Source organism: Spirosoma koreense, assembly GCF_054777875.1.
In genome coordinates, this window is sequence record NZ_BAAHAC010000022.1 from 2,191,518 (window position 1) to 2,652,890 (window position 461,373).

382 protein-coding genes and 3 tRNA genes (2 of these 385 running past the window's edge) are annotated in these 461,373 nt (G+C 53.2%); 234 read left to right on the plus strand and 151 right to left on the minus strand.

Features of this window, described 5'->3' with window-relative positions; translation table 11 throughout:
• Positions 1-318: the 5' portion of a hypothetical protein gene (locus tag ACYVC2_RS22595; protein WP_461105989.1), read on the minus strand. 39 nt of this gene lie to the left of the window's left edge; 318 of the gene's 357 nt are visible here — the first part of the coding sequence; the start codon lies at positions 316-318; its stop codon lies beyond the left edge, outside the window.
• 456 nt (positions 319-774) lie between these two features.
• Here ACYVC2_RS22595 and ACYVC2_RS22600 point away from each other — a divergent pair, with 456 nt between their 5' ends.
• Positions 775-1,095 carry a hypothetical protein gene (locus tag ACYVC2_RS22600; protein WP_461105991.1) on the plus strand — a complete coding sequence of 107 codons (321 nt, stop codon included), beginning with the start codon at positions 775-777 and terminating at the stop codon, positions 1,093-1,095.
• A gap of 1,845 nt (positions 1,096-2,940) precedes the next feature.
• Here the strand turns inward: ACYVC2_RS22600 and ACYVC2_RS22605 are convergent.
• The gene (locus ACYVC2_RS22605) at positions 2,941-3,873 is read right to left on the minus strand and encodes a methylenetetrahydrofolate reductase (protein WP_461105993.1); all 933 of its coding nucleotides are present in this window, start codon (positions 3,871-3,873) and stop codon (positions 2,941-2,943) included.
• Between the two features lie 769 nt (positions 3,874-4,642).
• On the opposite strand from ACYVC2_RS22605, the gene ACYVC2_RS22610 reads away from it, so the two are divergent.
• The 8 genes from ACYVC2_RS22610 (at position 4,643) to ACYVC2_RS22645 (ending at position 10,820) form a co-directional block, all read left to right on the plus strand.
• Positions 4,643-4,843, plus strand: a complete 201-nt coding sequence (locus ACYVC2_RS22610; protein ID WP_461105995.1) for a hypothetical protein — start codon at positions 4,643-4,645, stop codon at positions 4,841-4,843.
• Positions 4,840-5,091: a hypothetical protein gene (locus ACYVC2_RS22615; protein ID WP_461105997.1), complete on the plus strand. Its 252-nt coding sequence runs from the start codon at positions 4,840-4,842 to the stop codon at positions 5,089-5,091. The genes ACYVC2_RS22610 and ACYVC2_RS22615 overlap by 4 nt, the downstream gene beginning before the upstream one ends.
• Positions 5,092-5,460: 369 nt before the next feature.
• The gene (locus ACYVC2_RS22620) at positions 5,461-6,159 is read left to right on the plus strand and encodes an SDR family NAD(P)-dependent oxidoreductase (RefSeq protein ID WP_461105999.1); all 699 of its coding nucleotides are present in this window, start codon (positions 5,461-5,463) and stop codon (positions 6,157-6,159) included.
• A gap of 31 nt (positions 6,160-6,190) precedes the next feature.
• Positions 6,191-6,424 carry a 4a-hydroxytetrahydrobiopterin dehydratase gene (locus ACYVC2_RS22625; protein ID WP_461106001.1) on the plus strand — a complete coding sequence of 78 codons (234 nt, stop codon included), beginning with the start codon at positions 6,191-6,193 and terminating at the stop codon, positions 6,422-6,424.
• A 65-nt stretch (positions 6,425-6,489) separates the two neighbouring features.
• Entirely contained in the window at positions 6,490-7,209 is a 720-nt protein-coding gene (gene rsmI, locus ACYVC2_RS22630; protein WP_461106003.1) for a 16S rRNA (cytidine(1402)-2'-O)-methyltransferase, read from the plus strand.
• On the plus strand, positions 7,181-8,458 hold the full coding sequence (locus ACYVC2_RS22635; protein ID WP_461106005.1) for an Lnb N-terminal periplasmic domain-containing protein: 1,278 nt from the start codon (positions 7,181-7,183) through the stop codon (positions 8,456-8,458). The genes rsmI and ACYVC2_RS22635 overlap by 29 nt, the downstream gene beginning before the upstream one ends.
• A gap of 91 nt (positions 8,459-8,549) precedes the next feature.
• Positions 8,550-9,842: an acetylxylan esterase gene (locus tag ACYVC2_RS22640; protein WP_461106007.1), complete on the plus strand. Its 1,293-nt coding sequence runs from the start codon at positions 8,550-8,552 to the stop codon at positions 9,840-9,842.
• A 105-nt stretch (positions 9,843-9,947) separates the two neighbouring features.
• Positions 9,948-10,820 (plus strand): TraB/GumN family protein, encoded by an 873-nt coding sequence (locus ACYVC2_RS22645; RefSeq protein WP_461106009.1) that lies wholly within the window; start codon positions 9,948-9,950, stop codon positions 10,818-10,820.
• An 83-nt stretch (positions 10,821-10,903) separates the two neighbouring features.
• Here the strand turns inward: ACYVC2_RS22645 and ACYVC2_RS22650 are convergent, their stop codons facing one another.
• A complete protein-coding gene (locus ACYVC2_RS22650; RefSeq protein ID WP_461106011.1) occupies positions 10,904-12,496 on the minus strand; it encodes an aryl-sulfate sulfotransferase in 1,593 nt (530 codons plus the stop codon).
• A gap of 253 nt (positions 12,497-12,749) precedes the next feature.
• On the opposite strand from ACYVC2_RS22650, the gene ACYVC2_RS22655 reads away from it, so the two are divergent.
• Positions 12,750-15,506 carry a PQQ-dependent sugar dehydrogenase gene (locus ACYVC2_RS22655; protein ID WP_461106013.1) on the plus strand — a complete coding sequence of 919 codons (2,757 nt, stop codon included), beginning with the start codon at positions 12,750-12,752 and terminating at the stop codon, positions 15,504-15,506.
• Positions 15,507-15,565: 59 nt separating this feature from the next.
• Here the strand turns inward: ACYVC2_RS22655 and ACYVC2_RS22660 are convergent, their stop codons facing one another.
• The 3 genes from ACYVC2_RS22660 to ACYVC2_RS22670 form a co-directional block, all read right to left on the minus strand.
• Positions 15,566-17,752, minus strand: coding sequence for an alpha-galactosidase (locus ACYVC2_RS22660; protein ID WP_461106015.1), 2,187 nt, complete (start codon positions 17,750-17,752; stop codon positions 15,566-15,568).
• Between the two features lie 15 nt (positions 17,753-17,767).
• On the minus strand, positions 17,768-18,379 hold the full coding sequence (locus tag ACYVC2_RS22665; protein ID WP_461106017.1) for a cysteine hydrolase family protein: 612 nt from the start codon (positions 18,377-18,379) through the stop codon (positions 17,768-17,770).
• Between the two features lie 105 nt (positions 18,380-18,484).
• A complete protein-coding gene (locus ACYVC2_RS22670; RefSeq protein WP_461106019.1) occupies positions 18,485-19,270 on the minus strand; it encodes a hypothetical protein in 786 nt (261 codons plus the stop codon).
• A gap of 355 nt (positions 19,271-19,625) precedes the next feature.
• On the opposite strand from ACYVC2_RS22670, the gene ACYVC2_RS22675 reads away from it, so the two are divergent.
• The 5 genes from ACYVC2_RS22675 (at position 19,626) to ACYVC2_RS22695 (ending at position 24,048) form a co-directional block, all read left to right on the plus strand.
• Positions 19,626-20,189 carry an NADAR family protein gene (locus tag ACYVC2_RS22675; RefSeq protein ID WP_461106021.1) on the plus strand — a complete coding sequence of 188 codons (564 nt, stop codon included), beginning with the start codon at positions 19,626-19,628 and terminating at the stop codon, positions 20,187-20,189.
• A 124-nt stretch (positions 20,190-20,313) separates the two neighbouring features.
• A complete protein-coding gene (locus ACYVC2_RS22680; protein ID WP_461106023.1) occupies positions 20,314-20,955 on the plus strand; it encodes a DUF4291 domain-containing protein in 642 nt (213 codons plus the stop codon).
• Positions 20,956-21,161: 206 nt separating this feature from the next.
• Positions 21,162-21,554, plus strand: a complete 393-nt coding sequence (locus tag ACYVC2_RS22685) for a hypothetical protein (RefSeq protein WP_461106025.1) — start codon at positions 21,162-21,164, stop codon at positions 21,552-21,554.
• A gap of 276 nt (positions 21,555-21,830) precedes the next feature.
• Positions 21,831-23,042, plus strand: a complete 1,212-nt coding sequence (locus ACYVC2_RS22690) for a pyridoxal phosphate-dependent aminotransferase (RefSeq protein WP_461107220.1) — start codon at positions 21,831-21,833, stop codon at positions 23,040-23,042.
• A 205-nt stretch (positions 23,043-23,247) separates the two neighbouring features.
• Positions 23,248-24,048: an LOG family protein gene (locus tag ACYVC2_RS22695; RefSeq protein WP_461106027.1), complete on the plus strand. Its 801-nt coding sequence runs from the start codon at positions 23,248-23,250 to the stop codon at positions 24,046-24,048.
• Positions 24,049-24,240: 192 nt separating this feature from the next.
• On the opposite strand, the gene ACYVC2_RS22700 is transcribed toward ACYVC2_RS22695, so the two are convergent.
• Positions 24,241-24,816, minus strand: coding sequence for a DUF2911 domain-containing protein (locus tag ACYVC2_RS22700; RefSeq protein ID WP_461106029.1), 576 nt, complete (start codon positions 24,814-24,816; stop codon positions 24,241-24,243).
• A 99-nt stretch (positions 24,817-24,915) separates the two neighbouring features.
• Positions 24,916-26,499 carry a replicative DNA helicase gene (gene dnaB, locus ACYVC2_RS22705; RefSeq protein ID WP_461106031.1) on the minus strand — a complete coding sequence of 528 codons (1,584 nt, stop codon included), beginning with the start codon at positions 26,497-26,499 and terminating at the stop codon, positions 24,916-24,918.
• A 359-nt stretch (positions 26,500-26,858) separates the two neighbouring features.
• Here dnaB and ACYVC2_RS22710 point away from each other — a divergent pair, with 359 nt between their 5' ends.
• The 4 genes from ACYVC2_RS22710 (at position 26,859) to ACYVC2_RS22725 (ending at position 31,788) form a co-directional block, all read left to right on the plus strand.
• Positions 26,859-27,824 (plus strand): PhoH family protein, encoded by a 966-nt coding sequence (locus tag ACYVC2_RS22710; RefSeq protein ID WP_461106033.1) that lies wholly within the window; start codon positions 26,859-26,861, stop codon positions 27,822-27,824.
• Entirely contained in the window at positions 27,805-29,157 is a 1,353-nt protein-coding gene (locus ACYVC2_RS22715) for a M43 family zinc metalloprotease (protein WP_461106035.1), read from the plus strand. Before ACYVC2_RS22710 ends, ACYVC2_RS22715 begins: the two co-directional genes overlap by 20 nt.
• Positions 29,158-29,221: 64 nt before the next feature.
• Entirely contained in the window at positions 29,222-29,674 is a 453-nt protein-coding gene (locus tag ACYVC2_RS22720; RefSeq protein ID WP_461106037.1) for a GNAT family N-acetyltransferase, read from the plus strand.
• Positions 29,671-31,788: a ComEC/Rec2 family competence protein gene (locus ACYVC2_RS22725; protein ID WP_461106039.1), complete on the plus strand. Its 2,118-nt coding sequence runs from the start codon at positions 29,671-29,673 to the stop codon at positions 31,786-31,788. Before ACYVC2_RS22720 ends, ACYVC2_RS22725 begins: the two co-directional genes overlap by 4 nt.
• 50 nt (positions 31,789-31,838) lie before the next feature.
• On the opposite strand, the gene ACYVC2_RS22730 is transcribed toward ACYVC2_RS22725, so the two are convergent.
• The 4 genes from ACYVC2_RS22730 to ACYVC2_RS22745 all read right to left on the minus strand — a co-directional run bounded on the left by ACYVC2_RS22730 (position 31,839) and on the right by ACYVC2_RS22745 (position 37,579).
• On the minus strand, positions 31,839-33,080 hold the full coding sequence (locus ACYVC2_RS22730; protein ID WP_461106041.1) for an MFS transporter: 1,242 nt from the start codon (positions 33,078-33,080) through the stop codon (positions 31,839-31,841).
• 41 nt (positions 33,081-33,121) lie between these two features.
• Positions 33,122-34,252 (minus strand): glycoside hydrolase family 130 protein, encoded by a 1,131-nt coding sequence (locus ACYVC2_RS22735; protein WP_461106043.1) that lies wholly within the window; start codon positions 34,250-34,252, stop codon positions 33,122-33,124.
• A gap of 108 nt (positions 34,253-34,360) precedes the next feature.
• The gene (locus tag ACYVC2_RS22740; RefSeq protein WP_461106045.1) at positions 34,361-36,631 is read right to left on the minus strand and encodes a hypothetical protein; all 2,271 of its coding nucleotides are present in this window, start codon (positions 36,629-36,631) and stop codon (positions 34,361-34,363) included.
• Between the two features lie 84 nt (positions 36,632-36,715).
• On the minus strand, positions 36,716-37,579 hold the full coding sequence (locus ACYVC2_RS22745; RefSeq protein WP_461106047.1) for a phosphotransferase family protein: 864 nt from the start codon (positions 37,577-37,579) through the stop codon (positions 36,716-36,718).
• 376 nt (positions 37,580-37,955) lie between these two features.
• On the opposite strand from ACYVC2_RS22745, the gene ACYVC2_RS22750 reads away from it, so the two are divergent.
• From ACYVC2_RS22750 to ACYVC2_RS22800, 11 genes are all read left to right on the plus strand, one after another.
• Entirely contained in the window at positions 37,956-38,534 is a 579-nt protein-coding gene (locus ACYVC2_RS22750; protein WP_461106049.1) for an RNA polymerase sigma factor, read from the plus strand.
• Between the two features lie 168 nt (positions 38,535-38,702).
• Complete coding sequence (locus tag ACYVC2_RS22755) at positions 38,703-39,737, plus strand: FecR family protein (protein WP_461106051.1); 1,035 nt, start codon at positions 38,703-38,705, stop codon at positions 39,735-39,737.
• Between the two features lie 291 nt (positions 39,738-40,028).
• On the plus strand, positions 40,029-43,352 hold the full coding sequence (locus tag ACYVC2_RS22760) for a TonB-dependent receptor (protein WP_461106053.1): 3,324 nt from the start codon (positions 40,029-40,031) through the stop codon (positions 43,350-43,352).
• A gap of 18 nt (positions 43,353-43,370) precedes the next feature.
• A complete protein-coding gene (locus ACYVC2_RS22765) occupies positions 43,371-45,017 on the plus strand; it encodes a RagB/SusD family nutrient uptake outer membrane protein (RefSeq protein ID WP_461106055.1) in 1,647 nt (548 codons plus the stop codon).
• A gap of 80 nt (positions 45,018-45,097) precedes the next feature.
• Entirely contained in the window at positions 45,098-46,753 is a 1,656-nt protein-coding gene (locus ACYVC2_RS22770; protein ID WP_461106057.1) for a glycoside hydrolase family 28 protein, read from the plus strand.
• Between the two features lie 13 nt (positions 46,754-46,766).
• Positions 46,767-47,534, plus strand: coding sequence for a rhamnogalacturonan acetylesterase (locus ACYVC2_RS22775; RefSeq protein ID WP_461106059.1), 768 nt, complete (start codon positions 46,767-46,769; stop codon positions 47,532-47,534).
• 93 nt (positions 47,535-47,627) lie between these two features.
• Complete coding sequence (locus ACYVC2_RS22780) at positions 47,628-48,650, plus strand: pectinesterase family protein (RefSeq protein ID WP_461106061.1); 1,023 nt, start codon at positions 47,628-47,630, stop codon at positions 48,648-48,650.
• A gap of 50 nt (positions 48,651-48,700) precedes the next feature.
• On the plus strand, positions 48,701-49,990 hold the full coding sequence (locus ACYVC2_RS22785) for a nucleoside hydrolase-like domain-containing protein (protein WP_461106063.1): 1,290 nt from the start codon (positions 48,701-48,703) through the stop codon (positions 49,988-49,990).
• A 28-nt stretch (positions 49,991-50,018) separates the two neighbouring features.
• On the plus strand, positions 50,019-51,725 hold the full coding sequence (locus ACYVC2_RS22790; protein ID WP_461106065.1) for a glycoside hydrolase family 43 protein: 1,707 nt from the start codon (positions 50,019-50,021) through the stop codon (positions 51,723-51,725).
• 16 nt (positions 51,726-51,741) lie between these two features.
• Positions 51,742-52,968: a glycoside hydrolase family 88/105 protein gene (locus ACYVC2_RS22795; protein WP_461106067.1), complete on the plus strand. Its 1,227-nt coding sequence runs from the start codon at positions 51,742-51,744 to the stop codon at positions 52,966-52,968.
• A 49-nt stretch (positions 52,969-53,017) separates the two neighbouring features.
• Positions 53,018-53,968 (plus strand): hypothetical protein, encoded by a 951-nt coding sequence (locus ACYVC2_RS22800; RefSeq protein WP_461106069.1) that lies wholly within the window; start codon positions 53,018-53,020, stop codon positions 53,966-53,968.
• A 156-nt stretch (positions 53,969-54,124) separates the two neighbouring features.
• Here ACYVC2_RS22800 and ACYVC2_RS22805 read toward each other — a convergent pair whose 3' ends face one another.
• The 4 genes from ACYVC2_RS22805 to ACYVC2_RS22820 all read right to left on the minus strand — a co-directional run bounded on the left by ACYVC2_RS22805 (position 54,125) and on the right by ACYVC2_RS22820 (position 57,417).
• Positions 54,125-55,138, minus strand: a complete 1,014-nt coding sequence (locus ACYVC2_RS22805; RefSeq protein ID WP_461106071.1) for an alpha/beta hydrolase fold domain-containing protein — start codon at positions 55,136-55,138, stop codon at positions 54,125-54,127.
• 34 nt (positions 55,139-55,172) lie between these two features.
• Positions 55,173-56,093: an alpha/beta hydrolase gene (locus tag ACYVC2_RS22810; protein WP_461106073.1), complete on the minus strand. Its 921-nt coding sequence runs from the start codon at positions 56,091-56,093 to the stop codon at positions 55,173-55,175.
• A 114-nt stretch (positions 56,094-56,207) separates the two neighbouring features.
• Positions 56,208-56,801 carry a hypothetical protein gene (locus ACYVC2_RS22815; RefSeq protein ID WP_461106075.1) on the minus strand — a complete coding sequence of 198 codons (594 nt, stop codon included), beginning with the start codon at positions 56,799-56,801 and terminating at the stop codon, positions 56,208-56,210.
• 73 nt (positions 56,802-56,874) lie between these two features.
• On the minus strand, positions 56,875-57,417 hold the full coding sequence (locus ACYVC2_RS22820) for an ABC transporter permease (protein ID WP_461106077.1): 543 nt from the start codon (positions 57,415-57,417) through the stop codon (positions 56,875-56,877).
• 115 nt (positions 57,418-57,532) lie between these two features.
• Between ACYVC2_RS22820 and ACYVC2_RS22825 the strand changes: the two genes are divergently transcribed.
• Both ACYVC2_RS22825 and ACYVC2_RS22830 read left to right on the plus strand, forming a co-directional pair.
• On the plus strand, positions 57,533-58,198 hold the full coding sequence (locus tag ACYVC2_RS22825) for a TetR/AcrR family transcriptional regulator (RefSeq protein WP_461106079.1): 666 nt from the start codon (positions 57,533-57,535) through the stop codon (positions 58,196-58,198).
• A gap of 78 nt (positions 58,199-58,276) precedes the next feature.
• Complete coding sequence (locus ACYVC2_RS22830; RefSeq protein ID WP_461106081.1) at positions 58,277-59,602, plus strand: ABC1 kinase family protein; 1,326 nt, start codon at positions 58,277-58,279, stop codon at positions 59,600-59,602.
• Positions 59,603-59,649: 47 nt separating this feature from the next.
• Here ACYVC2_RS22830 and ACYVC2_RS22835 read toward each other — a convergent pair whose 3' ends face one another.
• The gene (locus ACYVC2_RS22835; RefSeq protein WP_461106083.1) at positions 59,650-60,672 is read right to left on the minus strand and encodes a Gfo/Idh/MocA family protein; all 1,023 of its coding nucleotides are present in this window, start codon (positions 60,670-60,672) and stop codon (positions 59,650-59,652) included.
• A gap of 108 nt (positions 60,673-60,780) precedes the next feature.
• Between ACYVC2_RS22835 and ACYVC2_RS22840 the strand changes: the two genes are divergently transcribed.
• The 3 genes from ACYVC2_RS22840 to ACYVC2_RS22850 all read left to right on the plus strand — a co-directional run bounded on the left by ACYVC2_RS22840 (position 60,781) and on the right by ACYVC2_RS22850 (position 62,482).
• On the plus strand, positions 60,781-61,332 hold the full coding sequence (locus ACYVC2_RS22840; protein ID WP_461107222.1) for a deoxycytidylate deaminase: 552 nt from the start codon (positions 60,781-60,783) through the stop codon (positions 61,330-61,332).
• A gap of 98 nt (positions 61,333-61,430) precedes the next feature.
• On the plus strand, positions 61,431-62,036 hold the full coding sequence (locus tag ACYVC2_RS22845) for an acyl carrier protein phosphodiesterase (RefSeq protein ID WP_461106085.1): 606 nt from the start codon (positions 61,431-61,433) through the stop codon (positions 62,034-62,036).
• Positions 62,033-62,482 (plus strand): rhodanese-like domain-containing protein, encoded by a 450-nt coding sequence (locus ACYVC2_RS22850; RefSeq protein WP_461106087.1) that lies wholly within the window; start codon positions 62,033-62,035, stop codon positions 62,480-62,482. Before ACYVC2_RS22845 ends, ACYVC2_RS22850 begins: the two co-directional genes overlap by 4 nt.
• Positions 62,483-62,585: 103 nt before the next feature.
• Here ACYVC2_RS22850 and ACYVC2_RS22855 read toward each other — a convergent pair whose 3' ends face one another.
• The 4 genes from ACYVC2_RS22855 to ACYVC2_RS22870 form a co-directional block, all read right to left on the minus strand.
• Positions 62,586-63,965: an APC family permease gene (locus ACYVC2_RS22855; protein WP_461106089.1), complete on the minus strand. Its 1,380-nt coding sequence runs from the start codon at positions 63,963-63,965 to the stop codon at positions 62,586-62,588.
• A gap of 132 nt (positions 63,966-64,097) precedes the next feature.
• Entirely contained in the window at positions 64,098-65,054 is a 957-nt protein-coding gene (locus ACYVC2_RS22860) for a heme-dependent oxidative N-demethylase family protein (RefSeq protein ID WP_461106091.1), read from the minus strand.
• A 189-nt stretch (positions 65,055-65,243) separates the two neighbouring features.
• The gene (locus tag ACYVC2_RS22865; RefSeq protein WP_461106093.1) at positions 65,244-66,314 is read right to left on the minus strand and encodes a mandelate racemase/muconate lactonizing enzyme family protein; all 1,071 of its coding nucleotides are present in this window, start codon (positions 66,312-66,314) and stop codon (positions 65,244-65,246) included.
• Entirely contained in the window at positions 66,304-67,368 is a 1,065-nt protein-coding gene (locus ACYVC2_RS22870; RefSeq protein WP_461106095.1) for a DUF1611 domain-containing protein, read from the minus strand. Before ACYVC2_RS22870 ends, ACYVC2_RS22865 begins: the two co-directional genes overlap by 11 nt.
• Before the next feature lie 154 nt (positions 67,369-67,522).
• Between ACYVC2_RS22870 and ACYVC2_RS22875 the strand changes: the two genes are divergently transcribed.
• Both ACYVC2_RS22875 and ACYVC2_RS22880 read left to right on the plus strand, forming a co-directional pair.
• The gene (locus ACYVC2_RS22875) at positions 67,523-67,990 is read left to right on the plus strand and encodes an Lrp/AsnC family transcriptional regulator (RefSeq protein ID WP_461106097.1); all 468 of its coding nucleotides are present in this window, start codon (positions 67,523-67,525) and stop codon (positions 67,988-67,990) included.
• Positions 67,987-70,512 carry a serine hydrolase gene (locus ACYVC2_RS22880; protein WP_461106099.1) on the plus strand — a complete coding sequence of 842 codons (2,526 nt, stop codon included), beginning with the start codon at positions 67,987-67,989 and terminating at the stop codon, positions 70,510-70,512. Before ACYVC2_RS22875 ends, ACYVC2_RS22880 begins: the two co-directional genes overlap by 4 nt.
• A gap of 2 nt (positions 70,513-70,514) precedes the next feature.
• Here the strand turns inward: ACYVC2_RS22880 and ACYVC2_RS22885 are convergent, their stop codons facing one another.
• Both ACYVC2_RS22885 and ACYVC2_RS22890 read right to left on the minus strand, forming a co-directional pair.
• The gene (locus ACYVC2_RS22885; protein ID WP_461106101.1) at positions 70,515-70,913 is read right to left on the minus strand and encodes a type II toxin-antitoxin system VapC family toxin; all 399 of its coding nucleotides are present in this window, start codon (positions 70,911-70,913) and stop codon (positions 70,515-70,517) included.
• Positions 70,914-71,220: 307 nt separating this feature from the next.
• Positions 71,221-73,044 (minus strand): CocE/NonD family hydrolase, encoded by a 1,824-nt coding sequence (locus tag ACYVC2_RS22890; RefSeq protein ID WP_461106103.1) that lies wholly within the window; start codon positions 73,042-73,044, stop codon positions 71,221-71,223.
• A gap of 203 nt (positions 73,045-73,247) precedes the next feature.
• Between ACYVC2_RS22890 and holA the strand changes: the two genes are divergently transcribed.
• Complete coding sequence (holA, locus tag ACYVC2_RS22895; RefSeq protein WP_461106105.1) at positions 73,248-74,282, plus strand: DNA polymerase III subunit delta; 1,035 nt, start codon at positions 73,248-73,250, stop codon at positions 74,280-74,282.
• 38 nt (positions 74,283-74,320) lie between these two features.
• Here the strand turns inward: holA and ACYVC2_RS22900 are convergent, their stop codons facing one another.
• From ACYVC2_RS22900 to ACYVC2_RS22915, 4 genes are all read right to left on the minus strand, one after another.
• Complete coding sequence (locus ACYVC2_RS22900; RefSeq protein ID WP_461106107.1) at positions 74,321-74,872, minus strand: RNA polymerase sigma factor; 552 nt, start codon at positions 74,870-74,872, stop codon at positions 74,321-74,323.
• A 246-nt stretch (positions 74,873-75,118) separates the two neighbouring features.
• A complete protein-coding gene (locus ACYVC2_RS22905; protein ID WP_461106109.1) occupies positions 75,119-76,171 on the minus strand; it encodes an Ig-like domain-containing domain in 1,053 nt (350 codons plus the stop codon).
• Positions 76,172-76,226: 55 nt separating this feature from the next.
• Positions 76,227-77,342, minus strand: a complete 1,116-nt coding sequence (locus ACYVC2_RS22910) for a hypothetical protein (RefSeq protein ID WP_461106111.1) — start codon at positions 77,340-77,342, stop codon at positions 76,227-76,229.
• Positions 77,343-77,505: 163 nt separating this feature from the next.
• On the minus strand, positions 77,506-77,880 hold the full coding sequence (locus tag ACYVC2_RS22915) for a nuclear transport factor 2 family protein (RefSeq protein ID WP_461106113.1): 375 nt from the start codon (positions 77,878-77,880) through the stop codon (positions 77,506-77,508).
• 100 nt (positions 77,881-77,980) lie between these two features.
• Here ACYVC2_RS22915 and ACYVC2_RS22920 point away from each other — a divergent pair, with 100 nt between their 5' ends.
• Positions 77,981-79,585, plus strand: a complete 1,605-nt coding sequence (locus ACYVC2_RS22920) for a CehA/McbA family metallohydrolase (protein WP_461106115.1) — start codon at positions 77,981-77,983, stop codon at positions 79,583-79,585.
• Between the two features lie 28 nt (positions 79,586-79,613).
• Here ACYVC2_RS22920 and ACYVC2_RS22925 read toward each other — a convergent pair whose 3' ends face one another.
• A complete protein-coding gene (locus ACYVC2_RS22925) occupies positions 79,614-80,318 on the minus strand; it encodes a 3-keto-disaccharide hydrolase (protein WP_461106117.1) in 705 nt (234 codons plus the stop codon).
• Positions 80,319-80,703: 385 nt separating this feature from the next.
• Here ACYVC2_RS22925 and ACYVC2_RS22930 point away from each other — a divergent pair, with 385 nt between their 5' ends.
• The 29 genes from ACYVC2_RS22930 to ACYVC2_RS23070 all read left to right on the plus strand — a co-directional run bounded on the left by ACYVC2_RS22930 (position 80,704) and on the right by ACYVC2_RS23070 (position 119,642).
• Positions 80,704-81,510, plus strand: coding sequence for a response regulator (locus tag ACYVC2_RS22930; protein WP_461106119.1), 807 nt, complete (start codon positions 80,704-80,706; stop codon positions 81,508-81,510).
• Positions 81,511-81,926: 416 nt separating this feature from the next.
• A complete protein-coding gene (locus ACYVC2_RS22935; RefSeq protein WP_461106121.1) occupies positions 81,927-82,961 on the plus strand; it encodes a hypothetical protein in 1,035 nt (344 codons plus the stop codon).
• Between the two features lie 68 nt (positions 82,962-83,029).
• Positions 83,030-83,425, plus strand: coding sequence for a hypothetical protein (locus tag ACYVC2_RS22940; protein ID WP_461106123.1), 396 nt, complete (start codon positions 83,030-83,032; stop codon positions 83,423-83,425).
• Between the two features lie 118 nt (positions 83,426-83,543).
• Positions 83,544-85,100 (plus strand): sensor histidine kinase, encoded by a 1,557-nt coding sequence (locus ACYVC2_RS22945; protein ID WP_461106125.1) that lies wholly within the window; start codon positions 83,544-83,546, stop codon positions 85,098-85,100.
• A 324-nt stretch (positions 85,101-85,424) separates the two neighbouring features.
• Positions 85,425-86,252 carry a type 1 glutamine amidotransferase domain-containing protein gene (locus tag ACYVC2_RS22950; protein ID WP_461106127.1) on the plus strand — a complete coding sequence of 276 codons (828 nt, stop codon included), beginning with the start codon at positions 85,425-85,427 and terminating at the stop codon, positions 86,250-86,252.
• Positions 86,242-87,939, plus strand: coding sequence for a thiamine pyrophosphate-binding protein (locus ACYVC2_RS22955; RefSeq protein WP_461106129.1), 1,698 nt, complete (start codon positions 86,242-86,244; stop codon positions 87,937-87,939). The genes ACYVC2_RS22950 and ACYVC2_RS22955 overlap by 11 nt, the downstream gene beginning before the upstream one ends.
• Positions 87,940-87,981: 42 nt before the next feature.
• Positions 87,982-88,404 carry a hypothetical protein gene (locus ACYVC2_RS22960; RefSeq protein WP_461106131.1) on the plus strand — a complete coding sequence of 141 codons (423 nt, stop codon included), beginning with the start codon at positions 87,982-87,984 and terminating at the stop codon, positions 88,402-88,404.
• 13 nt (positions 88,405-88,417) lie between these two features.
• Positions 88,418-88,810, plus strand: a complete 393-nt coding sequence (locus tag ACYVC2_RS22965) for a nuclear transport factor 2 family protein (RefSeq protein WP_461106133.1) — start codon at positions 88,418-88,420, stop codon at positions 88,808-88,810.
• Positions 88,811-88,838: 28 nt separating this feature from the next.
• The gene (locus ACYVC2_RS22970) at positions 88,839-91,718 is read left to right on the plus strand and encodes a molybdopterin-dependent oxidoreductase (protein WP_461106135.1); all 2,880 of its coding nucleotides are present in this window, start codon (positions 88,839-88,841) and stop codon (positions 91,716-91,718) included.
• 5 nt (positions 91,719-91,723) lie between these two features.
• Complete coding sequence (locus ACYVC2_RS22975; protein WP_461106137.1) at positions 91,724-92,581, plus strand: FAD binding domain-containing protein; 858 nt, start codon at positions 91,724-91,726, stop codon at positions 92,579-92,581.
• A 47-nt stretch (positions 92,582-92,628) separates the two neighbouring features.
• Complete coding sequence (locus tag ACYVC2_RS22980) at positions 92,629-92,970, plus strand: hypothetical protein (protein WP_461106139.1); 342 nt, start codon at positions 92,629-92,631, stop codon at positions 92,968-92,970.
• Positions 92,971-92,997: 27 nt separating this feature from the next.
• Entirely contained in the window at positions 92,998-93,840 is an 843-nt protein-coding gene (locus tag ACYVC2_RS22985) for an MBL fold metallo-hydrolase (RefSeq protein ID WP_461106141.1), read from the plus strand.
• A 47-nt stretch (positions 93,841-93,887) separates the two neighbouring features.
• A complete protein-coding gene (locus ACYVC2_RS22990; RefSeq protein WP_461106143.1) occupies positions 93,888-94,643 on the plus strand; it encodes a DJ-1/PfpI family protein in 756 nt (251 codons plus the stop codon).
• Between the two features lie 47 nt (positions 94,644-94,690).
• On the plus strand, positions 94,691-95,260 hold the full coding sequence (locus ACYVC2_RS22995; protein WP_461106145.1) for a DJ-1/PfpI family protein: 570 nt from the start codon (positions 94,691-94,693) through the stop codon (positions 95,258-95,260).
• 12 nt (positions 95,261-95,272) lie between these two features.
• Entirely contained in the window at positions 95,273-95,680 is a 408-nt protein-coding gene (locus tag ACYVC2_RS23000) for a VOC family protein (protein ID WP_461106147.1), read from the plus strand.
• Between the two features lie 74 nt (positions 95,681-95,754).
• Positions 95,755-97,653, plus strand: a complete 1,899-nt coding sequence (locus ACYVC2_RS23005) for an AGE family epimerase/isomerase (RefSeq protein WP_461106149.1) — start codon at positions 95,755-95,757, stop codon at positions 97,651-97,653.
• A gap of 115 nt (positions 97,654-97,768) precedes the next feature.
• The gene (locus tag ACYVC2_RS23010; protein WP_461106151.1) at positions 97,769-98,107 is read left to right on the plus strand and encodes an STAS domain-containing protein; all 339 of its coding nucleotides are present in this window, start codon (positions 97,769-97,771) and stop codon (positions 98,105-98,107) included.
• A gap of 2 nt (positions 98,108-98,109) precedes the next feature.
• Entirely contained in the window at positions 98,110-100,227 is a 2,118-nt protein-coding gene (gene glgX, locus ACYVC2_RS23015) for a glycogen debranching protein GlgX (RefSeq protein ID WP_461106153.1), read from the plus strand.
• A gap of 168 nt (positions 100,228-100,395) precedes the next feature.
• Positions 100,396-100,710, plus strand: a complete 315-nt coding sequence (locus tag ACYVC2_RS23020; protein ID WP_461106155.1) for an STAS domain-containing protein — start codon at positions 100,396-100,398, stop codon at positions 100,708-100,710.
• A 237-nt stretch (positions 100,711-100,947) separates the two neighbouring features.
• Positions 100,948-101,379, plus strand: coding sequence for an ATP-binding protein (locus tag ACYVC2_RS23025; RefSeq protein ID WP_461106157.1), 432 nt, complete (start codon positions 100,948-100,950; stop codon positions 101,377-101,379).
• 56 nt (positions 101,380-101,435) lie between these two features.
• A complete protein-coding gene (locus tag ACYVC2_RS23030; RefSeq protein WP_461106159.1) occupies positions 101,436-104,582 on the plus strand; it encodes an nSTAND1 domain-containing NTPase in 3,147 nt (1,048 codons plus the stop codon).
• Positions 104,583-104,619: 37 nt separating this feature from the next.
• Positions 104,620-107,271, plus strand: a complete 2,652-nt coding sequence (locus ACYVC2_RS23035) for a TonB-dependent receptor plug domain-containing protein (protein ID WP_461106161.1) — start codon at positions 104,620-104,622, stop codon at positions 107,269-107,271.
• 67 nt (positions 107,272-107,338) lie between these two features.
• A complete protein-coding gene (locus tag ACYVC2_RS23040) occupies positions 107,339-107,884 on the plus strand; it encodes a GNAT family N-acetyltransferase (RefSeq protein WP_461106163.1) in 546 nt (181 codons plus the stop codon).
• A gap of 57 nt (positions 107,885-107,941) precedes the next feature.
• Positions 107,942-110,488, plus strand: a complete 2,547-nt coding sequence (locus tag ACYVC2_RS23045) for a HEAT repeat domain-containing protein (protein ID WP_461106165.1) — start codon at positions 107,942-107,944, stop codon at positions 110,486-110,488.
• A gap of 29 nt (positions 110,489-110,517) precedes the next feature.
• On the plus strand, positions 110,518-114,252 hold the full coding sequence (locus ACYVC2_RS23050) for a sensor histidine kinase (RefSeq protein WP_461106167.1): 3,735 nt from the start codon (positions 110,518-110,520) through the stop codon (positions 114,250-114,252).
• Between the two features lie 39 nt (positions 114,253-114,291).
• On the plus strand, positions 114,292-115,158 hold the full coding sequence (locus ACYVC2_RS23055) for a sensor histidine kinase (RefSeq protein ID WP_461106169.1): 867 nt from the start codon (positions 114,292-114,294) through the stop codon (positions 115,156-115,158).
• A gap of 33 nt (positions 115,159-115,191) precedes the next feature.
• Positions 115,192-116,370 carry a SpoIIE family protein phosphatase gene (locus ACYVC2_RS23060; protein WP_461106171.1) on the plus strand — a complete coding sequence of 393 codons (1,179 nt, stop codon included), beginning with the start codon at positions 115,192-115,194 and terminating at the stop codon, positions 116,368-116,370.
• A gap of 31 nt (positions 116,371-116,401) precedes the next feature.
• The gene (locus ACYVC2_RS23065) at positions 116,402-117,415 is read left to right on the plus strand and encodes a bestrophin family protein (protein WP_461106173.1); all 1,014 of its coding nucleotides are present in this window, start codon (positions 116,402-116,404) and stop codon (positions 117,413-117,415) included.
• 145 nt (positions 117,416-117,560) lie between these two features.
• Positions 117,561-119,642, plus strand: a complete 2,082-nt coding sequence (locus ACYVC2_RS23070; RefSeq protein WP_461106175.1) for a sensor histidine kinase — start codon at positions 117,561-117,563, stop codon at positions 119,640-119,642.
• A 17-nt stretch (positions 119,643-119,659) separates the two neighbouring features.
• Here the strand turns inward: ACYVC2_RS23070 and ACYVC2_RS23075 are convergent, their stop codons facing one another.
• On the minus strand, positions 119,660-120,523 hold the full coding sequence (locus ACYVC2_RS23075) for a M23 family metallopeptidase (RefSeq protein ID WP_461106177.1): 864 nt from the start codon (positions 120,521-120,523) through the stop codon (positions 119,660-119,662).
• Positions 120,524-120,733: 210 nt separating this feature from the next.
• Here ACYVC2_RS23075 and ACYVC2_RS23080 point away from each other — a divergent pair, with 210 nt between their 5' ends.
• Together ACYVC2_RS23080 and ACYVC2_RS23085 are read left to right on the plus strand one after the other, a co-directional pair.
• Positions 120,734-121,537 carry an NIPSNAP family protein gene (locus ACYVC2_RS23080; protein ID WP_461106179.1) on the plus strand — a complete coding sequence of 268 codons (804 nt, stop codon included), beginning with the start codon at positions 120,734-120,736 and terminating at the stop codon, positions 121,535-121,537.
• 314 nt (positions 121,538-121,851) lie between these two features.
• On the plus strand, positions 121,852-122,580 hold the full coding sequence (locus tag ACYVC2_RS23085; protein ID WP_461106181.1) for an SDR family oxidoreductase: 729 nt from the start codon (positions 121,852-121,854) through the stop codon (positions 122,578-122,580).
• Positions 122,581-122,599: 19 nt separating this feature from the next.
• On the opposite strand, the gene ACYVC2_RS23090 is transcribed toward ACYVC2_RS23085, so the two are convergent.
• Positions 122,600-123,520, minus strand: coding sequence for a ketopantoate reductase family protein (locus ACYVC2_RS23090; RefSeq protein ID WP_461106183.1), 921 nt, complete (start codon positions 123,518-123,520; stop codon positions 122,600-122,602).
• 291 nt (positions 123,521-123,811) lie between these two features.
• Between ACYVC2_RS23090 and ACYVC2_RS23095 the strand changes: the two genes are divergently transcribed.
• From ACYVC2_RS23095 to ACYVC2_RS23140, 10 genes are all read left to right on the plus strand, one after another.
• Complete coding sequence (locus ACYVC2_RS23095; RefSeq protein ID WP_461106185.1) at positions 123,812-125,242, plus strand: MBL fold metallo-hydrolase RNA specificity domain-containing protein; 1,431 nt, start codon at positions 123,812-123,814, stop codon at positions 125,240-125,242.
• A 68-nt stretch (positions 125,243-125,310) separates the two neighbouring features.
• Positions 125,311-126,264 carry an acetyl-CoA carboxylase carboxyltransferase subunit alpha gene (locus ACYVC2_RS23100; protein WP_461106187.1) on the plus strand — a complete coding sequence of 318 codons (954 nt, stop codon included), beginning with the start codon at positions 125,311-125,313 and terminating at the stop codon, positions 126,262-126,264.
• An 81-nt stretch (positions 126,265-126,345) separates the two neighbouring features.
• Positions 126,346-127,518 (plus strand): hypothetical protein, encoded by a 1,173-nt coding sequence (locus ACYVC2_RS23105; RefSeq protein WP_461106189.1) that lies wholly within the window; start codon positions 126,346-126,348, stop codon positions 127,516-127,518.
• An 18-nt stretch (positions 127,519-127,536) separates the two neighbouring features.
• The gene (locus ACYVC2_RS23110; protein WP_461106191.1) at positions 127,537-128,247 is read left to right on the plus strand and encodes a glycosyltransferase family 2 protein; all 711 of its coding nucleotides are present in this window, start codon (positions 127,537-127,539) and stop codon (positions 128,245-128,247) included.
• Between the two features lie 864 nt (positions 128,248-129,111).
• Positions 129,112-129,768: an HAD family hydrolase gene (locus ACYVC2_RS23115; protein ID WP_461106193.1), complete on the plus strand. Its 657-nt coding sequence runs from the start codon at positions 129,112-129,114 to the stop codon at positions 129,766-129,768.
• 58 nt (positions 129,769-129,826) lie between these two features.
• Positions 129,827-130,975 carry a site-2 protease family protein gene (locus tag ACYVC2_RS23120; protein ID WP_461106195.1) on the plus strand — a complete coding sequence of 383 codons (1,149 nt, stop codon included), beginning with the start codon at positions 129,827-129,829 and terminating at the stop codon, positions 130,973-130,975.
• A 91-nt stretch (positions 130,976-131,066) separates the two neighbouring features.
• A complete protein-coding gene (locus ACYVC2_RS23125; RefSeq protein ID WP_461106197.1) occupies positions 131,067-131,657 on the plus strand; it encodes an RNA polymerase sigma factor in 591 nt (196 codons plus the stop codon).
• On the plus strand, positions 131,654-132,394 hold the full coding sequence (locus tag ACYVC2_RS23130; RefSeq protein ID WP_461106199.1) for a tetratricopeptide repeat protein: 741 nt from the start codon (positions 131,654-131,656) through the stop codon (positions 132,392-132,394). Before ACYVC2_RS23125 ends, ACYVC2_RS23130 begins: the two co-directional genes overlap by 4 nt.
• A gap of 315 nt (positions 132,395-132,709) precedes the next feature.
• A complete protein-coding gene (locus ACYVC2_RS23135; RefSeq protein WP_461106201.1) occupies positions 132,710-134,158 on the plus strand; it encodes a S8 family peptidase in 1,449 nt (482 codons plus the stop codon).
• Between the two features lie 457 nt (positions 134,159-134,615).
• Positions 134,616-136,949, plus strand: a complete 2,334-nt coding sequence (locus ACYVC2_RS23140) for a CHAT domain-containing protein (RefSeq protein WP_461106203.1) — start codon at positions 134,616-134,618, stop codon at positions 136,947-136,949.
• On the opposite strand, the gene ACYVC2_RS23145 is transcribed toward ACYVC2_RS23140, so the two are convergent.
• The 5 genes from ACYVC2_RS23145 to ACYVC2_RS23165 form a co-directional block, all read right to left on the minus strand.
• Positions 136,915-137,532, minus strand: a complete 618-nt coding sequence (locus tag ACYVC2_RS23145; RefSeq protein WP_461106205.1) for a 3'-5' exonuclease — start codon at positions 137,530-137,532, stop codon at positions 136,915-136,917. The two genes, ACYVC2_RS23140 and ACYVC2_RS23145, sit on opposite strands and share 35 nt — an antisense overlap.
• A gap of 344 nt (positions 137,533-137,876) precedes the next feature.
• Positions 137,877-139,850, minus strand: a complete 1,974-nt coding sequence (locus ACYVC2_RS23150) for a S9 family peptidase (RefSeq protein WP_461106207.1) — start codon at positions 139,848-139,850, stop codon at positions 137,877-137,879.
• Between the two features lie 147 nt (positions 139,851-139,997).
• Complete coding sequence (locus ACYVC2_RS23155; RefSeq protein ID WP_461106209.1) at positions 139,998-142,121, minus strand: FUSC family protein; 2,124 nt, start codon at positions 142,119-142,121, stop codon at positions 139,998-140,000.
• Between the two features lie 42 nt (positions 142,122-142,163).
• On the minus strand, positions 142,164-143,924 hold the full coding sequence (locus ACYVC2_RS23160; RefSeq protein ID WP_461107224.1) for an ABC transporter ATP-binding protein: 1,761 nt from the start codon (positions 143,922-143,924) through the stop codon (positions 142,164-142,166).
• A gap of 91 nt (positions 143,925-144,015) precedes the next feature.
• Positions 144,016-144,450 carry a ribose-5-phosphate isomerase gene (locus ACYVC2_RS23165; RefSeq protein WP_461106211.1) on the minus strand — a complete coding sequence of 145 codons (435 nt, stop codon included), beginning with the start codon at positions 144,448-144,450 and terminating at the stop codon, positions 144,016-144,018.
• A gap of 128 nt (positions 144,451-144,578) precedes the next feature.
• Here ACYVC2_RS23165 and zwf point away from each other — a divergent pair, with 128 nt between their 5' ends.
• The 8 genes from zwf to ACYVC2_RS23205 all read left to right on the plus strand — a co-directional run bounded on the left by zwf (position 144,579) and on the right by ACYVC2_RS23205 (position 154,121).
• Positions 144,579-146,084 carry a glucose-6-phosphate dehydrogenase gene (zwf, locus tag ACYVC2_RS23170; RefSeq protein ID WP_461106213.1) on the plus strand — a complete coding sequence of 502 codons (1,506 nt, stop codon included), beginning with the start codon at positions 144,579-144,581 and terminating at the stop codon, positions 146,082-146,084.
• A 69-nt stretch (positions 146,085-146,153) separates the two neighbouring features.
• Positions 146,154-146,492 (plus strand): cupin domain-containing protein, encoded by a 339-nt coding sequence (locus tag ACYVC2_RS23175; protein ID WP_461106215.1) that lies wholly within the window; start codon positions 146,154-146,156, stop codon positions 146,490-146,492.
• Positions 146,493-146,584: 92 nt separating this feature from the next.
• On the plus strand, positions 146,585-147,307 hold the full coding sequence (pgl, locus tag ACYVC2_RS23180) for a 6-phosphogluconolactonase (RefSeq protein WP_461106217.1): 723 nt from the start codon (positions 146,585-146,587) through the stop codon (positions 147,305-147,307).
• Positions 147,308-147,365: 58 nt separating this feature from the next.
• A complete protein-coding gene (locus ACYVC2_RS23185; protein WP_461106219.1) occupies positions 147,366-148,838 on the plus strand; it encodes a capsule assembly Wzi family protein in 1,473 nt (490 codons plus the stop codon).
• A gap of 356 nt (positions 148,839-149,194) precedes the next feature.
• Positions 149,195-150,574: a hypothetical protein gene (locus tag ACYVC2_RS23190; protein ID WP_461106221.1), complete on the plus strand. Its 1,380-nt coding sequence runs from the start codon at positions 149,195-149,197 to the stop codon at positions 150,572-150,574.
• Between the two features lie 84 nt (positions 150,575-150,658).
• A complete protein-coding gene (locus ACYVC2_RS23195) occupies positions 150,659-151,741 on the plus strand; it encodes an acyltransferase family protein (protein ID WP_461106223.1) in 1,083 nt (360 codons plus the stop codon).
• 19 nt (positions 151,742-151,760) lie between these two features.
• Positions 151,761-152,951: a glycosyltransferase gene (locus tag ACYVC2_RS23200; RefSeq protein WP_461106224.1), complete on the plus strand. Its 1,191-nt coding sequence runs from the start codon at positions 151,761-151,763 to the stop codon at positions 152,949-152,951.
• A gap of 63 nt (positions 152,952-153,014) precedes the next feature.
• On the plus strand, positions 153,015-154,121 hold the full coding sequence (locus tag ACYVC2_RS23205) for a glycosyltransferase family 4 protein (RefSeq protein ID WP_461106226.1): 1,107 nt from the start codon (positions 153,015-153,017) through the stop codon (positions 154,119-154,121).
• Between the two features lie 26 nt (positions 154,122-154,147).
• On the opposite strand, the gene ACYVC2_RS23210 is transcribed toward ACYVC2_RS23205, so the two are convergent.
• Entirely contained in the window at positions 154,148-155,008 is an 861-nt protein-coding gene (locus ACYVC2_RS23210; protein ID WP_461106228.1) for a polysaccharide deacetylase family protein, read from the minus strand.
• 79 nt (positions 155,009-155,087) lie between these two features.
• Complete coding sequence (locus ACYVC2_RS23215) at positions 155,088-155,852, minus strand: methionyl-tRNA formyltransferase (RefSeq protein ID WP_461106230.1); 765 nt, start codon at positions 155,850-155,852, stop codon at positions 155,088-155,090.
• Between the two features lie 551 nt (positions 155,853-156,403).
• On the opposite strand from ACYVC2_RS23215, the gene ACYVC2_RS23220 reads away from it, so the two are divergent.
• From ACYVC2_RS23220 to ACYVC2_RS23235, 4 genes are all read left to right on the plus strand, one after another.
• On the plus strand, positions 156,404-157,336 hold the full coding sequence (locus ACYVC2_RS23220; protein WP_461106232.1) for a glycosyltransferase family 2 protein: 933 nt from the start codon (positions 156,404-156,406) through the stop codon (positions 157,334-157,336).
• A 32-nt stretch (positions 157,337-157,368) separates the two neighbouring features.
• Positions 157,369-157,965, plus strand: a complete 597-nt coding sequence (locus tag ACYVC2_RS23225; RefSeq protein WP_461106234.1) for a WcaF family extracellular polysaccharide biosynthesis acetyltransferase — start codon at positions 157,369-157,371, stop codon at positions 157,963-157,965.
• Complete coding sequence (locus ACYVC2_RS23230; protein ID WP_461106236.1) at positions 157,962-158,732, plus strand: glycosyltransferase family 2 protein; 771 nt, start codon at positions 157,962-157,964, stop codon at positions 158,730-158,732. The genes ACYVC2_RS23225 and ACYVC2_RS23230 overlap by 4 nt, the downstream gene beginning before the upstream one ends.
• A 110-nt stretch (positions 158,733-158,842) precedes the next feature.
• Positions 158,843-160,054: a glycosyltransferase family 4 protein gene (locus tag ACYVC2_RS23235; protein WP_461106238.1), complete on the plus strand. Its 1,212-nt coding sequence runs from the start codon at positions 158,843-158,845 to the stop codon at positions 160,052-160,054.
• A gap of 151 nt (positions 160,055-160,205) precedes the next feature.
• Here the strand turns inward: ACYVC2_RS23235 and ACYVC2_RS23240 are convergent, their stop codons facing one another.
• Together ACYVC2_RS23240 and ACYVC2_RS23245 are read right to left on the minus strand one after the other, a co-directional pair.
• Complete coding sequence (locus ACYVC2_RS23240) at positions 160,206-160,361, minus strand: hypothetical protein (protein ID WP_461106240.1); 156 nt, start codon at positions 160,359-160,361, stop codon at positions 160,206-160,208.
• Positions 160,362-160,872: 511 nt separating this feature from the next.
• Entirely contained in the window at positions 160,873-161,049 is a 177-nt protein-coding gene (locus tag ACYVC2_RS23245; protein WP_461106242.1) for a hypothetical protein, read from the minus strand.
• Between the two features lie 431 nt (positions 161,050-161,480).
• Between ACYVC2_RS23245 and ACYVC2_RS23250 the strand changes: the two genes are divergently transcribed.
• Together ACYVC2_RS23250 and ACYVC2_RS23255 are read left to right on the plus strand one after the other, a co-directional pair.
• Positions 161,481-161,567, plus strand: a tRNA-Ser gene (locus ACYVC2_RS23250).
• Positions 161,568-162,433: 866 nt separating this feature from the next.
• Positions 162,434-163,081, plus strand: a complete 648-nt coding sequence (locus ACYVC2_RS23255) for a hypothetical protein (protein WP_461106244.1) — start codon at positions 162,434-162,436, stop codon at positions 163,079-163,081.
• A gap of 128 nt (positions 163,082-163,209) precedes the next feature.
• Here ACYVC2_RS23255 and ACYVC2_RS23260 read toward each other — a convergent pair whose 3' ends face one another.
• Positions 163,210-163,758 carry an RNA polymerase sigma factor gene (locus ACYVC2_RS23260; RefSeq protein WP_461106246.1) on the minus strand — a complete coding sequence of 183 codons (549 nt, stop codon included), beginning with the start codon at positions 163,756-163,758 and terminating at the stop codon, positions 163,210-163,212.
• Positions 163,759-164,034: 276 nt separating this feature from the next.
• Here ACYVC2_RS23260 and ACYVC2_RS23265 point away from each other — a divergent pair, with 276 nt between their 5' ends.
• The 3 genes from ACYVC2_RS23265 (at position 164,035) to ACYVC2_RS23275 (ending at position 166,139) form a co-directional block, all read left to right on the plus strand.
• Positions 164,035-164,661, plus strand: coding sequence for a hypothetical protein (locus ACYVC2_RS23265; RefSeq protein ID WP_461106248.1), 627 nt, complete (start codon positions 164,035-164,037; stop codon positions 164,659-164,661).
• Positions 164,662-164,840: 179 nt separating this feature from the next.
• Positions 164,841-165,389 (plus strand): NUDIX domain-containing protein, encoded by a 549-nt coding sequence (locus ACYVC2_RS23270; protein ID WP_461106250.1) that lies wholly within the window; start codon positions 164,841-164,843, stop codon positions 165,387-165,389.
• 111 nt (positions 165,390-165,500) lie between these two features.
• Entirely contained in the window at positions 165,501-166,139 is a 639-nt protein-coding gene (locus ACYVC2_RS23275; protein WP_461106252.1) for a LysE family translocator, read from the plus strand.
• Positions 166,140-166,212: 73 nt separating this feature from the next.
• Here ACYVC2_RS23275 and ACYVC2_RS23280 read toward each other — a convergent pair whose 3' ends face one another.
• Both ACYVC2_RS23280 and surE read right to left on the minus strand, forming a co-directional pair.
• Positions 166,213-167,757, minus strand: a complete 1,545-nt coding sequence (locus tag ACYVC2_RS23280; RefSeq protein ID WP_461106254.1) for a GH3 family acyl-acid amido synthetase — start codon at positions 167,755-167,757, stop codon at positions 166,213-166,215.
• A 100-nt stretch (positions 167,758-167,857) separates the two neighbouring features.
• Entirely contained in the window at positions 167,858-168,634 is a 777-nt protein-coding gene (surE, locus tag ACYVC2_RS23285; RefSeq protein ID WP_461106256.1) for a 5'/3'-nucleotidase SurE, read from the minus strand.
• Positions 168,635-168,788: 154 nt separating this feature from the next.
• Here surE and ACYVC2_RS23290 point away from each other — a divergent pair, with 154 nt between their 5' ends.
• Positions 168,789-169,736, plus strand: coding sequence for a LysR substrate-binding domain-containing protein (locus ACYVC2_RS23290; protein WP_461106257.1), 948 nt, complete (start codon positions 168,789-168,791; stop codon positions 169,734-169,736).
• A gap of 63 nt (positions 169,737-169,799) precedes the next feature.
• Positions 169,800-170,999 carry a threonine synthase gene (locus ACYVC2_RS23295; RefSeq protein ID WP_461106259.1) on the plus strand — a complete coding sequence of 400 codons (1,200 nt, stop codon included), beginning with the start codon at positions 169,800-169,802 and terminating at the stop codon, positions 170,997-170,999.
• Between the two features lie 39 nt (positions 171,000-171,038).
• Here the strand turns inward: ACYVC2_RS23295 and trhO are convergent, their stop codons facing one another.
• Entirely contained in the window at positions 171,039-172,013 is a 975-nt protein-coding gene (trhO, locus tag ACYVC2_RS23300) for an oxygen-dependent tRNA uridine(34) hydroxylase TrhO (RefSeq protein ID WP_461106261.1), read from the minus strand.
• 172 nt (positions 172,014-172,185) lie between these two features.
• On the opposite strand from trhO, the gene ACYVC2_RS23305 reads away from it, so the two are divergent.
• The 3 genes from ACYVC2_RS23305 (at position 172,186) to ACYVC2_RS23315 (ending at position 176,353) form a co-directional block, all read left to right on the plus strand.
• Positions 172,186-172,836 (plus strand): deoxynucleoside kinase, encoded by a 651-nt coding sequence (locus ACYVC2_RS23305; protein WP_461106263.1) that lies wholly within the window; start codon positions 172,186-172,188, stop codon positions 172,834-172,836.
• A gap of 452 nt (positions 172,837-173,288) precedes the next feature.
• On the plus strand, positions 173,289-175,859 hold the full coding sequence (locus ACYVC2_RS23310) for a sialate O-acetylesterase (RefSeq protein WP_461106265.1): 2,571 nt from the start codon (positions 173,289-173,291) through the stop codon (positions 175,857-175,859).
• A 56-nt stretch (positions 175,860-175,915) separates the two neighbouring features.
• A complete protein-coding gene (locus tag ACYVC2_RS23315; RefSeq protein ID WP_461106267.1) occupies positions 175,916-176,353 on the plus strand; it encodes a RidA family protein in 438 nt (145 codons plus the stop codon).
• 43 nt (positions 176,354-176,396) lie between these two features.
• Here the strand turns inward: ACYVC2_RS23315 and ACYVC2_RS23320 are convergent, their stop codons facing one another.
• The 5 genes from ACYVC2_RS23320 to ACYVC2_RS23340 form a co-directional block, all read right to left on the minus strand.
• Positions 176,397-176,981, minus strand: coding sequence for a chemotaxis protein CheB (locus ACYVC2_RS23320; protein ID WP_461106269.1), 585 nt, complete (start codon positions 176,979-176,981; stop codon positions 176,397-176,399).
• Entirely contained in the window at positions 176,981-177,790 is an 810-nt protein-coding gene (locus ACYVC2_RS23325; protein ID WP_461106271.1) for a CheR family methyltransferase, read from the minus strand. The genes ACYVC2_RS23320 and ACYVC2_RS23325 overlap by 1 nt, the downstream gene beginning before the upstream one ends.
• Positions 177,791-177,908: 118 nt before the next feature.
• Positions 177,909-178,274 carry a response regulator gene (locus ACYVC2_RS23330; RefSeq protein WP_461106273.1) on the minus strand — a complete coding sequence of 122 codons (366 nt, stop codon included), beginning with the start codon at positions 178,272-178,274 and terminating at the stop codon, positions 177,909-177,911.
• 12 nt (positions 178,275-178,286) lie between these two features.
• Positions 178,287-181,895, minus strand: a complete 3,609-nt coding sequence (locus ACYVC2_RS23335) for a response regulator (RefSeq protein ID WP_461106275.1) — start codon at positions 181,893-181,895, stop codon at positions 178,287-178,289.
• A gap of 6 nt (positions 181,896-181,901) precedes the next feature.
• The gene (locus ACYVC2_RS23340; protein ID WP_461106277.1) at positions 181,902-183,470 is read right to left on the minus strand and encodes a hybrid sensor histidine kinase/response regulator; all 1,569 of its coding nucleotides are present in this window, start codon (positions 183,468-183,470) and stop codon (positions 181,902-181,904) included.
• 344 nt (positions 183,471-183,814) lie between these two features.
• Here ACYVC2_RS23340 and ACYVC2_RS23345 point away from each other — a divergent pair, with 344 nt between their 5' ends.
• Positions 183,815-185,128, plus strand: a complete 1,314-nt coding sequence (locus ACYVC2_RS23345; RefSeq protein WP_461106279.1) for an aminotransferase class V-fold PLP-dependent enzyme — start codon at positions 183,815-183,817, stop codon at positions 185,126-185,128.
• 28 nt (positions 185,129-185,156) lie between these two features.
• A complete protein-coding gene (locus ACYVC2_RS23350) occupies positions 185,157-186,137 on the plus strand; it encodes a Gfo/Idh/MocA family protein (RefSeq protein WP_461106281.1) in 981 nt (326 codons plus the stop codon).
• On the opposite strand, the gene ACYVC2_RS23355 is transcribed toward ACYVC2_RS23350, so the two are convergent.
• The 5 genes from ACYVC2_RS23355 to ACYVC2_RS23375 all read right to left on the minus strand — a co-directional run bounded on the left by ACYVC2_RS23355 (position 186,103) and on the right by ACYVC2_RS23375 (position 191,888).
• Positions 186,103-187,179: a hypothetical protein gene (locus ACYVC2_RS23355; protein ID WP_461106283.1), complete on the minus strand. Its 1,077-nt coding sequence runs from the start codon at positions 187,177-187,179 to the stop codon at positions 186,103-186,105. The genes ACYVC2_RS23350 and ACYVC2_RS23355 overlap by 35 nt on opposite strands.
• Before the next feature lie 8 nt (positions 187,180-187,187).
• Complete coding sequence (locus ACYVC2_RS23360) at positions 187,188-187,823, minus strand: ABC transporter ATP-binding protein (protein WP_461106285.1); 636 nt, start codon at positions 187,821-187,823, stop codon at positions 187,188-187,190.
• A gap of 124 nt (positions 187,824-187,947) precedes the next feature.
• Positions 187,948-188,955 carry a hypothetical protein gene (locus ACYVC2_RS23365; RefSeq protein WP_461106287.1) on the minus strand — a complete coding sequence of 336 codons (1,008 nt, stop codon included), beginning with the start codon at positions 188,953-188,955 and terminating at the stop codon, positions 187,948-187,950.
• Positions 188,956-189,052: 97 nt separating this feature from the next.
• Entirely contained in the window at positions 189,053-191,167 is a 2,115-nt protein-coding gene (locus ACYVC2_RS23370; RefSeq protein ID WP_461106289.1) for a TonB-dependent receptor, read from the minus strand.
• A gap of 124 nt (positions 191,168-191,291) precedes the next feature.
• A complete protein-coding gene (locus ACYVC2_RS23375; protein ID WP_461106291.1) occupies positions 191,292-191,888 on the minus strand; it encodes an NAD(P)H-dependent oxidoreductase in 597 nt (198 codons plus the stop codon).
• A 142-nt stretch (positions 191,889-192,030) separates the two neighbouring features.
• Between ACYVC2_RS23375 and ACYVC2_RS23380 the strand changes: the two genes are divergently transcribed.
• Positions 192,031-192,432, plus strand: a complete 402-nt coding sequence (locus ACYVC2_RS23380) for a hypothetical protein (protein WP_461106293.1) — start codon at positions 192,031-192,033, stop codon at positions 192,430-192,432.
• 55 nt (positions 192,433-192,487) lie between these two features.
• Here the strand turns inward: ACYVC2_RS23380 and ACYVC2_RS23385 are convergent, their stop codons facing one another.
• Positions 192,488-193,606 carry a trans-sulfuration enzyme family protein gene (locus tag ACYVC2_RS23385; RefSeq protein WP_461106295.1) on the minus strand — a complete coding sequence of 373 codons (1,119 nt, stop codon included), beginning with the start codon at positions 193,604-193,606 and terminating at the stop codon, positions 192,488-192,490.
• A gap of 409 nt (positions 193,607-194,015) precedes the next feature.
• Between ACYVC2_RS23385 and ACYVC2_RS23390 the strand changes: the two genes are divergently transcribed.
• The 21 genes from ACYVC2_RS23390 to kynU all read left to right on the plus strand — a co-directional run bounded on the left by ACYVC2_RS23390 (position 194,016) and on the right by kynU (position 216,457).
• Complete coding sequence (locus ACYVC2_RS23390; protein ID WP_461106297.1) at positions 194,016-195,659, plus strand: DUF1800 domain-containing protein; 1,644 nt, start codon at positions 194,016-194,018, stop codon at positions 195,657-195,659.
• Positions 195,660-195,704: 45 nt separating this feature from the next.
• Positions 195,705-197,213: a DUF1501 domain-containing protein gene (locus ACYVC2_RS23395; protein ID WP_461106299.1), complete on the plus strand. Its 1,509-nt coding sequence runs from the start codon at positions 195,705-195,707 to the stop codon at positions 197,211-197,213.
• A 115-nt stretch (positions 197,214-197,328) separates the two neighbouring features.
• Positions 197,329-198,168 (plus strand): crotonase/enoyl-CoA hydratase family protein, encoded by an 840-nt coding sequence (locus tag ACYVC2_RS23400; protein ID WP_461106301.1) that lies wholly within the window; start codon positions 197,329-197,331, stop codon positions 198,166-198,168.
• Entirely contained in the window at positions 198,168-199,064 is an 897-nt protein-coding gene (locus tag ACYVC2_RS23405) for an SDR family oxidoreductase (RefSeq protein WP_461106303.1), read from the plus strand. Before ACYVC2_RS23400 ends, ACYVC2_RS23405 begins: the two co-directional genes overlap by 1 nt.
• 140 nt (positions 199,065-199,204) lie before the next feature.
• Complete coding sequence (locus ACYVC2_RS23410; protein WP_461106305.1) at positions 199,205-199,723, plus strand: DUF4494 domain-containing protein; 519 nt, start codon at positions 199,205-199,207, stop codon at positions 199,721-199,723.
• Between the two features lie 292 nt (positions 199,724-200,015).
• Positions 200,016-200,462, plus strand: coding sequence for an HYC_CC_PP family protein (locus tag ACYVC2_RS23415; RefSeq protein ID WP_461106307.1), 447 nt, complete (start codon positions 200,016-200,018; stop codon positions 200,460-200,462).
• 73 nt (positions 200,463-200,535) lie between these two features.
• Positions 200,536-202,788: a TonB-dependent receptor gene (locus tag ACYVC2_RS23420; RefSeq protein ID WP_461106309.1), complete on the plus strand. Its 2,253-nt coding sequence runs from the start codon at positions 200,536-200,538 to the stop codon at positions 202,786-202,788.
• A 239-nt stretch (positions 202,789-203,027) separates the two neighbouring features.
• Complete coding sequence (locus ACYVC2_RS23425; protein ID WP_461106311.1) at positions 203,028-203,594, plus strand: AraC family transcriptional regulator; 567 nt, start codon at positions 203,028-203,030, stop codon at positions 203,592-203,594.
• Positions 203,595-203,726: 132 nt separating this feature from the next.
• Positions 203,727-204,083: a four-helix bundle copper-binding protein gene (locus ACYVC2_RS23430; protein WP_461107227.1), complete on the plus strand. Its 357-nt coding sequence runs from the start codon at positions 203,727-203,729 to the stop codon at positions 204,081-204,083.
• A 149-nt stretch (positions 204,084-204,232) separates the two neighbouring features.
• Entirely contained in the window at positions 204,233-205,192 is a 960-nt protein-coding gene (locus ACYVC2_RS23435; RefSeq protein ID WP_461106313.1) for an exo-alpha-sialidase, read from the plus strand.
• Between the two features lie 23 nt (positions 205,193-205,215).
• Positions 205,216-206,700: a hypothetical protein gene (locus tag ACYVC2_RS23440; RefSeq protein WP_461106315.1), complete on the plus strand. Its 1,485-nt coding sequence runs from the start codon at positions 205,216-205,218 to the stop codon at positions 206,698-206,700.
• Between the two features lie 92 nt (positions 206,701-206,792).
• A complete protein-coding gene (locus ACYVC2_RS23445) occupies positions 206,793-207,158 on the plus strand; it encodes a heavy-metal-associated domain-containing protein (RefSeq protein WP_461106317.1) in 366 nt (121 codons plus the stop codon).
• 331 nt (positions 207,159-207,489) lie between these two features.
• Complete coding sequence (locus ACYVC2_RS23450) at positions 207,490-208,035, plus strand: hypothetical protein (protein WP_461106319.1); 546 nt, start codon at positions 207,490-207,492, stop codon at positions 208,033-208,035.
• 346 nt (positions 208,036-208,381) lie between these two features.
• Complete coding sequence (locus ACYVC2_RS23455) at positions 208,382-208,942, plus strand: carboxymuconolactone decarboxylase family protein (RefSeq protein WP_461106321.1); 561 nt, start codon at positions 208,382-208,384, stop codon at positions 208,940-208,942.
• A gap of 124 nt (positions 208,943-209,066) precedes the next feature.
• Complete coding sequence (locus ACYVC2_RS23460) at positions 209,067-209,372, plus strand: hypothetical protein (RefSeq protein WP_461106323.1); 306 nt, start codon at positions 209,067-209,069, stop codon at positions 209,370-209,372.
• A gap of 119 nt (positions 209,373-209,491) precedes the next feature.
• Entirely contained in the window at positions 209,492-210,484 is a 993-nt protein-coding gene (locus tag ACYVC2_RS23465) for a sulfite exporter TauE/SafE family protein (RefSeq protein WP_461106324.1), read from the plus strand.
• A gap of 43 nt (positions 210,485-210,527) precedes the next feature.
• Complete coding sequence (locus ACYVC2_RS23470; RefSeq protein WP_461106326.1) at positions 210,528-211,592, plus strand: cobalamin-independent methionine synthase II family protein; 1,065 nt, start codon at positions 210,528-210,530, stop codon at positions 211,590-211,592.
• Between the two features lie 149 nt (positions 211,593-211,741).
• Positions 211,742-212,284 (plus strand): hypothetical protein, encoded by a 543-nt coding sequence (locus ACYVC2_RS23475; RefSeq protein WP_461106328.1) that lies wholly within the window; start codon positions 211,742-211,744, stop codon positions 212,282-212,284.
• A gap of 205 nt (positions 212,285-212,489) precedes the next feature.
• Positions 212,490-214,736, plus strand: a complete 2,247-nt coding sequence (locus ACYVC2_RS23480; protein WP_461106330.1) for an FG-GAP-like repeat-containing protein — start codon at positions 212,490-212,492, stop codon at positions 214,734-214,736.
• A gap of 85 nt (positions 214,737-214,821) precedes the next feature.
• On the plus strand, positions 214,822-215,070 hold the full coding sequence (locus ACYVC2_RS23485) for a hypothetical protein (RefSeq protein WP_461106332.1): 249 nt from the start codon (positions 214,822-214,824) through the stop codon (positions 215,068-215,070).
• Between the two features lie 103 nt (positions 215,071-215,173).
• Positions 215,174-216,457 carry a kynureninase gene (kynU, locus tag ACYVC2_RS23490; RefSeq protein WP_461106334.1) on the plus strand — a complete coding sequence of 428 codons (1,284 nt, stop codon included), beginning with the start codon at positions 215,174-215,176 and terminating at the stop codon, positions 216,455-216,457.
• Here kynU and queG read toward each other — a convergent pair whose 3' ends face one another.
• Positions 216,458-217,414, minus strand: a complete 957-nt coding sequence (gene queG / locus ACYVC2_RS23495; RefSeq protein ID WP_461106336.1) for a tRNA epoxyqueuosine(34) reductase QueG — start codon at positions 217,412-217,414, stop codon at positions 216,458-216,460. It lies immediately after the preceding gene.
• Between the two features lie 175 nt (positions 217,415-217,589).
• Between queG and ACYVC2_RS23500 the strand changes: the two genes are divergently transcribed.
• Positions 217,590-218,180 (plus strand): nucleotide exchange factor GrpE, encoded by a 591-nt coding sequence (locus ACYVC2_RS23500; protein WP_461106338.1) that lies wholly within the window; start codon positions 217,590-217,592, stop codon positions 218,178-218,180.
• A 92-nt stretch (positions 218,181-218,272) separates the two neighbouring features.
• On the plus strand, positions 218,273-219,436 hold the full coding sequence (gene dnaJ / locus ACYVC2_RS23505) for a molecular chaperone DnaJ (RefSeq protein ID WP_461106340.1): 1,164 nt from the start codon (positions 218,273-218,275) through the stop codon (positions 219,434-219,436).
• 107 nt (positions 219,437-219,543) lie between these two features.
• Here the strand turns inward: dnaJ and ACYVC2_RS23510 are convergent, their stop codons facing one another.
• Positions 219,544-221,448: a hypothetical protein gene (locus ACYVC2_RS23510; protein ID WP_461106342.1), complete on the minus strand. Its 1,905-nt coding sequence runs from the start codon at positions 221,446-221,448 to the stop codon at positions 219,544-219,546.
• A gap of 486 nt (positions 221,449-221,934) precedes the next feature.
• Here ACYVC2_RS23510 and ACYVC2_RS23515 point away from each other — a divergent pair, with 486 nt between their 5' ends.
• The gene (locus tag ACYVC2_RS23515) at positions 221,935-222,267 is read left to right on the plus strand and encodes a hypothetical protein (protein ID WP_461106344.1); all 333 of its coding nucleotides are present in this window, start codon (positions 221,935-221,937) and stop codon (positions 222,265-222,267) included.
• Between the two features lie 327 nt (positions 222,268-222,594).
• Positions 222,595-223,017 (plus strand): hypothetical protein, encoded by a 423-nt coding sequence (locus tag ACYVC2_RS23520; protein ID WP_461106346.1) that lies wholly within the window; start codon positions 222,595-222,597, stop codon positions 223,015-223,017.
• A 374-nt stretch (positions 223,018-223,391) separates the two neighbouring features.
• Here ACYVC2_RS23520 and ACYVC2_RS23525 read toward each other — a convergent pair whose 3' ends face one another.
• A complete protein-coding gene (locus ACYVC2_RS23525) occupies positions 223,392-224,528 on the minus strand; it encodes an exo-alpha-sialidase (RefSeq protein WP_461106348.1) in 1,137 nt (378 codons plus the stop codon).
• 580 nt (positions 224,529-225,108) lie between these two features.
• On the opposite strand from ACYVC2_RS23525, the gene ACYVC2_RS23530 reads away from it, so the two are divergent.
• The 4 genes from ACYVC2_RS23530 (at position 225,109) to ACYVC2_RS23545 (ending at position 228,134) form a co-directional block, all read left to right on the plus strand.
• The gene (locus tag ACYVC2_RS23530; RefSeq protein ID WP_461106350.1) at positions 225,109-225,552 is read left to right on the plus strand and encodes a hypothetical protein; all 444 of its coding nucleotides are present in this window, start codon (positions 225,109-225,111) and stop codon (positions 225,550-225,552) included.
• Between the two features lie 62 nt (positions 225,553-225,614).
• Complete coding sequence (locus ACYVC2_RS23535) at positions 225,615-226,118, plus strand: anthrone oxygenase family protein (protein ID WP_461106352.1); 504 nt, start codon at positions 225,615-225,617, stop codon at positions 226,116-226,118.
• A gap of 243 nt (positions 226,119-226,361) precedes the next feature.
• A complete protein-coding gene (locus tag ACYVC2_RS23540; protein ID WP_461106354.1) occupies positions 226,362-227,129 on the plus strand; it encodes an SDR family NAD(P)-dependent oxidoreductase in 768 nt (255 codons plus the stop codon).
• 87 nt (positions 227,130-227,216) lie between these two features.
• Entirely contained in the window at positions 227,217-228,134 is a 918-nt protein-coding gene (locus ACYVC2_RS23545; RefSeq protein WP_461106356.1) for a helix-turn-helix domain-containing protein, read from the plus strand.
• Here the strand turns inward: ACYVC2_RS23545 and ACYVC2_RS23550 are convergent.
• Positions 228,111-229,208 carry an acyltransferase family protein gene (locus ACYVC2_RS23550; protein WP_461106358.1) on the minus strand — a complete coding sequence of 366 codons (1,098 nt, stop codon included), beginning with the start codon at positions 229,206-229,208 and terminating at the stop codon, positions 228,111-228,113. The genes ACYVC2_RS23545 and ACYVC2_RS23550 overlap by 24 nt on opposite strands.
• Positions 229,209-229,567: 359 nt before the next feature.
• Here ACYVC2_RS23550 and ACYVC2_RS23555 point away from each other — a divergent pair, with 359 nt between their 5' ends.
• From ACYVC2_RS23555 to ACYVC2_RS23590, 8 genes are all read left to right on the plus strand, one after another.
• Positions 229,568-230,464, plus strand: coding sequence for an SDR family oxidoreductase (locus ACYVC2_RS23555; protein WP_461106360.1), 897 nt, complete (start codon positions 229,568-229,570; stop codon positions 230,462-230,464).
• A 194-nt stretch (positions 230,465-230,658) separates the two neighbouring features.
• Positions 230,659-231,258: an RNA polymerase sigma factor gene (locus ACYVC2_RS23560; protein ID WP_461106362.1), complete on the plus strand. Its 600-nt coding sequence runs from the start codon at positions 230,659-230,661 to the stop codon at positions 231,256-231,258.
• 108 nt (positions 231,259-231,366) lie between these two features.
• Positions 231,367-232,488, plus strand: coding sequence for a FecR domain-containing protein (locus tag ACYVC2_RS23565; protein ID WP_461106364.1), 1,122 nt, complete (start codon positions 231,367-231,369; stop codon positions 232,486-232,488).
• A gap of 184 nt (positions 232,489-232,672) precedes the next feature.
• Positions 232,673-236,131: a SusC/RagA family TonB-linked outer membrane protein gene (locus tag ACYVC2_RS23570; protein WP_461106366.1), complete on the plus strand. Its 3,459-nt coding sequence runs from the start codon at positions 232,673-232,675 to the stop codon at positions 236,129-236,131.
• Between the two features lie 41 nt (positions 236,132-236,172).
• Positions 236,173-237,903, plus strand: coding sequence for a RagB/SusD family nutrient uptake outer membrane protein (locus ACYVC2_RS23575; protein ID WP_461106368.1), 1,731 nt, complete (start codon positions 236,173-236,175; stop codon positions 237,901-237,903).
• 82 nt (positions 237,904-237,985) lie between these two features.
• The gene (locus tag ACYVC2_RS23580; RefSeq protein ID WP_461106370.1) at positions 237,986-240,187 is read left to right on the plus strand and encodes an outer membrane protein assembly factor BamB family protein; all 2,202 of its coding nucleotides are present in this window, start codon (positions 237,986-237,988) and stop codon (positions 240,185-240,187) included.
• Positions 240,188-240,424: 237 nt separating this feature from the next.
• Positions 240,425-241,780: an enolase C-terminal domain-like protein gene (locus ACYVC2_RS23585; protein ID WP_461106372.1), complete on the plus strand. Its 1,356-nt coding sequence runs from the start codon at positions 240,425-240,427 to the stop codon at positions 241,778-241,780.
• A gap of 172 nt (positions 241,781-241,952) precedes the next feature.
• Positions 241,953-243,854 (plus strand): hypothetical protein, encoded by a 1,902-nt coding sequence (locus ACYVC2_RS23590; RefSeq protein WP_461106373.1) that lies wholly within the window; start codon positions 241,953-241,955, stop codon positions 243,852-243,854.
• Between the two features lie 119 nt (positions 243,855-243,973).
• Here the strand turns inward: ACYVC2_RS23590 and ACYVC2_RS23595 are convergent, their stop codons facing one another.
• Complete coding sequence (locus ACYVC2_RS23595) at positions 243,974-246,775, minus strand: TonB-dependent receptor (protein WP_461106375.1); 2,802 nt, start codon at positions 246,773-246,775, stop codon at positions 243,974-243,976.
• 381 nt (positions 246,776-247,156) lie between these two features.
• Between ACYVC2_RS23595 and ACYVC2_RS23600 the strand changes: the two genes are divergently transcribed.
• Both ACYVC2_RS23600 and ACYVC2_RS23605 read left to right on the plus strand, forming a co-directional pair.
• A complete protein-coding gene (locus ACYVC2_RS23600) occupies positions 247,157-249,706 on the plus strand; it encodes an FdhF/YdeP family oxidoreductase (protein WP_461106377.1) in 2,550 nt (849 codons plus the stop codon).
• Between the two features lie 392 nt (positions 249,707-250,098).
• Positions 250,099-251,172, plus strand: coding sequence for a glycoside hydrolase family 43 protein (locus tag ACYVC2_RS23605; protein ID WP_461106379.1), 1,074 nt, complete (start codon positions 250,099-250,101; stop codon positions 251,170-251,172).
• 107 nt (positions 251,173-251,279) lie between these two features.
• Here the strand turns inward: ACYVC2_RS23605 and ACYVC2_RS23610 are convergent, their stop codons facing one another.
• Complete coding sequence (locus ACYVC2_RS23610) at positions 251,280-251,828, minus strand: YceI family protein (RefSeq protein ID WP_461106381.1); 549 nt, start codon at positions 251,826-251,828, stop codon at positions 251,280-251,282.
• 63 nt (positions 251,829-251,891) lie between these two features.
• Complete coding sequence (locus tag ACYVC2_RS23615) at positions 251,892-252,764, minus strand: pirin family protein (RefSeq protein ID WP_461106383.1); 873 nt, start codon at positions 252,762-252,764, stop codon at positions 251,892-251,894.
• A gap of 157 nt (positions 252,765-252,921) precedes the next feature.
• Between ACYVC2_RS23615 and ACYVC2_RS23620 the strand changes: the two genes are divergently transcribed.
• From ACYVC2_RS23620 to ACYVC2_RS23630, 3 genes are all read left to right on the plus strand, one after another.
• Entirely contained in the window at positions 252,922-253,278 is a 357-nt protein-coding gene (locus tag ACYVC2_RS23620; protein ID WP_461106385.1) for a winged helix-turn-helix transcriptional regulator, read from the plus strand.
• 280 nt (positions 253,279-253,558) lie between these two features.
• Positions 253,559-255,157, plus strand: a complete 1,599-nt coding sequence (locus ACYVC2_RS23625; RefSeq protein WP_461106387.1) for a Na+/H+ antiporter — start codon at positions 253,559-253,561, stop codon at positions 255,155-255,157.
• Positions 255,158-255,183: 26 nt separating this feature from the next.
• Entirely contained in the window at positions 255,184-256,257 is a 1,074-nt protein-coding gene (locus tag ACYVC2_RS23630; RefSeq protein ID WP_461106389.1) for a winged helix DNA-binding domain-containing protein, read from the plus strand.
• Positions 256,258-256,408: 151 nt separating this feature from the next.
• Here ACYVC2_RS23630 and ACYVC2_RS23635 read toward each other — a convergent pair whose 3' ends face one another.
• Positions 256,409-259,366, minus strand: a complete 2,958-nt coding sequence (locus ACYVC2_RS23635; RefSeq protein ID WP_461106391.1) for a glycosyltransferase family 117 protein — start codon at positions 259,364-259,366, stop codon at positions 256,409-256,411.
• Positions 259,367-259,608: 242 nt separating this feature from the next.
• Between ACYVC2_RS23635 and ACYVC2_RS23640 the strand changes: the two genes are divergently transcribed.
• Entirely contained in the window at positions 259,609-260,895 is a 1,287-nt protein-coding gene (locus tag ACYVC2_RS23640; RefSeq protein ID WP_461106393.1) for a Na+/H+ antiporter, read from the plus strand.
• A 34-nt stretch (positions 260,896-260,929) separates the two neighbouring features.
• On the opposite strand, the gene ACYVC2_RS23645 is transcribed toward ACYVC2_RS23640, so the two are convergent.
• The 4 genes from ACYVC2_RS23645 to ACYVC2_RS23660 all read right to left on the minus strand — a co-directional run bounded on the left by ACYVC2_RS23645 (position 260,930) and on the right by ACYVC2_RS23660 (position 262,842).
• Positions 260,930-261,133, minus strand: coding sequence for a hypothetical protein (locus ACYVC2_RS23645; RefSeq protein ID WP_461106395.1), 204 nt, complete (start codon positions 261,131-261,133; stop codon positions 260,930-260,932).
• 50 nt (positions 261,134-261,183) lie between these two features.
• Positions 261,184-261,369, minus strand: coding sequence for a DUF4258 domain-containing protein (locus ACYVC2_RS23650; RefSeq protein ID WP_461107229.1), 186 nt, complete (start codon positions 261,367-261,369; stop codon positions 261,184-261,186).
• 69 nt (positions 261,370-261,438) lie between these two features.
• Positions 261,439-262,329: a bifunctional 5,10-methylenetetrahydrofolate dehydrogenase/5,10-methenyltetrahydrofolate cyclohydrolase gene (locus ACYVC2_RS23655; RefSeq protein ID WP_461106397.1), complete on the minus strand. Its 891-nt coding sequence runs from the start codon at positions 262,327-262,329 to the stop codon at positions 261,439-261,441.
• Between the two features lie 264 nt (positions 262,330-262,593).
• A complete protein-coding gene (locus ACYVC2_RS23660; protein ID WP_461106399.1) occupies positions 262,594-262,842 on the minus strand; it encodes a hypothetical protein in 249 nt (82 codons plus the stop codon).
• A 559-nt stretch (positions 262,843-263,401) separates the two neighbouring features.
• On the opposite strand from ACYVC2_RS23660, the gene ACYVC2_RS23665 reads away from it, so the two are divergent.
• Both ACYVC2_RS23665 and ACYVC2_RS23670 read left to right on the plus strand, forming a co-directional pair.
• Positions 263,402-265,435, plus strand: a complete 2,034-nt coding sequence (locus ACYVC2_RS23665; protein ID WP_461106401.1) for a sensor histidine kinase — start codon at positions 263,402-263,404, stop codon at positions 265,433-265,435.
• A 57-nt stretch (positions 265,436-265,492) separates the two neighbouring features.
• Complete coding sequence (locus tag ACYVC2_RS23670; RefSeq protein ID WP_461106403.1) at positions 265,493-266,587, plus strand: hybrid sensor histidine kinase/response regulator; 1,095 nt, start codon at positions 265,493-265,495, stop codon at positions 266,585-266,587.
• 6 nt (positions 266,588-266,593) lie between these two features.
• Here ACYVC2_RS23670 and ACYVC2_RS23675 read toward each other — a convergent pair whose 3' ends face one another.
• The 3 genes from ACYVC2_RS23675 to ACYVC2_RS23685 all read right to left on the minus strand — a co-directional run bounded on the left by ACYVC2_RS23675 (position 266,594) and on the right by ACYVC2_RS23685 (position 268,242).
• Complete coding sequence (locus ACYVC2_RS23675; RefSeq protein ID WP_461106405.1) at positions 266,594-267,094, minus strand: DUF4385 domain-containing protein; 501 nt, start codon at positions 267,092-267,094, stop codon at positions 266,594-266,596.
• A gap of 82 nt (positions 267,095-267,176) precedes the next feature.
• On the minus strand, positions 267,177-267,827 hold the full coding sequence (locus ACYVC2_RS23680) for a pyridoxamine 5'-phosphate oxidase family protein (protein WP_461106407.1): 651 nt from the start codon (positions 267,825-267,827) through the stop codon (positions 267,177-267,179).
• Positions 267,828-267,894: 67 nt separating this feature from the next.
• Positions 267,895-268,242, minus strand: a complete 348-nt coding sequence (locus ACYVC2_RS23685; RefSeq protein WP_461106409.1) for a nuclear transport factor 2 family protein — start codon at positions 268,240-268,242, stop codon at positions 267,895-267,897.
• 277 nt (positions 268,243-268,519) lie between these two features.
• Here ACYVC2_RS23685 and ACYVC2_RS23690 point away from each other — a divergent pair, with 277 nt between their 5' ends.
• Both ACYVC2_RS23690 and ACYVC2_RS23695 read left to right on the plus strand, forming a co-directional pair.
• Positions 268,520-269,263: an SOS response-associated peptidase gene (locus ACYVC2_RS23690; protein WP_461106410.1), complete on the plus strand. Its 744-nt coding sequence runs from the start codon at positions 268,520-268,522 to the stop codon at positions 269,261-269,263.
• Between the two features lie 159 nt (positions 269,264-269,422).
• Entirely contained in the window at positions 269,423-272,080 is a 2,658-nt protein-coding gene (locus ACYVC2_RS23695) for a TonB-dependent receptor (RefSeq protein WP_461106412.1), read from the plus strand.
• A gap of 78 nt (positions 272,081-272,158) precedes the next feature.
• Here ACYVC2_RS23695 and ACYVC2_RS23700 read toward each other — a convergent pair whose 3' ends face one another.
• Positions 272,159-273,085 carry an ROK family protein gene (locus ACYVC2_RS23700; RefSeq protein WP_461106414.1) on the minus strand — a complete coding sequence of 309 codons (927 nt, stop codon included), beginning with the start codon at positions 273,083-273,085 and terminating at the stop codon, positions 272,159-272,161.
• A 104-nt stretch (positions 273,086-273,189) separates the two neighbouring features.
• Between ACYVC2_RS23700 and ACYVC2_RS23705 the strand changes: the two genes are divergently transcribed.
• The 3 genes from ACYVC2_RS23705 to ACYVC2_RS23715 all read left to right on the plus strand — a co-directional run bounded on the left by ACYVC2_RS23705 (position 273,190) and on the right by ACYVC2_RS23715 (position 275,309).
• Positions 273,190-273,657: a redoxin domain-containing protein gene (locus ACYVC2_RS23705; protein ID WP_461106416.1), complete on the plus strand. Its 468-nt coding sequence runs from the start codon at positions 273,190-273,192 to the stop codon at positions 273,655-273,657.
• An 82-nt stretch (positions 273,658-273,739) separates the two neighbouring features.
• Positions 273,740-274,495 carry a class I SAM-dependent methyltransferase gene (locus tag ACYVC2_RS23710; protein WP_461106418.1) on the plus strand — a complete coding sequence of 252 codons (756 nt, stop codon included), beginning with the start codon at positions 273,740-273,742 and terminating at the stop codon, positions 274,493-274,495.
• Between the two features lie 217 nt (positions 274,496-274,712).
• Complete coding sequence (locus ACYVC2_RS23715) at positions 274,713-275,309, plus strand: TetR/AcrR family transcriptional regulator (protein WP_461106420.1); 597 nt, start codon at positions 274,713-274,715, stop codon at positions 275,307-275,309.
• An 86-nt stretch (positions 275,310-275,395) separates the two neighbouring features.
• Here ACYVC2_RS23715 and ACYVC2_RS23720 read toward each other — a convergent pair whose 3' ends face one another.
• From ACYVC2_RS23720 to ACYVC2_RS23735, 4 genes are all read right to left on the minus strand, one after another.
• Positions 275,396-277,825, minus strand: a complete 2,430-nt coding sequence (locus tag ACYVC2_RS23720) for an outer membrane beta-barrel protein (RefSeq protein ID WP_461106422.1) — start codon at positions 277,823-277,825, stop codon at positions 275,396-275,398.
• A gap of 147 nt (positions 277,826-277,972) precedes the next feature.
• The gene (locus ACYVC2_RS23725) at positions 277,973-278,842 is read right to left on the minus strand and encodes a YitT family protein (protein WP_461106424.1); all 870 of its coding nucleotides are present in this window, start codon (positions 278,840-278,842) and stop codon (positions 277,973-277,975) included.
• A gap of 25 nt (positions 278,843-278,867) precedes the next feature.
• The gene (gene cysK / locus ACYVC2_RS23730; RefSeq protein ID WP_461106426.1) at positions 278,868-279,776 is read right to left on the minus strand and encodes a cysteine synthase A; all 909 of its coding nucleotides are present in this window, start codon (positions 279,774-279,776) and stop codon (positions 278,868-278,870) included.
• Positions 279,777-279,933: 157 nt separating this feature from the next.
• Positions 279,934-280,779: a serine O-acetyltransferase gene (locus ACYVC2_RS23735; protein ID WP_461106428.1), complete on the minus strand. Its 846-nt coding sequence runs from the start codon at positions 280,777-280,779 to the stop codon at positions 279,934-279,936.
• A gap of 301 nt (positions 280,780-281,080) precedes the next feature.
• Here ACYVC2_RS23735 and ACYVC2_RS23740 point away from each other — a divergent pair, with 301 nt between their 5' ends.
• From ACYVC2_RS23740 to ACYVC2_RS23750, 3 genes are all read left to right on the plus strand, one after another.
• On the plus strand, positions 281,081-282,295 hold the full coding sequence (locus tag ACYVC2_RS23740) for a PQQ-dependent sugar dehydrogenase (protein WP_461106430.1): 1,215 nt from the start codon (positions 281,081-281,083) through the stop codon (positions 282,293-282,295).
• Between the two features lie 183 nt (positions 282,296-282,478).
• Positions 282,479-282,985, plus strand: a complete 507-nt coding sequence (locus tag ACYVC2_RS23745; protein WP_461106432.1) for a methylated-DNA--[protein]-cysteine S-methyltransferase — start codon at positions 282,479-282,481, stop codon at positions 282,983-282,985.
• A 19-nt stretch (positions 282,986-283,004) separates the two neighbouring features.
• Positions 283,005-284,045 (plus strand): MBL fold metallo-hydrolase, encoded by a 1,041-nt coding sequence (locus ACYVC2_RS23750; protein ID WP_461106434.1) that lies wholly within the window; start codon positions 283,005-283,007, stop codon positions 284,043-284,045.
• Positions 284,046-284,062: 17 nt separating this feature from the next.
• Here the strand turns inward: ACYVC2_RS23750 and ACYVC2_RS23755 are convergent, their stop codons facing one another.
• The 4 genes from ACYVC2_RS23755 to ACYVC2_RS23770 all read right to left on the minus strand — a co-directional run bounded on the left by ACYVC2_RS23755 (position 284,063) and on the right by ACYVC2_RS23770 (position 288,477).
• Positions 284,063-284,638, minus strand: a complete 576-nt coding sequence (locus tag ACYVC2_RS23755; protein WP_461106436.1) for a GNAT family N-acetyltransferase — start codon at positions 284,636-284,638, stop codon at positions 284,063-284,065.
• Between the two features lie 24 nt (positions 284,639-284,662).
• Entirely contained in the window at positions 284,663-285,022 is a 360-nt protein-coding gene (locus tag ACYVC2_RS23760; protein ID WP_461106438.1) for a cupin domain-containing protein, read from the minus strand.
• A gap of 66 nt (positions 285,023-285,088) precedes the next feature.
• A complete protein-coding gene (locus tag ACYVC2_RS23765) occupies positions 285,089-286,987 on the minus strand; it encodes a redoxin domain-containing protein (RefSeq protein WP_461106440.1) in 1,899 nt (632 codons plus the stop codon).
• Positions 286,988-287,013: 26 nt separating this feature from the next.
• Positions 287,014-288,477 carry a sodium:solute symporter gene (locus ACYVC2_RS23770; RefSeq protein WP_461106442.1) on the minus strand — a complete coding sequence of 488 codons (1,464 nt, stop codon included), beginning with the start codon at positions 288,475-288,477 and terminating at the stop codon, positions 287,014-287,016.
• A 146-nt stretch (positions 288,478-288,623) separates the two neighbouring features.
• Here ACYVC2_RS23770 and ACYVC2_RS23775 point away from each other — a divergent pair, with 146 nt between their 5' ends.
• The 6 genes from ACYVC2_RS23775 to chrA all read left to right on the plus strand — a co-directional run bounded on the left by ACYVC2_RS23775 (position 288,624) and on the right by chrA (position 293,452).
• A complete protein-coding gene (locus ACYVC2_RS23775; RefSeq protein ID WP_461106444.1) occupies positions 288,624-288,827 on the plus strand; it encodes a hypothetical protein in 204 nt (67 codons plus the stop codon).
• Between the two features lie 294 nt (positions 288,828-289,121).
• Positions 289,122-289,412, plus strand: coding sequence for an ATP-dependent Clp protease adaptor ClpS (locus ACYVC2_RS23780; protein ID WP_461106446.1), 291 nt, complete (start codon positions 289,122-289,124; stop codon positions 289,410-289,412).
• Positions 289,413-289,496: 84 nt separating this feature from the next.
• On the plus strand, positions 289,497-290,108 hold the full coding sequence (recR, locus tag ACYVC2_RS23785; RefSeq protein ID WP_461106448.1) for a recombination mediator RecR: 612 nt from the start codon (positions 289,497-289,499) through the stop codon (positions 290,106-290,108).
• Between the two features lie 223 nt (positions 290,109-290,331).
• The gene (locus tag ACYVC2_RS23790; protein WP_461106450.1) at positions 290,332-291,027 is read left to right on the plus strand and encodes a superoxide dismutase; all 696 of its coding nucleotides are present in this window, start codon (positions 290,332-290,334) and stop codon (positions 291,025-291,027) included.
• A 139-nt stretch (positions 291,028-291,166) separates the two neighbouring features.
• The gene (locus ACYVC2_RS23795; protein ID WP_461106452.1) at positions 291,167-292,126 is read left to right on the plus strand and encodes an isopenicillin N synthase family dioxygenase; all 960 of its coding nucleotides are present in this window, start codon (positions 291,167-291,169) and stop codon (positions 292,124-292,126) included.
• Positions 292,127-292,249: 123 nt separating this feature from the next.
• Entirely contained in the window at positions 292,250-293,452 is a 1,203-nt protein-coding gene (chrA, locus tag ACYVC2_RS23800; protein WP_461106454.1) for a chromate efflux transporter, read from the plus strand.
• 13 nt (positions 293,453-293,465) lie between these two features.
• Here the strand turns inward: chrA and ACYVC2_RS23805 are convergent, their stop codons facing one another.
• The 3 genes from ACYVC2_RS23805 to ACYVC2_RS23815 all read right to left on the minus strand — a co-directional run bounded on the left by ACYVC2_RS23805 (position 293,466) and on the right by ACYVC2_RS23815 (position 297,279).
• Positions 293,466-294,719 carry a DUF819 family protein gene (locus ACYVC2_RS23805; protein WP_461106456.1) on the minus strand — a complete coding sequence of 418 codons (1,254 nt, stop codon included), beginning with the start codon at positions 294,717-294,719 and terminating at the stop codon, positions 293,466-293,468.
• Between the two features lie 92 nt (positions 294,720-294,811).
• A complete protein-coding gene (gene ggt, locus ACYVC2_RS23810) occupies positions 294,812-296,509 on the minus strand; it encodes a gamma-glutamyltransferase (RefSeq protein ID WP_461106458.1) in 1,698 nt (565 codons plus the stop codon).
• Positions 296,510-296,610: 101 nt separating this feature from the next.
• On the minus strand, positions 296,611-297,279 hold the full coding sequence (locus ACYVC2_RS23815) for a hypothetical protein (protein ID WP_461106460.1): 669 nt from the start codon (positions 297,277-297,279) through the stop codon (positions 296,611-296,613).
• A gap of 162 nt (positions 297,280-297,441) precedes the next feature.
• Here ACYVC2_RS23815 and ACYVC2_RS23820 point away from each other — a divergent pair, with 162 nt between their 5' ends.
• The gene (locus ACYVC2_RS23820) at positions 297,442-298,188 is read left to right on the plus strand and encodes a LytR/AlgR family response regulator transcription factor (protein ID WP_461106461.1); all 747 of its coding nucleotides are present in this window, start codon (positions 297,442-297,444) and stop codon (positions 298,186-298,188) included.
• Positions 298,189-298,344: 156 nt separating this feature from the next.
• A complete protein-coding gene (locus tag ACYVC2_RS23825; RefSeq protein ID WP_461106463.1) occupies positions 298,345-298,713 on the plus strand; it encodes a YybH family protein in 369 nt (122 codons plus the stop codon).
• Positions 298,714-298,766: 53 nt separating this feature from the next.
• Here ACYVC2_RS23825 and ACYVC2_RS23830 read toward each other — a convergent pair whose 3' ends face one another.
• The gene (locus ACYVC2_RS23830; protein ID WP_461106465.1) at positions 298,767-300,302 is read right to left on the minus strand and encodes a malate:quinone oxidoreductase; all 1,536 of its coding nucleotides are present in this window, start codon (positions 300,300-300,302) and stop codon (positions 298,767-298,769) included.
• 132 nt (positions 300,303-300,434) lie between these two features.
• Complete coding sequence (locus ACYVC2_RS23835; protein WP_461106467.1) at positions 300,435-302,141, minus strand: DUF6909 family protein; 1,707 nt, start codon at positions 302,139-302,141, stop codon at positions 300,435-300,437.
• Positions 302,142-302,269: 128 nt separating this feature from the next.
• Between ACYVC2_RS23835 and ACYVC2_RS23840 the strand changes: the two genes are divergently transcribed.
• Positions 302,270-303,214, plus strand: a complete 945-nt coding sequence (locus tag ACYVC2_RS23840; protein WP_461106469.1) for a DUF2279 domain-containing protein — start codon at positions 302,270-302,272, stop codon at positions 303,212-303,214.
• 100 nt (positions 303,215-303,314) lie between these two features.
• Here the strand turns inward: ACYVC2_RS23840 and ACYVC2_RS23845 are convergent, their stop codons facing one another.
• Complete coding sequence (locus ACYVC2_RS23845) at positions 303,315-304,367, minus strand: S1C family serine protease (RefSeq protein ID WP_461106471.1); 1,053 nt, start codon at positions 304,365-304,367, stop codon at positions 303,315-303,317.
• Positions 304,368-304,546: 179 nt separating this feature from the next.
• On the opposite strand from ACYVC2_RS23845, the gene ACYVC2_RS23850 reads away from it, so the two are divergent.
• Together ACYVC2_RS23850 and ACYVC2_RS23855 are read left to right on the plus strand one after the other, a co-directional pair.
• Positions 304,547-304,726, plus strand: a complete 180-nt coding sequence (locus tag ACYVC2_RS23850) for a hypothetical protein (RefSeq protein ID WP_461107231.1) — start codon at positions 304,547-304,549, stop codon at positions 304,724-304,726.
• A 59-nt stretch (positions 304,727-304,785) separates the two neighbouring features.
• A complete protein-coding gene (locus ACYVC2_RS23855; RefSeq protein WP_461106473.1) occupies positions 304,786-305,193 on the plus strand; it encodes a DUF4332 domain-containing protein in 408 nt (135 codons plus the stop codon).
• A 14-nt stretch (positions 305,194-305,207) separates the two neighbouring features.
• On the opposite strand, the gene cdaA is transcribed toward ACYVC2_RS23855, so the two are convergent.
• The 7 genes from cdaA to ACYVC2_RS23890 form a co-directional block, all read right to left on the minus strand.
• Positions 305,208-306,011 (minus strand): diadenylate cyclase CdaA, encoded by an 804-nt coding sequence (gene cdaA / locus ACYVC2_RS23860; protein ID WP_461106475.1) that lies wholly within the window; start codon positions 306,009-306,011, stop codon positions 305,208-305,210.
• Between the two features lie 100 nt (positions 306,012-306,111).
• Entirely contained in the window at positions 306,112-307,062 is a 951-nt protein-coding gene (locus ACYVC2_RS23865) for a ribonuclease Z (protein WP_461106477.1), read from the minus strand.
• Positions 307,063-307,108: 46 nt separating this feature from the next.
• Positions 307,109-307,513 carry an STAS domain-containing protein gene (locus ACYVC2_RS23870; protein WP_461106479.1) on the minus strand — a complete coding sequence of 135 codons (405 nt, stop codon included), beginning with the start codon at positions 307,511-307,513 and terminating at the stop codon, positions 307,109-307,111.
• A gap of 139 nt (positions 307,514-307,652) precedes the next feature.
• On the minus strand, positions 307,653-308,600 hold the full coding sequence (locus ACYVC2_RS23875; protein ID WP_461106481.1) for a phosphoribosylaminoimidazolesuccinocarboxamide synthase: 948 nt from the start codon (positions 308,598-308,600) through the stop codon (positions 307,653-307,655).
• 94 nt (positions 308,601-308,694) lie between these two features.
• Entirely contained in the window at positions 308,695-309,870 is a 1,176-nt protein-coding gene (locus ACYVC2_RS23880; RefSeq protein WP_461107233.1) for an acetyl-CoA C-acyltransferase, read from the minus strand.
• A 27-nt stretch (positions 309,871-309,897) separates the two neighbouring features.
• Positions 309,898-310,593 carry a tetratricopeptide repeat protein gene (locus tag ACYVC2_RS23885; protein ID WP_461106483.1) on the minus strand — a complete coding sequence of 232 codons (696 nt, stop codon included), beginning with the start codon at positions 310,591-310,593 and terminating at the stop codon, positions 309,898-309,900.
• Between the two features lie 51 nt (positions 310,594-310,644).
• Positions 310,645-311,607, minus strand: coding sequence for a vWA domain-containing protein (locus tag ACYVC2_RS23890; protein WP_461106485.1), 963 nt, complete (start codon positions 311,605-311,607; stop codon positions 310,645-310,647).
• Between the two features lie 172 nt (positions 311,608-311,779).
• On the opposite strand from ACYVC2_RS23890, the gene ACYVC2_RS23895 reads away from it, so the two are divergent.
• The 4 genes from ACYVC2_RS23895 (at position 311,780) to ACYVC2_RS23910 (ending at position 313,992) form a co-directional block, all read left to right on the plus strand.
• Positions 311,780-311,866 (plus strand) — tRNA-Ser (locus tag ACYVC2_RS23895).
• A gap of 19 nt (positions 311,867-311,885) precedes the next feature.
• A tRNA-Pro gene (locus ACYVC2_RS23900) sits at positions 311,886-311,959 on the plus strand.
• Positions 311,960-312,042: 83 nt separating this feature from the next.
• On the plus strand, positions 312,043-313,284 hold the full coding sequence (locus ACYVC2_RS23905) for a hypothetical protein (RefSeq protein ID WP_461106487.1): 1,242 nt from the start codon (positions 312,043-312,045) through the stop codon (positions 313,282-313,284).
• Positions 313,285-313,302: 18 nt separating this feature from the next.
• Complete coding sequence (locus ACYVC2_RS23910) at positions 313,303-313,992, plus strand: hypothetical protein (protein ID WP_461106489.1); 690 nt, start codon at positions 313,303-313,305, stop codon at positions 313,990-313,992.
• Between the two features lie 282 nt (positions 313,993-314,274).
• Here ACYVC2_RS23910 and ACYVC2_RS23915 read toward each other — a convergent pair whose 3' ends face one another.
• Together ACYVC2_RS23915 and ACYVC2_RS23920 are read right to left on the minus strand one after the other, a co-directional pair.
• Positions 314,275-315,129: a hypothetical protein gene (locus ACYVC2_RS23915; protein ID WP_461106491.1), complete on the minus strand. Its 855-nt coding sequence runs from the start codon at positions 315,127-315,129 to the stop codon at positions 314,275-314,277.
• A gap of 56 nt (positions 315,130-315,185) precedes the next feature.
• Entirely contained in the window at positions 315,186-315,761 is a 576-nt protein-coding gene (locus ACYVC2_RS23920; protein WP_461106493.1) for a recombinase family protein, read from the minus strand.
• A gap of 690 nt (positions 315,762-316,451) precedes the next feature.
• Here ACYVC2_RS23920 and ACYVC2_RS23925 point away from each other — a divergent pair.
• The gene (locus ACYVC2_RS23925; protein WP_461106495.1) at positions 316,452-316,736 is read left to right on the plus strand and encodes a TIGR03643 family protein; all 285 of its coding nucleotides are present in this window, start codon (positions 316,452-316,454) and stop codon (positions 316,734-316,736) included.
• Positions 316,737-316,953: 217 nt separating this feature from the next.
• Here ACYVC2_RS23925 and ACYVC2_RS23930 read toward each other — a convergent pair whose 3' ends face one another.
• Positions 316,954-318,285 (minus strand): chloride channel protein, encoded by a 1,332-nt coding sequence (locus tag ACYVC2_RS23930; protein WP_461106497.1) that lies wholly within the window; start codon positions 318,283-318,285, stop codon positions 316,954-316,956.
• 717 nt (positions 318,286-319,002) lie between these two features.
• Between ACYVC2_RS23930 and ACYVC2_RS23935 the strand changes: the two genes are divergently transcribed.
• A complete protein-coding gene (locus tag ACYVC2_RS23935) occupies positions 319,003-319,206 on the plus strand; it encodes a hypothetical protein (RefSeq protein WP_461106499.1) in 204 nt (67 codons plus the stop codon).
• Between the two features lie 13 nt (positions 319,207-319,219).
• Here the strand turns inward: ACYVC2_RS23935 and ACYVC2_RS23940 are convergent, their stop codons facing one another.
• Positions 319,220-320,614 carry a TIGR00341 family protein gene (locus ACYVC2_RS23940; protein ID WP_461106501.1) on the minus strand — a complete coding sequence of 465 codons (1,395 nt, stop codon included), beginning with the start codon at positions 320,612-320,614 and terminating at the stop codon, positions 319,220-319,222.
• A gap of 89 nt (positions 320,615-320,703) precedes the next feature.
• On the opposite strand from ACYVC2_RS23940, the gene ACYVC2_RS23945 reads away from it, so the two are divergent.
• Together ACYVC2_RS23945 and ACYVC2_RS23950 are read left to right on the plus strand one after the other, a co-directional pair.
• Complete coding sequence (locus ACYVC2_RS23945; protein ID WP_461106503.1) at positions 320,704-321,960, plus strand: cation:proton antiporter; 1,257 nt, start codon at positions 320,704-320,706, stop codon at positions 321,958-321,960.
• Positions 321,961-322,258: 298 nt separating this feature from the next.
• Entirely contained in the window at positions 322,259-323,590 is a 1,332-nt protein-coding gene (locus tag ACYVC2_RS23950; RefSeq protein WP_461106505.1) for a DUF2254 domain-containing protein, read from the plus strand.
• Positions 323,591-324,087: 497 nt separating this feature from the next.
• Here the strand turns inward: ACYVC2_RS23950 and ACYVC2_RS23955 are convergent, their stop codons facing one another.
• From ACYVC2_RS23955 to ACYVC2_RS23965, 3 genes are all read right to left on the minus strand, one after another.
• Complete coding sequence (locus ACYVC2_RS23955; protein WP_461106507.1) at positions 324,088-324,468, minus strand: hypothetical protein; 381 nt, start codon at positions 324,466-324,468, stop codon at positions 324,088-324,090.
• A gap of 53 nt (positions 324,469-324,521) precedes the next feature.
• The gene (locus ACYVC2_RS23960) at positions 324,522-326,717 is read right to left on the minus strand and encodes a hypothetical protein (protein WP_461106509.1); all 2,196 of its coding nucleotides are present in this window, start codon (positions 326,715-326,717) and stop codon (positions 324,522-324,524) included.
• A 77-nt stretch (positions 326,718-326,794) separates the two neighbouring features.
• On the minus strand, positions 326,795-327,424 hold the full coding sequence (locus ACYVC2_RS23965; RefSeq protein WP_461106511.1) for a TetR/AcrR family transcriptional regulator: 630 nt from the start codon (positions 327,422-327,424) through the stop codon (positions 326,795-326,797).
• A 609-nt stretch (positions 327,425-328,033) separates the two neighbouring features.
• On the opposite strand from ACYVC2_RS23965, the gene ACYVC2_RS23970 reads away from it, so the two are divergent.
• The 7 genes from ACYVC2_RS23970 to ACYVC2_RS24000 all read left to right on the plus strand — a co-directional run bounded on the left by ACYVC2_RS23970 (position 328,034) and on the right by ACYVC2_RS24000 (position 337,637).
• Positions 328,034-328,531 (plus strand): hypothetical protein, encoded by a 498-nt coding sequence (locus tag ACYVC2_RS23970; protein ID WP_461106513.1) that lies wholly within the window; start codon positions 328,034-328,036, stop codon positions 328,529-328,531.
• 125 nt (positions 328,532-328,656) lie between these two features.
• Positions 328,657-328,812, plus strand: coding sequence for a hypothetical protein (locus ACYVC2_RS23975; RefSeq protein WP_461106515.1), 156 nt, complete (start codon positions 328,657-328,659; stop codon positions 328,810-328,812).
• Between the two features lie 193 nt (positions 328,813-329,005).
• Positions 329,006-329,407 carry a hypothetical protein gene (locus tag ACYVC2_RS23980; RefSeq protein ID WP_461106517.1) on the plus strand — a complete coding sequence of 134 codons (402 nt, stop codon included), beginning with the start codon at positions 329,006-329,008 and terminating at the stop codon, positions 329,405-329,407.
• A gap of 176 nt (positions 329,408-329,583) precedes the next feature.
• Positions 329,584-331,299: a tetratricopeptide repeat protein gene (locus tag ACYVC2_RS23985; protein ID WP_461106519.1), complete on the plus strand. Its 1,716-nt coding sequence runs from the start codon at positions 329,584-329,586 to the stop codon at positions 331,297-331,299.
• A gap of 415 nt (positions 331,300-331,714) precedes the next feature.
• Complete coding sequence (locus ACYVC2_RS23990) at positions 331,715-332,851, plus strand: efflux RND transporter periplasmic adaptor subunit (RefSeq protein ID WP_461106521.1); 1,137 nt, start codon at positions 331,715-331,717, stop codon at positions 332,849-332,851.
• A gap of 126 nt (positions 332,852-332,977) precedes the next feature.
• On the plus strand, positions 332,978-336,196 hold the full coding sequence (locus ACYVC2_RS23995) for an efflux RND transporter permease subunit (RefSeq protein ID WP_461106523.1): 3,219 nt from the start codon (positions 332,978-332,980) through the stop codon (positions 336,194-336,196).
• A 43-nt stretch (positions 336,197-336,239) separates the two neighbouring features.
• Positions 336,240-337,637: a TolC family protein gene (locus ACYVC2_RS24000; RefSeq protein ID WP_461106525.1), complete on the plus strand. Its 1,398-nt coding sequence runs from the start codon at positions 336,240-336,242 to the stop codon at positions 337,635-337,637.
• Between the two features lie 495 nt (positions 337,638-338,132).
• On the opposite strand, the gene ACYVC2_RS24005 is transcribed toward ACYVC2_RS24000, so the two are convergent.
• The 5 genes from ACYVC2_RS24005 to ACYVC2_RS24025 all read right to left on the minus strand — a co-directional run bounded on the left by ACYVC2_RS24005 (position 338,133) and on the right by ACYVC2_RS24025 (position 348,967).
• Positions 338,133-340,760 carry a leucine-rich repeat domain-containing protein gene (locus tag ACYVC2_RS24005; protein ID WP_461106527.1) on the minus strand — a complete coding sequence of 876 codons (2,628 nt, stop codon included), beginning with the start codon at positions 340,758-340,760 and terminating at the stop codon, positions 338,133-338,135.
• A gap of 391 nt (positions 340,761-341,151) precedes the next feature.
• On the minus strand, positions 341,152-345,132 hold the full coding sequence (locus tag ACYVC2_RS24010; RefSeq protein WP_461106529.1) for a hybrid sensor histidine kinase/response regulator transcription factor: 3,981 nt from the start codon (positions 345,130-345,132) through the stop codon (positions 341,152-341,154).
• 326 nt (positions 345,133-345,458) lie between these two features.
• Positions 345,459-347,360, minus strand: a complete 1,902-nt coding sequence (locus ACYVC2_RS24015; RefSeq protein WP_461106531.1) for a sensor histidine kinase — start codon at positions 347,358-347,360, stop codon at positions 345,459-345,461.
• Positions 347,361-347,365: 5 nt separating this feature from the next.
• Positions 347,366-348,139 carry a response regulator gene (locus ACYVC2_RS24020; protein WP_461106533.1) on the minus strand — a complete coding sequence of 258 codons (774 nt, stop codon included), beginning with the start codon at positions 348,137-348,139 and terminating at the stop codon, positions 347,366-347,368.
• A gap of 3 nt (positions 348,140-348,142) precedes the next feature.
• The gene (locus ACYVC2_RS24025; protein WP_461106535.1) at positions 348,143-348,967 is read right to left on the minus strand and encodes a hypothetical protein; all 825 of its coding nucleotides are present in this window, start codon (positions 348,965-348,967) and stop codon (positions 348,143-348,145) included.
• Between the two features lie 1,017 nt (positions 348,968-349,984).
• Here ACYVC2_RS24025 and ACYVC2_RS24030 point away from each other — a divergent pair.
• From ACYVC2_RS24030 to ACYVC2_RS24050, 5 genes are all read left to right on the plus strand, one after another.
• Positions 349,985-350,452, plus strand: coding sequence for a cold shock domain-containing protein (locus tag ACYVC2_RS24030; protein ID WP_461106537.1), 468 nt, complete (start codon positions 349,985-349,987; stop codon positions 350,450-350,452).
• Positions 350,453-350,915: 463 nt separating this feature from the next.
• On the plus strand, positions 350,916-351,248 hold the full coding sequence (locus ACYVC2_RS24035; protein WP_461106539.1) for a winged helix-turn-helix transcriptional regulator: 333 nt from the start codon (positions 350,916-350,918) through the stop codon (positions 351,246-351,248).
• Positions 351,249-351,257: 9 nt separating this feature from the next.
• Positions 351,258-352,340 (plus strand): fatty acid desaturase family protein, encoded by a 1,083-nt coding sequence (locus ACYVC2_RS24040; RefSeq protein WP_461106541.1) that lies wholly within the window; start codon positions 351,258-351,260, stop codon positions 352,338-352,340.
• 86 nt (positions 352,341-352,426) lie between these two features.
• Positions 352,427-353,329 (plus strand): SAM-dependent methyltransferase, encoded by a 903-nt coding sequence (locus ACYVC2_RS24045; protein ID WP_461106543.1) that lies wholly within the window; start codon positions 352,427-352,429, stop codon positions 353,327-353,329.
• 26 nt (positions 353,330-353,355) lie between these two features.
• Complete coding sequence (locus tag ACYVC2_RS24050) at positions 353,356-354,231, plus strand: transglutaminase family protein (RefSeq protein ID WP_461106545.1); 876 nt, start codon at positions 353,356-353,358, stop codon at positions 354,229-354,231.
• Positions 354,232-354,321: 90 nt separating this feature from the next.
• On the opposite strand, the gene ACYVC2_RS24055 is transcribed toward ACYVC2_RS24050, so the two are convergent.
• Positions 354,322-354,513: a cold-shock protein gene (locus tag ACYVC2_RS24055; protein WP_461106547.1), complete on the minus strand. Its 192-nt coding sequence runs from the start codon at positions 354,511-354,513 to the stop codon at positions 354,322-354,324.
• A 646-nt stretch (positions 354,514-355,159) separates the two neighbouring features.
• Here ACYVC2_RS24055 and ACYVC2_RS24060 point away from each other — a divergent pair.
• From ACYVC2_RS24060 to ACYVC2_RS24075, 4 genes are all read left to right on the plus strand, one after another.
• Positions 355,160-355,330, plus strand: coding sequence for a hypothetical protein (locus tag ACYVC2_RS24060; RefSeq protein ID WP_461106549.1), 171 nt, complete (start codon positions 355,160-355,162; stop codon positions 355,328-355,330).
• A 310-nt stretch (positions 355,331-355,640) separates the two neighbouring features.
• Positions 355,641-356,123, plus strand: a complete 483-nt coding sequence (locus ACYVC2_RS24065; RefSeq protein WP_461106551.1) for a hypothetical protein — start codon at positions 355,641-355,643, stop codon at positions 356,121-356,123.
• Between the two features lie 30 nt (positions 356,124-356,153).
• Positions 356,154-356,510, plus strand: coding sequence for a hypothetical protein (locus ACYVC2_RS24070; RefSeq protein WP_461106553.1), 357 nt, complete (start codon positions 356,154-356,156; stop codon positions 356,508-356,510).
• Between the two features lie 645 nt (positions 356,511-357,155).
• Complete coding sequence (locus tag ACYVC2_RS24075) at positions 357,156-357,392, plus strand: hypothetical protein (RefSeq protein WP_461106555.1); 237 nt, start codon at positions 357,156-357,158, stop codon at positions 357,390-357,392.
• A gap of 50 nt (positions 357,393-357,442) precedes the next feature.
• Here ACYVC2_RS24075 and ACYVC2_RS24080 read toward each other — a convergent pair whose 3' ends face one another.
• From ACYVC2_RS24080 to ACYVC2_RS24090, 3 genes are all read right to left on the minus strand, one after another.
• Positions 357,443-357,832, minus strand: coding sequence for a VOC family protein (locus tag ACYVC2_RS24080; protein WP_461106557.1), 390 nt, complete (start codon positions 357,830-357,832; stop codon positions 357,443-357,445).
• A 230-nt stretch (positions 357,833-358,062) separates the two neighbouring features.
• Positions 358,063-358,887, minus strand: coding sequence for a tail fiber domain-containing protein (locus tag ACYVC2_RS24085; protein ID WP_461106559.1), 825 nt, complete (start codon positions 358,885-358,887; stop codon positions 358,063-358,065).
• Positions 358,888-359,233: 346 nt separating this feature from the next.
• Positions 359,234-359,569, minus strand: coding sequence for a hypothetical protein (locus ACYVC2_RS24090; protein WP_461106561.1), 336 nt, complete (start codon positions 359,567-359,569; stop codon positions 359,234-359,236).
• 357 nt (positions 359,570-359,926) lie between these two features.
• Between ACYVC2_RS24090 and ACYVC2_RS24095 the strand changes: the two genes are divergently transcribed.
• A complete protein-coding gene (locus ACYVC2_RS24095; protein ID WP_461106563.1) occupies positions 359,927-360,610 on the plus strand; it encodes a TetR/AcrR family transcriptional regulator in 684 nt (227 codons plus the stop codon).
• A gap of 185 nt (positions 360,611-360,795) precedes the next feature.
• Here ACYVC2_RS24095 and ACYVC2_RS24100 read toward each other — a convergent pair whose 3' ends face one another.
• Both ACYVC2_RS24100 and ACYVC2_RS24105 read right to left on the minus strand, forming a co-directional pair.
• Positions 360,796-361,863, minus strand: a complete 1,068-nt coding sequence (locus ACYVC2_RS24100; RefSeq protein WP_461106565.1) for a patatin-like phospholipase family protein — start codon at positions 361,861-361,863, stop codon at positions 360,796-360,798.
• Positions 361,864-361,873: 10 nt separating this feature from the next.
• The gene (locus ACYVC2_RS24105) at positions 361,874-362,410 is read right to left on the minus strand and encodes a hypothetical protein (RefSeq protein ID WP_461106567.1); all 537 of its coding nucleotides are present in this window, start codon (positions 362,408-362,410) and stop codon (positions 361,874-361,876) included.
• A gap of 301 nt (positions 362,411-362,711) precedes the next feature.
• On the opposite strand from ACYVC2_RS24105, the gene ACYVC2_RS24110 reads away from it, so the two are divergent.
• The 3 genes from ACYVC2_RS24110 to ACYVC2_RS24120 all read left to right on the plus strand — a co-directional run bounded on the left by ACYVC2_RS24110 (position 362,712) and on the right by ACYVC2_RS24120 (position 364,409).
• Positions 362,712-362,987 (plus strand): hypothetical protein, encoded by a 276-nt coding sequence (locus ACYVC2_RS24110; RefSeq protein ID WP_461106569.1) that lies wholly within the window; start codon positions 362,712-362,714, stop codon positions 362,985-362,987.
• Positions 362,988-363,015: 28 nt separating this feature from the next.
• The gene (locus ACYVC2_RS24115; RefSeq protein ID WP_461106571.1) at positions 363,016-364,113 is read left to right on the plus strand and encodes a lactonase family protein; all 1,098 of its coding nucleotides are present in this window, start codon (positions 363,016-363,018) and stop codon (positions 364,111-364,113) included.
• A 101-nt stretch (positions 364,114-364,214) separates the two neighbouring features.
• Positions 364,215-364,409, plus strand: coding sequence for a hypothetical protein (locus ACYVC2_RS24120; protein WP_461106573.1), 195 nt, complete (start codon positions 364,215-364,217; stop codon positions 364,407-364,409).
• A gap of 203 nt (positions 364,410-364,612) precedes the next feature.
• On the opposite strand, the gene ACYVC2_RS24125 is transcribed toward ACYVC2_RS24120, so the two are convergent.
• The 4 genes from ACYVC2_RS24125 to ACYVC2_RS24140 form a co-directional block, all read right to left on the minus strand.
• On the minus strand, positions 364,613-365,017 hold the full coding sequence (locus ACYVC2_RS24125; protein WP_461106575.1) for a response regulator: 405 nt from the start codon (positions 365,015-365,017) through the stop codon (positions 364,613-364,615).
• Between the two features lie 70 nt (positions 365,018-365,087).
• Positions 365,088-367,244 carry a PAS domain-containing sensor histidine kinase gene (locus tag ACYVC2_RS24130; protein ID WP_461106577.1) on the minus strand — a complete coding sequence of 719 codons (2,157 nt, stop codon included), beginning with the start codon at positions 367,242-367,244 and terminating at the stop codon, positions 365,088-365,090.
• A gap of 416 nt (positions 367,245-367,660) precedes the next feature.
• Positions 367,661-368,005, minus strand: coding sequence for a carboxymuconolactone decarboxylase family protein (locus ACYVC2_RS24135; protein WP_461106578.1), 345 nt, complete (start codon positions 368,003-368,005; stop codon positions 367,661-367,663).
• A gap of 94 nt (positions 368,006-368,099) precedes the next feature.
• Positions 368,100-369,566 carry a M43 family zinc metalloprotease gene (locus ACYVC2_RS24140; protein ID WP_461106580.1) on the minus strand — a complete coding sequence of 489 codons (1,467 nt, stop codon included), beginning with the start codon at positions 369,564-369,566 and terminating at the stop codon, positions 368,100-368,102.
• A 281-nt stretch (positions 369,567-369,847) separates the two neighbouring features.
• Between ACYVC2_RS24140 and ACYVC2_RS24145 the strand changes: the two genes are divergently transcribed.
• The 7 genes from ACYVC2_RS24145 (at position 369,848) to ACYVC2_RS24175 (ending at position 379,831) form a co-directional block, all read left to right on the plus strand.
• Positions 369,848-370,345, plus strand: coding sequence for a DinB family protein (locus ACYVC2_RS24145; protein WP_461106582.1), 498 nt, complete (start codon positions 369,848-369,850; stop codon positions 370,343-370,345).
• A 202-nt stretch (positions 370,346-370,547) separates the two neighbouring features.
• Positions 370,548-372,242: a helix-turn-helix transcriptional regulator gene (locus ACYVC2_RS24150; protein ID WP_461106584.1), complete on the plus strand. Its 1,695-nt coding sequence runs from the start codon at positions 370,548-370,550 to the stop codon at positions 372,240-372,242.
• 253 nt (positions 372,243-372,495) lie between these two features.
• Positions 372,496-375,279 carry a TonB-dependent receptor gene (locus tag ACYVC2_RS24155; RefSeq protein ID WP_461106586.1) on the plus strand — a complete coding sequence of 928 codons (2,784 nt, stop codon included), beginning with the start codon at positions 372,496-372,498 and terminating at the stop codon, positions 375,277-375,279.
• A gap of 63 nt (positions 375,280-375,342) precedes the next feature.
• Positions 375,343-376,617: a right-handed parallel beta-helix repeat-containing protein gene (locus tag ACYVC2_RS24160; protein WP_461106588.1), complete on the plus strand. Its 1,275-nt coding sequence runs from the start codon at positions 375,343-375,345 to the stop codon at positions 376,615-376,617.
• Positions 376,618-376,712: 95 nt separating this feature from the next.
• A complete protein-coding gene (locus tag ACYVC2_RS24165) occupies positions 376,713-377,792 on the plus strand; it encodes a phytase (RefSeq protein ID WP_461106591.1) in 1,080 nt (359 codons plus the stop codon).
• Positions 377,793-378,005: 213 nt separating this feature from the next.
• Positions 378,006-378,875, plus strand: a complete 870-nt coding sequence (locus ACYVC2_RS24170) for a helix-turn-helix domain-containing protein (RefSeq protein ID WP_461106593.1) — start codon at positions 378,006-378,008, stop codon at positions 378,873-378,875.
• 194 nt (positions 378,876-379,069) lie between these two features.
• The gene (locus tag ACYVC2_RS24175; RefSeq protein WP_461106595.1) at positions 379,070-379,831 is read left to right on the plus strand and encodes a nuclear transport factor 2 family protein; all 762 of its coding nucleotides are present in this window, start codon (positions 379,070-379,072) and stop codon (positions 379,829-379,831) included.
• A 148-nt stretch (positions 379,832-379,979) separates the two neighbouring features.
• On the opposite strand, the gene ACYVC2_RS24180 is transcribed toward ACYVC2_RS24175, so the two are convergent.
• Positions 379,980-386,720, minus strand: coding sequence for a lamin tail domain-containing protein (locus ACYVC2_RS24180; RefSeq protein ID WP_461106597.1), 6,741 nt, complete (start codon positions 386,718-386,720; stop codon positions 379,980-379,982).
• Between the two features lie 554 nt (positions 386,721-387,274).
• Here ACYVC2_RS24180 and ACYVC2_RS24185 point away from each other — a divergent pair.
• The 3 genes from ACYVC2_RS24185 (at position 387,275) to ACYVC2_RS24195 (ending at position 388,579) form a co-directional block, all read left to right on the plus strand.
• Positions 387,275-387,721, plus strand: a complete 447-nt coding sequence (locus ACYVC2_RS24185; RefSeq protein ID WP_461106599.1) for a response regulator — start codon at positions 387,275-387,277, stop codon at positions 387,719-387,721.
• Between the two features lie 96 nt (positions 387,722-387,817).
• A complete protein-coding gene (locus ACYVC2_RS24190) occupies positions 387,818-388,276 on the plus strand; it encodes a response regulator (RefSeq protein ID WP_461106601.1) in 459 nt (152 codons plus the stop codon).
• 21 nt (positions 388,277-388,297) lie between these two features.
• Entirely contained in the window at positions 388,298-388,579 is a 282-nt protein-coding gene (locus tag ACYVC2_RS24195; RefSeq protein WP_461106603.1) for a hypothetical protein, read from the plus strand.
• On the opposite strand, the gene ACYVC2_RS24200 is transcribed toward ACYVC2_RS24195, so the two are convergent.
• Positions 388,539-388,793, minus strand: a complete 255-nt coding sequence (locus ACYVC2_RS24200) for a hypothetical protein (protein ID WP_461106605.1) — start codon at positions 388,791-388,793, stop codon at positions 388,539-388,541. The genes ACYVC2_RS24195 and ACYVC2_RS24200 overlap by 41 nt on opposite strands.
• A gap of 565 nt (positions 388,794-389,358) precedes the next feature.
• Between ACYVC2_RS24200 and ACYVC2_RS24205 the strand changes: the two genes are divergently transcribed.
• Together ACYVC2_RS24205 and ACYVC2_RS24210 are read left to right on the plus strand one after the other, a co-directional pair.
• Positions 389,359-389,679: a hypothetical protein gene (locus ACYVC2_RS24205; RefSeq protein ID WP_461106607.1), complete on the plus strand. Its 321-nt coding sequence runs from the start codon at positions 389,359-389,361 to the stop codon at positions 389,677-389,679.
• A 313-nt stretch (positions 389,680-389,992) separates the two neighbouring features.
• Positions 389,993-393,370 (plus strand): right-handed parallel beta-helix repeat-containing protein, encoded by a 3,378-nt coding sequence (locus tag ACYVC2_RS24210; RefSeq protein ID WP_461106609.1) that lies wholly within the window; start codon positions 389,993-389,995, stop codon positions 393,368-393,370.
• A 55-nt stretch (positions 393,371-393,425) separates the two neighbouring features.
• Here the strand turns inward: ACYVC2_RS24210 and ACYVC2_RS24215 are convergent, their stop codons facing one another.
• The 4 genes from ACYVC2_RS24215 to ACYVC2_RS24230 all read right to left on the minus strand — a co-directional run bounded on the left by ACYVC2_RS24215 (position 393,426) and on the right by ACYVC2_RS24230 (position 398,098).
• Positions 393,426-394,091: a TetR/AcrR family transcriptional regulator gene (locus ACYVC2_RS24215; protein ID WP_461106611.1), complete on the minus strand. Its 666-nt coding sequence runs from the start codon at positions 394,089-394,091 to the stop codon at positions 393,426-393,428.
• 135 nt (positions 394,092-394,226) lie between these two features.
• Positions 394,227-395,969 (minus strand): ATP-binding protein, encoded by a 1,743-nt coding sequence (locus ACYVC2_RS24220; RefSeq protein WP_461106613.1) that lies wholly within the window; start codon positions 395,967-395,969, stop codon positions 394,227-394,229.
• Positions 395,970-396,150: 181 nt separating this feature from the next.
• Positions 396,151-396,360: a hypothetical protein gene (locus ACYVC2_RS24225; RefSeq protein WP_461106615.1), complete on the minus strand. Its 210-nt coding sequence runs from the start codon at positions 396,358-396,360 to the stop codon at positions 396,151-396,153.
• 118 nt (positions 396,361-396,478) lie between these two features.
• Complete coding sequence (locus ACYVC2_RS24230; protein ID WP_461106617.1) at positions 396,479-398,098, minus strand: Na+/H+ antiporter; 1,620 nt, start codon at positions 398,096-398,098, stop codon at positions 396,479-396,481.
• 471 nt (positions 398,099-398,569) lie between these two features.
• On the opposite strand from ACYVC2_RS24230, the gene ACYVC2_RS24235 reads away from it, so the two are divergent.
• Complete coding sequence (locus tag ACYVC2_RS24235; RefSeq protein WP_461106619.1) at positions 398,570-399,400, plus strand: transketolase; 831 nt, start codon at positions 398,570-398,572, stop codon at positions 399,398-399,400.
• Between the two features lie 224 nt (positions 399,401-399,624).
• On the opposite strand, the gene ACYVC2_RS24240 is transcribed toward ACYVC2_RS24235, so the two are convergent.
• Together ACYVC2_RS24240 and ACYVC2_RS24245 are read right to left on the minus strand one after the other, a co-directional pair.
• Positions 399,625-400,425 carry an SDR family NAD(P)-dependent oxidoreductase gene (locus ACYVC2_RS24240; RefSeq protein WP_461106621.1) on the minus strand — a complete coding sequence of 267 codons (801 nt, stop codon included), beginning with the start codon at positions 400,423-400,425 and terminating at the stop codon, positions 399,625-399,627.
• A 113-nt stretch (positions 400,426-400,538) separates the two neighbouring features.
• Positions 400,539-401,918, minus strand: a complete 1,380-nt coding sequence (locus tag ACYVC2_RS24245) for a Gfo/Idh/MocA family protein (protein ID WP_461106623.1) — start codon at positions 401,916-401,918, stop codon at positions 400,539-400,541.
• A gap of 235 nt (positions 401,919-402,153) precedes the next feature.
• Between ACYVC2_RS24245 and ACYVC2_RS24250 the strand changes: the two genes are divergently transcribed.
• The 4 genes from ACYVC2_RS24250 to ACYVC2_RS24265 all read left to right on the plus strand — a co-directional run bounded on the left by ACYVC2_RS24250 (position 402,154) and on the right by ACYVC2_RS24265 (position 408,067).
• Positions 402,154-404,130, plus strand: a complete 1,977-nt coding sequence (locus tag ACYVC2_RS24250) for a hypothetical protein (RefSeq protein ID WP_461106625.1) — start codon at positions 402,154-402,156, stop codon at positions 404,128-404,130.
• A gap of 241 nt (positions 404,131-404,371) precedes the next feature.
• Positions 404,372-406,201 carry a glycoside hydrolase family 2 protein gene (locus ACYVC2_RS24255; protein ID WP_461106627.1) on the plus strand — a complete coding sequence of 610 codons (1,830 nt, stop codon included), beginning with the start codon at positions 404,372-404,374 and terminating at the stop codon, positions 406,199-406,201.
• Between the two features lie 464 nt (positions 406,202-406,665).
• Positions 406,666-407,325: a DUF6766 family protein gene (locus ACYVC2_RS24260; RefSeq protein ID WP_461106629.1), complete on the plus strand. Its 660-nt coding sequence runs from the start codon at positions 406,666-406,668 to the stop codon at positions 407,323-407,325.
• Between the two features lie 28 nt (positions 407,326-407,353).
• A complete protein-coding gene (locus tag ACYVC2_RS24265) occupies positions 407,354-408,067 on the plus strand; it encodes a hypothetical protein (protein ID WP_461106631.1) in 714 nt (237 codons plus the stop codon).
• Between the two features lie 140 nt (positions 408,068-408,207).
• Here the strand turns inward: ACYVC2_RS24265 and ACYVC2_RS24270 are convergent, their stop codons facing one another.
• The gene (locus tag ACYVC2_RS24270; RefSeq protein ID WP_461106633.1) at positions 408,208-408,756 is read right to left on the minus strand and encodes an RNA polymerase sigma factor; all 549 of its coding nucleotides are present in this window, start codon (positions 408,754-408,756) and stop codon (positions 408,208-408,210) included.
• Positions 408,757-409,340: 584 nt separating this feature from the next.
• On the opposite strand from ACYVC2_RS24270, the gene ACYVC2_RS24275 reads away from it, so the two are divergent.
• Positions 409,341-409,745 (plus strand): DUF3997 domain-containing protein, encoded by a 405-nt coding sequence (locus ACYVC2_RS24275; RefSeq protein ID WP_461106635.1) that lies wholly within the window; start codon positions 409,341-409,343, stop codon positions 409,743-409,745.
• 199 nt (positions 409,746-409,944) lie between these two features.
• Here the strand turns inward: ACYVC2_RS24275 and ACYVC2_RS24280 are convergent, their stop codons facing one another.
• The gene (locus ACYVC2_RS24280) at positions 409,945-410,775 is read right to left on the minus strand and encodes a polysaccharide biosynthesis/export family protein (RefSeq protein WP_461106637.1); all 831 of its coding nucleotides are present in this window, start codon (positions 410,773-410,775) and stop codon (positions 409,945-409,947) included.
• Positions 410,776-411,321: 546 nt separating this feature from the next.
• Between ACYVC2_RS24280 and ACYVC2_RS24285 the strand changes: the two genes are divergently transcribed.
• The 13 genes from ACYVC2_RS24285 (at position 411,322) to ACYVC2_RS24345 (ending at position 426,315) form a co-directional block, all read left to right on the plus strand.
• Positions 411,322-412,083: a tyrosine-protein phosphatase gene (locus tag ACYVC2_RS24285; RefSeq protein WP_461106639.1), complete on the plus strand. Its 762-nt coding sequence runs from the start codon at positions 411,322-411,324 to the stop codon at positions 412,081-412,083.
• Between the two features lie 250 nt (positions 412,084-412,333).
• The gene (locus ACYVC2_RS24290) at positions 412,334-412,741 is read left to right on the plus strand and encodes a response regulator (RefSeq protein WP_461106641.1); all 408 of its coding nucleotides are present in this window, start codon (positions 412,334-412,336) and stop codon (positions 412,739-412,741) included.
• Between the two features lie 174 nt (positions 412,742-412,915).
• The gene (locus ACYVC2_RS24295) at positions 412,916-415,207 is read left to right on the plus strand and encodes a GumC family protein (RefSeq protein WP_461106643.1); all 2,292 of its coding nucleotides are present in this window, start codon (positions 412,916-412,918) and stop codon (positions 415,205-415,207) included.
• A gap of 74 nt (positions 415,208-415,281) precedes the next feature.
• Positions 415,282-415,968: a sugar transferase gene (locus ACYVC2_RS24300; RefSeq protein ID WP_461106646.1), complete on the plus strand. Its 687-nt coding sequence runs from the start codon at positions 415,282-415,284 to the stop codon at positions 415,966-415,968.
• Between the two features lie 24 nt (positions 415,969-415,992).
• A complete protein-coding gene (locus ACYVC2_RS24305; RefSeq protein ID WP_461106648.1) occupies positions 415,993-417,441 on the plus strand; it encodes a lipopolysaccharide biosynthesis protein in 1,449 nt (482 codons plus the stop codon).
• Between the two features lie 54 nt (positions 417,442-417,495).
• Entirely contained in the window at positions 417,496-418,896 is a 1,401-nt protein-coding gene (locus ACYVC2_RS24310; RefSeq protein WP_461106650.1) for a hypothetical protein, read from the plus strand.
• 75 nt (positions 418,897-418,971) lie between these two features.
• Positions 418,972-419,922, plus strand: coding sequence for a glycosyltransferase (locus ACYVC2_RS24315; RefSeq protein WP_461106652.1), 951 nt, complete (start codon positions 418,972-418,974; stop codon positions 419,920-419,922).
• 7 nt (positions 419,923-419,929) lie between these two features.
• A complete protein-coding gene (locus ACYVC2_RS24320; protein ID WP_461106654.1) occupies positions 419,930-420,862 on the plus strand; it encodes a glycosyltransferase family 2 protein in 933 nt (310 codons plus the stop codon).
• A gap of 3 nt (positions 420,863-420,865) precedes the next feature.
• Positions 420,866-421,942, plus strand: a complete 1,077-nt coding sequence (locus tag ACYVC2_RS24325; RefSeq protein WP_461106656.1) for a glycosyltransferase family 4 protein — start codon at positions 420,866-420,868, stop codon at positions 421,940-421,942.
• A 12-nt stretch (positions 421,943-421,954) separates the two neighbouring features.
• Entirely contained in the window at positions 421,955-422,482 is a 528-nt protein-coding gene (locus ACYVC2_RS24330; RefSeq protein ID WP_461106658.1) for a serine acetyltransferase, read from the plus strand.
• A gap of 137 nt (positions 422,483-422,619) precedes the next feature.
• Positions 422,620-423,645, plus strand: a complete 1,026-nt coding sequence (locus ACYVC2_RS24335) for a glycosyltransferase family 4 protein (RefSeq protein WP_461106660.1) — start codon at positions 422,620-422,622, stop codon at positions 423,643-423,645.
• A 20-nt stretch (positions 423,646-423,665) separates the two neighbouring features.
• Positions 423,666-424,808, plus strand: a complete 1,143-nt coding sequence (locus ACYVC2_RS24340; protein WP_461106662.1) for an acyltransferase family protein — start codon at positions 423,666-423,668, stop codon at positions 424,806-424,808.
• 544 nt (positions 424,809-425,352) lie between these two features.
• Positions 425,353-426,315 carry a polysaccharide lyase gene (locus tag ACYVC2_RS24345; RefSeq protein ID WP_461106664.1) on the plus strand — a complete coding sequence of 321 codons (963 nt, stop codon included), beginning with the start codon at positions 425,353-425,355 and terminating at the stop codon, positions 426,313-426,315.
• 68 nt (positions 426,316-426,383) lie between these two features.
• On the opposite strand, the gene ACYVC2_RS24350 is transcribed toward ACYVC2_RS24345, so the two are convergent.
• The 7 genes from ACYVC2_RS24350 to ACYVC2_RS24380 form a co-directional block, all read right to left on the minus strand.
• Positions 426,384-427,649: a glycosyltransferase family 4 protein gene (locus ACYVC2_RS24350; RefSeq protein WP_461106666.1), complete on the minus strand. Its 1,266-nt coding sequence runs from the start codon at positions 427,647-427,649 to the stop codon at positions 426,384-426,386.
• 31 nt (positions 427,650-427,680) lie between these two features.
• The gene (locus ACYVC2_RS24355) at positions 427,681-429,027 is read right to left on the minus strand and encodes a nucleotide sugar dehydrogenase (protein WP_461106668.1); all 1,347 of its coding nucleotides are present in this window, start codon (positions 429,025-429,027) and stop codon (positions 427,681-427,683) included.
• Positions 429,028-429,051: 24 nt separating this feature from the next.
• Positions 429,052-431,010, minus strand: a complete 1,959-nt coding sequence (locus tag ACYVC2_RS24360) for an alginate lyase family protein (protein WP_461106670.1) — start codon at positions 431,008-431,010, stop codon at positions 429,052-429,054.
• 325 nt (positions 431,011-431,335) lie between these two features.
• Complete coding sequence (locus ACYVC2_RS24365) at positions 431,336-432,457, minus strand: YjbH domain-containing protein (protein WP_461106672.1); 1,122 nt, start codon at positions 432,455-432,457, stop codon at positions 431,336-431,338.
• Positions 432,441-433,313: a YjbH domain-containing protein gene (locus tag ACYVC2_RS24370; protein ID WP_461106674.1), complete on the minus strand. Its 873-nt coding sequence runs from the start codon at positions 433,311-433,313 to the stop codon at positions 432,441-432,443. The genes ACYVC2_RS24365 and ACYVC2_RS24370 overlap by 17 nt, the downstream gene beginning before the upstream one ends.
• 102 nt (positions 433,314-433,415) lie before the next feature.
• Positions 433,416-434,159: a hypothetical protein gene (locus ACYVC2_RS24375; RefSeq protein ID WP_461106676.1), complete on the minus strand. Its 744-nt coding sequence runs from the start codon at positions 434,157-434,159 to the stop codon at positions 433,416-433,418.
• A 49-nt stretch (positions 434,160-434,208) separates the two neighbouring features.
• On the minus strand, positions 434,209-435,240 hold the full coding sequence (locus ACYVC2_RS24380) for a hypothetical protein (protein ID WP_461106678.1): 1,032 nt from the start codon (positions 435,238-435,240) through the stop codon (positions 434,209-434,211).
• A gap of 258 nt (positions 435,241-435,498) precedes the next feature.
• On the opposite strand from ACYVC2_RS24380, the gene ACYVC2_RS24385 reads away from it, so the two are divergent.
• A complete protein-coding gene (locus ACYVC2_RS24385) occupies positions 435,499-435,678 on the plus strand; it encodes a hypothetical protein (RefSeq protein ID WP_461106680.1) in 180 nt (59 codons plus the stop codon).
• Positions 435,679-436,005: 327 nt separating this feature from the next.
• On the opposite strand, the gene ACYVC2_RS24390 is transcribed toward ACYVC2_RS24385, so the two are convergent.
• The 10 genes from ACYVC2_RS24390 to ACYVC2_RS24435 form a co-directional block, all read right to left on the minus strand.
• Positions 436,006-437,448 carry a PQQ-dependent sugar dehydrogenase gene (locus ACYVC2_RS24390; protein WP_461106682.1) on the minus strand — a complete coding sequence of 481 codons (1,443 nt, stop codon included), beginning with the start codon at positions 437,446-437,448 and terminating at the stop codon, positions 436,006-436,008.
• Between the two features lie 59 nt (positions 437,449-437,507).
• Positions 437,508-437,663 (minus strand): hypothetical protein, encoded by a 156-nt coding sequence (locus ACYVC2_RS24395; RefSeq protein ID WP_461106684.1) that lies wholly within the window; start codon positions 437,661-437,663, stop codon positions 437,508-437,510.
• 103 nt (positions 437,664-437,766) lie between these two features.
• Positions 437,767-438,285 carry a (R)-mandelonitrile lyase gene (locus ACYVC2_RS24400; RefSeq protein WP_461106686.1) on the minus strand — a complete coding sequence of 173 codons (519 nt, stop codon included), beginning with the start codon at positions 438,283-438,285 and terminating at the stop codon, positions 437,767-437,769.
• Positions 438,286-438,291: 6 nt separating this feature from the next.
• Positions 438,292-438,867, minus strand: coding sequence for a DapH/DapD/GlmU-related protein (locus tag ACYVC2_RS24405; RefSeq protein WP_461106688.1), 576 nt, complete (start codon positions 438,865-438,867; stop codon positions 438,292-438,294).
• A 165-nt stretch (positions 438,868-439,032) separates the two neighbouring features.
• On the minus strand, positions 439,033-441,273 hold the full coding sequence (locus tag ACYVC2_RS24410; protein ID WP_461106692.1) for a xanthine dehydrogenase family protein molybdopterin-binding subunit: 2,241 nt from the start codon (positions 441,271-441,273) through the stop codon (positions 439,033-439,035).
• Between the two features lie 2 nt (positions 441,274-441,275).
• Positions 441,276-442,310 (minus strand): FAD binding domain-containing protein, encoded by a 1,035-nt coding sequence (locus ACYVC2_RS24415; protein ID WP_461106694.1) that lies wholly within the window; start codon positions 442,308-442,310, stop codon positions 441,276-441,278.
• On the minus strand, positions 442,307-442,957 hold the full coding sequence (locus ACYVC2_RS24420; RefSeq protein ID WP_461106696.1) for a (2Fe-2S)-binding protein: 651 nt from the start codon (positions 442,955-442,957) through the stop codon (positions 442,307-442,309). The genes ACYVC2_RS24415 and ACYVC2_RS24420 overlap by 4 nt, the downstream gene beginning before the upstream one ends.
• Positions 442,958-443,010: 53 nt before the next feature.
• Complete coding sequence (locus tag ACYVC2_RS24425) at positions 443,011-443,496, minus strand: cyclophilin-like fold protein (protein WP_461106699.1); 486 nt, start codon at positions 443,494-443,496, stop codon at positions 443,011-443,013.
• Between the two features lie 22 nt (positions 443,497-443,518).
• Positions 443,519-443,743 carry a hypothetical protein gene (locus tag ACYVC2_RS24430; RefSeq protein WP_461106701.1) on the minus strand — a complete coding sequence of 75 codons (225 nt, stop codon included), beginning with the start codon at positions 443,741-443,743 and terminating at the stop codon, positions 443,519-443,521.
• 91 nt (positions 443,744-443,834) lie between these two features.
• Positions 443,835-444,713 carry a helix-turn-helix domain-containing protein gene (locus ACYVC2_RS24435; protein ID WP_461106703.1) on the minus strand — a complete coding sequence of 293 codons (879 nt, stop codon included), beginning with the start codon at positions 444,711-444,713 and terminating at the stop codon, positions 443,835-443,837.
• On the opposite strand from ACYVC2_RS24435, the gene ACYVC2_RS24440 reads away from it, so the two are divergent.
• The gene (locus ACYVC2_RS24440) at positions 444,712-444,846 is read left to right on the plus strand and encodes a hypothetical protein (RefSeq protein WP_461106705.1); all 135 of its coding nucleotides are present in this window, start codon (positions 444,712-444,714) and stop codon (positions 444,844-444,846) included. The two genes, ACYVC2_RS24435 and ACYVC2_RS24440, sit on opposite strands and share 2 nt — an antisense overlap.
• A gap of 56 nt (positions 444,847-444,902) precedes the next feature.
• Here ACYVC2_RS24440 and ACYVC2_RS24445 read toward each other — a convergent pair whose 3' ends face one another.
• Complete coding sequence (locus ACYVC2_RS24445) at positions 444,903-445,577, minus strand: GNAT family N-acetyltransferase (protein WP_461106707.1); 675 nt, start codon at positions 445,575-445,577, stop codon at positions 444,903-444,905.
• A gap of 28 nt (positions 445,578-445,605) precedes the next feature.
• On the minus strand, positions 445,606-446,016 hold the full coding sequence (locus ACYVC2_RS24450) for a winged helix-turn-helix transcriptional regulator (RefSeq protein ID WP_461106709.1): 411 nt from the start codon (positions 446,014-446,016) through the stop codon (positions 445,606-445,608).
• 187 nt (positions 446,017-446,203) lie between these two features.
• Here ACYVC2_RS24450 and ACYVC2_RS24455 point away from each other — a divergent pair, with 187 nt between their 5' ends.
• Positions 446,204-446,947 carry an SDR family oxidoreductase gene (locus tag ACYVC2_RS24455; protein ID WP_461106711.1) on the plus strand — a complete coding sequence of 248 codons (744 nt, stop codon included), beginning with the start codon at positions 446,204-446,206 and terminating at the stop codon, positions 446,945-446,947.
• 118 nt (positions 446,948-447,065) lie between these two features.
• On the opposite strand, the gene ACYVC2_RS24460 is transcribed toward ACYVC2_RS24455, so the two are convergent.
• Positions 447,066-447,734 carry a TetR/AcrR family transcriptional regulator gene (locus ACYVC2_RS24460; protein ID WP_461106713.1) on the minus strand — a complete coding sequence of 223 codons (669 nt, stop codon included), beginning with the start codon at positions 447,732-447,734 and terminating at the stop codon, positions 447,066-447,068.
• A 450-nt stretch (positions 447,735-448,184) separates the two neighbouring features.
• Between ACYVC2_RS24460 and ACYVC2_RS24465 the strand changes: the two genes are divergently transcribed.
• Entirely contained in the window at positions 448,185-450,524 is a 2,340-nt protein-coding gene (locus ACYVC2_RS24465) for a mechanosensitive ion channel family protein (protein ID WP_461106716.1), read from the plus strand.
• Positions 450,525-450,543: 19 nt separating this feature from the next.
• On the opposite strand, the gene ACYVC2_RS24470 is transcribed toward ACYVC2_RS24465, so the two are convergent.
• The 8 genes from ACYVC2_RS24470 to ACYVC2_RS24505 form a co-directional block, all read right to left on the minus strand.
• Positions 450,544-451,635 (minus strand): spore photoproduct lyase family protein, encoded by a 1,092-nt coding sequence (locus ACYVC2_RS24470; RefSeq protein ID WP_461106718.1) that lies wholly within the window; start codon positions 451,633-451,635, stop codon positions 450,544-450,546.
• Positions 451,636-451,939: 304 nt separating this feature from the next.
• Complete coding sequence (locus ACYVC2_RS24475) at positions 451,940-452,746, minus strand: response regulator transcription factor (RefSeq protein ID WP_461106720.1); 807 nt, start codon at positions 452,744-452,746, stop codon at positions 451,940-451,942.
• Positions 452,747-452,820: 74 nt separating this feature from the next.
• Entirely contained in the window at positions 452,821-453,852 is a 1,032-nt protein-coding gene (locus ACYVC2_RS24480; protein WP_461106722.1) for a glycosyltransferase family 9 protein, read from the minus strand.
• A gap of 20 nt (positions 453,853-453,872) precedes the next feature.
• A complete protein-coding gene (locus ACYVC2_RS24485) occupies positions 453,873-454,850 on the minus strand; it encodes a glycosyltransferase family 2 protein (RefSeq protein WP_461106724.1) in 978 nt (325 codons plus the stop codon).
• 15 nt (positions 454,851-454,865) lie between these two features.
• A complete protein-coding gene (locus ACYVC2_RS24490; RefSeq protein WP_461106726.1) occupies positions 454,866-456,680 on the minus strand; it encodes a carbamoyltransferase family protein in 1,815 nt (604 codons plus the stop codon).
• Positions 456,681-456,689: 9 nt separating this feature from the next.
• On the minus strand, positions 456,690-457,790 hold the full coding sequence (gene waaF, locus ACYVC2_RS24495) for a lipopolysaccharide heptosyltransferase II (RefSeq protein WP_461106728.1): 1,101 nt from the start codon (positions 457,788-457,790) through the stop codon (positions 456,690-456,692).
• Entirely contained in the window at positions 457,787-458,380 is a 594-nt protein-coding gene (locus tag ACYVC2_RS24500; protein WP_461106730.1) for a D-glycero-alpha-D-manno-heptose-1,7-bisphosphate 7-phosphatase, read from the minus strand. Before ACYVC2_RS24500 ends, waaF begins: the two co-directional genes overlap by 4 nt.
• Positions 458,373-459,686, minus strand: coding sequence for a glycosyltransferase family 4 protein (locus ACYVC2_RS24505; RefSeq protein WP_461106732.1), 1,314 nt, complete (start codon positions 459,684-459,686; stop codon positions 458,373-458,375). The genes ACYVC2_RS24500 and ACYVC2_RS24505 overlap by 8 nt, the downstream gene beginning before the upstream one ends.
• Before the next feature lie 399 nt (positions 459,687-460,085).
• Between ACYVC2_RS24505 and ACYVC2_RS24510 the strand changes: the two genes are divergently transcribed.
• Positions 460,086-461,036 (plus strand): glycosyltransferase family 4 protein, encoded by a 951-nt coding sequence (locus ACYVC2_RS24510; RefSeq protein WP_461106734.1) that lies wholly within the window; start codon positions 460,086-460,088, stop codon positions 461,034-461,036.
• A 120-nt stretch (positions 461,037-461,156) separates the two neighbouring features.
• Positions 461,157-461,373, plus strand: the 5' portion of a protein-coding gene (locus ACYVC2_RS24515; protein ID WP_461106736.1) for a hypothetical protein. It continues 110 nt past the right edge of the window; only the first 217 of its 327 coding nucleotides appear in the window; the start codon lies at positions 461,157-461,159; the stop codon falls past the right edge of the window.

The following is a 461,373-nucleotide window of genomic DNA, read 5'->3' on the forward strand; positions in this document are numbered from 1 at the left end:
ATAATGTTCTCTCAAAAGCACAACACTTAAGCTTTTAAACATACGAAAGTATTCGTTAAAAGGTATTGTATGTGCTCCGTCAATCAGGAGGACATTAGATTCGTCGGTATGGGATTCCCACTTATCGATACAAAAAAATTTTATTCCAACAGAGTTATTTGACGCTAAATAAAAACTTGTACCAATTGGTTCAAAACGAGTTACATCTCCTCCTTGTTCTCGGAAAAATGCCTCTATTGTTTTTTCCTGATCCTCAAAGTCGGCTGCTGATGTTCCGACAAAATCATTAAACGATGTTTTTGCGATCATTTTACGCATAGTTATAATTATTGGTGTGTAAGCTCAAGTTATCGCCTAACAAAATGTTGCGCAAAAAAATTTAACAAAATATAAAATTATCTTTTTCGCGTCGTATATGGATTAAGTCTCATAAAGTTTTGGAGCCATTTCTCTGCTAGGAGTTTGTCGCCTAAGGCTTGTTTACTAGTAACGAGCTTTTGCCAAACTGACAGCCGGACTAAGCCGGTTAGTTGGTAAGACACTGTAAGGCTGTGATTCCGTATGACATAATAGAGAAAGACGAACGCAGCGGCTAAGCGCCAAACGGTCCCCAAAAGGAATATTCTAAGTAGCAGCTGTAAGCGTGATTTATAAAGAGTTGAATCGGTGGGCTCGAACGCGAATCATTGCACGGTCGTAAGTTGCTGTAAGTCCTCGTTTGACTCGATGGAACAGTAAACTAATTTTCTTAAACTTGCCTAAAATCTATTTTTTATGAATCCTGAATTCATTCTTGGGCAAATCAATAAAATGCTGTCAACCGAAGAATTGACAGATAGACAGGTAGAGATTTATCTAGCTGGTCTGACCGGGTATTCTTACACAATCGCTCAGTCGTCTCAACGAAAGTGGGGAGACGCCAATAGTAAAATCGACGAAGGTAACTTTTACCAAATTACGCCTGATGTAGAGGATGACGGCTTTTTTGATTGGTATTGTGAGGTCAGGCCTTATAATCAGTTTTTTAAGACTGTTGAAAATGCCCTGATACATTTTGCCTTTTATAGAAATCTTTGGGAAAAAACAGAGAAGTGAATACAAAACGCCCGGTTCAATCTGACCGGGCGTTTTTGCTAGAGTAAACTACAGAGTCCGTAATTACTGACAAGAAAATATAGTTCTACTCCCATCAGGGGATGTTACTTCGATAAAGCTACTACCAGGGCCAGTCCCGTAACCCGTTATTCTCCCTTGTGGAGCACCATTAATGCTGATTGTACAAGTACCATTTGGACCTGGTACTATTGTAAGAGGAAACCTAGGTCCACTAGGAGTTATTGGAAAAAATTCTCCACTGGCAGTTTGTATCCCTGATACTCTAAATCCTCCGGCACAGTTTCCTACAATACCACTAGCGTCTGGGCAAGGGTGATCTACTGCAAGCATTTGGCAGGACCACGGGAAAAAGGCTAAGACTATAAACCACACTAGGTTTAATAGTGTCTTCACATATACTTGTTTCATAATAAGGATTGTTTAATAATTACAATAATTAATTGTAAAATTATGAGTTATATTAATATATATTATTGCTTTTATCTAATGGCAATAAAGTGCCCAATTCAACTGATTTGGGCGTTTTTTTTTGACCTAACCTATTATCTTACAAAAGATTACATAATTGTATACACCTGTTTACCACCCTGCCAGATTATTCGAAGTGTCTGGTGCCGGTTGGTAACCTTTGATCGATATACGTTTAGGCATGAGAAAGCAAGAACGCCGTTTTGTTGATTACCGAGGCTGAGGGGGATATGATCACATCGGGATCGATCTTGCAGTTATGCTGCAACGCCTGATTCAACTTCAGTTCAGCGCTGTTAAAGACATCGACGATCCGGGCGTTTAGAACAAAGTGGTTGGAGGCTTTACAATCCAGCAGGACTTTTTAACGAACTGATTGGCTTTGATCTTATAGATGGCCCGACGTTTCTCAACAATACCGGAAAGTGAGTTCACTACGCATTGCAGCATGACTGCCTGCGTGTCGTCATTAGACTTTTGGTACGCAGAATAATCTTCACGGTTGCCGGCATAGTGCCAACCGGTCGTCCAATAGTTAACAGGAACATAATCTACTTAAATCACTCCCGTTCATTCCTGAACAAACGCCAAAACTTAAGTAGCTGTATAGTGCCGGCTAAAAATGAGGAAGATTATTTTTTATTTATAGTATAGTTGCTCATTCTCTGCCAAAACATCAGTAAAACAAAGTCTCCTGATAATAAGGAGACTTTGTTGTTGGTTTAAAAGGAAAATTCGGCGATATTGACCAATGGGTTGCCGTACCAGTGTAATATCACCCCCGTTCTAATAGTAGATGAACGGCAGTTTAGTTAGAAGCACCGGCGGTCAAACAACCTCGGAATCGACTAGTCAACGCGTACAAAATTTCAAAACAATGAAAGTGCTGATCAACCGTTTGTTAGGCTTATTTCGACAAAAGGGTTTTTGGGGGTATCCTCCTGTATTGTGGTGTTTGTGGGCAATAGCCATAGTTGCATTCTTTGTCACAGTAATGACTATTGCCGCTGAACGCGGTCAGGTGATCTGGTAAATGAAAGCCCAGGACTCAATATGCTTGGCTTGCTCTCACTAAAAATTGTGTAACCATAGACTCGGATGCCCTTCATCCATATGGGTAAGCTCATACCGATTTATGTCCATTGGTTGCTTATTGCCAGGCGCTAAACCGGGATTATTATCCTTGTCGGCCAATTCCGGACTTAACTGGTCGATGACCAAGCTATGCCTCAATAGTAGAAAACAATTTTCAGATTGCGACTTGATTATTCGTTTGGCGACCACATAGTTGATACAAGGCGCCATCTGTCTCAATTCTCCGATACGTGCACACTTCTCATTGCCCTGTGACGGCTATTACGATTCGTTGACATTCGTTACTTCATATTCTTTTGACGTTTTCCTGATGCCTTTGTCCTTCAGCATCTGGCCTATTCCGTTGACCAGATCGATGGACGCTTCAATCTCCGCTTTACGAATGGCGACGCTTTCAATATTGAAGCCGAAAGGAATGGACCGTTCCAAACAGAACGTGGTCAGCGCTGAGGCAATGTCGAGGCAGAGCGTGACCGATTTTTCAAGCATATCTTCCGATGACTTCAGCTCTTCTTTCAGTGCATCCGGTACATGAATACCCAGCCATTCCATAAAATGCAGCGTTTTAACCGATCCGCAGGCAGTAAGGGTGAAAATGACCGTCGGGGGCTGAATCTGCTGCTGGTTACAGCGGTGGGTCAGGTCTTCGATCACCTGTTTGGCGTAGTCGAGGTTAAACACACACTGTGAAATGAAGTAAGATACCCCGCAGTTCATCTTGTCCAGTATCCTGACATCCTCATCATTCAGCAGGTTATGCCTCTCGGGGATCGTTACTGCCCCGATAACTGAAGTGTCCTGGTGCCTGCTCCATATTTTATAAGCGTCTGAAAGATTGGTTTTTACGGGGAAATCAGGGGCCGGTACGCCGACAAATACAGGATAGAAGTGGTGCTCATGCAGTCCTTCCAGCCAATCGGCCAGCTCGTCGCCGGAGAACTTACCGGCAGGGCGGTAGATTATCTTGGGGATCGTCAACCCACTCAGGTAGCCGGAGGCAAATACAAACGGATCGAGCGCAGTTATAAACGGAAAGGGTCTTTCTTCTGTGGTCCGGGCCGACTCATCCTGTACGTCATACACGACGAGCGCATCGATATCCAGGCCAGCGAGTCGTTCAATCGTTTTTTGGGCGATCTCGGCAACTCGTTCAGGTTGAGTACCGGCTTTGGGTGGTGTAATGCCGTAAAGCATCACGCCTGATTCTGCGGATTTAATTTTCTTTAGAAACATTTTCTTGCTGGAACAAGGGGCTCAAGTTCCCTCATCCGGTTTTAGGTACTATGTAATGAATAGTTCGCTGTTGTCGCTTGTACTTGAGTCAAGCAATGGCCCTGTCATCTCACTTATCGATGTCTCAACGGCTAAAATTGAGTTTACAAAGCAAAGTATATAAAGATTAGCCGTATATAAAACTCGTCCTTGCCAGTAAACGAGGTCAACCGCCGATCTCCTGGGGCTTTTTCCGTTTGCTTAGCGATTTTTGCGGTTGTCAGGCAGACGGGCGCGCAGGCATCGTGCAGGATTGGCGTAGCGGGCAGGTGTGACCAAAAAGTCGTGGTATACCGCTGGTCATAAAAAAGCCCGTCTGCTGAGCAGACGGGCCGGTTCAGGCAAAAAATCGGTGGATACAATCGGTTAGACGAACCAGGCTTTCGGTAGTCACTAGCTACTGGCCAAAAAAAGTTCGGTCGCTTCGTTTCTCAATGAATTATGTGTTTTTGGATAAATATATCGTTAATATTTATAGGATAATAAAATAGTTAATAAGTTGATTCTGTAGAGATTAAGTTAATTTGCTAGTGAAGACAATAACGGATAAAGTAAATATATTTACCGAACTTTCTTTAGCTTAAAGTCACCGGCTATGTGTATATTCACTGATAGTTTGCCCGGTCTTTCTGGCTTATATACTCTGCTAAAGACTCGGTAACCTTATACGCTTTATAACCAACTCAAGCTGATGAAAATGACTAAACAACCCATCGATTACCGCGATCTGCTCAAACGCTACATGTGGCAGGTGTGTGAGGTTCAGGGTCTTTCGTTTATCGATCATTGCAGCACCGGACAACAGTATCCCGCTGTACCTAAATTTACGCCCGAAGAAATTGCTGAGTTGGTCAGCATCGAAAATGAGCTGTTCAGGGGCTGGAGACCATGACATTAACCTGGACATTTTATCCGAAAGGGCAACCGGCTGTTACACTGACCGTCGTTTACTTACCGGCACTCGACCAGCAGAACAGGGCCTCGGGAGGCTTTCTGATTGTTCCCCGGAATACAGCCTACGTAGACTGGCGCACATACCAGCGCTTCGATACCAGCGATGTACAGGGGCGAAAAGATGCGTTCGGGCAACTGGAGCGTGTATGGGATACGAACAAAATAGACTCGCTACTCATCAGCTAGTTTTCCGGTGCAAAAGATTGGGCATCGATTTTGGCCGCTAACTAACCCGTTCATTCTTTCTTCATACGTTTAGCTTACCTTTGAGGCTAAGTATACCGTTGCGGCTTTTTGGTTATGGGAAAGAAATCGCTGGTGCCGGGTCCATGGACCTTGATTTTTTTTATCGCTGGCTTACTAATGCTGTTTATTCTGAGCTGGCTCTGGAAGGCACTCGTCTAGACACCAGCGGCTGCATTCACGCTACCGGACCATACTCCGCGCAACCGGTTGCCAAATTCAGACGCTTCCTTGGCCGGCTTTTCAAGAACCCATACCTTTGACGCACACGGCGAGCCTTCGCCCACAGTTCAGGAACAACGTAACTTTTACATGGCAACCGTATTCATCACGGGGGCGGCTGGTGGACTTGGCCACACCGTCACCCGGACATTATTGACCCAGGGACATCGCATCATCACCACGCGGCATCGGGACGAAGATCCGCAAAAATTACCTTCAGAAACTTCGGGTCTGCTGGTTACGTACGAAGTCGATCTGGCCGATGAAGCACAGGTAGCCGCCGTTATCGAGCGGGCCGTTGCCGAACAGGGGCCTATCGATGCGGCCGTTTTGCTGGCGGGCGGTTATGCCGGTGGCTCGCTGCTGGAAACGACCGGCGCGCTGATCGATCAGATGATGACCATCAATTTTAAGACGGCCTACCACGTGGTTCAGCCCCTGTTTGCGCACATGAGCCAGCAGGCCACCGGCGGGAAGTTTATCCTGGTCGGGGCGCGTCCGGCGCTGGATGCCACGGCTGGGAAAGAGGCCGTAGCGTACGCCTTGTCGAAATCGCTGCTGGTTCAGTTGTCGGAGATCATCAATGTTTCCGGAAAGGCACATCGCATTGTTTCGACGGTTATTGCGCCGAGTATTATCGACACGCCCCTGAACCGGACATACATGCCCGACGCTGATTTTGACGCCTGGGTGAAGCCCCAGACCATTGCCGATACTATTGCTTTCGTGCTGTTTGGGGAAGGGCAGGCGCTGCGCGAATCGGTGCTGAAAATTTACAATCAGGCTTGATACCTACTCGACTATCCCTAACTCATTTCTTATGTGGCAGGAACAGGATAACCAACTGACGCGCGACTTTCAGTTCGCCGATTTCAGTGAAGCCTTTGCGTTTATGACGCGCGTAGCGCTTATCGCCGAAAAAATGGATCACCATCCGTGGTGGTCCAACGTATACAACAAGGTGACGATCAAACTAAGTACGCACGATGCGGGCAATACTGTTACCGACAAAGACCGAAAACTGGCCGCTGCGATCGATGAACTGATCAGCTAGCGGATCTTCGTTAGTCGGCTACTACGAATGACTCTGGACTGGCCACGATCGACTATTTTTACTCCATGAAATTATTTCTTGTGCCGACGCCCATCGGTAACCTGGACGATATTACCCTGCGGGCCATTAAAACCCTGCAGCAGGTCGACGCGATTCTGGCGGAAGATACGCGCACGTCGGGTGTTTTACTACGCCATCTCAACATCAGCAAACCGCTTCATAGTTACCATATTTTCAACGAGCACCAGACCGTGCAGCGGCTGGTGAGTCAGCTGAAAGAGGGTAAAACCCTGGCCCTGGTGTCCGACGCTGGTACGCCGGGTATTTCCGATCCGGGTTTTCTGCTGGTGCGGGAGTGCATCAAAAACGATATCCCTGTGGAGTGCCTGCCGGGGCCGACGGCGTTTGTGCCGGCGCTGGTGAACTCAGGCTTGCCGAACGACCGATTTACGTTCGAGGGATTTTTGCCGCATAAAAAAGGCCGCCAGACCCGGCTCACCGAACTGGCCGAGGAAGAGCGAACGATGGTGTTTTACGAATCGCCCCACCGGTTGCTCAAAACCCTGCAACAATTTGCCGACAGTTTCGGCCCCGACCGTCCGGCCAGCGTCTCGCGCGAACTGACCAAGCTATTCGAAGAAAACCAGCGCGGTCCGTTGTCTGAACTTATTGCGTATTTTGCCCAAAAAACAATAAAAGGTGAGCTTGTCATTTGCGTTCAGGGAAAAGAACCGAGTCGGAAGACCAAACGGGTGTATGAAGAAGAGGCTGATGAAGATGAGTAGTTATTGGCTTGGAGCAATGGGCTCGGGGCGCGGGTATAAAGGGCGATTGGGTGCGCTGTTCTTTATTCTCGCTCCATTATTCATTATTCATTATCCATTAGTTGGTCAGACGCTTTCGCCTTCATCGCAGGTCAGCCTGATTACCTACGGGCCGGGCGACGATGATATTTCGTCGGCGTTTGGGCATACCGAAATTCGGATCGTCGACCCGGTACTGGGCATGGATCGCGATTACAGCTACGGCGGTTTCGACTACAATGCCGACGGGTTTATCCTTAAGTTTCTGCGGGGTACCCTGCCGTACTTCGTGTCGGTGCATAATCTGTATCAGGTCATGTACTATTACCAGCAGAACAACCGCAGCATCCGCGAACAACCGCTGAACCTCTCGCTCAGCCAGCGGCAACGGTTGTTTGCGGCCCTGGAAGAAAACTACCTGCCCCAGAACCGGACCTACCGGTATAAATTTTATTACGACAACTGCGCCACCCGCCCCCGCGATATGATCGTGAGTGCCTGTGGCGACAGCCTGACGATCCCGTCCCGCTTGCGCCCGACGGGAAAATCGTACCGCGACTGGATGAACGACTACCTCAATGAGCAGCCCTGGTATCAGCTGGGAATGAACCTGGCCATTGGTCATCCGGCCGATGAACAGACGGACGGCTGGCGCGCCATGTACCTGCCCGACCAGGTGCACGACCAACTGGCCCGCGCAACCCTGCAGCAGCCCAACGGCCAGTCGATTCCGCTGGTGCGGGATGATCAGACCCTGTTTGCGGCCCAGAAGCTTTTCCGCCAGCAGGTGCCGCTTTTTCTCGATCCAGACGTAGTATTCGGGATTTTGGGTGTCGTGGTAGCGCTGTTCACCATCCGTCGGTATCTGGTGTCGGGCAAAGTAGACCGCTGGCTCGACCGGTTTCTATTTGGGGTTTCGGGCTTCCTGGGGTGGTTTCTGCTGATTCTCTGGATCATTCGGGACGATGGCGTAACGGGCTGGAATCCTACCTTGCTCTACTTCATGCCCCTGCATCTCCCGCTGATCTACTGGGCAACGGGGGGGCAGGCGACGGCCCGGCGACGTACCACGTATTTCGGGATTACGGCAGTCCTGTTGGTAGCCGGGATGCTGCTCTCGCACATCCCCGGTGGTTTCGATGTCGTGTTTCCGTTGACGTTGTTGATCCGTTGTATCGTGAACATGCAGCCCGTACGCCAGGGCTATCGAACGCCAGCTCTGATGGAATAAACGACGAAATGGACAGAAAACGGTCGTAGAAAAGGGGTAGGTTGGGCCAGAACGCTACTTTCTATCGGAAACCCTGTTTCCGTCACTACCCATGAAACGTCTGCTTCTGCTGGTTATTCTCTTTCGCTTTGTCGACCTCGCGGCTCAGCCCGTCGAGCGTTTTGTAAAAATCGTTATCACACCCGACCACGCCGACTGGCTGTATAAAATCGGTGAACCTGTCAAGTTCAATATCTCGGTTTATAAGAATAATGTCCTGCTGAAAGGTGCCAAACTTCGCTATGAGATCGGGCCGGAAAAAATGGCACCCATCAAAAAGGAAACCGTCACTCTGCGCGACGGCACCCTGGCGCTGGACGGGGGCACGATGAAAACGGCGGGGTTTCTGCGCTGCATCGCTTATGTCGATCAGGATGGTAAAGAGTACAAAGGACTGACCACGGCGGGTTTCGAGCCCCAGGCCATTAAGCCTACTGTTGCTAATCCGGCCGATTTTAAAGCCTTCTGGGACAATGCCAAAGCTGATCTGGCTAAAATTCCCGTCGATGCCCGCATGACTTTATTGCCCGAGCGTTGCACTGAACTAACGAACGTTTATCACCTCAGTCTGCAGAATATCAACAGTTCCCGCTTCTACGGCATTTTGTGTATCCCGAAAAAAGAAGGGAAGTATCCGGTTATTCTGCGCGTTCCGGGAGCGGGTGTTCGGGCTTATAATGGCATGATCGCTGAAGCCGATAAAGGGTTCATTACGCTCGAAGTAGGTATCCACGGCATTCCTGTGACCATGGACCCCGGTGTGTATGTCGACCTGGCTCGTGGACCACTCAATGGCTATCAGATGGCTAATCTCGACGATCGAGACCGGTATTATTACAAACGGGTTTATCTGGGCTGCGTGCGCGCGGTCGATTTTCTGGCGAGCTTACCCCAATACGATGGGCAGAATATGGCCGTGACCGGTGGGAGCCAGGGGGGCGCTCTGTCGATCGTGACGGCGGGGCTCGATTCGCGCATCAAATGGCTGGGGGCCTATTACCCGGCCCTGAGCGACGTTACGGGCTACCTCAACGGGCGGGCGGGCGGCTGGCCGCATCTGTTCGCGGGGAATGATCTGGCGTACAACAATAAGCCCGATCGGATCAAAACCACGGGGTATTACGATGTGGTTAATTTTGCCCGGATGGTCAACGTGCCAGGGTATTATTCGTGGGGCTTCAACGATGAAGTTTGCCCGCCAACGTCCATGTATGCCGCCTACAACGTAATTCCGGGCCCTAAAACCCTGGACACCGAGTTTCTCGACACGGGCCACTGGACCTATCCGGAGCAGACCGAGAAAATGACAACCTGGCTGCTGGGAAAGCTGAAAGGAGTTAAATAACAGCAGAAGAAACCAAAAAGAACACCGATTCTTATGATCTTTATGACTTGATCCGTTAAAGTCGTAAAGATCATAAGAATCGGTATTTTAGTTTAAGAGCTGCACATGAGAAATAAGATCACGCGCTTCGGTCTGGTAGGCTTGCTGGCCCTCGGTACATTGGCCACGCAGGCTCAGGATAATGCATTGCTGTACGAAGTTACGGGGCCGGGGCTGGATAAACCATCGTATCTCTACGGTACGTTTCATTTGGTTTGTCCTACCGATCTGACGATTACGGATGCGATGAAGAAAGCCGTAAGCGAAAGCGATCAGGTATACCTAGAACTGGACATGGACGATCCGACGTTGATGAGCGACATGCAGAAAGCCATGCTGTTGCCGTCAGGCAAAACCCTGAAAAGTCTGCTTAGTCCCGCCGATTATACCCTGCTGGACAACTACCTGACCCAGAAAATGAACATCGGACTGGCGCAGATGGGGGGGCTCAAACCCATTGCCCTGCTGTCGATGATGTACATGACGGTGTTGCCGTGTCAGCCCGCTTCTTACGACCTGACGTTCGCGCAGATGGCTAATGAACAGAAAAAGAGCGTTCTGGGCCTGGAAAATCTGTCGGCTCAACTGGCCGCCATCGATCAGATTCCGCTGGAGGAGCAACTGAAAGGCCTGGTCGATATGGCCCGCAAGCCCGACGAAGCGAAAAAAGAATTTTCGGATTTCATTGCCCTTTATAAAAGCCATGACATCGCAAAGCTCATGAATGCCATGAAAACCAGCGAGTTTAGCGGGGGCGATTTTTCGCAGTACGAAGAAGGGCTGCTGACCGAACGGAACACCAGCTGGATTCCAGTCATCGAGAAGGCGGCCAAAGAAAAACCGACTTTTTTTGCTTTCGGCGCCGGTCACCTTGGCAACGAAAAAGGAGTTATTAACCTGCTCCGGAAAAAAGGTTATACCGTGAAGCCAGTGGAATAACGCCGATGCGTAACCGGTATAAACCCAAAAAAGCCGACTGGTTCGGCTTTTTTGGGTTTATACCAGGAATCGAGTGACTGGTGCTATGGATAAACTGGCATCTTTTTAGCTCGGTGGAAGCCCCATAGGTTGGCCGATGAAATGCTTAGTTCCGAGACGACCTGTTTGCTCCCTATATCAATTTCTACTACTTTGCCTCCTTGCCCGTTTGTGTTCTGTACCTGATACCCAGGACAAAATACCATATGGTTGCTTTGGGGCAAGAACTGGACACTGCTGACAATGCTCGAGAACGTTTCTAAGCCCCGTTCTTTTCCATAAGTCCATGTCTGCTGGACGGTCATCTTGGTAGGATCAATTTTATACGAAACCAGCCGACTATATTTCCCACCGGCAGGGTTGAACTCCCGCACCGCTCCATTGTCGAACAGAAGCCACTCTCCGTTTGGTAAACGAGTGATGTTGTGCTGGTACCAGTTCCATTCGAAATCCGGTCTGATGGCTGTCCCCTCGCTGACAGCCGCATCCGTTACGGGTTTACCGCTGGCGTCGAGCGGTTGAAGTAGAAACTGCGTTAGATCTTGGCCCCGCCGATTTTTCATCCAGCCTTTATGGGCCGATAGTATCCATTTGACCTGGTTGTTGTAGTCCAGTTTTACTACCCCTTGTGAACGCCCTGACACGACGATGGTATTGTCGGTGGAATCATACTCAACCGCATTGCCATGGAACCAATCGTTAGGGGTCTGAATCCCATCTGGTGTGGTTAGGTCCGTTCTGGTCTCGTCGAGGGATTCTTTCAGATCCCAGACTGTAACGACATTGCCGCTTTGCCGATCGATCTCGATGACAAAATCCTCGATAGTTGCCCCGCCTTCCAGATAAGTGCTGCCCGGTTTGGTCGCTGTCAGTAGAAAATTTCCATTGGGCTTCTCGCAAACTTCATGATGAAACAAATACCCTTTGTCACTTACGTTCCAGCTGTTGACTACATTACCTAATAAATCAATTTCGTAGATCGCCGATGCTTCTGGATCCGTGTTCCCGAAAAAGAAATTTCCATTTCTCAAACGACTGATACCGTCATCATAGCTTAGTTTTTTTAACTGAGGATGGGTGCGATAATCCAGTACCCAGCGAATATCCCCATACGCATCTGCGAAATACGGCGTCGATGGGTTATCGGTGCCTAAGTTGCTAAAACTACTGACCAAGATCAGTCCCGGAGCTACTTTAGTCTCATCGAAAGGAGCGGCTGCAACCGATGCGGGTAAGGATATGGCCGAAGGGAGGGGGGGCGTCTGTATGGTAATCGTACTTTTGGCGAGCGTATCTCCACCAGTGCCCAGAATTCGAATGTCGACGGTATTGGCATAGTCAGCATACAGACCGATAACAGCTAGAGCATGGTGGGTGCCCTGGTCATTAAATGTATGTTCGACATTGGTCAGCTTGCCGTGTTTTCCCCTGACACGTACAAACGCTTTGCCAGACAAGGGCGCCGAGAAGTTTATCCGGGCCGATAGGGGGGCGTAACCAGATGGGTTAACGTTGACTGAATCGGATGAAATCGTAAAGGAAACAGATTCTTTCGGTTGTACTGAGTCGGTTTCCGATGCGTTTTTACAACTGCTAAACACAGCCAGAAAACTCAGGAAGCATAATTCTTTTTTCATAGTTCTGTTAGGATGGGTGGGGCGCGACATGGAGAGAAGCGCAGGTGTTGTAGTAAAAATCAAAGAAACTAAACTTCTCTAATGGTTACTTTTTTTGGTGGTTGCTACACGTTGTGGCGGGACTTTTTGCCTGGAAAAACATCTTTGGATTGGTCTAATGGTTAGAGTTGGCGCTTGCCTCACTTTTACCTGGAAGTAGCTTAAACGCTTACAGGCGCTTAACTTTAGGCTACATTACCCGAACTCTAACCTCATGGGCTCCTCTCTATTTTCTTATTTGTCGCTGGGTTGTGCATTGGTAGGTATAATCGCTCCTTTACGGAATGATTGGATTGGACGAGACACCAAGCCCGTGGTCACCCCGGTAACAGGCGTATCGATCGATACGACCAACCGGCCCGAAGAAAACCGGTTTACCAAAACGGTACTTTCCAACGACTTAAATGAGCCGATGGAACTAGCCGTTGCGCCCGATGGACGGGTATTTTTCGTGGAGCGACACGGCAAGTTTTACATGTACGACCCGGTGCAGAAAAAGACCCGGCTGCTGCATGATTTTCCGGTAAAAGCCGTCGAAAAATACCTCAATGGGCTGCTGGGTATGACCATCGACCCGAATTTCAGCCAGAACCACTACCTCTATTTTTTCTATACCATTCAGAATAACGAGCAGACCAGACAGCGGATCGCCCGGTTCAAAATAAAGGACGACAGCACCCTGGATCTGGCCAGTGAAAAACCCATTATCGAGTTTCCGATCGATCTGGAAGTGAGTGCGCATACCGGCGGTTCGATGGCCTGGGATACCCACGGCAACCTGTTCATCTCGACCGGCGACAATACCGTGCCCTTTGAGTCGAGTGGGTTTTCGCCCACCGACTGGCGCCAGAATCGCCTGACGTTCGATGCGGCCCGCTCGGCGGGTAACCCCAATGACCTGCGCGGAAAAATCCTGCGCATACACGTCGAGTCGGATGGGTCCTATACCATTCCCGAAGGGAATCTATTTCCGAAAGGAACGGCCGGAACTCGCCCCGAAATTTACGTGATGGGTTGCCGGAACCCATACCGCATTTCGGTCGACCCGGCCACGTCGATTGTCTACTGGGGTGAAATCGGGCCCGATTCTGGCGTCGATGGACCACAGGGACCGCGAGGCTACGATGAGTTCAACCAGGCCAAAAAAGCGGGAAATTACGGCTGGCCGTTCTTCGTGGGCGACAGTAAACCCTATCATCGCTACGATTTTGAGACCAAAGCCGTTGGTGAACTCTACGACCCGGCCGCACCTGTCAATAATTCGCCTAACAATACGGGTGCGAAGCAATTGCCGCCGACCAACAAAGCGATGGTCTGGTATCCGTACAACAAGTCCGACGAGTTTCCGCAGTTGGGGGTGGGTGGGCGTTGCGCCATGGGCGGGCCGGTCTATCACTTCAATCCATCGCTCCAGTCGAAAACAAAAATTCCGGCTTACTACGACAAAGCCCTGTTTATGTACGACTGGATGCGCAACTGGGTATTTGCCGTACGGATGGACGACCAGCAGAATTACCAGTCCATGGAGCAGTTCATGCCCAAAACCGGTGATTTTCGGCGGCCCGTCGATATGGAAATAGGGCCGGAGGGGTCTATCTACATGCTTGAATACGGCTCGGTGTACGGCATCGACAACGAAGACGCCCGGTTGGTCCGGATCGATTTTAACCCCGGTAACCGCGCGCCTGTAGCTCAGATAACAGCAAAAGATACCATCGGTCTGGCACCACTGACAGTGGCCTTTACCAACACCAGCTATGATTACGATAAAGACCGGCTCCGGTACCAGTGGCGCTTTGAGGGCAACACCGTCGCATCGACCGACGCTTCACCCACGCACACCTTTCGCAAAAACGGAATCTACAAAGCCCTGCTGACCGTTACTGACCCGGCGGGCCAGTCGAGTACGGATACGCTGACCATCAAAGTGGGGAACACCACGCCAACGGTTGCCGTTTCGACCCCGGACAACAGCACGTTCTTCTTCCCAAATCAGATGCCGCTCCGGTACGCCGTAGCTGTCAACGACAAAGAAGACAAGCTGATCGACAGGAAAAACCTGAAAGTGGGTCTGACTTACATCCCGAAAGTAGCCGGGAATGAGCAGCAGATGGGGCACCAGCAGATCTCGGCCTCGTTCAACCTGGGTAAGTCGCTGATTGCGGGAAGCGACTGCAAAGCCTGCCACCAGGTTGCTGCCAAGTCGGTGGGGCCGTCGTTTACCGATATTGCCAAACGGTATCGGGACGATAAAACCGCTACGGCAAAGCTGGCTAATAAGATCATCACGGGTGGCAACGGAGCCTGGGGCGAACACGCCATGAGCGCGCACCCGCAGCTATCGCGGGAGGAAACGACCGAAATGGTGAAATACATCTTTTCGCTGGGTGTGCAGCCTGCCAACACGCAACTGCCGCAGCAGGGAAGCGTGGTGCTGAAAGAACACCTCGGCAACGACCAGTCGAGTCGGTACATTCTGACCGCTTCGTATACGGACAAAGGAAGCGTAGGTGGTACGCAGCCCAAACTGGCGTTGACGAAAAGCGACGCACTGATTCTTCGTTCGACCAAAGTGCCGGCTACCGAGGCCGACTCCGTCTACAAACTGGCGAAACAGGGCCGACGCCTGAGCAACATCAATGATCAATCGTATTTTGTGCTGAAAGCCATCGATCTGAAAGGCATCGAGCGGCTAACGTACCATTACGCATCTAAAGACCAGGACGCGATGATCGAGGTACACACGGATTCGCCGACAGGGCCGCTGGTCAGCAAGGTAAATACGACCGCAACGGGCGATGGCCGGAAATACGCGGACGTAAGTGCACCGATTCAGAATCCGGGTGGCAAACACGATCTGTATTTCGTGTTCGTAAAACCCGATGGCAAAAACCTGCTTTCGCTCGAATGGGTGGATTTTCAGGGGAAAGAGGCCCCCACAACTGAAAGCGCCAAAGCCGGCGGAAAGTAATGTATCGCAGCCTTTAGTCCGCTAGTTAGGTCCCCAGGCGGACTAAAGGCTGCAATACATTACTTCGCTTCCGTCACTTCCAGCACGACACTTTCCCGACGGGAATCTACTTGTGGGTTGACCCCGATCGTCATCAGGTAGTTTCCTGAATACACCGATGGATCGGCGTTGATGGATGAGCGCGTGCCCGGATAAACGTTCAGTTCCTGGATCTTATAGGTTTTATCCGGGTTTAGCCCTTTCAGCTTGATGGGTGCCTGACTGCCTGCTTTGTAGCGATTTCTGGTCAGGTACGTAAACCACACGGCCCGGTCCTGGGCTTCGCTGACATAAAGCATCGACGCTACGTCGCCGGTGTAGGGCGAAGCCAGTCGGTATTGGTCCCCCTGCCAGATAACGGGTTTGAGCCGATCGTAATCTTTCAGGGCCTGCTGACTGAACTGCAGCTCCGGTTCGGTGAGTTTGCTGACCACGATGTCGTAGCCCAGCTTCCCCGACATGGCTACGTCCGTCCGGAACTTGAGGGACTGTTTGCCCCAGTCGGTTACGTGATTGCAGGTGGCGATGGCCGGGAAGAAATACGAATAATTCCACTGAATGAAAGCCCGCTCCAGCCCGTCGGTATTGTCGCTGGGCCAGTATTCGGTAAAGTATTTCAGCGCGCCATAATCGACGCGGCCGCCCCCGCCCGAACACAGCATCATCGGCAGGGCCGGGTACTTGGCGCGCAGCCGTTCCAGCACCTTGTAGAGCCCGTGCACATAATCGACGTAGAGGTTCGACTGGTTCGGGTTAGTGGCCGAGTACGCATTGTAAATTACCGCGTTGCAATCCCACTTGATGTAGCTCAGCGTCGGGTTTTTGGTCATGATTCCGTTCACGACCTCGTAGACGAAATCCTGCACCTTCGGATTCGACAGATCGAGCACTAGTTGGTTCCGGAAATAATACTCCTGCCGGTTTGGTAGTTTGATCACCCAGTCGGGGTGTTTTTCGTACAGTTCACTCTTCGGGCTGACCATCTCGGGTTCGAGCCAGATCCCGAATTTGATCCCGCTGGTTTCGGCTTCTTTGACCAGATAGCCTAAGCCATGCGGCAACTTTTTGGTGTTCTCCTGCCAGTCGCCCAGCGAGGTGTGATCGTTGTTGCGGGGGTATTTATTCCCGAACCAGCCATCGTCGAGCAGAAACAGATCGATGCCCAGCTTTTTGCCGTCTTTGATGAGTGCTGACAGCTTCTCCTCGTTGAAGTCGAAATACGTCGCTTCCCAGTTATTCAGCAGCGTCAGGCGAGTACCCTGCCCCTGCGGAATGCGGTGTTTGCGCGCCCAGCGGTGCAGGCTCCGGCTGGCCCCACCCGTGCCCTGGCGCGAATACGTAAAGAGAAAAGCGGGCGTCGTGAATTCCTGTCCGGCGGCTAAGCTATAGGCCGACGCGTATGGATTGATGCCCGGCAGAATCCGCAGGTTATGCAGCGGATCGACTTCAAACGCCAGCTGATAATTGCCCGACCAGGCCAGCGTACCGGCCAGTACTTCACCCCGATCTTCGTCGGCGGGTTGGTTGAGCGACACCAGAAACGACGGTGGTTGAAACAGATCGGCGCGCGTACCCAGCTTCGAATCCAGCACTTTTATGCCTTCCGCCAGCAACTCCTCCGACGGCTTCATTTCGTTGGCCCAGTCGCCGTGAAAATGCGTCAGGTAATAGTTTTGAGCCGGAATGTAAAGGTTCGCCGACGCGTATTTATGCAGGGTAACCGGCTTCTTTTCCGTATGTCGGATCGTAGACCACTGTTCGATGACGTCTTCATTTGGGTAGGCTTTGTAATAGAGCGTTACCTCGAACGGATACTGCGGGTCTTTCAGGTACACTTTTGTCAGCACTGATCCTTCGCCAGCCGGTTGGGTTTCGTGCCGGACGTAGTGAAGATCGAGCGAGGGGTTGCCATCGGCATGGGTCACCTGAATGGCGGGCTCCAGCAGGTTGCGGCTACCGGCCGGCGTATAAGCCGAGTTATAAATACCCGTATAATCTTCGCCCCGTTTGCCGTTTTCCGGAATAGCGCTGTATTCGGCCCGATTGCGAAGTTTTGGACCCAGGTGTACGATCGTCGGGATTTGCTCTTTATTGACCCGGATCACCAGTGCGGTCTGCTGGGTTTCAATTACGATGTGGGTGTCGCCGGGTGCGGCCCGAAGCGTCATATTCAGAAAAAGAAAAAAGCACAAATACAGTAACTTCATACGGACAGGGTTAGGTTAAGGCGATACGTCATGACTAAGCGCGGCCAGGTCGAGCCGGGGCGAGGGCGAGGTGTCGGCGTTTAGTACGCGCTTCATATACGCCAGCGCATCGGTCGTGTGGGCTGGATCGATGGAGGCAACACAATCGGCAGGCACAATGATTTTCAGATCGCGCATGTAAGCGTCGTTGGCGGTAAACAGCACGCACGAATCCGTACTGACCCCCGTCAGAATCAGACGTTTGGTATGCAGATAGTTTAGAAGTGCATCCAGGGTGGTGGCAAAGAAGGCCGAATTTTTCGGTTTCAGCACAAAATAATCATTGGGTTCCGGACGCAGAATTTCAGCTAAAAACTGCCCTAAAACGCCATCATGAAGCACATGTTCGACAACTTCGTTAAAATTGGATCGCCAGCGACCAAAATTGTCGTTGACGTAAATGATGGGAATATGGTGCGCCTGAGCCCGGCGTTTCAGATGAACAATGTGTTCGGCAATCCGGCGGGCATGTTCCGCCAGTTCATCCCCACCCGGAAATTCCAGATCGTTGATCATGTCGATAATCAGCAAAGCGACCGGCGATGAATCGGGGGCATTGCCGTGTAAGTCGTCATTTTTTTCTTCCATGTACGCAAATACCTGCGATGGGCCGGTTAAGTTTAAGTCGGTGATCGGTCATTATTCTAAGTGCTTAACGGCCAGTCATTAATAAATGAACACATAAACGATTTGTTAGTGAGTGGACCTGGTGGTATACTCCTGAAACCGAAATACATCCTGCCGCACAATCTCGAACGTCTGCAACAACTGAGCCCGAAACTGTTGGTAAGCCGGGTCTGCCACCGCACTCATGGCCGATACATACTGCGTGCTGCTCAGGTCAAATCCTTTCTCGCTGCCGTTGGGAATCACCAGCGCCGACAGATCCCAGCCGAGCAGTGTGCCTTTCTTGATCCGCTCTTCGCTCAGCCGCTGGAGCTGACTCGCTGGTCCTGCATACGCCGTTCCTGGCTTTAGCCGCCGGAGCCGGTCGATGACCATCAGCTGCGACCCGTCGGGGGCAAAGGCAGGCGAAAACGTGGCGTCTGTATTTTCCCAGATTTCCATACGAACGACGGGTGCCGTTGCCCGGTCGCGTCGTTGCAGATCGGCCATTTTAATCTTCACGCTGTCGCCATAAAGTCGGGTCATGGCCGCGGGCGAAGCACCCCTGATGGCCATTTCTTTCGAAACGATTTTCGTCACGTAGTCGTACTCGGTCTGGTTGGGGTTCGAGGTATACTGCTTGACGGTCATGTACCAGCCTTCGAGCACGCCCTCATCGACGGCTGCCTGGTTAATTTTCTTCCATTCGCGTTCTACCGGCAGGGCATCCTGGATGGTCAGGCCCGGATTCAGTTTGTGGTAAATCAGAAATGTGTAGGTTTTGGGTTTGGTCTGTGCAGCCAGCAGGTGGCAAACCAGCGATAAGCAACTGACCAGAAAAAGCCTGGCTAGCGATACGTTGACGTGGGTCATAGGGAAGGGTTAAATTTGCGGGCAATCTAACGAAAAGGTCGGTTCACAAATATCGTGAATCCTGCAAAATCCTGGCTGAATCGATAAAGTACTGTTCCGGGGTTGACTACTCTCGTCTGGCAATACCGGCAGGCAGCTTCCCATAAAAGTAGAGGCTTTAGTGGATTGGAGCCGCGCGATTTATCTACCGCTTACGAACATGATTTGGAGATATTGATGCAATCGTGTTGATTTCGTACGGAGACGATGTTGAAGTTGTTAATTAGGACGGGGTAGGGATAGCCGAAAGGAGATAAGGCGTATTTCTAATCTCAAAAATGATTAGCGAAATTTTCGCAGTCGGAAAAGAATTAAAATGGCATACAGTTTAGAGTGGCTGATTGAAAAATCTGACCAGAGGCAGCGGTTAAAATACTTGTTTTTTTGGGGACATCAAAAAAGTAAAAGTGGTGCATTGACAGCCTCCTGTTTCAGCCAGTGGTGGCCATCGCCATTTGAAGTTGATACTATCAAATATAATACAGCTGAGCATTGGATGATGGCTCAAAAGGCGCAGTTATTTGGTGACAAAGAAATTTTTGACCAAATCATTGTTGCCAAGTCGCCGGCCGAAGCGAAAAATCTTGGTCGGAAAGTAAGGCAATTCGATGAAGCAGTTTGGAATGTCAAACGATTCGAAATAGTTGTTCAGGGAAGTTTACAGAAATTTACACAACATCCCGAGCTGAACGAATTTATGCTTACGACCAAAGACAGGATATTGGTAGAAGCCAGTCCGGTAGACAAGGTTTGGGGAATTGGTCTGGCAACTGACAGTGACAAGATCGAGAATCCAAAACAATGGCAGGGCTTGAATTTGCTTGGTTTTGCCTTGATGGAAGTGAGAGATAAGCTTAAAAAGGAAGATGTAATGCGATAAAATAGCAGTGCCCTATCGCTGTTAAATCTGAGTCCAGACAATCATTAGAAGCTTGTGTGCCGCGAATAGTGTAAATGCTTATTCCACCGACTACTAGTACTGAATACCATTACTTTCATAATAAATGACTTTAACTACAATTCCTTATGTAAACTATGAAATTGGTTTACCACAATCTGATCAGCATATTTTAGGGCAAATTCGGGCAGGAAATCTTATTGTTTATCAGGCCTTTAATCGACAGATTGCTGACTATGCTTTGGATAAACAACAGTTTGGCGGTCCTGCCTACTCGTTCGCACGAATGTCATGGATAAAACCTAACTTCCTCTGGATGATGTACCGGGCGGGCTGGGCTAAAAAGGAAAATCAGGAAAAAATTCTAGCCATTGAAATCAGCTTAGGAAATTTTGAGAAGTTACTGCAACAAGCTGTCTACTCGTCGTTTCAGCCAGCTGTTTATTCGAGTAAAGCGGATTGGGAAAATAGGTTAGCGGCTTCCGAAGTTAGATTACAATGGGATCCTGACCACAGTCCGACGGGGAACAAGTTAGAAAGGCGAGCGATTCAGTTAGGGTTGAAAGGGGATACGTTGAAATTATTTGCTACAGATTGGGTTGTTTCTATTGAGGATATTACAGAATTCGTCATCGAGCAAGGGCGCCTAGTTGAAAAAGGTGAGCTGGAAAAATTGACGGTCATAAAAGAAGCTGTAATACCAATTTCAAGTCTGGATTTAGTCCCTAAGCTGAAACTCGGTGATTAGTTCAGCGTACAATTTAGCGGAGCTGCTAAGAGCGAAGGGGAATAGCTGGAAAGTAACAAAGCAAGTCGGGATGTAAAGCCGGAACGTACGATTATACTCCAATTGTCATCAATCCGTACTGGTGTTGAGCGCAATATGGCAAAGTAAATACTGTGTGACGCTTGTGCAATGATTTAACCCATGCAACTCCTAAACTCTTTTATACCATGAATGCTAAAAATCTATTCTCGACCGTAGCTGTCATCAGCTCTGTATTCGGATTGGCACTTGTTTTTGCCCCTGATTTCATGGGAGATCAGTACCTGGCAAATCCTTCCTGGATCAATGAAGGTGCTACGTTTCTGGCACAGGGTTGGGGTGTAACACTCATTGCTATTGGGGCCGCGTGTTGGTACGTCCGGACTGACGGCCCCACACTCGGGCACAAAGCCATGCTATTGCTGCTGCTGGTAGTAAACCTGGGCTTCCTCCTTATTCACATTGTGGCTATTATGAACGGAGTGGAAACCGCTCTGGGCTGGGTGCAAGTGGTCATGTCGGTTATCATTGCTGGCTGGGCGGGCATGCTCTTACGACAGGAGCGGATTGCCGTCGCCTAAAAAACGCTACCGCCAGGCCCCAACTAATCCGACCACACGATAGTCATACAGCTCCTGCTCAATTCGGATAATTTGTAGTATAAGACAAGTTTGTTTTCGACAGGGTTAGCAAGATGGACGGGATTTGTACTGTACAAAGAGTATGGCAATCCTGTAAATCCTGTCGAAAACAGACTTGTTCCGTTTGCCAATAAGGCAGCGAAGTTGATTTACTTTCTGTACTTTTGCCGGATGGAAGTAGATTACGCAGACGTAGAAGCCGCTGAAGTGCCCGGAATGGAAATCCTTAAGAGTGACCGCCTTACGCATCTCAAGTACGATATTCGGGGGCCGATTTATGAAAAGTCCCTGGAACTGGAAAGTCAGGGATATAAAATTATCAGTCTGAATATTGGCAATCCGGCTACGTTTGGCTTCGACGCACCCGACGAGATTGTCCACGACATCATTCTGAATATCCGCAACGCGCAGGGTTATTCCGATTCGCGGGGGTTATTTGCGGCCCGCAAAGCGGTGATGCACCATACTCAGAACATCGGCCTTCCCGGCATTACGATCAACGATATTTACATTGGCAACGGCGTCAGCGAACTGATCATGCTCTCGATGCAGGCGCTGCTCAACGAAGGCGACGAAGTGCTGGTACCCTCGCCCGATTATCCGCTCTGGACGGCTTCGGTGGCGTTCTGCGGAGGAAAGCCCGTCCATTACGTCTGCGACGAAGCTTCCGACTGGAACCCCGCCCTGGATGACCTGGAACGAAAAATTACCCCTCGAACCCGGGCCATCGTCGTCATCAATCCCAACAACCCCACCGGTGCGGTTTACGATAAAGCCGTGCTGGAAGGCATTGCCCGGGTGGCCGAACGACATAAACTCATTGTCTTCTCCGACGAGATTTACGACCGGATTCTGTACGACGGAGCGGTTCATTACCCTATTTCGAAAATGATTAATGACACGCTCTGCATCACCATGGGCGGGTTGTCGAAAAACTACCGGGCGGCTGGCTTTCGGGGTGGCTGGATGATTCTGAGTGGCGCGCGGCAACGGGCCAAATCGTACATCGAAGGGCTGACCTTGCTGGCCAGTATGCGCCTGTGCGCCAACGTACCTACGCAGTACGCCATTCAAACGGCCCTGGGCGGTTACCAGAGTATCAATGACTTAGTAATGCCGACGGGCCGGTTATACAAGCAGATGATGCTGGCCTATGAGCGCATGATTGCCATTCCGGGAGTTACCTGCGTGAAACCCAAAGGATCGCTGTATATCTTCCCTAAAATCGACCTGAGCCGGTTCCGACTGGCCAACGACGACGACTTTGTGCTGAACCTGCTGACCGAACAGAAAGTGCTGGTGGTGTCGGGCAATGGCTTCAACTATATCCACGACGACCACTTCCGGATTGTCTGTCTGCCCACCGTTGATGAGCTAAACGTGGCTATGGACCGCATCGAAGGATTTCTGGAAAGTCGCCGACGCTGAACGACGCCTGTTCGCCCTGGGTAGACCGGTCGAAAACTTAATCTGACCGGCCGAAACGTTTTTTCTCTACGATTCGTTATACTGTTCCGCCCCACAAAAAAAGCGCTTTCGTTTACCTGAAAACGTAATTTTTGGTCATATTGGGGGCGGTTTTAAAGCAGCGGAGTGAGTACGTATCGCGCCCACTTCCTTTTTTAGTACGTACATGGAAGAAACGAAAGAGAATGTTCACCGCTCTGAAACGCAGAGCACCGAACGCATTGCCCACGATTTACCCAAGCGCGACGAGTTACTCCTAACCCCCGACGAACAACGCATCAAGGAAGCTTTTCAGGACCACGACTGGAACGAAATCAAAACCGCCGATTCGTGGGTCATCTTCAAAGTGATGGCCGAGTTTGTGGAAGGCTTCGATAAATTAGCCAAAATAGGCCCCTGCGTCTCGATTTTTGGTTCGGCCCGTACCAAACCCGACAGTGAGTATTACAAGATGACCGAAGAGATTGCGGCCAAGCTGGTACGACATGGCTATGGGGTCATCACCGGTGGGGGGCCGGGCATTATGGAAGCCGGTAACAAAGGCGCCTTCGAGCAGGGAGGGAAATCGGTTGGCCTGAACATCAAACTACCGTTTGAACAGCACAGCAACATCTACATCGATCCGGACAAAAGCATCAACTTCGACTTCTTTTTCGTGCGAAAGGTGATGTTCGTCAAATATGCCCAGGGCTTCATTGTCATGCCCGGCGGTATGGGTACGATGGACGAGCTGTTCGAAGCCCTGACCCTGATTCAAACCCGCAAAATTGCGCGTTTCCCGATTGTCCTGGTCGGCCGGTCGTTCTGGCAGGGATTGATCGACTGGATCACCGAGGTCATGCTTGGCGAACACCACAACATCAATCCTGAGGACATGAAGCTGATCAGCATTGTCGATACACCCACCGAAGCCGTCCAGGTGATCGATGAGTTTTATAACAAGTATCTGCTGAAGCCCAACTTCTAGCGGCTATTTACAGCCCAAAGAAGGCAAAATCGAGTAGATTTTGTCATTCCGACGAAGGAGGAATCTTAAAATACCCATACATCAGAGTCGGCAGCTTTAAGATTCCTCCTTCGTCGGAATGACAAGAAAAGCCTGGAAAGCAGAATTTTAGACGGTTACTGAAAATACTACAGCCTGCCAGCCGCGTTACGGTTAAAACGATACCGGTACTTCAACCAGGGTATTGTCCCAGGCGATCATCATAATCGATTCTTTCACGTTGTCGCCCGCTTTCCGGAATTGGATCGTGAGGTTTTCAACGGGCTCGTCAGTCTTTTTGACCGGAGCCGTCACCCGTAATACATCCAGTTTCTGATCGTAACTGTAAGCACCCCACTGGTCCAGGTCGGTGTTCAGGATGATCGTCCATTCGGTTTCGGTTGGAATGGCGTAGAGTGAGTACACCCCCGCCTTGACTTTCTTGCCCTGCACAGTCGCATCGGTCAAAAATTTGATTTCTGTGGCTTCATTAGCGCCAACCCGCCACACTTTTCCGTAAGGGAGCAGCTTGCCGAAGACTTCCCGGCCATTTTTGGCCGGTCGGCTATAGGTAACCCGAACATATCCTTTGTCGCCCACTTTTGCCGGAGCAAATTTGCGGTCGTGGGCAAAGTCGTCTGGATAATAGGCCATGTCCATCGGGCTTTTGTCAAGCCCTCTTAATTTCTGGGCTTTGGCAGTAAGTGTAAAGCAGATAAACAGGCAGACGAGCAGGCTAAAAATTCGCATAGGATTAAAGCGTGAAAGGTTAATACGAGTTACTTTATCACCCGGTTATCGGGGGAAATTAGATTCAACATTCGTTCAATAAGTCCGGGTTAGACAATCCTAGAAAGGAGTTTCCTGGCTGGGATCGGCATTACCAAAGTTCGAGCGGTCATTCGCCTTGCTCTTGAAGACGTTCCCGATCGGCGGTGCGTCGAAACTGCTGAGGCCGTTCACATCCGGGGCAAAGCCCTGAGCCTGCACAGGTTCGAAATACGAGTCGAGATCGCAGAACTTCGTGAACTTATTGATGAACCGGAGCTGGATGGTATCGAGCGAGCCACTTCGGTTTTTGGCAATGATCACCTCACCGATCCCCGCGGTCGAATTGCCGTTTTCGTCCTGCGTAATGTTATAGTACTCAGGCCGGTATAGGAAACACACCATGTCGGCGTCCTGCTCGATAGATCCCGATTCCCGAAGGTCAGACAGTTGGGGCTTCTTATCGCCACCCCGTGTTTCGACGGCCCGGCTCAACTGCGAGAGCGCAATGACCGGTACGTTCAGTTCCTTGGCCAGGTTCTTTAAAGCCCGCGAGATCGACGCGATTTCTTGTTCGCGGTTGCCGCCCCCGCGCCCCGACGTGTCGCCCGACATCAACTGGAGGTAATCGATCACGACCATCTGAATGTCGTGCTGGGCTTTCAGGCGTCGGCATTTGGCCCGTAGTTCCAGGATAGAAAGGGCAGGGGTATCGTCGATAAAAATGGGTGCTTCAGTCAGTCGCTGAATCTTGTGGTGCAACTGCGTCCACTCGTGCGGGGCCAGCGTGCCTTTCCGGATTTTTTCGGAATCGATCTCCGCTTCGGCCGAAATCAGACGGTTGACCAACTGCACCGACGACATCTCCAGCGAGAAAATCGCCACCGGTTTACCATGATCGACAGCCGCATTGCGGAGGGCGCTAACTACAAACGCAGTTTTTCCCATGGCTGGCCTGGCCGCTAAAATGATCAATTCGGTGGGCTGCCAGCCCGACGTAACCCGGTCGAGGTTGGTGAAGCCCGACGGCACACCGGTGAGTCCTTCCTGATTTTTCTTCGTTTCGAGTTCGTTGAGGGCCATCCGGACGATGGTACTCATGTCGGCGTAGTTCTTCTTGATGTTCGATTCCGAAATCTTGAAGAGCGATTGTTCGGTCCGGTCCAGCAGTTCGAAGACGTCGGTGGTGTCTTCGTAGGCGTCGCGCAGAATCGTGGACGACATGGCAATGAGCGCCCGCTTGAGTGCCTGCTCCGACACGATCCGGGCGTGATACTCGATGTTGGCCGCGGAGTTGACCCGGAAGGTCAGTTCCGACACGAAGCCACCGCCACCCACCAGTTCGATTTCGCCGGTTTTGCGCAGTTGCTGCGTAACGGTCAGCAGATCAATGGGGTCGGAGTTGCCGAAGAGCGTCAGAATCGCATTGTAGATCCGCTGGTGCGCTTCTTTATAAAACGTTTCAGGCTTCAGAATATCGACAACCAGCGAGAGGGCGTCCTTTTCGATCATCAGCGCACCCAGCACTGCTTCTTCCAGATCAAGGGCTTGCGGAGGCAGTTTGCCAAGACCCGTATCGAGCCAGTGATTTCCAGCCTGCTGGCGGCCTCCGGCAAAACCGGACGGTTTACGAAGGTGTTGATTTGGGCGTGCGTTATTCTCCATGTCTTACTGCAAGTTTACGCAATCAAGGCCCCACAAGGCAAATCCGGACGACCAAACGTATAGCCTAATCGAAGCCCAGCATATCCGTAACATTCTGGTAATGTTGACGCTATCTGACCAAAAAAAAATTTCGCTTTTTTTCGCAACGTTGAGGGGAGGCAATTGCGTACAGACGATGGCAACAATCAGGCACTGTACCTGAGCAAGATAGGGATTTATTCCTACAAAATGCCCGCTTAATACTAATATTCAGGAAAACTTAGGAAACGGATAAAAATGAATAAATTTTCGACAAAATGCGTTGTAGGAGTAAAGAAATGCCTTACTTTTCGGAATCACACTTTAATCCTTTTTAGCATTTGGTCGAAAAAGTCATCACCCTCGACAATGTCTCGCTCATCGACTTTCTGGGCGTAGAAAATAACACCATTAAGGAAGTGGCTGCGGCCTTTCCGATGAGCAAAATTATTTCACGTGGCAACGAAATCCGGATTAAAGGGACTACACCGGAAATCAGCCGCATCAGCGAAATTCTGGATTCCTTGCTGGAGCATTACCAGCGCTACGGCAAAATCACGCACGACAATGTCCAGAATTACATTAGCCACAGCGGTCAGCCTACCAGCGGAACCACGATGAATCCGCCCGTGCTGCCCGACGATGACGAAGTGCTGGTGTATGGCACCCGGGGGGTGGTCGTGCGGGCGAAAACCGACAATCAGAAACGACTGGTCGAAGCCGCCGAAAAACACGACCTCGTCTTTGCCGTTGGGCCAGCCGGAACGGGTAAAACCTATACGGCGGTGGCTATTGCCGTACGGGCCCTGAAGAACAAAGAAGTAAAGAAGATCATCATTACCCGCCCCGCCGTCGAAGCAGGCGAAAATCTTGGTTTTCTGCCGGGCGATCTGAAGGAAAAAATCGATCCGTACCTCCGGCCGATTTATGACGCTCTGGATGATATGATTCCGGCTGAAAAGCTGAAATTTTATACGGAAAACCGGATTATCGAAATTGCCCCGCTGGCGTATATGCGCGGTCGGACGCTGAACAACGCGTTTATCCTGCTCGATGAAGCGCAGAATACGACTACGATGCAGATGAAGATGTTTCTGACCCGGATGGGGCCGACTTCGAAAGCCATCATCACCGGCGACCGGTCGCAGATTGACTTACCGAACCGACAAAAATCGGGGTTGGTGGAATCGGTGGAAATTCTAAAAAACATCAAGGGCATTGCGTTCGTTGAACTCGATGGTCGCGATGTGGTTCGCCACCGACTCGTTCGTGAAATTATTACAGCCTATGACAAAGCTGGTCAGTGATACTCTGAAGCGTACTAAACGAATCGGCCAGTATGGGCTGGCCGGTTCGTTTTTTTGTTTATTATCCTCACTGGCAAGCGCCCAGTCGCTCAGCGAGCCCGCCCTTCAGCGGTGTGCCACGGTCGAACACGAGCGGGTCCTGCAGCAGCGAAACCCCGACCGGCTCCAGCAGATCAATGAACTCAATCGCCGGATCTTACAGGCGCAGACCGACGCCGGGTCGCTGCGGGTTCAGGATGATGGAACGGTCTACCGGATTCCGGTGGTGGTGCACGTTGTCCACAGCAACGCGTCTAATACCGTCGGCGGAACCAACAACGTAAACATTTCCGACGAGCAGATTCTCTCGCAGATTCAGGTGCTGAACGAAGACTACCGCCGGAAGAGCGGTACCAACGGGTACAACACCAGCCCGATCGGTGCCGATGCCCGCATTGAATTTTACCTGGCCACCACTGACCCCAACGGCCTGCCGACTACGGGGATTACCCGGCATTATTACGCGCAAAAAACGTCGTTCGATGTTTTCTCGGACGATGTGCTGCTATCGAATATTGCCTACTGGCCCAGTGATCAGTATCTCAACATCTGGGTAACGAAGGTCGATCAGTACCTGGGCTATACTCAGTTTCCGACCGCAGCCGACACGCTGAGAGGCTTACCTTCTGTGTCGAACGAACGAACCGATGGCTCCATCATCGATTACCGGTATTTCGGCCGACAAGTCGGCACGGTAACCAACACGACCTATGCGCTGGGGCGTACGGCTACCCACGAAATCGGGCATTGGCTGGGGCTAATCCATACCTGGGGCGACGGCGACGGGTGTGCTGAAGATTACGTGGCCGACACGCCCCCGACGAAAGCCGCTAACCAGACGACCCAGTGCCGACAAACTTATTCGACCTGTGTCAACGGCGTCCAAACGCGCGACCTGATCGAGGACTACATGGATTATTCGCCCGATGCCTGCATGAATCTGTTTACCGCCGGACAGGTGGCCCGAATGCGCGCTGTACTGCAACTGAGTCCACGCCGGGCCAAATTGCTCCAGGGAGCGAATACCACCCTGACGGAGACCGAGCGGCTGACTATTGCCGTATACCCGAATCCGACCACGACGAATCCATCCATCGACGTGCAACTGAAGGGGAGTCAGTCGTTCAGCGTCGATTTGTTCGATGCTGCCGGCCGCCAGCTACGGACCCTGACCTACGCCGAATCGCCCAGCGTCCGGGTTCCCTTATCGGTGGTGGGCCTGATGGCGGGTATGTACGTAGTCCGGGTCAGGACCAACAGCGAGGTGGTAAGTAAACGATTGCTGATTCAATAAGTAAGGCGGGGTGCTACCCGCCTGTCCAGTTCAAACACAAGCGGGTAGCACCCCGCCTTATCCTATGATTACCGTTTTACCGATTTCCAATCCCGCTGATCTTGAGATCGCCTTTGTCATTCGTCGGCAGGTTTTTGTCGAAGAACAGCATGTGTCGGCCCGGGAAGAATATGATGAATATGAAGATACCAGTACGCATTTTCTAGCCTACGCTGATGGGAAACCGTGTGGCACCGCCCGCTGGCGACGCACCTCGAACGGAGTTAAATTAGAGCGGTTTGCGGTGTTGCCCCAGTTTCGGGGGCAGGGTGTGGGCAAGGCGCTGGTCCGGGCTGTGCTCGACGATGTGTTCAGCCAGCAACCCGAACCCATCGAACGCATCTACCTCCATGCGCAGGTGACGGCCATGCCGCTCTACAGTGGTTTTGGGTTCGTAGCCGTCGGTCCGATGTTTGAAGAAGCCGGTATTCAACACTATAAGATGGTATTGCCGGGATCGGCGTATGTGACGGAATGAACGCCCCGCCTTTTGTACGCTACGCAGCCGCACTGATTGTCGGTATTCTCGTATACGTGCAAGGGCCTGAGTGGTATAGCTTCCCGATAGGTGCACTGCTCGTCGGGACTGGCCTGTTTATCGCCGGCTTTGTTCGGCCCGCCCGCCGGCTCGTTAAACCCATTCAGGTTGGAACGGGTATCGGTGGGTTATTGATCCTGGTGGCCTTCGGGTGGGGTATCGCCTGGCAGCGAACAGCCAGCAACCGGCCCGACCACCTGATCCATCTGACCGATACGCTGCAGGCTTACGAGGGTGTCGTGGCGGCTCAGCCGGAAGCGCGGGCCAGGACCTATCGCGTAGAGCTGGAAATCCGCCGGGGCCGGTGGAAAAGCAAACGGTCCGGCGAAGCATGGCAACCGCTGAGCGGCCGCGTGATCGTATACCTGGATAAAGCCAATCTGCCGATGCCCCGATACGGCGAAGTGTGGCTGGTAGCCGGAGCTCCCCGCCCGATCGACCCCCCGCTGAACCCCGGCGAGTTCAACTATAAACGCTACCTCAGCTATCGGACTATCTACCACCAGCAGTACCTGCGCCCGTTTCAGCGACGTGTGCTGGGGCTTGATGTCCCTAACCGAATAACGGGCCTGGCCGCAGCCGTCAACCGCTGGGCCGATGAGGTGCTGACTCGTCAGATCGGTACCCGCGCCGAATTCGGTATTGTCAACGCTATGATTCTGGGGGTCCGGGACGATCTCGATTCTGACCTGTACCGGGCGTATTCGGCAGCGGGCGCCATTCACATTCTGTCCGTGTCGGGGCTACACGTAGGGATTTTGTTTGCCGTGCTGACGTTTCTGCTCAGTTTTCTCATCAAACGACCCCACGGTAAAATTCTGATGGCGGTTCTGCAACTGAGCATTCTGTGGTTTTACGCGCTGTTGACGGGTTTCTCGCCACCGGTACTCCGGTCGGCGGGCATGTTTACCCTGCTGATTTTGTCCAACGTACTGGGGCGGCAGCAACAACTGATGAATACGCTGGGCGCTTCCGCCTTTTTCATCCTCTGCTTCGACCCGTATGCGTTATTTTCGGCAGGTTTTCAGTTGTCGTACCTGGCCGTGGCGGGTATCGGTGCGTGGCAGGCGCCCTTGTATCAGTCCCTTACGTTTTCATCCCGATGGATGAACCGGCTCTGGGAACTGACCGCCGTAGCGCTGGTCGCCCAACTGATTACCTTTCCACTGGGTGTATTTTATTTTCATCAATTCCCCACGTATTTTCTCCTGGCTAATCCGATTGTCATCGTGCTGTCGGAACTGCTGTTGCCGCTGGCGCTGGCGACTCTGGCCTTTAGCTGGGTTCCCTACCTGAATGCTGCACTTGGCTGGCTTTTGCAGAAAATGGCCTGGCTGATGAATTACGCGGTAATGCAGACGGGGCAACTGCCGGGCGCATCCTGGGATGGACTGTGGCTGTCGGCCAGCCAGACCTTCCTGATCTACGGGCTTATTTTGTGCGGTGTTGCCTTGCTGATAACCCGCAATCGGCGGTATGTATGGGCCGTTAGCCTGGCTGCGCTGGTGCTGGCCGGGAGTCGTCTGTGGAACGACTACAGCCAGACGCGCCAGCGTCGGCTGGCTGTTCATTTTCTGCCGCACCGGACGGCGATCAGTCTTACCGAAGGCCACCGAAGTACATTGCTGACCGACCTCGATTCGGCGGATACCCGATCGTTCGATTTCTATCTAAAAAATACCTTTGGGCAATGGGGCGTATCGGCGTTGACCACCGTTCGCGCGAACCAAAACAATGCTCCGATGCTTCCGGCTTATTACCGGACCAAAGATTATGCGTTATGGGTCTGGCACGGTAAAACCCTGCTGCTCGTCAATAAGCTGACTGGCAGAAGCGCCTGGCGCTTACCCGCCGTGGTCGATTACCTGATCCTCCGCCGGAACGCTCTGAACGACTGGAACCAGCTAGACGGCCGGATTGTCGCGCGGCATATCGTTTTCGATGATTCGAACAAAACACCGCTGACAGACCGGCTGTTAGTTCAGGCTCACCGACGCGGAATCACCTGCTATTCTGTGCGGCAAATGGGTGCATATGTAGCTGATCTGGACTAATTCGGCGATCTTTGTCTGTGTCGGTTTATCGCCACCGGTGCTGACTTGACTCAACTGGCTGATTTCCGGTCGGTGTATTTTCGGGCATCATCGGATAATCGCATGGTCCAGACGGTCACAACGATCATGCTAAGGGCGCAGAAAATAAACGGAGCTTTCAGGTCCAGGCCCGATAGTAAGCTATTGACCAGGGCCGTTACAAAACTGGTTAACCCGCCCAGCGCCTGAATATTGCCAAACATTTCGCCCTGACCACCGCCTTCTTTGATCATTATCGTAAGTAAACTGCCCGTCAGGCCGGTCATGATGGAAACGGTGAGTGCATCCACCCCCGCGACGATATAGAACAAGGTCTGCGAGGATTCCGAAAAAGCGTAAAACCCTTGTAGGATAACGCTGAGCAGCGCCAATGCCAAAACCACTTTTCGCTTGTTGACCCGGTGCGCGAGGTAAGTAAAGAAAAGCACATTCGCCAGGATGGCGAGTGCGCCAAAAAAGAGAAAGAACCGGGCCGTTGCCCGGGGCGTCATCATCAGTTCGCTTTGGGTCAGAAAAGCCACGAAAAACGAGTAGTAGCCCATTCCCAGCGTAGCCAGCAGGTTTAGAATAAAGACCGCTTTCACACCCGGCAACTGCTGGTCGGCTTCGGAGAGCTGGTTCCACAGTGACTTTACTTTCAGGGCGTTGCCCGCTTTCTGAACCAGTTTTTTAACCTCGACGGGCTCTTGCTTCGGATTGGTTTCTTTGAACAGGAAAGCCAGGCCGATGTTAACCACCCCTAATGCCAGAAACAGGCCCACCGTTGGCAGGGGGCTCAGCCGGGCTTCGGCATCGAGCAGCATGAGCCAACCTGCGCCCATTGGGCCGATGATAGGACCCGAACCAACCAGAAAACTCAGAATTCCCGAGTATTTGAACAGCTCATCTTTCTCGGTCAGGTCGGCTACCGACGAGCGCATCACCGAATACAGACCATTGGTCGCCCCTTTAAAACACCGATTGACGACATATCCCCAGGTCTGAACCGGTAACAGCAGGAGGGTCGAGAGGAGCGACGCAATGGTGGTGGCGATTGCTGCGGGCCGACGACCCCGCAGGTCGGACCACTGGCCGATGGCGGGCGCAGAAGCCAGCTGAACACCAAGCATCACCGCCGTTCCGGCCGTTAGCAGAACCGGCTTGGCGGGTAAATTGATGACGTAGTCCGAAATTAAGGGCCCCAGTCCATTGCCGATAATTATATCAATCAGAATGATGGTAAAAATGACGAATAAAGGATGTTTTTTTAACATTACGTTGAGTAAACGGGTGTATTCCCGGAACGATAAGGGCATCATCCGCGTCGGGCAAAAACGGTTTTCGGAATGTGGGTGATTCGGCAGGCCAGGTCCGATTCGCCGGAAGCGACGATGTAACGATCGCCCGCATCGACCAGGCCGGTCGTAAAAACCACGTCCGATACATACAATTGGTCTTTGATGGGTTCAGTCAGGGCCGTAGCCGCTTCGAGCACAGGATGAGTATCTTCCAGGTGCAGGATGCGGCTGGGGTCATGCGCGTCGAGCAGCGCCCAGAATGTACGGTAAATACCCACGATGCCCTGCAGTTCGACCCCGTGGTAAAGCATTAGCCAGCCGTCATCGGTCAGGATGGGTTGGGTGCCACCCCCCAGTTTCATGGTCGAGGGCGACCCTTTTCGGGCGCGGATGAAGGGTTCGTCATGGGGTTTCCAATGCAGGCCGTCGGGCGACTGTGCCAGGTTGATAGCCGGTCCTCCATAGTACGGACTGCCTGGGCGGGAGGCAAAATACAAATCACCCAGGGGGCGGGTGAGGGCAAAAAACTTTCCGTCGATTTTACCTTCGAAAAAGACCATGTCTTTATTCTGGTGGTCGAGGATAATCCCCTGCAGGGTGTAATTCAGGCCGTCGGTCGAGGTGTAAAGTGTGGTCGAATGGCGCTCGGAGCTAACCGAGCAGGTGGTCATGTAGTACGTATCCTCGATTTTTGTAATCCGGGCATCCTCGACGCCGTACTCCTGATACGACCGCTGGGGCGCAATGATTTTGTCGTAATGAATCTGTACGACGCTCGTGCCATCGGCGGTTAATTCCACCGGCAGCAGCCACGATAACGAGGTGAGCGCCATTACTTTGTACGGACTTCCCAGCAGTTGAAACTTGCGCGGATCGGCCGCATTGACACTATTGAGCGGATACGCGTCGAGCTGATAGCCCGCTTCCGCATCCCAGCGGATGGCGTGGATCTGTTCGCCGATAATAGATTGGTTGAGCGCTTCGGCAACCCGAATCATGATCAGCAGGTTGCCGTTGGGCAGGCGGGCCAGCCCCGGATTGAACGCACCCAGCACGTAGGTCTCTGCCTGAATCGATGACCGGAGCGGAGAGAATTGCAGATCGATATCGTTGGGCGAAAAAATAAGCTGATCGACGGTGAAAGGCATATTGATAAATAATTTTTAGCCATTAGGTTGTCAGTGATTGTCATTTTTTGCTACCAATGGACATGAATGACAACCTAATGACTATGATCATGTTGTACCCGACTGCGTTTACTTTGATTTCGTCCATTCGACTCGTAGCCGCAGGTCTCCTCTTACGCGATATTCCTGGTAGTGGTTGTCCTCCTCCGTTACCTTGAGTGGGGTGCCTGCCTGGTTATCATTGTCCAGCAGCCGCACCGAAGGAAGCTTGTTCCCTTTGGCCAGCACCCGTACCCGACAGTGATAATCGGCGGTGCCGCTCAGCCGGAAAATTGCGTAGCCGCTGTCTTTACCGGTAACCTGAAATTCGGCCTGGTGAATCGGGTATTCGCAGTAAACCATAAACGGCATGTCTTTAAATCGTTTGTAGGCATAAGTCGTCAGGATAGAAGCCAGCGCCCCACCGTACACCTCCTGACCCACGGCCCCCGCCGGTTTCCAGCCCGTCGAGATATCTTCGAGCGGAATAGGCAAATCAGCCACGATATAGCCTTCCCGTGGCTCCTGGCTGATTCCATCCGGGGTCAGCTCCGACGGAAAATAATACCGCCCACGGTGAAGCAGGTACTTCATAAACTCCGAAAAAAACAGTCGTATGGATGGCGATACATCGTTTTCTACTTCCTTCAGGTAGTTAAACATCGTCGCCACAATCTCGCCCTCCTCGTAAGCCGCCAGGTATTCTGCATCTTTTAGGGGCGCTACACCCAGAAAGGTGCTGCGCAACTGACCGAAGCCAAAGTTGCACTCCCAGATCCATAGCTTGGCAAAGATGTTGGCGATGCTGTGTCGGCTCAGGTCGAAATACAGGCGGTTGCCCGTAATCTTCCAGAGCTTGGCCAGCGTGAGGGCACTCATGATCGTAATGTTACTCTGGTAGAGCAATTCGAAGCCTTTCCCCCGCAGGCGCTGGGCCGACTGTTCGGCTTCTGTCAGGTAAAGCGGGTCTTTGGTTAGTTCATAAGCCTGAAGCATCACGTGTGTAAAAAGGCCCGCTACGTCCAGTTCGCCCCCGTGACCTTCGCTGGTTTCGGCTTTTACGACCGCCAGGGTACGACTGTCGTAAAACACCGGCCAGTTGTAATCGAAATGATGAGCGGCACCAATCGCAAATTCCAGCGAGCGGAACAGAAGCTCTTTGTCTTCCATGTCGCCCTTATCGGCCAGCCGACCCAGGTTCATCAGTGTGTGCAGTAAATACCACGAGTCGATTTTGTTCGGATCTTCCTCTTCGCTGGTCTCGTCTTTGCCAAACGCCTGACCGGGTAACCACCGCATCAGCGTCGCTTTCTTCTCGTCGTAAAATGTGTGGATGGCCTTCTGCAGCTGGTCGACCAGCGGGATGGGCTCTTCCTGCCACGCCTGATACTCCCAGAGCGGTACCAGAATTGCCAGCTGGACCATGCTTTCGGGAGGTTTCTGGTTGGCACCGACGTAGGCATTCAGATAAAACCGGTTTTTTATCCGTCGCCCACAACCCCGCGCTTCGGCCAGCGCCTGGATGGTTTGTTCAGCAGCTTTAGGCCAGTCATAATAAACCGTTTCGGGCTTGGGTAACAGCCGATACAAACAGGCAATAGCCTCCAGAAAGTGATCGCTGGCTTCGATCTCATTGTCGGGTATCGTGTCGCTGAGGTAAATAAAGGCATCGTTCAGCACCACTTCCTTACCCGCTATCAGGGGCTGTTCGGCAGTGGGCAGCGCTAAACCAATCTCGGGCCACTGTACCGAGATACTCCCTCCGGGTTCGGTGTGGGTAGCCTGGCAATAGTCGTTCAGCGCCGTCAGATTTTGCAGGTAAAGCACCGTGCCGGCCACCGGCCTGGTTACCGACCAGTAGGCCAGCCCGGCCGTCGGACCGCTCTGCGTAACGTATACCATACCTTCCGTTGCCGTCGGGTCATACGCATCGTCGAGCACGTAGATGTCGCGCGGCAGGGCCTGTACGCGGAAGTCCTGCCGGGGTTCCAGCGACGTGGTGTAATGCAGGACCATGGGAGCCTGGGCCGGTTGCTCGATGCGGACCCTAAACAGGCCCAGCGACCCTTCAAGGTGATATTCGACAGCTGTTTTGGATTTCTTAAGAACCTTGACCGACTGAATCGTCTGCGGATCGAAACAGGTGCGAATGGCCAGCTTACCCGCTGAAGCAAAGCTATACACGATCCAGAACGAATTAGGCGTCAGACAGGTCTGCAAGTGGCCCTGCTCTGGTTGCCAGGGTATGGGCTGGACATGTGTAGCTGCTTTCAACTGTTCGCCGAGACCCGTAACCCACTGCGAGGCTTGTTCCTGTTGGGTGACGGTTTGCCATGAGGCAGCAACATCGATATTCTTCATGGGTCGTCAGGTAGATATGATGGTTTGTTCGTTTCTAACCGGACAGCCTTTGGGACGTTTGGAAAAGTAAGCGTATGGGCCCGATCATGTAGGGTTCAGCCAGCTCAGCGCATTATGTACTACAGCCGGGGCATGGTCCGAATCGTTGCCCATGTCCGCCAGTTCGACCATGAGCAGGACCCCGGTCAGAATAGAAACCCGCTCCCGGTCAATGAAGCGTCCGGTCAGTTGCTCGTATTGAGTAATCACCCGCTGGGTTAACTCGGGAGCAATGAAGCTGGTATAGATAAACTCTTCATGAAGTTCCCCAAACCCCGCGTCGCCGAAGTCATACATAGCCCTAAGGCGTTGATGCTCATGATCGAAAGCCATATTAAGGCCGTGGCCGTCAAAAAAACCGAACGTCACGCCACAAGGGTCGGTGGGAAGCCGTGCCCATGTATCGAGCAATTTTTTTGCCTTCATCAACTGCGTCCGGGATAGATACGGTCGAATACCAGCGAGAATGATGTCGGGACTGGGCCATTGGTCATTGGTTTGCGCACCGGCCGCCTGCAGTGAGGAAGTCTCGATGGCATGAAGTTCGGCGTAAAAACGAGCCATATCTTCGGCCAGTCGTTGTCTGGCTATCTCAGGCAATCGTTCATACTGTACCGTCGTCAGATGATCTCCATGGAGTTTGTTGTGTCTGGAAAACGGAATCGGTTTGTCGAAAAACACCAGATCGGGAACCGGCAGGGTCACTCGCGAACGAACAACTGCCAGTATGGTGGCTTCCCGCCGTAGAGCGTTGGTGTTCTCTTCGTCGCGGGGGAATTTAAAAATCAGCCGATCGTCTACGTCAACGGCAACGGAATCCCAGCCCGTAGTCAGTAGGGTAAACGATGCGTCGGCCAGTTCAGGGAAACAGGTAGTAATTACCGTTTTGACGTATTCCAGCATAGCCATGAGTTGTGCTGGTGTAAGTATACAATTTTTTTCGCCCTCGGTCTTTGGTTTCCCGTGAGAAGACGGCAACTACTTGAGGAATGGTCTGTATACAAAGGTCATTTCAGGAAAAGTACAATTCATAATGTAAGCCTATCCCCAACCAAATTATCCTGTGTAGGTTAAATCAGAAACACAGGTCAACCGTAAACTACGTAATTTGATAATCTGGCAACGTTCCCGGTAACGATTGCATAGAAATAATAAAACTTTTACTTGGAAAATGTAAGGAAGTTCGTGAGCTTACTTATCGGTTCACTCAGAGATAGAGGGATTACTGGTAAGGCCGATTCTGGGAAAAGTTCAAAATTGTAACGAGCCTGGCGCTCGCCTATCTATGCACCTCAAATCATTGTCAGATGAGATATTAGTGATTCGCCTGCGCACAGGTGACGAGGCCGCTTTCCGGGAGATTTATCAGCGATACTGGAAAAAACTATACTGGATTGCCCGGCGCAAAGTGGAGTCACAGGATGCGGTAGAAGAACTGGTGCAGGACATTTTCCTGAAAATATGGGAGCGCCGTACGGAACTACGCATCGAACGGCTGGACGCGTACCTGATGACAGCGGTTCGGTATGCCACCATCAACCACATCAAATCCACGCTGATCCACGAAAAATACGCCGACTACGCGTATGCCCACCTCCCCGAAGCCTCATCGACCACCGAGGAACAGATGGACCTCGACGAACTGATCGAAGCCGTGGAAAGACAGTTGAACGATCTGCCCGAAAAAACCCGTCAGATTTTCCGGCTAAACCGGCTGGAGTATCATTCGGTAAAAGAAATATCGTCCCGATTAAACGTCCCGGAACGAACGGTCGAATACCACCTTAGCCAGGCCATCAAAGCGCTGCGTACCTACCTGCGCGACTATCTCCTTCCCAGCCTTTTCTTGTTGCTATACGCCTGATCAGATTGTACCCCCGAGTAAGGTTACTCTAAGTCAGGGTAGGATCATTCTAAGAATTTTCGGCAATTTTCGGCTCTTCAATTGAAACTTTCCAATAATCAATAAAACTATTTGCGGTACCGGCAGCAGTTGCCTGACTTAGGATGTGTAAACCCACCGTATCCAGTCATGAGCCGCAAAAAATTTGGTCAACTCCTACAAAAGTACCTTCGCGGGGAATGCACATCGGCCGAAAAGGCTTTTGTCGAGCACTGGTATGGCTTGCTGGAAACAGAAACTGGTCAGGCGCAGGAAGCACTCGATACGGACGAGCTGGAAAACCGGCTCTGGAATCAGATTCAGCAGAGAATGCCAGCCGATGCGAAAGACGAGCCCGGTCGGGTTATTCCTTTCGGAACCGCTCGCTTCCGATGGATCGGAATTGCCGCTTCGCTGCTTCTGATGGGAGGGTGGTACTGGGCGCAGCATCGGCAGGATACCGTTATCCCGACAGATTCACCTATAGCAATCGACCAGACCGACTGGATCGAGCGGACCAATGCCTCGGCAACTCCTCTGGATGTCCGTCTGGAAGATGGAAGCCATGTGAAGCTGGCGGCCCATAGTTCACTTCGGTTTCCAAAACATTTTGAACCACGGGAGCGAACCGTTTACCTCACCGGCGATGCGTTCTTTTCGGTGGCGAGAATGCCCGCCCGGCCTTTCTTTGTGCATGCGGGAAGCGTGGTGACCAAAGTGCTGGGAACGAGTTTTTTTGTGAGAAGCCAGTTGGCGGCCAAACAGGTGCGGGTGGAGGTAGTAACGGGGCGGGTAGCTGTTTATGAAGCGTTAACCACTAAGAAAACGTCGGCCGGTGGGGTGGTTCTGAGTCCTAACCAAACCGCTACTTTTTTTGAGGAAGAACAGCATTTCGTGACGGGCCTGGTCGACGCTCCGCAGCTTATCCGCCCCTCCGGTCATGAGCCGAAAACCATTTCCTTTCAATTCGACGATACGCCTTTGGTCGACGTACTGGCGAGGCTCGAACAAGCTTATGGCATTGCTATCGAAGTCGAAACGGAAAGCCAGAAGGCCTGTCCGCTAACCGCCGATTTATCGAATCAGCCGCTCTACACGCAACTGGATATTATCTGTGCTGCCCTGAAAGCGACCTACGAAGTGAAAGGAACGACCATCCTGCTGAGCGGAAAAGGATGTGAATGAGGAGTTGAAATGAATAATGGATAATGAATAATGTGAAATGAATAATGTGAAATGAATGACGTTCAGCGGATAATATACTGATTTGTAGGGATTAATAGTGATCCATTATCCATTATCCAGCAAACCCCTATAAGCCTATGCAAAACCCGTTTCTCTGATTACTGAAGGGCGCTGGTCATGTTGTCAGCATAAACCAGCGCCTGGTTTCCTCGTATTGGGTAGACCGCGAATCTTGCCCCAACCTGAGGAATGATTTTGTCAAATCTCCATTTAACAAAAACCCTTAAATCTATGAAAAAAACAGTACCTCAACGCATCAGCACCGGCAGAGGCTGGCCGGTGAAAACATTCTGGCGGTTTATGCAACTTTCGATTATTCAACTCACCCTGATGATGGCCTGTGCCAGCCTGTCGGTGGCTTTCGACGGACACGGTCAGGAACTGATGAACCGACCGGTTACGCTTAAAGCCGATGGGCAGCGGCTACGCACGGTACTGACCCAGATCGAGCAGCAAACGGCCGCCCGGTTTGTGTACAGTTCCAAAGCTATCGATGTAAATCAGTCCGTTACGGTCAATATGGCCGACAAACGCCTGAACGAAGCACTGAGCGAGTTGCTGAAACCGCTCAAACTGACTTACCGGCTGGTTGGTGGGCAGATCGTGCTGGAATCCGAGGCCGAAGCGCATACGCAGCTACTGACGCCCGCCAATGAAGCCGCCGACCATAGCGTAGCCGGTACGGTTTTAGACGAAAAAAACACGGCTCTACCCGGCGTAAGCGTCGTAGTAAAAGGCTCGACGCGCGGAGCGACGACGGATGCCAACGGAAAATTCCGGATAACCGTACCCGATGGAGAGCAGGTTACCCTGACCTTTTCGTTTGTGGGGTACCAAACGAAAGACGTGGTAGTCGGTAGCCAGACGACGATCGATGTCTCGCTGGCTCCCGAAGTAGGGGCGCTCGACGAAGTCGTGGTGATTGGCTACGGGGCTGTGCGTAAGAAAGACCTGACGGGTTCGGTGGTGCAACTGAAAAGTGAGCAGCTGAAAGAAGTGCCGACGGCCAACGTGCTGGAAGCCGCCCAGGGGAAAATTGCCGGGGCCGACATTACCCGGAGCAGTGGGCAGGCAGGTGCGAAGGTGAACATCTCGATCCGCGGCAACCGCTCCATCGGGGGCAACAACGCTCCGCTGATCATTGTCGACGGAATTCAGTACAGTAACCTGGAGGATATCAACGCCAACGACATCGAAACGATGGACGTGCTCAAAGATGCGTCGTCGATTGCTATTTATGGGTCGCGCGGGGCCAACGGGGTTATTCTGATCACGACCAAAAAAGGGCGATCCGGCAAACCTGATATTTCCTTCAATGCGTATTCGGGAATTTCGCAGGTGACTATGTACCCCAAAGCGATGGACATCAACGCCTTTCGCGATTTCAAGCGGGAAGCCTGGCGCGCGGCCGGTGTCTGGAAAAGCCCGGCCGACGATGCGGCCATTTTTACGAATGTAGCTGAATACGATGCGTTGCAGAAAGGAATCTGGACCGATTATCAGAACGAGCTGATTCATAATGGCTTGCAGCAGGATTACCAGATCGGGGTGCGGGCCGGGACCGATCGGCTGAAGTCGTACGTGTCGGTCGATTACTATAACGAAAAAGGAATTCTCAAACTTGACCAGTTGAAGCGGTACACCGGCCGGTTGAACGTCGATTACACGATTACCGACTGGATGAAAATTGGTTTGCAGAGCCAGCTTACCTACTACGACCAGAGCGTCCGGCGGGACCCGCTCAACCAGGCGAACAAAATCAGCCCGCTGGGTTCGCTCTACGATGCCAACGGCAATTTCAATTACATCATGCTCGATGGGCAGACGGCCAATCCGTTGTCGGATGAACAGCCCAACGTGTTCAATAACTCGGTGCTGACCACCCGGATCCTGACCAATGGATACCTCGAAATTACCCCGTTCAAAGGCTTCACGGCCCGCAGTACGATCGGGGTCAACCTGGCTTCCATTCGGGATGGGTCCTATGCGTCGCCCCGGTCGATCGACCGCTCGCTGACGGGGAAATCACTGGCCACGTACAACACCAGCAGCAGCCGGAGCATCAACTGGGAGAACGTCATGACATATCAGCGGACCTTAGGCCAGCACGCCTTTACACTGACCGGTATTGCCAGCTACATCGGCAACACCTCCGACAACGTAGCCGCTTCGGGTGTCAATCAGCTGCTGCCTTCGCAACTGTTCTATTCGCTGGGTAGCGCCACCGAGGAAATCAAAATTAACTCAGCCTATTCGCAGAACAACCTGGTCTCTTTCGCCGGACGGCTGAATTACGCCTTTCGCGATCGGTATTTAGTGACGCTGACCGCCCGCGAAGACGGTTCATCGAAACTGGCCGTGGGCAACAAGTGGACGTTTTTCCCCTCGGCGGCTTTCGCCTGGCGGATCATCGAGGAAAAATTCATGCAGCGGGTAAAAGGGCTGAGCGACCTGAAACTGCGCGTCAGTTACGGAGTAGCCGGAAACGATCCGTCGGGGCCGTATGCCACCCAGACCACGCTTACCCGGCTGGCGTTCGGTTACGACGAAGTGGCCGCTCCGGCCTATACTTTCTCGCGAAACGTGGGGAACGCCGAACTGGGCTGGGAACTGTCGAACACGAAAAACCTGGGGCTGGATTTTGGTCTGTTGAACGGGCGGATCAATGCCTCGGTCGATTATTACGATACCCGCACATCGGACCTGCTGCTGGATCGGGGCCTGCCTCCGACGACCGGTGTCACGACCGTGAAGCAGAACATCGGCAAAACCCGCAACCGGGGTGTCGAGGTCACGCTGGGGAGCACTAACGTTCGTACGCCCAGTTTCAGCTGGACCAGTAACGTGACCTTCACCAAAAACAAGGAAGAAATTACCGAACTCGTCACGGGCGGCAACGATATCGGCAACGGCTGGTTTATCGGTTATCCCATCAATGTGTACTACGACTACCAGAAACTGGGCATCTGGCAAACCACCGAAGCCGATCAGGCCGCCAAGATCTCGCCGACCCAGCTGCCGGGTGAAATTAAAGTGAAAGACCAGAACGCCGATGGAAAAATCGATGCCGTCAACGACCGGATCATCCTGGGGACTCCCCGGCCAAAATGGAGCGGTGGCTTCGATAACACGATCAAATTCAAGGGCTTCGACCTCAATGTGTTTCTGTATGCGCGCGTCGGTCAGATGATCAACTCCGACCGGTCGGCCCGCTTCGATCAGCAGGGTGTGGGCAATAGCACCGCCGGACTCGATTACTGGACGCCCGAAAATCCAACGAATGCGTATCCACGCCCGAACAAAAACGGCGGTCTGAAATACCTATCGACGCTGGGGTACGTAGATGGCACTTACGCCCGGATTCGGAACATCACCCTGGCTTACAACGTACCGGCCACGTTCCTGCGCTCGAAAGTGATTCGGGGGGTGCGGCTGTACGTGACCGGCAAGAACCTGTTCACGTTTACGAAACTGAACTACGACCCCGAGCGGGGCGGCTCGGAAAACTTCCCGATGACAAAGCTCTACGTATTTGGTCTGAACGTCAACCTGTAACCTCAACCTTTACCTGTTATGAACCTATTCAATATCAAAAAAACGGGGTTGCTGGCACTGGCGCTGCTGACGCTGTTTTCCTGCAAGAACACCCTGGAAGAATATAACCCCAGCGGCCTGACGGCCGAAACCGTTTACACCACGCCCGAAGGATTCGAAACCCTGGTCAATGCGGCTTACACCTATCAGCGCTGGTGGTATGGCAAGGAGGAAGGGTATAACATTGCCGAAACCGGAACGGATATCTGGACGAGCGGCTCGGGCGAAGTGTATCGTGACCTGACGCAATACCTGAACCTACAAGGCAGTAATGCCGCGCTTTCCAGCGAGTGGCGGGAGTTTTACGCGGCCATCAATCTGTGCAACGGCGGCATCAGCCGTATCGATAAAGCCGGTCTGTCGGCTGCGTTGCGGCCCGTGCGGGAGGGCGAGCTGCGGTTCCTGCGGGCGTTCTACTACTGGCACATCGCCGAAACCTGGGGCGGGGTTCATTTTACCACCCAGGAAACCAACGGGATCGTGTCGACAGCCAACCGGACACCCATCGAAACGATTTACAACCAGATTTTCGAGGATCTGAAGTATGCCGTGGCGAACCTGCCGGTCACGCAGCCGCAATACGGAAAAGTGACAAAAGGAGCGGCTCAGGCGTTTCTGGCGCGTATGTACCTCACCCGAGGCCTGAACAAAGAAGCACTGGAGATGGCGCAGGCGGTGCTGGCCAACCCCAATTACAAGCTGGAAGCCAACTACGCCGACCTCTGGAAAATGAGCAATCTGAAAACGAAAGAGGCCATTTACGTAGTCGATTACTCGGCGAACTTAGCCCTGAACGACCTGGTAAACACGACCTTCAACCCGTATGGGCACAGCCGGGGTAGCAACAACGGTCACCTGCTGTTTCTGATGAAGTACGACGACCGCCCCGGTATGACCCGCGACATCGCCAACGGTCGGCCCTTCAACCGGTACATGCCAACTCGCTTTCTGCTGGATCTGTACAGCGACGACGACGCCCGCTACGAAGGGTCGTTTCAGCAGGTGTGGTTTGCCAATTCGACTTCACGTCCGGCGGGTATGAACCTGGGGGATACGGCCGTATATTGCACGAAAAAGGAAATTCCGGATGCATTCGAGGCTACCCGCAAGTACCAGACTTACGACCGTAGCAAAATCTACAACGCCAACGGAACCGTAAAAGACAACCTGCGCTACCCAACCCTGTCGAAGTTTATGGACCCGACGCGGGCCAGCCTCAACGAAGCGCAGAGTGCACGCGACGTGTTTGTGATCCGGCTGGCCGAGGTCTACCTGATTGCTGCCGAAGCCCAGATGAAACTGGGGAACCTGCCAGCCGCAGCCGACTACGTCAACGTGCTGCGTACGCGGGCGGCCAAAGCCGGCAAAACCGCTGCCATGCAGATTGCCCCGGCTCAGGTAACGCTTGATTTTATCCTGGACGAACGCGCCCGGGAGCTGGCCGGTGAGCAGATCCGCTGGTTCGATCTGAAGCGTACCGGTAAACTGCTGGAACGCACCCGCGCCGATGCCCCCGATAACGCGGTTAATATTCAGGATTACCACGTGCTTCGCCCCATTCCACAAACCCAGCTCGATGCGGTAACGAACAAAAGCGAGTTCACACAAAATCAGGGATATCAATAAGAGTCATTGCGTGGTCAGTCATGGTCACTGATGACAATCGATGACCATGACTGACCACCAACGACATTGACTTTAACGCTATGAGCAAACGTTATCAATTTTTCCGCCTTGGACTGGCCATACTGGCCCCCTTAACGGCTCTGGCCCAAAGTCCGTCACCCTTTAGCTGGACGAACCTGCCGAAGGTTGCTCAGCCGGTCTTTCGTAAGGATACGGTATCGATTCTAACCCACGGAGCCAGACCCGACGGGGTTACCCTGAACACTAGGTCGATCAATGCCGCTATTCTGGCCTGCAGTCAAAAAGGCGGAGGGGTGGTGCTGGTGCCCGCTGGGCTGTGGATGACGGGGCCCATCGAGTTGAAAAGCAACGTCAATCTGCACCTGAAAAAGGCCGCAACCCTGCTGTTTACGACCGATAAAAGCCAGTACGCGCTGGTCGAAGGTACCTACGAAGGCAAGCGGGCCGCCCGCAATCAGTCGCCGGTATCGGGTGTCAATCTGGAAAATGTGGCCATCACCGGACAGGGGATTGTCGACGGCAACGGCGATGTCTGGCGAGCCGTCAACAAAAACCAACTGACCGAACCGCAGTGGAAAGAGAAGGTGGAAGCGGGGGGCGTGCTGAAGGAAGACGGCAAGACCTGGTATCCGAGCGAGCAGTTCAAACGAGCCAGCGCCGAAAACAAAAGTATGCTGCTGACAGCCGGAAAAACTCCGCAGGATTTTGCCGACATGAAAGATTTCCTGCGGCCGAATCTGCTGGTGCTGACCAACTGCAAAAAGGTTCTGCTGGAGGGCGTTACGTTCCAGAACTCACCGGCCTGGTGCCTGCACCCACTGATGTGCCAGGACCTGACCATCCGGAACGTGACGACTAAAAATCCGGAATATGCCCATAACGGCGACGGCATGGACATCGAGTCCTGCAAGAACTTCCTGATCGAAAGCTGCACGCTCGACGTAGGCGACGACGCCATCTGCATCAAATCCGGCAAGGACGAAGAGGGTCGAAAACGCGGCATGCCCACCGAAAATGGTGTGATCCGGAACAATACGGTCTACAACGGGCACGGCGGATTTGTGGTCGGCAGCGAAATGAGCGGGGGCGCGCGAAACATTTTCGTGTCGAACTGCACCTTCATGGGCACCGACAAAGGCCTGCGCTTCAAATCGGTTCGTGGGCGGGGCGGGGTCGTCGAGCACATCTACGCCAAAGACATTTACATGAAAGACATCGCCGGCGAAGCCATCTTCTTCGACATGTATTATTTCGTCAAGTTCGCGACGGACGGCGCGCGCGACGAGCGCCCGGTGGTCAACGAAGGTACGCCGGTGTTTCAGAATATGAAATTCGAGAATATCGTTTGCAGCGGGGCTACCAAAGGTGTTTTCATTCGTGGTTTACCCGAGATGCCGGTTAAAAACATCACGATGGAAAAGCTGGTGTTGCAGGCCGACAAAGGCGTGGAATTGATCGATGCGAGCGGGATTGTGCTCAAAAACGTTCAGCTCATCACTAAAAGTACGAAGCCCGTCATCCTGGTCGATAATAGCAGCAAGCTGACCTTCGATTCGATTCAGTACGACCCGAAAGCGAGTCTGTTGTTTTCCATCAACGGCGAACGGAGCCAGGACATTCAGGTGAAGAATACCGACGTTGCCAAAGCCCAGACCAAAGCTGAGTTTAGCAAAGGGGCGCTGGAAAAGAACCTGATTCTGTCGTCGGCGAAATAATTGATTAATGACCATGAAGAATCAGAGTCTGTTTCGGAAAATCGCGGTCGGGTGCGGCCTGGTGGGGCTTTTGGCGTTTACCAGGCCTCCCGGCAAGATTACGGTCTACCTGATCGGCGATTCGACCATGGCCATCAAGCAGGTAAAAGCCTACCCGGAAACGGGCTGGGGTATGCCATTCGTCTATTTCTTCGATGAAACCGTTACCGTCGACAACCGGGCGCAGAACGGGCGTAGCACCCGTACTTTTATCGAGGAAAACCGCTGGCAACCTGTCGTCGGGAATCTGCACGAAGGCGACTATGTCTTCATTCAGTTTGGGCACAACGACGAAGTGCCGACCAAGAAAAGCTACACGACCGAAGCGGATTTTAGCGCCAATCTGATTCGGTTTATTACCGAAAGCCGGGCGAAGAAAGCAACGCCGGTACTCCTTACGCCCGTGGCGCGTCGGAAATTCGACACGGCCGGAACCATTGAAGGTACTCACCCCGTCTATTCGGAACTGGTACGCCGGGTAGCCGCAGACCAAAAAACGCCCTTGATCGATTTAGACACCCAAAGCCAGCAGCTCCTGCAGCAGTTCGGCGTCGACCATTCGAAGCTTTTATTCCTTCAGCTAGCACCCGGCGAGCATCCCAATTACCCGGAGGGCAAAGAAGATAATACCCATTTCAGTGAACTCGGTGCCCGCCGAATAGCCGAAATCGTGCTGGCAAACATCCGGTCACTGAAGCTCGACCTGGCCGACCGAATCGTTAAACCCGAACTTGCAAAATAATAATGGGTAGAGGTAGTGCCGAAGCTCCGGCTTTGGTCGTAACCCAAACCAATTGACGCAACTCACCCGAAGCTGGAGCTTTGGTACTACAGTATGAAAAAACTGCTTCTGATTTTTTGCTTTGCTTTTTGCGCTCGTTTGGCCTGCGCTCAGGCCACGCTGTCGCCTACGACCTCCGTTACTTTTACCGTGGCGCAGGACGGGAGCGGCAACTACAAAACCATTCAGGAGGCCGTCAACAGCTTCCGCGATCACATGCAGGTACGGGTGACGCTGTACGTGAGAAATGGCACCTACGCCGAAAAACTCGTTATTCCGTCCTGGAAACCCAATATTCATGTTGTCGGGGAGAGCAAAGAAGGCGTGATCATTACGGGCGACGATTATTCGGGGAAAGCCTACCCCGGTGGCAAAGACCTGACCGGTAAAGACAAATACAGCACGTATACTTCCTACGTTGTGCTGGTCGATGCGCCCGATATCATTCTGGAGAACCTGACCATCCGCAATACCGCCGGTCGGGTGGGGCAGGCGGTGGCGTTGCACGTGGAGGGCGACCGGTTCGTGTGCCGAAACTGCATCCTCCTCGGCAATCAGGATACACTGTACGCAGCGGCTGAAGGCAGTCGGCAGTATTACGAAAACTGCTACATCGAGGGCACTACCGATTTTATCTTCGGAAAATCGATTTCGGTTTTTCAATCCTGTACGATCAGAAGTCTGTCGGATTCCTTTATCACCGCAGCCGCCACCCCCGACTATCAGAAATACGGCTTCGTCTTCTTCGACTGCAAGCTCGTGGCCGATCCAGCCGCCCAGAAAGTTTATCTGGGTCGACCCTGGCGACCGTATGCCAAAACGATTTTTATCCGGACCGACATGGGTGGGCATATTTTACCCGTAGGCTGGGAAAACTGGGGAAATACGGCCAATGAAAAAACGGTGGTCTACGCCGAATACGGCAGCACCGGTACGGGCGGAAATGCGGCAAAGCGGGCCGGGTGGGCAAAGCAGTTGTCGGCCAAAGACCTGAAGCAATACACCCTGACCACTATCTTTTCGCAACAGTCGACCTGGCTGCCTGCTACCCAACTATCCTCGAACCCTGGGAAGTAAGCGGCCGTGATTTTACGGACTGGTTCTGTCGCACTAGCTGATACCCGATTATGAAAAAAGCGATTCTTATTTACTTGCTGGCATGTGTCTCTCAGACGCTCGTTGCGCAGAAGCCCGTACCCGTCAAGCCGCGGATTCTTATCAGCACCGACATCGGCGGAACCGATCCGGACGATAACCAGTCGATGACGCATTTCCTGATGTACAGCGACCGGTTCGAAACCGAAGGACTGGTTTCGTCGCCTTCGTATGGCAACGGCAGCAGGCAGAACATCCTGGACATGATCGATCTGTACCAGAAAGACCTTCCCAGGCTGCGTCAGCACGTTAAAGATTATCCATCGCCGGATGCTTTACGGGCAGTTTGCAAGCAGGGGCGTCATGGCGCGGCTCCGTATAAAGGCTACGCCACCGCCACTGAAGGGTCGGACTGGATTATCCAGTGTGCCAAAAAGCAAAGCAAACAGCCGCTCTGGGTGCTGGTCTGGGGTGGTTTAGAAGACGTAGCACAGGCGTTGCACGACGATCCTTCTATCCAGAGCCACATCAAGATCTACTGGATCGGGGGGCCCAATAAGAAGTGGAGCGCCAACAGCTATGCCTATATCGCCCGGAATTTTCCCAACCTGTGGTTCATCGAAGCGAACGGTTCCTACAACGGTTTGTTTTCCAACAACGGCGTTCCCGACAGCCTCAATACCCGCAACTACTACGACCGATACATTCGCGCGGCCGGTCATCTGGGTAAAGACTTTAAGAACTATTACAAGGGAAACCCCAAGATGGGCGACACGCCATCCCTGCTCTACGTAATGGATGGCGACCCGAACGATCCATTCCGGGAAAGCTGGGGCGGCAGCTTTGAAAAATTCGACCACAGTCCACGGCGCATTTATTCCCGAAACACCACGCTGGCGGATACCGCCACGGTTTATTCGGTGATGGAATTCCACTTTAAAGGTCCACTGATCGATATACCGGCCGATTCGGCCTGTTTTACGATGACGGTTCAGGCACAGATCGGTGAGCAGAAATGGCCGGGCTATTACCTGGGTAAAGGCGACTATGCAATCCTGTATGTGCCGAAACAGACCGAAACCCTGAGTTATACCCTCCACTCGACCATTCCCGGTTTCGCTGAGCAGAGCGGCACGTTTGTCGTGAACAACCGCTGGCCGGGCAGGCAGGGCGCTACTGATTTTCGCTTAGGCCCAAACTGGTACACCGACCGATCGGACCCTACGCTTTTCGATGGCCGGCAGCAGGGGGCTAAAACCGTGCTCAAATGGCGAAACGCCGTCTGGCTGGACTGGGCCAAGCGGTGGACCTGGCTATACTAAAAAGCAAACACACAAGAATCTTTGTTGCATGAAATTTGTATCGACCAGCGGCCTGTTTCTTCTGGTAACCTATTCCGTACTTGGGCAAACAGCTGCCGTAAAACCCGTTTCGGGCAATGGGACAAGCTCCTCCGTTTCGAAAGTCTGGGTCGCTGATCTGGGCAACGGCACCTACAAAAACCCGGTTCTTCATGCCGATTATTCGGACCCCGATGCCTGCCGGGTGGGCGACGACTATTACTTGGTCGCGTCCAGCTTCGACGCCATTCCCGGCCTGCCCATTCTGCATTCGAAAGACCTGGTCAACTGGTCGCTGATCGGTCATGCGCTGAAACGCCAGCCCCCGTTCGAGCATTTCGAGAAAACTCAGCACGGCAACGGCGTCTGGGCTCCCGCGATCCGGCACCACCGAAACGAGTTTTACCTGTATTACCCGGACCCCGATTTTGGCATTTATCTCACTAAAGCCACCAACCCTGCCGGTCCCTGGTCGGAGCCGGTGCTGGTGCAGGGCGGCAAGGGACTAATAGACCCCTGCCCACTCTGGGACGACAACGGACAGGGATACCTGGTTCATGGCTGGGCGGGTAGCCGGGCCGGAATCAAGAGCGTGATCACCGTCAGAAAACTGAATGCCGAAGGAACGAAGGTGCTGGACGAGGGCGTCATCGTTTACGACGGTCACGAAACCGACCCCACCATCGAAGGGCCTAAATTATATAAGCGCAACGGCTACTACTACATCTTCGCGCCGGCGGGGGGCGTGCCTACGGGCTGGCAACTGGTCTTGCGGGCAAAAAACATTTACGGACCCTACGAACGGAAAGTGGTGATGGACCAGGGGGAAAGTCCGATCAACGGCCCGCATCAGGGCGCCTGGGTCGATACGAAACCGATCGGCGGAAAGCCCGGCGAAGACTGGTTCCTGCATTTTCAGGATAAGGAAGCCTACGGGCGGGTGGTGCACCTGCAGCCCATGAAGTGGGTTGCCGACTGGCCGGTCATTGGGATCGATACCGACGGCGACGGAAAGGGCGAGCCGGTGCTCACCCACAAAAAACCATCGGTAGGCGCTACGTATCCCATCATGACACCCCCCGAATCGGATGAGTTCGACGAACCGGTGCTGGGTCGGCAGTGGCAATGGCAGGCGAATCCGAAAGGCATCTGGCACATGATCGGTCGGCGAGCCGGGAGTGAGCCGGGGTTTCTGCGGTTGTATTCCTACCAAGGGCCCGAAGACGCTAAAAACAACTGGGGCGTGCCCAACCTGTTGCTGCAAAAGTTTCCGGCCGAGCGGTTCATGGCGACCACCCGGCTGACATTCAGGCCCAATCCAAAGCTGGAAAACGAACGCACCGGCCTGGTCATCATGGGTCTGAGTTATGCCAATCTGGTTCTGAAAAGCGGAAAAGAGGGCGTCAGCCTGGTGTACGGGGTTTGCAAAAAAGCTTCGGAAGGCAAGCCGGAAACAGAAACCGTTGTTACGAAAGTGAACCCTGGAACGCCGATCTACCTGCGGGTGGCAGTGACTGAAGGCGCGAAATGCCAATTCAGCTATAGTCTGGATGGGCAACGGTATACCAAAACCGGCGATTCGTACCAGGCGGAAGTGGGCCGCTGGATTGGCGCTAAAATGGGCATTTTCTGTACCCGTACGACGCAGATTAACGACTCAGGCTATGCCGACTTCGACTGGTTTCGGGTCGAGCCGGTGCCTGCTGAGACACCCTGATCGATAAAAATAGACCATGATGAAGCGGATAAGCTGTGTTTTAAAACCGATTAGCCTGGTGGCCCTGTTGCTCCTGACAAACGCGCTGAGTGGTGCACAACCAGCCGCACCGACGGCCACCGATATCCCCTGGTCGGTCAGGATGGCCGATTCTGATATGAGCCGGAACCCGAAAGGGTGGATGCTCGATTTTTCGAAGGAGCCCCGCTGGAATTACTGCCATGGGCTGGTCTGTAGTTCGCTCGAAAAACTGTGGAAACAGTCGGGGTCGGAAAAATACTACGATTACATCAGAGAATACGCCGACGAGATGATCAGCCCGGACGGAAGCATCAAAACCTACACGCTCAGCCAGTATAACATCGACGCGGTCAATTCCGGGAAGTTTTTGTTTGCGTTATACGAGCGTACCCACGACCCAAAATACGAGAAAGCCATCCGGCTGTTACGGACTCAGATGCTGACGCACCCGCGTACGAGCGAAGGCGGGTTCTGGCACAAGAAACATTACCCCTACCAGATGTGGCTCGATGGGCTATACATGGCGTCGCCGTTTCTGTCCCAGTACGCTCAGACGTTCAACGAACCGGCTCTGTTCGCCGACGTAGCCAACCAGATTCAATTGATCGACAGGCACAACAAAGACCCTAAAACCGGCCTTTATTACCACGGCTGGGATGAACGCAAAGAGCAGCGCTGGGCCGATAAGGAGACCGGGCGCTCACCGCACGTCTGGGGGCGGGGAATGGGCTGGTACGCCATGACGCTGGTCGATGTGCTCGATTATTTTCCGGCCAATCACCCGAAGCGGAACCAGATTCTGGCCATCGCCCGCCAACTGGCGCAAACCCTGGCGACGTATCAGGACCCGCAGACCGGACTCTGGTATCAGGTGATGGATGTGGGTAAACGGGAGGGTAACTACCTGGAGTCGTCGGCATCGACCATGTTCGTTTATTTCCTGGTGAAAGCCACCCGCAAAGGGTATCTGGAGAAATCGTTTATGGATGTGGCCAGCAAGGGATATGAGGGCATTCGCACGCAGTTCATCCGGAACGAGCCCGATGGGCGGATCAGCATTACCGATGCCTGCGCCGGTGCCGGGCTGGGTGGAACGCCCTACCGCGATGGTACCTACGAATACTACTGCCGGGAGGCAAAACGCGATAACGATCCTAAATCCGTCGGTCCGTTTATTATGCTGGCGCTGGAATTTGAAGCACTAAAGCCCGGGAAGGAATAGTATAGACCGGTGCAGGCTCGTCTTTTCGACCCGTAGACGTTTTTATCGCATGAGAAATAACCGTATTGTCGGCTTGTTTTTTGCCGCTTCCCTGCTGTTTTGTCTGAATGGCGCTGCACAACCTTCCGCGGGCAGTTCGTCGCGCCAGATGCTGTTGCGCGATGAAGGCCTTTCCAAACTGGATTACATCGATCTGGCGCAGCCCGAACACAATTACTTTGTTTCTGTGCCGGCGGGTCGGGATCTGCAACTGGTTGGACAGGGGCGGGTCATGCTCGGCACCGGCAAAGGCTACGAAGAACGGGAGATTAAAACGGGCGCTAAGGTTACCGAAGTTACGGCCTTCGACGGTACCATTGCCGCCCGGCGCCTGCGCAACGGCCATACGATGCTCGTTGGGCTGAACTGGCAGGGAAAAAAAGGAATCGTGATGCTCGAACTGGACCAGAACCAGACGGTGCAGCGAACCATCAACTTCCCCGATTTTTCGTACGTCCGGCTGATTCGGGAAACCGTTGATGGTCATTTCCTGATCACCTCCAACGACCAGGTTTTTGAGGGCAAGCCCGACGGGGCCATCGTCTGGCAGGCTCAACTGACCAAACAAACCAAAGCGCAGCATGCCTGGCAGGCCCAGCGCCTAGGTAATGGTCAGACGCTGGTCAGTGGCGGCTATTCGGCCAATTTTCAGCGCTTCGACCAGAAAGGGGCGTTTGTGGACAGTGTCAGCGGTCCGCCCGTCGTAAATCCTCATTTTTATGCGGGCTTTCAAATCCTGAAGAACGGCAACTGGGTCGTAGCCAACTGGCAGGGCCACGGTACCGACCACGGGGCCAGCGGTACGCAGGTGCTGGAATACACGCCGGCGGGGAAACTGGTCTGGTCGTGGAAGCAGAACCCAAGCCAGCAGTCGTCCATTCAGGGTGTGCTGGTTCTGGATGGGCTCGACCTGAACCGTCTGCAGGTGGAAGACGCGCAGGGACGGCTGGCGCCGAATTGATCCAAAAGCCATTGATCGTCAGTTGCCTACGCCGTCGTTTGTAGTGCCGGCCGCCCCGGCCGGGTGCCAAGCAGCTGGCTAGATTTCGCCCGACCGTACCGGTCTGTACTACAAATGACAATGCATGACTTAAATGACGCCGTAGGTAACCGACCTTTATTTCCCCGGCAGTACCTTGTGCAGAAAATCCGTTATGTACGTCAGGGTTGGGGTAAACCAGGGGTTGAAGAACATAAACGTGTGAGGGGCATCGGCAAACGTATGTACTTCGGAATAGGTGCCGAATTTGGCCAGCTTCTGGAGCAGGTCATCCCGCCCGGCGTGCATCCGGTCGACCGAGCTGTTGATAAAAAGAATAGGCGGAGTGCGCTTATCGATGTGATTCAGCGCCGACGCTTCCTGCCACAGCTCGGGCTTCTCCGCTTTCGAGTAGCCGAACCAGTACGTACCGGCAGATGTCGATTTCGAATCATTCCCTTCCGCCGATTCAGGATGAATAAACGCCAGTACCCCATCGATATCGACAATGGCCTGTACATCGCTCGAAGACTGTACATGACCGCCCGATCCCTCAAAATGGGGGTTCTGGTTCGTACTCCCGACCAGCGCGGCTAGCTGCCCACCGGCTGAGAAACCCAAAATCGCGATTCGGTTCGGATCGACGCCGTAGGTACCCGCATTAGCCCGGAGCCAGCGGATGGCCGCTTTTATGTCATATACCGCAGCCGGATACAGGGCTTCGGTAGACAAGCGGTACTCGACCGGAACCGCCACAAATCCCTTCCCGGCCAGCTGACCGGCCAGTGCGTTATTATGCGAGCGGTCGCCGGAACGCCAGCCTCCCCCGTGAATCATCAGCACAGCGGGGACTTTTTTTCCGAAGGAGGGCGGTGGCGCGTAAACGTCCAGTAAGAGCCTTCTGCCGCTAGCCGGAGAGCTATACGCCCTGTTTTTACTCACACGAACACCAGCGGGCAGGGCCGAATCGGCCAAGGTAATGCCGGGATGGACTTTTTTCTCCTGCAGATACGATTTCCGTACCGTAAATGACGTATCCCGGCCACCCGTCGGCCCCAGTTGCGCCCAGCTTGTCGTCGTTAGTAACCAGGCGAGTAGGGCCAACCCAAACGGTCGTCTTTTCAATAAGAATGTAAGGCTATCGTTCAGCATGTAGGAGTCTCCGCTATAAAGATATCGCCGATCGCTACTTTACGGCGGGAATAAAATTCATTTCAAGCAACCAGCTTTCGCACAGAGAAACCCAGGCCTGCGTCGAACCCGGATTGTTGCGTAGCGCAATGGCGTGACCGCCCTGCGGGAAAATGTGCAGGCTGGACGGGATCTTTTTGTCGACCAGCGCCTGATAAAAAAGCAGGCTGTTGCGCGGATCGACGGCGGTATCGTTGAACGCATGGATCAGCAGGCAGGGGGGCGTAGCTGCGGTTACGGCATTTTCCAGCGAGTAGGTTTTCAGTAGGTCAGCGGAAGGATTCGGACCCAGCAAGTTTTTACGGCTACCCGCGTGCGCATACGGCCCCAGTGTGATAACCGGTGAGACGAGAATGGCGAAATCAGGCCGGAACGCCTGCCGACTGATCGAATCGGTAATGGCCGACGCGTCGGTGGTCGCGGTAGCCAGCCAGGCTGCGAGATGGCCGCCCGCCGAAGTGCCCAGAACCCCTATTTTGTCGGGCTTTATTCCCCATTTGGCCGCATTGGACCGGATCAGCCGGATGGCTCGCTGGGCATCCTGAAGCGGACCGAGTTCGCGCTGTTTCAGATCGGGCGAAGTGGGCAGGCGGTAGTTGAGAACAAAAGCGCTGATCCCCATCGTATTGAACCACTTGGCCAGTTGCCAGCCGCTGATCACGTACGCCAATCGTTCGTAGCCACCACCGGGACAGATCACCACAGCCGCGCCTTTGTTTTCCTGCGCTGACGGAAAAAACGTGTACATGCCCGGCGTACCCACCCGATAAATCCGCTCATTGGCTATGCTGTCGGTCAGAACCATTCCTTTCGAATTGGGCATTTTTCCGGAAGGCCACAGGGGCATGAAGGTTTGCGCGGACGCACAACAGGCGGCCAGCAACAGCACTACACTCAGGGAACAGATCTGACGCATGAGCAAACGAGATGAAATCGACAGTACATGGGGTAGTATAAAAAAAGCCCTCGGGTTTCCGCAAGGGCTTTTTCGTGTTGCCAGAAAGGTGCTTTCCGAAAGCGGCCGACGGGCTTAGGGCTGGCTCGGCGCTTTACTGACCGAATCTTTTCTGACAGCGGGAGCCGATGCTTTGTTGAGCGAGTCTTTCTTGGGGGCCGGGGGGCGGAATCCGCCGACGGCTTTCTGCATATCGTCTTTCTTCGACTGATAGAGCGCCCACTGGTCGGCAGTCAGAATGGTTTTGAGCCGGTCTTCTTTCTCTTCATTGAGCATCATCATCATGTCCTGGATCTGCTTGCGCGTGTCGGGGCCAGGTTTACCGCTGGGGCCAATAATGTCTTTGATGGCGTCCTGTTGCTGACTGGCGTATTCGTTGTTCAGATTTTTGACTGCTTTCAACTGATCTTTATCCAGCGACAGATTTTCTTTGAGCCACTTGGTTTCTTTCTGGGCCAGATCACCGGCAATGTTCGGGATAGACGAACGAGGGGTGCTGGACATCGTGGGGTCCATGCCGCCCATCCGACGACCGCCCATCCCGCCGTAGCCGCCACCATAGCCTCCGCCGTAACCCCCATACTGGCCGTAACTCTGGTGGCTCACCAGCAGGCCAGCGCTTAGACAAACACTACAGAGCAGTAAGGTTAACCGAATCTGGAATTTCATGATCATTTTCCTGCGATACAAGTACGACTTATTTTACAGCGAAGTTCGCTAAAAAAATCAAAGATCAATACGATTATCGACCAGAGGTTTCAGTGGTCTGCACGCGAACCCGCATGCGGGGCTCTTCTCCGTCGGGAACGATCACAACGATGTGGTTGGTCACCGTTTCACCGTTTTCGAGCATGTGGCCGGCCTGCACCTGAATGGTACTGATCACTTCCTTGCCTTCGGCATTTTTGGATGTGGTCGAATAGGGCACCAGAAACGGACGGGCACGAACCGCCGACGTTTTAGACGTCAGGCGGGCACCCGTCGCATTGACGCAGTCGAAATTGGCCAGCAGATCCTGATTTTGCAGGCCGAGGGTCGTTTGTCGTGGGAAGAACAGCTTCGTGCAGCCGCTTTTGTTGGTGACGTAAACGGTCACTTCGTAGCGTCTGAATGTGCCTTTGCTGCCAATATCTTTTTTACTTTCGTTCCGGATCGAGTATCCATATTCGATCCCGTTGAACAGAGCCGGTTCCTTATCCGTAATGTCGTAGGCCGGCTGGGCGTTGGTCAGAACGCAGAAACTGATGCTCAGGAGGGTTGCCAGGCCAAGTCGCAAATAATTCATGGAAAAGAGGGGAATAAAACGAACCCGAAATTTAAAAGGAAATTCACATAAGTACGGTCAACTTTTGGCCCGGCGGGGGTAAACTTTTCCGGCGCACAGACCGTTCCCCTTGTATATGGAAATGCTCGAAAAAATCCGCAAGACGTACACCGAGTATGTGCTCGAAAACGGCAAACAGCCCACGTCCGTTTTCCAGTTTGCAAAGAAACTAAAAATTGCCGAAGCCGACTTTTACACGCATTATACCTCCTTCGATGCGATAGAAGCCGACATCTGGCTCACCTTTTTCAACGAAGCCAAAGCCACCGTCGAGGCCGACGAAACCGCTCAGCAATATTCCGTTCGGGAGAAATTACTGGCCTTTTATTACACCTGGATCGAACTGCTAAAGTCGCAGCGCAGCTTCGTAGTGTACAGCTATGGGCGCGTGCGCGAAGCCGGCAAAGGGCATGGAGCCAGAAGCCTGGGACGGATGGCACAGCCATCGGCGGTGTTCAGGCCATTTAAAGAAGCTTTCTACGACTACGCCCGCGATCTGCTGGCTGAAGGACGGGAAAGTAAAGAAGTGGAGCCGCGCCCGTTCGTGACCGATCGCTACCCCGACGCGCTCTGGGGCCAGACACTTTATGTGCTCGATTTCTGGGTGCGTGACGTGAGCAAAAACTTCGAGAAAACCGATACGGCCATCGAAAAATCGGTCAATACCGCTTTCGACCTCATTGGCCGTTCACCGCTGGATACCCTGTTCGACTTCGCCAAGTTTATGTATCAAAATAAATAGCAAAGGGCAGAGGGGGTGGGGCAGAGGGGTTATAAATAACCCATGCCCTGCGCCCTATGCTCTGCGCCCACCAATACCATGAAGACTCAAACGTCTGTTCCGACGACGAAAGTGGCCCGCGCCAGTCAATTTGTGAAAGCGGGGGTAAAAGTCGGTGGAAATTATATCAAGCATTACAGTAAGAAGCTGATCGACCCCAGTTTGTCGCGCGATGAACTGCACAAGGACAATGCGGCCGATATTTACGATGCGCTGAGTGAACTGAAAGGGTCGGCGCTGAAGATGGCGCAGATGCTGAGCATGGACCGGGGACTGTTGCCCGTCGCTTATTCCGATAAGTTCACGATGGCGCAGTACTCGGCTCCGCCGTTGTCGGGGCCGCTGGTCGTCAAGACGTTTAAGACCTACTTTGGCAAATCGCCGGCGCAGTTGTTCGACAAGTTCGACATCGAAGCGGTGAATGCGGCCAGCATCGGGCAGGTACACCAGGCCTGGAAAGATGGCAAAAAGCTGGCGGTGAAGGTGCAGTATCCGGGCGTGGCCGATGCCGTCAGTTCGGATCTGAAGATCGCCAAGCCGCTCGCGGTCCGGCTGCTTAACCTCAATGAGCGCGACATCGACCGCTACATGGGCGAGGTAGAATCGAAACTACTCGAAGAAACAGATTACGACCTGGAACTGAAGCGGTCCATCGAAATCTCGCGGGCCTGTGCGCACCTTCCGGATCTGGTTTTTCCGACCTATTACCCCGACTATTCGTCGAAGCGCATTCTGACGATGGACTGGCTCGAAGGCCAGCACCTGAAGGAGTTTCTGAAAACGAATCCGTCGCAGGCCGTACGCGACCGCATCGGGCAGGCCCTCTGGGATTTTTACGATTTCCAGATTCACTCGCTTCGGCAGGTTCACGCCGATCCGCATCCGGGGAATTTCCTGATGCGGGCCGATGGCACCATGGGCGTCATCGACTTCGGTTGCGTGAAAGTCATCCCGGATTTTTACTACGACAACTATTTTCAGCTGGTCAATCCCGACACGCTCGAAGACCCGATCCTGACCGAGAAAATTTTCAATAACCTGGAGTTTCTGACGCCCGAGGATTCGCTAAAAGATCGCCAGTTTTTCTCCGATCTGTTCAAGGAAATGACGCTGATGCTGGCCGAGCCCTTTGCCGTCGATACTTTCGATTTCGGCAACGACGCCTATTTCAATAAAGTCTACGCTTTTGCCGAAGGGTTGGCCAATGTGCAGCAGCTGAAAGAGTCGAAGATAGCCCGTGGGTCGCAGGATGGGCTGTACGTCAACCGAACCTACTATGGGTTATACGCCATGCTGAATGAGCTGAAAGCCCGCGTAACGACGACCAAACCCGAATGGTTGCGGTCGAAGAAAGTGCTGGTATAAGTATGGTTTTTGTCATTCCTGCTGACGTCAGCAGGAATGACAAAAAATTACCGTTGCGCCGACTGATAAATCCGCTCGACGATCTCCTGCAAAATCGCGCCCTGTTCGGCGGTACACACGTTCGATGGCTTTCCCTGGCACGCATCAAGGAAAGCCATCGTGTTTTTTAACTGAATGTCGGTGTCTTCCAGAAACGGAAACTGAACGTCGGCCAGCTCACCTGCCAGTTCGGTATGCAGTGTGAACGGAAACAGCGTTGCCCCCCCTTTGCTGCCGAAAATCTGGAGGTTACGCTCTTTCTCGGCCTGCATGTTCAGCGCAAACGAGCTCGACAGCATGATGGAGGCTTTATTTGGGAAAGACAGGTACGCCATGGCGGCATCCTCGACCTCGAATTGCTGCGGGTTCCAGTCGCCCAGTAGGCCTTTCCCGCCCGCTTTGCCGATAAAATCGTAGGTATTGCCCAGCACCTGATCGGGCACGGCGTAATCCAGCGCATGTAGGGCCAGATCGAGCACGTGAACGCCCAGGTCGATGAGTGGACCGCCCCCCTGCATGGCTTTGTTCGTGAAATAACCCCAGCCCGGAATGCCGCGCCGACGCAGAAAATTAGCTTTGATGTGGTAAATGTCGCCGAGTAACCCATCGGCTTTGCAGCGCGTCAGCAACGCCCATTCGGGGGCCTGCCGAAGCTGAAAGTTATAAGCCAGCATCAATCCTTTCTGAGTGGCCAGATCGGCCATTTCGCGGGCCTGCCGGGCGTCGATGGCGGGCGGCTTCTCGCAAAAAACGTGGCAGTTGTTCGCCAACGCTTCCATCGTCTGTGGGTAATGCAGGTTGTTCGGGGTACAGACGACGACCAGATCAAGCGGGCACTCCCGGTACATCTCCCGGGTATCGTTGTAGGCGTTGGCAATACCGTGCTTATCGGCCAGTGAACGGGCTTTGGCCAGGTCGCGGCTACAGACCGCTACCAGCTCGACCTGATCGGGCAGTTGTTTGAGAACGGGAATGTGGTTTGCGTCGGCAATGTTGCCGCCACCGATGATGGCCGCGCGAAAAATGGGCATAAACGTGCTGGAATGAATGAAGCCGTAAATTAATCAGGTATCGCGGGTTTTACCCCGCTTTATGAGCATTGAGGGGTAAAACCCGCGATACCTATGTATCTTTACCGCATGCTGGAAACTACCGAACCGTCTGTTACGACCGATAAGCCGAAAGCGGTCAAGCCCCGTTTCGACGATATTTTCATGGAGCTGGCCGTCAATCTGGCCCGACGGTCGCACTGCATCAAGGCGCAGGTCGGCGCGGTACTGACCCGCGACACAAGGATTATCTCCATCGGCTACAATGGTCCGCCCGCCGGCACCCACAACTGCGATGAAGAATTTAAGGGCGTGGGTTGCCCCCGCGATTCCAAAGGCTCGTGTTCGCTGGCGCTGCATGCCGAAGAAAATGCGATTCTGTATGCCGCTAAAAATGGCTCGGAGATCGAAGGGGCCACGATCTACGTAACCCTGTCGCCCTGTATTGCCTGCGCCCGGATCATCTACAGCATGAAAATCGCCCGTGTGATTTACCTGCACTCCTACGCCGAATACAAAGGTATTGGCTCGGACGAAGGCGTCGAATTTCTGCGTCGGTTCGGCGTTGCGGTCGAACGGTACGAACCGGGCGAAGGAATCCGGTTAATTTCAGAGCCGCCCATATCGAAGAAGCCGCTGTGAAACGCAAGGAGCAGAATCGACGTTAGTAGGTCAGGCTGGCATACCCGGAGGAGCAAATCGGCGGGATATCAGGCCTGACTCCATCCGTAACGTAGCGTATGAATATTCTGGCGCATGGGTATCTGTCTGACCGAAACACCGACGTACTCATCGGTAATTTTATCGGCGATTTCATCAAGGGTGATCCGGCGAGTCCGCGCCACGGACTGACGTCGGGCGAAATTGCGGGCGTACGCCTGCACCGCGCCATCGACACGTTCACCGATGCCCACCCGACGGTAGCCGCCGTGCGTGACCTGCTCCATCCGCGCTGCCACAAGTACGCGGGGGCGGCCGTCGATATTTTCTTCGATCATTTTCTGGCCAACTATTTTCAGCAACTGACAGGAGAGCCGCTAACCGATTTTGTGTCGTATTTCTATCGAACCTTGCAGAAAAACGTTGCCCGACTGCCCCCACCCGCAATGCGTATGGCCGATTACATGATCCGGCACGACTGGCTTATAAACTATCAGTCGCTGGAAGGCATCGACCGGTCGCTAAAAGGGGTGGCCCGCCGGACGGCCTATCCGTCGGGGCTGGATACGGCCATCGAAGATCTCGAGCGGTACGACGATCAGATTGCCAGTCATTTCCTGTATTTTTGGCCTACCTTAGTCGAACATATTCAACAAACCCGCTCGGCCCTGCTCATAAGCTTATGAACCTGAAAACAAAAATCTCCTCGCTGGCTGTTCTCGCCCTACTCGTATGTGCCATGATCTTTCAGATCGGCTGGAAGAAAGCAGAACCCTGGCGGCCCGAGCAACTGCTGGAACCCGCCGATTTGGCGGCTACGATGGCCGACGCCGAGGCAAAAAAACCGCTGATCATCAGCATTGGTCCGGCGGCTTCCATCAAAACCTCGGTGGGCGTCGGCCCCGCCAATGAAGCCGAGAATCTGGCAAAACTGGAAAAGCTGGTTAGCAAAGAACCGAAAGACCGAGCGATTGTGATTTATTGCGGTTGCTGCCCCTTTAAAAACTGCCCCAATGTTCGGCCGGCCTTCACGAAGCTGAATGAACTGGGCTTTACCAACCACAAACTGCTGAACCTGGCCAAAAATCTGAAAACCGACTGGATCGATAAAGGCTACCCGGTGGTAGAGTAACCAGGACGTGTATGGTCAGTAGTAGGTTGTCATTTTGTAGTCATTAATGGTTATTCACCGCTAACGTTCAGCAATGAGTGACAACCAATGACTATTAATGACTTCAATGGCTGCTTTCCGCCGTGACGTCGAATTCTACGGAGCGTTTTCGCCAGAACCAGTAGAAAGGAAGTCCGGTCGTTATCAGGCCTAAGCCGGTCAGGGCTTCGCGGGGTTGGTTGATGAGGGTCATGATGACCAGTAGCATGCAGCAAATACAGAAAAACGCCGGAACGAACGGGTAGCCAATCACCCGGTAGGGCCGGTGCAACTCGGGTTGCCGGTGCCGCAGCAGCAATACCCCCAGCGCTGTGGCGCCGTAGAAAATAAACGACGCAAAGACGAGCATGTCCGTTAGCTGGTCGAAACTGCCTGACCAGACTAGAATGATCGCCCAGACACTCTGGAATAAGATCGCGACCGAGGGGGTTCGGAAGCGCGGGTGAATGGTGGCCGCTGCCTTGAAAAACAGGCCATCTCGTCCCATGGCGTAGAAAACCCGGGCCGGCATCAGAATCGAAGCATTGGTCGAATTGGAGGTGGTCACCAGAATCAGGATCGAAATGAACGTGGCCCCCGCCCAGCCAGCGGCCTGCCGAACCACTTCGACGGCCGCAATTTTGCCGGGCGTCGCGGCCAGGCTGGCCAGCGTGTCGATGGGTAACACATAAACGTATACCGCATTCAGAAGCACGTAGATACCAATGACAATGCTCGTGCCGACGCCGAGGGCTATGGGTAAATTCCGCTGTGGGTTCCTGATCTCTTCGCCGATATACCCAATCTGATTCCAGCCATCATATCCCCAGAAAGCGCCCAGCGAGGCCGCCACGAGCGACCCCAGTAAACTACCATGGCCCACGGTGCCTGCGTGAGGCTGAACCGACTGCGTTAAATGACTGATACTACCCGACTCGGCCGTAAAGCCAACAAAAGCGATGACGGCTACGGCCGTGAAGGTCAGGTAGATAAGTCCACGGCTGAGTCCTTCCGCAAAGGTAATGCCCCGGTAATTGAGCAGGCTCAACAACGTTATGAGCAACGTAGCCACGCACTTCACGGCCAGTTCGACGGAGTCGCCAGTGAAACCAGTTAAGGCCAGCAAAGACTGGCCGAAAATATGCGCCAGGGCGGCAATCGTAGCGGTCCGCATAACCGTAAAGGCACCCCACCCGTACAGAAACGCAAACAACCGCCCGTACACTTTCTTAAAATACACATACTCGCCACCCGACTGCGGAAACATACCGGCCATTTCGGCGTAAGTAAGCGCTCCTGTCAGACTGATAAGACCGGCGGCAATCCAGCATCCCAGCACCAACAGGGGCGAACCCAACTCGGCGGCCATAGGCGCTACTTTCTTAAAAACTCCCGATCCGACAATACCACTGACCACCAGCAAAATAGCGGGTCGTAATTCAATGGTGCGCGCAAGTTTGGCCATATAGAAATTCAGAAATTGTATTCTAGGCTGATAATTTGTTTTGCAAAGAGGCAATAGTACGAAATAATTTGCCGATATCGGCGACTTCCGATCAGCCTTCCCAAGGCGGGCTACTCTCCGGAAATCCTCTTCCTAACCAGCAGAAAGGCCATTGTCGGCCACACGTCCCGCTGACCGACGGCTTAGATAAGTCAGCAAAGGCGATAGGAAAGGCGTCATGCTCTTGTAGGCAAGCATGGCCGCTGGCGTTGTACTGAACACCTGCGCCATGCGGGTCGCCCGCTCCGGATCGTCCGCTTCGTGGGCGAGTAAATTCTGGTACGTATGAATGCCGAACAGAACAGCGCCCGAACGGGGTAGCCGGGTGAGTGTTTGCCGTTCGACACGGACGTAAAGCTGATCGCCAATGGTTTCGGGTGTAAGCGTTGGCAACCGATCTGCAAGCATTTGCTTAAGAGCTGGGGTATGACGGCTGGTCATATCCAGTTGATCGTTGATTTTTATGCTCCAGTTGGCCCGCCAGACCGAACGGCCCGCGGGCAGGCGGGCCATCAATTGCTGAGCAGCGCGTAGCATCGGCTCTACAATCGGCGCAATGGGTGCATGGATTTGCCAGAAAGGCAGCCCCAGCTTTTCATCCAGACACCAGTCGTTGCCGAAGCAAAGCTGCCCCGCCACCAGTCGAACGTCTGTATCGTCGAGCAAAAGCAAATCTTCCTGGACCTGCCGTCCTGCCCAGTCGAGGGGCGCATACGCAAGGGTTGTGGCGTCGCCGAACGTAAACGTGGTTTCTTCGTGGAGAAGTTGGTTTGTCCAGGTCCAGCGGTCGCCAGCCTGCCGGAGTTTGAACTGACCGGGAGCAAACTGTGCCAATTGCTGTAGCACCAGCTCCAGCACGTCCCATTGGGCAGATTCGTAGCCTGGCAATGCGCGGTAATAATAATTCGGCCATTCGGTCAGGAGTTGCCGTTTCAGGACGATTTCGGCCGGGTAATGGGCATCTACTTCAAAAAGCCGGTCGCTTTTCGATAGGGGGGCGGTACCCATCTTCTCATTGAACTGCTGGCCGAAGGGGAAGTAGGGAAGCATTAGTGATTCATTGACATAAATGACGTTAGTTGACCATGCTGAAATGACTTTTTTCTGTCATTCCGTTTTTCTGTCATTCCGACGCAGGAGGAATCTTAAACTTCCTTTGCCTGAAAGTAAGGATGCCCTCAGATTCCTCCTTCGTCGGAATGACAGAAAAAAAGCATGAAAATAAAAAACACCCCTGACTCAGGAGAAACGAACTAGTCCAAGCCCCGGCCCACCGGTTAGACGCAAACCGCCGTTCTCAACGACGAACCCACCCGAAACAATGTCTTCGGCCAGATCGAAGCTGCCGTCGAGGTCGAGGTAGCGCGTGTGCGGGCAGGCAAAGGCGGCATGCAGGGCGGCCGTGATGCTTACCCGGCTTTCGTCGTTACACCCCCAAAATAGCGAAATGTCGGCAGGTCCGGCCAGGGTAGCAATGTCGAGCGCTGGCCGAATGCCCCCGCATTTCATCAGTTTGATATTGAAAATGCCGAAAGGTTGCGGTTGCTGCGCTAATTGCAGGGCGGCACTCAGGTCTTTCAGCGATTCGTCGGCCGCCAGCAACCGGCGGAGTTCCGCCGGCAAACCCAGGAGTTCGTGTTCGTGCCCGACGGGAAGGGGCTGCTCGATCAATTCGACATCGGCCGTAAGCGTGGCCGAGTGAAATCGGTACAGATCGGCCTGCGTGTACCCCTGGTTGGCATCGACCCGGATAACCAGGTCATTGCGGAAGATTTCCCGGAGTTTCAGCACCCGCTCAATGTCTTCGTCGACGTTCAGGCCCGTTTTTACTTTCAGCACCCGAAAGCCCTGATTATAATAGGCGTCGGCTTCGGCCAGTGTATCGGCAACGTTCATGATCCCGATCGTGACCGATGTCGGGAGCCATTGGTGCTGCTGGCCGTAGAACTGCACGACCGGAATTCCCAGGTACTGCCCGAAGGCGTCGTGCAGCGCAATATCCAGGCCGGCCAGCGTACCGGACGATTTCGGGAACTGACGTTGCGCGTCGCGGATCAGGCTGGTAAAAAGCCGGATGTCTTTCCCGACCAGGCTGGCGACCCATTCGCCCGTCAGGTTCTGAAAGGCCTGTTCGGGCGATTCGCCGACCACTTCGGGCGACGGGTTGGCAGCTCCGAGGCCAACCAGACCGTTGTCGAGTTCGATTTCCAGAAACACGTTTTCGACGTCGGAAATGGTCTGGTAAGCAATGGTATAGGGTTTGGTGAGCGCCAGATTCTGGCGGAAAGCCCGGACGGATTTAATGCGCATGAGCCGAAGAAATTAACGATTGAATAACGGGAACAATCCAGTCGACGCCTTCCTGCAATGGCAGCAGTACGGGAATACCCAACTGGTCGGTGTAGGCCTGCTGATAGGCAAAGGCTTCGTCGTCCGTGCAATCTTCCGTGTTGAGCGCCAGCGCAATCACTTCCGACCCGTACGCCCGGATCAGGGCTATCTCCGACTCGACCGGCGGAATGCGCCCCCAGGCTTCGTCGAAATCGTAGAACGTGCGTTTGGGTGCATGAACGAGCACCACCTGGCGCGCATTTCCCGAAACCAGAAATTCGGAGCCACAGGGGCCACTCGGATTGCGCAGAGCGGCCTGCCCCTCGATCAGCAGAACGTCGGCCCCAGTTTCTCGCCAGCACGATACGAGCGCATGTTCCAGCTCACCCGAAACGAAATCATTCAGGGTCGAATCGAACACAAAGCCATACTGACCGCCCTGAAGCCAGCCCGTCTGGCCGGTGTAGATCATTTGGGCATTGAGGCCGTGACGACCGCACGCTTCACGAATCAGGCGGGCGGTGGTGCGCTTGCCCAGCGCGCAGTCGGTGCCCATGACCGCAATGATTGGCGCGGTTATCTGCCGGACCTCGCCGGTCCAGAAGTGTAGTTCGCGACGGGGTTTTGGCTGACGAACGTCGATCAACTGAACGCCAAACTGAGAAGCCAGAGCTACAAGTTCGGGATTATCGGCCAGAAATTCGTGAAGCCCGTTGACGACGGATAGCCCATGTTCGATGCAGCGTTTGATGTCGGTCAACATGTCAGGCGGCAATACGCCCCCGTTCGTTGCGATCGCAACAATCGCGTAAGCGACCGATTCGGTCTGGGCAATGGCTTCGTCTACCGACGCAAAAACCGGAATGTTTCGGCTATGTCCATCCAGAACCGTACCGGCATCCTGACCGGCGGTTGGGGCATCGACCACCCCAACGATGGTATACCGCTCCGTACCGCGAATCAGGCCGTGGGCGGTTTTGGCATTTGGTGTGCTCAGTACACCATCCGTGAGCAGAATAGCTCGGTTATTCATCTGTTAAATATTCTAATTTTTCAGGAAAAATAGGCTATTGATTCTTATAATTAGTAAAAAATCTGAATAAAATAACTGTAAATATCTAAATTTAGACTATTGTTCTTTTTGAGTTCAGGAATTCGTACTGAAATAGAATCCTATTCTTTTGCTTATGCCCGACGATATCGATCTGCGCCTGCTGGCTCTGTTGCAGCAAAATGCCAAACTGACCATCAAAGAACTGGCTGAACAACTGGGTATGACGACGACGCCCATCTTCGAACGGATCAAGCGGATGGAGCGCGACGGCGTCATCGAAAACTACGTAGCGCTGGTCAATGCCGGGAAAGTGGGTCGGTCGCTGGTCGTATTCTGTAACCTCTCCATGCCCGACTACACTCCGGAAAACATTGCCGATTTTGAGCAGACCATTCGCCGGATGCCCGATGTGCTGGAAGCGTACCACCTGGCCGGTACCATCGATTATCAGCTAAAAGTGCTTGTTCACGACATCAGTGAATACGCCCAGTTTCTGCAGCAGCTTGCCAGACTGCCGATGGTGCGCGTTCACAGCAGTAATATTGCGCTTTATACCGTCAAGCACTCGACCGTAGTACCCACCAAACCCACATCGCTATGAACCTCTCGTGTCGGTTACTTCTGCTGGCTTTTAGTCTAGTAACTCTTAATGGGGTCGGCCAGAGCGTTTCGCCCATTCCAGCTTCCCGGCTGAAAACCCTCGATTCGACCCTGACCGTGTTGCATGACAAGGCTATGTTCAATGGGGTGGTGCTGGTTGCGGAAGGAGGAAAAATACGCTTCACTAAAGCGCTGGGAACAGTCAATGCCGCCACCAGCGAACCGCTGACGATCCACTCGGCTTTCAACCTGGCATCGGTGTCGAAGCAGTTCATCGCGATGATGATCATGCAGTTGCAGGAACGGGGTAAACTGCGCTACGACGAGCCGGTACAGACCTACCTACCCACGTTTCCGTACCCCAGCATCACCGTCCGCAATCTGCTGAACCACACGTCGGGTTTGCCGGAGTATTTCGACCTGGCGCAGCGATACACGGGTCCGCTCGATACGCTCACCAATGCCAGCATGCTGCAACTGCTACACGACCATAAACCGGCGCTCGTTTTTCAGCCCGGCGACCGCTGGGAATACTGCAACACCGGTTACGTGCTGTTGGGGTCGGTTGTTACGGCCGTCGGGGGCCTGCCCGTCGAAACGTTTTTCGAGCAGAACATCGCGCGGCCGCTCAAGCTGAAGAACACGTATATTTATTACCACAAAAGCAGCACTACGCCCCGAAACCGGGTGTTCGGTTTCAGACGGGAGAATGGAAAAAACCTGCCCAATGACCTGATCCGGATCGATGGGGTGATCGGTGACGGAAATGTGTACGCTTCTGCCGAAGATTTACTGACCTGGGATCAGGCGCTGTATACCGAAAAGCTGGTCAGAGCCAGTACCCTGCGGGAAGCATTTATGCCGGTCCGGCTCAACAACGGAACAACCTATCCCTACGGGTTTGGCTGGATGATCGAGGAAGCCGGCAAGGTGATCAAACATACCGGAAGCTGGGTCGGGTTTCGGACTCTGATCAGTCGCTACATCGATAAAAAACAAACCCTGATCGTACTGACGAGCGGTACGCAAGCCGCCGGGCGTGTTGCTGAAGAGATTTTATTGGGAAAAGCAGTTCAGTTACCCAACACCCAGCTCATTACGAATATCCGCCTGATCGACGGTACGGGCGTCGCGCCCCGAAAAGCCGCCGTCCGGCTTCGTAACGACCGGATCTGGGAATTTGGCGAACTAACGCCCTTTCCGAACGAAGCCGTAACCGATGGCCGCGGACTGGTACTGGCGCCGGGCTTTATCGACAGCCATAGCCACCACGACTGGGGCCTGAAACCCGATGCCCTTCCGGCACTGAGTCAGGGAATAACGACCATTGTCGTGGGGCAGGATGGGGGCGGGGTACCGTTCGATACAGTACAGGCCCGGCTGAAGCAGCAGCCTGTAGCCGTCAATATGGCGAGTTATACGGGCCATGCCATGCTGCGACAGCGCGTGATGGGAACTAATGGACTGTACCGAACGGCTAAGCCCGACGAAATTGACCGGATGAAAACCCTGCTGCGAACGGAGCTGAAAAACGGATCGCTGGGGCTGTCGACGGGGCTGGAATACGAATCCGCGTTTTTCTCTAATCGCGACGAAGTGCTCCAGTTGGCACAGGTCGTGGCCGACTCGGGTGGGCGATACATCAGCCATATCCGCAGTGAGGACGCACAGATGGACGATGCCCTCGACGAGATCATCCAGATTGGCCGCCTAACAAAAGTACCGGTTCAGATTTCGCACCTGAAAATTGCCCTGCGCGACAATTGGGGTAAATCGACTCAGGTATTGAGTCAGCTGGAGCAGGCGCGGGCCGAAGGGGTGAACATCACCGCCGACTGTTATCCGTACGACTACTGGATGTCGACACTTCGGGTGCTGTTTCCGAAGCGCGACTATACCAATCCGGCCAGTGCCGAGTTTGCGGTAAACCAGCTTTTCGACCCGGCCCAGTCGGTACTGGTAAGGTTTGCGGCCAACCCAGCCTATGCCGGAAAAACCGTTGGCGACATTGCCCGGCAGCGCCACGAAAAACCTGCTCAGACGCTGATGGGCCTGGTAGCCGAAGCGTCGGCCTATGCCGAAAAACAGCCGGATGCAGAGGGGGTCGAAGGAATCATGGGCAAATCGATGGACGAACCCGACGTCCGGAATTTCCTGGCCTGGCCACATACCAACATCTGCTCCGATGGGGCCAACGAGGGGCATCCACGCGGCTACGGCGCTTTCACGCGGGTGCTGGGCCGGTACGTACGCGAGCAGAAGCTGATGCCTCTGGAAACCGCCATCTACAAAATGACGGGCCTGACGGCCGAGCATCTGGGATTAAAAAATCGGGGTATCATTACCCCCGGCTACTACGCCGATCTGGTTCTGCTCAACCCCGATACCGTACAGGACAACGCGCGCATCGGCGATAACAAAGCTCTCTCGACCGGCATCGAAGCCGTCTGGGTAGCCGGGCAACTGGTGTACCAGAACCAAAAAGCCACAGGAGCGCATCCGGGCGTATTGGTCCGGCGGTGAAACTATCCGAACTCAGGTAATAGACGGAGTTGCTCTATTAGCTCAAAATGCTTACGATTCAGCGTGTCTAATGGTAAATCATTTGCTATTGCAGTAGATGCAATAAACAGGTCGGCGATATCAATTGATTTTCGCTGCTTTTTCAGGGTTTGCTTGACATCGACGGCAATACGCGCAGCTTTGCTGTCAAAAGAACAGACAATGATTTCAGAGAGCAACTCGTTCCAGAAGTTCAGTTGTGCTTGTGTCGCACCGCTATAAATTTCAAATTCGGTTATACTGGCAATTGCAAGTCGCTCAAATTGCTCTGAAAGTCGAACAAGTCTGGTTTTAGATTTATCCGATTTTCGGAAATAGTCAATCAAAAGGCTGGTGTCTACCATCAGGATCGTGTCCGCCATTGATTGATCGATTTTCGGGTTTCCTGAATAACATCAACCTGTTCGTCCGTAAAAACTGGTCCCTTAAGCAAGATTTGCCTAAGCCTGGATTGTTGGGGAGCGGGGTCTGGTTGCCTGGTTAACTCTTTCTGAAGCCTGGCTTTTTGAGATGGCGAGAGCTGTCTGACAATTGTCAGCAGTTCCTGGAATGGTATATGTACTTTCACTTCCATAGTCAAATATAAAGTTTTTCCCATCGGTCAACAAGACCTGACGGTAGCTAGCCAATGTCTTTCAGAAACGCATTACGTGTTTTTAGCGATCTTACTCACTTCCCCACTACGCTCAGTTCCAGATGTGAGGGATAGGCCGCTGTCCGGAAAAGGGTATGCGTAGCTTTCCTGTAATCGCTTTCTTTGGCTTCGAAGATATTCGGAACGAAGGTCTGGGGATTGCGGTCGATGATGGGAAACCAGGTGCTCTGAATCTGCACCATAATCTTGTGGCCTTTCTGGAACACGTGATTGATGGTGTGCAGGTCGATCGAATAGATTTCGGTCTTGTTGGGCTGAATGGCTTGGGGTTTTTCGAAACTGTTGCGAAAGCGCCCCCGGAACACATCGTTCGTAACCATAAGCTGGTAACCGCTCAGGGCGGGTTGTTTGGCGTATTGAGCCGGATACACATCGATGAGCTTGACGACCCAGTCGGCGTCGCTGCCGGTAGTAGCAGCAAAAAGTTTGGCCCAGACTTCGCCCGCCACGGTCACGTCCTCCGTGAGCACGTCGGTCTCCCACGACAGCACGTCCGGACGGTTGTGGACGAACCGCTGGTCTTCGGTAAGCCAGGTTCGCCAGCGGGAGCCGGGGCCGTAGGTCGCTTCGATCGGGCGAGTCCGGTAAGGGATCGGATTGGCCGGGTCCGACACGTAGCTATCAGCCCCCGAAGCGGCTTTCGGCGCGTCGAACGACAGCTTGCCATTCGCCTGTAAGTATAGGTTTCGCTTCGTCGCGTCTTTGGGTGGCCAGGTTTCGTAGCGCTGCCAGGTGTTCGAGCCGGTCTGGAAGGTGACGGCTTCCGGAAAACTCCCTGATCCTTTGCTCTTCAGATGATAGGCGAACCACGGTGCCTGAATCTCTTTCCGGAAGGTGACCGCCGTCGCGGTGTCGAAGCGGATATTGCCTAGAGTGCGGCCGTCGCCCCGTGCCCAGCCGCCGTGGTTCCAGGGACCGGCCACCAGAAAATTTTTGTGCGACTGATCCTGCTTTTCCCAGAGCTGGTATGCCTTCAGGGGACCGTAAAAATCTTCCTGATCCCACCAGCCCGCCACGTTCATAATGGCAACCTTCGGCCGGTCGATGCGGTTGATCAGGGATTGCTTCTGCCAGAAGGTATCGTAATTTGGGTGTTTCATGAAGTCGTTCCAGGTAGGCAGTTTCTCCTTAAAATAGCGCTTGTTGACGTTCGAGAGCGGCCCCAGTTTCAGGTACCAGTCGTAGGTGTCGTAGCTGGGAAACGGGAAGAGAGAATCCTGCTTAGTCGCTTCTTCCATAAACGCGTACTCGAACCCGTAGCTCAGCCGGAACGCGCCGTTGTGGTGAAAATCGTCGCCCAGGAACATGTCCGACGGTGTTGCCTGCTCCGATACGGCTACCAGCGCCGGGTGCGGGTCGATGGCGCCCATCACTGTCGTCCAGCCCGCATACGAAATTCCGTACATCCCCACTTTTTTATTGTTGTTCGGAACGTGGGCCAGCAACCACTCGATGGTGTCGTAGGTGTCCGTGCTTTCGTCGATGGCTTTCGGGTCTTTTTTGTCCCGGCTGAAACGCTGCATTTCAAACGTGCCTTCGGATTTGTAGCGCCCCCGAATATCCTGATACACAAAAATATAGCCGTCGTCGGCCAGGTCTTTGACGTACGCAATCCGGTCGGGGCTGTCGGTCTCACTGACACCATAGGGTGTACGGGTCAGCAGAAAGGGGAGTGGTTCGGTGCTGGTTTTGCGCGAATAAATTACCGTGTTCAGGCGGACACCGTCCCGCATGGGAATCAGAACTTCCTGCCGTTCGTAGGCGCTGGGTGTTTGCCCAAAAGAAGAAAGCGAGAAAAGAAGCAATAAGCTGATGAAGCTCTGTAAACGGATGTTCATGAAGAAGTGGCTGTGCGTGAAGCACTAAAGATAAAAAAGAAGCCCGTTTTTCGACAGGATTGACAGGGGCTATAAGAGTATACACCTGAAAAAAATCCTGGTTATCCTGTCGATCCTGCCAGAAACTACTTAAATCCTGGCCCCGGAAGCTTATTTTTGTCGTTCGCTGTTAAGTACAAAGAACGACAAACCCGAGTAACGCTTTGATTCCCGCCGTCAACGAGCTATTGAAAGACATCCGAAATAAACGGATCGCTCCCGTTTACCTGATTCATGGCGACGAGCCCTATTACCTCGACCGTATTGCCGACGAACTGGAAAAAGTAGCCATTCCCGTCGCCGAACGCGGATTCAATCAGTTTGTGCTGTTTGGAAAAGATACCGATGCCGGAGCCGTGCTGAACTATGCCCGTCGGTATCCGTTCATGGCCGAGCGGCAACTGGTGCTGGTGAAAGAAGCCCAGCAAATGAGCGGTATCAACGACAAATCGGCGCAGACGCTTCTCGAAGATTACGCCCTCAATCCGCTTTCGAGCACGATTCTGATGCTCTGCTACGTCAAAGAAGAAGGTAAACCCGGCCTCGACGAGCGAAAATCATGGGTAAAAGCGTTCGGATCCAAAGGAAAGCTGCTGGGTGTCAAGAAGCTATACGACAACAAAATTCCGGATTGGGTGGGGGAGTACTGCCGCGAGCAGGGCACTAAAGTTAGCCCCAAGGCGTGTCAGCTCCTGGCCGACCACATCGGAAACGACCTCAAGCGGCTGGCGGGCGAGATCGACAAAATCCTGATCAACCTGCACGTAGGTGAAGAAATTTCGGCAACTACCGTCGAGCGGCTCGTCGGCATCAGTAAGGAGTACAATGTGTTCGAGTTGCAGAAGGCACTGGCCCAGCGCGACGTATTGAAAGCCAATCAGATTGTCGATTATTTCGGGCATAATCCCAAAGACAATCCACTGGTGGTTATTCTGGCGCAGTTGTTCAACTATTTCAGCAAAGTGCTGATGGTGCAGGCGTCGAAGGATCAGACCGACAAAGCACTGGCCCCGTTGCTGGGTGTGAATCCGTTTTTTGTGAAAGATTACCTGTCGGCGGCCCGAACGTTTCCGTTACTCAAAGTGGCCGATATTCTGCATGCCATCCGCCGGGCCGATGCGCGAAGTAAAGGAATCGACTCGCCAGCCATGTCGGAGGGCGACATTCTGCGCGAGCTGGTATTCGAAGTGCTGCATTAGGCCGGCCAGACCATCGGGCGGGTTCCGTTCGGAAGTGATCAACTCGCCTGCTGGCGGGCGTAGAACTGTTCAATTCGCGCCCGGCTGCGCTTGAGCCGCATCTTGACGGCGCTGATACTCAATTTATACTGCCGGGCAATCTCCTCGATGCTTACCCCTTCTTCATATTTTAGTTTCAGCAGCGTGCGCTCCTCCACCGAGAGGCTGTCGAGTGCCAGACGGACCATCTGCATCGCTTCTTCGTGCACCTCCGCGTCTCTGGATTCGGGTAGATACTGACCCAACTCATCGCTGAGAGAGGTCGTGTTCAGCCGTTTGGAGATCCGCATCTGGTCGGCGCAGTAATTGTAGGCAATCGAATATATCCAGGTCGAGAAGCTGGACCGTTGCTGAAAGGCGTCGAGTTTATCGAACACCTTGATGAAAATATCGTGGGTAAAGTCCTGGGCTTTCTCCGAATCCTGCGTCATGGACAGGCATTGCCGGTATACTTTATCGACGTACCGATTGTAGAGTTCTTCGAAGGCTTGATTTGGCTGACCGTGCAGGTACTTCTGGATCACCTCCTCATCGGTTTGTATACCCTTCATGGAGTAGTATAAATATCAGGTTAAGTCAATTTGTAAATTTAACGTGTGTACAATTAAATGGTTGATTAAAATTTTTTAAAAATGCAGTAAGCGTATGGTAAATCTACTAAGCGGTATATATTTATCGCATTCAGGTATCATTATCGAATCGTTTTTGCCTAAATGACGATTAGTAAACGCTGGAAATAGCCCTGGTCGACTTACTTAAACGATTAACCTGGCTGGTTTACTAGACTAATCAGGTAGCTATTTCTGAATCCGAAAGAACCGTTCTACGAAAACTTTGGGGGTTGCGGTCCCACTTTTTTGGGTTAGGTCACGGTCGAAGGGGCGGTTGAGGTTGTTACCGGCCAGATCTTCCAGCCGGCTTTCGACCCGTAGTTTGTAGAGGCCGGCCTGCCAGGGCTGATCGGGTTTAAACCAACTCCGCTTTTCTTCGTCGCCAGACTGCCAGTGGCCCGCCACCGGTTGACCGGCCTTTGTCAGCACGTGCAGCGTTTCGGTCAGTAAACTATAATCGAGGGCTTCGCCAAAGCGTATCTCCAGGGCGGTCCGGCTGTCTGAGGGGGGCAGTTGAAACGCCCAGCGGGCTGGAGAAGGAGAAAGGCTATCGCGCTGAACCGCCACAAACCGTTTTTGCGTGGTAGTTCCTAGGGTAGCTCCCTGTGCGTCGGGCCAGGCTCCGGAAATAAGTAGCTCGTAGCGATTGCCGAGTTGCAAGGGCGCACCCAGTCGTTGGTTGGGCTGTAGATCGCGTTTGATACGACCGGGGTCGAGCCAGAGGGTAAGCAGGGTGCGGTCGGCATTCCACAGTTCGGGTTGTAAATCCAGAAAAACCCCAGGGAGCGTGTCTTTCCCGTTCCTCAGAATAGTAATGTAATTCAGCGATTGGCCTTCCCGCATTGGGCGCGAAAAACGCAGGTACAATTTCAGCAGGTTGTCGGGCAGCGAATCCGGCGACGGATAGATGGCCAGCAGCGTAGGCCGGTCATTGGTAGCCAGGGGCGGAATGGTTAGTTCCTGCAAGCGGTTGTTGCGTAGCCATACGCCGTAGCGCAGTCCCCGCGTAAACGGCACCAGCGGCTCGAAGAGAACAGCCTCGTCGGTTCGTTTGACCGTGCCCAGGATAGCCGTTTCTTTTCCTGCCAATCGTACGGTTAGCCACTGCTCCAGCGAGTCGGGCGGAATTGGTTCAAGAAAATGGGTTGGAATTACTAACGCGGTGGCCCGATTCGTATCCCAGCGGATCGAGATGCTGGTTTCTTCGGTGGAGCGGCACGCAGCCAGCAGACCAGCCATAAAAAAAAACAGGTTATACAAGGCGTATAACCTGATTGTAGCAGGCGTGTCAGGCTTACAAATACCGGTCATTGGCAGTCCAAAGATCGAGGCTACCATTAGATCGGCGCTGGAGGACCACCATATGGGTATCGTCGAGTTTATCCAACTGGACGACGTTGGTCAGCGGCAGCGAAACAAAATTGACGCCGGCCGTCGCGAAGTTTTCTTCAACGGGTGTTGTCAGCGACCCCTGGTAATCCTCTATGTTCTTGTAGCGCACTTTGAACACCGGACGGCTCGAATTTGCCATCAGCAGAAACGATTCGGCTCCTTTTTTGAGGGTAATGATGTCCAGCGGTTGATTGCCACTGCCCATTTCGGCGACGGTTCTGCCTTTGACGTGGCTACCGGGTTTCAGTTCATCGAGCGGAAACAGCACCAGTGGCGTACAGGTGTAACTGGCTAGTAGGTATTTTCGGCCTTTAATTTCGGTGGTCGTGAACGTCTTGATCGGGGCCATGGTTTCGTACTTGCCGTGGGCTGCGTGGTAGATTTCGAGTGAAGCCTGCTCCTGCGCGTTGGTAAACGGAAACGGAATGCTCCGGAAGGTCGAGCCAAATTCCTGGTTGGATAACCCACTCACCAGCACTTTCCCATCGGCATAGCCCATATCGGAAATCGACGCGATCCGCAGCGATTCGCCCCGGCGGTCTTTAGCGTCTTCGGCCGGGGCATTGGTCAGTGCCAGGGTTGAATAAGGAATATCCTTCAACGATACGTTCGTGATTTTGTCGCCCTCGATTTTAAGCAGCAGGGGTGTACCATCGCTGTGCTGAACGGCGCAATACAGGCTCTTCGACTTCGGGTTTACGGCCATGTCCTGAATGCTGACGTTTGCCACTTCCGTACCCAGCAGGGCCGCAATTTTCTGATCGATGTTTTTGATCTCGACCGGATTGGGTTTGTCGACCTGAGCCGCGTCTTTGGTGTCGACGGCAAAAACGGCCGCACCTTTTCCGTCGCCAATGAACAGAACCCCGTCGGGGCCGAACGTCAGCGCGTTGATAGATTTGATCGTGGGACTGCCCACCACAAGACCATAGGGATTTGGCGTGGTGGGGCGGGTGGTCGTGGCCAGTAGCAGGAGACCGGCACAGCCAACCGCCAGTAAGGAATAGATTCGTTTCATGCGGGTCAAGGTTAGTCGTTTCTGAACGGGCTGATCAGTAGGACGAATGTAAACAGTTTCGTGGATGTTTCAAGTAATTTACCCTGAGTTATTTACGAAAACACAACGCTGGTAGATGATAAGGGTTCTGATGATGAAAATCCCGCTCAGCAGACCAACAAGCCTACTTTTTACTGCTTGCTTCGAGAACAGGGCGCGGGTCGAAAATCACTCGCAGCGACGCTACTTTACCACTTTCCACCCGATACCAGCCGCAACCAAAGAAGGTCACCCCCGACATGGACAGGTCGTAGAACAGGCAGACATCGTCGCCCTCCGCGATCACTTTCCTGACCGCGTATTTCAACTTCATCTTTTTCATGTCTCCGAAGTAGGCATCGGCCCCGTCGCGCGAGCCAAGTACGCCCACAAAAGTCATGTCATCATTTGCCAGCCGGCGGCCCGCGTCGAAATCTTCGGCGTTCAGGGCATCGACAAAGGCGAGTACGATATCCTTTGCCTCATTGATGGGCGTTGTCGAAAGGTTAGTTTTTTCCATGTCTGTGCTTCATTGGTGAATGAACCAGCCGATTGGCGGCTCAACCAAATTGGATCGAAAAAACAACCTGATCCGGGGCTTAAAGTTTTAGGTGAACTAAATGAATCGATTACTACGGAATACGCTGGTGATGGCGGGACTGCTGGCTGGCCTGGCCCTCGCTAGTGGGTATGCGCAACGAACGGGTCAGCTAACCGTTACCGTTCGGGATGCCGCAACCGGCAAACCGACGCCCGTTCGGGTCCGGCTCACCCGTTCGGGTAAACCGGTCCGGGTGGCGCCAGCCGAGGCCATTGCCGTTATGTACGGGCTGTGGGACCATGCCGATGGCTACGCCTTTCAGCCCGACAGTTCGTTTTATATTTCGGGTCTGTTCAGCCTGACCCTGGCGCCTGGTACTTACCAGCTGGAGTTGTCGAAAGGTAACGAGTACATCCGGCAGCAGCACCGCCTGACCATTCGGCCCGGACAGGCGCTTCGTCCCGTCTATAAACTCCGGCGCTGGATCGACATGGCCGCCCGAAACTGGTACTCCGCCGATGGGCACATTCACATCCGGCGGTCACCGGGTGAGAACCAGCCGTTGCTCAACTGGATGCAGGCTGAGGATGTAAACGTCGGGGTGCTGCTGAAAATGGGCGATTTCTGGGAAACCTATTATCCCCAATACGCTTTTGGGAAACCCGGAATCTACGGCCAGAACAACTACGCGCTGGTTTCCGGCCAGGAAGATCCCCGGACGCCCGAAGTAGGGCATGCCGTAGGTATCGGGGCGTCGGCTTCCGTACGGTTTGGCCAGAACTACTATTATTACGACAACGTGTTCGACGAACTGCACCGGCGGGGTGGCCTCACGGGCTATGCGCACCAGGCTGAATCTTTCCATGGATACCGGGGACTTACGCTCGATGGGCTGCGCGGCAAGGTGGATATGCTCGAAATTCTTCAGTACTGCGTGTCGCCCCAGCCACTTCGCACGCAGCATTATTACCACATGCTGGACCTGGGCTTTCGGCTGACCGCTACGGCGGGCTCCGATTTCCCCTGGTGCGGTCACGATCATGACCATGGCCCGCCCGAGCACTCGGCCCAGATTGGCAACGCCCGTTTTTATACGTATCTGCACGGACCCTTTAGTCCTTCGGCCTGGCAGGCCGGGGTGACCGCCGGCCATACGTTTGTGACCAGCGGACCTATACTGGATTTTCGGGTGAACAACGCGTTGCCGGGCGATCAGTTGAATCTGAAAAAAGGCGATTCGCTAACCCTCGTTGCCCACGCCTACGGACAGGCTGCGCAGACTCCGCTGGAAGCACTCGAACTCGTCGCACACGGTCGGGTACTCGCGCGCGTAACCCGGCAGGAATCGGGCCAGTCGGCGAGCCATCTGACGATTCGCCTGGCTATCGCTTCCGTCGAGGCAGGGATGTGGATTGCTGCCCGCTGTTCCGGCGGTGCTGCTCAGGCGGCTCACACTACTCCCGTGTACGTAACCATCGACGGTGGAGGTTTTCAGAACCCCGAAACCGTCGGGCATTATCTGGCGCTCAGCGAAGCCTACCTTCAGGAGTTGGAACAGGAGCTGGAAACCCACCGCGATAATCCGGAGTTTCAAGCCTGGCACTACAAAAAAGGCCTAAAAAGCCGCATCGACGAAACCCGGCAGGTAATCGCTGAGCTGAAGAACCGGTTCGGTAAACAGTAGCCATTGCGCATATCGGCTCAGAGAAAAGCTACTTGCTGGGCAACGACTTTACGGCGACTTCCTTAAAGTACACAACGTCCTGATCGCCGTGATTCTGTAAACCAATGTACCCCGCCAGTGGGCGCCGACCCCGATAAGGTTCGAAGTCGAACTTCCGTGCCGGAACCGGATCGCCTTCCCGGTAGTCGGTCACCTTAATGCCGTTTACCGAAACGGTGGTTCGCGGCCCGTCCAGGGTGATATCCATCGTGTTCCATTGCGGCCCTGGTTTACCCGGTTTACTGAGGGGTTTGGTTAGCGAATACAAGGTTCCGGTCAGGTGGTAGTCATCCTCGTGCGAGGTTTCGGGATGGTTGTCGATCTGCACTTCATAGCCATAATGCACCGGCATCCACTCTTCGAACGGCTCGATGGGAATTCGGATAAACACACCCGAGTTGCTGTTTGCTTTCTGCATGCGGTACACTACATGGATGACGCAGTTGCTGAACGTTTCTTTTGTCCAGTAAAGCAATCCCAAGCCACCCCGCCCCCGGATGAGGCCATTTTCGACAACCATGCTTCCCTTCCCTACGTGTTTCCACCCGGTCAGATCTTTCCCGTTGAAAAGCTGACGCCAGCCCGCACCCTTAGTCGGCTGAATAGACTGAGCGACAGCGGGTACAGGGCCGGTACTACTGAAAGCCAGCAGACAAAGGCCGGCCACCCCGCTTTTTACGAATCGGTTTTTCATAGTGATACCAACAGAGCTTTTAGCCGGTAATCTACTGTCAGGTGTGTAGCCCGATCGGTAGATTACCGGCTAAAAGCCGATCGGGCGTTTCTGAATACGGGTCGATAATAATGACCTTTTAGGCGAATCTTGGTAAAGTATGTGATGGTCACCTGAATGTAAACCTGTAAATTTACCCAGCTCTGTGGCTTTTTCGTAAAGAAGCATGAATTCGACGCACCACTGATATACAGAACTCGTGAGCTGCGTAACGGTACTTGTTTCATGTTTACTTTCTATATACTATTTTCTGGTATATGTTAATAAAGCCTTGAACTATACTCAAATAAATGTGACCTTTACGTAGGTTCTACGTGCCGATAAACTACCCTTCCTATAAAAAACCATGATTACTAATCCAATCCAGCCACCTTCCATCCTGATCGTAGAGGATGAAGTAATCCTGGCACTGGATCTATGCCTTCAGCTCGAAAATCAGGGGTATACCATTGCTGGCACGGCTACTACCGGCCGGCAGGCTTTGGCGCTTCACCAGCAGCAACAGGCCGACATTGTCATTTGCGACATCAACCTTCGGGGCGACTGGTCGGGAATCGAAACCGCCCGACAACTGGTTGCGTTTAATCCCGTTCCCATCATCTACCTGTCGGCCATGACGGATCGGTCGACGCTGGAGCAGGCGAAAGTAACAAAACCAGCCGCTTATCTGATCAAACCCGTAACCAGCGACAACCTGCGGATTGCCATCGAAATTGCCCTGAGCAACTTCGCTTATTCGACAGAAATCGAAAAAGCCGTGATACCCCGCGAGCCTGTGACGATCCCGATAAGCACCAGCCCCGCTACCAACAGCCGCGAAGGCGAAGCGATCTTACAGGTTGGCGATTATATTTTTATCAAGCAGAATTATCAGTTCGTTCGGTTGCATCAGGCCGAGATTCTGTATGCCGAAGCGGAGGATAAGTACACTACCCTGGTAACCACTACGCGCAAATTCGTACTGCGCCTGTCGCTGGTCGTGCTGTTGCAGCGTCTGATGGATATGACACTGGTGCGGGTGCATCGCTCCTATGCCGTCAATCTGGAAAAAGTAGAGTCATTCAACGATTACGAGATTCAGATCAATGGGCAGACGCTGCCTCTGGGCCGGGTATATAAAGATGAGTTTCTGCGTAACTTTCGGGTACGCTGAATACCGATAAATGTGCTTACACCCAAAAGTTAGCTGTTAACTACTTTTTAGCGACCGTTCACGATATATTGTCTTTACATTAAATCAGAAACGCTTAGTTTTGACTAAAGCAAAGATAAACGTCCCGGCTATGACCTTATTCTACTTTACTGGCACTATCTACAGGAGTAGCCCTCCGCTATTTCATCGGCTGGTTATACCGGACCGGGGTTGACCTGCCGAGCGGGCAGACGCCCCAGGCGGAGCGATGCCCTCATTTATTCAAGCTTATCTTTCATCAATCTAACCGGCATCGGTCCGGCTATAAACTGTCGGTTCAGGCAATTTCGTCGGGATCGGCGTTGTGAACAACTGTGTGCTATCCAGGTTGGCGTACCGCTTTCCTGATTTGCCTGATCTTGTTTTATTTACTCAGTATGAAGAGAATAGCATGTAGGTGCATTCGTTTGTTGACGATTGGGTTGATCCTGAGTGGCTCGCAGCAGGCCATGGCCCAGCGTACTCAAATCAAGGGATTTGTGGATGTGCTGTCTTATTATCAGGGCAATAAAGTAAACTTCGGTTTGGGTGAGCAGGATTTATTCATCACTTCGGAACTGAACGAGCGCCTGTCGTTTCTGGGCGAAACGGTTTTTAAGTATTCGCCCGATTCCCCGACCCTGTTCGATATCAGTATCGAACGGATCATCATGAAATACAACTACGCCGGTAACCACAACGTGCTGATCGGTAAACACCACACGCCTGTCAACTACTGGAACGACACGTATCACCACGGCCGGGTGTTCTTCCCGACCATCGAACGACCGCTGGTTTTTTCGGAAGGGCTTATTCCGCTACACACCACGGGCGTTAGCCTGCAGGGCCAGAACCTGGGCACCCTGCGCTTCGGTTACGATCTGATGGTCGGTAACGGACTGGGTTCGGGCGATCTGGCCGATAATGACGGGTATAAATCCCTGACGGCAGCCGTTCACATCAAACCCGTCGATGGCATGCGGATCGGGGCATCGTTTTATAACGATGTCATCTCGAAAGGAACCGCAGTGCATAACCATGGGGGCGGCAGCAGCAACCCCAGTATGGCACGGATCAACCAGAATCTGATGACGGCCTCGTTTGCGTATTTCGGTAAGAAGTATGAACTGCTGGTCGAGAGTACCATGGCCGTCAACAAATCCGATTCGCTGGGGACGCAGAATACGGTGGGTACATATGCCTACGCCGGCTACCGACTGACCGAAAAGTTTATTCCTTACGTTCGGTTCGATGACATTCAATATAAAAATAAAGAAGTTTATTTTCAGAATGACAATGCACAATCGATTATCGGCGGATTACGCTATGAAATCAATTACCTGGCCGTGGTAAAACTGGAGTATCAGCACACCACAAATCAGTTATCTCAGGTAGCCGATAAAGTAACGTTTCAGATAGCGGTAGGTTTTTAAATTAATTAATTACGTTTATGAATTGGGTGTGTCGATTTATTTTTTGCCTAGCTATATTTCTTTTGTTGATGGAAGTACCGGCCAGATCGCAGGATGTGAATCTGGTCGTCATCGCTAACGGAAATGGGGTGCCTTCTGAAATGAAAATGGCGCAGCTCAAATCGGCCATGCGGGGTGAAAAACAACGCTGGTCCGATGGGAGCAAAGTGATTATTGCGCTCATGAAAACCAATACGCCCATTGGTATGAATACGAGTAAGAAGGTGTATAACATGACGCCCGATGAATTGAATAAATATTGGCTGGCTTTAGTATTTCAGGGCAAGGCCGATGCGCCTAACTTTTTCAATACCGAAACCGAACTCGAAGATTTTATTGCGCAGACCAGAGGAGCTATTGGGGTAGTTAGTCAGGCCCCGGCCGCTGCCAAAGCCATTACCGTCGACGGGAGAAAAGTTTTATAGAAAAACCTTCTTTTCAGTAATGCATTAGTTGATGCTAGATAAAATAAAATTGTTTAATAAGGCACCTATTTTTCAAAATGGGTTGTCCGTACGTCTGACAGTAAAAACCAAGATCTGGATGACGGTTATTACTATCGTACTCCTTTTTTCGTTTTTTGTTCTTTTTTATCTGCCCGCCATCCAGGAGCAGTACCTGCTGAGTAATTTTAATAAAGAAGTGCAGAACCACGCCAATACCGTTGCATTGGGTGTAAAAATTGCCATGACTGAACAGAATTTCGAAGGCGTTAAAACCGCCATGGATTTTGTGAAGAAAGACCCTCAGTTAGTGTATGTTAGCTTACTGCAGGTCGATACGAGCTGGAATGAAACACACACGAAATTTACCGTTAAGAAAACCGTTTTTCGAACCTATCCCGAAGATGAAAAAATAAATCTGGATGCCACTTCCGACGATTCGACGGTTGTAAAAAGAGCCGCGTTCAGTACGCCGATGATGAAAGGAGAAATTTTGCTGGCGGCTTCGACAAGCGAAATTATCCAAAGCAAAAAACAGATTCGGATAACATCGCTGTTATTCAGCTTTCTGGTTTTTACCATCGGAATTGTTATTGGATTTGGATTAGCCAGAAATATTTCCGTTCCCGTGCTGGAATTACGGGATGCGGCAACGAAAGTTGGACATGGTGATCTCACCCAGCGGGTGGTCAGTAAATCGCGGGACGAAATCGGGGAACTGGGTATTGCTTTCAATAAAATGGTCACCGATTTATCGAAGGCTCGACAGGAGGTAGAAGAGCGTACGAACGAATTGATTCTGGAAAAGAAAAAATCGGATGACCTGCTGATCGATTTACAAAAAACCCTTACCGATCTGGAAGAAACGCAGGAACAACTGATTCGTCAGGAAAAATTGGCGTCGATTGGTCAGCTTACCAAAGGGCTTGTCGACCGATTGCTCAATCCGCTGAATTATATAAATAATTTTGCGGCTATATCGAAAGATTTTCTGAAAGAAAGCAAAGAATTGATGGCGACGGAGAAATACGCATCCGACGAAACGATCAATGCCGATTTAATTCCTCTGCTCAATATGGCACAGGCCAACACCGAAAAAATAAATGAACATGGCCTGAGTTTATCGAGAATTGTCCGGAGCATGGAAAAATTATTGCAGTCGAAATCGAACAATTTTATCAAAACCAATATCAATGCTTTTATTGAGAATACATTGATAAAACATAAGAACGAAAACCAACTCAACTACCAGGGTTTACCGCTGGAGTTAGTCACGGACTTAGACAGCCGAAACTGCTCGATTAAAATTCTGCCTACCGAAATGCATACGGTCATGAGCAGCCTGCTGAACAACGCCCTGTACTCGTTACACGAAAAATATACGCTGCATCCGGATTTTAAACCCAGGATTACCATTAAGACATCCTTTCTGGAGCATGCCGTCGAAATGCGGATTGAAGACAATGGCAAGGGGATTGCCGAAAATGAACGTAAGCAACTGTTCTCGCCTTTCTTCACCACCAAACCTACTTCCAAAGGAACGGGGCTGGGTCTGTTTATCAGCCAGGACATCGTCCGGACACATCATGGCACCATCGCCGTCGATTCGCAGGAAGGGGCCTACACGGCTTTTATCATTCAATTGCCGGTTTGTTGATTAAACGGCAAGTAGTTTGCCTTGTTTTCCGGCGTTCTGTTACCCTCAAATTATCCCGCTGTTTTTCACACCCAAAAGATGGTCGTTGGCACCGTGGTTTACGTCGTTTACTGCTTATTCTCCCCAGGTGGCCTGCTCATTGACTACTTTTAAACATGTTTTCAGCGCTTCTACCGCACCATCCATCAACCCGACGGCTCTGCAATGAGCACCAGGTAATGTTATAAACGAAGTAATCAAGTTCCGTTGGCATCCGCTGAACCGGAGTGCCGGCCTGTAGCGTACAATTCCTTTCTCTTTTTTATCCTTAAACAAGTTAATTACATGTCAAAGAAAATTCTGGCTATCCTTTCTGAGTATGGATACTGGGGAATTGAATTAGTCGGACCTTTAACCAAGCTGGAAGAGGCTGGCTACGTAGTTGAGTTTATGACGCCCACCGGCAAGAAAGCGGAGGCTCTTCCCCCCAGCTACGATACGACGTATATGGACCCACCGTTAGGTGTCTGCGTAACTACGCCCCAGGCTGCCGAAATGGTAAAGGCGTTTGAAGCGACCAACCGGCTGGAAGAACGGCGCAACATGTCTGAAGTCGTGCCGGAGCGGCCTTATTTTTCGGTCCCCGACTTTCTGCGCACCTTCGAGAAATACTTTAGTGATCTGAAAGTAGCTCAGGAAGAGCTGACCAACGAGTATGCAGCTTTACTGCTGGTGGGCGGAAGCGGTCCCATCATCGACATGGTGAATAACCAGCGCGTTCACGATATCATCCTGGCCTTCTACAAGAAAAATATGCCCATCGGCGCGATCTGCTACGGTGTGGCTCCGCTGGTTTTCGCCCGCGACTTCAACGAGCGCCGATCCATCATCAAAGGCAAACACGTCACGGGCCACTGCATCGAATACGATTACCACGATGGCACGGGCTTTTTGCACACCGACCTGAACATGGGGCCACCGCCTTATGTGCTGGAATACATCCTCACCGACGCCGTCGGGCCTGAAGGGCAATATCACGGTAACTTCGGAAAAGAAACGTCTGTGATTGTCGATTATCCGTTTATTACGGCCCGGTCGCTGCAATGTTCATTTGAATTTGGCGACCAGTTTGTCAACGTTCTGGATAATGGCCTGAAGCGCTATGGCTGGTAAAACCGGAAATCAGAAAATCATCGAGCAGTTTCTGACCGACGGGATGAACCATATGTTCGGGAATCCGGGCACCGTTGAACAGGGTTTCCTGGACGCGGTGGCCGAATATCCCGACATGAAGTACATCCTGACGTTGCAGGAGTCGGTAGCCGTGATGATGGCCGACGGCTATGCCCGCACGACCCAGAAACCCACGATCGTACAGCTGCACAGCTCGCCCGGTATCGGCAACGCGGTGGGAGCGTTGTATCAGGCCAAACGCGGCCACGCTCCCCTGGTTGTGATTGGGTCAGACGCTGGGTTGCAGTACATGAACATGGACTCGCAGATGGCCAACGATCTGGTCGCCATGATGGCGCCGGTCACGAAGTATGCGACCATGGTGCTTCACCCGAAGTCGCTGCTGAGAACCCTGCGCCGGGCCATCAAAATCGCGTCTACACCTCCCATGGGACCCGTGTATGTCTGTATGCCGATGGATGTACTCGACGCTGAAAACGATGAACCCGTCGTGCCGACGAGTTTCCCCTCGACACGCGTTGCCCCCGCTCCCGAAGCGGTCGACGAGGCTGCTGCCTGGCTGGTCGCTTCCGACAAGCCAACCATTTTTGCGGGCGATGGCGTTGCCTATTCCGGCGCTAACAGCGAACTGGAAAAAGTAGCGGAACTGCTGGGTGCAGAGGTGTATGGCGTTGAATTTGGCGACATTTTCATGGATAATACACATCCGCTCTACAAGGGAACGACTGGCCACATGTTCGGCGATTACAGTTACCCCATCACCAGTCAGAGCGATGTCAACCTGGTCGTCGGAACGTATATGGTGCCCGAAGTTTTTCCGCGTCTGGAAGACATTTACAAGCCGGGAGCCAAGGTCATTCACTTCGACCTGAATGCGTACGAAATCGCCAAAAACCACCACGTCGATCTGGGTGTTGTCAGCGATCCGAAGCTGTCGCTGCAGGCGCTGGCTAGTGCTATCGAAGCGATTCAGACGCCCGAGCAGAAAGCCGCAGCTGCCAGTCGGCTGGAGGCCGCCCGCGCGGCCAAAGCCGAAACCGCAGCCAAACCCGTAGACGTGGCCGCCGAAGGCCAGCGCCTGAAAATGGGGCAGTTTGCCGACGTGCTGGCGAAGCATGTTCCACAGGACGTCATTATCTTCGATGAAGCCCTGACCAGCTCCGGAGCCGTTCAGAAATCCATTCCACCCCGCCTGCCGGGTTCTTATTTCATTACCCGCGGAGGGTCGCTGGGCGTTGGTTTTCCCGGCGCGATTGGGGTAAAGCTGGCGCATCCGGACAAGACCGTCATCGGTTTTTCGGGCGATGGGGGCAGCATGTACACCATTCAGGCGCTCTGGTCGGCCGTGCGGCACAAAGCCGGAGCCAAATTCGTCGTCTGCAACAACGGCTCTTATAAGCTGCTGCAACTGAACATCGACGTGTACTGGAAAGAGCGCAGCATCGACAGCCACAACTATCCGCTCTCCTTCGACCTGTCGTACCCGGCCATCCGCTTTGATCTGCTGGCGCAGTCGATGGGAGTCGACGCCGTCCGGGTCGAACGCCCGGAAGAAATCGGCCCGGCCATTGAGCGCATGATGGCCGACGACAAACCCTTCCTGATCGATTTAGTCCTTGAGGGCAATTTCCACGCCGACTGGGTCGAAACCAACTGTTCTCAATAGAAGCATCTTCCTCTTTTTTAACCAATCTCCCTCCAAGTCATTATGTTGACCAACGAATCGATTACCAAACTGGCGAAAGACTGGTATCATATGCTCGACATCCACGTCCCGATGGTAGAGATACTGCCGTATCTGGCCGATGCTGAGCTGAAAATGATTTTTCCAGAAGCGACCGTCTACGGACACGCCGGTTTCGAAGGGTGGTATCAGCGGGTAATCCGGATTTTCTTCGATGAAGTGCATACCGTTAAAGTCGTAGAGCCGACCATCGATGGCGACAAAGCCACGGTAAAGGTTGTCGTACAGTGGGAAGCCAGTGTCTGGAATGCCCCCGAAGCTTATAGCAAGCGCATCAAACTCGATGCGTACCAGACCTGGGAAGTGGCCGCTGCTGGTGACCGGATCGTCGTTACCAGCTATTCGGTCGACGAAATGAAGTACCACGAAGGATCTGCCACGCTCTAACCAGCCCACACCCATGACCAACGTACCTGATACTAAACTGGGCGCTATGTACAAAGCGCACATCCAGTTCATTCTGGATAAAAACATCGAAGCGCTGCTGGATCAGTACACCGACGATGCGCTGCTGATCAGCAGCTTTACCAAGAAACCCATTATTTACAAAGGCCGGGAAGAAATTCGGGAGCACATGCAGGGCATTCTGGGAATCGATGGACTGGAAACGGACATCGTCTTCTGGGCCGAAACCGAAGACCCCGAAACCCTGATGATTACCGAGCAGATCACGATGAAGATCGGTGATGGCGAAAGCCACATGCGTTTTGCTGATAGCTGGGTACTGCGCGACGGACAGATCGCCATTCACTTTGCCGGAATGGTACAGCATCCCGACGGCTCATTGGCCTGATCCGGTTAGACCCTTTCTCCTAAGCCCTATGAATCTGGAAATCGTTGTCAACCAAACGCCGTACCAGGCGGATGTTGAGCCGCGGCTATTACTGATCGATTTTTTGCGCGATAATGCACATCTGACCGGTACCAAGTGGGGATGCGGTTCCGGCAGTTGCGGTACCTGCACGGTACTGGTCGATGGTAAAACCACCAAAAGCTGCCAGATGCTGGCCGTTGAGGCCGAAGGGTGCGCCGTCACGACCATCGAAGGACTGGCCGATACGTCGGGGCTTCATCCTGTTCAGACGGCTTTTTGGGAGAACTTCGCGGTACAGAATGGCTTCTCGACGCCCGGCACCATCATGTCGATTGTCGAACTGCTCCAGACAAATCCGTCGCCGACCGAAGATACCATCAAACAATGGCTGCAGGGAAACCTGTCGCGTGAGACGGGTTACGAGCAGGTCGTAAAAGCGGTAAAAGAAGCCGCCGATCGGTTAGCCAGCCCGCACCCCAACGGGCAGGCACCCGCCGGCCAGGGTATCGGCGAATCGCTGAAGACCCGCAAAACCCAGGAATTATTAACGGGCGACGCCAAATTCATTGCCGATATGGCGATGCCGAATATGGCCCATGCGGCTATTCTGCAAAGTCCGCACGCGCACGCCCTGATCCGGTCGATCGACACGTCGGAAGCCGAAGCCATGCCGGGCGTGATCCGGGTATTTACGGCGAAAGATACCGAGCAGGTCATGCCTATGCCTGTTATCTGGATTCCGCCGTATACTGAAAGTCATTTTCTGCCGCATCCGTCGGGCATCGTGCCGGGTTCGCACCGCGTTTTTGCCACGGATAAAGTTCGGTTTGCGGGCGATCAGCTGGCCGCCGTTGTGGCCGAAACCCGGCAGCAGGCCTACGATGCGCTGGCGAAGATCAACGTCGATTACGAGACACTTCCCGTTGTTCTGGATGCCGAAGAAGCCCTGAAAGACGGGGCTCCGCAACTGCACGAAACGGTGCCCAACAACCGGATGCTGCACACGACATTTGGCGATACAGCTGCGGTCGATCAGGCCATCAGCGAGGCCGAAGTGGTGGTTGAGCAGCGCATTTACAACCAGCGAATGATGCACAACACGCTCGAAGTTCGGGGCGTGATGGGCAACTTCGATCCGCTCACGAATCAGTATACGCTCTGGACGAACACCCAGATTCCGTATCCGCACCGGCTGTTGATTTCACTGTATGTGTTAGGCATTCCGTACAACAGCCTGCGGGTCGTTGTCCCGGCGATCGGGGAGAGCAATGGCTGTAAAGGGAACCTGTATCCAGATACGCCACTGGTGCTCTGGATGGCCAAACAGGTCGGTCGGCCCGTCAAGTGGGTCGATACCCGCGAAGGTTTTTCGCGCAACACGGCTCAGTCGCGGGATCAGATTCAGTACGGAACAATTGCCGGCACGCGCGATGGCAAGATTACGGCCCTCCGCTGCCGGGCGTTCAGTAACGTAGGGGCCTACCCGGTCATCAACGCACCGGGCCAGCCTTTGCCGCTGATTGGGAAAAGCATTCCCGGCGCGTACGTCATTCCACACGCCAGCTACGAAGTCGACGTCGTTTATACGAACAAAGTACCGACGGCGCCCATGCGCGGGTCGGGTCGGGCGGAAGCAATTTTCTTCATCGAGCGGATGATCGAAATGTTTGCCCGCAAACTGAATATGGACCCGGCTGAAGTCCGTCGAATCAACATGGTTCAGCCCGATCAGTTTCCGTACGAAAACGGGCTGGGCTGGACTTACGACTCCGGTAACTACGAAAACCTGCTGAATCTGGCCCTGGAGAAAGCCCATTATGCAGACCTGCCGGCTATGAAGCTGGAAGCCAGCCTGCGCGGGAAATGGCTCGGGATGGGCATCGGGTCGTACGTAGCCGTAGCCGGAGTGGGCGTTTCGGCTAAAATGGGCGCCGAAGGGCTGATGAGCGGTACCTGGGGCAGCGCTTACATTCACGTAGCTCCATCGGGCGAAGTAGCCATCACGACGGGTGCTCAGCCCCACGGCCAGTCGCAGGATACGACCTTCGTTCAGATTGCGGCTCAGGAGCTACAGATCCCTGTCGATTACATCCTGTTGAAGCACTCCGACACTTCGAATCCGCTCTATTACGGTCAGGCCAGTTATGGCAGCCGGTCGCTGAGCGTCGAAGGAGCCGCGGTGAAGAAAGGGTGCCAGGCCATCATTCAGAAAGCGCGCGAATATGCCGCTTATCTGTTCAAGATGCCGCTGGAGATGATCGAGTACAAAGAAGGGAAAGTGATCGGTATTCCGGCTCCCGAGCAGGCGGTAATGACGCTACAACAGGTGGCGCTGATGCTGTGGTTCGGCTGGGATTTGCCCGAAGGCATGGACCCCGGTCTGGAAACCACCGCGTATTTCGAACCGAAAAATTTCAACTTTCCCTTCGGTACGCACGTCGCCATTGTCGAAATCGATCAGGAAACTTACCAGATCGACCTGAAACGATACATTGCCGCCAACGATTTTGGCGTGGTCGTCAATCCGGGTGTCGTCGACGGTCAAACGTACGGCAATATCACCCTGGGCATCGGACAGGCGCTGTCGGAAGAAGCCCGCTACGACCCCGAAACCGGGCTGGTGCTGACGACGGACCTGGATTCCTACGCGATTCCGCGCGCCAGCTGGCTTCCCGAAATCGAGCTTTACCGTACCGAAACTCCCTCGCCATCGAACCCGCTGGGGGCAAAAGGCGCCGGTGATGTCAGCAATCCGCCCGTAGCCCCGGCCATCGTCAATGCCATCTGTGATGCCTTGTCCGAGTTCGACATCGCGCACATCGATATGCCCGTGACGCCGGAAAAACTCTGGAAAATTCTCGAAGAGAAAAAAGTTTTAACCGCCTAACTGCCATGATCGGAACGAATTTCACCTACGCAGCTCCCGAATCGCTCACGGAGGCACTGGACCTGATCGAACGCCAGGGGCATCAACTGTTCACCGCCGATCAGGCGATGGTCAGCGGGCTGAAGAAAGGCATGACGGCGGTCGATACGCTGGTTAGCCTTCGGAAAGTGCCGGGTCTGGCGACGATCGAAACCGGGAATGACGAACTTCGGCTGGGCGCTTCAGTAACGTACAGCGCCCTGCTCAAAAACCCGGCGCTCGATCGGTATCCGGCGCTGGCGCAGGCCCTGGCAACCATCTCCGACCCGCACCTGCTGCATCATAGCACCGTGGGGGGGGCGTTTTACCACGGGGGGTACGTACATGCACCAGTGCTGGCGGCTCTGCTGGCGCTCGATGCCACGGCTGTTGTCCTGATGCGCGACCAGGAGACCCGGTTGCCGGTCAGTTATTTCAGCCAGGATGGTCATCGGGTGTTGGTTCCGGCGGGTGGGTTGCTCACGGGCATCGTGATCCCAGCCAGGCCTCTCGAACACAGTGCTTACCTGTCTATCGACCAACTGTCGGGCCGGCAGGCAAACCGCGGCATCGCTATCAGCTTATCCCGGTCGGGGCAGTCCATCGACCAGATTCGGTTGGTATTGGCGGGCTTTACGGAACAGCCGGTTAGCCTTGAGCGGGTAGAACAAACTCTGTCCGGCCAGTCGCTGACCCCCGATTCGATCCGTTTGGCTGTTGAGCAGCTTAGTCAGGAACACCTACCGATTCAGGCGAGTGGTCTTTCGGTCGGCTACCAGCAATATCTGGCTGGGGTTGTTTTGAAACGGGCGCTGACTGCACAAACGGAACGGGCTATCTCCTGACCACTTTTCTCTGTAATATCCTTCCTCTTCTTTTAATTAATTTATTAATGGACAATCAAGCATTCTACGAAAATCACTTAGCGCTGCTGGCCAATAAAGACGCTAACGAACTGGTCGAGCACGACTACCACGACGAGGCCGAAATGATTCTGCTGGTGGCCGAGGAACCAATCTACATAAAGGGCAAAGACGCGCTGAAAAAGCAACTGGGCGATTACATCAACTACATCTACCGGGGATTCATATCGACCGAAAAGCTGGCCATTACCGACGACAGCATTTTCCTGGAAGCGACCATCGACACGGCCAATGGCCCTTCGAAAGTATACGATGCGCTCTACATGAAAGACGGAAAAATTTATCGCCACTATTCGGGTGTCAAACCCTAGACGCCGAACTCTTTACTGACTGTCGATATGAACCCTACCCTCACAAATTCAGCTACCATCACGAAGGTCGAAAAAGGCCCGTACGTCATTCATAGTTACCTTAGTCCCGAGTCGGCAGAGATGGTCTGCACGCAGATCATCGAAACACCTGCCTCGCTGATCATCGTCGATGTGCAGCTGCTGAAAGAACAGGCGAAAGCCGCCCGGGAATACGCTGACAGCCTCGGTAAACCCATCAACAAGGTCGTTATCAGCCATTGCCACCCCGACCATTGGGCGGGTCTGGAGCTGTTTACCGACCGGCCGGTCTACGCTCTGCCCGAGACGATTGCTGAAATCGAAGGCTACGGCCAGATGATGCTCGACAGCAAGAAGCCCTCCTTCGGCGATGCCGTTACCAGCACCGTTACCGTGCCTCAGCCGCTGCCGGCCGAAAGCGAAGTGCTGGACGGCCTGACGATCGTGTACCAGAAGAATTTCGGTACCGAATCGACTTTCTCGCTGATGGTCGAGCTGCCGGAACTGAAGGTGCTGATTGCGCAGGATACGGTCTACAACGGGGTTTACCCGTACATCGGCGATGTCAACTACATCACGAAACAGCACAACTTCGACTCCTGGACCGCGCAACTGGAAGCCATCAAAGCCAAAGGGTACGACGTCATTTTTCCCGGACACGGTCTGCCTGGCGATTCCAGCCTTTGCGATACGATGATCGATACGCTCAACTTCGAACGGTCGGTGGTCGAAACAGCCACCGATGGGGAAGAGCTCAAGCGTCGGATCATGGAAAAATATCCGGACTACAAAGTGGTCGAGATGCTGAATCTGTCGGCGTTTATGCTGTATAGCAACCCCTATAATTACTAACTCTTTTTTAATCAATTCCGTCAATCCATTTAATTTTTTTGCAGATCATGAGCAAGAAAGTATTAATACTCGCTTCGAACGTAGGGCTGTGGGGTGAAGAATTACAGGCACCCTGGGACGCCCTAAGAAAAGCAGGTTTCGAAGTAACCCTGGCGACGCCCAAAGGACTGACTCCGCTGCCCCTCGAACTCAGCATGAGCAAGGAGTTTGTCGATCCTATGCAGAACTACAACGTGAACCCCGGCGAAGTGGTTGACCGTATCAACGAGATCCTGGATTCGGGTGAGTGGGATACGCCGATCAAAGTCGAAGAGGCTAACATGGCCGACTACGATGCCCTGGTGCTGGTGGGTGGTCCTGGTTCGCCCCTCGATATTGTCGGAAATCCCTATGTCCACCAGCTTTGCGTCGACGCCTTTAACCAGGAGAAAATACTGGGAGCGCTCTGCTATGCCGTGGGCGCTTTCGTCTGGGCACGCGACAACGATACGCTGCACCGCCCGATCATTTACGGCAAGAAAATCGTTGCTCACCCCCGCGCCTGGGATTTTACGGGTCCCATGAATTACCCGCTCGTCCGGGCTACTGACGAAAACAAAGGCACGGATCTGGTTACGCAGGGGTTTGTTTTCCCATTGCAGGTAATCGTCGAAGACGCCGTCGGCCCGAACGGAAAAGTATACTCCGATCCAGCAACGAACCGCGAAAAGCCACAGGTTATGTACGACCATCCGTTCGTGACGGCCCTGTCGGTTGAATCGTCGATTGCGTTCGGCGACAAATTAGTCGAAGTTCTATCCTGATTCTATTGACAGACAAACGTCAGGTACTGACCTCTATAACGACCACCATGAAACTGCAAGGCAAAAAAATCGGGGTTCTGCTGGAAAGTGATTACTTCGAAAACGAAATCTTCTATTACAAATTCCGCTTCCCCGAAGAAGGTGCCGACCTGCATTTTCTGACCCGGCTGTGGGGCAATGAGCGCATCACGTTTCATGGGCATGAATACAAGGTGCCGATGGACTGCTGGGAGAGTTTCGAGAACATGAGCGACGAAGAACTACGGAGCTACGACGCCATCATCGTGCCTTCGGGCATGGTCTCGGACCGGCTGCGCTATACCGAAGATGTGACCAAAACTCCACCCGCTACCGAATTTCTGAAACGGGCGTTCGCCGAGAAGTCCATCCTCAAAGGCATCATCTGCCACGGCCTGTGGCTGACGGCCCCCGCCACCGAGTTGGTCAAAGGACGGCCCCTGGTTTGCCATAACAACCTCATCGGCGATGCCAAAGCCTACGGGGCCATCTATACCAACGAAGACGTGGTGGTCGATGGCGACCTGGTAACCGGACGGTCGGGTGGCCATGCGCATTTGTTTGCTAAAAAAATCATCGAGCTTCTATCCACACCTTAATTTTTAGCATCCATGGTTTTTTCGCACGTTGCCCTGTCCTGCGCCGATCCTGCCCGTACGGAACAGTTTTACAGTGAGCACTTTGGTTTCCGCCGGGCGCGGACCATCCCGCTGGGTGGAGACAACCAGATCGTTTTCCTGAAAAACGACCAGTCGGTTTACCTCGAACTGTTCCGCGCCGATGCCGATGGGCCTGGCCTGCCGGCTCCAACGGCCGATGGACCGCATTACGCCACCATTCGGCACCTGGCGTTTCAGGTCGACGACATCGAGGCCGTCATCAGTCAGATGGGCAGCGCGGCCGAGGTTACGCTGGGACCGCTGGATTTCAGCGATTTCATCCCCGGCTGGAAAACCGTCTGGGTAAAAGACCCCGACGGCAATATCGTTGAAATCAGTCAGGGCTATACCGACGAGTAGCGGCCACTGACGGCTTCGACCCAGTAAAAGAATCTCTTCCTGCATGTTAACTAAAAACCTCTAATCAATACTACATGGAAACCGATATCACATCCATTGCACCGGGTGCCGACGGAAAATCCTCCGCTACGCGAACCGCCGACATGCGGATCAACTTCACGTTTTCGGACACTATTTCGGGCTATATCGTTGAATTCATTCCCAGCGAGAAAGCCTTCATCCTGGAAACTTCCGATGGCCGGACGTTCAAGCTGTACCTGATTGCCTCGACCTACGCCCGCTCGGTCCGGAACCTCAACGAAGGCTATCAGGACGCTACCGGGGTCATGTTCGAGATGCTGTCGCAGAAAGGGCAGTATGTTCATGCCTACGGTACGTTCTACCCAGGTCTGGAAAACGAAGAGCCGGTCTTCGAAGCGCAGTGGCTGATTTTCCCCGGATCGCATCCGATGGAGTACAAACACGAAGGACAGGACTGGTGGATTCATCAGATCAGCTCCATCGCGTCGAGCTATCTCAAATGGCAGTTCAACTACCCCGAAGAGCCCATCGACTACCGCAATTACCGGACGATGCTGCACCTGGCCGGGGTAAAGCGGGGCGACTACCTGCAGGAAACCGACACCATTTCGCGGATGATCTACGGGTTTGCGTCGGCCTACATGCTCACCGGCAACGATGCGTATCTGGAAGGCGCCGAAAAAGGCACCGAGTACCTGCGCGAACACATGCGGTTCTTCGACCAGGATGCCAATCTGGTTTACTGGTACCACGGTCTGAAAGTCGATGGCGCTAAAGAAACCAAGCTGCTGACCTCCGAATTCGGCGACGACTTCTACTCGATCCCGATGTACGAACAGATTTATGCCCTGGCCGGTCCGACGCAAACGTACCGCATCACGGGGGATAAGAAGATCATGTTCGACATCGAAAAGACGATCGACCTCTTCGAAACTTACTATAAAGACAACGAACAGGAAGGCTACTTCTCGCACATCGACCCGATCGGGCTCGACCCCCGCGACGAGTCGCTGGCGCATAACCGGGCCCGCAAAAACTGGAACTCGGTTGGCGACCACGCTCCGGCGTACCTGATCAACCTGTATCTGGCCACCGGCGAACAGAAATACGCCGACTTCCTGGAATACACCTTCGACACGATCACCAAGTATTTCCCCGACTACGAGAACAGTCCGTTCGTGCAGGAGAAATTCATGGAAGACTGGAGCAAAGACCAGACCTGGGGCTGGCAGCAGAACCGGGCGGTGGTTGGTCACAACCTCAAAATTGCCTGGAACCTGATGCGGATGCAGTCGCTGAAGCCCAAGCAGGAGTACCTCGATTTCGCCAAAAGAATTGCCGAACTGATGCCGAAAGCCGGCTCCGATCAGCAGCGCGGGGGCTGGTACGACGTGGTCGAACGGGTAGAAAAACCCAACACCAAACGGCACCAGTTTGTATGGCACGACCGCAAGGCGTGGTGGCAGCAGGAGCAGGCCATTCTGGCTTACCTGATTATGCACGGTCTGCTCGACGATAAAGAGTACGAAAAACAGGCCCGCGAAGCGGCTTCATTCTACAACGCGTTCTTCCTCGATACCGACGATGGCGGGGTGTATTTCAACGTCTTCTCGAACGGGATGCCGTACCTGATGGGCACCGAACGCTTCAAAGGCAGCCACTCGATGAGCGCCTACCACAGCACCGAGCTGTGCTACCTCTCGACGGTGTACATCAACCTGCTGATTACCAAGCAGCCAACCTATTTCTACTTCAAGCCGTATCCGGATTCGTTCAAAAACAATATCCTGCACGTATCGCCGGATATCCTGCCCAAAGGCAGCGTGTACATCAGCGAATGTTTTATCAACGATGAGCCGTATACGGATTTCAACGCGCAGGAACTGACCGTGAAACTGCCCGACACGAGCGAGCAGGTACGCGTGAAGGTGCTGCTGACTCCGGTGGCCTAGTCAGTACGTTGGTCAGTCGTGCGGGGCCAGCTGCCCAGACGAAGGCCGCGATCCTGTCGCGACTGACCAACTCATAAACCTTATCACTGACTTACTAACTAAACTACATACAGGCATGAACGTAACGTCCAGCACAGTAGAAGGCATCACCGTCGTTGAAGCAACCGGGAACATCGACAGCAAAACCGCGCCCGAGTTCGAACGGACCGCCGTCGCTGCGATTCAGGGGCAAAGCAAAGTGATTATCGATCTGACCAAAGTTGAGTTTTTGTCCAGCGCTGGCCTACGGGTTCTGCTGATGATTTACCGGCAGGTGAAAGCCAAGAGCGGCAATGTGGTGCTGGTGGGCACGTCCGAAGAAATTCAGGACATCATGTCCAACACCGGCTTTTTGTCCTTTTTCATCATGGCTGACACACTCAAGGAAGGTCTCAACACCCTTAAAGCTGCCTAACGATGGTTGATAATCGAATAGACTATTACCCGACCCACGAACACGAAGGCATCAAGTTTCGCCGGGGCCATGCCTTGCCGTTTGGAGCAACGATGGTGGCCGACGGGGTGAACTTCAGTATCTTTTCCAGCACATCGACCTCCTGTACGCTGGTCCTGTTCGAACGCGGTGCCCCCCAGCCCTACGCCGAAATTCCGTTTCCCGACGAGTTCCGGATCGGGAATGTGTACTGCATGACCGTCTTTGATCTGGATTACGAACGGCTCGAATACGGCTATCGAATGGATGGCCCCTTCAATCCGGCGGCTGGCCTGCGCTTCAACAAGTCGGCTATCCTGAGCGATCCCTATGCCAAAGTAATCGGCGGGCGGGATACCTGGCTGACCAAACCCGACTGGGACAACGTATACCAGTACCGGTCGCGGCTGGCCTTCGAAGATTTCGACTGGGAGCACGATCATCCGCTCGAAACGCCCATCGAAGACCTGGTCATCTACGAAATGCACGTTCGGGGATTCACCCAGCACGAATCGGCCGGAGTAAAAAACCGTGGGACGTTCAGCGCCATCCGCTCGAAAATCCCGTACCTGAAAGAGCTCGGGGTCAACTGCGTCGAGCTGCTGCCGATCTACGAATTCGACGAGTGGGAGAACAGCCGCGAAAGTCCCACCACGGGCGAAACCCTGGTGAACTACTGGGGCTACAGCACCGTCAACTTCTTTGCACCCAAAGCGGGGTATGCCGCCACGGGTAAGTTCGGCATGCAGGTCGATGAGCTGAAGACACTCATCAAGGAACTGCACAAAAACGGTATCGAAGTAATGCTCGACGTGGTGTTCAACCACACCGCCGAGGGCGACCAGCGCGGGCCGACGATTTCCTTCCGGGGGATCGACAACCGGACGTACTACATGCTCACGCCCGAAGGGTATTATTTTAACTTCTCCGGCACGGGCAACACGCTGAACTGCAACAACCCCGTGGTGCGCAACATGGTCCTCGACTGCCTGCGCTACTGGGCGTCGGAATACCACATCGATGGGTTCCGCTTCGATCTGGCGGCTATTCTGGGCCGGGCGCAGAACGGTAGCCCGCTCAGCAACCCGCCCCTGCTCGAATCGCTGGCTTACGACCCGGTACTGGCCAAATGTAAGCTTGTTGCCGAAGCCTGGGATGCGGGTGGCCTGTATCAGGTGGGATCGTTTCCGGCCTACGGGCGCTGGGCCGAATGGAACGGGAAGTACCGCGACAGCTTGCGTAAGTTCCTCAAGAGCGATCCGGGTGAAGTGAACGGCATGATTCAGCGGGTGATGGGTTCGCCCGATCTGTACAGCCAGCGCGGTCCGACGGCCAGTATCAACTTCGTAACCTGTCATGACGGCTTTACGCTCTATGACATGTTTGCCTACAACGAAAAACACAACGAGGCCAACGGCGAAAACAACAACGACGGCGCCAACGACAACAACTCGTGGAATTGCGGCTGGGAGGGCGAAACCGAAGATCCGGCCATCAATTTCCTGCGTCATAAGCAAATCAAAAATGCCCTCGCCATACTGCTGGTCAGTCAGGGGGTACCGATGATTCTGATGGGCGACGAGGTAGGCCGGACACAGAAAGGCAATAACAACACCTATTGCCAGGACAACGAACTCAACTGGTTCAACTGGGCGCAGCTCGAATCGAACGCCGACCTGTACAACTTTGCCCGGCACATGATCCACTTCCGGCGGCAGCACCCGGTGCTGCGGAGCCAGACGTTTTTTCAGTACTGGGATTCGGTGGGTAGCGGCTTTCCCGACATTAGCTTCCACGGCACCAAAGCCTGGAACTGCGACCGGTCGCCCGGTAGCCGGTCGTTTGCCTTCATGCTCGACGGCGACCATGCTAAGCAGGGTATCGTGAAAGACGATACGGTTTACGTGGCCATGAACATGTTCTGGGAGGGACTTCATTTCGAACTGCCCGAGCTTCCGGCCGGCAAGAAATGGTACGTGTTTGCCAACACGGACATGGCGGCTCCGGCGGATATTTTCGAACCGGGTGCCGAAGACCTCCTGGCCAACCAGTCGGAGTTTCTCGTCGGTTCGCGCAGTGTCGTTATCCTGATCGGAAAGTAAAAAAGGAAGTAGGATATAGGAGGTATGAGGTAGGAAGTATGATGTAGATTGTCGGATAGGAGCAGCCTATTTTCTATATCATACATCAGATAGCTTACATCATACTTCCAATAGCCTACCTACTCTCACATTGTTCCCTCATTTTCACCTTTAAACACAAGCATTACCATGAGTTTGCACATACTGGCAGAAGCTAAAAAGATTGCTAAAATTACCCTGGCTGGCGAAATCGATTCGCTGTCGGCCCGGGAGTTTCAGAAAGAAATCGAGAAAATGGCCGCCGAGTCGCCCGATGAGCTGGTGCTGTTTGTCGAGAACCTTACTTTTATTTCGTCGGCGGGCTTACGGGTACTGATTTTTGCCAAGCAGAAGATGGGCACGAATCTGGCCATTTACATCGTCAAGCCGCAGGAGTCGGTTGTCGAAACGCTGGAGAAAACCGGCCTTCAACACAGCGTCAATATCGTGGATCAGTACCTCTAAGGTCGGACCGTTCGGGTTCGGCCCGGTGGGAGCGTATTCGCCTGACTGTGGCTCGGTTAAAGGGGAGTACTGATTAGATGAAAATACCGTTTGCGGTTTCTGGATAACGGTTTTCGGCGGGTAGCCCGCTCGATTGCCGCCATCATCCCCCAGCCTCCGTAAGAACTAGCCACAGTTTAGCGAATAGACTCCCACCGTCCCAAGTCCGGGTTGGTGTACCTTCTAAATCCTATACCAATGGAGCGAAAAACGTTTCCCGGCACCCTCGATTCACTCGACGATATCCGGCAGATTGTCAAAGAAGAAGCGTTGCAGCTAGGGCTTTCCAAAAAAGCCAACTACAACCTGTTGCTCGCTGTCGATGAGATTGCTACCAACATCATCGTTCACGGCTACGAAGAAAACGGCAAAGAAGGCACGGTCGATCTGCTGACGAACCGCACCGACGGAGAGCTTACCGTCATTCTGGAAGATGACGCGGTGCCCTTCAATCCGTTGGAACGGGAGCTACCCAACGAAGAATTTTTCAACCTGCCGCTCGAAGAACGGCCCATCGGTGGTATGGGTATCCACCTGACTGTCAATGGTGTCGATGAATTTCGGTACGAATACGTCGATCACCGAAACCGGAATATCTTCATTATGCGAACGACGGATAAGACCGAGTAGGCGCCAAAAGGCCTGCTCGGCTTATGACCAGCACCTGGTAAGTTGCGAGACACGATATGATTGACGTTTACAATAAAGTCGCCTTTACAAATCCCTTTCCGGGCCTGAGGAGCTTCGAACGAGAAGACTCTTATTTGTTTTTTGGGCGTTCCAATCAGATTCGTGAATTAAAGGAAAAGCTGATCGAGTCCCGGTTTTTGGCCATCATCGGCTCATCGGGTAGCGGAAAATCGTCGCTGGTGAAGGCTGGCCTGATACCGGAGCTGGTCGAAGGCCGGACCGAATTTACCGACAAGTGGGAGGTGGTCTTTCTAAACCCCGATGCCACCCCGATCCGAAACCTGGCCCGGGCCTTGTATCCGGCTTTGAGCAAGCAGAACCGGGCGTTTTCCGACCATATTTCGCCCGACCAGATGGAGCGGATGCTCAAAACGGCTCCTCAGGAACTGATCAGCTGGTGGGAAGAGGCTAACCTGCTGCTGATCATCGATCAGTTTGAAGAACTGTTTCGCTACCAGCAGAACGAGAGCGATGCAAGCGAGGCTGCCCTGTTCATCGACCTGCTGCTGGAATTCAGTCGCCGTCAGGATTATTCGGTGTACGTGGTGCTGACCATGCGCTCCGATTACCTCGATCAGTGTACCGATTACGAAGGGCTGACCGAGGCCATCAACCACGGCTACTACCTGCTGCCCAAAATGAATCTGGCCGAACTGCGTCAGGTCATCACCACGCCCATCAGCGTCATGGGGGCCAGCATTGCCGATGAGCTGACCGACCGGCTGCTGACCGACATCGGGGCCAATATGGACCAGCTGCCGATTCTGCAGCACGCGCTGATGCGAACCTGGAACCACTGGCAGGCGTCCCGCCGGACCAACAGCCCGATCGATATCGGCGATTACGAAGCCATCGGAACCATGCAGAAGGCCATTACCCTCCATGCCGAAGAGGTGTACGGAAATCTGCCCGACGAAAAAAGCCAGCTGGCGACGGAAAAACTGTTTAAAGCGCTGATCGTACTCGATGAAGGCAACAAAGGCATGATTCGGCCCGCTCCGGTTGGCGATATCAGTACGGTATCGGGTGTTCCGATGTACCTGCTGACGGACGTGCTGGATCGATTCCGGGAGCCGGGTGTGGCGTTCCTGACCCCGTCGACAACCGTCTATGCCGACGCCGATGTCATTATCGACCTGTCGCACGAACGGATCACCAACCTGTGGGAACGGCTCCAGAACTGGGTGAAGGAAGAGACGGAATCGGCTAAGTTCTACAAACAGGTCAGTCGCTCGGCTACGCTGTACCACGAAGGGAAAACGGGCCTCTGGACGAACCCGGAGTTGCAGATCGGGCTCAAGTGGATGGCCGAGAACCGACCGACCCAGGCCTGGGCCAACCGCTACGACCCGTACCTCGAACGAGCCATCAATTTTCTGCAGTACAGTCACGATCAGCATGATTTCGAGATTCAGAACAAGGAAGAACGCCAACGCAACGAGCTCCGCCGGGCCCGGCTGTTTTCCATTTTTCTGGGTGCCAGCGCGCTCATCTCCCTGCTGTTTCTGCTGATTTCGGCAGTACTCAGAACGCAGGCCCGGCAGAGTGCGGAAGAAGCCCTCGAAGAAAAAAAGAAAGCGCTGATTCAGCGCAACCGCGCCGAAGAACAAACCCGCGAAGCGATCACGCAGAAAAAAATAGCGGAGCAACAGGAAATCATCACCGGTCAGCAGAAGCGGCTGACCGAAGAGCAGCGGCTGATTGCCCTGCGCGAAAAAAAGAACGCCGAAGATCAGCAGGTCATTGCTGTAGCGGCCCAGCGGAACGCCGAAAAACAAAAAGACCTGGCCCAGTCGGCGCAGAAAAATGCCGAGGCCCAGCAGCGGATCGCTCAGGAAGCCCAGCGGAACGCCGAACAGCAGAAAGACCTGGCTCAGTCGGCCCAGGTGCTGGCCGAACAGCAAAAGCAGATTGCGGTCAATGCCCAGCAGTATGCCGAGCAGCAGCGGGGTAAGGCCATCGCCCAGACCATGGCCATTCAGTCGTATCAGATGAACGAAAATGCGGCCGACGACCTGCCGGCACTGCTGGCGCTGGAGGCTTACACGCTGAATCTGAAAAACGGCGGACAGACCGATAATCCAGACATTTTCAACGCGCTCGCCAAAGCCGCCGACGTACGGACCGTACTGCGTCGGCACACGGACGTGGTGCGCGCCGTTGCCCTGCAGGGCAACGTGCTGGCTTCGGCAAGCGACGACGGAACGATCAGGCTGTGGGTGTCGGACAATCCGGCGCAGGCCCCCCGCTCGCTAACTACACCCGGCCGGAGCCTCGATGGCATCCGGTCGGTGGCGTTCGATAAAGATGGTAAAAACGTGTTCGGTGGTAGCGAACGCGGGGTGCTGTACCGCTGGGAGGTCGCTCAGCCCGACGAAGCGCCGACGGGGCTGAAAGCTCACACGGCTCCGGTTCAGGCCCTGCTAACGACGCCCGGACAGGAACAGCTCATTTCGGTCAGCACGAACGGTAATGTGCGCAGCTGGAAATTGAGCGCAAACGGCATCGACTCGCTCCAGAACATTCGGACGGGTCTGCCCGTGTACTGCGCCCGGCTCACGCCCGATGGGAAGCGGCTGATGTGCGGCTCCACCGACGGCCAGATCCTGAGTTTTTCGCTGGCCGATCTGAAAAAGAAACCTGAAGTGATTGCCCGACGGGAGTTCGGTTCGCGGGTGACGGCCCTGGCGTTCAGCCCCGACGGTAGCCGGCTCGTTACGGGCAATTCGGCGGGACTGGTGTATGCGTGGGACCTGAACGGCACCGAACCCGCTCCAACGGGAGTGCTGCTGTCGGGTCGGCATACTTCCACGGTCAACGACATTGCGTTTGCCCCCAACGGGAAGCTACTGGCCACCTGTAGTTCCGACTGGTCTATTCACCTCTGGAATTCGGGCAGCCTGTCGCACCAGCAGCAGCCGATCGTGATCAACGATTTCGATTCGTGGGTCATGGCCATCCGGTTTACGGGCGACGGTAAGCGACTCGTGGCTGTCGGTGCCGACAAAACCGTGCGCATTCGCAATGTCGATACGCCCGATTTGTATGCCGAGCTGCTCCGGAAGGTCCGGCGCAACCTGACCGTCGATGAGTGGAATAAATACATCGGAAAAGATATTCCGTACGAGAAATTGAAGCCGTAACTCTGCCCTGTGGGGCCTATTAATTCGTACCAACGCCATGAATTTTTTGCGACTTATCGGTTTGTGTCTGCTGCTGCAACTCCTGGGGCCTCTGGTCCGGGTGGGGGTGGCGCAGGATACGTGCGATGAGCTGGTGGCTATCCCGGAAGCAGAAAAACGATACGCCCGGGGAAACTTCGACGAGGTTTTTTCGCTGCTGCTGCCCTGTGCCGAAAAAAACTTCACTGAAAACGCCCGGATTCAGGCCCTCCGGATTCTGTCGATGACTTACCTGGCCATCGACTCGTTGCAGCAGAGTTCGCGGGCCATCAATCAACTGCTGGCGCTGAATCCGAAATACGAACCTGATTTTGGCGCATCGCCCCGCTACAAAGCCCTGTTTCAGCAAGTACGCGATTCGCAAGATCAGGTCATCCAGGTTACCTCGGTTTCGAAAAAAGCCGAAAATATTCTGTACGTACCGGCCACGGTGATGGTGCTGACCAGTAAAGACTTCGAGCAGCGCGGCTATCAGAGCCTCGAGCAGGTGCTGCACGACCTGCCGGGTTTCGATGTTATGAAAGGCAATGGCCCAGGCTACTCCAATTTCTACCAGCGCGGCTACCGATCGACTTCCAACGACCGCACCCTGATGCTTATCGATGGGGTAGAAGAAAACGATCTGGCGTCGAGCAGCATACCCATTTCGCAGCAGTACCCGCTGTCGGACATCGACCGGGTGGAAGTTATTTACGGGCCGGCCTCGACGATGTACGGAGCCAATGCGTTTGTCGGGGTAATCAACATTATCACTAAGAGCTTCCGCAACCTGGCCGGACCGAGCCGGCAACTGGCCTTTACGGGGCAGGCACGCGCGGGTTCGCTCAACACCCAGTATGTCGACGGAGTGCTGACGGCCAAAACGCCCGATCTGGCGCTGTCCATCACCGGACGGGTGTACCGGTCCGACGAACGGAACCTGTCGCAGTATCCGGAATTTAACTTCGATCCCCGCACAGCCGCGGATTACACCGGTCAGCTGAACATAACGGGTACGGATGCAGCCGGCAATTACCTGGCGCAGCAGTACCTCACCCGTACTAACCTGCTGACGCGCTACCCCAACAGCAATCTGTATACGGTGGGGTACGCGCCCAATGGGGCGGCCAGCGAACTGAGGCTGACCCAACAGGGCGCCCAGAAAGCCGCTACCCTCGACAACAACCTGTTCGGTGGCACGCTCAACGGCAATCCGGTCCGCTTCAACGACTCGTCGCTCGACTGGTTTATCCGGGCCAAGCTGGAGTTTAAAGACCTGACCATTTCGTTTCTGAACTGGAAAACCGACGAGGGGGCCGCGCCCTGGTACACCAACCGCTCGACGATCGTGACGGACAAAAATCCGCGCTGGATCACCGCCGACCGGGCCTTTTCAATTACCTACAATAAATACGTCAGCGACAAGTTTCAGTTGCTGAACATCACCTCGTTTCTGCTGCACGAGATCAACGGCAACACCAACCTGGTCACCTACAACGGCTATTTCAACGGTAAACTGGGCCTGCTCGAACTGGCGAAAGACTCGATTCCCCGCGCCACGGCCACGTACAACTATCGCGTATCGAACCAGTTGCGGAACGAACTGCGGCTGTTCTATACGCCCGCGCCGAATCTGGAAATCAACAGCGGGATCGAGTTTCGGCGCAGCCTGATTCAGGGTAACTACATCACCTCGACCAGACCCCAGGCCGACGAAACCGGTACCATCAGCAACGCATCGGGGTCGGTGCTGGGCGGTAATAATTTCCAGACCACCGACCTCGGTATTTATTCGCAGGTCACCTACCGGCCCTATACCAACCTGCGGCTCGTGGGGGGGCTGCGGGTGGATCATAATCAGATCAAGACCCACGGTGGCTATGGTACGGTGGTCAATCCGCGGCTGGCGGGCATCTACAACCGGGGTAAGCTGGTGTTCAAAGCTATTTATGCGACGGCCTTCAAAGACGCATCGTTTCTACAGAAATACGCGACCACTTCGACCCGAACCCTGACCAACCCGAACCTGATGCCGGAGCGGGTTCGGAACCTGGATATCAGTCTGACGTATCAGGCCAGCCGGCAACTGTCGATGAACGTAGTCGGCTACCTGGCCAATTACAGCAATGCCGTAGGGGTAGAAACGGTCCGGCTCGAAACCGGCGGAACCACCCAGCAGTTTCAGGCTACGGGCAGCCGCCGGATCTGGGGCATTCAGGGCGACGTCAGCTATCGCATCAGCCGGTTGAACATCTGGGGGAATTTTACCTATACGAACCCGGTAGACCCGGCCACCAACCTGCGCATCAGCGACATTGCCAACTACATGGTCAATGCCGGAGGCAATTACCAGCTACTGCCCAACCTGGACCTGTATCTGTCCGGAAACTACGTTAGTGCCCGACAAACCGGAGCCGGCACCTCGGGCAGCAACAATCCCATTCAGCGCTTCGATCCGTTTCTGGTGATGAACGCAAACCTTACGTACCATAATCTGCTGCGCGGCATGTCGATTCAGTTGTCGGCCAACAACCTGCTGGACAAAGAATATTTTGTGCCGGGCATCCGGGAGGCCGATAATTCGACTTATCCGTCGCGCTTCCCGCAGAACAGACGGTTTGTGTCGGTGGGCCTGTTGTACACCTTCAAACCCAAACAGAATGCCTATTAGTATCCGATCCTCTTTTGCTATCACAAACATGAACATATCCGTCCTTCCACCCCCCAAGAAGCTTGTTATGCTTGACGATTTGTACTGCATTGCGCAGGTGCCTTTTCCGGAGCGTATCCAGGAGATCGGGACGTTGCGGATTCGGGCATGGCGCGACGAGCCGGGCATCAATACCGTTTTCTTCGACCGCCGTACCTGGATCGAAGCCATTGATCATACCGCGCACCACTGGGTCGTTACGAAAAACAATGTCGTCGTGGCGGCCGCCCGGATGAGCCTGCACGACAGTCTGGAGGAGGTGCCTTATGCCGCATTGCTACCCGATTCGCATCGGCCCCGATATCAGCGCAAACGTCTGGCGTCGATCAATCGGCTGGTGGTCGATCCGCGCTTCCGGGGGCGGGGGTTAGCCCGGCTGCTGGACCAGGCGCGGCTGGATATGGCCGCGAGCAAAGGCGTCGATGTGGTGCTGGCCCAGCCGCAGCTGGCCCGGCTTTCGGCGCTGACCAAACTGGGCTTTTCGTACGTCTGTGAATTGCCCCACACGCCCGAAATGCCCGAGCGCCCGCTGTTTTTTATGGAACTCGATTTGAAAACCGTAGCCGATCAGTAAACGAACAGCCCCGTATCAGCCGGGGAACCAACCGTACAGGCCGTACCAACCAGAACGATGAGTCAGCGGGATACTATCTACAAGCTATTCAACATGCAGCCGGGCGAAGGCCGAACCGTGCTGCTGTTCATGACGTACTCCCTGTTTATGGGGATGTCGGTAGCGGTATTTTACACCTGCACAACATCGCTGTTTCTGACCACCTTCGACCGGTCCGAACTGCCGCTGGCGTTCATTGCCGGAGGTATACTGATCTACGGATTGGGGGGCATCGTGCGGGCGCTGCAGCGGAGGCTCTCGTTCGTGCAGATGAACAATTCACTGTTGCTGTTTCTGTTGATATCGGTGGGCTGTCTGCTGCTGGCTCCCGACCGGATGGAGAATAAGTGGCTGTACTTTGTACTGTTTCTCTGGAACCGCGTTTTTGTCTTTGTCAACGGGATTACCTTCTGGGCAACGGCTTCCCGAATTTTTAACCTGCAACAGGCCAAGCGGCTCTTCAGTTTCATCAGCATGGGCGACGTGATCTCGTCGGTGCTCAGCTATTTCTCGGTACCGATTCTGTTGAGTTTCATCTCGACGGAGCAGTTGCTGGTGGCGGCATTGGCTGCGCTGCTGGTCTGCGTGGGACTGATGCTGGTGATCAACAGCCGTTTTCACCGGCAACTATCGGCCGAACCGGCTCCCCGCTCCGGCCCGACCGACTCTACTCAATCGGAAAGCAGTGTGCACAGGCGGTATTACGTGCTGCTGTATATCCTGGCGCTGATGCCCGTATTCGGTCTGGTCTACGTCGAGTTTATGTTCACGGTGCAGCTGAAGCAGGTTTTCCCAAACAAAGAAATCCTGGCCAGTTTCCTCGGTATCTTTTTTGGCATGTGTTCTATCATCGAAACGGTCATCAAAGCGTTTCTTTACAATCGACTGATCAGCGCCTACTCCATCCGGATCGGTATCGTCATGCTGCCGCTGGCGCTGTTGTTCAGTTACACCCTGACGGCCGTGTATGGCACGATCTTCGGGGCCACGTCGCTGCTGCTGGCGTTCATTGCGCTAAGCCGGTTTTTTATGAGTTCCATCCGCCGGTCCATCAGCGAGCCGGTGTTTCAATTGCTTTTTCAACCCATTCCGGCTACCGAACGAACCCGGCTGCAGAGTCGTATCGAGGGCGTTCCCAAAGCGCTGGGGAATGTGGTGGCAGGGGCTTTGCTCATTGGCCTGTATGCGCTCGACCTGGGGGGCATGGTCGACCTGAGTTATGTGTTCCTGATCGTGGTGATTTTCTGGGTGGGCGTTTCGTTTCAGATTCAGGCCGAATACCACACCATCCTCAACGATGTCGTCGTTCGTTCGTCGGCCTACGCCCGCCGGATCATGGCCGCCATCAAACCCGACGACGGCGTTCCGCCTGTCCTGCCGGTCTTACCGGCTGCCCGTCCATTCGACGAGATTGTCGAACGGGTCGGCTCCCCGTTGCCGGCCGATCGTCGGCAGGCCGCTACCGAGCTGGGCCATTCGAGTCGCTACTACGCCTATGTGCATCTGCTGACCCTGCTGCGGGACGATGATACGTCGGTGAGAAAAGCGGCTATTCTGGCCGCGGGGGCCTTGGGCAAACGGGAGCTGTGGCCGCGGTTGTTCGAGCATTTAGCCATTCCCGAGTGCGAACCCATGGCAACGGCGGCTCTCATCCACATCGGCGAACCGGTTGTGCCGGCACTGGCCCGGTTTTTCAACCAGAACGACCAGTCGAAAGCCATGCAGATGCGCATCCTCCAGATCGTCAACGATATCGGTGGCGAAACAGCCCTGCGGTTTCTCCGGAACCGGATCAATCACCCCTCGCAGGTCGTACGGGATAAGGTGTTCGAAGGACTTCGCCGGTTGAAACACCGGGCCACCGTCACCGAGCGGCCGTATCTGCTGGTTCAGCTCGACGAACAGATTGCGTTGCTGGTGTGGCTGGCGGCTGCCCGTTTAGATCTGACGGGGTATGCCAAGCAGTCGGCGCTGATTCGGGCAATCCGGAGAGAAAAACAACTGATCGTGCCGAAAGTATTCAACCTGCTGGCTACCCTCTGCGGAGATGACCGGTTCGACCTCATCAGCGACCTGATCACCCAGAAAAACGACGAAATAAAAGGCTACCTGATCGAATTGCTGGGAACGGCCCTGCCGCCCGAGCTTAAAGACCGGATTTTGCCGTTGTTTGCCGATGCTCCTCTGGATGAAAAGCTGCGTCGCTGTTCGGTAAATTATCCGCAGCAGCGGCTGTCGGTGGAAGATCGGATTCGCGATATCATCAACAAAGATTTCGACAAGCTGACGCCCTGGGTGAAAGCCGTGGCCATCCGCGAACTGTTGAACTGGCACCAGACCGATCCGACGGCCATTCTGATTGCGAATGCTGCTTCGCCCGATGAGCTCATTGCCGAAACGGCGTTTTACGTGCTCAAAAAGCTAAATCCGAGTCGGTTTGCGGAATTGCATAAAGCGCTTTGCCTGCACCTGGACCCGGACCAGTGTCGAATTGCCAATCATGTGGCTGATGGAATCGATGAGGAGGCATTGCGCATTCAGAAAGAGGACGCGCTGGTATATTGACGATTATTGATAACGTATTGACCCGGATTATGAAACTGTTTCTGTCGCTACTTTGCTGGTTACTGCTCTACGGCCCCCCAGGCGGTCGGGATGCGTATGGCCAGGTGCGTAGCGGAGAAGCGGGGCTGCAGACGCCCCCCAGCCGGTTTTTTCTGCCGGGTCAGTACGATGCCCACAGCCAGAATTTTACGTTTACCCAGGATCACCGGGGCATGCTGTATGTGGGTAATTTCGAGGGAGTGCTGGAATACGACGGGCTGAACTGGCGGACCATTCCTACCCAGAACGTCACGAAAGTAACAGCCCTGCTGACAGCCGCTAACGGAACGGTCTACGTCGGGGCCAACGGCGAGTTTGGGTATCTGCGCCCCGACAGTACGGGGGCGCTGGGGTTTGTCAGCCTGAGCCAGCGGGTGCGCTCCCGGTTCAACGACGTGCTGGCTGTGCTGGAAGGCCCCGACGGGATTTACTTTGCCGCCCGCCATGGGTTGTTCCGCTGGAATGGCAAAGCACTGACAGAATGGACCGTAGACGCGGAAGTGCAGGGGGCTTTCCAGATCGACCGGAACATTTACATTGCGCAGCAACGGTATGGCCTGCGTTCGTTTCAGAACGGGACTTTTCAGCCGATTCGTCAGGCTGGGGGAGGGCTCCGTCTAACGAACGTAGTAGCGATGCTGCCCCTGGCCGCTCGGAAAGCCCTGATCGTGAGCAGTACACTGGGCCTGTTTCAACTCTCCGACCGGCTGATTACGCCTTTTTCGAGTTCGGGGAACGACTATCTGTCGGACAACCAGGCCACCTGCGGAACCGTCCTCAGCGATCAGACGATAGCCATAGGCACCCTGCACGGGGGCATTGCGATCCTAACGCCCGATGGGAAACTCAAACAGCTCGTTCGCGAGATCGGGGGGCTGCTCGACCAACCCATCAATGCGCTCTTCAACGACCGCGAAGGTAATCTCTGGCTTGCTCTCAACAACGGCATCGGTCAGCTGGAAATCCCGTCACCGCTGACGCTGTTTGCCGAGTCGGCCCGGCAGACCGGCGAGGTGATGGACATCCGGCAGGTAGGAAACGTGATTTATCTGGCCACGATCAATGGCCTGTTCCGCATCGGTCCCGACGGCGTCAGGTCCGTAGCTGGGCTGACGGCGGGTAGTTTTGCCATGACCACTGTCGGCGAATCGCTGTTTATCGCCACCAGCCACGGCCTGTATCAACTGGTCGGAGGGCAGTTGCGTCGGCTCACAACGGATTATTCGCTCTGCGTCATCGCCTGGAAGAACGATGCCACCCGCTTATACGTCGGCACCGAAAAAGGACTCGGTATGCTGACCGTTTCGCCCGGTCGGCCGGTGACCTATCAACTGCTTCCAAATCTGCACGAGCAGGTATCGGGGGTGGTCGACGATGGGTCTGGTAACCTCTGGATCGAAACACTGACCGCGGGGCTCTATAAACTAACGCCGGCAACGAACCAGCTAACCCATTACACCACCAGCCAGGGCCTGCCCACGCTGCTGTATGACCGGGTAGCCTACACGACCCAGGGCCTGCTGGTATACAACGAGAAAGGTGTTTTTCGGTACGAGGCCGCCCAGGACCGGTTTTTGCCGTACAATCCTTTCCGAACGGCCTTACCGGCAGCGGCATACTGGAAAAACGATCTGCTCGAAGACGAACAGGGTAATCTCTGGACTGTTGAGGGCAATAAACGGCGAATAACCCTTTACCAGAAGCAGGAAAAGGGCTACCAGCCGGTTACGGTTCCGTTCCTGCCGCTGTCTGCGCTACCCATCAACGTAATTTATCCCGATCGGCAGGGGCGGGTGTGGTTTGGCGGTCGGGATGGGGTCGTTCTTTACAACCCACTGATTCATAAAGGGTATGCGAAACCGTACCAGACACTGATTCGGCAGATTCAGACGACGGGCGGCAAAACCCTGTTCAACGGCTACAACCTGTCTGGCCATCAGGGAACCGTGACCCTGCCCCATGCCGTCAACGACATCAGCTTCGAGTTTTCGGCGGCCAGTTTTCCGGTCAATAATGCCCTGACGTTTTCTTATAAGCTGGAAAATTACGATCACGAATGGTCGGATTCGACCTCGTCGAAGAACAAGAAAGAGTACACCAACCTGCCCCCTGGCGATTACCAGTTTCGGGTGCGGGCCTACAACATCTACAACGTAGCCGGCCAGGAAGCGGTCTATGCATTCGGTGTACTGGCTCCCTGGTATCAGCGCTGGTGGGTCATCGGATTGTTTGTCGGGATGGTGGCACTGCTCATCTACTGGGTGGGCCGGTGGCGGCTGAACCGGCTGGTAAGCGAAAAGCAAGCGCTAGAAACCATGATTCGGGAGCGTACCGAAGAGGTCGTTTTTCAGAAAGAAGAGCTGGTCAAGCAGTCGGAAGAACTGGGAGTGAAAAACGATCAGCTCGAAAAAATCGACCTGATCGTGCAGTCGATCAACGCCGAAATCGACTTCGGGAGTTTATTCCAGACTATTTTGACCAAATTTTCGGTGATTCGGAATATGGACAACGCCAGTTTTCTGGTTTACGAGAAACAAACGAACTCGTTCCGGTTCAAGGCCCTGCGCAACAGCCGGGACCTGAGCTACGTGGAGTCGATACAACTGACGCAGGAGCAGGTCGAGAACCGGTTGCTGGCTCAGGCGGTCGAAGTATACGAAGATATTTACCACAAAGACAACGTTTATTACGAGCCGCTGAATAACCCGGTCGATGAGCTGACGACGCCTAAATCGCTGATCACCCTCGTGATCAAAAACGCGGGGCGGATCGAAGGATTCATTACCCTCGAGAACAGCGTTCGGGCCAACGCTTTCGACGCCCGCGACCTCACGCTGATCCGCAACCTGAAAGAACACCTGATTGCCGCTTTCATCAAAACCCGGCTGCTGGAAGACCTGGAAAACACCCTCAACGACCTGAAAAACACTCAGGATGAACTGATTCGGCAGGAAAAACTGGCGTCTGTCGGGCAGCTGACCAAAGGAATCGTAGACCGGATTCTGAATCCGCTCAACTACGTCACGAATTTCTCCCAGCTGTCGACCGGCCTGATCGACGATCAGATTGCTCTGCTCGAACAGCAGCGGGACGCGCCTTCGACCGACACGCTGGACGACGTGATCAGCGATGCCAACGTGCTGAAAAATAACCTGAACAAGATTCTGGCCCACAGCAACAGCACTACCCGGATTCTGAAGGACATGCAGAAGCTGCTGAAAGAAAAATCGCGGAATTTCCTCGAAACGGACCTGAACAGTTTCATCGAAAGCAAAACCCGGACGGCCATGCAGGAGATCAAGCCGAACTACAAAGACTTTTCGATCGAACTGGTGCTGGACCTCGAAAATAAGCCGATCCGGACCAAGCTGCTACCTTACGAATTCGGACAGGTGGTACAGAACATGGTGAGCAATTCGTACTACGCGCTCTACGAAAAAAGTAGACAGGGCAAGGTGTTTCAGCCCGAAGTCCGGATCGTAACAGAAACCGTCAACGGACAGGTGCGCTTGCGGTTTCGCGACAACGGCAAGGGCATTCCTCCGCGCGAAGTCGAGCAGTTATTCAACCCGTTTTTTACGACCAAACCTACTTCGGCCGGTACCGGGCTGGGGCTGTTCATGGTCAAAGACATTATTGAAACCCACCGCGGAAAAGTAGAAATTATATCGAAAGAGGGCGAATACACAGAAATTCTGATGACGCTCCCAACCCTGACCCAATAGTTCAACCTTATCATTTTCAATTCTTTTAATCCTAGCTGTATGGAGCCGACAAAACGCACAGAAGAACCCCGTCCTTTAACTGATTCGCCCCCAGGAGTCGATACCGAACTGGTTGCGCTTCGGGAGCGGGTAGCCGAACTGGATCGGCTGGCCTCCATTGGTCAGCTCACGGCTGGTATCCTGCATGAGATCAAAAACCCGCTCACCTTCATTACCAACTATGCGCGGCTGTCGGTCGATCTAGTCGATGAAGCCGAAGGCATCATTGCCAAGCTGGAGAAGCAGACCGACTCAGACGAGCTGGCGCAGTTGGTCAATATGATCAAGGGGAACCTCACGCGGATTCGTGAGAACGGAGCCCGGGCCGAACGGATCATTCTGGGGATGCTTGCCCAGACCCGCACCGACACGTCGAATTTTGAGATGACCGACCTGAATGGGCTCATCGAAGAGTTTTCCAAGCTGGCCTACCAGGGCATGCGGGCGGGCGACAAAGAGTTTGTCGTGTCGCTGTCGTTTAAGCTGGATCCGGCCATCGGCAAAGTGTCGATCGCGCCGTATGCGTTCAATCGGGTCATCCTGAATTTAGTGCTGAATGCCTGCTATGCCGTCAATGAACGCTCGAAAAAGCAAATCGACGGGTATAAGCCAACGATTACGGTGCTGTCGCAGAAATTGCCCGACCACATCGAAGTGAAAATCCGGGATAACGGCGACGGCATACCGGAGGATATCAGAAAAAAGCTGTTCACACCGTTCTTTACGACAAAACCAGCCGGTAAAGGAACCGGGCTGGGGCTTTCGCTGAGTCGTGAAATTATTACTGAGCTACACAACGGATCGCTAAGTGTCGATTCTGAACCTGGAAAATTTACGGAATTTAACATTAGTCTGCCCCTCAACTGAGTGCAGCCGAACCACGCATTAACTTTTAAACCAATGGCTATTAAAATCCTGAGCGTCGACGATGAAGCGGACATGGAAATGCTGATTACCCAACAATTCAGACGGCAGATCCGCGACAAGAATTTTGAATTTATTTTCGCCAGCAATGGAGCCGAAGCGCTCGAAAAATTAAACGAGAACAAAGATGTTCTGTTGGTGCTGTCGGACATCAACATGCCGGAAATGGACGGTCTGACGTTTCTGTCGAAACTGGATACCCACGAGAATCCGAACCTGAAAACGATCATGGTCTCGGCTTTCAACGACATGGATAACATCCGAACGGCCATGAACCGGGGGGCGTTCGATTTCGTCACCAAACCCATCAATTTCGAAGACCTCGAAATCACGATCAACAAAACCATCAGCCACGTCGAGGGGCTGATCAGGTCGCAGAAAGAGCACGACCAACTGGTAGCGATCCAGAACGACATCAACATTGCCCAGGAAATTCAGCAGGCGATGCTGCCCAAAACGTTTCCGCCGTTTCCGCACCGGACCGATTTTGATCTGCACGCGTTTCTGAAAGCCGCCAAATTCGTCGGGGGCGATCTGTTCGATTATTTTCTGATGGACGAAAACCGGCTGTTTTTTATCATCGGCGACGTATCGGACAAAGGTATTCCGGCCTCGCTGTTCATGGCCATTACCAAAGCCATTTTCAAAAGCCATTTCTCGAACAAGAACTGCGGGCCCATCAGCGAAGAAGTTCGTCTCATCAACGATTTTCTGAGTGGCGACAATGAGTCGATGATGTTCGTAACGGCTTTCGTAGGGATTATGGATTTGCAAACGGGCGTTATCGAGTACATCGACGCCGGTCATGAGCCCCCGCTCATCCTGCGTAAAAACAACCAGGTGGAGGTGCTCAAGAAGAAAGGAGGGCTGGCCCTGTGCATCGACGGTAGCTTCCCGTATACGTCCAACACGTTTGTGCTCGAACCGGGCGATACGCTGTTTACTTATACCGACGGAGCGACCGACGGCAACAACCTGGCGGGCGAACGTTTCGGGTTGGAGCGGCTGAAACAAATCCTGGTGACTCAGACCTCAGCCGCGAAACCGCAGCAGATCAACGAGACGATTCTGCATGAGATTCAGACGTTTATCGGCGAAGCGGCTCAGTTCGATGATATAACCGCGCTTACGCTGCACTATGCTGGCAGCAAGTAATTCACTCGTGACGTTTAACCTGAATTGACCCATGTACACCGCCAAACGTATTCCGTTTCGCATCCTGCTACCGTTTGCCTGGCGGGCGGTTGCTTTTTTTGTCGCTTATTCCTTCATTATCTGTGCGTTGTACGTCTGGCTGGACTGGAAGTTTATGGCGGTACCGTTCGTGCCGATTGCCACCATCGGTACGGCTGTCGCTTTTTACGTGGGTTTTAAGAACAACAATTCCTACGAGCGACTCTGGGAAGCCCGGCGCATCTGGGGGGCGCTGGTCAACGCCAGTCGCTCGTGGGGAATCATGGTGATGGATTACATCAGCAACCTGAATGCGCCAGTTTGTTATCCGCCCAGCGAATTGTACCGTATCCAGCAACTCCTCATTTACCGGCACATTGCTTACCTGAACGCGCTTCGGCTACAACTGCGCAGCCGACCCGTCTGGCAGGACGACCGAAACATCGGCGCCGACGTAGCCGAGAGCCAGCAGGCGGCCGATCAGGGGAAGCTGGATAAAGAACTGAGTATGTTTCTGCACGACGAAGAGGTTGAGTTTTTCATCGAGCGGAAAAATCCGGCTACGCAGATCATTCGCCAGCAGTCGAAGCAGTTGCAGGAACTACGCCGGGCGGGGCTGATTTCAGAATATTACCACTGCGACATGGAGCGCATGCTGGTCGAATTCTACAACCAGCAGGGAGCCGCCGAACGCATCAAGTCGTTTCCGTTTCCGAGGCAGTATGCGTACTTCAGTTACCTGTTCGTCTGGATGTTCGTTTGCATCCTGCCTTTCGGCCTGCTGACCGAAATGAGCAAAATAAGCCCTTCGCACGTGTGGCTGACCATCCCGTTTTATACGGTGATAGCCTGGGTCTTTTACACGATGGAAGTGGTGGGCGACACCAGCGAAAACCCTTTCGAAAACAGCATCAACGACATTCCGATGACGGCCATTTGCCGCAACATAGAAATCGACCTGCGGGAGATGCTTGGTGAAACGGAATTGCCGCAACGTATACAACCTGTCAACGATATTCTGATGTAAGTTGAATGTGACCGACCGAAAAATAGATAAGCATGTGTAGAACCCTCAGTAAGCGATAATTACTATAAATTATTCGGTTATTTTAGCCGGTAATATGTTCGCCTGAGTCTGCTTTGTATGGTAGATTGGTTTACTTATTCCGGCTATGATAACCCGTCGTTGGCTTTTTGTTTACATCTTGTTGATGCTTACTGGGGCTGCCCAACCGGCATTTTCCCAGCGCAGGCTAATCGACAGCCTAAAGACGACGCTAGTACGTAAACTGCCCGATACGACCCGGGCCAATACGTATTACGACATTGCAAATGCGTTTTATAAGCAGAACCAGCTCGATTCGGTCGATCACTATCTGAAGCAGACGAAGCAGCTCAGTCAGCGAATCAGCTACTACGGTGGGCTGGGCGATTACAACCGGCTCCGGGGAGCGATCTGCATGCGCCAGGGCCTTTTCGAAGAAGCGCTGACCTTCGATCAGGCGGCCATTCAGTATTACGCCAAAGTCAATAAGCAGAAGTCGATCGGCCAGGTGTATAACAACCTGGGCTGGCTGTATAAGACGATGGGAGAGAGTCAGCACGTGCTGGCGTACACCCGGCAGGGTATTGCCCACATGCAGCAGGCGATCGCCATCAATCAGCGCCTGAATGCCAGTCTGCAACTGGTCGATAACTACGTTAATCTGGGGATTCTCTACGAAGATCTGGGCGAGTTCAAACAAGGGCGGGACTGCTTTTTTAAAGCGCTGGCCATCAACGAACGCATCCACGCCAAGCCCGAAGAGAACCGGATCATGTACAATAATCTGGGCAAGAACTATAACGTCGAAAAGCAGTACGACCAGGCCATCGTGTACCTCAACAAGTCGCTGGCGATTAACCTGGCCTTGAAAAAGAACAGCAGTCTGGCGCATAACTACCGGAATCTGGCCACGTCGTACCTGGGTTTGAACCAGCCTAAAAGAGCGCTGGAGTACGCCGAAAAAGCCCTCGAACAGGTCCAGATCAGCAAAGACATTCCCCTGCAGACGTCCGTGTATCGGGTGTTGTCCCGATCCTACGCAGCCGCCGGCCAGTACGACAAAGCCTACAAGGCAGTGCTGGAAGATAAACAAATCGAGGATTCGCTGATGAATCTGGAAAAGACCCGGGCCATTGCACAGCTGCAGGGGAAGTTTCAGGTGCAGCAGGCTAATGCCCTGGCGAAAATCAAGGCTGATCTGGAGTTGGCTAAAACCCGTGAAATTGCCAACATAGAAGCCGAAAAAGCAAAAGAAATTGCGGGTGTTCAGGCGGAAGAAAACCGCCGGATCGCCCAGATAAAAGCCCGGTCGGAGGTTGAAAAAACGCGGGCCGTGGCCGAAATTCAAACCAAATACAACACGCAGAAACGGTTGCATCAGATTGCGATCCTGGACAAGGAGAATCAGCAGCATACCCAGCAGATTCAGCAGATGGCCAGCGGGCTGGGGTTGCTCTTCGTGCTGGTAAGCATTCTGATCGGGCAGTACTACGTCATCCGTCGGGCCAACCGCCGGTTATCGGAACAGAACGACATCATCACCCGAAACAGTCGGCAACTGGTCAATCAATCCGATCAGTTGCGGACGCTGATGAAAGAGCTGCACCACCGGGTAAAAAACAACCTGGCTATCGTGTCCAGTCTGCTGAATTTGCAGATGAGCGGCATGAACGACGAAAAGGCGATTCAGGCGGTGCGGGTGGGCCAGCAGCGGGTCGAAGCCATGTCACTGATTCATCAGCAATTGTACCGCACCGATCAGCTGACGGAGATCGATATGCAGGAGTACCTGACGAATCTGGCTGAGAGCCTGATGCGGGCGTATGGTTATCAGGCCGATGATTTCAGGCTACTAATCGATATCGAACGACAAAAACTGGACGTAGAGATCGCTATTCCCATTGGTTTGATCGTCAATGAGTTGATTACCAACGCGTTCAAATATGCCTACATCGACCACCACGATCCCCTGTTACGAATTGGGCTGCGTACCGACAGCAACCCGTTTCTCTCGGGCCTCACCCTGGAAGTGCAGGACAACGGACCCGGTATCGAAGTGAGCGACTGGCGGAAAGCCGGCAAACTGACCTCCTTTGGCAAGCTCCTGATCACTTCGTTGAGTGAGCAACTGGAAGGCCATTACGAACTCCACAGCGACAACGGCACCCTGTTCCGCCTGCACATTCCGCATACGCGCTTAGCCGCCTAAGCCACAAGGGGCTACCATTACCTGACCTGCGCCAGATCGGCCGGGTCGATCAGCAGAAAGCCGGGATTGATGCAGGCTCCATGCCAGCGGACGCCCACGTGCAGGTGGGGCCCGGTAACCCGGCCCGTTTCGCCCACGAGCCCGATTTTCTCGCCTTTCCTGACCGTCTGGTTGGGTTTGACTGTATAACTTTTCAAATGAAAATATTCGCTGATCAGGCCGTTGCCGTGATCGATAAAAACCGAATTGCCGCTATAAAACTGATTGGCCGCCAGCACCACCCGGCCGTTGCCGACGCTCAGGACCGGCTTACCGGCCGCAATAGGATAATCCTGGCCGGTGTGGCGGTCACGAGCCTGACCGTTGAGCGTCCGGCAAGCTCCAAAATTACCTTCTCCCTTCGGTAAGGGATTGGCGGGTTTACCCAGGGGTAAATCGAAAACGGCAGGGCGTACCGACGCTTTGTAGCTGATGATCGGGTTGACGACGGCCAGTTCTTTGGCCGCACGGGCCAGATTCGGCGCGGAAACATTGACGTATTCTTTCTTCGGAAAGTGGGCCAGGTCCTCCTGCTCGCAGGCTTTTTCGGCCACATAAAGGGTCGCCGTTTCGAGTTTACCACCCGTAGTTCGGCGGGAAACGGTATAAGTGCCCGGTTTCATATCCATATCCACGGGATAGTAGCAGGTGCCGTTGACGGCTGGCCACGCTCGCTTTTCGAAACTACAGCGGAGGCAATTACCCGCCCAGCGCGCTACCTCACCCTGAGCGACACTAACGGATTTGGGGCTTGTGGTAACGGTGGTTTTTCGGGACTGGGCCTGAAGGGGCGCTAAGTAAAGACAGAAGCTGGCCAAAGTGGCTACAATGAAGGGGTTCATGGCGTATGAATCAGGCGTGTCGGTTTCGGATATAACCCACTAGGACTCTGCACTGTTATAAAATCCGGCTGTTATCGGTGAGTCGTCACGGGTAAACCACAACACGGTAATTGTTGACGAACGGTACGATAGATTGAATAGCGCGCTTCCTTTAAGGAAGGATAGACCAACTACTTACCTTCAGACCCCTGAGTCAATTACTTACACGCGATGAAAAGACGTGCCTTTGTTAAAACCTCTTTACTGACCAGTTCGGCGGCTACCCTTGTCGGTTCAGTAAGTCAGCCCGCTGCAGCTATGTCAGTCCAGCAAAACCCAAATCCTGAATTTTATGAACTGCGGATTTATAGTTTAAAAAACAACCGGCAATTAAAGCTGGTCCAAACCTATTTTGAACGGGCGGCCATTCCTGCTTACAACCGGCTGGGTAGCCAGAATGTCGGTGTGTTTACGGAGTACCTTCCGCAGGGCTTCACCAAACTGGTGGCGCTCATTCCGTTTACGTCGATGGACCAATACCTGAACGTCTCCGACCAACTGGCGGGTGATGCGGCTTACCAGCAGGCAGGAGCGGAGTACCTGACCGCCGAAGCCACCCAGCCAGCGTATGAACGCATCGAAAGTTCGTTGCTGAGAGCTTTTTCAGGGATGCCTAAACTGGAGGTGCCGCCCAAAAAGCCCCGCCTTTTCGAGTTACGCCGGTACGAAAGCCCCAGCGAAGCGGCCGGTAAAAAGAAAATCGAGATGTTCAATCAGGGCGGAGAGATCACCATTTTCAAGCGCGTCGGGCTAACGCCGGTGTTCTTCGGCGAAACGCTGATCGGGCCGATGCGCCCCAACCTGACCTATCTGTTGACCTTCGACGATATGGCCGAACATGACCAGAACTGGAAAGCCTTTGGCGGTGATCCGGACTGGAAAAAGATCAGCTCCATGCCCGAGTATGCCGACGCTCGAATCATTTCGAATATCAACCGGACTTTCCTGGTTCCAACGGCCTTCTCGCAGCTTTAATCCTAATCCGGCGTTTCGCCAATCGACTTCGGGCCTGACTACAGAAAACCTATCCGGGCGCTGTAATCAGGCCCTGTTTTTATTTATCTACTCTACTGCATTAGTGATGGGGCGCCCACTCTTAGTTATTATTTCACGGGGTTAAAGTATAAGCAGGCCAGTGCCGAACGCTGTCTCAAACGAATGAGTCTGTAGTGGTCTATAGCGTATTCCGCTCATTCGATCAGAGCCGTGTCATGGTTTAGTGAGGCTTCCTCAAAACCGTGGCGGGGCTCTGGGCGTTACCAGGTAAACAGGCATTCCAACACACAGGTATGAATCTTTCGAATAACAAAATTCTTATTACCGGCGGGGCATCGGGTATTGGCCTGGGGCTTACCGAGCGGTTCGTTCAGGAAGCCAATACCGTCATTATCTGCGGCCGACGGCAGGAAGCACTCGATGAAGTAGCGGCAAAATTTCCGTCGGTTATCACCCGAACCTGCGATCTGGCCCTGCCCGAGGAGCGGCAGGCGCTGTTTGACTGGATAGCGGCCGAACACCCTGATCTGACGGTGCTGGTCAATAACGCCGGCATCCAGCAGTGGATGAGCATTTCGGACGAGGACTTTTTCAGCCAGGCCACCACCGAAATCAGGATAAATATCGAAGCTCCGCTGCAGCTGGCTTCCCTCTTTATCAAGTTGCCCTCACTGACGACCATCATGAACGTGACTTCCGGACTGGCGTTTGTCCCGCTGACGAAAGTGCCGGTTTATTCGGCGACCAAAGCGTTTTTTCACTCGTTTACGCTGTCGTTGCGGGCACTGATGAAGCCGCGCGGCATTGAGGTGATCGAACTGATTCCGCCCGCTCTCAACACTGATCTGGGGGGAAAAGGACTGCACGATCAGGCCCCGCCCGTGAGCGGATTTATCAACGCTGTTTTCGAGCAGCTCCAACAAGGTAAAACCGAGATCACGTATGGGTTCAGCGAGGCCATGGTTAACGCAAGTCCGGATGATCTGCGGGCTACCTTCAGCCGCATGAACGGGCCTGTGTAAATGGACTTATTCGTGGCTGCTATCGGTTCAGATCCGATTTCAACTTCGTCAGTTCACCGAGCAGGCGGGTTTCTCTGACCACGGAGGCCCGGTTCAGCGTTTCGGCCTGGCGGACAATGGCGAAATTCAGGGTGTCCAGTTCCGTTGGTCGGCGGTTGTTGATATCCTGCAGGGTAGAGATCAACTGCCCATCTGAAGCGCGGCTTATCTGCAGCAAGCTTTCTTCGACGTCTTTTTCGGTTAGTGCAATGCCCGCAGCGGTTGCGATCTGTACGCACTCGTCGATTATTCTTCGGGCGATGGTCAGCGCTTTTTCGTCCCTATGAAAAATGCCGTTGTCGATGTCCAGAAGCGGGCAGATCGAATTGAAAACACTGTTGATGATCGTTTTTTTCCAGATAACTGCCTGAATAGCATCATCGGCTTTAAAGCTAAAATCTGGCGTAGTCAGTTGACCGACGAGCGCATCCAGGGTTGCTTTGTTGCCGTCGATGATACCAATGGGTGAAACCGCTACGGGTTTAAAGCGAATCCGGTTTTCGGCGATGAGCTGGCTGGTCACAAAGAGCACACACCGGTAAACTTGCGAAAAACCGAGGTTCAGAAAAGGTTGTTCGACCCCTAACCCATTCTGTAGAATAACGATTGGCGCCGTCTTTGTTTTTTCGGCGAGTACCTGAGCCAGCGTTTCGTTGCCATACGATTTGTTGGTCAACACAACCGGGCCGTCCAGTTCCGGCACGTCAGCGAGTGTGCCGATGGTAATTGTTGCCTCCCGTTCATCGTCCGTATGAAGAATCACCCTGATCGATGTTGGGTAAGCCGACCCATCGAGGAGGCTGCCACGCAGTAAAGTAACCCTTTTTTGGTTGAGAGTCAGGAAAACAGCCAGGGCTTTCCCGATCGCACCCGCTCCGACGATATAGATATGATCTGACATGCTGACAGGAATTTATCTCCGCAAAAATCTTCGAAAAGTAAACACTGCGACAGTTTTCTGCTTTTACTTTTTTACTAAGGGGAAATTTGGCCGGGCCCTGAGAGCAGGGACATCAGGAGCCAGAGTAGGGCTCCCAATCCAGCTAAACTACGGGCATTTTCCGGCAAAACACCAACATTAAGCGACAATGATGTACTTTTGCACTCTTATGTGCCAAACGCCACCCACTTGTCTTTAACGGACCCTCACGAAATATAAAATACACGACACTGATTAGTTAAAGTTGCACGCATGAAATTATCATTTCTGGGGGCGGCCCGGCAGGTAACGGGTAGTATGTACCTGCTGGAACTGGAGGATGATTACCGCATCCTGATTGACTGTGGTTCTGATCTGGAACGATCCAGTTCGAACGGTCAGACGGCCCCCGTCGTTACTCATCCGGGCTTTTTCCCGTTTGAGGCTTCCAGCATCAATCTGGTTCTGTTGACCCACGCCCATGTCGATCACTCGGGTAATTTACCCAACCTGTTTCGGGAAGGCTACGAAGGACAGATTCTGTGTACGGAGCCGACGTTCGCACTGACGAATGTCCTGTTGAAAGATGCTGCTTCGTTGAACCAGAAGCGGATCAACGAGCTGAATGCCAGCAAAAAACAGCGGGTAAAAGATCGTCAGATGCAAATGCAGAAGGATCTGTTTCTGGATAAACAGGTGCGGGACGCGATGGAAAACGTCGTACCGATTGCCTTCAACCGGAAGTTCCGAGTGACCGAGGGCGTCGATGTAACCTTTATTCCGGCGGGGCACCTGCTGGGAGCCGCGCATATCGTGATCAACGTCGTGGAGAATGGAGTGCGCAAAAGCATCTGTTTTTCGGGTGATATTGGCCGGAAGAACTACCCACTGCTGGTCGATCCGGCGCCGGTTCCGCCGGTCGATTACCTGATTTGCGAGAGCACCTACGGGAATCGGCTGCACGAGCATACGATGTCGCCCGAGGATGCGCTAGCCGACATCATCCAGCGTACGTGTATCGATATTCCGGGGCGACTCATCATCCCGTCGTTCAGTGTGGGTCGGACGCAGGCGCTGCTGTACACCCTGAACCGGCTTTATACCGAACGGAATTTTCCGCCCATCAAGGTGTTTTCGGATAGTCCGATGGGTTACGAGAGTACCAAAATTTACCTGCAGCACGTAAAAATGCTGAACGGCGAAGCCCGGGAGTTTTATAAGGAAAACGAAACCCTGTTCGATTTCCAGAATTTCCAGTTTCTCGAATCGTCGAAAGCCAGCAAAGCCGTCTCGAATTACGCCGAACCCTGTATTATCATTTCCTCGTCGGGCATGGTCCAGGGCGGACGGGTCGAATACCACGTAGCCGAAAATATCAGCAACCCCTACGCGACCATTCTGATCATCGGCTACTGCGCCGAAGGAACCCTCGGCTGGCGGTTGCTTAACGGGCAGCCGACGCTGAGTATCAAAGGAAAAGAGCACCAGGTACTGGCCAATGTCGAGAAGATTGACGTGTTTAGTGGGCACGGTGACCGCAACGATTTGATTCATTTCGTAGGTATGCAGTCGCCCGAAACCCTGAAACGGATTTTTCTGGTGCATGGCGAATACGAGAGCATGGAGTCCTTCCGCGATACGCTGGCCGAAGAAGGATATCCACAAGTGATTATTCCGAAAAAAGGCGAAAGCTTTGAACTATAAGTTGACAGTCAATAGTCGTTAGTACGGCTAATCCCTATTGACTATTGACCATTGACTAATGACTTTTGATGAGAACATACCTCGATTTTGAAAAACCCATCGCCGATCTTGAAGCGCGGCTGGAAGAAACCAAAAAGTTAGCTCATACCAGCAATGTCGACGTCAGCGAGGCCGTGAACGTACTCGAAAAGAGTATCGATAAGCTTCGCCGGGAAATTTTTCAGAACCTGACCCGCTGGCAGCGCGTCCAACTGTCGCGCCATCCCGACCGGCCTTATACCCTCGATTACATTTCGCTCATGTGCGATCAGTTTATCGAACTGCACGGCGACCGTACCGTGCGCGACGATCCGGCCATGGTGGGTGGGTTCTGCGAACTCGATGGGCAGACTGTCATGATTATCGGGCAGCAGAAAGGGCGGAATACCAAACAACGGCAATACCGGAACTTCGGTATGCCCAATCCGGAAGGCTACCGGAAAGCGCTGCGACTGATGAAGCTGGCTGAAAAATTCAACAAGCCCATCATTACCATGATCGACACGCCGGGCGCGTTTCCGGGGCTGGAGGCCGAAGAGCGGGGCCAGGGCGAGGCTATTGCCCGTAACCTCCGGGAAATGTTTATGCTGACGGTGCCCGTTATTTGCATCATCATTGGCGAAGGGGCATCGGGGGGCGCGTTGGGTATTGCCATCGGCGACCGGGTCTGGATGCTCGAAAATACCTGGTATTCGGTTATCTCACCCGAAAACTGCTCCACGATTCTGTGGCGTAGCTGGAATTTTAAAGAGCAGGCGGCCGAAGCCATGAAGCTGACCGCCCGCGACATGCAGCTGAACAAATTGGTCGACGAAATCGTGGAAGAGCCGGTTGGCGGAGCGCACAACGACCATCAGGCCATGGCCAGTCATCTGAAAGCAGCCATTCTGAAGGCACTAGCCGAACTGAACGCCCTGGACCCTCAGGCGCGAATCGATCAGCGGATCGATAAGTTCTGCTCGATGGGCGTCGTTGTCGAATAACTCGTAACCTGGTAAGTTGAATCGCTGAAAGACAAGCGTAGCCACCGGTGGCTGCGTTGCCTGGCGGAAGCTTGTACGCGTATGATTGAAAGAAAACTGTCCCTGATTTCGTATGGATTAATCACGGTTACTTTTTTTCTCCTTCTTTATTTTTCATTTACCCTGCAGGCCAGGGGCGACGAGGGCGGGGGGTATCTGGTCGCCTTTCAGCAGGCCTACCAGAAATTACCGGGGCTGGATATGAGTCCGGCCTGGTCGATTTCGTCGTTCTATTTATGGGTCATTGCTATTATCCAGTACGGCTTAGCCAACCTGGATGTGCTGGGCGACTACCTGCTGCTGATCGGACGGACGCTGTCGCTGCTCTGCTGGCTGACCCTGGTGTGCATCCACGTAAGAGCCGAAAAATACAAAGCGCTGGCGATTCTGTTCAACCCGTTCGTGCTGATCTACGCCAGTCGGGCGCATCCGTTATTGCCCGCTATTCTACTGTTCTACACGTTCTGGACCCTGATCCGTCGGCAAAAACAAATCGGGCTGCTGTTTCTGCTGTTTGCGGTTAATTTTCAGGTGTTTACGGGTGGCGCCATCGGGTATTTCATGCCCACCTTTCCGCTTCAGAAAAAAGAAGTGATCCGGGTGCTGATTTTCGGCCTCGTTGCCATCTGTGGCGTGCTGATCACCTGGTATACCTGGAGCGGGATCTACCCCAAACAATTCGTCAATCATTATTTTTTTCAGCATTACCACGTCAATGGCAAACCTTCTTTCGGGTATCTGTTTACGGTGTTTCTGCTGGCGGGTACGACACTCTGGATCAGCGGCAACCGGAACTGGGCCGATATCCGGGCTCACCGGACGTATTCGCGGGCGGTGGTGGGGCTGGTTCTTCTGGCGGTCATCATCCTGTACTTCATTGCCAACATCACTGCCATTGCCCGCGAAGGGAGCCAGGTAATTCTGGGCCAGTACTATCAGCTTGGCTGGGTTATTCTCTACGGACTGGTTGGATTAGGCTGGCTTCGCGTACACCGCGATCACTACCAATTATTTTTCGGTCTGCTGGGGGCCGCCGTTTTATTAGTCACGCTTCCCTATCTTTACGAGCGGATTTCCATCTTCGCGACCATTGCTCCCTGTTTAGCCTGGTGCGGAATTACAAAAAGAGAAGCGCAGCAGCCCCGCCTGTTGCTGACCCTGTGTTGTGTTTTTGTAATCAGCTGTGTTATCTACCAGATCTACGGTTCGCTTTGATTTAATGCTATCTACCCGATGAAACTATCGATAATTGTACCTGCCTATAATGAAGGGAAAACCATCGAGCGAATACTGAAAAAACTGGTTGAGATTCAATTACCGGCGCAGGTCGATCGGGAAATCATCGTCGTAAATGACTGTTCGAAAGATAATACGGAGAGCGTCGTTACAAACTTTATTCGCCTGAATCCAGCCACCGAAATGCAATACGTGGCTCACGCCGTCAATCAGGGCAAAGGCGCGGCTTTACACACGGGTATCCAGCAGGCGAGTGGCGATTACCTGATCGTGCAGGATGCCGACCTGGAATACGACCCGGAAGAGTTCAATATTTTACTGAAGCCCGTTCTCGATGGTTTTGCCGATGTCGTATACGGCTCCCGGTTCATGGGGGGGAATGCGCACCGGATCCTTTTCTTCTGGCACACGATCGGTAACAAATTCCTGACGTTTCTGAGTAATATGTTTACCAATCTGAACCTGACGGATATGGAAACCTGTTACAAACTATTCCGTTCGGACCTGATCAAGCAGATACCCTTACACGAAAAACGGTTCGGTTTCGAGCCGGAAATCACCGCTAAAATCTCGAAAGTACCCGGCATTCGTATCTATGAAGTGGGCATTTCCTACTACGGCCGGACCTACGAAGAAGGGAAAAAAATCAACTGGAAAGACGGCTTCCGCGCCATCTACTGCATTCTCCGCTACGGGCTGTTTGGATAAACTTGCTACCACGAGAACAACCTCATTGGGTGTATTAAGCGAACCGCTTGATGTCGCTGTGATAGCGTGTTGCGTCTAATAGAAGTAATACGATGATAGATGCGAATCAGTTGATTTGGTAATTTATTGATTATCAGAGAACGGCCGTACTACAAAATGTCTTTTTGTACTAAGACAAGGTATCCTTTGATGCCCATTCTATTTACCAGGCAATCTTATCCAGGAATTCCTTGAATTTTTCAATCAGCTTGCCTTCTGAATACCGTCTTTTGAATTCAGGTTCAGTGGATGGACCAGAGTAATAGCTAAAAAGCCACTCCACGCCCCTGTCAGATAGCTCATAATCAATGTGTAGGGATTCATTAAGGGGGCTTATTTGATCATAAATGCTCACCACTAAATCATAGTGGGACGTATAGGCAAACAGCCGCTGTGATACCCCGCTCTCAATTATTTACTTAATCAGATTCAACATTTCCATCCTTTCGGGGACGTTCAATAAATCATTTTCTATGTCCTTCCAGGATTTAGAGTTGGTAAGGTACGGAAATGAATTAACTCGCATCAGTTCTAGTGTATAAAGTGACATTAGAAAATTGTTTCCATATGATGCAGCTGCTACATTTAGGTATTCTGACGGAGGACGCCTGGTGGCACAATCAACTCCTGCATCTTCTTCAATCACAATCAGTTTCCGAACCCTGCGGACCGAAAGCCCCTGTGCTTTTTGACTTTTAACTCAGCCTCCTGAATCAGGCCGACGTTCCTGACTGTCAACTTTGCCATCTTCCTTGCTGCTTTGTCTGCAAATCTAACGCTATCTTTGGCTTCCGGTTCATTTATGCCTTGACCGGAACAGTACGAATGGAGTCTACACTGAACAAAACCACCCTCAAAAACCTCATTTTCGATCTCGGTGATGTGATCATCCCAATCGACATGACCGCCCCAATGCGCAATTTTGCCATGCTGGCCAACCTGCCCGAGCAGGAAGTCATGGCCATCTGGAAGCAGCATAACATCCTGAGCCAGTACGAAACCGGCCTGGTGGACGACGATGCTTTCCGGCAACACGTGCGCGAAGTGCTTCGAAATCAACACGGCACCTCCGACCGCTGGGCCGACGAAGTAATCGATACCGCCTGGAATACGGTCCTGCTGGACATTCCTGTCGAGCGGCTGGAGCGGATCAAGGCGCTGAAAGGCCATTATCGCGTGTTTTTGCTCAGTAATACCAGCCCGATCCACATTCGGCAGGTGAACAAGGTGCTGACGGACATGGGCCAGCCGACGCTGGAAGACCTGTTCGAAAACGTATTTTATTCTTACGCCGTCCGACTGATGAAGCCCTCGCCCGAAATTTATCGGCATGTACTGAGCCAGGCTGGGCTGGAAGCCAACGAGACGGCGTTTTTCGACGACAACGGCGCGAACATCCAGGCCGCTGCGGAGTTAGGTATTCAGGCTGTACACGTGCAGCCTCCGAAAACAATTCTGGATTATTTGAAAGACCTGGGATAGAGCGGGCAGCCCCTGCGCTTCCCCAGTGGTTGGGCGGGTTCTTCCCCGCATTACGTACATGAATCAACGCACAAAGACCTACCTCCTGCATGGAGGTCTTTTTTTAATTACCCTGGTGACCACCACCCTGGCCGGGGCCGAGTGGATGTTCGGTGGGTTATTCATTCCGTTTGAAGGAGTGAAGCGCCTGGGCTGGCACGAGTTTCTGGCCGGGTTTCAGTTTTCCGGGCCGTTTCTGGCGATTCTGACGGTTCATGAGTTCGGGCATTATTTCACGGCGAAAGCCAACCGGGTTCGGGTAACCCTTCCGTATTATATACCACTCTGGCTAGGGCTGGGGCAGAGCATCGGTACGCTGGGTGCCTTTATCCGCATCAAAGAATATATCGACAGTCGCCGGAAGTATTTCGACATCGGTATTGCCGGTCCGCTGGCAGGCTTCGTGCTGGCGCTGGTGGTGCTATGGTATGCATTTACGCACCTGCCACCGCCGGAATTTATTTTCACGATTCACCCGGAGTATAAAAAATGGGGACTCGATTACGCTAAATATGCGTATCGGAATCTGCCGGAAGGAGCCGCCGTGGGCCTGGGCGACAACCTGCTGTTTCATTTTTTTAAAACCTACGTAGCCGACCCAGCCCGCGTGCCACATCCGTACGAGATGGTCCACTATCCGTTCGTGCTGGCCGGTTATCTCGCCCTGTTTTTCACGTCGCTAAACCTGATCCCGATCGGTCAACTGGATGGCGGTCATATACTGTACGCGCTGATCGGGCGAAAATGGTTTGGCTGGGTATCGCCGATCTTATTTATCGGGTTTGCTTTTTACGCCGGGCTCGGCATCTTCAAACCGACGGATTTTGCCATTCCGTCCGACGAAGCTTTTTTTTCGGAACTGCTCTACTTCGGCCTGTACGTCGTCGTGTTGTTTCTGGCATTTGCACGTATCAGCGAAAGCCGCATCACCTCCCTGCTCATTACGCTCAGCATCGTCGTCGCGCAGTTACTGGTTTCGTGGTGGCATCCCGACTGGGAGGGATACCCTAGCTTTATGGCCTTTGCTTTTGTGCTGGGCCGGTTTCTGGGCATTTATCATCCCGAAACGGCCCTGGAAGAACCACTGGGCTTTACCCGTAAAGTACTGGGCTGGATTGCCCTGCTGGTTTTTGTGCTGTGCTTCAGCCCGCGCCCGTTTCTGCTCTGATAACCGGCCGACTTCCTGGTTTACAAACCGGGGAAGTCAAGTAAATTTTCTTATCTTACCGTCTCATAATGAACCTTCTATCTACGACTTTATGGGGCTTTTTTCCAGGCAACTTTCCGATGCTGAGCTGATAGCAGGTATCCGGGCGGGCGGGGCCAAGCGTCGATTTTCCGAGAATAAGCTGTATGAGAAGTACCGGTATCTCATCGCGGATGGTACGCATAAGCATCGTCTGACCGAAGAAGAGTGCGCCAGTGCGTTTTCCGATACGATCATGAGTATCATCGATCACATCGTTTCTGGGCAGTTCGAAGGCCGTTCGGAACTGAAAACGTACCTGTATCAAATATTTTCTAACAAATGTGTTGACGCAATCCGGAAAAAGACGACTAATCGGGGGAAGGTGCACGACGCGGCATCGCTCGATGATTCGCTCATGCAACTGCCCGACGAATCGCGGTCTATTGTCGAAAGCCTGATCGCGCAGAGCTACATCGAGCGGTTGCGGCAGTACCTTAACGAACTGGGCGACAAATGCCGCGACATGATCATGTGGGGCGGAGAAGGCTACTCAGACGAGGAAATTGCGCAGATGATGGGCTATAATTCGGCCGCGGTGGCAAAAACCAGCCGCCTACGATGCCTGGAAAGATTACGGAAACGCTTTCACGACACACCATGAATACCGATCTGGAAACGATTGAAAATTACCTGACTGGCCAGCTCCCGCCCAACGAACGAGCCCAGTTTGAAGATGCCCTCCGAACCGACCCCGCCCTGGCCGAGTCGCTGGCGTTTTACCTAATGACGAAGCAGGCCGTTCGCGAGGAGCGCCGGGCCGAACTGGATGCCCTTCGGAACCAGACCGAACGGGTTCACCCGCTCTGGAGCGCCCCCATGCGCTGGGTCGCAGCCGCCAGTGTGGTGTTGTTTTTAGGCGTGGGCTGGTACTTTTTCCAACTGTCCGACTCGGCCAATACGGCCAGCCAGTTAGCCGATGCCTATATCAGTCGGCATTTCGAAAGCCTCCAGACAACCATGGACGCTGGACCGTCTGGCTCACGCACGACAGATAGCCTCCGGACGGGCATCGACCGGTTCAACCAGAATCAGCTCGCCGAGGCCGACGCTATTTTTGAGGATGTACTGAAACGCCAGCCCACCAACGACAGCGCCCTGAAGTATGCGGGCATTGTAGCGCTTCGCCAGGGCAACTATGATCAGGCCATTACGCTGTTTCACCACCTGAGTCAGCAGACGGACCTGTTCGCCAATCCTGGTACGTTTTACGAAGCTCTGGCGCACCTGAAGCGCGGCCAGCCCGCCGACCAGATCCAGGCGAAAGAACTGCTTGACGAGGTAGTTCGTAAAAATCTGGAGGGCAAGAAAGAGGCTCAGCGGCTATTGGAGGCATTATAACAGACGCATTCCCTAGCAATAGGCTTAACGTCTGAACAAGTCATTATTGGTTAAACAGCAACAAAGTCGGACAAATTTGTCCGACTTTGTTGCTGTTTAACCCGGCGACTACGACTAAGTCAGTGATTCATTAAAGTGCTGTTATCAACCCCGGCATCAAGGTACTATAAAAGCAAACTATCATTTGAACGAAATTAACCGTTGAATAAAAGTTAGGTTGTAAAGTTGTTTGGCGGGCTGATTACCAGGAACTTGTTCGTTAGATGGCTGGCTGAATAGCACATTATTTCACAACATCTCCCACTTATTAAACTCATGCGATCCCTAGGCCCCACACCCGACTCTGAACTGCCTTTTGTGCCAGAAGATATGGCCAGACCCTGCTGTGCTGATAAAGAAAATCTCAGAGAGATTTTTCCGAAACCATTCGTGATTGAAAACAGCCTCTTTAAGATTCCTGATGAATACATCATCATGAGTCAGGTAGGCGAATCACTAGATTTTCTGGAAGTTGAGAAAGAATATATCTTAACCAGTGACGGACATATTTTCAACGTAACTGTCGAACGGAACAACTCATTTGGCGAGCAGGGACGAACATTTGTTTTATTGAAAGGCGTAAATGGGAGCGATCTGCGTGGTATGGCGACCTTTGACCAACTGGATGTTTTTAGTTCAGATAGTAACGAAACAATTGTCCTAAATAACGAGCAGATTGGAGTCAATCGTTTAGGGCAGATTCACCCGGGGCCGACGGGCGGATCTGGTAGCAGCGAAGGTTATCCAAATGCTTATGGCATTAGTCGGCCAGTTGTACCGGTGGACACTTCTTCAACGGATGAGCACACTGATTATAAGCGAGAAAAACCTGTAGAAAGGCCTGCTTACTATGATTATTGCTCAATCAGTGTTGCAGTTTTGGATTCAGGTTTACTGGCTAATACTATCAAATATAGGCAAGATAACGAGGAGAGGTCCAATGGATGGAACTTTGTAGCCGACAACGCAAATACTCATGATGACCACCCGGAAGCGCACGGAACTCGTATTAGTTTAATTATCAATTATATATGTCCGTCGGCTGAAATACTTCCAGTAAAAATTGCTCAAGCCAGTGGTGCCTGTGAACTATATGACGTACTATGTGGACTAGAGTACGCACGCGTACAGAAAGCTCAGATTATCAATGCCAGTTTCAGTTTTAAAATTGCACCTGATAGGACGATTCCGCTCCTGAAAACCATGATAAATGCGCTAAAGAAAGAAAATATATGGGTAATAGCCGCTGCGGGCAACGCAATCCAGTACCCAAAAGATGCTTTAGGCAACACACCACCACTGGGCGAAAATGCACCGCTTAATCTACCTGCCTGTTATAGTCGGAACAAGAGTAAAAACCGGATTGTGACAGTAACGACTGTGAGCTGTACCCGAAAATTGAAGCAAGTTGATGGACATTCTGAGGTGAAAGTAACGAAGTTAAAGCTGGGAGAATGCTATTCAAAAAAGTTTGTGGATGTAGGAGCTGTTGCGAACGGGTTCAAAAAACAACCCTTTGTTATAGACGACCATTCATTTCAGGCACCAGACTTTGAGGCTCGGCCCGGCACATCATATGCGACAGCTTATGTTACCGGTATTGTTGCTACTATTTTGTTAAGAAATATTGGCTACGACAAGAAGCAATTGATGCGAAAACTGACTATGAAAAAGCATCATAAACTGCAAGAAGGAATTCGAGATGGAAATTGCATCAAGGTATAGGCGTCAACTGATTTGTCTATTCGTTTATATCGGATATTCAGCTAGTCTACAGTTGTTTGCCCAAGCTCAAGCCAATAAACGGTTTGAGCTTACGGCTTTTTATAAGCAAGCAACAACAGAAGCAACTCCTGAGAAAATAAAACAATTGACTAGGTTGATTAAGCAGTGGGAGGAAAATCGTTTATCTCCCGATTCAACTTATGTTGATGTTCATCTTGATCTAGCAAAAGCTTTATCAGACAATCAACATCGAATATCTGCAATTTCACTTCTAACCAAGGTAATTGCTTTTTATCGAGAATCAGCTACTGGTTTAAAATCAGAAGATTTAATTAAAACTTATTACCGCTTAGGGGTTTGCTACAAGGATGATGGAAACTTTGCGATAGCTCGTCAAACATTGGAGCGTGGTATTCAAATTAGTCAATTGATAGGACTTAGTCGCTGGGTATCGTATATGCATAGCAATTTAGCCTTCTTGTTCTATCAATCTGGGGATTACGAGCGAGCCTTAATACAGGCCGAAAAATCAATCGAAATTGGAGAGGTTGTTCATAGTGATCGGGCTATTGCCAATGGACTTTTTGAAAAAGCCAAGGCACTTCGCGAACTGGGGCGTATTCGGGAAACCCGGCCTGATCTGGAAAGAGCTATTCGGCTGGCCGAACATAATCAGGAATTAGTGTATGATTTATCGCTTTATTATGTCACGTTGGCGTATGTCTGTAAAGCTGAAGCTAAAACTGATGAAGGAATTCTCCACTTCCAGAAAGCAATTTCACTTAATAAAAGCTTGAATGACAGCCTTGGCATTGCAATGAATAATGCTGACTTTGGTTATTATTTATATAATCTGGGCCTTTATAACGTAGCCGCTAATGTGTTACAAGAAGGGATAAGATTTAGTCTTGCGCCTTATATTACAGCCCGCACATGGGATAACTTAGGGGCTGTATATTGGAAGAAAAACCAGTATATAAAAGCGTTAGATGCGTACCAGCAAGGGTTGCATACGTTAACGCGAGATTTTCAGGGCTCGGACCGGAACTCGTTACCAACGACCAATTCTATTCAGTCGGCTGCCTACAAGGAATATCTCCTCACCCTGATTCAGGACAAAGCCGATACCTGGCTCGATTATGCGAAAGCGACGAACAATCCCCAGCGGTTTCAATACGCGCTCGATACATACAAGGTCGCCGATCAGATGATCGATTTTATGCGCTGGGAGCATACGGGGCAGCAGTCGAAACTCTACTGGCGCAACAAGACGCGGGGCTTATACGAACGGGCCATCGAAACCTGCTTCCAGCTCAGCAATACCGAACAGGCATTCCGGTTTCTGGAAAAAAGTCGGGCGGTGATGCTGGCCGATAAACTGAACGAACTCGGAGCCCGGCAGCAGCTTTCTCCGCAGCAGGTACAGGAAGAAGAACGGCTGCAGCAAGCCGTCGCGCGTCAGCAAACCAAACTGGTCGCAGTTAAATCAACCAGTAGTGCCGAGTACAATACGGCCCGGCTGGCGCTGTTTGCCAAACAGGATAGCCTGACGACCTTTCTCAAACAACTGGAGGTATCGAATCCCGCTTATTACCACTATAAATACGACAACACGACAGCCTCGCTGCCCGATTTACAGCGATATCTGAAAACGCAGCAGGGTTCGCTCATGACGTATTTCGTTGGTGAAAACGCCCTATACGTTATGGGTATTACGGGCGATACCGTGATCCTGCATAAACAAGCCGCCGGCTCTTACACGCAAACCGTGCGGGAGTTCACGACCCTGCTGGCTGACCCCGAAGTCATGAACAAAACGGCTCAGGTCGAGCGGTTTCGGCGACTAAGCCACAGCCTGTATCAGCAGTTACTGGCTCCGCTGTCGCTACCCAACGGCCGGGTGATTGTTTCGCCCGATGGCGGCTTTATCCCCTTCGATGCGCTCAGTCGTTCGCCCAGTCAGTTGCGGTATGCCGTCGACGACTATGCGTTCAGTTATGTGTACTCGGCCAGCCTGTGGCTCAAAAACCGATTATCCAGGGTCCGGGTCCCCGGCTATGCGAGAGGTCGGTTTCTGGGCGTAGCACCCGTGCAGTTTGCGCCGTCGCTCAAACAGGTGGCGCTGGTCAACGCCGATGCAGCCCTTGTACCGATCGCCGAACGCTTTACCTCGCCAACGCTATTGACGCATGGGGCAGCTACCCGCCGGAATTTTCTGGATAAAGCCGCCGATGCCCAGGTCATTCACTTGTTTACCCACGCAACCGCCGACAGTACCAATCAGGAACCGACACTTTACTTCGCCGACTCGACGCTCCGTCTCTCCGACTTCGGCGACAAGGCCCTGCCCAATGCCGAACTGGTTGTACTAGCCGCCTGTAAGACGGGCATTGGTGCCGTTCAGCAGGGGGAGGGAGTCTTCAGTCTGGCACGGGGGTTTGCGGCCCTGGGCGTTCCAAGCGTACTGACGACCCTCTGGAGCGTCCAGAATCAGGCAACCTACGAGCTGACAGACCGGTTTTATCAGCACCTGGACGAAGGGCTGCCTAAAGATGTTGCCCTGCAAAAAGCCAAACAGGAGTGGCTTGCCAACGCCGAGGGGGCCGGCGTCCTGCCGAATTACTGGGCGGGCCTGATCGTCGTGGGCGATGCCGAGCCACTGCCGCGGCTGAACCTTGCGCTGTGGGGCAGTTTTGTGGTGGTATTAACCCTGGTTGCCGGATTGATTTTCTGGCACGAGCGTCGACGTCGACCGGTTAAAGCGTCAGTTTCAGTTCATCAGCCAGTTTAAAAACCTCTTTCAGACACTGGGCGGTCAGCACGGCATCTTCCAGGGCGTTGTGAAAGCCGTCTTCGCGGGCGAAGCCAAAGTAATTGGCAATAGCCGTCAGGCTTAAGCGGTCCGGAACCTTGCGGCCGTTGGCTTTCAGTACCCGGAAGGTAAAGTAAGCCAGAGTGTGCAGATCGAGCAGTACGCGCGAGTAGGGCCATTTCTGTTTTTCGTACCGATAGGCTTCTTTCAGAAAATTGATGTCGTTGATCACGCTTTGACCGCAAATGATCACGTCGCGCAGAAAGGGCGTTCGGTCGAGCTGACCTTTGGGGACCCGGAGCCCTAGTTGGGTGCAGATCCATTCTTCCATCTGGGGCAGCACGTCGTAGATCATCGGCGCATCGTCCAGATCAGCCAGGGACAGGTTATGGATTTTTTCGGATGACGATGAAAACGCTTCCTCGTTTTCGGGATACACATTCGTCAGGTACCGGCCTTTTTCTGCCCAGTTGTCGTCGAAAAGAACCGCCCCAATCTGAATAATTTCGTTATAGTCCGGCTCGGGGCCGGTCATCTCCAGGTCAAGTACTAAAAAAGGCATAGTGTATAAACCGATGCGTTGTCAAGTTCCATCGGCTGTGCAAGATAACGGTCAGGAGATTGTTGGCCTAGTTAGTTTGTACAATTTGGTATGACCCCTGCAGGGTCACATATTTATAGAGAACAGATCAGCTACAAATATGTGACCCTGAAAGGGTCATACTGCCGCTGATATAACATCTAAATGTACTTTCATGAGTTTGATATTGTGAAAAATAAAGCCGTAATTTTTCGGCATCGAAACTTTTAGACGCTTATCCTGGTTTTACTACCAACTACACCAGAAAGCCCCGGCAGAGATACTGTCGGGGCTTTCTTCATTTGCTACAGTAGGCCAATGATTTCTTACATCGATTCGCCCCAAATGTATTTGCTGAACCAGCGATAATTCTCCTCCATGACCTGCCGCATCGACTTGGGTTTAGTGATGCCATGGCCAAATCCTTTATACACCACCATCTTTACAGGGACCCCTTTGTCTTCCAGCGCCAGCCGCAGCTCATACGCGTTGGCAATGGGTACGCGCCGGTCCAGCTCGCCATGCTGAATGAGCGTCGGTGTTTTTGCCCGACTGATGTAACTGATGGGGGAGGTCTTCTGATAAATGTCGGCATTGTCCCACGGGGTGCCCTGTAGGTATTGTCGCGTAAACGGAGTAATGTCGGTGTTCTGGTAGTACGTGGCCCAGTTTGAGATACCGGCGCCTACCGACGTGGCTTTAAAGCGATCGCTGTAGGTCGTAATAAACGCCGAAATGTAGCCCCCCTGGCTCCAGCCCATAGCCCCGACCCTGTCTTTATCGACCATACCTTTTCCGATGAGGTAATCGACACCCGAAATCACATCGTCGTAATCACCCAGCCCCAGGTTCTTGACGTTCAGCGCCCGGAATTTAGCCCCGTAGCCCGCCGACCCCCGGTAGTTGGGCCGCAGCACCAACGCTCCCTTGGCGGCAAATAGCTCGACCGGGTAGTAGCGATCCGCCGTTACCGAAGGTAGGTCGATGCCCGTAGGGCCACCGTGAATAACCACCAGCAGCGGATATTTTTTGGCCGGGTCATACTTGGCGGGTTTGATCAAAATTCCCTCGATCATATTGCCATCTACGGATTTCCAGCTGATAACTTCGCGGGTAGCGGTTTTGAAAGGCACCAGTTGTTTGCCCATATCCGTCAGAGTTTTGGGCGCAAACGCCAGCAGGGCCGAGGTCTGAATTTCGGCGTATTGGTTCGGCAGGGCGCTCACGAAGGCCATTTGCCGACCGTCTTTGCTGAACGAAAACTGGGAGGCCAGTAAATTGTCGGGTTTGGTCAGACGATCTATTTTCTGAGTAGTGGGATTCAGCCGGTACAGATGAGCCGTCGTTTTCTGGTAACCCCCGAACAAAATGCCGTCGGATGTCCATTCGAACAGATTCGCATTTTCGTCGAAGGGGCTGGTCAGCACTTTCGGCGTACCGCCGGTGGCCGGAACGGTAGCGATGAGCCGGTTGGTGTAAAAATAATAGTCGTTTTCGTTGGCGGTCGTAAAGGCGATCTGCTTGCCGTCGGGCGACCAGACCGGGTTCTGATCGGGGCCTTTAAGCGAAACAATCCGGTGGGTTACAGTATCGCCAAGTGTCAGCACGTACAGATCCGAGGTGTGACTGTTGACCAGATCGGGGTTTTTCGACGCATCGAATGCAATTTTCTTCCCGTCGGGTGATACCGCAAAGCTACCGACCGAAAACCCGATGCCTTTGGTCAATGCTTTTCCCTGAGAGGGTTTCTCATTATCCAGACTATCGAGCAGGTACAGGTGCACCATCTTGTAATCGTCGCGGACAACCTCGTAGTCGCTGTATTTTTCTTTCCGGTCTTTATCGGTTTTCGCGTCGGGCACGGTAGCCGAAAACACAATCTGCTTACCCGTCGGCGACCATTCAAACGCCGTTACGCCCGTTTCGAATTTCGTGAGCGGTCGGGCTTCCCCACCGCTCGGACTGATGATATATACCTGCGATTTATCGTCGCGGGTGGACAGAAAAGCGATCCATTTGCCATCGGGTGACCAGGCCGGGCTGCTGTTCGATTTTTTGGAACGAGTCAACTGAAACCGCTCGTTGCTGACCGTGCTGGCCAGCCAGATATCGGTGTCGTAGGCATTTTCTTCCCAGTTGGTTCGGGTAACGGTATAAGCGACCCACTTGCCGTCGGGTGAAAGTTGTGGGTTCGAAACGCTCTTCATAGCGATCGACTGATCGATGGTGGGCGTCTGCGCAAAGGTCATGCGCATACTGACCAGCAGGATTAGCTGGGCGAGCTGGTAACGGAGTTTCATGCGAGGAAGTGATAAGTACCCCTGAAAATAACCAACTCCGGTCAGAATTGAAAATTATCGCGGCCGGGCTGGCGAACCAGTTTTAATCCGCATTTTTTAACGCCCATACGGATTGAAACTGGAACGACAGCCCGGCCGCGATACCGCTTACTTCAACCGCTCTATAATTTTACCGATGTCGGTGCTGACCTGTTGAATGAAATTGAGTTGCTCGACCAGGACCCGATCGTCGGTAGTTGGCAGGGGTTTTTCAGTTTCAGGACCGGTTTCGGGCAGTGGATGGGCTACCTCGACGCCCAACCGCCGTAAACTTTCGGTAAGTGTAAACAGCGCCCGCTTAACGGGACGAAGCAGCAAAGATGGGTAACACTTGGGCTGCCCAGTCACCTGTGCTGACGCAATGGTCGCAATGTTGGCCGACAGAATGTGATTCAGCACCACGAATTCGTAAATCAGTTTTCCGTTCCGCTGCTTGCGTTTGGGTTCTGAAAGCATCCGGTCGAAAGCCGCCGACAGGTTGGCCGAAGTAACGTAAATTTCTTTGCGTGCCAGTTTGTAATCGACCAGTCGGATCGCTTTCCCCGACAGGCTGTCGAGCAAAAGCTGTAGGTAACGGACATTGGCGTTGAGGACGGTCTGCATGGGGGTTTTTAGTTGCTCCGACTCCCACTGCGGGAACAGTAAATAGCTGGCCAGAAACGCGATGATACCACCCAGCAGGGTGTCGAAAAATCGCTCTTCGGCGGCTCCAACGTAACTGACACCCAGAAAATTGAACAGGATCAGGATAAAAGGCGTCACGCAGATCACCATCACGATGTAGTTGATGCGCTGGGCACTGTAGGTTCCCAGCATCAGGAGCACCATGCAGCCAAACTGTACCTGTTTGTTGGGCAGATAGGTCAGAATCAGTACGCCAATGATTCCACCGGCCAGCGTGCCGATGATCCGTTCGATGTTTCGTTGTTTGGTGAGGCTGAAAGCAGGTTTCAGAATAACCGAAATGGTTAACAGCACCCAGTAACTATGGTGACCGTAGGGGAGGAGCTTGGTAATGACGAAACCAACCAGCATGGCGATACCGACCCGGATCGAATGCCGGAACACGGAAGATTCGAGCGTCAGGTTTTCCAGAAAGGACTTCAGATCGATTTCCTGGTGGGAAACGAAGCGCCCGTATTCCATAGCCTCGTTGTCAAGCGGGCTAGGGTTGGGCAGCGCGAGATTTTTCTGCAGGGTCGCAATCCGCTGGCTTACGTTCCGTAAACTGACCAGCACTTTCTTGAGCACCAGCGTGCTACCATCCTGGTCGCCCAGCGCATCGATGTGGCGCTTCAGCCGGTCCAACTGAGGCAGCATATCGACGGGTTTTCGGAACGAAACCGGCGACTGAATGGCCAGCCCGATGTGGTCCAGTTCGACGGAAAGCCGGTGAACGAGCCGGGAAATCTGGTGGAGTACACTCGACTTGCCGAAACGCTCCCGGATGTCGGCATAGTCGTAATACATGGCAATGATCTGCTCGTAGAGATCAACGACATCGACGAACGTCAGCAGCAGTAACCGCCCGGTTCGGGTCGACTCCGTAACGATCCGGCGGCTTTTGAACAACACTTCGCGCACGGCGTCCTGCTTCTCGCTCACGTCGACCTGCTGAGCAATCAGCCGGCGGTAATCTTCGTCTAAATCGGTCGATACATCGTAGAAATCCGCTTTGATGTCCATCAGCTTGGCCATCTCGTGGATGCACTGCCCCAAAGCCTGTTGCGCCAGCCGGTACGGTTGCAGCCCCGAGGCCAGCAAACTGATCGTGCTGTACCAGAGGCTACCGGCCAGTACCAGCCCACTTTCCAGCAGCACACCTTTGGCATCCATCGGTCGGTCGAGCATCAGAATCATGATCAGTAGCGCGGCTGTTCCGACGGAAGTGGCTCGATTGCCATAGATGGCAAACATGGAAAAGAAAAAGCTGAACAGCAGTACCTCCAGGCCCAGCGTGTAGTCGTTCATCCGGGCAAATCCCGTGATGAAGGTGACCGTAAAGCTGATCAGGGCGCTGGCGGCCATGCCATTGCGTCGGTGCATGACCGGACCCGGCGCATCGCTCAGGCTCACGTTCAGCGCTCCCAGCGACATAGCCATACCCGCCGGAAGCTGATCGAATTGAGCGAGTACCAGCGCCGGAAGCAGAATGGACAAGGTTATCCGCAGCCCATCTGAGAAATACTGACTGGACAGAAAATAACTGACTTGTCGGCTCCGCTTGTTCATGCTGGAAAGATAAATGGATCGCGGGCTTCAACCCGTAATCCCCTATGCCGGAAGGGCGCTGGTCTTCCGCTCACCAATTTGTTGGCGCCACATGGCGTAATAAAGACCTTTTTGCTGAAGGAGTTCGTCGTGGCTGCCCGTTTCGACAATCCTGCCTTTTTCGAGTACGAAAATCGTGTTGGCGTGTAATATCGTCGAAAGCCGGTGGGCAATCAAAATCGTAATCTGAGAACCCATCGCCGATACGCTCCGGACGGTATCCGTAATTTCTTCTTCGGTCAGCGAATCCAGCGCCGACGTCGCTTCGTCGAAAATCAGCAGGCGCGGTTGGCGCACCAGCGCCCGGGCAATGGAGAGCCGCTGTTTTTCGCCCCCCGACATTTTGAGCCCTCCTTCGCCGATCTGGGTGTCGAGCCCTTTTTCGGAGCGGGCCAGCAGATGATCGCAGGCGGCTTTGTCGAGCGCGTCCAGCATCTCGGCCTCGGTTGCGTCGGGCCTGACGAAGAGCAGGTTTTCGCGGATAGTGCCCGAAAACAGGTGCGTATCCTGCGTGACGAAGCCAATCTGCCGACGCATCGGGTTGAACCGGATGTCTTTGGTCGATATGTCGTTGTAATAAATTTCCCCGCCAACGGGTCGGTAGAGCCCAACGAGCAGTTTCACCATTGTGGATTTGCCCGACCCCGACGGCCCCACAAATGCAATGGTATCGCCCAGCCCGGCTTCGAACGACACGCCGTCGATGGCATTCTGGGCGGCTCCGTTGTGTCGGAAAACCACATCCGCAAACCGCAGCCGCTCGATGGGGCCTACCTCGATAGGCGATTCAGGATTTCGCTCGATGGGCTTTTCCATCAGTTTCTGGAAGCCACTCAAGCCCGCTTCTGCTTCCCGGTAGGCCAGGATAATGTTGCCCAGGTCCTGTAGCGGGTTGAAGATCGACACCGAAATAAACTGCATCGAGATCAGCTCGCCCGTACTCAGCACGTTCCGGAAAATGAGCCACAGCAGCGTAAACAGCACCGATTGTTTCAGCACGTTCAGCGTGGTGCTTTGCCAGAACGACAACAGCCGTACCCGCCGTACCTTAAACATTTCCAGCTCGAAAATGCGGCCCGTCTGGGCTTTTAGCCGACGGATTTCGGGAAAGGTCAACCCCAGGCTTTTGATCAGCTCGATGTTGCGCAGGGATTCGGTAATCACGCCCGAGAGCAGCGCCGTTTCGCGGTTGATGGACCGTTGGGTGGTTTTGATCTGTTTGCTCAGCAACCCCGTCAGGCCGCCCAGCAGCAGCACACCGATCAGAAATACGGGCACCAGCGCCCAGTGTTTGGTGATGGCGTACCAGATTAGAAACCCCATGCCGACAATCGACGAAAACAGTACGTTGACGAATGAGTTGATGAATTTCTCGGTGTCGGTCCGAACCTTCTGCAGAATTGACAGGGTTGCTCCGCTGCTCTGGTCGCCAAATTCCTGGTACGACAGCCGCAGGGTTTGTTTTAGCCCGTCGTTGAAAATGTCGGTGCCGAATTTCTGCACGACCAGCCGCGTCATGTACTCCTGAAACCCTTTGGTCAGGTTCGACAGAACGGCTACGCCCACCGCAATAGCCAGCAGTTGCAGTACCCCCGTTATTTTCTGGGCTTCCGTTTTCGAGCCGGGGTGGGTAGCGTATTCGTCGATCAGTTTCCCGAAAATAATCGGGTCGACCAGTGCCAGCACCTGGGCTATACCCGCCAGCGCCAGGGCCAGCAGGGCCAGCCAGCGGTACGGTTTGAGGTATTTCCAGAGAATCGGCATAGTAGGGCAAAGGGGGAAGGGCATAGGGGATTGGGTGAGGGGCATAGGGTGACATCATAACCCCCATGCCCCTCACCCAATGCCCCCTGCATCAATACGTATCCAGTTCCTCGATCCGGGCCTGGTGGCGACCACCTTCGAATGGCGTGTCGAGCCAGATCTGAACCAGTTTCAGGGCGGTTTCTTCGCTCATCATCCGTTCGCCCAGCGAAAGAACGTTGGCATTGTTATGCTGGCGGCCCAGCCGGGCAGACTCTTCATTCCAGGCAATGATGCACCGAACCCCCCGCACCCGGTTGGCGGCAATGGCTTCGCCGTTGCCCGATCCGCCGAGAACAATGCCGCGTTCGACGTCGCCAGCCGCTACGGCTTCGGCAACCGGTCGGATAAACAACGGATAATCGACCGACGGGGTTTGGGCGTAGGTGCCTTTGTCGATAACCTCGTGACCGAGGTCGGTGAGCATGTGTCGGATGGCTTCTTTGTAGAGGAAGCCCGCGTGATCGGAGCCAATGGCGATTTTCATGAGTAACTGAAAAAGATAAAACCAGGGCCAAAAGTAGCAGAATCCTGTACGAAGATGAAACCTTAACCGAGCAAACTTGTTCGGAAAACAGACTGGCGGTAATTTGCAGCCCGTCGATCCAATTCACTATGATACCAGCTACTAATCAGCGCCCCCCCGCTACCATCCTGTTTATCTTTGGTGGCAGCGGTGATCTCAATCTCCGCAAGCTTACACCCGCGCTTTACAATTTGTATATAGACGATTACCTGCCCGAACATTTTTCCGTAGTCGGTCTGGGTCGCAGCCCCTATACCGACGAGTCGTTCCGCGAGCGGTTGCTGGAAGGGGTTCAGTCGTTTTCCCGTCGCAAAAACGGCTCCGACGATACCTGGAAAGACTTTTCACCGTCGGTAACCTACCTGCAGATGGACGCTGGCGACGCTGGCGCCTACACGAAGCTGTCCGACTACGTGACCGCCAAACAAACCGAATGGGGCGAGCACCCGAATGTGGTGTTTTATCTGGCTGTGGCTCCTCAACTGGTGCCGGGCATCGCTACCAACCTCGGCAAGTTAGAACTCTGTGGCGACAAGTCGCACGTACGGATCGTGGTTGAAAAACCCTTCGGACACGATCTCAAAACGGCGCAGGAGTTGAACGCGCTGCTCGGAGGCCTGTTTGCCGAAGAACAGATTTATCGTATCGATCACTATCTGGGCAAAGAAACCGTACAGAATATTCTGGCGCTCCGTTTTGCCAACTCGCTGTTCGAACCGATCTGGAACCGGCGCTACGTGGAATACGTGCAGATTACGGCCTCGGAAACGGTTGGCCTCGAAGGGCGCGGTGGCTATTACGAAGGCTCGGGTGCGCTGCGCGACATGATCCAGAACCACCTGCTTCAGGTGTTGTGCATGGTCGCCACTGAAGCGCCCATTTCGTTCGAAGCCAATGAGGTGCGGAATAAAAAAGTAGACGTGCTGAATGCCATTCGCCGGATCAAGCCCGAACAGGTAAAGGATATGGCGGTTCGCGGGCAGTACGGCCCCGGCCAGAAAGACGGTAAAGACATTCCGGGCTATCGGCAGGAAGAGGGGGTAAAACCGGATTCGAAGACAGAGACGTTTGCTGCCGTTAAGCTGTTCGTCGACAACTGGCGCTGGGAAGACGTACCGTTTTACCTGCGGACGGGCAAGTCGCTCGCCGAAAAAATGACGGTTATCGAAATTCAGTTCAAGCCCGCTCCGTACTACGCTTTTCCGGAAGAAGCCACGCACAACTGGCAACCCAACCGGCTGACCATCGGTATTCAGCCAGCCATGGATATCCGGTTGCAGTTCCAGGCAAAACGGCCCGGGCAAACCCTCGCCATCGATCCGGTCGAGATGGTGTTCAGTTACAAGGATGCCTACGAAGGTCAGGAACCGGAAGCTTACGAAACTCTGCTGCTGGATGTTATGACCGGCGACGCGACTCTGTTCATGCGGGCCGATCAGGTCGAATCGGCCTGGCGGGTGGTGACGCCGATTCTGGAAGCCTGGGAGGCCGGAACCCCCGACTTTCCGAACTACGCACCGGGGTCATGGGGACCCGAAGCCGCCGATGAACTGGTCGAAAAAGACGGTTTTCAATGGATGGTAAGAAATAAATAATCAGTAGCTAGTGGTCAGCCATGAACCACTAGCTATTCTCCATAACCCCAACCGCTAAGCCCTATCCCTATGCCCCAACTGGCCGCCCTTTTCGTTGATGACCCAAGCCTGCCGTGGGAGCCGGTAGGTGAAGGCGTAAAACGCAAAATCATGACTTACGATGCTAACCTGATGATGGTCAAGGTAGCGTTCGAAGCGGGGGGCGTCGGAACGCCCCACAGCCATTACCATACGCAGATGAGCTACGTAGCGAGTGGGACCTTTTCCATCATGATTGGCGAAGAAACCCGGACTGTGCGGGCGGGCGATGCGTATTACATTCCGCCAAATGTCTGGCACGGGGCCGTCTGTGAAGAGGCCGGGGTGCTGGTGGATATATTTACGCCCTTGCGGGAAGATTTCGTGTAAAGCAGGCCTTCGGCTGTAAGCCGTCTCACAGTTCCCGATTCCAGCTTCATAACCGTGGCACGGCTCCTGGCCGAAGCCTACAAAGAAAAGGTATGCAACTTATTGTCAAAAAGAACCCGACCGAACTGGCCAAAGCTGCGGCCGACCTGATCACGAAGCGGATCAAAGACGTTCTGAAAACGAACGATCGGTTTACAATTGCCCTGTCGGGTGGAAGCACGCCCAAAGCCCTGCACGAATTGCTGGCCAAATCGCCTTATGTCGAGCAGATTCCGTGGGCACAACTGCACGTTTTCTGGGGCGACGAGCGGTACGTACCGATCGATGACGAACAAAACAACGCAGGTATGGCGTACGATACCCTGCTGGGGCACGTATATACACCTGAAGATCAGATTCATGTATGGCGTACGGACCTGGAACCCGAAGCGGCCGCTGCGGATTACGACCGGGTCCTGCACACCTATTTCGGCGATACCGGCCCTACCTTCGACCTGGTCCTGCTGGGCATGGGCGACGATGGGCATACACTCTCACTGTTTCCGGGGACCGACGTCGTTCACGAAAAAAATGCCTGGACGAAGGCGTATTTTCTGACCAAACAGGATATGTACCGTCTAACCCTTACGGCTCCCGTCGTAAACCGGGCCAGTTGCGTGCTATTCCTGGTAGCGGGCCCTAAAAAAGCAGAACCGCTCAAAGAAGTGTTGCAGGGAACCTATGATCCCGACAAATACCCGTCGCAGGAAATTAAGCCAGCCAATGGCGAGCTGATTTGGCTAGTGGACGAAAAAGCAGCTGCTGATCTGACGTAACGGGTGGTTCAGCCGACCGACTATCCGTAACCAGACTCGTCCTTTATATCTACTCTTTATGCGCATCGTTTCCTGCTGTCTGCTCGCGTTCTTACTGGTAAGGGTCTGTCAGAACGCAGCCGGACAGCAGGATTCTTCGGCCAGAAGTACAGAGGTATACACCGAAATCGGGACCTTACTGACATCAGGCCGGGCGGTGCCTTTCTGGCAACGCGCCAATCAGTACGGGACTGTGCCATTGACCGGTTCGTTGGGTACACTACGACTTGGTATCGCTTCCGACTACCGCCCGTTGCCAGCCCGGCGCGTCGACTGGGGGTTTGGCCTGGACCTGGTGGGGAATACCAGCCCGTCGGGGCAGCAACTGATCATACCACAAGCCTACGTGAAAGCCCGTTGGCGGCAGCTCGAACTCTACGTCGGACGTCGGCGAACGATCCTGGGGCTGGTCGATACCCTGTTGACTTCTGGTTCCTACAGCATGTCGGGAAATGCCCTGCCCTTACCGACCATCCAGATCGGGACGAGGGGGTATGCGCCTATTGGGTTCACAAAAGGCTTACTTAGTGTAAATGCCACTTTCGGCCATGCCTGGTTCGAGTCGGCCAACCGACTGGTCAGCCATACCTTCCTCCACCAGGCTACGCTATACGTCCGGATCGGTAAGCCGACCTGGATGGCCCGGTTTTATGTGGGCGTCAATCATCAGGCGGTGTGGGGTGGGTATTCGCCTTACCTGCCCGCCGGGCTGTCGGTAGATGGGAAATTACCCACTAGTCTGGAGTCTTATTATTACGTGGTTACGGCCAAGTCGGACAGCGATTTGTCTGTCGATGGGCACGTGTCGTCGTTCGACGAAACCAACCGGATCGGAAACCACCTGGGTTCGCTTGATATCGGTGCTGAAGTTGACCTTGGCAATACGACCATACTCCTGTATCGGCAAAATCCGTACGATACCGGGGCTATCGTATACCTGACGACCATTGCCGACGGACTGAATGGCCTGAGTATCCGACGGCGGCAGCCCGGCAGCGGGTTCATCTCCGTCGACCGGGGACTGTTCGAATTTTTGTATACGGGCAATCAGGGCGGCAATCAGTTTGTGATCGATGATCCACAATTGCGCGGCAAGGTCAATTATTTCAACAATTCGCAGTATCAGGATGGCTGGACCACCCGCGCCCACACCATCGGCACGCCGTTTCTGACACCCGAAGGAGATATCCGGCCGTGGTTGCCCTACGGACCGATCATCAACAACCGGGTGTCTGTACTGCATTTCGGCCTGAGCGGACGCATGGGTCGGGAGATAAGCTGGTTGCTGAAACTATCGAACAGCAAAAATGCCGGAACATACGACGCGCCGTTTGCAACGGTACTCAACCAGTTTTCGGGGTTGGTGCAGGTTTCCGCTCCGCTACATTTACCCCTGCTGGGGCGCGTTCGGCTCAACGCCACCGGCGCTATCGATCGGGGAACATTTCTGCCTAATTCGTCGGGATTCTATCTTGGGCTGCGTACCAAGTAAAAGATCGCGGCTTGGTAGCTTACGGGGGCACTTATTATACGGCTTCGAATAATCAGGCTATGGCAAGGTTTTGTGGACAAATAACTTTATTTTTGCCCGTCGGTTTCTCAGAAAAATCCAACTGTACTCGTTCTGCTCCAACTAATTCTTAGAACTTTTCAGTGGCAGAATTCCCGGGCTATCTCAGAAAATCGACTTGCTGGTTCGATATAGCTTCGGGACTTTATCCGTTCTATAAGCTAGCAGGCTGGATCGGAGACGCAACGGATCTTCGGCGAAAGTTTCGTTTATGGGTGGCGATTTTTTGTTGCTGAGCATGGGCAGCGTATACGCTAAACCGCATCTGTACACCATTTATGGCTAAGTTTATTCGTTTTTTACAGACCCTCGACTACATTCGGTTCGTGCTCGGTATCTGTATAATGGTCGATGGCTATCCGCTGATCTTTTTCTTTCGGGATGCGCTGCGGTTTGCCCCTGGAAGTTCGACGTTTACGGCTCTCTGCTTTGGGATGGGGCTGATTATGATGATTCCCTTTACCGTACTGCGTCGGTTGTATCGGCCCAATGAGCAGCTGTTCTGGGTTGGCATCGCTTTTCTGCTGCTCAGCATCACCTACATGTACGTGTACCCCGAACCGGGCGGGAGCGACAAACCCCGGGAACTGATCTGGTACGCGTTCATCTTTATTTTCCTCTTTCTGCTGATCAGCATTCCGAACGATATTATCCGGGTTGCCATTCCGGTCATTGTCTTTTTTACCCTGGTGTCCAATCTGGGCCTGATTTATTCACTGATCAAAGACCCTAGCTGGGCCATTGGGCAGCGGGCTACGATCGTATTGAACAACAGTGATGACGGATCAGGTAATCCGCACGTTTTTGCACGAAATGCCTACATGGGGGTCGTAGCCTGTGCTATCTGGCTCATGCGGCCGGACACCAATTTCCTGTTCCGGCTCCTGTCGCTATTTGCCGGGATCCTGAACATCATTATTCTGGTGCTGACCCAAACGCGCTCTTCGGTTGTCGCGCTGCTGGTGGCGACGGCGCTGTTCATGGCCATCAACGTTCGGCCTGCTCAGATTCGTACGGCTATCCGTGGGCTTTTCAGGCCGATCCCCATCATTGTCATGGCAGCCGGAGTCATTGGGGTGATCCTGTTTTTTCGCCGGTATGGCGACGTTTATTCGGTACTCTACGGCTACGTCCTGAACTTCATGGACCGCAACCTGGAGAACATATACGCGTTTCTGGGGCTGCATGCCAAGGGCGTGGATTACCGGGCTGCGCTGGATGATTCAGTGGCCAACCGGGCGAACAATTTCAATTTTCTACTCAATACCTTTCTTGGCCACGCGCACATGCTCATTTTTGGGTACGGGTATAAGTTTTCGTATCTGGATGTGCCCATCATGGAAGCCTTCACCGATCTGGGTCTTGCGGGGCTCCTGCTGTTTGGTGGTATCAATGTGATGGTGTTGCGGCAGTGTATCCGGGTCATGTACCAGAATCCGAATCCGTGGAATACCTTCCTGGCTTATTTCTACATCCTGGTTTTTGTACAGGTGTTTACCGGAGGACGACCGTTCGAGGTGACCTTCTGGTTTCCGCTGGCGCTGATGATTCGATTTATGGGCGTCGAGCATTTGTTTCCGGCTTACCTGATGGATCATCCCGAGCCAAAACCAATCGAAGAGTCACCGTTTGTGGTTGTCGCCAATGGACAAAGCTGATATTGGCTGGCTCCGAAAGCTCTTCTTAACCAGCGTTTTTCCGAAAAGTCGGAACGCTGAGTCTCTATTTTTTGCAAGCTGTTTATGTTGACTTCCGCCAGCCCCCCGAGAAAAGTATTCAACACGATTCAAATTCTTAGGGGAGTAGCCGCTTTAATCGTCGTCTTTTTTCACCTCACGCTTGGTTACGAACGGCGTGGTCAGGAACTGATCATCGGTGGTCTTTTTCAGAACGGCTTTGCGGGCGTCGATCTGTTCTTTGTGATCAGTGGGTTTGTGATCATGCATACCTCCCACGGCTATTTCGGTACACCTGCGTATTTCGGCTCGTATATGCGTAAACGACTGATTCGCATCTATCCGATCTACTGGATCACCCTGATCATCATTATCAGTGGCCTGCTACTGGTCGAGTTTATCACTAAAAAGCCCATCGACTACCTGCCGACGACCTGGTTTTTAATGGTCAGCTCGTTTCTGCTGTTGCCTAATCACCCCAACATCAATGGAGTCACCTGGAGCCTGAGCTTTGAATTGTACTATTATCTGCTGTTTGGACTGCTGATCGTGGCGAGGCAACTCTGGCCCGTAGTCGCGCTGGTCCTGCTGCTGTCGGGGGCGGGGATTATCTTCCCAACTTTGTTTACCGAACAATTTCCGTCGCTCTACTTCTTTTTTAGTCCCTACAATCTTGAATTTGCTTCGGGTGTGCTGGCCTGGTGGGTGGTCCGGCATTATAAACCAACCACGATCCTGTGTATGGGGTTGCTGGCTCTTTCCGGAATCTGGCTGGTGATGCATGAGGGCACGCTGTTCGAGGAAGCGGCCAGACGGGTGAAACTGTACGGGGTCAGCTCGTTTCTGGTCGTACTGGCTTTTACCGGTCTGGAAGAGAGGGGCTGGTTCAGGCCTTCGTCGATCAACCGGGCGTTTATGAAAATCGGGGATGCGTCGTACTTGATTTACATCACTCACTTTCCGTTTCTCCCGTTTTACAACAAGCTGGTAGTTTCGCTGTCGACCAGTTTATGGTGGCAGCATATTGCCGCTTTTTCGTTCGCCGGTATCATCACCCTGGTTTGCCTAGAACTGCATCGACGGTTCGAAGCACCCCTGGTGAAAAAATTAAATTTACTTTTCAAGCGGGTAAGTCCCAATAACGGTTAACCACACCTGCTCTTTGCCGATGCGCATTCTGATCGTTCATAATATTCTCTGGGCGCACTATAAATCCAGTGTCTTTCAGGCTTTCCAGCATCTTGCCGATCAGCAGCCGGACGTTCAGGTGAAGGTATTACAGATTGCCCGCAACGAGCGGTCCAGGGCCGATCTGGAAGCGAAAACGGATGTGGATACGCCGACCTATTCGTACGACTACGAACTGCTTTTCGATCGGTTTCTGGAAGACGTTGGCCTCTATGAGCGCGCTCGTGTTCTGCTGGCGCGCGCCCGTGCCTTCCAACCCGATGTCATTACCATAACGGGTTATTATGACATGGCGCAGATTTCCCTGCTGCTGTGGGCCCGCGCCCGCGGCATTCGGGTAGTCATGCAGAACGAGAGCACGGCCGCTGACCAGCGGCAGGGCGGCTGGAAAGAACAATTCAAACGCTGGATATTCAGTCAATGCGCCGGATTCTTCTGCTTCGGTACCCAGTCGGCCGATTACCTGCTTCAGTTAGGCGTACCGCCCGGCAAGATTCTGCTTCGGAAAAGCGCCGTCGACAACAACGCACTTCGGAAGGCTTACGAGCGGGCCCTGCCCGGACGAATCCGGGCGCAGCAACGACAGGGTATTCGACCGCATAATTTTGTGTTCGTCGGTCGATTGATTGGGTTTAAAAACCTGCCTACGCTCGTTGCCGCCTTTGCGGAAGCCGTGAAACAATCGGTGCAAGCCGATCGGTGGGGAATGATCATACTGGGTGATGGCCCCGAGCGGGAACCGCTTCAGCAACAGATCGACGCTCTGGATCTGAATAGCCGGATTCGACTTATGCCAGGTCGCCCCTGGTTTCGGGTGCCCGACGTACTGGCTCTGAGCGACGTTCTGGTGTTGCCGAGCCGGTCGGAGCCCTGGGGACTGGTCGTCAACGAAGCGCTTGCCTGTGGCATGCCGGTTATCGTGTCGGATCGTTGCGGGTGTGCTGCCGATCTGGTGCATGAGGGGCAGAACGGCTTTGTTTTCGATCCGGAGCAGCCGGCTCAACTTACAGCTTTACTCAGTCGGTTTATGAAGGAAGGCATCGACTGGCCGCAGATGCGGGCCGCGGCTCTGCAAAGCATCGAACCGTATTCGCCGGAAGCCGTGGCTCAGGATATGCTGAAGGGGTTTCTGACGGTGAGTCAAAAGAAGGCAAGTGGGGCAAATGTATGAGGATACGGACGAGATCGCAGCCTGCCGGTGGTGGGCTGCGGTCGTTTACTTAGCTTATCAGGTATGAAGATATTTTTTTCGGCCGGTTCGTTTTTCCCGGCACAGATCGGTGGCCCGGACAACATCATGTACTGGCAGGCGAAAGCGCTGACGCAGCGCGGGCATCAGGTCTGGGTAACGACAACGGACGACGGCATTGGCCCCGAAGTGGAAAAGGACCGTTGGCTGACAACTGACTTCGGTCGGGGTATTTACGTAAAAACGGCCATTCATTACGCTCCGCTGAAACTGATGCTGGCATCGCTGAAGCCGCTCTGGCAGTGTGAGGTGGTCCATCTGTCGAATATATTTTATCCGGCTTCGTGGCTCCTGGCTCCGCTGGCGCTTCTGTTAGGTAAAAAAGTCGTCTGGACGGTTCATGGCGAATTTGACCCCGACGTACTTATTTACAGTACCCAGCGCAAAAAAGTAGTACTGAGCCTGGTTCGGCTGGTGGCTAAACGAATTCTGTTTCACTCGACCTGCGACGCCGAAACCCAGTATATTAAAGATCAACTGGGAACGAGTACGCGGATTGTGCAACTGCCCTACTTTATGGAGCTGACGCCCACGCTTGCCCGGACACCGGGTGATTTCTGGCTATATGTTGGCCGGATTCACCCCAAGAAAGGCATCGAGCGGCTGATTGAAGCCTTGCCGTTGGTTCGCAAAAAAAAGCGGCTGAAGATTATCGGCGATTACCACAATGAATATGGTCAGCAACTGATCGAACTGGCGAATCGGATCGGGTACCGCGATCAGATCGACTTCCTGGGGCATAAGAAAGGCACTGAGAAGTACCAACTGATGGCCGATAGCTACTGCATGATCATGCCGTCGTATACCGAAAATTTTGGGATCGTCGTGACGGAAGCGCTGACACAGGGTACCCCCGTTATTGCGTCGCTGGGGACCCCCTGGAAAATCCTGAGCGATCGCCGGGCCGGTTTCTGGTCGTCGAACGACGTGCAGCCCCTGGCCGATACCCTGAATCAAATGGCAGACATGGACCCGGCGACCTACGAGCAATACCGTCAGAATGCCGCTCGTTTGGTCGAGGAGTACGACATCACGAAGAACATCCAGAAATGGGAAGATATCTACCAGCGGGTGCTGGGCGGTCGCTTATAAGAGCCGCCTGAACCACCCGCCGGCAGTTAGGCGCGCTGAACGACCTCTTTTTTGACGACCTTCGCCCAGTCGACTTGCCGGTCGGCTTCGGCCAGATCGACGAAGGGATAGTCGGTTAGGAGTTGCTTAAGCTTCGGCAGACAGTTTTTAAGCCCGTAATACGATTTGAACTGGCGCGTTCGGCTCAAACCGGGAATCATGGGCTGACCGGCATCGAAGTCGCGGGGGTGAAAGTAGGTCATCACGTAAGGAGACCGGCGCATCAGCAGCCGGATGGCTTCGTAGGGCAGCAGCCGAAAGTAGCCCCCGCCCGAAAAGACCAGATCCTGCCCTAACACCGCGGCCGTATTCATCGGAAATTCTTTGAGTAGCGTGCCACCCACATTCAAATACCCCGGCTCGAACATCGCCAGCGACGCATCGCCCCCGTGGGCCCGCCGGGCCGAAAACACCGAGCAGTCGATTTCAATTCCTTCGTCAACCAGAATCGGAAATACCCAGCGGTTAAACTCCTTGATGGAAAAACCCGGCGCCCGATACGACCGGACTTTCTTGCCGGTCAGGTCCTGCAAATGCCGGATCGACCGCGCCAGATCGGCCTGGAATTCGGCCGGGGTTTGTTCATAGGCAAGCTGATGGGCGTAGGAATGAGTTGCTATTTCGTAGCCGGCCGCGTCGATCCGGCGAATCACGTCGGGGTGTTTGTCGGCAACCCAGCCGAGGCAGAAAAACGTGGCCCGGCTGTTGGTGTCGTCCAGCAACTGGAAAATACGGTCCATGTTTTCATAAATCCGGGTTTCGTAACGGCCCCATTCGGCTTCCGTGCGTGTGGAGGCATTGTCCAGAATATGAAACCACTCTTCAATATCGAACGTCAGGATATTCATAGAAAGTTGTCAGTTGCCAGTAGTCGGTTGAGAATTGTGGACAGTAAGCCGCAAACAACTGATTACTGACGACTATTCGTTAATAAAACCGTTTGCCGTTGGCCAGGAAGGCTTTTACGTCGTCGCGGGTGGGAAATGAGAAGTACGTCATTTGCGAGGCATCATTCTCGATCAGTTCGTAGTTGCCCGAATGAATCTTGTCGATGGATTCCAGAATGGCATCCATGCCCATTTTCTTGGTAATATCGATCAGTTCGGCCTGGCTCATGTTGCCGATCGCCAGTTTTTTCTGAACCAGAATCGGTCCACTGTCAATGCCCTCGTCGACGAAGAATACCGAAACGCCCGTGTGGGTTTCCCCATTTTTCAGAACCCAGAACGAAGGCATCAGCCCCCGGTATTTGGGCAACAACGCTGTGTGCAGATTGATACAGCCGTAAGTCGCCAGGTCGAGCAGTTTACGCTTGAAGATCTGATTGCCCGCAATCGACACGAGCAGGTCGGGTTGGTAGGCCCGCAGCTTCTCCAGGTTTTCTTCTTTATTGATGGCCCCTTCGATCTGAACCAGCGGAATATTACGGTCGGCCAGCACCTTCCGGACATTGTTGCGGCTGTCTAGTTTCGATGCGATGAATTTGAATCCGTAGCGCACAAAAAAAGGTAGCCCGAAGATGTCGTACGTTTTCTTCATCTTCTCGCTGAAACTTTCTCGCTTTCCAAACGGCGACACATCGAAGACGACGGTGGCTACGACTTCGGCATAGGGCGGGAGTTTTGTCAACAGGTAATCGATATTGCGGGCAAGATAAAAGGGATCATCCTGGGTCAGAATCACAAGGCGCATACGCTATTGCATAGGGGTAAGCGACAAAATTACGGATTCCGGCGTAAAGCTGGTGTCGGTTACTATATGAATTCCCCATCTATTGTAATACCGATGCATTGGCTTCGGGTGTATTGGATTCATCGGTTTACCTGACGACCGAAGCTCCGGCTTCGGTGCTACGCCCTGGTATGAACGTTTATGGGAAAATCCAGTCGATAAGTACTTACTAGTCGGTATGCCAAATTTATAGGTATGTGTCAGTAGTCGTGGGTATTAGCCTGCCGTTTCGACTGTGCGAAGAGAAGCCAATGATCTCATAGTCTGACTGTTCGTACTGCCGGGACGAAATAGAAACCAGTCTGGCTGTGAATGTAGGCTGGCCGCTTAATAGAAAAATAGTACAAAAACAATATGATGCTTTCGTAAAGTCTCTGCAATTGCTTTGTCGTATATAAAAAAAGTTATAATATTGCATGCTTGAAGAGCGCCGTCGGGTTTGTAAAAAGGCTGTCTTTTTTCGGGAAAACAGACTGAAACAGACCATTTACTCCAGAAGAATTCGAGAACGTATGACTGACGTATCTGTCATTATTCTGACATACAACGAGGAAAAACACATTACTCGCTGTTTACAGAGCCTATTGCCATTTACGGATAAAATTTTCATCGTCGATTCCTTTTCAACGGATCGAACGGTGGAAATTGCCCGGTCGATGGGCGCGGTTGTCGTTCAGAATGCATGGGTGAATTACGCCACTCAGTTCAATTACGGCATCGAACATAACCCGTTCGGCACGACCTGGCTGATGCGGATGGATGCGGATGAATACGTGATGCCCGAACTGGCGGAGGAAATCAACCGGCGGCTGACAGGTTTACCCGCCGAAGTGGGTGGGGTACACGTGAAGCGGAGGGTCTTTTTCCTGAATCGCTGGATACGGTACGGCGGTTTTTATCCCATCTGGCTGCTTCGGTTATGGCGTCGGGGTGATGGCTTCTGCGAACAGGTCTGGCACGACGAACACATCAAGTTGACGCGGGGTGAATCCATTCAGTTTGCGCACGATATCGTCGATCATAACCTGAATAACCTGACCTGGTGGACGCAGAAGCACAATCATTATACCATCCTGGAAATGATCAACCTGCTCAACTATCGCTACCAGTTCGACCGGGCCGAAAAAGTGCAGCCCCGGTTGTTCGGCACCCAGGAGCAGCGGATTCGCTTTCTGAAAGAAAAATACGCATCGATGCCGTTGTTTACCCGCCCGATTCTATATTTTCTGTACCGGTATTTTGTCCGGCTGGGGTTCCTGGACGGACGTGCCGGGTTTGTCTGGTGCTTTCTGCAGGCTCTATGGTACCGGTTTCTGGTCGATGCCAAGCTGCTGGAAGTACGGATTCGGGTAGGGCAGGATAAAGAAGCCATTATGGCGTATTTCCGGACCGAATACGGTAAAGATCTGAGCGCGATTCGACCCCAGCAGGTTACGCAGGCCTGAACCAGAACCGTCAGTGGCTTAGAAAACTTACAATGGAAACAGTAAACGAAAGATCCGGTCCCTTAATCGATCAGCCGAACGGAAAAACCGACCTGTCGCTTTTCGACAACAGTTGGTACAATCCGGGTCCGCGCTGGAAGGTGCTGCTGTGGTTTCTGGTGAATGCGTTTTTCCTGAATACGTATCTGCCCGTGCCGGTCAGCCTGAAAGTGGCTGTGCTGCGGTTATTTGGCGCAAAAATTGGCCGGAACGTAATGATCAAACCGGCCGTCAATATTAAATACCCATGGTTACTTCAGGTTGGAAATTACGTCTGGATTGGCGAACAGGTCTGGATCGACAATTTCAGCAACGTCACGATTGGCGACAACGCCTGTGTGTCGCAGGGAGCGATGCTGCTGACGGGAAATCATAATTATAAACTTCCCACATTCGACCTGATGCCCGGCTCAATCACCCTGGCCGAAGGTGTCTGGATCGGGGCCAAATCCGTGGTATGTCCGGGGGTTCGGTGTGAGTCGCACGCGGTACTGGCGGTTAGTTCGGTAGCCACCCATACGTTGGCTGCTTATGGTATTTATCAGGGGAATCCGGCCGTTTGGGTCCGACAACGAAACATTACCGCGTGAAAGTATCGATCATAACGGTTGTTTATAATGGAGCAGAGTTTATTCGGGATTGCATCGAATCGATTCTGAATCAGACCTATACCAATATCGAGTACATCATTGTCGATGGCAACTCGACCGACGGCACCGTCGAACTGGTGCAGTCGTATGGGGACCGGATCGCCCGGTTCATTTCCGAACCCGATAAGGGATTATACGACGCCATGAACAAAGGTATCGGGCTGGCAACAGGCGACGTGATCGGGTTGTTGAACGCCGATGATTTTTACCGGCATAGCCGCGTGATTGAACACATGGTAGCGACGTTTGAACGAACCGGCAGCGATGCGGTTTATGGCGACATGATCTACGTGGATCGGGAAGACAACCGCAAAATAAAGCGGTACTGGCGTTCGGGCTGGTATCGTGAAAACGCTTTTCTGTGGGGTTGGATGCCTGGTCACCTATCGTTTTTTGCGAAACGGACGCTCTACGAACGATTCGGGAAATTTCGACTGGATATGAAGAGCGCTGCTGACTATGAGCTGATGCTGCGCTTCATTCATAAGAATAAGATCAAACTGGCGTATATGGACGAGGTTACCATTGTGATGCGGATGGGAGGCATCAGCAACAGCAGCGTAAAAAATCGCCTGCGCGCCAACCGGGAAGACCAGCAGGCCTGGCAGATCAATGGGTTGAAGCCTTACTTTTTTACTTTCTGGCTCAAGCCGCTCCGAAAAGTAAATCAATACGTGAGCAAACCACCAGACTTGCCTGACGCTTGAGTGTCAAGCCGTTAAATCAAATTAGCTTGACTATTTGGGTTATCCGTTGATTTTTACGTACATATTGCGCCCGAATCAGTGGTCCTACATCGTTTAAAAGATCGCACTGTATGAATATTGACTTGTTTATTGCTTATCTACAACATAAATGTGGCGACGATCTGTTCATGCTGGGCTTGTACCAGTGTGTACTGGCTTTCCTGGTCGCCTGCTTCGTTTCCGTCATCGCCATTCCGGTCGTCATCAAAATTTCAGAGCTTAAATCGCTGATGGAAAAACCTGGCGAACGGCGGGCACATACGACGCCTACGCCTACGTTCGGCGGTATTGCAATTTATGCCGCTATCCTGATCGCCTACTTCTTATGGCCTAGCATCGACCAGACGGACATTTATCGTACGAACCTGTCCATCGTAGGAATGACCATTCTATTTTTCGTGGGCATCAAAGATGATCTGGTCAATATCGATCCAACCAAAAAATTGCTCTTTCAGGTACTGGCTTCCATTATCCTGATCTTCTTCGGCGAACTGCGCGTCGATTATTTGTACGGAATTATGGGTTTCCACCACATCGAGGAAGTGGTGAGTATTTTACTGACCTGCTTTATTTTCATCGCCCTGACCAACGCCATCAACCTCATCGACGGCATCGACGGGCTGGCAGGAGGCATTGCAACCATTGCCAGCGGTACCTTCGGGGGTTGGTTCCTGCTGACGAATCACTTTACCATGGCTTGTCTGGCTTTCACCCTGTCGGGGGCTCTGATCGGATTTTTGCGGTTTAATTTCTCGAAAACCAGCAAAATTTTCATGGGTAATACGGGGTCGCTCATCATCGGATTTATGCTGGCGTTCTTCGCCGTGCGGTTTGTGAACCTCAACGCATCCTATCGCTACGAGCCAACGGCGTTCTTCAACGCACCGATTGTGGCCATCGTCATACTGATCGTGCCCATTTTCGATACGCTGCGGGTGTTTCTGGTTCGAATTCTGGCGGGTCGTTCGCCGTTCTCGGCCGACCGGAACCACATGCACCACATTCTGCTCGATAACGGTTTGTCGCACATTGGCGCTACTGCCGTGCTCTGTGGTGCGTCGCTGGTGAACACAATTACCTTCTTTTTGCTGCATCGAAACATCTCCAATACAACCTCACTGATCATTCTGGGTTGTTTGTTTGCCCTGTATATGTTCGTCAGCTTTACGCTTAAAATGCGGGCAAAATATATTTCGACAGACCCACGCCTTCGTAAGTCGATGCTGCGCCGGGAGTGGCAGAACAGCGTGGCTGGCCGACGTCGTATCGTCGACTACTTATAAGGTCTGTTTCTTGCCGACCGCTAAGACAGCACTCCAGATGGAGTGCTTTTTTTATGCCTTGAGCGATGGAGCCGAAAAAATAAAAAAGCGCTCATCATGATGAACGCCCGGTGGCAGAAGCAAGAAGACGAAGTAATTCTAACTGGATTTATTAGGCATGGCAGGGCTGCAATACCCGCGCCGATTGATTACTGTCAGGAAGCGGAAACGATGCGATAGCCTTTTGGATGGCTCGCTCCTGGCTGAATCCCTGATCGCGGTATTTTCTGGCTTTATCGATTACGTCCTGAATCGTGGGTATTTTCATGGAATTCATCGGTGATAGTCAAACGATAAAAGTACGTCCTGCTTAGTTTTAAGTTTAGACGCTTTGCGGTCAAGGAAGTCACTAAAATTTAATTTATACAAATATATATTTACTAAAAGGTAGACAAATGAGTGATATAGCCCTGTTCAGCGCTTTGTATAAAATAAACGATAAGCTGGTAGATAGTAAATTCGTCTTAAGTAAAGACCGTTTAAGCTGGTTAAGTAAGAAGCAATTCGTTTTCAGGCTAAGCGCGTTTTATTGGTTGTAATATGTGATCCATAAAAAAGCACTGGTCAGGATGAACCCGCCAGTGCTTCTGCCAATAAAATGGGATAGTATAGGCTTAAAAAGAAGCGTCTTTTACGACTTCGATGATTATGTCCAGAATAGCGACGCTGATCATAGCTAGGGCCGTCCAGGCACCGGCTGATAAGGATTTTAACGCAATTGGTTTCATGTCGATTGTATGTTTACTGGTTGATGTTGTTTAAATAAATTGCGACTATCGTTAAAACCGGACGTTGTCAACAGGCACGGTTACCAACGCCATTCGATTACTGGCTGGTTTTCTGCCAGCTAGAGGAAACGAAGCTATTGCCAGTTGAATAGCCCGCTCCTGACTTAAGCCCTGATTTCGGTATTTGCTGGCTTTTGTCATGATGTCCTGAATGGTCGGAATGTTCATAAAGTTTATTAATTGTATTTGAGCAGTAAGTAGTGATTCAACTAAGATACTTCTTAGACTGAGGAGTATTTTACAAGTCACTGAAAGAGGAATAATAAAGTTGAAATATATTAAGCGGTGAGGTGACTCGCCTTTGTGAGTCAATCAGCAATGGATTTATAATCGTGACGCGCCCAAGTAGAAAGTAGAATCAACAGAGAAAATGAATGATTGCCATGGGCAATTGCCAGCCTGACCGACGTTGTTTATCTGCACAAATACAGCACACCACTTGCACAAATCCCGCCTTTTTGCGTATTTCGCGTTCCAATTCGGTTCGTCTACTGTCGGTAAACAAACCTGGTTCCAGAAATAAAATAAGAGAGAGGACGAGTTGGAAAAGGCTGAAATGCAAGGTCTAAGCCATTGTTTTTCAATAGAGTAAACCAAACAGAGAGGTGTCCGAGTGGTTGAAGGAGCACGCCTGGAAAGTGTGTATGCGGGCAACCGTATCGAGGGTTCGAATCCCTTCCTCTCTGCAAATGCCTGCTAAGTATCACATAATAAGATACTTATAGTTTTAATCGGGATAAGTTGCGCCATCGCCGACCCGGTGTTCCTAACTACGAGTTGCCCACGAATGTCTGCTTAAACTCGGTTTTACCGAAGTTCCTAATCGAAAGTTTCGTTACAGTATATAAGCTCCGTCGGCAGACTGGAGCCTAACTGCTTTTGCTTTGTTGGATTATCGATGCCAATCACTGTACTGACCGACCTGAAGTGTATGATGATGGTCGACTTGAGGAGTGCCTCACGACGGTAACTATTAAGCCAATTGGATTGAAGGCCACCGCCAAATTGAAGCTTCAGCCGCAATAACTACTTCCGTTTCCGAAGCTATAAAAACCACTTGCTGCACCGTTTCAACTCGCATGGCTAACAGATTTCACCGTAAAAACTATTTTTTGTGGTGGTGAAAGTCAGCAGAACCATATCGGCTACCGCTTGTGCCTTGGTAACTACGGTTTATGTGAGAAAGGCACAACCAACTCATTTCCGGATATAATTGGTACCTACACCTTACAGTCGGCTAACGCTTTTAACTTGATATCTTCAGGTATTTCCTGTCCACGAAGCGTGGCTCCTTTTCGTTTAATCATACGCTGAATGCAGGGCCCTGAAACCGCGCGTTTGGTCATTTACTCGGACACCTACACGAATTAATTCAGTTAGTAGCGGCTAATGCCTGGCTACTACAGACATCAATAAGAATCGATTTACACTTTTCGCCTACCAATTCGAGCTATTAGCTTACCGAATTGACGCGTTGGCGCACATATTTCCTGTAAAGTAGTCTGAGTGGCTAGTTTTGTTAATCTGATCAACAAATAGTCTCTTGCCAATCATGAAGTATCTTTTACTATCGACCTGTTCCTTATTAGTTGCTGGCCGGGCCACTTTCGCTCAAGTTGGCATCAATACCACAACACCAACGAAAATGCTGGATGTCAATGGCACCTTACGTGTTCGCAGTCTGGATAACGGTAGCGCAGCGACAAACTTCAATCAAGTGCTGGTCACTTCTCCAGATGGTACGATTGGAAAAACGTCCAGAAGTTCGTTTGCTGTCGTTGAAAAGTACCAGGTGTATGGTACAGCACCAAGATTGAATATAACCAACACGCAATATACTGTACAACCGGGGATGACCCAGACCTTCGCCCTGTCAGCGCCCGCTTCAGTAATCATATGGGCAACAATCGGCGCTACTTTGCCTGCCGGAAACACGGCAACGGTTAACGTTGATGCGGCACTATTCATAGACGGACAACCAAAACAACAAGGTGGATTTAACCGATTTACGTTGGTAGGTTCGAGTAGTGCAAAAACTTTTAATACCGTTGCCATCAATACGATGATCAATCTAACTGCTGGCAGTCATACGATAGAGTTAAGGACAGCATCTGTTAATGTCGTGCCGAATTTGACAATTGGAGGAAATGCTTCTGTCGATGTCAATCCAGGCGAGATGACCATTCAGGTTTTGTACTGATACCCTGAAGTCCTGCTATAGGGTAGAGGTAATAGTAGAACCACCAGCGCGATTGTGAAAAGGTATTGACTAAGGCTAAGATTTGTACCACTCAACAATAGCTGAACCATGGTATAAAAACTCGTGATCTAAGTAGCATACCGATCGTAGAAGAGCTGGATCTTCTCGCGACTGCGTTTCAGGCGCATCTTGACGGCGCTGATCTTTAGATTATACAGCTGGCTCAATTCGTCCAGGCTCATTCCTTCTTCGTATTTCTGCCGCAACATCGTTTGCTCAGTAACCGATAACGTGGCCAGCGCCCGATTGACTAGCTGAAGCGTTTCTTCCTGCAGAGCCGCTTCCTGGCTTTCCGACAGATTCCGCTCTAGATCTTCGTCGATGATGGTGGTATGAAACCGTTTCGCCTGCCGCTTCTGATCGATGCAGTAGTTATATGCAATCGAATAAATCCAGGTAGCGAAACTCGACCGTTGCTGGAAAGCGCCGATCTTGTCGAAAACCTTGATAAAAATATCATGGGTGAAATCCTGCGCTTTTTCCGAATCCTGGGTTATCGACAGGCATTGCTGATATACTTTACTGACGTAGCGGGTGTAAATCGTTTCAAAACAGTGGTTAGGCTCCTGAAGCAGGTGCTGACGAATCAACTCTTCGTCGGATAACGTGTCAGACATAACAGGCTACTGATAAGTAAGCTAAGGTTATCAACTGAGTGCAATGGATATTAGGACGGCTATATTTACTTTGGTCTCAAAAAATATACTAAACGGCGGTTGGTTAAAACAGGGTCAGTTACATGTTGTGTCTGTCAGCAACTGGAAGCAACTCCCTACAAGCCGCAGAAATCGATCGGTTGCAGGGAAAACAGAGTAATCCAGTTGCTGTAACCGCGACCTGAACGGCAGTTAGCTTATTCTATTTACGGAGGTATCGCCAAAAATGACTACGCCATGCACTACGCTATTTTATTTATTTGCCTGCTGGCTCATCCGCTAAACGCCCAGTCGGCGCTGTCGGGTCTGGGTACTTACCAGATAGGCATCACTACACCGGCCTCCCTAAATCCAACTGCGTTTAAAGAACAGGACCCGCCGCTTGTCAAAGGAACCATTGCGCTGGCCTGCGAACACATCCGGGTGTTTAAAGCACCTGAACAGGTAATCGAAACCACCTCCGTGACAAACCTTACGCTCATTTTTTACGACAATCGGTTAGCGAAGATCGCATGCAATTACAGCCCTGAACTGAATACACTGTTTCGAAGCCAGTATGGGGCGGGTCTTTCACTGCCGAAAAGCCGGGGTCAGCTTTGTCCGGAAAAGAAGGGAAAACCAATGGACATGTGGCGGGAAATCTGGCAGCAGGCGGACGTGGTCGCACTGGCCATTCGGGTCAATGGATACGACAAGGCTTGCGCAAGCCAGGATATAGCCCAGCTTACCGTCGCGAGTTGGCGACAGACGGAACTATCTTCGGACTGCGATGTACAATCTGCCGATCCGTTTGCAGAGGAATTCAGGGAAGTGCTGAACTTACTTCGTGAAAAGCAGCCAGCGGGTAAGGACCGCGACAGATAAACAAGGAGTTAGCTCGTTGGGCAGATAAGTGATTGCGTGAAGCCAGAACGATTCCCGTCGAAAAAGCACAACCGCATCGGCGAAAGGTAATAACTTAGCGGCTTTGTCGGAAATCACGTATCAGATGATGAGCAGCTCATCAGGTCGATGTGACGCCGGCGCAAACTGTTTGTGCATTCATGAAGACAACCGAAAATCCCTGGCAGACGCTGAATTCGTCTGTCAAATACGAAAATCCCTGGTTATCCATCCGCCACGAAGACGTGCTGACCCCCGCTGGTACGCCGGGTATTTATGGAGTCGTAAGTTTCAAGAACAAAGCGGTCGGCGTAATTCCAATCGATGCAGACGGTAATACGTATCTGGTCGGGCAGTATCGTTACCCGCTGAACGAATACTCGTGGGAAATTCCCGAAGGAGGCTCTCCGCTCGACACCGACCCGCTTGAGTCGGCCCGTCGTGAATTAAAGGAAGAAACGGGTCTGGAAGCCCGAAGCTGGACTAAAATTGCCCGGATTCATACGTCCAACTCCGCCACCGACGAGGAGGGGTTTCTCTATATTGCCGAAGATCTGGTGCAGGGCGAACACGCACCCGAAGAAACGGAAGAGCTGCGCATCTGGAAATTGCCATTGGCTGAAGCGGTGAACATGGTCATGACCAGTCAGATCACCGACTCGCTCAGCATGAGCGGCCTGCTTATGGTGGCCCGGTTACGGGGAATTTAAACACAGTTTACCAGATTCGGTTTATGGTTTACAGAAACCACCTGAGTTTGCAGGACCTGGTTTCTGTAAGCTGTAAGCCAGATACCGTAAACCTAAAACAAGCATTCCACTGTGTTTTTACCGATTATTTTTGGTTTCTTACTCGGAGTTGCCCTTTGCCTGACCTTCGGAACCGTGTTCTTCGCCCTGATTCAGAATAGCGTCGATAACGGGTTCTGGTCGGGATTTAAAATGGTGCTCGGGGTTATTACGGGCGATATCATCTTTGTCATTGCCGCCCTAATCGGGACGTCCTTCATTCCCAAAGTGCAGGGATTCGAGAATATCATGGCGGCCGTGGGGGTGCTGTTCCTGGTCATCCTGGGCTTTGTCAATATTTTTAAGGGAACGCCCCGGCTTGCTTACCCCAAAACCAGCTTCGGCAATTTCGTTTATTATTTTACCACGGGTTTTTTCCTGAATGCCCTGAATCCGGTCAATTTTGTGGCCTGGGTAGCTATCGTGGCGTATATTCGTTCGCACCTGCACTATTCCGATGCCCAGCAATACGCCTTTATGACGGCTGCCCTGGTCGGCATTTTTGCAACCGAGAACGCGCTGGCCTATTATGCCAACCGGCTCAAGCGATTATTTACTCCCCGCGTCGTGCTGATCTTCAACCGCGTAACGGGCGTCGTTTTTCTCATCGGTGCCGCTAATATTGCCTATAACCGCCTACTGGAGCCGCTCTCGAAAGCTATGAACTGGTGAGACGGTTTAATGGATAATGTAGAATGAATAATGTTTTCCGGCGAATGGATTATTCATTCTACATTATCCATGATCATTTTTTGCTCAAAAACTCCTGCCACTCCTGAATCAGGTTCTTTTTCAGAACGCGCGGAAATTTGTGTTGACCGCCCATCTTACCCCGCGATTCCATCCAGTCGTAGAAGGTTTTAACCGGCAGAACGGTCACCGAGATATCTTTCAGAGCATGCCGACGCTCGACGGCGTAGTCATCGTTAAGCTCCTTGAGCCGGGCGTCGATTTTGTCGCGCAGAACGGTGGCGTCTACTTTGTCGTCGGTACCGATATACCAATGGTGAGCGAACAAGGTATCGTGGGCGACACCCGCTACGGTAAACTCCCGGATCGAAATACCCAGCTCGTCGGAGACCATCTCGATGGCTTTATTCATGTTGTCGACCGAGAGGTGTTCGCCACAGAGGCTTAAAAAATGCTTCGTTCGCCCTGTAATGACGATTTCGGCGCGGCTAATGTTTACAAACCGGATCGTGTCGCCGATCAGATACCGCCAGGCTCCGGAGCAGGTCGACAGCAGAAGCGCGTATTCTTTGCCTGCCTCCACCTCATCGATCATCAGGGTCTGTGGGTCTTCGACCAGCTCACCGTCCGGCGTGAAATTCCGCTCATTGAACGGGATGAATTCAAAAAACAGCCCGTTGTTAAGCACCAACTGCATTCCCTCGGCATTCGGATGGGTCTGGTAAGCAATGAACCCCTCCGAGGCCAGGTAGGTCTCGATATAGGTGATGGGGTGGGCGAGGAGCTTCTCGAAACCTGCCCGGTAGGGTTCAAACGAGACCCCGCCATGACAGAATACCATCAGGTTGGGCCAGACGTCGTGGATGGTTTTGACCTGGTACCGGGCAATGATCTTTTCCATCAGCAGCTGAATCCAGGCCGGAACGCCAACCACGTAGCCGATATCCCAGTTCCCGGCCTGCTCGGTAATCTCGTCCAGCTTCAGGGCCCAGTCGCGTTCCTGAGCGATCTGCCGCCCCGGCTTGTAGAATCGCTGAAACCAGAACGGAATCTGGCTGGCGGTAATCCCGCTCAAATCACCCTCGAAGTGTCCCTGACGTGCACTCAGGTTCGTGCTGCCGCCAAGCATTAGGTAGCCTTTTTCGTAGAGGGTGGCGGGCAGGTTCTGGTATTTACCCAGCGTCAGAATCTGACGGATACTCGATCGCCGGATGGCTTTCGACATCGCTTTCGTCACGGGAATGTACTTCGTAGCAGCCTCCGACGTGCCGGAACTGAGCGCGAAGTATTTCACCCGGCCGGGCCAGGCTACGTTTTTTTCGCCCGCCAGCGTCCGGTTCCACCACCCATCGAACATTTTATTGTAATCGTGAATGGGCACAAACTGCTTGAATTTCTGATAAAATTCGCGGTCGTTGCCAAACTCGACGGCCCGCAGCAACTCGTCGAAATGATAAGCGGTACCAAACTGGGTGAACTGTGCTTTCTGGATGAGCTTACGAAAGGCTTTGCGTTGCTGACGACTGGCACTGAATTTTCGAAGCCGAACTACATTAGTCAGCCGAATGCCATTTTTGAGTAAACTACCGAGGAGAGCCATAGTTGTTGATAATGAATAATGGACAATGAACAATGATTAATGAAAAATGCACAATGCCCTGAGCCATTATCCATCATTCATTATCCATTGTTCATTAAAATTACAACTGCCAGTTTTTCAGTTCCTCCAGCATCCCATAGGCCGTCAGGTCGTACTGGCAGGGGACTACGGACGTGTAGTTCTGGGCCAGCGCGTACTCGTCGGTATCTTCGGCATGGGTGTCGAAATTGACGAAATCGCCCGCCAGCCAAAAATACCGGCGACCGTTCGGGTCACGTCTTTCGTCGAAAACCTCCTGCCATTTGGCGTTCGCCTGCCGGCAGATGCGAATCCCTTTCAGGGGTTCCGCCGAGCGGGCCGGGAAGTTGACATTCAGGGCGGTACCTCGCTTGAGACCCTGCTCCAGCACGTTGCGGGCAATGGTCAGGATGTGCTCGTAGGTGTGCGAGAAATCGGGCTGGCGGGTAAAATCGCCGAGCGAGAAACCAATGGCCGGAATGCCTTCGATGGCCGCTTCGATAGCCGCCGACATCGTTCCCGAATACAGGATACTGATGGACGAGTTGCTGCCGTGATTGATGCCGCTGACCACCAGGTCCGGGGCGCGGTCTTTCAAAACGTGATGCTTGGCCAGCTTCACACAGTCGGCTGGCGTGCCTGAGCATTCGTACGCCGGAACCTCGCCATAGATGTCGGAAGGATACAGCCGAATGGGGTTGGCAATCGTAATCGCGTGGCCCATACCCGATTGGGGGCTGTTCGGGGCCACCACCACCACCGATCCGAGCTGCTTCATCAAGTCAACGAGCGTCCGAATACCGTGGGCCGTGATGCCATCGTCGTTGGTTACTAAAATCAGGGGCTTTTGTGCAGCCATAAACGAGTTGTCCGTGGCTAGTGGTCAGTCGACAGTTAGCTGCGTCGGCTAACCACCAGCAACTTTTTTGCAATACTACGTAAATCGGCCGGAAGGTGGCGTTGGAAAATCGAGGAAGGCAGCGAAATAAGGCCAATGTCGGGTTTGGAATAACATGACTACTTTTGTCGTTCGCAGCGCTCATTCGTTATTGCCCATGCTTTCGTCCCGGCACCTGATCTTCATGGAAGTGGCCCGTTTGTTAAGCTTCACCAAAGCCAGCCAGACGCTATTTTTGAGCCAGTCCGCTATTAGTAAACACATTAAATCGCTCGAATATTTTTATAAAACCGGTTTGTTCGAGCGCCACGGAACGAGTATCAGCTTAACCCAGGCGGGCCAGACCCTGTATGCCAAATTGCTCGAAGCCGGTCAGTTGCAGGCCGATCTGCACCAGGAACTGCAGCAGATCAATGAAAATTTCCTGCCGCCGACCAAACTGGCCATCGGAGCCAGCACCACCATCAGCCTGTATGTGCTGCCGCCCGTGCTGTCGGCCTATCTGAAGCGCTACGCCAACCTCCAGATCAGTGTACTCAACCGCAATTCGAACAACATTCAGAATGCGCTGCTAAACCATGATATCGACGTAGGAATCGTGGAAGGTGTGGCGCGGGTCAACACGCTGGTGTATACGCCCTTCATCACCGACGATGTGCTGGCGGTCTGTTCGGCCAGGAGCCCTCTGCGCAATCTGCCGCTGACAGTGGCTGATCTGCCCTCGATTTCAATGGCTTTACGGGAAAACGGGTCGGGTACGCTCGCCGTCATCGAGGATGAGCTAGGCAAACGGGGCATCGGCCTGTCGTCGCTTCAGGTGCTGATTCGGTTAGGCGGCACCGAAGCGCTGAAAAATTTTGTGCTGGCCGATACTTGCCTGGCCTTTCTGCCCAAACGGGCTATTCTGAAAGAACTGGTAGCCGGCGAGCTGGTCGAAGTGCCCATCCGCGATCTGGCTCTTCAGCGAACCTTCTATTTTATTCAGCGGAAAGGTACCGAGAACAACCGGCTGGTCAGCACGTTTATTCGGTTTACGCAACGACATTATTCTCAAACGGAATAACTCATCTCAAATTGGTATTTGCTTCGTGGGTTGGGAACCGGGACTTTTCGGAAAAATACAACCATGAACTTCACTATAACTTCATCGCTGCTGGGCGAGCTGCACTGCTCGAATTGCGGTTCTATTCACAATGCATTCGAGCGGCAAACCCTGTCGGTCTGCTGTCAGGCTCCTCTTTTGTGCCGCTATATTCTCGAAAACGGGAGCTACATGAAAGCGGAGTTGCTCAACCGTCCCAAGTCGCTCTGGCGATACGAAGAGTTGTTGCCCGTTATCCAGCCCGAAAATCAGATTAGCCTGGGCGAAGGGTTTACGCCAATTCTGCCCCTGAAGCGCCTGGCCGATCGCTACGGTTTCAGGCATCTTAGCCTGAAAGACGAAGGATTGAATCCAACCGGTTCGTTCAAAGCCAGAGGGCTGTGCATGGCCATTTCGAAAGCAAAGGAAAATGGTGAACAGGCCTGCATTATTCCGACGGCCGGAAACGCCGGGGTAGCGATGGCGGCCTACTGCGCCCGGGCGGGCCTGGAAGCGGTGGTGGTTATGCCCCGGCATACTCCCGATGCGTTTAAAGAAGAATGTATCGGCTACAATGCCCGCCTGATCGAAGTGGATGGGCTGATCAACGACTGTGCGGCCTATATTCAGCAACTGAATCGGCAGGGCGATTATTTCGACGTTTCGACCCTGAAAGAACCCTACCGACTGGAAGGTAAAAAAACCATGGGCTTCGAAATTGCCGAGCAATTGACCTGGGAACTACCCGATGTGATCATGTACCCGACCGGTGGCGGAACGGGCCTGATCGGCATCTGGAAAGCGTTTCACGAGATGAAGGCAATGGGTTGGTTTTCGAAAGACCAGCGCTTTCCCCGCATGGTAGCTGTGCAGGCGGAGAATTGTTCGCCGATTGTCGATACCTGGGAGAAAAAACAGCTGAACAGCAAGCAATACGTGGGGAAGCCAACCCTGGCAAATGGACTGGCCGTTCCGCGCCCTATCGGAGAGCCACTGATGCTGACTGTGCTGCGGGAATCTTGCGGAACAGCGGTCGCCGTTTCAGAAGACGACATGCTGGAGGGCGTCAGCGAACTATGCCGCTACGAAGGCATGTTCGTTGCACCCGAAGGAGGGGCCATCTGGGCGGCCACGAAAAAACTATTCCACCAGGGCTGGCTTAAACCCGACGAACACGTACTGCTGCTCAATACGGGCTCAGGCCAGAAATACCTGGATAACGTCAAAGGGAAGTGGACGCTGTAGTCCGGGCTTTAGCCTGATTTATCGCAAGCCGGCAACGGGCTAAAGCCCGGAATGCAGGGGATTCTGACCTTTTCGGCTTTTGTACCCTTGTATGGGGGAGTAGCTCACCGTTTGTTTGCCATAATAGCCTGTGCCGTCGTATTCGCGCCGATTGGGGTCCTGTTTGCACTCATCGCTACAGGTTCCCTGGTGGTCTACACCGCAGGCTTCACAGAGCGTGAAGTGCTTGTTGCAGGTAGGACTGGCGCAGTTGATCATCCGGCTGGTGGGCGTACCACACCGAAAGCAGGTCGACACAATCGACGGATTGACGTGATTGACGGGCACTGTTACGCGGTTGTCGAACACGTAGCATTCGCCGTCGAAATCCTCTCCGCCCGCTTCCATACCATATTTAATGATACCGCCGTGGAGCTGATAAACATTCTCGAAACCCTGTGATAGCAGATAAGCCGACGCTTTTTCGCATTTGATACCACCGGTGCAGTACGTAACGATCTTTTTACCCGAGCCCTTCAGATGGTCGATTTCAGCTATGTGTTCGGGAAGTTCGCGCAGGTTTTCCATGTCGAACGTGATGGCTCCCCTGAACCGCCCAACCTCGTGCTCGTAGTTGGAGCGCATATCGACCAGTACCACATCCGGATCGTTTTTGAGTTGCCGGAACTCCTCCGGCTCCAGATGAATGCCCGTTTGGCGGAGTGGATCGACCGGAAGGTCTGAATGAACGATTTCGGACTTGACCCGCACATGAAGCTTCTGAAAAGTGTGCCCGTCGGCCTCATCGATCTTGAATTCGATACCGGCAAATCGCGGATCGGCCTGAAGGGCTTCCATATAGGCTTCGCAGTCGGCTGTCAGGCCCGAAACGGTGCCATTGAGACCTTCGGGGGCCACGATAATACGCCCGAGCAGATTCAGACGCAGGCACAGCAGATGGTGCTCCTCGCGGTACTGCTCCGGGTTTTCAATCGGTGCATAGATGTAGTATAAAAGAACGCGGTACGGTTTCATGGGTAACAACAGAAGGCAATAGTCCAACAGAGCCGGTCGCTCTATGATTCACTCCTGCCTACAAAATTAAGTGAAAACAGTCATTAGTCGATCGTCGTTAGGCAAGAGTGGTCAGTGGCTCTTACTCTGTTGGGTGGCTGATCACTGACTACTGACCACTAACCACTGATCCATGCACATCGCCATCACAGGAAATATCGGAGCGGGCAAAACCACACTGGCCGGACTACTGGCCAGACATTATGGCTGGGAGGTTCTCTACGAAGCCGTGGAAGGGAATCCGTATCTGGCTGACTTTTACGAAGATATGCCCCGCTGGTCGTTCAATCTGCAGATTTATTTCCTCAACAGCCGGTTCGCGCAGATGAAGAAGATCATCGACAGCCAGCAAATGAGCGAACGGACCGGCGAACCGGTCCGAACCATGGTGCAGGACCGAACCATTTATGAGGATGCGGCCATCTTTGCCCGGAACCTGTACCAGGGGGGCGATATGACCGAGCGCGATTACCTGACCTATCGTCAGGTGTTCGAAAACATGATGAGTCTGGTGAATCCTCCCGACCTGATGATCTACCTCCGGGCCGACCTGCCCAAGCTGCGCCGGCAGATCCAGAAGCGGGGGCGCTCGTTCGAAAACGCCATCAGCGACGATTACCTGAACCGATTGAACCGGTTGTACGAGGAGTTCGTAGCCTCGTATGACCTGGGACCTTTACTGTTGCTGGACGTTACCAGGCTGGACTACGCGAACCGACCCACTGATTTCGAAACCGTCATCCGACAGATCGACGCATCGCTGGGAACGGTTCCCAAAAGCTGAACGGATTAACCAAAAAAGATTGTGTACGTATGCATACAAAGGGTAGTTATGGCTGGATATGGCGGCCTGTCTACCCTTTGTACGTATAGCCTAAATCGGGTAGGTGAAGCTAGCCAGCCCCGATGGATTACCTCGAATTCGCCCCGTTTCGATCACTTAATGGCTGAAAATTACTAAGTAAAATTTACTATGTAGTTTATTGTTACGGTAAGTAATTAAATAACTAAGATATATATGTCATTATATGACAAATAAGACTTTTTGTACATTAAGATGAAATTAAATAAGTAAAATAATTGATACTAAAATAAATTTTTGTTTAATATTAATATCAAAATTATACATTTGCGCAAATCATAGTTTAAAAATATGCTAGATATTTAACATGTTCATGTATCTACTTGAGCATGTTCATTGTCTTTCACGACCATTTATCCATCTAATATTTTTTTATGAACAAACTTTTCTATCAGGGGAGATACTCCCTGCGAGAGTATCACACACGTGGGTACGTCTGGGCTTTGCCTAAGCTAGCGGGCATTGCGGTTTTGGTAGTCGCTTTTCTGATTACCCAGGTTTCGCTGGCTCAGATTAAACTTACGATTCCGGTTAGCCGCCAGATTGTACAGCGCGATAATAGAAATCAGGCAACCGTGCAGGTGGCGGGCAGTTTTGGTCAGCCGTTAGACGCCGTCGAAGCGCGTGTGATTGCCCGCGCGAATGGGCAGGGGGTCAACACCGACTGGGTGACGATTCAGGCCAACCCGACTAACGGGCAGTTTAACGGGACAATGGTCGTGAAAGGAGGCTGGTATACCGTTCAGGTACGGGGGCGTAGCGGAGGGAATGTCGTTGCGACGGATGAAGTCGATCGGTTCGGGGTTGGGGAAGTGTTTGCTATCATCGGGCACTCCAACGCTCAGGGCTCCGGTTGCTACGTGAACGGGCAGGATGGATGCCCCACGCTGCCGGGTGCCAGTGACGACCGGGTGAATGTCATTGCCGAAGATCAGAACAGCAGCTCATTCCAGCAGTATCTGACAAACTCCGATTCGCAGAACACGGCCGATTCGAAATATTTACCGGGGCTTACCTTCAGTCAGCTGACGCTGACCAGTGGTATGGCTCCGTTCGCCAAAATGCCCTGGCTGTGGGGCCCTATGGGCGATGCGCTGGTGGCTCGTATCAATGTGCCCGTGCTGCTTTATAATGCTGGTTTTGGTGGAACCAACATGCAGCAAACCTACTGGGCAGCCTATAATATTCCGTTTCAGCACTCATTTGTACGGTACGATCTGCGGCAGCCGTACGCCAACCTGCGGAACTTGATGAACCTGTACGTGCCTACGACGGGCATCCGCGCCGTATTGGTTCAGCACGGCGAGAACGACCGCGAAAACCCCACCGATTCGACCCTGAAATACTATCGGAAAGTGATCGACAAGACTCGTCTGGAATTTAATAAGCCCAATCTGGCGTTTATCATTTCGATCTCGTCGTTCTATCTGTACCCAAACCAGAACGTTCGATCGGCGCAGTTTCAGACCATCAACCCCGCTTATAATGCGTTTCAGGGGCCGGATCTGGACAACATCAGCTCGACGGCTGACCGCCCCGACGGAGCCCACTATTCGCAATCGGGTCAGACCAAGGCAGGACAGATGTGGGCCAACTCCATCGTCGATTCGTATTTAACCAACGATATCTCACCCTATCCGGCCGAGCCACAGCCACTGACAAACCTGAGTTGTGCCAGCAATAACCAACTGACGCTTATGCAGCCCAGTGGTTATCAGTCGATCTGGAATACGAATAGCACGGCCAACAGCCTGACGGTTGGGAGCGGCACGTACTCAGCCCGGATTATGAACCCGCAGCATAAAGTGCTGTTTACGGCTCCGGTGGTTGTACCGTCGGTCGTTCAGCCCAGTACGCCGACCATAACGACGCTAAACAACACAAAAGTCATTTGCAAGAGCACGGGTTTAGCGCTTACGTCTTCTTACTCGGGGCCCAACGTTTGGAGCACGGGCGGCACAGCCGCATCGATTATGGCCACCACGCCGGGTGTGTATAGCGTGCAGGCGAAAAATCCTGTTTATGGGTGCCTGTCCGGACCGGTCAGCAATACCATCGGATTGGCTACGACAGCTTTGAAATTGGATCTGCTGAGCAGCCGTAAAGTCGTTGCCATGAACGATACCGTCAGTTATCAGCTTAAGGTGACCAACAACAGCGGGTGCGATGCAGGCGAGATTACTCTCGAAAACCGCCTGCCCCTGAATATGCGGTACGTATCGACAGGAAGCAGCAGCCTCACGCTGATCAATGCCGATGCTTATGGTAACTACAAGATGATCAGCGGCCTGTTTAACAGCATTCCGGCCGGCCAGTCTGTCAGCGCCAAATATGTGGCCCGGCTGACGGCAGCTGGAACGTATATCAATGCCGCCGAAATCATTACCACGACCAACGACGAGGAAGGCGCTTCTCCCGGCAATGGTACCAACAATGGAGAGATCGACGAATCGCGAACAACGGTGCAAACCAGCACAGGATCGCAAACGGTTTATGTATCTCCTAACCCGAATCAGCAGGGCAATACGCAGCCGACCCAGCCGATGCCGGGTGCCAACGAAGCTGATTTAAGCCTGTCACTGCAATCGGTCGATCGAGTCGTAACGGTCGGGCAAATTGTCTCATTTACTATTACCGTCGCCAACCGGGGTAAGCTCACCGCCACGAATGTCAGCGTCGTAGACTTACTGCCGGTGGGGTTGCGCTTTGTCAGCTCTCCCTCCGGCATAAATGCCAACGAAAGCCGGCTAAGTATAGGCCTTAGCGCCATACCGGCCGGAACCGCGATGAGCGTTGAATTTAAAGCACAGGTAACAAGCCAGGGCACCCTGACCAACAGCGCTCAGATTACGGCTTCGGATCAATACGATTCGGACTCGACACCAAACAACGGTTTTGCAAACGGAGAAGACGACCAGGCTACAATCGACTTACGAACGCCTTAGCGAAAGGGATCCGATTAAAATTTGAAGTGATCAATCACATGAAATCAGATACGACAATGAAATTAGTATTCTTTTTCCTGAGCTGGATAGTCCTAATTCCCTGCTGCCAGGCACAGACCGCCCGGCCATCGGGTTATCTGTATAAAGTGGACACTGCCATTCCGGGCAAAACGGTCTTTGTCTGCGGTGAACACCCGTTCAGCGGCAACAGAGCCGTTGTTGGCGGGGGCGATCTGGCGCAGCAGACCCGTCAGGTGTTCGAAAATCTGAAAACTTCACTAGCTACGGTCAACATGACCCTGGATGACGTGGCACAGATGAAATTTAGCGTGAAGAATGCGTCGCCCGAGGTGAACGTTGAGGTAGCGGCCCTGCTGACCAATATCGGCTTGTTCTACTTCAAGAAGATGCCTAAACTGACAGCGGTAAAAAATACGGCCAAAGTGGTGCAGGATGACATCCTGATCGCCATCGAAGTGGTGTCGATAAAATAACACTCACCCGCGAGCGAGTGACTGAACACCCAACCGCCTTCCGTCAACCGATGGAAGGCGGTTGGGTGTTCAGCCGTTGAAGGGTCTGGATCAGCTCGGCCACATCCAGCACCCAGTCGATCGGGGCATGCTGGATGGCCTGCTGCGGCATATAGGCAACCATGGCTGTTTCGGGATTCTGAACGGCCGTCCTGCCGCCCGCCTGTTTGATGGCGATCAGGCCGTTTGTTCCATCCGCGTTGGCTCCTGACAGCAGGATCCCGACCATCGTTGGCCCGTATACCTCGGCCGCCGACTCGAAGGTGACATCGATCGAGGGACGGCTGTAATTTACTTTTTCGGAATCGTCCAGCGAAAAAGTCGCATCCTGCTCAAGCAGCACGTGATAATCGGCCGGAGCCAGGTAAATCGTTCCGGGTACGATACTGTCTTTATCGTCGATTTCCTTAAGCGGCAGGGCCGTCTTTAGCGCAAGCAAATCCGCCAGGGCCGAATCGGACGTGTTCTTGCGATGAACCACAATCACCAGGGAAAACGACAGCGGCACGGGTAAAGCAGGCAATACCTGCATCAGCACGTCGATACTGCCCGTCGAGCCGCCGATGACCACCAGGCTACAGCGTTCCATTATTTTATTTTCCGCCATATCTTCTCGTTCGCCACCTGCCTGAATTTCGACTGAATGGACGAAAACTTCAGAGTTTCTTTAGCGCCCAGCGCCAGATAGCTCAGCTGCCCCAGGCTTTCATCGAACAGGGTCAGCACCCGCTCCTGCAGCGCTTTGTCGAAATAAATCAACACATTCCGGCAAAGGATCAGGTCAAACTCATTGAAAGAACGGTCGGACACCAGATTGTGCGTGGAGAAGACCATCCGCTGTGCCAGCTCGTCATTGAATTTAACGAAGTTGTACTGTGCCGTGTAATACGAGGAAAAGTCGGCCTTCCCACCCGAAAGAATGTAATTTTCGGAATACTGCTTCATGGGGGCCATGGCGAAGATACCCTTGCGGGCAGCTTCCAGCACCTCCGAATTCAGGTCGGTAGCGTACAGCAGCGACTTGTGGAGCAGATTGGCTTCCCGAAGCAGAATCGCCATAGAAAACACTTCTTCGCCCGTCGAGCAGCCTGCGTGCCAGATGCGGATAAAGGGCTTGGCAGCCAGCGTATCCAGTACCTCGGTTCGCAGGGTTTTGTAGAAGAGCGGATCGCGAAACATCTCCGTAACGTTTACCGTCAGTTCTTCCACAAACCGCTTCAGGTAGTCCGGGTCCGACCGGACGCGGTAGCGCAGCTCGGCAAAGCTGGGGAATTTATCTAAAAACAACAGGCGGTTGATCCGTCGCTTCAGGGAGGCTCGGGCGTAATGGGTAAAATCATACCCATGGATATCGAGCAGATCATTCAACAACAAATCCACCTCTTTTTCGTCAATCATGGAATGGTTCTGGTCATTGAGTGGTCATTGATGGGCATGCAGTGGTCATGTATCGTTAAACAATAAATGACAGCCTAATGACTATCAATGACTATTAAATGATCATCAATGACTTTTTTTAAATTTTCGACAACAGTTCCAGCAACCGATCGACGTCGATGGGCTTGGCGATGTATTCCGTAGCCCCCGCCCGCAGGCATTTTTCCCGGTCGCCTACCATAGCCTGAGCCGTGACGGCGAAGACAGGCAGGTCCTGCCGGTTAGGCAGGCTTTTGATCTTTGGAATCGCTTCGTAGCCATCCATTTCCGGCATCATCATGTCAATCAGAACAGCGTCGACGACGGTATCGGTTTGCAGGATGTCCAGGGCCTCCTGCGCATTCAGGCAGGACAGACAGTCGAACGATTTTGCGCGGAGCGTTGCCGTCAGCGCAAAAATGTTTCTGGAATCATCATCGATCACTAAGACTCTTTTTTTAGCCATGATGTTAAGAAATTAAGCCCGTTCGTATAGCCAGACTCGTAATAAAGACACCAGCTGATCGATGTCGACAGGTTTGGTAATGTAGTCCGACGCACCGGCCTGGATGCATTTTTCGCGGTCGCCGGTCATCGCTTTGGCCGTGACGGCAATTACCGGCAGGCTTTTCCACTGGTAGTTTTCGCGGATCTTCCGGGCTGTCTCATAGCCATCCATCTGCGGCATCATCATGTCCAGCAACACAATGTCGATGTCGGGATGCTCGCTTAATTTCTGCAGCGCTTCTTTGCCGTCCAGCGCGGCAATCACCGTCATGTTGTATTGTTCGAGCGCTTTGGAAAGCGAGAAAATGTTGCGCACATCGTCGTCGGCCACCAGCACGGTCTTATTGGTCAGCACCTGGCTCAGCCCCCGCAATTTTTTGGGGCCACCGTTGTTGCTTTCCGCCTGTTTGTTTTCTTCGACCAGGTGCAGAAAGAGCGACACTTCGTCGAGCATACGCTGGTACGAATGCGCCGTTTTGACGATGATCGAGTCGGCGTACTTCTTTATTTTCAGTTCTTCCGACATGGACAAACTCTTGCCGGTAAAGATGATGATGGGCAGCGTTTCGAGTCCCGGATTTTTTCGGGCTTCTTCGAGGGTTTCGTAGGCTTTGTTGTCCGGCACGCCCATGTCCAGAATAACGCAGTCCACTTCCTTGCGCTTCAGGGCGTCGATACCTTCGGAAATGCTGCTCTTCAGTTCGGAGGTGATATTGAAACTTTCCAGGAAGTAACCCAGAGCTTTGGCGTGTTTGGGGTTATCTTCGATGATCAGCACCTTCTTGTGGTCGCGGTTGATGACGTACTCGATCTTTTTGAAGACTTCCTGCATCTGTTCATACGCCATTGGCTTATCGACGAAATCGACAGCTCCTTTCATCAGGCTTTCCGTTTTGAGCTTGTGCGACGACATGATATGGACCGGAATCGGGCGGGTGTGCGGATCGGCTTTCAGGGCATCCATGACTTCCCAGCCGCTCATGACCGGCAACTGAATATCCAGCAGAATCCCCTGTGGTTTGTAGAGCGAAGCCAGCTTGAGGCCTTCGTCGCCCCGCACGGCTACGATGCCTTTGTAACCCTTCCGGCGGGCGTAGTCGAGCAGCGATTTGGCGAAGTTCGTATCATCTTCGATGATCAGAATCACTTTGTCCGGCTCCGAAATGCTTTTCCGGTCGTCGGGAACCGGTTCGGGAATCGTCGTGCTGATGTACTTATCGGGAACAAATCGGCTCGGTGCTGCCATGTCGGCGGGCGGCTGCTCAACGGCCGGGCTGGCGGCTGTTTCGGTCGGCTCGACCCGTTTCGACCCGTCCGCCGGTAGCTGTACCGTAAACTCGCTGCCCTCATTCACCTGGCTGGTCAGGGTGATCTGACCGCCCAGTAGTTTCGTTAGTTCGCGGCTAATGGACAGCCCCAGGCCCGTGCCACCGTATTTGCGTTTGGTCGAGCCATCGGCCTGCTGGAAGGCTTCGAAGATCAGCGGCTGTTTGTCGACCGGAATGCCGATGCCCGTATCCCGAACGATGAAGCAAAGCGTGTTGGCAGCAAGGGCGTGTTTACGGATCGTCAGGGTAACCCTGCCGGTTGCCGTAAACTTGAGGGCGTTCGATAACAGGTTCTTCAGAATCTGTCCCAGCCGCATCTTGTCGGTTTCGATGAGCGTTGGTACGTTTGGCTCCACAACAATGGAGAAATCCAGCCCTTTTTCGTTGGCCTGTACGCCGAACAGCGCCCGAAGTTCGTCAGCAACGTCGCCGATCGCTACCGTCTGGTAATCCAGTTTCATCTGCCCGGCTTCAATTTTAGACAGATCCAGGATTTCGTCGATCAGCCCCAGCAGCCCGTTGCCCGATGACTGAATCACTTTGGCGTATTCAATCTGCTCGCTGTTGAGGGTGTCGTCGTTGTTTTCGGCCAGCAGCCGGCTCAGTAGTAGAATCGAGTTGAGGGGCGTGCGCAGCTCGTGCGACATGTTGGCCAGAAACTCCGACTTATAGCGGGTGGCCAGCTCCAGCTCGTCGGCTTTCTTCTGAATCTCGTCGTTTTTCTCCTCCAGCAGCAAACTGCGCTCTTCCAGCTCGGTGTTGGTTTGCTGCAATTCTTCCTGCTGAACCCGCAACTCCTCTTCCGAAGCCTGGAGCTTCTGGGCCTGCATTTCCAGTTCTTCGTTCAGGGTTTCGAGCTCGTTATGCTGCGCCTGCAACTCCTCCGACTGCGCCTGGGTTTCTTCCAGGAAGTTCTGCAGCTTGAGGTAATCCAGCGCTGCGTTGACGTTGATTGCCATCGCTTCGAGATTGCGCTCAAGGAAGATCAGCGACAGCGGATCGGGTGTGCGCAGGAAACCCAGTTCGAGCGCACCCACGCAGGTATTCCCGTATACCAGCGGAGCCACCACGATCGTCGTCGGCAGCGCATCTCCGAGCGACGAGCTCACCCGGCTGTAATCGGCCGGGATGTCCTGAACGATAATGGTTTTTTTGCGTTCGATGGCCTGGCCCACCAGCCCTTCGCCAGCCTGCACATAAGCAGGTGCCTGCTGGGCCGCATAGCTGCCCGCCAGCCTGTAGCGGGTGTCGTGGTCGAGCAGGTAGATCGTGCCCAGGGGTGCATCAACATAACCGGCAATGGCGTCGAGCAGATGCGTACCTACTTTTTTCAGATCCCGCTCACCCCGAATCGCATCGCTGAGCCTGACGGCCCCGGCCTGTAGCCAGTTCTGGTTATTCAGGTCCGTAAATGTTTGTTCGAGCGACGCGGTCATCTGGTTCAGGGCTTTCCCAATACGCCCCAGGTCGTCGTCCTGCGTGTCGGTACTTCGCACGGAATAGTCGCCCCCGGCAACCTCTTGGGTGATGTCTTCCATAACCGCAATGCGTTTGCTGGTTTCATGGTACCTGGCTTCATCGGCTATCTGCTTCGCCAGGCGGTCCTGCATGTCCCGTTTGATGCGCAGGTAAGTCAGCCCCGTGATCAGCATGGAGATAATGGCCGCAATGACCAGCAGGAAGGGCGTATAGCGGATGTAGATCTGCTGCTGTTCGGTGCGGGTTTTCAGCAGATCTTCCTCTTCGGCTTTCAACTGACTGATCACGATCCGGAGTTCATCCATCACGCGTTTGCCCCGCACCATTTCCCGGTGCCGTTCGACGGTGTCGCGCAGAAATGCCCGGTTGCGGTTCACCAGGTCGACCACTCGCTGCATCTGCGTAAATTTTGCTTCATACAGCGCCTTCACGCGGTCCAGGTTTTTCTCCTGAGCCGGATTGTCGTGGGTTAGCTGACGAAGATGGGCATAACTGCCCGTTACCTTTTCGAAACTGCCGTTATACGGTTGTAAAAACAGCGGATCGAGCGTGACCAGGTACCCACGCTGGCCCGTCTCGGCATCTTTCATCGCCGAAATGATATTCTCCGCTTCGATGAGCACCTGGTTGGTATGGTTGACCAGTTCGGAATTGCTGATCAGCTTCTGAATACTGTAAAACGAGGCAGTCAGGCTGATCAGCAACAGCAGTGTCGAAAGCGAGAAAACAATCTGAAGCTGCCGGATGACCGAGTTGGTAGATTTTTGTGGCATATGTCGCTAGTTAACTTGTTTGACCGGGAGCACGAGGATGAAACGGGCTCCTTCGCCCACCTGGCTGTGCGCCCAAATAAGGCCGTGGTGCTTGTCGATATTCTTTTTGGCGATCGCTAAGCCGATGCCGGTGCCTTCGTAGCTGCCATGGTTGTGCAGCCGCTGGAAAATGACGAAAATACGGTCCAGGAATTTTTCATCGAACCCAATGCCGTTGTCCTGAACCACGACCCGGCAAAACGCTCCCTGAGGGGAGGGAGACGACTCCAGCTCTTTGCTGTCAATCCGTTCGCCCCGAATCGTGATGACGGGGGGCACACCGGGTTTTACGAACTTGAGCGCGTTGCTGATCAGGTTCTGAAAGACCTGCCGCATCCGGCTGGGCATGGTGTCGATGATCGGTAGGGTATCGATGGTAACGGTAGCACCTGTGCGGCTGATGGCGTCGTCGAAGTCCAGCAGCAGTTCGGCCAGCAGCGCGTTGAGGTCCGTAGACTGATACGTCTCCGTGATTGACAGCCGCGAATAAGCCAGCAAGTCGTTGATCAGGGCCGACATGCGGGCCGACGATCGGATGGAACGTTCAAGGTAAGAAACCGCGTCGGGATTGTCTTTGAGGAATTTCTCCTTGATGGTGTCGTTGAGCAACTGAATTTTGCGGAGCGGTTCTTTCAGATCGTGCGAAACCACCCACGTAAACTGTTGCAGCTCGTGGTTGGTCCGCTCCAGTTCCGTGTTTTTCAGCAGGAGTTCGTTGGTTCGTAGCTCGACCTGTTGTTCCAGCAGTTCGGCCGCCTGCTTCTGGGGGTGAATGTCGGTAAAGGTGCCGATCCAGCGCACCAGCACCTCCTGCTTCCGGATGGGCAATACCCGTAGCAGATGATAGCGGTAATCGTCGGTCAGCAACGCGCGCAGACGAACCTCGCGGCTAAACTCCGTACCGCTGGCCAGCGCCTGTTGCCAGTCGGTCCAGGTTGCATCTTCCGGATGCGTGTCGGGAAACGCTTTCGGGTTGGTCGAATACTGAAACCAGTGCTGATTGACGTATTCGAGCTGGCCGTCTGGCGCAACGGTAAAGGCCATCTGGGGCAGCGACGAAAGCAGCGTCTGCAGGTCCTGCACCCGGGCGGCCAGCTCTTCCTGCGCCTGCCGACGCACGTCGATTTCTTTGCGGAGCGAATCCTGCGTAGCCCGGAGCTCCTGTTGCTGTTCGTAAAGCCGATGCAGGGTTTTGACCTTCAGTACCAGAATATCCGGATCGACCGGCTTGGTCAGGTAATCGACGCCACCGGACGTATAGCCTTTGGTGATGAATTTTTTCTCGGTGTTGATGGCCGACAGGAAAATGATAGACGTGTCGCGTGCTTTGCTGAATCCGGAAATGGCATTGGCAACTTCAAACCCATCCATACCGGGCATCTGGACGTCGAGAATAATGACGGCGTAATCGGTTTTAAGGACTTTTTTCAGCGCTTCTTCCCCCGATCCGGCCGTATCGACCGAGAAACGGTGCAATTCAAGAATCTTTTTGAGCGGAACAATATTCTCGGGCCTATCATCAACGAGCAGAATCATGGAAGGCAATCAGTTAAAACGTCGAGTCGTTCTGCCAGCATGGCTTCAGACTACCGGGTATAAAACGAGTTTTGGGTTGAAAAAAGATGCGTTCTGGCAAATCTGGTCGTGAAGATAAAACAGGAAGGCAGGTGCATCCAAATTGCCCGCTTTTACGGCTTCTAAATCAACTGCCCGGTAGGGGCGTTTGTCCGTAACCCGTTAGGCCGTCAGTGAACGCCGGAAATTGCCAATTTGCACCAAAGCATGCCAATTGTTGAGGGATATGGGCTTTGCTGCCGTATTTTCTGCTAAAAACGTGTAGTTTTACCGTATATCATTCAGCCTCATACCTCTACGCTACCATGTCTACCCGCCGAAACTTCTTCCGCCAGTCCGCAGCGGCCGCCACCGGCGCCCTGACGCTGCCTTCGTTTTTACCCGAAACCTTCGCTCAGCCGATCACATCGGCCGACGCCGGACTGAAATCGGCGGCCGAATGGGCTAGCGACGAGGATTTCTGGTCGTGGGTCAAATCTGAGTATACGGTGTCGCCGACGCTGCTCAACCTCAACAACGGCGGGGTCTGCCCGCAACCCAAAGTGGTGCAGGATGCCCACATCCGGTTTTATCAGTACAGCAACGAAGCGCCTTCCTACTACATGTGGCGGATTCTGGACCAGGGCCGCGAAGCCCTGCGCGAAAAACTGGCCGATCTGGGTGGGTGCTCGGCCGAAGAAATTGCTATCAACCGCAACGCAACGGAAGGGCTGAACACGGTTATTTTTGGGCTCAACCTGAAAGCGGGTGATGAGGTGGTGCTGACAAAACAGGATTACCCGAACATGCTCAACGCCTGGAAACAGCGCGAAAAACGCGACGGAATCAAGCTGGTGTATCTGAACCTGGACCTGCCCAGCGAGAACGCCGATGCGCTGGCCGAGCAGTACGTCCGGGCGTTTACGCCCCGCACCAAAGTGGTCCACGTGACCCACATGATCAACTGGATTGGTCAGGTGATGCCCGTCCGGAAAATTGCCGACGAAGCCCACAAACGCGGGATCGAGGTCATTGCCGACGGCGCACACTCGTTTGCGCTCTTCGACTTTAAAATCCCCGACCTCGGTGCCGATTATTATGCTACCAGCCTGCACAAATGGCTCTGCGCACCGTTTGGCAGCGGTATGTTATACATCAGACAGAACAAAATCCGCAACGTGTGGGCACTGCTGTCCAACAACGAACCCGACGGCCCCGACATTCGTAAATTCGAAAGCCTGGGTACCCGCTCGTTTGCGTCGGAAATGGCGATCGGAACGGCCGTCGATTTTCATAACAGTATCGGCAGTGCGCGTAAATTTGCGCGGGCGCATTACCTCAAAAATTACTGGATGGAGAAAGTGCGGGAACTACCGGGGGTGAAAATCCACACCTCACTGAAACTCGAATTTGCCGGTGCTGTCGGCTTGTTTTCCATCGACGGGATGAAGACCAGTGAAGTGGACGGGCAGTTGCTGAACAAATATAAAATCCACACGACGGGCATCGACTGGGAGAACATCCACGGGGTTCGGGTAACGCCCCACGTGTATCACTCGCCCAAAGACCTCGACCGGCTGGTGGCGGCCATCACGGAAATGTCGCAGAAACAGGCTATTGCCAGTAAGAAAAAAAGTTAAGGGATAGCGGCCGGTACCGCGGACATATATGGATCAACTGAATTGGGGAATTATCGGCTGCGGAGACGTATGTGAGATCAAAAGCGGACCGGCCTTTTCAAAAATACCACATTCCAGCCTGGTGGCAGTGATGCGCCGGGATGCCGAAAAAGCCGCCGATTACGCCCGGCGACACAACGTTCTAACCTGGTACGACGATGCCGACGCGCTCATCAACGACCCGGACGTCAATGCAATTTATATCGCCACTCCGCCCGGCAGTCATACCGATTATGCCATTCGGGCGATGCGGGCGGGTAAGCCGGTCTATGTCGAGAAACCGATGGCCCGAAACGCGGCCGAATGCGAAGCCATGAACCAGGTGAGCCGCGAAACGGGTGTGCCGCTGTTCGTGGCGTTTTACCGCCGGGCGTTACCGTATTTCCTGAAAATCAAAGAGCTGATCAACCAGGGGGCCATTGGTGATGTCCGCTATGTTCGGGTACAACTGAACTGGCAGCCCTACGCCGAAGAAGTGAGCGAAACCCCTAAACCCGGCTGGCGGGTATCGCCGGAAATTTCGGGCGGAGGGCATTTTCATGACCTGGCTTCGCACCAGTTCGATTTTCTGGAATTCGCGCTGGGACCGATCAAAACCGCCCGCGGGATCGCCCGCAATCAGGCTGGCTTATACGAGGCCGACGACATTGTGGTAGGTCTGTTCGAATTTGAGTCGGGGGTGCTGGGCACCGGAAGCTGGTGCTATACGGTCAACAAAGAACAGCGCATCGACGAAACGCAGCTCATTGGCTCCAGGGGGAAAATCTCGTTTTCGTTTTTCGAGAACTATCACATCACGCTGGAAACTGCAGCGGGAAGGGAGGAGATTGTGGTTCCTTTTCCGGAGCACGTGCAGCAGCCGCTCATCGAGTCGATTGTGGCCGAACTGCGGGGCGAAGGCAAATGCCCCAGTACGGGCGAAACGGGCGCCCGGTCTAGCTGGATTCTGGATCGGTTGACGGGTGCCTGAACCAGATGACGAGGGCACCGAGCCAGCTCATCAGCAGCCAGGCACCGACGGGTAGCCCGAACATGATTAGCAGCAGCCCGCCGATGAAGCTGACAAATACACCCGATAACCAGCGTTCGGGCAGAACATTGTAGCCATAGGCCAGGCTGTGCATCAGCAGCAGCCATCCCCAACCGGCTAACCAGAGCCAGCTAATGTAGCTGAGTGAAATCGCCGTTGGGCAATTGCGCAGCAGAATCAGCAGTTCGGGCAACCAGATTAAGCCGTAGGTTAGCGCATAACGACCAAACCGTTGGCGCTTCGACAGGGGCAGGTTGAACAAAAACAGCAGGTACTGCCGCTCGAAGGCGCTTACCTGTCCGCCTACCTGTGAATGACCCAGCACGGCCAGTAGCAGGCCAATCAGCAGCAACCGCTGGTCGTAGTCGTCGGTGGGGTAGAGCCGGCAGACGCCTGCCAGCAACAAGCCGGAAAATACCTTTGTCAGCACCAGAGAAAGCGGCTCCTGCCGAAGCCAGTAAGTCGGAAAAAAGAGGGGGTAAGGCAGGTCGAACCCGGCCGTGGGCAACTGAACCGTATCGGGATTCGGGTGACGCAGGCGGTGGTCGTTCAGCCACGCACCCAGGCCAGTCAGGCTAAGCATCATTACCACAACAGCGCTGAACGAGGCCCACTGCTGAAGTCGGCCCGCGATGGCCAGCATCCAGCCAGCGTACGCCATGATTGGGAACAGTAAAGATGTCTGAACGGCCAGCCACAGCAGCCAGCGGGTAGGCGTGGGCACCAACCAGAGCGCCTGCACGAACCGATGTTCGGGAGCGGTCAGTAGCTGCCGGACGAAGCTAACCGTTTTCAGCAGGTACAGGCTCCAGAGCCCAAACACGAGTGCCAGTAGAAAAGGTGAACCCAGGATGGCGGTGATGAGCGCTTCGTGTTCGCTGGCTCGTAAAAACCCGAACGCTAGTAGAATAACGACCAGAAACGTACCTGCGTTTTGGGTATAGAAAGACCGCACGAAAATTTTGTTCAGCAGCGTCAGCATCGGCGAAGTCAGCGTACGGATGAAATTACCCCATTCCCTACCTGCCAGATACTGGTCAGCGGGAGACCCGTCAGGCTAATGTCCTGGTGTGAAGTCAGCAGAAACGAGACGTCCTGCCCAGTACGAAGCTGGTCGATGTAAGTGAAGAGATTGGCCGACGTGGCAACGTCCAGTGTGGTCAGCGGTTCGTCCAGCAAAACAAGCCGGGGCGCACCCAGCAGCGCCAGCAGCAGCGATACTTTCTTGAGCATGCCGCTTGAAAACGTACCGGTCGGCTTCGTCCAGAACGACGTTATGCCCAGCACCTCGATCAGTTGCTCCAACTGGCCCGCCGGAGCCTGCTTGGCCTGGCCGACAAAACCGGCCAGTTCACGCGGTGTCAGAAAGGTCGGGTAGATCGGTTCGGCTTCGGCATAGTTGACCCGCATCCGGTACGGTACGGGATCGCGGTTGATTTCGTACTGGTTGTCCAGCATAATTTTCCCCGAAAATGGCAGTAAACCCGCTACTGTACGAAAAAACGTCGTTTTGCCGGAGCCGTTGCCGCCCTGGAAATAATGAATGCCCGATGGTAACAGCAATTCGGGGACCGTCAGGACCGGTTGTCCGTTGTAGGCTTTCGTAAGGTTGGTGACCGTGAGCAAGGAACAGGAATTAACGACTGGTACGAGAAAGGACAAAATTGGTTATCATCACTCTCGACAACAAGCCACTAACCCGCCATCATCGACCATTTATCATTTTTTTCTGACCCACCGGCTCAACGCGTCAGCGAACGGATGAGGGCTGGCTGCTTTTTCGCCCGAAGCCAGACCGAATGAGGAGGATGGCAATCAGCCAGAAAAAGGCAGGCATCAGCACCTGTCTATAATCGGGTGCATACTCCACTGACATCGCATCATCCAGCGAAGGGCTGTACACGGCCTGCAGCATATCGTTCGGCTTCCGGGTCTCAAAATCGTCGTCGCTGATCGGGATGATCCGTTCCTGTTGCTGGTATTGAACCTTGGCGGAGTATTCGTACCAGGGAAACAGATCGTCGCTCTGCTGACGCCCAACAGCCTCCCGAGTCGTGTGCAGTACCCGAGCTGCGACCGGTTGCCCTGTGGACTTTAAACGCTGGTAGTAATGATAATACTGATAAGTGTCGTAGGTGAAAAACAAAGCCGCCAACAGCAACTCGATGCACAGCACCAGCCGGGCGATATGCTGCAGAAATGGTAGCGGAACGACGGATACGATGAGGCCGGAAGCGAGAAAAAACGTGACGCTTGCCAGCAGAATACAGAAGAACAAGACCTGATGCTCGGCACTGAAATCCCGGATCGATGTCCAGGTCACCAGTCGCGACTTTCGGATCGACGAGTCCGCACGAACCAGGCGACGGGCCTGCCGGAACGCATCGTAATCCGGATGGTACAGCAGCGAAACCCGGTCTCCTGCGCTGATATATGCCGAATCGACCACATACCGGGTCGTGTACTCTTTCCCGCGATAGCGGAAGCTCAGGTAAGCTGTGCGGCTCATGATATCCCGCCACGACCGCTGGCTGTAGTCGGCATGGTCGACCGTCACCGTCATTCGTCGACCCTGTTGAAAAAACCGATTTTCCTGCTTCAGATCCTGATAATACGTCCAGGCCCCCCAGGTGATTACGCCCAGCACCCCGGTTAAAATCAGTGACAGAACAAAGCTGTAAAGTCGGCCTAAAGTTGCGAAGAACTGATTCACCAGTAGTGGAGCCTGCCAGAATGACCAGAAACACAGGCGTACCAAAGGTAAGCCGGCCCAACCGGTAACGGTCGAGGTATTTTGTAAACGGTCGAAAACGGGATCGAGGATGCTAACTGGTTCGCCCGCCCGGCCGCCATGCTTACCACTTCACGCTTAGCCGCACCCCACCGAGTCCGTTACGACGCGGGGCTGCGTTGTAATACCGGTTGCCTACCGCATTCAGGTCGTAGCCCAGCGAGTAGTTACGGTCGAGCAGGTTATCGCCACTGGCGTACAGGTCAAGCGTCCAGTGCTGGCCCAGATTTCGCCGGAAGCCCAGAGTTGCCTGCAGCAGCTGAGTCGGGTCGGACAGGGCGGTGTTGGCATCGTTCAACTGAAATGTATCCAGGAACTGGTACGTAACGTGGGCGTAAAGGCCGGTTCGCGACTCCGCATCAAGGCCGGTCAGGTTCGTGGTTGGCGCGACGCCCGGAATGCGATTGTTCGACAGATCGACGCTACCCTGCTGGTAACTGCGGTATCGGTAATCCGTCAGGGTCAGGCTGTTCCACAGGCGAAGCAGGGAGAAAAAAGACGAACTGCGGGCTAAGGCTGGCGAAATAAAATCATAACTGACCTGTGCTTCGATGCCCCGCTGATCGGTACGGCCCGCGTTGAGAAAATACTCGGCTCCGGCTGCATCGGACCGTCGGACGATGGTTTCGCTTAAGCGGAACTGATATAGAGCGATGTCGAACCGTAACTGGCTGTTCAGAGCCGACCCACGCAGACCCACTTCATAGCTGGTGCCGCGTTCCGGGTTCAGTGTTGCATTGAAGCCGCCCGCCGATGGCCGCACCTCCTGACTCGATGGGGCCGAATAGCCCGTACTGATGCTGGCAAAAGCCGATACATTCGGGCCAAAGGTGCGCAGCAGGGCCACCCGTGGCAACCAGACGGGCGCGAAACTGCGGTTGAGCAGGGTGGCCGGTATGGCCCCCGCCGAGCGGACCGGGAAGCGGATAAATCCATAATAACCGCCGTTGCGGCTTAACCCGGCCGTCAGCCGGAAGCGGGCGGGTAGTTCGGTTTCGGCCTGCGCGAAGATGGTGGACTGGCGGGCGATCAGCTCCTCGTCGGTTTGGATCGTGTCGGCTACGCCCCCCCGGTTTCCGAAATTGCGATCGACGGTGAACGTGCGCAGAAACTCCCCGCCAATCGTTACCACGGTCGGCAGTACCCCGTTCGGAAACCGGATCTGGGTGACAGTTCGCCCGCCTAATCCCTGATCCGTCCGTCGTTCGTAGTTGGTAATAAACGGATTGGCAAAATCGGTGTTCGAGCCAAAGAGAACGGTTGTATTCTGAATCCGGTCGTTCCAGCGATATTCATGCGATACCCCGAGGTAGCCCACTTTCTGGTAAATACCCGCCTGTTGGGCTACGCTGCCGGGCAGGGTGGCTGTGGCGGGTCGGGCGGCCCGCGGGTTGGCCCTGAACTGTGCTTCGGTCAGACCACCCGGTGTCTGGTAGTGCAGGTCCGAATAAAAGCCCAGCAGTGACACGGTTCGCTTGGGGCTGACGCTGAAAGAACCGACAAAGCTTAGGTTGTCGCGCACGACGGCGCTCTGATCGCGGTAGCCGTCGGACTGCAGGTGATTGTAGGTGAGCGAGATGGCCGAATTGTTCTTGCCCGTCTGGAGTGAAAGGCCGTTGCCATACAGCCCATAACTGCCCCCCAGCGCCGATACCTCGACACTGCTTTTGTTGGCGGGAACGGCCAGCCCACCGAACAGAATGGTTCCCCCCGTTCCGGCACCGTACAGGCTACCCGCCGGCCCTTTGATCACTTCGATGCGGCCCAGTGCCCTTACATCCAGCGCATTCAGAGGGGTATTGCCACCCGCATCGGTCAGCGGCAGTTCGTTCCAGTACGTTTTAATATTCCGTACGCCAAACGGCGACCGAATGGCGCTTCCCCGAATCGCGAGCCGGTAGCTCCCCGGCGAACGCTCATCGGCCCGAACCCCCGGAATCGTGTTGAGCGACGGGACGAGTGTAGGGGTACCAAAACGCTGGTTTAAATCCCGATGCGTAAGTAAACCGATCGATGCCGGCGTTTCCAGTAACCGTCGGTTGGTGGCGTAGCCCCGCACGACCACTTCGTTCAGTTGAAGGGTATCGTCAAGGGCAGTAGCCGAAGGGGTTTGCGCCAGAGCCAGCGCAGGAGCGAACAAACCGAAGATGGTAATAACGTGAGCGGAAAGGTTGGCCATACAGAAGAACGAAGCAGATCGTAAAATTACAAGCTTTTTACGAACCTGAAGGTTTAGAAAAGTGTAGAAACGAAACATGGAGATCATAAAACCTCCATGTTTCGTTTCTACACTACAGTATCGGTTATTTCTCGACCAGGGTGGGCGTCTGCCACCGTTGGGCTACGTTCAGGGTATACGTCAGAAACGACCGCGCTGTTCGTTCGTACACTTCGTGCCCGATAAAATGCCCCTGCTCGTTCAGGTTCTTATCGGTTTCGTGCGATTCGTACAGCTTGGGGGATACGATCGAATAGCTGTTGGTAAAGCTGATCAGTTTGTTCATGACCGTGGTCATGTCCAGGGCAGGCTGCCGACCACCCCGACCGTTGGAAATGCCGACCATCGCGAAGACTTTATTGTCGAACAAATGCTTCAGGGCAGGACTTCCCAACTGATGCACCATATTCGTGGCCTGTGGCGGAGCGGTCCAGTTGTATTCGGGCATAGCGAAGATGACCAGGTCGGCCGATTCCCAGGCGTTGATCAATTCCTGCTGAAAGGGAGTAAGTGCGTCGATTTTCAGCGAGCCCTGACCCACCAGTGGAATATCGTAGGTTTCAAAGGTAACGATCGAAACCTCATGCTGCCCCTCCTCAGCCAGCACGTGGCGAAGGTAGTTGACAAAACGCAGCGAGTTGCTGTTTTTGCGCGATGAGGTGGCAATTAGGGCAATTTTCATGGTATTCAGTGCATTCAATTTGTTTACAGAACCCACTCACCGGCGCTTTAGTTTCCGGAAAAAGAGTAGGAAGGCTGTGCAACGTTTGTGAAATCTGAGCGGTCTATGCATCATAATCTCAGGCCAAATGATCGACTACCTCATGAAGACACTGCTCGGTTTATTCCTGCTTACGGGGGTTGCATATGCGCAGGAACCCCTGAAACCAGTCCGGCGAGACTCGCTCCCCAGCGTGGATTCGCCCGGCGTGGATTCGCCCGGCTTTATTTTGCCTGGCTTGAATTCGCCGGATAGGGTTTCGTCGGATGAGAGCACAACCGATTTGATGCCCAATGCACGCCCGAACAATTCGTTCTACCGTTACCGGACGGATTCCCGACAAATAACCCGGGCTACGACGGATCACATGTCGGTGAAAGTGCCGGATTCCTCAATGCAGTATACCATGTTGCAGGTTTCTCCGAAACGGGCAAGACCGAAGTCGCCAACCCCGCACTTTCTCAGGCCTATGCCTCCGGTATTGCCAAAGAAATTCCCCCGATAGCCCGATTCCGGAAGATTACAAACGCTGTTTGTGTGCTCAGCTCAAAGCCAGCCGTTTACCGCAACGCCTGGGCCAGATCGGCGATCAGGTCTTCGGCATGCTCCAGACCAATGGAGATGCGAAGCAGATTTTTCGGGGTGGCCGTCGTAGGTCCTTCGACGCTGGCCCGGTGCTCGATCAGACTTTCGACCCCGCCGAGGCTCGTGGCCCGCGTAAATAGCTTTAACTTCCCACTAAACCGAAGGGCTTCGGCGGTACTCCCTTTCACCTGAACCGACAGCATGGCGCCGGGCAGGTTCATCTGCTGATGGATCAGCGCGCGGTCGGGATGGGTGGCCAGTCCCGGATAATGCACCTGCTCGACGGCAGGGTGACCGTCCAGAAAATCGGCCACCTGCTGCGCCGTTGCGCTCTGCGCGCGCACCCGTACCCCCAGGGTTTTTATGCCCCGGCTGACCAGCCAGCAATCGAAGGGGGAAGGTACAGCCCCCGACAAGCCCTGCAACAGCCGCACCCGTTGGGCGAATTCGTCGTTTCGTTTGAACACCAGCGCTCCTCCCAGCACATCACTGTGCCCGCTCAGGTATTTCGTGGTCGAGTGCATAACCACATCGCAGTTCAGGTCGAGCGGGCGTTGCAGCACGGGGGTGGCCCAGGTATTGTCGCACACGCAAATGGCCCCGGCTTCGTGCGCCATCTGGCTTATCGTCAGCAGATCCGTAATGGCCAGCATCGGATTGGAAGGCGTTTCGCACCAGATAACCCGGGTATTTTCGTGAATCGACGCTTTAACGGCCGCCAAATCATTCAGATTGACGCGTGTATAGGTGAGTCCCCACGGATGAAACACCTGTTCGAGCAGCGCGGGTGTGCCGTAGTAGGCTTCGGCAGAAAGCACGACATGATCGCCGGGGCGGAGCGCCTGAAACAACGTCATCGTGGCGGCCTGGCCGGAGCTGAACGCCATGCCGACCGCTCCACCTTCGAGCGTAGCGAGGGCTTTTTCCAGCGCTTCGCGGGTCGGGTTGTTGGGTCGGGTGTAGGTATAGCCAGCGGGTAGTTCGTTGGCTTCGTTGCGGGCATAAGTAGTAGACAGGTGAAGGGGAGCCACCACCGCGCCGGTCGCTGGATCGGGCTGTTGGGTAGCGTGAAGGACAAGTGTATCGAAATGCATAGGGAAGCTGAGCCGTAGAAAAGGACTGATTCGTCAATCGAAGGTCATGGTTTTAGCCCATAATTCCGCAAGGGCTGGCTAAATAGTTTTCACTGCGGAATCCCCTGCTTCTTCGACTTCCCATTCGACTGGACCTGCATTTAGTACACAGATGCTTTTTAACCTTAAAAAACAAGTTCCAAATTCCAGATGCGCGTTCTTGCTGTGCTGACGCAGAAGCAGCTTATGGCTTTCTGGTTCGGCACGACAAAGAAGGATTGTCGTAATAAGTTAAAAGACATCTATGTTGTTATTTATGATAAAATAGTAAATAAATATTATATTTGGTTTACTGATTTATCCAACTTAGCCGGGAAACAGTTCATTCGTTCATTAGAGAACCGACTGTTTCTGCCGTAACGATACATACATGCCTTATCTTGACCCGTACACAACCCTGTTGACGGCGAAGACCGCTGCGCATCTGCTCAGGCGGGCTACATTTGGCCCCACCCAATCCGAAATCGCTACATTCACTGGGCTGACGGCTGCTCAGGCAATCCAACAGTTGATCCGCAACGCCAACTATTCGCCCCCGCCCCCAATCGACCTGGATAGTACCAAACCAACGGCCGGACAGACCTACCTCGACAAACCTTTCGACGACCAGCGAAACTTCGATTTCGGTCAGTATGTGCGCTACTGGTGGCTTGGCCTGATGACCTCACAAACGGCTCCGCCCAGCCTGCTTGACAAACTGACCTTGTTCTGGCAAAACCACTTCGTCACGACCCGTGACGTGGTGGAAGATTACCGCTATGTCAATCAGTACCTGCTGCTGTTGCGCAACAATGCGCTGGGTAATTTCCGGACGCTGGTGACCCGCATCAGCAAAGAACCCGCCATGCTGCGTTACCTGAACGGGAATGAAAACGAAGTCGGTAAACCGAATGAAAACTACGCCCGTGAGCTTCAGGAGCTGTTTACGGTGGGTGCGGTCGATTTTGCGGGCAACAAAAATTATACGGAAGACGACGTGAAAGCCGCAGCCCGGGTGCTGACCGGCTGGAAATACACCAATTACTGGGTGTCGGGTTCGACCAGTTTCACGACGACCTTCACGCTGTCGAAGCACGATACGGGCAATAAGGTGTTCTCGGAAAAGTACGGCAATACGGTTGTGGTGGGCCGATCGGCCAACCCGTCGGCCACAGTTACGGCGGGCGATGCCGAGCTGGACGATCTGGTGACGATGCTCCTGAAACATCCGCAAACGCCCCGGTTTATTTGCCGGAAGCTCTACCGCTGGTACGTGAACCCCAATGTTACCCAGGCGATCGAAGACAACGTGATTAGCCCGTTGGCGCAGCTTTTCGCCAGTTCGTCGAATAATTACGCGATCCAGCCGGTCATCGAGAAGCTGCTGACGAGCCAGGTTTTCTTCGACGATAGCAACCGGGCCTCCATGGTCAAGTCTCCGGCTGAACTGGCCATTGGTTCCATGCGCTTTTTCAATCAGCCCGTACCCGATATGACGACCGATTACGCGGCTTTCAAGACCTATTTCGATTTCATGTTCTGGCGCATGCGCGACATGCAGATGGAAATTGTCGACCAGCCGTCGGTGTTTGGCTACGAGCCGTATTACCAGACCGGTTTTTCCCGAATCTGGATGAACACCACGACCATTGCCCTGCGCGGTGACTTCACGGATGCTTACATCTGGCGCTGGCTTCAGATCAAACCGGGGTACAAAATGGGGATCGATCTGCTGGCCTGGGCCACGGCGCTTCAGCCCAACTTCAGCGATGTGAGCGGAACACCGGCCATTTCCTGCGCGGACGTACAGGCGGCCTTCGCTAAAAATCTGTTTGCTACCGACCTGTTTCCGTCGCAGGTCGATTTTCTGATCGATACCATCATGATGCAGGGGATACCGCGTTCGTCCTGGACGTTTGAGTGGAATGCCTACCGCACCGCGCCCAACGATACCAACAAACGAAACGGCGTAACCTGGCGGTTGCAGAACCTGATGAAGTACATGCTCCGCATGGCCGAATATCATATTTTTTAATTCAGTGGAACCCGCGTCACCGCTGACCACTGTCAACTCCTTTTTATGAACCGCAGGGATTTTATAGCGGCTGCCTCGGCGAGTGTGCTGCCCGTCATGCTGGACGGGTTTGGGTTGAAGGCCATGTCGCAGCAGTCGGCGCTGGTGCAGTCGCTACTGGGTACGACGGCGCTCGCCAGCGACCGGGTGCTGGTGATCATTTACCTCAACGGCGGGAACGACGGGCTCAACACCGTGATTCCGCTGGATCAGTATTCGCTGTACGACGGGTTGCGCCACAACATTGCCATTCCGCAGAATGCCGTGCTGCCCCTGAGCGGAAATGCGGCTACGGGACTGCATCCGGCCATGACCGGCCTGCGCGATCTGTACAACGATGGCAAACTCTCGATTGTCCATTCCGTTTCGTATCCCAACCCCGACCAGTCGCATTACCGGGCTACCGATATCTGGATGACGGCCGTGGATGCCGATAAGACTGTTACATCGGGCTGGGCCGGACGCTACCTCGAAAATCAGTTTCCGGGTTATCCGGTTGGTTACCCAAACGCGCAGATGGAAGACCCACTGGCGATTCAGATTGGCTACCTGACCTCGACGGCGCTATTGGGTAGCCAGCAATCTATGGGTATCGCGCTGGCCGATCCGAACACCTTCTATCAACTGGTAGGCTCCAATACCACTACCTCGCCCGGCGATCTGCCCTGTTGCGAGGCCGGTGACCTGATCGCGTTTATCCGGAAGCAGCAGGCGTTATCAGTTGGGTATGCCGCCGAAATCAAACGAGCGGCCGATGCCGGTCAGAACCTGGCGACGACTTATCCCACAGCGGGTCAGAATCCGCTGGCCGACCAGTTGAAGATCGTTGCCCGGCTGATTCATGGTGGACTGAAAACCAAGATTTATTTCGTGTCGCTGAGCGGCTTCGATACTCACTCGGGGCAGGTCGACAATACGGACGTCACGACGGGGGCTCATGCGTCGCTGCTGAGCAAACTGTCGTCGGCCATCGCGACGTTTCAGCAGGACCTGAAGCTCCAGGGAACCGAAGACCGGGTCGTGGGGATGACCTTTTCGGAGTTTGGCCGACGGGCGAACTCCAACAATTCCAAAGGAACCGATCACGGTATAGCCGCCCCCATGTTTGTCTTCGGGAGTAGCCTGAAACACCGCACCATTGGGCAGAACCCCGATCTGGCGAACCTGACGGGGCAGTACGGCAACAAAGACGTGGGCATGCAGATCGACTTCCGGCGGGTCTACTCGGATATCCTTAATGACTGGTTCGGCGCACAGCATGTCACCACCGGTTCGGTGCTCTTCCGCGAATTTTCGACCGTTTCCCTGTTTTCCGATACGGTCGAAACTGTTGCGTCGGGCAACTGGCAGGACAAAAGTGTCTGGACGGTGGGACGAGTGCCGTTCGCGAACGAATACGTCAAAATCAATACTGGCCACACGCTGACGATCGACAAACCCATTACGGTAAAAAACATCCGGCTGGACGGAAAGCTGAACTTCATCGGGCCGTATTCCATTCGGATGACGGGATGAAATCGCATTACCCGTTCTGCGCTTTGTCTGGTAAGCGGCTCCGCTTTCCGGCTCAAACCGATTGCCTTGCATTTGGTTATTCTGCTACCTTTACAAACGCAGGTATATCATTCGTATGAGCCAAACGTATCAAGCGCTATCATTGGAAGAAAACAACGGTGTCATGACCGTTACGTTGCTCGGCCCTGGCAAAGGAAATGCCATGGGACCCGAGTTCTGGGACGAACTGCCCAAAGCCATGGACGAGATCAACCGCATGCACGAGGTTCGGTGTATCGTATTTCGGGGCAGTGGCGACCATTTTAGCTACGGCCTCGATATCCATAAAATGATGCCCCGGCTCGGCGCGATGACCACCGGTTCGGTTCTGGCCCACCAACGCACGGAGCTAATGGCCCAGATTCGACAGATGCAGTCGGGTTTCCAGAAAATGCATGAATCGGCCAAGCCCAGTATTGCGGCTATACATGGCTGGTGCATCGGTGGGGGCGTCAACATGATTGCCGCGGCCGATATCCGGCTGTGTTCCCGTGAGGCAACATTCAGTCTGCGCGAGGCCAGACTGGCCATCACGCCCGACATTGGTGGTCTACAGTTTCTGCCGACGATCATCGGGCAGGGGTTTACCCGGGAGATGGCATTTACCGGGGCCGATTACGATGCCGCGTTTGCCGAGCGCATTGGCCTCGTCAATCACGTATACGAATCACCGGAGAAACTCTTTGAAGCCGCCGACGCGCTGGCTCATCAGATTGCTGACAACCCGGCCACGGCGGTTCAGGGTGCTAAACGGGTGTTGAACTACAGCCTGAATAAATCCATAGAAGACGGCCTGCAGTACGTGGCCGTCTGGAACTCCAGCCAGTTGCAGTCCGACGATTTTTCGGAAGCCATGCAGGCAACGGTAGAAAAACGCAAAGCTCAGTTTAATAAGAAATCCAACCGAGGGTATTGATGAACGCGACCGGAATGCTGCGCGACGACGCGCTACAGGGAAAAACCATTATCGTAACCGGCGGAGGAACGGGCCTCGGTAAATCCATCAGCCGGTATTTGCTCCAGTTGGGGGCCAACGTCACCATCTGCAGTCGCCGACAGGCGGTTATCGACGCCACCGCTGCCGAACTGACGGAGGAACTGGCCCAGTTCAGTGGGGCAGGGCAGGTGCTGGCGGTGCCGTGCGACGTGCGCAATCCGGAGCAAATCGAGCAGGTAATTGCCCAGACCATCGATCGCTTTGGTCAACTCGATGGCTTGCTGAATAATTCGGCCGGAAACTTCATCAGCCCCACCGAGCGACTGTCTTATAAGGCCTTCGATACGATCGTCGACATTGTGTTGCGGGGCACGTACTACTTCACCCTGGCCGCGGGCAAATACTGGATCGAAAACAAGATTCCGGGAGTGGTGCTCAACATCTCGACGACCTATGCTACTACAGGGTCGGGCTATGTCGTCCCTTCGGCAGTTGCAAAGGGGGGCGCGTTGATCATGACAAAATCGCTGGCCGCCGAGTGGGGTAAATACGGAATCCGGCTCAATGCCATTGCACCAGGACCGTTTCCGACCAAAGGTGCCTGGGATCGACTTTTTCCCGAACCACTGGTCAGTATGATGGACCCCGTTGGCCGCATTCCCCTCAAGCGCGTGGGGGAGCACGGCGAACTGGCGAATCTGGCGGCTTTTCTACTATCGGATTATTCGGGCTTTATTACCGGCGAAACCATCACCATCGACGGGGGTGAAGTACTCATGGCCGGTGAATTCAACCACCTGGAGAACGTCTCGACCGAACAGTGGGACCAGATCGAACAGAGCATCAAGCAAGCCAACCGGGCGAGCAAGAAGTAGTAGTGAAGAATGAAGAGTGTAGAGTGAAGAATATCGGTCCATCATGCATTATTCTTCACTCTACACTCTTCATTCTTCACTACTTTTCGGCACCTTTGCCCACCCAAAATTGTTCTATTTACGTATCAAAATCTTAAAAAATGCCCAACTGGTTTCTCGGAAAAATCCGCTATCAACAACCCATCGACGACTCGAATGTCGGCAGCCGAAACGAAGAATTTATCAAGCAGAAAACCGTGACGGAAGCGTACCTGGTCGATGCGGTCAGTTATACCGACGCCGAAGCCCGGCTTTATCAGGAAATTGCTGCGAACACGCCTGATTTTGAGATTACCAACATCAACCGGATGAAACTGGCGGATGTGTTTCACCACGAAGACGGGGGTGAAACCTGGTTTAAGGTGAAAGCGATGTTTATTACCGACGATGAAAAAACGGGTAAGCAAAAGAAAACCCCGAGTGTGATGCTGGTGAACGCTGAAACGCCTAAACAGGCGTATGAGCGGGTGGAGATTAGCCTGAAAACCGCTCTCGATCCCTTTGAGATCACCGACGTGAACAGCACGAAAATTCTGGATATTTTCCCGTATACCGAAGAGGAAACGCGCAACCTGCGTCCGCTCAGCGAAGTCGTCAGCCCCGAGCCTGAAACGGTGTAATGGCTTTGTCATTCCGACCGGAGGGAGCGACCTCAACCTATGAAGCGGTTTGAACTCCCGCTCTTCGAAGAATAGTTCGCTTGTTTTCTTTCATTCCGGCATCAGGAGGAATCTTAACGCTTTGTATAAGGCAAGCTTAACTGGTTTGCCGGAGCAGATTCCTCCCTTCGGTCGAAATGACACGTGCGAAAGGCCGTTCTGGTACAGAATGGCCTTTTTGTTTTACATAATTTCCGCCTTTGAATAAAAACAGTTGCGTTGAATAGGGCTGAGTGCAGATATTTGCCCCATCATGAAACGCACCCTGTTCCGACTGTTCAATATCCTGATGGCCTGCGTCGTACTGCTGAGCAGTACCGGCTTTGGTCTGGTCGAACATTCGTGCCAGATGCGGGGCAAGAAAAAAACGATGGTTGTGGCCTTCAGCGAGGTAAAATCGCAGGGCTGTACCAGTGAAAAGCAACCGTTGTCGTCGCAGCAGACGATGCTGAAAAAGACCGACTGTTGCCAGGACCAGCAGCACTACGAAAACGTCGATATTTCGTCGTCGCTGAGTCAGTTTATTGCCAAGATTGTCAAAACCATCGCTGAAACCGTTATTGCCGGTGTCATGACGGTGATGACATGGCTGTTCGAGCTGGTGTTTGCGGATAAGGCAGCATCGGTTTCTGCGTTTTCATCTCCTCCTTCGCTTTCCGGGCGCGACATTCTGACGCTCGTGCAAAGCCTTCAGATCTGATCCGTTGATGGATGTAGTTGGCCGGTATCGCATCGATATGGGCTTGAATTTCATTCACTAAATCAACGAAATCATGCGCTTTCTTTATTTATGGATCGCTCTGATGGCCGCTGGCTCATCCTGGGCGCAGTCCGATTCAACCAATAGTTCTATAAAACCGTCTGGTCAGGCCTTTGTTCATGGCCGCGTCGGCGAAATCGTCGCCGGTAAACGGGTGCCGCTCGTGGGCGCAACCGTGGTCTGGGCGGCCACTACATCCGGTACCGTAACGGGTACCGACGGCGCCTTTCGACTGCCTGTTCATGGCTCCGACAATCGCCTGGTCATCAGTTGCGTCGGCTACAAACCTGACACACTGACGGTACCGGACCCCTCGGCCGAGTTGACCATAACCCTGCGCAGCGAACGCACCCTGCAGGAAGTGACCGTGGCGGCATCGCCGGGCCAGGTCGATAACGTCAACCCGATTCACACCGAATTGATTACCCAGCGGACGCTGGCCAAAGCCGCCTGCTGCAACCTCTCCGAAAGCTTCGAGACCAACGCATCCGTAAGCGTTTCCTACAGCGACGCCGTCACCGGCGCCAAACAGATTCAGTTTCTGGGACTGGGCGGGCAATACGTACAGACCAATGTCGAGAACATTCCGACTGTGCGGGGGCTGGCCACGACCTTCGGCCTCAACTACATCCCCGGCACCTGGATCACAAGCATCGATATTGGCAAGGGAGCCGGCTCGGTCGTGAACGGCTATGAGTCGATGAGTGGGCAGATGAACGTCGAGCTGCAAAAGTCAGATGATCCGAACAAGCTGTTTCTGAATGGGTATGTGAATAGTTTCGGTCGGGTAGAAGGAAACGCCAACTGGTCGAAACCCCTGACCAAAAAGTGGAGCATGGGTGTACTGGGCCATGCCAGCACCCTGCGGAACGAGATGGATCAGAACAACGATGGCTTCCGTGATCTGCCGCTTTACACCCAGGTCAACGCTATCAACCGCTACAAATACAGCAGCGATCGATTTATGGCGCAGTTCGGCGTAAAAGCATTGTACGAAGATCGCGACGGCGGGCAGCTTTCCCGGTTCGGCGAGTCGCGCTATCGCTTTGGTAACACGACGAAGCGTCTCGAATTTTTCTCCAAAACGGCAAAGCTGTATCCCGAAAAACCATACCGGGGCTTAGGATTGATTCTGAACGGCGTGCATCACGAACAGACGGCTACCTTCGGTTACCGGCCTTACTCGGGGCAGCAGCGAACCGTGTATGCGAACCTTATTTATCAGTCGATCATCGGCAATACCAACCATACCTACAAAACGGGTATCAGTTATTTACTGGATGATTACCGCGAGCAGTTGGGATTCATCCAGACCCAGCGCACGGAGTCAGTACCGGGTGTTTTTGCCGAATACACGTATACGTATCCCGAAAAGCTGATCGTGGTGTTGGGTGGTCGATTCGATTACCACAACCTGTTTGGGCCGCAGTGGACCCCCCGCGCCCACGTCAAATACAACCTCAGCCCAGCCATGACCCTGCGGGCGTCGGCCGGACGGGGGTTTCGGGTGCCCAACATGTTTGCCGAAAACTTCGGGTACCTGGTCAGTTCACGGGCGGTGTTCAACGACGCACAGCTTCGGCCCGAAATTTCGTGGAACTACGGGCTGAGTCTGACGAATGAGTTTACCCTGCTAGGTCAGAAAGCCTCGCTGGTGATCGACTATTACCGGACGGATTTCCGCGAGCAGTTGATGGTCGATGTCGAACATCCGCGCGAAATCCATTTTCACAACCTCTACGGGCAATCGTTTGCCAACAGCTTTCAGACGGAGTTGAATTACCAGCCTCTGAAACGGCTGGACGTCAAGCTGGCTTACCGGCTCTTCGACGTGCGGCAGAGCATGAGTGTGCCATCGGGCGATACACTGTTGCTACCGAAGATGATGGTTCCCCGGCATCGGGTGCTGATCAATGTGGCGTATGCGCTTCCCTACGATAAGTGGAAATTCGATGCGACGCTGCAGTGGAACGGTCCGCGCCGGATACCGTATCTGCGCGAAGGGGCCAATTACGAGCAACCGCCCTACGTACCGATCGTGTATTCGCCGGGTTTTTATAATCTGAATGCACAACTGAGCCGGGCGTTCCGGAGTGGCTGGGAAATTTACCTGGGTGGCGAAAACCTGACGGGCTTCCGGCAGCTCAACCCGATTCTGGCGGCTTCCAATCCGTTCGGCCCGGATTTCGACGCGGGCACCCAGGCCTGGGGACCCATCACCGGACGGATGGTGTACGTAGGCTTCCGCTATAAACCCGGATTGTAAGGAGTTTACGGACCGACAACGTCGTTGTCAGGCGGTGTAATGGAAAAACCTACCATCCGTGAGCAACCCTGAAGCTGTTTTGGATTTTTCCTTTGATGGGTTCTCTACTGCAGGCCAGCGTATGAGTTTGTCATTCCGACGCAGGAGGAATCTTAACCGTCAGGACAACTCAAGATTCTTCCTCCGTCGGAATGACAAACTTAAAACTTTGAATAGCCAAATCACAAAAATCATGGTTTATGACCCTTACGATTCGAAATATGGTGTGCGACCGTTGTAAACGGGTCGTGCGCGAAGAACTGGAGAAGCTTGGTCTAAGCGTGGGGCGGGTCGAGTTAGGCGAAGTGGAGGTGGAACCGCTGCCGGAGACGGTCAGACTGGAAGAGGTACGACGGATCCTGCAGCTCAACGGATTCGACTTGGTCGACGATAAAAAGCAGTCGCTGGTCGAGCACATGAAAGTGCTGCTTATCAATGAAATTCAGCACCTGAAAGGAGAGAAGCAGCCTGCCGAAAACTATTCGACGTTTCTGGAGCGAAAGCTGGGCTATGAGTACTCGTACCTGAGCGGGCTGTTTTCGGCCAGCGAAGAGCAGACGCTCGAAAAATACATCATCGCCCTGAAAATCGAGAAGGTAAAGGAGTGGCTGCGGTACGATGAACTGACCCTGAGCGAGATTGCCTGGCGGCTGCATTACAGCAGCGCCCAACACCTGTCGAACCAGTTTCGGCAGGTGACGGGTCAGACCCCCGGCCAATTCAGAAAAAAGGGCCAAACCGACCGCCGGAGCCTGGATAAACTTTAACCTACGAACGGGCCGCTGGCTGATGGACGTGTTCGCTCGTTGATTCCTATCCGTAATTATGTAAAAACCCTATCGGCTATGGGTAGTTATTTTGTCAGATCAACGGTGATCTCTAAACTCCCAACAGCGCTTATGGAAGCTATGGAACACAAGCACACCCACGTCGATACCTGTTTTGAATGCGCCGAAGCCTGCGAACGCTGCGCCACCGCCTGCCTGGAAATGGGCGATAAAGACGGAAAGGGCCACGACATGACGGCCTGTATCAAACTCTGCCGCGACTGTGCCGATATCTGCACGCTCTGCGGACGGCTCGATGCGCGCGGCTCCGATTTCTCACGCGACTTCATGGTACTCTGCGCCGAAGTGTGCGATGCCTGCGCCGACGAATGCGAAAAACACGCCGACCACCACGCCCACTGCAAAGCCTGCGCCGAAGCCTGCCGGAAGTGCGCCGACGAATGCCGGTCGATGTCTGCGAATGCCTAACTGAACGGGTCCGGAAAGGGCTACCCGTTTTCCGGACCGTTTTTTAACTCAATCATCCTGCCATGCTGTCGCCTTTACTTGGATTTCTTCTACTAGTTACCAGTCTGGTCAATCCAGAACCGCTTAAAAGTCAGCAGATTGGTGTAGGTATGCATCCTGCCGTCGCCACCGATCCGGCGGGGAGCGTTCATGTCGTATACGGCCGTGGTTCGTCGATCTATTACGTTTCCTCGACCGATGGGCAGCGGTTCAGTCCACCCGTCCAGATCGACAGCCTGGCGGGCTTGCATCTGGGCGCTTCACGCGGACCGCAGATCGCAGCTACGGAAAAGGCAATAGTCATTACCGCCATCGACAAACCTGGCAATGTATGGGCGTACCGGCTCGACCGGGCAAGTGGCCAGTGGCAGAAACGGATTCACGTAACTGACCTTCCGGAGGTGGCTAAAGAAGGGTTTGTGGCCGTTGCCGGTGGTCCCGGAGACGTTTATAACGCCGTCTGGCTGGATCTCCGGAGCGACCGGCATAACAAAATCGTGGGGGCCCGCTCGGTGGATGGTGGGCGTACCTGGTCGGCGAATCGGGTTTTGTACCAATCGCCGGACGGAACGGTTTGCGAATGCTGCCAGCTCTCGGTCGTCAATCAGGCGAATCGGGTAGCAGTTATGTTTCGCAACTTTCTGAACGGCTCGCGGGACATGTATCTGCTGCAATCGGCAGACGGCGGGCAAACGTTCGGGAAAGCGGAAAAAATGGGTCAGGGAACCTGGAAACTGAACGCCTGTCCCATGGACGGTGGCGGCTTGTACATGGCGGCCAACGGCGTCATCGCGACGGTCTGGCGACGGGATACTAAACTGTTTACAGCTAAACCAGGACAGGAAGAAACCGAACTTGGAGAAGGAAAAAACGCCAAAGTCGTTTCCACCGATCGTGGAGATTATGTTGTGTTTCAACAGGCTGGTCAGGTGATGGGGCTGACACCCGGACAATCTCAGCCGAGTGCACTAGCCCTTGGCGCTTACCCAAAACTAGCCTTACTGTCTGGTAATAAAGTGCTGTGTTTGTGGGAGCACAACGGAACCGTATGGTCCGGCTTCATGCCATAAGCATAGTTATAAACAACATCCTGATGAACAAATTTTTGCTACGTATCCTACTTGGTTTGCCCGGACTGGCCTTCGGGCAGCACCAACACCACGAAGGCATGAAAATGCCGCCCGAACGAGATCCGAAAGCGGATACGACCAAACCCATGAACCACTCGATGAACCACACCATGCACGACGGTATGGAGAAGGGCAGCATGATGGGCGATATGGGCAAGATGAACTACGGTCTGACGATGGATACCACGATGGGCATGACGCACTCGCTCTCGCGTAACCTGCCCATGAACCGCAACGGCTCGGGTACGTCGTGGCACCCGGACAACACGCCGATGTACGCTTACATGAGCCAGCTCTCGGGCCGGAAATGGAGTTATATGCTGCATTATGCCATTTATCTGCGCTATACGGGGCAGAACACCAACAATCCGGATAAGCGTGGCTACGGGCAGCAATTTGGCGCACCAAACTGGTTTATGGGCATGGCACAGCGTAAGGTTGGCCGACGGGGGTTGTTTCAGGTGCGGGCCATGCTTTCCCTCGACCCGCTGACGGTGGGCAACGGCGGATATCCGTTGCTGTTTCAGACCGGCGAAAGCTACCAGGGCCAGCCGCTGATCGATAAACAACATCCGCACGATCTTATTTCTGAGCTTTCGGTCAGCTATAGTCACGCGTTCAGCAAAGACATCGATCTGTACGGATATGTCGGTTACCCCGGCGAACCGGCGCTCGGGCCTCCCGCTTTCATGCACCGGATTTCGGCCTTCAATCTGCCCGATGCCCCGCTGGGGCACCACTGGCAGGATGCCACGCATATTTTGTTTGGGGTGGCTACTGCCGGATTTCGGTACAAATGGGCAAAGATCGAAGCGTCGTCGTTTACCGGGCGTGAACCCGACGAAAATCGCTATGGGTTCGACAAGCCCCGATTTGATAGCTACTCGTACCGACTGTCCCTAAACCCGTCGCCTTCGCTGGCGTTCCAGTTTTCGCAGGGATTTATTCATAGCCCCGAAGACCTACATCCGGAGGAGGATGTTACGCGGACAACCGCTTCAGTGCTGCACAGCAAAGGGTTGGGGCCGAACCGGTACGTCACCTCGACGTTTGTCTGGGGGCGAAACAGCCACGACGGTGTCGGAGAAAATTCGTACCTGGCCGAAAGCAGCCTGCAGATGGATCGGTTCGCTTTTTACGGACGGTACGAGAATATCGGGAAATCGCTGGAGGAGCTGAACCTGCTCCCGGCCATTGACCCGGTCAGCCGTTCGGTGTTTACCATCAATACCCTGACGCTGGGGATGAACTACCGGCTTGCGCAGGCCTACAACTCCGACCTGGTGCTGGGCGCGCAGGTTACGGGCAATAAGCCGGATGGGGTGCTCCAGTCTTTTTATGGAAAAATGCCCCTTTCCGGCGAAATTTACCTTCGGCTGTCACCCAGCCTGATGACCATGAGCAACATGAACCATGGTCGTCACGGACAGATGAAAGGAATGCGTTAGTAAATACCTGCCCTGCTCATCATTCTCCGGCATTTTGGGCACCATATTGTAAAAAGTTTCGTTATCAGTTCATTCAAAATCAACCCGTTATCATGGTACGTAACCTACTCCTGACCGCGCTGACTTCAATCCTGCTGCTCAGCAACTCATTTGCCAACACAACAAGTGGCGACGATAAAGAAAAGGAAGTGAAGCTCAAGACATCGGCCATCTGTGGCATGTGCAAAGCCCGGATCGAACGGAACCTGGCGTTTGAAAAAGGCGTGAAAGAGGCTGATCTGGATGTCAAAACGAAAGTGGTCACCATCAAATATAACCCGGCCAAAACGGATGTCGCCAAACTAAAAGCAAACATCAGCAAAACCGGTTACGATGCCGACGATGTGGTGGCCGATCAGGCGGGATACAACAAACTGCCAAGCTGCTGCAAGAAAGGCGGTGGAATGGAACATCAGTAAATTAGTATAGCCTGTAATTAAAGTCTAAACCGTGGCACGGCTTTAGACTTTAATCAAAAACTTCACAAACAAACCGATCTGGATTCTTTTGAATCCGGGTCGGTTTTTGTTTTATAAAAAAAGCCGGGTAACGCCAACGATCGGCCATATAGTACAGGTTCTGGCATCCAGTACTGGTAAGCGGACAAACGAACTGATGAATGATAATTGGGAGAACACCGACGAATTCAGGTGATAGTTGCCATTACAGGTCAAAAAAATCAAAAATTAGTGCTACTTTCGACGCGATGAGTGTTTCCGTGTATTACTTTTACTGAGAATCAGCTTTCTCATGGTACAGAAACGGGTTTCGATCGGTTTATTTGCCCTACTGGTATGCCATATACTGGCCAGTGCCATCGTGGGTGTAATAAGCTGGTGGCGAGCCGAAAATGACCTGACGGAGCGGCTTCTGGTGTATCGGTCGGTAGACAGCATCGTGGAGTTTCAGGTTCCGCTCGACAACCAGACCGATTGCGCTTCCTTAACCCGGACAACAGAAGACGGATTTAGTTACCGGGGGCACTACTATACGGTGGTCAGCCTGGACGTAAAAGGCGATACACTGCATATTGCCGGCCTTGAAGCCCCAAACCATTCGGTGTGGCAGGATGACCTGCTCGCCTTTCTCAACGATCATCTGGCCACCTCGTCGGATACGAGCCATAAAACCAGTCAGTTGCTTAAGCTCCTGCTCAAGGAGTATTCACCGGCTACCCCAGCCTCACTCTGTTTTTTGCAGTACAACGGGTATCAATCCATTCGAATACCGGATGCCTCTTTCGCGTTCAGGACACGTTCGGCTTCCATTCCCTCGCCCCCTCCAGAACAGGCTTAAGGCGTATCTGCCGTCGTATGAATCATCCACTATACGGCTGTCAGGTCGCTTTCATTTTCCTGATCTTTTCCCGGTCATCGACTGCGCTTAGGTCGGCGGTCAATTCCTGTAATTCTCCGTTTCGGACGCAGCGCTGCCCAACCATGCCAATTGTGCTGAATACGCCTACCCTGGAAAGATCCAGGTGAATAGGTTATGGGGGCACGGTTCGGCATAGGAGCTGATTGGCATCAGCCGGGTTTATCGATGCGCTGCTATCGATCAGGAAAACCATACCAGGGTCGGTCGTACAGGCCAGTCTGGTTACTTCATTGTCCTGTTTTTCATCTCCTTATCGAACACACGCATGCCCCATATTCAATTACCCGAAGGATTGCCCGGTATTTTAGGACCTATGGCGTTCAGCCCCCAGACCGAAAAGCCGCTCAATGCCCTGGCTGAAGTTTTATTACGGACGAACGCCAGTGATTCGCTCACGCAGGGGGAGCGAGAATTAATTGCCTCCTACACCTCCCGTCGAAATGACTGTTTCTTTTGCTCGACCAGTCACGGAGCAGCCGCCGACTATCTGCTGGGACGGGAGAACCAGGTGGTGGCCCAGACCTGGGAAAACCCCGAAACCGCTCCCGTATCGGCCAAAATGAAAGCCTTGCTCGCTATTGCAGGAAGTGTACAGCAGGGTGGTAAGCAGGTTACGCCCGAGCAGATAGCGGCAGCGCGCGAGCAGGGAGCCACCGATCGGGACATTCACGATACGGTGCTGATTGCAGCCGCTTTTTGCATGTACAACCGCTATGTCGATGGGCTGGCCACCTGGGCACCTCAGAATCCGGAAGTCTACGCTGAAATGGGCGAGATGCTAGCCGAGAAAGGATATGGACGTGTTTCTGAAGCGTTACCTGCATAAAAGCAGGGATTCGGACCAGGTCATTGGACTGTCTGATTCAGGCACGATCTGGTCAATTCCGGTGAAGCTTTCCCGAGTCGGGCTGGGCTTCACCGGAGTTCCTACCCTCAAACTTCTTGAACTTATGAAAATCAATAAATGGAAAATGGCCCTACTGGTCTGGTCAGCGATGTTCCCCTTCAGCACGCTCCTCAGTTACGGCTTCAGTCAACTATCCTTCATGGATCACTGGCCCCTGGTAGCCCGCACGTTTTGCCTGACCTGTATGCTGGTGCCCTATATGGTGTTGGTCGCCCTGCCTTTTCTGACCCGACGGTTCCGAAACTGGTTACAGGCAGACGCCGACCTACCATCCAGCAGCCAGCCGGAAGCCGATGCGAAGATCGGGCAGGAACAATATACCCGTTTGATGCCCAATGCAGTAGGTTGACGAATCATATCGTAGGTGACAACCCACGAATGGTTACCGAAAGTCGCGGGTTGCCACGCACGTTACGACTCGTCAAATGCTGAATTCCGCCGTTCCTAAACCGCCGTCTGCCGACAGTTATGAAGCTTGACAACCAACCCGTTCGTCGAATACCTATACTTTACTTCCTGTTTCTGCTCAGCGTGCTGAGTGGCTGGATCTGGTACATGACGTCCTTGCCGGATGTGAGTTTTCTAACTCGTCGGTGGACGGCTGCGTTGACGATGATTTTTGGCTCATTCATCGCCGGATCGAGTCCGGAAGGAAGCGCGGCTATTTCGTACCCGGTGTTCACATTGTTGTTGAAGATCCCACCCCCGGTGGCCCGTAATTTTTCCTTCGCTATTCAGAGTATTGGCATGACGTCGGCTACGCTGCTGATTCTGGGGCTGCGGGTTCGGGTCGACTGGAATTACATCCGGTACGTTACGCTGGGCGGAGTAGTTGGGCTGATTTTCGGAACGTACTACGTAGTGCCCCTGATTTCGCCGGTGCTGGCCAAGCTGTTTTTTGTGTCGCTCTGGCTAAGCTTTGGTATCACGTTATGGCGCGAGAATCGAAATCCCTCCCGCATCGTCTTCGATACCATTCCTGATTTTCAGCAGCCCGATCAGATCCGGCTTGCTTTGTTCGGGCTGGTCGGTGGGGTCATTTCATCCATTTTCGGAACCGGGATCAACATCTTTACCTTCTGTCTGGTCACCATTTACTACCGGCTGAATGAGAAAGTCGCTACGCCTTCGTCGGTCATCATCATGACCATCGAGACACTGCTGGGGTTTTTTCTGCACGCGCAGGTTCTGCACGATTTCAGTCAGGAGTCGTTCGAGTTGTGGCTGACCTGTGTACCCGTCGTGGTGTTTTTCGCTCCACTAGGGGCCTTCGTAATCACGAAACTGGATCGTACGATTATTGCCCGGTTGCTCTATACGATCCTATTCGTTCAGTTTGTTGGCGCCCTGCTGGTTATTCGGCCATCCCTGTCGCAATGGCTACTTTGTCTGTTGACGCTGGGGAGCGGTTTAGCCCTTTTTGCTACCATTGCCCGACTGCGAAGCCGTTCGGTGACGTAATGGAAGTCGTTCATCTTTTTATTGTCAATCATCCTGTTAAGTTATGCCCGTATTACCAACTGAACCTATTGGCAGCGTTCCCCGCCCTGCCTATCTGCTGGAAGCCATGAGCGCCTTCCAGCAAAACCAGATTAGCTCACACGAACTTGATCATACCGTAGAAAAGGCCCTTCGGGAGACGATTCAGGCTTTTGAAGCCACCGGATCGCCGGTCATTACCGATGGTGAACAGTCGAAACCAAGTTTCGCAACTTATCCCATTGCCGGACTAGAGGGACTTTCACCGAACGGAGTCGTCATTCCGTTTGCCGATGGCCATACCCGGCAGTTGCCCGTTATCTCGAAAGGACCTTTCCGGTATACTACTTCCGCCGATACGTTTCTGGCGCGGGCGCAGCATTTGACAAAGCTGCCCATCAAGCAGGCCGTTATTGCTACGTCGGCTCTTAGCTTGCTTTATCCGGCTGGCGGCATCGATGGGTATAGCCAGGAAGCGTTTTTAGCCGATCTGGTCGATGAAGCGGAAAAGGAAATCAGACGGTGCTTTCAACTGGGGGCCTACAACGTGCAGATCGACTTTACCGAAGCTCGCTTAGCCATCAAACTGGACCCCAGCAAAGGTCTCTTACAAAGCTTTATCGACCTCAATAATCGGGTCTTAAACCGCTTCAGTCCGGGCGAACAGGCTCGTATCGGGGTTCATTCCTGCCCTGGTGGTGACCATGATTCGACCCACAGTGCCGACATTCGGTACGATGAATTGCTGCCGTATCTGTTTTCGCTGAAGGCCGGTAATTTTTACCTGGAATATGCCGCGGAAGCCGACAAAAGTGCCGTTCTGGCTTCGATCAAAGATAACCTGAAGCCGTCACAGCGGGTATTTCTGGGCGTAACCAACGTGCTGAATCCGCGCGTAGAAACGCCGGAAGAAATCCGGGATCTGATCCTGGAAGCGGCTCAGGTCATACCCGTGAGCCAGCTGGGTACGACCGACGATTGCGGTTTCTCGCCCTTCGCCGATGACGTATCGACCGCCCGCGAGATTGCCTTTGCCAAAATAAAAGCCCGGATCGACGGCACGGCTCTGGCCGGGAAAAAACTGGCTTAATGCATGCTGTCAGACGAGCTGCGCTACTACCTGGATAATGCATAGGATAGTCGCTGGAGTGTAGGCCCACCCTACCAATAATACTGCTCAGGTAGATTGCCATGCCTGGCCTGTACTCGTAGTAACGATAAAAACGATCGATTTTTCTATTGAAAAAATTTGCTGCTATCGGTTTATTCAGCTTACTGCTGTGCCATATGCTGGCTCATATGCTGGTCGTATGGATGATCAATTGGCAGGAAGAAGGCGACCTGACCAGTCGCCTGAAGGTATATAAATCGGTGGATAGTATAGTTGAGTTTTATATTCCCCTTCATCGACAAACCAACGAAGGCCAATTACCAACTCATCCCACTGAGGGATTCGTTTATCGGGATAGCTACTACCAGATCGTTCGGCAGGAAGTAAAAAATGACACATTGCTCATTTTGGGGTATGTTGATAAACATGGCCTGTTCTGGCAACAGGACTTGCTCGATTTTATCAAACACCAGTTCGGAAACGATTCGAACAGCGGTCCTCAAAAAGCCAATAACTTACTTAGGAACTTACTTAAGGAGTACTATCAGGGCGTTCGATTCGTGATCAACTTCAGCTATTCCTACTGGCGGGAACCCGTCCGAATCCCGCCCTTCGCGGCTCCTCTGATGACCTTATCCCTTCCCGTCCATTCGCCCCCACCAGAAGCCTGAGCCAATCTGTTGTATGAACCAGTCGGCGATGTTTTGATCGCCGTTGGTAAGTTCCGTCTGCGTATACACCAGACGACAGGTATGCTTGTCGCTGATGGATTCATCTGATCTTAATTCAGGAATCTGTCAGCCTGAGTACCTCATTTTATCGTATCAAGCAACACTCGTCCATTGAACATGATGGACGCAAAATCGCTTATGCTTCGTGAAAAAAATACTCTATCTCCTTGTAGGGGTAGCGACGTTGCTGGCCCTGGTGGCTGGGTTTCAGTCGCGCTCCAACTCACATGAACAAATGGTTGATCTCCTCGATAAAACGAATCATCGATTCCGCGATTACCGCAACGATTTTAGCCCGGATTCACGGCTTGCTCATATCGACTCGATGATGAAAAATTTTGCACCCAGCGAAATGGAACTGTACATGAAGGCGGATGTCCTGCTCAAATTAGGCGAGGAGGAAAAAGCTATTCCCCTGCTGGAAACGATTAGCAGGCAACTGGCTGCTACCAATCCACGCGCAAGCCGGATGGCCCTGAACGACTTGGCCTTAGCCTATCTCAGAGTAGGCGAACAAGCCAATTGCCGGACAAACCACTCGGCGGAATCGTGTATTCTGCCCATTCAGGGGCGGGGTATCCATACCGATCAAACCGGTTCGAAAAAAGCCATTGAACTCTATGGAACCTTGCTGAAACACAATCCGGATGATATCGAATCGCGCTGGCTCCTCAATCTGGCCTATATGACGTTAGGGAAGTATCCGAAGGAAGTACCGACAGCCTGGCTTATCCCGAACATGGTCGATACCAGCACGTGCATAAAGGCGTTTCAGGATGTGGCCCAACCGCTGAGGCTCGATGTCAACACCATGGCCGGCGGAGTCATTGTTGAGGATTTTGATCGAGATGGTTACCTGGATATAGCGCTGTCGGCCTGGGGGTTGGATGAGCCTATGCACTATTTTAAGAATAATACGAACGGTACCTTCAGTGATCAGTCGAAGCAGTCGGGCCTCCAACAGATGAAGGGTGGCCTAAATATGATGCAGACCGATTATAATAACGATGGGTATCCCGATATTTTCGTTCTCCGGGGGGGCTGGCAGGGTGAGTTTGGCGAACAGCCCAACTCATTACTTAAAAATAATGGCGATGGCACCTTTACCGATGTGACCACGGACAGTGGATTATTGACGTTTCACCCTACGCAGACGGCTACCTGGGCCGATTTCAATAACGATGGCTGGCTGGATGTATTCATAGGGAACGAAACCGCTAACTGGTTTCAAAGTAAGGGGAAAAGCCATCCCTGCGAACTCTTTCTGAACAATCAGGACGGCACCTTTACCGAAGTGGCCCGTCGGGCCAACTGTGCTATAACCGGATTTGTAAAAGGAGTGACGTCGGGAGATTACAATAACGATGGCTGGAAAGATCTGTTTCTATCTACCGTGGATGGGAATCGGTATCTCTTGAAAAATAGAGGATCGAGTGCCAAAATACCTTATTTTGACGATGTTACGGAAGCGGCCAAACTCAATGACGACTCGTTCGGGAGTTTCACGACCTGGTTCTGGGACTACGATAACGATGGCTGGCTGGATATTTTCGTTTGTAATTACACCTTCCAGAAATCGCTGGCCTACTATGAAGCCGCTGAAGCCCTGAAGCAACCCATTGATAAGAACGGGATGATTTACCTCTACCGGAACAACCGGAATGGCACCTTTACCAATGTTTCGGCGGAAGCAAATGTCCAGAAAACGACCTTCGCCATGGGTGGTAATTTTGGCGATATCGATAATGACGGATTTCTGGATATGTACCTGGGAAGCGGTAATCCTAACTACCGGTCGCTGGTGCCCAACAAGTTGTTCCTTAATCAGCAGGGTAAAAAATTTGCTGATGTAACGGCTTCGGGTCGGGTGGGCCACCTGCAAAAAGGGCATGGTGTTTCCTTTGCCGACCTCGATAACGATGGCGATCAGGATATATATATCGAGATGGGCGGGGCCTATATCGGCGACCGTTACCCCAATGCCTTTTACCTGAACCCTGGTCAGAGCGCCAATAACTGGGTTTGCCTGACACTACAGGGCACTCATACCAACCGGATGGCCATTGGGTCGCAGGTTAAACTGACGTTTCGGGAAAATGGTGTAGAACGGACCGTATACCGGGATGTAAATTCGGGTGGAAGCTTCGGTGCATCACCACTCCGCCGGGAAATTGGTATTGGCAAAGCAACCCTGATCGACAAAATTGAGATTCGCTGGCATGGCTCGAAAACGGTTCAGGTATTTCGGAATATCCGTCCCAACCAGTTTCTACACATCACGGAAGGAAGTTCTAATATGGATCGGGTTGCCCTCAAACAAATCCGGTTTGCCCCCGCGATAGCACCTGTATGTGGTCCTTCCACCGCTTTTGCGGGACTTCCAGGCAAGTAAGTTTGCTAAATGAGAGTGGCATTGTCAAACTATCTAAATTTACCCCCAATCTTTTACCTGTTTAATTCATTCTAAAAAAACAAAAATGGAAAGCAACGAACAAGTGCTCAAAAATCAGGAATCCATTCTGGCCAATCAGGAGACTATTCTCAAAAATCAGGCGTCGATCCTGGACAATCAGGAAAGCCTCGATTCCATTCTGGCGAACCAGAAAACCATTATTCAGAATCAGGAATCCATTCTGGGTAATCAGGATTCGATCCTCAAAAATCAGCAGTCCCTCGACAAGATTCTGGACAATCAGGAAACCATCCTGAAGCTGTTAAACAAATAAACTGAATTGTCGTACCGACCCGTCCGGGTCGGTACGACAATTTCAAACAACTCCCGTAGGTTAGCGATTAACTAAGTGCATACACCGCAGCTCTGATTGCCCAATGACCTACGAAAACTCCCTCGCTTTTGCCCAGCAACTCGACCAGGCCGATCCGCTCCGGTCGTTCCGCGACCGATTCCACATACCGCAGCCTGACGGTGACCCGCTTATCTATCTGTGTGGCAACTCGCTGGGGTTGCAACCCAAAACGGCTCGCCAGGCACTGGACCGGGAGCTGACGACCTGGCAGAATCGGGGTGTCGAGGGCTGGTTCGAGACAGCGGCCGAAGCCGAATACCCGTGGCTGAGCTACCACCAGGCCTGCAAGGAGGCTCTGGCGCACATTGTCGGTGCCGACGCGTCGGAAGTGTGCCCGATGAACGCGCTGACCGTTAATCTGCACCTGTTGCTGGCGTCGTTCTACCAGCCTACGGAAAAAAAGTTCAAAATCCTGACGATCAAAGGCGACTTTCCGTCGGATCAATATGCCCTGGAAACCCACGTACGGCATCGTGGGCATCAACCCGCCACGACGATTATCGAAATTGCCCCACGTACCGACGATGACGAATCGTCTTCCGGCTTGATTCATACCACCGATATTCAGAAAGCCATTGTCGAACACGCCGATTCGCTGGCTCTGGTCTGGATGAGCGGTCTGAATTATTATACCGGGCAACTGTATAACCTGGCTGCCATCGCCGAAACGGCTCAACGGCATTGCATTCCGATTGGGTTCGATCTGGCGCATGCCATCGGGAATGTGCCCCTGCGCCTGCACGACTGGGGCGTCGATTTTGCGACCTGGTGTTCGTACAAATACCTCAACGGTGGACCCGGAGCCGTTTCCGGCGTGTTTGTTCATCAGAAACACCACGATCAGAATCTGCCCCGGCTGGCGGGCTGGTGGGGGTATCGGGAGGCTAACCGGTTCGACATGACGCCCGGTTTTCTGCCCGAATCGGGTGCCGACGGCTGGCAGGTCAGTACGCCCAACATTCTGGCGCTGGCGCTTCACCAGGCTGCGCTGGCGATCACGCACGAAGCGGGCATGCCGGCGCTCCGGCACAAAAGCGAGCAACTGACGGGGTTTCTGGAATATGTGCTGACTCCTTTTGCGGACATTCAGATCCTGACGCCCGACGATCCGACCCAGCGCGGTAGTCAGTTGTCGCTGCTGGTGCGTAAACAGGGCAAAGCATTTTTCTCCTATTTGGCCGGGAAGGGCATCATCGGCGACTGGCGCGAACCCGATTGTATTCGGCTGGCACCCGCCCCGCTCTACAACACCTTCGAGGAGGTCTGGCGGGTTGGCGAGGCTTGCCGGGCTTTCTTTCACCCGTAGTTAGTCCTCATTCAACCGCTCGCTGGCTGCGGCTACGAAGGCAATATTGCGCTTCAGCCCATCCAGCTTGGTGCGCTTGACCGCCGACCGGCGAAAGATTTCGCGAAAAATCTCTTCCGTAATCTCTTCCCAGTCCTGTCTGGTAAATTCGGCCAGATCAGGATGCGGATCGAAGGCGGGGGTTTGGTGCGGTCGTGCGAACCGATTCCAGGGGCAGACATCCTGGCAGATATCGCAGCCGAAGACCCAGTTATCGAACCGGCCGCTGACCTCTTCGGGAATAGCTTCTTTCAGTTCGATGGTGAAGTAAGAAATGCATTTGCTGCCGTCGACTACGTAAGGGCCGACGATGGCGTCGGTCGGGCAGGCGTCGATGCAGCGGGTGCAGGTGCCACAGTAATCGGTGATCGGGCCGTCGGGTTCCAGTTCGAGGTCGAGAATCAGCTCGCCGATAAAGAAGAACGAGCCAATCTCGCGGTTGATCAGGTTGGTGTGTTTACCGACCCAGCCCAGCCCCGCCCGTTTGGCCCAGGCTTTATCCATCACCGGCGCTGAATCGACAAAGGCCCGGCCACCCACTTCGCCGATTTCATCGTGAATAAACACCAGCAGTTCCTTCAGCTTGTCTTTGATGACAAAGTGATAATCGGTGCCGTAGGCGTACTTGGATATCTTGAGATCCTCGTCACCTTCGGGCAGTCGCTGTTCCGGATAATAATTAAGCAGCACCGTAATGACCGACTTAGCCCCGTCGACGAGCAGGCGCGGATCGAGCCGCTTGTCGAAATGATTGGCCATGTAGTTCATCTGCCCATGCATCCCGTTCTTGAGCCAGGCTTCGAGCCGGGGCGCTTCTTCTTCCAGAAAATCGGCTTTGGCCACCCCGCAAAAGTCAAACCCAAGCGCTGTGGCTTTAGCTTTGATCTGTTTCGTATACTGGTGAGCGGCTGCGTGCATGAGTACTCCGTGAATGGGGCTGGCAGAAAGACAACAGATTTTCCGGACGGATAAATCCTGACAAGCCTTTGATCGTGCGGCTAAAATTGTGCCAAGTTGGCAGAAAACGCGGTTTTGGCCGGTCTTTTGCCGACCTTTGTGTATGAATTTCTGGAAGCGAACAAAAAGCTCAAAGATGGAAAATAAAGACATTGTGGACGAACAGGCGTCCAACCCTACACAACAACCTGACAACCTGACAACTGAAGAGGCCGTAACGGTCAATGGCGGTGAGCCTGCTGAGGCCGAAGAAACGCCCAATGCCGACGATTTTGTGGCAGAGACCAACAAGATCGGTAGTGAACTGGCCGAGCTGAAAGATAAATATCTCCGTTTATACGCTGATTTTGAGAACTTCCGTCGGCGCACATCGAAGGAAAAGCTGGACCTCATCGGCAATGCCAATGAAGGCTTGCTGCAGGCGCTGATTCCCGTTGTCGACGATTTTGAGCGAGCCATTCAGTCGATGGAGAATACCAACGACGTGGCCGCGGTGAAAGAAGGCGTTTCGTTGATTTATACCAAATTGTTCAAGACCCTGGAAAGCAAGGGCCTGAAGCCGATGACGTCGAAAGGGGAGCCGTTCAATGCAGATCTGCACGAATCGGTAACGCAGTTTCCGGCACCCAGCGACGACCTGAAAGGGAAAGTCATCGACGAAATCGAAAAAGGATATTACCTGAATGACAAAGTCATTCGGTTCGCAAAAGTGATTGTAGGAAGCTAAAAAGAGTGAAGAATGAAGAGTGAAAAGTGAAGAATAAGCTGCCGTACAGAGCTATTCTTCACTTTTCACTCTTCATTCTTCACTAAAAAAACATGGCAACGAAGCGCGATTATTACGAAATATTAGGCGTTGATAAGAACGTCTCATCGGAGGATTTGAAGAAAGCCTATCGCAAGATGGCCATCAAATACCATCCCGATAAAAACCCCGACGATCCGACCGCCGAAGAAAAATTCAAGGAAGCCGCCGAAGCATACGACGTGCTGAACGATCCACAGAAAAAAGCGCGCTACGACCAGTTTGGCCATGCCGGCATGAGCGGAGCGGCCGGTGGCTACGGAGCCGGTGGGCCGACGATGGAAGATATTTTCAGCCAGTTTGGCGATGTCTTTGGCGACGATTCACCGTTTGGCAGTTTCTTCCGGGGCGCTCAGGGTGGGGGCGGTGGCCGTCAACGCGTACGGCGGGGTTCTGATCTGCGCATCAAGCTGAAGCTGAATCTGCAGGAGGTTGCCAACGGCGTTGAGAAAAAGATTAAAGTGAAGCGGCACGTAACCTGCAATACCTGTGGGGGCAACGGTTCGAAAAACGGTACCGCCGTGCAGACCTGTTCGACCTGTCAGGGAACGGGCCAGACGCGCAAGGTGGTCAATACGATGCTGGGTCAGATGGTATCGACCAGCACCTGCCCGACCTGTAACGGCGAAGGCAAAATCGTGACCGATCGGTGCGATGCCTGCTTTGGCGAAGGCCGGGTGTTGCAGGAAGATGTGATTCCCATCAAGATTCCGGCCGGGGTTGCCGAAGGTATTCAACTGTCGGTAGGCGGAAAGGGTAACGTGCCGCCACGCGGGGGCGTAGCGGGTGATCTGCTCATCGTGGTCGAGGAGGAAGAAGATGCCGACCTCAAGCGCGATGGCAACAACGTTGTCTTCGATCTGTATGTCAGCTTCATCGATGCCGCCATCGGAACGAACGTCGAAGTGCCCACGATCGACGGGAAAGCCCGAATTACGCTTGAGCCCGGTACGCAGAGCGGTAAGATTCTGCGCCTGAAGGGCAAAGGGATCAAGGAACTGAACGGCTACGGTCGGGGCGATGAACTGGTGCACGTAAACGTCTGGACACCCAAAATGCTGTCGGCGGAAGAGCGGTCGATGCTCGAAAAGCTACGGAACTCCCCGAATTTCCAACCCAAGCCGAACAAAAATGAAAAAGGTTTCTTCGACAAAATGAAAGATTTCTTTCACGGTTGAACGACACACATAGCAAATAATACCGAAACAGCCTGGCTATAGCCAGGCTGTTTCGGTATTATTTGCTATAGACTTGAGATTATGAATCCAGGGGGTATTCTTCGGCTCTACTCAAATTTATAATATTCAAACTCAACGGAATCATTCGAAGATGTGGCTGTTGCCCAGTTCATAAATTTTTCTAGCCAGTCATATTTAGATAGAGACTTTTCTAAAATTTTAAAAGCATCAGAACTAATAGTTGTTGTACTCTTTTTAATTTCTAGCTTGCAACGTTGCTGCTGAATCTCCTTTCGTATAAGCTCATGAATAGTTTCGTCAGCATTATTATCCAAGCTATTTTCTACAAGTGATAAACTCCAATCAACTATATTTTGGGCAAAGTTGCCCGTCAATCTAGTTAGTTCATCATCTTCGTTGCCGATATTGGTCAGTGAAGTTTTTACACTAGCCATTGAGCGTTTAAACTGGTCGATGGAATTCTTTACTGAATTGAAAGGATTAAGGAATATAACGCTGTTTGCGTCATTAATCAACAAAGTTAAAACTGACTGAACGTATAAAGATGAAGATGAGTATTCATTCAATTTTTTGAGTATAGCTTTATCAAGTACGATTCGTGGATGAGTAGCTTCTTTACTTTCAATGATATATGCGCGTATCATAGCTTTAGAAAACAAAATATTTTCGTCCATATAGTATGGCCCAGCCGCTATTCCCCCACGTGTAAATACACCCCTTGTCATCAAAGCTATTTGAAGCCCCCGAACGTAGGTTAGTAATAGCATCAAATTGGTTGTGTAATTAACTTCATTTTCAAAATAAGGCAGTGAGATACAAATGCAATCTGAGAAGACACGGTATTCCAGATATTCTATTTCTGATTCTTCCGTGTTCTGAAACTGGGAAGTTAATACTTGCATAGCTTCCTTAAAGGCAGCTTGTAGTTTTTGAAGGATATTGGTTGATGAATCTTCATCATATTCATCAACCATTGCAGAAAAGCCTAAAATATCCATGAAACAAACGAAACGCGGTTCTACATCTATAATTTCACCTTTCGTATAACGCTTTGGATTTTTTACAAGAAGTATTTCAATGGCTGAAGAGTGTTCAATAATATTAACACCGATTTGCTTATAAAATTTATGTAAAGAAGACTTGAGTGTATCAATTGAGTAATGTTCCTTAGACAAAACAACCTGAGTAATATCTTTTACTGACAAAACGATATCATTTAAATAAGGAGCTATTTCAAGGTTTTTAAACGATAAATTATCAGTATAGTAGGGAGCAGCTTCCAGTAAACCAGTTATCAAAAACTCAGTTGAGAAAAATAACTTGTCCCAGAAAATGCTTATACGTTCTATGTTATCTGCTTCTCCGTCACCTGAGTAGCAGTTATACTCAAAAAGTAATTGTTTGAGATCACGATTGAAAGCATCAAAACAGTCGTCAGGTAACCGATATACAAATAAGTTATGATCGAACCGCTCAGCGATTTTACTACGCGTCCAATACGTTTTTATCCAGCTTGGCAAAGCAGTTTCTATGTGATTATGGAAAGTCCAGGGAAGATCAGTTAATCGAATAGATTGGAGCTCTCGTGGTAAGATATTATTTGAATAAACTTCAAGTATGAGTCCATAAAGAACAATTGGGAAAATTTGCTCGGTACCTAAGTGGCTTGGAATAAAAACGTAGCGCTCTGGTTGAACCTCCTGTTGATTATAGATAATCCGTCCAACACCTAAATAACCTCTACCTTTTGTTTGATAATATTTACCTACATTCCATAGGTCTGCTTGTTCCTGTACTGCCGTCTCATAGTTATCCGTAATAATGACTTTTTTAATTGACGAATCTAGCTCTCCGTACTTTGCAAGATCATCAATAATGAAATTAACAGTTTTAATGCAATTGGCTTTGTATTCATTCAACCATGCAATTGTAGTCGGAGTATTAGAATCTTCCGTGAGAGTAATATTTGTTATGACTTCTACATTATTCATAATTGGCTATATCATCGTTTAAAAGCAAATAAGCTTATAAAAGCTTTAATAATAGATAACAAAACAAATTCTCAGCTTGCAAATGACATAAGAAAAGCAATAAAACGTTGAGATTTTACCTGCTCCTGATTAAGTTGGATGTATACGTTTAGTTATTCGCTCTGTATGGGGTTCTTTCCGTGGACAGGGAGCACGTCCTGAGGGAAAACAGTCCAAACTAATGAGGGTGTAAAGGTGTAAGTCCAGATGTTGGTTCAGTCTTGTTCGCCCACCATCAACCCTCATGGTCGTTGGGTGCGCCAGACAGAAAAGCGTGTTTGTGGACCCCGGTAGACAGCAAGCGCGTCTCGACAGGCGAACTTTGGGCTCGTTGGGTGGCTTTGATTGACAAGTCGAACGCCTGAGTTAGCCAGTTAGAAGGTGCATATGCTAAATTCTGTGCGATAGGTTAACCGCTTGTACTTCGACCAAAGTATATTAGATTAAATGAATAAAAAACGAATTTTAAAGGCGTTGTTTATTGGTTTTATTTGTCTCGTCATTGTGACGAAGGTTGTCCGGTTAGTACTTGATTATTATACTCCTTCTTTTCTCTTTGAGTTGATTGACCAAGCAAAAGCTGATAAAGCCTTGATGGAGCGTATAGGAGGTTATGAAGAGTATAGTTTTTCATATTCATCGCCAGACCGAGCCAAACTGCACTTCGAGCTGTCAATTATTGGCGACGACAGTACAATCACGTATGAAGGCCAAGCCGCTAGAATTTCGGAACGGCAGTGGAAGGTTGAACAAGTTAAATCAACTGTTTGGGCGCCTTAATCTCTGACTTTCAAGGCTAGCTTTCCTGTGACAGGCAGCACGTCCCAAAGGAAGCTGGGCCGCCCAACCAAATGAGCGTGTAAAGGTTAGGAGTGGTTTCGTTCAGGCACGTAGCATCCTCATGCATCAGCCCTCATGGTCGTTGGGTGGATGTAACAGAACAGCCAATAACTTAATGGTTAGTTTGTGGGCGACAGGGGACACCTCGTAAAGGTAAACTTTGGATACGTTTGTCGAGCCTTGGTCGACACGGGAACCACCCAATCCCCTAAGTTAAAAGTGACAAGGGCAGTTTCGCAAAATAAGCTACACTCTCAAGAGAAAAATATGCAGACAGCCAAACCTAATTATATCGATTTGGGTCTCTCTACTCCAATGGGTCCACAACTAAGGGCATTAGTTGAGAAGCAATTGATAGCCGATTTAGCGAATTATGGAATGGTAAGTTTAAATCTAAAATTTGACTGGTCGGGCAGTTGTATTGAGGGGCATGATAGCAGTTACTTAGATGGCGACTTAGAAAATTACTCTGGTATTTTGGTTTTTGATGAGCATGATGATTTGGTTGCCGATGGCTGGATGGAGTTTATTCAAGAATGCGATTTCTTTTTGGTGTATTGGGAATACGTAACAGTTTGGCAGAACGGTGAAAAGATTTTTGACAAATCTGAAGCTGGCCTTTCAGAACACGTTTGGGCTAAAATACCGGATAATATCAAATGGAATTATGAAAAAGAACGCCTAAAATAGACAAGGTAAGCTTTCCGCTGACAGGCCGCACGTCCCAGAAGGGAAGTTTGCAGCCCAACCAAATGAGCGTGTAAAGGTCTGCGGTAGGTTTGTTGTCTTGAGCGCTTTCATTCGCCATCAATCCTTGTCATTAGGTAATTCAGATAAGCCGAAGAGGTAAAGTCCGTAAGCCTGGTCTATCTGCTGGCTTGGCGAAAAAAGTACATTGGCTTACTCGACACCGATAAAAAAGAAGTTCGCCACGAAATTCAATCGCTTGGTAATATCTATACTTCGTCATTCAATCACTTTCTTACTGAGCCTTGAACTTGTGAGATAAACGCAAAAAAGCTCTTTTCGGGGCCTTTTTGCGTTTGCCAACCCGTTGGGTTTGCTTAGGATTTCTCTATTGCGTACAGCTGATGCGCATGTTGGGTGCCGGGCTGGTCGGTATAGTGAGTTATCGAAATGTATAAGCGGCTCGACGGATTCACGGATGAATTGACCAGTCGAACCTCGCTGCGAGTACCATCAAAGTCAATGACTTTCGACCAGCTCTTTCCCTGGTCCCGGCTGTACATTAGCAGACATCTATTTTTACTGCTTAAACAGCTGTACGTCACGGCCCAAATCTCTTTGCCGGTCGGTGTCAGTCGGCTTACCATGTTCATAATGGGGCTTCGCCGGTAGGGATCTGGCAGTACCTTTCGGTCAAACCGTTTGCCATCCTGGGTCCGGATCAGGAAGTTAGTGCCTCCCAGGTAATCGCTTCCCAGCAGAATCATGTCGTCGGCTTCGGCAACCGAAATGTACCCACCCATCTGATAATGAAAGCGGTTCACTAAGTGCCAGCCATCCGATTTTCTCGATGCCCGTTCGGCCATACGCGTTGTGGTCGAGTTGACCCACAGCTGCTTTTTGTTGTCGCCATCGGTTAGAAGCGTAGCTCTTAAGAGCTGTGAGTAACGCACGACATGAATGTGTTTGTTGACTCCATTACGCTGTAAAAAATCGTTTTTTGTCCAGCTAAGTCCTTCATCGATAGAGTAATATAAAAACGCCATATTCTGCCAGTGGTCATTTTCCCAAACCGAGCCATATTCGCCGAGTAACAGCGCCTGATCGGGCAGTTCAGTCATCCCATTATTATACAGAAAATGACTGATCGGGCTCGATAATTGAAGAACCGCTTCAAAAGAAGCTCCCTGCGTTGAGCTTCTGTAGATTACTCCACCGCTGGCAACAAATAAACATCCACTGCGATTGATGAACAGCGAATCGATGGGTTCTGCAAATACATAAACCGGACGGGGTCTTAGATTAGAATTTTCTGCGCAGCAAAGCGTGGTCAGGGATGAAAAGAGGCATCCCCACAACGTGCCATGGTTGTCTTCAATACAATAGCGCCAATCGGTGTGGAGGGGTTCGAACTGAATGTCGCCCACCGGCGCTAACTTGTTGATGGTAACTACCTGTTCCAGTACGATAGGCTGATTTGGGGTAAACAGCAGATATCTCCGGTTAGCGTACAAATGGCATTGATGTTTAATTTCCCAGTAACAGAATGAAATTAGTTCGATCAGTTTTCCCACGCGATAGACCGAAACGAGAAATTTCCAAAGGTGGCTGATAGTCAGGCCACTTCGCCGGCTCAATGTGCCATAGTACCTTGATGAGATGTCCATTAGTACGGGTAGTTAAGAGAGGAAGAGTTGCGGAATAATCTTGTTGAATGTATACATTGTACTATATATACATGTAGGAAATTGCCTCAGTTTATTATCCGGTATACATATGTGAGAAAGGATGCTCCCGAAAAGATTAGTTGTATAGATTCTGCGGGAAACTGTTGATAATAAACGCCTTGCGTAAATCAGTTAGGTATAGATCCGATACTTCGGTTCACGCCGATAAGCCGGTAGTTCACTCGGAAAAAGCCGGACTTCGTCGGATTGCGCTGGTCATCGGCTGGCTTTGATAATTGATTTGTGCTATCAGATCAGCAACAGTCCTGGTTTGCCCACTCGAACAGAGGCTCAGCCAACTGATTTGGCCCAGGGCATGGCTTGTTCCGTTCATTGGTCTTACGCGTTGTTAACCTGTCTGCCGCTCATGGTCAATTTTAATGCGCCTGTCTGGCGATGCCAAACGTACATTGAGGCTCAGCTTGCCATTGTGGAGCCGATTTTAGTGAGCCCTTCGTCGTCAGGTCGTCATAAACCGATTTTCGATCTGACCGAATACCGACTCAGCGAGACCTTTCGTGGGATCGAGAAATATGTCCGGAATGATCATGGTGTGGATCCGCAGGTTGGCGAGTCCTATTTCTTTCTCGATCGAGAACATCATGTATTCTGGCTGCAGGGTGGCTGGTGGTACCAGGGGATTTACAGGTTGAGCGAGTCGGAGCAGGGAACGATGTTAAGTTATCAGATCAACAACGTGGCCCCCGATAGCAGCCGCTGGTTGGCTCCACTCGTTTACTGGCAGCAGCGGTCGGACTGGCAGCGGGACTTTCAGTCGCTGATCGACACCGTTAACGACCGGATTCGGTAAGGGGTTCTGAGTAAGTCCCTATCTGAAACAAACCTATCTTCACGCACCAAGCCTTCAAATGTATGCCAACTCTTCAGACTATCGTATTGGCCGCTGCGGCCCTGACTACAACGCTTATCGCGGGGCTCTTCTACGGGTATCTCTGCTCGGTAAATCCCGGCCTGAACCGGCTTCCCGATCTGATGTACCTGTCTGCCATGCAGTCGATCAATCGGGCGATTCTGAACCCGGTTTTCTTCCTGAGTTTCGTGGGTGCGCTCGTTTTGCTGCCGCTAAGTGCCTGGCTGCAATACAGCCAACCAATGCCGGTGCGCGTCTGGCTACTGCTCGGCGCCAGCGTGCTGTATGTAACAGGTGTGTTTGGGGTAACGGTATTTGGCAACGTTCCGCTAAATGAAGCGCTGGATGCGGTCGATCTGGAGACGGCTTCAGTGCCGGAACTGGCTACTCACCGGACGGCGTTTGAAGGTCCCTGGAACAAACTGCATACCATCCGGACGCTGGCATCCATACTGACCAGTATGCTGGTGATCGCGGCCTGCCTGAGCCCGGCAACCGATCGGTGATCGTGGTGAATTGGCCAGCCTTCCGCTAAACTCAATCAATTGCCTGACGAGATACTTCAGGCGATTCTGGCGGGCTAGTTGACTGTAATACCGGCCGTCCCGGTCGGGTGAGATGTAACGGCAGCACACCCGACCGGGACGGTCAGCACTACATGTATCCGTGAAATGTATAAGTTCTGCCCTGTAATGATCAAGTGCTTGGCAAGGGCAGCGACGAACTTTGTGTCATAAACCAACCAGGTTATGAACACAGAATATCAAAACACAAAAATCCTTCTGGTTACGGGCGGTAGCCGGGGAATCGGTCGGAGTATAGCCCTGAATGCCGCCAAGCGGGGTTTGGGCGTAATCCTGACCTACAACACCCATCCGGAGGAAGGGGAAGCCGTAGCGGCTGAAATTAATCGGAATGGGGGCAAAGCGGTGGCCCTACCGCTGGACTCGGCCAGAATCGCATCGTTTCCCGATTTCAGGGAGCAGGTTTTACAGGTCCTGAAGCAGGAATGGAACCGGGATACCTTCGACTATCTGGTCAACAATGCTGGCATTGGGCAGCGAACGGCTATTCAGGACACTACGGAAGCGATTTTTGACCAACTCGTCGACGTCAATTTCAAAGGGGTCTTTTTTCTGACGCAGCAGCTACTGCCGCTGATCGTCGATGGTGGGCAGATCATCAACATCTCGTCCGGACTTGCCCGATTCGCCTTTCCCGGCGTGGCTGTCTACGGTGCGCTCAAAGCAGCCCTCGAAGCACTGACCCGGTATCTGGCGAAGGAATATGCCGGTCGGAAAATTCGGGTCAACACGGTAGCGCCGGGGGCAATCGATACCGACTTCGGGGGTGGCAAGGGCGACGAGAGCCACCGGCAGCAAATTGCCGGTATGACGGCGCTTGGGCGGCTGGGCGAAGCCGAGGACGTCGGCGTTTTTGTGGCGTCACTGCTATCGGACGACAGTCGCTACGTCAATGCGCAGCGCATCGAAGTAGGAGGGGGGATATATATCTGATCGATTAGGCAGGGCCGGTTCTGCACCGGCCCTATTTAGTGCCGACTTGACTACTTTTGCCATTAACCCTGTAGAAACGACCGCGTCATGGAATTTGTCGATATCGACTCAATTGCTGAACTGCACGATTTTTTTCATTATGACAAACCGCTTCATCCCCTGCTGTCGGTTGTCGATCTGGCGAAGGTCGACCGGTCGCACCGGAAGCCAGACGTGGCCTACCGGATGAACCTGTACACCATTGCCTGTAAGCAGGTGGAAGGGTCGTTTAAATACGGCCGGACAACCTACGATTTTCGGGAAGGAACCCTGATGTTTACCGCACCGTATCAGATCCTGTCGCCGGGGCTCGAAAACAGGGTGGAAGGCTGGGGAATTTACATTCATCCCGATTTTTTTGGGGCAAACCCAAAAGGGACCCGGTTGACCGACTATTCGTTTTTCGGCTACGACGCCAACGAAGCACTGCACATCTCCGAAGCGGAAAAAACGGTGCTCGATGCCTGTCTGCAGAATATCCAGCGGGAAATTTCGACGAACCTGGATCAGCACTCGTATACCCTCATTCTGACCAACCTCGAGCTGTTGCTGTCGTACTGCGCCCGGTTTTACGATCGGCAGTTTCTGACCAGAGCTACCGTGAACCACGACATCGTCGGGAAATTCGACCGGCTTCTGACCGATTATTTTGCCCAGCGCTCGCTGATTGACGCGGGCCTCCCCGATGTCGGGTATTTTGCGTCGCGGCTGAATCTGTCCGCCAATTACCTGTCCGATCTGTTGAGCCGCTACACCGGCAAATCGACCCACGAGCACATTCAGTTAAGGGTAGTGGATAAAGCGAAGTCTTTGCTGTGGAGCACCGAAAATTCGATCAGTGAAATTGCCTACGATCTTGGTTTCGAGCACCCATCTCATTTTACGAAGGTATTCAAAAACAAAACCGGTATGTCGCCCCGGCAATTCAGAAACCGGAATGAATCAGGCCTTTCGTTTACGGGTTAAGTATCGCCGGATGGGCGTATCGTAGACTACCATCACCCCGTAAGCCAGGCCGATCAGGAGGCCCATGCCCACCACGATCACCACCGTCAGTTCGCCCGTTGCGGGCTTGGTTTGGGTGTAGTAACTGCCAAACAGCCAGAGCGCCCAGTAATGCGTCATGTAGAGCGGGTACGATAAAGCACCCAGAAATGCGGCCAGCCGGCTCATGCCCGCCGACAGCCGGCAGCCAGCCCCCAGGCAAATCAGTAGCGGAAAGTAAACCAGCACCACCAGCGCTTCGGCCAGCCAATTCCAGCTAAAATAAGGCATCAGGAACGCCAGTGCCAGCAGAATCGCCAGCCCCGGAAAGCTCAGCCTGTTTGGTATGATCCAGCGGGAACGGTAGATCAGCAGCCCCGCCGAAAACGAGTACGCCACCCGAACCCCGCCATCCCAGAAGGTAGGGCCGCTCCAGCCGCCCAGCAGATTCCCGCTTCGGTAACTGACCCAGCCGATACCTACAGCCGCCAACGCCGTAACGACGAGCAAGCTACGGCGGCTGAGTCGGCAGAGAATAAACGCATACGCCACATTGGCGATGTATTCCCAGAACAGCGACCAGGAGGGCGCGTTGAAACCAAACAGGTTAAAGCCCCGCTCTTTCATGAGCGGCAGTGGAATCAGCAGCAGCGAGCCCACCAGCAACCACGCCAGCTGGCCCGGGCGGTAGGCGCTGGCGTACGACACGAAAGGGTCCAGCCAAAACGCAACGAAGCCCAGCAACGAGCCAAAAATCACCAGCGGATGCAGCCGAATCAGCCTGGCCAGCAGGAACGATGTCCGGCCCATGCTGCCGATTCGGTCGTCGTAGGCATAGCCGATCACAAAGCCCGACAGGCAGAAAAAAAAGTCGACTGCCAGGAAGCCATGGCCGATGAAGTTCTGACTCGGATCGGTGTAGATCCATTCCATAAAATGAAAGAGCACCACCGCCAGCGCAGCAATACCCCGGAGCCCATCGAGACCGGTAAAATGCGGTCGGGTGCTGAGTGGTTGCGAAGGATGATCAAGCGTAGTCGGGTTTTTACTGGCCATAGAGGAGGTAAAAGCAAGCGGGAGCCAAGCAGAGTAACATCGCTCATGGATCGGGGCGCAGCTCCCGGCACAAAAGTACAGGATTTTCGGGTTGCGCAGAGCTGTGCGGGGTCCATCGCTTTGCGCAGGAACATCGTCCGGCGCCCTCACAAACGGTTTGTCACGTGGCTACGCAACGGTAAAAGTCCGATTCTCGTGAGCCGGCGGCTGAGAAAGTCGAATGAACAGGCCAAGGAGGTCAGGAAGCCTTCCCGCCGGGGAGGACCGCTTCCTTATTTAGAGAAATTTTGCGCCCTCAAGGCCGCTTAGAATCGGTTAACATCTCAGGCATGAGCCGTCGAACATTTACCGAACAACGTATGACATCCCAACAAACAACGCCTTCCACTCAGGACCCACAGACGAAGTATCCTCAGCCGCCCCAGCCCGATCAGCGGCAGGAACCACCGGGTAGCGAATCTGAACTGCAACCCCAGGCGGATCATGGCGAAACCTCTTACAAAGGCTCCGGAAAACTAACGGGTCGGAAAGCCCTGATTACGGGGGGCGATTCCGGGATCGGCCGGGCAGTCGCGATTGCCTTCGCCCGCGAAGGGGCCGACGTCCTGATTGCGTATCTGGACGAAGACGACGACGCGCGCGAAACCGCCCGCTACGTCGAAGAAGCGGGCCGGAAGGCGGTGCTGGTACCGGGCGACATTCGTGACGATGCGCACTGTCAGCAACTCGTTCAGCGGGCGGTCGACGAACTGGGCGGACTGGATATTCTGGTGAACAATGCCGCTTATCAGATGGCGCAGGAGTCGCTGCAGGAGATCACCAACGAACAGCTGGACCGCACGTTCCGAACGAATATTTTCTCGATGTTTTACCTGTGCCGGGCCGCTGAAAAACACCTTAAGCCGGGCAGTACGGTCGTCAACACCACATCGATCAACGCCTATAAACCAAGCCCGACGCTGCTGGATTATGCAGCGACCAAAGCCGCCATCCAGAATTTTACGGCCAATCTGGCGCAGGTATGGGCCGAAAAAGGAATCCGGGTCAACTGTGTCGCACCGGGACCGATCTGGACGCCCCTGATTCCGTCGACCATGTCGCCGGAAAAAATAAAAAACTTTGGGCAGGATGTGCCGCTGAAACGGGCCGGTCAGCCCGCCGAACTGGCGCCGGCCTATGTACTGCTGGCTTCGGATGATTCGAGCTACATGACCGGTAGTACCGTGCAGGTAACGGGTGGTACCCCCTCCATCTAACGAAATTTGTCGCGTTCATTTTCGGGTCGGCTGCCTGGGTTAAACCGGGTAGCCGACTCTTTTTGTAAAAGCGAAACATCCTGTAAGAAAAGCCTGCATCACCCGGCAGTTCGACAAAAGAAATCTGGCGATAAACCAATATATTAAACCAGTCAGCGTCTTTAGTCTGCATAGGCATTCTTCGAGAAGGTTTTATGTCAGCGAATTCGGGACAACTGGCTCATCAGGAACTTTGGCAACGCTTCAAAGCCGGCGACGAGCGGGCTTTGGGCGAACTGGCCAGGGAACACTATCCCAGCCTCTACAACTATGGGCTGCGGTTGACAACGGACTCCGAACTGGTCTGGGATACCATCCAGGATCTGTTTCTCGAATTGTGGGACCACCGCGCTTCGGTCGGTAACGCGGTCTTCGTCAAAACCTACCTGCTCAAAGCACTCCGCTACAAACTGCTGAAAACCAGAAGCCAGCCGCAGCCCGTTCATCTCGACGAGTCGGAGTCGTATCAAATGCCGTTTACCGTTTCGACGGAAGAAGAAATTATCGATAGTGAGCTACATGCCGGACAAACCCGCCTGCTCCATCAGCTATTGGCCGGACTCACCAAACGCCAGCAGGAAGTGCTTTACCTTCGCTTCTATCAGAATCTGGACAACCACGAAATAGCGCAGATCATGGGTATGGAGCGGCAAAGCGTGGCCAATCTGCTGCATCGTACCGTCAAAGAACTGCGGAGTAACTGGTCGCCCGACCTGCTCCTGAGCCTACTGGTTTTCGTCCTGTCGAAATCCTAGTCAGAATTAAATTGTATTCTCGGCGAAATTTTTTTTACATTTTTTTGAGTATGGCACCGCCAACAACAGCACTATAGGGTAAAAGCCGTCGTGCTGTTTTGTTCCGCCATGAACTACAAGACGTATACCGTTGAAGAATTCCTGTCTGATGAGTCGTTTCGTCAGTGGACGAATGGAACGTCTGCGCAGGCGTCTGCCTTTTGGGACCATTGGCTGGCGCAAAACCCCGACCGGATGCCGGTCGTCAGGCAGGCGCAGGAGCTGGTGCGGGCGCTGAACGATCATTACCAGGACGATGCGACCCCGGAGCGGTTCAATCATGAACTGAACCGGCTGATGGAATCGGCGGCCGAACACCGGGATGCCAGCATGGAAGCACCCGTCATTCCGCTTCAGTCAAGGTTCCAGTGGCGCTGGGCAGCGGCTGCCGCCATCACCGTTACCGTCGGGCTCGGACTTTGGCTGTACGGCCATGTTATTCCCAAAAGCAGCCTGCACGCGGATGTATACAGACAACTGACGAAGGCTGCTCCGGTTCCGCTGCAGGAGAAAGTGAATACTGGTACCCGGACCCTTACGGTTTTACTCAACGATGGTAGTCTGGTTACGCTACGCCCTCAGAGCCGGCTAAGCTATCCCAAACGATTCGACAAAGGCAACCGAACGGTGTATCTGAAAGGGGAAGCTTTCTTCAACGTCGTAAAAAATCCAGCCAGTCCTTTCCTGATTTATGCCAACCAGACCGTCACCAAAGTGTTGGGGACCAGTTTTCTGGTGCGGGCTTTCGAGGAAGAAAAGACCGTTACCGTTACTGTACAAACCGGGCGCGTGTCGGTGTATGCCCAGCAGGAGTTTGAAAAAGCCCAGCAGGCGGGCCTGCGCCGGATCGAAGGGGTGGTGCTGACGCCGAATCAACAGATGACCTACAATCTGGATGACAATCGGCTACAGAAAGCGCTGGTGGAAAAACCGAAAGTTGTCATTCCCGACGCGGTCAGCCACGAACAGGTCTTCGACGATACGCCCGTTGCCAAAGTCTTCTCGACGATCGAAAAAACCTACGGAGTAAAGCTGATCTATAACGAAGACGACCTGTCGGCCTGCCTGATCAACTTCACCTTCTCGAACGAAAGTCTGCTGGAGCGGCTCGACGTAATCTGTCAGACCATCGGCGCTTCGTATGAGGTACTGGACGGGCAGATTGTCATTACCAGCAAAGGATGTAAATAAGTATAAATTCCTAATCTATAGCCAATTGCCTATGACCCAGTAACCCAGTCGCATACAAAGAAGCCAGTGATGATTCCGGCATCACTGGCTCAACCTGCACCCTTGTTCGTAACCCTCATCCAGGATGAGGCAGGGGGTTCTTTGTCCATTTCTAAAGTCAAATAGCCAAAAAACAAGTAAAAGTATGAAAGAACTTCGACAACCGCTTAGCCTGTTGCGCAGCCTTATGAAATTTACTGTCTATCAGTTACTACTCGCGGCTATGGTGGCCGGCATGGCGTCGGCCAGCCCGGTAGAAGCTCAGCAAGTCATGGATCAGCGGATTACGCTTCGGGCGGATAACCTGACCATCAAAACGGTGCTGAATCAACTGAGTCGCCAGGCCGATGTCCATTTCGCGTACCGATCGGCCCTGATGCAGTTACGGAACCGCGTTTCCATTCATGCCTCCGACCAGCGCCTGGGCGACGTATTGAGTGAGCTGCTAAAACCCCTGGATGTATCGTTCCGCCTGAAAGGCCGGCAAATTATTCTGAACAGCGAACCGATCGCTAAAGCCCCGGAGGAGATGTCCTTCACGACCGAGGCCGCAGCCATCGACCGGTCTATAAGCGGTACCGTCTCGGATGAAGGTGGCAACCGGCTTCCCGGCGTGAGCATCGTTGTGAAAGGCACCAACCGGGGCACTACCACAGACGCCAACGGGTCGTTCCGAATGACGCTGCTCACCGGCGACGAAGTACTGGTGTTCAGCTTTGTCGGGTATATATCGCAGGAAGCCTCGGTCGGGAATCTGACGACCATCAACGTCAATCTGGCAGTCGATACCAAGAACCTTAGCGAAGTAGTCGTGACGGGCTACGGTACGCAGAAACGGTCGGATCTGACCGGGTCGATTTCCTCCGTCAAATCCGAGGAAATCCGGAGCCTGCCGGTACGAAGCGTGAACGAAGCGCTACAGGGCCGGGCCGCCGGGGTTCAGGTTACGCGCAACGACGGAGCACCGGGCAGCAGTTCGGACATCGTGATCCGGGGTGTCGGTTCCATTGGCGGTATGTCTCCGCTGTACATCGTGGACGGTATCCGGATGGGAACCGGCAATAACTTCAACCTGCAGGATGTTGAATCGATCGAAATTCTGAAAGATGCCAGTGCGGCTGCTATTTACGGGGCACAGGCGGCCGGGGGTGTCGTTCTGGTGACGACCAAACGCGGCACCAGCCTGGATAAAATGAAGGTCAATTTCAACGCTTACTACGGCGTTCGGCAACCGCTGAACCTGTACAAAATGCTGAACACGGCCGACTACATCACGGCCAAGAAGGCATTTGGCGTCAGTACTGGCGGCTGGGGTGACCCGGCTTCGCTGCCCGACAACGACTGGGTGAAAGACTTGTACACCAACGGTTCCGACCAGAGCTACTCGCTCTCGCTGTCGGGGGCTACGGCCAAAACGAATTATTACCTGTCGGCCAACTACCAGCGCGAAGGCGGAACGATGATCGATAACTGGTTCGATCGCTACGGCCTGCGGTCGAATGCGGATTTTAAGATCAATAAAAAACTGAAAGTCGGCGAAACGCTCTACGCCTGGAAAACCGGCAACAACCCGACCGTAACCACGACGTTTCCATTCCGCTCGGCCCCGGTTGTCCCGATCTACGATCCAACGAACTCGTACGGCGGCTGGGCCAAAACCGGCACGTTCTTCACCGGACCGAACCTCGTAGGGCAGGAGTACCAGAACCACATGCTGAACGAGACCTATGCGCTGGAAGGGAACCTGTATGCCGACTGGGAAATCATTCCCGGCCTCAATCTTCGCTCTACCTTCGGGGCTTCGATCATCAACGTAAAAAATTACAAGTTTACAGAAGCGTACGATTACGGTACGGTGGCCAATCGCAATGCGTTCCTGAGCCGCGATATCAATAACCAGCGGAACCTGACCGCCAACTTCGTGCTGACCTATACCAAAGCGTTCGGCGAACACGAACTGAAGGCACTGGCCGGGTACGAAGCCTATAAGTCGGACCTGAGCAGCCTGCATGCCGAAGCACAAAGTTTCCCTTATGTGACCTACAACCTGGGGCTAACCAGCAACCCCAGCAGCTACGTAGCCAGCGGGGGCGAGTTTCCGCAAACCCGCTTACTGTCGCAGTTTGGCCGGATCAACTACACCTATGCCAATAAGTACCTGCTGACGGCTACGGTTCGTCGGGACGGGTCGGACCGGTTCGGACCGGCCAACAAGTTTGGGGTGTTTCCATCGGCGTCGGTGGGCTGGAAACTGAGCGAAGAAGCGTTTGTGCGGGACAATCTGAGCTACGTCACCAACCTCAAGCTGAGAGCCAGTTACGGCATATTGGGAAGTACCAGCAATATTCCTCAGTATACGTATCAGGCCTCGTACGCGGGTAATGGCGGCACCAACAGCATGGGTCTCCCGGATGGCTCGCGCTCGAAAGGTTACGCCCTGACGGCGCAACTGGCCAATCAGGACATCAAGTGGGAGTCGGTCAACCAGACCGATATCGGCCTGGACGTTGGGTTGCTGAGCAATAGCCTCAACATCACAGTCGACTGGTACAGCCGGCAGACGAACGGGATGATTTATCAGGTTCCGGTTGCGCTTTCGGCCGGTTTCAGCACTACCTCGCCCACGGTCGTTTATACCAACGTCGGGCAGATGAGTAACAAAGGCCTGGAACTGGCCGTCGATTACCGGGGCAAAAAAGGCGCTTTTACGTACGGCATTACAGCCAATGCGGCTTTCAACAGCAACCTGGTGAAAAAACTCGATGGCGTGAACAACAACCCCATCAACGACGGGGCGGCCGGCGATTACCTGGAAAGCACGGTGTCGCGCACGCAGGTGGGGCAACCGCTGGGTCAGTTTTATGGATATAAAACAGCCGGTATTTTCCAGAGCGACGCCGAAGTAGCGGCCCTGAACCAGAAAGCCCAGGAAGCCGCTGCCGCTACCGGTGGTGCTACGACCGGGGTGTATTACCAGGCTGCCGCTACGGGTGCGGGCGACCTGAAGTTTGTGGACACGAACGGCGACGGGCGCATCACCACGGCGGATAAAACCTTCATCGGGAATCCGTGGCCGAAAATGACCTACGGGATCACCCTGAACCTGGCCTGGAAAGGACTGGATTTTTCGGCGCTGTTCCAGGGAATTACCGGGGTCGATGTGTTCAATGGTACCAAATACTACACACCCATTTTCGTAGGCGATTATAACACCACCCATAACATTTTCAACACGTCGTTCTTCAATGGCAATGGGCTCACCAGCCTGCCGCGCGTCGGCTATACGGATGCGTCCGGCAATTACGTCCGCGACCCCAACGCCAATTACACCCGCATTTCCGACTATGCCGTCGAGAGTGGAGCTTTCCTCAAACTGCGGAACGTTCAGATCGGCTACACCCTCCCGGCCTCGCTGATGAAACAGTGGAAAATGTCGGGGCTACGGGTGTACGTGCAGGGGCAGAATCTGCTCACGTTCACGAAATACTCCGGGCTCGACCCCGAAGTGCTGGGTCGGAATGGGACCACCGCCCGGGGCGTCGATACGATTTATTCCTATCCGCGTACCTCGCTGGTGTCGGCGGGCATCGACGTGACTTTCTGATTATTCATCACTGGTTCAGTGCTATCAACCGATATTTCCTCATGAAAATACTAGTCAAACTCATCCTCTTCGCTTTCGTACTGGGTACGCTATCCTGCAAAGAGAGTTTCGTGAATGTCGACAACCCGACGGCGATTTCTACCGCCAGCTACCCGGCTACCGTTGCCGATCTGGAGCAGTTGCTGCTCGGCGTCTATGCCACCCAGCACGCACCCAGCCTGTATGGGCATAACATGCTGGCCAAAAACACCTACCTGTGGGATCATACCACCGACTTAAGCTGGCAGGGCACCACCACCTGGATTCAGCTGGCCCAGAACAATTCGCAACCCAACGACAGCTTTTTGCAGGGTACCTGGCAGGATCTGTGGCGGGGCGTTCAGCGCTGCAATACCCTGCTCGCCAGCCTCGAAACCTTTATTCCCAAAGCGAATGCCGCCGATGCGGCATCGGCCAACCTGATCAAAGGACAAACTCTATACCTGCGGGCCTGGTATTATTTCTACCTCACCACCTTGTGGGGAGAAAGCTTCATCGTCGATGGGCAGGGCGGGGATAAAATGGGCGTCCCGCTGATCACGAAAACCTCGACCAGCCTGCCCGAAACGCAGGTGGCCCGGTCGACCGTTAAGCAATGCTGGGATTTCATCACGTCGGATCTGAAATCGGCCGAAACCCTGCTCAAAGGAAAAAGCTGGACGGGTGCCACCGACAAATACAAGATTGGCGAGTGGGGCGTAAAAGCCTTTCTGGGTAAGGTGTTCGTATACACGCAGGACTGGACAAACGCGAAAACTTACCTGAGCGACGTGGTGACCAACAGCGGGAAGTCGCTCGTGCCGTTCGATACCTACAAAAACATGTTCAATGGCCAGAACGAATTCAACTCCGAATCGCTGATCGAGCTAAACCTGAACATTGACATGACGTATCGGGGCACCGACGACCGCTCGATGGGTACCAGCATCGGTATGGTCATTGCCCCGACGTACGTGGGTCCCAACGGCGCTCAGGCGGCATCGGCCTGGTCGAACGTGTTTCCGCACGCCAAAAATATTGCCCGCTTCGGGTTCAACCTGGGCCACTACTTCCCGACCGGAACGGCCGCAGCTAACGTCGCCAATGTCGATAAATCGTACATAACCCGCTCAGTTGCTGCCCGGACGGCCAAAACGGTCGATCCTCGTCTGTGGGTCGCCTGTCTGCAGCCGTACGTCGATTCGATGGTCGTGAGTGGGTCCAAAAAGGCTATTTCGCACTACCTGGACATTTCGGAGATCGATATGGAAGCCTGGAGTTTCCGGAAATACATTTACCTGAACGGGGCCGAAGGCGAAGTCAACATGGCCAACGGCGACAACATCCTATGGCTTCGTCTGGCCGACATATACCTGCTCTACGCCGAAACCCTGACCCATTCGGGTGACAATGCGACGGCGCTCGAATACGTCAATAAAGTCCGGCGACGAGCCTACGGCTATGCGGTCAATTCGGCTTCTCCGGTCGATTACAAAACCCTGACGGACCAGACCAGCGCACCCGATAACGTACTGAAAAACGACCCGCTCAAATATGAACGATGGGCGGAGATGTTCGGCGAGGGCCACTGGTGGTTCGACGTGTGTCGGTGGAAGATCGGCGATAAGGAAGCTGCTTATTACCAGCGGGTTCGGGGCGGGGCCATTCAGTGGGATGCTACGGACTACGCCCAGCCTATTCCGATCAATGAGCTTACCTCGAACGTCAGCATGAAACAAAATCCGGGGTATTAAACCGTACGATGGTGCCGGGTTCAACCGTTCCCGCAGGAACGGTTGAACCCGGCACGAAGCTTATTCTTTTCAACCAGTGACCATGATGCATTTGCTAAAACTCGGATCGATTGGCGTGCTGGGCTTACTGCTTACGGCCATTTATCCGGTTCGACAGCCAATTACCGATAATCCGTCGGGCGACGATTCGCCGGGAAATACAGACTGGACCAGTTACGGCGGCAACAAAGCCGGAAATCGTTATTCAGCTCTGAATCAGATCAACCTCGGAAACGTTAAAAATCTCAAAGTCGCCTGGACCTACGATGCGGCTGAAGTCGACGGAAAAAGCAATCGCCAGCCCGAGATCCAGTGTCAGCCGATCGTCGTAAACGGGATTCTCTACGGCACAACGCCAAAGCTGAAGTTGTTTGCCCTGCAGGCGAATTCGGGCCAGCAACGCTGGGTCTTCGATCCGTTTAAGGATAAAGCGCCCCGCTTCAGCCAGAACCGCGGGGTTCTGTACTGGGAAGATGGATCGGACAAGCGCATCCTGTATACGGCGGGACCGACGCTCTACGCCGTCAATGCCCTTACGGGTGAACCGGTCGCTTCGTTCGGCAAACAGGGTGAAGTGGACCTGCGCGTGGGGCTGCTCGACCATGCCGATCTGGACATCACGAAGCTGTCGGTGTCGGCCACCAGTCCGGGGGTTATTTACAAAGACCTGCTGATCTTAGGGGCAACCGTTTCTGAATATGGCGATGCAGCACCCGGTCACGTTCGGGCCTACGACCTGCACACGGGGAAAATACGCTGGACGTTCCATACCATTCCGCAACCGGGCGAAGCGGGCTACGAAACCTGGCCCAAAGATGCCTACAAAAAAATTGGCGGAGCCAACAACTGGGCGGGGCTGGTGCTCGATGAAAAACGTAAAATGGTGTATCTGGGAACGGGTTCGCCCGCTGTCGATTTTTATGGAGGAAGCCGGGCCGGGCAGAACCTGTACTCCGATTGTATCCTCGCCCTGAACGCCGAAACCGGTACGCTGAAGTGGTATTACCAGACCGTTCACCACGACCTGTGGGACCGCGACCTGCCCTGTCAGCCGAACCTGGTTACGGTAACCCACAAGGGTCGCAAGGTCGACGCCGTGGCTCAGTCGACAAAAGATGGCCTGGTTTACGTCCTGAACCGTGATACCGGCGAATCGCTTTTCCCGGTCGAGGAGCGGGCCGTTCCGACTTCCGGGCTTCCGGGCGAACAGCCCTGGCCCAAACAACGCGTTCCCCTGAAACCCGCGCCGTTTGCCCGGCAGGAATTCACCGAAGCGGATATTACCGACCGGACGCCCGAAGCCCATGCGTTTGTGAAAGAACGCTTTCAGAAAACCCGCTCCGGCAATAAGTTTATGCCACCGAGCCTAGAAGGAACCCTGTTTTTTGGCATCGGGGGCGGGGCCGAGTGGGGGGGCAATGCCGCTGACCCGGACGGGATTCTGTACCAGAATTCCAACGAAATGGTCTGGGATCTGAAAATGGCGGATGTCGCGGCCCGCAACGCCGAAATCGCGTCGAAGGGAAAAATCCTGTACCAGACGAACTGTGCGGCCTGTCATGGCCTGGACCGAAAGGGGAGTGGCGATGCGTACCCGAGCCTGGTCAATGTGGGCAGTCGGTTATCGGGCCAGGAAATTCAGGCTATTCTGCGAACCGGCCGGGGCCGAATGCCTTCCTTCGAGCATATTTCCGAGCAGGACCGAAGTACCCTCGTTCGGTTTTTGCTCAACACCGAAACCAAACCGAGTGAAACCGGCGATCCGCACAGTGCCGCAGCGCCCACGGCTACCGCTAAGAAATCGGACTTTCCGTACATACCGCCTTACATCAACAATGGCTGGACCCGCTTTTTCGATCCGGACGGCTATCCCGCTGTGAAGCCGCCCTGGGGAACGCTGAATGCTATCGATCTGAACACCGGCGAGTATCTGTGGAAGGTGCCGCTCGGCGAATTTCCGGAGCTGACCAAAAAAGGAATGCCCATCACGGGCACGGAAAATTATGGCGGTCCGATCGTGACGGCGGGTGGCTTGGTGTTTATAGCCGCCACTTACGACGAGCGAATCCGGGCATTCGACCGGAAAACCGGGAAGGTTGTCTGGGAGTACCAGCTTCCGGCCGGTGGTTTCGCCACGCCCATTACTTACCAGGTCGACGGCAAACAATATGTCGTGATTGCGGCTGGTGGTGTCAAAAACGGGCACAAACCGGGCGGCTCCTACATTGCCTTTGCCCTGCCCTGACCGCAACAATCAATTAGCAGCGTTATGTTGGCTAGCTGTATATGACCCCTGCGGGGGCAAATAGGTATAGATAAGACCGTTCTCTATAAATATATGACCCCTGCGGGGTCATACCCAAGGCTTATCTTGCAAGAACCGTTGCGATGGCATGTCTACTGGCAAAACTCCTGAAAAGAAAACCCATGTATAACCCTTGCTCGGCGCTCCTGGCGCTACGCATATTTCCCTGCTTTCCTCATGAATAACCTGGATCAAAGCCGCCGTGACACCCTGAAAATGCTGGGCATGGGCTCCTCAGCCGGATTACTGGGCCTCTTTGGCGGACCCTCCACCGCCCTGGCCCGCGAACAGCAGACTAAACCCAGCTACGCCATCGGCGCTCCCCCCGTCAAGATCAAGTCCGTCAAAGCCATCGCCACCGCCCCCCAGGGCTCCAACCTCATCGTCGTCAAGGTCGAAACCACCGAACCCGGACTCTACGGACTGGGCTGCGCCACCTTCACCCAGCGCGCAGCCGCCGTCATCGTCGCCATCAACACTTATCTTAACGAGTTCTGCGTGGGCAAAGACGTCGACAACATCGAGGACATGTGGCAGTCAGCCTACGTGAGCTCCTACTGGCGAAACGGGCCCGTGCTCAACAACGCCCTCTCGGGCCTGGACCAGGCCCTGTGGGACATCAAAGGCAAACGCGCCAAGATGCCCGTCTACCAGCTGCTGGGGGGCAAGGTCCGCTTCGCCATCCCCTGCTACACCCATGCCGGGGGCAACTCCCCCGAAGCAGCCGCCGACAGCGTCAAGAAGTTCATGGAGCAGGGCTACAAGTACATCCGCATTCAGCAGGGCGGCTACGGGGGCGTGGGGGCCAACCTCGACAAGCCTGACTTCAAAGCCGCCGGTTTCGGCTACGAGGGCGACGCCTACATGAATGTGATGGGCTACCTCAAGTCGGTGCCCAAGATGTTCGAGGTGGTCCGCAAGCAGTGTGGCGAGGAGATCGAGCTGCTGCATGATGTGCACGAGCGGGTGCAGCCCATGGAGGCCATCAACATGATCAAGCAGGTGGAGGACTACCGGCCTTTCTTCATCGAAGACCCCTTCTCCCCCGAGAACATGAAGTGGTTCGCTCAGTTGCGGCAGACGACCACCGTGCCCATTGCGATGGGGGAGCTGTTCAACAACATCAATGAGTTCAAGGAGCCGATGGTCAACCAGTGGTTCGATTACATCCGGATACACGTCTCTCAGATCGGGGGCATCACCCCGGCCATGAAGGTGGCCCGGCTGGGGGAATGGTTCAACGTGCGCACGGCCTGGCACGGTCCGGGGGATGTCTCGCCGGTGGGACACGCGGCTCACGCGCACATCGATCTGGCGGTGTGGAACTTCGGCATCCAGGAAGCGGTGGCCTTCTCGGAGAAGACCCAGGCGGTCTTCAGCGGTTGTCCAACGATGGAGAAGGGCTACATGTCGGTCAACGAGGTGCCGGGGTTAGGGGTAGACATCAACGAGAAGGAAGCGGCCAAGTACCCCATCTCCACCAAGTCCAACTGGCAGGTCAGAAAGATGGACGGCACCATCATCCGCCCGTAATCCGGGATAACTAGTGAGTAAAAGTCGCTTTACAAATCGTTTTGCCAAAGTAGTTGGTAGGGCGGACGGTCGGTAACGCGGACGGTCGGCCGCGATTTTTATCAAATAATCGCGGCCGACCGTCCGCGTTACCGAAAAGGTGGCCTGATTGAAAAAAGATGGACGGGTATTTATGAAAAAACGCGTGTGGCTCTACAAAGGCATTGCTCTGCTATTGCCTGTGCTGGTCCTGGCGCTGGTAGAGGGTTTGCTGCGGCTGTTTGGCTACGGCCATGACCTGCGTTTGTTCATCGAAGATCCGCAGCAGAAGGGTTACTGGGTCATGAATCCCCATGCGTCAGAGCGGTATTTTTCTGAGACGGAAAACGCAACGATCGGAAACTTCGAGCCGTTCCCGCAACACAAACCCGAGGGCACGTTACGCATTTTTGTGCTGGGGGAATCGACCACCATTGGCTACCCTTACATGCACAATGGTTCCTTTCACCGGTGGCTTCAGTATCGATTGCTGCATACGTTCCCAAACAAAGATGTTGAGATTATCAACCTGGCGCTGACGGCCGTCAATACGTATACCGTGTACGGTTTTGCGAAGGAACTGGTTGATTACGAGCCCGACGCCGTACTGGTGTATGCCGGCCATAATGAATACTACGGAGCATCAGGAGTGGGTTCGACCAGCACCCTCGCCCACAATCCGTCGGTGATGCGCCTGGTCCTTAAACTGCGGGAATTTAGACTGGTCCAGCTTATCAATCAGGTGGTGACTGGAATTCGAAAAGCCGTGTCCGGGCGACAGGTCGACTTACGCGAGAACCTGATGAAACGGATGGCCGCCGATCAGCAGATTCCATACGGATCGGCGATTTATCAGGCCGGCCTGGATCAATTTAAAACCAACCTCACGGACCTTTGCCAGCTCCTGAGCGATCATCATATCCCGGTTTTTGTCAGCAATCTGGTCAGCAACGAAAAAGACCTGAAGCCCTTCATCAGCCTGCCTGGCAACGGTGCGGCCTCCGCCCAAGTCCATTATCAGCGGGGGAATCAGGCGTACGCTAAAGGCAGCTATGCCGAGGCAAAAAAAGAATACGTACAGGCTAAAGAGCTCGATCTGCTGCGGTTTCGGGCCCCCGAAGCCATCAATCGAATCATTCAGGAGGTAACGGCCGGGTATCCGGGAGTCACGCTGGTCGATACGAAACGATACTTTGAGGACCATTCTCCGCATGGTATTCTGGGGCAGGAAACCCTGCTGGAGCATGTTCACCCGAATTTGAGTGGGTATGCGCTGCTTTCCGAAGCATTTTATGATGCGCTGAAAAAGCGGCAGCTCATTGCGACCGGAACGAATGAAATGTCATTTGCCAGTCTGCGGCAGCAAATGCCAATTACGGCGGTGGATTCGCTCAAGGGGGCCTATGAGATGATGATTCTGAAAGAAGGCTGGCCGTTCAATATCCCGATGCCCCCAGAAGAAAAACGGCCAAAGACCGTCGAAGAACAACTGGCCGGGGCGCTGGTGGTGAAGCAAATCACCTGGCAGGAAGCCATAAACCAGTTGCTCAACCACTACGTCACGCAGAAGAAGCTGGGAGCCGCTCGGCAGGTAGCCGAAGCGCTGTCGCTGGAGTATCCGTATGACGCAGCGTTAGCCCGGCAGGCGAGTAAGTTGAGTGTGAGCCTGAATGAAAGCCAGCCCGCGATCGTCTATCTGAAAAAAGCTTTCCGTCTCGAAAACAGTTTCGAGACGGCCCAGCAGTTATTTATTACGTTGCTTAAACTAGATCGGCCCGAAGAAGCGCTACCCTACCTGCAGTACGCGGCCACCCACAACCCGTCGCAGTTTAGTCTGACCGAGCTGCAATCGTTTGTGCAGCAGCTCATCGCTGTAAAGCAACAATATGCCCGGGATACGACCAATGTACAACTGAGCAATCAACTGGCGGCTGGCTACCTCAAATTTGCCAATACGGCAGCCGCTACGAAATACGTCGAGAACACCTTGCGGCTGGATAACCGGAATGCTACAGCCCTGCAGTTGAAACAGCAGATTCAGACGCTGAAAAAGTGAGTACGCGTCGGCTGGCCGTAACCCGTGCCATGGTTCACAATCATGTAGAGCCGCCCCTCCCGGTAGGGTAGAAACAGGAAATACACCCCACCCGGGGTCGGCGGGCTCTACAAGTCCCGCTAAAACGCGGCCGAGAGGTTGGCAAAATAGTAGCCACCATTAAAGCCAAACTGGGTGGCGGCTCGCCCGTACACAAAGCGCCCGAACGAGGAATTATCCAGCGCGGCCGAACCGTATCGCTCCGGCGTCGGGTAGTTAGCAACCCGCAGGGGATCCGGGTAAACGTCGAACAGGTTATTCGCCCCAACCGTGATCGTCAGATTTTTAAGGATTCGGTACGAGCCATTCAGGTCGGTGACGAACCGGGGGTTGAAGGTTTCGTCGAGGGCAGGATTGATCGGGTCATAAGCCTCCACAATACCGAAACGAGATATCCGTAAGACCGCACCGAATTTGCGCAGGCGGTAGTTGAACGTGAGCTGGAGTTTGCTTTTGGGCTGGGCTATCGTCAGACGGGCACTGTCCTGCCGGTTAAACAAAAAGTTGCCGAACGCAGCATCGGTTGGGATATTGGCGGGCCGCTGGATGTCGCCCACCAGTTTGGTCTGGTTGAAATTTGCCGCCAGGGTTATGTCGAGCGTGCCAGTCGACAGTCTTGGATTGGTGGCCAGAACAATGTCCAGCCCATGCGTTTGTGTGTTCACCGCATTGGCGAAAAACTGCGTGCTGTTGACGTCCGTTTGCCCGGCATTGTTCAGAATCGTCGCGACGATTAGCCCTGCACCGGCGGTGCCCCGCGAAAACTGATTGCTGTAAATGATCCGGTTCTGAATGTTAATCTGATACGCATCGATGGTCAGGCTTACGTTCGGCAAGGGGCGGGAGGTAATACCGATGCTGAAATTCGTGGAGCGTTCGGCACCCAGCGCCGGTACGCCGAAGGCCTGCGCAATGGGGCTGTCGTTGCGAAACGTACCAGTTTGTCGGGGTTCCAGCCCGGTTCCGGTCGAGACGAATACCGTGCTGATGGCACTGTAATACCGTTGGTGCAGACTCGGTGCCCGGAAGCCATTACTAACCGAACCCCGCAGGGAGAAAGCCTCGCTGAAGCGGTAGCGGGCCGCCAGCTTACCCGCCAGATTCCCGCCGAAGTCGCTGTAATACTCATAGCGTCCGGCCGCATTCAGTAACAGTCGATCCGTTACGTCCGATTCCAGGTCAACATACGCGCCGTACACATGCCGGTGTGCGTCGACGGCATTCGCGGGCTGATAGCCCGGAAAGACCTGCGCTCCGCCAACCTGACCCGATTGCGGGCTGAAGTTCAGGTACGAGGCCGCTTCGCCGGGCTTGATGCGGTACTGATCATTCCGGTAGGTAAGCCCGGCCGCTACGTTGAAGGAGGTCAACCCCAATTGTTTCCCGAAATCTTTGGCGGCACTCAGGTCGGCGGTATTCTGGTAGAAGCTGAGGGTACCGGCGTAGAAACTAGTTGGGTTATTCGTCGGACCCAGGTACGCCAGCGATGCGTTGTTGGAGTTGGTTACGTCGAACCGGAAGGAGTTGCCGCCATACACGTTGCTGATGTCCCAGCGCCAGCCTTTCGTTTCGCCGTTGATCCCCATCAGCAGCGACTGGTCGTTGATGGTCGACTGGATGTTCGGTAAAAAACCGTTCGGGTAAAGTGCCGTAATGACCTGGGTCGTCTGGTAAGGATAGCGGTAGAAACCGCCCGCCAGCCCACGCCGGTAGTTCAGCCCGCCCGTCGCGTAAAAGCTCGCATTTGTGTTTCGGATCGGAACCCGTGCGTTCAAAAAGAAACCCGCATTCTCGACCCGCGCCTGACCTACCTGCAGGTTATTGCTCAGGTTAAAATTATTCTGACGAATAAGCGCCTGATCCTGCTGATAAAGTCCCTGCCGACGGGCAACGAAAGCCGCCGGAGTTTCGCCCGTTTGCTGGCTGACGTTCCAGTTTACGTAAACGGGGCCGGTGTAGTCGCCCGCCCGGTTGGTAGCGCCCCGATGCCGAAACTCGCCGGTCAGGCTCAGAAATCCTTTATCGCCCAGTTTGAACCCATGATTGATGCCGACCTGCGCCACCTGCCCGTCGCCCTTGTACTGCTGACCCACCTGCGCATTGACGGTGGTGCCGGGCTGCTCTTTCAGACGGAGGTTGATAACGCCCGCGATGGCGTCGGAACCGTATTGCGACGAAGCCCCATCGCGCAGCACTTCGACGCGCTCGATGGCCGAACTGGGGATGGCATTCAGATCCGTTCCGACCGAGCCCCGCCCAATGGTTCCATTGAGGTTGATCAGCGCCTGGTTGTGGCGACGTTTGCCATTGAGCAATACCAGCACCTGGTCGGGACCTAAGCCGCGCAGGGTAGCGGGGTCGACGTGGTCGGTACCATCTGAAACGGTTTGCCGGGACGAATTGAAGGACGGGGCTACGAAATTCAACTGCTGGGTAATATCGACCTGTCCGGTTGCCACCAGATCGCGCGACTGAATGACGTCTACGGGAGCCACGGTCTGGGTACTGGACCGGGCCTGCGTCGAACGGGACCCAATGACGACCACTTCGTTGAGGCTGGCCAGGCTCTCGACCAGGCGAATATCCAGCGTAGTGGTGTTGCCGGCAGTCACCTGCACCGTCGGGGTCTGCGTCGTGTACCCGACAAAGCTGATCCGAAGGGTGTAGCTGCCCGGTTCAATCGTCAGGCTGTACTGGCCATTGGCATCGGTAACCGTACCTGTATTGGGCCCTTGCACCAGGATCGACACGCCCGGTAGATCCGCGCCGGTAGTCGCATCGGTGACGTGCCCCCAGATGCTCTGGGCTAGTGTGCGGGATAGGGTAAGTATCCCGATAAAACTGTAGATTATGACCCAGCGGGTCAGGTAGTTGTTGTTCATAGAGAAAAGCAGTCAGAGGATGTAGGAGTCGGGCCGGTAGCCACCAGGCGTACCGGTCACACCGTCATAATGATGGCTCCCTGAAAAACCTGCTGGCTGTAGTAACCGGGTGAGGAATAGCGTTGATTAGTGAGGTAATGGTACCACTGCCCGAACGATGGTTCATGGCCGGGAAATCGGAATTCATGGATAATCGTTGTTTGGGTAGGAACGGCCAGCCCAAAAGCATTACTTCGATACGGTCAATCGGGTTGTCAAGCAACAAAGCCCCATTCCCTAATCGATTTGCGGGGCTGGATCGTTTTCGACAACGGTTTACGCAAACCATTCGTTACGATTAATACGAGTCGATCAGTACACGTACCGGTATCGCTAAGTTATATGGATAAGTCGCCGAACAGCCAGAAAAAACCTGCCGATATTCCCCAGCAGGAAATCGAAAATAAGCCCCTCAGCGGCCAGCGCCCCGGTCAGGGAGATGCCATGACCAACGACCATTACGACCCGCAGGGGAAGCCCGATGCCGACAAACGGGTATTGCCCGCCCCCGACACGCTGGGGGCCAAACACACCGTTCCGGTCCTGGCGCAACCGCCCGAAATCTTTACCGGCCTCCGTCTCGATAAACCTGCCGATGTGGCCGCCGGACTGATGGCCGTGATCAAATCCGGCGAGTTTGCCTGGGGGGAAGGGGGCGTCGGACGGGGAACCCACGCGCTGCTGAGACTGAACCAGAAAGACGGCTTCGACTGCTCATCCTGCGCCTGGCCCGATCCGGATGGCCACCGCTCGTTTGCCGAATTCTGCGAGAACGGCGCGAAAGCCACGGCGTCCGATGCCGACACCCAGCGGGTGGACCCGGCATTCTTTGCTACACACAGCCTCGTCGATCTGTCGCGGATGACCGACCGGGACCTCAACAACGCGGGTCGGCTGACGCATCCGATGGTGCTGCGCCCCGGCGATACCCACTACCGACCCATTGCCTGGGACGATGCGTTTACGCTCATGGCGGAGGAACTGAATGGGTTGGCGTCGCCCGACGAAGCCGCTTTTTACACCTCGGGTAAGGTTCCTAATGAACCGGCCTACGTTTACCAGCTTTTTGTTCGTCAGTTCGGCACCAACAACCTACCCGACTGCTCCAACATGTGTCACGAGAGCAGCGGCTCAGCGCTGAGCCCCACGGTAGGACTGGGCAAAGGATCGGTTACGCTCAACGATATTCATGAGGCCGAGGTGATTATGATCATGGGACAGAATCCGGGCACCAATACTCCGCGCATGCTGACGGCCCTGCAAATTGCCAAGCGGAAAGGGGCGAAGATCATCGCGGTCAATCCGCTGCACGAAGCGGGGCTTAGCCATTTCAAAAACCCGCAGGATTTTATGAATCCGATCAGGGCGGTGGGTACGCTGCTGGGGCACGGTACGCCTATCAGCGACTTATTCTTACAGGTGAGGCTAAATGGAGACATGGCCGTTCTGCGAGGCATCATGAAGCACCTGCTGGAAGCCGAAGAGAAGACGCCGGGCACCGTGGTCGATCACGAGTTTATTCAACAATACACGGCTCATTACGACGAGTTTGCAGACGTGATTCGCAACACGACCTGGGAAGACATCGAGCTGATGAGCGGAATTACGCGGGAGCAACTGCTCGAAGCGGCCAACATAATCGGACCCAAAAAGAAGTTCATCACCTGCTGGGCCATGGGCCTCACGCAGCAGAAAAATGGCGTGATGAGTATTCAGGAAGTCGTGAACCTGCACCTGATGAAAGGATCCATCGGCATTCCCGGTGCAGGGCTCTGTCCAGTTCGTGGTCACTCCAACGTGCAGGGCGACCGGACGATGGGTATCTGGGAGCGGCCTCACAAGGAGTTTCTGGATGCGCTGGAAAAAGAATACCACTTCCAGTCCCCGCGCGAACACGGTCTGGATACGGTGGAAACTATCAAAGCCATGCACGACGGGAAAATTAAGGCTTTCGTCAGCCTGGGTGGAAACCTGCTGTCGGCCGGGCCGGATACGGAGTTCACGGCGGCTTGTATGCGCGGGTTGCGGCTCACGGCATTTATTGCCACCAAACTGAACCGTGGTCACCTTACTACTGGGAAGACGGCTCTGCTCTTGCCCTGCTTTACGCACCTGGATATCGACCGGCAGCAGTCGGGCGAACAGTTTACCTCCTGCGAAAATTCAATGGGGGTGGTCAGCCGGAACCAGGGTGTCCTTGAACCGCTGGCTGGCGACATGAAGAGCGAAGTGGCCATTATCGGCGGTATCGCCCGGACAACGCTGGGGAGCCGCAGCACCGTCGACTGGGAAGCGTATACGGCAAATTACGATACCATCCGCGACGCCATCTCGCGGGTAATTCCCGGCTTCGAGCAGTTCAACGAGAAGATCCGGAAGCCGGGCGGGTTCTACCTACCCAACGGGCCACGCGAGCGGAACTTCACGACGGAAAACGGCAAAGCCAACTTCACCGTGACGGATATGGTCATGCACCACCTCGAACCCGATCAGCTAGTGCTGATGTCGATCCGTAGCCACGACCAGTTCAACACGACGGTGTATGATTACAACGATCGCTACCGTGGTATTCACGGCGAACGGCGGGTTGTTTTACTTAATCCGCAGGACATGGCCGACCGGGGCATTCAGGAGCGGCAACTGGTCACTATTACCAGCCATTTCGAAGGGCAGACCCGCACGCTGGAGAATATGATTGCCATCCCTTACAACATTCCCAAAGGTAATACGGCGGCTTACTATCCGGAGGCCAATGTGCTGGTGCCGGTAGCTAGTGTGGCCTATATCAGCAATACCCCCACGTCAAAGTTTGTGGTCGTTACGGTAGCACCCGTGGCGGGTAAGTTCGCTAAAGGCGACGGCTCGACCCAGTTGATGACGGCCGCCGGTTAAAAATCTGGACGGATCAGCTTCGCTTATTGGAGTTAAAGAAGAGACTATACAGGTCGTTTTTTTGTCATGCTGACGCAGGAAGCATCTTCTGTAGCCAGCAAAGATTTTCACCCGAAGATGCTTCCTGCGTCAGCTTGACAAAAAAACGACCTGTATAGTCTCACTAGTTGTCCTTGAGTGCTTAAAAGCTTGGTGGCCAGAACTGTGGTAGCCGGTTAAAAGCGTGTTCGACGGTCGGTGAATGATAATTTCAGCGCATCGGGTTCCTGGATGGGGTGATTTAAGCAGCATGCGCTGGTAAAGATCGGTATAGTCTGTTTGCTCACCTGACGGGCCTGATCGGTATATCCGGCCCGTTTTACGCTTCTCAGCTGAAAAGTCAGTCGGTCAGTATGAAGATTATAGTGGTATTAGTTGGCATGATGCTCTGGGTTGGAGGAATATTGGCGCAACCGAAAACTGACGTAGCCTCTATAAATCAACCCCTTACTATCAACAAGGATAAACCGGTCTGGATGCTGACCTACTTTCGTCAGCGTTATCCAACCCGAATCGAGATCGATGCGAAGGGAAATACCGTCGAGGTGCCTTTGCCCGATCCGATGCTGATCAATAAGCTGCACATTGCCCTGTCGACAGACGGTCGCCACTGGACACCGTTGAACGACAACAAGCCCGTATGGGAGCAGCATGTCCGTGATCCGTACGTTCGTCGGGGACCGGATGGGCTCTGGCGAATTTTATCGACGGGGGGAGGACGAGGGGCCGACCGGGAGAAAGTGGGGCCAAGCTGCCTCTACATGACCTCGAAGGATCTGGTTCACTGGCAGGTGGAAGGCCCTTTGGCGTTGATGAAAGACGTGCGGAACGAGTCCGGCGCTCTCGCTGGAAATATTTGGGCACCCGAATGGTTCTATGATAAAAAAACAGGGGAGTATGTCCTATTCTGGTCGTCGTCGTTTAAAGATGCGGGCTGGAAAGAAAGCCGGCTCTGGTCCTGCCGAACCCGCGACTGGAAGACCTTTACACCGGCGAAAGTATTTTTCAATCCTCCCTATTCGGTAATCGACGGAACCCTGCTGGAAGAAAACGGAACCTACTATCTGTTTCATAAAGAAGAAGAATTCGGGGCCAAAACCGGCGAAAGGCGAGCCATCCGGCTGGCTACTTCGAAAAAACTGGAGGGACCTTACACCCTGGTCGAAGGGCCGTTGAATCAGGGGCAAATTGTTCCGGTAATCACCGAAGGGCCGACGGTGATCAAAGACCCGGTTCGCTCCGGCTGGCTGTTGTTGTACGACTACTGCATGACGAACCGCTTTGGCGCTTCCTACTCGCCTGATTTGGTCCACTGGACCGTCGAAGAAAACGTAAGCTTTCCGTCGGAAGCCCGGCATGGCTGCGTTTCGTTACTTACGGCTAATGAGGCCAACACGTTGCTGGAAACGTATTCGGCTAAGAATTAAGCCGGTTCGATCCACATAATGCGTAACGTCGATCACGCATAAAGGCAGTCCGTGTATACTCCCGCAAAGCCGGGTGTACACGGACTGCCTTTACGTAAAAACCGGTTTTAGGCAGCTACAGGCTCGAGTTGTTTAACCAGCTGGATTTCGCTGTTGATCTTCACCTCTTCGCTGAGGGCCAATCCACCCGTTTCGAGTACGCCGTTGAAGTTGATTCCCCAATCGCTGCGGTTAATTTTGCCCGTGATGGTAAAACCGGCTCGTACGCCCCCCCAGGGGTCTTTCGTAACACCACTGTATTCCGCGGTTAATTTGACCGGCTTAGAAACGCCTTTCATCGTTAAATCGCCAGTGATGGAATACGTATCCTCATCAAGTTTCTCCACGTTCGTCGATTGAAAACTCAACTGAGGATACGTCTCCGCTTCGAAGAAATCCGACGCGCGCAGGTGCTGGTCCCGCTGTGCATTGCTGGTATTTATGGACGCAATGTCAGCGGTGGCCCGTATCTGAGCGGTACTGAAGTCATCGTTCTTTGTTTCGACTTCTACCTGAAACTGTTGAAAAGAACCCGATATATTACTGATCATCAGGTGTCTGATCTTGAAACCTAATTCGCTGTGGGTGGGGTCGAGGACCCAGTTGTTAGTTGGCATATCGTTTAAAAAGTAAGGAATTGAACTTGTTGACTGATTGCGTTGGGAGTGTGGTGGGCCGGGTTACCAGAGCATCCGCTGCGATGCCGGAACGGTGGCTATGTGACTCATTTTTCCCTGACGGTATTCCTGATATAGTCGCCGAATGTCGTCCTGAGTGTCGCCGATGAACGGACCATGCGATACGATAGCATCGCCCTGCGGCTCTCCGGCGTAGAGAATGACCCGGCTACCGGTTTCACCACCCGTCAGTTTGAGTTCGCTTGCTGTTTCGTCGGTGTACCGGCTCAGCCAGCCCACCTGCCCCTGACGAACGTCTTTAGCTTCATTGCCTACCCGAATGCTTCCGTCGAGGACGTACAAAAAAGCCGTATACGCGGCCGGGATGTGCTGGATCGTCGTCGCTCCAGGCTGCAACCGGATATCGGCGATGATGAGTGGCACATAGTTCTGAACCGGCGAGGTGACACCCGCCAGCGAGCCGCTGTACACCTTGATCTGCGCACCGTCCTGATCGACAGTAGGAACTTTTTCCGAAGTAAGATCCTGTACCCGTGGCTGGGCCCAGCGATCTTTTTTAGGCAGATTCAACCACAGCTGGAGCAATCGCATAGAGGCTTTGCGCTCGATGGTTTCGGTGTGAATGATACCGCTTCCGGCGGTCATGAGCTGTAAATCACCCCCTTTCAGGCGGTGCGCGTCATCGCCCATTTCCCCCTCCAGCAGCAAGGATACGGTTTCAAAACCGGCGTGCGGATGAGGCCCCCCGGCGGGCTGCTCATTTTGCTTGTCGAGCCGATCATCCATCAGCACGATAAACGGATCGCTCTCGGTAAAGTCTACCTGAATAACCGGACTGGCCAGATGCCCTGACCCTAAAAAGCTAGGTTGCGTAGGGGGGGTATATACTTTAGTAAGTTCTCTATGAAAATCCATGACCTAATTCTGTTTTCCTGAGGCCAAAAATTTTTGCCCTCATTGATGATGCAAATTTACGCTGCTTACTATACATTTGTAAGTACTATACCGGAGTATAGCACTATACTCCGGTATAGTGAAGTTTGCGGGTCATAATCCTTACAATCACTATCAGATGGAACCGGTTGAACTACGACGTGAAGAATGCGTGAGTCTGTTGCGCCCTATACGGGATGCCCTGGATGTACTGAACGGCAAGTGGAAACTCCCGATCATTGTCGCGCTTACCTTCGGCGAGAAGCGATTCGGCGAAATCGCCAAAGAGGTACACGGCATCACCGACCGTATGCTCTCGAAAGAATTGCGGGACATGGAAATGAACGGGCTGGTCAAGCGAACCGTCTACGATACGTATCCGGTCAAAGTCACGTACACACTGACCCCGCACAGCCAGACCCTCGGCGATGTGATCGAATCTCTGCGCAACTGGGGTGAGTTACACCGCAAAAAGATTCTCTCGGGGGAAGTTTGAGTCATGCCTTGGTCGAAGAAATCGGTTGGGGCACCCCAGTTACATGCCCGTTCAGGCTACTGCTACACATCGGCCGAGCGCTGATCGGCTATGCCCGAAGCGACGCATCTGCTTTTTCAGAACGCTTCGCCAGGCAGCCAACCAGGCAAGGGGCTGGAAACGAAAACCTTGTCGGCAGGGACTAACCTGGTAATTTTTTTGTGTCAACGAGTATCGCTTACTAATTTGGCAGGTCACAGGACCAACGTCGATTTCCAGCCATTCGTTTGCCTGGTACTTTATGCACCAAACACTACTCCTTTGTTTATCGCTGATGCTGGCCGTTTCCTTACTGGTTATGGTCGGGCAGCGGTTGCGGATCCCTACGCCCATATTTCTGGTAATCAGCGGATTGGGGTTCAGCCTGATTCCGGGGATTCCGCAGGTTGAGATCGATCCCGAACTGATTTTTCTGATCTTCCTGCCGCCTTTGCTCTACGAAGCCGCCTGGTTTATGTCCTGGAAGGAATTCTGGCGCTGGCGACGGATCATCGTTGTGCTGGCTTTCGGGCTGGTCATCGTCACCGCCTTTGCCGTCGCTTATGTGTCGTCGGCGGTGATTCCTGGCTTTACCCTGGCCCTTGGTTTCCTGCTGGGCGGGATCATTTCACCCCCCGATGCGGTGGCGGCTACCTCGGTGCTGAAAAATGTCAATATCTCCCGAACGGCGGTCAGTATCCTGGAAGGAGAGAGCCTCGTGAACGATGCCGCTAGCCTGGTCGTTTTTCGCTTTGCGGTGGCCGCCGTGTTGTCCGGCTCGTTTGTGTGGCAAACCGCGGCCGTCGATTTTCTGGCCGTTACGTTCATGGGAATTCTGGTAGGGCTGGCCGTTGGGGTGGCGTTCTACGCTATTCATCGCTGGCTACCGACGGCCACCCGCATCAGTATCCTGCTGACTTTCATCGCTCCGTACATCATGTACATGATGGCCGAAGAGTTCCATGTATCGGGGGTGATGGCCGTGGTGAGCGGAGGGCTGTTCCTTTCCAACCAGAGCCATGTCATCCTCAACCACAGCGCCCGCATTCAGGGCACCGGCATGTGGGCAACGGTCGTCTTTGCGCTGAATGGGCTGGTGTTTATCCTGATCGGGCTTCAGCTTCCGGTCATCATCAACAGCTTGGGCGGTTATTCGAAGGCGGAAGCGATCGAATATGCGATACTGATCACTGGTGTAATTATTGCGACGCGGCTGGTATTTACGGTCTGTTCATCGTACTTCACCCAATTTATTGGCCGGTACATCACCGTCGCGAATCGCAATCCGGGTCTGCGTGGACCGATCGTACTGGGCTGGGCGGGCATGCGTGGCGTGGTGTCGCTGGCGTCGGCGCTGTCCGTTCCACTGACGCTGAACAACGGGACCCCTTTTCCACACCGGAACCTGATTTTGTTTATCACCTTCGTGGTGATCCTGGTCACGCTGGTTTTTCAGGGACTGACCTTACCACTGGTCATTCGGTGGGTCAATTTGAAAGACACCGACAATCGGATGCCCGAAAATGAGCAGGAATCCCTGATTCGTTTGAAAGTGTTAAAGGTCGCCCTGACCTATTTGCAGGAGAACTACGCGAAGGAAGCCATCAACAACGAGTTGGTCGAAAACCTGAAAAATCGGATGGAAAGCGATCTGCATCAGACCAAACGGCACCTGGATTCGCTCGAAAACGACGGCGAGAACGTCGCGCAGTACAACCAGATCGTGGCTGAGATTATCAATATTAAACGGGATGAACTGCATCGGCTCCGAAGCAAGAAGGAGTTCGACGATGAGATCATCCGGAAAGAAGAAGCCCAGATGGATCTGGAGGAGGAAAAACTGGATCATCCCATCCACTGAGTCTTTATATTGAGTGTAACGAAGGTATGCACGCAACCCACCTGGCCCACAGCCGACTGATCAACCAGCAGATTACCCGGCCAACGCACCGAACCGCCAGCGAGCTGGTCCGCTGGATGGGTGCCGTACAGGCGCAGGATTACGCTATGGTCAAATGGGCGCTGGGCAGCCGATTACCGCACTTAACTGAAGCGGAGATAACGACCGCTCTCGATTCGGGCGAACTCATCCGTACGCACGTACTGCGACCGACCTGGCATGTGGTGGCGGCCGAGGACGTATACTGGATGCTTAAGCTAACGGCTCCCCGGATCAAAGCCCTGGTGAAAGGACGGGACAAAGTACTTGACCTAACCGAACCGCTTTTTGCCGCCAGCAATGCCGTGTTCGAAAAAGTCCTGGCTGGTGGCCATCACCTGACCCGTCAGGAGTTGATGAGCGAGTTAGAAAAGGCCGGCATCAGGACCGATAGCGCCAGAGCTGCACAAATCATGATTCGGGCCGAATTAGATGGTATCGTGGCAAACGGAGCCGTACGCGGAAAGCAGCAAACCTATGCGCTGCTGGAAGAGCGGGTGCCCAACCGCAGACCATTGAGCAAGGAAGAAGCGTTGGCCAAACTGGCTCAGCGGTATTTCACCAGTCACGGCCCTGCCACCCTGAACGATTTCGTCTGGTGGTCGGGCTTATCGGTTGCCGAAGCCCGACAGGGGCTCGAATCGATCAGAGCCAAGCTTCTTTCCGAACAAATCAATTCGCAAACGTACTGGTTCTCCAGCGATTTTGCCGTACCCGATCAGGGTAATGACGGCCTGTATGCACTGCCCGCTTTCGATGAGTACGTCATCAGTTACCGGGATCGCAGTGCCGTTCTGGCGCTGGAACATCAGCAGCTGGCTATTTCCGGGAATGGAATCTTCAATCCGATTCTCGTCAGGGATGGCAAGGTAATCGGGACCTGGAAGCGAACTATGCAGAAAGACAAGGTCCTGATTGAGGTCATTTTTTTCCAAATCCCCGATGAAGCCACGCTCGATGGCTTAGAGAAAGCGTTTGAACCTTTAAGCCGTTTTCTGAACCAGAAAATAGTAATCAAATGATCGTAATGTAGGTTTCTGCATTTTTTTTGGGAGCCGTGCCCCGGTTCAGAACCGGGGCACGGCTCCCAAAAAAAATGAAATCCTGGAAAGCCAGAATCCCCTCTCGACTAACACCAGTCGAGAGGGGATTCTGGCTTTTTTAAATCTGTAATCAACCAAAGGCGTTGATATGCTTCTGGAAGATGGCGTCGTATTTATTTGCCGCTGCGGTTTGTTTGGCTGCTTTGCAGGCTTCGACAATGGTCTGCAGAATGTACAGATCCGAATCGGGGCTGCCGAACCGATTACCATTACCGCTCTTGTCGTAGGTCAAGTTCTGGTCGGCGCGGGCTGCCATGGTATCCGCAATTTCGAGGGCTTTCTTGTTGTCGCCCACTTCGAACAGGAAGCGCACGTAGTTCGACGAGATCTGGTCGTAGGGAATGCTCTTGTCCGGAATGACCTTCAGCGAGTAGTTCAGTACCTCACGGGCTTTGTCGGTCTTTCCTTCGCGCATCAGCTGATCGGCCAGTCGGAAGAACGCGATGCGGGCCGAAATGACGGGTGGTCCTTTGTACGTTTCGTCGTAATACACATCCGGGTTATTGAACTCCCGCCAGAAGGTTTTCTTCATCATGTTGGTGTACATGATGTCGGAGTTGACGTACCCATCTGTGGCGCCGGGCACGGCTACGGGCATGAGCCGATAGGCATAACCTTCCAGCTGCATGTAGCTCTTCAGATTCAGATAGTTATCGCTGGCCAGCGTGCTGGAGAAGTAAATTGGCCGTTTCCAGTTGTTGGTAGCGATAATATCGAGCATGATCAGATCGGGTTTGTAAAGATCTTTTTTGCCGATAGTCCACTGCAGGGTGTCTTTCATGAGCGGCCGCAACAAGGGAGGAACAAACTTGCCCTGATCGACAGACGCTTTATTGATGGGCAGAAACAGCACCGACGAGGGCAGAATGCTGGTCATCTCACCATTAGTCAGCGGCACCTGAATCGCCGGATTACTGGTCTTGATCAGGTTGATGTACTGCTTCAAATCGATGCCACTTTTGACGCCCTCAACTTCGTAGAACGGCACAATGTCGTTCTTGCCTTTGTTGAACTGATCCAGTTCCAGCGAAATCGGTAGCGCGTCGGACTCGTAGGTTTTTCGTTTCATCTGCTGGATGTACCATTCGGTACCCAGCAGGCTGAGGTTACACACCCGCACGTCGCGCCGGAAGCCTTCCACCTCCTGCACGTACCAGAGCGGAAAGGTGTCATTGTCGCCACCCGTAAATAAGACCGAATTGGGTGCGCAGGAATTCAGCAGGTTTTTCGCGAAGTCAACCGATTGGTAGCGGTGATCGCGGTTGTGGTTGTCCCAGCTTTTAGCACCCATCATAACGGGTATCAGCAGACTCACGCCTACGATCAGACCATTGCGGGCGGTGTCCGATTTGAGGTAAGCGCGGATGCCTTCGGCCAGGGCCATAACGCCCAGCCCTACCCAGATGGCAAAGAAATAGAACGAGCCGACGTAGATGTAATCGCGTTCGCGCGGCTCCGAAGGCGGTGAATTGAGGAAGACCTGCAGGGCAATTCCCGTGAAGAGGAAGAGCAGCCCGACGATCAGAAAATCGCGCCGACGGCGGAAATACTGGAAGGTAATCCCGAACAGGCCCAGTACAAACGGTAGCATGTAGAAATTGTCGCGGGCTTTGTTGGTCCTGAGTAATTCCGGAACACCGTTGTCGTTCGACCAGGGCAACAGATAGCCCGCGCCTTCTTCGTCGCTTTCGCGTCCGGCGAAGTTCCACATCAGGTAGCGCCACCACATGTGGCCCAGCTGGTAGCTGAAGAGAAACTTCAGGTTGTCGCCCATGGTGGGTTTCTGCCCTTCGGCCAGCCCGAGCATCTGCCGGTACAGCGCCGGGTGGTTCTGCTGACTGCTGTACACGCGCGGAAACAGCATCTCATCGCCGGGCGCGTAGATGTATTCGGGCTGGTGGTCGAAGACAACGTATTTGTTACCTTCTTTCTTCCAGATATCGGCTCCCGGTTTCTGGTCGATCGGGCGGGAGGTAAAGACGGGACCGTACAGCAGCGAGCGGCTGCCATACTGTTCACGCTTCAGGTATGATAGGAAGTTCAGGGCGTCGTCCGGGTTGTTTTCGTTGATGGGCGGATTGAAATCGGCCCGAACCAGCACCTGCATGTACGAGGCATACCCGATCAGGACGAACGCCAGTGACAGCAACGACGTATTCAAGACGACCCGCTTCTGGCGGACCGACCAGATAACGCCATACGCCAGCGATCCCAGAAAAACGACGATGAAGAAAATAACTCCGGAGTTGAAGGGCAATCCAAAGGAGTTGACAAACAGCCGCTCCACCGCGAACGCCATGCCTGGAAGCCCCGGGATAATACCGGCGTTGATGATGCCCAGTATTACCAGACCAATGCCACCTGCGATAACACCACCCCAGAAGGTTGGTTTAGACTGTTTTTTGAAATAATAGATCAGCGCCAGCGCCGGTAGGGTAACCAGGTTCAGCAAGTGAACCCCGATGGAAAGGCCCGTCAGGTAGGCAATGAAAATAAGCCAGCGGTTGGCAGCGGCTTCGTCGTCGATGCGCTCCCATTTGAAGGCGGCCCATACCACGATGGCGGTGAAAAACGACGACATGCCATACACCTCGGCTTCGACGGCCGAAAACCAGAACGTGTCCGAGAAGGTGTAGGCCAGCGCGCCGACCGCCCCCGTACCGATCACCAGCAGCGTATCGGCGGTGGAGTACTCCCGCTCGGGTTTGGCCAACAGCTTCTGAGCCAGCATGGTGATGGTCCAGAACAGAAACGCGATGGTAAAGGCACTAGCCAGCACTGATGACATGTTGACCCAGTAGGCCACACTGGTCAGATTGCCGAACGAGAGCATGGAGAAAAGTCGGCCCAGGAGCAGGAAAAATGGCGCACCGGGTGGGTGGGGTACCTGAAGTTTAAACGAACACGCAATGAATTCGCCACAGTCCCAGAAGCTGGCCGTTCGCTCGACGGTCATCGCATACGTAATCAGCGCGACAGCGAAAACAAACCAGCCTGTGAGGGTGTTCAGGCGTTTAAATGATTGCATACAGGAGAAATTAACGGACTGCTTTTTGTGTAAGAAAGCCAAAATTACGGAAAAAGAAGCCCGCCTGAGTCAGCAATTGCTGTTAAAGTTTGTTAATGGAAGTTGCAGGAAGTGGCAGAAAGCTGCTTAATCAGGCGTGCCCGAGCTATGACGAGGTGAGGCTAGGCAACTGAAAAGAATTCGGGCCGACAGAGATAGTCCGGGCACTATACCTTCTGTAAGTTTGCGGCAAACAGCTTCCCATGGAGAACTACAGCGTCATTTTGTTTCTACTGGCGGTGATGATCGGCTTGTCGGCCATTGCCGATAAAGTCCGGTTGCCGTACCCGATTTTACTGGTTATGGCGGGCATTGCCGTCGGCTTTATCCCCGGTGTCCCCGACATCGAACTCGATCCCGATATTGTTTTTCTGCTGTTTCTACCGCCCATGCTCTACGATGCGGCTTTTAATATTTCGCTGAACGAATTCAAGAAGAACGTCAATACAATTTCGACGCTGGCGGTTGCGCTGGTTTTTCTAACCACCATCGGAATTGCTGCCTTTGCCCGTTACGCCATTCCCGGAATGACCTGGCCGCTGGCTTTTGTGCTGGGGGCTATTCTGTCGGCTACCGACGCTGTAGCGGCTACCAGCATCACCAGAGGGCTAGGGCTATCTCACAAAACCCTGACGATTCTGGAGGGCGAGAGCCTGATCAACGATGCCTCCGGCCTGATCGCCTACCGCCTGTCTGTAGCCGCCGTTGGAGGTTCCTCGTTTATCTTCTGGAAAGCGGGCGTGCAGTTTCTGATACTCATTGCCGGCGGTTTTCTGGTCGGGCTGATGCTGGGTAAAGCCTTGAAATGGGTGCTGGGACAGATTCCCGGAAACAAACTGGTTGCTATCAGCTTCACGCTCCTGATGCCGTTTGTGGCCTATGCGCTGGCCGAAGAAGTGCACGTGTCGGGCGTTATTGCCGTGGTAACGCTGGGATTGGTAATTTCTCAGTTTGCCAGGCAGCTCTTTCCCGACGGGACCAAAGCCCAGTCGAAAGCCATCTGGGAAATTATCGTGTTTATTCTGAACGGGCTGGTCTTTGTGCTGATCGGGCTTGAGTTTCCGTACGTGCTTCAGCGCATCAGCCCTCAGCAATTGCTACCGCTGGTGGGGTATAGCTTTGTCATTTGTCTGGTGGCACTGATCATCCGGATGGCGCGGGTTTTTCTGCAGAAAATCAACCTGGACCGGGCTTTTCGGAAAACCCAGTCCAGGCGGTTTGAAGATGCCCAGCTCGACTGGAAGAACTGTCTGATCATCAGCTGGTCGGGTATGCGCGGGATTGTATCGCTGGCTACGGCGCTGGCCCTGCCCACTACGCTGGCCGACGGAAGCGCGTTTCCGCAGCGGGACACGATCATCTTTGTGGCCGTAGTCACTGTGCTGATTACGCTGGTTGGGCAGGGGTTGAGTTTGCCTATGCTGGTAAGCCGGCTGGGGGTAAGGGTCAATCCAAAGGGGAAACGACAGTCCGATGTTTCCGCAACCTGAATTGGTACAGTTGTGTCCTTTTCCTGTACGGTTTTCAGGCTGCGAACTCATAAACGGCCGCCTGTATCGTCCTGGTTGGTTTGTCCGCCGACAAAGCGATCTGCTGAATTTGCCGAACGGTAGCCGGCGCAAAAGATTGTTCACCAGTAATCGGGTTTACGCGAGCGGGTACGTTCTCAAAAACAAACAATTGGCCTTCCAGATCCAGGATGTAGCGAACGTAGGTCGAGATCAACACTTCATCTGGCCCATCATTTCTTTCTCGTTTTCAGATTCGTTTCCCACTGGTCAAGCGTTGGTTGATAAACCGTAACAATCTTTCGTATTGGTCGCTCTGGATAGCGGCATTGTATATGTAGAGGTCGCTGGTTTTACTATAACCAAAACAAGGCAACTTGGTCCGTAATGGTCATTTGGGGACACTTCGATAATTTCTCCGCTTAGAATTGCATCCGTAATTTCGTTCAGCAGAATAGAGCGTGGTTAATGCATGGGCTGAAAGTTCAAACTGCTCCCGCTGTATCTTAAGCCGGATCTGCTCAATCATGCGGGTAATCCATACACCTCACCCCGGGCGGCCTTCAGGGTATTTTGCATCAGCGAACAGATGGTCATCAGCCCGACGCCACCGGGAACCGGAGTGATGAAGCTTGTTTTGGGAGCTACTTCGGCAAAGTTTACGTCACCTTTCAACGAAAACCCACTTTTCTTGCTGGCATCGGGTACGCGCTCCAGACCAACGTCGATCACCACCGCGCCTTCTTTGACCATGTCGGCGGTTACAAATTCGGGTTTACCCAGGGCCGCTACCAGAATATCCGCCGATCGGCAGATTTCGGCCAGGTTTTTCGTGCGGCTGTGGGTAAGCGTAACCGTGCAGTTGCCTGGGTAGGTGTTCCGCTGCATCAGAATCGACATCGGAAGGCCTACAATCTGGCTGCGACCGACTACTACGCAGTGCTTGCCCGAAGTTTCGATTTCGTACCGTTTGATCATTTCCAGCACCCCCTGCGGAGTCGCTGAAATGTAGGCAGGCAACCCTTTGGCCATGCGCCCTATATTGATTGGGTGAAAGCCGTCGACATCTTTGGCAGGATTGATGGTTTCCATAATCCGGTCCGGATTGATATGGTCGGGTAGGGGAAGCTGGACAATCAGACCGTCCATATCGGGATTTTCGTTCACCTCCCGGACTTTGGCCAGCAGCTCTTCCTCCGAAACGGACGGGTCGAACCGGATAAGCGTCGAATGCATACCGACTTCTTCGCAATTTTTCATTTTCGACGCAACGTAGGTTTCCGACGCTCCGTTGTTGCCAACCAGAATAGCCACGAGGTGTGGAATCTTACCCCCCTGTCCGCGTATCTGAGCGACTTCGGCCGCAATTTCCTGTTTGATCTGGGATGAAAGTAATTTACCGTCTAAAAGCTGCATAAGAATATAAACGACTGATATACCTGATATTGGGTGCCTGCCGGCCGTAAGCGCGATACACTTGTTCGGCTAAGGGCTCGAATCAGACGCGAAAGTACCACCTTGCAGCAGATATTACCTATACTTTTTTCGTTGGCTTTCAGAAGCTGATTTGTCGATACGGGTTGGGTAATCAGGACAGAAACCTCCCAGAACCGATACGGCTCTTCACCCCATTTGTACTGGAACGAAGAGCCGTATCGGTTCTGGGGGCTATAATATGAGTTAATTCAGGCAGAGAACTTCCCTATAAACTTTCGGATATTCTTTTACCTGCTGGAGAATAACGGTTTTAAACCAGCTTACTTTAAGGGCCTGAGGAGCTTTATGATTAGGATGGCCTGGGTAACTGACAAAAGCATAGGCCTTGTCGGCATCGAACGCATGAATACAAATTCGCTGGGGCGAATCCGAAAAAGTGGGGTATACGTACATGTAGGTGCCTGGTAGGGGGAGTTGGGTTTGCGATTTCATAAAGTCGATCGGTAGAATTACGGCATAAGTAATAGGTCAGTTTACCGGTATGTACGAGAAAAAGCCTTTTTAGGGTTTTTTATTTACTTTTCGGTAGGCCCCTTTTTAGTGTAAAAAAGACGTATATGTACTTAGTGATCTGTTTTTTGCTGGCCTGATCAGGCAGCAAATTAAGGATTTTATGAAAACTAACATATTAATAATCAGGTTTTTATTATAAAAAAAGTAAGGAGAATCTATTTTTACGTCTGAGCCAAAAAAATTCTGTTAAATAGGTTTATACCAATCCGTCAATTACAGTTATTACTTAGCGAAAGGTTTTAAATATAGACGCCCATGTATTGAGATAGTTGGCATTTTATGATAATAATGTCATTTTTATATTTAATAAAAACAGTTATTAGCTGTATTATTTAAAAATTTGTAGTCTGATGTTGCTAATAGTATATATTTATGCAGCAATGAGAAATAGATAGACAACTTAAGGATCTATTATTAGTTCTAGATAAACCATCTGTTAGGTAGAAACCTCCCCTCTTTAATGCCGACCGACAACCACATGGATATATTATCCTTCCAGCCCACGGCCGAGTCGTTGCGGCTGGAAGCGTTGGCTAGCTACGATATCCTTGATACTGTACCCGAAGAAGACTACGATGCCATCACGCAGATAGCGGCTCATATCTGTCAAACGCCAATCTCCCTGATTACCCTCCTCGACGATCACCGGCAGTGGTTCAAATCGGTGCAGGGCCTGGCTATCCGGGAGACGGCCCGCGAACTGGCTTTCTGCCATTATGCCATCCAGACTCCCGAACGGATGATGGAGGTGTCGGATGCGCATTCGGATGAACGCTTTGCAACAAACCCGCTGGTACTGGGTGATCCGCACGTGGTGTTTTACGCCGGGGTTCCCCTGGTCGATGGGGAAGGGCAGGCCTTGGGAACCCTGTGTGTCATTGATCACGAAGTTCGTCAGCTTTCGCCCGAGCAGGCAACGGTGCTGAAGACCCTGGCTCGTCAGGTTGTGACGCAGCTTCAGTTACGGCGGAGCCAAGGTCAGCTGGAGCGCGCCGGTCAGGCGCTGAAACAACTCAATAGTGAGCTCTGGGAAAGCAATCAAATGCTGAAAACGGTAGTCGATACCTGTCCCATCGGGTTGGTTTTCTGGCAGGCCGTGCGCGAGCAGGAGGTAATCGTCGATTTTCGGTACGTGTTTACCAACCCGGTCGATGTCGCGCAAACCAGCTTCTCCCGCGACCAGATGACCGGACAACTACTGAAGAGCCTGTTTCCGGAAGTCGTTGTGCAGGGCTTTTTCGATCGGCTGGTGGATGTGCTCAGGACCGGGAAAATCCAGCGGTTTCAGTACCAGCGCAGCCAGTCGGAACAAACCATCGTCTGGAACGACGTCATGCTTACACCCTGCGGAGATGGGGTTCTGTTTACGACGCAGGACATAACCCAGCTCAAAGCAACCGAAAAACAGCTCCGCACCTATTCCGACGAGCTGAACCGGCTGGTTTCGGAGCGGACCGCTGAGGTGTATCAGCTATCGGCGCTTCAGCAGGCGATATTGCATCATGCCGGCATGGCAATCATCTCGACGGATAAAGAAGGTCGTATTCGAACCTTCAATCCGGCGGCCGAACAGTTGCTGGGCTACCGGTCCGATGAACTGATCGGGCAGAACGATCCTGCGGCATGGAGCGACGTTTACAAACCCGATGGGCAGACCCACGAAGGCATTGTGGAAACCAAAGACGGGCGTCACATCCCGGTTCTGCTGACCCGAACGGCTCTGCGCGACGAAGCTGGTGCGGTAACGGGCTATGTCAGCATGGCCACCGATATTACCCAACAGAAAGAAATTGAACAGGTGTTGCAGCATTCATTGCAGCGCGAACAGGAACTGAACAAGCTGAAGTCGCGGTTCGTTACGACAGCCTCCCACGAATTCCGCACCCCGCTGGCGACCATCCAGTCCAGCGTCGAACTGATCCGGGTGTATATGGAACGGGTGGAAAGCGAGTCGCAGCCAGCCATTGAGCGGCACCTGGGAATTATTGAAAAGCAGGTGGCCAACTTCAGCAGTTTGCTGTCGGATGTGCTGACCATCGGGAAGATCGAAGCAGGGCGGGTGAACTACAATCCGAGGTGGGTCGATGTCGTGGAGCTCGTTACCGATCTTATTGGCACGCATTATTCGGAGCGTCAGGATGGACGACGGGTGGAGATGCAGGTCGTGGGTTCGCCCCGACGGGTGCAGCTGGATGCCCAGCTGATTGCCCATGTGCTCATCAATCTGTTGTCCAATGCTTTTAAATTTTCTGCCGATGATCCTGAGTTGAGTCTAACCTTCGGTGAGTGTCAGTTGGTGATCCGCGTGACCGACAACGGTATCGGTATTCCAAAAGCTGAGCAGGCACAGTTGTTCGATTCCTTTTTTCGGGCCAGCAATGCCGCCGACGTGCAGGGGTCTGGCCTGGGCCTGGGCATTGCCCGTCAGTTTGCGATGCTCCACGGTGGGCAAATCGACGTGCAGAGCGAAGAGCATGTCGGAACCACCTGTACCCTCACTTTGCCCGGTTAATCAGGGAATTATTCTATATTCCCCACCAGTCAAGCCCTTAAACCAGTACGCTTACCCATGGCTACGAAGCTTTTAGTGATTGAAGATGAGTTCCAGATTCGTGAGAACATGGCTGAATTGTTGACCCTGAAAGGCTACGTCGTCGACACAGCCGCCAACGGTCGGGAAGGCATCATGCAGGCCCTGCTGAACCGTCCTGACCTGATTCTGTGCGACGTGATGATGCCGCTGCTCGACGGGTATCAGGTGCTGGATGCCATTAGGACCAATCGGTCGTTGGCCACGGTGCCGTTCATTTTTCTGACCGCCAAAGCCGACCCGACGTACGTACGGCGCGGTATGGTGCTGGGCGCGGATGACTACCTGACCAAGCCACTGGTGATCAGGGATTTGCTGGCCGCCATCGAAAGCCGGCTCGACCAGGAGAAGCGCCGGACCGCCGATGTGCAGACGCAGGTTGAAAAATACTGGCATCAGTTGGGCAAAGTGTCGGCCCACGAATACAATACCCCCCTGGCGGGGATTATGGGATTTGCACACCTACTCAGGGATGATTACGACAGTTTCGACAAAGAACAGGCTCAATCCATGCTCGACATGATGATCACCAGTTGCCTGCGCCTGAAGCGGACCCTCGATAACAGCCGGCTGGTCAACGAACTCACGCGCCCCGCTCCGGCCGATCAGCCGCTAAGCACGGTAAGCCGCTCGCTCCTGTCGGCTGAGCTGGTCAATCAGATTCTGGTGACGATCAGCGAGCAGATGGATCGGGAAACTAGGGTAGACGTCGATGTCGAGAGTGCGGAGGTTCGTATCTTCGAAGATCACCTGCGGAAGGTGCTGGAAGAGCTGATCGACAACGCGCTTAAGTTCTCACCCACAACGGGTACTGTCCGGATTGAAGGGCATTCACTGGAAACGCGGTATCGATTGACCATTACGAATTCGGGAAAAGGATTTACGGCAGAAAACATTGCCGGAATCGGTCCGTATACTCAGTTCGAGCGAAACGCACACGAGCAGCAGGGAGCTGGCTCCGGCCTGTTCATCGCCAAAAAACTCGTCGAACTGCATCAGGGCCAGCTTATGATTGACAGCGCTGCTGATGGACCCACTACGGTGTCGGTTGAGTTGCTCGTTGCCAATGCCTAGAACCCATCAGCCGTACTTCTGCTGCCACGCCTTCTTCTGGGCTTTATAATCGGGATCTTCGCGGGCTTCCAGGTATTTGCCGTAAAAAATCCGGGCCGATTCGGCCTTTTCGCTATCCTCCTCTCTGGGAAGCTGCGCCCGGCCGTGCGCACCCGAGCGACCTTTCTGGTCGGCCGGAACCGGGCCATCGTATTTCTGGCCGCTACGGTGGTTGGCGTACCGACGGGCGCGGGTGTAGCCCATTTGCAGGAACTTGCGGGCCATGTCCATGCCGATGAAATCGCCTTTTTCTTTGTAGTCCTGAAAAAGCTGAAAAATTTTCTCCGACGATTCACGGGCAATGGCCGGGGTTTTGAATCGCCAGTGAGGGAGAATCTCGGATTTGTAGGGCTGCACCAGCAGTACACCCATTTCGCCCTTTCCAACCCGGTAAAGCTCAGGCTGTTCGCGCAGGTTCAGATGGCGGTAATCGATGGAATAGTCGAAAGGCTGTTTATCGGTTGCCATAACGTCGTCGTTGGGGTAAATAGCTATAACCGCTTATGGCCAGGGTCGGACGTAGGAATTTGTCGGACGATGGCCAAATTCACTAGGGCGCGAGCCATACCATCTTAGACTCGGGCTCATACTGGAAACAAGCCCGCTGCTGACCGCTCCGACTTAGGTGGAGGTATTCCATCGCCAGCACCCGACACTCGATGACGGCGAAGTTGACGCGACCGGCTTCACTCGCTTCCGGGGTGGGAAGCTTATCGACCCATTCTTCGGGATAGCCAGGGTAGGGTTGGGGCTGCTCGCTGCCGGGCGTTTTTTCGGACAGATACGCTTTACGACTGCTGAGGCCGAGCTTTTTCCAGTGCCCGTCGGCAATGTAATCGTCGGTGTGCAGCCGGGTTTCCACGACGAGCCGGAGCTGCACCTGCCGTTTAGAATCCCAGAGCAACAGGGTAGCCATCGGAGACGCTTCGAGCTGGAGTACCTTTTCGGACCGTGCGTCGGTATAAAACCAAACGTATTTATGGATGGCATCGACCGCCCGCAACACTACCAGGCGGGCATCGGCACCCCGGCTGGTACTCGTCGCCACAGTCATGGTATGGAATCCTTCCGTAGTGGACCGCCGGCGCAGGACTGATTTCAGCTGATTCCAGCACTGGCGTTCGAGGCCGGTGAGTGTATTGACGCCGTCTGTCTGGTCCGGCTCTTCAGGAAGGGATATCGGTTGTAAAGGAAGCTGCATAACCCGGTTCGATCAGGCATATTAACGGGTTGTCGGCTTTTTTTGTTTACCGGTATACGAGCAAAAATCAGGCCTTCCCGATGTCCATCCGCACAATCTTTCCGTCGTCGATCGTGTACAGATGCCTGGTCAGTTCGTCGGCCAGGATCTGGCCCTGCCGGTCTTTTACGAGCTGATGAACCGTCACTTCGATCTGACCGTTGGGTTTTTCCTGAATGTCGACGGGCGTTACGCTGGGGTCGATTTCCTGCCATTGCTGGGTCCAGTAGGTGCGTACCGCGTCGTGACCAGTTACGTGATCGCCTTCCCAGGCCCTGGGCCACTGGACGTTGGAGTGTAATACCGTAAGTACGCCATCGATGTTTCGGGCATTGAACGCCTGGTAGGCATGCCGGATGATTTGCTGGTTTGTCATACTGGACGCGTATTTCTTTGGTGAATTTTACCCCAAAAAACGTAGCTCGAAGCCAGTAATAGTGTCGGTATGCATTGAGATTTTATCGGCTGTAGCTGAGATGAAAACCAACCTGGGTTATTTCCCTAAGTACCCCTAACCGAAAGCGCATTTTAATGGTTTATCCTGCATATAACTTATACACTTGCGTCGATTCGGACTACGGTTTGTTTGAGCGCCATCGAAACCGTGGCCCGAATCGACGCAAAGGGTTGCAACCTCTAAACGTATTTAGTTTATGTGTTTTCATAAATCGCTTGCCGTAACGGCTCAGGAACTTGAAACCCGCTACGAAGCCGCTATGCCGACTGCCGCCCATTTTCAGCCGGTGTATCATGCCAATGCGTATCAGTTTCCGACCTGGCCGATCCTGACCCATCAGCAACCCGGCCAATTTCAGATGATGCACTGGGGTTTGATTCCGCACTGGACCAAAACCCCGGACGACGCCATGGAGATGCGGACCCGAACCATCAACGCCCGCTCCGAAACGATCTACGACAAGCCTTCGTTTCGGTCATCGGCCAAAGCAGGCAATCGCTGCCTGATTCCGGTAACGGGTTTTTACGAATGGCACACGATGGGAAGTAAGAAGTTTCCGTTTTACATCAGTACGAGCGATCAGAAAATTGCCTCGATTGCAGGCTTGTGGGACGACTGGGCCGACCCTGAAACCGGTGAGATAACGACGACGTATACGCTGCTGACAACCGACGCCAATCCGCTGCTGGCGGCTATCCATAATTCGAAAAAACGAATGCCCTGCGTGTTGACGGCCGAAGCCGAGCAACGCTGGCTCCACGACGATCTGAACGAAGATGAAGCCGTGAAACTGCTGACAGCACAGTATCCTGCCAAACGAATGCACAGCTACAGCATCAGCAAACGCATTACGTCGCGAACGGAGCCTACCGATGTACAGGAAGTGCTGGCTCCCTCGACATATCCGGAACTGAGCCAAATGCCTCAACTGTTTGCCTGAAAAACAAAACCGCTTGTCCCGGCAGCAACCCGTTTGTGTATAAATTTCGATGAACGGGCTTTTTGTCCCGAAATTTGGTCAACTCGGTTGTCTTTCCGGGGTCACTAACCTAACATCTTGCATTTTGCGTCCGACCTGCGCGGTGGGCCGCTCCCGATTATGAAAAAATCTTTATTTTCTCTGCTGATTGGTTCATCGTTGCTGATGACTGCCGGTAAGGGTTGGGCTCAGTTTCCGACCATCCCCGGTGGTGGGCAACAACGGCCGGCTGCCATTCCCGGCACGGCTTCCGACGACTCGCCCCGTGGCAATGCTAAACTAACCGGTACGGTCATCGATTCGACCAGTGGCAAACCAGTTGAGTTTGCCAGTATTGCCCTCGTCGATAGTAAAACAAAGAAACCCATCGACGGTACGGTGGCCGATGATAAGGGGAAGTTTACCCTGAACAAATTACCTGAGGGCGATTTTCAGCTATTGATCTCGTTCGTGGGTTACCGCAACAAAACCATTTCGAGCGTAAAACTAAACCGGAAAGGCGACGTCGATCTGGGCCCGGTGAAACTGGCTGCCGACGTTCGGACCCTGAAAGAAGTGGAAGTGGTGGGACAGGCTTCCCTGGTCGAGGAAAAAGTAGACCGACTGGTGTACAACGCCGATAAGGACATTACGGCCAAAGGGGGCGATGCTACCGATGTCATGCGCAAAGTGCCGCTGCTGTCGGTCGATCTGGACGGGAACGTCAGCCTGCGCGGCAGCAGCAACGTTCGGGTGCTGATCAACAACAAACCCAGTACGATTGTTGCCAGCAGCGTGGCCGATGCGCTGAAGCAGATTCCGGCCGATATGATCAAGACTGTTGAAGTGATTACCTCGCCTTCGGCCAAGTACGATGCAGAAGGCTCCGCCGGAATCATCAACATCATCACCAAGAAAACGACCCTGCAGGGCTTTACCCTGAACCTCGATACGGGGGTCGGAAACCGCGGGTCGAACTTGGGTCTGAACGGAAATTTACGGACGGGCAAGATGGGTTTCAGCCTGAGCGGCTTTGGGCGGGCCAACTACAATGTGGTGGGTAGCTTCGCCAATACCCAGCGCACGTTTGGCGCCAACAACAGCGTTACAACCACCGACCAGACCGCCGATACGCGCAACCACGGCCTGTTTGGGCAATATACGCTGGGTTGGGATTACGATATCAGCAAGAACAGCGCCATCACGGCGAGTCTGCGCTACGGCGCCCGTAACAACTACTCGAATCAGGATAATTTCATTACCCGGACGGTTTCGCCAAACGCTTATTTTCCGATTGTTTCCGACCGGAACGTGCTGACCAAGGATCTGTCGGGAACGGTCGATGCCAACATCGATTATACCCGGACGTTCAAGCCGCAGCAGGAGCTGAGCGTGTCGACTCAATACAGCCGCAACAACCGCAACAACGATTTTACGGCCGACATCCTGAGCAATGCGGATTTTTCGACCATTGCCTCGCGGCAGCAGAACCTGAACAACAGCTTCAACCAGGAAAGTACGATTCAGGGCGACTATCAGACGCCTATCGGGAAGAATCAACTGCTGGAAATGGGTGGAAAAGGAATCTTCCGGGAGGTCGAAAGTGCCTACAGCTACAACATCGCCACGGGCTCCAGTGACTTCCAGACCGACCCGACCCGGACGGCCAATACCCTGCATTACGACCAAACCATCGGCGCGGGCTACGTATCCTATACCCTGACGACCAAAAATAAGTACACCATCAAGGCCGGTACACGCTATGAGCACACCTCGATCAATGCCAATTACAGTCAGAATCAGACTGGCGATCAGAGTGTAAAAGCGGGGCAGGACCTGGGAATACCGAGCTATAACAACCTGGTTCCCAGTATCAATATTTCGAAAACGCTGAAAGGAGGAAAGACCGTCAAGCTGGCTTATAACCGACGCCTGCAGCGGCCGGGCATTCAGTTTCTGAACCCGAACATCAATACCTCCAACCCAACCAACATTACCCAGGGAAACCCATACTTATCGCCTGAATTGACCGACAATTTTGAGCTGGCTACCAGCGCTTACGTAAAAAGTGTTTACCTGAACGTATCGCTCTTTGCCCGGCAGACGAATAATTCCATCACCAGCGTTCGTGACACGGTAAGGTCGAGCATCGGGCAAGTCAACAACCCCGCGCTGGCTCAGGTGATCCGCACCACTTACCTGAACATCGGTCGGGAATCGGCCTACGGGACCAATATTTTCGGAAATGCGACCCTGTTCTCGAAATGGCAGATTGGCGGAGGGTTCGACCTGTATTATTCGTACCTGACCAACAACAGCAACTCATCGATCTACCAGGCGACGAACTCGGGCTGGGTGGTCACAGGCCGGTTCTTTACGAACCTGACGCTGAAAAACGGCTGGGGACTTCAGGGCTTCGGGTTTATTCGGGGCCGACAGATTCAGTTGCAGGGTTATCAGGGCGGCTTTGCGTTCTATAGCCTTGGCCTGAAAAAAGACCTGAAGGACAAACGCGGCAGCTTCGGCATTGCAGGCGAAAATTTCTTCAACAACCCGTTTACCGTCCGGTCGGAATCAGCCTCACCGATCTTTACCCAAAACAGCCGGACCAGCTTATACAACGCCGGGGTTCGGGTAAATTTCAGCTACAAATTCGGCAAGCTCAGCTTCGATCAGCCGCAGCGTAAACGCGGTCGTTCGGTCGACAATGACGACGTCAAGAGCGGTGAAGGGGGCGGTGATCAGCCACAACAGCAGCCAGCGCAGGGTGGTAATCGCGGTGGCGCTCGGCCGAGGTAGTGTAGCAAAGGGCATGGGGGTAAGGGCAGAGAACCAGGACTACACTGACTCTCTACCCTTACCCCCATGCCCTTTGCCCTACAACATCGCTGCGCCGAAAACGCCGGCACTGTCGCCCAGTTTGGGTTTCAAAAAGCGGGTGTTGATCTGGCGGCTGTTGAACACGTATTTCCGGGCCCGGGCGAGCCCTTCGGTGTAGAGGAGATCGATGTTGCCCAGCCCCCCGCCCAGCACGATGGCGTCGGGGTCCAGGATGTTGATAATGACGGCAATGCCCCGGCCGAAGTATTCGAGCATGCGGTTGACGGTCTGGCTGGCAACCAGGTCGTTGCCCTGCTGATAGCGACTCATGATTTCCTGCATGAGGAGGTCCTCCCCGCTAATCTGCTTGTAATACCGCTGGAGGGCAGGCCCCGAAATAACCTGTTCGACGCAGCCCCGTTTTCCACAATAGCAGGCATGTCCGTTCTCTTCGAGGATATTATGACCCCATTCGCCCCCGATGCCCTGTAATCCATTCAGAATAAACGGACGTTTTTCCTTGCCTTTGGCGCGCACCACAATGCCACCCCCAACGCCGGTTCCCATAATGACGCCAAAAACCGTTTGATAGGCCGGAAGCACATCGGGTACGATACCCATTGTCGCTTCGGCCAGGGCAAAGCAGTTGGCGTCGTTCGCCACTTCGATGGGCAGGTTCAGGAGCCGGGTCAGGTCCTGCTTGAGCGGCTTGCCGTTCAGTACGGTGGTATTGCTGTTTTTCATGGCCTGCCGGGCCGGGTCGAACGTGCCGGGTGTACTGAAACCAATTCGGCCCGGAGTCGAACCCGTTTCAGCTTTGAGCATCTCGATGAGCCGAACCAGTTGACTCAGGATGTGGTCGTAGCCTTTATGGGCTTCGGTATCAATACGCTTTCGAATGATAACGGCATCGGGCGAGGGGGCCGAAAGCACAACGCCTTCAATTTTAGTCCCCCCCAAATCGATACCCCAGTATGTCTGCATAGAGTAAGAAAAGGTTTAAGGTTTACGAATTAAGCTTTAAAACAATTCAGCGTGTAAGTTTGTAGTTAAAAACTCATTAATCATCCTGTATTCAATCGTCGAGCATGTTAACACCTGGTCAGAAAGCGCCCGATTTCACGCTGTTTAATACCGATCGAAACGAAGTTTCCCTGCAGAACTTTCGGGGTAACAACCTGATTATCCTGTTTTTCCCGATGGCGTTCACCAGCGTTTGTACCGCTGAACTGTGTGAAATGCGCGACAACATCGGTACCTATGCCGATCTGAACGCTCAGGTAGTCGGTATCTCCGTCGATTCGCCGTTTACGCTGGCTAAATTTAAAGAAGAACAGCATCTCCCATTCGATTTGCTGTCCGATTTCAACAAAGAAGTTTCGCAGACCTACGATACCTACTACGAAACATTTGTCATGAATCTGAAAGGAGTCAGCAAACGGTCGGCCTTCGTTGTCGACCGCGATGGCGTCATCCAATACGCCGAAGTCCTCGAAAAAGCCAGCGACGTTCCCAATTTCCAGGCCATCCAGCAAACGCTCACCTCACTGAATTAAGGTAGTACCGACCGCCCCGATCGGATAGATTTGGTATTCGTATCCGACGGGGCGGTAGGGCAGTAAACTCATCAGTCAACACATGGCCTGGTATCATAGTTTTTTCCATGGATTACCACAAACCGCCTGGAAGGCAGCCCAGACCGAGGAACAGACTCAGCGCGAACTCGAACTACTGGTCGACACGCTCGATTTTGGTCCTGGCGATCGACTGCTGGATGTCTTCTGTGGCTATGGTCGGCACGCCCTGCCGCTGGCCCGAATGGGTGCCCGCCTAACAGGTGTCGATATTTCCCCGGAGTATATCGATGAACTGACGGCCGTTGCCAAAGCCGGAAACATAGCGATGCAGGCGGTCGTCGGCGATTTTCTGAGTTTACCAGAAGCCGAGCTCCGCGGGCCGGCATCTTTTGATGCCGCTTATTGCCTGGGCAATAGCTTCAGCTTTTTTCCGCGGACCGATATGCTCCTGTTACTGACGAAAATTGCCGGCCTGCTACGACCTGGCGGCCGCTTTCTGGCTCATACGGAAATGGTAGCTGAATCGGTTCTGCCCGACTATCAGGGCCGAAACTGGCAACCCGTCGGCGACGACATCCTTTTTCTGGTCGAGAATACCTATGATCCGCTCGAAAGCCGGATCGAATCCCACCTTACCTATATACACAAGGGAGAACTACAGACCCGCACCGCCCAGCACTACATTTACACCCTGGCCGAATTGCGCCATTTTTTTGCGGAAACCGGCCTTTCGATCCTGGCCTGTTACGGAACTCCAGAAGGAGAGTCTTATGTACTGGGCGACGAAGCGGTATGGATTCTGGCCGAGCGTAATTAACAGCGAATAGTCAAAAATAAACTTATGAAGCGAATTGCATCCGTTAAGTAGATTTCTACGGGACGATGCGGATTTAACCTTTACTTGATTATGGGATTAAGAAAAGGAGCCCTTTGATTTTTTGATAAATTCAATAGAATGTTTTCCATATCCCGCTATAAATACGAACTTTACAGAATATTTAACACCGTTAACTGCCGACTGATAACCTACTCCTATGCAAACTATAGAACGGAAACTGCGAAGCCGTGAGCAAACCCGTTCCGGCATCGTCAATACTGCCAAAGCCATCGCCAGTCGCGAAGGCTGGCAAGCTGTTTCGATTCGTAAAATCGCTGATGCGATTGATTATAGCGCTCCTGTCGTCTACGAATACTTCGATAGTAAAGACGTATTGCTGGATGAGATCCGCTCCGAAGGATTTCGTCATCTGCAGCAGGAGTACGACCGCATTCTGAAATTATACCGCGATCCTGAGAAGCGGCTTTTCGAAATTTCGATTATCCAATGGCAGTTCGCCCGTCAGCAACCCGAAATTTACCAGGTGATGTATAACCTGGACGGGGCCTACTGTACGCTGCCCGTCTATCAATCCGAAGCGATGCAGGCGGTTAGCCATGCTGTCTGCGAAACCATTTATTCATTTATCCCCAAATCGAAGGAAACCATCAAACGGCTGTACTTCCAGTGGTGGTCGGTTTCGCACGGGATGATCATGCTGGCGATGTTGCTCAAAGACGAACAGCCGCTCGATCAATCCGAGCAAGTCTACCGCGAAACCATGCGCCGGTTTGTTTCTGGCCTACGGGGGTAGTTAGCAAAGGGTATGGGGGTAAGGGCTTTGGGGCTAGGGCGAAATCACTCTACCCCCAATGCCCTTACCCCGATGCCCTTTGCCGCTCACCCCGCCCGCCGTTTTTCGTCTTCAGCTCCGCCTGCCCGTCGGCGTGAAGGAGACAGGTTGTCGTTGCCAAAGCGGTACGTGAACGAAGCCGTCGCTACCCGCGTGTCCTGCCGCTGATAAAACTGTTCGACGTAGTTAGCGTAGGTAGACAAGGCACTGGTTGGACTGGTGTAGAAAATGTCGGTTACGTTCAGCTTAAGGGTTCCTTTTTTGTTGAACATGGTTTTCTGCAGGCCCAGGTTAAGCTGCCCAAGCGGCCGAATGTCCAGAAAGCCGTATAACTGGCGCGACTGGTAATTGCCCGTCAGGTCGGCTGTCCAGCCCCGACCAAGTGAAAACGTATTCGTGCTGTTGAGCGTGAATGCCGGGAGCCCTTTGTCCAGGGAGGTTCCCGCCAGGTCGCCAATAAACAGGTTGTAATAAGCCACTACGTTGTTGTCCATCGTCCACCAGCGTGTCGGTTGGGCCGGAACCGTCAGGGTAAAGCCGTAGTAATCCGAACGGGTCAGGTTCTGGAACGTCGACACCGCCTGTCGGTTGCCTTCGGGTGCGGGCTGAATGACGCTGATGATCGGCTGGTCGGTACGGCTGTAGCTGATCGAGGTAATAAATTTTTGCTTGTAGGTGTGCGTCAGTTCGATGTTGTAGCTCGACTGCGGAAACAGCGACGGGTTGCCCGAAAAATACGTAGTGGCGTCGATATACGCCCGGAACGGATTCAACTGGTTGTAAGTTGGCCGGTCGATCCGGCGGCTAAGCGACAGGCTCATGTCATGCGTTTTCGACAGCGTTCGTTTGACGAATACGCTCGGAAATAGCTGGAAATAGTGCCGCTCGAACCCGGCGTTACCGATCACCTGCAAGCCCGTCGCGTTTGTCTGTTCACCGCGTAGTCCCAGCTGGAGCGATGTTTTGCCAACCGTCGTGCTGACGTTGAGGTAAGCCGCGTTGATATTTTCATCGTACTGAAACTGGTTCGACTTTCCGGTGTCGATCACGCTGATTCCTTCGCGGATGTTCGTAAACAACACATCATTATCGGAATGTACCCGGCTTATTTTTACGCCCGCTTCCAGCCGCCCCTGCTTTGGAAGCTTATGGGTGTAGTCGGCTTTGACGGAACTGATATTCAGGCCCCCGTTCAGCTTGCCATCCAGCGTGGTCGGCGGTTGCACGGGGACCGTAAATGTCGTGGCCAGATTCTGGAGTCTATGGGTTTCGTAATGCGCAAAGTCGACGTCGGCGGTGAGTTCGCGGTTGCCGGTCGAGTCGAGGTTGTGTTTCAGGTTCAGGTTTGCCGCGATATTCGGAACGGAGAGGTTTCGGCGGTTGGCCGACTGGTAGCTGGATTGCAGGTTGCCCTGCTCGTCGAAGGTCTGGGTAGTATTCGGAATGTGCGCTTCGGCATTCATCACCAGTCCATTGACAACGGCCCCCACGAGCGTTCGTTTGGAAAGCGAATAATCGACCCCTGCCCGGTAGGTATGTGAGAAGTACTGCGTTTTGCCAATATTATCCTGATCGCTGCTGCCGACAAACTGACTCTTCTGGTAAAAATTCCGATGGAGCGTCAACTGACTGAACACATTGCGGTCGCTATACGTGTAGTTGCCGAAAGTATTCAGTTTTTTGTGCCGGTGGTTGAGCGAGAGCCCGCTGGTGAGCTTGTAATACCGACCGTAGCCGTAGCTGGCCGTGGCGCTTCCGTTCGTACCCTGACGGCTGTCTTTCTTCAGGTTGATGGCAATGATCCCGGCGCTGCCGGCTGCGTCGTATTTGGCTGGCGGGTTAGTGATCAGTTCAATCTTTTCGATGGAGTTGGCCGGAAGCGCCCGCAACATCTCACCCAGTTCCGTTCCCGACATCGGCACGCGCTTCCCGTCGATCAGTACCAGAACCCCCTGTTTGCCACGAAGAGCCAGATTATCGTTCTGATCGATCGTAACCCCCGGCGATCGGCTGAGAATTTCCAGGGAGGTAGCCCCGGCGCTGAGTGGACTACCGTCTACATTGACGACGATCCGGTCGACTTCGCGTTCGAAAAGCGGTTTGCGGGCCTGTACGGTCACTTCCGTCAACTGGGTTTTACTGCTGGCCTTCAACTGAATCGGTGGAAGGGTGTGATCGGCTGAAGATAGCGCGAAAACCGCCGTATGAGCCCGCTCGAAGCCGACCTGCGAGGCCGAAACAAAATAATTCCCGGCAGGAAGCTGATCGAACCGAAAGGCACCGCCGGCATCACTAAACTCAGTTTTGACAACAACCGAATCGGTAGCCCTGTGTAAAGCGATCGTAGCAAATTCGATGGTTGCGCCTTCGGTGTTGCGTACGATACCGGAGACTACAGGGCCGTTTTTGGCGAAAACAAAGGTGCCCCCGGTCAGGAGCACAACGAAAAACAGACAGATGCGTAGTGGATGCCTCATACCGGACTGCGTTTAGGTTGCGAAAAAAATCGATGTCGGGCAAAAGACCCGAACCGATTTCGGCAGCGCGGCAATTCTCCACAAACGGCCTAAAATGAGTATTAATGGAGAGGGAATAAAAGTAACTTTCAGGCAGTATAGGACGACTTAATGCATCGGCAAGGTTTTAACTTTGCCTCCCGCTACGTCGTCGACGCTGTGCTGAATGATAAAGGCGTTGGGGTCGATTTCCAGGACGATCGAGCGCATTCTGCTGATTTCCAGCCGGGTAATGACAGTGTATAAAACCGTATCGTTTTCCTGATGACTACCGTGTTTGCCATAGCCACCCTGCCCTTTTAAGAGTGTTACGCCCCATCCTTTATCGATGATGCGCTGCTGAATAGGGGCTGGGTTTTTGGAAATGATCAGAATAGCCGTGTATTCTTCGATTCCGTGGATGACGAAATCGACGGTTTTGGAAGCCGCGAAATACGTAATCATGGAGTAAAGAGCCGGGCTTATACCCAGAAAAAAAGCGGCCGCGCCGAAGATCAGTAAGTTGAGGAGCAGAATAACATCGCTGACTTTCAGCAGGGGCGTACTCCGGCTAATCAGCAGGGCGGCAATTTCGGTCCCATCGAGTACGGCGCCCCCGCGCATGGCCAGGCCAATACCAGCGCCAATGAAAAAACCGCCGAATACCGCTGTCAGTAATAAATCGGGCGTTACGTCGGGATAAGGAATCACGGCCAGGCTAAGCGACAGACCGGCAATCGCAACGGTACTCTTTAAGGCGAACTGCCGACCAAACTGCCGGTAGCCCAGTCCGATGAAAGGCAGGTTGATCAGCAACAGCCAGATCGGCAGGGGTATTTCGAAGAGAGTAGCCAGAAGCATGGAAACTCCCGTAACCCCCCCGTCGATGAAATGACTCGAGGTTAGAAAGCCTTTGATGCCCAGCCCGGCACTGAGCACCCCGGCAATCATGAAAGCAATATCTTTAACAGGGCGGTAATAGGGAGACTGTTGAATCATCGGTGGAAATTTGGTCAGCTGGCTATCAATACAACCCCTCGATAGACAGATAACGTTCGCCGGTGTCGTAGCAAAAAGTCAGAATTCGGCTGCCGGGCGGAAGATCCCGGAGTTTTTTCGCGACGGCCGCCAGCGATGCTCCCGACGAAATACCCACAAAAGTGCCTTCTTCTTTCGCTGAACGGCGCGCCATGTCGTAGGCTTCTTCTTTGCTCACCTGAATAGTGCCATCGAGGACGTCGGTGTTCAGATTTTGGGGAATAAACCCCGCGCCAATGCCCTGAATGGGGTGAGGTCCCGGAGCCCCACCGCTGATAACCGGCGACAGCTCCGGCTCGACGGCATAGACTTTCATCTTCGGAAACTGTTGTTTGAGCACCTGCCCGACGGCGGTAATGTGGCCACCCGTTCCGACCCCGGTAATCAGCGCGTCGAACCCTTCGGGGAAGTCAGTTAAAATTTCCTGAGCGGTGGTGCGGATATGGATATCGACGTTGGCGGGGTTCTCGAACTGTTGGGGCATCCAGGCCCCCGGCGTTTGGGCTACCAGTTCATGCGCCCGTTCGATGGCTCCTTTCATGCCTCGCTCGCGGGGTGTCAGGTCGAATTCGGCGCCGTAAGCCGCCATAATTTTTCGTCGTTCAACGCTCATCGATTCGGGCATCACCAGAATCAGTTTGTAGCCTTTCACCGCAGCCACCATTGCCAGGCCAATGCCCGTGTTTCCCGAAGTCGGTTCAATAATGGTGCTTTCAGTATTGAGCAGGCCCTGCGCTTCGGCTTCTTCGACCATCGCCAGCGCTATGCGGTCTTTAATGCTCGCACCCGGATTGGCCCGTTCGAGTTTTGTCCAGACTTCATAACCCGGAAATAGCCGATTTATGCGTACATGGGGGGTCTGGCCGATGGTATCGAGAATCGTGGTTGCTTTCATGAAAAGAGTTAATAGTGGTTAGGTGCCAGCCATTCGTTTTATCGGCAGGCGTTTAGATTTTAGTTCGGAGTAGGAGTCGATTGCTGGTCTTCGGGTTTGCACTGAACCAGGCCGGGTTCTGAATGGCTCAATCGACTCGCTTAAACGCTAACTGCTTTTAGATGACAAAATTGATCGGCTCTTCGGATTCGAGCGATTTAAGCCGAACGTCGGTCTGGTGCTGATTGAATACCAGCGAATGCGCATTGACACTACTCGTCAGCCATACGTTTCCACCAATGATCGAATCGTGCCCTACCACGGTAAAGCCACCTAAAATGGTTGCATTGGCGTAAATGACGACGTTGTCTTCGATGGTTGGGTGCCGCTTGCGCTGCGCCATGGATTTTGCTACGTGCGTAGCGCCCAGGGTCACCCCCTGGTAAATTTTAACATTATTGCCGATCACGGTCGTTTCGCCGATGACAACTCCCGTTCCGTGATCGATGAAAAAAGATTTACCGATCCTGGCACCTGGGTGAATGTCGATTCCCGTCTGACCGTGTGCATATTCGGTCAGCATCCGGGGCAGAAGCGGTACGTTCAGGTGAAGCAGCTCGTGGGCGATCCGATACACCGCAATGGTATAAAAACCCGGATACACTGCCACGACTTCCTCGACGCCCACCGCGGCCGGGTCGTTATCGGCAATGGAGTGGGCATCCAGCAGCAGGCTGTCGTAGATAGCCGGCAACCGCTCGAAAAACTGCTCGGTAATGACTGCCGGACTTGCGGCCAGGTTCTTTTCCAACGGACACAGCAGGTTCGTCAGTTGCTGATGCAGGCTCTGGTAGGTTTCTTCCACGTGCTGCGATACAGATTTGCAGTCCTGGGTAACCGGAAACAGCAAACGCATCAGTTGATCGATGAACCGACCGGCATCGGGCCGGGAAGGAAGTTTATAGCGATACTGCGACCGTTGGGCCTGGAGGTGTTCGAGAAAAGAGCTGGTATCGGTAATCATAGCGGTTACTTTAGCTGTAAAACCAGTTGTGACAAACAGTCGTTCGATTCGTAGTCAGGAAATGAGAGTAGAAGGTAGACCCCGTTTTGTAGAAAGACTACACCAGAACAATAGCCATTTAACGACTAAAATTGGATTCTGACATAGCTAACTGCTGTTTTTTGAACAAAATGCCGTCCAGAAAATTCGATCGAATGAGTTGGACCCCGATTTGCAGCGCAAATTAATACACATAGAACTTTTCGAGAGAGTTGAGTCACGATTATCCCGGAAAATCCTACAACAAATAAAGTGAATCGTTATGTTAAGTAAAGCCTTCGTCACCCTACTGATTTCGCTGATGGCTACCTCGGGAGTTGCCTGGATGCTGGCCGTTGCCTGTAAACCAGTCGAACAAACTGAAACCAGGGTTCAGGATTCGACAGCGTCGACAGCACCGACGGCTAAGGTAGCCAACGCGTATCCGAAACTAACTTTTTCGTCGCCTGTAGAATATACGTACGCCAACGACGGCACCAGCCGAGTGTTTGTGGTGGAGCAGGAAGGCCGGATTCGGGTATTTGAAAACGAAGCCAACGCGTCATCCGCCGGTACGTATCTAGATATCCGAAATAAAGTCGCGTTCGGTGGCGAAATGGGCCTGTTGGGACTGGCTTTCCATCCCGATTTCAAACAGAACGGTTTTTTCTACGTCAATTATACCAGGAACAACCCGCGCGAAACGATCGTCAGCCGATTCAAAGCCTCATCGGCTACGGCCTCCACGGTCGATCCGGGTTCGGAGGTGATCCTGTTTCGGTTTGAGCAGCCTTATGCTAACCACAACGGCGGCAAAGTGTTGTTCGGGCCCGACGGGTACCTGTACGTTTCGACGGGGGATGGGGGTAGCGGGGGCGATCCGCAGAACAACGGCCAGAATCGCAGCAGCTGGTTAGGTAAAATTCTGCGCGTAGACGTCAACAGTACTGATAAGGGGCATTATGGTATTCCGAAAGACAATCCGTTCAAAGGAAATACCAATGGGTACCGGGAAGAGATTTTTGCTTACGGGCTACGGAATCCTTGGCGCATTAGCTTCGACGATCAGGGTCGGCTCTGGGCAGGGGATGTGGGCCAGAACAAGATCGAAGAAGTCGATATCATCACGAAAGGAGGGAACTACGGCTGGCGCATCAAAGAAGCCAATGCCGATTATAATGCCAAAGACAACAACGTAAATGCCGCCGAACTGATACCGCCGATCTGGCAGTACAGCCATGATAACGGCGACGTGTCAATTACTGGTGGAATCGTGTACCGCGGCCCGTCAAGTCCATCACTGAAGGGGAAATACATTTACGCCGACTACGCCAGTGGACGAGTTTGGGCTCTGGCAACCAACGGGAATAAATCGGCTGGTAACCAGGAAATTATAGCAAGAGCCGGTACTATATCGGCTTTTGGCGAAGATCAGAAAAACGAACTGTATCTGTGCGATTACGCGTCCGGAAAGATTTTAAAATTAACCGGAAACTGATTGGGTAAGGTGGAGTTGGAAGCCATGGCACGCCTACTCACTCTCAGTTAAAACAATCTGAAAACAAAACGACCCGACGCCAATAGAGCCGGGTCGTTTTGTTTTAAGTCGAAAAGATATTAGGTTGTGAGCTCAAGGGCTCAGGAGTATTTTCTGACACTATGAAACGGCCCCGCAACATGTATGACAACCGTCGTAATCGAATCGCCACTGGGCTTGACCCGCATTTCGGGGGATGATACCGGCGTTTCAGCCATTTCCTGTACGGATGTCCCAACGGATATACCCGAAACGGCGGTTTCTGACTTATTGCCCGAACCTGTTCGGCAGGCCGCCGAGCAACTCCGGGCGTATTTTGCCGGCCACCGGCAAACATTCGATTTTCGGTTGAATCCGACCGGAACCGACTTTCAGCAAACGGTTTGGCAAGCTTTGCTCGACGTGCCGTTTGGTACGACGCTTTCCTATTTGACCCTAACCCGGCGCATCGGCGACGAAAAAGCCATCCGGGCAGTGGCCGCTGCAAACGGCCGGAATCCGCTCTGGATCGTTGTGCCCTGCCACCGGATCATCGGGTCCGATGGCTCCCTGACGGGCTACGCGGGTGGGCTCTGGCGGAAGCAATGGCTGCTGGATCATGAACGGGTTCTGGCCGGGCGCGAAACAGGGAGGCAGTTATCCTTGTTCTAATGGCTGAAAGCCTACGTCGATGCCCTATCTTGCTCTGCTTCTACTGTCTTGCCTGGTGCTGTTTATTTCCTCCTGTGCTCCCCGCTACAAAGGGCCGGTAACCGATCATTTCAACGGTAAGAAATTTTTCAACCCCGGTCAGGAAGAACGATCGACCGGTGGTGTCCTGAAGTGGCTATTGAACCGGGATAAAGGTCCGTGGCCCGAACAGCCCGACGCCTATGTCGGTACTCGTCCTGCGACGCGCATCGAGGGCGATAGTTTGGTGCTCACCTTCGTCAATCATTCGACGTTTCTGATCCAAACCAACGGGCTCAATATTCTGACCGATCCTGTCTGGTCGGAGCGGGTTGGACCGATGTCGTGGCTGGGAATCAAACGCAAGCGCCCCCCCGGACTACGCTTCGAGGAACTGCCACCCATCGATGTGGTGCTGCTGAGCCATAATCATTACGACCACCTGGATCTGCCGACGGTCAAAAAGCTGGTTAAAGCCCATAATCCGTTGTTTATCACACCCCTGGGTGTTTCGTATCTGCCCAAATCCGTCGGCGGTCGAACGAGCCGCGAACTCGACTGGACCGATACGTTGCGCGTCAACGACCGGCTCTGGCTCACCTGCACGCGCGCGCAGCACTTCAGCAACCGCGGCCTGGGCGACCGCGACGAAACGCTCTGGTGCGGCTACCTGATTCATACGAGTTTCGGGACTACGTATTTTTGCGGAGATAGCGGTTATGGCCCGCATTTCAAGGAGATTGGCGAACTGGCCCGGCGTGATTCAGCCGATGGAGCGATCAAACTGGCGCTGTTGCCCATCGGGTCATACCGGCCAGAGTGGTTTATGGCTCCCGTTCACGTGTCACCCGCTGGGGCGGTGCAGGCCTTCAGGGACCTGGGTATAAATCAGGCGGTCGGCATTCATTTCGGCACTTTTCAGCAGGGCGACGATGGACTGTACGAACCCGCCGACGATCTCCGCAAAGCCTTACGTGAGAAAAATATTCCCGAAAGCCAGTTCCTGGTGCCGAAAGAAGGGCATCCGATGGTATTTAAATAACCGGTGGCATTCGTCGATCAAAGTGACAGTTTTTTCTCATAGGCCAGAAACCGCAGACCAGGCCGGAAGCTGAGCGTGATAGCTCCGGCGTATTCATACCCTAGCTTCGGGAATAGTTTCTGCGTGACCTGGTTTTCCGAATTGGTATCGATGCGCAGAAAGGAGATTCCCCGTTCCAGAGCAATCTGTTCGGCCTGATTCAGCAGTGCTGCCGCCACGCCCTGCCCGCGGAAGGCTGGATCGACGGCCAGTCGGTGCGTAACCACCGCCCGCTGGCTGAGGTCGAAACCAACCTGGGCATACTCCGGCTCCTGGTCTTCGGTCAGGGCGGCTACACCCGCGAGCTGTCCGTCGATGTCGGCCACCCACAGTTGCCCTTTTGCGATATCGGTGCTAAATACGGTTTCGTTAGGGTAGTGGTCATCCCACTGGAAATTGCCGGAAGCCTGCATCAGGGGAACTACGCCCTTGATAAGGGCTAGTAAAGCCGTGATGTCAGCAGGGGTGGCGAGACGAATGGTCATCGGATAAACAAATAAGTTGGGGCAAAGAAGGGAGTTAGCGGGGAGTTGACCAACCTGAAGTCGGTCCATAAAGATTATACCGAGCCCGAACGGTTAGGGAACAATGATTCTATCCCCGTGGCTTTTGGGGGCGGATGTAACCAGAAAATGCAGGTCCTGACTGGAGTCATTGCGCATCTGATGCGGTACCATCGGTTCAATTTCCATTCCCTCGTGGGTTTTCAGCACGACAATCTGGTTCCCGATCGCCAGGGTGGCCTCACCCGCGAGCACAAAGAAAAACTGCCGGGCTTGCTGGTGATAATGCTTAACTTCCAAGGTGCCCGGCGGCATCCGCTCCTGGATGATACTCAGCGAATCGGACTTTACCAGGTGCCAGCCGTCGCAGGTGGTCCCCCACGTATAATGTTCGGCGGTTTGCGCGCTGACAGGTGTACCCGCATAATCGTTCATGGTGTAGGTGCGTATGAGCGGTTTGGAAAGCGACGTTGGCAGAACCTGGTTCGACCAGCCGCCCGTTTACTTTTCTTCCTTCAGCATTTCGACAACCATACTTAGCTCGTTTACCGTGCTCTCCGGATCACCCGAATAGCCGACGTACCGGTAACGCACCCGGCCGTTCGGACCGATAACGACTTTGGTTGGAATGCCCAGCACTTTGTAGGCTTTGGCAACCCGCTGCTGGTCGTCGATCGGGACCACGAACGGGTAGGGGTGTTTGTCCATGAACGTATACACGCGCTGTAACGGGCCACCTTCGCGGGTGTTGACAAACAGAAACCGTACGTTGGGGTCATTCTGGAATTTGGTCTGGGCCTGCTGCATGGCCGGAAACGACGCGATACAGGGACCGCACCAGGTAGCCCAGAAATCCAGCACGACTACTTTTCCTTTCAGTGCCGAGGAGGATATCGTCCGGCCTTTCAGATCGGTCATCGTGAAGGCGGGAGCCGGCTCATTGATCAGCACCTGCTTGAGTTCATCCCGCAGATCCGCGCGTAAATCGGCTTCAAGATCCGCGATATAGACATCCGCTTTGGCTTCGTCCTGACCGGGTTGTTTGCCGTACCAGTTTCGCAGAGCGGTCTTGAGCGCCGGTGTCGCTTTGCCTACCTGAATCGCAGCTTCGACCATCGGACGGGCTTCGGCCGCGTGGTTCGTTCGGAGCGCACACAGAAAATAGCGCTCATTGGTGAGGGGATCGCTCGTTTCCGGATCGTCGGGATTGACCGCCTGCTGATAAGCCGCAAAGGCTTCGGCGTGTTTTCCCTGCTGGTCGAGGATGCGGGCGTAGGTGTTCAGGAGCTGGCGCTGGCGATTCTGCTTCTCGATTTCCCAGTCGCCGGTCACGTTCAAAGGCTTTGGTTGCGTTTTCAGCACCAGCATGGCCCGCGTGATCAACTGCTGGGCTTCGGGCAGAGATCGGCGTTCTTCGGCTAACTGGTTGGCCATGCTGTTGAGCATCAGCGCGTCGGTTTGTGCTGCGGGCTGCTGTTCCATAAAGGCCACCAGACCTTTGTTGTCGTTATTTTTGAAATACCCATCGGCCATCATCACGGTCAGTGCAGGCAGGTAGGTCGATCCCGGATAATCCCGCAGAAAAGCCTGATAAGCCGCCTTTTTTCTGGTCCAGTCGGGTTCGTTGCGGATGCTCATCGAGCGGTCTTTCTGGGCCAGCGAACCCGCCGGATCGGTCGTTTTCTGCCGTTCGCGCAGCGCTTTGGCTTTTGGGAAATCCCCCATACTTTCGTAGAGCTGTGCTCCGGCAGCCAGTTCAGCCGCCGTTGGCGTCGGGCGCGAAGCCAGGTACGATTCGATACCTGCTTTTACTTTCGGGCCGTAGCCGGGTTTGCGTTGTTTGACCATAGCCGCCAGGTAATCGGACCAGTATAGCGGACGCAGATCGGGATGGCATTCGAGTTCCTGCTCGTACAGCAGCGCAACATGGTTGGGGTCGGGCCGCCCACCGGCCTCGTACAGAAAATGCGTACGGGAAAAGATTGAAGCCTGCCCCCCCGTTGCGTGCGGAAGCATCTGCCCGCTGGCGTCGCAGAGGGGGATAGCATAGAGCTTTCCTTTGTTAAGATCCGTTCGCTGGGGTTGCCGGCTGTTTAGAAACAGGAGCAGCGTACCCGCCACTTCGGGCTTCGCTCCGGGCAGCTGACCGACGAAATCGTTGCCCTGTCGAACCAGCTTTATGGTCGTAGATTTACTGATGTTCATGGCCGTCGGCGAGCCGTAGCGGATATACCGACCTTCGATGGTACTATCCTGCGCCAGTGGCGTGGTCTGGGGCGTATACGTAAACGAAACCGCCTGGCCAACCTGCGGGCTTTCGGGGAAATAGCGGAACTGAGCGCAGGCTGGAGTAAACAACACCAGCGAAAGCAGAAGGAAAGGATAAACTGGCAAGCGCATAGGAAAAGGCTTTGAAATAATACTGATCACACCGCGACAGGTTCCTCTTTGGGTACTGGTTTCGACACGGCCAATAAGCCCACAAACGTGAAGAGGCCATTCAAGAGGAGCCGTTCGAAACCAAACTGATAACCCCCAAACCAGGCAGCTGAGTTTTCATTGACAATGTACGTCAGAACCGGCGACGCCAGGCAGATCCAGGGCACAAACCGATCCATCACCGGGCGTTTGCTGAAAATACCGAATGCGTAAAGCCCCAGCAGTGGCCCGTAGGTATAGCCTGCAATGTCGAATACCGCCGTAATGACTTCTTTGCTGTTGAGTTGCCGAAAGACGATAATGATCAGGTAAAAGAGCAGCGAGAACCCGATATGCACGATTTGCTTGATGCGGGACCGCTCGACTTCGGGCCGTTTCTCGACGTTCATGAAATCGACGCAGAACGAGGTTGTGAGCGCCGTCAGGGCGGAGTCGGCGCTGGCGTAGGTAGCCGCCGTGATACCCAGCAGGAACGTAATGGCTACGACGAGGCCGAGGTGATTCAGGGCCAGGTTTGGGTACAGATCGTCGGTTCGGGCGGGAATGTCGATCCCCTCCCGTTGGGCGTAAGCGTACAGCAGCACTCCCAGCGACAGAAACAGGAAATTGACGAATACCAGGGTTACGGTAAACCAGAACATGTTTTTCTGCGCTTCGCCGATGTTTTTGCAGGTCAGGTTTTTCTGCATCAGATCCTGATCCAGCCCCGTCATCACAATGGCAATGAACGCCCCGGAAATAAACTGTTTGAAGAAGTTCTTCGGGTCGTTGCCGTCCCAGAAAAAAACCTGCGACATCGGGCTACTCCGGACGGTACTGACCAGTCCATCGAAGGACAGGTGCAACTCCTTCGAAATCAGGATGATCGTCAGGATGACGGCCGTAATGAGAAACAGGGTCTGCAGCGTGTCAGTCACGATAATCGTTTTGACGCCCCCTTTGAAGGTGTATATCCAGATGAGCCCGATGGTGATCAGAACCGATACCTCGAACGGAACCCCGAGCGGAGTAAACAGTGCCAGTTGCAGCACCCCAGCCGCTACGTACAGCCTGACGGCCGACCCCACACTGCGCGAGAGCAGAAAGAAGCCCGCGCCGGTTTTGTACGACCAGAAGCCGAAGCGTTTTTCCAGGTATCCGTAAATTGAGATCAGATTCAGTCGGTAGTAGAGCGGCATCAGCACCGAGCCGATGACCACATAACCGATAATGTAGCCCAGCACCACCTGGAAATACGAAAAGCCGATTTTGCCGACTGCGCCCGGCACCGAAATAAACGTAACCCCCGAGAGTGAGGTGCCAATCATGCCGAAGGCCACTAACCACCAGGGCGATTGTCGGTTGGCGGTGAAAAACGTGTTCGTATCGGCCCCCCGGGCCGTATAAAACGATACGGCGATCAGCATCCCGAAGTAGGCAATCAGAATCACTAAAGCAAGCGTGGTGTTCATTGTGAATGAGGTAACGTTTCAGGCCAGTCAGCAGGCTTTCAAAAGGGGTGAAGGTTGCTGAACAGGGTCATTATTTATGAATTTTTCCGGTACCCGTGTTGGGCTGATGGGCAGAAGATGGCGATGCTGAAACGGTAGCCACACAGATGTCAGCTGTTATCTGCCTGCCGCAAGTTACGACGAAAAGGCGAACCCAGGCCAACGGAAGCCGGCTGCCGCTCCTGCACCCGCTGTTGGTTGGTCGGCTTCGGCGCGTGCAGAGCGTACCCAGGCGCGGAGCGGGTAGCAAACGACCCGAGTTTATACCGGCGCCGGTTGGTAAAATAGAAGGCAGTAAATCAGTACGGTAAGCCCATTCTTATCCCGTTGCCGGGCAAACTAATACCTTAAAATCGGTGTTGAATAAACAGTGGGATTTACCCGTTTTGCTGGCCTGACAACCGGAACGTCAATTCGTTTATAACGGCGCATACAGATCGGCAATTGGTAAAACCATCCTGAAATCGACCACGTACTTTGGTCAGGCGAAGGTTTCAGAATCGGTCCGAACGAACCGTATCGCTGGGCGTTGCAAAACGCTGGTTCGGCTTTTTCTTGCGGTCATTTTTCCGTAAATTTGCTATATAAACACGTTTTTCGATTCCATGCAACCTTTTGAAGAAAACGATTGGTCGACCGATGTTGATGTGCTCGATGAGGTCGTCGAAACCGATGTACACAATCTCGTTGTCTTTAACGATGAAGTGAATACGTTCGACCACGTGATCGACACCCTGATTGACGTGTGTGCCCATACGCCTGAGCAGGCCGAGCAGTGCACCCTACTAATTCACTACAAAGGCAAGTGTACGGTCAAAAACGGCTCGTGGGATGAACTCGTGCCCATGCGCAACGAAATCTGCCGGCGAGGTATCTCCGCCGAAGTACTGAACTAAATGAATAGTGTATAATGGACAATGAAAAATGATTGAGTTCATTATACATTATTCATTGTCCATTATACATTAAACAACACGCTCTTGGAGTATCCATCCAAACTTATAGAAGACGCGGTCAACGAGGTGTCGAAGCTGCCGGGGATTGGGAAGAAAACGGCCCTGCGGCTCGTGTTGCACCTGCTGAAACGCGACGAAGAACAAACTGAAACGCTGGCCCAGAGTCTGACGGCCATGCGAACGAAGGTGAAATACTGTCGTCAGTGCCATAACCTCTCGGATCATGATCTGTGTAGTATCTGCGCCAGCCACAAGCGCGATCAGTCGCTGATCTGCGTCGTGGAGGATACGCGCGACGTACTGGCCATCGAAAATACGGCGCAGTATAAAGGTCTTTACCATGTTCTGGGCGGAATTATTTCGCCCGTGGAAGGCATTGGCCCGAGCGACCTGCAGATCGACTCGCTCATGACCCGCCTGAGCGGTACGGAGGGCGAGCAGGTGCGCGAGATCATTCTGGCCATTAGCCCAACGATGGAAGGCGACACAACGGCCTTTTATCTGCAAAAGAAACTCAAACCGTTTAACCTCAAAATCTCGACCATCGCCCGGGGAGTACCCATTGGGGGCGACCTCGAATACGCCGATGAGGTAACCCTCGGGCGCAGTATTCTAAGCCGGATTGCTTACGAGTAAGTTACAGAGCGCGGGCACAAGCCCGCGTTTTTTGTATGGAATGGCGGCCTTTCCTCTGCATTACGCGTAAGTACGGGCGGGCGCTTTTGCTTTCGGAGCATAAAATCTCGTTTCTTTGCGCCTGTGCCGCATGTACCTTGAACATTCGCCCGATGAATGGGTTTTGTTTTCAGTGACGTTAGCGGCATAAACGCTTTTAGTTTTCCAAAAAACCAACATTCGCATGAATCGCTCCGAGTTTTTGAAACTGGCCTTTGGGGCCTCGGCCGGGCTGGTCGCTTTCCGCTCGTTTGGGCTCTCGCCCGCGCAGGCTGAAGGACCTTTTAAGTTACCCCCTTTGCCTTACGATGCCGGTGCGCTCGAACCGCACATCGATAAAACGACGATGGAAATCCACCACGGCAAACACCACAAAGCCTACGTAGATAACCTCAATAAAGCGGTTGCGGGAACGGATATGGCCAAAATGGACATCGATGCGCTAGTGAAAAGCGTGAACGCCAGTACCCCAGCGGCCGTGCGTAACAATGCGGGCGGTCACTGGAACCATACCTTCTTCTGGAACATTATGGGCCCCAGCGCCGGGGGAGCACCGAAAGGAGCCCTGGCCGACGCGATCAATAAGAAATATACCTCGTTCGATAACTTCAAAACCGAGTGGGGTAAGGCCGCTACGGGCCGTTTCGGATCGGGCTGGGTGTGGCTCATCAAAAACGGCAACGATGTCGAAATTGTCTCGACGCCCAACCAGGATAACCCGCTGATGGCCCTGGCGGAGAAAAAGGGAACACCCGTGCTGGGCCTCGACGTATGGGAGCACGCCTATTACCTTAAATACCAGAATCGTCGCCCCGAATACGTAACCGCTTTCTGGAATGTAGTCGATTGGAATAAAGTCGGGAAGCACTTCGGAGCCTAACCGATAGGTTTGTAACGATGCCCTCGCGGATGTCTTCTGTGCCGGATGGTTCTGGCTACCTTACAGGAGACCTCGGCGAGGGCATCTTTATATTTATTGAGTCTAAACTTTCGTATTTTTGTGCAAATTGAATTCGATTATGGCAGTAGAAGAACTGTACGATGAAATTCCGTCGCTGGACTTGGCGGATTTCACCGCTGGTGACCCTGAGCGCAAGGCTCGTTTTGTGCAGGAGTTAGGGCGTGCGTTCAATCAGATTGGCTTCGTGGCGATCCGCAATCACGGCCTCACAGATGAGTTGACAAAACGCCTGTACGATTCGGCTCAGGCGTTTTTCTCCGCCCCCGACAGCGTAAAACAAAAATATGAACACCCCGAACTGCACGGGCAACGCGGCTACATCGGCAAAGGGAAAGAAACGGCAAAAGGCTTCAAAGTGGCCGACCTGAAAGAGTTTTACCACATCGGTCAGCCTGAGCCCATCGGCGATATGCCCGCCAATGTGTTTCCCGAAGAATATCCTGAATTCAGCGAAGCGACCCTGACGGCCTACAAAACCCTCGAAAATGCGGGTAAACAGCTGCTGCGCGCCATTGCCCTGTACCTCGAACTGCCCGAAACGTACTTTGACGACAAGGTTCAGCAGGGCGACAGCATCCTGCGGGCGCTGCATTACTTTCCGCTCGATCCGGAAACGACGCCCGATGGAGCCGTACGGGCCGCTGCGCATGGCGATATCAACCTGATTACCCTGCTGATGGGAGCCTCGGCCGATGGCCTGGAAGTGCTTCGGCGGGATGGTAAATGGATCGGCATTACGGCCCTGCCCGATCAGGTGGTGGTCAATGTGGGGGATATGCTCGACCGGCTGACGAACCACAAACTGAAATCGACTATTCACCAGGTCGTCAATCCGCCCCGTGAAAAAATGAACCAGTCGCGGTATTCGATTCCGTTTTTCATGCACCCCCGCGCCGACATGAACCTGAGCAGCCTGGAAAGCTGCATCGATGCGCAGCATCCCAAACTATACGTCGACATGACAGCAGGCGAATTCCTGGATGAACGCTTACTGGAACTGGGTCTGAAAAAGAAATAGTCAGTCGATGGTCATTTCGTGGTCATTGATTGTCCTTTAATAGCCTACAATGAATGATCACGAATTGACCATCGACTGATCACCAATGACCACCCATGTCTCCTGAATGAAAGCCATCACGGAATGATTCCACATCTGCCCACCGTTAAACCCGTCCGTCGCATCCGGTACATCATCTTTCTGAAAGATGTGCTGATTCTTGCCCTGACGACGTTTGGCGGTCCGCAAGTGCATCTGGCCATGCTTCACGAACGGTTCGTGCAGAAACGGCGCTACCTGACGGAGGATGAACTGCTGGAGTTGAACGCACTGGGGCAGGTGCTGCCGGGTCCGACATCTACCCAAACCATCACGGCCACAGGCTTCAAAATAGGCGGACCTAATCTGGCTTACATTACCCTGCTCATCTGGATTCTGCCGGCCGTAAGCATCATGACGGCTGCCGGCATCGGTATTTATTACCTGGAGAAGCACCAGCTATCCCTGCAATTTACCCGATTCATCCAACCCATGGCCGTGGGCTTCATGATCGTAGCTGGGTATCGGATCGGCCGTAAAGTGATCAAAAATAAGATAAGTCTGGCGCTGGCGCTTACGGCGGCTCTGGTTGCCTATGTGTTCCGCTCGCCGGTTATGACGCCCATCGTGCTGCTGGTGGGCGGGGTCACGACGGCGCTGACTTATCAGAAACAGGAGCGGATGGAGAAAAAACCGTTGCGGGTGCAGTGGGCCAACTTTTTCCTCTGGCTGGGAGTCTTTGTCGGAGCGGCTATTCTGGGGGCAATCACCCAGTCGTTGCCCGTACGCTTATTCGAAAATTTTTACCGAAACGGTAGTTTCGTCTTTGGGGGCGGCCAGGTGCTTACGCCCATGCTCTATAATGAGTTTGTGGCCTTTAAATGCTACCTGACCCACGAAGAGTTTCTGTCCGGACTCGGGCTGGTGCAGGCCGTGCCGGGCCCGGTTTTTTCCTTTGCGTCCTACATCGGAGCCTTGTCTATGCGTGACGCGGGCATGCACGGGCAACTTTGGGGCAGTATCGTATCTACCGCCGGAATTTTTCTGCCGGGTACTTTCCTGATCTTCTTCGTTTATCGTTTCTGGGAGCAGCTCAAGCGCTACCGGGTCGTGCGGGCGTCATTGGAAGGCATCAATGCCGCCAGTACCGGACTGACAGCGGCAGCCGCCATAGCCCTCTTCGAGCCCATGGCGCCCCACTGGCCCTCGGTGGTGATTGTCTGCCTGACCATCGGCTTGCTCCTGTATACTAAAATACCACCGTATGGGCTGATAATCGCGGGGTTACTGGCTGGAGTAATTCTTTAGAGAAGGCCGGCTATCAATGGGCTATCAGCTGGAGTAGCCAGGCCGTAATCAGGCCGCCGTAAGTACCCAGCACGTGACTCAGCACCGCCAGCAACACTCCGACAGGCGCCAGAGCCGGATGAAAGACCGACGCAACCGCCGGAGCCGTCGATACGCCACCGATATTCGCCTGGCTACCCACCGCAACGAAGAAATAAGGAGCCCGAATGATGCGGGCTGTAATGAGCATCGCCAGGATGTGAATCAGCATCCAGATCACAGCGACCAGAAACAAACCCATATTTCCACCCAGGTTAGAGAGGTCGAGCCGCATGCCGATGGTCATGATCAGGAAATAAACGAACAGTGTAGCCAGATCGGTCGTTCCCAGTTTCTCCAGCTTCCGTAAGCCTGTGAAGGACAGGATGATGCCAAGGGTTGTAGAGAGAATGACCACCCACAGAAAATTAGACGTAAACGGGTCTAAGCCATACGTGGCCAGGGTCGCTTTATATGGCTGGAGGTGGGTGGAAAATACATAAGCGAGAGCGTGGGCCAGAGCACCTCCACCAAAGCCAAGGGCTAATATGGTACTTAGATCCAGTAGATTGGCGGGCCGGTCGGGGGTTTCCTTATACGCCAAAATGCGCTCTTTTACTTCCTCGATCGAACTCGTGTCGGCGCGTAACCACCGGTCAATTCTGTTCCGATAAGCGGCTCCGTAAATCAGACAGGCCGTCCAACTGGTCGCTACCACCGCATCGACGACCAGCACGATGGCGAAAAGCGCTTCACTGCACCCGTAAATTTCCTTCAGCGCCAACTGGCTGCTGCTGCCGCCGATCCAACTGCCCGAAATAGTCACCAGTCCTTTCCAGTATTCGTTCGCGATGGCCTGCTCGCGGAAGCCCGGCAGTATCCACATAACCAGTTGAAAAGCGATGGGTGCGCCAACGATAATCCCCAGGGTACCCGACAGGAACGTAATCAGTGCTTTCGGACCCAGCCGCGCAATGGACCGCAGGTCGGCGGTGGAGGTGAGCAGCACCAGGGCCGCAGGAAGCAGGTAAGTCGTCGATACTTTGTAAAGACCGGATTGTTCGCCAGAAATAATGCCCAGACTATTCAGCGAAGCCGGAAAAATATAGCACAGCAGCAGCGAGGGAACGTACGTGTAGACCCGTTGCCAGAAGGGATGTTCCGACTGGGAGGTTCTGAAAATCAGGGTTAGAACAACCAGGAAAATGCCCAGAATAATGGCATCGTTCGTAATCAGCGGTTCGTGCATTTTTTGTTATCCCGACAAAGGAGGGATCTTATAGTTAATGAATTCTCAAGATCCCTCCTGCCGCACCGGCGGACCGGTCGGGATGTCAAAACTTAAAATCCGGCGGCCTGGCCGTCTTTCCGGGATTCGGTAGCGCCGTGGTAAATTTTATTTTTGGCATCGTACATGATAGCCTGATAGCCACCGTACCCACCGAGTCCATAGCCGATTTTGTGCCCCCGACGCATTAGGTCGCGGATGGTTTCGTACGGATAGCCTGCTTCGAGCGTAATCTGCCCTGCGTCGACCATTTTCTCGCCCGTTGGCTCCGACGACCCCTGGTGGTCGATTCGGGGGGCGTCGCCCGCTTCCTGTGGATTCATGCCGTAGTCGATCATATTCATGATGATCTGAACGTGACCCAGTGGCTGAAAGCTACCACCCATCACCCCAAAGCTCATGAATGGCTCGCCGTCTTTGGTGATAAAAGCTGGAATGATAGTCTGAAACGGGCGTTTGTGGGGCGCGTAGGTGTTGTTCTGTCCGTCGATCAGGCTGTACAGCTCTCCCCGGTCCTGGAACATGAAGCCCAGCCCATCGGCGACCATGCCGGAACCGAAGCCCCGGTAGTTGCTCTGAATCAGCGACACCATGTTGCCTTCGCCGTCGGCCACGGTCAGGTAAATGGTGTCGCCCTGTTTTAGCGCCGGATTGCCTGCTTCTACCCGGCTGGCCGCCCGGTTGAGATCAATTAGCTTAGCGCGCTCGGCCGCGTACTCCTTGCTGATAAGTTCTTTGACCGGGATTTTGGCGAAAGCCGGATCGGCGTAGTACTTAGCGCGGTCTTCGAAAGCCAGCTTTTTGGCTTCGACAAAACGATGAATGTGCTCGGGGCTGCCCCAGGGAATCTTCGAAAAATCGTACGGTTCCAGCAGGTTCAGCATTTGCAGCGTAGCGATACCCTGGCTGTTTGGCGGCAACTCCCACACGTCGTAGCCCCGGTAGTTGGTCGAAACGGGTTCTACCCATTCGGAGGTGTGGTCGGCCAGGTCTTTGGCGCTGAGATAGCCACCCATTTTTTTCATGAAGGCATCGATGGTCTGGGCAATCTCGCCTTTATAGAACGCGTCGCGCCCCCCTTTGGCAATTTTCTCCAGGGTATTGGCCAGGGCTGGATTTTTGAAAATTTCGCCCCGCTTCGGCGCTGTGCCATTGGGGGCGTACGTTTCCATCACGTTTGGGTATTTGCCGAATCGGCTGATCATCGACGGCCAGTAAAAAGCCGCTTCGTCGTGAACCGGGTACCCTTCACGGCCGTATTTGATGGCGTACGACAGGATTTTGGTCATGGGTGCTTTGCCGAATCGCTTGTGCAGCTCAAACCAGCCGTCTACGCAACCCGGCGTGGAAACCGGCAGCGGCCCATCGGAGGGAATGTGTTTGAGTCCCCGCTTCTGAAACTCTGCCAGCGTGAGCGCATACGGCGACCGGCCCGATGCGTTCAGACCGTACAGTTTTTTGGTTTTGGCATCCCAGACGATCGCGAACAAATCCCCACCGATCCCGTTGACGTGTGGTTCCACGAGGCCTTCCATGGCGTTGGCGGCTATGGCGGCATCGATGGCATTGCCCCCGGACCGAAGCACGTCGACGGCCGCCTGCGTCGATAGGGGGTGGGAAGTACAGGCAATTCCGTTTCGGGCCATAACGACCGAGCGCGTGGCAAACGCTTTGCCCATCAGGCGGTCCTGCGCCGACCCCGGCGCGTATAAAGCAATCAGAATGCTGGAGAGGAGGAAGATTTTTTTCATGTAGCGGTTGTATGAAGTTCGTGACGAACGGAAACCCGGTTGAGAACCGTGCTACAAGATAAGTAAAGTACATACAGCGTCAGCAGCGCGAACCGCGAATTTTAAGCAGGCTCAGCACCGGACCGACGCTGTTGTGCTGGCTTTCTCCGACGCGCGCGTTTCCCGATAAAATAAATAATTCCAAACACACAAATGACCGAGGGTACAATCTGGCTATACGGTTTGAAATTGACCAGAACCGTCCCCGAAAAAGCCGAAAGAATAGCGCTGTAAGCCGACAGCATTTTGTAAATGTGCTCGTAGAGCCACCAGGTTTTCAATCGTCGGTACAGCCAGAAATACTTGACCAGATCATAGCCGGCTACGAGCCCTAAGGCCGACAGAGTCGGGTAGATGACAGCTGGCGACCAGCTATTTTCCTCTGTTTGTAACGACCAAAGAAACAGCCCGCCGGCCGTCAGCACCATGAGTGCCAGTAGCGCATCGATACCGGAAGCCCGCCGTTCGCGTAATCGAACTGTGCGGTAGCCGGAATAGCCCACATACCCACTCAGGAGCGTTAGCAGCAGCAGAACTGAATTGGCGCGGAACAGAGCAATACCGATAAACGCTGTGAAAACGACAACCGTGAGCGCATACAGAAAATACCGCCCATACCGGATGTGTCGTTGACGCTGGTTTTGGAATAGGATCGCGAGCAGGCCCAGCCCTAACCCGATTGTGCCAAACAGAATGTGGGTCATGGTATTGAGTGTATGAAGCGTATGCATGGAAACCGTCGGTCGGGTTTTGTGATGGACTGACCGACGGTCAAAGTTGGGCCTGGGCAAAAGCTGCTCCAAGCCGAAAGTGACCAGGTGATGTTGCCTGTGACGAAAGCCGTTTGTCACGTACTGCATGACCGTGCAGATTCTCCGTCGTAATTTACCGGTATGAAAATCAGTCGGCTCTTCGATTCGTTTTTGGCGCGCAATATCATCGGACTACTAGTCCTGATGGTCGCTCATTACCTGACCGATTGGTACGCCATCGATCAGCGACCCGGAATTTTAAAAATAACCCCGTATCTGTACCTGCTTCTACTGTATGGCTGGCTGGTCGTTCATGACCGGGTGCTGTTCGAGCGGTTGTTTCTGCAAGGGAAAAAAGTCGCCTATTTCGGCTGGCTGTTCTTATGCATGGCGCTAGGGTCGTTTAATATGAATTTCATTCTGCGTACCGAATTCGACATTTCGCGTTCGCTACCTTATCTGGTTAATTTCTGGGTTTATACCGTAACCGGGCTGGGTGTATTTGTCACGTACCGTTATCTGCGCGCCCAGCAAGTCGTGGTGCCTCCTCCAGCTACGGTCGCTATAACATACGAAACGGGGTATTTTTCCTGTACCGTCGATGGGGTCCGGCAGACGATCCCGTATGCCGATATCCACTATGTCGAAAGTCTCGAAAATTACCTCAGGATCGCCACCCGGCCGAAAACGCTCGTCACGCGGCTGACGCTGAAAGAAGCCGAGGACCGGCTACCCAGGCCACTGTTTGTCCGGATCAGCCGGTCGATCATCGTGAATGTAAGCCACGTCGACAGCCGGGAGCCGGATGCTGTCCGAATCGGCACTAAAGAACTGCGCATCGGCAAGGTCTACAAGCGATACGTGGCGGAGCAATGGGCGAACAAGTAGAGTCGAAGGGATCGTAAACTACGTTTCACCTACCCGATCACCCTCAAAATGGGCGTTAATACCGTTTGCTAAAATGGCCGCGCTTTTAATCCGGTTGTCAGGAGGAAACTGTTGATTTATAGCGACTTTGGGTCTGGAAACTAAACCCTCATACTCATGCGAGACGTAATAATAGCCGCTAATCAGAAGTTCATGGAAGTCTTTTCGGCCGGAGCCGCCACGATGGGCGATCTTTATACGAAGGATGCAAAAATTTACCCACCCGGCGGAGATCCGGTTTCGGGCAGTACGGCCATCGGTACGTTCTGGAAAGGTGCTTACGAGGCCGGCGTCAAACGGGCCAGACTGGATACGGTAGAGGCCGAACCCGCCGGAGATCAGATTGTCGAGGTAGGAAATTTTACGCTTTTCGGCGACGGCGATACGCAACTGGATACGGGCAAGTACCTGGTCGTCTGGAAACAGGATGCCGGAACCTGGAAACTCCACCGCGACATCTGGAATACGAGCGTATCAGGACAATAAAACGAACATGACTTCCCGAAAGCCAGTGCTTTCGGGAAGTTGTTCCGGCTTAATTACTGGGTAATTTCACCTGAGGTATATTCGTAGGTCCCTAATCCCAGCACTTCGCTGGTTTGTTTGCGGAGTTGCTGGCCCAGTTCAGGGTTATTGGCCAACACCTGCCCATAACTCGGAATCATTTCTCTGAGCTTAGTCTGCCAGTCATCGGTAGCCAGTTCCTCCGGAAAACAGCGTTTCAGCAGATCGAGCATGATCGACACGGCGGTCGAAGCACCCGGCGAAGCACCCAGCAGGGCGGCAATGCTACCGTCGGCCGCGCTCACCACTTCGGTGCCAAACTCGAGTACGCCCCCTTCGTGTTCGTCTTTCTTGATTACCTGCACCCGCTGACCGGCAACTTCCAACTCCCAGTCTTCCATTTTAGCATCGGGGTAGTATTCACGCAGGGCATTCAGCCGATCTTCGGGCGACTGCATGACCTGCTGAATGAGGTATCGAGTCAGCGGAATGTTATGCAGGCCTGCCATCAGCATGGGAGCCATGTTACTCAACTGAATAGATTTGGGCAGGTCCATGTAAGACCCGCTTTTCAGAAATTTCGTCGAGAAACCCGCGTAAGGGCCGAACAGCAGTTCCCGCTTGCCATCGATCATCCGGGTATCCAGGTGCGGCACGGACATCGGCGGAGCGCCAACGGACGCTTTTCCGTATACTTTAGCCTGGTGCTGCTCGATAATGTCGCGATTGGTGCACTTGAGCCACTGTCCACTGACCGGGAAACCACCAAAACCCCGGCTCTCGGGAATGTCCGACTTTTCGAGCAGGCGCAACGAACCTCCGCCCGCGCCAATGAACAGAAAATCGGTCTGGATTTCCTTTTCCTGATTGGTCGTTACGTTTTCGATCCGCAGTTTCCAGCCACCGAGCGACTTCGAGCGCCATAGGTCGCGGACTTCATGAGCAAAATAAATACGAACGCCCGGCATGTCGTATAGCCGCCGGAACATCGCCCGCGTGAGCGCCCCAAAGTTAACGTCCGTACCAATGTCCATGCGCGTAGCGGCAACGGGCTGAGCCGGATCGCGGTCTTTCATTACCAGCGGCATCCAGTCGGCCAGCTGCGCGGGCTCTTCCGAATACTGCATGCCGTGAAACAGGTAATTTTTCTGCAGGGCGTCGTACCGTTTGTGCAGATAGTCAACGTTTTCAGAGCCCCACACAAAACTCATGTGCGGAATCGACCGGATAAAGTTAGGCGCATCGTGCAGAAACCCCTGCTGAATCAGATACGACCAGAACTGCTTCGATTGCTCGAACGACTCCGCAATTTTGATTGCTTTGCTGGTGTCGATAGAACCGTCTTCTTTTTCGGGAGTATAATTCAGTTCGCAAAAGGCCGAGTGACCGGTTCCGGCATTGTTCCAGGCGTCGGAGCTCTCGGCGGCTGCGCTGTCCAGACGTTCGTAGATGTCGATGGTAAGGTCGGGTTGTAACTCTTTCAACAGCACACCCAGCGTTGCACTCATAATGCCAGCCCCGATCAATACGACGTCGGGACCTTTTTGTGTCGTTTTTTTGCTTTTCGCCATGGTAATAAACAGGCAGGTTGATATTCGTTGATAACTCAGAACTTGGTAACCGTATGAACTGTTTTTCTGACAGGATCAACAAAACCAACAGGATTGTACTGGAGAAAAATCCGGTTGATCTTATTCATCCGCTTAGAAACGCTGGAAAATCTTTTCCAGGCATTTAATGGTGATCAGGTACGTCGGTTTAACGCCCAGAGTTCCCAGACTACCCGACGCCAGCGTGGCGCCTGTCAGCAGCGGATTGTCGGAAGCATAATACGCGTACCGTACTCTGATCTTGGCCGGAACGCTGCCCCGGATTTTGGATTGAGCCTGTATAGCTTTCTGATAGTGAGCGCCTTCCATTTCCAGGCCGATGGCTTTCCACGACGAGTTTCGGAAATAGCTCAGCACCTCTTTGTTCTGTAATGAGGTGCCCAGTACCGTAATCATTGCCCCCTGGTAGACGCCAAGCCCGTTGCCGTCAAAATCTTCTTTCCGAAAATCATTGTCCAGCGGGTAGTTGTCGGCCGTGCCTTCGAAGATGTGGGATGTCGGAATCATCAGGTCTCCTTTGCCACCGGTCAGTATACCCGCTTTGCCAATGATCGAAATCGACGCCACATTCAGCGGAACCGTTGCCTCATTGTGTTCGTACGGTTTCAGCAACTCGTCCATGGTTTCGAAGGCCTGCTCGCCAAAGGCATAATCCATCACCAGCAACAGGGGTTGGTTTTCCCGGATAAAGTCCGGGTCGTGGGTGATTTCGGGTGATAACCGGCTGGTATCCAGGTGAGCCGTGTCGATGAGCTGTACCAGCAGACTTGTGCCGCCGGCGTCTTTCAGGATATGCATGCCATGATTGGCCGCGTAGTCACTGACCCGCTGGCGAAGTTCCCGCTGGCTGGATTGGCTCAGCGTCAGCGCCAGGTCATAAAGGCTGTCCCAGGTAGTTGCGCCCTCCAGAGCGGCCGGCCCGTAGAGGCAGTTCATCACACTGTGTGGATTGGCACTGATGATATGAATAGGGCGGTCCTGCAGGTTATGTTCCCAGATGTACTGTTTCAGGCGGGTAGCCCAGCGCTCGCCGTACAGGTGCTGCCCGATACGATCGCGGAGCATGGGGGTGAAGTTGATTTCCCGATCCGATTTCGACTCCCGCAACTCCCGCACCGAGACGGTTCCCAGTCCGTACACGATCTGAAACAAACCATTGTTCGTTCCGGCCGTTTCGGCAAAGCGACTGTAGGCCAGCTGAGTTTCTTCGAAAGTTCGGCCCAGAATCGAGCTGAGGTACATCAGCGCCAGTTCACGTTCGTCGTCCGAGACGGTACCTCCCGACCGCACGATCGCTTCCAGCTTCTCCCACTCGCGGGTGCGGTTACCCCGCTCTTCGAAGACGTTGCGCCGGATTTTGTCGGCTTCCATGAACATAAACGTCAGGTGAGTCAGGATATCGTAGATTTCGCTGCGGCCATTCGTGACCTCGATCACCATCTGTTCGGGGTCGATGCGGTAGCAATTGCGTCGGCGTTTGGCCGGAATCAGCACCGGAAAGTGCGAATGCTCGAAGCCTTCGCGGGAGGCCAGGGTAATCACCCGGCAGGTTTCAATGCCTTTCGGGAGCCGGTCCATGACGTAGACCAGCCCATCCAGTTCCACCCGCTGTGGATCGCTGACCAGACCGTATATTTCGGGTTGCAGGGTTAGCAGCGCCCGACGGATTTCTTCACCGGAAACGCCCGACGGTTTGTAAAAACCCCGGTTGAACAGATGCCGCATGGTAATGTACAACCGTTCGATAGCTACCCGGGATTCCTGGGCGCGGGTGAGGGGTGGAGAGGAGACTGGGTTCATGACCCAAAGGTACGGGGGAAAAAACTCTCCGGCAGGATTTACGGGCTGAACAGGATGGCTTCAGGCTTAAAATCCAATTCATCCTGTAAATCCTGTCAAAAATAAAATAGGTTGGGTACTTTTGGCGCATGAACGACCTGATTCGGCGTGTAGGATTGATGGGTTTATGCTGGCTTATGCTCTGCCAGACGATGTGGGCGCAACCCGCTCCCCCCACACCCGTCGCGCCGGAGCCGGCCGGAATCAACCAGGGGCGGTTTATCGGAGTACTGGTCGGTACGGCAGCCTTTTATACCATTACCCTGCTGGTGCTCCACAAGCAATGGTATAAAAAGAAAGTGCCTTTTCACAGCTTCAATGACAACGGCGAGTGGCTCCAGATGGATAAAGTTGGTCATGCGGCAACAGCCTACTGCATGAGCCGGGGTGGGTATGAGCTGATGCGGTGGAGTGGTGTGAACGAGCAGGCCAGCGTACTGACCGGTGGGCTGCTGGCGCTCCTGTTTCAGACGACCATCGAGCTCTACGACGGCCACTCCGAAGGCTGGGGATTCTCGAAAGGAGATGTGCTGGCGAACGTAGCCGGTACGGCTTTGTTCATGGGGCAGCAGTACGGCACGGGGCAGCAGGTGGTGAGTATGAAATACGGTTTTCGGAAAACCATTTTCCCCCCGTATCGCCCCAATCTGTTAGGGAAAACTACCGGCCAGCAGATGCTTAAAGATTATAACGGGCAACAATACTGGTTGTCGGTGAACCTGGCTTCGGTGCTACCGGTTGGGCCGTCCTTTCCGCGCTGGCTCAATCTGGATCTGGGCTACAGTGGGAGCGGCATGACGGGCGGTCATGAAAACCCGCGGACCTTCGACGCGAACGGCAGGGAAGTGAAATTCACGCGGTACCGGCAGTTTTTCATCTCACCCGACGCCGACCTGTCGCGGATCAGCACGTTTTCGCCGTCGCTCCAGCGGTTCATCGGGACGGTGCAGTTTTTCAAAATACCGGCGCCCTCGCTGGAATTTAACCGGATCAACGGATTGCGCTTTCACCCGCTCATCCTGCCAAAAGAGTAAGAGTTTATTGTCCACAGAGGCACAGAGAACACAAAGTCTTCTCCGTGTTCTCTGTGCCTCTGTGGACAATGATTTTTACACTAAGGTTAAATCTGAGATATCATTTCAGTTCGCCGGGGGTAACCATGACGCCTTTCTTGCGATTTTCCCGCAGGACGGTCAACTGGATGGCCCGGCCGATGGTGTCGTCGGTCAGCAGGCGGTGCAGGTCATCGACGCTGGCGATGGATTGGTCGTTGAAACCCACGATGATGTCGCCCTCGCGCAGTTCGCTATTGCCCGCGACCCCGTCGGCTTCGACGCTGACCACCATCACGCCGGTTTTCACCGCGAGCTGGTTATACTGCTTGATGCGTTCGGTAAGGTTAATCAGTTGACCCGCTATACCCAGATGGCCCCGACGAACCCGGCCATTCATGATCAGCTTGCCCGCCACCAGCGCAGCCAGGTTCGACGAAACGGCAAAGCAGATGCCCTGCGCGGGTAAAATGACCGCCGTATTGACCCCGATCACATCCCCGTTGGAATTGACCAGCGGTCCACCCGAATTGCCTGGATTCAGAGCTGCGTCGGTCTGGATCACATCGTCGATGAGCCGCCCGGATTCAGAACGCAGGGTTCGGCCGAGGGCGCTGACCACCCCGGCCGTCAACGAATACTGAAACCCATACGGATTGCCCACCGCAACGGCGATCTGGCCCACCTGCACCTGTTTCGAATCGGCAAAGCGAATCGCTTTCAGGTTGTCGGCGTAAATTTTAAGCACGGCAATATCGGTAGCCGGATCACGACCGATCAGCGTCGCTTCGTAATCACGTGAGTCGGGTAGCGAAACGCTGATCTGCGTTGCCCCGGCTACTACGTGATTATTGGTGATGATGTAGCCATCGCTGGAAATGACAAAGCCCGATCCGGTGCCGCCATCCTGAGGTTCCCGCTCCGGTGGGCGTCGCTGGGGCGGCACCGTGTTTTTGCGATCGGAGGGAGAGCCGGAACGTCGGCCACTCACCTTGATCTGCACGACCGAAGGGCTTACTTTTCTGGCAACATTGACGATCGTATGGGAGTACGCATCCAGCAGGACCGCATCCTGGCCCGCTGGTCCGCCGGCCTGCTGAGGCCCCTCGGCGAAAATGACAAACGTAGTGTTCATGCGTGAATATGTTTAAATAAGCGTAGGGGAACCCTTCCACGATCCGTTCCAGGCTTGATTTCCGAGGCTTTATCTCCGCTCAACAGTCATTTTGTCACTACGCTTACTGGAATTGTGAGGCAATGGGTTGACTCATATGAATAAATCCTTTACTTTCGGTTAAAATGGCAGATGAGCTTATGGCCTTTGATGAATACCTGATTCAGAAACGTATTAATGCTGAACGTTTTGAGCAGGAAGAGCCCGACCGGTATCACGAATGGAAGGAGGAGTTCGGACAGATGCATCCGGAGAGTTTTACCGCTCAGAAGAAATTTCTTTTAAACGACACACGAAGAAAGTACCTTGCTAACGAATAAATTTATTAAGCGGTCTGAAGGCCAGACTGGATCAACCTTTACCTTCAATTCACTTTGGCATGAGTCTCACACTTGGCGAATTGCGCGGCATAACCAATGCCATCCTCAATGCCCTGAAAGCACAGGGTATCAGCGATAGCGATGAACTACTGGAAGCTACGAAAACCCCTTCAGACCGGAAAGCGCTGGCTGCAGCCAGTGGCGTCGATGGGTCGACTATTCTGGAGCTGGCCAACCGCTCCGACCTGGCCCGCATCAAGGGCATCGGCCGGGTTTACAGTGACCTGATGGAAGAAGCGGGCGTCGATACGGTTAAAGAGCTGGCCCAGCGGGTACCGGCGAACCTGCACGCTAAACTGATCCAGATCAACAGTGTTCGGCAGTTCACGCAGCGCCCACCCTCCGTGGAGCAGGTTGGTGATTTCATTGAACAAGCCAAAAGCCTGCCCCCGATGCTGGAATACTGATAACGCGACGCTTTTTACCGCGTTGGCTCCTGCAGATAGCGCTCCAGGAGACTCTCCAGTTCGGGTTGACTCAGATTCGTATATAGCTCACCGTTGAGCGCCAGCGACAGCCGCCCACTTTCTTCCGAAACGGCAATAACGGCGGCATCGGTGGCTTCGCTCATTCCCAGTGCTGCCCGGTGGCGAAAACCGAGCGAGGGCGGCAGTTCATCGTCGTCGGATACGGGAAGAATGCAACGGGCGGCCCGGATGCGACCCTCACTGATGATTACGGCTCCGTCGTGTAAAGGGCTGTATTGACTGAAGATAGCCAGAAGCAGCGGTTTCGACAGGTCGGCGTCGATAAGTTCGCCCGACTGGGCAAATTTTTCCAGGTCATCGTTTTTTTGCAGGACCAGCAATCCCCCCGAAAATTCGGCACCGAGTGCTTTGCAGGTATCCAGAATGGGTTTCAGCGACGTCTGGCTGTCCATGCGCTCGGTATCGCGCAGGAGCCACCGCCGAAGCCGTCGGCTGTTAGTGAGATTGGTCGATTTACCGATCAGCAGCAGAAACCGCCGGATTTCGTGCTGAAAAATGATGATCAGCGCCAGGGCTCCCACGCTGATGAAATACTCCAGTATGGTGGTCATCAGGTTCAGGCCGAGGGCTTTCACCATCAGATACACCAGATAAACCAGCAAATATCCCACAAAAACCCGGCTGGCTACACTTCCCCGAACGAGGTTGTAAATCTGGTAGATCAATACGGCAACCAGTAAAATATCGAGCAGGTCGAGCCAACCGATTTCTAAAAACCCCAGGCGGAAAGCCAGCATGAATAAATTGATAATGTTTCGGGCTTAAAGATAATCAGAATCCGGCAGGCTCACGAAACCCGGGCTGGTAAAGATCGTTGGCCGTTTATCCAATGGGCCTTTACAGAACGGTGGTGTCGCCTTCGATGGCCAGATACGTTTCGGGAAAAACCGCCCGTGCTTCGTCCAGAAACAGGTTGAACTGCTTGTAGCGCGACGAGAAATGGCCGATCAGCAACCGACCGACACCCGCTTTGGCCGCAATGGTAGCCGCCTGTCGGGCTGTCGAATGAAACACTTCGGTCGCCCGCAGGGCATTGTCTTCCAGAAAAGTCGCTTCGTGGTAGAGCAGATTTACCCCCTGCACCTGTGGGATGATGGTCTCCAGATAACGCGTATCGGAGCAGAAAGCGTAGGAGCGGGGTGGCGGGCCGGGTTCGGTAACGTCGGCCGCTGCATACAGAATCTGGCCGTCGGCATCCAGAATATCCTCTCCGTTTTTGAGTCGTTTCAGGTACGCAACCGGAATGTCGTCGGGCAGTTTTTCGCGCAGCAGATGTGGCTTCTGTGGCTTTTCCCGAAACAGATACCCCGTGCAGTCGATCCGGTGCTGCAGTGGAATGGACTCGACCGTAACCATTGGATGATCCAGTAGGAGCGCCGGCTGCTCAGGGTCGACGGCCTGAAAATGAAGCTTATAGCCTAACCGGGAGTCCGATACGCGAAAGATGGTCGTCAGCACGTCGTCCAGCCCGCGCGGTCCGAACAGGAACAGGTCTTCGGTTCGTCCGCCCAGATTGAGTGACGACAGGAGCGGAGCCAGCCCAAAGTAATGATCGCCGTGCAGATGACTAATGAAAATATACCGCAGCCGGCCCGGCCGGATTCGCTGTTCCAGCAGGCGAAACTGCGTGCCCTCGCCACAGTCGATCAGCATGTATTCGTTGCCAATCGTCAGGATCTGAGCGGTTTGGTGGAGCCGCAGCGTAGGCGTAGCCGAGCCAGCCCCCAGAACCGTGAGGGCAAAAGGCAGGTGCGCCGGACGGGTAGGTTCCGATTCCTGGTTAATCATGGTAGAGGAGCGGGTCAGGTTTAGCCGGCTAGGTTCCGGCTTGTTCTCAGCCGACGCTGCCTCCGGCGGCGTACTCATCATCTTCTTCGCTGCGAAAATCGTTTTCGAGTTCATTCATAAAAACTGCGTCGATGGCTTCCTCGACCGTAGGCAGAATCGTCAGATCGCTCAAATGCGATCGGTCGAGAAGCTCGATGAACTCATCGCTTTTAGTGACAACGACCAACAGGCCGGCTTCGTTGGTACATTGGCGGTTTATTTTTCGAAGGGTGGTCGCCCCGGCCGGGTCAAGGGTCTGCACGGGGGCCATATCGACGATAATGTTGCTATACCCTTCCCGGAACAAGCCCCGGCTCAAGGTCTCAAAATCAGTAGAGATGTCGCTGCCAAAGGCGTTTTCGGCAAGTCGGATCAGGGCGTACTGTTCGTTTTTTTCGATGGTATACTGCATAAAACGCTTGACTGTGAACGGGATTAAGAATGAACAATGGATAATGGACAATGAATAATGTAAAATGGATAATGGAGGCAGAGATGATCTGAGTGGCGTCAGCCACTATCCGTTGTTCATTATTCATTATCCATTAATCTTATAGGGCCTGTAAAATGTTGGTTTCGATGCGGGAAAGTGAATCAGCGGTATCGGAAGGATGAAAGCGCTGGCCGGTAACCTTCTCGAACAGCTCAATATAGCGGGTGCTGATCTGGTTGACCCACTCATCCGACATGTCGGGTATGGTCTGGCCGGTCTTTCCCTGAAAGCCATTGGCAATGAGCCATTCCCGCACGAACTCCTTCGACAACTGTTTTTGCGGCTGCCCCGCCTGCTGATTGGCCTCGTAGGTGTCGGCGTAGAAATACCGGGACGAATCGGGCGTGTGTACCTCATCGATCAGGTAAACCTTACCGTCGCGGTTGCCGAATTCGTATTTGGTATCCACCAGGATCAGGCCCTGTTCGGCCGCCATAGCCGTTCCCCGCTCAAACAAAGCCAGGGCATAACGCTCTAACTGAACGTATTCCGCTTCCGGCACAATCCCCCGGCTCAGAATTTCCTCCCGGCTGATGTCTTCATCGTGGCCCTCGTACGCTTTAGTCGACGGGGTGATGATCGGGTTAGGCAGGCGGTCATTCTCGACAAGCCCATCGGGGAGTACTACTCCGCAGAGCATCCGGTGACCATCGCGGTACTGACGCCAGGCGTGCCCGGCCAGATAGCCCCGCACGACCATCTCGACGGCGTAGGGTTCGCACTTAAGCCCGATGCTGACATTCGGGTCAGGAACCGCCAGGAGCCAGTTGGGTACCAGATCGGCCGTTGCCTGCAGAAAGTAAGCGGCTGTCTGGTTCAGTACCTGCCCCTTGAACGGAATCGGTCGGGGCAGAATGACGTCGAAGGCCGAAATGCGGTCGGAAGCGACCATAACCAGCTTCGGTCCGTCGCCACGGTCTGGAAACGAGTACACGTCGCGCACTTTACCCCGATAAAACCCCGTCTGACCGGGAAAATGAAAGTTAGTCTCCTGAATGGCGTTCATCTACTTTGATTTATGGTTTAGCGGTTGCTGTTGGCAGTGGCTGACGTTCCCCGGAAGGAATCAGCGTCGGTGCATCCTCTCAACCGCCTTGTACTTACAATTTTTCGATTACCAGAGCCGATGCGCCACCGCCCCCATTACAAATGCCGGCCACCCCGTAGCGACCACCGTTCTGATGCAGCACGTTGGTCAGTGTGGTCACGATCCGCGCGCCCGACGCCCCCAGCGGGTGCCCGATGGACACGGCGCCCCCGAACACATTCAGTTTCTCCTGCGGAATATTGAGCACTTTGCTAAACGCCAGCGGCACCACGGCAAACGCTTCGTTCACTTCATAAAAATCAATATCGGTGGGTTGCAGACCGGCCCGTTCGAGCGCCAGCGGCACCGCTTTGGTCGGAGCGGTAGTAAACCATTGCGGCTCCTGTTCGGCGTCGGCATAAGCCAGAATCCGGGCCAGCGGTTTCAGCCCCAGTGCATCGGCTTTTCGGCGACTCATCACGATCAGCGCCGACGCTCCGTCGCTGATGGGCGACGAACTGGCGGGTGTAACGGTTCCGTCGGCCGTGAAGGCGGGTTTGAGCGACGGGATTTTATCGTAAATCACGTTTTTGTATTCTTCATCTTCACGCACCGTTACGCTGCCCTTCCGACCCGGCACGTCGACCGGTACGATTTCGGCGGCAAAATGGCCGTTCTGGGTGCTGGCTTCGGCCCGTCGGTACGATTGTGTGGTGTAGTCATCCTGTTCCTGACGGCTGATGGCGTACGTCTGGGCCGTCTGATCGGCAAATACGCCCATGGCACACTGATCGTAGGCATCGACCAGCCCATCACGGGCCAGCCCATCGATGAGTTCAGCGTTGCCATATTTATAGCCGAAACGGGCTTTGGGGACATAATAAGGCGCATTCGACATACTTTCCATGCCGCCCGCTACGACCACGTCGGCCAGACCCAACTGAATCGACTGGGCAGCCAGCATGATTGCCTTGGTGCCCGAAGCACACACCTTATTGATCGTCGTACAGGGAACGGTAGCCGGGAGGCCGGCCTGCAACGCTGCCTGTTTGGCGGGGGCCTGACCCAGATTGGCGGAAACTACATTCCCCATGTACACTTCCTGTACCAGATCGGCTTCTATACCCGCGCGCTGTAGCGCAGCCCGGATGGCCACAGCGCCCAGGTCGATGGCCGTAAGCGGGGATAACCCACCACCAAAACTTCCGATGGGTGTTCGGACAGCGGAAACGATAACAACTTCATTCATCGGGTTCTGTTGGTTAAAACGCATCTGCTACCAGCGATTCTCGGTCGAACGGGGTTTGGAAGCCGTTCGCCGGGCCGAAGGGGTCAGTGCATAGGGCAAATCGTCGTTTTGCATAGCTTCGAGGAGTTGCAGCGCCTGTTCTTCACTGAGGTTCAGCCGTTGAAACCGACGAAGCAACTCATCCTGCCGGGCTGACTGTTCCACCTGTTGTCCGGCTGACTGCCGCGGTGTGTTGACGGCCTGCGGCTGTCGACCAACCGACGGCTGACGGGGGGCTGGCGTTGGCCGTTTGCCCGAGTACCGTGTTTTTATCAACTCAAAATTATAGCGGGCGGGTTCATTGTCGGGGTTTTCGAGCAGAGCCTGCTCAAATAAAGCCAGCGCCGTGGTACTGTCGCCTTCGAGGCAGGCCATCACTCCCAGCTGCGTAGCCGCGGCCGTGCGCAGATCCGGCCGGTCGGACCGGAGCAGGTTTTCGTACTGTGGTTTCGCTTTACCGTACAGCTTGAGCTGAAAATAGGCATGTCCCAGATTCAGACGAACCGCGGGATCGATGGTCGTCGTGGTGCGGCTCAGGTAAGCATACAAGCGTAAGGCCCGTACGTAGTGGCCCGTCTGGTAGGCAACCTGGGCTTCCTGGCGGGCCTGATTGTTACGGGATACCTGATTCAGCGAAAACAGATTATCCCACCAGAGCCAGGCTGTAAGCAGTAGAAAAATCATGGTGACAAACGGAACGAACGGCCAAAAATAAGACGAAACATTGAGACCCGCTTACAATCGGAAGGTTCGAATGGTAACAATCAGGTCAAGACTGATGAGCCCCAGGGCCACCAGCAGAAAATAATAGTATTTATTGGTAGAAACCGGCACCCGGCGCTGATCGATAGCCCGGCCTTTCAACGATCGGATGATCCCGGCTAATTCATTGACGTAGCGGCCATTGTCGTCGGCTTCCAGGTATTGCCCCCGGCTATCGCGGGCCAGGTCCTGCAAAAAGGCGCGGGTCAGATGGCTCCGCACGATCTGGTGGTCGTTGTCGCGCACAAAATCGCGCCCTTCACGAATGGAAGCTCCCGTTTCGGTGCCGATGCCGACGGTAATCAGCGGTATACCGGCCGAACGAAGCTTGCCGAGGCTGCTGCGTTCGCAGGGCCCTGCATTCTCGCCATCGCTGAACAGGACAATGGCTTTGACATTGCGTTGGGTCGAAGGGTCGGTCAGGAGTTTCTGATGGGCCAGCTCGATAGCCTGGCATAGGTCGGTGCCACCTGTGGGGGAGATGCTGGTATGGACCTCCCGGATAAACTGCTTCAGCGCGTCCTGATCCGTAGTCAGTGGGGATAAAACAACCGACTCGGTCGAAGCCAGGATTACCCCGAAGCGTTCGGCGGGCAGGGTATCGCACAGTTGTTGCAGGTCATATTTCACCCGTTCCAGCCGCGTGGGTACCACATCGCCCGCATCCATAGACCGGGAAATATCGACCACCAGGAAAAGATCGCGTCCGGTAGTGGTCAGTTCACCTTCGGCTTCGCCAAACGACGGTCCAAGCAGGGCAATGAGCAATAACGTCAGGTAGCTACCACGCAGGAAGAATTTAGGAATGACGCCCCAGGCGGAGGTGCTGAGCTGCCGCGCCAGCCGGAATGTGCGCCCGATATAGAAGGCATAGAGGCAGACGAACAACCCGATAAAAATAAATTCGGTACGGGAAAGGGGATATAACCAGTTCATTCAGGGCAAGTATCGGGCTGACACTGACCCGGTTTGGCACTCGGATGCATTGATCAGCCAGGGCGAAATTAGCGATTGTAAAAAGATTTTACGGGATAGGTATTGTTGAAAACGATGAATTGCCCTATCTTTGTGTCCCAATCGTTCAGGAATCAGAGAACGGGCGGGCTTCGGAGAGATGCCTGAGTGGCCGAAAGGAACAGTTTGCTAAACTGTCGTACTGGTAACGGTACCGAGGGTTCGAATCCCTCTCTCTCCGCTGAGTAAAGAGTACACTTCGGGGTGTAGCGTAGCCCGGTATCGCGCCTGCTTTGGGAGCAGGAGGTCGTAGGTTCGAATCCTGCCACCCCGACAACACAAAAACCGCCGAATCCATTGTGATTTGGCGGTTTTTTCGTGTTCTGGATGTCTCGGCATTCGCGTTGTGACAAGTTTGTGACAAATTCCATCCAAAAAATTCTGCGCGAGCAGGGAATGGTTGAGGGAAAAAAGGGCAGGTACCCCTACAAAGAAGCCAAGCTCGTTGGCCCCGGTACCGATCTGACCAAACAGTGGGTGGTCGACTACTACATCTGGGACGTAGGCCTGGATAAACTCGTACGCCGTCGGATTCGCATCGATGGCGACACGCTCGATGATCGCCACCGTCTGGCCAAAGCGAACATCGACGATATTAACCGCCTGCTAAAGGCGGGCTATCATCTCGATACACAGACGCCAAAGGCTGAATTGCCGGATTTGAAACCCGTGTCGATACCGGCTCCCTCACCTGCCACCCAGGAGTTCACTTTCGCCGATGCGGCCAGTTATTATCTCAAGATCAAGAGTCGTGAACTGCGGGAAGATACGACGATGGAGCTGTACGATCTGTACATACGGCACTTTAGCGCCTACCTCAAATCGCATCGAAAGACGAAAATTGCCCTGAAGAAAATCACGCCGGCGATGGCCAATGATTTTATTGATCATATCGAAGTGGGCAATCGCTTCCGGAATAATATGCTCGGCTTTTTCAAGGGCTTCTTTGAGTTTTTCATTGATCGTGAAGATATCGTAAAGAACCCGTTCAAAAAGATAAAGAACCTGCGGGTCGACGAATCCGATGATCATCGACCATTTACGGCCGAGCAGACCCGTGAGATACGGGAAACGATCCTGGCCAAAGGCGACGATCAACTGTGGGTCTTCTGCCAGTTCATTTACTTTCTGTTCCTGCGACCTGGTAAGGAACTGCGATTATTGAAGGTGGGGGATATTCTGGAGAAACAGGTAAAGGTGATTTCCGGTACCGCGAAGAATCGACGGACCGGCTACATCGATATATCGGCGGAACTGGAGCTGGTGATCCAACGCTTCAAACTGCGGAGCTACCGCCCAACGCATTACGTCTTTACCGTCGATGGCCACCCAGGGGCGACACCGACTGGTGTTAATTATTTTTATAAACGCCACCGGAAGATCATGGAAGATCTGGAGCTGTTCGGTCATGACTATGATCTCTACAGCTGGAAGCCGACAGGAGCCGTGGCGCTGTACCGGGCCACCAAGGATCTGCTGCGGGTACAGCGCCACTGCCGGCATAGCAGCCCGGATCAGACCTACACCTATTTACGAAAACATGGTTCGGTATTCGAAGGGGTTGACCTGACGGACTTCCCGGCCATCTGGCATCAATAAATTTTAGCGAAAACAAATATGGCAAAGGTTGATCTGACTAATCCTCTTTATAAATATACGCCAGCAAAATATGCTGAGAAGATGGTTTCGGAAGGGTGGTTACGCATTGGCACCTTAAGTGGCTACCGTGACATGGAAAAACTGGGAGATGTGATTGGCGATGAAGCAGAAGGTATTCGTCAGTTAATGGTGAAAGGATTAGGTTTTACCGGATCAATGTACATAACCTCATACCAAAGTGATGATGTTACTCTAAGAAATGTTAATATAAATATTTCTGGGTTTGCGGCAGATAAAGTGCCGTTGAGAATTATAACTCGATCAACTGACTACTACACTTTTTGCACCACTAGCGAATACAATTCAGCCGTAATGGCTGAATTTAAGTGTGACACTTGTGTAGTTATTACGAACCCAAATCAGTTTTTTGAGGAAGTGACGATGATGCTACGTCGACTGGGTTATACTCAGGACAGTGAGCCACTACTTGGAACCTGTGTTTACAGTAATAAAAATACGGTTTTGATGGGAGCGAAAATCAATAGAGATGACAGAGGGCAACCGGATATCCGGTTTCACAAAGCTCCAAAGTATAGTAACCAAAAAGAAGTACGGGCTTTATGGACGCCAATGGAATCAGAGATTTTTCCGATTAATATTCAGGTTCCCGGAATTGTAGGTACGTGTGAACTATATGGGGGAGAATAAGGTATGGAAAAATTTAAAAAAGGTGATATCGTTAGATCAATACTAGGATTGAGGAATCATCCGCTAAACCCGAGACCTCTATTTCTGGTCGTTTTGGATAAACCTCTTAATGATGTACAGGATGATAAATACTTTGCTGGTATCGTTGTTCTGGATTTAGGCAAAGTCGGGTCTAATTCCTGGCTAGGGAAAGTTTCCAGTAGATGGGAAGCGAAAAGGTTCGAATTAACTACAGTTCAGGAGTTACTCCATATGAATAGAATTTTGACAAAGGATTAATTCCTACATCTTAACAGAAAAATCAATTATTCCCGTTGGGAACTCTTTGTCAAAATCTACCTGTAATTCTTTGCTGCCAGATTCAATGATTTTGACGATACTAACATCTCGTAGGTCTGTTATTTTCATATTCGGTTTATTTTTTACAGCTAAAATTCGTGATGTCGAATAAGTGGTATTCTTTACTTTCTTATATACAAGCTGTTGAATAAAAAAATTATATCTTGATTTGATAGCTATCTGGTATCGGCCGTAATCCGAAGATTCAATTTTTTTCATACCCAAATACGAGTGATCCATAACAGTTAATCCTACATTTACTTCTGGCACTTGTGTGGACTTTAAATGCTTCTTTAAGCAGCTTTCATCAACAATGTATATTTTATTTTCAGAAAAACCACCTTTACATTGACGAATACTATCATAATCAATTACGTCGATCCTAACTCCATAAACAGAATACATATTCTCATTTACAATATCAACTCTCAGGGATAAAATATCTGAATAGCTGACAGAAAAATAACTCGGTTCTAGTCCGCCTTTTACATGATTAAAAATAGTATTACTGGCTTCGTTAAGCTTTGAGTACAATTCAGTATTTTCTTTTCGTAAACTATCAATTGTAATTTTCTGCTGCTCAACTTTATCTAATAACTCTACGTTTTGGACCTTTAGCTCTTTAACCCCACTTCCCGTCGCTTCACCAATTTCTAGGCCTTTATTTACTCCTGTTTCAATTCTTTCATTCCTCGCGGAGGAGCTTTTATTTTGTAAATAAGTTCCCATAGCCGTAACAAACCCGCCAAGCAGCGCCCCACCAATAGTTATAATACTGCCTATAAGAATAATATTCATAGGCTTTTGTAAAAATTGAATTAATGCATCCACTTTCCTTCTTAACATATTAAAGTTTAAATCTTTACTAAATCTTTATCAATTAATTTACGATACCGCTTCACGCTGGATATACTGATTCCGGTCAAACTAACCGTCTCGGTTACTGATAACCCCCGCTCGACGGCCTTTTTTACTTTAGCGTACTTCTCCTCGTCGACGCCAGCAGGTCGGCCCATGTGCTTGCCGGACGCTTTGGCCAGTAACCGGCCCGCCTGCGTTTTTTCCAGAATGCTTTCCCGATCGTACTCGGCCAGGGCGGCAAAGATCTGGAGCACCAGCTTGCCCGCGGGCGTGCTGCTGTCGACACCCAGATCCAGCGCCTTGAAATGAATCCCGTTTTTAGCGAAGTCGCCCAGCAGTTGGATCAGGTGATCACGGCTCCGACCCAGCCGGAAGAAGCGGGCCACCATCACAGTGTCACCGGTGCGCAATTTCTTCAGCAACTCATCAAGCGCCGGGCGGCTAGTGCTGATGCCGGTGATTTTATCCTGGAAGATCTCGTGACACCCAGCCTTGCTCAAAGCGTCGAGCTGGGTGTCCAGGTTCTGGTCAGCAGTGGATACACGGGCGTAGCCAAAAAGGTGGTTCATAGCTTCAAAAAGTCGGGTTCATAAAGATAGCGATAAAAAACTTTCTGAACCTACTTTTTGGACTATGCTTTTAAACGTTTCCGGATCGATTCGGATGTTAGGTAGGGGTGGTTCAGAAAGGTATAACTTTCTGGACCAGATGAGGAATAGTCAATAATAATCATTTCACTAAACGGGCAGTTCGAGATTTTTAATCAAGTGATTTACACATACTAAGCTGTTAGAAATTAGCCAGTTTTATGTATTAAAACAGACGCCTATAAGGGTAGACTTTCAATGATTTGTTATTTTACGAAAAATCCACATTAACCTCATATATGACTACTAAGCCCGCTTTATGCCAAATAACATCACAAGCATTTATTGATATACTTACATTAGTTGACCAATAAAAAGTATGCCTATTTAATCACGGCAGTAGGATCGTTTACAAATCGAGTAGGGGAGAATACATTGGAAAATAAAATAGACCAGCGATCCGGATCGCTGGTCTGCTATTCTTATCATTTCGAGTAAAACCCGCCACATTTATAAACCTACACCTTAAAACAGTTCAGCTTCCGCGGGAGTAATTTTCTGATCTTTCATTAGTCCCAGCTTCAGCAATCCCACCGCGTCCTGCTGTCGACTGTTGAAGAATAAGTACGACCCGGCGGGTAACTCTTTAGCGGCTCACTGAGTTACTACAGTATGAAATTAGACCAATCATTTACCCCGGCTGAGCTGGATCGGATTGTTGAAATGGCCTGGGAAGATCGGACTCCCTTCGAGGCCATTCTGGCGCAGTTTTCCTTGTCTGAACAGCAGGTCATTACGTTGATGCGTCATGTACTCAAGCCTGCCTCCTGGCGTCGATGGCGCGCGCGGGTACAGAAACGGTCTACCAAACACGCGGCTTTGTCAGCGGTCGACGATGCCCGGTTCAGATCCAGCCAGCAACGTACTATTTCGCAAAATCGCATTGCCAAACGGTAGATGTTCCTTACTGCGACTGGAGCAAGATTGAATCCGGTTTCTATATTTTCGGAAAGGGTATATACGTCATTCAGGAGTCGCAGTCGGGTGGATACTCAATCCACTGATCTAATAGTAAATCGGCCAGATCTAGACCGGCTTCTTTTCTTCCTGAGTGGTATTGTCTTCCAGAAATGTAGACAACGTAACCTGAAACCCCTTGGAAGGCATGTGAAGCTCAATGCCGATTTCTAAAGTACAGCCTTAGCTTTTTTAACCAACGCGGCCATTCGATCGGTGTTCGAAGGGGATCAGCTGACATGCCACTGATTTCTTTTCCGAGTTTCGGGTGGATAGCTGGCGATTTACTGACAGCCAGCACCTGGGAACCGTACAGGCTACGGTGACCCGATAGCAGAAAACTAATTACGCAGGCAACGGCAGCATAGGGCGCTACCGTTGCTCCGAAGAGTTCAATGGCTAATATACTACAAGCGATCGGTGTATTAGCCGCCCCTGCTAACAGACTCACAAACCCAATGGCGGCAAATGTCGAGCGGTCTGCTCCAACAGCCTCCGCGTAGACACTACCAAGGGTGGCACCGATAAATAAAGTCGGTGTAATGACACTGCCGCTCCGGCTGATGCTCAACGTCAGGATGGTAAAAAGCGCTTTTAATAAAAACGTGTAGAAAGCAACGGGCTGACCTTTGATGCAGCTTTCCAGCAAATCAAGGCCCAGCCCCAGATAAGCGCGGGAAAAGATGAGCGTTAGTCCAACCAAGACCAGCCCACCGATCAGCCCCTTCCAGGGGCGCCAGATGGGAATGGCGTTTGTGAGGGTTGTACTCGCTTGAATGGCCTGAATCAGTCCGTATGCGCATAAGCCAAAGAGGATTCCCCCACCTACCAATTGAAGAAAAAAGTCCTGGCCAAACGTAGGGACAAACCGAAGTGGATAATAAAAAAAGTGAACCCCAAAAGCCGATGAAATCTGATAAGCCGTGATGGAAGCCACGAAAGCGGGAAGCAGTACATCGTAGAGAATAACCCCCACGGCCAGCACCTCAATGCCGAACAAGGCACCGGCAATAGGAGCACCGAACACACAGGCGAATCCGGCGCAAAAGCCACACAAAACCATTTTTCGTCGGTCAATATCTTCTACCCGGAATAAATTGGCACAGAGGCTACCGAGCCCCGCACCGATCTGTGCACAGGGGCTTTCTTTCCCGGCTGAGCCGCCCGTGGCCAGTATTAACACGACATTGACGATTTTGGTTGGCACAAAGCTCCCTTCGATTTTGCCATAGTTTTTATTGATGGCTGCAATCAACGCGTCAGTGCCAACATGCTGCCTGAGGACAAACTGACTGAGTAGGTTAGCCGCAAAAAAACTGATTGGCAGGAGGTAGAAGACGTGCTGATAGTGATTACTTTGCTCGATAACGTAATGAATAAAGAGGATAAAGCCAGAAGCAGCCAGGCCCGTCAGACAGCCGATCAATACGGCAAGAATGATCCACTTAAGGACACTAAAAAACAAAATCAACTCTTCATGGATACGCATGGTCTCTTTAACTCACCAACTACTTTATCTGTTAGAATGAGTGGCTCGGCCAGGGCCTATGCGGTCGAAACGAATTGGCAGAGAATACAATTTACGCACGGGGTCCAGATCCGACCAGGAGGTTTTATTGAAGGCACGCTAAGAACATTCTAGTGTAAGCTTAAGGCCAATGGAAGGCCGCTCTATGTATAGAATCGTAGTGGGGTGGTATTCATGGAACGATATCCATAGAAGGTACGGCTATAACAACTCAGTAGGTCTGGGATCAGGATATAATAGTCAGGATACGCTGCTGGAAAATGCCTGTGCATTTTCGGATCATGGATTGGCACTGGTCGGTATCGATTTTGAGCTTTTTTTACCATAGCCTTCAAACCACCAGCATTCAGGGATATGGTGTAGATTATCCTTGGTCGATTGCATCAATCAGCTGCATAGAGGTTAAGTTGGCGTTACCTCCGCTGTCGGTCAGCCAACGATTTTGGCTATTGAGTTTTCTCGATAAGATCTGTTTCTAAGTAGATTCTAAGGACTTTATCAGCGGATCTTAAGTACTGGGTGACATCTTTGACTATCCTTACTCAGCACTTATTTCGCCAGATCGGTTTCTATAAAGCACTGATAGGCAGATTATTGTAAAGTGTACAAATGCCTTCCGTAATCGGTTATGGCTAAAAAAAGCTTCCTGATCGATTCGTCAACTAATGTAACAAGGTTATGTCTGAACATACTGCTTCTTTATTCTACACGCCTTTTTTTCCGCCCAGTCCCGTTTCAAAGATAACCCGCAACAAAGACCGGAAGTTATTTGGTGAAGAACCGCCCCAAAAACCGGATTGGTTGATGATCTTTATGGGTATTCTGTTTCTGGTGACGCTGCTCATAGCCTGGCTGGTCGATATTCCTGGCTTGCTGAAATAAATACCGAACCCCATCATTCGACCAGTAGCTTTATCTTTTTACTCTTTGTGCGGTTTTGTAGCCAGCGTTCGATTCGGCGTTTTTCAGCGGGCTTATGTCGACGGGAAAAACGGGCGTATACCAGCAACACCGTATCGGGCTTGTTACTTGTGGCATTCATAACCAGCGACTGAGAAGCTGTAAACGTTTGCACGTCGGGCATGAGAATTTTAAGCTCATTTCGCAGGTCGGCAACCGGCAGCCGTGACGTTTGCGATAGGTCAATGTACTGACGAAGAGAGTCGATGATGTGGTCTTTTCGGGCAATAGTGGCCTGGCTGTATTGAATAACCTGATCAGTCACTGTTGTTTTAAGCGCATCGACGTCAATTTCTGCATCTTTAAAGTTTCCCTGTTTAATTAGCAGATTAGCCTCGGCAAGACCATAAGCGGGCATTTTGGCTCGTAATAGATTGATTGAGTCTTTTGGTAGTGGTTCGCCTACCAGCGAAAGTTCCAGTATAGGCTGCTTTCGATTATAGCGGGCCGAGTAATTGATCACTTGTCGGTACTGAAAATTACATTCGGCAGTGACAAACCGTTTGGCTGACTGCTCGAAAATTGTTTTGCGAACAATCTGATAACCCAGGTAGCTACTGGGTACAACCACAATCAGCACAGCAACCCAAATGGTAGTACGAACCCGTCGTTCTACACCTACCGACGGATATTCTTTCTGCTGATAGCCCAGAAAACGAACAATCAGCAGGGTGGCCAGGCTAATACAAACGCTGTTGATAAGAAATAAATAAAAGGCTCCGGCAAAATAGTAAAGGTTACCAATCGACAAGCCAAAACCCGCCGTGCAAAGCGGTGGCATAAGCGCCGTCGCAATGGCAACGCCCGGAATAACATTGGTCACTTTATCCCGGCGGGAGCCCGCAACGATGCCGGCTAGTCCGCCAAAAAAAGCGATAAAGGCATCCCAGACCGTGGGTGACGTACGGGCTAGTATCTCCGATTGAGCCAGGTGCAAAGGACTAATGAAAAAGTAAAGCGTTGAGGTAAGCAGACTGATAAAGACGGCGATACTTAGGTTTTTTAATGACCGTTGAATCATCGTCAGGTCATTAATGCCTATCCCCAGTCCAATACCCATGATTGGCCCCATCAACGGAGAAATGAGCATGGCACCTATGATAACGGCTGTCGAATTTATATTGAGTCCAATGGAAGCAATGAAAATGGCAAAAATGAGCGTCCATAAATTAATACCCCGGAATTCAATGCCCCGGCTTATGGACTGAATGATAGCTGCTTCGTCTGCTTTATCTTCTTCCAGACTGAACCGCTCACGAATCATCTGGCTGAACCGGGTGAGCAAATCCAGGCGATTCGTTTCTGGGATTTTAGGATCGTTGGCAATCATTGTTGAAGCCGCTTAAAGCAATGATAAGCGTAAAAATGAGCGGTTTTAATTGAAAGTTAATGTATTCTTGTACAATTCTCTGCCATGCTATGAATGTATTTACGCTGATCACCTTACTCATTGTCATCGCAGCCGTGTTTGCCTACCTTAATACACGCTGGCTAAAATTGCCCGATGCCATTGGCATCATGGTGCTATCGCTGGGCTTTTCGGCAGGGATGATCAGTGTCAATGCTATACAACCTTCCTGGTTTGTGCTGGTACGTCAGACCGTAACTGAAATCGATTTTGGTCGCGTGCTGTTCGATGTCATGCTTAGTTTTCTGCTCTTTGCCGGGGCCTTTCATACCGATGCTTCCCGGTTGAAAGTTGAACGTCGGTCGGTGATGCTTTTTGCCCTGGTGGGCGTACTGCTGAGCACAGCCCTGATTGGCATAGGGCTTTATTGGGTTGCTGGCTGGCTGGAATTTAGCTTGTCCTTACCGGTATGTCTGTTGTTCGGGGCCTTGATTTCTCCTACCGATCCAATTGCTGTATTGGGCATTCTGGCAAAATTCAAACTGCCTGAGAGCGTCAAACTGAATATTGTCGGTGAGTCGTTGTTCAACGATGGAATAGGCGTTGTAGTTTTTGCCTCCATATATCGAATCGTAGTCGATGGAGCAGGGAGTATTAGTGCCAGCGAAATTGCGCTGTCGTTTCTGGAAGAAGCCGGGGGCGGAGTACTCTTTGGGTTAGCACTTGGCTACGGCATGTACTGGCTCATGCGGTCAATCAATCATTACCAGACCGAAGTGATCATTACCGTAGCCGGAGTGATGGGTGGATACCTGCTGGCGCAGAAACTACACATATCCGGACCCCTGGCGATGGTCGTTGCTGGACTGTTTGTGGGCAATCATGCCCGTGAAGATGCCATGAGCCATATGACGGAAGAATACGTCGATAAGTTCTGGGAACTGATCGATAGTATTCTTAACGCATTGCTATTTGTGCTGATTGGCCTTGAACTGCTGCTCGTCGATTTTCAGTCGAGTTACTGGCTTATCGCTATCCTGACGGTTGTGCTGGTGATTCTGGCCCGGTTTATTTCCATCTGGCTTCCGTTTCGGCTGGCCCGGCGCTGGCTCGATCTCGACGATAAAGCACCGCTCATGCTGACCTGGGGCGGTTTGCGCGGTGGGTTGTCCATTGCCATGGCCTTGTCCATTCCCAACGCATTGCCGCACAAAGATTTGCTGGTAACAATCACCTACAGCGTGGTCCTGTTTTCAGTTATTGGTCAGGGATTGACTATGGAACGGCTCATTCGACTATTATATCCAGCGGATGCCACAGATGCCTAAGGATGCAGTTGGGATACGCTAAAACGGCTTTCTCCGATTTTACGACCTACGACTTGGTGCCTGTACCAACGATATAACAATCGTATCGCTGGTCTGGTAGAATCGGTCGTTCGAAGGGCCGGATTTCAGGCCGATCAGGTGCGGGGCAAACGAAGAACCAATTTTACCTGAATACAGTATTTTGTAAATAAGCCATTGCCTGTCAACTAGTTGAAAAGCAACCTTAAGGTTGATTGGCAGCCAGAATAACTATTCGGTGAATGGTTGGTTTGACCCCAAAGACCTTACGCGTTCATACATGCCCATTTACCTGCGTCAATACTGGCAACAACTTCGTGAATCGCTTTGGTTTGTGCCGGGGCTGATGGTATTGATCTCTTTTGGGTTGGCGTATGGGCTGGTAACGTTCGATGCGCACACAAGCTGGCATGGGGCAAAGCGTTTTCCGTTGCTGTTCGGAACGGGGGCCGAGGGGGCAAGAGGTATGCTGGCCGCTATTGCCGGTTCTATGCTGACGGTTGCGACCCTGGCATTTTCTCTAACCTTGTCGACTATTTCTCAAGTAAGTAGTCAGTATTCACCCCGTGTCCTGCGCAACTTCATGCGCGATCAGGTCAATCAGGTCGTGATGGGTTATTTTGTGGGTGTATTTGCTTATTGCCTGATTGTGCTGGGAACCATTCGGGGAACGGACGAAATCAAGTTTGTGCCTTCAACGGCAGTGCTGACGGGGTTGATTTTAGCTTTAGGGGGTGTTGTCGCGCTGATATTCTTTATTCATCATATCGCCGAATCGCTCCAGACCGGCACCATCGTTCAGCATATTTTTCACGAGACCAAGAAAGCCATTACAGATTTATTTCCGGATCGGTTTGGCGAACCCATTGACGATCCGCAGAAAGCGGAAGCTGCTTTACGCTATACGGATGAACAAATTGGCTGGCATCCGGTACGAGCCAGGCAGTCGGGCTATTTGCAGTTGATTAATACGGATGGGCTGCTGCGGTGGGCGGTGCAGCATAAGGTCGTGCTACGTATAGAGAAAGAAATGGGGGCCTTCGTGGGAGAAGATACCGTGCTGTTTTGCGTCCGTAGCGGAATAGAGCGACCTGATCCGGCCGAAGCGGACTGGCCCGATACCCTGCTGGATTATGTGAGCATTGGCAGGCATCGCAACGTTGAACAGGATGTTGCGTTTGGCATACAGCAACTGGTAGACATTACCCTGAAAGCGCTCTCGCCCGGCATTAACGACACAACGACAGCAATAATGGCTGTCGATTACCTGGGTGCTATCGGCGAACAACTGGCCAAGCGTGAGTTCCCGGCCCGACTACGTTCCGATGGTCAACATTTGCGGGTGCTGGTGCGAAGTGCCGACTTCGATGATTTTATCCGACTCGCTTTCGACTTACCCCGTATCAATGCCAAAGGAAACCACGCGGTACTCCGGCGCTTATTGCGGGGGTTAGCGTTGATCAACGACGCTATTTGTTCGGATGATCGTAGACCTATTCTTCGTCAGCAAGTCGATCTGTTGATGGCTGAAACCGAGCGGACACTAAGTACAGATTATGAAAAACAGCAGGTGCGCGAATTACATACACGCATCATGAAAGCATGGTCGTGAATAAAAACGGCTATAGCGCTATACGTGAATCTGTTCTACCCACTAAGTATAAGTACGTTTACAGCCCGTCTGTTCTAACCAAATTCTAAGCTTTCCTTAAGGCTATCCTAACTATTTCGCTGTTCGTAAAGGTAAGTTCGAGTTGAAGCTATTATGACCTACTAACCAGTCATTTCAGCGTAGTAATTGACTCATTTTGACCCGAATTAATCAGATCGTGATGACTACGGGTAAATCTAAAAAAACGGACCGCAGTGGCGGACCATCAAATTCGTCACTTGCCACCATAAATCACTTAGCCATCGCACTAATAGAGCATTTTGTGAGACAGTTGTTTTTTAATGGCTGTCCAACACTACCCGTCGCATACGCTTTGCCAGAAACTAACATGTTTTTATGGGTTTACCGATGACTTGATCAGGCATTACCCTAAGAAAGATGGGCCTGTTTGGTTTGTCCCTGAAGAGGTGTCACCACCCCTTCAAGTCAATCTTTCGTTAGGGTTTCAACCGTTTGGCAGTCGCATCGAACGTCGACAAGGTACCTTTCAGAGTATTGTCATCCACTTTGGTGAGCTCAATGGGAACCTCCCCGCCCTGAGACGACTCAAAGTACATCATCACCTTGTCGCCTTTCTCCTCAACCCGAATAAGGGGGCGTTTAGCTTGGCTAGGATCAGCGGCATTCGTCAATTCACCCGTCAGTTTACCCGCCTTGCGGACTAAATCCGTTGTAAATGTTACATCGCCAACGGGGGTGCCTACGGCACTAATTTCCCATTTACCCGCAAAGAAATCAGTAGGGGTCGTCGTTTGCGAATAAACAGCCTGGCCCATTCCGATAAACAAGTACAGAAAAAGAATATGTACGTTTTTCATAGTAGTTAAAAGGTAAAATGTACTACAGTTTTCTTTCGTATTGGGATTTGTATCTATTCGACAACGACCCGGGCCCGGTCCAGATTCTGAATACGAGTAAACCGGGTTTTCGCATCGCCTTCCCGCTGAGCCGCTATGCGAAGGGTGGGGAAGTAGGTACCTGGTTTGGTAAAAGTGTAGGTAGACGTCACCCGGGCATGGGAACCGGTTTGATCGGATGGCTGGAGCTGGGCCGCTACGGGGAAGGCATCGGAGGTGTCAAAGTTCCAGCCATGAAGATCACTGATGGCAAAGTCACCTGGTAACCCCTCAAAATTCCAGACCGCCTTCACGACTTTACCCTTGTTTTTGGGCACGGCTACCTCGGCGGTGAAGCGAACCGCTTGCCCCACTTTCACCACCGCTCGTTTGCCCCCATTGGCCAGCACGTTGACCACCGGCTGAATACCGCCCCGTTCATCAACCGTAGCCGGAAGGACAACCTGTCCGTCGACAATCGAATAGCGGGTCGTGGGGGCCGGTTCGATGCCTTTCTCCACCCAGGTGCTCAAATCCAGCAACGCCTGCTGCAGCACGCCCAGATAACTCACCGTCCGGGTGGGGTCATCCTCGATGGCTACATCACCATGTAGGGCATGGTCGGTGTACCAGAGTCGAAAATGCTGATCGGTTTTATCGCCCAAATTCGCCTGTACCCGGGACCGGTACCAATCCGCCTGCCAACCGAACGCTTCCCGGTCCCAGCGGGATTCGAGTAAAATCATCTTCCCCTTGAACTTACCCGTCGGCAATACCCCAGCCGCTCCCCGGGTAAACAGGGGTCCTAAAAGCATGGGGCGCTGGGGGTAGATTGGTTTTCCGGCGGCATCCCGAAACTGATCGTATACAGCATATTCTTTGCCGGGTACTTGGTGCCGGTGATAGGTTTGTACTGCCAGGAAGTCCGAATTGTCGACCTGTACGCTGTCGCCTGGCTTTACCAGCGCCAGCAAGGCCGGATCGACCGGACCAAGGATGACCTTATCCCCCGTAATTTTCGTAAGCTGCAGAGTCTTACCGGCTGCGGCCCCGCTTTTGATACGCAGGTCTCCGCCTAAAAAGTCTATATTAGGCAATTGGTTTTGCAGCTGAAACCCAACGGGCATGGCCCCTTCCACCCCACCCAGGCTTTTCCAGGCGGCATCGGCCGTACCCCGGTCCTGGGCTGACATCGCCTTCGTTAAGCCTAATGCTACAGCCTGGTCACTACTGACACCGGCCTTGATGGTACTGCCCTGTTGGATACGCGCTTTTAGCAGGGAGGCCGGTGCGGTGGCTCCCAAATAACCGGGGGTGTTCCAGAATTCCTTCTCGAAATAGGCCCGATCGATGCCGACAATACTTTGATAGAGCACCAGAAATCCATGGATACCCATCGTCTTGTAGCCAAACCAGGACTGGGGTGGAAAGCCCATTTTGGTGACCTCCTGTAAGGCTTCTTTTTCTTCAGGATTCAGTCCCGCATACATGTCGCCACTACCACCGGGTTCGAGGGCATCGATGATCTGAGGGAATTTATCGTGCAACACCCGCATGGCATGCATCCGAACCGTAAAGACGTTGGGAATGGCCATGGGTGAACCCAGCACATAGGGCACAACACCATCCCAGACGCCCTCCGTATTCTCAATGCCCCCCACGGTTCGATAAGCCCCTCCACTACCCCCGAAGGCATAGCCGAACGGCCGCTTCCCCCCGTAGAGTTGGGCTGCGATCACCCGGGAATATTGAGCCGATGCCGCATTGGCCCGGTAGGCACTTATGCTGGCATCCCGGGCTTGTGGCCGGGCAAAGTCGATCTTGCCGCCTTCGTTGGTTTCAATAAAATAGGCCCCATGCGAGACCGCAAAGCCAATTTTATCTTCCTCGCCGGTGGCTCCCTGGGACAAATTTTCATTGTCCGGAAAAGGCGTAATATACTGGAAAAAGTGGCCCTGATAGGTTTCTTTCGGGGGGAAGTAAAACGAGAAACGGGCGTCCGTTCCGGTAAAACCACCATGTACGTACCGGTGGCGCACCGGCTTATCCCGCCACTCATCCACATCTACATACGGCGCTTTAAACAGCGTGTCTTGGGTAGTATATTGTTTAGCGAGTGCCGAGCTTTGCTGGGACAAATTGGTTGGCGTCTGCCCAAAGGACACATAAGCAGTTGTCACCACTAACAAGACGAAAAGAAGACGTAACGACTGCATTAGGGCTGATTTCATCGGTTTTTATTGGGTTAAAGGGGCTATCCAGTGGGTGGGAAACGATTAGAGACCGGTTGCTCATAGGGACAACGCCTTTACTCGGTTATCATCACCGTGACGGGCGTTGCCAGTGCCGCCTGTATATGCGCATCGATGGCTTGAAGCCCGCTGGGTGTGCAAAGACTCCGGATGTAGTGGCCGATCGTTTGGATCATTAAGCCCTGGGCCGATAACCCAAATCGGTTAAACGCCCCACCCCGAACGATAGCCTGGTGAAGCACCAGCACACTTTGTAAAGCAACAGGAGGAAGAATGTCGGCTCGAAATGCCCCCTCGTCCATGGCCTGGTGAATGACGGACAGAAAGTACTGCTCGAATTTTGGCCCAATCACGGCATTCACACGCTGTTCAAGCTCAGGATAGTACACGTGCAGATCCTCGTAGAAGACTTTATTGATGTGGTACTCCTTGTCCATAGCCAGTTGCCAGATCCTAAAAAACAGACAGGCCGCGTTTTTCCCTGCCGGGAGGTTTTTCAGTAGTTGGTACTGCTCTCCGTGGTAGCGATACAGGACCGCTTCCAAAAGCTCTTCTTTATTTTTAAAGTACTTATAAACCGTTTTGGTGGAGATGTTGAGCGACTCAACGAGCTTCTGTATGGACATTTGTCGAATGCCATACTGTAAACACAGGTTCAGTGATGCCTGTAAAATTTCGTTTTTCATGAGAACTCTTCATGGAAATTTTAATTCCTTTGATATTTTCCTTTACAAAAGAAGAGGAAAATATATTTACAAACAAATTTTCCTCACGGTTCTAATAAGTTTATGGGTTGATGCAACAGCTTGCCGATGTTTTTTAGCACATAATGGTTAGTCCGCCATCCACCGTCAGCACGGAGCCGGTCATATGACTGGCATCGGGACCGGCTAAAAACCAGTCGACACCGGCTATTCGGATGGGAGCGGATTTGCCAGCGGAAATAAAATCGAAAGGACTGAATGAACAGGAGGCACCAAAAGCAGTATAACCTACTTTCAGGTGTTTTTAGACTACTGGAGGTCACTCTTGGTAGTTTTAGAAAACGCCCCATTTTCAAAACAGCATAGCTACCTCTCGGAAGTTACACCCGGACATTATTAGTAATCTCAAATTGCTGTCTCACTAATCAAAATCGAAATCTCACATTTTAGCTGAGTTTGTGAGACTAATTTTCTCCCGAGTTACGAATTTGATGGTCCGCCACTGCGGTCCGTTTTTTTAGATTTACCCTGACTACTCAACAACTTACAAAACAGCAACGTCCAGCTACCAATCCCAGGCTATTGTTCCAATTGTATGGATCCTTGGTTTGCTTATTGCTCATTATCGGTTATCTGCTCTATAAAAATACCCAGATCGCCCGCCAGGCAGATCGTGAGCGCAATACCCTGCGTGCTTCCATCGGCAACAATCAGATAGCCCTCGATCGCCAGCAACTTACGTTTGGCATGAAAACGTTTGTCTGGGCCGTACGAAACGCCATGCTTCATAACAAATCCGGTGAGATAAATGAATACTTCACTACACTGGTCAAAGACAGGGGTGTCCAGGAAGTGCTCCTGGTCGATCCGTCGGGGAAAGTAACCCTCTCCACCAATCGGAAAAATCAAGGTATTCTGTTTGTTAGCCGCTTTCCGGGCTATCTGCTTCAACAGCAGGATGTGTATTTCAACGATAAAAACCCCTATGAACTCTCCGCGCCTGTAACCGGGCCCAACAAGCGTTTGGGTACGTTAGTTATGTTTTACAAACCAGCCTCGCTGCTACCTAAAGTCCCTGTCAGTCAGTAAGACACGCTTTTAGTCTCAACGTTATGCTTTTATTCTGGGGTTTTTTCCAGCCGCCACGGGTAAACGAACCGCCTTGTACCCTCAATGATGCAATGATTCGGTTCTGGCATACAGTTCGTGATTTTATGAAGAGAATGGCTGCCCGATTGCCGTACCTGATCGTTGGGGTATTTGTGTTTCTGCTTTTCTGGCTACTGGGCAAAGGCATCAAAAAACACATCAATAGAGTCGCCGTTCAGCGCTACTCCATCGACGATACCCAGGCAAATTTGGTAAGCTAAACTGTCGGTATCCGAACCTACCGCGCTTTTACTAGTTAGACAGGTACGGCTAGGAATTTTAGTCGGTCTGATTGGTGTATTGTTTACCTCTCCACCGATTGCCATACGGCTCGTTATTGTCGAAGAACTTTATGTGAAAGACCGGCTTGAAAAGAAAGTTAAGTAAACCATTTATAACAAAACCTCAACGAATATGAAAACGGTATATGGTATGGCTACAGTCGTGTTTACGCTCATTGCACTGAATGCGTGTACGCCCAAAATGACCTTTGTTACTTCTTCCATTGTTCCGGCTGCCAGCGGAGCTGTCAGTGTGAAGAAAGATAAGAACAGTAACTACATTATGAACGTAACGGTGATGAATCTGGCAGCGCCTAAAAATCTAAGCTCGTCTAAAAATACATACCTGGTATGGATGGAATCCAGCGACAATTCCGTCAAAAAGTTAGGCCAGCTAATGCCTGCCGGGAAGACGCTAAAAGGAACCTTGAGTGCTACCTCGATTAACAAGCCCGATCAGGTTTTCATTACAGCGGAAAATAATGCCGATGTACAGTATCCAGACGGAGAAACCGTTCTGACTACCAGAAAATAACCCCGTTTGAGGTGAATGGTACGGGGCTGCATGGTTTGGTTTATGTGGTTAGAAACACTTTCTAAGCCAATTCTAAGCAGTATTTAAGTCCATTCTTATGACTGTAGGGTAACATTGCTGATGCTTTCCTGGGTGGCCAAATCGACCAGCTGGTAGAGACTAAACCGAAGCACAGCATGAAAACGCAACTAACCTATTTATTGCTTTCGGGTCTGGCGAACGTTACGTTGGCGCAAACCCCAGCATCCGATGCAACTATCCTCATGAATCTGGGGCGTTTCGATGAAGCTACCGTATTGCTTACTCGGAACGCTCAGCAGAATCCAGGTCTACAATCGTATTTCGACGCTGGTTACAGCTATTTACGCGCGGGCAAGCCGGACTCGGCTCGTGTCTGGTTTTCCAAAGGGATTCCGTTAGACGAAAAGCGCGTTCCGCTCAATCAGACGGGGTTAGCCATTACCTATCTGGTGAAATACGATATGGCTAATGCGGGGCCGAAACTTGATGAGGTCGTCGATAAGAGTAAAGGCAAAAACGCCCAGATTCTGTACCGGATCGGTGAAGCTTATACGGGCTATCTGACACCTGGTAACGGGTCAATTAAGCCGATCTATCCGAAAGCGGTCGATGCCGCTAAAGCCATCGATTTTTTGAACCGGGCCGCTGATCGGGATAAGAAAAATTCGGCCATTCAACTGGCACTTGGCGATGCGTATTACCTCAATAAAGATGCGGGTACGGCCGTATCGCGCTACGAAAGTGCGCTCGAACTGGGCATGAATGCATCGCGCGTGTATCAGCGGATTGGCGACATCTACTGGCAGGGCCGCAACCTGAATCTGGCCGTCGAGAATTATAAAAAAGCGATTGAAGCCGATAAAAAGTATGCACCCGCCTATAATCAGCTGGCCGAGCTTTATTTCTTGGTCAACCGATACAAGGAAGCGGCCAGCTACATCGATCAGTACGTGAACGTATCGAAGGATAAGCGGCAGGAAACGTTGCTTCGTCAAGCTCAGTTTCACTTCCTGGCCAAAGACTATCAACGTACCGTCGATCTGATCGATAGTAACCGCACCGCACTGGCGCAGAATCCAATTGTATATCGGATTGAAGGCTGGGCCTATTCGTCGCTGAAACAGCCGCAGAAAGCCATCCAGAATATCAGTACGTTTCTGGAAAAAGCGCCGGACAAAATCATGCCCGACGATTACAAATACCTGGGAAACGCTTACTTAAGTATCGAAAATCCGGGTAGCGATTCGCTCAAAGCCATCAACGATTCCTTAGGTATCATACATCTCGCCAAAGCGGCTCCGTTCGATACGACGGATAATCTTTACAGCGATATCGCCAAGTATTATTACCGGGCCAAGAAACACCCACAAGCCGTTGCTGCCCTTGATTCAGCCGCTAAACATGGATTCAAAGCCGATGTACAGGACTTATTCCGGTATGGCATGAGCAACTACACGCTTGGTTTCCAGCGCGATAGTCTCGGGAAGCTGATCCGGGATACCACCCGCTTTGCGCTGGCCGACTCCGCTCTGGCTCTGGCTCAGAAAGCTTCGCCCGACTATGCACCAACCGTACTGTATCGGGCGAAATCGAACTACTACGCGTATACGCCCGAAGAAGCCGTCCGCAATGGTAAGGCGAAGCCTTATTTTGAGCAGTTCATCAGCATGGTAGCTGATAAACCAGAGGACCGTAATCGATACAAAAAAGATTTGCTCCTGGCTTTCAAGTACCTGATTTCCTACAGTGAATTGGTCAGTAAAGATGTCAATGCCCGTAATGAGTGGCTGCAGAAGGGCTTGTCGTTTTACCCTGAAAATAAAGATTTAGCCAAAATAGCTACTCCCGAAGCGGAAGCAGTTGAGCAATAATTCTTTTGTGATTGACTAGAAGCACGTTAATACCACTATCGGGGCACCGTCTCCTGGTAGTGGTTTTGTTTTGCAGGTGTCTCCGCAAATCGATGCGAACCAGTATTTTTTTAGGCCTGCTACTCACACACCCTGGTGTCGTGCGTGTCTTTCAGCAAAGGGGAAGTAGAATTTGATCGGGCGGTCGATGGTTCTATACCGATTCAATTGAAGCCTGTAATTCATTCGATCCCAGAGTTTATTTGGTGAATGTCGATAAAGCTTATCGAATTTTTGCTGCTCTAAGCAAATTCTAAGCATTTTTTAAGCCTCTCTTTAATAGCCCGAGCCTTCTTGCATAAGGATTAGAAAGACGTACTGTCGATCTAACCACTGATCAACCAACGATATCAATCATATCCAGTTCAACTTTTTTATGGACAACTATCCGGGCATACTCATCCTAGTAATTGGTTCTTTATTGACGGCCTGCTCTGATCGACAGGACAAAAAAACGGGGGAATCTGCGCCAGCACTTCCGGTTATTCAACTGACTCATCAGGATGCAACCCTGGATCATGATTATGCCAGCAGTCTTGAGGCTGTGCAGAATGTTGAAGTTCGCGCCCGCGTAGCGGGTTACCTCGATAAAATCCTGGTTGATGAAGGTCAGGCAGTTCATAAAGGCCAGTTACTGTTTCAACTGAACCCGACCGAATATCAGGTCGAAGTCGACCGGGCCCAGTCGGCGCTGGAAAGTGCCGTAGCCCAGGAACAATCCACCGACGTTGAGATGAGCCGGGTAAAATTACTGGTCGATAAAAATGTTATTTCGCCTTCGGAATTAAAACTGGCTAAGTCAAAAATGGCTACGGCCCGCTCGGCCATCAACGGGGCTAAAGCGGCTTTGAACAAAGCCCGTTTTCATGTATCACTGACCAGCATCCGGGCACCCTTTGATGGGGTGATCAACCGGTTACCGTTTAAACAGGGTAGTTTGATCGAAGAAGGTGCTCTGCTCACCTCTATTTCCGATCTGCAAAAGATGTATGCCTATTTCCACGTCTCGGAGAAAGAATACTTGTCTTTCATCAAAAAACGGCGCGATCCTGAAAAGGCAACCGTCCGGGAAGTCGAACTACTGCTGGCCGACGATTCCGCTTACCCCTACAAAGGCAAAATCGAAACGACTGAAACCGAATTTGAAGATAACTCCGGCACTATTGCCTTCCGGGCAACTTTCCCTAACCCGAAACGCCTGCTACGCCACGGTGGCACGGGCAAAGTTCGCCTGGAAACCGACGTAGACGATGCCGTGCTGGTTCCACAAAAAGCAGTTTTTGAGGTACAGGACAAGAACTTCGTTTACGTCGTTGATGCAACGAATAAAGTAAAGGCCAGAAGCTTCGTTCCGAGCAGCCGAGTCGAGCAGTTGTATGTGGTTCAGTCGGGACTGAAAGCGGGGGATCGAATCGTTTACGAAGGCATTCAAAGCTTACGGGACGGCATGAGTATCGTTCCTAAGCCTGTACCCACCAAGAATTTACAGGCCTTATATGCATCGGCTCGTTAATTAAGGCGCTCATTTTTAATTGGTTATGGTATCATCAGTCAACGGCTGTGTTCACAGCGGGACGACTACCCAATGCCTCTTGAATGACGTATAGTCAATAACATCCAGTGAATGACTTTATAGACCATGCTCAACACCTTCATTAAAAGGCCGCTGCTTTCTACGGCCATTTCCGTCCTGATTGTCTTGCTGGGAGTACTGGCCCTGACCGGTCTGCCCGTCACGCAATTTCCAGAAATCGTACCGCCCTCGGTAACCGTAACGACCCGATATACCGGAGCCAGCGCCGATGTGTGCGTCAAGGCGGTGGCAACACCGCTCGAACGGGCCATCAATGGCGTACCGGACATGACATACATGACCTCGATCTCCGGTAACGACGGCTCGACGCTCATCACGGTTTTCTTTAAAGTGGGTACCGATCCCGATCTGGCGGCCGTCAATGTGCAAAACCGCGTAACGACCGTCCTGGATGAGTTGCCGGAGGAAGTGATCAAAGCAGGCGTGGTGACGGAGAAAGAGGTGAATAGCATGCTGCTGTATCTCAACATCATCAGCGACGACCCGAGTGTTGACGAGAAATTCATCTACAACTTCGCTGATATCAACGTATTAGCCGAGCTCAAGCGGATCGACGGAGTAGGGTTTGCCGCTATTATGGGGAGCCGCGATTATTCCATGCGGGTCTGGCTCAAACCCGACCGGATGACCGCCTACGACATTTCGCCCGATGAAGTGATTGCCGGTATCCGGAAGCAGAACGTAGAAGCCGCCCCCGGAAAATCGGGCGAAAGTGCCGACAGTGCTCCTCAGACCCTTCAATACGTCCTGCGCTACACCGGAAAATTCTTCGAACCGACACAGTACGAAAACCTCATTCTGCGGACCAATCCAGATGGGTCGCTATTGCGTCTGAAAGACATCGCCGACGTTGAATTCGGCTCCCAGAGCTACGGCATCCTCTCCAAAAATGACGGTCGACCTTCGGCCTCCATCATGCTCAAACAACGGCCGGGCTCAAATGCCAGCGACGTGATTGCCGCCGTTAAAGAGCGGATGGCCGAACTGAAAGAAACGTCGTTTCCGTCGGGCATGACTTACAATTATGCCTACGATGTATCGCGCTTTCTGGATGCCTCCATTCATGAAGTGGTCCGTACGCTCATGGAAGCGTTTGTGCTGGTGTTCATTATTGTATTTCTGTTCTTGCAGGACTGGCGCTCCACGCTGATATGTGCCCTGGCGGTGCCGGTGGCGCTGGTGGGTACGTTCGCTTTTATGAGTTCCATTGGATTCTCCATCAACCTGCTCACTCTGTTTGCACTGGTACTGGCCATCGGGATTGTGGTCGATAACGCCATTGTGGTGGTAGAGGCTGTTCACGCCAAAATGGAAGAACCTGGAGCGTCGGGCCATTTGTCGCCCCGGGCTGCTACGTTCGCGGCTATGGGTGAGATAGCCGGGGCTATTATTGCCATTACACTGGTAATGTCGGCCGTATTCGTACCCGTGGCGTTTCTGTCGGGACCCGTGGGGATTTTTTACCGACAGTTCTCCTTAACCCTGGCCATTGCCATTGTCATTTCCGGGATTAACGCGCTCACGCTCACACCCGCTTTATGCGCTATTCTGCTGCGCCCCGTACACGGCGAGAAGAAAGGATTGTTAGGGCGGTTCTTTGCCCGGTTCAACCGGGGCTACGAAGCACTGGCGAACCGGTATCAGGGGCTGCTTCGTCGGATTGTTAACCGGGGCGTTGTCACCTGGGGACTGTTGCTGCTGTTTGTCCTGGGAACCTGGGGAATCAGTATCATCCTGCCCAGCGGCTTTATTCCGACGGAAGACCAGGGTATGATTTATGTGAACGTAACGACTCCCGTAGGCGCTACGGTCGACCGAACCGAGAAAGTGCTGGACGCCATCGAAAAGGTAGCCTCAGCGCAGGAATCCGTAGAGAACGTATCGACGCTGGCCGGGTATAGCCTGCTGACCGACGGCGCCGGGGCTTCCTATGGAATGGGCATGATCAACCTCAAACACTGGGATGAGCGAACGGTATCGGTGCAGAAGCTGATTGCTACGCTGGAAGAAAAAACCAGGGGTATTACCGATGCGACGATTCAGTTCTTTCCGCCACCCACCGTACCGGGCTTCGGTAATTCGAGTGGGTTTGAACTGCGACTTCTGGATCGGGGGCGTAGTGGCGACCTGACACAAACGGCTAAGGTAGCCCAGAAATTTATTGCGGCCCTGAAGAAGCGCCCCGAAATCGGCGATGCCTTCACCAGCTTCGATGCCAGCTTTCCGCAGTACATGCTGCACGTCGATCAGGAAAAAGCGTCTCAGAAAGGCGTGTCTATCGACAATGCCATGAGCACGCTGCAGACGATGATGGGTAGTTACTATGCCTCGAATTTCATCCGATTCGGGCAAATGTACAAGGTGATGGTGCAGGCCGCGCCCGTTTACCGAACCAAACCCGAAGACGTGCTGAACATGCGCGTCAAGAACGACCAGGGCGAAATGGTGCCGTATTCGAATTTCATCCGGCTGGAGCGCGTGTATGGACCTGAACAGCTTACCCGCTACAACATGTATACCTCGGCGATGATTAACGGGGATGCTACACCGGGTTATAGTAGTGGCGATGCGCTTCGGGCGATTCAGGAGGTTGCGGCCAACGAGTTGCCTAAAGGCTACGGCTTCGAATGGTCGGGTATGTCGCGGGAAGAGGTGCTGTCGGGCGATCAGGCGCTGTACATTTTTGCGATCTGTCTGGTGTTCGTGTATATCCTGCTGATGGCGCAATACGAAAGTGTGTTCCTGCCGCTATCGGTTCTGTTGTCGCTGCCTACCGGGGTGTTCGGGTCGTTCGCTTTCCTGCAACTGATGGGTTTGCAGAATAACATCTACGCCCAGGTAGCCCTGGTTATGCTGATCGGATTGCTGGGTAAGAATGCGATTCTAATCGTCGAGTTTGCCAGTCAGCGGCAGAAAGAAGGGTTATCCATCGTCGACGCAGCGGTAGAAGGGGCTGTCTCCCGACTACGGCCGATTCTGATGACGTCCTTCGCTTTCATTGCCGGGCTGATTCCTCTTTGTCTGGCGTCGGGTGCTGGCGAATTGGGTAACCGATCCATCGGTACGGCAGCCGCTGGAGGTATGTTTACCGGTACGTTGTTCGGCCTGATCATTATTCCAGGTCTGTACGTCTTCTTTGCCAAGATCGCCCAACGGTTCAGCTCAGATCGCCCTCATGACGATGAGCCTTTACCGAAAGCCGACGATCACTCGATTCCTGTATCCACTCAACCACACGTCAATGGGACCGTTATTCATTCATAAATCTGTTCGCGTTAGTTGTTATTTTCTTTTGGGCGTGGCCCTGATGAGTAGTTGTCAGCTGCCCAAACCGCTGCTTCAGCCGTCGGTCAAACCGACTCCTGTTACGTTTGCCGGACAAAGTGATTCAACGGGTCTTGCCAGTCAGAACTGGCAGGACTTCTTTGCCGATCCAAACCTGATTCAGCTTATCGACACCGCGCTGGCGGGTAACCTGGACTTACGGATCGCTACACAACGTATTGAATCGGCCCGTGCTGCTTTTGAGTACACCCGTGGTTTTCTGGCACCACAGGTCAACGCTGTTGCGTCGGCGGGTGTGGATCGGTATGGGAAATATTCCATGAACGGTGTTGGAAATTTTGATACCAATCTCTCCGAGAATGTTCGTGGGAATGAACGAATTCCCAATCCCACACCCGATTATTTTCTGGGAGCCCGTAGTACCTGGGAAGTAGACATCTGGGGCAAGCTCCGCAACCGTAAGCGAGCATCTTATATACGATTGCTGGCTTCCGAAAAAGGTCGGCATGCGGTTATTACGGCCTTGGTTGCCGAAGTTGCCCGCTATTATTATACCCTGCTCGCTCTGGATGGTGAACAGGAGATCCTGCAAAAAAACATTGATCTCCAACAGAACGCACTTGGATTGGTACGTATTCAGAAAGAAGCTGGCCGCGTTACCGAGCTAGCCGTTCAGCAATTTACGGCCCAGCTGTTGAATACCCGAAGTCGGCAGGGGAACGTACGCCAACAGGTTGTTGAAGCCGAGAATCAGTTAAATCGTTTGCTGGGTCGTTATCCTCAACCGATTGTACGTGGGAAATCCCTTCAGGACCGGGACCTGCCTGGTCAGGTACTGACGGGACTTCCGGCGCAGATGCTGATTCGCAGACCTGATATCCGACAGGCTGAACTCGATTTGCAAGCCGCTAATGTGGATGTCGACGTAGCTAGAGCGGAGTTTTTACCCAGCCTGAACCTTTCTGCCTACGTCGGGCTCAACGCCTTCCGAACGGCGGTATTCGTCAATCCCGCATCTATTGCCGCTGGCCTGTTGGGCGGGTTATCGGCTCCAGTGATCAACCGGCGGTTTATCAAAGGGAATTACCAGCAATCGGTTGCGCAGGCCAGGGAATCATTATACCGGTACCAGCAGACGATCTTGACGGGTTTCAGCGACGTGACAACGAATCTGCGGGGGGTAGAAAATTACCGGAACGTAGCGGATTTGCAGGCTCAGGAAGTGGATGTATTGGAGAAGGCGGTTACTACGTCGAATGACCTGTTTTCCAGTGGTTACGCATCGTATCTTGAAGTCATCACTGCACAACGTAGCGTGCTGGAAGCCGAATTGGCGCTGATCAATACCAAACAGCAGCAGTTTTTAAGCTTTACTGATTTGTATCGAGCCTTGGGAGGTGGCTGGCAGGAATACAAGTAATCTAGCCTTAAGATTAATCAGACGTTTTTCTGAACCGTGATCGGGCAGGAGGGAAGGAGCTGGCCAGGACTCCTTTGCGTTCAATAAACCCGTTTTGTTCAGTAGTCCAGTGTTTTCATCTCAGGATGGTTTTTATTGAATGTCGGAGCGATTTACGGATCAAAACCGTATCAGTTGGTAAAGTTTTACCTGCAAAGAAAGGACTATAAAATAAGTATCGATCCATGAGTCAGTGTGTTATAAAGGCTGCCTTTTCGTTGTAAAAAAAGGCCTCTACAAACTTAGGAGCGGTTTCTAATCGCTTATCTCTGCCAGAAGTACGGCTGTCAGCGCTTCCAGATTTAGTCTTTGAAACGACCTTTCAGGCAGTTCTACGCCAATTCAACCGGACGGTGGGCCGCTGCCGTCCGGTTGAGGGCAATAATACGCATGACGCTGGCTGTAACCGGTGGGTTTGCCAACTGGGTAAGGACAGACCCAACGGTTACAGAAAGGTTACTGCTGGAAATAATCGATTTTATCGGCGTCGTTGTTATTGTCAATTACCACCTCTCCGCCACTGCCCGCCACAATGACCGCGCTAGCCGTCAGCGCTCCCGAGGTAGCTCCCGGAGTAAGTGTACCGGTCAAGCCGAAGCTGAGCGATTCGCCACCCCCCATGATCTGCGCCGTCGTTAGCGTATAAAAGCCGCCCGAGGGACCTGAAAAACTCCAGGCACTGTTCTTTACGGGCCGGCCGCCCACCGACGTTAGAGTAGGATTGAAGCTAAGGGCGATACGAGCGTCTTTGGAGACTTTGACGGTGATAGGCCCCGAGGTGGGAACGTTGTTAAGTTCGAAGATGTCGACCACTATGCTGATGGGCTGGCTACCTGAAATGGTCGAGTTGCGGGCGTAAAGTACCGGTGTCAGGTCGGGGCGTGGCGTGCAGGGGCCATCCGAGCGAGCCGTCAGGGTGAACGACCCCGGTCGGAAATCTCCGCAGGCTCCGTTGACAATCACCCGATAAGTGCCCCCATCGGTAGCTGTCACCGGCGAAAAGCTCAGGATAGGACCCGTTTCCGCCAGCCGCTGGCCTTCTTTATACCATTCGTAGCTGGTAGCCCCGCGAGCCACTACCGAGAAACTGAAGGGACTGCCCACGCAGGCGCTGGTCGAGCTGGGATACTGGTTGACAACCAGCTGACTACCGGTACCGTTCTGGCAAAAGGCCGCAAAGTCGCCCCCACCGGGTAGAGCCGGATTGTTACTGATGTTTACGGATGTCGTCCCACAGAAGGCCGACAGGCTGGCAGGCAAACAGCCACTTAGCTGATTGCCCGAAAGGTCGAGGGTTTGCAGGCCCGTCAGGGCCGCCAGACTACCGGGAATGGACCCACTCAACGCGCCGTTGTGGAGATCGAGGGTTTGCAGGGCCGTCAGGGCTGAGAGGCCTTCGGGAATGGAGCCGCTCAGCCCGGTATTGAACAGCAATAGCTCCCGCAAGGCCGTCAGGGCTGAAAGGCTGGCTGGGATGGAACCACTCAGGCTGTTGACCGAGAGATTGAGCGTTTGCAGGCTGGTCAAGGTCGAGAGGCTGGCGGGAATCGTGCCACTCAGGTTGTTGCTCTGTAGATCGAGGGTTTGCAGGCTGGTCAGGGCCGAGAGGCTGGTGGGTAGCGTACCGTTTAGGTTGTTGTTGTACAGCCTTAGCTGGGTTACCCGGCCATTGCCATCGCAGGTAACACCCGCCCACCCACAGGGGGTACAGCTACTGAGCCAGCCCGTTTTATTAGTCCAGCCGGGGCCGTTGGTTGCGTTGAAGAGATCGGCCAGAGCCTGGTAGTCCGCACTTTGAGAGGTTACCGTCAGGTTGGTAGTGGCTTTGGCTGTAGGCCCGCCGTTAGCCACCGTGAGGGTAAAAGTCTGAAGTCCTGAGCCAGCCGCTGTCAGGGTCTGGCTAAACGAACCGGTGCTGGCCGTACCCTGGTTGACACTGCCCGCCCCATTGGTTAGCGTATAGGTGTAGCTTCCTGTTACATTACCCACTGTGGCGGTAAAACGGACGGAGCTACCTGCGCAGACAGCGCTGGGGCTGACGGATAAACCACTGAGCGTGGGGACGCCCAATGGACTGAACCGCTGGACGCGATTGTTCAGCGGATCGGCTACATAGAGGTTACCCGCTCCGTCTACGGCTACGCTTCCCGGATACATGAATTGATTAGCGGCATCTCCATGTCCGTTGCCCCCGGCCACGGTCGTGCCGCTGGTGGCTCCCGGTGCCCACTTCTGAATGCGATTGTTTAACTGATCGGCTACGTAAATATTGCCGGCTGCGTCTACCCATACACTCTGTGGATTACTCAGCTGATTGGCCGCGCTGCCCCGCCCATTGCCCCCCGCTACGATTGTGCCACGGCTGGCCCCCGGAGAAAACTTCTGAATGCGACTGCTACTTCCATCGGCCACATAAAGGTTGCCCGCAGCATCTATAAACAAGCCCAGTGGCTCAAAATATTGATCGACCGATGTAGAGGGGCTGGCTACGGTCGTACCACTGCTGGCCCCCGGCGCCCACTTCTGAACCCGGTAATTTTCCGGATCGGCCACGTAGACATTACCGGCTGCGTCCACCGCTACGTTTATTCCATAATCAAACTGGTTGGCTGCGCTGCCCCGCCCATTGCCCCCCGCTACGGTCGTACCACTGCTAGCCCCCGGTGCCCATTTCTGAATGCGCAGGTTGTCGTTGTCTGCAATGTACACGTTACCGACGGCGTCTACCCACATACCCGACGGAAAACCCAGCTGGTTAGCCGCGCTACCTGGTCCGTTGCCCCCCGCCACGGTCGTACCACTGGTGGCCCCCGATGCCCACTTCTGAACCCGGTCATTATACGTATCGGCCACATAGAGGTTACCCGTTGCGTCCACCCATATGCCCAATGGATTGAACAGCTGATTGGCCGCATTCCCTTGTCCACCCACACCGGCCACGGTCACGCCGTTCGAGTTATAGGACTGAGCCTGTACCAGGGAGATGGACAAGCCCAGCCACAGCGTATATAAGGCAGGGGCGACCGACTGTTTCCCCAAAAAAATAACCCGGCTTAGCCAGTTAGAAGAAAAGAGTTTAAACATAACAGGAGTTGAATAAAAGAGATTGGATAACGGGTAAAATGAATCCGGCAAAGCGGCCATTCGCTACCGGCTGATCAACTGACGCATACGTACTGTTAGTTTTGATAAGCAGATAGGTTATCATCCAACGCGCTATGGCCTGCTGAAGAGCTGCTCCAAGAGGGAGGTGAACGGCACTACGAGAAATCGATTACCGGGGCAGGTATGGATTGCAAAACGGCTTTGTATACGAACATAGTTAGACGGGAACTGTCGAAAAACGATCCTGCAAAAATGTATATTCCCCGACCTATCGACTTGTCTATGCTGACCAAATGCTAGCCTAATCTGACCATTTTACCTGTGAAGGGCTCTTTTTGTGTGCCTGAACCGGTTCATCAAATGCCTCCTTTCAGGAGTGGGTCTGTACATCGGGCTGGGCATACTGGCTGGGTGTCTGCTGGTAGTGCTGGCGGAACAACCGACTGAAATGCGATGCGCTCTGGAACCCAACCCGGTAAGTCGTTTCCGATACGCTTAGGCCAGCCTGCAGGAACTCACTGCCTCGCCGGAGTCGATACAGCCGGATCACATCCGCCGGCGCCAGTCCCGTCAGGGCCTTGAGTTTACGATAAAGTCCCGTCCGGCTCATGCCCAGCGGCAGCAGCACCTGCTCGACGCCGTACTCGGATTCATCCAGATGCTCTTCCAGCAGGGCATACAGACGAACCAGAAACGGATCGGGGGCTGGCCGTTCTTCTGCTGTCAGGGCTGGCGCGGCCGCCTGGGTCAGGGTGGTCTGTACCCACGCCCGAAGCTGGCGCTGGGTAGTTAGCTGGTTACGCACCCGGGCCTGCAGCTCAGCGACGTGAAACGGTTTGATGAGGTAGTCATTGGCCCCCAGCACCAGTCCTTCGAGCCGGTTATCGAGGGCTACTTTGGCCGTCAGCAACATCACCGGAATATGACTCGTTCGAATATCATCCTTTACCTGTCGGCACAGCGTGTAGCCATCCATAACCGGCATCATGACATCGGAAATGATCAGCTCCGGTAGTTCGGCCAGGGCCTGCTCCCAGCCCAACTGACCGTTTGCCGCCCGGATTCCCTGACATTCGGCCGGCAGACTCTCCAGGATAAAGCGGGCCAGTTCGTCGTTATCTTCCACCACCAGCACCAGCGATTGACCCTCGGTCACCGGCGTCTCAGCGGCTTCGCAACCGGGTATCGTCCGGACCAGGCCGGAGCCGGCCGACTCGGCGCTGATTTCTACATCCGCCAGCAGGGCACTGGCTTGCCGGTAGGGCAACTCGACGACAAACGTCGTTCCCTGCCCCGGCTGACTGCTCACGCTGATGTGGCCACCCTGCAGTTCAACCAACTCATTGACCAGCGCCAGCCCGATACCCGTTCCGATGGCGGGGGCGGCACGCAGCGGGAGGGTAGGCGGCACCTGGTAGAATCGGTCGAAGATATGAGGCAACTGGTCGGCGGCTATGCCGATACCAGTGTCGGCCACGCTCAGCACGACACCCTTCGGAGCAACTCGAAGCCGGACGGTTATCTGATCGCCGTAGTGGGTAAATTTGAGGGCATTACTAAGCAGGTTATTCAGGATTCGGTCGAGCTTATCCGCGTCGAACCAGTACCTATTCGCCAGGTGTGAAAGCTCGATCTGTAGCTCAACGCCGGTGGTCAGCGCCAGTTCGCGGAACGAACCAACGGCTTCCTCGACGAACCGGGCCAGATCGCCCTGCACCTCGGTCACCGGCAAAGCCCCAGCCTCCAGCTTCGAGAGATCCAGCAATTGATTGACCAGGCCCAACACCTGGTTGGCGTTTCGGCCAATGGTAGCCAGTTGCTGCTGATCCTCTGGCTCGCGGAGTGTATGGCTCAGTCGCTCGGTTAGGCCCAGAATCAGGGTCAGGGGTGTTCGGAATTCGTGGGTGATGTTGGCGAAGAAATTCGATTTGAGCGCATCGACCGACTTGAGGTGTTCAGCCTGCTGCTGTTGAAGCGTCAGCTCCCGTTGTTGGAGGACAATGGCCTGGCGGAGCCGCAACCGCCCCAGATAAACCCTGAGGATAAGCCAGCCCAGCCCCAACCCCAGCAGCCCATACAGGCCGATGGCCCACCAGGTTGCCCATACCGGCGGCTCAATGCGAATGGCTAACCGCCGGGTATACGGGCTCCAGACTCCCGCTGTGTTGGCTGCGTTGAGCACCAGTGTATAGCGCCCTGGTGACAGGTCGGTATAGGTAGCCACAGGTAAGTCCGTTTCTTTCCAGTGAGTTTCCAGGCCTTCCAGCCGGTACCGGTAGTGGTGTTTCCCCAACCGGTTAAACTGCAGGGCGGCAAATCGGGCCGTAATAAAATTCTGGTCATGGCCCAGCCGCAGCGCGTTGACCGCCTGCATCGGCAACGAATCCCGTACCGCTTCACTCGCTGGCTGATCGTTGATGTATAGTTCCGTCAGCTCGACCCGGGGCACAAACGAATCACTGCCCACCCGACGGGGATAAAAAGCCGTGATGCCTTCCAGTCCACCCAGGATGATGCGGTCGTCGGGCAGGTGCACCGCATGAAATCGGTTAAACTCATCGGCCAACAGACCATCGGCGTGGGTAAAGGTACGGGTCGCCAGCGTTCGCGGGTCGAATCGGCAGAGGCCTTTGTTCGTTCCCAGCCACAACCGACCCTGCCAGTCGGGGATCACCGAATAGATGACATTGTTGGGTAGTCCCTGGGCCAGGGTGAAGCGTTGGCAACGACCGCTTCGTTTATCCAGGCGACACAGTCCACTGCCGTACGTACCGATCCATAAGGCGTGGGCATCGGTGGGGTCCTGGGCCAGACTGAGCAGAGAGTTGTTGCTTAAGCTATACTGATTGGTGGGAAGATGGGCGTACTGACGCAACTGACCCGTCGACTTATCGAGTCGCCACAAGCCCTTCTGTTCCGTAGCCAGCCACAGCGCCTGCTCATCGACCGAACAGACAAGGACAGTACTCGTCGTTCGACGCGGGATGTGGTAGGGCATAACTTGCCACCGATCCTGTTCGTAAAGATAAACAAGGGAATCGTGTACGGCCCAGACACGACCCGCCGGGTCGGTCGCCAGCGGACAGGGTATGTCACCGGCCTCCCGGTTTTGAAACGCATGGGGCAGAGGGCGTGGGGTGGGCTGGTGGGTGGTCATATCCAGTTGATAGACCTGAAAACTACCCGTGTTGAACCAGAGTGAACCGCGACCGTCGAGGGTCGAACGAAAGTCATAACTGGTTGGTGCCGAATGATTTTTTTTGACCAGCGCCCGTTGTCCGGCGGATAGCTTAAGCCAGGGAGCATCGAGCAGATCGGTGTGAAACGAGTGTCGATAGGGGGCGGTTTGAAAGGGGTTAGGCCTTAAATCGTAGGTACGAATACCCGCACCGCCGGTGCCTTGCCACAGGACGTCGGATCGATCGACCCATACCCGCAGTCCGTTTTCTTTGGGCTGACCCGATTGGCTGGGTACCAGCAACTGGCCTCCACCCTGATCGGTAAACTGATAGAGCGCTCCCTGGTTATTGAAATAAACGCGTCCCCGGCTGTCTGCTGCAAAACCGACCCGCTCCCACTCGGGTAGTCCCCCTGCGAAGGGGTAGGTGTGCACTTCCCCCGCCTGGGGACGGAGCCGCAGGATCTGATGGGACTGAAAAATTAGCAATTCGCCGGCTCCGGGCTTGCCGCCGGGCCGGGCATACAGCCGCAAAATAGCGTCAGTCAGAGCAGGGCAGACCAGACCACCCGGCAGCCGATAGGGCCGGAATCGGTTCGATTTCTCCTCGAACCGCAGCAAGCCGGTGGCACAGGCCAGCCAGATGCCCCCCTGCTGGTCTTCTACCAGATCGCGGTCTAACTCACTTTGGCCCGGAACGCTGCCCGCTGGCTGCCAGGCAATGGCATGGATTTGGCTTGTTTTTAAATCGATGCGTACGAGCTTCTCATTCGTCAGCACCAGCCATAACCGATCCCGGCTATCGATACAGAATGACCGTAAACTTTGCTGACCGATGGCCTTTCGATAAAGAGGGTGGCGGGATAGGTTGGTAAACTGCTCCGTGCGGGGATCCATCAGGTCGATATCTCCCCGTTCGGAGGTCACCCAGAGACGGCCCCGGTGATCCAGCGAGAGTTGATTAACACCCGTGAAGGAAAGGGAAGGCCGACCACTGGGATCGGGCTGGAATACCCGAAACCGCTGCCCGTCGTAACGGCAAAGTCCATCGCGGGTAGCGGCCCAGATAAACCCCAGCCGATCCTGAACAATTGCGGGTACAAAGGCTTGAGGCAGCCCCTGCTGATTCGTGATACGCTCTGGCTGAGGAAGCGGCTGGGCTGAAAGAACCAATAAACCGGGTCCCCAAAGTAGAAGGCATAAAGTAGGTATTCGCTTAGTTACCAAATAAAGAAAAGAAAAAATAATTCTCTCCATAGAGTTAATAGATATTATGGGTAGTAAATAACGCTCATTGGTGGCCAGCTCCTTGGTCGGAACCCGGTTTCAATGAGGCTACCGTGCCTGCAAAGGATGGTGTTGTGCTGAATAGCCAACCGACATCCGGAAGGGCTATAAAAATTAGCACTAAACACTAGCGTCGCCTGGAAAGAGTAATGAACGACTTCCGGTGGTATACCAACGCCCCAATTTGATTAGTGAACAAACACGAAGAAAGGTCAAGAACTCACCTGGTGGGTTCGGTGAGGAGCCGGTATCCGAAGCTGGAAACAGGTGCCATTGTGGGCAGTCAGGGTCATCTCTCCGTCCAGCTGCCCCGTCAGCTCTCGGATCAGTCGTTGGCCAAAAGAAGATCGTTTGCCGGCGGCAGGGCCCCGTGTTTCCCCCAGTCGCTGGTCGGCCGGGGCTAGGCCGGGGCCATTATCCTGTACTTCGACCAACAGGCTGCCATCCGATTGGGCAGGATCTGGTTGCAGCACGACCCGCAAATAAGGGCGGGTCTGGCCAGACCCGGTCATGTCGCTATAAGCGTATTTGAAGGCATTGGTCAAAACTTCGTTCAAGATCAAGCCCAGCGGAACGGCCACCTCAACGTCCAGTTGCAGATCGGCGACCTCAATCTGGCAGTCGAACTGGTTAAGATCGAAGCCATATCCAACGAGCAGCCCTTCGGTCAGTTCGGTCACGTACGCTTTGATGGGCACATCGGCCAGATTATCGGTTTGGTAAAACTGCTGGTGGATAAGCGAGATGGCTTCCACCCGCCGTTGACCATCCTGCACGGCCTGCACCGCATGAGGATCATCGAGCCGTTTGGACTGCATCCGCAGCAGGCTCGATACGATAGCCAGGTTGTTCTTGACCCGGTGGTGAAGTTCGCGCATCAGCACCGAAAGCTTTTCGGCCTGCTCACGGATCTGCTGGTTGTTTTCGGTAACCGTCTGGTTCGTGCTTAGCAGGCGGGCGTTCACCCGGCGGATTACCCGGTACTGCCAGAGCGTTAGGCTTAGCAGCATGATCAGAGCCAGTAATCCTGCTGCCTGCCAGCTGATCTGGGTCGTCTGTATCTGGTTGGCGGTGCTCAACTGATCGATGCGGGCCTGTTTTTGAGCCGTCTGGTAGCGGGTTTCCACCTCAGCCAACTGGCGGCTTTTCTCGGCGCTCAGCAGGCGGGTAGCAAACTGGTTGTGGAGCCGTTCGTAATCCAGGGCCTGGCGGTAATTTCCTTTGGCCTGGGCAATCTGGGTCAATACGGCATAGACCTCGGCCCGGTGTTCATCCTGCCGTTCGGGGTCTTTCTCGATGCGGCTCAGTGCCCGTTTGGCATACTGCTCGGCTTCGGTCAGGCGGTGAAGGTGTAGGAGGGGCAGGGGCAGGTGCATATAGGCGTAGAGCTCCCGTCGGTGGTCGTCCTGTTGGAGGCTGTAGGCCAGACACTGGCGCAGGGTTTGCTCGGCCTGCCGGTCCTGACCCACCTGGGCCAGCAAAACGCCATATCCATCCAGCGCACTGTGGTAGGTTACCCACTCCCGATTGACCAGCAAGGCCGTTAAGGCTTTCTTATTGACCACCAGGGCCGAATCCAGCTGTCCCTGGCTGACCAGCCGGTCCACTTCCGTCGAAAAGGATGACCACAGCCCCAGCAGTTGATTATACTGTTGGCGAAGCTGGATGGCCCGCTGCCTGTATTCATTGGCTTTCGTCTTGTTTTGTAGCAGGGTGTATATGCCACTGATATCCTGGCAGATGATTTGCTGCCAGTCATACTGATTCGTTGTTTGGTAGATATGAAGTGCCTGCAGGTAACTGGCAAGCGCCTGGGGCGGATTACCCGCCGTCAGGGCCAGATGGCCTAACCGTTCATGAAAGAAAGCCTGCCAACTAGGTAACCTGGTTTGCTGAGCCGCTTTCAGTGATTGCTGCATCAGCGCCCTGGCTTCGGCGAACCGCGACTGTTCGTTAAGCAGATGACCATATTGAACGGCCCATTCGAAGCGCTGCACCGGCGACAAGTTTGCCATCCGCTGCCGATAAACAGGCTCGTAATCAATCGGAACAGTCGACTGAGCCAGGCAAAGAAGCCGACTGAACAGGGTCAAAAGCAGCATCCCGGTACGCATAGCGATCAGCGAATGGCAAACTGTCGTAAAAAATCGGGTTTGAACAGCCGGCCCAGTGGTAAAGTCTTGGTCGACAGGGTTACCTCCCGCTCATTGAACGTGCTGACCCGGTTCAGATTGACGGCATACGACCGGTGAATGCGTACTAGCCGGGGAAAGTCGAGCCGGCTCAGCACGTGGCCGATCGTCAGCCGCAGTGCATAGCGGTGGCTGGGCGTAACCAGGGTCGTGTAGGCGCTGTCAGCTTCCAGGTACTCAATATCGTCGAGCCCCAGTTTGACGAACTGGTAATTCTGTTTGATAAACACATTGTCGTCCATCCGCAGAATCGGCTCCTGCCCCAGCGAGTCTTTGGGCGAACTCGTCAGCTCATCCGCTGGGTCGGGCTGGGCTGGATCGGGCCGGGTAAAGTTACGCAGAGCCAGTTCGACCGCTGCCCGCAAACCCGGCACCGTTACGGGTTTGATCAGGTAAGCCGCCGGATAAGTCCGCATGGCGCGGTCGAGGGTTTCGCGGTCGGTGAGGGCGGTCAGGAAAATAATGGGTATTGGCCGGTGAGCCAGCAACTGTTCGACGGTCTGGATGCCATCCCAGTCGCCTTTGATATGAATGTCGCACAAAGCCAGATCTACCCGAGTGGTTTGGTGTAGGCTAAGCGCTTTGGGACCATTATTGGCCGTTCCGATGACATAATAGCCTTCTTCTTCCAGCAAGTCACCCAGATCCATCGCCAGCACGGCTTCATCTTCGATGATCAGAATGTTGATGGTGGACTCCATAGGTTAGCGGCAATTTCGGTAGTCAATCCAAACCGTATCGTGCAGACTGGAGACGGCATCGGTACGGTACTGGTGGGTGAGATAACCCTGGGTATTGGTTCGGTAACTAGCTGATACATCGGAGCGTTTGATGAGCTGGTCAGGTGTTTGGGGAGCCGCATACTGGTAGGTACGAATATGCCGGGCAACATCCTGGCTGACGGGAAACCCTTCGCCCCAGTTTATCCAGGCATGACGGTTCAAATCGAAAGGAATGCCCCGCAGAAGCCCATAAATCGAACTGGTCGACGTATCGAAATTATCCTGTACGACCCGGTAGTAGAGGAGCCCCTTATCGGTTCGGACATCCAGTTGCACATACCGGCCCTGCTGATCCAGCTGATAGCGGGTCGAGTAGCCCATCAAGCCGCTGTTATTGAGCGGAATACCCCGTAAGCCAATAATTTGCCCACCAGCGTTGACGCTGATCAGGTATCGATAGATGAGTCGTTTAGCCTGCCTGAAGTCGATCGATGCCAGCTGGCCATTGCGGTAGTGATACTGGCTGGAGCCATTTTCTGCATAGACCTGTTCCAGTAATCCCTGCCGGTTGTAGACGAGTCGCTGCTCGAGCGGATAATACTGAAAACTGTTCGTTTTCTCGACGGCAGTGCAGCGAGTTACCAACCGGCTGGAATCGGTTGAATACACGTAATAATTTAAGTTGTAGTCATGCCAGATAACTTGTCGGCATTGCCAGTTTTCATCTACTCGCTCCCGCCGACCGGGCACTTCATCGGTCGCCAGCGAACGAGTCTGTTGATCGGAGGAAGTACAGGTAAACATCATATAGACAGATAAGAGCAATAAGGATATAAACTGTTTTATAAACACGTTACTTACTCGGAATCGTTGGCTGAATTCTACTCAAAGTAAAGTGTTTTACCAACAACTACCAGGGTCGACTGCATGAAGCTGCTTTCTGGCCAGGTCAAAATTGCCTGAACCCGCCAGGGTTGTAGGAACCGCTGCTAGTCAGGCATCAAGATCGAAACAGAACAACGCACATAAACACAAATGTGTATAAAGAACTCTGTGCTGTAAGCAGACGACGGTAATAAAGCAGTGGAGTAACCAACCGGGAACCGGCAGACGGGCTAAGCTTATTTTCCAGCAAAAAATACATACCTATCGCGCTGGCTAGCCTGGCCTCACCCGACCGCCCAGGCCGCTGTATGACGAGACTGCCATTCTGGGGCTTCATGCATCGGTGGCCGTTGAGAAAACGTACGTATACCAAGCCCGTTAGGGTTCGGCAGTGCGATTATGTCCTGGATTTTACAGTCTTCTTCTCTCTGCGGGCGATCGTCTCTGATCCTGTTTTAGACGCCACCGGCCTGTTTCAGCGGAGCAGTTGGCCGGTCGGAAATCACAGGCAACAGCTACACGGCCCATCCCTTGTTTACGAATGGTAGCCTCCACGGAGCTTACCTCAACTGGGCGAGGGACTTAAAAAGCAGGTATGGGCGCAACAGGGCAAGCGCACGGGCTTCGGTCTGGCGGAGGCCGGTATCGATAAAGCCGTCGATAACGAGACTTATAGACCTTACTTTTTAGTCACGAGAACTAATGCCCTTGCTGGCCGGTTATTCTTAAAGCGCTCATCTGGTAAGCTCCTCCCTGGTATATACCCATCCGATTGTCATGGGTGTATTACTGTGGTGTATGAACGACCGATTTTCGTTTCATTCTTCGGTGTTTTCGTCGACGAAAACACGGTTTGCTTCTGCTCCGTCAGAACTGGTTTGTACAACGACGCTGCCTATCATCATGATTGTTTATTCACCATTTAATTAACTAACGGCAATGGGAGCATCGAACGGAACCTTTAGCAAGCGGGAAAAAGAAAAAGCCCGGCAAAAAAAGCAGCAGGATAAGAAAGAAAAGCGCGAAGACCGCAAATCCACTACCAATAAAGGGCAGAGCCTGGATCAAATGCTGGCGTATGTGGATGAAAACGGAAACCTTTCTCTCAGCCCGCCCAACCCCCGTAAAAGCAAGCCCATCGATCAGCAGGATATTACCCTTGGCGCTGCTCCACGGGAACCGGAAGCACCAGAGGAAATCATCCGACAAGGAACGATAACGATGTTCAACACCGCCAAAGGATACGGGTTTATCCGGGATCAGCAGAGCCAGCAGAGCGTTTTTGTTCATCAAAAAGAACTGATCGACGCGGTCGGCGAAAATGACCGGGTGACGTTTGAAATTAGACACACGCCCAAAGGCCCCAGCGCCGTTGAGGTAAAAAAACTAGTCAAAAATCAAGCGTAGCCGATAAATAGTCTTTATTGGGGCTTTAGTCGACGAAAACGGGGTTTTCTTCCCCGCTTTTGCCGACTGTTTTTTTATTGGGCCTTATTTGGCAAAATCCTGAACTAACCCCTCAGTTAGCTAGTTACAGATTAGACAGTCACTCACCTTCTAATCGCGTTTTCGTTACTCGCTAACATTCTGGTTCTTTTCGTCGGCAACGCTACCGCCTTGCTTACCATCTAGATTCCCTTCTTTTAGCCTGTCCGGCATTCATTTCCATTCAATTCAGTTAAGACATCATTCATTTTCCATCGTACTTATCAAGCACTTTTAACCTACATCACTTTCTGGTAAGCGAACATCGGTTGATCAGCCAACCGTCCGTTCTGTAAGCTACTCGCTTACATCCATTCGGTTTTTATTTCACTTCTGCCTCGGCTTAGGCTAACCCCTGACTCGGTTCAGCGATTGCCTACCGTCCATGACTACGAGTGACTCTAATGAACGCCCCGTGGCGCCTGATCCTGTTTTAATCGCTAAAGCGTTGTCGATTATCTGCGGAAAGTGGCGGCTGTATATTCTTCTGGTGCTCGGCGAACAAACCCTTCGCTACAGCCAGCTCAGCGGGCAACTGCCCGGCGTCAGCGAGAAGGTGCTGGCCGACGAGTTAAAAGCCCTTGTCTCTCTGGGTTTTGTGCAGCGAACTGTATACGCTGAAATTCCGCCCCGGGTGGAATACATGCTTACCGAAAAAGGCTGTTCTGCCTTGCCACTGCTGAGGCAGATTCCACAGATCGGTCAACTCATCACTTAACTGCTTTTTATGGCAACCAAACTTAAATTCACGAATACCAGTCGGTCTACGTTTTTCGCTACGGTTCGCGAGCGGGTCGACGTGTATTTTACCGAACGAGCCCTTTCTCCCCACGCCAATGGAGCCATGTGGACCAAAGCGCTATTTTTCCTGCTGGGGTACACCCTGCTTTACGGACTGATTCTGTCGAATCAGTTTGGTCCGTGGGCGATGCTCGGCCTGGCGATTGGCCTGGGCGTATTTGCTGCCTGCATTGGCTTCAATGTGTCTCACGATGCCTTGCACGGCGCTTTTTCGGCGCATCCCTGGGTGAATAAATTACTGGGAGGCAGCTTTTATCTGCTCGGCGCCAACCCCTACGTCTGGAAGATCACCCACAATATCGTGCACCATACCTTCACGAACATCCCCGGCCATGACGAAGACATCGAGGTGGCACCAGGATTGGTCAGACTAGACCCCCAGGAGCCGCTGCGGCCCTGGCATCGCTATCAGCAGTGGTATACCTTTCCCCTGTATTCACTGGCATCGCTGTCCTGGGTGCTGCGGAAGGATTACGTCAAGTTTTTCAAGAACCGAATTGGGCAACACGACACTCCCCTGCATCCCCGACGCGAATACATTAAGCTATTTATGGCAAAAGTGCTGTATTACTTCTTCTTTCTGGTCTTACCTTTTGCGGTCCTCAGCGTGACCTGGTGGCAGGTATTGATCGGGTTTCTGGTAATGCATCTGGCCGAAGGGTTGGTGTTGGGGCTTGTGTTTCAGCTGGCCCATACGGTCGAAGGAACAACATTTCCTGTACCCGACGAGCAGGGAACGATCCAGGACTCCTGGGCCATTCATCAGTTGTGCACGACGGCCAACTTTGCGCCCCGCTCCGCCCTGGCGGCTTTTATCTGCGGTGGCTTGAATCGTCAGATCGAGCACCATCTATTCCCGAAGGTCTGCCACATTCATTACCCGGCCATTACGGCTATTGTCAAGCGTACGGCGCACGAATTTGGGTTGCCCTACCTGGAAAATCGCAGTTTCGGCTCGGCGCTTCATTCCCATTTTCGCCTGTTACAGACTCTCGGCCGACCCGCGTAAGTCGCCAGGACGAAGGCACCCCCGTGTTGCCGAGTCTCGTTAATCATCGTTCATCCGGATTTTATTCACTTTTATCGTTCCAGGTTATGGCTTCTCAACAAGACTTAGATTTCACGTATACCACCATCGATAAAATCTTCCGTTTGAGCATGGGCCAAACAGGCGATTATAGCGGGGCTATGTACAACGGCGATTTCTCGCTCACTTTAGAACAGGCGCAGCGCCAGAAACATGAGTTCATTGCCGATAGCCTGCACGTGAGCGCCGGGTCGCGGGTGCTGGATCTGGGCTGCGGCTGGGGGCCCTTGCTTCAATACATAAAAGATCGCGGAGCCGTTGGGCAAGGAGTAACGCTCTCGCAGGGGCAGGCCGCGGCCTGCCGGGCCAACGGTTTAGCGGTAGATATTAAAGACTGCCGGCAGATTACACCCGCCGATTATGGTAAGTTCGATGCCATCACCAGCGTCGGGGCGATGGAGCATTTCTGCTCGGTAGAGCAGTATCAGGCCGGACAGCAGGATACGGTCTACGCCGATTTCTTTACTCGGCTCAGTGACTTGCTGCCGGTGGGAGGGCGGGCTTATATACAGACGATGGTTTTCGGCCGAAACATGATTCCCTTCGAGGAAATCAGCCTGGAGGCTCCCAAAGATTCGCCGTCGTACGCTTTAGCCCTGATGATCGCTCAGTTTCCGGGGTCCTGGCTGCCGTATGGAGCCGAACAGGTCATTCGAAATGCCTATCCCCATTTCAAGCTTGTTTCTCAGAGCAGCGGACGGCTGGATTACATCGAAACCATCGGCCAATGGCGAAAACGATTCAGGCGCTTTAACCTGCAAAAATATGGGCTGTATGCTTCCCTATTGCCTAAAATGCTGACCAGTAAAGCCTTCCGCGATCTGATCGCCGTGTTTCGGGTCAGTCCGAACCGGGTTTGCTTTCAGCAGGAAACGATGGAACATTACCGGCTGGTGTTCGAAAAAGTATAGTTCACTTCGCTTACTTCCCGCTTGCTATGGCCATCCGTATTCAGCTTACTCATCAAACCCGATACCAGTACGACCGGGCAGTTTTTTTATCGTCCCAACTGATACGGCTTAAACCAGCGGCTCATAGTCAGGTTTCGATTGAATCGTACGCCTTAACGATTCGGCCCGACCAGCATACCCTGCACTGGCATCAGGACCCGTTCGGCAATTATGTAGCCCGCGTCGATTTTTCAGCTTCCGTGGAGTCGATGGCTATCGACGTAGCGATGAATTTGGGAATCGAAACGGTCAATCCCTTCGATTTTCTGATCGATACCTACGCAGAGTCGTACCCATTTACTTACTCAACCTCATTACAAAAAGAGCTCTTCCTGTATACGGAGCTTACCGAGCCGGGGCCTTATCAGACGCAATGGATTGGCCAGATCAAGCACCAGCCGAAAAAGAACACCATAGATTTTCTGATTGGGCTCAATCAGCAGGTTTGTCAGGCCATTACGTACCGCGAACGATGGCAGCCCGGTGTGCAGTCGGCAGAAGAAACGCTACGGCGGGCCATCGGCTCCTGTCGGGATTCGGCCTGGTTACTGGTGCAGTTGCTCCGAAAATTAGGATTGGCCGCCCGGTTTGTGTCGGGCTACCTGATTCAGCTGAAGGAAACGGACGTGCCTGCTCCTTTGGCCGTGCAGGCGGATTCGGTAGCTTTACACGCCTGGGCTGAGGTGTATTTACCCGGTGCAGGCTGGATTGGCCTCGACCCTACTTCGGGTATGTTGACCGCGGAAAGTCATATTCCGCTGGCCTGTTCACCCAATCCGGCAGGGGCTGCCCCCGTATCGGGAACAACCGGTCCAGCCGAAACCCAGCTTAGTTATACGAGCACACTGACTCGCCTGGCTTAAAGGCGACGAGGACGCTCCACCGGTAAGCAACAAAAAGAAAAAACATGCCAGTTGGCATGTTTTAACAAGTGCTTGCTATACTAAAATGAATTAGATGACTTCTACATCGACAGCATTTACGCCTTTTTTACCTTCCACCACATTGAACTTCACTTTGTCGTTCTCCCGGATTTGGTCAATCAGGCCGGATGCATGAACAAAGATATCGGGTTGAGCGTCCTGAGGACTGATAAACCCAAATCCTTTGAGTTCATTGAAAAATTTAACGGTTCCTGTTTGCATTCTTTTTCTTATTAAAATTTAGTAAATCTACGCTTATTGAATGAGCTATCCTATTGATTTTCAAAGTATTTTCAATGGCGTCTGTTTCGCTGCTTTTTCTTAGCGGTTTACCTAACTATTTCGTCGACTTGTAATCTTTTTAGTCGTAATTGCGTTTGAAAAGTACTATGCAGTTGCATGTGTGCTAATTGGCAGTCAAATGCCCTGCTCATGATTGACTACCTCGACGCCACCCGTACCAAGCAGCAACGTAGTGGTTCCCCTTTTTTTATCCTCCACGGCCTCGGGGCTAGTGCTTTGGGTCAATCGGTAAGGCGTAATCGGGCAGATTCCAGTTATTGGTAAGTAAACGAACGGCTCCCGGTTCAATCCCATTTCGTTGATGAGACCGCGATTGACTGCTTTGTTTCCTGTATCACATACGAAGCAATGACGGCCAACTGGCACCGACTGAGATACTTTCTCGCTCAATATCACCAACTTCAGGCGTTCAGATAAGCTTTTTTTTCTGTTTGTTCCTGGCCCGCGAGTCCGGCGTAAGTAGCTGGGTTTACCCGCAACCGGATTCAAATTCTTAATGATTCACTTTAGTTCCGCCGGGTACTGCCTGTGTGGTAAAAATTAAATCACTCAATATCCCTGTCATATGAAAGAAACGTCAAAACTAACAGCAAAAGAACGTCAGCAAGCCAGTCATCAACTGCTCGAAGCCAGCAAAAAACCTTATTTAGTGCGCGACATGCCCCGTACTGTTCTGTATCTGACGGCTGAGCAGGCCGCTAAACGCCAGGACTTGATTCCTCAGTTTGGTCTTTGACCGCATCGAATCACTCATTCAGGCTTACCGATCCCATACATATCCTGTCTGCCGGTTTCATTGAGGCATCCTTGCCCGACGAAGCCATAATACACCAGAGAGAAGCGAGTGGGGAGGAAGTGCGTTTATCGTGTAAAGCCAATCCGGCCAACCCAATCGGCTACGGCCACTTCATGTGGCTTTCACTACTAAGCCAATTGATTACCATCAGGCCCTGTTACGCCTGTTGAAAAGCATACTGTTTCCCGGTGGAACTTCATCCGTTATGATCGATGAAGTTTATCCGCAAGAAACGTCAAAACCCATCGATATGGCTTATACTACTCATGAATTGAATACCGACCTCCGCCGAGTACACGTGCTGATGGATTCGCCCTTGTTTGAGCGCGGGTCATCGGAAATGGCTCCCTGGAGACCCGCCTTTATCGACCTTATCAGGCTTTTGCATGGCATACTTGCCCAGGCACAGGAACTGAATAAGCGGGTTGATTTTATGGATAACGTTGGCATAAATGGAAAAATTCAGGATATTACTTCCTTAGTCGACTGGCTGAACGAGCATCTTCCGACGGTAACGACCGACCAGCCGGGGCAGTTAGCGGCCAATCGCCTGAACCGGTACTTCGATCAGGGGACTGGTTATTTTTCTAATGGCTGTTTTTTTACGGTTGGTTTCGATGATGAGCTTGCCTTTTTTCTTGATGATCAACGGATCTATTTGAATCGGCATATTCGGCGAGCGATAGACATAGTGGAAAAATTGGCTCTTTCCGAGAATCGCCCTACTGCGTAATCAATAATCATTCACTAAAGCATACTACTCATGACCAGGCAAACCTATGTTGAGAAAGCAGCCCAATGGGCCAGCAAACATGGTTTTTTAGACATAAAGGCGAATGTAGAAGGGTACCAGAAACCGATTGCCTATGGCCGTCAACAGGATGGTCAATCATTCACGCCGGACGTAACCGGTAGTCAATTCGATCAAAAGTCATATTTTGAAGTGATTCTTAAAACCGATGATGTGGCTTATCTGCTTTCGAAACTGAAACTGCTTCATCAACTAGCTACTTCCCAGGGTGGCCGACTTTATTTGATGGCTCCTAAAGGCCATTTGCCATTTGCCAAAACGCTGATTGCGACGAGTCGTGTTGTGGCCGAGGTAATCAACTTACAGTAGAGACCGGCTGGGAGCGTGTCTGCAGTACACCAATTTTTTCGGTGTGAGTCCGTAACTAAACGCAGATCACGATCGATACACATCGATCATCGGGCCGCTACGGATAGCCCGATGTGTGAGCCATTCCACACCTGACCAGGCAGTAGGCTTCAGCATCGCCCCGAGTAGTCATACGTCCTAAGCAATCCAGTAACAAAATCCTACACGTTAGGCAAAAAAGCGTACCTGGTCGTCTGGTATCCTTCTGTCGATCAGTGAAATCGGCTTGCGGCTGGTTTGCTGTTCACCTACCTGCCGCCGAACGGGCCTTGTCCCGCCAATCGCTCATTCGATTCAGTAAGTGTTGCCGATGAGCGAGTAACTCCTCCAGATGCATCGAAAGGAGCTCGTTGCGGGCTTGGAGCTGTACGATACGTGTCTTGAGCGAGAGACAATCCCGGTTGAATTGCTGGCGCACCTGGGTGTTTTTTTGAAGCATAGCCTGCCGGTTCATGGGGCCTGACGGAAAAGGAGCAGCTTGACCGACAGCTTCGCAAACAGGAGCGGAGAAGGAACTCAGTGTGAACTGATTACATAGATAACCTGATATTCGAAAATTAGTTGTGTATAGCCTAACATTTATTCCGTTCACGGGTTGTTTTTATCGTGAAAGATTCGTTCGCCAAGAGCACTAAGGCCATTGTGGAAGCCATCAAAAGCAAGGCCGCTGCTTACCGACTCCGGGATAAAGCCGTATCGAAGCAGGCCTGTCTGGCCAAATCGATGGTCGAAGAAGCCATCCGAAAGGCAGAGACGTCAAAAAAGCGGATGGCCGACCTAAGCCTGCAGTTACAAAAACTGCAGGCGCGAATCGACTATTTGCTGGAAAAACACGAACCATAGCCAGTTACAGCGGCTACAAAGTTTCGGTTCACCAATTACTCATCGAACTTTTAACGAGCTTCCGGCGTAGCCGGCGTAAAAAAATTGACCAGATTACCATCCGGGTCTCTAAACAACAGCGATCGATTGCCCCAGGGCATGGTCGTTGGCGGCTGTACGATGGCGGCACCCAGAAACTCAGCCAATCTCTCATACTCGGCATCTACGTCCGAAACGCGAAATTCGAGGATGGCTGACTGATTACGGGCAGCCTGGGCGATTCCGTCGCCCCCGAACGGTTGTAGGGTGCGGGTGCTACCGATGGCCAGGGTGGCCGAAGGCGTATGCAGCTCAGCGAAATCGTCGGTATACTGAGTCAGGGATGTACCCGTGATCTGCTGGTAAAAACGAACCAGTGGCTTGATATCGCTGGTGATGATTCGAACGGAGGTAAAATTCATGTGCTATCTGTCGTTGGTTTGACCGACGCAAACTAAAAGCCGTTCACTGACAACCCTATGTCAGGATGAATCCTAGGTCCTGAAAAATAAACTCACGGCCGATCACCTGACGAGCTCGTTGGCTAAGGCTTTGGTATAAGGGTCGCCTGGACTGACGACGGGTTGAGCAGGGCTTCCAGTTTGTCGAGTCGGGCTTGCGTAGCCTGCTCACGCTGTTTGGCTTGAGTCAATTAGGCCTTGAGTTGATTGACCTCCTGAATCAGCGCCTGAGTGGCAATCAGATTCACGCCATCGAAATCCGCCTGATTGATGGAGGTGTCTTCGCCAATCGTGCCCAGCTCATCATGCCCAAAGGCAGCAAAAAAATCCTGGGCCATCGGGCCATAGTGTCGGTATCGTCGGGCGTCCTGGCCTTTATAATTCCAGCTGCCCAGGCGCATCCTGGGGATCTTTTGCAAAAACGAGGCCCCCTCTGCCTTCCTGAAATTTTCCTTGCGGGTGGAGTCGGAAAGGGTTGTCCAGGCATTGCCACCTGCCGCTAGCTGCACCCCTACGGCTATACTCTGGCTGGACGGGGCACTACTGTAAAGCATATAACCGCCACTAAAGCGCATCATCATCTGATAAGGTTTCTGGTTGGCATAGACAAACCCGGTGGCATAGTCGCCGATGATGAACGAGCCAACCTGACTATTCGTCGATACGTTCGCCCCGAGCGCGGTAGAAGCGTAGCCACTAGCTCTGGTCTGAAACCCCAGGGCCGTGGAATAATTGCCGGTCGCTTTGGTATTGTAGCCAGTAGCGACTGAGTATTGTCCGGTGTTAACCGTATTCCAATTGGCATTATCTACGTAGCCCGCCCGCAGGGCGGCTTTATCGGCGTACCAGATCAGTTTATTGGTGTTGCCGGCGTTCGTTAGATTTTCGCCGAACAGCACATCCCTGCCGGTGGCTACGTTAAAAAAGGCTTTGGGGGTAGTAGTGCCAATACCGACCTGAGCATACAGATCAGCCCAATTTATGACCAGACAGACCGCGAGGACAAGGTGTTTCATGATGAAAAAAAATTGAAGGATACGTTTGTGACTACCGCCAGGAAGGTACCGTGGACATTTCCTGTTTTCCGGGCAATAGCCTACCTGCAGGTAAGTTGGGCCTGTTTAGAATAAGCAGGGGTAAGTTTTGAGCGAACGGTCAACGAAAAAGCCCCGACGAGCGCCGGGGCCTTTATGATCGGTGTGGGTGTCATGCGTACTATATAAGACGGGGTTACCGTCGGGCAGGATACGCTTGGCACCCACACCGATGTCGACAAGAGCAGGTAATTTCAGCGGATACTATTGCGCTTTTGCCTGTCTTCGTTTGTTCAATAAAACAACCCTGGCATAAATAAGCAAAGTGCTATTCGATCGATACCATCAGCTCCCTGCCGACCAAACGATCGGTAAGCAACTCCTCCAGGGCGAAGTCCATCTGCGCCTGCCCCAGCCACCGGGGTAGGGTTATTTCCAGAAAGTGCATCAGGCAGGGATAGCCCGCCAGCTTCTGCAGCCGGATGCTCCTGAACCAACTGAGCGAGACCAACTCGGCCGCCCGGTATTGAGGGTGATTAGGATAGCTCACAAATGCCCACTGCTTATCCGGTGTCAGAAAATGAATACAGAGCTGTTGCGGGGTATCCGCAAAGGTTGGATACGTGTACTGATAAAAGCCTGGTACTACATGAATAAAGCGCATAAATAATCAATCATCTGATAGGGATGCGTCAAATATACATATATACTTTTAAGATTGGTTTTTGTTACCCAGGGCTTAATAGGGTAACTAAGAAAGATAATAATCAGGTGATGTTTCTGCCTGAAACAGTTGACAAAACGCTGTAGCAGGAATCAGTAGTGGGCTATTCTGCCAATCGCTCGGGCGGCTATGGATTACTCAAAGAGACCGTATAGTATAAGAATAGCCCCGTTGGATAACTATTTTAACGTTTATTGATACTACAATTACTTTACCGTTAACCCCGTAGGTTCTCCAACCAGACTCATCTAATAACCACCCAACAGCATGGACCTGATTGGGTTTTTTCACTGAAAAATGTTGGAGACAAACGTAGCAAGTAAAAAGCGGAACCGCCCCGCCACCATTCAACGTATCGTAAAAGCTCTGGAGCACATTCTTGCTCAGGAAGGCCTGGAAGGGGTCAACGTCAATGCGATCGCCCAAACGGCCGATGTAAGCAAAGTGCTGGTGTACCGTTACTTCGGCAGTGTTGAAGGCCTGTTGGAATATTACATCCGGATGGGGAAGCTGGTTCCTCATTATGACCCGGGCTGGTTAGCCCAACTGCGTCCGGTTGAACCGTCAGACATGGCCCGTGTCTGGTCTTCGCAGACCCTGGAGTTGTTTCGGCGGATGCGGGCCTGCCGGGGTAGCCGTGAGTTACTCAAAGCCAGTGTCAGGGAAAAGACCCCCCTGGCCGAAGCGGTAAGTCGCAACCTGGATGCGGAACTGACAAATCTGGTCAATCAACTGGCTTTTTTAGAAGGGGGCGATTACCAGGCGATTTCGGCCATTATGCTGGGCGCTTTATCGTATCTGACTATTCAGGCTCAACTCGATCACCCGGTCATCGGAATCGACCTCCGCAGTCAGGAAGGCTGGCAGCGGATCGAAGCGGCCACCACCACCATCTACAAAGCCCTAAATCGGTCGGCCCTGGAGTTGCCGACGGCCAAGCTGGTACTCAAACAGGCCACCCAGCAGGTCAGTGTCTGGTAAAAAGGCTTACTCGCCGGCCTGGTCGTTAGTGGGCTGCTCATAAACCCCGAGCCGACGGATCCATCCGGTCTTTTCATTCGCTAAAACGTACTACTCAAGGGCCCTGCCAACGTTGGCAGGGCCCTTGAGCGTAAATGGCCGCAGGTTTGGCGAACGACTGGCTGGCTACATTTTCGGGCATCGGGTCAGGAAAGCACGACAGGTGGGATGCCGCCATTGGCGTCTAACTGGCCGAAATAAGCCGCGGCATCAGCTTCGCCACGGGCGAGCATGCCTTTCATCTCGTCGGGATCGAAACGCAAACCACCCGGACCTCCTCCCAGGGGCGTTTTGGGCCGGATGATATGAAGGTGGCTGGCGATGCGATCGGCAAATGGATTCGGCTGCTGGGGCGGATCCAGAATCGTCTCGATGGTTGCCGCCGGGATACCTGCCGCTACCATACCATCCCGTACGGCCAAAAAGTAATTCGTTCCGCGGCTTAGTATATCGGGTACCCGAACGTCGTTCAGATTGACATCGTCCGAAAATATGTCGATCGTGCGCTGTAGCACGCCTATCAAATCGTTCGGATTGGTACTTTCGTCAGCCTCGGGTACTTCGGGCGAAAGCAGTATGGCCAGCACTTCATCGGCTCCCGCATCGAGCGCTACCTGTATGGCGGCATATTCCCGTACTCCTCCATCCACAAAATGACGGGCCGGAGCGGGAGGATCGGACCGGATTCGTACGGGTTCCAGAAAAAACGGCTGGTGGCTGGAGCCCAGGATGGCATCGACTAAGTCATTCCGACTGGTAATGGTTCTCGTTGTGTATACCGGCGGCCGGGCGGCCAGGGGCTGGGTCGTGAAAATGAACGATTCGCCCGTTTGTAAGCAAACCGATGATAGGCCTATCTGATGCGAAGCTGACCGGATGGAGTTGAATCTGGTCGTATCGAACACGTTGTCTATCAGGGAGTCCAGGCCTAAACTGTTGAATAAACAACCGCTTTGCAGCAGCGACAAAGCGTCGTGCGTGACTAACAGATTGTCTGTAGTCGAGCCGGTATAAAACTGAATTAACAGCTCAAGGTCACCGAGCGCAGCAAGCGGCACTATCAGTGCCCCGGTACTCGTTCCCATGTAAATCGAAAAGCTAAACTGACCAGCCCAAAAAAATTCAGGACGTTTGTGTTCTTTGATGTACTTGAGGACGCCAACGGCGTAAGCCCCTTTGCAACCACCACCGCTAATGACCAGCGCCTTTTTCATCGTATTGCCGTTAATGATTGGTTTGAAAACTCTCTTCCGGCCGCTGACCGATCAGGTTATAACTTAACCCCAGTTGCCCCCAGGTCGAACCGTGCCCGTACTCCCGGTGTACTTTCACGGAGACGCCGGCCCGCTTGAGCAGTTCAGCTGTCAGGCCAATGCCATACAGCCGTGCAGCCCGGGTAGCCCAGAGGTGTTCGCCAAACACACTGATGTTCGCAAAGACCAATGGCTTCGGAATCCCCCGAATTCTAAACCCCAACGCTTTCAGTTTATACGAGATTTTTGGTCCGGCGTAGCCGATCCACTGCTCGCCGTTGTCGGGTTCGACGCCCGTATAAGCGGCTCCCAGCGTGGCGCCCAGCCGCCAGCTATGGGGCAGGGTAGCCTGCGGGCTGAGCTGAAGCGAAAACAGGGCTTTTGCCTGCCGGGAAGAAAAGCCCATGGCACCCTCGACAGGCAAAACCGCTCGCCGGTTAAATTCAGCGAAATCGGGAGGGGCAGGTCGTCGGGGACCCACCGCCGGGTCTTGAGCCTGGATGGACATAACGCTCCAGCCGACCAGGAAAAAAATTTGCCGTAAGTGTGTACTGCACAGCATGGGTTATCGGATTTGATTGGGTACCGTTTTCGGTAAGAAGTATCAAAATCAAATGGATCTGATAAACAAAAGTCCTGTTAATAACTAAGCTGCACAACAGGTGAAATACCTGATTCAATACGTAAATACCCTGATTAATAGAGCGATACCCGGCGGGCGGTGAACGAGTGAGCTGGTGTCGTAAGCGGGTCGCTGCGACGGACTGGCTGCGTGTGCCAATCCGGACTGCCTGTTAGCCGATAATTTCATGACGATAACCGCCAGTCTGGCCTCGGGGTCGACGCCAGGACGAATGAAGGAAGACAGCTACCAACAGGGGGTCCTGTTGATCGACTTACTCCTTCGGTTGCCGGTAGAGACGGGTGCCTGCCGTAGCCCCGTTGTCTCATTTCTCGCCCTGAATCAGACAGATCGGATTAGTGGGTGGGTTAGTTTCCAACGGGAGCCGACGACCTGGAGGCTTTTTCGGCGGTCCAGAAACAGGCGGTCGGTAGGGTCGTCCGACACCGCTTCGGTGAATTGAGAAGTCTTTTGCCCACTACGTTGAGATCATGGCACAAACCCAGTTGACGAAACCCATTCTGTATGTCGGTACCTATTCGGTTCGGGGCAGCGAAGGCATTTATGTATTTGCTTTCGATCCGGAAAAAGGTACCGCTGCGCTTCAGCAAACAATCGCGAACGGCAAGAGTCCGTCTTTTCTGGCCATTCATCCTTCTGGTCAGTATCTGTATGCCGTTTATGAAGACGACGACCACGGCCAGGAACATTCAGGAAGCATCAGTGCCTACGCGATCGATCCTGAAACTGGCCAGTTACGCTTCCTGAATCGGCAACTGACCCACGGCCAGGCCCCCTGTCATGTGAGCCTGGATCGAAGTGGCAAACTAGCGTTTGTTTCCAACTACGGCAGTGGCAGCCTGGCGGTACTCCCTGTTTTGGCGGGTGGTTCATTGGGTGAAGCGCGTCAGCTTATCAGGCATACCGGCAAAGGAACCGATGCCGAGCGCCAGGATGCCCCTCATGTCCACTCCGCCATTGTGTCGGGCGATAATCGGTTGCTGTATGTGTCGGACCTGGGAACGGATAAGGTCTACGTGTACCGGATCGACGAGGAGTCGGGCAGCCTTGGCCCCAGTTCCGCAACGCCCTACCTGCCCGTGTCGGCCGGTTCGGGCCCCCGGCTGACGGCCGTCCATCCCCAGGATGAGTGGCTCTACAGCATCAAAGAAATGAGTTCGACGGTCGCTGTGTTCCGACGGGATCGCCGGACCGATGCGATTGAATTGGTGGACGACGATGTTCCGTTTTTACCGGAAACGTATTCGGGCGAGCGTTCAGGGGGCGACATTCACCTGGACAGCAGGGGGCAGTATCTGTACGTAACCAACCGGGGAAACAACACGCTGGCTATTTTTTTACGGGGCGACGAGGGGAGGCTGACGCCATGTGGCCTGCACTACACCGGTGGCGAAGAACCCCGTAATTTTCTCGTCGATGAACCGAGCCAGTACGTACTGGTCGCTCATCAGAAATCCGACACTATTACGGTTTTTTCGCTCTATCCTGGCCGTGGAGAATTGAAAGCCACGGGCGATCAGCTAGCCGTTCCATCGCCCGTGTGCCTGCTCATGCATCGGGGGCGATGAGCACCTGAACAAGGACTGTAAATGGCCCCGAACGGAATGGTTTTTTCTTGGATAATCCATTGGAATTGTGTATCTTAGAGCAAACAACACTTACTAAGATCATGCCATCTCGGCCCACGTATAGTCTGGGAAAAATCAGAAAGTGGCGGCTCATTTTTCGCAACCACTGGTCCAATCATTTCAACGAAAACTTCGTCTTTATCCTGGGAAGCACCTGGCAGACCTACAAGCTGAAAGTGTACCAGGTGGGCTTGTTCAACTTTAGCTTATGTCTGATGATCGATGCCGAAGGATGAGGTAAACGACCTGGTTCGCTACACCCCGGTGAAGCTTGAAAAGGGCAACGGCTAGTGACCCAGGGGCAGGCGGCCCTGCTTCCGATCGATCCATTGACGATTGGTTTGAAGCGGGGCTGCTGCCTGAAGACCAGGCTTAGAGATTAGGGACCAACTATATAGCCAGTACGTGAAGGTACGTATTCGCAAAAAAGGTGCTTTGATCAGTTGAGCTGCCACTGCTCGACCAACTGACCAAAAATGGTAAGAATGTGATCCAGCGTCGGCGGCTTGGTGAGAAAACCATTGGCCCCCAACTCCAACGCTTTTTCCTGATCTTCGGGCAGGGAGGACGTGCTTAATACCACAACCGCCAGATCCTGGTACGATTGATGAGATCGTAGGAGCTTTAGCGCTTCGAATCCATTCAGCCTGGGCATGTTCAGGTCCAGAATGATCAGGTCCGGAAGGGTGTCAGTACTTGCCAGGGCGGGCAGCAGTTCTTCGCCGTCGGCCAGGAGCCTGACCAGAACGGGCGGGATTAGCTGCCTGAAGGCGGCTTCGAACAAAAATTGATCATCCTCATCGTCATCGACAATCCAGATACGTGGCATTTTGATGCTAGACATAACTAAGTCACAGGGGTAGGTCCGTTACAGAAATAAATATGAAAGCCAGAGACAGGGTGGGGCAGCATAGTCACACGGGCAGATAGACGCTGAAGGTTGCCCCCCGGCCCGGCTGACTGCTGGCTGTGATGTCTCCTCCGTGCGTTACCGCTACCCGTTTGCAGATAGCCAGCCCAATGCCCGTGCCGGCAAATTCACTTCGGTTGTGTAGCCGCTGAAAGACCTGAAAAATTCGGTCCTGGTATTTCTCATCGAAGCCAATCCCGTTATCCCGAACATCGATCCGGTAATATTGCCGGCTGATCCGCGATGGCTTTACCGATGCCGGTAGATCGACGGCTTCGACGCGCCGGACCGTGATACGAATGACCGGAGTAAAACCCGGCTGATGAAATTTTAGCGCATTGCCGATCAGATTCTGAAAAAGCTGTTGTAACTGCATCGGGTCGCCGGCTATCGTGGGCAAGTGATCGATCTGAATGCTGGCCCCGCTTTCCTGAATTCGCAGGTCCAATTCAGCCACGACAGCGTTCACGACCTCGTCGAGCGACACCGAATCGCTGGTGTCACGCTGAGTAGACAGGCGCGAAAAATTCAGCAAATCCCGAATCAGGATAGACATTCGATTAGCCGCCGACTGCATTCGGTCCAGATAAACATGTTCTTCGCTGGATGCGGAGGCATAGCGGGTTTTCAGCAGATCGCCGAACTGCTGAATTTTGCGCAGGGGCTCCTGCAGATCGTGGCTGGCCACGTAGGCAAACTGTTGAAGGTTCTCGTTGGAGCGGAGCAGCAGCCCATTGGCTTGTTCCAGTTCTTCGTTAATGGCCGCATACTCCTCATTGTTGGCTTCCAGTTCTTCGTTGTTGGCCGCCAGTTCTTCGTTGGCAGCGGCCAGTTCTTCGGTGCGTTGCCGCACCAGTTGTTCCAGGGCTTTCTCGGTCTGCTTGCTGAAGGTGATGTCGGTGGCCAGTGCAATGATTCCGAGCACGGTTCCGTCCTGCGATTTGTGAGGGGTATATACCATATGCAGCCATCGGTCCTCGCCCAGTCGGGTGGGGGCTTGCATTTCAAACACCTCAGACCGACCCGCGTAGGCAATGGCCAGATGGGGAGCTACCTGCCGATAGGTCGTTTCGCCCAGAAATTCCCGAACGGTTTTTCCCCGTAGCTCCCCGGCGCTGACCTTGAACCAGTTCATAAACGTCAGGTTGTAAGACTGGTAACGCTGTTCTTTGTCCAGGTAAAATATCATGGCCGGCACCGTGTTGCTGAGCAGGTTAAGGTGAGCCTCGCGTTCGATCAGCTGAGCGTGGGTTTCTTCGAGATGCCTTCGCGCGACAACCTGCTGGGTGACGTCGGTTGCTACCACGAGTATACCGGAGATTCGATTGTCGGCTTCGCGCTGGGGCTGGTAGGTAAGATCTACATAGATGGTTTCCAGTCGATTGTTTCGCATAATATCGATGGATACTTCATTGGCCATGTAGGGCTTGCCCGTCTGAGCGACTTCCCGCATGAGGCCATCGAACCCCTGGCCCTGGAGTTCAGGCAAGGCGTCCAGAAACGATTGGCCCACGAGTTGCTCCGGCTTTCGCCCAACCAGATACCCGTAGAACGGATTCGCCATTTGAAATACCAGATCAGCCCGGTCGACAATGGCAATTGCCACCGGCGACACTTCGAACGAGGTCAGGACCTGACGCTGGATTTCTTCCGCTTTTTGCCGCCCGAGCACTGTCCTGGTGGTTTCGGTGCAGGTAACGAATACGCCCGCTATTTCATTCTGGTCGCCGTAAGCCGGACTGTAGCTAAAGGTCCAGTAAACATCCTCCAGTTGGCCATTTCGATAAATCGGGATCAACTGATCTTCGCTCCAGGACGCTTCTCCGCCGGCCAGCACCTTATCGATGAGGGGCTTGATAATCGGCCAGGTTTCAGCCCACACGCGGGCCCCCGGTTCGCCCAGCGCCGACGGATGTTTACCGTCATTGCCCAGGCTGGGCCGGTACGCATCGTTGTAGAAACAAACCAGCTCCGGACCCCAGAACAGAAACATCGGAAACCGGGAATGCAGCAAAACGCCCACGATGGTTCGTAAGCTTTGTGGCCACTGGTCGGGCGTTCCCAGAGCCGTTTTAGACCAGTCGAAGTGGCGGGTAAGTTCGCCCATTTCTCCGCCACCCTGCAGAAAGGGGTAATGTTTGTCCGAGTTGGTTACTTTCACGATAAAAAGAATTCAGATAGGGCCGCTATCGGCCCCTTACAGGCTACCCGAAGAGGATGAGGAGTGTCTCGATCAGCAGATGCACCGAGAAAGATGTCGCCCACTATTGAACTAGACTCCCTGAACGCGAAAATGTTTGCAGGAATTGACCGGACGTGCTGATTGCTTCGAGCATGGGCTATTGAAAGCATCGGCGGTATAAGCCGTAAAAGCGCATACCGCTCAACGAGCGTCAGGTGAGAAAAGTGGCTGGTGTTTGGGGAATATACGGCCACAACGCTCGTGAGCCCGGGCGCTGGGAGGTCCTGGCCATCTTAGACCAGTGGGAAGTAGGTTGCTGAAGCTGTGTTGAGATTTCGTCGCTACGGCCGGAGTCAGGGTCTTCTCCATAGCGACGAAAAAGGGTAGAAAAACGCTCAGGGAGTTGGTGCACTGGCTTCTTCGAAAAGCCGCATCGCCAGTAGTCCAGTGCCCACCGCCCCACCGGCCCGTAGCGCGGCCGCAATGAAAACGGTTTCGGCAATTTCTTCCCGGGTGGCACCGGCCTCGACAGCGTTGTTGATGTGCGACTCGATGCAGTAGGCACATTGAGTCGTCAGGGCTACTGCTACCGACATCAGCTCCCGGTACTTGACCGGAATGACGCCATCTGCCCGCTCGGCCGTATGCTTGAGTTTCAGAAAGGCAGCTGCTTCTTTAGGAGCCGAATTGATGAGTTTGTCCGTATAGGCACGGTCTTTGGGGCTTTGGTATTCGGTCATGAGCATTTAGGATTAGAACTGGGGCGCCGTCGTTCGGTAGGTCGATGGCGCCAGACAAGGTAGAAAGAATAATTCGTTTGTGGGCATGAAGCCGCTACTGGCTGGGGCAGGCCATAATCGTTCCCCGTTCCCGTTGGGCGGGCTGGTCGGCCGGTTGTCGCCCGCTGCGGGGTATAGCCCCGGCAGGAATGTACACTAATCGGTTCAGGGTCAGCCGTATAGGCTGAATCTGCTGGTACGTAAAACTATTGTGAGGTACGTAATAATCCATTGTATAGTCTGAAACAAAGGGAATCTTGCTACAGGTATATTTCAGGCCGTACCCATCTGCATGAGATTCCTTGTGTTGGGCTACATCCGGAAACGCGGCCGGACCCGTACAGCCATTGTCGAATGTATGCATCAGGCCAAAGAAGTGGCCCAGCTCATGGTCCAGGGAGGGAAACGAATCCTCGTTTACAATAAAAATAGCCGGTATTTCGTAACTCTGCCAGGTCTGATGGCTGGTCTGCTCGCAGGTCAGCGGAGAACCCGTCAGACTGCGGGGAATATACGAGTACGAATAGTCGGGTCCGTAAATCCGTGCCCAGTCTACACGCAAGAACACGTTGATGTACTGCTGGGGGCACCAGCGCCGGACCACGCGGCTAACGGACGCGACTGCCGTATCGACACTCGGCGGATTATCGAAGGCCAGCTGGTCCAGGCCGGGTACGGCCAGCGGCCGACCATCCGGATCGGTCGTGGCTGGAACAAACTCCATGTAAGCATCGGCCTGATTGGGATCGGCCGATGGTTTTCTGGCCCGGAAAGTTCGGTTGACTTCAGCCAGAATACGGCTCGGATCGATCCGGGATGGATTGGCGCTTTTGGGTATATGGATAATCACCGGGAACCTGACAAGGTCATACGACAGGGGTTTGCGGGCCGTCACCGGTAAAACATTGGATTGCTTTCCCCATAAATTGGCCTGCAGGGTATACGGCCCTTCGTGCCCCGCTTTAATATACCGATGCTCCTGCTGGGCGACTCCATTAGCCGTCAACTGGATGGGGAACGCATAGTCCAGCGAGTCCAGCACGTTTCCCTGCTTATCGATAAGCGTGTAAACAAGCGGTAACCGACTCGTCGAATCCGCATTGACGAACGGCACCGCAGTTGTCAGGGTAAACTCACGAATGAGGTCGACGGCTTTTCCTGCAGTCAGGGTTAGCTGGTTATCGCTGGACCGGTTGCCTATTTTGGCCGTGAACGTAAATTGGCCTGCCTGCCGGAAACGGTACGTATTGCCCTGTATCGGAATGCCGTTGACTAAAAACTCAGGCGTGACGGTTGGCGTAACAAAAAAGCCCTTATCGTCGAAGAAATACACCTGAAAGGAAACCTGATCATGGGCCGTGTCTTCCAGGAAATAAACGGGAAGTGGCCGTTTATTCTGGCTTAAAACCAGTTGCACATTAGCCACGCCCGGCAGGACATCCTCTTTGGGACGACAACTTCCGGCAAGGAGCATCAGCCAGGCCAACAACGGCAGATAGAACAGAGTGAAGAAGCTTTTCATCGGATCATCTCGCACTTACGTTGAAGTAAGGGGTAAGGCTTATTCACACCCCCTTGTCAGAAGCCGCGGCTCATCGTTACCTACTGCGTGCCGCGTGCAAGCCAGCGTTCACCAAATCGACCGGCATAGCCGGTAACTCAGTTTGCCCGGTCAGGGCGCGGCAAAAAATAAGCCCGATAGTCTTTTTCGTCGGCGGAATTGGCTGCTGACATAAGGCTGTCACCTGCCCACGTTTTCTTTGTATCGTTGATACTATCGTCAACGGCCAAACTAGTCAAAACATGGAAAACACCAGTCAAGTAGAACCGGCACTCGACCAGATGGTCTTAACGTCTGAGCAACTTCTCGAACATTGGCAGGGGCACCGTCGCCTGACCCGCAAACTGATCGAGGCTTTTCCGGCCGATCACTACGTTTCGTATTCGCTGGGTGGGATGCGGCCCTGCTCGGATCTGATAGCGGAGATACTGGGTATGGGCGGAGCGGGCATGCGGGGCGTTGTCACCGGTCAGTGGGAAACGTTTCAGCCACTGACGGCCAGCTCGAAGGCGCAGGCGCTGGAGCAATGGGATCAGGTGACGGAACAGATCGATGCGCTTTGGCCCCAGATTCCGCCAGCTCGCTTTCAGGAGGTCGACGTAGCATTCGGGCAGTATAAAGGCACCATTTACTGGTTCATTCTGTACGTCATCGACAATGAGATTCACCACCGTGCTCAGGCGTATGTGTACCTGCGCAGCTTGGGCATCGAGCCGCCCGCGTTTTGGGATCGCTCCTGATAGTAGATGTTTAGGCTGGCCTGAACCAGATGCTCCTGGTTCAGGCCAGCCCCATAATTTGATAACAAAAAGTTTACAATTGCCACCCCCTGGACGTCGTACCTTTATCGATTCGGGCTTTTACCTGGTAGCCATGCTGCGATTTTAGTTGTGGCACGGCTACCAGGTAAAAGCCTGCCCTTTCATCTAACCGGTAAAGAATGTGGTTTCTTTTCGCTACGGGAGCCTGGCCGCTACCTTACGCTTCCTGATCAAAAGGGGGGCTGGCTCACTGCTCGTCGTTTGCCTGTCCATTAAGGGATTTAGTCAGCCACTCAGCCAAACCGAACAGGTATCCCGGCAGTACCCCGACTCCGCTTATCGGCTGATCAAACATCAGCTGGACGAAGCCGTCGATCAGCAGAACAGGCCGACGCAGGGCGATTACCTCCAGCAACTGGGGCTACTGTTTTATCATCAGGGGAGTTACGCCCAGGCGATCGATTTTCTATTGCAGGCGCAGAAAATCTTTGTAGAGGCTGCTGACGAAAACCGCCTGGCCCGCAACCGAAACGAATTGGGTACGGTCTATTATTACAACGAGCAGGTCGGGAAAGCCCTGATGCAGTTCAACGAAGCGCTGGCGTTTTATCGGCAGCACCGCAACGCCATCGGACTGGCGCAGACCTACGCCAACCTTGGGCATATCTACGAGAAACGACAGGCATCTCAACTGGCTTTTCGCTACCAGCGCCTGGCCTTGCAGCATAGTCTGGTTGCCCGGGATACGGTGAGCCTGACGAAGATATACGAGAACTTGGGCAGTATTTTCGAAGACGAATCCCGCTATGATTCGGCGTATTACTACTATGAGCAGGCTTTGGGACTCGCCCGGCAAACTCACGATGAAATTGGGCAGATCGAGATTCTCAATAACCTGGGCGATACCTTTCGCAAAACGGGACACTATCAGCGCGGCCTGGCATTTTCTCGGCAGGCCCTGCACATGGCGCAGCAGAAACGAGAACTCTACCAGTTGAGCGCGGCTCTGCGGGATATCGCCAAAACTTACCGGGCGATGAACCGACCCGACAGCGCCTACACCTACATCGAACGCAGCCGCGACCTGACCGATGAGATCTACGCCCTCGAAAACAATCGCCAGATTGCTCTCCTGCAAACCCTGTATGAGGTCGAGCGGAAAGACAGCGAGATTGCCCGGTTGAATGCCCGGAAACAGATCGACGTAATCATTATAACGGCTGCCAGTATCGTGCTGGTGCTCATTGGCTCGCTGGGGGTGGTCATCATCAGTCGGCAGCGACTCAGGATTCGGAATGGGCAGGCCCTCAACCAGCGCAATCAGGAAATTTATCGTACCCAGCACGAGCTGATACAGGCCGAGCTGAAAAACCAGCAACTGCAAGAAGAAAACCTGAAAGCGCAACTGGCGCTGAAAAGTAAGGAACTGACGGCGCATACGCTGCAGATCATTCAGAAAAACCAGGTACTCGAAGCGCTGAAAGATGACCTGACGATGATTCTCAAAGACGATAAACGCGATCAGAAAAAGCAGCTTCGTCAACTTGCGCAAAAGATCGATCTGAGTTTCAGTCAGGACAAATACTGGGACGATTTTCGCAATATTTTCGATCAGGTCCATCCAACGTTCTTTCCGGCCCTGACGCGGCAGTTCCCCGACCTGACGGCCACCGACCTGCGGCTGATCGCACTGCTTAAAATGAACATTGCCTCGGCAGACGTGGCCACGTTGCTCGGTATTTCTTCCGACAGCCTACGGGTGGCCCGCTACCGGCTCCGTAAAAAGATAGGTCTGGCGGAAGGTGAGTCACTCTCGGCCTTCATTCAGCGCTTTTCGGCTCCCGCCTTGCTCACCGTCGAAACCGACCATATCTGAGCTATGTGTTGCGGTTCACATTGAGGAAACGGTTTGATAATAATAAGATAATGGTGATTCGGTCTATAGGTAATTGCCTTATAGTCAATTCGTTATAGGGTAGTTGTTCGACTTGTTGCCTGATTGCTTACGTCGTTTAGAACCCTGTTGCCTTTTTGCTAACGGGTCAAATTTGTCCGGTTCCCCGACGCACGTTCACCTTTGTGTTGTCAATCGAACGCACGGTCCGACGTGCTTAATTCGATAAACCGCGATGAAGCAACTGTTACTCTTTCTTGGGCTATTCGTAACGCTGAATGTATCGGCGGGCACCATTCGGGGACGAGCCGTCGATGCCGCAACGGGGCAGCCGGTGGTGGGGGCCACGATGGTTCTCGAAGATACCAAATTCTACAATGTGTCGGGGTTAGATGGTTCCTTTCAGATCAGAAACGTCCCCGCCGGAACCTACAAAATCCAGGTCAGCTACGTGTCGTACCAGACCCTGAGCCGCGAGGTCGTGATCGAGCATACCAGTCAAATCATTACCCTGAATTTGCCCCTGGAAACCGAAACCGACCGGCAACTCACCGAAGTGACGGTGAAAGCCCGACGCGACGGCGGCAGTGACCACACCGCCCGCGACCTCGAACGGAACGCCCTACAGGTCACCAACATCGTGTCGGGCCGGTCCATTGAGCTGTCGCCTGACTTGACGGTTGCCAACGTCATCCAGCGAGTGTCGGGTATCTCGATCGAACGAAACAGCAACGGCGACGGGCAATACGCCATACTGCGCGGGATGGATAAACGGTATAACTATACGCTGGTCAACGGCGTCAAGATTCCCAGCCCCGATAATCGCTACCGGTACGTGCCGCTCGACATTTTTCCTGCCGAACTGCTGGAGCGGCTGGAAGTGTACAAGGCGCTGACACCAAGCATGGAAGGCGACGCCGTCGGTGGGGCTATCAACATGGTGATGAAAGACGCTCCAAACCAGCTGACCGTGCTGGCCAATCTGGCAACGGGCTACAGTGAACTGTTCTTCAACCGTCCGTTCATCAGCTTCGATACGAAACATATCAACGCCCAATCGCCTTACGAGCAGTTCGGCAATCAGTACAGCGCCAAACCCACCGATTTCAACAAAGCCTCGTCGACCTACACGCGCCATAATCCACCGCCTAATCTGCTCGGTAGTTTTGCCATTGGCAGCCGGTTCTTCAACCAGCGCTTTGGGATCATGCTGGCGGGGAGTTTGCAGAACACGTTCAGGGGCAGCAACAGCCTGTTTTTTACTGGTGACGTAGCCGATACACTGCGGGGGGTAACCCTGACCAAACAAAGTGAACGGCAGTATTCGGAGCGGCAAACGCGCTACGGGCTGCATGCCAAGCTGGATTTTCGGCTGAATGAAGCGCACAAACTTCAGTGGTTCAACGGCCTCATCAGCCTGACCAACGAGCAGATCCGGGAAACTAAATCGACCGAGCTGGGCATTGGGGGCTTCGACCCGGTGCTGGGCAACGCTACACTCGGCTTCGAAACCCGCTCCCGACTGACCCAGCAGAAAATTTACAACAGCACCCTGCAGGGAACCCATCAGCTCAGCCCGGCCCTGAGCGCCAACTGGTCGGCGGTGTACTCGACGGCTACGAATGCCGTGCCCGACCAGACCTATGTACCGCTGCTGGGGACCCGCAAAAATTTTGTGGAGCAGCGAACTACCGTTCAGGATGGGCAGCGCCGGTGGGAACACAACACCGACACGGATCTGGCCGGTTACCTGAACCTGACGCTTAAAACAACCCTGGCCGGTGTCGACGTGGAATGGATGGCGGGTGGCCTGTACCGCGACAAGCAGCGGACGAATTTTTACAATAATTACACCGTTCGCCCTGCCAACCCCTTTGCCCAGTACGGCACGGATTTCACCGACTACAACCAGATTGCCTGGACCATCCAAAACCCGCTGGGGTCGGTAGCGTCGGCGCTCAACTACGACGCCAGTGAGCAGACCACTGCGGGTTACCTGCAATTCCACACGACGGGCCAGCCGCTGGAGGTTATCGGTGGGGTTCGGGTGGAGCATACCAACCAGGGTTACGCCATGAAATTCCCGATTGGTGAAGACAATCCGACCGGTAGCCAGATTTACACGGATCTGTTGCCGAGCCTGCACGTCCGTTACCGAACCAACGAGCAGACTAACTGGCGGCTTTCGTATTTCCGTTCGCTGAATCGGCCTGGCTTTTTTGAGATCGTACCGTACCGCATCGTGAACGAAGAATATCAGGAGCGGGGCAACCCGGCCCTGAAGCGGGCCATTGCCGACAATGTGGACCTGCGGTATGAGTTTTTCCCGCGGCCGCTGGAGCAATTCATGGTGGGACTGTTCTATAAGCACATCCAGGACCCCATCGAATACACGCTGCAGAAAGACGCGATCCGGGGACAGGATCTGTATTATGGGCCGGGCAATTTCGGGAACGCCACCAACTTCGGGCTGGAGGTCGACGCCATCAAATACTTCCGGCAGTGGGGCCTCAAAGCCAACTACACCTACACCAATTCCAGCATTACCACGCCTAAGTCGAAGCGGATTCGGAACGAGCAGGGCGATCTGGAAACCATTACGGTCAACCAGACCCGCCCGCTGTTTGGGCAGTCAGAGCATGTGGCGAACCTGTCGATTCTGTACAAAGACGCCGAGCACGGCTGGGATGCGCAGCTGGCCGGTAGCTATACTGGTGGCCGGATCAACACCGTCTCGCAGTTTGTCGATAACGATCTGTACCAGAAAGGTTTCGTGCAGATGGACGCGTCGGCGGAGAAACGGATCGGGAAAGCGAGATCAGGCCGGGCCCATCCAGGCGGGGGATTCCTGCTGTTTGTCAAGGCGAACAACCTGCTGAATACACCCACCGAAATTTTCGTCAACAACGTCAACAGCCGAAACACGGACGTGCCGAACCAGAACCTGTCGGGGAAGACCCTGATCCGGCGGGATTACTACCAGCGCTCCTACGTGCTGGGAATTCGGTACAAGCTCTAGGCCCGGATTGTGGGTGCTAAACGATGTAAGTGCCAATCACGAATGTATAACCAATCAATGACCATGAAACAAGTAATGATGCTGGTGGCCTTGTCGGCTGCTTTACTGGCAGGCTGTTCCAAAAACGACGACAACAGCAACCCAACCGTAAATCCAACCCCGACAGCCGTTGTGAAGGAGTCTGTTTCGGGCGACGTATCGGGCACCTGGACGAAAGGAAGTACCTACAAAATTACGGGTCACCTACAGATTCCCGCCAGCCAGTCGCTGGTGATTGAGGAGGGGGTGACCGTACTCTTTAGTGATTCGACCGTGAAACCCGAAGTGATCGTGCGCGGGAATCTGTACGTGATGGGTACGTCGGCCAATCCGGTCAAATTTACCGTGCCGGACGCCTGGAAAACCACGGCCAATCAATGGGGAAATCTTTGGGGAGGGATCATTGCCGCACCGAGTTCGGCCGAAATCCTGCTCGATAACGCCATCCTCGAATACGGCGGGGCGGTAACGACCGAGAGTTCGCCGTCGGTGAAAGCGAGCCTGTACAAAGCGGCCGCCGGGAACCACGTGCCCGCCATTTACTATTCCAACGTGAACGGGAAGCTGGTGATCGTTAACAGCCGGCTAAACAACCAGAACGAAGACGGTTTTTACATCGAAGGCGGTAAAGTCATTGTTGCCAATAACAAGATCTACACACAGGGCGTATCGGGTGGTGATGCCATCAACATCAAATCGGGTGTGCAGGCCGACGTGGCCTTTAACCTGGTGTATAGCCCGAATACCAACGCCATGAAACTATCGAATACGGGCGATCGGAGTCCGCAGGCCTACGTTGTGGGCTATAACAACACGATTATAAACGCGGGCTGGCGTCGACCGACTATCAAAGGGGGATCGATCTGGGTAGAAGCGGGTGTTCGGGCTGAACTCTACAATAACTTACTGGCCAACGACCGGTTTGGCATCAAGCGCGATCCGAAACTTACGGAAGATAACCGCTCGAAAGTAAGCAACAACCTGTACTACGGTGCGACTCAGGATGGAGTAACGGGCTTCCAGCCGTCGACCGAAATTCTGACCGGCACGAATGATCTGACCAGCAAAAACGTCGGCGATAACGATCCGAAATTCGTCAACTACCCACTTACGACCGATTCGAAAAACGCGTCGTTCAACACGACCTGGGATTTCCATTTGCAGAGTGGTTCGCCCGCTGTCGGCAAAGGCATCACGAGCTTCACCCGTCTGTATGCCGATGGGATTACCTTCGCCAACGGTACGGTCTATAAATCACCGGCCCCGTCGACCACGATTGGCGCGTTCGGTACGAATTAAGTGTGTAATACCGACCGTCCCGGTCGGGTGGATGTAAGTGACACGCCCAACCGGGATGATCGGTACAGTACCGAAACAAGCTCTATAAGAAACTGATGATTCATTCCGCAACGTCGACTTATCCGATACTGGCTGGCTTTCTGCTGCTGGTATCCTGCCAGCCCGACAAAGCCCAGTCGACAGCACCAGCGGGCGAAAAAACCGCCGTCGTTCGGCCGGTTTACATTACCGATACCGTCCGGCATGATACCGACGATCCGGCGATCTGGATCAACCCCGTCGACCCTGCCAAAAGCCTGGTCATCGGCACCGACAAAGATCAGGATGGTGGCCTTTATGTCTTCGATCTGAAAGGAAAAATCGTGAAGGAAGTTCATGATCTCAAGCGCCCGAACAACGTCGATGTAGCCTACGGCATGTCGCTCAGTGGTAGACCGACCGACATTGCTGTCACGACCGAACGGTTTACGCACAAGCTGCGGGTCTTCTCCCTGCCCGACATGAAACCGGTTGATAACGGTGGGCTGGATATGTTCGTGGGCGATACCGGCGAGGGCTTCCGCGACCTGATGGGTATTGCACTGTACAAGTTCCGGTCGGGCGTTCTCTACGCCATGGTCGGGCGCAAATCCGGCCCGACGGACGGTTCCTACATTGGCCAATATCGGCTTGACGACAACGGCGCGGGCCAGGTGAAAGCGACGTTAGTGCGTAAGTTCGGTACGTACAGCGGCCGAAAAGAAATCGAATCCATTGCGGTAGATAACGAACTCGGCTACGTGTATTACTCCGACGAAGGGGTAGGGGTGCGCAAATACTACGCCGATCCCGAAAAAGGGTCTCAGGAACTGGCGTTGTTTGCCAAAACGGGCTTTGCCGAAGATCACGAAGGCATTTCGATTTATAAGACCGGTCCTAAAACGGGTTTTATTCTGGTGTCGGATCAGGGCGCCAACCAGTTCCACATTTTCCGGCGGGAAGGCGAATCGGGCCGTCCTAACGAGCACAAACTGCTGAAAATCGTGAAAGTGGCCGCGCAGGTCAGCGACGGCTCTGAGGTGACGAACGTAGCTTTGGGAAAGCAATTTCCGCACGGACTGTTCGTGACTATGTCCGAAGGAAAAACGTTTCACTACTACCGCTGGGAAGACATTGCCGGCAAGGATTTGAAATAAGTAGTTAGGACTTTCATGTGAAGTACGTTAAGCCATGCCACGGTTCAAAACTGTGGCATGGCTTACGGCTTCTAGGAAAAGCTGAAACAGATTCCAGTAGAGTTGTCAGATAAAAGCATAACCGGTCGGGATTAGGCATAATCCGTTAATTTTGGCGATAGGAGCCTCCAACCGGCCGGGCTTCGATGCCCCTAAAAACGGATTTCCCAACTCATGCCCAATTCGATCAGGACTTATGAATTTAAGCCCGGCTTGCCCGCCGAGATCGAGCTGGTACCTATTTCGGCCCTGTTTCGCCAGCATCAGTCCAACGTGATTCAGCCTCACCGGGCTGATTTCTACCACGTCTTTTGGTTCACCCGGGGTACACCGGTGCATACCGTCGATTTTATTCCCATTGCCATTCAGCCTGATACGCTCTTGTTTGTCAACCGAAATCGGGTTCATTTCTTCGATCAGACGGGCGATTACGACGGCTGGGTGCTGCTGTTCACGGATGCGTTTTTCGTAAAAAATGCGCTTGATGCTCAGTTTTTACACAGTACCGTTTTGTTTCACGATCTGCTGGACATCCCTACGGTTCAACTGAATCAGACCCGGACGGATCTTGTCTCTATTCTTCACCAGCTACGGGATGAACTGGCGGCACCCCCTGACCCCGTGCACGCAGCCGTGCTCCGGAATCTACTCCACAATTTACTCCTGCTGGCGGATCGGGAGCGCCGTCGGCAAGGATTCACCGAAATCAGTAAGGGTCCTCATCTGGCGCACACCCTTCGGTTCACCGAGCTGTTGGAACAGCAGTTCATCAGCCACCGGTCCGTCCGTCAGTACGCCCGGCAAATGGGTATCACCGAACGGCGGCTTCAGCAGGCCGTCGCTCAATCGGTCGGTAAAACCCCCAAGCAACTCCTCGAAGAACGGCTTCTGCTGGAAGCCAGGCGCCTGCTTGTATACACCAGTCAATCCATTAAAGAAATTGGCTTTGCGCTCGGCTTCGAGGAGCCTACCAACTTTTCCCGCTTCTTCCGTCAGCAGGTTGGCCAGACGCCCGCCGATTTTCGAAAGCCGTTTGTGGGGTAAGGTGTTTCGCATTCTGATCATTCTTTCACGCCTTTCTATCTTTCTTTCGACAGCGCAGGGTATGACCTTTGTTTGGTCGAAAGGGGGCTCTCAAGTAGCTATTTGCGAGGGTATTATTTCATCGCATCTTGTCGCTGACACGAGTGGTTGGTCTTGCGGAGCGCCTGATTCATTCCAGTAAAAAAATAGAAATCATGAACAGAAAAGATCAGGTAACGGCTTTGTTGAAAAGCATTGAAACGGGTGAATCCGGGCCGGTAGCGGTCATCAACCCCGGTAAGTACATACAGCACAACCTCGGTGTCGCCGATGGTCTGGCTGGCTTTGGCGCTCTGCTCGGGCAGTTGCCCACAGGTTCCGCTAAAGTAAACACCGTACGGGTTTTTGCCGATGGCGAGTTCGTTTTCGCCCATACCGATTACGATTTCTTTGGCCCCAAAATCGGCTTCGACGTGTTCCGTTTCGAGAAGGACCAGATTGTCGAGCACTGGGATAACTTACAGGAGAAACCCGCCACGGCTAATCCCAGTGGGCATAGCATGATCGATGGCCCGACGCTGGCCACGGATGCTGCTGAAACCGAAGCCAGCAAAAGACTGGTTCGGCAGTTTGTAGAAGACATCCTGGTCAATGGTCGCCTGGAGAAGCTGGCGGGCTATATCGACGGGGACCAGTACATTCAGCACAATCCGCAGATTGGCGATGGGCTGTCTGGTTTGGGCAAAGCGCTGGAAGCTATGGCGAAGCAGGGAGTCACCATGAAATACGATACGATTCATCGGGTGCTCGGGGAAGGCAACTTCGTACTGGTCCAGAGTGAGGGCACGTTTGGTGGAAAGCCTACTTCGTTTTATGATCTCTTCCGGGTAGAAAATGGCCGGATTGCCGAACATTGGGATACGATCGAAACCATTCCGGCATCATCGGACTGGAAGAATAGCAACGGCAAATTTTAAACGAAAAAGCGTGACCCTTCCTACGATGGCAACCCTGCCGAATAAACGCCGATAGCCCGGGAACCATAGAAAGAACCGCAAAAAAACGCCCGACTTAGGCTAAGTCGGGCGTTTTTGTAAACAAACCAGCCGCGTTGACGGCTGGACCTTACTGCTGAAAATACTCGATCTTGTCGGCATCGGTATTGTTGTCCGCCTGGAGTTCGCCCCCGCCGATCACCGTTGCACTCAGGCTCAGGATGCCGGTCGTCTGCGCCGGATTCAATACGCCGGTCAGACCGACCGACAGGCTTCCCCCGGCGGGAATAATCTGCGAGCTGGTCAGCGTATAAAATCCACCGGCAGGTCCGCTGAAACTCCAGGCACCGTTCTGTACCGCCCGGCCCCCAATCGTCGTCTGGCTCGCGTCGAAGTTCAGGTCGAGGTTGGCGTCTTTGCTGATTCGCAGGGTAATCGGTCCGCTGGTGGGCACCGAGTTGATCTCAAACACATCGATCACGGTCGTTACGTCGGTCGAGCCCGTTACCGTCGAAGGGCGGGCGTACATCACCGCCGTCAGGTCGGGGGTAGGCACCAGATTGAAGCGGGCGACACTCGGATCGTGGTCGCTGTCCTGATCGGCAAATTCCGAATTGATGTGTACCACGTCGTAGCCATCCAGCCGCTGATGCAGGCCGCTGCTGACCAGGATGTGGTCCAGCACCTGCGCATTGCCGTCGAAATTATACGTGTACTGCTCGTTCGGAGCCAGCGTTTCCACCAGCGTAGTCAGCGAGGAGGGACCACTGCCTTTGAGAATCGTCAGCGGAGTCGAGAACTGGAAATCGTTCAGATCGCCCAGTACCACTACGTTGGCATCCGGTTCGATGGCCAGGATACTACTGACGAAGTTACGCACGATGGAGGCCTGCTGTACCCGCTGGGTCTCGCTGCTGAGCACGGGTGGCTGGTTCGGGCCGTACAGCGGCTGGTCGCCCCCTTTGGAATTGAAGTGATTCCCGATCACGAACACGGTCTGGCCGTTGAAGGTAAACTCCCCGACCAGCGGTTTGCGGCTGCTGGTCCAGGCCGAATTGGTCGGGTCGATACGCCCTGGGCTGTACGAAAGCTGGGGCACACCCGCTACGTTGGCCACCGTAGTGGCGGAGGTCGACGTGCCACCGGGACGATCCACAAAACTGACCCGATTCGGGTTGAAGAAGAAACCCTGCCGGATATTACCGCCCGGCGCGCCCCCATCCTGCCCAAAGACCGGATCGATCTGGCGGTACTGGTAGGTTGGTCCACCGGCCGAGGCCACCGCATTGATCAGCATCTGGTAGGTCGTGCTGGCATCGACCACACCGCTCGTTCCGGTACCATTGTTATCCTGGATTTCTTCCAGCGTGATGATATCCGGCGATTTGAGGTTATTGACAATGCGGCTGGCCAGGTTGTTGAATTTCGTGGCTCCATCGGTGGGCGCCAGGTTTTCGACGTTGAAAGTCGCCACGGTCAGTTGACTCATTGTCGGATTCAGCGCGGTTTCTTCTTTGGTCAGCGACGAAGGCATCGTCACGGTAGGTGTCGCGATGGGCAGCACTTCGTAATTATCGAAATAATCGACAATCCCGACGATCGTGCTCAGCTTCGTCCCTACGTTCAGGTTGGCCAGTGAGGTCAGGCTGGCCAGGCCGCCGAAAATCTGAATGCGCTCGGGGTTGAAATCGTTGGGCGAGATCAGAATCCCTCCGCGGGCCGTACGCCCGGTGGCATTCGCGCCATCGTCGGCCAGCAGCCAAACCGACCCGTTGGTTTCCGAGGGGCTAACCGTTACGGGACTGTTGATCTGGACCCGCATGCCTTCCAGGCTTTCGTAGAAGTCGATGCCGTCGGTTGCCGGATCGAAGGTGCTGGTGCCCGTTTCGATGTTACCGCCCACGACGTCATCTTCGATAACCGAGGCAGGAATGCTACGGCCGCCAGTGCCCAGAATAGTCACCGAGGGCAGCGGGTTATTGACCGACAGGCGGGTGACGGTCGGGCCGGTGATTTCCGTGACGGTCAGGTTGCTGGCGTTATTGCTGTTGGTGCGGAATTCGGTCACCGTACCGCTCACCGTTACCGCATCGCCTACGGCCACCGTTGGCGCCGAACTGGTGAAGACCAGAATCCCTTCCGAGGTAGCGTCGTTGTTGTCGACATTGGCATCCGCTTCCTGCATGTAGAAGCCGTTGTTTTTCACGGCCGTCACGATACCCGGTACGTTGCTGACCGCCTGGTTACGCAGTGAGGAGATGTGCGTAGTACCCTGGATGTCGTGGATACGGGTCACCCCGCCGTTGCTCAGCACCGTACCGCTGACCGGTACGTTCAGCACCGTGCCACCGCCCGTCAGGGTGATCGTTCCGGTATAGTTGCCGATGCTTTGTCCGGCCACCAACTGCACATAAACCGGTACGCTGGTCAGCGCCGAGTTGCTGTAGGGAAGAGTTGCCGAGGCTCCGAAGCTAACATTATCGCTCGAAACGGCGAAGACCGTGGCATTGGAGGTCGTTACGGTAACGGTGCCGCTCGCCGGATCGAGGTTGCTGCCGCTGACGGCCAGGCTCACGCTGGCTGGACCGCTACCGGCCAGGTATGCTGGTCCCTGCGCGCCCGCCAGGGTTGTTGGCGTAGCCGACAGGGTGGGGGGCGTCGTGCCCGTTGTCGACCCGGTAATCACCAGATCGTCTACACCGACCCACTCGTCGTTGCCAACGGCATTGGTCGTGATGATCCGCAACTGCACCTGCGGCTGGTTGAGAGCCGCCACGGGTAAGGTGATGCTGACGGGTGTAACGAGCGTGGCCGCACTGGGGCCGGTAGTTGCGTCGGCAACGAAAGCGGCCGGGATGTTGGTGTAATTCCCGGTGGTGCCTACCCGATACTGAAGCGCCACTGGCTGAACGGCGTTGTCGGTGCTACCGTCGATATCACGCAGGTTGTAAGCTACCGTGGCGCTGGTCACCCCCGTCGTGTTCAGAAACACCACCAGGTGAGGAGCATCGGCCGTACCCGACCCCTGAAGCGCCACGGTTGGATTCGTGATCGCAAACTCTGCGATACCGCCCGACGTGAGCGTGTTGGGGTTTGTCTGATTGGCCAGGACATTGACCGGCGTAGTCGATCCGTCGGCGACGATCGTTTGCGGATCGGTGCCGGTGCTGGTTGTCAGGTCGTCGCCCCGGTAGCCGATGAGGCTCGGTACGTTGGTCCAGGTATCGTTGGTCGTAATCAGGTCCGCATTCGTCCAGTCCTGCTGGAAAACACCGGTGGCCAGATTGTGGTAGACTGGTCCACTGGGGGTCGTCGAGGCACTGACCGTACCTGTTACGGTTACGCTGGTGCTGGCCGACCCGCTGAGGTTGATGATGGTGCCGGTGACCGCACCGACAGCCGCTCCCGTCAGCCGGGCATACACGAGTGCTGACGTTGTCGACTGAGCCAGCGTCAGCGACGAAGCGAATGTAACGTTATCCGAGCTGACCGCCACGCCGGTTGGAGCGGTTACCGTAATGAGGCTCGTCAGGTTGCTCGCCGAGAGCGTGTACGACTGGGCCACCGAGGGCGTTCCCTGGGTCGCTGTCAGACTGCTCAGCGTCGTCGGGTTGGCCGTCAGGGTAGAGGCCATTGCAGCACCGAGGAGTACGACGTCGCTACGGAACTTCTGGAAGTTGTTCTGAGACAGGTCTTTCGACGCGGTGCCGTCGGCATACCAGACCGTGCTGCCGTTATCTGTTACCAGTTGAATGGGTGTGGTATCGGTCAGGCCAGTTGGTACCTCAACAATCGTCTCGAAGCTACCACCGGTGCTGAGACCGGTCAGGTCGGCGTTCCGTAGTACGGGCGCATCGGCCGGATTGCCGGTCCAGGTGAACAGCGCAAACGTGGTCGACGAACCGATTGGGCCGCCGATGATGATGTATTCGTTGTTGGCATTCCGTTCGATGCTGCGAATGCTGCGTCCACCCAGATCCAGGAAAATAGGGACGCCGAATGTTGCCGGACCGCTGGCGGGTGTCCCCGAAACCAGGGTGGCCAGGTTCGTGATGGGAATGATCAGCGCTTTCGTGCGGTCGGTGGTCGACTGGAGGGGCGCCCGGAAGCCCACATAGCCCGTCGTACCATCGGGCCCCAGGGTAAAGCCTTCGATGTTGAAACCCGCGGGCGTTTCCGGATCGACGCCCGTTGCCGCACTGCCCGTGAGTCCTAAGGCACCGGCGCCCAGGCCGTGACCGTTGCTGGTATCCCAGTTCACCAGGTCGGTCCGCAGCGACGCGTAGTAGCCGCCGAAGGTCAGGGTCGTAGCCGCGCCGGAGCCATTGACAGTCGTACTGAAGATGCGCTGTCGGTTGGAGGCTCCGCCTTCCGAATGCGAGCCGAGCCAGTAAATGGTGTTGCCGGTTCGGGTCGACGCTTCGATATCCACTTCCCCGTTACCGGATAAGCCCAGTGCCGAATTGAAGTCGAAGCTGTTGAGTGGCAGTCCCGATTTGGTGCGGTCGTAGAGCCGGATCGTCTGGTTTTCATCATCGCCTACCAGCATGTAGTTGGCGTCGATGGGAATGGCCGTCGAAGCATCGCTCACGCCCGTATGAAAACGTGAGCTGGCAGATACGACCGAGGCCGCCGATGCTGCATAATTAATGATGTACGTGCCGACGGCACTGCTGCTGCTGGCCGCCAGGGTGATGGTTGCGTAACCGACATCGGTTGGGGTAATTTTCAGGGTACGGTTCGCATCGGTGCCGCTCAGCACGAGGTTGGCATTTGGTACGACCGCTGTGTTGCTGCTGCTGGCGGTGACGGTCAGGTCGGCAATTGCGCTGAGGGCGAAATTGAGCCCGGCGGTGCTGGCTGGGTCTGTGGGGTCGTCGATCACCCCGCCCACGTACGCCGGACCATTAATCGGCAGACTGACAAACGGCCCGTTACTGGTCGCGCTGATGCTCACCGGCTGAGTGGCTGGTGGATCGCTGAGCTGTACGGTAACCGGATTCACCGCTATACCATTGTAAGCCGCATCGGTACTGGTCGCGTTCTGGGTTACGGTTACCGAACGGGTGCCCTGCACCGTTGCGTCGTCAGTAGCCGAAACGGTCACGGTCTGGGCGGTACTGTAGTTGGCCGGGGTAAAGAGCAGCGAGGCCGGCGCTACGTTGAGGGGGCTACCGGGGCTGTTGATGGCGATGGTCACGTCGGCCGAAGGGGCACTGTTCAGCGCAACGGTATACGTGTCTGTAGCGCCCCCTTCCACCACCGTAGTGCTGTTGAGCGATTCCCGGACCAGCACCCGGTTCAGCGGGATGTTGTAGCCACCGGGGTTACCGATGTTGCCATCGACCGAGGTGTAGGTGTTCTGCGCATCGCCCACGGCCGACAACTGCCAGGTAGCCGCCGTCGTCGAGCTGAGGTTGGTAACGGTCGGATAAGCGCTAACTCCGTTGGCTGTTGGGTTGCCACCGCTGCTGTAGGTGAGCCGATCGATCAGGTTGTTATTGTTGTCGTAAATATTGATCTCGTCGCTGCCGCCCAGGTTGTTGGTGTTGCCTCCCACCACTTTGACCGTAACGGGCAGAAACCAGTTGGTCCGGAAAGCAGCCGCCGACGACTCCGAAATAAGGACTGACTCGCCGGGCGCTACCACACCCAGACTGCCGATGGGGAACGAGCCGGGCTGGCGCGAACTGTCGTCAAAACTCCAGCCGGTCATGTCAACCGGTGCGTTGCCAATGTTGGTCAGCTCGATGTATTCCGAGCCATTGTACATATACTCCGTAATCTCGATCTGGCCGGCCGCGGGCGTTGAAACAGTGCCGCTCAGAGCGACATTCGCGACCAGCGTGCCGCTGGAGGTGTGCGTGATCGTACCGTTGAAGGAACCCGCCGGCGCGCCGGCCGATAGCCGGGCGAATAAGGGCTGGCTGAGGGTTCCGCTGGTGGGCGTGAAGGTCGCCGTCGTGCTGAAAGACGCGCCATCCGTGCTGATTTCCGAACCCGCGGGGGCCGATACCGCTACGTCACCGGCCAGATTACTGCCACTGAGCGTGTACGCCTGCGTAGCCGAAGCCGTCCCCTGGGTAGCCGTAAAGCCGGTCAGGGCGGTAGGGTTGGCGGTCAGGGTGGGTAATACCTGGACCGGCTGTGAGGTAACGTTCACCTCATCCAGACGAATTTCGGGACGGGTTCCACCATTGCCCGGCGCCATTTCATAATATACCCAGCGCAGTTGAACAACGGGTAAATTGTTGAGGACTGACGGAAGGGCGAGGGAACTGAAATTTTGGGCGCTTCCGGCGGTAGTAGACGAAGTGTATAGGCCACCGGCCAGGTTGGTGAAAGCCCCTGTGGTGCCGATACGGTACTGAAGCTGTAAGCCCCAGACCCTTGGATTGGCAGCCGTGCCGTTACCATCGCCTGGCGTTATGGTTCCGGCTGTCCAACTGACCGCTATGCTCGACCGGTTGGATGTATTTAGGGCTAACACGGCACCGAGTGGGTAAGTGGAGCCTGCAGCTGAGCAGGTCGCATTCTGGCCGCTGGAGGTATTGATAAAGCTGACGCCGAGGTCATTCCGGCCGAGTATGCGCGAACGGCTACTCAGGTTGTAGGCACAGCCATAATCGCCGGAAGCCGTAACGGTTGCACTGCCTGGCGACGCTGAAGCAGTGGCATACACCATGCTGCTCGGGTAAGTACCAGCTGCTGAAGTCGACGGCCAGGCGGTGAAACTATACGGTTCTGTGGACAGGTCGAAAGGAGTCGGATTTGTTTGCGCCCAGACTGGCAGGAGTAAACCATTGCCTAACAGAAGGATAAAGCATCCCAGGAGCCATCGGGCGAGCGGTGGCTGTATACATTGTTTCATAGAAGAATCGGGTAGTTCTTCTTGCAAAGCTACGGCGACCCTCCCGCGCAGGGGTTAAGGCAATATTATGTTCTGAAGGGGGGCGTAAACAGTTAATTTACATTAAACCGGCACTGAAACTACGGTAAGTGTTCCGGACTTAAAAAGGTAAACGTAATTGAAAAAATGAAAATTTAAAGTGTAAAAAAAGTAACCATTTGGTCAAGTAGGTTATGGTATGTCAAGCTGATTGGGTAAAAAAACGAGTCGTCTATTTACCAGATCAGCTGGCCGGACAAGGTAGCCTGGCCAGCATTGTGGAAACAGGCAGGACCGCTGACGAGCTGAACGACAAATTTGGGAGATTCGCTACGGTAGGCCACGCGATGGAAAGTTGGTGAACCGGCCGGATGGCGAGAAGCATAACCAGTGAATGGCGATAGGCCGAAGGGCTGCTTCAATTAAATTTTCCAAAACCCCCAACATCTTTTCGTTCAAACCGTTTAGGGAGAAAATTATTGATAATTTGCCGTGTAAATGCAGGTAGGGTATTGGTCCCTACACGGTGGCTACTTATGTCTGTTTCGTTTCCTATTTTGCTTGTCGACGATGATTCGACCATTGCCGATATTATTCGTCGGGCTGCCGAGAGTGTTTTTCCTGAAGCCCATATTTTCCACGCCAGTAATTTCGAAGAAGCGGCTTCCTTTCTGCAGAGTGCCGACAAAGAAGTTTTTCGATTAGTTTTGCTCGACATTGACCTGCAGTCGGCGCTGACAGGCTTCGATTTCTTATCCCTACTTCGCCAACAACCTTACGGCCAGTTGATACCCGTGATCGTGCTATCGGCCAGTCGCCTGCAAAGTAAGGCTAAAGAAGCCTACGAACGGGGTGCCAATGCCTTTACGACCAAGCCTTTTAGTTATGCCGACTGGAAAGAATATGTCGGGCAGCTACGCTCGTACTGGTATAAAACGGTAACCATTCCTCAGGTGCGTAGCTGGCGGGTCACCGAGCCATAAGGCACGTTTTGCCGAAACGATCAAACTCTTTTCAGCACAAACAGTTTTGCATGTGCCCGTATGAAGTGGCACCTTGTATCAGTCACAGATAATTCTATGAATAAAGACGTACCTTTTGAGATTTTAGTCATTGACGACGATCAGCCCACCGTTGATTTATTAGAACGGGTTGCCCAGCAGAATTTTCCCCAGGCCAACTTTATGCACATCAGTTCGCCAGAACAAACGATGGCTTACCTGGGCAGTGGCGAAGTAGACTGGCCGCGCCTGATTCTGCTGGATATCGATTTCAAGCAGCCCATGGATGGGTTGGCCTTATTGCCTCAGCTTCGCACGCACTTTAAGGGGCAGGTGCCAATCATTATGTTCTCCGTGTCGGCCGAAGATGATCAGGTTCAGGAAGCCTATGATACTGGTGCCGTGGCCTATACCCGTAAGCCCGACTCGCTGGAAAGCTGGCGCGAATATGTGCAGTTGTTGAAAGCGTACTGGCATGAGACCATCCTGTTGCCACCTCCTCCGCTGCCCCCCATCGATATGTTGAAAAGAAACTGACCTATTAGCCAGCGCCAATGCATGGATGAAATTTTCAATTACCTCAACGAGACGTATGAGGCAGGTCGTTCGATTCTGAACGGGCGGGGCAAAATCGACGGGTATGCCTTCGACGGCTATGCCATCAGTGGGCTTTTTCACCTGGATCAGGCGCACATTTCCTTTCAGATTACGAACGGGCCAACTCCCGAAACCGGCTACGTGCTGGAACTGGAGCACGATGGGCAGAAGGTTATTCAGGAAGACCTGTCCGGACAAGAGATCATTCAGCAATTTCAAACAGGAAACCTGCCCCATTTTTAACGGAATTTACCTGTCTCGCTATAAGCAGTTCCTGCTGAAGCTGTTCGATTTGCTGGTTCAGAAGCCGACTGAGGTATTGGGCTTCCTGAATGATGACCGGATCTAAAGTCGACTCGTGTCGATTCAGTCGCTGCTGGGCGACCTGTAAGTAATCGGTTAGCATCGACAAATGTTGCCTAAGCAGCACAATGGTCAGACGGCTCGAAACATCCATGAGTATGGGCTAAATTGGTACCGCTGTAACCCTTCCCTTCACAATAGGTTTGTTTTCCGGTTTTTAGTGAGCATCCGGTGCCCTGAGGCTGAGAATCCAGCGGCAATACAACACCAGATCGAGGGTTTTATCATTCATCCGCGAGGGGTCTTTTTCGTAGCAACCGACCAATGACTACAGCCATTCGTCCATTGGCAAACAGAACGAGAAAGCCGCCGTTTCTACCGCGAATACATGTCCCATTCTCCTGTAGTACGGCCGTGCAGAATTGGCCTTTCAACGCCGGATCGGTCAGTCGGTCACCTAAATAAAGATAGCGTTTGGTTGGGGGCATTGACGTCAGAAATTTTTTGGCTGATTTTGATTTGTTAGTCGATTCATCTGTGTAAATTAGAGATACTAATTTGACGGGAACAGGGCCTGGGCACTTGCTCAGGCTTTTGTCTGTATAAGCCTCTGGGCGTGCGCATTCAATAGGTTTTCGGATTTCTGTTAACTTTTCGTATACGAAAACAGAGCCAATCCATGTTACAGGGATAAGTACTGAACTTTATCCCTATTAACGATGAATCTTACCTTAATTAGCCAGATTCTGGCTGAAAACGACCGTGTCCAGCAACTGCTGCATGAGCAGGGGCCGGGCCCACTGCTGAAGAGCTACCAGCACATTAAAAAGCTAACCCGCCGATTGAGAGATCTTACCCCCTCGGCCCGGCCGTATTGTCTGGCATTTACGATTCTGGCCAACTTCACCAAGGCTGAATTGAATCAGTTGCAGCAGCATTACGATTATGCCGGCTGGGACAGTTTATCCCGAACACCCTATGCGCTGGCCTTCGAGCGGCTGCAGTATCAGACCAATCTGGCCGTATCGATGTTATCCTGAGCAGGTAAAGGCCTGGGCCGACAGCCCGGTTTTTCTACTGGCTACGCTTGTAGTCGGCAGGAAGCCGGGCTGTCTGGCGTTTATATGTCATTACTGTTGACGAAGCCCTGCGTCGATTGTTTTTTTAATAACTGAAATAGACTACCTAAAAATAAATATATAGACGTTTTTAGTATAAAGTCAGGAAATGGTGGAGTCAAGTTCAAACTATATGGGGATAAATTAGCTTGTTAACTCTTTATCGTTACGAATATAAATAAGTTTTAATAGGACTGCTACCATAGGCAAATAAAGGAGGCAGTGTAACCGAATTATGTACCGCTTCCTTATAAGACAACCGCTTACCAATGTCCTGTGGCATAAAGCGTTGTTGCTCAACGTTTTTCGATTAGTCCTGGTCTTAAACTGTTTTCCCGTTTTTAGTCAGACGACCTATTACGTAGCCAATACGGGAAATGACCAGAACGCAGGCACGGCCCCCGGCACGCCATTTCAGAGCCTGACGAAAGTGAATCAACTGGCCCTGCAGCCCGGCGACGTGGTCCGGTTTCGGCGGGGAGATACCTTCCGCGGCACCCTGCTTGTGCGGCAGTCGGGCGCAGCCGGCCGGCCCATTGTCTACGAAGCCTATGACAGTGGCTCCAGCCCTACGCTGGCGGCTTCGGTGCTGCTGACGAACTGGACAAATATCGGAGGCAACGTCTGGCAGGCTGCCTGCCAGACCTGCGGTAGTTCGGTGACGGGGGTATACCGCGACGAAACCGCGCTGCCGTTAGGCCGCTATCCGAACCTCAATGCCAGTAACAGAGGTTACCTGACAATCGCATCACATAACGGTCAGAATCAGATTGTTAGTCAGGAGAATTTGCCCGGCGGCATCAACTGGCGGGGCGGAGAAGCCGTGATGCGGCCCACGCAGTGGATCATCGATCGGGCAACCATTACCCAGCAGTCGGGCAACACCCTGAACCTGGCCAATTACGCCAATAATTCGACGTACACCCCCGGCGATGGCTGGGGCTATTTCATCCAGAACCACCCAGCCACGCTCGACCAGAACGGCGAATGGTATTACGACGCAGCAAATAAGCTTATCCGGCTATATAGTGATCAGGCCAATCCCAACAGCCAGCGTATTGCGGCTACGGTACAGAGCCGCGGAGTCGACGCCACCGGCGTGTCGTATGTGATTCTGCGCAACCTGCACATCACCCAGGCGCTCAACGAAACCCTGTCGGCTACCAATGTATCGAGTTTCACCGTAACCAACAGCGAGATTTCCAACTCCGGCGAGGATGGGGTCGTTATCAAAGGAAGCGGTTCGAATCTGGTGCTGGAAGCCAACACCATTGTCGAGGTCAATAACAACGGCGTCCGGATCGACCCTTACCAGAATGTTACGTTTAGAGGTAATAGTTTACGGCGGGTGGGCGTCTGGCCCGGCCGCGGAAAAGGGGGCGACGGTCAATATAACGGGTTTCAGTCGACCGCCAATGCAAACGTGCTGATCGAACAGAACCGCATCGACAGCGTGGGCTACAACGGCCTCACCTTTGGAAACAACACCCTCATCCAGCAGAACGTCATTTCGAATTATTGCATGACCAAAAGCGACGGGGGCGCGATCTACGCCTGGAATGGCCTTAAAGCCGCCATGACCAATATCAGAATCGTCTCCAACATCATTTATAACGGAGTCGGCGCGCCCGAAGGATCGTATCGACGCGAATATTCGGGTGCGAACGGCATCTTCATGGACGATTGTGTCGAGAATGTAGAGATTCGCAACAACACCGTGTTCAATAACATTCAGTGGGGCGTTTTTCTGCACGCGGTCAGTAACATTACGTTTGTAGACAATACTTCCTTCGACAATGGAGTCAGTCAGTTTTCGGTTTATCCCAACGGAAACGTCTGCCTGCTGCGGAACAACGTGTTCAAGCGGAACATTTTCATGAGTAAGCTGCCCACGCAGGGAACCGCCCAGTACGAATCGTATACGGATGATCTGCCGCAGTTTGGCACCATCGACAGCAATTATTATGCCCGGCCGTTCGACGAAGGCGCTACCATTCTGGGGGTGATCAATGCCAACCAGGGAAGCCTGTATACCCTCGCCGACTGGACCCGTTTTTCAAAGGGATTCGATAGCCATTCGAAAGTCAGTCCGCTGACCTATAAGCAGTTTAAAAATGAAGGCGGTGGCGGAACGAGCCGCATCAGCAGTACCTTCGACACGGATCTGGATGGCTGGTACATTATTTACAGCAACTACAACAATGGCGAAGCCGTACTCGACCAGACCAACAAGCTCGACGGCAACAGCCTGCGTATTTCGTTCACGAATCCGGCCGGGAGAAAAGATGCCTACACGCAGGCAATCCGGCGGTTCGGTACGCTCATCAAAGGAAAAACCTACGTGCTGCGGTTCGACGCGGTGGCTTCCGTCAACGTCGATATTCTGGTCTATCTCCGAAGCTACGGACCGCCATACACCAACTACGACCGGCGGTATACTGTCAGCCTGAGCCCCAGCCGCACCAGCTACGAACTGCCGTTTGTCGCTTCGGCCGATGGGGTCGATCCGGTGGCCATGTTTCAGATCGATGGGGAAGGCCCTACCTTCTGGCTGGACAACATTCGCCTGCAGGAAGATGTGCCGATCCGAAATAACCCGGATGAATTTATCCGGCTGTTCTATAACCCAACCCTGAAAGACAGTGTCGTGACCCTGACGGGGGCTTATCGGGATGTCAACAACAAACCCTACCGTCAATCGGTTACGTTGCGGCCATTTAGTTCGATCGTGTTGCTGCGGGATACCCTGCCGGTGGCTTATGCCGACCTGAGTCTGTCGCTGCAAACGGCCAGACGGGTGCTGCAGGTGAACGAACCGACCGAGCTGCGGCTTGAGGTCCGTAATCAGAGCGCGACCCCGGCGGCACTGGCGCGGTGGACCTACCGCTTACCGGCAAATCTGGATATCGTGCAGGACGATGGACAGGTATATGGCGACCGGGTCCTGACGGGAACGGTGTCGCAACTGGCACCGATGGCCGATACAGTCTTTACCTTTCGGGTTCGACCGACGTCGATGGGGCTGTTCCGGACGGCGGCTCAACTGACAACTGCCACCTCGCCCGACCCCGACAGCCGCCCGAATTCAGGCACTGCCGACGGCGAGGATGATGCCGCAACGGTCGAGTTTCGGGTCGACGGGCCAGCGATGCCCGTTTATGAGTCGCCGAATCCGAACCAGCGGAGCCTGCCCACTGTCGTTTCCAGTCAGCCGCCCGCTAACCCGGATCAGGCCGATCTGAGCATACGCCTGATAGCGGACCAGCTTACCGCCAGCCTGGGGCAACCCATAACTTATACGCTGTATGTGACCAACGACGGGGGGCGAGCCGCGGATGCGGTTCAAGTGGAAAATCAGCTGCCCGATGGGGTCGAGCTGGTCGAGGCAGCGGGCTGGGCGGGAAACGGACGCCTGCTTACGACAACGCTGGGAACCGTAGCGGCCGGGACCACGCGGACTGTTTCTTTTCAGGTTCGTCTGACCACGCCGGGCGACTGGATAAACCGGGCGCAAATCAGCGCATCGAACACGCCTGACCCCGATTCGACCCCGGGAAACGGTTATATGAATGGGGAAGACGATCAGGTAGAGATCCGGGTGAGAAGCCGATAAAATGTCCCTGATCGGGCGCGTCTGAATAACGGGTAGGCGCGCCATCCGTGGCGGGTTACCAGGTAGTCGTATGGCTGGCCGGCTTCAGGTGGAGCTGACTGGCTGGCGATTCCAGAACGGTCTGGTTGAACGATTTGTAAAAGGATTTGATCATTTCCTCGATACGAAGCCAGCCTTCTTCACTCCGCAGATCGATGCCGATGACGGGCCGGTCGAACTGAGCCTGGATCGTCAGGTACGACAGCGCGCCCATGATCACGGCCGAAGCAGCCTGAAAATCGGCTCCATTGACAAAAGCCAGCTGGCTAACCAGATACGTCATTTCTTCATCCTGCAACCGGCTGACGGTGTCGGCCAGCGGGTCCTGCTCCTGAACGGAGGCTTTCAGAATGGCCCGGGCCGCCCGGGATGAACGGATTTGCCGAAACAACTGCAGGGCATGCCCCGACCAGACAGTAGCCAGCTCGCGGGCTTCGGTTGGGCGTATCTGCTCGATACCATCGGTCGTGTAACGGGGAATCAGGCGACCCATGCGCAGGTAATACTCCAGCAGACCTTCGGTACTGCCAAAATAACGGTACACAAGTACTTTACTAACGGCCGCCTTTTCGGCAACGGCATTGATGTTGACGCCCTTCAGCCCGTCTTCATTCAGGATTTTTTCCAGCGCATCGACGATACGTTGCGTAGTCGCAGCCCGATTGCGTTTATTTTTTTCCATCGTAACTTTCAAAACGTTAATAAATTCTTAAACAAGCTAAACAATAATTCATTTAATATACATTTAGCAATATAGGTTAATTAATTATTTATGTAATTCCTGATAAAGTTTCAATTTTGGGTCCGGAAAAAGGGGTTAGCGACCTAGAGCTATTGGGGAGCCCGCCAATCGATACCAGTATAGTGCCAGGTGGTCGAGCTTCTGCTGCCAGGCGTTATCGTCGAAGGGGCGGCTAATAAAGGCGTAGGCTCCCAGCGAATAAACCTGGCTGACGATAGCGGGTTCCTGATTCGGGCTGATCACAATGAGCAGCAACTGGGGGTAGTGGGTGTGCAGTTCCTGGAGCAGGTGCCAGTTCGCTCTGGGATCCCGCAGGGTCAGCAGCAACAACTGGGGCAGCACCGTCAGGGAGCGCAGATACGACATGGTCTGTTCGGCGGAAGTCGTACCCAGAATGTGTGGTTCGGGACGGCTGTTTTTCAGTCGATCGATAATCAGCGTCTGATCCGCCGGGCTGCCTCCGGCAATCAATAGGCGCAGGCGCTGAACGGTAGACTGTTGTGTCGGGTTCGTAGCGAGCGTCAGGATGGGGTGAGTGACCCGATCGGCAGCCGTCTGGTGAATAGGAAAACGAATCCGGATGAGGGTGCCCTGCCCGGCCGGACTATCGATGCCCAGACTCGCCTTGAGCAGCTCACACAGCATTTTTACGATGAACAACCCTAATCCGTCTCGTTTTTTGACACGGCTGTCCAAAGGTCTGACTGGCTGTTCTGCCGGTTGGTTTTCAGCCGCATGTGTCGGTGGATGATCCGGGTCAGACGAGTCCTGCGGCCGCAGCTGATCGGCCAGCCAGGCCGTCGAACTGTCAGCCGGAAAGCCCGGCCCGGTATCCCGCACGCTGAGTGTCCAGTGCGTGTCGCTCTCCTGCTGCCAGGATACATAGACCCCACCCGCGTGGGTGTATTTGAGCGCATTATGGAGAAGATTTTGCAGAATCCGCTGAAGCTTCACGGCGTCGCTGCTCGCCCAGAGTGTCGGCGTCCCTTCGCTCAGCAGCGTTAGCTTACGTTCCTGAGCCAGCGGCTGGGTAGAGAGCATCACCTCCTGAAGCACAGGAGTCACGTCGATCCAGTCGAGGTCGAGGGTTTCCTGCCCCGCTTCCAGGCGCGCAAAATCCGTGAGCTGACCCAGCATGGCCTGGAGCGAGGCAAGGTTGCGGTTCAGCATCGTTACCAACTCCGTTCGTTCTTTTTTCGTGCGGGGCAGCTCGAGCAGACTGGCGGCTCCGGCCAGGATGCCAAAACTCGACAACAGATCGTGCGAACTGTGTCGTAGGTGCTGGTTGCGCTGCGTATTGAGCTGCTGAAGTTCATCCAGCGCCAGTTGCATATGGCTGGCCTGTTTGGCAGCAGCCGCCTGCCGCAGCCGGTCGTAATAAAGTACACTGCCCCGAATGACCTGACTCCAGAGCGTATCAATAAGCCGGTGAATGGCCAGGAGTACGTCTGCTCCGCTGCTGAGATGTTCCTGCTGATATACGACTAGTTCGTCGAGTAAGATTTCGTGCAGGTAATCCAGCTCGGCCAGTAGCTCGGTAATCGAATAGCTATGCTGCCAGCGGTGAATGCCGTACTCGGTTCCCAGATTGAAAGCGCTTGATTTATCGGCTTGACCATCCTGACCCTGCTTCAGCAGCATGAGCAGGCCCGCCATATGGTTGTTGAACTCCGTTGAAAGGAGGCTGGATTTATCCCTTAATCGGCTGTCCTGAAGGCATTGGTCGTGCCATCTGGCGAGTAGCGTTTCCCGCCGGTTAAACAGATAGTCGATCAGTTTCTGTCGCTCCAGACGGACAGTAGACTTGGCTTTTGCCATTCAAAAAAAGCAATTGTAGTAATCTTTGTTGATGAACTAGATAGACTAGCTGTGCAATATATACGCCGAATTCTTTCCTCTGGTTGCGATGGCTGATTAAAATAATTTAATTGGCTCAAAATTTATCGTGGGCTTACCGAATGGTACTATAAAACGATACCCGGCCATGGCCGGGTATTCGTTATTGGGCGTCTTCTTCGGGTTCGATCTCTGGAAGAAGATTCGGGTCGACCCCGGTTTGCTCGTGGATTGTCTCCAGATTTTGTTTGAGTTCCTCGATGTGCAGGGCAATGCCATCGGTTGGGTCAGGGTACTCAGGAGCATCCGGTGTCGGCTGGGTATCGGCCTGGTTCGTGGCCTGTTCTTCGGGTGAATCTGATTTCGTGTTCATAGACATTTACGTTGCGGCTAACCTTTTCATTAAGTGAAAAAAAGGCCATAAGGTTATAAAGGGGTTAAACTTTATGGCATGAGAAACCGGAAACCAGGCATGTCGACCTGCTCCGGGCTTATTCGCTGTCTTCCTGAAGCTGTTCTTCTTCCAGGTCGAGCCGGTGTTCGATGGCGCGGATCACATCGTCGTCGTAGCCGTCCCGTTTTCGGAACGAATGCAGCTTGGTGCGTTCCTGCTCGGTTATGTTCATCATGATCTGCTGAAAATGGGCAATCAGCTCGATCGCTCGTTTTCGGGTTCCGTCGTCGCTGTTGGCTTCCTGGAGCAATTCCAGCTTATGCTTCAGGAATTCATGGCGGTACTGTAGCAGCGAATTGGTCTGGATGTCCTGCTGATAGCCCGAATTCAGCTCTTTAAAAGCAACATGGTACAGCTCCAGTTCGATCTCCAGCCGTTGCTGATCGTCTGATTTCGTGTCGGGTAGCCCTTCGGGTTTAACCCATCGGATAAGCCAGGGCAGGGTAAGCCCCTGGCCCACCAGCGTAACGATGATGACCACGAACGTGATGAACAGAAAAAGGCTGCGGTGCGGAAAAGGCTGACCACCGGGTAGCAGCAGGGGGATGGCCAGCGCGGAAGCCAGCGAGACGACTCCCCGCATGCCCATCCAACTGATAATAACCGGATTTCGCCAGCCCGGCTGCCGTTGTGCCACCGTAATGTACCGGCTGATGAACTGGGTGAAAAACGAACTCATAAACCCCGATAGCAGCCGGATCACGATGACTACCAGCGTAATGATCAGGGCGTATGTAAAGGCCGTAGTCAGCGGAATGTCTTTGAGTGCCTTGATGATCTCCGGTAATTGCAGACCGATCAGAAAGAAAACGATGGCGTTTAAAATGAACACCACTGATGACCACAGAGCAGCTGATTTCAGCCGGGACTGGTGGGAGATGACAAAGTGCATCTGGTAGGCAGTCAGTAAGCCGCCACTGACCACCGCCAGCACACCGGATGAATGCACCGCTTCGGCCGTGAGGTACATCAGGTAGGGCAGCACGATGGAAAAGGCAACGTCCAGGTTCGCGTTGGTGGGTAGCCATTTATAGATAGCGTAGGATAACAGCCCAAACGCCAGACCGATTCCTATGCCCGATACCACGACGAGCGCAAAACCCGTTACGGCTTCATGCCAGACGAAATGATGGGTAGTGATAGCCGCCAGCGCAAACCGGAACAGGGTCAGGCTGGTCGCGTCGTTCAGCAGACTCTCTCCTTCGAGAATGGAAATAACCCCTTTGGGAAGCCGCGTGAACTTCAGGACGGCCACGGCAGCCGAAGCGTCGGGGGGCGAAATAATGGCCCCCAGCAGAAACCCCTGCGCCAGCGTAAACCCAGGAATGAGCCAGTAACTGACCAGGGCTACCGCCGTAGCCGTAAACAGGACGTACCCAAAAGCCATGACGCTAATAATGCGTCGCCATTTCCACAGTGCCTTCAACGACATGTTGATGGCGGCATCGAACAGAACGGGCGGGAGTATAACCACAAAAACCAGTTCGGGGTCGATGTGAATGGCCGGAATCATCGGCACAAAGCTGATGACTGCGCCCGCCAGCACCAGAAACACCGGGTAAGCAATCTTTATTTTCTGGGCAACAACAACCAGCAGCGAAACACTAAAAGTCAATCCTAAACAAAGCAGAATGAGATTGTGCAGGTTTCCGGACATAAGACGATCTGAAGTAGTGGTGGAGGCTTTGTCTTTACTGACGCTTATTGGTAAACTACTTATGAACCTGCCTGTTATCGATCCGGGTCTGTTTTGTCGGAAACGCGCTGCCGGGTGGCTATTAATCGTTGTACAAATTCGTCGCTTCCAGGCCAGCTTAATAAATTTTTAAAAGGGATTTTGTCGGTATAGTGATAGGATTTATCTAAAAAACGATAGAAAAGACTCATAGTTTACGCGGTGACAGCGTATTTAGTTACTGAAAGTCAACTTTCGTTTTAAAATAACCTGGTTAAGTAAATCGCCCGAAGCCGCTGTTCAGTGGCTCGATACGTACTGGCTGAGGCTCCCATCTTATCTTTAGCTACGTGAAAACTTACTGAACGAGTATTCCTCAGCAGAAAACAGGCATCGGATACGCCTGAACGAGGCACCGCCAGTATAGACAAACATCGTTTACTCAACGTTATCATGACAGCAGAGCTACTGGATCGAAAGCAGCTTCAGGGCCAGTTGCGGCTCCAACTTTTGACTCTTTACCACCAGGCCCACGCCGGACACATTGGTTGTTCGCTCAGCTGCATCGATCTGATGATTGCCACCCTGGTCTTGCGGAAGCGGGAGCAGGATACATTTCTGCTCTCGAAAGGTCATGCGGCTGCCTCGCTGTATACCTGCCTCCATTACCTGGGGGAGCTGTCGGACGACCAGTTGGCGAGTTATTACCAGAATGGAACCACCCTGCCCGCTCACCCGGCTCCCAACAAACATCCGGGTATTCCGTTTGCGACCGGTTCGCTCGGCCACGGCTTTCCCATCGGTACCGGCATCGCACTAGCCAATAAACTCCCGGGCACCGAATCAGCGACGGGGGCGCCTGGCCGGGTGTATGTACTCATGTCGGACGGGGAAACGAACGAAGGAACGACCTGGGAGGCTGCCCACCTGGCCGTTCAGCATGGCCTCGATAACCTCATCGTACTGGTAGACAAGAACGGCTTGCAGGGATTCGATCAGACCAGCCGCGTGCTGGGCGACACGGCGAGCGCCCGAACCTGGAGCGCCATCGGTTTTGAAACCCTTGAGGTCGATGGACACGATATCGAGGCACTTCTCGCGGCTGTCGATCAGCTGACGGCAGTGCCGAATGGGAAACCTAAGCTATTGATAGCCAATACGGTAAAAGGGAAAGGGGTGAGCTATATGGAAAATCGGCTCGAATGGCACTACCTGCCCATGACGGCCGACCAGTACGACCAGGCCCGGGCGGAAGTCCAGGAGCGCTACCTGCTACCTGAATAGGCCACCCAAGCGGTACGATGACTACAAAACGTTTATTTCGATAGCAATGGCCGAATTTTTTGGTAGAACAAATTCTGTCCGTCCGAAGCATCGGACTGGCTGTCAACCCTGCTAAAAAAACAGCGGCCCCGGTTTCGGGAAGAAGACATTTACGGTAGAATGCAAACAGCCAGCGCTACTTTAGTGCTGGCTGTTTTTTTTACGATCTGCGCTCGGACGACGCCCTAGGGCTGTTTATCGACCGGCTCCTGCTGCTTATTCATCATATCGGCCACCAGGCTCTCGGGCATTATGTTGCTCATGGCTACCTGCAGTTTGTTTTTCAGTCCGGAGATGATCTTGTCGTCGCCGGCGAAAAGGGCTTCATACCCATCTTTTGCCACTTCGGCCGGGTCCGACAGGCTGGTTTCCTGCACCATTTTAGACTCCTCCATCTCCGCTTTCCGAAAGAAATCCGTGTCGGTCGCCCCCGGCTGCAGGGCTGTAATGGTTACGTTCGTGTCTTTGACTTCCGACCGAATGGCTTCCGTAAACGACAGTACGAACGCTTTGGTACCGTGATAAACCGACTGCCACGGGCCCGGTACCTGGCTGGCTATGGAGGCCACGTTCAGAATCTTGCCGTCGTTGCGGGCCACCATTTCTTTCAGAAACAGTTTGGTCAGCACCACATACGCGCTGATGTTGAGCTCGATCAGGGCCAGCTCCCGTTCGATATCGGTGTCGACGAATAAGCCGTATAACCCCTGACCGGCATCGTTGACCAGTACGTCGATCTGAATGCCTTTTGCCTGCACTTCCTGATACACCTCGAACGGACCCTGCCGCAGACTCAGGTCTTTGGCAATCGGAACCACGTCGATACCCGACTGGCTCAGCTCGGCGGCCGTCTGGGTAAGTTCGTCCTGACTGCGGGCCACGATCACCAGATTGTAGTGGTCTTTGGCGAATAATCGGGCCAGTTCAAGGCCGATACCGCTGGTTGCTCCCGTAACGAGCGCATATTGTTTTTGGGTAGTTGTCATAACGTTTTGTGGCTTTAAGCCTGAATAAGCACCCGCCCGAACGATTTGTTCAGAAACGTCGGGGGTAGAAACCATTCCCTAATCGATCCGGGCTGAATCGGTTTCGGGTCGACTTAATCGAGTTGCGGCTCGGGCCCCCGGAAGGGATCCAGTTTGGTGATCAGCGGCAGGCCGACGGGCTTGCCCGACTGCGCCGACTGGTAAATGGCTTCCATGATGCGGTGGTCCTGGAGGCCCTCTTCGCCGGGCGTAAAGGGTTGCCTGTTTTGCTGAACGCAGTCCGAAAAATGGTCCATTTCGGTTGCAAACTGGTCTTTTTCCATTAGCTGGGTATGGTCGGTATGCTCACCCTGGCCCACGGCATAAGACTGTTGCAGTTGCAGGCCATTGTACGCGAAAGCATTTTCCATGTTCAGCCAGCCGCGTTCGGCCAGTACCCGGTAGCGCCGGGATTCGTGCGCGAAATAGTGCGATCCGCAGTTCGTAATAATTCCGCTGGGGAAGCGCATCTGCCACGACATGACTTCTTCCACTTCCCGAAACAGTGGGTTGTTGGGCGTGCTATACTGATAGGCAAATACTTCGGTGGGTTCTTCACCCAGAATAAACCGGGCGGTGTTGAGGCAGTACAGGCCGATATCGGGTAGGGCACCTCCCCCCGCCAGCGCCCGGATGTGCCGCCAGTGGTTCGGATTGGCTTCCTGTTGCGCGTTGAAGAGTTCGATGAACTTGGGGGCGCCGTACTGTTGCTTCCGAACCAGCTCGCGGACGTACCGGTTGTAAGGTTCGTATTGAATGCGGTAGGCAACCATCAGTTTACGCCCTGCTTTGGCACAGGCATCGATCATAGCCTGGCAGTCGGCTGAGGAGGTAGCCATGGGTTTTTCGGTCAGGATGTGCTTGCCCGCCTGCGCCCCACGGATGGTGTATTCGGCGTGCATGGCGTTGGGCAGCACGATGTAGATCACCTGCACCTCCGGGTTATTACGGAGCTGGTCGTAGGTATCGTAACTGTAGCAGTTCTGGGGTTTCACTCCGTACTGCTGCGCTACTTTCTGTAGCTTTTGCGGGTTGCCGCTCACCAGCGCCACCAGTTTCGATTTTCGGCTACGGCCAAAGGCGGGCAGGATGTTTTCCAGCGCCAGGTGGCCCAGCCCAACAACGGCGTAACCCACACGCTGGTCAGGCGGCTGGGGCGAGGGCGTCGGACCCGTCTGCCGGTCTGACGAACCGCGGATGGGCTCCAGTTGAATAGGATCGTCTACCTTCGGCGGAATGACGGCCGGGGGCGAAACCGGCTGGACATGAGGGACCGTATCGGCCGGGCTGACAATCGACGGCCCACCCTGGTGCGGCTGTTGCCGACCGTAAGTGGTCAGCAGGCCGCCGGCCGACCCGACGGCCAGCACCCGACCGGTTCGTTTGAGGAATTCCTGACGCGACTGGGGCGGTCCGTCCAGTAATGATTTGATCAGCGTAGTAAATCGAGGCATAAGCGAGTCCGCGTTTGGGTGACAATTTTCAGATAACGGTCCGTTGCCGTAATGGTTGCCGGGCGGGCCTAATAATGAGGGAATTTGCCCATTGGCAGTAGGGGGAGCCAGAAACAGCGCAAAATCGCCGGGGTAGCGTCCCGAAGCCTGCCCGTTAACTCATTTTTATAGGCTGTCGACAACCCTGTCTGGTTTGATCGGTAGTGTAAAAGATAAGCGTTTCTTACCCGGTCTTATGAAGCAAAACTTTACCGCACGACTTCTTTTCTGGCTGACTTGTCTGGGCCTCCCTGCCAGTAGCTGGGCACAATCGCCGGGAGCGCCAATCCGCCAGTGGCAGCGCGTTGTCGAAGGCGTTCCGTTGAGTCGAACTGACCGGGTGCAGACCGTGCCAGCATCGGGGGGAGGTTACGGCCTCCTGGCGGGGCCAACGCTGACCCAGCTGTCGGCAACGGGCGAACAGCGCTGGAGCCAGCCGGTGCCCGGTTCGTACGCCGACAGTTCTACCAAGCGGGTTCCGCTTCAGAAAACGATAGCCCTGGCGGCTACCCGAGACGGTGGATTTGTGGTGCTGGCGATCGATTCCCTGAACCGGTATTACCTTACCCGACTCGATTCGCTGGGCGTGAGTGCCTGGACGAAAACCGTGTCACGCCCTAACATCGACCCGGCAATTCCCGTAACCCAGGACGCGTTGGCTACCGCAGCCGACGGGAGCCTGCTGGTCGTCGGGTCGTATCAGGATGTGCTGTCGTACCTGACCCTCACCAAACTGAATGCCGAAGGGTTAATTACCGGCGAATGGCGCATCCGGTTTTCGGGGCCATCACCGCTGGCAGCTCCCCGGATCAGTAAGGTTGTAGCCCGGTCGGATCAGGGGTATCTGCTGGTTGGTCAGGCCGCTGGCCGTACTGCAGCGGATGGGCAGGGGTTGGTTCTTCAACTGGATGCCCAGTTGAAGGTAGTCTGGCAAAAACAATATCCAGACTTACTCGCCCTGACCGATGTGCTAGCCACCTCCGAAAATGGGTATGTGGCCATTGGGGTAAGCAGGAACCATACAACGCAGCTACTCAGCCTAAGCCCCGGAACCGATACGCAGCCCACGGCCTTCCCAGGCGTCGACTCGCTGGTTGCTTTAGCCCAGGATGCCAGGGGCAATCTGACTCTGCTCGACGCAGCCCGCGCCAACCAGGGCGATTTTCGGCTGATCGGTGGGAGCCTGCCCGCTACGGTCCGCTGGACAAAATCGGTGGGCGGTTCCGGAACCGACCGGCCCAGCGGCTTGCTGGCTACCGACGACGGTGGGTATCTGGCAGTAGGAACGACCACCTCCACCGATGGCGATATTCAGGGTAAATCGACTGCTGTTACAGCCGCCTGGGTCGTTAAACTGGGCAACACTCCGCAGTTGACCACGCTCCGGTTGCTGGCGCCTGACTACGATTGCCAGAGCGGATTTATTCATTTTCACCTGAGCGGGGGCGACGGCTCGACGATCACATATACCGCGCCGGGCATTACCCGTGGGCAACTGACCGACGATTTCGGCACGGTGGAGTCCGGGCTGCGCAACGATCCAAAGGTGATACGGATTCAGGCGTCTCAGTCCGGACAGACCGTCAGTTATAATTTCGACTTACGCGCCCAGTGTCCCACCAGTGCATCGGCGGCCGCTTCCGACTCCCTGCAGGTCATCGCCCCTACCTACGACTGCCGGACCGGAGCGATTACCTTCCACAGCCGGGGGGGCGATGGCTCGCCGATAGAATACGCAGCCGCCGGTATCACGGACTGGACAACCAACCCCAATCAGGTAGTGGATGCCGAACTACGAACGGCCTACGATGCCCGCCCACTGGTGCTCATGGCCCGGCAGCACGGCCAGGTCGCTACCTATTTGTTCAACCTGAAAGCGGCCTGTGGTCGGGCCCGGGCCGGAGTCGACGAACCGGCAACGGACCTCTCGATCCGGTTGCTGGGGAATCCGGCGCGCGAATGGGCCACGGTGGAGATTGCGGGCGCCGAAGGCCAGTCCGTAGAATTGCGGCTGGTAGACGCCAGTGGTCGGTTCGTGGAGCAGCGAACCCTCGACCGGGCTCAGACAATCGAACGGCAGGCGTTCGATATTCGCCGGCAGGCTACCAGTACTCTTCTTTTATATACCACTGTAGGGCAGCAGACGCAGGTACTGAAAATTCTTAAGCAGTGAACAGCCCTACAAACTTGACGGAAAATACCCTACGCTATTTGGCATTCTGACCGTAAACAAGAATCTCAGGATTCGCTATTAGGATAGTTTAACCGGGCCGCCGAAGTGGATTCCTGCCTACGGTCGGAATGGCAGATCGTGCACGTCTTTACGCTCCGCAGCTATAGTTTAGGCTATCAAATCGGGCAGAGAGACAAACAGAAACAGGGGTTCGGCGGTTCTGCGTTTATCACTACGCATTATGGAGGCTAAACATCCGAATACCAGTTTTTCAGCCAGTCGGCCCGAAGAAGTAGCGGGGGCAGAACCCGAAAATTTATTACCCCGGGCCGTCTTGCGCCCCAACAATTACGTTTTGCTGGACGGCGAATGGCAGGTGACTCTCGATCCTGAAGACCGGGGCATTGCAGACCAATGGTACGTCGGCCACCACTTCGACGGAACCGCCCATTGGCCCGGCTCCATCGAAGCGTACATGGCTCAGGCCAAAGGTCAGTCGGCTCCGGCCAGCTGGCAGGATAAAGTGGTTGCCTGGTATGAGCGGGAATTCATGCTTCCCGTCCGCACCGAACCGCACGCCCGGTCGATGATTCAGCTGACGTTCGGCGCGTGTGGCTACGAAACCCGGGTGTGGCTCAACGGCCACGCGCTGCGGACCATCGAAGACGAAGACGTACACTTTGGCGAATATACATCGTTCTCGTATGAGCTTCCCGAAGAGTACCTTCGGCCGACCAACCGCCTGACCGTGCGCATTGCCGACACGATGGATGCCGAAATTCCGCGGGGTAAGCAGGAGTCGCACGTGTACAAACGGGGGGGGATCTGGTACCAAACCTATACCGGAGCCATCCGGAGCGTCTGGCTGGAAACTGTTGAGCGAAACCGGCTCCGGTCGCGGGTCGGCGTGGTCAGTGTGGTTGAAGACCGGCTGGTGCGCTTCAGTCTGACCACCCGCATCCACGATCCCGGCGATTATATTCTCCGCCTGCAGGCGTTCGACCTGCAGTCATCCGAGCCGCTGGCGACGTCCGATTTCCCGTTGCGGCTGCAGGCGGGCCAGAAACAGCAGCGGGTCGTGCTGGATATGGAGGGCGCGCAATTGTGGTCGCCGGAATCACCGACGCGTTATAAACTTGTTGCGCAACTAATTGACAGTGAAGGTTATGTAGCCCAGATCGAAACCCGGTTTGGTCTGCGAAAAATAGAAGCCCGGGGCCGGTACGTATACCTGAACAACGAACCGATATACCTCGATGGGATTCTGTACCAGCCCGGTACATCTACCTACGAGGAGATGCAGGCGCACATGCTGGCCATGAAAGAGCTGGGCTGTAATCTGGTGCGGGTGCATATTGCCGGGGTCGATCCGCGCATTTATAATCTGGCCGATAAGCTGGGTTTGTTGCTCTGGGTAGAAGTGCCCAGTCCGCACAGCTCGACGGCCCGCAGCCGCCAGAACCACCGGGCCGAGCTGCTTCGCATGCTGGCGCTCATCAGCAGCCACCCGTCGGTAGTGATCTGGAGTCTGTACAACGAAGACTGGGGAGCGCAGGACATTGCCATCAACTCCGATACGCGGCAGTACATCATGGACATGTACCACTACATGCAGCTGGCCTATCCGCAATATCTGGTCGTCGACAATGATGGATGGCAGCACATCTCGTATGAAGGACGGCTAAAATCCGATCTGCTTACGGCGCACCTGTATACGCCCGATCTGACCCATTGGCGGAGCCTGCTCGAACGGCTGACCGCGGGCGAACTGAACGGGGTCGCTGCGTTTCCGCTCGTGGTCGGCGATCCGTTTTTTTACCGGCGTCAGGTGCCCCTGCTGGTGAGCGAATGGGGCGGCTTCGGGTTTGTCAACTACGGCGGACCCGACGAATCGACGGACCGGAGTGAGCGAATCCGGCAGTTTAAACAAACCCTGCGCGAATATGCCATCGCGGGGGATGTGTATACCCAGGCCACCGACATCGAAGAAGAGCGGAACGGATTGATCGATCCTAAAACCGGCACACTGACCGTACCCGCAGGGTTGCTGAACTCAAGGAATTCGCACTGACCCCACCCGAAGGAGCGAAGACGGATGGGCCAAATCCTTACTTTTCTCCAGCCACGGCCGTCACCGAAAGGCCTCCGGCAACGGCCAGGAGCAGCCAGCCGAACTCCAACCCGATATACCAGGGCACTGATGTCCATCAGTGCCCTGCCTTTTAGTACCGGACAGGCTGTTTTGGGTGGGTTGCCGGGAATAGCGGATGACCGGTCAACTACGGCGCCCGGCTGCGATAGCGACATCCCTGCCCCGTTTCGTACACATCGGGTTGATTGTCCACTGAAGCAAATACGAAGGCAACAAACCGGTTTTAGCGGGGTCGTTGCCCCGAAATGACTCTCGGATGCATGGGGTAAAAGTCGCGCTGGAACCTACGCTAATTTGTTTAACAAAAGCTAGTAGCGACAGTTTAGGATACGTTCATCTGACCAGGAATTATTCTTTCGTCAGAATGACCCACCTCTCAATGTATGAAGCAATTTTTTCGGGAGAATGGACTCTCCCTGGTTTTAGTCGTCATTACGGTCATAACCCTGGCCGGGCAGATTGTAGTTGGCTGGTATAATTTCAACGATGAACTACAGGAGTACGGAAAACCCACGATCGACCTGGGTGCTTACCTTACCAGCGGGCACTGTATAGAAGCGGTTTTTGAAAACTGGGAAAGTGAGTTTTTGCAGATGGGGCTGTATATCCTCCTGACGATTTCGCTCTACCAGAAAGGGTCTTCGGAATCCAAGAAACTGGATGAATCCGAAGAAGTCGATCGGACACCGTCGGCCACCCGTCCTAAAGCACCCTGGCCCGTCCGGCGGGGGGGCTGGGTACTGAAGCTCTACCAGAATTCGCTCAGTCTGGCTTTTTTCACGTTGTTTTTCCTGTCGTTTTTTCTGCACGCGGCCGGTGGTATGAAAGCGTATAATACTGAAAATGCCCTGAAAGGCAAAGCCGAGGTGCTAACCTACTGGGAGTTTTTGGGAACGAGCGAGTTCTGGTTTCAGTCGCTTCAAAACTGGCAAAGTGAATTTCTGTCGGTATTGTCCATAGTGGTGCTGTCTATTTTTCTACGTCAGAAAGGCTCTCCTCAGTCTAAGCCCGTTGATGCGGCCGACGACGAAACGGGCGAATAAACCAGCACCGATCCAATCGATCAACTTGATGAAAACCTGGTATTTACTGATTGGCCTGTTCGGCCTGAACCTGCCGACATTTGCTCAGCAAACCATTTTTAACGTTCCATCCTCGGATATAACCCCCCGGAAGAAAATACTGGCCCAGCAGCAGGTAGACATCAATGCTGAAGAGTTACGCTCGAGCACAACCATCGATTATGGACTGGGGCGAAACTGGGAAGTTGGGTTGAATCTGTATAACCTCGATTATTTACCCCCGCAGCATACCTGGCAACGCAACGACACCACCACGCAGATGCCTTACGCGCCGTTGCTGCTGCTGAATGCCCAGAAGACCTTCGACCTGACCGATGCACTACACATCGGCATCGGTGGGCAGGCCGGCGTAAACCTGTTGCCCACCGAGCGCAGTTCGTGGGAAGGACTGGGGTATGTGAACCTGGCAGGCAGTTTCGTCGATGATCATTATAAAGCGGTCATCGGGGGCTATGCCGGCGACAAACGATACCTGGCCGATGGGCCAACGATTGGCATTCACATGGGCTTCGACGCGGGCATCTGGTACGAAAAAGTACACCTGCTGGGCGACTGGGCGAGTGGTACGCACGAATACGGTCAACTGATCCTGGGCGCCGAAGTATACCTGGTGAAGCACCTGCCGCTGGCCATTGGCTGGCGACGGTCCAATGAAGATGGGCAGCAGGGGGTGGTGGTGCAACTGACCTACACGCCCAAATAAGCCAAATTCCTGGCTGCTGGCTATGTTCGGGTCTATACTAAACAACGATTTGCCCACTGGCCAACGCCAGTGGGCACTTGTCAGATCGGCGGCCGGTAACGATCGCGGCCAGGGCCGAATCGCTGGGGAAGCTGGCCTGCTCAGGCTAACTCAGACGCAGGCTGTATTCTGAATAACGGTCGTAAGGAAATGAGCGACTGGCGGTGGCGGGTTTTGACGGTACCCAGCGCCAGACCCAGCCGAACAGCGATTTCCTTTTGTGTATACCCCTGCCAATAAGCCAGATCCAGCACCTGCCAGTACGTAGCGGGCAACTGCTGGCGAACCAGCGTATGAAAATCGGTCGGGTCCTGCTCGACGTCGGTAAGGATACTTACGGCTTCGGCTTCCGGACTCAAGGGTTGTAAAGCCAGCTTTCGTTTGCGCAGCGCATCCAGAGCGGTATGCCGGGCTATGTTATAAAGCCAGGTATACAAGCTACCCTGTTGTGAATCGTAGCTACTGAACCGTTGCCAGGCTTTAACATACGCATCCTGAAGGAGGTCTTCGGCTTCTGCCGGGTCTTTGATCAGTTGGATAATGGATACGAACAGGGCCTGGTTGTAACGGGTGTAAAGTTGTTGAAAGGCTTTTGAATCGCCCTGGCGTAATGCTAAGACTAATCGTTCTTCGGTCAAATGGACTGACATAGGGAGGTGGTGATGGTAGTATGCACAAAACAGCATGTTTCAGGCAATCATCAGCCGGGGCTATTCTCACACTGAAACATGCTGTGTAAACCATTAATAAAAAACAATACCTTACTAGTTGGACAAGCACACCCGGCGTGGCGAGTACGTTCGATATTCGCCTGAGGCTTTTACCTTAATAGACTGAATAAGCTAATGCAAGATATATAGCTAACTCGATTATCGGTAACTTGTTAGATTAAAATTATTTATATTTTCTAAAATACGTTAACAAATAAGACTATTTCAATACGCTTGTGTATTATATAAATTAATATGAGCTTAAGATAATCCGATAATATGAATGTGCTAAATAGAAAACTCTGTTAATCAATTCATTAATCAATATGTATTACTTTTTGATAGAAACATTTTTCGAAGAACAAACTCGTGTAGAAGCTCTTTAGTCGAAGCTGGTTTTGTGTCGAAGGGACGAAACAACTGATAGTCAGTTTTTTTAGAATTGATAATAGTATTTATTTATATTATTGTATATTTGGTAACAATAAGTTTAAAATAAATAATTATAGTAACTTGTTTCTGGTATGAATAGGCTTATGTATAGTTGCCTGGTTTTTGTAATTGTTGCCTGTAGCCCGGAGAATTCACAAAGTTCCGAGGAAATCGCGGTAGGATATACGTTTCTGAACGAAGGAACCGGTTTTTATAGTCTCCTATCCCGACATGCGGCTGTGCAGAATCTGGACTTTATTAAAAAATACGCCCTAAGCGATCCTTATATCTGCGCCTGGCAGGCAGATAGCTCTATTTATACAACAGCCGATTTCATTCCGAAAGAGAATCGAAGCAGTACCTACGATCGCTTCGATCGGTTCTACATCATCAACACCAGAAACGAAAAACTCTATGGTCCTTATCGAAAAGACGAGTTTTTCAATAAGGCAAAATCGTTTGAGATCGTCGTCGTCTGGAAGCCTGTCTTTAATTAGATTTCCTGGTCGTAGGTAGAAAACCAGACAGAGGAGCAAGGCTAACCCGGCTAGCGGGTCAGACTCCGCAGCCGAACCGGCACGGCCTGATTTTCGGGTGGCCCGGACATCGTTGACCCGCTGCCGATTGTAAACAGGTAGTCTGCTCAAATTCCTGTGCACAATCCGTAGCGGGTCAATCAAAATGAGCCAGTAATAGTTACCGGCTTCGGGTCAGGATAATGGCAATAAGCGACAGCGCACTCAGCAGGATAGGAACCGTTTGGAAGAACCGGTCTGCAGCGGCCGCCCGCGTCTTTCCGGGCTCGACGTAAACGACGTCATTGGGATGCAGGTAATAATAAGGCGACTGGAAAATGTCCCGTTTCGTTAAATCGACATGGGCGTAGGTTCGATGACCATTCTCTTCCCGGACAACCAGTACGTTCTGCCGCCGGCCATAAATGGTCAGGTCGCCGGCTAGGCCCAGCGCTTCGGGTAAGGTAATCCGCTCATTACTAATCGTCAGCAGGGTGGGGCGCGTCACTTCGCCCAGGACCGTGATGCGAAAATTGAGGTTGCGTATACTGACGGTCGGTTCTTTCAGGTAAGGCTTGAGCTTTTCCCGGATCACTTCAGCGGCCCGGCTATTCGTCAGCCCACCGACAACGACCCGCCCCAGCAGCGGCACGGTAATACTGCTGTCTGAAGCTACCAGATAACCCGGCGTGGCGGGTAACGACATGTTGGCGTTTGCGGTGGATGGCAGCGCATTTGTCTGCTGAACAGGGTAGGGGTTGAAAAACTGCGACGCTTCGGCATTGACGCTGCTTACCTGGATGGATAAGATGTCGTTGGGTTGGATAACTGTCGTATAAGGTTTCAATAAAGAAGAGTCGGCCCGAGTTCCTGTATCCTGAAAGTAGGTTAGTTGTTTAGGACTGACGCAGCTAGCGAAAAAGCAAGCGGCCAGGCATGCGTATACCACCGCTTTCGACAGTGAACCACAGAATTTAGTTACGGCACTAAACACACTGAAAAATTGAGCCATACGTGTATCAGCTAGGGAGTTTTTTACGTGAAACAGGAAGGTAATCTATCTGGTGTACTGGCGGTGCGAAGAATCCTGATCGAGATTGGCTTGTTACCGGAATAGATACTGGTAGATAGTAGTTTTCCAAGGAATTAAGTTAAATAGATAATTTTATATCTCTATTTAACAGATAAGCTCTCAAAGTTACTGACGGTGGCGAACCAACAAAATATTCTTCACAGATTTTTATTTTTTCTCATGCGTTGCCTGGCGGATTCTGGTGCTTAAAAGCCAGTCGGATAGGGCCATACAGCTAAGGAGTAAATCAGGTATGGCTTCATTTTCAGCTAGTCACGTACTTAGTCCTAATCGAACGACTGCCCGATCGGGCCGGGGGCATTTTGCGGGGACTATGTACGAATTAACGAATGTTCGACGTTAATGATTATAAATATTCGTATACACTGGCCTATTTTCTGAATTTATTTATACCTTATTTTGTGTTCAACTCGGAAATAAGTCGAGACGGTCGGTGGGGTTGCTTTTACCTATAAGAATCTATTAATGACTATTGGCGTATGGGAGTGGCTAAAAGGCAAGTACAGTCGTGGACAAGTCGCTCCGCCTGAGCAGCCTTGTTACTGGCAGACCGATATCCATTCTCATTTACTTCCGGGCCTGGACGATGGCGTGAAAACGTACGAACAGGCGCTGGTATGCATCAGCCAGTTGGTAGAGTGGGGGATCGGAAAAATCATTACTACCCCTCACATTAGCCGGGATATATACCCCAACGAAGCTGACCTCATTCTGGAAAGACGCGATAAATTGCAAAGCGAGGTCGACCGGGCCAACATAGCGGTTCAGATCGAGGTGGCCGCTGAATACATGCTCGACGATTTCTTTCCGAGTCTGCTGGCAAATGGCAACCTGTTATCGTTTGGGCCAGAGCGCTATCTACTGGTCGAATTGGGCTGGGTCGGTTCGCCCCGCGATATCGAACAACTCATTTTTCAAATTCTGATCAAAGGGTATACGCCGGTGCTGGCTCACCCGGAGCGGTATCTCTATTACCTGGAAACGCCCGAAGTTCTACAGCGATTGCACGAACTCGGTTGTTTGTTTCAACTGAACTGGTTATCGCTTACGGGGCAATATGGCTCTCGGGTGAACCACCAGGCCCAGTTGCTGCTGAAAAACAACTGGGTTGATTTTATCGGCAGCGATTTACACCGGCCCGAAGATCTGCAAAAGCTCGGTAAGTTGTTCAGTCAACCCGTCTACCAGCAAATCGCTAACCAGCCACTGCGCAACAGCCAAGTCTGAGTGACCGATGCGCATACGACCGGCTAGCCAATTGACCGGGCGACGCTTGAGAGAATCGGCAGGATGCACGGCTCCGAAAAGTCCGTGGTTTGATTGGGTGCGCTGGTACTCTGGCTAAATACATAAGTTTTATTATATCTATTATAAGGAAAATAAGTAAATAAAATGTTACTATAAATAATATATAATAAATATTTGATTTACTATCTGTCCTGGCTTATTTGCGGTGTAAATAGCGTATTAAGGACAAATGGAAAGCCCTCTGCTCGTGTATGGGGTAGGCTGTGAACAGCACGACATTTTGTCGCTGGACACCAGCCTGATGAATGCTCCCCAATTCAGGATTCGACATTTTACTGATGGTTCGCAACTATGGTTGTGGCTCACTCATCGGTTGGACGGCAGCCTGCCCCACCTGATTATGGTTAATCTGGCTGAGCCCCTGCTCAACGGCCACGAGATACTACTGCTTTTGAGTCAGGACGCCGACCTTCGATCGATTCCGGTCTGGGTATTTGCCGGGTCAGCCCTGGACGCCGTTCAACGTCGGTGCGCCAGTCTGAGTGCTGGTAAACTTTCGGCTAACCGGCCCGGGAACGAATCCAGCCCAGACGGTGCGCCCTGTCGAAATGCTCTTCCGGCTAGGCTGAGCGCATAAGTATTTCTATCCAGACCTACCAGGCTGTAATCCCTCTTGGTTATGTTATTTTAAAAATTCACATAATTCAATAGTGAGTATTTTGCCGCACTTTTGATAAACTTTTTATTTATGTTTTTAGTAAATAGTAAACAAAGCATTATATTTATAAAAAAATTATAAACATCAGTTTGTATGACTCAGAATTCTTACTCGTCCTACACCGCGTATCAGATGTACGAATCAGATAGGCCAATGAATCTGAAGGTTATGCTGATGCGCTATTTGCGCAACTGGCCCTGGTTTATTGTATCCATCTGCGTGGCGGTAGCCGCTGCTTATGTGTATAGCCTGTACCAAACCCCTATTTATAAGATAGAAACCAGTTTATTGATCAAAGACGATAAAAAAGGCCTCAGCGAGGAAAGTATCCTGAAGGAGATGGACATCTTCACGCCGAAGAAAGTCATCGACAACGAAACGGAGATACTGAGATCGTTTCCGCTCATGCAGCAGGTGGTGACCGACCTGGGCGTCGATGTCCGGTATTTTTATCCTTCGTCGTTTACCAATGAAGAAGTCTACGCCGAATCGCCGGTCAAGCTGCTGGTCGAGAAGCCAACTTCCGATCTGTATAAGGCGGAGTTGTCATTGACGGTGGTAGACAAAAATACTGTACGCCTGAACGACGTAAACTATCCGGTCAATCAGTCCGTTCAAACGCCCTACGGCCAACTCCAGATTCTTGCCCAGCACCCACTGGCCCCGTCCGCTAAGCCGCTACTGATTCAGGTAAGCCCCCGCGACGAGGTGATCGAACGCTACCTGGATCGGCTGACGGTTGAACCGAGCAGTAAGGCATCGACCGTATTGCAGCTCTCGCTGGAAGACGCCGTTCCGCAACGGGGTGAGGCCATTCTGGCCAAACTGATCGAAGCCTATAACCGGGCGGCCATCACCGACAAAAACATCGTTGCTTCCAATACGCTCAAGTTTATCGAAGATCGGCTGGCGCTCATTTCCGGCGAATTGACGACGGTTGAAAAAGGCGTCGAATCGTTTAAATCGACACAGGGTATCACGGATTTGAGTTCGCAGGCCGGTTTGTTTCTGGAAACCGTCAAAGAAAACGACACCCAGATCAATCAGACCGCTATCCAGTTGGGGATCGTCAACGACCTGGAAACCTACGTCGCCCGGAAATCTGGCGAACGGGGTATGGCGCCTGCCCTGATGGCGATGGAACAGCCGATCATGGTCGATTTTGTCAATAAACTGGCCGAGCTGGAAATGAAGCGTGATCAGCTCAGCCAGACGGCCGGTGAGCATAACCCGATGCTGGTGACGCTGGACAGCCAGATCAGCGCGACCAAAGCAAGTTTGTCGGAGATGGTGCAGAGCATGAAGCGGAACTTACTGGGTACGCAGCAAAAGCTGATGGCGACCAACCGGCAGCTGGAGCGGATGATCCGGACGGTGCCCCGCAAAGAGCGCGCATTGGTCGACATTACCCGCCAGCAGGTCATCAAAAACGATTTGTACACCTACCTGTTGAAGAAGCGCGAAGAAACGGCACTCTCGACGGCATCGACTGTATCGGACAGCCGCACGATTGCGCCCCCTCGCAGCGGTAGCAAACCCATCAAGCCCGTCAAAGCCACGATCTTCATGTTGTTCGGCCTGTTCGGTCTGCTGCTGCCCGTTGGGGTGATGGCGGGTCGCGATGCGCTCAACGACCGGGTACGTCATCGGTCAGACGTCGAAGAGGTTTCGCAGGTGCCCATTCTGGCCGAAATAGCCGCCAGCAACAATAAAGACCAGATGGTGATGGTAGACAACAAGCGCTCGGTGGTAGCCGAACAGATTCGGGCGCTCCGCACCAACCTGCAGTTTCTGCGCAACAAACCCGAAGACAGTCAGGTGATTCTTTTCACCTCCAGCATCAGTGGCGAGGGGAAATCGTTCCTGTCGCTGAACCTGGGAGCTAGCCTGGCGCTGGTCGATCGGCCGACGGTGATTCTGGAAATGGACCTGCGGAAGCCCAAACTTCATTCGGTGCTGGGCGTACCCAACAATTCGGGGCTGAGTAATTACTTGATTCGCGAATGCAGCCTGGACGACGTGCTCCAGCCGATCCCCGGTTTTGAGAACTATTACATCATCACCAGTGGTCCGATGCCGCCGAACCCGGCCGAGCTGCTGAGTGGTCCCCGACTGACTCAGCTCTTCGATGAACTGCGCGAACGGTTTACCCACGTCATTGTCGATACACCCCCCATCGGGCTGGTAACCGACGCGCAGCTGATTGCGCCCCACGCCGACGCGACCATGTTTGTGATCCGGACCGACCACACGCCCAAAGGCTGTCTGCGTGATCTGGATATCATTTATAAAGACCAGCGATTCAATCGCCTGAACGTCGTACTGAATGCCGTGGGCGAGGGCCATTCGTATTACTACAACTACGGCTATTACGAAAAAAGCTAGCCGGTAACCGCTGGTTACCTTTTACGCTGACGATACTCCTGTTCAAAGCCAGAAAATTACCTTTTGTACTTCCTATGCTTGATCTCTCCCTACCATCCTATAAAAACAGAGTCGTCCCTAATGAGGCTTACCGGGCGACTGTTCCGAACAAAGTGGCGGCAAGCCGCCGGTATCGAATCGCCAAACGCCTGTTTGACCTGATTTTGGCTGGATTAGTGCTGGTGTCGATATTTAGCTGGCTGTTCCTGATTATCGGGTTGATTATCCGCTTCACCTCGCCGGGGCCGATTCTGTTTGTGCAGATGCGCACGGGGCGCAATGGTCGTCCGTTCCGCTGTTTTAAGTTCCGGACAATGACGTACCAGCGCCATGCGACTTTTCAGCAGGCTACGAAAAACGACAACCGCATCACTTCCATCGGCCGGTTCCTGCGCAAAACCAACCTCGACGAGGTACCGCAAATTCTGAACGTACTTCTGGGAGATATGAGCATTGTAGGGCCACGGCCGCACCCCATTCCGCTGGATGCCCAGTACTGGCTGACCATGCCGGGCTACCCGGATCGGTATGCCGTCAAGCCCGGGATCACGGGATTTGCTCAGGTACGCGGCTGCCGGGGCGAAACCGCTCAGATGATTCAGATGAAACACCGGTTGCGGTACGACACGCTGTACATCGCCAAGCGCACGCTCCTTCTCGACACCCTCATCTGTTTCTGGACGTTTCAGAAGATGATACAGGGAGACGAAAACGCCTATTGATCTGCATTGCTCCACCGTATTGCCATGAAATTACTGCATAAGAATTCTCTGAGTGGGGTTGCCCAGCTAGCGTTAACAGCCGTCCTGACGTTTTTCAGCATTCCCGTTTTCATCCGGATGCTGGGCGCCGAAGCGTACGGAGCGTTTTCCATCGTTACGCTGGCGGGCAACCTGAATATCTTCGCCAATCTGGGGCTGAACACCGCCCTGCTGAAGTGCCTGTCCGTTCAGGGAAAGTCGAAAGAGTCGGATTACGACATCGTCGTAACCATCGGTCTACTGCTGTTGATCATGGTGCCGCTGAGCCTGCTGGCTGTTACCTTTCAGGCGAATATTCTTCAGGGCCTGCTGGGTCTCTCGGATGGCTTATACGCCCAGGTAGTAACCATGTACCGTTGCGTGGTCGTCGCCAACCTGGTCGTTTTGCTGGGGCAGACGTTCACCACCATCCTGGACTCGCAGCAGCGCATGTACCTGACGAACTTTTACCAGCTCATCTACAGTGTGCTGTACTGGGGCGGCCTGATCGCCGTCGTGAGTCTGGGCTACGGGCTGAACGAAATAGGGCTGGTGATCCTGGGAGCAGCCGTAGTCTGGCTGGTGCTGGTGAGCATAGCTGCCTGGCGGATGTGGGGCAGCCTGCAGTTGAGCGGTCTGAGTGCCGAAGCCGGTCGGATAGCCCGCAAACAGATAAGCTTCGGCTCCAACGTATATGCTGCAGGGTTACTGAATATGATGTTCGAACCCATGACGAAAGTGCTGGTTTCGCGCCTGATTGGAGTTACGGAAGTAGGGTATCTGGAAATTGCTTACAAAATCCGTTCGCAGTTGTGGTCATTGATCGCTAAAACCACTTATCCACTCTTTCCTAAAATTGCCCAGGAAACCGACACGGCCAGATTATCTCGTTTGATCGGTACTTATCAAACAGGCATGTTGATGGTCATAGTCCCATTTCTGCTGTTTTTCGGCCTTGCGTTACCTGACTTATTAGAGCTCTGGCTACCCAATGCCAATCCCGTTATCGAAATAGCCACGCTTAGTATCACTACCTGCTTTGTACTGAACAGTCTGGGTATTCCACCTTATTACTTCCTGCAAAGCAGAGAGCATGTGAGAAAAACGGTTTGGGCTCAACTGACTAATACAGGGGTAAATTTATTAGTGAGTCTGCTAACCTTTTCGGTCCTTGGTATATATGGTTTTGTTTTGGGGAACTCTGTAGCTATTCTGGCCTCACTGGTTTTATGTATGTATTATCAGAAAAAGTTTCTGCATCATATAGAAATAAACAGCTCGGCTGTGTATCGTTTGCTGCTGATTACATTGCTAATGTGGGTACCTGCATATTTATTAACAGATGCTGTTTCACAATCTTGGATACGAATCTTGCTTATAGGTACTTGTGGTCTATTCACATATTTATTTTTGTTTCGTCAGATGTATAAAAATCTTAACGTCTGGAGTGCTTGAATAAACCAAACAAGGCTAATAGAGCGAATAGTTTAGACAATTTAATATAATACTATGTTAGGTATTCTACTCTTAGTACTAGCGTTTATATTATTTGCTGTACAACGTTACTATGCTTCATTGCTAATCTTTTTTGGCTTTGCCACAAATGGTTTTATGTGTATTCCTCCAGCATTTATTTTGTCTGGTACGAGTATTGATAAAACATCTGACTTGTGCGTTCTTTTTATTCTTGGTATACTTATTTATCGTTTTAAAACAATAGTATTGATTTTTAAAAATGAGTCCATTTTTAAATGGATAATGTTTTTTTTACTCTTTATTATAATAGATACTTTTTATAGCTTACAAATTTTAAAATACGATACTGTCGGAGTAATTAGAGTCTTTCGACATAATCTAATCTTTTTAAGTCTTGGTGTTTTCTTTATGGTTCCAAAGTCGGAACTACTACGAGTTTGGCATACAGTTGCTGTAATCACGGTATTTCAATGTATATTATTTTTAATCCAACTACCAACAGGTATAGTATTACTGGATGCTACAATCAAAGTGACAATTAATAACATGGAAAGTATCGGTTGGGTAAGGTATTATAACACACCGACATTTCTGATACCGGCTTTGTTTTATTTCTTGTTCATGTATAAAAGTAAGAGAAAATGGCTTCAGTGGTTGGTAGTGGGTTTGTTAATCACAACAGAAATAGCGCCAATGCATAGATCACACATCCTTACGGTTGCGTTAGTTGCTAGTATATATGTCTTGTCAAAGCAGTCTAATTTTCAAAGAATTGTATATTTAGCTTTGCTGATTGTCGTTGGAGTAGGTGCTTTGTCAATTAATTCTGTTAATACCCGAGTATTAGGGGGTGTCGAAGATTTGGAGAACACTTTCTATGCAAAACGATCGCTTTCGGATCTTGATTATAACCAGGAAGATACATTTGCTTACAGAATGGCTCATTTAGCAGAACGAGCCAATTACATATCACGTGAGGTCGGTAGTTGCATTTTTGGTGTTGGTTTATTATCTGAGGATACACCTCAAGCGAAGAAATTGCCATTTGAGGCAGGCCTATTTAATGATCGAATTGGGAGGAAATCTCAAGTTGAGACATCAGATATTGTCTGGTCGCTACTAATTCTATATATGGGTTTTGTAGGAACAGCAATATTTATTGCTCTTAGCTTAAAATATCTTTTATTATTCTACCGAAATAGATATGTAAATATTAGTGTCGTCGGTCTGCTTACCCTATCAACAGTGCTATTGCTTTCATTTACAAGCACAGAGCTAGTTCAAATTCATTTTCGAATCATCACTACATTATTTTTAGTCGCAATGTTAAAGACTAGTAAGGTTAAGCTAAAAGACACAATAACTAATGATAAAGAAGATATAATAGCAACTATAAATTTGTCTAGTGTACCTTACCCACTATCTATAACTTAATGGCATATATCAGATTTGTTCAGTATTTCTAATAAATAGGTCTGAACTACAAAATTTATATCAATTTCTAAGTATATGAAACGCATATCAGTAATTACCTCTCTTTTTAACTGTCTGGATTACATCGAGTCTTATCTAGACCATGTGTTAAAAGTTGAGAATTTTGATGAGGTGGAATTTCTGTTATTACATAATCAACCGAAACCACAGGAGATTGCTATAATCGAAAAATATAGTTCTCAGTACAAAAACATCAGATATATCATTATTCCTGAACGGGAAGGCTTGTATGCGACATGGAATAGAGGCATTAAGCTGGCAACTGGTGAGTATCTGACCGTCTGGAATGTGGACGATATCCGTACCCCAGATTCCATTCTGAATCAGGCAAAAGCGCTGGATAAAAATACTAATGCCATGCTTGCCTATGGTGATTTTTACGGCGTGGATACTTATGGGACTGAGATATGCAGATCATATACGTATCCAGCCTGGCCTAATAAACGGGCCGAGTTTTTCAGAAGACACATGATCGGTTGTTTTCCCATGTGGCGGAAAATGGTTCATGACACTATTGGTTTCTTCGACGAAAATTATCGTTTAGTGGCAGATTACGAATTTCAACTTCGGTTAGCCTTAAATTATAATCTTGTTAAAGCAGAAGGGGCATTAGGCTACTATCTCGAGAATCAACCGCATAAACTAAGTAGTCAGCAGAATACGCAGCATATTGAACGCACTTCTGTGGAATTACGATATGCTATTTATGGATCACTTGATCTCTCTTTGAGAGAAGAAGCTATTGCTGCTTATGACGTAGAAAATGTAATAAACTTCGGTAAAAAATATCCAGTAAGACAGCTGATTCATCACTATGATAATTACTTAAAACGTAAATCATATGGCTATGCCAAAAGCTATATTCATACTTTCAAACAATCGATAAAACGCGGTATAAAAGAATTGTTAGGTGTAAGCCAGATGAGGGAATTGCCTGTCTATCGTTACTTAACCCGTCTTAACTAATACAGTGATGGTAAAGCTTAGTATTGTTGTACCCACTTATAATCGGAAGCAAGTTTTGCAGCGATGCATCACTAGTGTTCTACCGCAGTTGAGCGCCGACGTAGAATTGATTGTTATAGACGATGCCTCTGACGATAATACGGTTGACTATTTACAATACGTCACAAAGAAGTTAAGCAAAGTTAGCTATTTTAGCTTCTCTGAAAATAAAGGTGTTAATGCGGCTCGTAACAAAGGAGTTTCGCTTGCTACGGGTGAATACATATTGTTTCTTGATAGTGATGATTACCTCAAGCCGGAAAGCATTTCTTTGGTTCTGAGCTATTTGCGAAATAAACCTCATACTCATTATATGTTTCTGGTATCCGATCGTGAATCCGATCCTTTACTACCAGATACTAGCCAAGAATATACCTATTTTGACTGGCTCCGTCGTAATGTATATGGAGATTTTACACATGTGTTAAAAACAGATTTACTAAGAAAATACCCATTCTTTGAGGAATTTAGGGGTTTCGAGAATTTGAATTGGTTTAGAATTTTTAAAGAGAACCACACTCAATTGTTTATTAGAGATTGTTTGTGTATCCGTGATCGGACACAAAGCGATTCACTGACAAGAGTTCTAAATGTTCAGACTAACAAAAAATTATTTGATAGATATCAGTATAGTTTAAAAATGGCTGATATGTATGGAGAAGATTACCTACTCCATGCTAAATATGCGTTCCATAATTTCTTACTCAAAGCAATTGCTTTGGGTATTCTGCTGAAACACACCAAAGCTAATAATCAATTGTTACTTCTTTTGAGGAAAATCAATCCGGTTGCTTTTCTGTTGTTAGCTCCGCTTAATAATGTACATCTGAATTGGGTTGTTACGGTGCCTTTGTTTTTAAAAAATAACGTGAAGGTCGTCTACAGGCGCATCCATGCTTGAACTATGCGAATTGTACATTGCTTATTTACGATGCGGATGGGGGGGGCTCAGCTACTCACTATTGACTTATTAAATGAGCTTTGTCTAGCTCATGAGGTATCTTTGATTGTAGTCAATGATCGAGTTAATCAGTCCATGCTGGCAAAGCTCCATGAGAACGTGTCCGTGTATTGTCTGAACCGGCGGGAAGGTAGCAAAAACCCATTTCCAGTATTGCGGTTGAACTTATTGCTGAACCGCATTCGGCCGGATGTGATTCACTGTCACGACCGTAAGATGATCAGCCTGATTAAATATCGATCGGCTCATACGGTTTACACGGTGCATGACGTCAATATCCCAACAGATACGTTTCATCAATACAATACACTCGCGGCTATTTCTGACGCTGTCGCAAGTGATATTCAGCATCGGTCAACACTGACAGCAGTGGTGGTGCCCAATGGCATTCCAGTTCACCAGTATAGGCGCAGGAATCATTATCGGATTCAGGCCAATGAGTCGGTCAGACTTGTGCAGATTAGTCGCCTGATGCATGAGAAAAAAGGGCAGGATATCCTGATTCGGGCACTGGCCAAATTGGTTCATGAACGGGGAATGAGTCAGCTCCAGTTAGACTTTATCGGTGATGGGGAATCACGGGATTACCTGACGTCGCTGGCAAAGTTACTTGGAGTCGAATCCTTCGTTCGCTTTCAGGGTGAGAAAGAGCGCAGTTGGATACAGGAGCATCTGGCATCGTACCATGTACTCGTGCAACCATCTCGCTTTGAAGGGTTTGGCCTGACTGTCGTTGAGGGGCTGGCAGCTGGAATTCCGGTAGTGGCAGCAAATATTGAGGGGCCTGCTGAAATTCTGCATGGTATGCCTGGTAGCGTGCTCTTTGAACAGGATAGCGTCGAGGCTTGCGCTGAAGCCCTGCATGGTATAATCTCGATGTACAATAACGATCAACTGACCACGGAGATGGATGAAGCTCGAAATCGTATCATGCAGCGGTTTTCCATTCAGGCAATGACAAAAGCCTATTCCCGTATTTATCAGAACAAGTCTGTTGCCACTTCTGCCAGCGTTGTATAAATCTAAACAGGTATGAATGCATTAGCTTTTATTACACAAGACTGGTCAGCGAATCGGAACAACACAAAAGGTCGCCTGATCGGACTTCTGTTTCGAATTGCCAACAGCGCAACCAGAAACCGTGTCGCCCGACTTTTGCTCACCCCCTATCTGGTAATGTATCGGGTATTGGTCGAGTGGATGATGGGTACGGAACTGCCCTATGATGTTGTTGCCGGAGCTGGATTGAAAATTTACCACGGCCAGGCGCTGGTTGTACACCGGAATACCCGAATCGGGCGGAACTGTATCTTACGACAATCGACGACTATTGGCAATAATGGGCAGAAGGGTGGATGCCCGGTAATCGGAAATCACGTAAACATCGGGGCAAACGTATGCATCATTGGGCCGGTTACCATTGGGGACCATGTACTGATCGGAGCCGGCAGTGTGATTACGAAGTCTATCCCGGCCTATTCTGTCGTGGTGGGTAATCCTGCCCGGGTCATCCGACAGAATATACCTGAAGAACAAAATCTGGTTCCCGAATTCGTATAGTTTAAATCAGAACTCAGAACATGGTGCAAACAGCTACTTTAGCAGATACCGAAGCATTGATCCCGCAGCATGTGGCAGAACAGGTCCTGACAGCGGGACCGGATCATATAAATTACCGTGGGGGAGTCGGCAGTGTCATGAATGTATACGCTCGCCATTTTGCGGTCTATAAATGCGTTACCAGCCATAAGCCTATCAACAGCAAATGGGCGCTCATCCCGTTTTTTATTGGTCAATACCGACGGTTCGTACAAACACTGATGACCGATCGCGCCATTCGCATCGTCCACTTACAGGGTTCGTTCAAAGGTAGTTTTTATCGAAAGTTTGCGCTCTTCCTGACGGCTAAATACGTGTTCGGCAAGCAGGTTGTCTATCACATGCACGGCTCGAAATTTGATGTATTCTACCATAACAGCGACCCAATCAGCAAGCGTATGATCCGGATGCTGGTTGAAGGAGCTGATGTCGTGGTTTGTCTGTCTGACTATTGGTATACTTTCTTTTCCGAAAACTTCAGGACCCGTCGGCTTGAAATTTTGGGAAACGTAATTCACCAGCGGCAACCTGAGCAGGAAACGCCATTTAGTCGACCGCAAAACGGTCCCCTGCAAGTCCTGTTTTTAGGCGCTATCGGGGAGCGGAAGGGCATCTTCGATTTACTGGAGGTGCTGCGCCAGAACCGACATGTGTTTACGGGTCAACTCCTGCTACGCGTAGGTGGTAACGGCGAAACCGAACGCCTTCAGGCGTACATCCGCGAACACAAGCTTGAAGACTTGGTTCGGTTTGAGGGCTGGGTTTCGGGGGAGAAAAAGCATGAACTGCTCAGCACGAGTGATCTGTACATACTGCCGTCCTACCACGAAGGACTGCCTATTTCAATTCTGGAGGCTATGAATTATCAGCTTCCTATCCTGTCGACACCCGTAGGTGGAACGGCCGAAGCCGTTCATGAAGGTATCAATGGATTTCTGGTAGCACCGGGCGACAAAGATGCTATGGCCGACCGGCTCATGCGTTTCATCAGTCAACCCGAGTTGGTTTCAACGATGGGCGAGGCTTCAGGTCGAATAGTTCGGCAATACCTGCCTGAAACGATCTTCCCCCAGCTACGGGGCCTGTACGAATCGTTATTGAAAGAAACCAATACTAAGCACTGAATTAAATAATTGTACTGTCTATGAGCTTGAACACTAATACATTGGCCGGGAAAAGTTACATTCCTGCTCTGGATGGTTTCCGGGGAATAGCCATTCTGATCGTCGTCGTCAGTCACTACGGGTTCGGAAAATGGATACCTGGCGGATTTGGCGTAACCCTATTTTTCTTTATCAGTGGCTTTCTTATTACCCGACTACTGATTGCCGAATACCAAAAGACACATCGGATTGACCTGAAGGGTTTTTACTTGCGCAGGATGTTGCGGCTTTATCCGGCCTTACTTTTAATGGTGTCAGTAGCAGTTGCATTTTCACTGAGTACTGGCTGTGGGTTGCAACTTGGAGATATCCTTTCGACATTGTTTTATTACCGGAATTACTATATGCTCTATGGCGTAGAATCAGGGATGTACGCCTGTAGTCGAATATTTAACATTACTTGGTCGCTGGCTATTGAAGAACATTTCTACTTACTCTTCCCACTATTGTTCATTGCGCTTTACCGTTGGCCAAAAGTTTTAGCATGTGTTATGCTCTTAAGCATAATCAGCGCTTTGTTGTGGCGCATTCACCTCATTACGGCTGAAGGACTGAATGAAATTTCCGCCTTCAAGACGTATAGTTTTACTGAAGCTCGTCTTGATGCTATTATGTATGGTTGTCTGACAAGTCTAATTCTGCACCATGATAAAACAGGACGCTTCCTGAAATTGACCATTCATCCTATCGTATTGTTGGCGGCACTTAGTTGTTTATTATTAACGCTTCTTTATCGGGACGGTTTTTTTCGGGAAACCTGGCGTTATTCCATTCAGGGTGTGACTTTGAGCCTACTACTGCCTGCTGCTCTTTATGGAAAACCTTATATGTGGGTTAGAAATTGGCTAAGTCAACCTAAGTTGGTACTCATCGGAAAATTTAGTTACTCACTTTACTTGTTTCACTGGATCGGGGTTGTAGTAGCGGAACGGCTGATTGGTGATGATAGATTAACGGTTCGCTGGCTTATGACAGCTATACCACTAGGGTTGTTATTAAGTATACTAAGCTACTATTGGGTAGAAAAACCAACAGCAAGTTTACGGAAACGGTTTGGTTCTACAGTAGAGACCGCAACAGATTTACCTGCCGTAAATTTGTCTGCTAAATCGTCAATTGTTTAACAGGGCTCACCCAAATGGTAGTGATCAATTGGGCAGACAACAACTCAACACAAATTAGTTTATTATGAGATAGTCATTAAAACAACTTGGTTAATTATACAGATTGAATAAGGTCGGAGCATGTGCTCCGGCCTTATTTTTTTGTCAAAAGTCTTTAAGGATAACACCTGATAGGGGCTAGCCCTAAATTAAAATTAGATTAAAATTGCAATTTGTGGCCCAATACAGAAAACATTCTAGGTGTGACTTTACACCAATTTAAAAGTCCGACTATGAGCAAATAACAACTAACGTGTAATATTCACGCAAGTGGAATTTCAAGTGAAAGGAAAAACAACTATAGTGATTCCTTATGTATGAATACTAATATATAGTAACTCGCAAAACATAAATATTTTAATATGTAATTTTTTTGAGTTTTATAAAATGCTTAAATACAGCGAATTGTGAGTGATAACAATGTGAGAAATTAGATTTTGTTAATATTGGTGTAAGTGACAACGTGTAAGGCAATCAGTCTCCTTTATAAAACTGATGCACCTACATGTACCTGTCAAACCTACTTTTAATCACATTTTATAAACTACTTAAAGCACCGAATGCGTATCTTACTTTTAGTCATAAACGCTTTCATGCTGCCGTGTTATCCATCCTTTTGTCTTCAGTGTTAAGTTTGAGTAGCTGCACACAGGCAGATACGATAGCTCCGGAAAAGATCAGTCAGGCTGCCGTCCGCGAAGATGCTTCGATTTTATATAGTGACGATTTCGAGGGAAATAAAATGGCCTCGTTCTGGTATGCTGAATTATGGACGCCGACTTCAGGTGTACTGACCTCAGAGAATAAACGTGCAGGACGTAAATCCTTTCGGATTAGCTGGTTGGCTAGTATGGTGGATGGAACAAATAAAATGATGCACGCAGAGTTAGGGACCAAACCTCTAGTGGAGGGTGAAACCGAGCGCTGGTATGGATATAGCTCTTATCTGCCGGCTTCCTCCATGGCCAACGATGATCAGATTGCAATAATCAGCCAATGGCATGCTGTTCCTGACGAAGGACAGGAGCATACAGTCCCTCCTTTGCGTATTGAAGTACAGTCCAATCGATTACGGCTGGCTTATACTGCGTCAAATAAGCCTATACTTAAATTAGCCCAGGCACCTACTACCGATAAAAAAATCGACCTGGGGCCTGCTTTGTTTGACCAATGGGTCGATTATGTTGTGCACGTAAAATGGTCACCAACCGGTGAAGCTGGCCAGGTGCAGGTATGGCAGAATGGAATACTGGTCGTTAATGAACAGAATATCAATATTGGATACCCGGAAAAACTTAATCCGTACTGGAAGTGCGGACTGTATTGCTGGATGGGGAAAGATACGTATCCCGAGAAAGTGGTCTACTACGACGAGGTTCGGATTGGGGGAGCCACAGCTGGCTACGATGCGGTGAAACCGGGACGGAGCGATGGGACAGCGAAAGTGCAGCAGTATCCTAAAAACTAAAAAAAGACCGGCCCCCACTAATAGTGGAGGCCGGTTCTGCATATATGGCAATTCACAGGAACGATGATTTAATCTCGCAAGCTGGCTGAGGCCGGGATGGGGCGCTCGACCCGCTGTTCGCTGACCGCCGGAGCCAGCAACCGATTGTAGAGCCGCAGGAGTTTCCCCCGCTCGTGATCCCACGACAGTTCGTTGGCCACCCGCTGGTAGCCGAATTCGCCCATCCGGGTCCGTACGCTCGGGCTGTCCATGAGGTACATCACTTTACTGGCAAAGTCATCGATGTCGTTCGGGATCGCATACAGCGAAGCCTGCTGCGCCGAAAACCGCCCTTCTTTCAGATCGAACTGGACGATGGGCTTTTTCAGCGCCATGTATTCCATGATCTTGTTCATGGTCGAGAGGTTGTTCATCTCCGTCGGTTTATCAGGGTTGACACAAACATCAGCCGTGTTGAGTACCTCCAGCAGCAGATCGTCCGGCACACGACCGTAAAAATCGACGTATTCGCCCAAACCCATGTCGATCGACAACTGCTTCATGGCTTCCAGGCTCGTACCACCTCCCACGATGGCAAACTGGATATCCTGCCGCCGAACCGTGATCTTCTTAACCGCTTCGAGCAACAGGTCGATGCCTTCGCTCTCGCAGATGGTGCCCAGATACCCAACCAGGTACTTGCGGCCTTTTTTGAATTTGTCATTACCCGGCACGATCCGCAGCCGATCCAGCTTAGGACCCGAGCGGACAACGGTTACGTCTTCGGGGCGCATTTTTCCCCGACGGATGGCGATCTCCTTATACGATTCGTTGGTCGCAATGCTGACGTCGGCCACCCCGAAGGTGATCCGTTCGAACAGCAGCATGAGCCGGTAGAAAAAGTCTTTCTTGCCGAATTTGGCGAGGTAAAACTCCGGGTTGACGTCGTGGTGATCGAAGAGGTATTTTACCCCCAGCAGTTTGAACGGCAGCGCCACGGTAAAGATCAGATCGGGCGGGTTGCAGCCGTGAATCACGTGGAATCGCTTCTTCGCAAAGATCCTGATGGCGTACCAGTACCACCAGAAAATAGACGTACCGTATTCGACCAGATAGCCCAGCGCACCCGACGCTTCGACCGGTAACGGGTGGCGGTATACGTCGACGCCGTCGATCTGTTCAAACGGGGTCGTATAGCCTTTCATGCGGGGACAGATCACACTCACGTCTGCCCCGGCTTCGCGCAGGGTAGTGGCTTCCTGCCACACACGCCGGTCGAACGGTACGGGTAAGTTTTCGACAATGATCAGAACGTGTTTTCCCGAGAGGTGTTCGTACTGGTTGGTTGCCTTCATCAATTGGTTGGTTTAATAGAGAGTATCGTACTTAAATTGCCAGCTGGGCCGGGGCTTCGGTGGTGCTGGCCGACCAGTTGATGCCGATGTACTGGTTGCTAGGGTCCAGCTCTGCCGAAATCCGCACCAGGTCCAGAATGACTTTATTCGTGGCTTCGCCGAGCAGATACGCAAATTCAGCCTCTTTTGTGCTGACTACCAGCACGTCGCACCAGTCGAGCAGGTCGTGGCTGTCCTGAACCATCAGCCCCGACAAGTGCGGAATGTGCTGATCGATGTATTCTTTGTTGGTACCGGTCAGTTTCGAGGTATGGACGTTCCGGTCGTAGATTTTAATCGAAAAGCCTTTGCCCAGCAGAGTTTCGGCCAGCTCAACGGCGGGGCTGTTGCGCAGGTCATCGGTGCCCGCTTTGAACCCAATACCCAGGAAGCCGATGTTGCGGTGGCCCTGCTGCATCAGAATCTGAACCGCCCGCTGCATCTGAATTTCGTTGGTTTTCTGGATGCTGTTGAGCAGCGGTACCTGCAGGTACAGGTCGTGCGCCAGCGTCTGCAGGCCTTTCAGGTCCTTGGGCAGGCAGGAGCCGCCGTAGGCAAAACCGGGTTTGAAGTAATAATTCGAGATATTGAGCTGCTTATCCTTGCAGAAGATATCCATCACCTGGTGCGAATCGATACCCAATGACGAGCAGATGTTTCCTACTTCGTTGGCAAACGAAATCTTCAGCGCGTGGTACGAATTGTTCACGTACTTCATGATCTCGGCGGTTTTCGTGTCGGCGATAACCACCTCGGCGGGCAATTGCGCGTACAGGCTCTTGATGATGGCCCCGGCGCGTTCCGACTCGGTACCGATCACCGTGAGCGGTGGGTGGTAGTAATCATGAACCGCCGAGCCTTCCCGCAGAAATTCGGGGTTGCTGACAACCGCAAAATCGACGTTATGTTCTTTTCCCGACCGTTCTTCGATCAGTTGGGCAATCTTTTCGCAGGTGCCCGGCATGACCGTCGACCGGATGGCGATGACATGAAACTGGTCTTTCTCGGCCAGTACTGCACCCAGGTGTTCAGCTACGTTAAAAATATACTGCAGGTTCAGGTGGCCACGGGCTGTCGAGGGGGTACCCACAGCGATGATGGAAACCTCCGTATTCATGATCGCTTCGCGGAAGTTGATGGTAGCCCGGATGCGGCCCTTCGCGTGCTGGGTCGCCATGATCTGGTCGATATCTTTTTCAACGATCGTTGCCCGCCCGCTGTTGATCTGGCCTACTTTAATGGGATTTACGTCTACGCCCACCATTTCGTGGCCGTTCTGGGCCAGGCAGCCCAAACTTACGCAACCGACATAGCCTAATCCAAAAATGCTGATTTTCATAGTTGTATTGTATAATTGAGGGACTTATTGAACCGTTAGTTGATGCTTGAAATGAGCCGTCTGGCCGGCTGCGAGGACCCCCTGACTCAGTAAGGTCGAGGTGGCCTCTTTGTGGTAAAACCCGTCGGAATACCAGCCCAGCAGCGCCGGTTCCGTCTGGCCGTGCACGAGGGTGGTTTGTAAATCCGGCGCAATCGTCAGTTGAACCTGCCGGCTGGCATGTCGGTGCCGGAGCTGAAAGAGGTTTCCAGCGCCTTCCGACACTTCTACTTCCGGACTCAGATGAAACAGGATCTCAAGCTGCCGACTTTGTTTGCCGTAGTTTTCCACGACATCCTCGATGTACAGGGTGTCGGTTGTTTTGTCGAAACGGAAATGGCGCAGGTGACGGCACTGTAGCCGGGCGTAGCCATTGTGCGTGGCCGTAACTTCGTCGGCCTCTTCTGACGACTGGGCCTGAAGCGTAGCCGTTTTGTAATGGTTGAGCCACAGCAGCGGCCCCGCCTGAAACGCCTGATTCTGTCCGTCGATGCACAGGGTATTGTGCGCCCGGGTGCTGAGAAAATAATTCCGCCATTGGGCATGCGTCTGGTACGAATACGTGCCCGAATCGACCAGGAAAGGGTAGCCATCGACGTTCATCAAAAACGACAGGGCGTCGGCGTGCCCGTGGGCCGCAATGGACAGATACCCCAGGGGAGCCGCGTCTACATGAATGTAAATCTCCCGATCGTCGGCGGTTTGCTTGCGCAGGATGTAATGCCCGTCGTCGTAGAGTGCACTGCCGGGAAGCTGGGTGCTGACGCTGAGTTTGTCGAAGCTTTTTTCGCCCTGTGCGCCAAAGAGCAGAAAGTTTTTCAGGTCGAATCCCTGCGACCGCTGTTTGAAAAACGGGTCCTGAAACAAAATAGCCGCTGAGGTGAGAATCGACCGGAAGTTGTTGAACGGCTGCCGGTCTTCAACCACCAGCACCCGCCCGTCGTCTTCGTCGCCGTAATGCGGGAAATTACCCTGGCAATCCAGAAAAGTAGCGATGTACGACGCGATGGCGTTGAGCCGGTTCGAATAAGCTATTGAAAATGGGTTGTTGGTTTGCTTACCGACCACGTAAGCGATCAGGAAGAAGTCCGTAATAAACTGAATGTATTCGGCCGCTTCTTCCCGGTTGATGCCATTTTTGGTGTGCTGTAGCCGTATTTCCTCCTCCAGACCCGCTTTGGCGTAGGCCGTCCATTTCTCCGAATCGGGAAACCGCCAGAAGGATCCGGCGATGAACAAGCCGGCATGTTCCGAAATCAGGTGATTGTTGGCCGACGAGTGCAGCGATGGGTTCGAATAGCTGTAAACGCAGTGCTGATAAATACTGGGCAGCCAGCAGTCGTTCACGAAGGCCGCAAACTCGGGATCCGACTGGGCCAGCGCCGACGCATCCAGAATGTTCCAGGCGAAGAACCAGTTGATCAGGCGGATGTTTACCTCGATGTTACTGTACCAGTTGACGCCCAGTAAATACGGGTTCTGCTCGGTCCAGGACCGGTTGACGGCCATGAACTGCTCCAGATACCGCCGTTGGCCGGTGATGCGCCAGGCAATGGCCAGCGACGGTAACCACTGCAACCGGTTGACTTCCCACACGTATTTGGCGCTGCCGTTCGCTTCGTTCCGGACATTGATCGTCTTGGCGTAGGTTAGCGGAAAGCGCTTGCCCGAGCTGATATCCAGGTGCCAGTCGATAGGCAGATCGACATTCATCGTATGGGTAAAGACTTTCAGCTGACCCGAATACGGTACTGACTTTGCCGATAAGCCCGTCAGGGGCAGAATCGGTCTGGGAAGTTTGCTGGCAGCCGACGGAACGGAAGATACCCACGCAATCCGTTTTTTATCCGTCTTTTTCTGTACATACTGCTGGGTTCTGAACAGCAATTCGGGCACAGACATGGATTGAAACCGATAAAACAGCCAGGAGTATCTGTTTTGCATAAATTAAAGTGAACTTATAACGTGTTTGTTGTTCAGCGTCTTGAAAACTTAACAAGGACAGCCGATATGTTATGCACTTATACTATTCGATTAATTACTATCTACCAAATTTGCCAATCTTGTTAACAGTTGGCTATACACCAAAATAAGTGATTTAAATATTTAAATCCTAAACTTTTTATTTACAAAATTATGAAAAAGTAAATAAAAAGTTAAATCACTATTTTCTCATCGAATAATCAACAAATACCCCTTGAAACAGCGCTGGATAGAGCTTAGAAAGTGAAGGGTGGAAAGCACCTGCACCGGCGGGGGAGAGCCCCTTTTACTGGCCGAGCTGACTTTTCAGGTAATTGTGGTGGTACTGGCGTAACAGCGCATCGAGCTGGTAACCCACTTTGTAGCGGTTGCCGATGTTGTAGCCTCGGCTGTAGTTGTATTCCCACCGAAACTCTTCGGTGCTGCGTACCCGAAAGCCTTTGGTTTGCGCAATCCGGCCGGGTGGAATCGGTATGGCGAAATTAAAACCGGCGGTCGAGCCATTGACCGTTTTGGTGGCATAGAACCCAACTTCGACGTTTGGAAACTGGCGGATGAAATCGATGCGGGCACCCCGGTCCTGGTACATATACTGCCCACCCGACAGCTTTAAAGTGATGTTCCGTTTATCGAATCGGTAGGCGACGTCGGCCAGCACCATAAAGTCTTTCAACGATTCGTAGTAGAAATCATTTTTGGGAAAGAAATAGAACCCGGTCAAACTGGTTTCCAGACCATACGACCAGGGCCGATTCAGGTCGGCGTGCCGGTATTGCAGGTTCAGCCCGTAGCGGTCGTTGTAGAACAGCCCCGCCGATACACTCAAAAAATCGGCCTGGTCGAGGGCCAGAAACTGATTCAGAAAAAGGGGAGCCGGCCGAACATTGAGGGGTTGGTTGTCCATATCGTTCACGATCGGAAACAGGATGCCCCAGTTAAGCACCAGCCCCCGGCTCAGATACAGCTGACTTTGCAGCAGAATGTTGGTTTTGCTTTCCAGTGGGCTTTCGCGGTAGCCGAAATTAGCCATAAACTCCGGCTGGATGCGGAAGTCGAACTTATACCGACGAGCTTCGAACGGCACCTGTTTTGCGTAGGCTTCGCGCTCGGGCTTCGACATCATCGTCGTCGCAAAGCCCGGCGTCAACCGATAGCGGGCAATGGGTACGCCCTGAAAAAGCGGTACCAGCTCGGCCTCCGCGTGGAGGAGTCGCTGCTGATCGAGCGCCAGCATGGCAATCATTGGATTGCGGTAGAGTCGCTGCTCGTAATAAATCCGATTCTGGGCACTATCGGCGGTAAGGTTCTCAAAATCAAGCCGTACATTGCGCGTACGCTGTGCGGTTCCCAGGTGTGCCATCCCGACCAGCAGGAGGATTCCAACGATCGACTTACCTGGCTTTCTCATGAGCGGCCGATTTTTTGGTGGAAAGCAGCGACCAGGCGTAGGAGGTCCCTACCGTAACCTGATCGAAATTGAGTACCCCCGCCTGCACGGTCCAGTGGTTGAACAGGGTGGCATAGGCACCGAGGTTCAGGTGTTGCGAATCCCATTCGGCCATCAATCCGACCCGTTGCTGAAGACTGAGCTTCGCCCCACCGAACGGCCCGGCCAGGTAGTACGCGGCTTTATCGCGCTTGTCCCGAAAAACGAACCCGGATAACAGGGTGGAATTCTGATCGTTGCGCATGTCTTCCCGATCGACGTAATACGGGCTGGCATACCCAGCCGATAGTTCGAGCGTGGCCGAAGGAGTCAGCGAAAACCGTTTGGTAGCCACCAGGGCGTTCGTAATCAGGGAGTTGTCGATCCCGAGCGGGGCTGATGCAATGATCGCTATGGCCGGCCGGTTGCCCTTCTCGGTAAACAGGACGTACTTCAGGTCGATCTGCCGGTCGCCGATGCCGCGGGCCCCGTACTGGATGGGGCCGTTGGGTCTGAGGAGATTGATATTGATTTCAAAACGGGGTAATACCACCAGGTTGACAAAGAAAATACTTTCTGAATTGCGCGTCGTAATCTTCGGATTAGCCGCCGGATTGAACCGAAAAGCATAGTTGGTCGGGTTCAGGCTATACCCGACATGGAAGGTCCCATCCTCCAGGAGCGTGGCGGTAGGAATGTAAAGCAGCCCCGGTTTCCCCGATATATTGACCTGAGCCTGTATCGGGCACGCCGTCCCGCCGATCAGGCTCAGAAGCAGGACCATCGTTTTCAGACCGCAAAACCACTTCGTTAAGGTATTCTGTACAAGTCGGGACATAGACACTGGAAAGATAGAAGCGAGGAAAACGGATGGCTATAAACGGATCGCTGGATAACAAAAGGCAATGAACCCCTTGTTATCCAGCGAATTGTGACGGAATCAGTTGGCGAACTTCAGTCGAAGGGCTAGCCCTGCTTCCAGACCATTCAGGCTAACTTTTTCGGTCGTACTGGTCGTTTCCGACTGGACCTGCTGATTGTAGCTACCCAGGTGATACCGAACATCGAGGGCGACATACAGCTTTTTCACGATCTTCTTTTCGGCTCCGACAAACACCTGCACACCATAGTTGTTGCCTGCCTGCGATTCGTTGACAGATCCGGGGTTGCTGGCCACGACTCGGGAGAACTCATTCTTAATGAAGTAGCGCGACAACCCAACCCCGATGTATGGTATCAGAAACGGGCTTTTGGCCTTTACCGTCTGACCATTGGCGTCGGTAGTTTCGGTCGTAACGGTTTTCGGTTCGAAGCTATAGCGCAGATCCAGTGAGACGGGAATGATCGACAGGGTGAACTTTTCCGTCCGGTTGATTCCGGCGATACTCAGGTTGCTGGAAGCCGAACTTTTCCAGTAAGCGGCCCGTACGCCCACCGAAAAGCCTTTTACCAGACCGACCTCCAGCGAAGCATTCGGCATAACCTGCCCGTCTAGTTTGGCACCCTGTCCCCGGTTGTAAGCGGTCAGAATCGAGCGATCATTCCAGTAATCCAGCGACGGTTTCCAGTAGCTGGCTCCTACGCTGATACTTTTCAGATTGACTTGTGCCCTGGCGTCGGCTGATACCAGCAATAGCTTGGCTGCCAGACAAATGGCGGGCAGGTAGACATATATTTTTTTCATGAGCTTGGGAGAAAAGTTAAGTTATGAACTAAGCAGAAGTCATCAAGAATCAACCTCCCGTACCCTGGTTGTGGCAGCTGGCAATAGCTTTGTCGCGGGCTGCGGCCGCCGTCGCTAGAACGGTGTTATAGCTGGTGTTGATCCGGCCCAGATCCGTATCGCGCGCTACCTGTGCCGCAGCAATTTTCGCATCCCGGGTAGCCGTACAGGCTTTCACATCGGCTGCCTGAATGGTGTCGACATTGTCAACAGCCTGAAAGTAGCTGACGTAGGCCATCAGGGCCAGTTGGTTGTAGAGCGCATCCCCAAGCGTTCCTTTTATCGAGTTCAAGGTTGCCAACGTACTGGTCAGCTGCGTTTTAAGCGTAGTCCGTAGCGGGTCGTATTTGGCCGGAACACCCGCCTGACAGCTATTTACATCACTGTTGGCAGCCGCTTCCAGCTGCGCATAGGTAGCGTTGACCGAAGCCGTCTGACTTGCCCGGGTAGCATCCAGGCTTTGGGCAACCGTATTATAGGCAGCCGCGGCAGCCGCTTTGCAGGCATCGGCATCGCCATCCAGCAGGGCCGCTTTGGCGGCCGCTACGGTGGCTACCGTCTGAGCGGCCAGGCGGGCACCGATCGGTTTGCCGTTGACCGTGGGCAGGGTCATCGTGGGTAAATATGCCTTCAACGCGGGATTGCTGGCGATAGCGGCTATCTGCTGTTTCATGTCGGCCGAAAGGGTCATGTCGGGCGACAGGCTGGACGTTAGCGCTGCTGCCTTTTCGGCCGAAACCGCCTGCCCTACACTCGCACCCGCCTGTTGAACCACTTCGGGCACCTGGCCGGTAGCGCTGATGTTGCCAAGCGCGGAAGTCACCGCGGAAGTCAGCGTCGATGAGGTGACGGTACCGGCCGTCACCGTCACCGCAGCAGGGGCTGTCGGCGTCAGGTCGGGCATTTTAATGTTGTCCAGGCCAGAGAATGTATACGTAAACGGCGTGATGGAAGCGACATCCTTCGTTTTACAATTATACATGACCGCTCCCAGCAGCAGCCCGGACATTAACCAGCTAAGTTTTCGAGTACTAGTTTTCATGCGATACAGAGTTAATGTTTAAGGTGAATCAATCGATGGTCGGGGAATTCATGACTGGTTTCATTTTGCATTTCTGACCTAAATTTATATTTACTTTTTCTAAAAACAATAAACAAATTGTTAACCATTATGGAATCTTGATTTATTATAGAGAAATATTGAAAAAATATTGTAAATCAAGAATCGATAAACTAATTATTTAATAAAAGTACTAAAAGGTTACTAAAGAGAGGTGAAGCAGAAAGAGGATCGAACGGTATGCGATCATACCAAAAACCAACGGTCGGTGAAGTCCATGCCGGGCTTCACCGGACCTGTCGCGAAGAGACTAACGTTAAACTAGCCTATCGTACTCCTGTCGATCCATACCCGAATGGAGGGCGTGGCATGGAGCATGGGGCCGGGAAGGTAGGGGAGCGCTTCTGGCTCGAATGGTAATACTGGCGGTTCTTTCGTTCGATCTGCCACTCAACTGACGGATCGGGAACCTCGATGAACAACCCGCCGTGACTTTCTGAAGGAAAGTTACCGATAGCGGCAATTCAACGGAGCGCCGATGCGATCGTGCTCAGCCGCGAATGGGATAGCGTGCTCAGTGCCTTTGGCAACCAGGCCGAACGTATCCGTCTATATTAAATGAGTAGTATGGGCAGGGAAGACCTTCGAAATAGAGGACAAGTGGCTCCAGCACCAGGCTTAAGCGAGTGGTGGAAAAGAATTAAAGCTAAAAAGAGCGTACACTACCGTATAGCCGGGCTGGTCTACTCATTTGAGAAGCGGCTCCGGGGTAATGCGCAGTACGGCATCGGGTGTATTCGTAAGCACATATAATGCGCCATCCGGTCCGATCTTAAGATCCCGTATGCGGCCATACCCCTTCAGGAGTGTTTCCTGGGCCAGCACCTGGTTGCCGTCGATTACCAGCCGTCGAATTTCTTCGAACTTAAGCGCGCCCACGAGCAGGTTGTTCTGCCAGCGGGGAAAGCGGGAGCCGGTTACAAAGTCGATCGCGCTGACGGCGATGGAGGGCGTCCAGTACGTAATGGGTTGCTCCATGCCTTCTTTTTGCGTCAGGTCAGACACCTTACTTCCGTTATAATCGATGCCGTAGGTGATCACGGGCCAGCCATAGTTAGCTCCCTTCCTGAGAATGTTCAGTTCGTCACCGCCCTGGGGGCCGTGTTCACTCGCATAGATCACACCAGTAACCGGGTGCTGCGCCAGCCCCTGCGCGTTCCGGTTTCCCCAGCTGTAGATTGCCGGTAAAGCGCCTGGTTTACCAACGAAGGGGTTGTCTTTGGGAATGGACCCGTCGGGGTTGATGCGATAGATTTTTCCCGATGGCCTCGACAACCGCTGCGAATCGTCGGCGCGGTTCATGTCGCCGATCGTAAAGTACAGGTAACCCTGTTTGTCGAACAGAAACCGGCATCCCCAGCGCGTACCTCCACTTACCCGCAGGGAGTCGGGTACTTGAAACAGGACCTGCTCATCGACCCACGCATGGTCACGAACCTTGCCCCGTACAATTTTGGTCATACCCGGCACCGTTTTGTCAGTGCTGTTTTCAGGATTGTGACTAAAGGCCAGATACACCCAGCCGTTCCGGGAATAGCGTGGATCGAGGGCCAGGTCCATCATGCCGCCAACCGCATCATACGCATAGGTTTTAGGCAGACCGGTAATGGGTTGCTGATCCAGTTTGCCGTCGACCATCCAGTGCAGTTCACCCATTTTTCCTGTGATCAGCGCGTGCCCGGCGTCTACAAATTCGATGCCCCACGGACCCGACAACCCCTGCGTGACGAGCCGTTCGATCCTGAGTTTATAATCTTTTGTGTCGACTACGAGGGGAAGGTCCGGCTTCTTCACCATGTCAGTAGCGGTCTGCGCGTTGAGAATAAAATCCGTGACGGCTTCAATCTCGTTGGCAGCAAGTACGCCTTCGTACCGACTCATCTCGGTCGATGGAATCCCCAGGCGAATAGTGCGTAACAAAGCTTCCCGGTCGCCCCCGTGTTTCCACTGTTTTTTAATCAGCGCGGGCCCTGCACTTCCCTGCAACTGAGCGCCATGACAACCCGCGCAGTAAGTTTTGTAAATCCGTTCACCCGTTTGCGCGTCTGCGTAAAGCGGCATAAACAGGGCCGCTAACAAGCCGATGATCTGCCTGCCAGCCGTCCGATTGACCAATCCGTTTCTACCCATGATCAGAAGAATTTACGACAAAGATGCTCATTTCTGTTGCTTCCTGATATGAACGGACGCTAATCGGGAATGTGAACGGCGTTGACGCTAGTGCCGACCGTTTCTGAAGTCGGGCGAATTACTATATTCATCAGCGATGCCCCAACAGCTACGCCGATGCCTTTGTCGGTGCTGAACGCCATAAACCTAAACTCGCTGCCGGCAGGAGTGGCCACCGCATCCCTTTTAGAATCAGCTGGATCAGCCGGTTCGATGCGTTCCGGTTTTTTTCCTGATGCCCCAGGAGATTCGACCGGTGAAATAACCGGTATACCCAGCTTACTTTCGTGAATACTCCCCGTCCGTCACCGGCTGCAACCAGTTGACGGCTCCTCCCTTGCTCACGTTGGGGTTGATGGCGATGTGCGTCAGCCTGTCATCCGGCCCGGCTCCGTGCCAGTGCACGACGTTCGGAGCAATATTGACCGATTCGCCAGGCCGAATCACCTGAATGGGTTTACCCTGCTCCTGGTAATAGCCGGTTCCCTGGGTAACGATCAGGATCTGACCGTTTGGATGCGTGTGCCAGAACGTCCGGCCTGTCGGGTCGAAGGTGACTTCGCTGACGATGCAATCGGTCTGATCGTTCGCTGGCACCAGCGTTTTTACCCAAACGACACCGGTGAAGCTGTCGGCGGGGCCGCGCCTGGCTTCCTGGGAAGCGATCACGGCTTGAGGATTCTGGCTCATGGCTAATGGGGGTTTGCCGATGTAGGCGGTTAAAAATAAGAAACTGAACAAAGCACTATAGGCCATCCGCTGAACAGGAAGCCTTGTATACACGACTGTGATTATCATGGGGAGTTAAAGTGTCTTTACTACCTTCGCCGGTACCCCGGCCACTACCGTGTTGGGCGGAACATCCCGACTCACCACCGCGCCAGCCGCCACAACGGCGTTCTCGCCAACCGTAACACCGGGTAAGAGGGTGGCCCCCGCGCCAATCCAGGCGTTTCGGCCAATCAAGATTGGTTTGATAAGCAGGGTTTTGCGTTCGCTGGGATCCAGTGGATGGTTTTCGGTAGTCAGATTCACCCGTGGGCCGATCTTCACGTCGTCTTCGATGGTGATACCGCCAATATCCAGGAACGAACAGGCATGATTGATAAACACCCGTTTGCCCAGCCGGGTAAACCGGCCAAAGTTGGTGTAGAACGGCGGAAAGATCGTCGTCGACGCGTCGATCGTCGTGCCGATGATGTCGCTTAACCGCGCCCGTACCTGATTGACGTCGGTAGCAGTGGCGTTCATCTCGACGCACAGGCGGATGGTTCGCGCAACGGCTTCCTGAAACTGGGCCGACCCCGGATCATCCGGATGCAGTGGTTCACCGGCTTGTAATCGGCTAAAAATGTCGTGTGAGCCTCGATCAGTAGGCATAGTGTCGATTTTTTGCCAGGAGTACAGGATGAATTGAGTACGGGTTTCTGTACTACCTGCGGGTCAGGTTTCGGGTAGGGCCGAAGCTTCTGCTTCGGGCGTTGATGCTCATGAGTGCCGTCCGAAGCAGCAACCTAGGCCCTACAGGGTCAGTTAGCTTTATTGTCAGGTCTGTAAGCCCATCAGCTTGTCAGGTGTTATGGGCAGTTCACGGATGCGTTTTCCGGTAGCGTTGAACACCGCATTGGCCACCGCTCCGGCAAAACCGATCAGCGCGATTTCGCCCATGCCTTTGGCTCCCATCGGGTTGATGTGAGGATCGGGCTTGTCGATGAAAATCGTTTCGATGGCGGGCACGTCGGCATGAACCGGCACGTGGTAATCAGCCAGGTTGTTGTTGACGAACCGGCCAAACCGGTGGTCGATCACGGCTTCTTCGGTCAGAGCCATGCCGATACCACCGGTGACACCGCCGATCATCTGGCTGGCCGCCGTTTTGGGGCTCACAATCCGCCCCGAATCGGCCACGCTCACCGCCCTGGCGACGCGCACCACGCCCGTCAGCGGATGGACCCGTACCTGAACGAAATGCACCGAAAACGAATACATGGAGTACTTCTGTAAGTCCGGCCCGCCTTTGGAATCGCCACTTTTGTCGATCACCGTTCGGTTGGCCATGCGCATCAGCTCGGCGACGGCCACTTTCTTGCCCGGTTCCTGTCCGACCGACAGCAGGCCATCGGCCACTATCAGTTCATCGGCTTTTCGTCCGGCCAACGGCCTACCATCTTGAGTGGCCAGGGCGATCAGTTCGTTTTTGATCGAGGTGCAGACATCGTACACCGCCGAACCCACCGCCGAGACAATAGCCGAACCGCCCTGCGTGGGCGCTTTCGGCAGGGATGTATCGCCGTACTCGACCTTGATGCGGTTGAGCGGTATACCCAGCACGTTGTGGGCAATCATTGTCAGGGCCGTTCCGGTGCCCGGTCCAATATCAGTAACGGCACTCTGCACGGTGAGCGAACCGTCGGCTTTCAGGAGCGCCCGGGCGCTGGCTTCCCACCGAAAGGCGTTGAACACGCCGGTGCTCATACCGTAACCCACCAGCCAGTCGCCTTCGCGCACGCTGCCGGGTTCGGATTTTCGATGACTCCAGCCGATGGCATCGGCGCCTTTCTGGTACGCTTCTTTCAGGTGTTTGCTCGAATAGGGACGGTTGTGTTCGGGGTCGGTTTCGGTGTAGTTGCGCAGGCGAAAATCGATGGGGTCAAGCCCTAATGTATGAGCCATTTCGTCCATCGCCGATTCGAGAGCAAACGCACCCGTCGCTTCGCCCGGCCCGCGCATCCAGATGGGTACGCTCCGGTCGAGCCGTACGATGCGGTAGCGAGTACTCACGTTCGGGCAGTCGTACATAAACTTGGTCATGTTGACAGTCGCTTCCGTAAAGTCTTCGTAGCTGGCCGTTTCGGCCGTAGCCGCGTGCGCAATGCCGATCAGCTTACCCGTCGAGTCGGCTCCCATCTGAATGGTCTGCACCGTATAGGGTCGGTGCCCCACCAGGGTAAACATCTGCTGACGAGTCACCACCAGCTTCAGCGGCCGACCAATTTTCCGGGCTATGGCCACCACCGCCGTTTCCTGCGGCCAGGTCCGCAGCCCCATGCCGAACCCGCCCCCCATGAATTCGGTATGCACCCGGATCTTCTTTGGGTCGAGCTTGAACGCCTGCGCCATCGCCTGCTGGGTAGCATTAACACCCTGCGTTTTGGCGTAGATCATCAGCGTATCTTCGCCCGTCCAGTGGGCCAGAATCCCGTGCAGCTCCATCGGGTTATGTACCTCGATGGGAAGCGTGTAGCTGGCTTCCAGCCTGACGGGTGCGGTCTGGTAGGCATCGGCTTTTCCCCGCGAGTAATTACCTCCCTCCGCTCCTTTGGGTGCAACTCCTTCGGCGATGTGCTTCGTCAGGTCGGTCCGGGCCGACTGTCGGGTATAAGTTGCTTTGACCAGCGAGGCCGCGTAGGTAGCCCGCTCATAGCTGTCGGCCACCACGATGGCGATGGGTTGCCCGTCGAAGAGAATGTTGGGACTGCTCAGGATCCGGTATTTCTCAACAGTATCCGGTTTGGGCGGGGGGCCGTCGGCTTTATCGCCCACGGGCGCATCCCAACCCGGAATAGGCGGCATGTTCTGGTGCGTAAACACGCCCAGTACACCCGGGGCGCTTCTGGCTTTCTGGGTATCCAGACGAGCGATGGAACCCCGGCCAATCTCGCTGCCGACCAGCACGCAATAAGCCATATTCGGCAGTTCGAAATCCGCGAAGTACTTCGCGCCACCGGTCACTTTCATGCGTCCATCGATTCGGTCGATGGGTGGGTTTTTTGGGTTCGAAGTCATGATCAGGCGGTTTTGGTGGCAGTTTTAAGCGCGTCGATGAGGGCGTTGGGCGCCAGTGTGAGCTTGAAATCGTTCTCGCCATAGCCTTTGGCACCCTTCATGGCCAGGGTAGCCGCTTGCCGGAAGGTGGCGTCGGTGGCGGGTTTGCCCTTCAGAAAGTCTTCGACTTCGGTTAAGCGCCAGGGTTTGTGAGCCACCCCACCCATTGCCAGCCGGACGTCGGCAATAGTCTCTTTTTTCATCGTCAGACCCACCCCGACCGACACCAGCGCAAACGCATACGACGCCCGGTCACGTACTTTGAGGTAGTGCGAATGAGCGGCAAAGTCGTTCGATGGCACATCCACCGACAGAATCAGCTCGCCCGGGCGCAGGGTGTTGTCCTGCTGGGGCGTATCGCCGGGTAGCCGGTGAAACTCGCGGAACGGAATGGTACGGTCGCCCTTTGGGCCCGACACGTTCACCGTCGCATCCAGCGCGGCCAATGCAATGCACATATCGCTGGGATGAACCGCAATGCATTTCGGACTGGTTCCGAAAATGGCGTGCATCCGGTTAGCCCCGCCGATGGCTCCGCAGCCCGAAGACCCGTTGGGCTGCCCTTTGTCGGGTCGATATGCCACACCACCCGCCTGTACGGGGATGCGCTTATTGCAGGGCATCGACGGATCGTAGAAATACGCACAGCGGGTACGCTGCATCATGTTCCCGCCTACGGTCGCCATGTTGCGCAGCTGGGCCGACGCTCCGGCATTCAGCGCCATCGACAGCAGAGGAAAATGCTTCTTCACCAGTTCGTGTTCAGCCACCGCCGAGTTTTTGGCCATGGCCCCAATTCGTAGACCGGTTGCCGTTTTTTCGATCGTCGCCAGCGGCAACCGGTTGATGTCGATCAGCCGCTGGGGGATGATCACTTCCCGCTTCATGAGATCTACCAGGTTGGTGCCGCCAGCCAGAAAATACGTGCCGCTTTCCTGCCCCAGAGCTGCTATCGCGGCTTTAGGGGTCGTTACCCGTGTATATTGAAACGAATTCATACGTTGACTCCGGATTGTTTGACGTCCATAATTGCATTCACAATGTTGGCGTAAGCGCCACACCGGCAGATATTGCCGCTCATGTACTCCCGGATCTGGTCGGGACTGTTGGCATGGCCTTCCCGAATGCAGGCGACGGCAGACATGATCTGTCCGGGTGTGCAGTATCCGCACTGAAAACCATCATGTTTGATAAACGCTTCCTGCATGGGATGGAGCTGGGCCGTCGCACTGCTGTCGCCCTGTGTTAAGCCTTCGATGGTGGTCACTTTGCTGCCTTCGGTGGTCATGGCCAGGGTCAGGCACGCGTTTACCCGCTGCCCATCCACGTGGACTGTGCAGGCTCCGCACTGGCCGTGGTCGCAGCCTTTCTTGGTGCCGGTCAGGTGGAGTTGTTCGCGCAACAGGTCGAGGAGCGTGACGCGCGGCTCGATCGACAGTCGATGCGCGGTTCCGTTAATATCGACCTGAAGCGGCATCTGTTCAACAGCCGCGGCTACTTTTTCATCCAGTCCGTTGTCGATGGCGGTTAGAGCGGCTGGCGGGGTTATGGCCCAGGCCGCCAGCGCCGACGACTGCTTTAGGAAAATACGGCGGGCTGCGTACGGAGCCGCTGACTCGTCCTCATTGTGTTTATGCTCAGCCATAACGCCAGTTTTTTTAATGGTTAAAAGCCTTTAAGGGAGTTAAACGCAGCCAATCACTCCAGTTCGAAGGTGACCGATATGCTGCCCGTTCCCACTGCCGTCGCCAGGCCAGTCGGGTCATCGATCTTTCCCAGCCGGGTATAGCTGTAGGGAGTAGGAAAGCGCTGATAAAACAGCACCAGCGTATCGGACCCATACAACATCAGATCGCCCGTGTCGATGGTTCCGGGGTTCGACGCCCTGGCCGTCAGCTTGTTCTGAAAACGGTATAGTTTCTCGTTGCCGTTCAGTTCGCTCATCGAGACGGTCAGCGGCAAACGAGTTTTAAACTCCGCTACAGTGGCATTGTTCAGGAGCGTTGCCGTGAACAGCCGGGAACCGATTCGGATAAGTAGCCGATTTTTCATTGGGTCGGGCTGGCTATTGTCATTCGTTGCGGGTTCGGCCGGGTCGGGAGCCAGTTCATTGGCTGATTTACAAGCCATAATGCCTATTATAAACAGCAGAAGTGGGAGGTAGCCTGGTTGTAAGCGTTTCATGGGCAGGGTGGAGTTGGTTCCGTTACAGCGTCGCCATGTCGATGCCAAACCAATGGTTGACATCCTCTTGTACCAGGTGGTCGTACGCCTGCCGCATAGCCGGTGTGCTGATCATGTCAATGCCGGAAACGATGCTTTTTTCAGCGCAGAAGTAACGTATTTCCTGCGTTTCGGCGATGCTGGGCCCCGCCATGCTTTTGCGGCCGACGATCATAATGTGGGCGGCATACCCGTTCGCTGCCATCATAACGTGCTGTGTCGGTTTGTATACTGACAGGCAAAGGTATGGCCGGGAACAGCGGGGGCGGTAAAAGTATTCAAACCGATACTTATACTTTTCAAACCTCCGCCAGGCGGAAGGCCCGTGGGTTGGTGCCGGTGAGCTTTTTGAAGAAGTTGTTGAAATAGGATGGATACTCGAAGCCCAGCGCGTAGGCAATGTCGGAAATGTTCCAGTCGGTATGCTGCAAAAGGGCTTTGGCTTCGGCTAGCACCCGCTCGGCAATGTGAGTCGTGGTCGATTTGCCGGTTATCTCGTTGACGGCCCGGTTCAGGTAGTTGACATGGACGTTGAGGTTTCTGGCGTAGTGCTGGGCGGTGGTCAGCTGCAGCGGCCGATCGATGGTCTCGATGGGAAACTGCCGTTCCAGGAGTTCGAGAAAGACGGAAGTAATCCGGGAGGCCGCATTCTTATGCTGGTCAACGTGCTGGGAGGGTTCCAGTTTCAGCGCTTCGTGAATGATCAGGTGGATGTAGTTGCGAATCAGCTCATCTTTGTAGGCATACTTCGTTTGCTGCTCCTCGATCATTTTCTGAAAGATCGTGTTCAGAAACTCCCGCTGCTGGGCACTGATCGTAAAAACAGGGGTGCCGCTAAGCTTGAATAATGGGGAATGCTGCAGACTCTCCGACCGGTCCGATAGTTTCAGGAACTCCTCAGAAAAAAGGCAGGTATAACCCACGTACGTAGTCGAGATCGTTTCCCAGGAATACGGAACGTGTGGATTGCCGAAGAACAATACCGTATCGTTGTGCGCAAAGCTCTTGTCGGCATAGTGGATGATACTTTGGCCGGTAGTGAGGCAGATTTTATAGAAATCTTTTCGGCTGTAGATACGAGTTGCCTGGCTGTCCTGCTCGATCTGGAACACATTGAAGCCTTTTAGCTTGAGCTCCGTGTTGAACTCCGAAACCGAACGTGTCTGCTGATTTGTCATGACCAAAGTTAAAGAATTCAAATCGACTTTCACGCCCCTGTCCGTTCAGATCATCCATATTCCCGGCCTGGCGTGCCCCGCCGTTCCTGGTCGGAAGTTCCATAACCGTCAGGCCGAACGGGGCTGCTCCTGAGCCGTACAGAAAACCGGTGGGTAAGTGCGCTGACCCCGCCCCGCTACAACCAAAGATCAACGTTTTCGTAAGATGTAAATGATCATTTTCGACCGGGTCACGAAGCCCATGCGTTCATAAATGCCGTGAGCGCGGGAATTATCCGTCCGAACGTGGAGGTACGGAATTTTGCCTGCGGCCCGTAGCTGCCAAAGCTGGCTGTCGATCAACCGCCGGGCGTACCCTTTTCCGGTATGATCGGGATGCGTACAGACCGCACTGATTTCCACGTGCGTGCCGCTATCGAACCGGCGACCTGCCATCGCGACTAAGCGATCCTCGACAAAAATGCCTTCATACCCGCCCAGGTCGATCGTCCGGGCCAGAAAAGGACCCGGCGGACTCAGCTGGGTCAGGGCCAGCATCTGGGGAATGTCGGCTTCGGTCAATGGGACAAGCTCGGGTTGTGGTTCCGGAGTCGCTCCTTCGAACAGCATCTGGTAGCCATCGACGCGGTTGACGATTACCCAGGGCGAAGGGTCGAGCTGCTGCTCGTTCGTGAAAAGAGCCACCGTCTGGTCATGAGGAATCGTATCCCACAGGGCTTCAAAGTGCGCCCGCGTATGTTCGGCCACTGCTACAAACAAGGCGATTTGGGGATTATAATATTTGGCCAGCTGATTGCCCAGCGCGAATTGTTGATTTCCGGAGGTCAGGGCCGACCAAACCGGGTTATCCAGTGGATGTATCATAGAGCGAATGAGTAGAAAATACAGCCGGTTATTCCTGGCGTCTCAGCTTCTGCTGAATGCTGTCGATGGTCCCTGCCTTATCCTGCTCCAGGGCAGCGAGCAACTGCGGAGCCAGCCCCGGTGGGTTGTATTTCGACCCCCAAAGGCCGATTTCCAGAATAACCGGTACCAGAGAAATACCTTTTTCGGTCAGGCTGTAGATAACCTTCGATTTCTTATCAGCGGCTACCTGCCTGGTCACGAAACCATACGTCTCCAGCATATTCAACCGGTCGGCCAGGATATTGGTCGCGATTTTCTCCGCGGAGTTCAGGAATTCGCCGTAGGTCGATTTATTGTTCAGTGCCATGTCCCGTAAAATCAGCAGCGACCACTTATCGCCAAAGAAGTCGAGGGTATAGCTCAGCGGGCAGCCCGATCGTGGTTTGATGTCTCTCATAAAAAGTTAGCAAGAAAAATACTTGCAACTTGCAAGTGGATAGTTATATCTTTGCAAACTTGCAATTTGCAAGTAAAGTTAATGGTAAATTCAATTCAAACCAAACGGTGTCGTAAGTACAGGCCCTTGAGTGGCGATACGCCAACAAGAGGTATGATCCGTCGAGACCACTACTAACAAAATCATCATGAACCTTACGAACAAAACCGCACTGGTTACCGGTGCTGGGTCGGGCATTGGATATGCCATTGCCAAACAGTTGAAAGAGATGGGGAACGAGGTAATCCTTGTCGGACGAAATCCCGAAAAAATCAGTAATGCCGGAAAAGCCCTTGGTGTGGCTGCCCTGGTGTGCGATATCACGCAGGAAGCGGACATCGAGTGGCTGGTGACCCAGGTCAAAAAGGACTACCCAGCACTCAGCGTGCTGGTTAACAACGCGGGGGTCGCGAATTTGTACAAATTGGGCGAGGGAGCCGATGCGTACACCAAAGCAGTAGAAGAATTTGGCGTGAATTATTTCGGCCCCATTCTACTAACCGAAAAGTTGCTACCCGTACTCAGGCAACAGCCGGAGGCCGCTATTGTCAACATCACCTCCAATGCCAGTTTTCATCCCCTGGTCGTTTTGCCGACTTATTCCGATTCGAAAGCGGCTCTGCATTCGCATACGGTAGCTCTTCGACTCGGATTAGCGGAGAATACAGCCATCAAAGTATTCGAAGTTATGCCCTCCCTGGTCGACACAGAGGCTACAAAAGACATGGGTGGCCAGCAGCATGGGATGCCTCCCCTCGCCGTGGCCGAAGCAACGGTTAAAGCAATCGAAGCCGATCAGTATGAAGTATATGTTGGCGACACGGCTGGCCAACGTGCTGCCTATCTGGCTAACCCGGTTGAAGCCATTGAAAATTTCAATCGAGGGCTATGACTATGCCCCGGTGGCCCGATCAGAGGGCTGGTCGGGCCACCGGGATGCAGTTGCTGGTCAGGAAAACGCTAAGTTTTTTACAATTCAAGTGATATCAGTTGGGCATATCAGTGCACTACTACCACCGGTTGGCCGTAGCAGTGGCCGATTTGACGGCTAGCTGGATGTCGGGCGACTCGATGGCGACCCGGTTCAGAGCTTTGTAGATCAGGTTGACGGCCGCTTCGATCCGCTGCCAGTCTTCTTCACTGCGCAGATCGAGACCAATCACTTTGTGATCCAGCTGCGCCTGGATGATCAGGTAGGAGAGGGCTCCCAGAATCACGGCCGACGTTGCTTCGTGGTCACCTCCCTTGATAAAGGCCAGTTGATTGACGAGATTCGTCAGTTCGGCATCCAGCCCCTTGCTAACCGATTTGGCCAGGGCGTCATGCTCGTTAACGGTCGCCTTGATTAATTCCCGGGCCGCCCGCGAACCGCGAAACTGTCGAAAAAGCTGCAGCGTATGCGCCGACCAGACCGTAGCCAGGTCGCGGGGTTGGGCCGGTCGGATCTGTTCGAGCCAGGCAGTGGTGTAATGCGGAAGCAGGCCATTCGTTTCGACGTAATGCTCCAGCAAGTGATCCAGTCCGCCGAAATAGCGGTAGATCAATACTTTGCTTACCCCTGCCTGATCGGCTACGGCGTTGATGCTTACACCCGCCAGTCCGTCCTCGTTCAGGATTTTTTCCAAAGCCCCCAGAATTCGTTCGACAGTAGCGGCCCGATTACGTCTAACCTTTTCCATATTAAATAGTTAACATGCGCTAAATATAGAGATTAAAATTCTTTAGTCACTAAAACGGTAACATTTTATTCATTAATTATTGATATTTTTTCTTTTAATAGACTAACTAGTGAAATGTATTTCTTTTGGCGGTAGCAAACCGTGTCTATACAAGCCCAGTAATCCACCCTGTGCTTCTTCGGCGAGCCTTCGAACTCGTGAATGCGTAAGCCCTCTGGGCCTTCGAAACCGTGCCGGGGACCGTAGCCGCACGAAATGCGCAGAAATTTATTCGAAGACGTTCAGAGGATTACGACAAGATTTAGCTGTAGAAAAAGCAATCGGGCGCCGTTTGGGGTTAATACTGGGCAGACGACTCAACCCGGTAGCGGACTGGATAAGCAGACCCACCTGACTGAGTGGTCCGTTTGTTATCCTATGATCCATATAAAACGTCCTCTTCAGCGTTGCATGATTCGTTCATGTTGTTTCTTTCTGCTGCTAGTACTCGGTCTGGCATTCGCGACGCCGTCAGTGGCGCAGGATTCTACGGTTAATGTAGCCGGTAAATCCTCGGGGCTGAGCATTCCGGATACGCTGCTGTTCAAAATTCAGCGAGCCCAGTCGGTCATCACCGACATAAAAGCGTCGGGCAAGAAAGGATACGGTACCACACGCATTCGGACAGAACTGGCCGATGTCAAAAGCAACGTAGCTCCCGTAGCCAGGGATGTGCAGACGCACCGGAAAACGATCGATGCCAAAACCCTTTCGAATTACGGCCTGATTCTGAACGATGCCCAGAAAAAGCTGACCGACTGGCGGACTCAGCTTTCCAAAGCCAACAACGACCTGCAGAACCAGCTCGAAGAGGTACTGGCCCTGAGTAACGACTCGCTGCTAACGGTGGCCGGAAACGATACGACCGAAAAAAAACTCTATGCCGATCAACTGGTTAGTCTCAAACTTCAGTTGCAGGACGCGGGCGTCCGGACCACCGCGCAACTGGATACGGTCAGCCGGTTGCTGGCCGATGTATCGGGCACCTATCTGAATATCAGTAATCTGCAGATCAGTATCAACGAGCGTTTGCAGAAAAACAATGCCAGTATACTGCAAAAAGAGTCGCCGTTTCTGTGGGAAGCTCCGGTCACCTTCGACCTGACCCGAATAAAAGCCATTTTTTCGTCGAGCTACCAGGGGCAGGATAAAATTCTGAGCTACTTCTTCGTCTCTACCTGGGATAACCGGTTTCTGTTGCTGCTGCTTACCGGCGCTTTTTTCATCTGGGTATACCGCAATTTCCGGCGAATCCGCCGACCCGCCCTGGGCAAACAGATCGGGCCAGTTCGGTGGGAGAACCTACGACCGTCGCCGATTGTAGCGTCGCTGATCGTGCTATTGACCCTGACTCCCCTGTTCGAGCCACAATCGCCCTCCCTGTACATCGAGATCACACAGGTGCTGCTGTTTGCGGTGCTGACGCTGCATCTGTGGGCGCTTTTCTCGAAATCGGACCTGTGGCTGTGGGTATCGAACGGGGTGTTGTATTGCCTGTTGCTGCTGACCAGTGCGCTCATCGGCGATTCGCTGATCATGCGGATCTGGCTCATCGCGCTGAACCTGGGGCTACTTTATTTTGGCGTTGGATTCTCGGAACTCCTGAAGCGAAAACCCATCAGTAACCGGATTGTCCGGCCGATCATCAAACTTTCGCTGTTGCTTCAGGGGCTGGCGATCGTGCTGAATCTGTTCGGACGGGTCAGTCTGGCTAAAGTGTTTAGCATCACCGCAGCCATCAGCCTGGTGCAGATTACGGGGCTGGGCGTTTTTATCGGTATTGTGCTGGAAGCCCTTGAGCTTCAGATCAAAATAAGCGCTTACTCGAAAGGCCTGTTTTCGCGGGTAAATATCGCTCACACCCAGCGGTCGTTTAAAAAAGGGCTGGCCTTCGTAGCCGTGGTGTTGTGGCTGATCGTTTTTTTTATCAACCTGGGCGTTGCCGACAGCGTCTGGAATTTCCTCTACCAGATTCTTACCCGACCCCGATCCTTTGGCAGTGTGACGTTTACCCTGAGCAATGTACTGTCGTTCGCCATCATCATCTATCTGTCGAGCCTGTTGCAGAAAAATATCGGGCTGCTCTTCGGCGAAAGCCAGCTGCCGGGTGAAGTTGGCCAGGTCGATCACCTGAGTTCGGTGTTGGTTTTGTTGCGGCTGGTGATCGTCATTGCTGGGGTACTGCTGGCTGTGGCTGCTTCCGGTATCTCGGTCGACAAATTCACCGTCGTACTCGGTGCGCTCAGCGTTGGCATCGGCTTAGGCATGCAGAACATCGTCAGCAATTTTGTGTCGGGTATCATCCTTATTTTTGAACGCCCCTTTCAGATCGGCGATTACGTCGAGCTGGCCGACAAGAAAGGGCGTATCCGGGACATCGGCATTCGGTCCAGTAAGATGATTACCGGGCAAGGGTCGGAAGTGATCATTCCCAATAGCGATCTGCTGTCGAACCGGCTGGTCAACTGGACCTCCAACGATTCGTACCTGAAAACGACCTTTCCCCTGAAAGTAGGCCTGAGTGCCGACCTGGCCGCCGTCCGGCAGCTTATCACCGATGAAGTCAGCCAGCTCGACGGCTCCGTGGAGTCCATGACGCCCGAAATCCTGGTCACGGCGGTCGGTGCCGATACTGCGGAGTTGAGCGTTACGATATGGATAAAGAACGTGTATGCCGAGGCCAGTCTGAAAAGCGAGTTATTGCAGCGGCTGATTCCCCGATTTACAGAGGCTAACATCAAACTGGCGTAACACCGATCAGCGCTACCGGTCAGGTCCAGTACAGAATCGGTGCTTCCGGAAAGCGCTCGCGCCAGGCACTGTACAGAAACGAACGCAAGGCCTGCATGTTCTGGGGCGTATAGACGTACTTGACACCCCCAAATTTGTTGCGTTTCGTTGAGCGGCTGGCCTCATCCATATCCAGGCTGGTATTGGGATACCACTCCGTCAGTACGGCTTTGCTGCCCGGCGTGAACCGATGGGTAATGAACTCAACCGTCAGGTCACACGGAAAATCAAGGGTAGCCGCCAGCCGGTCCAGCAGGCTGGTGTACTGGTCCTGCCAGTCGACAACCGGCATGATGGGGGCCAGCACAACCCCTACCGGATAGCCACCCCCGCCTTGTTCGACTGGCAACGCCAGCTGACGAAGGGCCTGCAGCCGCGCTTCCAGCGAAGCCGTACCGCCTTCGAGACGGCGGGTAATCAATTCGGTATTCAGACTCACGCGGGCTCGGGTGCGCCCGTTATGGGGCAGGCGCAGCAGGGAGTCGACCTGGTCGTATTTAGTAACGAAGCGCAGTTGGGCGTCGGAGCGGTTACCAAAATAAGTGATACACTCGGCTAAACTGCCGGTCAGGTGTTCGATGCCGATCACATCCGTGTAGCAGCTCACTTCGAAGGTCGTCAGGCGCCCCGGCTGCTCGTAGGTGGCCGTGTTGGCCAGCAACTGGGGTAAGTTGGCAAACACACGCGTAACCGGAGGGCCCGATAAACTACCCGCCAGGTAGCAGTACTGACAATGCGCGGGGCATCCTTCGGCCAGGTTCATCTGCCAGTCGGCCGACGGGGGCGTGGGCTGTAACCGAAGCGCACTCGGTGGGGCGTTGACAACGGCCAGGGTGTTTTTCGCGTTTCGGTAGGTTTCGCGCTCCGTCGAACCCCGCAGCCCCGTCAGCCGATTCGATTTAAGCACCTCGACGGGCAGACCCAGCTGCTGGATGCGTGAATGGATATGCTGGCCAAAAGGCTGCTCCAGCGCATCGGGCGTAAACAAAACCCACTTGGGCATCCAGACACGGCTGGCAGGCGAGGGTAGGGACTCAAAAGACGGATCGATAACGAGTTGTTGTGTGCGCATCAAAAACGAATTGTCGGAAATAGGACTCGGTTATAGAACAGTTTCTGAGCGGTTATAATTCTGAGTAGCAGCCTTATTTTTATTTGCAAATAATTGATTGTCAAAGAATTAATAAAAAAATTTCTGACGCTTGTATTCTGGCTTTTTCAATTTGCCGGGGCCGCCATTGCTTTGCGGTCAGGGAAGCGGATGGCCTTTTTAGCGTTGTAGACGGGCACACCAGATTCATTCCCGAAAGCATCATTTCGGTGATCGAATTTTTCGATATCGGCCTGTAAACCAACGAGCGGTAGCTTAGCCGTACTTAACCCGGTAAGGCAGCCATGCGAAGCCAGAACTGACAAATGCGCTCGATGGTCTGACCAAAAAACCGATTGTCCGTCGACAGGGCGATCACGGAGTTGGCCCGCTGCTGATAGCCCGTAATGATGGACGCGTCGGTCGGCAGTACCAACAGCACCACCGGTATATGCCGAAGGTACTTATCGGCTTTCAGCCGGGTAAGAGTCCGCAGTCGCTCCAGGGTAGCCGTGCGGGCGTCCAGCAAAATCAGGGTTGGATGCTCCGACACCGGCGACTGCTTCAGCATATCCGACAGGAAATCACTCTGGGAAACAGTCTGGAACTGATAGGCAGGCCATTTTTTTCGGATCAGCTGTTCGGCCAGCAGCGCGTTTCGGGCATCGTCGATGATGAGCAGAATCGAAGGCAGGATCGGGCGGGGCGGTTGCTTGATAGGCAGTACCGAAGGATTGGCCATCCGGTCGGCGGGTTCAGCCGGCCCGGCAAATTCACCCTGGTGGTGCTGAACCAATTCGACAACCTGAGCCCAGCGTCGGCGGCTAACGGGAAAGACTTCTCCGCTATCCAGCGACACCTGTCCTCCCATTTTTTTTCGGGGGGGCTCGTGCAGATTCTTAATATATGCCGGGTTCACCAGAACGGTTTTATGGACACGTATGAAACCCGGCAACTGGCGTTCCAGGTAGCTGATCGGTTTGGCCAGCAGCTTTTTTTCGCCGTCCCGGAAATAAATCCAGCAGTAATTATTGGCCCCCGAAAAGTAATTGATTCGGTCGGGGTATTGGAGAGCAGGCTTAATAACGCTCATAAGTTGTCTACTGATGAACCTGATCCGCCAACTGGCGGATCAGGTTGGTTAACGGTTACCTTCGTATTTCGGGGCTAAACGGTACCTGCCCAATCGGTAACAAGCAAATCGATGGCTTCGGCTACGACCTGTTCCACGCAGTTTGGCGAACGGTCGAGCACCACGCGGTGGCGGTTTCGGTCCAGAGGTCCCCATTCGGCTGGGTCCGCCGAGGTGTAAATCACCACGCTGGGCGTCTGACAGGCAATGGCCAGATGCGCAACGCCCGTGTCGTTGCTGACCAGCAGCGCCGTCTCCTTCAGCACGGCACCCAGCCGCCCAAGACTCGTCTGTCCGACAATCGACACGGCCGGCCTGGTCATAACGGCCCGAACGGCTTCGGTGATCCCTCGTTCACCCGCCGTTCCGGTAAACACCACCACATATCCCTGGTCGGCCAGCGCGTCGGCGACTGCGGCAAACTGGTTTTCCGGCCAGCGCCGACCGGAAATTCCCCCGGCATGCAGACACACAAACGGATGGAAACGTACACCGGCTTCGTCGAGCAGGGTATGGGCGGCCTGCCGATCGGTTTCAGTTGGGGCAAACTCCAGTTCATTTCCCTGCGGAGGGATGCCCAGAAAATCCATCAATTGAACATGCCGGAGTACCTCGTGCATGTCGGCCGGATACGGCTGAAAAAAACCGGTCTCAACTGCCCACCCTTCCGATCGTTGGTTGGGTAAGTAGTAACCGGCCAGCCGTTTGGCGTCGAACAGGGCGAGCATCGCATTGACCAGGGTGCCATTGCCCTGAAGTTGCAGCACAACATCCCACTGCCGATCCTGCATCTGGTGCAGAAACCGGACCGACGGAACCGGTTGCAGCGGCTGCTCGGGTAAACCCGGCCAGCCCGGAAAGGCAATGAATTCGTCGACGTACTGCGGATAGTAATCGACAAATTCGCGGGCCCAGGGCAGGCTGATCAGGGCGATGTGAGCCTCGGGGAAGGCCCGGCGTAACGCCCGGAAGGCAGGTACGGCGCAGAGCAGATCCCCCAGCTTGATAGCCCGGAAAACTGCAATCGATCGCGGGCTGTACCCCAGCGCCTGGGTGAGTTTATCCATAATGATTGACAGAGTAAGGGTTACCAGTACCAGGTTTTATACGTGAACGCACCGTACAGACGCCAGTAGACCGACAAAAATGGAGTGGCCAGACTTGTCAGAACAGCCTGTTTCAGCGAAGACCAGGTTACGGCCCGGTTGGGTAGCCGCTCCCGGATCAGCCAGCCCGTCAGCACCGCCCATAGCCCCAGGCCGGCCAGGGCCAGTGCTGTATGCCCCGATGCCAGCGCCAGCAGGCTTATCAGCAGGCCCAGCACAGAACCGTAATACCGCATCACGATGGACCGGTAGGCTGGTATCCGCTCCCGGAAGAGTTTCGGGTGCCGTTTGTAGAGCAACGCATCGTAGCGATTTTTGCGCTCATCGCGCAGGCTGGCGTACCAGGGCGCTGGCCGGATCGGGTGAATCACCACCGCTTCCGGACACCTTTCGATCGACATACCGGCTTCCAGCAGCTTGAACTGCAAGTCGCTGTCTTCGCGCCAGGCGCTGTCGAACTGTTCATCGAAGCCACCCACCTGCACCAGCGCCGAGCGGGCGCAGAATAGATTTGCCGTAACGAATTCGGCCGTTTCGAGTAAAGCTGCCGTTCGTTCGTAGTGCGTAGGTGTCTCCAACGGGGGCATCTGCACCCGTCCGGTCAGCACCTGAGCGCCTTGCTGTAGCCGGCTCAGACCAGCCTTCAGCCAGGTCGGCTGCGGCAGGCAGTCATCATCGGTAAAGGCGACAAACGGGCTATTGGCCGCCCGCCAGCCGCGGTTGCGGGCGGCTGCGGGTCCCATACGCTGCTTCTGGAGGAGGCACCGTATGGATAGGCCCGTCTGTCGGCTCACCTCATGCGTCAGGTCGTGCACGGCGTAGTCCGGCTCGTCGCTGACAACCAGTATCTCCACCGTAACTCCGGTCGGGAGTTGCTGGCGCGCGAGTGCCTGCAGGCAGTTTCGCAGGAGTGCCAGGCGTCGGTAGGTAGGAATGACAACGGTGATAACGGGGTTCATACGGATCGGTTGGGGTTAAGAGACAACCAGACTTTGCTCTAACTGACTCGAATTGGAGGTTGGCGCAGACGCCGGGACCTTTTCGAGGAAAAACGAACCGATTACCAGCGCATCCAGTGGGGATGTCCAGAACGATTCGATGGCGTCGCGCGGAGTACAGACGACGGGCTCCCCGCGGGTGTTGAACGAGGTATTGACCAGCACCGGCACTCCCGTCAGTTCGTCGAACGCCTTGATGAGCTGATAATAAGGACCGTTCTGCTGCTCATTGACGGTCTGGATACGCGCCGTGCCATCCGTATGCGTGACGGCCGGTATGGTGTCGATCATTTCCGGGCGAACGTCGTTGACGAACAGCATGAACGGCGACTGGCGGGCGTTCAGGAAATACGTATCGGCGGCTTCTTCCAGTACCGCCGGAGCTACCGGCCGAAACTCTTCGCGGTCTTTCAGGTCGTTGAGCCGGGCCTGCATCTCGGCCGGGAAAGGCGGGGCGATGATCGAACGAGCGCCTAACGCCCGCGGCCCGAATTCCATCCGGTGCTGAAACCAGCCAATGATGTGTCCGTCGGCCAGGTAAGCTGCCACTTCACGCGAGACGTCGGTCAGCCGACGATAGGGGAGTTTGGACCAGCGCAGAAACGACTCGATTTCGTCGTCGCTGAAGCCGGGACCCAGATAGGCATGCTCCATCTGATACCGGCGTTCGCTACGGCCATTGAGCGAATCGACCGCCATCGACCGCTGCTGGGCATCGATCCACATGGCGGCCCCCAGCGCCGTGCCGGCATCCCCGGCTGCGGGCTGCACCCAGACGTTGCGGAAAGGTCCCTGATCGCGCAGCCGGGCGTTCATGACGCAGTTGAGCGCCACCCCACCGGCCAGGCACAGCGAATCGGTCTGGGTTTGCTGCTGCAGCCAGCGGCAGAGCGCCAGTACGGTTTCTTCCATCACCGCCTGAACCGAATGGGCCAGGTCGAAATGAAACTGGTCAAGTGGTCCGCCTTTTTTGCGGGCGGGACCGAAGGTTTCTTCCAGTTCGAGCGGGGCTATGGTATACCCCCCCCGGCCAGTGAGCTTGATCCGCTGCCGGAAATAATCGGCGTAGACCGGCTGACCGTACGAAGCCAGCGCCATAACTTTATATTCATCGGACGAATGCAGAAAACCCAGATAGGTCGTCATCTGCTCATACATCAATCCCAGCGAGTGCGGCAAGTGAACTTCGCCCAGCTCGACCAAGTGGTTGTCTTCGCCCAGCCAGTAGCTGGTCGTCGCTTGTTCACCCCGCCCGTCCAGCACCATCACTGCCGCCCGCTGATACGGGCTGGGCAAAAAAGCGCTGGCCGCGTGTGCCACGTGGTGATTCACAAAATGCCACTGATACGGTCCCTGAGCCGTGGCTCCCGAAAACCGGCCGGCCAGGTGTAGCGGTACGCCATCCACCAGGTGCCCCGGGGCATTCAGGATACTGGACAGAAACAGCCCATCGTATGGATTCAGCCAGTTAGCCAACGCCGGATCGACCGACCCGTTTCCGACGAACTGCAACGGGATGGCAACCGTTGGCTGGCTCTGCTGATCGCCCAGCAGCAGACCCGGATCGAACGAATACGCAATATGGTCGACGTCGGTCAACTGAATCCCCGCCGTTTTCAGGCAGAAGTCGATGGCATTATACGGTAGTTCGTAGGTCGAAAAAGGGATGGGCCGCTTCCCGTGTTTGATGTGGGTGAAACGCTCTTCTTCGGCCGCTGCCAGCACGATACCATCTTTGACCAGCGTGGCAGCCGGGTCGTGAAAAGCCGCATTGATTCCTAAGGTATACATATAGTTTTTTTACGCGATTACGGGTTGATAAGACTGCGGTAAATCGACCGTCAGTTCGCAGACGGCCTGCACCAGAGCTTCCGGGGAAGCGTTGGCCGGAATGCCCTCCGGAAATTGTTGTAAGAGGACGTTCCGCGACCGATTGCCGGCCGGCACGTCGAAGTACAGTACCCGGCTGGGTACGAGCCAGGGCGTATGTTGCGGGTTGGTTTTGGCATACAGCACGACCACCGGCGTACCGACTGCCGCGGCCAGGTGCACCGGGCCCGTGTTGTTGGCGATGAGCAGTGGAGCCTGAGCAATCAGCCCGCTTAACTGCCGGATCGTCAGCTGACCGGCCAGATCGATTCCCCGGCCGTTCAGTTCGTGCTGGATGAGCCCGGTTAGCGGCTGTTCGGCGGCACTGCCGGTCAGAACGAGCTGGTAGTCCAGCTCCTGAACCAGCCGCTGGGCCGCGCTGGCAAAGTCCTGCGCCGGATACTGCCGCCGGGTTTCGCTGGCACCCGGATGAAGCACCAGCCAGGGGCGGTCGGGGTTGAGCCCTGCTTCCAGCAACCGCTGGCTGACCCAGGACTTGTCCGTTTCCGGGACGTGCAGCGACAGGTGCCGGTTGTCGGTTTGGCAGCCGATGGTTTGTACCAGCGCCAGCTGGCGCTCCACTTCGTGGCGGGTGGCCACCAGCACCTCCGGATCGGGTACCCAGTCGGTCATCAGCTGATACGGATTTTCCCGGCAATACCCCAGAATCCGCGGAATGCCGGCCAGGTAGCACAGCATGGCTGTCGGCAGGGGATTCTGACTCTGAACCGTAAATACGATGGCGGCATCGAAGCCTTCACGGCTTAACCGCTGGACCATCGGTAGCCAGCTTTCCCGGTAGCCAGCCTGGCTCTGCACCCAGGGTACATCGTACCGGATCACCTGATCGATATCGGGAAGGCACTCGCCGATGGCGGCTCCCACCGACGACGTCAGCAGAGTCAGGTGGCAACCCGGCCAGGTGGTTTTCAGAGCCCGGAAGGCGGGGGTGGTCATCAGTACATCGCCCATGTTGTCCAGGCGAACGCAAAGAATGCGCAGGCCATCGGGCCAGTAGTTTAGGTTCGTCATACCGCCACCAGGTGGTTTCGGGGTGTAATCGTCATTGTCTGTTGCAGGATATAATCGACCGCCTGCCGGATGCTGGTTGCCCGTGTCGTGGGCAGGCGATGGGCGTCGATGAGCCATTCGGTTTCGTTGCCCCGGTCGAGGAGGACCGTTCGGCATCCGGCGCGGTTGCCGGCTTCTACGTCGTTGAGAATGTCGCCTACCATCCACGACGCGCCCAGGTCGATGTCGTGCTCCCGGGCGGCCTGTAGCAGCAACCCCGGTTGTGGTTTTCGGCAACGGCACGGTTGACTGTAGGCTTTGCGGCACCCGTTGGGGTGATGCGGACAATAGTAATAGCCGTTCGGTGCGGCCCCAAAGGGCGTAAGGAGTTCCGTCAGCCGGTGCCAGACGTTCGCCAGGGCTTTCTTCGGGAAGCGCCCCAGCGCGACTCCGGCCTGGTTCGAAACGACGATCAGCAGAAAACCCGCTTCCCGCAATCGAAACAGGTTGCTACCGGCATCCTCATAAAGACGGATGCTGGCCGGGTCTACGTTATAGGGGATATCGGGGATGAGCGTACCATCTTTATCCCAGAACACCGCCTTATTCATACGACTTTCCGAGTTGGGTGAGCGCTGGCTGCTGTTGGTGGGCAGCCCCCAGCCAGATGCCCGAATGAATTCGGCCGCTGACCACCAAATCATACAGGTCGGCCGTTTGGCGGGCGACGTGCTCCCAGGTGTATCCGTTCCGTACGTGCTGAATCGCGGCCCGGCTGAATCGCTGACGCAACGTTTTATACGTCAGCAGAATGGCCAGCCTGTCGGCCAGCGCCACCGGGTCTTTGGCCGGTACCAGAAAGCCCGTCTTGTTGGCCAGCACCGTGTGTTTGATACCCCCGACCGCCGAGCCGATGACGGGAGTTCCGCAGGCCATGGCCTCCAGTGGGGTGATGCCAAACGGTTCGTACCAGGGCGTAGTCACGAAGGTGTCGGCCGCGCTGTAATAATACCGCAACTCCTCCCGCTCCCGGCTCCCCGTAAACGTTACCTGCGGGCCAACGCCCAGATCGTCGGCCAGTTGTCGGAGCCGGCCAATTTCAGGGGTCAGCGCCGGGTCCGGGCAGCGCGATTCGCCCCCTACGATCAGCAATTGAGCGTCGACCGTGTGTTTCTGGTGTAAAACAGCCAGCGCCTGGATGACCGTATCGATGCCTTTGCGGGGGACCAGCCGGCCAAGTTGCAGAATCGTAGGCCGATGCGGGTCGAGCCCCAGCTGTTGCCGGGCAACGTCCTGTTCGATCGGGTAAAACATAGTGGGATTATACCCGTTGGGAATCAGGGTCGTACGAGCGGGCTCCGCGCCGTAGAGCGTGATCAGGTCGCTGCTGTCCTGTGGGCATAAGGCAATGACACTGTCGGCTTCCCGGATGATCTGTCGTTCAAGAGCAATCCGTTCGTCGGGAAACCCGTCGCTGGCTCCCTGGCAGATTCGTCGGACCAGACCCAGCGCGTGAAAGGTGATGACAAACGGCAGACGGAGTTGCTGCTTCAGCTTACGCGCCACCAGCCCCGACATGAAAAAGTGAGCATGGATAATTCGGTATGGAGTAGCCTGCCGGCGAATGAACTGGCACATGTTCTCCGCAAATTCATCCATGTAGGGAAGCAGACTTTCTTTGGGCAGATACTGCCGTGGCCCGGCGGGTACATGAATGACCCGAACGTGGGGCTGCCATTGGATCGTTTCGGGCTCGGCTTCCGACGAACACCGCGTAAAAACATCCACGCTATACCCTAGTCGGGCGAGCCCACTGGCCAGTTCGGCCACAGCAATGTTCTGCCCGCCGGCATCCACCCCGCCAATGGCAGCCAGTGGAGAAGCGTGTTCGGAAATGAGCGCTAGCCGTTGATTCATAGAATTCGAACCATAGGCGGGAGTATCTCCTATAGTCTCATTCGTAACTGTAGCCGCGAAATGAAGGTTAGCTGTGGCTCACATGACAAAGCGTTTATGTTCGATTAATGAGGTAATGGGGTCTCGGCTTACGATGCCGCTAAAAAAAGAAACGTCTGGAAACAGTCGTTCCCAAGGTACGGTTAGACTGGCTGTCAGGGAACGGAAATTGACGGCCATTCGAGGTCATTTATAGCCAGTAATTGTCATTATGTCAGTAACCGAATTGGTTGCTGAAAACCGGAGCAGGAATGACCATCAATAACTACGAATGACTATAAATGACGCATAGTGACCATAGATGACTATTTATAATTACGGTCTGACAAACCATCATCCCCCATTTACCACGCAATTTGTATGCAACGATTAAATATTCTCATCTGGCACATCCACGGGGCCTATCTGACGGCATTGACCCAGACCGATCACAACTGGTACTTACCTACCAAACCCGATCAGCCGGAAGGCTACATTGGCCGCGGTAAAGACTCGACCATGCCATCGTATGTGCGGGAGGTTCCTGCAGACGAAGTTCGTACGCTCCAGCTGGATCTGGTTATCTGCCAGACATCCCGCAACCTGCAGGCAGACCGGTTCGAGATTCTGTCGGCCGAACAGCGGCAACTGCCCACGATTTACATCGAGCACAACACCCCCGAGCCACACCCGACCGATTCCCGTCATCCTGCGGCCGACGATCCGGCCGTCAAGCTGGTGCACGTTACGTATTACAACCAGCTGATGTGGGATGCCGGCCGGACGCCGACACGCGTCATTGAACACAGTGTGGCTATCGACCCGACTCTCCGCTACAAGGGCCATCGGCAGGAAGGTATCATCGTCGTCAATGAACTGCAGCGCCGGGGGCGAATGGCCGGATTCGATCTGTTCGAAACCCTGCGTCAGCAGGTGCCGCTGACGGTAGCGGGGATGAAATCGGCGGAGATTGGCGGCATCGGCGAGATTCATTACCGATACCTGCACGAACGGGTCGCCGAATACCGATTTCTGTTTAGCCCCATGCGCTACAGCAGCCTGCCGCTGGCCGTGATCGAAGCCATGACGATCGGCATGCCGATTGTGGCCCTGGCGACGACCGAACTGCCCACAGTCATCGAAAATGGGGTTCATGGGTTTGTTTCGGCTGATCCGGGTCGGTTGGCGGAGGGCATGCAGTGGTTGCTGAATAAGCCCGACGAAGCCCGGCGCATGGGCGATAATGCCCGCCAACTGGCCCTCACCCGCTTTGGACTGGATCGCTTCGTTCGGGACTGGAATGCCCTTTTCGGAGAAGTCACCGGCGCCTGACCGATCGGAATGGTTTGTGATTCTTTCGGTCCATAGCCTTGCTTTTCACCTGATCCCGAACCACTCGACTCATCAGAAGTTATAAATCTTATAAGCCATCGTTCCTACAGACGTGGCTGGATGATTCAACAAAACGACACGGACATGAATATGAATAACCGAATGCTGGCACCGGATACCGACAGCCGCGGGGCCGGGGAAGAAACCATGGGGAACAGTGGCAGTACTAACCTCGGCGTCGTCAATGGAACGAGTGGAACGGGCATGGAACGCGATCTGGACGACGATGGCGACGACGTGGGCAACACGCTCGGTGGTACGTCGGACTCAGGAGCTG

Excerpts from the sequence above, each read along its gene's own strand:
- ACYVC2_RS22650 (WP_461106011.1), bottom strand. The coding sequence starts at position 12,496 with ATGAAAAAAGAATTATGCTTCCTGAGTTTTCTGGCTGTGTTTAGCAGT.
- ACYVC2_RS23225 (WP_461106234.1), top strand. The coding sequence starts at position 157,369 with ATGGAAACAGTAAACGAAAGATCCGGTCCCTTAATCGATCAGCCGAAC.
- ACYVC2_RS23415 (WP_461106307.1), top strand. The coding sequence starts at position 200,016 with ATGAAACGCACCCTGTTCCGACTGTTCAATATCCTGATGGCCTGCGTC.
- ACYVC2_RS23450 (WP_461106319.1), top strand. The coding sequence starts at position 207,490 with ATGGTACAGAAACGGGTTTCGATCGGTTTATTTGCCCTACTGGTATGC.
- ACYVC2_RS22935 (WP_461106121.1), top strand. The coding sequence starts at position 81,927 with ATGAAGAGAATAGCATGTAGGTGCATTCGTTTGTTGACGATTGGGTTG.
- dnaJ (WP_461106340.1), top strand. The coding sequence starts at position 218,273 with ATGGCAACGAAGCGCGATTATTACGAAATATTAGGCGTTGATAAGAAC.
- ACYVC2_RS23825 (WP_461106463.1), top strand. The coding sequence starts at position 298,345 with ATGCGAGACGTAATAATAGCCGCTAATCAGAAGTTCATGGAAGTCTTT.
- ACYVC2_RS23240 (WP_461106240.1), bottom strand. The coding sequence starts at position 160,361 with ATGAAAATACCCACGATTCAGGACGTAATCGATAAAGCCAGAAAATAC.
- ACYVC2_RS23035 (WP_461106161.1), top strand. The coding sequence starts at position 104,620 with ATGAATTTTTTGCGACTTATCGGTTTGTGTCTGCTGCTGCAACTCCTG.
- ACYVC2_RS23315 (WP_461106267.1), top strand. The coding sequence starts at position 175,916 with ATGAAATTAGTATTCTTTTTCCTGAGCTGGATAGTCCTAATTCCCTGC.
- ACYVC2_RS22665 (WP_461106017.1), bottom strand. The coding sequence starts at position 18,379 with ATGGAAGAAAAAAATGACGACTTACACGGCAATGCCCCCGATTCATCG.
- ACYVC2_RS23325 (WP_461106271.1), bottom strand. The coding sequence starts at position 177,790 with ATGATTGACGAAAAAGAGGTGGATTTGTTGTTGAATGATCTGCTCGAT.
- ACYVC2_RS23560 (WP_461106362.1), top strand. The coding sequence starts at position 230,659 with ATGTCAGCGAATTCGGGACAACTGGCTCATCAGGAACTTTGGCAACGC.
- ACYVC2_RS22605 (WP_461105993.1), bottom strand. The coding sequence starts at position 3,873 with ATGCTTTACGGCATTACACCACCCAAAGCCGGTACTCAACCTGAACGA.
- ACYVC2_RS23465 (WP_461106324.1), top strand. The coding sequence starts at position 209,492 with ATGAAGCTTGACAACCAACCCGTTCGTCGAATACCTATACTTTACTTC.
- ACYVC2_RS23610 (WP_461106381.1), bottom strand. The coding sequence starts at position 251,828 with ATGCCAACTAACAACTGGGTCCTCGACCCCACCCACAGCGAATTAGGT.
- ACYVC2_RS24440 (WP_461106705.1), top strand. The coding sequence starts at position 444,712 with ATGACCAAAGTTAAAGAATTCAAATCGACTTTCACGCCCCTGTCCGTT.
- ACYVC2_RS24300 (WP_461106646.1), top strand. The coding sequence starts at position 415,282 with ATGCTTGATCTCTCCCTACCATCCTATAAAAACAGAGTCGTCCCTAAT.
- ACYVC2_RS24370 (WP_461106674.1), bottom strand. The coding sequence starts at position 433,313 with ATGTCCCGACTTGTACAGAATACCTTAACGAAGTGGTTTTGCGGTCTG.
- ACYVC2_RS23535 (WP_461106352.1), top strand. The coding sequence starts at position 225,615 with ATGCCAACTCTTCAGACTATCGTATTGGCCGCTGCGGCCCTGACTACA.
- ACYVC2_RS23755 (WP_461106436.1), bottom strand. The coding sequence starts at position 284,638 with ATGGACCGACTTCAGGTTGGTCAACTCCCCGCTAACTCCCTTCTTTGC.
- ACYVC2_RS23815 (WP_461106460.1), bottom strand. The coding sequence starts at position 297,279 with ATGCATACGCTTCATACACTCAATACCATGACCCACATTCTGTTTGGC.
- ACYVC2_RS22730 (WP_461106041.1), bottom strand. The coding sequence starts at position 33,080 with ATGTTAAAAAAACATCCTTTATTCGTCATTTTTACCATCATTCTGATT.
- ACYVC2_RS22980 (WP_461106139.1), top strand. The coding sequence starts at position 92,629 with ATGGACAATCAAGCATTCTACGAAAATCACTTAGCGCTGCTGGCCAAT.
- ACYVC2_RS23295 (WP_461106259.1), top strand. The coding sequence starts at position 169,800 with ATGAACTTCACTATAACTTCATCGCTGCTGGGCGAGCTGCACTGCTCG.
- ACYVC2_RS22855 (WP_461106089.1), bottom strand. The coding sequence starts at position 63,965 with ATGGCCAAACTTGCGCGCACCATTGAATTACGACCCGCTATTTTGCTG.
- ggt (WP_461106458.1), bottom strand. The coding sequence starts at position 296,509 with ATGAAAAAAATCTTCCTCCTCTCCAGCATTCTGATTGCTTTATACGCG.
- zwf (WP_461106213.1), top strand. The coding sequence starts at position 144,579 with ATGATACCAGCTACTAATCAGCGCCCCCCCGCTACCATCCTGTTTATC.
- ACYVC2_RS22950 (WP_461106127.1), top strand. The coding sequence starts at position 85,425 with ATGTCAAAGAAAATTCTGGCTATCCTTTCTGAGTATGGATACTGGGGA.
- ACYVC2_RS23700 (WP_461106414.1), bottom strand. The coding sequence starts at position 273,085 with ATGCAGACATACTGGGGTATCGATTTGGGGGGGACTAAAATTGAAGGC.
- ACYVC2_RS23770 (WP_461106442.1), bottom strand. The coding sequence starts at position 288,477 with ATGAACACCACGCTTGCTTTAGTGATTCTGATTGCCTACTTCGGGATG.
- ACYVC2_RS23745 (WP_461106432.1), top strand. The coding sequence starts at position 282,479 with ATGACAACCGTCGTAATCGAATCGCCACTGGGCTTGACCCGCATTTCG.
- rsmI (WP_461106003.1), top strand. The coding sequence starts at position 6,490 with ATGAAATTATTTCTTGTGCCGACGCCCATCGGTAACCTGGACGATATT.
- ACYVC2_RS22670 (WP_461106019.1), bottom strand. The coding sequence starts at position 19,270 with ATGACCCACGTCAACGTATCGCTAGCCAGGCTTTTTCTGGTCAGTTGC.
- ACYVC2_RS23750 (WP_461106434.1), top strand. The coding sequence starts at position 283,005 with ATGCCCTATCTTGCTCTGCTTCTACTGTCTTGCCTGGTGCTGTTTATT.
- ACYVC2_RS24225 (WP_461106615.1), bottom strand. The coding sequence starts at position 396,360 with ATGAACACGAAATCAGATTCACCCGAAGAACAGGCCACGAACCAGGCC.
- ACYVC2_RS22805 (WP_461106071.1), bottom strand. The coding sequence starts at position 55,138 with ATGCTGAACGATAGCCTTACATTCTTATTGAAAAGACGACCGTTTGGG.
- ACYVC2_RS23620 (WP_461106385.1), top strand. The coding sequence starts at position 252,922 with ATGGAACCGGTTGAACTACGACGTGAAGAATGCGTGAGTCTGTTGCGC.
- ACYVC2_RS24445 (WP_461106707.1), bottom strand. The coding sequence starts at position 445,577 with ATGATACATCCACTGGATAACCCGGTTTGGTCGGCCCTGACCTCCGGA.
- ACYVC2_RS24155 (WP_461106586.1), top strand. The coding sequence starts at position 372,496 with ATGAAGCAACTGTTACTCTTTCTTGGGCTATTCGTAACGCTGAATGTA.
- ACYVC2_RS24220 (WP_461106613.1), bottom strand. The coding sequence starts at position 395,969 with ATGGCAAAAGCCAAGTCTACTGTCCGTCTGGAGCGACAGAAACTGATC.
- ACYVC2_RS24355 (WP_461106668.1), bottom strand. The coding sequence starts at position 429,027 with ATGAAAATCAGCATTTTTGGATTAGGCTATGTCGGTTGCGTAAGTTTG.
- ACYVC2_RS24215 (WP_461106611.1), bottom strand. The coding sequence starts at position 394,091 with ATGGAAAAAAATAAACGCAATCGGGCTGCGACTACGCAACGTATCGTC.
- ACYVC2_RS23565 (WP_461106364.1), top strand. The coding sequence starts at position 231,367 with ATGAACTACAAGACGTATACCGTTGAAGAATTCCTGTCTGATGAGTCG.
- ACYVC2_RS23005 (WP_461106149.1), top strand. The coding sequence starts at position 95,755 with ATGGAAACCGATATCACATCCATTGCACCGGGTGCCGACGGAAAATCC.
- ACYVC2_RS23265 (WP_461106248.1), top strand. The coding sequence starts at position 164,035 with ATGCACTACGCTATTTTATTTATTTGCCTGCTGGCTCATCCGCTAAAC.
- ACYVC2_RS22695 (WP_461106027.1), top strand. The coding sequence starts at position 23,248 with ATGGAAGAAACGAAAGAGAATGTTCACCGCTCTGAAACGCAGAGCACC.
- ACYVC2_RS23995 (WP_461106523.1), top strand. The coding sequence starts at position 332,978 with ATGCTCAACACCTTCATTAAAAGGCCGCTGCTTTCTACGGCCATTTCC.
- ACYVC2_RS24035 (WP_461106539.1), top strand. The coding sequence starts at position 350,916 with ATGACTACGAGTGACTCTAATGAACGCCCCGTGGCGCCTGATCCTGTT.
- ACYVC2_RS24040 (WP_461106541.1), top strand. The coding sequence starts at position 351,258 with ATGGCAACCAAACTTAAATTCACGAATACCAGTCGGTCTACGTTTTTC.
- ACYVC2_RS22750 (WP_461106049.1), top strand. The coding sequence starts at position 37,956 with ATGCACCTCAAATCATTGTCAGATGAGATATTAGTGATTCGCCTGCGC.
- queG (WP_461106336.1), bottom strand. The coding sequence starts at position 217,414 with ATGCACGCAGCCGCTCACCAGTATACGAAACAGATCAAAGCTAAAGCC.
- cysK (WP_461106426.1), bottom strand. The coding sequence starts at position 279,776 with ATGAAAGCAACCACGATTCTCGATACCATCGGCCAGACCCCCCATGTA.
- ACYVC2_RS24005 (WP_461106527.1), bottom strand. The coding sequence starts at position 340,760 with ATGTTTAAACTCTTTTCTTCTAACTGGCTAAGCCGGGTTATTTTTTTG.
- ACYVC2_RS22610 (WP_461105995.1), top strand. The coding sequence starts at position 4,643 with ATGAAAATGACTAAACAACCCATCGATTACCGCGATCTGCTCAAACGC.
- ACYVC2_RS23395 (WP_461106299.1), top strand. The coding sequence starts at position 195,705 with ATGAACCGCAGGGATTTTATAGCGGCTGCCTCGGCGAGTGTGCTGCCC.
- ACYVC2_RS23850 (WP_461107231.1), top strand. The coding sequence starts at position 304,547 with ATGGCCTTTGATGAATACCTGATTCAGAAACGTATTAATGCTGAACGT.
- ACYVC2_RS22720 (WP_461106037.1), top strand. The coding sequence starts at position 29,222 with ATGATTACCGTTTTACCGATTTCCAATCCCGCTGATCTTGAGATCGCC.
- ACYVC2_RS23865 (WP_461106477.1), bottom strand. The coding sequence starts at position 307,062 with ATGATTAACCAGGAATCGGAACCTACCCGTCCGGCGCACCTGCCTTTT.
- ACYVC2_RS24020 (WP_461106533.1), bottom strand. The coding sequence starts at position 348,139 with ATGGAGTCCACCATCAACATTCTGATCATCGAAGATGAAGCCGTGCTG.
- ACYVC2_RS24505 (WP_461106732.1), bottom strand. The coding sequence starts at position 459,686 with ATGAATCAACGGCTAGCGCTCATTTCCGAACACGCTTCTCCACTGGCT.
- ACYVC2_RS23245 (WP_461106242.1), bottom strand. The coding sequence starts at position 161,049 with ATGAACATTCCGACCATTCAGGACATCATGACAAAAGCCAGCAAATAC.
- ACYVC2_RS24030 (WP_461106537.1), top strand. The coding sequence starts at position 349,985 with ATGGGAGCATCGAACGGAACCTTTAGCAAGCGGGAAAAAGAAAAAGCC.
- ACYVC2_RS22940 (WP_461106123.1), top strand. The coding sequence starts at position 83,030 with ATGGAAGTACCGGCCAGATCGCAGGATGTGAATCTGGTCGTCATCGCT.
- ACYVC2_RS22900 (WP_461106107.1), bottom strand. The coding sequence starts at position 74,872 with ATGAAGGGTATACAAACCGATGAGGAGGTGATCCAGAAGTACCTGCAC.
- ACYVC2_RS23125 (WP_461106197.1), top strand. The coding sequence starts at position 131,067 with ATGGGGCTTTTTTCCAGGCAACTTTCCGATGCTGAGCTGATAGCAGGT.
- ACYVC2_RS22790 (WP_461106065.1), top strand. The coding sequence starts at position 50,019 with ATGAAATTTGTATCGACCAGCGGCCTGTTTCTTCTGGTAACCTATTCC.
- ACYVC2_RS24315 (WP_461106652.1), top strand. The coding sequence starts at position 418,972 with ATGAAACGCATATCAGTAATTACCTCTCTTTTTAACTGTCTGGATTAC.
- ACYVC2_RS22970 (WP_461106135.1), top strand. The coding sequence starts at position 88,839 with ATGAATCTGGAAATCGTTGTCAACCAAACGCCGTACCAGGCGGATGTT.
- ACYVC2_RS22860 (WP_461106091.1), bottom strand. The coding sequence starts at position 65,054 with ATGCTTCCCTACTTCCCCTTCGGCCAGCAGTTCAATGAGAAGATGGGT.
- ACYVC2_RS24060 (WP_461106549.1), top strand. The coding sequence starts at position 355,160 with ATGAAAGAAACGTCAAAACTAACAGCAAAAGAACGTCAGCAAGCCAGT.
- ACYVC2_RS24120 (WP_461106573.1), top strand. The coding sequence starts at position 364,215 with ATGCCATCTCGGCCCACGTATAGTCTGGGAAAAATCAGAAAGTGGCGG.
- ACYVC2_RS24410 (WP_461106692.1), bottom strand. The coding sequence starts at position 441,273 with ATGACTTCGAACCCAAAAAACCCACCCATCGACCGAATCGATGGACGC.
- ACYVC2_RS22910 (WP_461106111.1), bottom strand. The coding sequence starts at position 77,342 with ATGAAACGAATCTATTCCTTACTGGCGGTTGGCTGTGCCGGTCTCCTG.
- ACYVC2_RS24165 (WP_461106591.1), top strand. The coding sequence starts at position 376,713 with ATGATTCATTCCGCAACGTCGACTTATCCGATACTGGCTGGCTTTCTG.
- ACYVC2_RS22865 (WP_461106093.1), bottom strand. The coding sequence starts at position 66,314 with ATGCGCATTAAATCCGTCCGGGCTTTCCGCCAGAATCTGGCGCTCACC.
- ACYVC2_RS23685 (WP_461106409.1), bottom strand. The coding sequence starts at position 268,242 with ATGACAAACCAGCAAATCATCCGGCATGCCTACCAGGCGTTCAATGCC.
- ACYVC2_RS24290 (WP_461106641.1), top strand. The coding sequence starts at position 412,334 with ATGGAAAGCCCTCTGCTCGTGTATGGGGTAGGCTGTGAACAGCACGAC.
- ACYVC2_RS23425 (WP_461106311.1), top strand. The coding sequence starts at position 203,028 with ATGACCCTTACGATTCGAAATATGGTGTGCGACCGTTGTAAACGGGTC.
- ACYVC2_RS23340 (WP_461106277.1), bottom strand. The coding sequence starts at position 183,470 with ATGATTCTGCTCGTTGATGATAGGCCCGAGAATATTGTTCCGCTCAAA.
- ACYVC2_RS24305 (WP_461106648.1), top strand. The coding sequence starts at position 415,993 with ATGAAATTACTGCATAAGAATTCTCTGAGTGGGGTTGCCCAGCTAGCG.
- ACYVC2_RS22945 (WP_461106125.1), top strand. The coding sequence starts at position 83,544 with ATGACGGTTATTACTATCGTACTCCTTTTTTCGTTTTTTGTTCTTTTT.
- ACYVC2_RS23975 (WP_461106515.1), top strand. The coding sequence starts at position 328,657 with ATGAAGAGAATGGCTGCCCGATTGCCGTACCTGATCGTTGGGGTATTT.
- ACYVC2_RS23705 (WP_461106416.1), top strand. The coding sequence starts at position 273,190 with ATGTTAACACCTGGTCAGAAAGCGCCCGATTTCACGCTGTTTAATACC.
- ACYVC2_RS23570 (WP_461106366.1), top strand. The coding sequence starts at position 232,673 with ATGAAAGAACTTCGACAACCGCTTAGCCTGTTGCGCAGCCTTATGAAA.
- ACYVC2_RS23530 (WP_461106350.1), top strand. The coding sequence starts at position 225,109 with ATGGTCAATTTTAATGCGCCTGTCTGGCGATGCCAAACGTACATTGAG.
- ACYVC2_RS22770 (WP_461106057.1), top strand. The coding sequence starts at position 45,098 with ATGAGCAAACGTTATCAATTTTTCCGCCTTGGACTGGCCATACTGGCC.
- ACYVC2_RS24435 (WP_461106703.1), bottom strand. The coding sequence starts at position 444,713 with ATGACAAATCAGCAGACACGTTCGGTTTCGGAGTTCAACACGGAGCTC.
- ACYVC2_RS24245 (WP_461106623.1), bottom strand. The coding sequence starts at position 401,918 with ATGCCTCGATTTACTACGCTGATCAAATCATTACTGGACGGACCGCCC.
- ACYVC2_RS22715 (WP_461106035.1), top strand. The coding sequence starts at position 27,805 with ATGACAAAGCTGGTCAGTGATACTCTGAAGCGTACTAAACGAATCGGC.
- trhO (WP_461106261.1), bottom strand. The coding sequence starts at position 172,013 with ATGAAACCGTACCGCGTTCTTTTATACTACATCTATGCACCGATTGAA.
- ACYVC2_RS22760 (WP_461106053.1), top strand. The coding sequence starts at position 40,029 with ATGAAAAAAACAGTACCTCAACGCATCAGCACCGGCAGAGGCTGGCCG.
- ACYVC2_RS23335 (WP_461106275.1), bottom strand. The coding sequence starts at position 181,895 with ATGCCACAAAAATCTACCAACTCGGTCATCCGGCAGCTTCAGATTGTT.
- ACYVC2_RS24340 (WP_461106662.1), top strand. The coding sequence starts at position 423,666 with ATGAGCTTGAACACTAATACATTGGCCGGGAAAAGTTACATTCCTGCT.
- ACYVC2_RS23130 (WP_461106199.1), top strand. The coding sequence starts at position 131,654 with ATGAATACCGATCTGGAAACGATTGAAAATTACCTGACTGGCCAGCTC.
- ACYVC2_RS23400 (WP_461106301.1), top strand. The coding sequence starts at position 197,329 with ATGAGCCAAACGTATCAAGCGCTATCATTGGAAGAAAACAACGGTGTC.
- ACYVC2_RS23010 (WP_461106151.1), top strand. The coding sequence starts at position 97,769 with ATGAACGTAACGTCCAGCACAGTAGAAGGCATCACCGTCGTTGAAGCA.
- ACYVC2_RS22620 (WP_461105999.1), top strand. The coding sequence starts at position 5,461 with ATGGCAACCGTATTCATCACGGGGGCGGCTGGTGGACTTGGCCACACC.
- ACYVC2_RS23960 (WP_461106509.1), bottom strand. The coding sequence starts at position 326,717 with ATGAAATCAGCCCTAATGCAGTCGTTACGTCTTCTTTTCGTCTTGTTA.
- ACYVC2_RS22985 (WP_461106141.1), top strand. The coding sequence starts at position 92,998 with ATGAACCCTACCCTCACAAATTCAGCTACCATCACGAAGGTCGAAAAA.
- ACYVC2_RS23115 (WP_461106193.1), top strand. The coding sequence starts at position 129,112 with ATGGAGTCTACACTGAACAAAACCACCCTCAAAAACCTCATTTTCGAT.
- pgl (WP_461106217.1), top strand. The coding sequence starts at position 146,585 with ATGCAACTTATTGTCAAAAAGAACCCGACCGAACTGGCCAAAGCTGCG.
- ACYVC2_RS24195 (WP_461106603.1), top strand. The coding sequence starts at position 388,298 with ATGGATGAAATTTTCAATTACCTCAACGAGACGTATGAGGCAGGTCGT.
- ACYVC2_RS23890 (WP_461106485.1), bottom strand. The coding sequence starts at position 311,607 with ATGAACTGGTTATATCCCCTTTCCCGTACCGAATTTATTTTTATCGGG.
- ACYVC2_RS23145 (WP_461106205.1), bottom strand. The coding sequence starts at position 137,532 with ATGCCTTTTTTAGTACTTGACCTGGAGATGACCGGCCCCGAGCCGGAC.
- ACYVC2_RS23270 (WP_461106250.1), top strand. The coding sequence starts at position 164,841 with ATGAAGACAACCGAAAATCCCTGGCAGACGCTGAATTCGTCTGTCAAA.
- ACYVC2_RS23305 (WP_461106263.1), top strand. The coding sequence starts at position 172,186 with ATGCACATCGCCATCACAGGAAATATCGGAGCGGGCAAAACCACACTG.
- ACYVC2_RS23985 (WP_461106519.1), top strand. The coding sequence starts at position 329,584 with ATGAAAACGCAACTAACCTATTTATTGCTTTCGGGTCTGGCGAACGTT.
- ACYVC2_RS24330 (WP_461106658.1), top strand. The coding sequence starts at position 421,955 with ATGAATGCATTAGCTTTTATTACACAAGACTGGTCAGCGAATCGGAAC.
- ACYVC2_RS23155 (WP_461106209.1), bottom strand. The coding sequence starts at position 142,121 with ATGAACAAGCGGAGCCGACAAGTCAGTTATTTTCTGTCCAGTCAGTAT.
- ACYVC2_RS23090 (WP_461106183.1), bottom strand. The coding sequence starts at position 123,520 with ATGTCAGATCATATCTATATCGTCGGAGCGGGTGCGATCGGGAAAGCC.
- ACYVC2_RS23515 (WP_461106344.1), top strand. The coding sequence starts at position 221,935 with ATGAATAAAAAACGAATTTTAAAGGCGTTGTTTATTGGTTTTATTTGT.
- ACYVC2_RS23050 (WP_461106167.1), top strand. The coding sequence starts at position 110,518 with ATGAAACTGTTTCTGTCGCTACTTTGCTGGTTACTGCTCTACGGCCCC.
- ACYVC2_RS23135 (WP_461106201.1), top strand. The coding sequence starts at position 132,710 with ATGCGATCCCTAGGCCCCACACCCGACTCTGAACTGCCTTTTGTGCCA.
- ACYVC2_RS22755 (WP_461106051.1), top strand. The coding sequence starts at position 38,703 with ATGAGCCGCAAAAAATTTGGTCAACTCCTACAAAAGTACCTTCGCGGG.
- ACYVC2_RS23460 (WP_461106323.1), top strand. The coding sequence starts at position 209,067 with ATGAAAATCAATAAATGGAAAATGGCCCTACTGGTCTGGTCAGCGATG.
- ACYVC2_RS23945 (WP_461106503.1), top strand. The coding sequence starts at position 320,704 with ATGAATGTATTTACGCTGATCACCTTACTCATTGTCATCGCAGCCGTG.
- ACYVC2_RS23540 (WP_461106354.1), top strand. The coding sequence starts at position 226,362 with ATGAACACAGAATATCAAAACACAAAAATCCTTCTGGTTACGGGCGGT.
- ACYVC2_RS22800 (WP_461106069.1), top strand. The coding sequence starts at position 53,018 with ATGAGAAATAACCGTATTGTCGGCTTGTTTTTTGCCGCTTCCCTGCTG.
- ACYVC2_RS23345 (WP_461106279.1), top strand. The coding sequence starts at position 183,815 with ATGTCTACCCGCCGAAACTTCTTCCGCCAGTCCGCAGCGGCCGCCACC.
- ACYVC2_RS23080 (WP_461106179.1), top strand. The coding sequence starts at position 120,734 with ATGAAAAGACGTGCCTTTGTTAAAACCTCTTTACTGACCAGTTCGGCG.
- ACYVC2_RS22835 (WP_461106083.1), bottom strand. The coding sequence starts at position 60,672 with ATGCCCATTTTTCGCGCGGCCATCATCGGTGGCGGCAACATTGCCGAC.
- ACYVC2_RS24335 (WP_461106660.1), top strand. The coding sequence starts at position 422,620 with ATGAATGTATACGCTCGCCATTTTGCGGTCTATAAATGCGTTACCAGC.
- ACYVC2_RS23820 (WP_461106461.1), top strand. The coding sequence starts at position 297,442 with ATGAAAATCAGTCGGCTCTTCGATTCGTTTTTGGCGCGCAATATCATC.
- ACYVC2_RS22615 (WP_461105997.1), top strand. The coding sequence starts at position 4,840 with ATGACATTAACCTGGACATTTTATCCGAAAGGGCAACCGGCTGTTACA.
- ACYVC2_RS24490 (WP_461106726.1), bottom strand. The coding sequence starts at position 456,680 with ATGTATACCTTAGGAATCAATGCGGCTTTTCACGACCCGGCTGCCACG.
- ACYVC2_RS22785 (WP_461106063.1), top strand. The coding sequence starts at position 48,701 with ATGAAAAAAGCGATTCTTATTTACTTGCTGGCATGTGTCTCTCAGACG.
- ACYVC2_RS24110 (WP_461106569.1), top strand. The coding sequence starts at position 362,712 with ATGACGATAACCGCCAGTCTGGCCTCGGGGTCGACGCCAGGACGAATG.
- ACYVC2_RS23385 (WP_461106295.1), bottom strand. The coding sequence starts at position 193,606 with ATGCATTTCGATACACTTGTCCTTCACGCTACCCAACAGCCCGATCCA.
- ACYVC2_RS23185 (WP_461106219.1), top strand. The coding sequence starts at position 147,366 with ATGCGCATCGTTTCCTGCTGTCTGCTCGCGTTCTTACTGGTAAGGGTC.
- ACYVC2_RS22880 (WP_461106099.1), top strand. The coding sequence starts at position 67,987 with ATGAACCTCTCGTGTCGGTTACTTCTGCTGGCTTTTAGTCTAGTAACT.
- ACYVC2_RS22635 (WP_461106005.1), top strand. The coding sequence starts at position 7,181 with ATGAAGAAGAGGCTGATGAAGATGAGTAGTTATTGGCTTGGAGCAATG.
- ACYVC2_RS23720 (WP_461106422.1), bottom strand. The coding sequence starts at position 277,825 with ATGAGGCATCCACTACGCATCTGTCTGTTTTTCGTTGTGCTCCTGACC.
- ACYVC2_RS23740 (WP_461106430.1), top strand. The coding sequence starts at position 281,081 with ATGTTAAGTAAAGCCTTCGTCACCCTACTGATTTCGCTGATGGCTACC.
- ACYVC2_RS23880 (WP_461107233.1), bottom strand. The coding sequence starts at position 309,870 with ATGAATGAAGTTGTTATCGTTTCCGCTGTCCGAACACCCATCGGAAGT.
- ACYVC2_RS23100 (WP_461106187.1), top strand. The coding sequence starts at position 125,311 with ATGAGAACATACCTCGATTTTGAAAAACCCATCGCCGATCTTGAAGCG.
- ACYVC2_RS22820 (WP_461106077.1), bottom strand. The coding sequence starts at position 57,417 with ATGAATTATTTGCGACTTGGCCTGGCAACCCTCCTGAGCATCAGTTTC.
- ACYVC2_RS23095 (WP_461106185.1), top strand. The coding sequence starts at position 123,812 with ATGAAATTATCATTTCTGGGGGCGGCCCGGCAGGTAACGGGTAGTATG.
- ACYVC2_RS23965 (WP_461106511.1), bottom strand. The coding sequence starts at position 327,424 with ATGAAAAACGAAATTTTACAGGCATCACTGAACCTGTGTTTACAGTAT.
- glgX (WP_461106153.1), top strand. The coding sequence starts at position 98,110 with ATGGTTGATAATCGAATAGACTATTACCCGACCCACGAACACGAAGGC.
- ACYVC2_RS22765 (WP_461106055.1), top strand. The coding sequence starts at position 43,371 with ATGAACCTATTCAATATCAAAAAAACGGGGTTGCTGGCACTGGCGCTG.
- ACYVC2_RS23625 (WP_461106387.1), top strand. The coding sequence starts at position 253,559 with ATGCACCAAACACTACTCCTTTGTTTATCGCTGATGCTGGCCGTTTCC.
- ACYVC2_RS23875 (WP_461106481.1), bottom strand. The coding sequence starts at position 308,600 with ATGAACGCCATTCAGGAGACTAACTTTCATTTTCCCGGTCAGACGGGG.
- ACYVC2_RS23375 (WP_461106291.1), bottom strand. The coding sequence starts at position 191,888 with ATGAAAATTGCCCTAATTGCCACCTCATCGCGCAAAAACAGCAACTCG.
- ACYVC2_RS23855 (WP_461106473.1), top strand. The coding sequence starts at position 304,786 with ATGAGTCTCACACTTGGCGAATTGCGCGGCATAACCAATGCCATCCTC.
- ACYVC2_RS23190 (WP_461106221.1), top strand. The coding sequence starts at position 149,195 with ATGGCTAAGTTTATTCGTTTTTTACAGACCCTCGACTACATTCGGTTC.
- dnaB (WP_461106031.1), bottom strand. The coding sequence starts at position 26,499 with ATGGAGAATAACGCACGCCCAAATCAACACCTTCGTAAACCGTCCGGT.
- ACYVC2_RS24230 (WP_461106617.1), bottom strand. The coding sequence starts at position 398,098 with ATGTCCGGAAACCTGCACAATCTCATTCTGCTTTGTTTAGGATTGACT.
- ACYVC2_RS22875 (WP_461106097.1), top strand. The coding sequence starts at position 67,523 with ATGCCCGACGATATCGATCTGCGCCTGCTGGCTCTGTTGCAGCAAAAT.
- ACYVC2_RS23660 (WP_461106399.1), bottom strand. The coding sequence starts at position 262,842 with ATGAAATCGCAAACCCAACTCCCCCTACCAGGCACCTACATGTACGTA.
- ACYVC2_RS23805 (WP_461106456.1), bottom strand. The coding sequence starts at position 294,719 with ATGCACGAACCGCTGATTACGAACGATGCCATTATTCTGGGCATTTTC.
- ACYVC2_RS24115 (WP_461106571.1), top strand. The coding sequence starts at position 363,016 with ATGGCACAAACCCAGTTGACGAAACCCATTCTGTATGTCGGTACCTAT.
- ACYVC2_RS24460 (WP_461106713.1), bottom strand. The coding sequence starts at position 447,734 with ATGGAAAAGGTTAGACGTAATCGGGCCGCTACTGTCGAACGAATTCTG.
- ACYVC2_RS22725 (WP_461106039.1), top strand. The coding sequence starts at position 29,671 with ATGAACGCCCCGCCTTTTGTACGCTACGCAGCCGCACTGATTGTCGGT.
- ACYVC2_RS22960 (WP_461106131.1), top strand. The coding sequence starts at position 87,982 with ATGTTGACCAACGAATCGATTACCAAACTGGCGAAAGACTGGTATCAT.
- ACYVC2_RS23990 (WP_461106521.1), top strand. The coding sequence starts at position 331,715 with ATGGACAACTATCCGGGCATACTCATCCTAGTAATTGGTTCTTTATTG.
- ACYVC2_RS22930 (WP_461106119.1), top strand. The coding sequence starts at position 80,704 with ATGATTACTAATCCAATCCAGCCACCTTCCATCCTGATCGTAGAGGAT.
- ACYVC2_RS22920 (WP_461106115.1), top strand. The coding sequence starts at position 77,981 with ATGAATCGATTACTACGGAATACGCTGGTGATGGCGGGACTGCTGGCT.
- ACYVC2_RS23420 (WP_461106309.1), top strand. The coding sequence starts at position 200,536 with ATGCGCTTTCTTTATTTATGGATCGCTCTGATGGCCGCTGGCTCATCC.
- ACYVC2_RS23220 (WP_461106232.1), top strand. The coding sequence starts at position 156,404 with ATGACTGACGTATCTGTCATTATTCTGACATACAACGAGGAAAAACAC.
- ACYVC2_RS24455 (WP_461106711.1), top strand. The coding sequence starts at position 446,204 with ATGAACCTTACGAACAAAACCGCACTGGTTACCGGTGCTGGGTCGGGC.
- ACYVC2_RS24510 (WP_461106734.1), top strand. The coding sequence starts at position 460,086 with ATGCAACGATTAAATATTCTCATCTGGCACATCCACGGGGCCTATCTG.
- ACYVC2_RS23500 (WP_461106338.1), top strand. The coding sequence starts at position 217,590 with ATGGAAAATAAAGACATTGTGGACGAACAGGCGTCCAACCCTACACAA.
- ACYVC2_RS23670 (WP_461106403.1), top strand. The coding sequence starts at position 265,493 with ATGGCTACGAAGCTTTTAGTGATTGAAGATGAGTTCCAGATTCGTGAG.
- ACYVC2_RS23675 (WP_461106405.1), bottom strand. The coding sequence starts at position 267,094 with ATGGCAACCGATAAACAGCCTTTCGACTATTCCATCGATTACCGCCAT.
- ACYVC2_RS24170 (WP_461106593.1), top strand. The coding sequence starts at position 378,006 with ATGCCCAATTCGATCAGGACTTATGAATTTAAGCCCGGCTTGCCCGCC.
- ACYVC2_RS22915 (WP_461106113.1), bottom strand. The coding sequence starts at position 77,880 with ATGGAAAAAACTAACCTTTCGACAACGCCCATCAATGAGGCAAAGGAT.
- ACYVC2_RS24175 (WP_461106595.1), top strand. The coding sequence starts at position 379,070 with ATGAACAGAAAAGATCAGGTAACGGCTTTGTTGAAAAGCATTGAAACG.
- ACYVC2_RS23200 (WP_461106224.1), top strand. The coding sequence starts at position 151,761 with ATGCGCATTCTGATCGTTCATAATATTCTCTGGGCGCACTATAAATCC.
- ACYVC2_RS23930 (WP_461106497.1), bottom strand. The coding sequence starts at position 318,285 with ATGCGTATCCATGAAGAGTTGATTTTGTTTTTTAGTGTCCTTAAGTGG.
- ACYVC2_RS23160 (WP_461107224.1), bottom strand. The coding sequence starts at position 143,924 with ATGCCGATTCTCTGGAAATACCTCAAACCGTACCGCTGGCTGGCCCTG.
- ACYVC2_RS23840 (WP_461106469.1), top strand. The coding sequence starts at position 302,270 with ATGAACGACCTGATTCGGCGTGTAGGATTGATGGGTTTATGCTGGCTT.
- ACYVC2_RS23030 (WP_461106159.1), top strand. The coding sequence starts at position 101,436 with ATGATTGACGTTTACAATAAAGTCGCCTTTACAAATCCCTTTCCGGGC.
- cdaA (WP_461106475.1), bottom strand. The coding sequence starts at position 306,011 with ATGCTGGCTTTCCGCCTGGGGTTTTTAGAAATCGGTTGGCTCGACCTG.
- ACYVC2_RS24050 (WP_461106545.1), top strand. The coding sequence starts at position 353,356 with ATGGCCATCCGTATTCAGCTTACTCATCAAACCCGATACCAGTACGAC.
- ACYVC2_RS22700 (WP_461106029.1), bottom strand. The coding sequence starts at position 24,816 with ATGCGAATTTTTAGCCTGCTCGTCTGCCTGTTTATCTGCTTTACACTT.
- ACYVC2_RS23455 (WP_461106321.1), top strand. The coding sequence starts at position 208,382 with ATGCCCCATATTCAATTACCCGAAGGATTGCCCGGTATTTTAGGACCT.
- ACYVC2_RS24415 (WP_461106694.1), bottom strand. The coding sequence starts at position 442,310 with ATGAATTCGTTTCAATATACACGGGTAACGACCCCTAAAGCCGCGATA.
- ACYVC2_RS23405 (WP_461106303.1), top strand. The coding sequence starts at position 198,168 with ATGAACGCGACCGGAATGCTGCGCGACGACGCGCTACAGGGAAAAACC.
- ACYVC2_RS24430 (WP_461106701.1), bottom strand. The coding sequence starts at position 443,743 with ATGATGGCAGCGAACGGGTATGCCGCCCACATTATGATCGTCGGCCGC.
- ACYVC2_RS23165 (WP_461106211.1), bottom strand. The coding sequence starts at position 144,450 with ATGAAAATCGCCATTGGCTCCGATCACGCGGGCTTCCTCTACAAAGAA.
- ACYVC2_RS23020 (WP_461106155.1), top strand. The coding sequence starts at position 100,396 with ATGAGTTTGCACATACTGGCAGAAGCTAAAAAGATTGCTAAAATTACC.
- ACYVC2_RS23070 (WP_461106175.1), top strand. The coding sequence starts at position 117,561 with ATGATAACCCGTCGTTGGCTTTTTGTTTACATCTTGTTGATGCTTACT.
- ACYVC2_RS23775 (WP_461106444.1), top strand. The coding sequence starts at position 288,624 with ATGTCAGCTGTTATCTGCCTGCCGCAAGTTACGACGAAAAGGCGAACC.
- ACYVC2_RS23920 (WP_461106493.1), bottom strand. The coding sequence starts at position 315,761 with ATGAACCACCTTTTTGGCTACGCCCGTGTATCCACTGCTGACCAGAAC.
- ACYVC2_RS24475 (WP_461106720.1), bottom strand. The coding sequence starts at position 452,746 with ATGAGCGTTATTAAGCCTGCTCTCCAATACCCCGACCGAATCAATTAC.
- ACYVC2_RS23830 (WP_461106465.1), bottom strand. The coding sequence starts at position 300,302 with ATGGCGAAAAGCAAAAAAACGACACAAAAAGGTCCCGACGTCGTATTG.
- ACYVC2_RS23585 (WP_461106372.1), top strand. The coding sequence starts at position 240,425 with ATGAATAACCTGGATCAAAGCCGCCGTGACACCCTGAAAATGCTGGGC.
- ACYVC2_RS23140 (WP_461106203.1), top strand. The coding sequence starts at position 134,616 with ATGCATAGCAATTTAGCCTTCTTGTTCTATCAATCTGGGGATTACGAG.
- ACYVC2_RS23410 (WP_461106305.1), top strand. The coding sequence starts at position 199,205 with ATGCCCAACTGGTTTCTCGGAAAAATCCGCTATCAACAACCCATCGAC.
- ACYVC2_RS22795 (WP_461106067.1), top strand. The coding sequence starts at position 51,742 with ATGATGAAGCGGATAAGCTGTGTTTTAAAACCGATTAGCCTGGTGGCC.
- ACYVC2_RS23195 (WP_461106223.1), top strand. The coding sequence starts at position 150,659 with ATGTTGACTTCCGCCAGCCCCCCGAGAAAAGTATTCAACACGATTCAA.
- ACYVC2_RS23255 (WP_461106244.1), top strand. The coding sequence starts at position 162,434 with ATGAAGTATCTTTTACTATCGACCTGTTCCTTATTAGTTGCTGGCCGG.
- ACYVC2_RS22660 (WP_461106015.1), bottom strand. The coding sequence starts at position 17,752 with ATGAAGTTACTGTATTTGTGCTTTTTTCTTTTTCTGAATATGACGCTT.
- ACYVC2_RS23950 (WP_461106505.1), top strand. The coding sequence starts at position 322,259 with ATGCCCATTTACCTGCGTCAATACTGGCAACAACTTCGTGAATCGCTT.
- ACYVC2_RS23710 (WP_461106418.1), top strand. The coding sequence starts at position 273,740 with ATGGCCTGGTATCATAGTTTTTTCCATGGATTACCACAAACCGCCTGG.
- ACYVC2_RS23055 (WP_461106169.1), top strand. The coding sequence starts at position 114,292 with ATGGAGCCGACAAAACGCACAGAAGAACCCCGTCCTTTAACTGATTCG.
- ACYVC2_RS24100 (WP_461106565.1), bottom strand. The coding sequence starts at position 361,863 with ATGAAAAAGGCGCTGGTCATTAGCGGTGGTGGTTGCAAAGGGGCTTAC.
- ACYVC2_RS23520 (WP_461106346.1), top strand. The coding sequence starts at position 222,595 with ATGCAGACAGCCAAACCTAATTATATCGATTTGGGTCTCTCTACTCCA.
- ACYVC2_RS24210 (WP_461106609.1), top strand. The coding sequence starts at position 389,993 with ATGTACCGCTTCCTTATAAGACAACCGCTTACCAATGTCCTGTGGCAT.
- ACYVC2_RS23955 (WP_461106507.1), bottom strand. The coding sequence starts at position 324,468 with ATGAAAAACGTACATATTCTTTTTCTGTACTTGTTTATCGGAATGGGC.
- ACYVC2_RS23680 (WP_461106407.1), bottom strand. The coding sequence starts at position 267,827 with ATGCAGCTTCCTTTACAACCGATATCCCTTCCTGAAGAGCCGGACCAG.
- ACYVC2_RS22990 (WP_461106143.1), top strand. The coding sequence starts at position 93,888 with ATGAGCAAGAAAGTATTAATACTCGCTTCGAACGTAGGGCTGTGGGGT.
- ACYVC2_RS23725 (WP_461106424.1), bottom strand. The coding sequence starts at position 278,842 with ATGATTCAACAGTCTCCCTATTACCGCCCTGTTAAAGATATTGCTTTC.
- ACYVC2_RS22885 (WP_461106101.1), bottom strand. The coding sequence starts at position 70,913 with ATGGCGGACACGATCCTGATGGTAGACACCAGCCTTTTGATTGACTAT.
- ACYVC2_RS22995 (WP_461106145.1), top strand. The coding sequence starts at position 94,691 with ATGAAACTGCAAGGCAAAAAAATCGGGGTTCTGCTGGAAAGTGATTAC.
- ACYVC2_RS23330 (WP_461106273.1), bottom strand. The coding sequence starts at position 178,274 with ATGGCTAAAAAAAGAGTCTTAGTGATCGATGATGATTCCAGAAACATT.
- ACYVC2_RS23940 (WP_461106501.1), bottom strand. The coding sequence starts at position 320,614 with ATGATTGCCAACGATCCTAAAATCCCAGAAACGAATCGCCTGGATTTG.
- ACYVC2_RS23640 (WP_461106393.1), top strand. The coding sequence starts at position 259,609 with ATGGAGAACTACAGCGTCATTTTGTTTCTACTGGCGGTGATGATCGGC.
- ACYVC2_RS22680 (WP_461106023.1), top strand. The coding sequence starts at position 20,314 with ATGACTTTAACTACAATTCCTTATGTAAACTATGAAATTGGTTTACCA.
- ACYVC2_RS24465 (WP_461106716.1), top strand. The coding sequence starts at position 448,185 with ATGATTCGTTCATGTTGTTTCTTTCTGCTGCTAGTACTCGGTCTGGCA.
- ACYVC2_RS24420 (WP_461106696.1), bottom strand. The coding sequence starts at position 442,957 with ATGGCTGAGCATAAACACAATGAGGACGAGTCAGCGGCTCCGTACGCA.
- ACYVC2_RS23025 (WP_461106157.1), top strand. The coding sequence starts at position 100,948 with ATGGAGCGAAAAACGTTTCCCGGCACCCTCGATTCACTCGACGATATC.
- ACYVC2_RS24180 (WP_461106597.1), bottom strand. The coding sequence starts at position 386,720 with ATGAAACAATGTATACAGCCACCGCTCGCCCGATGGCTCCTGGGATGC.
- ACYVC2_RS23430 (WP_461107227.1), top strand. The coding sequence starts at position 203,727 with ATGGAAGCTATGGAACACAAGCACACCCACGTCGATACCTGTTTTGAA.
- ACYVC2_RS24275 (WP_461106635.1), top strand. The coding sequence starts at position 409,341 with ATGAATAGGCTTATGTATAGTTGCCTGGTTTTTGTAATTGTTGCCTGT.
- ACYVC2_RS23690 (WP_461106410.1), top strand. The coding sequence starts at position 268,520 with ATGTGTTTTCATAAATCGCTTGCCGTAACGGCTCAGGAACTTGAAACC.
- ACYVC2_RS22625 (WP_461106001.1), top strand. The coding sequence starts at position 6,191 with ATGTGGCAGGAACAGGATAACCAACTGACGCGCGACTTTCAGTTCGCC.
- ACYVC2_RS22965 (WP_461106133.1), top strand. The coding sequence starts at position 88,418 with ATGACCAACGTACCTGATACTAAACTGGGCGCTATGTACAAAGCGCAC.
- ACYVC2_RS24140 (WP_461106580.1), bottom strand. The coding sequence starts at position 369,566 with ATGAAAAGCTTCTTCACTCTGTTCTATCTGCCGTTGTTGGCCTGGCTG.
- ACYVC2_RS24385 (WP_461106680.1), top strand. The coding sequence starts at position 435,499 with ATGCGATCATACCAAAAACCAACGGTCGGTGAAGTCCATGCCGGGCTT.
- ACYVC2_RS22850 (WP_461106087.1), top strand. The coding sequence starts at position 62,033 with ATGAACCTGAAAACAAAAATCTCCTCGCTGGCTGTTCTCGCCCTACTC.
- ACYVC2_RS23595 (WP_461106375.1), bottom strand. The coding sequence starts at position 246,775 with ATGAACAACAACTACCTGACCCGCTGGGTCATAATCTACAGTTTTATC.
- ACYVC2_RS23390 (WP_461106297.1), top strand. The coding sequence starts at position 194,016 with ATGCCTTATCTTGACCCGTACACAACCCTGTTGACGGCGAAGACCGCT.
- ACYVC2_RS23915 (WP_461106491.1), bottom strand. The coding sequence starts at position 315,129 with ATGAATATTATTCTTATAGGCAGTATTATAACTATTGGTGGGGCGCTG.
- ACYVC2_RS23150 (WP_461106207.1), bottom strand. The coding sequence starts at position 139,850 with ATGAAACTCCGTTACCAGCTCGCCCAGCTAATCCTGCTGGTCAGTATG.
- ACYVC2_RS22690 (WP_461107220.1), top strand. The coding sequence starts at position 21,831 with ATGGAAATCCTTAAGAGTGACCGCCTTACGCATCTCAAGTACGATATT.
- ACYVC2_RS22600 (WP_461105991.1), top strand. The coding sequence starts at position 775 with ATGAATCCTGAATTCATTCTTGGGCAAATCAATAAAATGCTGTCAACC.
- ACYVC2_RS23175 (WP_461106215.1), top strand. The coding sequence starts at position 146,154 with ATGCCCCAACTGGCCGCCCTTTTCGTTGATGACCCAAGCCTGCCGTGG.
- ACYVC2_RS23075 (WP_461106177.1), bottom strand. The coding sequence starts at position 120,523 with ATGAACCCCTTCATTGTAGCCACTTTGGCCAGCTTCTGTCTTTACTTA.
- ACYVC2_RS24000 (WP_461106525.1), top strand. The coding sequence starts at position 336,240 with ATGAGTAGTTGTCAGCTGCCCAAACCGCTGCTTCAGCCGTCGGTCAAA.
- ACYVC2_RS23655 (WP_461106397.1), bottom strand. The coding sequence starts at position 262,329 with ATGCAGCTTTTAGACGGTAAATTACTTTCATCCCAGATCAAACAGGAA.
- ACYVC2_RS22780 (WP_461106061.1), top strand. The coding sequence starts at position 47,628 with ATGAAAAAACTGCTTCTGATTTTTTGCTTTGCTTTTTGCGCTCGTTTG.
- ACYVC2_RS24365 (WP_461106672.1), bottom strand. The coding sequence starts at position 432,457 with ATGAGAAAGCCAGGTAAGTCGATCGTTGGAATCCTCCTGCTGGTCGGG.
- ACYVC2_RS24390 (WP_461106682.1), bottom strand. The coding sequence starts at position 437,448 with ATGGGTAGAAACGGATTGGTCAATCGGACGGCTGGCAGGCAGATCATC.
- ACYVC2_RS24310 (WP_461106650.1), top strand. The coding sequence starts at position 417,496 with ATGTTAGGTATTCTACTCTTAGTACTAGCGTTTATATTATTTGCTGTA.
- ACYVC2_RS23440 (WP_461106315.1), top strand. The coding sequence starts at position 205,216 with ATGAACAAATTTTTGCTACGTATCCTACTTGGTTTGCCCGGACTGGCC.
- ACYVC2_RS24380 (WP_461106678.1), bottom strand. The coding sequence starts at position 435,240 with ATGAAAACTAGTACTCGAAAACTTAGCTGGTTAATGTCCGGGCTGCTG.
- ACYVC2_RS23780 (WP_461106446.1), top strand. The coding sequence starts at position 289,122 with ATGCAACCTTTTGAAGAAAACGATTGGTCGACCGATGTTGATGTGCTC.
- ACYVC2_RS23925 (WP_461106495.1), top strand. The coding sequence starts at position 316,452 with ATGAAATTAGACCAATCATTTACCCCGGCTGAGCTGGATCGGATTGTT.
- ACYVC2_RS22745 (WP_461106047.1), bottom strand. The coding sequence starts at position 37,579 with ATGGCTATGCTGGAATACGTCAAAACGGTAATTACTACCTGTTTCCCT.
- ACYVC2_RS23000 (WP_461106147.1), top strand. The coding sequence starts at position 95,273 with ATGGTTTTTTCGCACGTTGCCCTGTCCTGCGCCGATCCTGCCCGTACG.
- ACYVC2_RS23735 (WP_461106428.1), bottom strand. The coding sequence starts at position 280,779 with ATGATTACCGATACCAGCTCTTTTCTCGAACACCTCCAGGCCCAACGG.
- ACYVC2_RS23350 (WP_461106281.1), top strand. The coding sequence starts at position 185,157 with ATGGATCAACTGAATTGGGGAATTATCGGCTGCGGAGACGTATGTGAG.
- ACYVC2_RS24360 (WP_461106670.1), bottom strand. The coding sequence starts at position 431,010 with ATGCAAAACAGATACTCCTGGCTGTTTTATCGGTTTCAATCCATGTCT.
- ACYVC2_RS24145 (WP_461106582.1), top strand. The coding sequence starts at position 369,848 with ATGGAAAACACCAGTCAAGTAGAACCGGCACTCGACCAGATGGTCTTA.
- ACYVC2_RS23600 (WP_461106377.1), top strand. The coding sequence starts at position 247,157 with ATGGATAAGTCGCCGAACAGCCAGAAAAAACCTGCCGATATTCCCCAG.
- ACYVC2_RS24500 (WP_461106730.1), bottom strand. The coding sequence starts at position 458,380 with ATGAATAAGGCGGTGTTCTGGGATAAAGATGGTACGCTCATCCCCGAT.
- ACYVC2_RS23370 (WP_461106289.1), bottom strand. The coding sequence starts at position 191,167 with ATGGCCAACCTTTCCGCTCACGTTATTACCATCTTCGGTTTGTTCGCT.
- chrA (WP_461106454.1), top strand. The coding sequence starts at position 292,250 with ATGATTCCACATCTGCCCACCGTTAAACCCGTCCGTCGCATCCGGTAC.
- ACYVC2_RS23590 (WP_461106373.1), top strand. The coding sequence starts at position 241,953 with ATGAAAAAACGCGTGTGGCTCTACAAAGGCATTGCTCTGCTATTGCCT.
- ACYVC2_RS24260 (WP_461106629.1), top strand. The coding sequence starts at position 406,666 with ATGAAGCAATTTTTTCGGGAGAATGGACTCTCCCTGGTTTTAGTCGTC.
- ACYVC2_RS24090 (WP_461106561.1), bottom strand. The coding sequence starts at position 359,569 with ATGCGCTTTATTCATGTAGTACCAGGCTTTTATCAGTACACGTATCCA.
- ACYVC2_RS23715 (WP_461106420.1), top strand. The coding sequence starts at position 274,713 with ATGCAAACTATAGAACGGAAACTGCGAAGCCGTGAGCAAACCCGTTCC.
- ACYVC2_RS23790 (WP_461106450.1), top strand. The coding sequence starts at position 290,332 with ATGAATCGCTCCGAGTTTTTGAAACTGGCCTTTGGGGCCTCGGCCGGG.
- ACYVC2_RS23085 (WP_461106181.1), top strand. The coding sequence starts at position 121,852 with ATGAATCTTTCGAATAACAAAATTCTTATTACCGGCGGGGCATCGGGT.
- ACYVC2_RS24190 (WP_461106601.1), top strand. The coding sequence starts at position 387,818 with ATGAATAAAGACGTACCTTTTGAGATTTTAGTCATTGACGACGATCAG.
- ACYVC2_RS23870 (WP_461106479.1), bottom strand. The coding sequence starts at position 307,513 with ATGCAGTATACCATCGAAAAAAACGAACAGTACGCCCTGATCCGACTT.
- ACYVC2_RS23110 (WP_461106191.1), top strand. The coding sequence starts at position 127,537 with ATGAAACTATCGATAATTGTACCTGCCTATAATGAAGGGAAAACCATC.
- waaF (WP_461106728.1), bottom strand. The coding sequence starts at position 457,790 with ATGACGAACCTAAACTACTGGCCCGATGGCCTGCGCATTCTTTGCGTT.
- ACYVC2_RS23260 (WP_461106246.1), bottom strand. The coding sequence starts at position 163,758 with ATGTCTGACACGTTATCCGACGAAGAGTTGATTCGTCAGCACCTGCTT.
- ACYVC2_RS23635 (WP_461106391.1), bottom strand. The coding sequence starts at position 259,366 with ATGCAATCATTTAAACGCCTGAACACCCTCACAGGCTGGTTTGTTTTC.
- ACYVC2_RS23695 (WP_461106412.1), top strand. The coding sequence starts at position 269,423 with ATGAAAAAATCTTTATTTTCTCTGCTGATTGGTTCATCGTTGCTGATG.
- ACYVC2_RS24160 (WP_461106588.1), top strand. The coding sequence starts at position 375,343 with ATGAAACAAGTAATGATGCTGGTGGCCTTGTCGGCTGCTTTACTGGCA.
- ACYVC2_RS24085 (WP_461106559.1), bottom strand. The coding sequence starts at position 358,887 with ATGAAACACCTTGTCCTCGCGGTCTGTCTGGTCATAAATTGGGCTGAT.
- ACYVC2_RS23885 (WP_461106483.1), bottom strand. The coding sequence starts at position 310,593 with ATGATTTTTCTACTGCTTACAGCCTGGCTCTGGTGGGATAATCTGTTT.
- ACYVC2_RS22905 (WP_461106109.1), bottom strand. The coding sequence starts at position 76,171 with ATGGCTGGTCTGCTGGCTGCGTGCCGCTCCACCGAAGAAACCAGCATC.
- ACYVC2_RS22645 (WP_461106009.1), top strand. The coding sequence starts at position 9,948 with ATGAGAAATAAGATCACGCGCTTCGGTCTGGTAGGCTTGCTGGCCCTC.
- ACYVC2_RS24405 (WP_461106688.1), bottom strand. The coding sequence starts at position 438,867 with ATGCCTACTGATCGAGGCTCACACGACATTTTTAGCCGATTACAAGCC.
- ACYVC2_RS23435 (WP_461106313.1), top strand. The coding sequence starts at position 204,233 with ATGCATCCTGCCGTCGCCACCGATCCGGCGGGGAGCGTTCATGTCGTA.
- ACYVC2_RS23575 (WP_461106368.1), top strand. The coding sequence starts at position 236,173 with ATGAAAATACTAGTCAAACTCATCCTCTTCGCTTTCGTACTGGGTACG.
- ACYVC2_RS24105 (WP_461106567.1), bottom strand. The coding sequence starts at position 362,410 with ATGTCCATCCAGGCTCAAGACCCGGCGGTGGGTCCCCGACGACCTGCC.
- ACYVC2_RS23355 (WP_461106283.1), bottom strand. The coding sequence starts at position 187,179 with ATGCTGACGCTGCTGAACAAAATTTTCGTGCGGTCTTTCTATACCCAA.
- ACYVC2_RS22830 (WP_461106081.1), top strand. The coding sequence starts at position 58,277 with ATGAAGACTCAAACGTCTGTTCCGACGACGAAAGTGGCCCGCGCCAGT.
- ACYVC2_RS23910 (WP_461106489.1), top strand. The coding sequence starts at position 313,303 with ATGGCAAAGGTTGATCTGACTAATCCTCTTTATAAATATACGCCAGCA.
- ACYVC2_RS24235 (WP_461106619.1), top strand. The coding sequence starts at position 398,570 with ATGACAGCAGAGCTACTGGATCGAAAGCAGCTTCAGGGCCAGTTGCGG.
- ACYVC2_RS24185 (WP_461106599.1), top strand. The coding sequence starts at position 387,275 with ATGTCTGTTTCGTTTCCTATTTTGCTTGTCGACGATGATTCGACCATT.
- ACYVC2_RS24265 (WP_461106631.1), top strand. The coding sequence starts at position 407,354 with ATGAAAACCTGGTATTTACTGATTGGCCTGTTCGGCCTGAACCTGCCG.
- ACYVC2_RS24015 (WP_461106531.1), bottom strand. The coding sequence starts at position 347,360 with ATGCGTACCGGGATGCTGCTTTTGACCCTGTTCAGTCGGCTTCTTTGC.
- ACYVC2_RS23320 (WP_461106269.1), bottom strand. The coding sequence starts at position 176,981 with ATGGAACGCTGTAGCCTGGTGGTCATCGGCGGCTCGACGGGCAGTATC.
- ACYVC2_RS24240 (WP_461106621.1), bottom strand. The coding sequence starts at position 400,425 with ATGACAACTACCCAAAAACAATATGCGCTCGTTACGGGAGCAACCAGC.
- ACYVC2_RS24280 (WP_461106637.1), bottom strand. The coding sequence starts at position 410,775 with ATGGCTCAATTTTTCAGTGTGTTTAGTGCCGTAACTAAATTCTGTGGT.
- ACYVC2_RS23040 (WP_461106163.1), top strand. The coding sequence starts at position 107,339 with ATGCTTGACGATTTGTACTGCATTGCGCAGGTGCCTTTTCCGGAGCGT.
- ACYVC2_RS23215 (WP_461106230.1), bottom strand. The coding sequence starts at position 155,852 with ATGCGCCTTGTGATTCTGACCCAGGATGATCCCTTTTATCTTGCCCGC.
- ACYVC2_RS24200 (WP_461106605.1), bottom strand. The coding sequence starts at position 388,793 with ATGGATGTTTCGAGCCGTCTGACCATTGTGCTGCTTAGGCAACATTTG.
- kynU (WP_461106334.1), top strand. The coding sequence starts at position 215,174 with ATGACCTACGAAAACTCCCTCGCTTTTGCCCAGCAACTCGACCAGGCC.
- ACYVC2_RS22740 (WP_461106045.1), bottom strand. The coding sequence starts at position 36,631 with ATGAAGAATATCGATGTTGCTGCCTCATGGCAAACCGTCACCCAACAG.
- ACYVC2_RS23545 (WP_461106356.1), top strand. The coding sequence starts at position 227,217 with ATGGAATTTGTCGATATCGACTCAATTGCTGAACTGCACGATTTTTTT.
- ACYVC2_RS23280 (WP_461106254.1), bottom strand. The coding sequence starts at position 167,757 with ATGGCTCTCCTCGGTAGTTTACTCAAAAATGGCATTCGGCTGACTAAT.
- ACYVC2_RS22825 (WP_461106079.1), top strand. The coding sequence starts at position 57,533 with ATGGAAATGCTCGAAAAAATCCGCAAGACGTACACCGAGTATGTGCTC.
- ACYVC2_RS23485 (WP_461106332.1), top strand. The coding sequence starts at position 214,822 with ATGGAAAGCAACGAACAAGTGCTCAAAAATCAGGAATCCATTCTGGCC.
- ACYVC2_RS24485 (WP_461106724.1), bottom strand. The coding sequence starts at position 454,850 with ATGAACCCCGTTATCACCGTTGTCATTCCTACCTACCGACGCCTGGCA.
- ACYVC2_RS22685 (WP_461106025.1), top strand. The coding sequence starts at position 21,162 with ATGAATGCTAAAAATCTATTCTCGACCGTAGCTGTCATCAGCTCTGTA.
- ACYVC2_RS23605 (WP_461106379.1), top strand. The coding sequence starts at position 250,099 with ATGAAGATTATAGTGGTATTAGTTGGCATGATGCTCTGGGTTGGAGGA.
- ACYVC2_RS24295 (WP_461106643.1), top strand. The coding sequence starts at position 412,916 with ATGACTCAGAATTCTTACTCGTCCTACACCGCGTATCAGATGTACGAA.
- ACYVC2_RS23665 (WP_461106401.1), top strand. The coding sequence starts at position 263,402 with ATGGATATATTATCCTTCCAGCCCACGGCCGAGTCGTTGCGGCTGGAA.
- ACYVC2_RS24055 (WP_461106547.1), bottom strand. The coding sequence starts at position 354,513 with ATGCAAACAGGAACCGTTAAATTTTTCAATGAACTCAAAGGATTTGGG.
- ACYVC2_RS22815 (WP_461106075.1), bottom strand. The coding sequence starts at position 56,801 with ATGAAATTCCAGATTCGGTTAACCTTACTGCTCTGTAGTGTTTGTCTA.
- ACYVC2_RS22870 (WP_461106095.1), bottom strand. The coding sequence starts at position 67,368 with ATGAATAACCGAGCTATTCTGCTCACGGATGGTGTACTGAGCACACCA.
- ACYVC2_RS24480 (WP_461106722.1), bottom strand. The coding sequence starts at position 453,852 with ATGGATAAACTCACCCAGGCGCTGGGGTACAGCCCGCGATCGATTGCA.
- ACYVC2_RS22675 (WP_461106021.1), top strand. The coding sequence starts at position 19,626 with ATGGCATACAGTTTAGAGTGGCTGATTGAAAAATCTGACCAGAGGCAG.
- ACYVC2_RS23835 (WP_461106467.1), bottom strand. The coding sequence starts at position 302,141 with ATGAACCCAGTCTCCTCTCCACCCCTCACCCGCGCCCAGGAATCCCGG.
- ACYVC2_RS24285 (WP_461106639.1), top strand. The coding sequence starts at position 411,322 with ATGACTATTGGCGTATGGGAGTGGCTAAAAGGCAAGTACAGTCGTGGA.
- ACYVC2_RS23550 (WP_461106358.1), bottom strand. The coding sequence starts at position 229,208 with ATGGCCAGTAAAAACCCGACTACGCTTGATCATCCTTCGCAACCACTC.
- ACYVC2_RS22640 (WP_461106007.1), top strand. The coding sequence starts at position 8,550 with ATGAAACGTCTGCTTCTGCTGGTTATTCTCTTTCGCTTTGTCGACCTC.
- ACYVC2_RS23045 (WP_461106165.1), top strand. The coding sequence starts at position 107,942 with ATGAGTCAGCGGGATACTATCTACAAGCTATTCAACATGCAGCCGGGC.
- ACYVC2_RS22735 (WP_461106043.1), bottom strand. The coding sequence starts at position 34,252 with ATGCCTTTCACCGTCGATCAGCTTATTTTTTCGCCCAACGATATCGAT.
- ACYVC2_RS24080 (WP_461106557.1), bottom strand. The coding sequence starts at position 357,832 with ATGAATTTTACCTCCGTTCGAATCATCACCAGCGATATCAAGCCACTG.
- ACYVC2_RS24070 (WP_461106553.1), top strand. The coding sequence starts at position 356,154 with ATGACCAGGCAAACCTATGTTGAGAAAGCAGCCCAATGGGCCAGCAAA.
- ACYVC2_RS24350 (WP_461106666.1), bottom strand. The coding sequence starts at position 427,649 with ATGAAGGCAACCAACCAGTACGAACACCTCTCGGGAAAACACGTTCTG.
- ACYVC2_RS23580 (WP_461106370.1), top strand. The coding sequence starts at position 237,986 with ATGATGCATTTGCTAAAACTCGGATCGATTGGCGTGCTGGGCTTACTG.
- ACYVC2_RS24450 (WP_461106709.1), bottom strand. The coding sequence starts at position 446,016 with ATGAGAGACATCAAACCACGATCGGGCTGCCCGCTGAGCTATACCCTC.
- ACYVC2_RS23845 (WP_461106471.1), bottom strand. The coding sequence starts at position 304,367 with ATGAACACTACGTTTGTCATTTTCGCCGAGGGGCCTCAGCAGGCCGGC.
- ACYVC2_RS22975 (WP_461106137.1), top strand. The coding sequence starts at position 91,724 with ATGATCGGAACGAATTTCACCTACGCAGCTCCCGAATCGCTCACGGAG.
- ACYVC2_RS23060 (WP_461106171.1), top strand. The coding sequence starts at position 115,192 with ATGGCTATTAAAATCCTGAGCGTCGACGATGAAGCGGACATGGAAATG.
- ACYVC2_RS24125 (WP_461106575.1), bottom strand. The coding sequence starts at position 365,017 with ATGTCTAGCATCAAAATGCCACGTATCTGGATTGTCGATGACGATGAG.
- ACYVC2_RS22655 (WP_461106013.1), top strand. The coding sequence starts at position 12,750 with ATGGGCTCCTCTCTATTTTCTTATTTGTCGCTGGGTTGTGCATTGGTA.
- ACYVC2_RS23510 (WP_461106342.1), bottom strand. The coding sequence starts at position 221,448 with ATGAATAATGTAGAAGTCATAACAAATATTACTCTCACGGAAGATTCT.
- surE (WP_461106256.1), bottom strand. The coding sequence starts at position 168,634 with ATGGCTGCACAAAAGCCCCTGATTTTAGTAACCAACGACGATGGCATC.
- ACYVC2_RS24470 (WP_461106718.1), bottom strand. The coding sequence starts at position 451,635 with ATGCGCACACAACAACTCGTTATCGATCCGTCTTTTGAGTCCCTACCC.
- ACYVC2_RS23765 (WP_461106440.1), bottom strand. The coding sequence starts at position 286,987 with ATGCGCTTGCCAGTTTATCCTTTCCTTCTGCTTTCGCTGGTGTTGTTT.
- ACYVC2_RS22810 (WP_461106073.1), bottom strand. The coding sequence starts at position 56,093 with ATGCGTCAGATCTGTTCCCTGAGTGTAGTGCTGTTGCTGGCCGCCTGT.
- ACYVC2_RS23760 (WP_461106438.1), bottom strand. The coding sequence starts at position 285,022 with ATGAACGATTATGCGGGTACACCTGTCAGCGCGCAAACCGCCGAACAT.
- ACYVC2_RS24135 (WP_461106578.1), bottom strand. The coding sequence starts at position 368,005 with ATGACCGAATACCAAAGCCCCAAAGACCGTGCCTATACGGACAAACTC.
- ACYVC2_RS24375 (WP_461106676.1), bottom strand. The coding sequence starts at position 434,159 with ATGAAAAAAATATATGTCTACCTGCCCGCCATTTGTCTGGCAGCCAAG.
- ACYVC2_RS23795 (WP_461106452.1), top strand. The coding sequence starts at position 291,167 with ATGGCAGTAGAAGAACTGTACGATGAAATTCCGTCGCTGGACTTGGCG.
- ACYVC2_RS24095 (WP_461106563.1), top strand. The coding sequence starts at position 359,927 with ATGTTGGAGACAAACGTAGCAAGTAAAAAGCGGAACCGCCCCGCCACC.
- ACYVC2_RS24025 (WP_461106535.1), bottom strand. The coding sequence starts at position 348,967 with ATGATGTTTACCTGTACTTCCTCCGATCAACAGACTCGTTCGCTGGCG.
- ACYVC2_RS23980 (WP_461106517.1), top strand. The coding sequence starts at position 329,006 with ATGAAAACGGTATATGGTATGGCTACAGTCGTGTTTACGCTCATTGCA.
- ACYVC2_RS24250 (WP_461106625.1), top strand. The coding sequence starts at position 402,154 with ATGAAGCAAAACTTTACCGCACGACTTCTTTTCTGGCTGACTTGTCTG.
- ACYVC2_RS22955 (WP_461106129.1), top strand. The coding sequence starts at position 86,242 with ATGGCTGGTAAAACCGGAAATCAGAAAATCATCGAGCAGTTTCTGACC.
- ACYVC2_RS22890 (WP_461106103.1), bottom strand. The coding sequence starts at position 73,044 with ATGAACATCCGTTTACAGAGCTTCATCAGCTTATTGCTTCTTTTCTCG.
- ACYVC2_RS24045 (WP_461106543.1), top strand. The coding sequence starts at position 352,427 with ATGGCTTCTCAACAAGACTTAGATTTCACGTATACCACCATCGATAAA.
- ACYVC2_RS23615 (WP_461106383.1), bottom strand. The coding sequence starts at position 252,764 with ATGGATTTTCATAGAGAACTTACTAAAGTATATACCCCCCCTACGCAA.
- ACYVC2_RS23555 (WP_461106360.1), top strand. The coding sequence starts at position 229,568 with ATGACATCCCAACAAACAACGCCTTCCACTCAGGACCCACAGACGAAG.
- ACYVC2_RS23470 (WP_461106326.1), top strand. The coding sequence starts at position 210,528 with ATGCCCGTATTACCAACTGAACCTATTGGCAGCGTTCCCCGCCCTGCC.
- ACYVC2_RS23290 (WP_461106257.1), top strand. The coding sequence starts at position 168,789 with ATGACTACTTTTGTCGTTCGCAGCGCTCATTCGTTATTGCCCATGCTT.
- ACYVC2_RS23630 (WP_461106389.1), top strand. The coding sequence starts at position 255,184 with ATGCACGCAACCCACCTGGCCCACAGCCGACTGATCAACCAGCAGATT.
- ACYVC2_RS24320 (WP_461106654.1), top strand. The coding sequence starts at position 419,930 with ATGGTAAAGCTTAGTATTGTTGTACCCACTTATAATCGGAAGCAAGTT.
- ACYVC2_RS23380 (WP_461106293.1), top strand. The coding sequence starts at position 192,031 with ATGAAGACACTGCTCGGTTTATTCCTGCTTACGGGGGTTGCATATGCG.
- ACYVC2_RS23065 (WP_461106173.1), top strand. The coding sequence starts at position 116,402 with ATGTACACCGCCAAACGTATTCCGTTTCGCATCCTGCTACCGTTTGCC.
- ACYVC2_RS23445 (WP_461106317.1), top strand. The coding sequence starts at position 206,793 with ATGGTACGTAACCTACTCCTGACCGCGCTGACTTCAATCCTGCTGCTC.
- ACYVC2_RS24345 (WP_461106664.1), top strand. The coding sequence starts at position 425,353 with ATGTACCTGTCAAACCTACTTTTAATCACATTTTATAAACTACTTAAA.
- ACYVC2_RS24325 (WP_461106656.1), top strand. The coding sequence starts at position 420,866 with ATGCGAATTGTACATTGCTTATTTACGATGCGGATGGGGGGGGCTCAG.
- ACYVC2_RS24205 (WP_461106607.1), top strand. The coding sequence starts at position 389,359 with ATGAATCTTACCTTAATTAGCCAGATTCTGGCTGAAAACGACCGTGTC.
- ACYVC2_RS23210 (WP_461106228.1), bottom strand. The coding sequence starts at position 155,008 with ATGAATATCCTGACGTTCGATATTGAAGAGTGGTTTCATATTCTGGAC.
- ACYVC2_RS22925 (WP_461106117.1), bottom strand. The coding sequence starts at position 80,318 with ATGAAAAACCGATTCGTAAAAAGCGGGGTGGCCGGCCTTTGTCTGCTG.
- ACYVC2_RS22840 (WP_461107222.1), top strand. The coding sequence starts at position 60,781 with ATGCTGGAAACTACCGAACCGTCTGTTACGACCGATAAGCCGAAAGCG.
- ACYVC2_RS23235 (WP_461106238.1), top strand. The coding sequence starts at position 158,843 with ATGAATATTGACTTGTTTATTGCTTATCTACAACATAAATGTGGCGAC.
- ACYVC2_RS23105 (WP_461106189.1), top strand. The coding sequence starts at position 126,346 with ATGATTGAAAGAAAACTGTCCCTGATTTCGTATGGATTAATCACGGTT.
- ACYVC2_RS23310 (WP_461106265.1), top strand. The coding sequence starts at position 173,289 with ATGAACAAACTTTTCTATCAGGGGAGATACTCCCTGCGAGAGTATCAC.
- ACYVC2_RS24400 (WP_461106686.1), bottom strand. The coding sequence starts at position 438,285 with ATGATAATCACAGTCGTGTATACAAGGCTTCCTGTTCAGCGGATGGCC.
- ACYVC2_RS23205 (WP_461106226.1), top strand. The coding sequence starts at position 153,015 with ATGAAGATATTTTTTTCGGCCGGTTCGTTTTTCCCGGCACAGATCGGT.
- ACYVC2_RS23120 (WP_461106195.1), top strand. The coding sequence starts at position 129,827 with ATGAATCAACGCACAAAGACCTACCTCCTGCATGGAGGTCTTTTTTTA.
- ACYVC2_RS23935 (WP_461106499.1), top strand. The coding sequence starts at position 319,003 with ATGTCTGAACATACTGCTTCTTTATTCTACACGCCTTTTTTTCCGCCC.
- ACYVC2_RS24255 (WP_461106627.1), top strand. The coding sequence starts at position 404,372 with ATGGAGGCTAAACATCCGAATACCAGTTTTTCAGCCAGTCGGCCCGAA.
- ACYVC2_RS24065 (WP_461106551.1), top strand. The coding sequence starts at position 355,641 with ATGGCTTATACTACTCATGAATTGAATACCGACCTCCGCCGAGTACAC.
- ACYVC2_RS22775 (WP_461106059.1), top strand. The coding sequence starts at position 46,767 with ATGAAGAATCAGAGTCTGTTTCGGAAAATCGCGGTCGGGTGCGGCCTG.
- ACYVC2_RS22845 (WP_461106085.1), top strand. The coding sequence starts at position 61,431 with ATGAATATTCTGGCGCATGGGTATCTGTCTGACCGAAACACCGACGTA.
- ACYVC2_RS24270 (WP_461106633.1), bottom strand. The coding sequence starts at position 408,756 with ATGTCAGTCCATTTGACCGAAGAACGATTAGTCTTAGCATTACGCCAG.
- ACYVC2_RS24425 (WP_461106699.1), bottom strand. The coding sequence starts at position 443,496 with ATGAAACGCTTACAACCAGGCTACCTCCCACTTCTGCTGTTTATAATA.